Here is a 461,373-nt window from a genome sequence, read left to right as displayed (position 1 = left end):
GTACGACCGACCCAACGAGGCCGCGACGCGAAAGGAGATGAGCTGTCGCCAACGACCGCCGAAGGAGTGGGCAACGCCCCCGGACCGCTTCCACCCGGTGATGAACGGGAGAGGGAAATGCATTACAGGCCGACACGAACGGGACCCCTCCGCCCCGTTCGTGTCCGCACCGGAGCCCTACTTGGGCGGCAGGAACGAGGACCGAGATCTCCGACGCCGCGCCGGCCTGACCGCCAACGAACGATCAGGCCGTGCCGCCGACCGGCCGTCGTGACCCGGCCCGTCCGAGGCGAGGCGAGAACCGAGGCCGTAGACGAGACCGAAGTCGAGGCCGTCAACGCGAGACGCGATGAACCTCGGCGGAGCGCCTGCGCCGCAGCCGATATCGGGCCGGACACGCATCTCCGACCTCCTCGACGACGACTCCGTCGAGGCGCCCGCGATCGCGCCCCACGACCCATTGGCAGCTTCGTGCCGTTAATGGTGTGGGGTTCTTCTTGCCCGTGCGGTCGCGCACCGTCTCGATCGCCGTCGGGGCACCATGCGGCGGGCAGTTTCGAATGCACCGCGAGCACCATGCCGTCACGCTCGGACACGTCGCGCTCGTGCGCGTAGTAGATCGACGGCAGCTCCACTGCCCGAACTCGTCGCGGAACGAGAACACCCGCTCCTTGGCCCTGACCTTGTCCTCGTCGCGGCGGGCGCCGCCGAGCACGACGGTGAACCCGTGATCTTCGATGGCCTCGAGCAGCCCCGGCGTCTGGATCCGGTTGTGCGTGCCGCCCGGCGGTTCGACGACGGTGCCCGCGGCGATCGCGTCCGGACCTGACAACGACAACGGCCGTCGCCGAACATGATTGTTCGACGACGGCCGTCAGGATCTGCAGCCGTCAGCCGGCCGGCGGAACCTCAGGCAACGCCGGGGCACCCGGGATCTCGGGGGCAGCCGGGAGCGCGTCGGCCGGGTTCGGCACCTCGGGAACGGCCGGGGTCTCGGGGGCTCCGGGAACCTCCGGAACAGCCGGGGTCTCGGGGGCTCCGGGAACCTCCGGAACAGCCGGCGTCTCCGGCAGCGCCCCGGTCGGGTCGGTCGGCAGCTCCGGGACCGCGGGCAGCTCCGGAAGGGCGGGGCCGGGAACAACGATCTCGTTGTTGCTGCCGTTGCCGTTGCCGTTGCCGTTCAGGAAGTCACTGCAGTTGGCCAGATTGCCGGCGTTGTTACCGGCGATCGGGGCCTGGGTGACGGCATTGCCAGCGCTCTCGCCGGTGATGCTCGACGCCGCACCAGCGGAGCCGCCGACGAACGAGCACGCCTTGTCGGCCGGAGCCGGCTCGTCGGTGGCGAATGCCAGCGGCGACGTCGCCAGCGCGGCAGCGAGGACTCCTGCCGCGACGAGGCCAGCCTTCTTCATGTTCATGGGGAGCGTTCCTCTCAGCATGCCGTCGTCGACGGCGCCTCAGGTCTGCGGCCGAACGGGGTATCGACCACCCTCGTTCAAACGCTGGAAGTCATCACAAGCGACGGTGAATCACCGAGCATCACCCGATCGAGTGGCAACCCTGCCCCTGGTCCACACGTCTGTCGGAGCCACACACCGACAGCCTGCTTTCCCGGAGCCAGGGTTCAGGCGGGGACGTCGATCCATGGTTGGGCGCGAGCCAGGTCCAGGACAGCGCGCCCCGGTCGCCGAGAACGGTGCGCATCTCCGGCGTCAGCGCCCGGTCCGCGCCGAATCCTCGACGACGCGGTGCCGTTCATCCGAGGTTCGGCGGCAGCAGTTCGGAGCAGCGGCTCGCCGGACGGCTCAGCTGCGTGGGGCGATGACGTCCAGCACGTCGACGACCGCGCGGAACGTCATCGCGGTGGCGTTGCGGTAGTCCTGCGGCTCGCCGCCGATCGGGTCCGGGATCCGGTCGTCGCCGTCGGCGGGGACCAGTCCGCGCTGCGCGCGCGCCGCGTCGACGGCGGCCCTGGCCCGCTTCACGAGGTCCGGCGGCAGCATCGTCGCGTCGACGGCTGAGACCAGCCGGGCGAACTCGACCAGCGAGAACGTCACGCCGAGCATCTCCGGGAACTCGGTCAGCACCGTGCTGCGGTGCTTCCGGGACGCGGTGAGCACCAGGTCGGCGTCCCGTACGATCCCGGCGCTGAGCTGGCGGGCGCGGAAGTCACCGGACCAGTGGTCGGTGTCCAGCGCCCACGGCTCCAGCGCGGCGCGGGACTCCGGGTGCATCGGCGCACCGACGACGGCACGCACGCCGGCGCTGGCCACCTCGATCCGGGCCGCCTCGCGCCCGCCGAGGCGACCGCGCAGCAGGTGCCGGGTCAGGATCTCCGCCCCGGGAGACCGGCACACGTTCCCGGTGCACACGTAGAGCAGCCGGAAGGTCTCGTCGTCTCTCTGCACGACCGGAGTGTCGGTTTGCGAGTGCTTCGTGTGACGCACCCGTGCGCCAGATCATCAGGATTGAGGGTCCGAGCGGCCTAATTTGGCGAGATTCTCTCACGATCCGTAACAGGGCCCCCCGACCGATCGACACGGTATGTGATCCGCAGGCGGGTTCGTCCCCGGAGCCCCCGCGTCGACACCGCAGTCGGCACCACCTGCACGACTCGAAGGAGACCCACTCCTCGTGACCACGTTCCACGACGTCGCCGACACGACGAAGCGCGACCTGATCCCGGCCCCGCGCCCGTCGCGCTTCCCTCGCCGACGCTCCGCGACCGCCGTCCTCGACGCGCCGCGCGCCGCCCAACGCCGGTTCGCCCGGATGGTCATCGCCGCCGACCTGCTCGTGGTCACCCTGACCGTCGCCGTGACGATCCTCGTCGGCCTCACCGGAGCGTTCGCCGCGGACCGCGCGCTCGTCGTGTGCGGCCTCCTGTCGGCTGCACTCGTGGTCGCGGGACTGTGGGCCGCCCGCACGTGGGACTCCCGCGTGCTCGGCCAGGGGTCGACGGAGTTCCTCCGCCTCGGGCGCGCGATCGTCGGGGCCGACGTGGTGCTCGCGATGGGCGGGCTGTCGCTGATGGTCAACTCGGTGCGCCTCTGGGTGTTCCTGATCGTCCCGCTGATCGGGCTGCTCTGCCTCGGATCCCGGTTCCTGCTGCGCAAGTGGCTGCACCAGCGCCGCAGCACCGGGGAACACGTGCTCCCGGTCCTCGCGGTCGGCAGCGTGCAGGCCGTCGCCGACCTGATCCGCCGCACCCGGCGCGACCCGTTCTTCGGCTGGCAGATCACCGGCGCCTGCACCCCGACCGGCACGGCCGACGGCGGCGGTGACCACATCGCCGAGGTCCCGGTCGTCGGGGACCTGGACGCGGTGTCCTCCCGGGTGCACGACGTCGGCTACCACGTCGTCGCGGTCTGCCAGGCCCCCGGCTGGGGTGCCGCCCGCCTGCACCGGCTCGCCTGGCAGCTCGAGGACACCGACACCGAGCTCGCCGTCGACCCGGGCCTGATGGAGATCGCCGGCCCGCGGATGCACATCGCCCCGGTCGACGGGTTCCCGCTGCTGCGCCTGTCCCGCCCGAAGTTCACCGGCCTGGCCCGCGTCACCAAGACCGTCACCGACCGCGCGCTCGCCAGCCTCATCCTCCTGCTCCTGGCTCCGATCCTGATCAGCCTCGCCCTCGCCGTGTGGCTGGGCGACCGCGGCCCGATCTTCTTCCACCAGGAACGCGTCGGCGCGAACGGCCGAACCTTCAGGCTGGTCAAGTTCCGCTCGATGTGCGTCGACGCCGAGGACCGCCTCGCCGCACTCGCCGCCACCAACGAAGGCGCCGGCCCACTGTTCAAGCTCAAGGTCGACCCCCGCGTCACACGAGTCGGGCACTTCCTGCGCAAATACTCGCTCGACGAACTCCCCCAGCTGTTCAACGTCCTCGGCGGATCCATGAGCCTCGTCGGCCCCCGCCCCCCGCTCGCGCGCGAGGTCAAGACCTACGCCGACGACGCCCGCCGACGCCTGCTCGTCCGTCCCGGCATGACCGGCCTCTGGCAGGTCAGCGGACGCAGCTCCCTGTCCTGGGAGGAGTCCGTGCGACTCGACCTCCGCTACGTCGAGAACTGGTCCCTCGCCCTGGACCTCACGATCATGTGGAAGACCTTCGGCGCCGTCGTGCGCGGGCGCGGCGCCTACTGACCGGCCGAGGCGAGACACGTCAGGTCGACGATCCGCGCCGGTGGGCGCGCCTCAGGGATGCGCCCGACCAGGTCCGGCCGGTGAACCGGGTTTCGACGGGGCCCGCCCGGTATCCAGGGCGGCGGACGGAACAGCGGGAACCCGTCCTCCATCGTGATCGTCCATCCCGCATGGTGGATCACCGTGTGGTGCCGTGAGCACAGCAGGACCAGGTTGGACAGGTCCGTCGGCCCGTCGTCGACCCAGTGCACGACGTGGTGCGCCGAGCACCACTGCGGAGGACAGTCGCAGCCAGGGAACGCGCACCCGCCGTCCCGCTGGGCCAGCGCCCGGCGCTGGGCCCGGGTGGCCAGCCGCGCCTCCCGGCCCACGTCGACCGGCTCACCGGCGGCGCCGAGCACGATGGGGACGACGCGGGCGTCGCATGCGAGCCTGCGCGCCGTCTCGGCGGAGATCGCCTCGGCGAGCGTCCCGTCGCCGAAGCCGATCAGCGCGCCACCGGCACGGCTCTCGAGCGTCTCCAGCGGCACCGTCACGACGACCTGCACGGCCTGACCGCCATCGGCTCCGAGGTCGCCTGCGGCGATCACACGAGGGGCGAGTTCGACGAGGCCGTCCCCGTCGCGTTCGGCGCGGGAGCGAGGGTCGCGGTCGAGGACGGTCGGGCAAACCACCGGGTCCGCGGGACCGGAGGCACCGCTCTCGTGAGCGAGGTCGGCGCCCGCATCCGGGTCGGCAGCGGGCTCGGTGCAGGTGCACCCCCGGCCGTGCGGACCGGTCACGCCGCCCGGCGCCGTCAGCGGGGACAGCGCCGTGCGCAGCACGGCCGCGGACTCGGTGTCGAACCAGCCCTTCGCCTCGAACCCGTCGCCGAGCGGCCGCAGCGTCAGGCGGTTGCGGGCCGGTCGCGGGTCGCGCGGGCGGGGCCCGTCCGGGTCGAGCAGCGCGATCGCCTTGCGACCCAGCTTCGCGACGGCGTCCGGGTCCAGCGTGCGGGCGTGCAGCGCGAGGTCCGCCTCCAGCGCGGGCCGGTGGTCCTCCAGGTGCGGTGGCACCGACGCGAGCACGGCCTGGATCACCCGGACGTGCTCGGCCGAGACGGCGGCCTCCTGGACCGCGGCGGCAAGCACCGGGAGCGCGGCCTCGCACAGCTCCCCGGTCGGTGTCCGGACGGGCTCGAGGTCCTCGGCCGCCCGCACGCGGGCCCTCGCCGCCCCGCGGGAGACGTTCTGCACGTCGTGCACCAGATCGGCGAGGACCGGCAGCATCGCGGCGAACGTCTCGTTCAGGACGCGCTGGGCGTCACCGAGCGCGACGAGAAGCTCCTCGTCCTCGGCTCGCCACCACTCGCGCATGGCCTCAGCATACTCGAACATCAGTTCGAAGACCAGTCTCATCACAAACCCAACCCGAACGGTTGTGATTCGGGGAGCGGTCCCCTACCGTCCGAGCCATGCCCGGCCAGGAGCTCACCGTGCGCGAGCACATCGACCTGCTCCGGGTCGCCTCCGCGCTCTGTCGTTGAGCTGTCGCTGAGCCGGTCGCCGTCGCGCGTCGTCGCCGACGGTGTCATGCCGGGCCGCCCGGGGTCGAGTTCCCGGTGCGCCCGCCTCCTCCGCCCGTCCCGCGTCCACGGACCCCTGCCCGCCGGGTGCCCGTGCGTCCGACCGACGCGTCCGCCCAGGAGCCGTGATGTCTCTCGTGTCCGAGTCCTCCGCCGCCCACCGACCACCAGGACCACCGGGATCACCACCGACACCGCCACGGACCGTCGAGGTCGAGACGGTCGAGCCGACGCCGGAGAGCGGGCGCTCGCGCGTGCCGCGCTGGGTGGTCAAGGCCGCCTCGCCGATCGCGCTCGTGGTCGTGTGGCAGGTCCTCGGCACCACCGGGGTGCTCGAGCGCGACGTGCTCGCCCCGCCGCTGGACGTCCTGTCCACCGCGGGGCAGATGGTGTCCGAGGGCCGCCTGCAGTCCGCCGTGTTGACCTCGCTGGGCCGGGTCGCCGTCGGTCTCGTGCTCGGCATCGTCACCGCGACCGTGCTGGCGACGGTCACCGGCCTGCTCCGGCGGGGTGAGGACCTCCTGGACGCACCGATGCAGATGCTGCGGACGATCCCGGTGATCAGCCTGATCCCGCTGCTGATCGTGTGGTTCGGCATCGGCGAGGAGCCGAAGGTCGTCCTGATCGGACTGGCCGTGACGTTCCCGCTCTACATGAACCTGTTCGGCGGCATCCGCAACGTCGACGCCGCGCTCGTCGAGGCTGCCCGCACGCTCGGGCTCGGCCGGCTCGCCCAGGTGCGGCACGTGATCCTCCCGGCGGCGCTGCCCCAGGCCCTGGTCGGGCTGCGTTACTCGTTCGGCTCGGCGTGGCTGGCGCTGGTGTTCGGGGAGACGATCAACGCGACCTCCGGGATCGGCTACGAGATGAACACCGCCCGGGAGTACTTCCAGACCGACGTCATCGTCGTCTGCCTGGTGCTCTACGCCCTGCTCGGCCTCGCGGTCGACCTGCTGGTCCGCGGGCTGGAGAGGGGGCTGCTGTCGTGGCGACCGGCGTTCAGCGGCCAGTGAGCGGCGAGGTGCCCACCCGGTCCGGCCGGCCGGTCCAGGTGCGGGGGCTGACCCGCCGCTTCGGCGACCGTGCCGTGATCGACGGCCTGGATCTGACCGTCGAGCCCGGCGAGTTCGTCGCGCTGCTCGGCGCGAGCGGCTGCGGCAAGTCCACGCTGCTGCGCGTGCTCGCCGATCTCGACCGCGACATCGACGGCGAGGTCCGGGTGGCGACGCGCCGTGCCGTCGGCTTCCAGGCCCCGCGGCTCCTGCCGTGGAAAAAGGTGTGGCGCAACGTCGTGCTCGGGCTGCCGGGGCGTCCCGACCGGCTGCGCGCCGAGGCCGCGCTCGCCGAGGTCGGCCTCTCGCACCGCGTCGACGTCTGGCCCAAGGTGCTCTCCGGCGGGGAGGCGCAGCGCGCGGCGCTGGCGCGCTCGCTGGTGCGCGAGCCCGACCTGCTGCTGCTCGACGAGCCGTTCTCCTCCCTCGACGCGCTGACCCGGCTGACCGCCCGCGGCCTGGTCGAGGAGCTCTGGGAACGCCACCGCTGCGCGGTGCTGCTCGTGACCCACGACGTCGAGGAGGCGCTCGTGCTCGCCGACCGCGTCCTGGTGATGGACGGCGGGCGGATCGCGCACGACGCCCCCGTCGACGCGCCCCGCCCGCGCGACCTCACCGAGCCCCGGCTCCTCGCCCAGCGCGCCGACCTGCTCGCCCGCCTCGGCGTCACCGAGCAGCACCACCGGACACCCGAGGGAGAACACGCATGACCGTCGAGTTCATCGGCATGATCGGCACCCAGCACGTGTCCGAGATCCACCCGCCGTCCGGACCGCCGGTCGACCCGGACTTCGTGCGCCGTTTCGTCACCGCCCACGAGGAGGCGGGGTTCGACAGGGTGTTGGTCGGGCACAGCGCCTCGACCCCCGACGGGCTGCAGGTGGCCGCGTTCGGCGCCGCGCACTCGGAGCGTCTGGGCTTCCTCGTCGCGCACCGCCCCGGTTTCATGGCGCCGACGCTGGCCGCGCGCGCCTACGCCACCCTGGACCGCTTCTCCGGCGGCCGGGTCGCCATGCACGTCATCTCCGGGGGCAGCGACGCCGACCAGCGCCGCGACGGCGACCACCTGGACAAGGAGGCCCGTTACCGGCGGACCGACGAGTACCTCGACGTCGTCACCCGCACCTGGACCGCACCGGAGCCGTTCGACCACCACGGCGAGCACTACCGGGTCGAGGACGTCGACGCCGCGGTCCGGCCGCTGCAGCAGCCGAGGATCCCGGTGTACTTCGGCGGCTCGTCCGCTGCGGCCTACCGGGTCGGGGGCAAGCACGCCGACGTCTTCGCGCTCTGGGGCGAGCCGCTCGCCGAGACCGCGGAGCAGATCGCGTCGGTGCACGCCGCCGCGCGCGCCGCCGGCCGGCAGACGCTCCCGGGCATCAGCGTCTCGTTCCGCCCCATCCTCGGCGCCACCGAGGAGCTGGCGTGGGAGCGCGCGCACCGGATCCTCGACCGCATCGTCGCGGCGGACGGCGGGTCCGGCTCCTTCACCGGGAGGATGAGCCGCCGACGCGGGAACGAGCCGCCGGCCAACGTCGGCTCGCAGCGCCTGCTCGCCGCGGCCGCGCGCGGCGAGCTCCACGACCGTGCACTGTGGACGCCGACGGCGGCGGCCACCTCCGCGGCCGGCAACTCCACCGCGCTGGTCGGCACCCCGGAGACGGTGGCGGCCGCCCTGCTGGACTACGTCGACATCGGCGTCACGACGCTGCTCATCCGCGGCTACGACCCGTTCGACGATGCCGTCGACTACGGCCGGGAATTGCTCCCGCTCGTCCGCGCCGAGCTGGCCCGGCGGGCCCCGGTGGGGGTGTCCGCGTGACGGCGGTCCCCGCCCCGACGACCGGCCCGGCCGCCACGGTCCACACCCCACCGGCCGCCTCGCGCGGCACCGTCGTGGTGCTGGCGGGCCGTGGCGAGCACGCGCGCGTGTACGACCGGCTCGGGCGACGGCTCGCCGTCGACGGCTACACCGTCGTCGTCCCGGGCACGATGGAGCCGGACAGGGAGCCGGACGGGATCCGGGCCGCGTTCACCGCGCACCCCGACGGCGCCCGCGTGCTGCTCGGCGCCGACCGCGGCGCGGTCCGCGCGTGGGCGCACGCCGCGGCGCGGCCGGACGGGGTCGACGCGCTGGTCCTGGCCGGGCTGCCGCTCGCGGCCGGGCAGGGCGACCCGGGTGACCGGGAGGGCGAGCTGGACCTGCGCACCCAGTGCCCCGTGCACCGGGCGCTGCTCGCCGACGACCCGGCGTTCGGCTGGGGGGCGCTCGACCAGGCGCTTCCCGCCCGACCGGCCGCGCTGCCCGACGTCCCGACCCTGCTGCTGCACGGCGCCGCCGACCGCGTCGCGCCCCTGGCCCCGGTCCGCGAGCTCGCCCGCGCGGCGCCACAGGCGGCGCTCGCCGTCGTCGAGGGCGGCGTGCACGACGTGCTCAACGACCGGTTCCACCGCAGCGTGGCCGCCCGCCTCGTGCTGTTCGTGGAGGAGATCGGCAAGGGGGCCCGGATCGTCGACGACCCCAACGGGGCCGCGGACCCCGCGGCCGCGGTACCGCAGGCACAGCCTGCGCGCGGGCGCAGCCGCCGGGCGGCCCCGCTGCACGTCTCGGCGCGGCTGGACTACGCGCTGCGGACGGTCGCCGCGCTGCCCGCGGACGCCCGCGCGGAGCCGGTGCGCTGCGAGAGCGTCGCCCGCACGCGGGGCATCCCGCTGAACTCGCTGGTCAACATCATGGTGGACCTGCGCCGGGCCGGGCTGGTGCGCAGCCGGCGCGGCTGCGAGGGCGGCTACTGGCTCGCCCGGCCGGCCGCCGAGATCACCGTCGCCGACGTCGTGCGCGCCGTCGAGAGCGAGGTGGCCGCCGTCCCCGACGGCCCCGGCACCGAGGTCTGGCACGACCTCGGTCGCGCCGTCACCGACTTCCTCGAGCACCGGGTGCTCGACCACGCTCCCGACCCCCTGGAGGACCCGTGAGACCGCTCCGTCTCCTGCCCGCCCTGGCCGCCGTCGTCGCGCTGGCGCTCGCGGGTTGCTCGGCGGGGTCGTCGCCGGACGCGCCGGGGGACGCGGCCGGCCAGACCCTGCGCTTCGGGGACCAGGCCGGCCAGCAGCAGGCGCTGCTGGAGGCGTCCGGCGTGCTCGCCGGCACGCCGTACCAGGTCGAGTTCTCGCAGTTCCCGGCGGCGGCGCCGCTACTGGAGGCCCTGCGTGGGGAGGCGGTCGACATCGGGGTCGCCGGCGACTCCCCGACGTTGAACGCTCTCGGTGCCAGCGACGACATCTCGATCGTCTCGGCCACCCGCACCCCGTCGGCGGGCGGGCTCGCCGTCCTCGTGCCGCCAGGATCGCCGATCCGCAGCGTCGCCGACCTGCGCGGCAAGCGCGTCTCCCCGACCACCCAGGGCAGCATCGGGCACTACCTGCTCCTGCAGGCCCTGCGCGAGGCCGGGATCCCGGCGAACGAGGTGCAGATCAGCTTCCTGCAGCCGGTGGACGCCGCGGCCGCGTTCCGGACCGGGGCGATCGACGCGTGGTCGACCTGGGATCCCTACACCGCGGTCGCCCAGCAGGACAACGGCGCGCGGGTGGTACGCGACAACCGCGGGCTCTCCCCCGGCCTGAGCTTCCTCGACGCGAACAACGACTCGCTCGACGACCCGGACAAGCGCGCCGCGATGACCGACTTCGTGGCCCGGTACGCCAGGGCCCTGGAGTGGGCGCAGAGCCACCCCGACGAGCTGACCGCGATCTACGCGAAGCTCACCCAGCGCCCGCCGGAGGTGGCGAAGACCATCGCACAGCGCGCCCAGCGACGTGCCGTGCCGCTGGACGCGACCGCGGTCGGCGACCTCCAGGGCGTCGCGGACAACCTGCGGTCGTTCGGCGTCCTGCGCCAGGACGTCCAGGTGGCACCGCGGGTCCGTGACCTGGGTGCTCCGGCGCCGTGACCGCTACCCACCGGGAAGCGTTCGCGGCACGACGGGGAGCTCGATCACTCCGTATCAGGGCCGAGCTGCTCACGACACCTCACCGGTCGAGACAGTCCCGACAGCGAGGTCCTGGCTCACTTGTCATCGAGCACGCGAGATCCAGCCTCGTAGGTGTTGGTCTCGTATCCGACGCGCCCGTCGACATGGCCCGCGTCGGTGTGCGCTGCGAGCCCCATCAGCGGGCTACTCGGAGCGGGTACCACCGGTTCGTAGCGGTCGACTGTGGATCGACCGGTCCGGCTCGTCGATCCACACGGTGAGCACGCTCGCCGAGACGGTGATTCCGATTCGGGTCCGGCTCGGCCGGCCGAGTCGGTTCCAGAGCTCGTGGGCCTCCTCCACGCGTGTCCAGAGGTGTCGAGGCCCGCCTTGCTCGACCTGACCGGTCTGCGGGTCGTGAAAGGCCCAGGACCCGTCGGGGTGCAGGAGCCATTGGACCGGTCCGTCGGTTCGGGTGAGCGTGAGCCTGGCGAGGCCGGGCGTGAGCAGCGCGGTGAGTGCAGCCCAACCCGGGGCCGGATCCGGGATGAGCCCAGGTAGGCGCGATCTGCGCTTGGTCCCGTCGGGCGCAACGGCTGCGGCGGCGAGCAGGTCGTCGAGCGGCAACCGATCGTGCAGTCGACTCGGCATGAAGTAGGCCTCGTCGGACAGCAGGTGCCCATGCGCGCTGCCATGCTCGTCGACGGTCAGCGCGAGCATCAGGCCCACGTCGAGGTCGTGGAAGATGCTGCACACGATGACCCCGCCTGGACGGGTCTGCGTGATCCACTCGTACGGGATGGACGGCACCGAGTAGGTAGCGAGGAGCCGGTCGTACGGTCCTCCGTCCGGGTATCCGGTGGCACCGTCTCCGACGACCAGAGTCGGGTGGTAGCCCTGTTCTGCGAGCGCCCGCCGAGCCCAGGCGGCGACGTCCGGGTCGTACTCGACGCTGATCACCGAATCGTCTCCGAGGCGGTGGCACAGCAGGGCTGTGTTGTAGCCGGTTCCGGTGCCCAGCTCGAGGACCCGGTCCCCGTCTCCGACGTCGAGCGCTTCGAGCATGCTGGCCATCAGGCTCGGCTGCGTGCTCGACGATGTCGCCGTCCCCTGCGTGGGTCCGTTCTCGCGTGCACCGGTCCATCTCGTCCGGTCACAGTCGAGCTGGGTCGTGAGGACCGAGTTGTCGTAGACGAGCTGGAGCCAGTCCGGACTCTGCTCGTCGATCGCCTGGAAGGCCCTGCCGTCCGGGGTGGCTTGGAACACCTCGGGGGCGACGAGGTGCCGCGGAACGGCGCGGAACGCTTCGATCCACTCGGGACTGCGCAGCCAGCCGTCTCGCGTCAGCTGTTCGACCATCGCGTGGCGGGCTGCGGTGATCGGGTCAGGCCTGGTCATGGATGCTCCGCGGTGAGGGCGTCGGCGATGGCGGCGGCGATCGGCACGCCGGTGGCGTCCTGCAACCATGCCCACTGGCCGTTCGGGTTGATCTCGAGAAACACCCACCTGTCCTGGTGGTCGACGACGAAGTCGAGGGCGCCGAAGCGTAGTCCGAGACTGTCGAGCACCGTGACGACGGATGCCCGGACATCCTCGGGAACGTCGATCGTCCGGTAACGCAGGTTGGGGTAGTCGCTGCGCCAGTCAAGGTGAGCGGCTGCGGATTCCGCGTCGATCCGCACCGCGAAGAACTGCTTGTCGACGACGGTGACGCGGACCTCGTGGGACTTGGGCACCCATGCCTGGAGTAGGTGCGCCGTGCCGCGGACGGAGTCGTCGATCTCCTCGGCCCCGACCCGGTTCGCGAACGTCAACTTGTGCTGGCCGTGCTCGCTGATCAACCCGCCCGCCATCGGCTTGTAGATGGCCGCCTGCACTCGGGTGACGAAGCGGCGCGCCTGGTCCGGATCGTTGGTCACGATCGTGGGTGGCACGAGCAACCCGGCGTTCACCGCGACCTGGAGCTGGACGGGCTTGTACTCCGCGGCCGCGATGGCCGAGGGGTGGTTCAGCCAATGGGGCAGGGCCGAAAGCAGCCCGCCGAGTCCCCGGCGTGCCTCCCGCCTGGCCCACCGGCGCTCCTCGTCGCCAAGGTGGTCGGGAAGCTCGAAGTCGCTGGGCCGCCGGTAGTAGGCGCAGCCGATGTCCTCGATCGACACCGCTCGGTCGTTCAGTTGGATCCTCCCGGTCCACCTCGCACCGAGTTCTGCGTGGAGCGCGAGTCGCTCAGGAAAGTCACCGGTGTCGCACCGGAAGACGGGATGGTCCCGGCGATTGAGTTCCTCGACGACGTAGTCGGCGGTCACGTCGTAGGGATCGGTGAGGACGAGCACGGGCCGGGCCGAGGACATGACGACGGTCAGTCCTCTCGGTGATCGGTGTCGGAGTCCATGTTCTTGTGGCCGTCCGAGGTCTGGGTGTTGGTGGTGCCGTCGGTGTGCCTGCCGAAGATCGGCGTGCCGTCCCCGTCGACACATACCTGCCGATCGGGATCGAAGCGCACTCTGGACAGGTCCACGACGACGGGGTGCGGGGGCGGGACGGCGAACCGCATGCCGAAGGGACGTCCGGCGCGGAGAGGCGTCAGGTCCGGCGAGGCATCGTCGAGGAACGGCGAGCTCAGCGGCACGGCGGTATCGGCGTCGAACATCGGATCGTGGCGCAGGGTCTCCTGGGTGGTCACGAAGGTCCTCCGGTGTGGTTGTGGCTGGGACGCGGCAGGCCGGACCGGCGGCCGCACGTGGGCGTGAATCGACACCTCAGTGGCTGTCGTGATCCATTAGGCCCGCCCCGGGGTTGGCGACACCACGGGGCACTGATGGGCATCGATGGGCACTCCGAGTGCCCCGATCGCCACTGGTCGTGGCGACGCGTCGGTATTGTGTGACCCCGTCCCGGGCTCGCCCGGTGCCAACAGTCGCCAACAGGACGGCACACGCATGCACCGCCCCAACCAGGCATTGCGCGCGGCCCGCGAGCGCCTGCCGTCCGGACGGCTCCCCGGATGCTCCCTCTCACGCGACGAGTTGGCCGGCCGTGTCAATGCGTGGTTGCTGGCTGAGACCGGGAAGGCCTTCGCTCTCGACGAGAGGGCGATCGGCCGGTGGGAGCGTGGCGCCGTCGCACGGCCCAGCGCGCACTACCGCGCCGCCCTCCGGGCCGTCCTCGCCGTCGACACCGACGCCGATCTCGGCTTCGGCGACCCGCCCGACCAGCCCGTCCGGCTTCCCGTGCCGGCCGCGGAGGGCGAGCCTCCGACGGTCGACGCGATCCGAGCCATGGCCACCTCGATCCACGTCGCGGACCGGCAGCTCGGCGGTGGCCGCCTCTACAAGTCGGTCCTGGACTACCTACGGAACGACGTCGCGCGGGCACTGTTCACGCCCATGTCCGGTGCCACCGTCTATGCCGCGGCAGCGTCCCTGACCGAGATCGCCGGGTGGATGGCGCACGACAGCGGCCGCGACGTCGACGCCCGCGCTCACTTCGACGGCGCCTACCGGCTCTCACTCGCCGCGGGCTCCCCCGCACTCGCCGCGAACATGTGTGCGTCCATGTCCCACCTGGCCACCCAACTCGGACAGCACGAAGACGCCCTGCGAATCGCCGACGAAGGCCTCGAGCGGGCGGCCTCGGTCGGCGGGGTCGCCCGGATCACCGGGCGGCTACACGCCATGCGAGCCGCCGCTCTCGGCCATCGCGCCGAGCACCGCGAGTGCCGGGCAGAGCTCGCCGCCGCCGAGCGCTCTCTGGGCGGGTCCAACGACCATGAGCACGCCGCGTGGGCTGCGCACTTCGACGAAGGATCGTTCGCCGGGGAGGCGGCCAGAGCGCTGCACCAGCTCGCCGACTTCGACACCGCCGAAAGCTACGCGCGCCGGGTACTCGCGCTGCGCGACGGCGACCGGATCCGGGCCCAGGCACTCGGTCGGCTGACGCTGGCCAACATCCTCCACTCCGTGGGCAACCACGACGAGGCGGCCGATCTCGGGCGAAGCGTCGCCCGCATGGCTCCCACGCTGCACTCAGCGCGGGTACGGGCCCAACTCGGCGAACTGGCCCTGACGATCAGCACGAGAGCACCTGCTCCCGCAGCGACCGCGTTCCTCGCGGAGGTCGCAGCCCTCGGCCGGCCGGACACCTCGCAGGCGGCCGACCGCTGGCCGGTGTAGACAGCAGCATCATGGACGCGCACTTCGCCCACCTCGCCGAAGGCAACGCGCGCCAGGCGCGCAAGCGGGTCGCCGCCGACGTCCTGATCCGCGACCTCCGCGGACGAGTCCTGCTCGTCGACCCCACATACAAGGAGGGATGGGATCTTCCCGGCGGGATGGTCGAGGACAACGAGTCACCCCACGACGGAGCCCGCCGGGAGCTCGCCGAAGAACTGCGACTGGACCTCACGCCCGGCGCACCGCTGGTCATCGAGTGGGTCGAGGCGCACGGCCCTTGGGACGATCAGATCGTCTTCGTCTTCGACGGCGGGACGCTGACCGACGAGCAGATCAGCGGCATAACGATCGGAGACGACGAGATCGCCGCATGGCGGTTCGTCGATCCGGACGAACTGGACGTGCAGCTGCGCTCCACCATCCGACACCGGGTCGAGCTCTCCCGCCGCTCGCTCGCAACTGGCCGGACCGAGTACCGAGAAGGTCGTCCGGGGCAGACGTAGTTCTAGCGCTAGACCCCGTGCCGTCGGTGCCAACCTGCGACGATCGAGACGTAAGTCAGCCCGTCCACGTGCGGCCGGGCGGCCCGGCAGTCCGATCTCCTAGACTTTGTGTCACCTATTCGATGGCAACCACAGGAGTACCGATGCTGAACCGCGGGACCCGTCTCTACATCGCCGGTCACCGCGGGTTAGCGGGTTCAGCGATCTGGCGCGCTGCTCAGGCAGCCGGTTTCACGGACATCATCGGAGCCACCTCCGCCGAGCTTGACCTGCGCGATCGGCCCGCTGTCTTCGACTGGCTGGCCGATCAGCGCCCCGGCGCCATCGTCCTCGCGGCGGCGCGTGTCGGCGGGATCGTCGCGAACAATACCTACCCGGCGGAGTTCCTCTCCGAGAACCTGCAGATTCAGACGAACGTCTTCGATGCAGCGCATGCGGTCGGGGTCGGCAGCCTCTTGTTTCTCGGCTCGTCCTGCATTTATCCGAAGCATGCCCCGCAGCCGATCACCGAGGACAGCCTGCTCACGGGCCCGTTGGAGCCGACCAACGACGCGTACGCGATTGCCAAGATCGCCGGGATCATGGCCGTCCAAGCCACTCGGCGTCAGTACGGCCACCGCTGGATCTCGGCCATGCCCACCAACCTCTACGGCCCCGGCGACAACTTCGACCCGGAGAACAGTCACGTCCTGCCGGCTTTGATCCGCCGCTTCCACGAGGCTGTCCGGGACGGTCGCGACGACGTCGTGCTGTGGGGCACCGGTACGCCGCGGCGAGAGTTCCTCCACGTCGACGACCTCGGGCTGGCGATCGTGCACCTCCTCGACCACTACGACGACCCGCAGACGATCAACGTCGGCACCGGCACCGATGTCACCATCCGTGAGCTTGCCGAGACCGTCGCCGCCGTTGTCGGCTACACCGGCGCGATCGTCCAGGACACCAGCCGTCCGGATGGCACACCGCGCAAGCTGCTCGACACCAGCCGCATCACCGCACTTGGGTGGGAACCCCGGATCGGCCTTGCCGAGGGCATCGCGTCCACGTACCGGTGGTTCATCGACCACCGCACCGAAGCACGGCTGTGACGTCCAGCTCCGTGTCGACCTAACGACTCTCTGGAAGACGTTCGGCGTCGTCGCCTAGGCTACAAGCGGCGACTGTCCTGGCCGACCGACGTGGGTCTTCCTCTACAGAGGACGACGCTGCTCGTCAGGCAGCGCTTCGATGTCCCGACCTTGCGTAGATGGTGGGCGAACCGGGTCATGGCATCGCCGACGATGACGTGGTGTTAGTCCACGGAGAACACTTTCCGCCGGGCGAGTCGGAGTCCGGAGCCGCCCGACCCGCTCCGGGAGCTAGGCAACCGTAAGCGCCGGCGGCGCGCCGCCTACCCCTCGTGGCCGGAGCGGTCGGGCGGTCGCGGCTCTGAGGGGGAGGGACGAGGCCGTCCCGTCGGCTGTGACCGGGCCGGAGTGGAGGCTCGCGCTGCCATCGCTTGCGTCCGTTCGGTATCCGTCCACGCGGCGGTCTTGGCCACCTCGCTGCTGTAGTACGTGTTGTACTTCGCGTACGCCAGCGGTCCCGAGCTCGGCACCATGGTGAACACCGTGCCGAGCAGCTCGGCCGAGACGCCCCGGAGCGCCTGCGCCGCGGCCTCGACCTGCTGGCGGGTCGTCTGCTGGAATCGGCACACGAGCATCGCGCCGTCGGTGGCGGGCGCGATCGCCGCTGCGTCGGTGACCGGCAGCAGCGGCGGGGTGTCGACGAGCACGATGTCGTACTCGGCCCGGGCCTCGTCGAGGAGCGTCCGCATCTGGTTGCTGCCGAGCAGCTCGCTCGGGTTCGGCGGCGTCGGGCCGCTGGGCAGCACCTCGAACCGACCTCCGCTCCACGGCTGGATCGCCTGGGAGAGGCTCAGCCGCCCGGACAGAACGCGAGTCAGGCCGACTGAGCGGTCTAGGCCGAGCAGCTCGCTGATCTTCGGCCGGCGCAGGTCGGCCTCGACGACGAGCACCCGGCTGCCGGTCGCGGCGAGCGCGATCGCGAGGTTGGCGACCGTCGTCGTCTTGCCCTCGCCGGGCAGCGAGCTGGTCACCAGGACGACCTTGCGGGGCCGGTCGACGTCGACGAACTGCAGGTTCGTGCGCAGCTGCCGGAACGCCTCCGCCCGCGGGCTCTGCGGATCGTCCTGCACGGTGAGCGGCTTCTGCGGCACCTCACCGTCGTAGGCGATCGCTCCGAGGTTCGGCGCGTCCACGGCCTCGGTCAACGACTCCACCGACTTCACCGACGTGTCCAGGGCGTTACGCAGGAACGCGGCGCCGACCCCGACCGCCAGCCCGGCCAGCAGCCCGAGCGCGAGGACCACCGGCAGGCCGGTCGAGGACGGGGTGGTCGGCACCGGCGCGGGTTGCACGACGCGCACGGCGACCGGCGGGACCGCGTTCGGCGCGGCTGGACGCTCCAGCTCGTCGACGACCTCGCTCACGACCGTGCCGATCGTGTTCGCGATCTGCGCGGCCCGCTGCGGCGACTCGTCGGTGACCGCGACATTGATGATCACCGAGTCGAGCGCGCTGGTCGCGGCCACATGCGTCGCGAGCTGGCCGGCCGTCTCGGAGAGCCCGGCACGCTGGATCGTCTCCCCCATCACCCGGTCACCGGTGACCAGCTCGTTGTAGGACTTCACCCGCTGCTCGGACAGCTGCGCACCCTGGTAGGCCTGTTGTGGATTCTCACCGACCTGCGCGGAGACGTACAGCGAGACCTGCGCCGTGTATTCCGCCGGGCGGACCAGATAGACGGCCACCGCCCCGATCACACCGACCACGACCGCGAGCGCGATCACTAGCCAACGCTCGCGGATGACCCGCAGGTAGTCCTGAACTGTCACCTCGGTCCCCGATCGTCCGTCGCCGTGGTCGACACCGTTGAGTCAGGAAGCGTACGGGTCAATCGGATACCCGGTCGCATCGAGTCCCCCCGCTGGGCACGCATCGCCCGATCGGTCGACCCTCAGGTGGCGCGACGACCGAGCGCGCGGTAGCTCCACCCGGCGGCTTCCCAGGACTCGCGGTTGAGCGCGTTACGGCCGTCTAGCACGCTCTTGCGCTTGACGACTTTGCCGAACGCCACCGGGTCGAGGTCGCGGTACTGTTGCCACTCGGTCAGCAGCAACACCAGATCGGCGCGCTCGGCGGCCTCCTCCGGCGAGTCCGCGTAGTCGAGCTGCGGCCACGTCTTCCGGCAGTTCTCGACTGCGGCCGGGTCCGCGACCCGCACGACCGCACCCTGCAGCTGCAGCTGCGCGGCGACGTTCAACGCCGGCGAGTCCCGGATGTCGTCGCTGTTCGGCTTGAACGCGGCACCGAGGACCGCGACCCGCTTGCCGAGCAGGCTGTCGTCGCACACCTGCCGGGCGAGCTCGACCATCCGGATGCGGCGCCGCATGTTGATGTTGTCGACCTCGCGCAGGAACGTCAGCGCCTGGTCGGCGCCCAGCTCCCCCGCCCGGGCCATGAACGCCCGGATGTCCTTCGGCAGGCAGCCGCCGCCGAACCCGAGCCCGGCGTTGAGGAACTTGCGCCCGATCCGGTCGTCGTAACCGATGGCGTCGGCCAGCTGCTTCACGTCGGCGCCGGTGGCCTCGCACAGCTCGGCCATCGCGTTGATGAACGAGATCTTCGTCGCGAGGAACGAGTTCGCGGCGGTCTTCACCATCTCTGCCGTCTGGTAGTCGGTGACCACCTGCGGCGTCCCCCGCGACACGATCGACGAGTACACCTCGTCCAACAGCGCACGGGCCACCGGGCCAGCCTCGCCGTCGGGCAGACCGTACACGAGCCGGTCCGGCTCCAGCGTGTCCTTGACCGCGAGGCCCTCGCGCAGGAACTCGGGGTTCCATGCAAGCATGGCGTCCGGCACCTTGTCCTCGATCATGTCGGCCAGCAGCGCCGCAGTTCCGACGGGCACGGTGGACTTGCCCGCCACCAACTCACCCGGACTGAGCACCCCGATCAGAGACTCGACGGCAGACTCGACGAACCGCAGGTCCGCGCCGTACTCGCTGCGTTTCTGGGGCGTCCCGACACAGAGAAAGTGCACCTGCGCACCGGCCGCCTGCTCGAAGTCCGTGGTGAACGCCAGGCGTCCCGAGCCGAGGCTCCTCTTCAGCAGTTCCTCGAACCCCGGCTCGTAGAACGGCACCTCGCCCTTCGCGAGACGAGCAGCCTTCGCCTCGTCGACCTCGACGCCAATGACGTCGTGGCCGAGCTCGGCCATGGACGCCGCATGCACAGCGCCGAGATACCCACATCCGATGACCGAGAGCCTCATGGCTGACGTCCCTACCATCCTTCGACACGCATGGTGCGGCCGAGATCGGGGCCGTGACAGTTCCGCGTTCGGCGGAGCCTAACTTGACACCGACACGCGTTAGGGACACGGTATCCGGCGCGACGGGCAGTAACATCATCATCGGATCGTGCGAGGCAGCGCTGTGACCACTCCCTGGCTCGATCTGGGCAGCCATTCCGGACGCAACTACAGCAAGGGGCGTCCGGTCGCCTGGCAGATCCTGTGGCACGCAACCAGCAATCTGGTGTTCAAGAAGTGGTGGTTCCCCAGCCGGCTCCGACCTGCCCTGCTGCGGGTGTTCGGCGCCGAGGTCGATGACTCGGTGCGCATCCGCGAGGACGTGCGCATCCACTGGCCCTGGCGACTCCATATCAACGGCCCGGCATGGATCGGACACGGCGCCTGGATCCTCAACCTGGAGCAGGTCACGATCGCCCGCGACGTCTGCCTGAGCCAGGAAGCGTTGCTGTGCACCGGCTCACACGATCGCCACGATCCGGCGTTCGAGCACGCGAACGCCCCGATCACGCTCGAACGGGGCGCGTGGGTATGCGCGCGGGCGGTAGTCCTGGCCGGAACGGTCGTCGGCGACCACGCCATCGTCGGTGCGGGTGCGGTCGTGCACGGCACCATCGCCCCGTCGGCGACGGTCACGCAGACAGCCAAGCCGACGACGGCCCCGGTTCTGTCGAGCTCACCGGACCGGGCACCTCGTCCGACCTGACGATCGCTACGCCGCCTTCCCTCGACGGTCGACAGAGCCCGCCGCGAGTTCCTCGACCCATTGCACGTAGGCCGAGCGCGCCGCGTCCTCCGTCAGGACCTGCTGTGCGTAGCGGCGCCCACGCTCACCCATGGCGCGGGCGCCACTCTCGTCGCCGGCGAGCGTCTCGGATCCCTCCAGCAACGCCGCGGGGTCGCCGGCCGCGACGCAGCGCCCGCCGCCGGACGCCGTGATCTCGGTGGCAGATGCGCTCCGCGGACTCGTGGCCGCGATCACGGGGCGGCCAGCAGCGAAGTAGGACGTCAGCTTGCTCGGCACGCACATCTCGACGACTTCGGGCCGCTCGTTGAGCACCAGGACGTCCGCCGCTTCTAGGGCGGTCTCGAAGTCCCTCCCCGGCAGAGGATCGACGAAGCTCACCCGCTCGAGGCCGGCCGCGTGACGCTCCAGGTCCTTGCGCTGGTTCCCGTCGCCGAGCAGCACGAACCGCAGGTGGGACCCCCGTTCGTCCGCCAGCCGTGCGGCGTCGACGACGTTCTCGAGTCCTTGCTTCGCGCCCATGTTCCCGGCGTGCAGGGCGACAATGTCGTCCGGACCCCATCCCAGCCGCCGTCGCAGCTCGCCCGGATCGCCCGAGGCCGGCTGGGTGTGCGTCCAGTTGCGGATGACTGAGATCCGGTTTCGATCGGCGCCCAACTCGACCAGGGAGCGCTCGAACGTGTCATGGATGGCGACCAGACCGTCGGCCCTCGTGAGCAGGGAGCGTTCGAGTCCGGACACTAGCCGTGCACCGCGCCCGCCGAGAACGCCGGTCTCGGCGATCGCACGACCGTAGAAGTCCTGGACCACCACACCGAGGCGCGCACGGGCGCAGTACCGGCGAAGGAGGGCTGCCCCTACCGTCAGCAGCGCCGGGCTCACCGCGACGACGACGTCTGGCTTCGGGCTCCGCACCAGAGATGCGTGGGCCGAGAATACGGCCTCGGCGACGACTCGGCTACGTCCGCCGGGATTGCTCGGCACCGGGTGCCACAGCCTGGTGACGCGGATCCGGCCGTCGGTCTCCTCCATCCGCCGGCCGCCATAGCCATCGGCCACCTTCCACGCCGGATAGTGCGGGTGACTGGTGATGACGTGTACGTCGTGTCCCGCATCGGCGAGAAATCTCGCCATCCCGCTCGTGTAGGGGGCGATCCCCGCCTCTTCCGGCTGGTAGTTCAGACCCAGGACGACGACGCGCAGCAACGGGTCACACCTTTCCGCCCTACCCTCGGCCGGCTACTCGGCGGTCGAGGAGAGTCTCGCGCAGTGCCATCACACGACGCACAAAGTGACACGCTATCGTGCCGCGACCCACTCCACCGATCGACCCAGGAGTACCTCGATGAGCGACACCCCGCGCCGAGCACTCATCACTGGTATCACCGGGCAGGACGGCTCCTACCTGGCCGAGCTGCTGCTGTCGAAGGGCTACCAGGTCCACGGCCTGATCCGGCGATCGTCGACGTTCAACACAGGCCGGATCGACCACCTCTACCAGGATCCGCATGACCCCGAGGCGCGACTGTTCCTGCACTACGGCGACCTCACCGACGCATCACGTCTGGTTACCCTGATCGAGAAGATCCACCCTGACGAGGTTTACCACCTCGCCGCACAATCGCACGTCCGCGTCTCGTTCGACGAACCCGAATTCACCGGTAACACCACCGGCGTCGGGACCACCAGGCTACTCGAAGCGATCCGGATGGTCGGCGTCGACTGCCGCTTTTACCAGGCGAGCTCCTCCGAAATGTTCGGCGCCACACCGCCTCCGCAGAACGAAGACACTCCCTTCTACCCCCGCTCCCCCTACGGCGCGGCAAAGGTCTACGGCTATTGGATCGCCAGAAACTACCGTGAGGGCCACAACCTGTTCGCCGTCAACGGGATCCTGTTCAACCACGAGTCGCCGCGCCGTGGCGAAACCTTCGTCACCCGCAAGATCGCCCGTGCGGCCGCCCGCATTGCTCGGGGCGAAGAGAAGTTCGTCTACCTCGGCAACCTTGACGCAATCCGCGACTGGGGGTACGCGCCGGAGTATGTCGAAGGCATGTGGCGCATGCTTCAGGCTGACGAGCCCACCGACTACGTCCTAGCGACCGGCACCGCCTACACCGTCCGCGACTTCGTCCAACACTGCTTCGCTCACGTCAACCTCAAATGGGAGGACCACGTCAAGTTCGACGAGTCCTACCTACGCCCCACCGAGGTCGACGCACTGATCGGCGACCCCGCGAAAGCCCACGATATCCTCGGCTGGAAGGCCCAAACAATGCCGGACCAGCTCGCCCGCATTATGGTCGACCACGAACTCGGAGCAATGACCTAGTGTGGTGGTCGACGATTGTTACGGTTCGGTATGAGTGATGGGCGAAGTAGAGCTGGCGTTGTTGGAGCCGACGCAGGTCGAGAAGACGCGCCGCAGGGCTGGACGCGGCGCGGTAAGATCGCGCAGGCGTCGGCGACTCGAGCACGGATCGTGTTGACGTGCGCGCAGGGCCTATCCACCAGCGAGGTGTCCCGCGTGCTGAGGGTCTCACTGCCGAAGGTCGGTAAGTGGCAATCGGTTCGTGGTCGACCGGCTGGATGGCCTGTCCGACGAGCCCAGTCCGGGTGCACCCCGCACAATCGGCGACTCCCAGGTCGAGCTGGTGATCACCAAGGCTTTGGAGGAGCGGCCGGCCAACCGGGACAGTCTCAGGTCCACGCGCTCGATGGCGGCCGCGACAGGAATGTCGCAGACGGCGATCTCGCGGATCCGGCGCGCGTCCGGTCTCAAGCCGCATCTGGTGGATACCTGGAAGCTGTCGGCCGATCCGTGTTCATCGACAAGGTCCGCGACGTGGTCGGGCTGAATCTGTTCGCACCCGGCGCGCAACCCAGGATCAGCGCCGTAGACCTCGTCGGCGGTGCCCCATCGGGCGCTGACCCCGGCGTGTAGCGCCCGAGCGAACATCCCGGTCGCCAGCTGCGGCTTGGTCGCGAACTCGATTCCCGCCGGCACACCGGCCTCGTCGACCCGGTCGGGATCCTCGGTCCAGCAGCGGGCCAGGTAGAGTTCGCGGCGAAGTGTCGCTATCCGGGGAGACTTGGCGGTCGACCCACCAGATAAAACTTGCGATCACGGATTCCTGCGCGGTTCGGGAAGAGCAGTCGCTGCCGTCGAGGGTGAAGTAGCGAAGCACCGCTGCGCTTCGGACAGGGCAAGCCGCCCGCACCCGCCACACCGTGTTCGCGATCCGCAAGAGCGCCAACGACTTTATCGGCGTCCACGATCGGTCCTCTGCCCAGACGCGAGATCGGGAGCGGGCTTTAGCCTGATCGGCACGTTCACGCGTATCACCATCCATATCTCTCCGAGGGATCTCGGATGTCGTGTACACGCTCACAGCATCGTCGGAAGTCTCCAACGGCTACTTCAGCGTGCTCGACCTGACCGCACCCGGCGGAGCCGACACGGATTTTCCGTTTAGCACGGGCGCTTTGGAGCGTCGACCGTAAGCGGTCGCCGCGGTGACAGCAACGAATAGCAGGACGGCGAAGCTGAGGCCCTTATCCTCGACGAACGAGCCGAATGGGATCTGCACCAGGAACAGCACTACGAACGACCAACACGCCGTGTACACGAAATCTGGTCGTTCCCGAGAACCGATCACAATCGGGCGGACCAGAGCCGCCAAGAAACAGACCAGCGCTCCGGTACCGAACAGTCCAAGCTTCGCAACCGGGCCGAGCGGCGAGTCGATGTTGGATCTGTTCGGCTCGTCCCGCCCCGGGACCTCGAACTGGTGCCCCAGCCCGACCCCGAACACCGGGGCATTGGCGATAGCCCCCGCCGCCTGCGTGGTCTGACTGGCGCGACCCTCGTACGACTGATCGGCGTCGGCGCTACCAGTCAGGACTCGTTCCGCGGCCTCGATTCTCGAACCGAGGAATTCTGGATTCGAGATCAGCGCGCTCCCCAGGACTGGAAGTGCTGTCCACACGATCAGCGCGGCGGCGCCCACACACATCACCGCTCGGATCGGGGGGATCCTCTCCCGTGCCAGCGGGCCAATCGCCGCTCCGACCGCCGCGAACAGGATCAGCGCCGTCCGGCTTCCAGTGATCAGGATCGATAGCGGCATCAGCAGTGCGGCCGCGCCCCACCATATCCGGTGTCGCCTCCGCAGCAGTGCCCGCACCAGCAGGAACCCGAACGCGAACGCGATCATCGCCGCGGAACCGAACGCGAACCGGCTCACAGGCAACGTACTGACACCCCGCCTGCTAAGCCAGTCGACCGCGAACGCGACCGCCGAGATGACGCCGACCACGGCAATCATCCGGAAGCACCAGTCGCGGGACAGATCGTGGACTGCCCCGAGGGCGATGATTGGCGAACCGATCAGCAGGATGTAAGGCAGGGCGTCCCGCAGCCAGGACTCTGGCGAGATGCCGTTGATCTGCGCGACCAAGAACGACGTGGCCAGCGCGCCACCCATCAGTATTATCGTCGGGACGACCCACCGATACGACCGAAACCATGGCTCAGCCATACGTCGGTTGATGTGCGGTATCGATACCGCGGCGGCGACCAGCAGCCCAGCCAGGTAGGCGAGCTTGGTGACGCCGACTCCGGGCGGGCCGAGGACCAGTAGGCCTCCGAGGAGCGTGTATAGCACTCGAGCCTTCCCGCTCTTGACCAGCGGCGGGATAAGTAAGAGCGCCGCTACCGCCACCGCCATCACGATTGGCGCGTTTGCCGCAAGCCCTCCAGCGGCAAACGCACACAAGCAGACGACTGCCCACCACCAGAACGCGCTCCGGCCGGGCACGTGGGGTGTTCGCCATACCGCCGGGTGCCACGATCCCACCACGATCCGACCTCGCCTCTGTTGGATCCGGGACTCCAACTCGTTTCCTACACCCCTTCTTGATATCACCGCACGACGGGTCGAGTGGAGCGTGCGATACATGCACCCGGCGCAATAGGCCCTATTGCACCAGAACAGCCACCCTGACAGGTCGACGCTGGACGGCATCGGACCCCTCTGGCCAGCTAGTCGTGCGACACCGTGTCCAGACGGCACCGGGCGATTCGTTCCTGGGCAGACCAGTATCTAGGACTATCGACGCGTTCGCGTACCTCAACGTCACGGGCTGCCTGCCGAACCCCCAGACGCCCGGGCCGTACGTGCCTATCTCGGCATCGACCCTCACCGCCCCGACCTGGTTGCGAACGGGCGCGTCCCGTTACCCGCTTTGGGCAGGTTCAACAACTCTCCGCATTCCGTGAAGAGCTCCCCGTCGAGCGCGGTTTACGCTATCCGGCACGCCTAGCCTCGCGCGTCTTCACGTTGATCTGCCAGTAGTAGAACGCCAAGCTCAACGCGTAGTTTAAGCCCGGGATTCCATCCCTGAACCCTGCCCGCAGTACATACGAGTAGACGAAGAACAGAAGCGGCTTCAAAGGCAATCGATCAAAGATTCGCCCTTGCAGAGTCTTGGACGCTCTAACCTGCCGTTGAGCAGACTTGTTGACCCTCAGATGCGCTTCCCAGTCAGAATACCGATTATGACGGGCAAAGTAGGAGTACAGGGGGTCGACATCGTCGTGCACGACCTCTCCACTCAATGCCCCCACTTCACCATCAATCACCGGCTGATAATGTCCTTCGACTTCCCACATATTTGCTACATTTAGATCATCTACAACCGGGAAATGGCACCTGTCTTTATCAAGAAGTACTACCTTACGTACCCGATGCCCATGATGCAAGATCCGACCGTCGAAACGATAAGCATACTCGACGGAATATGCACCGGGCGAGTCGGCTGACGACGACCGACAGAGAATCTGCTGACCCATCTCGTCCAGCAGAGAACGGGTAAATATCTCATCGGCATCCACGAACAAGACCCATCGATTCCTGATGTCGCTATGCTCTAGCGCCCATTGCTTCTTCTTAGGATACTGACCGTCCCACAAGAAGTCGACAACGTCCGCGCCGGCACCCCTGGCAATCGCCGGCGTTCCGTCCTCGCTGGCCGAGTCAACAACAACAACTTGATCGAGACATAGAAGAGAATGAATTGTGCGCTCGATGACACGAGCTTCATTCTTAGTAAGAATGATTGCGGTAATTGGAACCCTTGTCACCGAAATACCTCCATCGAATCGTGGCCCTCGTCTCGCCGAGTTGCTGCAGCCACAAATGACTTAGCCATCGCCTCAGCTGTATAGTATTGCTGACATTCGTTGGAAATCGTCACCGAACTCTCGATCCAATCGTCCCGGGACCGAAAGACGTCGACAATCTCCTCGCTAAGTGCCTCCTTGGATCGCGCATTGAAGAATCGAGAGTTAGCAGAGTTTGCTAGCTCGACCTCCGGAGCATGCGGTTCATCATCTGCGATAATCATCGGAACGCCGAAAGCGAGCGACTGAGTTAAGGCCAGGCCGACATATCCAGGTGAAACCGAGACCAAGGCGTCTTGATAGAAACCTTTCAGTCGTTGCGAATCAGAGACGGCACCCTCGAAATCGACCGAAGCCTCGACGCCTAAATCGCGGACAAGCGCGCGAAGCCTCTCCTCCATCGGGCCACTTCCAATTATGACGAGTCTTGCACCTGAAGGAATCGACGCTCTTGCACAGGCGTATGCCTCAACCAAAAGATCGGGACGCTTCAGTACAGACAGCCGACCGCAATACAGCAGATTAATCCTACGGCCCCTTGAAACCGGATTGACACGCCGCTGCGTCGCATTCGGAACTACGTAAACCGAGCCAATCTTCGGTTGATGCTCGAGAAGCTGTCGCCGTTGTCCAAACGTATAGACACATACTTCTCCGCAAAGAGATCTTAATACAGACCTAACTCGGTCGGAGCCGGAATCCGGGCCACTCCTCGGGAACGCGTGACCCCAACCTAACGTTCTACGCCCTAGGATCCGACGTAACAGTACGAGTAACCACGTGGTCAAGCATCTGGGGTTCATATCGACGATAAGGACGGCCGCATCTAACGCCTGGAGCATCGCTGCGCCCGTTTGAACGTAGACGCGCCCGCCAAGGAAGTACCGATTTCTAACAGAGAGAATCGGAAAAGAAACCTCCGTAGTTACAACTGGCGGAGCCGATCTCAATCCGGCAACTGCGGAGAACCGGTTACCGAGCCGGTAGGCTACCTCCTCGAGAAAATCCTGGCGATAGGCCGGAAGAATAGTATGGAGGAGTACTACTCTATTCGTTCTACTCATCAACCCCAGACCCTTCGATCTCGCTACCGACGATATCGGCCGCTAGTGTGCAATACGAACGGAACGTGACCGACAGGCTATGAGTCTCACGTACTAGATTCTGCACGACCCGGGCGTGCGCGACCGCTTCTCCGTAGCTTTCTCCAACAGATTGTATTGCGTGAATCGCAGACGATGAAGAGTCCGCCTCAAAGGTTGCGGCAGCCAGACAGACCCCTGCAATCTCCGGTGCAATATTGCTTGGACATACGATTGGAACCCCAACCGCCGCAGCCTCTAGCAGAACGACCGAGTGGGCCTCACGATGCGAAGTGTGGAGAAGTAGATCTGCGGCCATAAGATCATAGCCGACATCATTAGACGGTCCCAGGAGCTTAGCGCCATCTTCCATACTGCGTGTAGCCACTACTTGAAGAGACCCTTCCTCTGGTAGCGGACCAATCCAGCTAAAGCAAAACCTACCCTTCAGTCCAGCACAAATCTTGGACCACAACTCTGGATTCTTCTGGGTTGCGAAACGACCAACAGTAAATATGTCCTGCGGGGCGTCACGATATTCCTGCTTCGTCGGGAGCGAGTTCGACACACCGTTCGGAATGACCGTGGGGCGTGGGTGTCTTGGAAATCTTCGCATGAACCGCGCGAGTTGAGCCGCGGACACACCAACGACTCCAGACGTGCGAGTGGCAAGCAACCGTTCAATGATCCGGAACTTCCAGTGCGTATAGTCGTCCCCCGCGCTGTGCAAGACAATACATACGGGACGAGGGGTTGAGAATCTCGCATACATTGCCGGAAAGATGCTGTGTGCAAAGAGAACGTCGAACTCCTCTCTCGCTAACCTTGATCGGAGGTCGGCAATAATCGAAAACCTGCTCCGGCGAAGATCGGAATCTGACCTATGCAGGTGAACAAGAGTCATCGGACTTATGCCGTGCTCGCGGCTTTCTTCAACGAGACTCTCGACTAGTGCTTCCGCACCACCGATCTGCGCCGACGGTACCAGGTGAGCGATTCGCACCATCTACATCATCTGCCTTCTGAGGCGAGCGAACTTTGCTGAGAAACCGGAAAAGATCACTATCTGAGCGAGGAGGAATGCCACAGCCGCGCTGAGTGCCCCCATTAACGGAATCAGGCCAATCAAGCTGGTAAGCTGAACCCCAACCCCAATTCCTATGACAACCGAAACGAATCGGTCAAAATGACGAGCTTGTAGGAACACAGCCATGGGTTGATTGAGAACCGCTGGGATCGTCCCCAACGCAAGTATCTGGAGAATCCCCACCGATCCCGAGTACGCGTCGCCGACCAATAGAGGAACCAACACTGGTGCGAAGCTGGCCACGCAGACGCATGCGAGAATGGCAAGACCCAGGATCCAATACGTTCGCCTTACCTGGGCGATAGCCGCTGCGTTGCTTGGAGCCTTCGCGATGTATGGGATCGATGCGCTCGAGACGGCCGTCGACACCATTCCCATCGGCTGTGTCCATCTGGTTACAGCTCCGTATAAGCCAGCCGACTGCGGACCGCCGAATAACGCCAGCAAGGACACGTCAAGATTCTGAAGACTAATCGCCGACGAGTAGGATCCGTATCCAAGCGCTCGTCTCCACGGCCAGAATTTCAAGAAGCTCGAACGGGGCGTAACCCGAAGGCTAGGGGATGTCACGATCCAACTAAAAGCTCCACCGAAGATTGGGCCTGCGCTAAGAGCGATACACATTGCCAGGTCAGCTGGCGCTTCCAATGCCAGCAGTGTGAGAAAGAGGGCAAAAGCGGTTGCCTTGTCAATTAGGCCAGATATCGCGTAGTGATGTCCCCGCGACCCGGCCCGAAGCCCCACATCTGCTGTCTGCTTGAGAAGGAACGATATACCTATGGGGCATGCTGCTAGATAGCGCCAGTCGACCCCACCTGCTATCGTTACGAGGCCCGAGACACCAAAGATTAAGACGCAAATGCAGATCTTCCCCGTTGCGCGAGCGCTGACCTCGCCTATATGAGAGTTCCCGTTCGCGAGGTCACGAACCCACATGTTGCTCGTCCCGAAGTCAACTACGCCCGCAACTACTAGGCCAAGAGACACAGCGGCCGCCACTACACCAAAGTTCTGAGGTGAACTTGCGCGCGCCGCGGCGACGAATATCACCGCCGTCAGTAGTTGCGAAGCACCGAGTCCGATCGCGATCGAAACCGCTTGACCACCAAGCGAGGCTTTTGCGGCTGACCGGTCCGAGGTCATCCGATCATCTTTCGAAGAAAGTCGGGTTGTGAGTTCAATGTACCGATATTAGGCTGCGGCTTTGAAAGCCGCATGGCTCGGTTCATCGCATCTCCGATACTCGACGCCCCCAATCGAGTAAACTCGGCTCCCTCGGGCCAGTCTAAGCAGTCTTTCTCAAGTGTTGGAGCTCCGGCCGCTACTACCCGCGTCCCTATCGCCGACGCCCGGCCCATAACACCGCTTGGACCGTCGTTAGAGTGGGCGAGAATAATGCAATCGATTGTTCTGATTACGTGGTCCAACTCTGCATCAGTAAGAAGCCTGTCAATTATAACAATCCGTTGTGCGAAATCAGGATTGCTAGCTACGGAACTAGTGATGACACGTCGGACTCGCGGCTCAATTTTCCCTGCAAATATAAGCATCCAATCGAAATCTAGTGCTACACACGCGTCAAGGACGAGATCGATATTCTTGCGCCAAGTAACAGACCCCACGACGCCGAAACAGTAAGGCCGCTCCACTCGGCTCCCGAAGATCTCGTCTGCGATCGCCCGGCCGACCATCGCGTTCGATTGCTCAATGTAGATCGGATCCCGTACCTCGAAGCGCTTCACGGTGCGCCGGAGTGCGGATGTCAGAACAAAGACGGAAATATTCTTCCGAAAGGAAGCGATCCATATACATAGCAGCTTGACGAGGTTGACTGGCCGGCTCGGCGGAAAGGAGGGGGCCCGCATGACCAGCAGCCTCAGCTCGCCTTGTTTCCAGCGACGAAATGTAGCTGAAGGCAGAAATTGGTCGCCGTCGGGAATAATTACAGTTGAAGCCCCGTACCTCTTCGCAATCTTACGTACGGTCGAGAAGTCGACCTGGGACACCTCGGCCACCAAGTCAGTTCGCAGACCCGAAATATGAAGAGCGTACTCATCGGATTTCAAGAATCCCGAACACCCCAGGAGTATGATTGGCCTGTTTCGGCGGTGCGACTCCTCAATGATTGATCGAATGTATAGAAGTCGATGACCACGGTAGTCCGATACAACAACCATTACAGAGCCTGGCCGTACGGAAGCCTCGGCTTGGCTGGTCTGGCTACTCACCGATACCCTTCCTGTCGGATCGAGGACGCATCATGTCCGCTTACAGCCAGTGCCCCGGACGCGGGCCACATACATACGGTGGCTTGTGACGTGCGCTTGACCAGCCGAATGGTGAGGCTAGGTACGGCCCTCTCTATTCCTATGGGCACGAGTGGAGCTGTGATGACCCGAGATTTGCGGACAGTCTGTGAATATCCTTCGGTGCTCACCCTGCGACTCCGTCCTCGAACACTAGTCAATAGCCTCGCTCACCCTCCGCATATTGTGGCTTCCGTCAGGAACGGTAAACGACTGCTTCTAGCGTTCACTCCCGCTCGGATCGTGTCTGGTCGTTGTCGTGACCCGGTGGTGCGAACTCTATCGCGCCGCCCGCATCGGACGTGACTGGCCCATCCGTCCGCGTGCTGGCAGTGGCGGCCGGGCCGTTGCGGACTCCTGGACGCGCCGCAGTCGGTCCCGATGACCTCGCGATACTCGGAGGATCACTGCGTCTATCAGGGACAGACAGATCGCCCACCGGCGGAGCAGTAGGTTGAGTTCTCGACGGGTTGTGGATGAGCCGAGGCGTCAGACATCTCGCCGCTATCAGGCGCGAAGCAGGCTCCTTCCCTTCCGGCCCGGCGAAGACTTCTACTCTTTGGCGCGAGAGGGTCGTAGACGGAGAACCGGTTTAATACGGATGCCACTACGGTACGCTGGTATCCAAGATCGAATTGATCTTGTCGAAATAGCCACGATGAGGAATCACTAAAAGGCTGTCCGGGTCAGGTCCGTCCGAGATCCCGTTATTCGCTACGCCTGGATTTGCACCTGCGTAGATATCGAACTCTCATGAGTGGAACGGCAGGCCCGCCTATTCGGACCCGATGGGGTAGTCGCAGCCGCAATGGCGCCAGCACGCGAGTACGGTAATCTCCTCGATTGTCGTGGATTGGGGCCGCGGAGAGAGGCCGACGACCAGAGATTCGCACCGCTGACCACGTCCTTCAGAATCCAGGGCGTGGCACAGCAACCGGAGAGTTTGCCGTCGAGGCTCCACGGCGCGAGTTGCCCCGGAGATGTTGGTTGCATGCCAGAGCCGATTACGGCCTGAGAACCGGCTCTCGCGACGTCGATGCGAGGCGGCCCGCATGCATCCGGAGCGGCTCATGAGCAGACGGTGCGCCTGGGTTGCCGCGGTAGATAGGCCGTGGACGTTGCCGATTCAGATCAAGACCGGGCGGCATCGTCCGTCCGTACCCACGGGCTTCGTCTCTCTGGCTCGGTCCATTAACCCATTGTGACTTGCGATGGCACATCCGCCCAGCTGAACGGGCGGATGTTCCGTGTCCGCGACGTGACTGCCGGTAGAGCGATGGCGCTCCGCCATGGTGAGTAGCTCGGAAGTGACCGGCGGCCGCGCGCCACGGCCGACACCTGCGCGGCGCGCTCACTAATCCCTGGGATCGTGGTCAGGATGTGAGCGCGTGTCTCAGACCACCCACCAGGGGCCTCGATTGAACGTCCGCCACCTCCGTTTACGGGTCCGGCCTGGGCCCCCGTTCGTAGGGTGTTCCTGGCGAAGATCACCCGAGGTCGGGACGAGCACGCCGTTGCCCACCGAGGACGCCACGCCGGTCGCCTCCAGCCCGCCGGCGATCTGCAGCGCGCCGAGGCCGAGCGACGTGGCGGAGCCGAAGATGGCGACGATGTCGTTGACCTTGCCGAGCCACTCGCTCGCCGCACTCGCGCCGATCAGCGGTACGGACACCGAGCTGATGAGGTGTCGCCGACCGCTGCGGAACGACGAGTAGGCGATGGCGAGCCCGACCACGGCGTAGATCGCCACGGGTGCAGCGTCCAGCGGAACAGCGAGGTCGCCACGGCGTTGCGCACCGCACCGACCCGGTCCCCCGGCGGGACCGGGCCGGGAGGCGATTCGGTGTAGAACGCCAGCGGCTCCGCAACGCCGTAGAACATCAGCCCGATGCCCATGCGGGCGCTGAACATCATCGCCACCCAGGACGGGGTGCGGAACGCGGGGCGCTCGTCGTGGCCGCCGGGCCGGATGCGCCGGACCGACCTCGCGTCGCACTGCGCGATGGCGGAGCGCTCGACCACCGTGGCTCACTGCGGCAGCACGTTCACCTTCCGCAGCGCGTCGTCGACGAGCTCGGACAGCCGCTGGTGGCCGCGGTCGTTCAGGTTCTCCCCGTCCGGCGTCAGGCCGTCCTGGTCGCGGTCGTTGAACCAGCGCTCCTCGATCGGGTCGACGAACGGGAGCCTGGCCTCCGCCGCGGTGTCCCGGATCGCGTCGCGCACCTCAGCCATCCGCCGCGGCGCGTCCCCACCGATCCACATCGGCCCGATCACGACCACCTTGGCCTGGGGTAGGCGCGTCTTCAGGTCCTGGAAGAGGCGTCCCGCGGCGTCGCGGACGGCGTCCGGATCGCTCCCGGAGTCGGCGCGACCGCCAGACACGACGACGAGTTGTGGTCGGGCGTCGACCACCTTCTGCACCTGGTCGCTCAGTGGTGCGCCGGCGACGTAGCCGGAGCCGTAGACGGCCGGGTTCGTGACGCGCCACCCCTCACGGGCTGCCAGGAGCGCCGTGTAGCTGGCAGGTCCCTCTCCCCCGCTGGGTGAGCCGGAGGTGTACCCGTCGGCGACGAACGCGACGGACGGCTGCGGTGGCGGCGGAGGTGGGGTGGCGGCCGCGGCCGACGCTCCCCCGGACGACAGGGACGCTTGCTTCTGGATCGCGAGCACGAGCATGACGACGGTCGCGATGCTGAGCAGCGTCAGTGCCACCGCACCGCCGCTCAATCGGAACCCCCGCACGTCCCGCCCCCTCTGGCCTCGACCTCGGAACCCGGAGAGTCCATCCGAGATGCCGGTTACCTGTCAACCGGGCCGTCGACGCAGGTCAGCTGTAGGTGGCTGGTTCTCGCCAAGTCGTCGCATCGGTCGTTTCCGCAGTTCGCAGGCCATGTGGTCCAGGTCACCGGCCTGCTCGATCATCAGCTTTGTGGATCCGACGGCTCTATCGCTAATAGGCCGTTCGGACCGGTCGACATTCCGTGCGTCAGACCGGCCACCACCGAACAAGGGACACGAGATGACCGCCGCCGCACCGGCCCTCACCTCCGAGCTGATCACCATCCCCGCCCAGCGCGGGCCCGTCGACGAGATCGACACGCTCGACTCCGCTTCACCGGCCCGCCGCGCCGGCGCCGTCTACGCGGTCCTCAACGCCGTCGTCGCGACCCTGATCCTGCTGGCCGCCGCACCGGTGCTGCTGGTCGTCGCCCTGGCCGTGAAGCTCGACGGCGGCCCCGTCTTCTTCCGCCAGACGCGAGTCGGCGAGGACGGCCGGGAGTTCTCGATGATCAAGTTCCGCTCGATGGTCGTGGACGCCGAGTCCAAGCTCGTCGCTCTGATCGCCCAGAACGAGGGCGCAGGCCCGCTGTTCAAGATGCAGCGCGACCCGCGGATCACCCGCGTCGGCCAGTTCCTCCGCAAGTTCTCGCTCGACGAGCTGCCGCAGCTGTTCAACGTCGTCGGCGGCACCATGGCCCTCGTCGGCCCCCGCCCCGCCCTGCCCCGCGAGGTCGCGCTGTACTGCCCGCTGGCCCTGCGCCGCCTCGCCGCCAAGCCGGGCCTGACCGGCCTGTGGCAGGTCTCCGGGCGCAGCAACCTCTCCTGGGACGAGTCGATCCGCCTCGACGCCACCTACGTGAACACCTGGTCCCCGGTCCTCGACCTGAAGATCCTGGTCCGCACCGTCGGCGCCGTGCTCCGCGGCGGTGGCGCCTACTGAACCGCTCCCCGGCGACACAGACGGCGGCCGGCCCCGTGCGGGGGTCCGGCCGCCGTCTGCTTTCCGTTCAGGCTCCCCGGAACTGCTGCGCCGGGTGTCGGACCTGCGGCGGCGGCAGTGGCCTGCGCGGCGGACCCGACGGCGGCGCCGGGGGATTCCGCGGCGCGAGGACGTCGAGGACCGTCCGCAGTGCGTCGAAGATGAGTGTGGTGGACAGCCGGTGGGCCTCGGGCGGGCCGCCCATCGGGTCCGGGATGTCGTCGTCGTCCGGCGCGGGGACCCGCCCCCGCATCCCGCGCGCCCCGGCCACGACGGAGTGCCCGCGTGCGACGGCGTCCGGCGGGAGCGTCTCCCGGGGGAGCTCGGCCGCCAGGCGGGCGAACTCGCGCAGGCTGAACGTGCGGTCCAGCAGATGTGGGAACTCCTCGAGGATCGCGGAGCGGTGCCGGGGCGTGGCACCGAGGACGAGATCGACCCCGGCCAGGACGTCACCGCGCAGCTGGCGGGCGACAAAGCCCGCGGAGTGCGCGTCGTCGAGACCCCACGGCGCCAGCTGGGCACGCGCCATCGGATGGATCCCGGAGCCGACGACCGCCTGCACACCGGCGCTGCGGACGTCGAACCGCGCCGCCTCCCGACCACCGAGCCGGCCGCGCAGCAGGTGCCGGGTCAGGATCTCGGCGCTGGGTGACCGGCAGATGTTGCCGGTGCACACGAACAGCACGCGGAACACGTCCGCCGAGGTCCCTCCCACCCGTCCATTGTGACGGGCGACCCCGCCCTCGCGCAGGAGACTGCTCCCGATCACGTCCGTGAGCGTTCATCAGCTTTGTGGATCCCGCTCGCGATCGGCTAATGGGCCGGACCACCGCCCCGAAAGATCAGGTGACACCCGGCCGCAAGGCCGGCGCACCGGATCTTGGGGGAACACCGAGATGACTGCCGCCGCACCGGCACTCACCGCCGACACCGTCCTCGAGCACGTGGCCGTTCGCCGGTCGACGGATGTCACCGCGCCGCGGCGCGCCGGCCGCTTCTACGCGGTCCTCAACGCCGTCGTCGCCTCGCTGATCCTCCTGATCGTCGCGCCGGTCCTGCTGGCGGTCGCCATCGCCGTCAAGCTCGACGGCGGCCCGGTCCTCTTCCGCCAGACTCGCGTCGGTCACGACGGCCGCGAGTTCCGGATGATCAAGTTCCGCTCGATGGTCGTCGACGCCGAGGCCAGGCTCGCCGCGCTGATCGAGCGCAACGAGGCCGCCGGTCCCCTGTTCAAGATGGCCCGCGACCCGCGCATCACCCGCGTCGGCCAGTTCCTCCGCACGTACTCGCTCGACGAGCTCCCGCAGCTGTTCAACGTCGTCGGCGGCACCATGGCCCTCGTCGGTCCCCGCCCCGCCCTCCCGCGCGAGGTCGCCCACTACTGCCCGCTCGCCGCCCGCCGCCTCGACGCCAAGCCCGGCCTCACCGGCCTCTGGCAGGTCTCCGGCCGCAGCAACCTGTCCTGGGACGAGTCCATCCGCCTCGACGCCCGCTACGTCGACACCTGGTCCCCGGCCCTCGACCTCACGATCCTCGTCCGCACCGTCGGCGCCGTGCTCCGCGGCGGCGGCGCCTACTGAAGCCACCCTCCCGCAACAAGGAACGGCGGCCGGCCCCGTGCGGGGGTCCGGCCGCCGTTCCCTTTCGTCCCACCGGTCCGGTAGAGATCACCCGTAGGTGAGGACCAGCTGCGGAGGACGACCCCCCTCCGTCGAGGAGTAGCTCTGCGTCGCTGCCGGCGAGCTGTTCTCGGTCTGGTCCCGCACCACGAACCCGTGGTTCGGTCCCCGGTACTGGGCCGCGACGACGGGGGTCACCGCCCACTGCTGCGTGGTGCCGGGCTCGGACGGGCTGACGCTGCTGCCCGCGTCGGTGATCGAGCTGGTCGGGCGGTTGTCGTTGGTCACGGTGCTCGCCGTCCAGCTCGACGTGTTGCGGCCGGCGAGGATCGTCCGTCCCGCCGTGCCGGACGCGTGGTACATCTGCAGGGTCGCGCCGGTGAGCGTGCACCCGTCGGGCAGGGCCGGGAGGTCGAACTGCACGAGGGCCCGCTGGTCGCCGCTGTTCGACGACGAGACGGACAGCGTCGGGTCCGACCCGTGGTTGGCCGTCGGGTCCGCCTCGTCGATCCACGCGTCGCCGCTGGCGGTGACGGTCGTGCTGCCCGCGGTGCAGGTCGGCCCGCACGGCCCGACCGGTGCGGAGGCGACCGGGCTCGATCCGCTCACCCACGCTCCCAGCGTGCTCAGCACCCGGACGTGGACGGTCTTCGCCGTGCCGGCGCCGGTGATCGTCAGCGTGGTCGACGTCCCGGTGGTCGTCGTCGTGGTCGGGCTGGTGAACGCCGGCGAGTCCGACCACTGCACCCGGTAGCCGGTGGCGCGGTCGGCCGGCGCGAAGCTCACCGGCAGGGTGGCCGTCGTCGCCGACGTGCAGGACGCCGTGCCGACCGAGCCGGTGGTCGGCGCGGCCAGCGCCCCGGCGCGGCCGGTGGCCGAGCCGGAGCCGTCGACCGTCCACGCCGCCCAGGCCACGCCGCCGCCCACCAGCATCACCAGCGTGGCCAGCAGGGCGACGACCGTCACGCGCCGCTCAACGCGCGGCATCGCGGCCACCTCCGGACGGCACGTCGTCGGTCATCAGCTGCTGACGGTCAGCGTGACCGGGATCGTGAACACGGCGTTCTGGCATCCGGTCTCCGACTCCGTCGACATCACGGCCGCTCCGGGCAGGGTGAGCGTCGCCGACCCGCCGGCCGCCACCGGCAGTCCGGGGTCCGACGGGGTGAGGGTGACGCCGGTGACGTCGCAGGTACCGGTACCGCCGCTCGCGGTCGGCTGCCCGGAGCCGGCCACCGAGGTCACCGTCATCGGGACCGGGTTGGGGTTCACGACGGTGACCACGGCGTCCCCGGTGGCGCCGGGATAGAGCTCCCCCGTCGTCACCGCCGACCCGGGGACCGCCGCCGTCGTCGGTGGGTCGAGCGACGCGGCCGTCGCCGACCCGTCACCCGACCCGCCGCCGGCCCACGAGGCCGACGCCACCCCACCACCGACGCCGAGGGAGGCCGCGACGGCGGCACCGAACGCGACCCTGGCGAACGCCGCCCGCCGGCTCCCCACCGGCGGGACGTCGGGCCGGGTGTGCGTCACGGTCTCAGCCATCGACGCTGCGCCACCGGTCCACGGGCAGCACGACGAACCGCACCTTCCCGATCACGTCGGCGGTCGTGATCGGTCCGTGCTCGCGCGAGTCGGCGGAGTTGTTGCGGTTGTCGCCCATCGCCCAGATCTGGCCAGGGCCGAGCGTGACCGGGTCGAACGGGGCCTGCCGTGGCGGACCTCCCGGCTGGAGGTACACGTAGGGCTCCGCGACCGGCTTCCCGTCCACGACGACGCGGTTCTCCGGGTCGCAGCAGGAGACGGTCTGGCCACCGACCGCGACGACCCGCTTGACGAAGTCCTTCTCGTAGGGCTCCGAGAGGCTCGCGTAGGCGTAGATCTCGAGCAGCGTGCGCACCACCGGATCCTTCGGCCGGGACGTGGAGACCTCGCCGTTGCTCACCCACGCCGCCGGTCCGCGGAACACCACGACGTCGCCGGGCGCCGGATCGGTGAACCGGTAACCGAGCTTGTCGACGGCGACGCGGTCGTTGTCGCACCCCGGGCACCCGTGCAGCGTGCGCTCCATCGAACCCGAGGGGACGACGAAGATCCGGACGACGAAACCCTGGACGAGGACCGTCACGGCCGCGGCGACGAGCAGCAGCAGCGGCAGCTCCGCCCAGAACGGCAGCCGGCGGCGCCGGCGGCGGTGACGGTGGCGGTGACGGTGGCGTCCGCGGTCTCGCGTCCCGCCACCGCCTCCCGCCGACCGTCCGCCGGCCGTCCGGCTCTCCGCGGTCAGGCGCACCGTGTCGGAGGAGCTCATCTGAGTACCACGCACTTCCTGTGATCCGGTCCGTCGCGGGCTCAGTCCTCGGCGGCGGAGGCGAGCGTGGCGTTCAGCGCGAGCGTGAGGGCCCTGCCCTGGCAGCCGTTGTCCGGGTCGGCGATCATCCGCGACGTCAGCGTGTAGGTGCCGCTCTCCCCCGGCTCGATCACGTCGGGCGGAGGCGATGGCACGGCGTCGCTGGTCACCGAGCCGGCCGCGCAGCTCCCGTTCGTCGCCGACGATCCGGCGCTGATCTCGGTCACGCGCACCGGGTAGGGGTTCGGGTTGTTGATCTCGACGGTGTAGCTGCTGCTGCCGCCCGGGTACAGGCCGCTCCCGCTGGTCCCGGGCGTGATCGTCGAGCTCGCCGCGGTCGCCGCGGTCGCCTCGCCGGTACCGGTACCGGTCGACAGGTACGCCGCCAGCGCGATCCCGGCACCGACGAGGACGACCGCGCCGCCGACGAGCACGGCCAGGCGCTTGCGGCGCCGGGACCGGTCGACGTCGAACTCCCGTTCATCTGTTGAGGACATGCCGTATTGGTACCCGTCTGACCAGGCAAAATGTGGTCCGAGCAACCATCGTGCGACGAGCTCCGTGCGAACGGGTCGGGTACCGGATCCGGCCACACGAAGCGTGTCCGGCCCCGGGACCGCGGTCGGCCGCGGGGGTCGCCGGGCCCGGCCGGCCGGCGACCGACCCGGACACGGCCGGCGTTTCCGCACGTCGAACGCGCCGGTCCCGGCCACCGCCGTTCGATCAACACGATCGTGGAATCTTGTGGGGCGTGTCGTCTCGCGGGCGGATGCGCGTTCAGCGGGCGGGTGTCACCGGTCCGGGCGGTCGACGCGGACCACGTCACGGGGAGTGCCCGCGGGCGGGCGCCGGCGGGCGCCCGCCCCGAGACGGCGAGCCTGCCGGCCCGGACCTGCACGAACGGGCTGCGGACACTCCGGCCGGGGGACGACCGCCGCGTCGGTCCGGCTCCGGACAGCGACGCGCCGCTCCGATCGGGTCCGCTCCACGACGGCGGAGTGACACCGCTTCCCGCTCCGCACGCCGATGGTCGACGCTCCCGTGCCGTCCCGCCGGCAGTTCGTCACAGGAGGTCGGAGCAGTGTCACCATTCGGAATCGTCGCGGCCCTCTGGGTCGCCGTCGCGGTCCCGGTCGCCGTCGTCGTCGGACGCGTGCTCGGTCGACGCCGTCGCGAGGAGGAGCAGGCCGCACGGAACGCGCCCGCCGAGCAGCGGCCCGTCGACGACCGGAGCTGAGCCGGAGCCGAGCCGGATCAGCCCAGGTCGTCGGCGATCACCCAGCGACCGCCGTTGCGCTCGATCTCCGGCATCGCGCCGCGCATCTCGTTCAGCATGTCGCCGAGGAACAGCAGCACCGTGTCCGGCTTCGCCGCGATCATGTCCGACGGCGCGACGATCGGGATGCCGCTGCCCGGCGTGCGCTTGCCCTGCTTCGCACCACCGCCGTCGGCGATCGTCGGGAGCAGGTCCGGCCCGATCTCCGCGCGGTTGAGCAGCGCCACGCACCGGGACGCGGCGCCGTAGCCCCAGACGTTCCGGCCCGCCTCGCGCTCGGCGACGATGAACTCGCGCAGACCCGACGACGTGGCGTCCGCGGAGCGCTGCAGGTCCCGCACGACGTCGGACTTCAGCACCCCGATCGACTCCTCGCGAGCGATCAGGTCCAGCAGCTCCTGGTCCGGCTGCCCACCCCGCTGCGCCGCCAGCAGCACGCTGCCGCCGTAGAGCGGGAACCACCACGCCGTCGTCGCACCGAACCCGATCTCCGCCAGCTCGGCGACCATCACCGGCACCGACTGGTACGCGAAGTGCCCGTGCCGCAACGCGTTCCACGACCCCGTGTCCAGGATCCCCTGCAACGACGGCCACTGGAACAGCAGGATCCCGTCCTCCCGGATCCGGGTCGCGCGCTCGGCCAGCGCGGAGGCCTGGTCGGCGTCGTGGATCAGGCCGAGGTTGTCGATGCACACGTCGGCCAGCTCGCCGTCCTCGGCAGGACGGGCGCCGACCGCCTCCAGCAGCGCTCCCCAATTGCCGCCATGCGGGCTCGGGTACTCGTGGTAGACGGTGCCGTCGCCGAGGATGCCGGCCTCGACCAGCTTGGACACGGCGTCGCGCCCCTGTTCGACGAGTGCGGCGGGCTCGAGCCCGACCGGCTCCTCCGGCGTGCCGGGGTCCTCCACGAGCTGGGCCAGGTGGCACTGGCCGCACATCCACATCCGCAGCGGGTAGAGGTCCTCCGGCGTCGTGTCGTCGACGTCCGGGAACACCTTCGCGGCGGGCTGGCGGCCCGCGTCGAGGACCAGCTCGCCCTCCGACGAGCGGCAGAACCGGCAGCGGATCTCGGTGGTCTCCATCGGTTCTCCTCCTCGTACGGGGCGGTGTCGGTTCAGCGGTGTGCGGTGTCGATCCCGAGCGCGTGCACGAAGTCCGCCCAGCTCGAGGCATTCTCGTCGCGCGCGCTCAGCTGCTCGACCGGCAGCGGCCACTCGATGCCGAGCTGGGGGTCGTCGTAGCGGACCTGGACGGCCTCGCTGCCGTCGTGCTCCCGGTCGATCGAGTAGCACATGTCCGCGACGTCGCCGACCACCTGGAACCCGACGAGCATCCGCCGCGGCACGTACACCGAGACCATGTCGACGTCGTCGAGCCGGACGGTGACGTGCCTGCCGAGCGTCGGCGACTCCGGGCGGGCGTCCACGATCGCGACGAACGCGGCCCCGTGCGCGCACCGCACGATCTTGGCCTCACCGGCGCCACCGCGGCCGTGCAGCCCGCGCAGCACGGCGTGCTCGGAGCGGGACTGGCTGTCCTGCACGAAGTCCGACCGGACGATGCCCCACCGCGCGGCGACCGCGTCGTCGTAGGTGCGGCTGAAGAACCCGCGGTCGTCCCGGTGCGGGGACGGCCGGAACTCCAGCACTCCGGGCAGCTCGGTCTCGCACACCTCCATCGATGTCCTCTCCTCAGACGATCTTCGGCCGCGGCACGGGGACGACGAACCGCCCTCCCCCGTCCGCGTAGGCCTGCTGCTGGCGCACGATCTCCTCGGCGAAGTTCCAGGCGAGCAGCAGGACGTAGTCCGGCCGCCGGTCGAGGAGCGCCTGCGGGTCCAGGATCGGGATCCGCGCGCCGGGGATGAGCTTGCCCTGTTTATGGGTGTTGCGGTCAACCACGAAGTCGATCGTGTTGGCCCCGATGCCCGACGAGTTCAGCAGCGTCGCGCCCTTGGCCGCGGCACCGTAGGCGGCGACCGACGCGCCCTCGGCGCGCAGCGACCGCAGGAGTTCGACGAGCTCGGCCTGGTTCCGGCGCACGGTCTCGCCGAAGTCGCGGTAGGCGGCGTAGTCGTCGAGCCCCGCCGCCCGCTCCTTCTCCAGCTGCGCCTCGGCGCGCTCGGAGGGCGATCCCTGCTTGCTCGCGGTCCAGCGCAGCGTGCCGCCGTGCATGTTCGGGAAGTGCTCGACGTCGATCAGCGTCAGCCCGTGCCGGGCGAACAGCCGCTGCACCGCGAGCGTCGAGAAGTAGCAGAAGTGCTCGTGGTAGACGGTGTCGAACTCGTTGTGCTCCAGCAGGTCCCCGACGCACGGGTTCTCCACCTGCACCACGCCGTCGTCGGCGACGAGTGCGGCCATGCCGGCCACGAAGCCGTTCAGGTCCGGGACGTGGGCCATCACGTTGTTGGCCAGGATCGCGTCCGCCGGACCGCGCTCGGCGCGGAGCGTCTCGCCGAGCGACGCGGTGAAGAACTCCTCCAGCGTGTCGACGCCGGCCTCCCGGGCCGCCGCCGCCGGGCCGGGCGTCGGCTCCACGCCGAGCGTCGGGACGCCGTGGCGGGCGAACTGCGTGAGCAGGTAGCCGTCGTTGCTGGCCAGCTCGACGACGAGCGAGTTCCCGTCCAGCCCCCGCTGCGCCACCAGGTCGTCGACGTGCTCGCCGGAGTGCTTGACCAGCGCGTCGGAGAACGACGAGAAGTACGGGTAGTCCGCCCCGAAGATGATCTCGGCGGGCAGCTCGTGGGTCAGCTGCACCAGCGCGCACCCGGCGCAGAACCCGACGGCCAGCGGGTACGACGCGTCCGGCGTCCCCGTCTCGGCCGGATCCGGCAGCGCGTTCGCGATCGGCGTCGACCCGAGCGAGAGGAACTCGCGCAGGTCAGCCGACCCGCAGGAGCGGCACTCGGTGACGCGGGTCGCCGGGTTCGCCGCGGCGACGTCGGTCCGGGGGTCGGGCGGAGCGGTAGACAAGCGGTTCCTCCAGTGACGCGGAGCCGAGGCTGGGCCGATCGGCCGGGTCACGGTATCCGGCGCGCGGAACCGGACACGCACGGCCATCCGCAACTCCCTCTACGGGTGGTTCGTCCCGGAAATTCGATCGCCCGAGGACGTGCGTTACGGATCGCGGGCGTGACGGGTGTCGCCTCAGGTGCTCCGACGGCCGAGGGCACGGTAGCTCCAGCCGGCCGCCTCCCAGGCCTCCCGGTCCAGCGCGTTGCGCCCGTCCAGCACGCTGCGGCGGGCCACGACCGCGCCGAACGCGGCCGGGTCCAGCTGCCGGTACTCGCGCCACTCGGTCAGCAGCAGGACGAGGTCCGCCCGCTCGGCCGCCTCATGGGCCGTGACCGCGTAGTCCAGCTGCGGCCACTGCCGGCGCGCGTTCTCGACGGCCGCCGGGTCCGTCACCCGGACCGTCGCGCCCTGCAGCTGCAGCTGGGCCGCGACGTTCAGCGCCGGCGAGTCGCGGATGTCGTCGGAGTCCGGCTTGAACGCCGCGCCCAGGACGGCGACCCGCTTGCCGAGCAGGCTCCCGTCGCACACCGCGCGGGCCAGCTCCACCATCCGGATCCGACGTCGCATGTTGATGTTGTCGACCTCGCGCAGGAACGTCAGCGCCTGGTCGGCGCCCAGCTCCCCGGCCCGGGCCATGAACGCCCGGATGTCCTTCGGCAGGCACCCGCCACCGAACCCGAGACCGGCGTTGAGGAACTTCCGGCCGATCCGCTCGTCGTAGCCGATCGCGTCCGCCAGCTGCTTCACGTCCGCACCGGTCGCCTCGCACAGCTCGGCCATCGCGTTGATGAACGAGATCTTCGTGGCCAGGAACGAGTTCGCGGCCGTCTTCACCATCTCCGCGGTCGCGTGGTCCGTCACCACCTGCGGCGTCCCGGCGGCGACGATCGTCGCGTAGACCTCGTCGAGCAGGTCCCGCGCGCGCTGCCCGTCGGCGCCGTCCGGGACGCCGTACACCAGACGGTCCGGGTGCAGCGTGTCCTGCACCGCGAACCCCTCGCGCAGGAACTCCGGGTTCCACGCCAGCATCGCGCCGGTCTCCCCGACCGTCTCGGCCAGGCGCGCGGCCGTCCCGACCGGCACGGTCGACTTGCCCGCCACCAGCTCTCCCGGCTCCAGCACGTCGACCAGCGCCCCGACGGCCGCGTCGACGTGCCGCAGGTCGGCGCCGTACTCGTCGCGCTTCTGCGGGGTGCCGACGCACAGGAAGTGCACCCGGGCACCGGCCGCCTCACCGACGTCGGACGTGAACGACAGGCGGCCGGACGCGAGGCTCGCGGCCAGCAGCTCGTCGAAGCCGGGCTCGTAGAACGGCGCCTTGCCCGACGAGAGCAGCCGCACCCGCTCCTCGTCGATCTCGACACCGACGACCTGATGACCCAGCTCGGCCATCGACGCGGCGTGGACCGCGCCGAGGTAGCCGCATCCGATGACGGAGACCTTCACACCGGTGTCGGTATCACGGCCGGACCGCGCCGAGCGCCGCGACGACGGGATGTTCAGCGCCGGTTGGCCGGCTGTTCGGCCCCGGTCAGGACGGGGTGTCGCTCAAAGTCCCTGCCGAACGGCCGGGTTGTTGCGTCACCGAACACGCGGCGCGCTACGAGGGCGAGTCACTCAGGGTCTGCGACGGGTTGTTGGCCGCGTACTGCCCGACGCTCCCGTTGCGGATCGAGTCCCACAGCTGCGGGCCCCGCGCGTCGTCCAGGTAGACGACCGACTGCGGGCCCTCCATGCCGAGCCCGGAGACCGGGACGGACAGGAAGTCCACGCCGGACGAGCGCAGGTTGCGGTAGTCCACGGCGAGCCCGACCAGGCCGGTGTTGGACAGCGTGTCGTCCACGCTGACCGTGGTGCCGATGTTCTGGGCGAACGAGTACAGCGCGGTCGGGTTCGACGTCGCGTCCTGCTGCACCTTCGTCAGCAGCACCCGCAGCGCGTTCTGCTGGCGCTTCGCGCGGTCGAGGTCGCCGTTCGGCAGGTCGTAGCGCTGCCGGACGTAGGCGAGCGCCTGGGCACCGTCGAGGTGGTTCTCGCCCGCCTGGAAGTTCACGCCCATGTTGCTGGTGGCCTGCGCGATGTTGACGTCGATGCCGCCGACGGAGTCCACGAGCGTCTGGAACCCAGCGAAGTCGATGACCCCGAAGTGGTCGACGCGCACGCCGGTCAGCTTCTCCACGGTCTCGATCAGCAGGCTCGGCCCGCCGAACGCGTACGCCGCGTTGATCTTGTTCATGCCGCGGCCGGGGATGTCCACCCAGCTGTCACGCGGGATGGAGACGACGGAGCCGGTGGTGCCGTCCGGCTGCACCGTGGCCAGCATGATCACGTCGGACCGCTGGGAGCCGGCGTTCACGCCGGGCGTCGCCTCGGTCCCGGTGGTCGGATCGGTCGAGCGGGAGTCCGTGCCGACGAGCAGGAACGTGGTGGCGCCCGTCCCGGCCGGGCGGTTGCCGGCGTCGAGGTTCTTGAACGCGTCCGGGATGCGCGGGATGTCGTTGCCGAGGCTGACGGTGAGCGCGACGGCCGCACCGGCGATCACCAGGAGCAGGACGAGCACCGCGGCCAGGAAGATCAGCAGCGGGTTGCGCCGCTTCGTCCGTGGCTCGCGCTCGCGCCCCATGCCGGGCAGCAGGTCGTCCTCGCGCGTGCCCTGCCCGCCGCCACGGTGCTGCGGCTCCTGATAGCTCACGGTCGACTCCTCCGGATCCCGACTGCTCCGCGGCCACGGTCGCATCACGCAGTGTTTCTCCGGCGCACCCGGATGCGTTACCCGGATCCCGGCACGATCGACACCCGTCGCGCGTCGTCGCAGGTCGGGGCGTTTGTGAGGCGGTCGCTGAGGGCCGATTTCATCAGGATTCGGGAACGACGCCCGTCCGCAGGGCGGCCCGGCCCCGTCTCATCGAAATCGATGATCGCCATCCGACGGTGGTCACACGCGACGAGGCTCGTCCGACACGCCGGTCGTCCGGGTCGAGCCGTCTGCCCGGATCCTCCCCCGCCCGACGACCCGTCGCCTCACGGGTACGGCATTCGCCTGCCCGGGGCTGACCCGTTCGCCGAGCTCCACACGACCGGATATACGAGAATGCGATGACGACAATTTTCCACACCAATGTTGAAAAACGCGTGATCCGACCCGGTGAAACCCGACGTCAGGACTCGGGGTATAACAAACGCACCGTTACAGTACGACCACGGAGCGCAGCTGCTTCAGCACAGGAGGCGCCGGCATCAGTCCGCTCCGGGCCGCAGCCGACCGGGGGTCGAGATGGATAGCGAAATCGATCGGAGACGCCGCCGGGCGAAGAATCAGGGTCGCAGTTCCTATAACCGTAGACGTGACGAGATCCTCCGGGCCGCCGCGTCGGTCTTCCGGGACAAGGGCTTCAGCCGAACCAACTTCTCCGAGGTCGCGGCCGAACTGGGGATGGACCGCGCGTCGCTCTACTACTACGTCGGCGGCAAGGACGAGCTGTTTAGTGACGTCGTACTTGATGCGCTGACAGAGAACGTCCGCGCCGCGACCGCGGTCCAGGAGAGTTCGGCCAGCCCTCCGGAAAAGGTCCGCACCCTCCTCCGAGACCTTTTCCGTTCCTACGTCGAATTCTATCCGTTCCAGGTCGTGTATCTGCAGGAGAACCTCGAACACATCGCGGAGGACGACGCGCAGTGGCTGGACGAGATCCGCGCCCTGGAGAACGTGCATTTCGAGTACGTGGAATCGATCGTCCAGGAAGGGGTCGACGACGGTTCGATCCGCGAGGTCGGTCCCCCGTGGTTGATGACCCGTGCCCTGCTCGGCATGGTCGCCTCGACCGCCCGGTGGTACGAGCCAGGGGAGACCGCCCCGGACCCCGAACGTCTCGGCGACACGTTCAGCTCGATACTCCTCGTCGGGATCGCCAGCGATCTCGACCCGGACGCCACGCCTCCGCGGTGAGACGGCTCCCGACCCGGAGGGCACCGCGGCTCGTCGGGGCGCTGTGCGGGGCGGCCCTGGCGTGGGCGCCGTCGTCCTGTGCCGCACCGCCGCCGTTGACACTCCCGCTCGTCGACGCGTTCGACGGTCCGGCGGGGGTCGTCGCCCGCCCGCACGACGACGAGCGCGGCGGCACGACGCCGTGGCGCCTGACCAGCGGAACCCTGTTCCGCGCCGACGGGACCGGCTGGACCGGCCCGCCGGACGACGGGGCCGCGCCCGGATCGAACGGCTCCGCGGTGTTCCGGATGGTGTCCCGCCGCGAGGCGGTCGGCGACGTCGTGGTCGGGATGCGGCTGCGGCTCGACCGCTGGTCGACCACCGCGCGGACACCCGCGCAGGACATCGACGGGGCGCACGTCTGGATCCGCTACCGATCGCCGGAGGAGCTGTACGCCGTCAGCGTCGACCGGCGCGACGGGACCATGGTGGTCAAGAAGAAGTGCCCTGGCGGCCCGAGCAACGGGGGTACCTACCACGACCTCGACGACCCGGTTCCCGCCCCGGTCGTCCCCGGTCGCTGGCAGCAGGTGCGGGTGACCGTGCGGGACACGGCCGACGGGTCGGTGGAGATCACCGCGGAGCGGGACGGCACCGTCGTGCGCGCGGTGGACGGTGGTGTCGGATGCGAGCCCCTCGCCGGCCGGGGGGCGGTCGGGCTGCGGGGGGACAACGCCGAGCTCCACGTCGACGACGTCGACGTGCGCCCCGCCCCACCGGTCAGGTGACCTGCAGGCGCCGCACCAGCAGCTCGGTGCCCGGCGCCCCGTCGACCCGCAGGGCGAGCGCGCCGCCGGAGTCCGGACGGGCCACCGGCACGACCGCGTGCGCGCCGTCGACGGTGATCTCCAGCCGGTCACCGGCGAGCCGCGCGTCCAGCGCGTGCCGTCCCCTGCCGTCGATGCCCAGCACGGCCAGGGTGCGCTCGCGGACGTCGACCACGCGGACCGCGCCCTGGCCGAGGACGACCCGCAGCGGCTCGGTCGAGCCGTCCCGCAGGACCACCGCCCCGGTGGCCGTCCGCGACAGCGACCAGGTCAGGCTCACCGCGTAGTCCGACCACGCCCCGGCCCGCCCGGCCCACAGCCGCGACGTGCTGCCGCCCGGCGTGGCCGTGCGCAGCCGCAGTCCCTCGTCGGACGTGCGGAGCGCGTTCCCGGCCGTCGGGGTCCAGCTCCCGGGCAGCATCGGGCCGGACTCCGCGGGGGCGGGAGCGGGCAGGCCGGCCACGATCCGCCCGAACAGGGAGCGCTCGTCGTCGCCAGGGCCGACCGCGACCCGGTTCACCGCAGGCCCGGACGGGCGCGGCAGCGGCGTGTCGGACACCGCCCAGCCGGAACCGAGGTGCAGGGCGGCGAGCTCGCGGCCGTTGAGCAGGTAGCCGGAGGGGGCGCCGGGCTCGCGCGCCGACGTCGTCGTGGCCGTGAGCCCGTACCGGCTCAGGACCGGCTCGGCGTAGCGCCAGACCCCCGTGGTCGCCCGCGGGAAGCGGATCTCCAGCGGGGCGCCGCCCGGACCGAAACCGGCCTGCGCGAGCATGGCGAGCTGCCGCTCGAACGCCGCCGTCGTGATCGCGTCGCTTCCGCCGGGACGTTCGGCGGGCCGCACGTCCGGGTAGTCGAGCACGAGCGTCGAGGCGTGCGCCCGCTCGGCGTCCGCGGCGTCGAGCGCGAACGTCGGGTCGTGCGGGGTGCGGACCAGGAACGCCGCGACGCCGTCGGCCTGCGGGCGCAGGATCTCGATCCGGTCGCCGACCGCGGACAGTCCGACCGACGCCAGCGCGGGCCCGACGACGGCCGCCCCCATCAGTCCGGCCATCAGGGCCGGGCGACCGCGGACCGCCATGCGTGGGGACACGGGTCAGAGCACCCCCCACCAGGCGAGGACCTGACCGCGGGTCAGCAGCAGCGCGAACGCCGCGAGCATGGCCAGCACGAACACGACGTCGGCGACCCGGGAAGCGACGGCCCGCCTCACCGACGGCACCAGACACCGCGGCGGAGCGTGAGCGCGCTGTACGGCAGGATCCAGGACAGGAACAGCGACGAGACGACGCTCATCAGCGGCCGGTACCTCCACGCCGGGCACCCGGGGTTCTGCCTGCGGTAGGCCACCGTCCACACCCCGCCCTTGAACAGCACCCCCACCAGGTAGAGGGCGCCGAGCAGCCACATCCCGTGCCACGGCAGCCACACCAGGTGGCGGAACGCCATCACCGGAGCGAGCAGCACCCAGAACACGTGGCCGTAGAACACGGCCGCCGGAACCGGGCCCCGCCGCCACTGGAAGGCGCCGGTGAAGAACAGGTTCCGCAGGAAGCTCTTCTTCCACCTGACCTGCTGGCGCAGGAACGAGCGCACCGACGACGGCACGATCGTCCGCACCCGCGCGCTGCGCACGTACTCGACCCGCCACGCCCGGTCGGGCGCCGGCGCGGGGCTCCCCTCCGGTGCCGGGTAGCGGCGGCGCAGCCGTCCCCCCACCCAGTACTGCCCGAGCACGTACCCGGTCAGCTGGCGGTCGGTGGCGAACCGGAACTCGGCGCCGCAGAAGCGGTCGGCCGCCCAGGCCGGCATGTAGGCCGCGACGGCCTCGCGGCGGAACGCCGCCAGCGGGCCGGACACGCAGCTCACCGACCCGAACACGCTCTCGGCGGCCTTCGCCACCCCGAACTGGCCGTCGTACCAGACGTCCTGGGTGCGGGTCAGCAGGTTGGTCCCGGCGTTGAGCGCACGCCCGTGCCCGCTGACCGCCCCGATGTCCGGGTGGGCCACGATCGCGCGCACGGCGTGCTCGACGGCGTCCGGGGAGACCACGCAGTCCGAGTCGGTGAACACCACGACCGGTCCCGAGGTCTCGTCGAACGCCCGCGTGAGCGCCCGCTTCTTGCCCACGTTGACCGGCAGGTGCAGCACCCGGACGGGCAGCTGGGCCGCGAGCCGGTCCAGCACCTCGGCCGTGCCGTCGGTGCTGGCGTCGTCGACGACCACGATCTCCAGCCGCGGGTAGCGCGACGCGGCCATGCTGCGCACGCAGGCCTCGATGTCGTGCACCTCGTCCTTCACCGCGACCAGGAACGACACCGGCGGCAGCTCGTCGACGGTGAGTGCCCGCGCGGCGCGGTCCTGGGACGGATCGGTGTAGTAGCCGAACGCGACGACGAGGGTCAGCACGAGCGCGGACAGCACCGCGATCCCGTAGACGCCGAGCCAGGCGTCGCCGGACAGGTTGGCGACCTTCCAGGCGAGGATCATGGTGAGCGGTGCGATCGCGAGCACCGCGAGCGCGGGCCGCGGGCCCGCCCGGTCGAGCGGCCGGCGGGCGTAGCAGGCGAGCACGGCCCTGGCCCGCCCGGACCGGACCTCGGGCAGGGCGAGCCGCGTCGTGTCCGCGGCCCGCTCGGCGCGGTGCGCCGTGACGGATCCGGTCACCTCTACAGCGTCCGGCCGTGCGGGAGATGCGACAGCCGGTACGTCGTGTCCAGCACGGCCCGGCAGCGGGCCAACCACCTCAGGTCCGCATCGTCGTCGAGCGTGTGCACGACGACCAGGTCCCACGGCACGGCCCCGGGATCCGCGACGCGCGTGAGCTGTCCCCCGCCGCCCACGCCGATCCGTTCCACGAGCGGGTCGGAGAACGCCACCCGCGCACCGTCCGACCGCAGCTCCTCGATGATCGCCAGGGCGGGGGACTCGCGGACGTCGGCGACCCCCGGCTTGTAGGTCACCCCGAGCACCAGGATCCGCGACCGCGCGACCGTCCGGCCGCTGTCGGCGAGTACCTCCCGGATCCGCCGACAGACGGCACGCGGACGATCGGCCAGCGTGGTCATGGCCGCGGTCGTGACGGCCGGGGCCAGGCTGCGGCGGCGCAGCTGCCACAGCAGGTAGTGCGGGTCGCACGGGATGCAGTGACCGCCCACTCCCGGCCCGGGCCGGAAGGCCATGAACCCGTACGGCTTCGTCGCCGCCGCCCGCACGACCTCGGCCGCGTCGACCCCGAGCTCCCTGGCGACGTCCGCGAACTCGTTGGCGAGGGCGATGTTGACCGCCCGGAACGTGTTCTCCAGCAGCTTCGACAGCTCCGCCACCTCGGGGGACCCGACCGGGTGCACCGAGGCGGCGGTCGGCCCGAGCAGCTCGGTGGCGCGACGCGTGCACTCCGGCGTCACGCCCCCGACCACCCGCGGGGTGGAGCGCGGCTCGTGGCCGGGTACGCCCGGGTCGATCCGCTCCGGACTGAACGCGACGTGGACGTCCTCGCCGGCGACGAGACCCCGCTCGGCCAGCGGCCCGACGAGCAGATCGCGGGTGCAGCCCACGTAGGACGTGGACGTGAGCACGATCGTCTGGCCCGGTACGGCCCGGGAGACGACCTCCGCGCACGCCCGGTGCAGCGGAGCGAGATCCGGCAGCCGGTTCTCGTCCAGCGGGGTCGGGACGCAGATCACGACGGCGCCCGCGGCGACCAGCCGGTCGAGGTCGACCGACACGTCGAGCCGCCCCTCCTCCAGCGCGGTGCCGAGCTCGCGACGCGCACGGGACGGGAGATCGACCCGGAGCGTGTGGATGGCTTCCAGCCGCCCGGCCGAGACATCGACGCCGAGGACGTCGTGCCCGGCCGCGGCGAGCGACAGTGCGGTCGGGAGACCGACGTAGCCGAGCCCCACGACGGCCGGCCCGGGGCCGGTCGTCGGTACCCGGCGTCCGGTGTCGGGAGCCCGCTTCGGCGGGGCACCGAGTCCGGTCGACATGTTTCCTCCACGAGTACGCGCCCTCCCGGGCGGAGGACGTCTGATGGCTGGGCCCGGCGCACCGTCGCGCCGGACCGGCCGGACCACCCGGTTGCGCCCGGGGGGTGGACCGGGCCGGCCGGCGCGACCGACCGCGGGACGTCCTCAGTCGAGGAACGGCACCGGCGGCAGCGCGTCGCGGGACTTGTCCTGGGCGTCGACGCGCTGGTCGCCGCGGGCGTCCTGCTTGCCCTTCTGGCCCTGCTCCGTGGCGTTGCGGTTGTCCTGGTCGACGCCGCCGCCCTGCGCGTGCGGGTGGCCGCTCCACTCGTCGTACCCGCCGGGACCGGTGGACGCGCTCGTCGGGAACGCCGGGAAGCCGGGCAGCAGCGAGTTGCTGTTGCTCTGGTCGGTCTCGTTGTCCTGGTCCTGGTCGAAGTCGAAGTCCTGGTCCTGCTCGACCGGGCCGCTCAGAACCGGGGCATTGGCGACCGGGAAGTCGAGGGGACCGGCGAATGCCATGGCGGGAGCGCCGACGGCGAGCGGCAGGCCGATCAGCCCGATAGCCAGGGAACGCTTGATGTTGCGCATGTGAGAACCCAATCGATCATCGGATGGGATGCGTGCCCGCGAGACATTTCTCGTGGACTGGCGGATTCCTACCGTTGCTACACGGGCCCGGTCAAATTGACGTCATTCGAGTACACGAACGGGGAAGAATGCGCATCCCGGGCCGCCGCGAATCGTTACCCCGACAGAACCGTCAACAAGATCGTGGATAATCGTCGGCAATTCTTCGCACACGGTCCGGGCCCTGGGCACACGACGACGGACCGGCCGCCCCATGCGAATGGTTCGGCCGGTCCGTGACACCCGTCGTGGCCCCTGCGGTCACCCGCCCCGCGTGCACCCGAACTGGTGCTGCACGGTCTCGTTCCGGTTCTCCTGGATGGTCCGGTTGTCGATCCGGTTGTCCGGTCGGACGTCGCCGCCGTCGCGACCCAGCAGGCCGTCCGCGTCGATGGTCGGGGCGACCTGGACGACCGGCGCCACGTTGACGTTCCGCTGGTCGGTGCGGTTCGACTGGCCCTGCTCCACCCCGCTCCAGAGCTCCTGGGCCAGACCGCCACCGTCCACGGCAGGAGCGCCGCCGTCGGCCCGGGGCGCGGAGCACTCCCCGCTCCCGACCGACCCGACACCCGCTGGCGGGCCGTCGTCGGCCAGCGCGACGGCGGGTGCCGCGACACCGGCCGGCAGGACCGCTGCGGCAACGACAAGGGTTCGACACAACCGAGACATCCGCACGACGCTTTCTGTCGGAGAAGGTTTCCCGTCGGAGCCCGGAAGATCGATGCGGGTGGGTCGACCAGGAGAAATCGACCCACCCGCGACGAGCGGCGCTAACTTCCCCGAAGCCACCCTCCCGTCGCAGCCGGTCGACCACCGTTTCGGAGATCGACCCGACTTCCCGGGTCCGCACTTGGTACACCGCCGCGATGCACCCGGTCAAATTCACGGCGAGTTTTCCGGGAACTCAACACGATCGAGCGGCGAAATCGGGCTCCTCCATCCGGAATCACGCATCGTGAGCATTCTTCCACGTGAGCGTTGATTGCCGGGAGAACGTTCCGGAGAATTCCGCGATCATGTTGACGGAGTCGTCGACGCTATTCGAGGGAGGAGACGTCGAGCGGCAGGTGGAGCTCCACCCAGGGAAAGACCACCAGGAACAGCAGGGCGAGGACGACGGCGAGGAGCACCGCCGCCTGCACGGCCTTGAGCCAGGTACGGCCGGGGAGCACGCCCCAGATCCATGCGTACACGGTCAGGCTCCTCTCGATCGTGGGGTGACCGCGACCAGCACCGCGTGGGTGACGAGGCGGAAGCGGGCCGAGAACCGGGGATGGCACGTGGTCAGGGTCAGCATGCGCAGCGACGGCGGCGGCGACACCTCCGGCCGGCCGGGAACCGGGGCGATGACGTCCCGTTGCGTGGGCGGGACGACCTGGAACGGCGGGACGTCGGCGACCGGTCCGGCGCTCGTGATCGCCCGGCGCACCAGGTCGCACTGCGGCCCCTGCGGTGGCGCCGGCCCGGGCAGCAGCCGGTAGGAGTACCGGGCCGAGGCGGTCTCGAGGACCATCTCGTCGCACGGCTGCAGCTCGCCGAGCCGGTCGAACGGCGCGCCGCGGCCCACCCGGTGGCCGGCGATCGCGATGTTCCCCGGCTCCCCCGGGCCGGCCGTCCCGGGATAGTGGCCCGGGCCGCGGGCCAGGTCCGCGCCGTCCACTCCCTCCAGGACCGTCCAGTTCCCGTCGGCGCCCAGTGCCGGGATCTGCAGGCGGGCGATCGGCCGCCCCGGGACGAACCCGGACGACGCCGGTTCCGCGGCGCTCGGTGCCCGCTGCGACCAGATGCGATCGAGCTCCCCGCCGGCCGCCCGCTGGTCCGCCCCGGTCAACCAGGAGGAGACGACCAGCTCGTGGACGACGAACAGCAGGACGAGCACGGACAACGTCAGCGACACCTCGCCCACCGCCCGCAGCGCCCGTCCCGCCGGGGGCGGTCGGCGGTGCCGCCCCCGTGCCGCGGGAGAGCTCACGGAGTCGGCCGGGTGGACGCGTTCGACGACGGCGGGGACTCCTGCCGGTCCGGTCGCGGTGGCTGCGGCGGTGACGGGGACGGCTGCGGGGTCGGTGGCCGCCCCGGCTGGGCCGTGGACGAGAACGACCGGGGTGCGAACGTCGTCGGCGCCGGACCGGTCCCGGAGGGCGGCGAGGTGCCCGGCCGGGCCGGGGGCGTCGGCGAGGCGGTCCGGGACGGGGTCGGGGTGGGAGTCGGGCCGGGGGTCGTCGGGGCCGGTGTCACCGCGGCGGGACCGCCCGGTGGCGCCGGGGGCTCTGCCGCTGTGCCCGGCAGGCCGGACGGGGTGAGGCGTGGATCGGGCGCGGACCGGGACGGCGTCGCCGGTGGCGCCGGTGGCGCAATCGGACCGGCGCCCGGTGCCGGACCGGAGGGGACGGGCGGGACGGGTGCGAGCCCTGCCGGCGCGTCGTCGCCCGCCGGGGGCGCGGCGAACACCTCGGGCGACTGCCGCCGGGGCGCGGGTGCCCACCGCGGCGGGAGCGGGACGAAGGCGAGCGTCCCCGGGAGGGCCGACGGCCGTGTCGCACCGATGTAGTCGTCGCCCGGCCACCGGTACCAGCTGGTCCGCACGGGTTGCCCGAACGTCGGAGCGTTGATCATCCGTCCGTTGCCGAGCGCGATGCCGACGTGGTGCACGTCGTCCGGGGTCCCGTAGAACACGAGGTCGCCGAGCAGCGGCTCCGACCCGCCCGGCAGCCGCGGGCCGGAGGCGAACTGCGCGTGCGCGGTGCGCGGGAGGCCCACGCCCGCGCGCTCGTAGGCCGCCGAGCTCAGGCCGGAGCAGTCGAAACCGGCGTCCCCGTCGGCCGGCCCGTTCCCGCCCCAGACGTACGGCAGCCCGCGCTGGGCCATCGCGAACGCGACCGCGACCCGGGCGACCGTCGAGGATCTCCCTGACGGTGCGACGTCCGCGCCCGTCACCGGGGCCGCACGCTCCGGGACGGCCGGCGACGTGACCGGGGCGGGGGCCACGGCCGGCGTGGGCGACGCGGCGGGCGCGGGCGACGCACTCGGGCCTCCGCCTGCTCCCGGCCACTGCCAGCTCGCCACGGCCCGGGACGCCGGCGGGCCGGGCGGGCCGGTCCGCGCGGCGAGCGCCGACGCGGCCGGGAGCCCCCCGGTCAGTACGGCTGCCGCCAGCAGCGTGCACCAGCGCCGCCGCCACCGCCGGAACGCGGCGTACTCCTCCACCGGATCGTCCACGGTCACTCCAGCGGTTCCCGTCGACGGTTCCGGTACGCCCGCACGGCGAGCGCCGCCGCCCCGAGGATGGCGAGCGCGCCGGCGATCCACAGCAGTGGCTCGACGACCGCGCCGGTCCACGCCAGGCTCCCGCCCTTGCCCTGGCCGGGGGCGGTCTGCCCCGAGCCGTTCTGGCCCGGCGACGGTGCCGGACGGGACGGTGTCTGCCCCGCCGTGGCCGGCCCGGGACGCGGGACGGCCGACGGGCTGCCGGGACCCATGTTCGGGTTGCCACCCGGTGCGGACGGCGTGCCGGACGCCGGCGGAGCGACGAGCGACGGCGGGACCGCGGGCTTCGCCGGGGGCCGCACCGGGCTCACCGGAGGAGTGCCCGGCTTCGACGACGGCGGGGCCGGCTTCGACGACGGCGGGGTCGGCCTCGCCGAGGGCGGGGTTCCCGGCGGTGTCCCGGGCCGCTGCCGCGGCGGCGGGCTGTACGGCCGGACCGCGACCGGAGCGAGCTCGGCCTGGGTGATGTCCCGTCCCTGCACGGTGATCGTGATCGGCGGGGACATCCAGGTCGTCGGGTCGACCCCGGAGCCGGGGCTCAGGCGCGAGCCGTCCGGCGGCTGGACCGCGACCCGGTAGCGCCCGACCCGCACGTCGTCGAACCGGAACCGGCCGTCGGCGCCGGAGGTCGTACTCGCCCGCGGTCGCGGGTTCCCGTCGACGAACAGGACCGCGGTCACCCCGGACCGTGCCGGCTCGGACGCGTCACGCACGCCGTCCCCGTCCCGGTCCGCGAACACGGTCCCGCCGATCGACCCGAGACGGTCACCGAAGTCGGCGCGGGCTCCCCCGGTCGGCGAGACGGTGACGTCGACGTCGTCCGGTGTGGACGCCCCGTAGTTCCTCGGCCGCTCGTGGGTCACGACGTACTGCCCAGCGGGCAGGTCCGTCGCCGAGTACGTCCCGTCCGGACCGGTCGTCGCGGTCACCGCCTGTCCGGTGTCGCGGTTCGTCAGCGTGACCTGGACCTGCGGGACACCTGGCTCGTCCGCGTCCCGGGTCCCGTCGCCGTCCCGGTCGACGTAGACCGTTCCGGTCACCGTCCCGGCGGGCGGGGTCGAGTCCGAGGGCGGGATCTCCCCAGGGGCCGGCAGCTGGTTGTCCCCGGGCGGGACCGGCGTGCCTCCCGGCTGCGGCGGCACGACGGGCTCCGCCGGTTCGCCCGGCTGACCCGGCTGACCAGGCTGACCCGGCTGCCCCGGCTGCCCCGGCTCACCTGGCTGACCAGGCTGACCCGGCTGACCCGGCTGGCCCGGCTGACCCGGCTGACCCGGCTGACCGGGCTGACCCGGCTGGCTCGGCTGACCCGGCTGGCTCGGCTGACCCGGCTGTCCGGGCTCGCCCGGCTGACCCGGCTGTCCGGGCTCGCCCGGCTGGCTCGGCTGGCCGGGCTCGCCCGGCTGGCTCGGCTGACCGGGCTGGCTCGGCTGACCAGGCTCGCCCGGCTGACCCGGCTGGCCCGGCTGACCGGGCTGGCTCGGCTGACCAGGCTCGCCCGGCTGACCCGGCTGACCCGGCTGGCCCGGCTCGCCCGGCTGACCAGGCTGCCCCGGCTGGCCCGGCTCGCCCGGCTGACCCGGCTCGCCCGGCTGACCCGGCTGACCCGGCTCGCCCGGCTGACCCGGCTCGCCCGGCTGTCCAGGCTGACCCGGCTCGCCCGGCTCGCCCGGCTCGCCCGGCTGACCCGGCTGGCCCGGCTCGCCCGGCTGACCGGGCTGACCCGGCTGGCTCGGCTGGCCAGGCTCGGGCGGCTGCCCGGGCTGGCCCGGCTCACCGGGCTGGCCCGGCTCGGGCGGGGCGACCGGTTGCGGAGCGGGCTGCGTCGGGCGTTCGCAGAACTCGTAGCCCGTCGCGTCGTTGCCCGGGCCGAGCGCGATCCCGGTGATCGAGTCCGGCTCCGTCACCGTGCCGCCCGCGGTACCGGCGCGGTCGGGACCGTCCTGGTAGCCGTCGGGTTGCGTCTCGGCGAGGTCGTAGGTCCCGGCGAGCAGCCCGTCGACCCGGAACGTGCCGTCCGGAGCGGTGCGGACCGGCCGGTCGACGGCGGTGCCCGCCGCGTCGGTACCGGTCAGCGTGATCGGCACGTCACCGAGTACCGGGTCCGATGGACCCCGCCGGCCGTCGCCGTCGGCGTCCACGCAGACCACGCCGGCGATCGAGGACGTCGTCGTCGTGAACGCGTAGCCGTTCGCGTCCTCACCGGGTTCGAGCCCGATCCCGGTGATCGTGTTGGGCGCCTTCGGCGTGCCTCCCGCGGTGCCCGGCGTGTCCGGCCCGTCGCCGTAGCCGACCGGCTGCGGGACGGCCACCGAGTACGTGCCGCCCGGCAGGCCCGGCACCGACCAGGTGCCGTCCTCCCCCGTCTGCACCTCGTGGCGGGTGGAGCCGGGGCCGGTCGGCCCGGTGACGGCCACGGGCACGCCGGTCAACGCCGTCCCGTTGTCGTCGGTGAGCGTGCCGGACAGCGTCGCGCCGCGCTCGCCGAAGTCGTACCCGGTGACGTCCTCGCCGGCCGGGACCTCGACCCCGCCGATCGTGTCCGGCGGGATCGGGTCACCGCCGCCGTCACCTGGCGTGTCCCTGCCGTCGGCGTAGCCGGGCGGCTGGGTCTCGGTCACCGAGTAGGTGCCCTCGGGCAGGCTGCCGACCCGGTAGGTCCCGTCCGGGCCGGTACGGGCGGTGCGCTCCACCGGGGCGCCCGCGTCGTCCTGCCCGCTCACCGTGACGGTCGTCCCGGGGATCGGGGCCTCGCCGGGACCGGGCTCGCCGTCGTCGTCGACGTCGGCGAACACCGTCCCGGACACGGACCCGGCGGCCGCGACGAACGCGTAGCCACCCGCGTTCTCCCCCGGCTCGAGCGTGATGCCGGAGATCGTGCCGGACTCCGACGTGTCGCCGCCCGCGGTGCCCGCCCGGTCCGGCGCCTCGCCGTACCCGGGCTGCTCCGGCGCCGTCACCGTGTAGGTGCCGCCGGGCAGGTTCGGCACCGACCACGACCCGTTCGGTGCCGTCGTCGTGTCCCGCTGGACCGGCTGGCCCGCGCCGTCGGTTCCGGTGACGGTCACCGGGACGTTCGGGATGCCGCGCCCGTCGTCGTCGGCGACGACGCCGGACAGGGCCGCGCCGCCCTGCTCGCAGAAGTGGTAGCCGGTCCCGTCGGCACCCGGCCGCAGCCCGATGCCGGTGATCCGGTCCGGGGGCGTGGCGGTGCCACCGGCCGTGCCGGGCGTGTCCGCGCCGTCGGCGTAGCCCGCCGGCTGCGTCTCGCCGAGGTCGTAGGTCCCGCCGAGCAGCCCGTCGAACCGGTACCCGCCGGACGGGTCGGTGCGGGTCGTCCGCTGCACCGGGGCGCCGGTGGCGTCGGTCCCGGTCAGGCCGATCTCGACACCGCCGATCCCCGGCTCGGCGTCGCCCCGCTTGCCGTCCCGGTTCGTGTCCACGCAGACGGTGCCGGCCAGCGAGCCGACGGTCTGGGTGAACTCGTACCCGGTGGCCTGCTCACCCGGATCGACCCGGATGCCCGTGATCGTGCCGGGAGGCTGGCTCTGCCCGCCCGCCGGACCGGGCGTGTCCGGACCGTCGCCGTAGCCGGGGCGCGTCGGCACCGTCACGGAGTAGGTGCCGGGCGGGAGGTCGGTCACCGACCAGCTGCCGTCCGGACCGGTGGTCGTCGGGCGCTGGACGGGCTCGCCGCCGTCGTCGGTCCCGGTCACGGTGACCGGGGTGCCGGGGAGGCCCTGCCCGGTGTCGTCCACCACGCGGCCGGAGATCCCGGCCCGGGGCAGCTCGCCGAAGTCGTACCCGGTCGCCCGGGTGTCCGGCGGCAGCGCGATCCCGGCGATGCCGTCCGGCGGGACGAGCGTGCCGCCTGCCGTCCCGACCCGGTCCGCGCCGTCGTCGAACGCGGTGGGCTGGGTCTCGTCCACCCGGTAGGAGCCGGGCCGCAGCGCCGGGAAGTCGTAGGCGCCGTCGGTGCCGGTCTTCGCGCCGAGCCGCACCGGGTTCCCGACGTCGTCGGTGCCGGACAGCGTCACGGCGGCGTTCGGGATCGGGGGCTCGTCGCCACCGCGCGTCCCGTCGCGGTCGAGGTCCTGGTAGACGACACCCGCGACACCGGAGGTCGCCGTCTCGGTGAAGTCGTTGTCCGGGGCGTCACCGCCGGACGGCACCGTCACCGTGATCGCGTCCGGCCCGGCGACCGTCGATCCGGGGCCCGGGCGTTCCGGGCCGTCGGCGAAGCCGTCCGGCTGCTTCTCGGTGACCGTGTAGGTGCCCGGGTAGACGTCCGTGAACGTGTAGGTCCCGTCCGGCCCGGTCGTCGTGTCCCGCGTGACCGGCTGACCCTCCGGGTCCTTGCCGGACAGCGTCACCGGTGTCCCGCCGATCCCGGTCTCGCCGTTCTGCGGCTCCGGGACGCCGTCGCCGTCGCGGTCGTTGTAGACCCGCCCACCGACGTCGCCGGGCGTCGGCGCCGCGACCGTGGCGGTGTCGGTCACCGGCGTGCCGGTGACCGGGTCCCGCCCGGTCGCGGTCGCGGTGTTCTTGCCGTCCGGGATCGGCGCGGTCGCGGTGCACTTCTTCTGGACGGACTGGCCGGGCGCGAGATCCCCGATCGTGCTGTCGCAGGCCGGGGTCGTCGGGTCGTCCACCGTGACGTCGGTCAGGGGCGTGTCGCCGGTGTTCGTGGTGGTCAGCGTGAACGGCACCTCGGAGCCGGCCGGGTAGGTCGGCGGCGTGGCGTTCGTGTTGACGGTGAGCTTGGTCAGGTCGATCTTCGGGCTGTCCGCGATCGTCACCGGGGCGTCGTCGGTGGCGGTGAGCGTCTCGCCGTAGGGATCCTGCCCGGACGCCGTGGCGACGTTGGTCGTGTCGGTGTCCGGCGCCGGACCGGTGCACGTGTAGGTGCTCGACGCGCCGGCGACCAGGTCGCCGACGGGCCGGGAGCAGTCCTGGAACAGCGGATCGTCGACGGCGACGCCGGTGGTGGGCGCGCCGCCCACGCTGGTCACCGTGATCGAGAACGTGACGGGTTCGCCGGGACGGAACGGACCGCCCTGGGTCTCCTTGACGATGCGCAGCGACGGGATCGGCGCGGAGAGCGCGAGCCCGGTGGCGAGGTAGGAGTCGCCGTCGGTGCTGAAGGCCAGGTCGGCCGACGACGACCCGACCGGGATGCGGTCGGTCGTCTGCTGCTTGGCGTCCACCGACAGGTTGTTCGGCACGTTCGGCGCCGTGGCGCCGGCCGCGTTCGAGACGAAGAAGTTGTCGAGCTCGTTGGTGCCGGGCTCGGGGACCGGTTCACCGTTGACGGTCAGGCGGTCCCTGGCGATGTTGGCGTCGCCCTCGTAGGCGGTCGACCCCACCCGGACGGCCGGGTCGGCCACGCGGAACCCGCTGACCGACGTGACCGTGGGCGGGTCGCTCGAGGCCTGCCGGACGTGCCCGTTGTAGAGGAAGATCGCCCTCTTCACGGGCGCGTAGGTGGGGTTCGGCGCGTCGTAGCCGTAGACCACGGTCAGCGACCACCCCGCGAAGCAGCCGAAGCCCTGCGGGGACCAGATGTTGCCGACGGTCACGGGCAGCGCGACGCCCGACCGCGCGGAGGCGAACGCCGCGGTGACGTCCGCCGTCGCGGAGTAGTACTGCGGGTTGTCCTGGGTGAACGCCGAGTCCGGGTCCGCGGTGTAGTTCGCGGGCGCCACGGCCGTGCGCCCGGTACCCACCGTGAGCTGGACCGGTGTCGAGTCCGGTGAGCCGGCCGGCGGCGCGGCGTCGCCGGCCCCTGGCAGGAACTGGCGGGTGTTGCACGCCACCCCGTCCGCGATCGTCCCGTCCGCGTTCTTGATCCGGCCGGTGTTGCCTGCCCAGTTCAGGCGCGCCTGCACGACGCGCGCACCGGGCGGAACGGTGGTCGACGCGCGGCTGGAGTTGAACGTGGCGGGGTCGGTGTCGACGTCGGCGAAACGCATGTAGTAGGCGTCGTTCACGGCCTCCGGCGCCCGCGAGCGCTTGGCCTGGGCATCGGCGCAGCCGGCCGGCGCGGCACCGCCGGGATCCTGCGGGTCGGCCGGGTCCGGGCAACGCATGCTCCCGTTGCCCGCCTCGAGGAAGTCGCCGTAGACCTCGCCCGCGTAGTCCTGCGCGAAACCACGGACGACCGTGGCGGACGCGGCCGGGATCTGGAGGAGCACGGCGCCGACGGCGATCAACCCGACGACGGCGATCCGCCGCGACATTCCCATTCAGCCCGCCCCTCACAGCGCCTTCCCACCGACCCGGTGACCTTGCGACCGCGGGAGGGGAACTGCCAGGCAAAGAGGCCCGAACAACCCTATGGAGCGATTTCGACAACCCCTCGGGGTGACGATTTTGATAACCCCAAAAATGTTCGACTGATTCACCGCACAGCGACGGAGACGTGAAGAACGGTCAACAGGACCGTGGAAAATCGCTGGTCACGACACAGTCACGTGGCACGGTCCGCCAGCTCCAGCCGTCCGCCGGCACGCCAGGAGACTCCGACACGGGAGACCGTCACGGTTTCGTCAACATAACCGTGGAATTCACTGGTGACGCGTCGGCGCTGTCCGGGAACACGAAGTCGCCACAGATTCGTCAACAGATTCGTGGAATTCCCGGGCCGTCTATCGGATCCGGACCGCCGGACGCACGTCGCCCACGGGGCCGGCAGCGCGCTCGCGACCGCGACGCCCTCAGGGGCTCCGCGGCGGCTGCCACCCGGCTCCGGAGCGGCGCGGCATCAGACCGCGGACGACGAGGTCCGTGAGCTGGTCCAGATGGCGGTCGGTCAGCTCGGCCTCGGTCAGACCGCGGAACAGGACGACCCCGGCGATCACGTCGAGGAGCAGGTCGGCGTCGACGTCGTGAGGCAGGTCGCCGCGCGCCGCGGCGGCCAGCACCACCGAGGACGCGGCGGCCCGGCGGGACCCGAGCAGCTCGGCGAACCGGCCGCGCCCCTCCGGATACGCCACCAGGTCGGCGGCCATCGCAGCGATGCTCGAGCCGAGCGGGGAGCGGACGAACAGCTCCACGTCGAACTCGGTCAGTGCCCGGATGTCGGCCCACGTGTCGCCGGTGACGTGGATCGTCGGCACGGGGGCGGCGTGGTGCAGCGCGTCGAGCGCCAGCGCGATCCGGGTGGGCCACCACCGGTAGACGGTGGCCTTGCTGACACCGGCCCGCGCCGCGACGGCCTCCATCGTCATCGCGGCGTAGCCGCCCTCCCACAGCAGGGCTCCGGCGGCATCCAGCGTCGCCTGCTGAGCCTGGGCGCTGCGCTGCCGTCCCGGCCGGCGGCGCTCACCACCCTGTGTAGCCATCCAGCGACCCTCCCGGCACGTTGTACGGCCTGTTTCCGAAACAATACGTATCGTAGCTAGTTGCACTTGCACCGACACGTCCGCCACGAACACGTGACACCTGACTGTACTCCGAGTGCAACTAGTTGATCAAACCTGGGGGGTCGTTTGCACTGCAGGACAACATCTATCCAGGTCCGGCGGGGTCGATCGACCGTCCGAGACGCCGAAGCCAGAGCGGTGGCTCCTGTCACATCCGACCCTCGATGCGAAACAAAACGTATCGAATCATCGAGCAGGAAGTTGTCGGCGCAACCGACGGAGGTCACTACAAGTACTCATCTCCACGGAGGAGACCATGACGCTCACCCCCGCTGCGGCCCGTCCCGCCCGCCCAGTCGAGACGCGTCCCGCGCTCACGCTCGTCCCGCGCCCCGACGCGCTCCCCCCGGCCACCGTGAGCCCCGCGGCGACCGTGGCGATCGTCGGTCTCGGCTACGTCGGTCTGCCGACCGCCCTCGCGCTCGCCGACGCCGGCGTGCACGTGATCGGTCACGACGTCAGTGACCTTCGGCTCGGCGCCATCCGTGCCGGCGAGGTGGACCTGCTGCCCGCCGACCACGCGCGGCTCGCCCGCCACGCCGGTTCCGAGCTCCTGGACCTGACCGCCGATCCGGCCGACCTCGGCCGGGCCGACGCCGTGCTGGTCTGCGTGCCCACCCCGGTCGACGGTCACCTCGTTCCCGACCTGTCCGCCCTCGCCGCGGCGTGCGCCTCGGTGGCCGCGCACGCGGCTGCCGGCCAGACGATCGTGCTCACGTCGACGACGTACGTCGGCTCGACCCGGGACCTGCTGGTCGCCCCGCTCGCCGCGCGCGGACTGGTCGTCGGACGCGACGTGTTCGTCGCGTTCAGCCCGGAGCGCATCGACCCCGGCGTGGCCGACCACCTGCCCGAGCGGACGCCGCGCGTGGTCGGCGGCGTGACCCCGGAGTGCTCGCGACGGGCCGCCGGGATGCTGGCCCCGACCGCGGCGGCCGTGCACGTGGTCTCCTCCCCGGAGGCCGCCGAGATGACCAAGCTGCTGGAGAACACGTTCCGGGCGGTCAACATCGCGCTGGCCAACGAGTTCGCCGACGTCGCAAGGGGGTTCGACGTCGACGTCCGCGAGGTGGTCGACGCCGCGGCGACCAAGCCGTACGGGTTCATGGCCTTCCGGCCCGGCCCGGGCGTCGGCGGGCACTGCATCCCCTGCGACCCGCACTACCTGCTGTGGCAGCTGCGCGGTGGCGCCGTCGCCGCACCGCTGACCGAGGCGGCGATGAACTCGATCGCCGCGCGCCCGCACGCCGTCGTCGAGCGTGCCCGGCAGGTCCTCGCCGAGAACGGACGTCCGCTGGCCGGGGCGCGTGTGCTGCTGGCCGGCGTCGCCTACAAGCCGGGAGTGGCCGACGTGCGCGAGTCGCCGGCGCTCACCATCCTGGACGACCTGCGCCGCGCGGGTGCGACCGTCGCGTTCACCGACACCATGGTGAACCGGGTGTGGACCTCCGCAGGCCCCCTCGACACGGAGCCGGACCCGGCCGGGACGCCGTGGGACCTCGTCGTCACGCACACGCTGCACCCCGGCGTCGACCACTCGTGGCTCACGACCCCGGCTCCCGGCCGTCCGCTGCCGCAGGTCCTCGACGCCGCCTACGCGCTGGCCGACGCACCGAACCGGCACGTGCTGTGAGCGCCGTGACGGTGGCGGAGCCACGGGTGCCCGTGGCGCATCGCCGGCGGGTGATGGTCCGCCCCTTCCTGCGCCGACCGCGCCACGGCATCAACCGGCGCCCGGTCGTGGTCATGCTCGCGCTGGCCCCGGTGACGATGATGCTGACCTGGAAGCTGAGCGCCTGGTTCGGTGGGGACGCGCTGCTCAACGTCTACGGCATCGGCGTCACCACGGCGCTGTTCGCCACGTTCCTGCTGGCGTTCGGCTTCTACGTCGACCCGGCCACCGACGACGAGGCGACCGCCCTGCGGACCGCCGACCTGCCTCCGGTGTCGTTCCTGGTCGCGGTGAAGGACGAGGTGCACGACATCGAGGCCTGCGTGCGCAGCATGGCCGCGTCGCGCTACCCGCGGCTGGAGATCGTGGTCGTCGACGACGCCAGCACCGACGGCACCGCCGAGGTGCTCGCCGCGCTGGCCAGCGAGATCGACGTGACGGTGCTGACGATGCCGGAGAACGTCGGGAAGAAGCGTGCCCTCGTGGAGGGCTTCCGCCGGGCCACCGGTGAGATCGTCGTGTTCACCGACTCGGACTGCGTGGTCTCCCCGGACGCCGTCGAGCAGGCCGTCCGCGCGATCGTCGCCCATCCCGAGATCGGCGGCGTCAGCGGACACGCACGCGCGCTCAACGCCGAGACCAACCTGCTCACCCGCATGCAGGACAGCTGGTACGACGGCCAGTTCGGCATCGCCAAGGCCGCGGAGAGCGTGCTCGGCGGCGTCAGCTGCGTGTCGGGCCCGCTGGCGGCGTTCCGCCGGGACGCGATCGCGCCCTACCTGCCGGCGTGGGCCGGTGACCGGTTCGCCGGGAGCGAGTTCCGGTTCGCGACCGATCGCCAGCTCACCGGCTACGTGCTGGGCCAGTACTGGGTGGGCCGTGACCTGATCCGCCGGTACTCCGACGACCCGCTGACCCACGAGCCGGCCGTCGCCCGCGTCTGGCGCGTGGAGTACGTGCGCAGCGCCCGCGTGAGCACCGTCGTGCCGCACACCGTGCGGTCGTTCCTGCGCCAGCAGGTGCGGTGGAAGAAGAGCTTCGTGCGGAACCTGTTCTTCACCGGCGCCTTCTACTGGCGACGGGGTCCGCTGTCGGCGGCCCTGTTCTACGGCCACGTGCTGTGGGTGCTGCTCGCACCGCTGATGGCGTTCCGGCACATGGTCTGGCTGCCGTTGCAGGGGGCATGGATGGTGACGGTGCTGTACTTCCTGGGGGTGCTGTTCAAGGGCGGGGTCTGGGCCGTCGGCTTCCGGCAGCAGAACCCCGGCAGCACGCGCTGGCGCTACCGCCCGCTGATGAGCCTGACCTCGTCGATGGTGCTGTCCTGGCTCCTGCCCTACAGCCTCGTCACGCTGCGCCGCGGCGTCTGGGCACGGGGGTGAGCGGGATGCCGGGACCCCGCCCCTCCGTCCGGCTCGCGGACGCCGTGTACCTCGTCGCGCTGGCACTGGTCTTCGTCGTGCTCCTGACCCGCGGGCACGTCCTCTCCTGGATCGGGATCCTCTGATGGCCGTTCTCCGCCGCGCGGTGCTGCGGACCGCGCTCGTCCTCGTCGCCGTACTGGCGATCGCCGTCCCGGTGACGGTCACCCGGTGGCTCGGCGCCGCCGTCGCCGCCCCGCCGTCCGTGCGCGACCAGGTCGTGACCGCGGCACCCGCCGCGGCGGACGCCGCGTACGAGCGGTTCTCCGGCGACCCGGCGGTCACCGCCCGGATCGACGGCGCCGTCCTCGTGCTGACGTACCACGACATCGCGCCGGCGGCCACCGGCGAGTACACGATCACTCCGCAGGCGTTCGCCGAGCAGCTCGCCATGCTGCGCGACGCGGGGTTCACCTCGGTCTCGGCCGAGACGCTGCTCGCCTCGCGCACGGATCCCACCGTGCTGCCCGCCCGGCCCGTCGTGATCACGTTCGACGACGGCACCGGCGGGGTGTGGCGCTACGCCGACCCGTTGCTGGCCGAGTACGGCTTCCGCGGCATCGCGTTCGTCATCACCGGCCGGGTGGGCGAGCACTACCCCTACTACCTGACCTGGGACGAGCTGACGGCCATGCACGACTCGGGGCGCTGGGACGTGGAGAGCCACACGGCGGCCGGGCACGACCGTCACGACGTCGGCGGCGGGCACAGCTGGCCGTTCCTGATCAACCGTCTCCGGCTGCCGGACGGCACGCTCGAGACCGCCGACGCCGCCCGCGCCCGGCTGAGCGCGGACGCCGACACGGCCGTCGCGACGCTGCAGGACCACGGACTCGGCAGGCCCGACCTGTTCGCCTATCCGTTCAGCGCCTCGCTGACCCCGACGAACGATCCCGCGACGGCCCAGGAGAGCCGCCGGATCCTCGCCGACCGCTACGCGCTGCTGTTCACCAACGACGGTGACCCGCACTGGGCGACCCCGGCGGACCTCGACGCCGGGGTGGTGCCCCGGATCGAGGTCACGGCGGGAGTCACCGCCGACGCCCTCTTCCAGAAGATCGTCGCCGGCCTGCCGGCACCCGACCCGGACGACGCCCGGCCGCTCCTGCCCGGCTCGTGGACCGACGCGCGGGGCGCGCGGGCCACCGACGCCCCCTCGGCTCCGGTCTCGATCCGCGGCACCACGATCACCGTGCGCGCCGTCGACGCGTCCGGCACGACCGCCTACCTGTACCGCAACCGTGCCGCCCGATGGACCGACTACACCGTGTCCGGAACGTGGTCCGCACATCCGGACGGCTACTCGGCCCTCCTGCTGCGCGAGGGTTCGCCGGGTGCGCTGCGCCTGTCCGTGGGCGCCGGGAGCATGAAGCTCAGCACCGCGGCGGGCACCGACCTCGCGACCTACCGGATCACCGAGTCGACGACGCACGCGGTGAGCGTGACCCTGGCCGGGACCGAGGCGCGCGTGACGGTCGACGGGCGGGCGCTGCCACCGGTCACCGTGCCCGACCCCGGACCCGTCGGCGGCGCGATCGGGCTGCGCGTGGCCGGTTCCCCGGTCGGCACGACGGTCGACGGGCTGCGGATCGCGGGCCCTGCGGCCACGACACCGAACCGGTGATCATCAGAATTGACTATCGCCTTCCCACGACCCTCACACGCCGCGACTCCGGACCGAGATCGGCACCGTCCGGCGGCGGTGTCGAAGGCGATGCAGCCCCGAACCCTCGCATTGATTCGTGCTTCACATGGAACGTGCAGAACCGTCACGTGCGTTTTCCGGCCGGCCACCCACTCGTTGCGGTCATGGGTGCTCACTCTCCGTGAAACCCATTTCTCACGCGCATCCGTACGAATTCCGGCGGATACCGTCTGTACTGCTCACGCTACACACGCGAAGGACCAGCAACGCAGCGCGATGGTCACGCACCGCAGCGTTGCACCGGCGGGAAAAGCATCGACGGAACGGCCCCGCCGTTCTCAGATTCACTCCACAGTGTTACTGTCGTCGCCGAACCGCCGCTCCACGTCCGGATTGGCGGAACACCCCCGGATTGAGCCACCGTTCACGTACTGCCCGTGTTCGGAGGAATCGACGCTCGTGCGGATGGAGGAACGGCGCGCGTGCACGCGAATGCGAGGCGGATCGAGCTCGGGACGGCCACACCACCGTCCATGACCCCGGTGCTCACCGCCGACGTGGGACTGGCGTCGGCCACAGGCCTCGTCCGCCGGATCGACGAGCGGGTCAGTGGCGTCACGGTGCTGCTGGTGTCCGCCGACCTGCTGGCGATCGCGGTCGCGCTGGTCGTGACCCGCTCCGTGACACTCCCCCAGGTGTGGGCCGCGCTGGGACTGCTCGTGGTGTGCCGGGCGACCGCCCGCGTGTACCGCTCCCGACTGCGCCTGTCCTGGTTCGACGACATCCCGCGCGAGCTGGTCGCGCTGGCCGTCACGGCGGGCGCGTTCCAGTTCGGAGTCGTGCTTCTCGGCATCGCCCCGGACCTGCTGCACGTCGTCGCGGCGCTGACGGTCACCTCGGTCGTCGGTGCCACCGGCCGGGCCGTCGCGTTCCATGCGGCCCGCGTCGGGCGGACCCGCTACGGCCGCGGTGACCGGACGCTCGTCGTCGGGGTCGGGCAGGCCGCCGTCGAACTGACCGAGGCGATGATCGACCACCCCGCGTTCGGCCTGCGGCCGGTGGCCATGCTGCGCGTCGGCGACACGACGGCGCAGTCGCCGGTCCCGGTGCTGGAGATCGAGGGACCGCTCGTCCCCGCCGTGACACACATGCGGGCGGCCACCGTCGTGTTCGCCTGCCCGGACGTCGCGGAGGGCGACTCGCTGGACGCGGCGATCCTGGCGCGGCGGATGGGCTGCACGGTGCTCCTGCTACCGCAGATGTCCGAGCTCTACGGCGACGGGGACGGTGTGGAGCGGCTGCGCAGCCACCCGCTGGTCCGCCTGGCCCCCGACCCGACACGGCGGCCGACGTGGTGGATCAAGCGCGCGCTGGACTCGGCGATGGCGCTGATCGGGCTGGTGCTCGTCGCCCCGCTGCTGCTCGTCGCAGGCGTCGCGGTGCTGATCGAGAGCGGCCGTCCGATCTTCTTCTCGCAACAGCGGATCGGGCTCGACGGCCACCCGTTCACGCTCTACAAGCTGCGCAGCCTGCGTCCGGCGAACGACACCGAGCACCAGACCGTGTGGTCGGTGGCGGCGGACCCGCGGATCGGACCGGTCGGGCGGATGCTGCGCCGCACGTCGCTCGACGAGCTGCCGCAGCTGTGGAACATCGCCATCGGCGACATGAGCCTGGTCGGGCCGCGTCCGGAGCGGCCGACGTTCGTCGCGAAGTTCTCGCAGGACCACGACCGCTACGCCGCGCGCCACCGGGTGCCGACCGGGCTGACCGGGCTGGCCCAGGTCAACGGCCTGCGCGGCGACACCTCGATCGCCGACCGGGTTCGCCACGACAACTACTACATCGCAAACTGGTCGCTGTGGCTCGACCTCCGCATCCTGCTGCTGACCGTCCGCGAGGTCGTGCGGACCGGCCGGCACTGAGCGTGCACGCGCGCACGATCGCGGCGGTCCTTCTGGCCGGGACGTTGCTGGTCGGGTGCGCGGCCGCGGACGGTGCGCCCGCCGAGGCTCCGCCCGCGTCGCGGACACCTGCCGCGTCGCCCGTGACGTGCGGGATGTGGCTCGCGCTCGGCGCCGAGCCGACCGACGCCCAGCTCGTGGACGCCGCCCGCCGCTACCCCGTGGTCGTGCTCAACGCGTGGGAGGTCGCGGCCCAGAAGCGGCTGCGGCAGCTGAACCCGGCCGTCACCGTGCTCGTCTACAAGGACCTGTCCTCGACGCGCAGCTACCCGGCGGCGCGGGACGGGCTGATGCCGTCCGGTGTGGACCCGGCCGCGAACCCGGACTGGTTCGCGACCGACACCTCGGGGCAGCGCATCGAGTGGCGGCCGTTCCCGCAGCACTGGCAGATGACCGTGTGGGACACCGGTTACCAGCGGGCGTGGGCCGACGACGTGAGCGCGGAGACCGTCCGCAACGGCTGGGACGGCGTGTTCGCCGACAACGACATCGCCGACCTGAGCTTCTACTCGAACGCCGTGCTGGCCGGGACGTCCGGTGTGGACGAGACGAACCGGAGGATCCGGGACGGGCTGGACCGCCTGGTGACGACGGCGGGCACGGAGCTCGAGGCCCGGGGCAAGCTGCTCGTGCCGAACCTGTCCGAGGCCCGCCTGTTCCCCGGCCGCTGGACGGAGCACTCCCGGTTCGGCGGCGCGATGGAGGAGAACTTCGCGCAGTACGGCGACGACGGCTCGCTGATCACCTGGCAGGGCGACCAGTGGGACGAGATGCTGCGCGGCGCGACCGACGGGAAGCACCTCACGCTGCTCGTCACGAAGACCGGCGACGACCGGTCCCGGGACGGGGCGGCCGAGCGGGCCGGGTTCGCCGGGGCGGCGCTGCTGTCCGGGGACCGGACGTGCTGGACGGCGTCCCCGACCGGCGACTACTCGCAGCCGGGCTGGTCGGGCTACCAGTCGCTGTCGCTCGGCGCGGCGACCGGCCCGGCCCGGCGCGACGACGACGGCGTCTGGACCAGGGAGTTCGCGAACGGCTGGGTGGCGCTGAACCCGACGACCACGTCCGCGACGGTCACGCCGCCCACCGGCATGCGCACCCCGGGCGGTAGCCCGGCCGGCGCCGACGTCACGGTCCCCGGCGCGGACGCGGTGATCCTCGTCCGCTGAACCGGCCGCCCGGGCTCACCCCGCGTCCTCCGGCGAGCGCAGGGACCGCAGGTCGGCCACCAGGTCCCGGTTGGTCAGCAGCATCACGGCCCCGTACAGCGCGAGCAGCAGCAGGGCGTGCACGACCAGGCCGGGGACCGACGCCGGGTCGGACAGGGCGTCCACAGGGGACAATCCCCACTCGACGCCGAGACCGACGGCGCCCGCCACCACGATCCCGGCCACCGAGCGCGCCACCGGCACGATGTGCGGCAGCCCGCCCGACCGGTGCAGCACCCACAGCGTCGGCGGGATGACCACGGCGACGGCGACCAGCTGCGCGAACGCCGCGGCGACGACGCCGTACCGGGTCAGCACCACGAGCCCGGCGAGCAGCAGCGCCAGGTGCGCGATCTGCAACACGAGGTAGGCGCCGGGCCGGTCCACCGCGCGGACGACCTCCTGCAGCATGAACTGCACCGCGAAGCCCAGCCCGTAGCCGCACAGCACGACGAGCACGGCCGACGCGGGAGCCCACCGCGCGTCGAGCACGACCACCCGGTCCGCGACGAGCGCCGCGATCAGGTACGGCCCGCCGGCCAGCACGAGCACGGCGCGCAGGAAGCGGGTCGCGGCATCGCGCAGGTCGCGGCCCTCGCGGCGCAGCCGGGCGTACACCGGGAACGACACCGCGCCCAGCACCAGCGCGATCATCAGGTACGGCGCCCACGCGATCCGGAACGCCAGCGAGTACACGCCGACCGCGGCGGGCCCGAGCGTCCGGGACACGGTCGCGTAGTCGACGTTGACCAGCAGCACGGCGACGACGGCTCCCGGCCCGACGACGCGCGTCCACTCGAGGGTCTCGACGGCGGCCCCGCGGTTCCAGCCCGGGCGGACCCGCACGCCGACGACGACACCCAGCACCGGCATCAGCACGGCGCCGATCAGCAGGCCGATCGCGAGCGACTCGGCACCCGCCCCGAGCGCGGCCAGCACGATCGTCACGACGGTCGCGACGAGTGCGCTGCCGGCGTCGGGCAGCATCCGTCGCCGGAACTGCAGCTCACGGTGCATCAGGCCCATCTGCACGCCACCTGCGGCCGTGAACGGCAGGCTGATCGCCGCGATCACGACGAGCGGGGCGGCCGCGGGCGCGCCGAGCGCGGCGGCGATCGGGTCGCGGGCCAGCACCGCCACGAGCGCGAGCAGCGCGCCGATGCCCACCGAGATCGTCATCAGCGTGCCGGCCACGACCTCCGGGTCGCGGCGGGTGCGGGACACGACGTCGAAGACGCCCATCGACTGCACCACCTGCCCGACCGCCACCAGCGACACGGCGACCGTCACCAGGCCGAGCTCGGCCTCGGTGAGGAATCCGGCGAGCACGACCGTGACCACGACCTGGCTGCCCTTGGACAGCAGGTTGACCAGCCCGAGCCAGAGCGAGCCGCGGGTCGCCGTGAGGCCCAGCCCGCCGCCCTGCTCGGCGGGCTCCGCGGCCGTCGACTCAGACAACGACGACCGCGAGAACCGCGGCTCCCTCCGGCAGCGCCCCCAGCGCGTCGTCCACGTCCTCGCGGCGGGCGTCCGCACGGTCGACGACGACGAGCACCGACGGCGTCGCGTCCGACTCCGTGCGCGGGCCGGTGGCGAGGTCGCTCTGCAGCGCCAGCACCGAGTCGGCGACGCCAGGGGACGCGCCGACGACCCGCACCGGCCGGTCCGCGGCCCGCACCAGCACACGGGCGCGTTCGACGAGCGCGGGGTCGTCCCCGTCGAGCAGCGTCGCCGGGCCGCGACCGGCCAGGGTCACCGCCTCCAGCGCGGCGTGCCCGGCACCGGGGCGCGCCCGGAACGGACGCATCACGAGCACGGCGGCACCGGCCGCGACGAGACCGGCGATCAGCGCGATCCCGGTCGCGAGACCCATGTCCGGGCTGGTCTGCAGCACGGTCGCGCGCGGGTCGAGCAGGCGCAGCTCACCGGCGGGGGCGAGCAGGTTCGCCCTGATCACCTCGTTGCCGACGGCCTCGGCGAGCTTCCCGGCGACAGCGGGGTCGGCCGCGGCCACCGACACGCGCGCGACGCCGGACCCGGACAGCAGCTCCACGCTGACCCCGGACGCGAGGTCGTCGGCGGACGGGGAGCCGGGCACCGCGCGGGACACGGCGTCCAGCAGCGTCGGCGACGCGACCACGTCGGAGATCGACGGCATCGCCAGGCTGACCACCTCGCCGTAGCTGGTGGACACACCGGACTGGTTGAGCAGCGCCGACCCGCTGTTCTCGGTGGGCAGCGCGAGCAGGCCGACCCGGCCGGTGTACGACGGCGGCAGCAGCGCGGAGACGCCGATCACCACGGCGGCGGCCAGGATGCCGACGACCACGGCGACGGCGGTGATCCGCGGCCAGCGTCGGCGCGGCCTGTGCGTGCGGGCGGCGAGCCCGTCGACGGCGCGCGGCGGCACGGACTCGCGGGGCACGGACCCATCCTGCCGGGCCCGCCCGTCGGTGGTGGTCATCGTTCTCCTCGGTGGCTTCCTCGGACCAGGTCCTCGACGACGTCGGCGACGGCGTCCGCCGTGCGTTTCCGGTCGAACAGGTCGATCACGCGGGCACGCCCCGCGGCGCCCTCGGCCCGCGCGGGGCCTCCCGGGTGCAGGCGGGCGGCGATCGCCTCGGCCAGCGCGTCGGTGTCCCCTGGTGCGACGACGGCGCCCGCCTCCCCGACGGCCTCCCGGACGCCGGTCACGTCGAAGCCGGCGACCGGTCGTCCGGACGCGAGCGCCTCGAGCGCGACGAGCGGCATGCCCTCCCAGCGCGAGGGCAGCGCGACGACGTCCGCCGCGGCGTACCAGGGCGCCGGATCCCCGGTGCCGCCGCGCCACAGGACGGAGGGATCGGTGCAGGCGGCGCGCCACTCGTCGGAGCGCGGGCCGTCGCCGACGACGACGAGCTGCGCGTCCGGCACCCGCTCGCGCACCTGCGGCCAGGCCCGCAGCAGCAGGTCCTGGCCCTTCTGCTCGGTGAGCCGCCCGAGGCAGAGCACGAGCGGCGCGTCCGGCAGGCCGAGTGCCAGGCGGGCGGCGGTGGCGGGGCGCGGCGCGAAGCGGTCGGTGTCGACGCCGTTCGGTACGACGCGCGCGGGTGTCCGGACGCCAGCGGCGCGGCCGAGACGCAGCTCGTCCTCGCTGACGCAGAGCAGGCGGTGGGCCCAGCGGGCGCCGACCCGCTCCCAGACGCGGGCGGCCGTCGCGGTGCCACCCTCGACGGCGTCGAAGGACCAGGCGTGCGGCTGGAAGATCGTGGGACGACGACCGCGCACGGCCAGCCGTCCGGCGAGTCCGGCCTTGGAGCTGTGCAGGTGGACGAGGTCCGGGGCGTGCGCCCTGACGATCGCGGCGAGCGAGCGGACCTCCGACGGCACGGAGCGACCGGGGCCGCGGGTCGCCTCCCACACGCGCACGGGCACCGACGCGGCGACGGCCCGGTCGACGAGTTCTCCACGCGGGCAGGCGATCCGGGCGTCCCAGCCCCGCTCGCGCTGGTCGGCGGCGAGCATCAGGGCGACCGCAGCCACGCCGGCGTCCACCGGCTGGCTCACGTGCAGTACCCGCACTCCGACCTCCTGACCGTTCCCCCCGACAGGACTGTCGTGGATCTTGCGGTGTGGCGTTACGTGGTGTGCCTCAGTGCACCGAGGCGAACACGACGACGTTGTCCTCGTAGGACCGGGCACTCCGGTCGAACGTTCCGCCGCAGGTGATCAGCCGCAACTGGGCGTTCGCGGTCGGGCCGTAGACCTCGTCGGACGGGAACTCGTCCTTGGGGTACCGCTTCACGGCGTCGACGGTGAACACGGTGCGACGGCCGTCGGTGCGCGGCACGACGATCTGCTGCCCCGGCTGGATCTCCTCGAGCCGGAAGAACACGGCGGGACCGCGGAACGAGTCCACGTGCCCGACGATCACCGCGGGCCCGGCCTCCCCGGGCTTCGGGCCCTGGGCGTAGAAGCCGATCCGGTCGAAGTCGACGGGCGCGCCCAGCTGACCGTCGGGGTCGATGCCGAGCCGTTCCGGGGTGCCCGCGGTCAGCCCGATCGACGGCACGGACAGCCCGGACGGCGCGGCCACCGGACGGGCCGGACCCTTCCGCCCCGGCACGACCACCGTGGCGTTCGACGCGATCGGGATCGTCCCGTTCGGCATCGTCAGCGGCACGGACGCCGCGGGCGGCGGGGCGTCGTCCGGCTCACCGACCCCGAACGCGAGCGGCACGACGAGCACGGCCGCGATCAGCGCGGCCCGCCCGGTCCGGCCCGGTGGGGTCCGCTCCCGTGTCGTGCCGGTGCGCTTCCCGGGCGGTGGGGTGGGGTTCGCTGCCGGCTCGGCCGTCGCGGGGCCGGGCCGCTCCGGGTGGCCCGGCACCGGCCGGCTCGGGTCGCCCGATTCCGGTGCGGGGCGCGCCGTCGGTGCACCCAGCGCCTCGGCGCTCGACCCCGTGCGCGGCGCCGGGACGATCGGGCCGGGCTCGCGGTCCACCCCGGTCGTCGTCCGGTCCACGTCCGGGACCGGATCGGGCGGGGGTGCGTGCACGGTCTGCTCCGCAGCCTCCGTGACCTGTGCGAGGTCCGCGGCCGGTGCGCTCTCGTCCCCGCCCGGAACGACGGGCGACGGCACGACGGTCCGCTCGACCTGCGGCGTCTGCTCGACACCCGCGATCGGCTCGACGTCCGCGGTCTGCTCGACGTCCGCGGTCTGCTCGACGTCCGCGGTCGGCCCGACACCCGCGATCGGCCCGACACCCGCGATCGGCCCGACACCCGCGATCGGCCCGACACCCGCGATCGGCCCGACACCCGCGATCGGCCCGACACCCGCGATCGGCCCGACACCCGCGATCGGCCCGACACCCGCGATCGGCCCGACACCCGCGATCGGCTCGACGGTCGGGGCCGGCCCGGCCGACGGCGGCGCCATCCACTCGGCGGACGCGATGCCTTCGGCCGACCTGGCGTCTGCCGTCGGCGAGCCGTTCGAGGTCCGCACGGCATCCGCGGCGGCGGTCTCCGAACCCGGCCCGACCGACGCCACGTCCTCGACCGGCGCGACTCGCGTCCCGGGAAGGTCGTCCGAGATCCGAACGACCTCCGATTCGGGAACCTTCGGCCGCGGAGACGGGCTCGGCCTCGCCGACGGACCTGGCCTCGCCGACGGACCCGGTCCCGCCGACGGACCCGGTCCCGCCGACGACGTGCCCCGCTCGGTCGGCGACACGACGACCGTCGTCGCTGCGACGTGTGTCGCCCGCTCGACGTCGGAGGCCTCGTCGACCCGCGGAGTGTCCGCCGCGCTCCGGGGCGACGGGCTGGGCCTGAACCGCGTGGCCGCCACGATGTCCGCCGCGGGCACGGCGCTGTCGACCGCCGCGGGCACGGCGCTGTCGACCGCCGCGGGCACGGCGACGTCGACCGCCGCACCGTGCGTCGTCCGCTCGACGCCGGGAGCCGGGTCGATCCGTGGCAGCTGACCGGTCTGCTCGACGTCCGGGACCGGCTCGACCTCCGGACGTGGTCCGGTCCGCTCCACGGCCGGGACCTCGTCGACCTGCGGGAGAGAGCCTGTCCCCTCGGCGTCCGGACGGACGCGCGGGAGGTACGTGGTCGGCTCGGCGGCAGGGTGCTCGTCCGCGCGCGCGGTCGAAGGAGCCTCCCCGACGTCCGGGGTCGAGCCGATCGTCTGCAACGGCCCGGCCCGGCCGGTGTGCTGGACCGGGTCGATCGCGCGGACAGCGGACCGTCCGGCGTCGGCCGGCGCGGTGCGCCGCACGGGCGTCACCGAACCCAGGTGCTGCACCGGTGCGGCGGCGACGCGAGTCCGAGCAGCCGGAACGGGCGGGAGGACGGGGTCGGCGGGACGCGGTGGCGTCGTCGGGCCGACCGGGTTCGACCCGGTGTCGCGCTCCGCCTGCACACCCGGTGTCGCGGACCGGCCGCCGGGAACCGGCCGAGCTGCTGCGGGCGGGGTCCGGACGGGACCGGGCGCAGGCCGAGCAGGTGCGGGCGGCGTGGGACCTGGACCGCGACCAGCGCCCACCGGCGCGCTCGGCACCGGCGGCATCGGGCGAGGGGCCGGCGTCGGCCGGACCGGAGGCCCGGACGTCGGCGACGGCCTCGGCTCCGGCGGGACCGTGGTCGACGGCGCCCCCGGACCGGGCCATGTCGGCGCCCCGCTACCGGGCTGAGACATCGCCGCACCCGGACCAGGCCACGGGATCGGCGCACCCGGACCGGGATGGGTCGTCGGCGCCCCAGGACCGGACTGAGTCATCGATGCACCCGAACCGGGACGGGTCATCGGCGCACCAGGACCAGGCTGAGCCGCCCGCGCCTCCGGACCGGGCCGCGTCATCGGCGCACCAGGACCGGGCTGAGCCGGCGGCGCACCCGAACCGGGACGGGTCGTCGGCGCACCCGGACCGGGCTGAGACATCGGCGCCTCCGGACTGGGCGACGTCGTCGGCGCGCCGGGACCGGGCTGAGACATCGCCGCACCCGGACCCGGCCACGGGATCGGCGCACCCGGACCGGGATGGGTCATCGGCGCACCCGGACCGGGCTGAGCCGTCAGCGCCTCCGGACCGGGCCGCGTCATCGGCGCGCCGGGACCGGGCTGAGACATCGGCGCACCCGGACCCGGCTGAGCCGTCAGCGCACCGGGACCGGGCTGAGCCGCCGGCGCCTCCGGACCGAGCCGCGTCATCGGCGCCCCCGGATCAGGCTGAGTCATCGGCGACCCGGGACCAGGCTGAGACATCGGCGCCCCGCTACCGGGCTGAGACATCGCTGCACCCGGACCGGGCCACGGGATCGGCGCACCCGGACTGGGATGGGTCGTCGGCCTCCCGGGACCGGGACGGATCATCGGCGCACCCGAACCGGGCTGAGTCATCGGCGCACCAGGACCGGAACGGGTCGTCGGCACCCCAGGACCCGGCTGAGACATCGGCGAGCCGGGACCAGGCCGCGTCGTCGGCGCACCCGGACCGGGACGGGTCGTCGGCACCGCGGGATCGAACCAGGCGGCGGGCGCGGGCGGAGGCGCGGGCGGCGGCCCGGCGGCGTGATCGACCGTGGGCTGATCAGGGGACTCGGCAGGCGGAGGAGAGCCCGACCCGGAGGACTCGCCCGCCTGCACCGCACGCCCGGACCCGGTCGGCGCGACCGGGCCGGTCCGCCCCGGCCCACCGGCGGACCCGCCCTGTCTCCGCGCGGCGGGCTCGAACCACCTCCGCGCGGTGACGGGACCGAACCACGTCGTCGACGCGGCGGGGTCGGGGCGGGCCACGGAACTCAGCCGCGACGCCGTCGGGCCGCGGCGGCCACAGAGGACACGGAGTAGGCCAGCAGTGGCGCGGCCGCGACGGCGAACACGATCGGGAGCAGACCCGGGCCGCTGTCGTTCTCCGCGGTGCCGCCGCCACCGGCAGGCACGCCGCCGACCGGGATCTGGCGCGCGGGCGCCTTCGGAGCGGCGGGGGCCGGCGCGGCGGGCCCGGCGCCGTTGGCCGGGGCACCGGACGGGCCGGACGCCGCGGCGCCGCTCTGCGGGCCCGACACCGGCAGGCCCGCGACGTCGGTCAGCGGCCTCGCGGCGAGCTTGCCGCTCGCGTCCTTCGTGAGGACGACCGTGTTGACCGACCCGCCGCCGACCGGCAGCTGCGCGGCCTCCGTGGCCCCACCGGCGCTGAGCCGGACGTCCCAGGTCTTCGCCGCGACCGTCGAGTAGTCGGTGACCGTGCCGTAGGCCAGGTCGGTGGCCAGGCGGGGACCGTCGACGGCCAGCGCCTGCACCGGCGGGATGCCCTCGGCGCCCTGCACCAGGCGGACCTTGCCGTCGGACGTACCGGGCGCGGACAGGTCGTCGTCGACGAGCTCGCCGCGCACGGAGCCGCCCGAGCCGTTGTCGAAGAACAGGAGCGTCTGCGCCGAGCCGGGCGCGATCTGCAGGCCTGCGGACAGCGGCGCCGCCGCGTCCGGGGCGGAGCCCGCGGGGCGCATGGCGATCGAGTAACGGCCGGGGACGAGGTTCAGGTAGTCGGTGACGGCGCCGTACGCGACCCCGCTGCCGACCCGCTGGTCCACCGAGGTCGGCCCCTCCGGGCCGGACAGCGTGATGTCCACGCCCGGCGTCTTCGGCGAGAGGTGACCGAGACGGACCTTGCCGGTGGGCTCCTGGGCGCCGGCGACCGGCGCGAGGGCGAGCGCACCCGCCGCGACCAGAAGGACGAGTCCGCCGAGACCGGTCATGCGGGCTCTCGACAGGCGACCCCGTCGGTGGCGTCCCATGGCCTCGTCCTCTCGTCAGATCCCGACCTTCGGCACTGTGACCGGCGCCAACCACGCGATCACCGAGCATGTCGGTGACCCTCACCCTGATGGCTCATCGTAAACCGATGCCTCCATGTTTCGTATCTCGCGGTCGTCTCGGTTCGGCCGAATGGCGAGTAACAACGGCAGGCACACGGCCGTCGCCGCCGCGACGAGCAAGGGCCCACCCAGCGCCCACGCTCCGAACAGGACGATGCCGGACAGCTCGGTGCCGAACGACGCGACCGAGGTGACGGTCGCGCGCGCCCGTCCGCGGATCCGGTCCTGCAGACGCGTCTCGGTGCACACCCGCACGGCCTGGTACGCGCCCCAGAACACGGCCATGCCGGTGAGGCCGGTCCGGTCACCCACCGTGGTCACGGCGAGCCCGATCGCGGCGAGGAGGAGCAGCGCCGACGGCGACCACCGCCGTCGCGCCAGCCGTCCGCCGGCCCACGACCCGAGCGCGCCGACGACCGGCACCACGAGCAGTGCCAGCGGCACGACGGCGACCGGGATCCCGGCGTCCGCGGCGAGCAGCGGGAAGTACTCCTCCGACGCGTCGACACCGCCGAGGACCGCGACCGCCAGCACCGCCGTCCGCAGGCCGGGCGTGCGGACCGCCGACCGGACACCGTCGGTCAGCTCGCGGAACCAGCCCGGTTCGCCGGCATCGGAGTCGGTGTCGGAGTCGGTGTCGGAGTCGGTGTCGGCGTCGGCGTCGGCGTCCTCCGGGCGGACGTCGCGCAACGCCAGCGCCGGGAGCGACGACGCCAGGCACACCCCGACGCTCACCCACCCCACGAGCGCGTACCCGCCGAGCTCGAACAACGCCGTCGCGGCCAGACCGCCCGGCACCTGCGCGAGCTGGGCGACGGCGTTCAGCCTGCCGTTGACCCGCGCGTACGCGTCCGGTTCCCCGGCGACCAGCAGCCCGTCGTAGACCAGCGCCTCGAGCGATCCGGACGCGAGCGCACCGCCGGCGGCCCACAGCAGGAACCCGGCCGCGAACCCGGTGAACGTCGGCCAGACCGTCCACACCGCGAACCCGGCCGCGATCACCGGCCCGCTGGCGACCAGCGACCCACGCCGCGACCACCGGTCGGCCAGCGCACCGGACGGGATCTCGAGCACGATGCCTGCCGCCGACCACAGCGCGAACAGCAGCGAGATCTCGCCGACGCCGAGGCCGGACTCGTCGAACAGCAACGCGTAGAGCCAGAAGATCGGCACCGCGTAGTGCAGGGCCTGCCACGTCACCGCGATCGCGGCGAGCCGACGGGCCGGGAGCGAGGAGCTGCGTCAACCAGGCATGCGCGGAAGCGTACCGCCGCCCGTCGAACGCTCCGCGGCTTTTCGACGACCGCCGCGCCTCTCCCCGGTTGACATGGCGCTCACGGCTGTTCAGGCCATGATCGAACAGCCCTGTGTGCCATGTCAGCCGGATTCCGGCTACCCGACCGGTGGTCCGACGGCCAGTTCGACGGTCACGCGGAGCCCCCCGCCGGCACGCGGGGCGAGCACCAGGGTCCCGTCGTGCGCCGCGGCGACGGATCGGGCGATCGCCAGCCCGAGCCCGACGCCCGTGTGATCGGCGCGGTGGTCGGCGCGGACGCGATCGGCGGCCCGGTCGACGCGCGCCCGGTCGACGGCGTGAGCGGTCCGGACCCGGTCGGCACCACGGCGGAACGGTTCGACGAGCGTGGGGACGACGTCCGGGGCCAGCTCCTCCCCCGTGTTCTCGACGGCGAGCACGACGGTCCGTGGTCCGGCGGAGGTCGTCACCCACACGGTTCCGGAGTGGACGTTGTGGACGATCGCGTTGTGCAGGAGGTTCGTCGTCAACTGCAGCAGGAGCGCGGGCGACCCGGACGTGCATGCGACGTCGCCGCCGGTGGAGATCGTGACGGCGCGCGAGTCGGCCAGCGGCAGCAGCGTCTCGGCGGCCTCCTCGGCCAGCAGCGACAGGTCGACCGGTTCCGGCGTGAACGACCGCTGGTCGGCACGGCCGAGCAGCAGAAGCGCCTCGGTCAGATCGATCGCGCGGGTGTTGACGGCCTGCAGGCGCTCGATCAGCTGCTCGGTGTCGCGGTCCGGGTCGGCGCGGGCCACGTCGAGCAGCGTCCGCGACACGGCGAGCGGGGTGCGCAGCTCGTGCGACGCGTTGGCGGCGAACCGGCGCTGCTCGGCGACGTGCGCGTCGAGCCGGGCCAGCATCGCGTCGAACGCGTCGGCGAGCTCGCGGAACTCGTCGTCGCGGCCCGGCAGGTGGATCCGGTGGGTGAGCGATCCGGTCGCCGCGATCCGGGTGGCCTCGGTGATCCGGTCCAGCGGGGCGAGCATCCGTCCGGCCAGGAACCACCCTCCGACGAGGCCGAAGACCAGCAGGAACGCCAGCACGAGGATCGCGGCGGGGCCGAAGATGATCGGGCCGAAGTTCCCGGGCGTGAACACCCGCAGGAAGTCCGAGGGCTCGTGGAGGAACCGGCCCAGCGGCATGTCACGGAGCAGGAACAGCCGCACGGCGGCCAGCAGCAGCACACCGGCCAGCATCAGGAACCCGGCGTAGCTGAGGGTGAGCTTCAGGCGGACGCTGAGGCCGGGAGGCCTGGTCATCCGTCGATCCGGTACCCGACGCCCGGCACGGTCGTGATGATCCAGGGTTCGCCGAGCCGCTTGCGCAGCGCGGAGACGGTGATCCGCACGGCGTTCGTGAACGGGTCCGCGTTCTCGTCCCACGCCCGTTCCAGCAGCTCCTCGGCGCTGACCACGCCGCCGTCGGCCGCGGCGAGGACGTCGAGCACGGCGAACTGCTTGCGGGTGAGCGCGACGTGGCGGCCGTCCCGGTGCACCTCGCGGCGGAACGGGTCGAGACGCAGACCGGCGATCTCGCGCACCGGCGGCCTGCTGTGCGCGCGCCTGCGGTCCAGCGCGCGCAACCGGAGCACGAGCTCCCGGAACGCGAACGGTTTCGTCAGGTAGTCGTCGGCGCCGATCTCGAACCCGGCGGCCTTGTCGTCGATCCGGTCGGCGGCGGTGAGCATCAGGATCGGCATCCCGCTGCCGGACGCGACGATGCCGGCCGCGACCTCGTCACCGGACGGGCCGGGGACGTCGCGGTCCAGGACGGCGATGTCGTAGTCGTTGACGGCCAGCAGCTCCAGCGCGGCGTGCCCGTCACCGGCGAGGTCGGCCGCGATCGCCTCCCGGCGCAGGCCGTCGCGGAGGGCCTCGGCCAGGAGCGGTTCGTCCTCCAGAACCAACACCCGCACCCCGCGATCGTAGGTTCCGGCACCTATCGCCGACGTATCGGAATACGCATACGCGCCGGCAACGTCGCGCGCGGTCGACTGGGTGCATGACGACGACCGACGTCCGCCCCGCGAGGCGGGCGGGCCTCTGGCGGCGGGGCCTGGTCCTCGCCGCGCTCGCGCTGCTGTCCGGACTGGTCATGGCGCTGCACGCGCGGATCCCGAACGCCTGCACGAGCGACGCCGGGACCCCGATCTCGCCGTGCCACGACCGGCTCGGGAACGTCGGCAGCCTGGTCGAGACCGTGCTCCCGTGGTTCGGGCTGGTGATCCCGGTCGTGCTCGTCGGGGCGCTGGTGCGCCGGTCCGCGTCCGCGCTCGTCGCGCTGCTGCTGCCGATCACGGTGTGGCTCTCGTTGTTCGGTGGTCTGCTGGGCGACCGGTCCCATCCCGGTGGCGATCTCACCGTCGCGAGCCACAACGTCAGCGCGGACAACCCGGACCCGGCGGGCACGGCCCGCGCGCTGGCCGCCTCCGGGGCCGACGTGCTGGCGCTCGAGGAGATCGACCCGCAGGTCAGGGGCGTCTACGAGCGGGAGCTGGCGACGGCGTACCCGTTCCACGTCGCACAGGGCACCGTCGGGCTGTGGAGCAGGCTGCCGCTCTCCGACGTGCGCCCCGTCGACGTCGCGATGGACTCGACCCGGGCGCTGCGCGCGACGGTCGCCACCGAGCGCGGGCCGCTCGCCGTGTACGTCGCGCACCTCGGGTCCGTGCGGATCTTCCCGATCAACGGCTTCTGGACGGCCGACCGGGACGCCGGTGCGCAGGCGCTCGCCGCGGCCGTCCGCGCGGAGCCCGTCGAGCGGGTCGTGGTCCTCGGCGACCTGAACGGAACGCTCGACGACCGTGCTCTGGACGACCTCTCGTCGCAGACGACGTCCGTGCAGGTCGCGGCCGGGGACGGACTCGGCTTCACCTGGCCGACGCCGTTCCCGGTCGCCCGGATCGACCAGATCCTGGTCCGGGGCGTGCAGCCGGACGCGGCGTGGTCGCTGCCCGCCACCGGCAGCGACCACCTGCCGGTGGCGGCGCGGATCAGCTGGTGATCCTCACGCGGCGACGTTCAGCCACGGCTCCCACGCCGGGAGCGGTTCGACGGCCAGCACCAGGACACCACCCGCACTGCGCGACGGCGGCGCGGGCTTCACGCGCAGCGTCCAGCCCAGCTCCTCGACGAGCCGGTCGGCCTTGCGCGAGTTGCAGGCCCGGCAGGCCGCGACGCAGTTCTCCCAGCTGTGCACGCCTCCGCGGCTGCGCGGGATGACGTGGTCGATCGTGTCGGCACGGCGGCCGCAGTAGGCGCAGCGGCGGGCGTCCCTGCGGAGCACGCCCGCGCGGGTCATCGGGACGGCGCGGCGGTACGGCACGCGCACGTAGCGGGACAGCCGCATGACGGACGGCGCGGGGAGCGACAGGTTCTCCGAGCGGAAGGCGGCGCCCTCGAGCGCCTCCTGGATGCACTCGGCCTTGCCGGAGAGCAGCAGCACGATCGCACGCTTCGCGGTGACCACGGCCAGCGGCTCGAAACTCGCGTTCAGCAGCAGGACCCTCGACCCCGGGGGCACCGCACCCGGGTCCGGTGCGGGCCGCAGTGCCGTCCCCGTATCGAGATCGTCGACGACCTCGAGGTCGGCACCGCTGGGGACCGGTTGTCGGTACGGCACGCGACCACCTCCGGGGGAGCGACTCGGCGCTGCCACCCGGCTGGTACACGCGACCGGACGGCTGCCTGTAGTCGACCATACGGAAGGCGGGTTACGACAGTGTGATAGCCGGGCCGACGGGAGGTGTCCCCGCTCGGCCGGCGCCTAGACGAGCACCACCGCGAGGAGGTCCGCGTCGGCGGGGAGCGCCGCGACGGTGCCGGTCAGGTCGCCGGTCCCGGTCCGCCGACGGTCCGCGACGGCGACGACCGGACGTCGCCCGCCGGGCTCGGGACGCGACGCCTCGAGATCGGCGGCCAGCGCCCGGACCGGGTCCTCCAGCCCGGGACCCGCCGCGACGACGCGCGGGACCGTGTCCCCGGCGAGCAGCCTCAGGCGCTCGCGCAGCACCGGGTCGGCGACGTCGAGCACGGCCACCGGGGCCCGACCGGTCGCGGTGACGGCGCGCAGCAGGGCCGCGTGCGGAACCGACCGCCTGCGCGGGAGCAACAGCGCCGCGACGACGGCCGCCGCGACGAGCCCGGCCAGCAGGGCGAGGGCGGCACCGATCGTCGTACCCGGGGAGACCTCGGTGACGACGGCCCTGGCGTCCACCGGCGAGAGCGTGCCGGCCGGGGCGAGCGGTCGGGACGCCTCGATCCGGGCGGCCAAGGCCTGGGCCAGGGCGGCGGCCGTGTCCGGGTCGTCGTTGCGGACGCTCACCCGGGCCACCCCCGAGCCGGGCAGGAGCTCGACCGACACGTCCGGACGGATCGCGGTCCCGGACGGCGCCCCTGGCACGTCCGACGAGACGCCGTCCAGGATCGACGGGCTCGTCGCCAGCTCCGGCAGCGCGGGCAGCGCGAGCGCCACGACCTCGCCGTAGCCGGTGGACGGGGCCTCGCCGCTGGCGACGGAGCTGCCGCCGGCGTCCGGGCGGGCGATCATGCCGACCGTGCCCTGGTAGCCGGCCGGCGCGGCGAGCACGCCGGCCAGCACGGCCGCGAACACGAGCACGCCGGCCGACGCCGCCCGCAGCCCGACCCACAGCCGCCCGGGGCGGGCCGGGGCCAGCCGGGCGTCGCGCAGCACGGCGTCGTAGCGGTCCAGGACGACGGCCGGGTCGTGGTCGGCCGCGATCCGATCGTGCGCGGCACGGACGACCCGGTCGCGCTTCCCGGCGTCGTCGAGCACGTCGCGCAGGCCCCTGGCCACCGCACCGGGGTCGCCGGCCGGGACGAGCACGCCCGCCCCGTCGCCGAGGGCCTCGCGGACGCCGTCGACGTCGGTGGCCACCATCGGGCGCCCGGCCGCCATCGACTCGAGGACAACCATCGGCAGGCCCTCCCAGTCGCTGGTCAGCACGCACGCGTCGGCGGCGGACAGCAGCTCGGGCACGTCGTCGCGGGTGCCGAGGAACCGCACGCGGTCCCCGAGGTGGTCGGCCGACTCCTCGAGGCCGGCCCGCAGCGGCCCGTCGCCCGCCAGCAGCAGCACCGCGTCGGCGGGCATCTGGTCCCAGGCCCGCAGCAGCACGTCGTGGCGCTTCTGCTCGACCATCCGGGCGGCGCACAGCACCACGTCCGTCCCGACGGGCAGGTCGAGCGCGCGGCGTGCGGCGTCCCGCTCCCGATGCTCCGGCGCGGGCACCGCGTTGCGGATCACCGTCAGCCGCGGGCCGCGCAGTCCGGCCGCGGTGAGCCTGCGGGCGATCGCCTCGGACACGGCGACGACGACGTCGGACGTCCGGGACAGGATCCGCGCCGCGCTCGCGTAGTCGTCGGCGGCGACGCCGTGGAACACGGTGACCAGCGGCGGCCTGCGGCGCATCAGGTGCAGCGCCAGCCACGCGACGATCCCGACCAGCACGTTGTGCGCGAGCACGACGTCCGGATCGAACCCCCGCACCGCCCGTCGCAGATCACGGACGGAACGGACCATCGCGAGCGGGGACCGGCGGGCCATCCGCATCGGGCGCACGTCGACGCCGTCGGCGGCGAGCTCGTCGGCACGCACCCCGCCGGAGCTCACGACGCAGGACGTCCACGGCCCGCGGGCCAGCTCGGCGGCCACCCGCTCGGCACCGCCTGCGCCCATCTCGTTGATCACCTGGAGCACGCGCGGGCCGGTCACGGCTCCACCCTCCGACGACTGCGCAGGTGCAGCGCGCACGCGACCGCGATCATCGACCACAGCGGCATGTAGTACTGCTCGGACAGGAACGTCGAGGCGACGCAGATCGCGATCAGCGAGCCCTGCACGCCCAGCGGCAGCAGCCGTTCCGGGCCGTCGCCGGCGGCGCGCACGGCCCGTTCGGACGCCCAGAGCCCGACACCGATCGTCGCGGCGAACCCGGCCAGGCCGACCAGGCCCAGCTCGGCCGCGGTCTCGACGTACATGTTGTGCGCGACGGGCGTCTGCTCGGCGAGCTCGGCGTTGTGCGAGACGCCGAGGTAGTTGCTGCGGAACCCGCCCGGCCCGACGCCGAGCAGCGGGTGCTCCGGGATCATCGTGGCCGCGACCTCCCAGCGCAGCGCGCGGTCGTCCACGTTGGACCCGGCGACCTGGTCCTTCTGGTTCAGCGCCGTCCCGACGAGCGTCGGGAACAGCGCGACGACGACGACGGCCGCCACCACGACGGCGGCCCCGGCCGCGGCCAGCACCCGGCCCGGGATCGCGCGCCGCAGCGCCAGCCAGACGAGCGCGACGCCGAGCGCGATGAACCCGCCGCGGGACACGGTGACGGCTGCACCCAGCACCAGGACCACCACGAGCACCCCGATCAGCGCGACGGCCGGGCGAGGCAGGCTCGTCGTGCGGTCGGGACGGGGACGGCGCGCGAACAGCGCGATCAGCAGCGGGACGGCCGCGACGACCACGTAGGCCAGGTCGTTCGGGTCCTCCATCGGGCCGGACGCGCGCGGCTCGCCCTCGACCAGGAAGCTCCACAGCGCACCGCCGCCGGCGATCGCCGCGCCGGTCACGGCCGCCCAGACGACCACCCTGGCCGGCACCTCGCGGGACGCGACGTCCAGCAGCACGAGCGCGGTGAGCAGGTAGGACAGCCAGCGCTGGGTGTACTGCATGGTGAACGTGTCGCCGTTGTGGATCGCCGCGGACGCGAGCACCGCGATCGCGAGCAGGCCGAGCGCGACGTGCACCGGGTGGAACTGCGGGGTGCGCAGCCGTCGCACCCGCACGGCGAACCAGGTCACGACGAGCAGCGCGGCCGGGACCTTCGTCAGCGTGTCGCTGTACTCCAACAGGTAGCCCTCGCAGGACCCGAGCCCGACGGTGACGAACACGAGCACCTGCAGCAGCCGCGCCTCGACGCCGCTCGTGCGGGCCCGGTCGACCAGCGGCGCCGTCCGTTCCAGGAGGAGGCTCACCGGACCCCCATGGCCGCGTAGAGCCGCAGGTGTCCCTCGGCGCACGCGGCGGACGAGTACCGCTCGGCGGCGCGTTCGGCAAGGCGCTTGCCGGTCAGGGCGGGGTCCGGGTCGTCGAACAGGCCGCGCAGCGCCGTGGCCAGCGAGCCGACGTCGCCCGGGACGGCGAGGTGCCGGGAGGCGCCCGGGGCGTCCAGCATCGTCGCGGCGTCGCCGGTGTCGGTGGCCAGCACCGGCTTGCCGGCGGCCATCGCCTCGATCACGACGAGCGGCTGCTGCTCCATCCGCGACGGGACGACGACGGCGTCGGCGGCCCGCATCAGCTCCGGCACGTCCGGGCGGAAGCCGAGCATCGCGACCCGGCCCGCCAGGTCCGGCCGCGCGATCCGGGCCTCGATCGCGGCGCGCTCCGGACCGTCACCGGCGATCGTCAGCCGCGCGTCCGGCGGGAACACCCCCGGCCGGGCCAGCGCCTCCAGCAGGTCGCTGATCCCCTTGCGCGCCAGCAGGAGCCCGACCACGAGGAGATGCCGGACCGGTCCCTCCGGCGGCTGCGACTCCCCCAGAGCTAGACCGTTGTCCACGTGGTGCAGCCGGGCGGCGGGCACCCGCAGGCGCCCGTGCAGGAAGCGGCGCATCGGCTCGGCCGGGACGACCGTGCGGTCGAGCACGCGGGCCAGCACGGCGTCCGCGACGAGCGTGGCCCGGGTGTGGCGCGACGGCGACGCCACGCCGGGCTCGCCGCGGAACCAGCGTTCGGACACGTCCTCCGGCACGCCGTGGTAGGTCTGCACGAGCACCGGACGCCTGCGCCTGCTCCGCAGGGCCGCCGAGGCGAGCACCAGCCCGGCGCGACGGTCGTGGGCGTGCACCAGGTCGGGGCCCCACGCGCGCACCCGGTCGAGCAGGGCACGCGCCCCGCCGACGTCGCCCTTCGTACCGACGCCGGAGACCGTCCACACGTCCGCCACGTCCGGGCCGATTCCGCGCGCGGGCCGCGGCCCGAACACGCGCACGTCGGCGCCGCCGGTGCGGTGCAGCTCGGCGGCCAGTGCGCGCGCCACGTCGACCGGGCCGCCCCGGTCCTGGGTCAGGACGTACGCGATCCGCGGACCGGTCACTGCGCCCCGCGGTACTGGACGGGCATCTCGGCCGCCGGCAGCGCCGCCTCGGAGCGGCGGCCCATGAAGTAGACACCGCAGGCGCCGTCCACCTGGTACGAGGCCGGGATCACGTGGTCCATGAAACGCAACCAGAACAGCGCGAGCCGGGTCAGGCGGCCTGCCGTGCGCGACCGGGTGAGCCCGGTGACGACCGCGCCCAGCGTCCAGATCAGCTGGACGCCGGGGCCGCCGACCACGCCGGAGTCCATCCGGGAGAACTCGCGGAACAGCCACCGGTGCCCGGACTCGGTGAACCGGGTGAAGTCGTAGGCCGCCTCGTGCACCTGCTGCAGGAACGGGGTCTCGGCGTACACGATGCCGTCCGGGCGCAGCACGCGGTGGATCTCGGCGACCACCCGGGCCGGGTCCAGCACGTGCTCCAGCACGGCCTGCACGACCACCGCGTCCACCGACCCGTCGGCGAACGGGATCCGGTGCGCGTCCGCCACGAACTGCACGTTCGGGCCCGCGTAGATGTCGAACGCCACGACCTCGACACGAGGGTCGGTGTACAGGCGGTCCGCGCCGTTGCCGATCTCGCCGCCGCCGACGACGAGCACCACGGGCAGGACCGACGTCCCGCTCTCGCGGTGCAGCGCGTCCACGAGGACGTCGACGTTGCGGCGGGTCACGGTGTCCGGGTTGACGATCCGGCGCACCGCGCGGCGGACGTTCGCGACCAGGCCCTTCCCGCGGTCGATGCTGCTGGCACCGCCGGAGGACATGAGGTGGTCACGGTCGAGGACGCTGTCGTCGAAGTCGACGTAAACCGGCCAGCGCCCGACGCGCTCGGGCTCTGCCGGCCAGTCCACGAGGCCGTCGACGCGGTGTGCGGGGGCGAGCATCAGTCCACCCTGGCGAGGACGTCGACGCGGAACCCCGCGCCGTGCGGACCGACGTCGGCGTGCACGTAACCGGTCGGGTGGTCCAGACCGGCCGCGGCGCCGAGTTTCAGCGCGAGCTCGTGCACGTCGTTCGCGTGGATCGGCTGGCCGAACGTGCCGAGGTAGTGCAGCAGCACGAGCGCGCCTCCCGGCCGGAGCCGCTCGATCATCGTGGACAGTCCGATCTCGACGATCCCGCGCTCCCAGAGGTACACGACGTCCGAGCAGACGATCGCGTCGAACGTCCCGTCCGGGAAGTCCAGCGGGAGCGTGCGGCGCTGCAGCTCGATCTCCGGACGTCCGGCGAACCGCTGCCGGGCCCGCTCGATCGCGACCTCGGAGATGTCGGTGCCGACGACCGCGTCGCACCGCGTCGCGAGCCGCTCGGTGAACGCTCCCTCGGCGCAGCCGACCTCCAGCCCCCTCGCGTAGCGGCCGTCCGGCAGCACGGAGAGCAGCTCGTCGTACTTCGCCTGCTCGAAGGGCTTCGTGTCGAACCCGTACGGGTCGCCGGTGGCGCCGTAGAACCGCTCGTGGTGGCGCCGTCCCCAGCCCGGCTGCCACAGCCAGCCCCAGTCCGCGACGTGCCGGGCCAGCTCGGGACGGCGGCGGAGGACGGCGTGGACGGCGGTGCGGGTCGGTACCGCGGCACCCCGCACGGCGGTCCTGGCCACCCGGCGCGCTGGCGCGGGGAGCTTGTGCAGCACCACGATTGGTCTCCTCGGTCGAACTCGGCCGTCTCGGTACCCGTCGTGAACCCCCGCTCGGCCGTTACGGCCGACGGGCCCCCGAGCGGGTGATCGCCGTAACGCTCGGACCGGTCCGTTCCGATGCTGTCCACGAGAACGGCAGCGGGCTTCTGATGGAGGAGGGAACCGGCGGATGCACGTACCGCGGGTCAGTTTCCTGTCCACGGCCTACCGCACCGAGGACCGGGTCTCCGGGATGATCGACTCGGTGCGTGCCCAGACGGATCCGGACTGGGAGCTCGTCGTCGTCGACAACGGGATGTCCGACGAGATGGCGGCCATCGTCACCCGGTACTCCGATGTGGACCCGCGGGTGCGCCTCCTCCGCCAGGAGAACCGCGGCGTCGCGGGCGGGCTGAACACGGCGGGCGCCGCCGCACGCGGTCGTTACGTGAGCGTCCTGAACAGCGACGATCACGTCGAGCCGGAGTTCTGCGCCCGCCTCGGCGACCTGCTGGACTCCCGCCCCGACCTGGGCGTCGCCTGCTGCGACGCGTGGTTCTTCTCCGCGCGCACCGGCGAGCGGCTCCCGCTGTCCTACATGGAGAACGGAGGTTCTCCGCGGCCCGACCCGGCGCACGTGGTGACACTGGCCGAGCTGATCGAGGGCCTCTGCCCGTACTACACCGCCCTGGTCCGCCGCGAGCTGTGGGAGTCCTACGGCGAGTTCGACGACACCACGGCCGCGGTCGGCGACCTGCAGTTCTTCCTGCGCATCGCGGCGGGAGGGCATGCGATCGTCGTCCTGCCGGACAAGCTCGCGAGCTACAGCCAGGCCGTCGAGTCGATCAGCCGCGGTGGGCGGTCGGTGATCACGCTCGAGGAGCAGCGCGAGGCGGTCGTCACGCACTTCGCGCACGAGTCCGGGCGACCAGAGGACCTGGCCGCCCTCGAGCGCGAGATCCGTCGCAGCCGCCACCGGCGCGGCGTCGTCGGGGCGCGGGTCGCGCTGTCCGACGGCGACGTCGCGGGCGCCCGCCGGGCGTCCCGGGAGGCGCTGCGCCAGAAGATCGACCTGCGCACGCTGGCGATCGCCGCCGCCGTGGCGGTGGCACCCGGCACGACGATCCGGATGCACCAGCGGCGCATCGCGCCCCGCCCCGTCGCCGCCCGATGACTCCCGGCCCGGACGGGCCCGCGAGTCCCGACGAGTCCGGTGCGGTCGGATCGCTGAGCCGGACGCTGCGCCACGGCGCCGTCATCTCCGCCGGCACGTTCGCCGTGCTGCAGATCGTCGCGTTCGCCCAGATCGTGGTGCTGGCCCGGCTGCTCACCCCGGCCGAGATCGGCCTGTTCGCCGCGGGCACGGTGCTGACCGGGTTCCTCGTGTCCACATCGGCCGACGGGCTCGCCGTGGCCCTGATCCAGCGCAGGGGCTCCGACGTCCGGGACGCGGCCGACACGGTGTTCTGGGCGTCGCTCGGCGCGGGCGTGCTGCTGTCCGCTGCGGCGCTGGCGTGCGCCCCGCTGATCGGTCTCCTGTTCGACAGCGACGCCGTCGGCACGATCGCCGCGATCACGTCCGGGGTCACGCTGCTGCACGCGCTGACCGTCGTCCCGGACGCGTTGATGCAGCGGCGCTTCGACTTCCGCAGGCGGCTGATCGTGAACCCGGTCGTGGCGATCACGAACGCGGGCGTGGCGATCGGGCTGGCCGTCGCCGGCCACGGCGTGTGGAGCCTGGTGATCGCCAACTACGCCTCCTACGGCGTGTGGGTGGTGGCGTCCTGGTCGCTGGGCCGGTGGCGGCCGGGCCGCGGCACGCCGTCGGTGGCGCTGTGGCGCGAGCTGGCGCGGTTCAGCTTCCCGCTCGTCGTGAACGGGACGGCGTGGCGGCTGCGCGAGGTGATCGAGACGGCGTTCGTCGGGCGGCGGCTCGACGAGGGCGCCGTCGGCCAGTACCGCTACGGGCGGCGGCTGGCGATGCTGCCCGGCACCGCCGTCGTCGAGATCGGGGCGTACGTGCTGCTGCCCGCGTTCGCGCGGATCGCGGGCGACCCGGAACGGTTCCGGGCCGGCTTCCGGCGCGCGCTGGCCGCGGTCTGGACAGTGTCCGCCGTGCTGGCCGCCGTGCTCGTCGCGCTCGGGGAGCCGCTGGTGGTGACGCTGCTCGGCGAACCGTGGCGGGAGGCTGGGCTGGCGTTCGCCGCGATGGCCGGGTTCGGCCTCGGCGAGGGCCTCGGCGCCGTCTCCGACGAGGCGGTGAAGGGCAGCGGGCGCTCGCACCTGCTGCACTGGACGACGGCGGTGAGCCTGGTCTCGACGGTCGTGCTGCTGGTCGCGCTGCTGCCCTACGGCCTGCTCGGCGTCGGCCTGGCGATCTCCGGGGCGAACCTGCTGATGGGGCTGACGGCCGTGGTCGTCGCCGGGCACGTGACCGGGACCCCGGTGCGCACGGTGCTCGGCGGGCTCGTCCCTGCGCTGGTCGCCGGCGCGGTGGCGGTCGCCGTCGTCGGGGCGCTGGAGCACCTCGTCGTGCACTCCGACGCGCTGCCGCTCCCGCTCGCCCTGCTCACGCTCGTCGGCGAGATCCTGCTGGTCGGAGCCGTGTTCCTGGCCGTGCTGCGGCTCGTGGCGCCGACGCTGACCGCGGAGCTGGTGTCGTCGGTGCGCCGGTTCGCGTCCGCCGCCGGCTGACGCGCTCGCCGCTCCGGGCCGGGCCAGGTTCCGGGCACGCCGCGGCCGGTCAGCCCCGCTTGCCGGCTGACCCGCTCGCCGCTCCGGCCCGCGCCGGGCTCCGGGCACGCCGCGGCCGGTCAGCCCCACTTGCCGGCTGACCCGCTCGCCGCTCCGGCCCGCGCCGGGCTCCGGGCACGCCGCGGCCGGTCAGCCCCACTTGCCGGCTGACCCGCTCGCCGCTCCGGCCCGCGCCGGGCTCCGGGCACGCCGCGGCCGGTCAGCCCCACTTGCCGGCTGACCCGCTCGCCGCTCCGGCCCGCGCCGGGCTCCGGGCACGCCGCGGCCGGTCAGCCCCACTTGCCGGCTGACCCGCTCGCCGCTCCGGCCCGCGCCGGGCTCCGGGCACGCCGCGGCCGGTCAGCCCCACTTGCCGGCTGACCCGCTCGCCGCTCCGGCCCGCGCCGGGCTCCGGGCACGCCGGGCCGGTCAGCCCCGCTTGCGGGCCAGTGCGACCAGCTTGTTGCCGCGCCCGATCCGCCGGAACAGCTGCTCGGCGACCGGCCACCCGCGTGCCACCAGCGTGTCCACGGTGGACGCCTGGCGTTCCTCGGCGAGGTGGTCGAACGTGGCCTGCATCTTCGCCTGCGGCGACGTCAGCCGGTGCACCTCGACGAGGTCGACACCGAACGGGGCGAACACCCTGCGCAGGCCCTCCTCGGTGAAGTAGATCTTGTGCTCCCAGTAGTACATCCGCCTGGCGACGTCGACCCGGCCCCCGCTGAGCCGATTCACGGCGCGCACGGCGGGGCGGACCGGGAACGCCGCGTCCGGGGTCTCGAGCAGCAGGTGCCCGCCGGGGCGCAGCCGGTCCACGACGTCCGCGACGAACGCCGTCGGGTCCGCGACGTGCTCGATCACGTCCCACATCGTCAGCACGTCCACCGGGCCGTCCAGCGCGCCGTCGAGCCCGTCCGGGAGCACCGCGGTCAGGCCGCGCTCACGGGCGCCGGCGACCGCCGTCGCGTCCACGTCGACGCCGACCGACGCCGCGCCGCGCGCCGACGACCAGGCCAGGAAGTTGCCGATCCCGCAGCCGACGTCGAGCACGGAGCCGGGTGCCGTCCCGGTCCGCGCGGCGAGGCGGTCGAACGCGAACGCGTAGCGCTCCTCGTAGCCGCGGCGCACGTCCGGCGAGGCGTAGACGGCGAACTTGTAGTCCTCCCAGTACTCGCTGTCCGTCCCGTCCTCGGCGGCAGGCGCGGGGTCGTGCAGGAACTCCGTGCCGCACCCGGCGCAGCGCAACAGCCGGTACCGTTCCTCGACGACGTGCGGGAGCTCCCGCGCGCGGTCGCCGCACGCCGGACAGGTCGGATCGGTGATCACGTCTGGCCGTTCGCCCCTGCGCCCGGTCCCGTTACGCCGCACCGGCCGTGGCGGGCCGTGACCGCCGCCACCGTGCGGGCCGGGCTGACGTCACACGTGGCCCGGCCACGCCGCCGTCCAGACCCGGCCGACGCCACCAGCGCGGCCCGAGCACGCCACCGCCCAGCCCGGCCGACGCCACCAGCGCGGCCCGAGCACGCCACCGCCCAGCCCGGCCGACGCCACCAGTGCGGCACCGGCCGCGCCCAGCGAGCGGGTCCGGGCGGCAACCACCGTGCGGCCCCGGCCATACGCCGCTCGGGCCCGGCGGGCACTCCCGTGCAGCCCGGCCATACGCCGCTCGGGCCCGGCGGGCACCCCCGTGCAGCCCGGCCACGCCACTGTGCCGGCCCGGCCTCACCACCGAGCAGGTCCGGGCGGCGCCGACGGCGGGCCCTGCCGGACCACCGCGTCGGCGCGTCAGCGGGCCACCGCGTCCAGGCCGCGCAGGACGTCGTCGACGAGGTCGTCGGTGTCCTCGCAGCCCGCGGACAGGCGGACCAGGCCCGGCGGGACCGCGTCGCCCCACCGCGCGCGACGGTCGGCCGACGTGCGCAAGCTCCCGAAGCTCGTCGCGGAGTCGACCATCGTGGTGGCGGCCAGGAACTCCCCCACCGCGTGCTCGGATCCCAGCGTGAACCGCAGGATCCCGTTCCACCGTCGCATCTGGACGGACGCCAGCCGGTGCGACGGGTCGTCGGCCAGCCCAGGCCAGCGCACGTCGCGCGCCGCGGGGTGCTCCCGGATCGCGACGGCGAGCGCCCGCGCGTTCTGCGCCTGACGCGCCAGGCGCAGGTCCAGCGTGCCCAGCCCGCGCAGCACGAGCCACGCCTCCATCGGCCCCGGCACGGCGCCGCCGCGGGTGCGGGCCGCCCGCAGCTTCTCGGCCAGCACCGGGTCGGCCGTGCTGACGTGCCCGAGCAGCACGTCGCCGTGCCCGGCCAGCGCCTTCGTGTCGCTCGCGACGACGATGTCCGCGCCCAGGTCCAGCGGCCGCTGCCCGAGCGGGGTCGCCGTCGTGTTGTCGACGGCGAGCAGCGCACCGACGGCGTGCGCGGCCTCGGCGACCTCCGCGATGTCGCACACCTCGAGCCCAGGGTTCGACGGCGTCTCCAGGAGCACCAGCCCGGGCGGCGGTCCGGCGGCGACGGCGTCGTGCCAGTCGCCGGCCGTCGCGCACTGCCGGACGTCGATGCCGAGCGGCGCGAGCTCCTCGTCGGCCAGGACGCGGGCGACGTAGTACCCGTCGCTGGGCATCAGCACCCCGCGGTCCGCGGTGGTGCACGCCCGCAGCACGGCGGCGATCGCGGCCATCCCGGACCCGAACACGGTGCACGGCCCGCCGTCGAGGGCACCGATCGCAGCCTCGAGCTCGCGCCATGTCGGGTTGTCCGCGCGGGCGTAGAAATCGGTTCCCGACGACTCGTCGTGCGGCAGTCCGAGGTGGAACGCGGTGGTGAGGACCGGCCCGTCGTGCACCGGGGAACCGACCACCCGCGTCCCCGGCGCCGGGGCCCCGCCTCGCACGCACCAGGTCCCGTCACCGCTCATCGGGCAACCCTATGTCGCGCTCCGTAGGCGACGCCCACCCCCGCGCGCCGATGCGTGAACGTGCCGCGCGATCGTTACGCCGGAGTCGGGCCCCACCCGACCGCGCCGAACGGGCGGGCGTCCCGACGGATGATCCCCCGTCGTGGAGCACAGCGTTCGCCAGGCGAACCGATCCCTCCTCGACCGGCGATCACACGGCCGTCGACAGGAGCGGTGGGCTGCCGCGAGCCGAGCTGGTGAACACGTACCGATCCGGAGAACGCACGCGGACCCGGAGAACGCCTGCGCCCGGCAGCGTGCACCCACCGAACCGGTGCGCGAACACCGGATCACCGTGCCAACCTGAGGCGGATCGGGGCGGCGGATCGCGCGGTCGCGCCGGCCCTGCCCCGCGCGCCGGCCCTGCCCCCCGCGCCGGCCCTGCCCCGCGCCGACCGGCTCCGGCGCCGGACGTGCGCTCCGTTCGTCCGGCCCCGGGGCGGGGACACTGCTTTCGTCGAAGTCGGACGGGGGCGACCCGCGGAGTGATCCCCCGTCGTGGAGCACAGCGTTCGCCAGGCGAACCGATCCCTCCCCGACCGGCGATCACGCGGCCGTCGACAGGAGCGGTGGGCTGCCGCGAGCCGAGCTGGTGAACGCGTACCGATCCGGAGAACGCACGCGGAACCGGAGAACGCCCGCGCCCGGCAGCGTGCACACACCGAACCCCTGCGCGAACTCCGGATCACCGTGCGGCCGGGGCGTTCCCGGGGCTACTCCGGCTTCGGCGCCCGACTGATCAGTTCCTTCGCCATCGCCGCGGCGGACATCTCCTCGTGGCAGACGCGGCGGACGGCGTCGGTGATCGGTAGTTCCACGCCGTGGCGCGCACCCAGCTCGCAGATCGACACGCAGGACTTCACGCCCTCGGCGACCTGGCCGTGGTTCGCCTCCTCGGCCTCGGCGAGCGTCGAGCCACGCCCGAGGTGCTCGCCGAACGTGCGGTTGCGCGACAGCGGCGAGGAGCACGTCGCCACCAGGTCACCCATGCCGGCCAGCCCGGCGAACGTCAGCGGGCTCGCGCCCAGCGCCACGCCGAGCCGGGACATCTCCGCCAGCCCACGCGTGATCAGCGACGCCCGGCTGTTGTCCCCCAAGCCCATCCCGGCCGCGACACCGACCGCGAGCGCGATCACGTTCTTGCCTGCGCCGCCGAGCTCGGAGCCGACGACGTCGGTGTTCGTGTAGGCCTTGAAGTAGTCCGTGGAGCACGCCGTCTGCAGCTGCACCGCCCGCTCGTGGTCCGGGCAGGCGATCACGGTGGCGGTCGGCTCCTCGTGCGCGATCTCGCCCGCCAGGTTCGGCCCGGACACCACGGCGAGCCGCTCCGGCCCGACGCCCGCGACCTCGCCGATCACCTCGCTCATCCGCTTCAGCGAGCCCAGCTCGACGCCCTTGGCGAGGCTGACCAGCGTCACCCCGTCCGGCAGCAGCGGGCGCCACTTGTCGAGGTTGGCGCGCAACGACTGCGACGGCACGGCGAACACGACGGCGTCGGCACCGTCGAGCACCTCGACGGGGTCCGCGCTGGCGGTCAGCGTCGGCGGCAGCTCGACGTCCGACAGGTAGTCCGGGTTGCGGTGCCGCTCGGTGATCGACGCGGCGACGTCCGGACGGCGCGCCCACAGCTGCACCTTGCGTCCGGCGTCGGCGAGGACCTTCGCGAACGTCGTGCCCCACGAGCCGGCCCCGAGCACGGCGACACGCTGCACGTCGTGCCTCGGCTCGTTGATCTCGACGCCGCCGGTCACGACGGCGCCCCCTCGCCGGCGGTCGGACCGCGTCTCGCCCGGTAGAACGTCTCCGGCGCGGTCTCCCCGCGCACGTCGGCCAGCAGTTCCCGCACGCGCGACATGATCAGGTCTGTGACCTCGCGCAGCAAGGCGGAGTCGATCGGGCGTCCGCGGTAGGCGCTGAGATCGACCGGGTCACCGGCCCGCACCGTGATGTCGGTGCGCGGCAACGGGCGGAAGCGCTTGTTGTAGTGGTCGTAGACCTCGCGGGTGCCCCAGTGCACGAGCGGGATCACCGGAACGTCGGTGGTCAGCGCCAGCCGCGCGACGCCGGTGCGCGAGTGCATCGGCCACCCGTCGGGGTCGCGGGTGATCGTCCCCTCCGGGTAGATGATCACGCTCTTGCCCTCGTTCAGCGCCCGCGTCCCGGCGGCGAGGCTCTGCTGGGCCTCCGCCGAGTCGCGGTAGACCGGGATCTGCCCGCAGCCCTTCAGGATCCGGCCGAACACCGGGATGTCCCACAGGCTCGCCTTGGCCAGGAACCGCGGGACGCGGCGCGAGGTGTGCACCCACAGCGCCGTGTGCACCGGATCCAGGTACGAGATGTGGTTGCCGACGATCAGGGCTCCGTGGCCGGGCTCCGGCATGTGGTCGCGGCCCTCGTAGTGCGTCCGCCCGGTCAGGAACCCCAGCGGGTAGAACACCACGGCGCAGAGCCCGATCCAGAAGCCGCCCTTCTCCCGTGCCACCGAATCGTCCTCCTCGTGTCGGTTCGCCGGCACGAGTCTTCCCGTCGCCGGGCACCATGGTCCACCCGCCCCTGCCCGGAAGGTGCGACGATGGTCGTGTGGACAGGGGCTACCCGCTCGGTCTCGTCGTGCCGGTCAAGCCGCTGCCGGCGGCGAAGACGCGCCTGCGTGGCGCCGCCGACGGCGGTGTCGGCGCGCTGACCGCCCACACCCGGCTGGTGCTCGCGCTGGCCATGGACACGGTCACGGCGGCGCGGTCCGCACGGCTGGTGGACGCGGTCGTCGTGATCTCGTCGGACCCCGCGGTCGCGATGGAGATGGGCGCGCTCGGCGCCGAGGTGGTGCCGGATCCCTCCCGCGGTCTGAACGGTGCGCTGCGCCGGGGCGCGCAGGTCGTGCGGGAACGGCTGCCCGGATCGGCCGTCGGAGCCCTGCAGGCGGACCTGCCCGCACTGCGCGGCGCCGAGCTCGACGACGCGCTGGCCGCCGCCGCCGAGGCGTTCGCAGGCGGTGCGCGCCAGGTGTTCTGCGCCGACGCGCCGGGAGACGGGACGACCGTGCTCGTCGCGGCACCCGGCGTCGAACTCGATCCGCACTTCGGCCGAGGGTCGGCCGGCGCGCACGCCGGCGTCGGGGCGGTCCCGCTCACCGGCGGGTGGCCGGGTCTGCGCCGCGACGTGGACACCTCCGACGACCTCGGCCGGGCGGCCGAGCTCGGACTCGGATCACGGACGGTCGCCGTCCTGCGGGCGCGTGAGGCGTTCGCGAACGAGGAACCACACGGCTGCCCGAACGTGTGACGACGATCGTCACGGCGCGGATTCCGGACGAGCGAGCCGCCTTGGACGCGCGCACCGGGATGAGAAACAATCGCCTGCGTGAACGACGACACGACCGCCGGCAGGGGACGCCCCGGAGCGGCCCCGTCGGAGTCGTGGAAGCACCCGGCCGCCGGGGGGTCCACGTCCTCGAACGGGAGCGGACGCCGCCCCGCCCGGCCCGCGTCCGGCCGTCGCGCACCCCGGCCTGCCACCCGTCGCGGCCAGGCGGCGGGCACCGACCCCGACGCCGACCCGGCCGCCCGCATCCCGGCGCAGGCCGGCTCGCCTGCGGGCACGTCCGCCCCGCCCCCCGCGGCGGGTGCCGCGCCGATCGCGCCGCCCGCGGGCGCCACGGTCCCGGCCGCCACCGTGCAGGGCGTCCTGCCCGACGACCGCTACCTGAACCGGGAGCTGTCCTGGCTGGACTTCAACGCCCGCGTGCTCGCGCTGGCCGAGGACGCCAGCCAGCCGCTGCTGGAGCGGGCGAAGTTCCTGGCCATCTTCGCGTCCAATCTGGACGAGTTCTACATGGTCCGGGTGGCCGGCCTGAAGCGCCGTGACGAGACCGGCCTGTCGGTGCGCAGCGCCGACGGGCTGACCCCGCGCCAGCAGCTGGCCCGGATCACCGAGCGCAGCCGCGACCTGTCCCGCGCGCACGCCAGGGTGTTCCTCGAGGAGGTCCGCCCGGAGCTGGACGCGGCCGGCGTGCACATCCGGCGCTGGGACGACCTCACCGACGCCGAGCGGCTGCGGCTGTCGGACTACTTCTCCGAGCACGTGTTCCCGGTGCTGACCCCGCTCGCGGTCGACCCGGCGCACCCGTTCCCGTACATCTCCGGCCTGTCGCTGAACCTGGCCGTGACGGTGCGCGACCCGGAGGGCCGCACCGAGCGGTTCGCCAGGGTCAAGGTGCCGAACAACGTGCCGCGGCTGGTCACCGTCGACCCCGACGCCGGCGGCGACTCCCGCGACGGCACCCGGCAGGTGACGTTCCTCCCGATCGAGGACCTGATCTCGGCCCACCTCGGCGACCTGTTCAACGGCATGGAGGTCGCCGAGGTCCACCCGTTCCGGGTCACCCGCAACGCCGACCTCGAGGTCGAGGAGGACCGCGACGAGGACCTCCTGCAGGCGCTGGAGCGGGAGCTGGCGCGCAGGCGGTTCGGTCCGCCGGTCCGTCTCGAGGTCGTCGACACGATGTCCGACCACGTGCTCGAGCTGCTGCTCCGCGAGCTCGACGTGGACCCGAACGACGTCGTCACCGTGCCGGGGTTCCTGGACCTCACCGGGCTCTGGCAGGTCTACGGCGCGAACCGCCCCGACCTGAAGGACGAGCCGTTCCGCCCGGCCACCCACCCGGCGTTCGCCGACCGCGAGACGCCACGCAGCGTGTTCGCGACGCTGCGCGAGGGCGACGTGCTCGTGCACCACCCCTACGACTCGTTCTCGACGAGCGTGCAGCGCTTCATCGAGCAGGCCGCCGCCGACGAGAACGTGCTGGCGATCAAGCAGACGCTCTACCGGACGTCCGGTGACTCGCCGATCGTCAACGCGCTGATCGACGCCGCGGAGGCCGGCAAGCAGGTCGTCGCCCTGGTGGAGATCAAGGCGCGGTTCGACGAGCAGGCCAACATCCGCTGGGCGCGCGAGCTGGAGAAGGCGGGCGTGCACGTCGTCTACGGGCTGGTCGGCCTGAAGACGCACTGCAAGACGTCGCTCGTGGTGCGCCAGGAGGGCTCGGAAATCCGCCGGTACTGCCACATCGGCACCGGCAACTACAACCCGAAGACCGCCCGGCTCTACGAGGACATGGGCGTGCTGACCGCGGACCCGACGATCGGCGCCGACCTCACCGACCTGTTCAACTCGCTGACCGGCTACTCGCGTCAGACCTCCTACCGGAGCCTGCTCGTCGCGCCGTACGGGGTGCGACGCGGGATCGTCCGCCGGATCGACGACGAGGTCGAGGCCCACCGTGCGGGCGAGGCCGGCGCGAGGGTCCGGATCAAGGCGAACTCGCTCGTCGACGAGGCGATCATCGACGCGTGCTACCGGGCGTCGCAGGCAGGCGTCCCGGTGGACATCGTGGTGCGCGGCATCTGCGCGCTGCGTCCCGGCGAGCCGGGCCTGTCCGAGAACATCACGGTCCGCTCGATCCTCGGGCAGTTCCTCGAGCACTCCCGGCTGCTGCACTTCGGCGCCGCCGACGAGTACTGGATCGGCAGCGCGGACATGATGCACCGCAACCTGGACCGCCGCGTCGAGGTGATGCTGCGGGTGGCCGACCCGGCGCTCGCCGACCAGCTCGGCGCCGTGTTCGACTCGTGCATGGACCCGGCCACCCGGTGCTGGACGCTCGGGCCGTCCGGATCGTGGGAGCCGTCGCCCGCACCCGGGACCGCGACCCCGGTCCGCGATCACCAGGTCGAGCTGATGGCCTCCCGCCGGGAGGCCGGGGAGGGCGAATGAACGACCCGGAGACGCCCGACGAGGTCGTCGCCGCAGGGACGGTGCCGTGGCGCCGTGCGGGCGACGGCATCGAGTTCCTTCTGGTGCACCGCCCCCGCTACGACGACTGGTCGCTGCCCAAGGGCCACCAGGACCCGGACGAACCGCTCACCGCGACGGCCGTGCGGGAGACGCTGGAGGAGGCCGGGGTGACCGTCCGGATCGGCGGACGGCTCGGGCACACGTCGTACCGGACCCCGGACGGTACGCCGAAGGCCGTGCACTACTGGGCCGCCGAGGTGGTCGCGGACCACGGCTTCACGCCCAACTCCGAGACCGACGAGCGCCGCTGGGTCCCGGCGCGCGACGCGGCCGCGCTGCTCTCCTACGCGCACGACGCCGAGCTGGTGGAGCGCCTCGACGCGGTCGGCGTCCCGGAGTCCACCGTGCTGTTCGTGCGGCACGCGAAGGCGGGCAACCGGGAGGACTGGGAGGGCGACGACGACCTGCGTCCGTTGTCCGGCACCGGGAACACGCAGGCCGACCGCCTGGCCGAGTTCCTGCCGCGCTTCGGCCCGGACCGCGTGAGCACGGCACCACCGCTGCGCTGCGGGCAGACCGTCGAGCCGTTGACGGCGAAGCTCGGGCTGGAGGTGTCGGTCGAACCGCTGATGGGCGAGCACGACTACTGGGACGACCCGGACTCCGGCCGCGCACGCTTCCGCGAGCTCGCGTCGGTGCCCGGGGTGACCGTCGTGTCCAGCCAGGGCGGCGTGATCCCGGACGTCGTCGAGGCACTGTTGATCGCCGAGCAGCACGGCAGCCGCGGCACGGTCGCCGTGCCGGACGACGGCGTGCCGTCGCACAAGGCGAGCACGTGGGTGCTCGGGTTCGCGGGCGACGGCGAGATGCTGTTCGCCGACTACTACCGGCGCCCGCCCGGCTGATCTCCGACCGGGCTTCTCCGGCAGGCGCGGCCGCGCTCAGGCCTTGCCGCGCGTGGTCCGCTTCGCCGGTGCCTTGGCCGCGGTCTTGGCCGCGGTCTTCGCCGTGCCGGTGCCGGACGCCGCGGTCTTGCGCGCCGCGGGTGCCTTCGCCGCCGTCTTCGGGGTCGCCTTGGCAGCGGTGGCCTTCGGCGCCGCCTTCGAGGCGGCGGGCTTGGCCGCCGCCTTCGTCGCGGTCGCCTTGGCCGCCGTCTTCGGCGCCGCCTTGGTCGCGCCCTTCGGAGCGGCCTTCGTGGCGCTCTTCGGGGCGGCCTTCGGGGCCGTCGCCGCCTTGGCACGGGAGCGCGACGCGCGGGGTGCCGGAGCCGCGTCCGCGGCCACCGCCCCGCCGGCGCGCGGGGACCGGCGCGGGGCACTCGTCGCGCCCCTGGCGGCCTCCGTGCTCTTCCCGATCTGGTCCCGGAACGCCGCCCCCGGACGGAACGACGGGACGATCGTCTCCGGCACCGGGACCGTCTCGCCGGTGCGCGGGTTGCGCGCCACGCGAGCCGCCCGGCGACGGGGTTCGAAAACGCCGAAACCCGTCAGCGTCACCGATCCGCCGGAGCCGACCGTCTCGACGATCACGTCGACCAGACCGTCCACGGCGGCCGCCGCCGTTCGACGGTCACCGATCCGGGTGGTGAGGGCCTCCACCAACTGGGCCTTGTTCATGGTCGAGAAAGGTAAGGGATTCCCCTAGTGTCGCACCAGGTTTGCAGCGGATTCCGGAGAGTGAACCCACCACCCGAACAGGTCCGTCCGGGTGGTCGTCCCCCTCCTCACCACGATCTTGATTGCACGTTCACCGATCACACGGCGTGATCGAGCGTCGACGGCATCCGGCGCGGACGCGTCCGCTCGAACGAGTCAATGGCGTCAGAGTGACGCATGGTGAGACCGATGTCGTCCAATCCCTCCAACAGCCGCCACCGTGTGTAGTCGTCGATCCGGAACGCGACGGTGAGATCCTTGGCCTGCACCGACTTACGCTCCAGGTCGACGGTCACCTCGGTGCCCGGCTCGTTCTCGAGCAGCTTCCAGAGCAGTTCGACGTCGTCCTGGGACACCTCGGCCGCGACGAGCCCGCCCTTGGCGGAGTTGCCGCGGAAGATGTCGCCGAAGCGCGGCGAGATCACGACCCGGAACCCGTAGTCCATCAGGGCCCAGACCGCGTGCTCGCGCGACGAGCCGGTGCCGAAGTCGCGGCCCGCCACCAGGACGGAGCCCTGCGAGTACGGCTCGTTGTTCAGGATGAACGACGGGTCCTGCCGCCAGGAGGCGAACAGCCCGTCGTCGAACCCGGTGCGGCTCACCCGCTTCAGGTAGACGGCCGGGATGATCTGGTCGGTGTCCACATCGGAGCGGCGCAGCGGGACACCGACGCCGGTGTGCGTGGTGAACGGTTCCATCAGCTCAGGTGCCTTTCGTCACAGGTCTTCCGGGCTCGACAGCGTCCCGCGCACCGCCGTCGCGGCGGCGACCTGCGGGGAGACCAGGTGGGTGCGGCCGCCCTTGCCCTGGCGGCCCTCGAAGTTCCGGTTCGACGTCGACGCGCAGCGCTCGCCCGGCGCGAGCTGGTCCGGGTTCATGCCGAGGCACATCGAGCAGCCCGCCGAGCGCCACTCGGCGCCCGCGGCGGTGAACACCTTGTCCAGGCCCTCCTGCTCGGCCTGCAGGCGCACCCGCATCGAGCCGGGGACGACGAGCATCCGCACGCCCTTCGCGACCTCGCGGCCGTCCAGGATGCCGGCGACCGAACGGAGATCCTCGATCCGGCCGTTCGTGCAGGAGCCGACGAACACGGCGTCCACGGCGACCTCGCGCAGGGGCATGCCGCCGGTGAGCCCCATGTACTCCAGCGCCTTCTCCACCGAGTACCGCGCGCCGTCGTCGGCGATCGTGGCCGGGTCCGGGACGTTCTCGGACAGCGGAAGGCCCTGCCCCGGGTTCGTGCCCCACGTGACGAACGGGGTCAGCGCGTCCCCGTCGATGTCGACGGTCTCGTCGAACTCGGCGCCGTCGTCGGTGCGCAGCTCGCGCCACGCCGCCACGGCCTCGTCCCAGTCGGCGCCCGTCGGCGCGTGGTCGCGCCCGGACAGGTAGACGAACGTCGTCTCGTCCGGAGCGATCATGCCGGCGCGGGCGCCCGCCTCGATCGACATGTTGCAGATCGTCATCCGGGCCTCCATCGAGAGGTTCTCGATGACGTTGCCCCGGTACTCGATCACATAGCCCTGGCCGCCGCCGGTGCCGATCTTCGCGATGATCGCGAGGATCACGTCCTTCGACGTGACGCCGGGCCGCAGCGTGCCGTCCGAGGAGTTGACGTTGATCGCCATCGTCCGGAAGCGCTTGAGCGGCAGCGTCTGCGTGGCCAGCACGTGCTCGACCTCCGACGTGCCGATGCCGAACGCCATCGCGCCGAACGCGCCGTGCGTCGACGTGTGCGAGTCACCGCAGACGACCGTCGTGCCGGGCTGGGTGAGGCCGAGCTGGGGGCCGACCACGTGCACGATCCCCTGCTCGGGGTCGTTCATCGGGTACAGCCGGACGCCGAACTCCTCGCAGTTGCGGCGCAGCGTCTCCACCTGCGTGCGCGAGACCTCGTCGGCGATCGGGGCGAGCACGTCGAGCGTCGGGACGTTGTGGTCCTCTGTGGCCAGCGTGAGGTCCGTCCGGCGCACCGGGCGACCGGCGAGCCGCAGGCCGTCGAACGCCTGCGGGCTGGTCACCTCGTGCACGAGGTGCAGGTCGATGTAGAGAAGATCGGGCTCCTGGCCCTCGCCCCGGTGCACGAGGTGCTGGTCCCACACCTTCTCGGCCAGCGTGCGTGGACGTTCCGTCACGACGCTGCCTCCCTCCGTGATCGCCGCCTCGTGATCAGTGGTGGACTTCCCATAATCTGGGAAGCTAGTATCGAGGCGTGGGACAGTCTAGCGGTATCGGCGTGCTCGACAAGGCGGTGGGTGTTCTCCGTGTGGTGGCCGAGGAGCCCTGCGGCCTGACCGAGCTGTGCGAGCGGACCGGGCTGCCCCGCGCCACGGCCCACCGGCTGGCCGTCGGGCTGGAGGCGCACGGCATGCTCGTCCGGACACCGGACGGGCGGTGGCGGCCGGGACCGACGCTGACCGAGCTGGCCGGCGGCCGTCCGGACCCGTTGCTGGACGCCGCGTCCGCCGTGCTGCCCCGCCTGCGCGACATCACCGGCGAGAGCGTCCAGCTCTACCGCCGCGACGGCGTGCAGCGCGTCTGCATCGCGAGCGCGGAGCCCCCGGTCGGGCTGCGGGACACCGTCCCGGTGGGCGCACGCATGCCGATGACCGCGGGGTCCGGGGCGAAGGTGCTCGCCGCGTGGAGCGACCCGGCGTTCGCGCGCTCGATCCTGCCGGAGGCCACGTTCTCCGAGCGCGTGCTCGTCGACGTCCGGCGCCGCGGCTGGGCCCAGAGCGTCGCCGAACGCGAGCCGGGTGTGGCCAGCGTGTCCGCCCCGGTCCGCGACTCGGCGGGCCAGGTCGTCGCCGCCGTGTCCGTGTCCGGCCCGGTCGAGCGCATCGGCCGCCGCCCCGGGGTCCGCTGGGCCGCCGACCTCCTCGCCGCCGCAGAGGCGCTGCAGCACCGCCTCTGAGGGCCGACCACCCCAGCCGAACATCCGGCCACCTCGCAGGGACTCGGCCGACCTCGCACAGCGTGCACGCCCTGCGAGGTCCGGGGAATCGCTGCGAGGTCGGCGACGGAGTCGCTCCCCCGCAGCCGCGTTCGTCCGGGACGCGTGAGCCGGGCCGCGCGGGGTGCCTGCCGACCGATCGGGTCAACGTCCCGACTACCGTGGGCGGTCACGGAATCTGCGCAACCGGGGAGACGATGGGCTACCTGCTCGGGATCGACGTCGGGACCACGAGGACCGCGGCGGCCGTCCACCGCACGGACACCCCGGTGGACCACGTGCTCCCGGAGATGGTGACGCTCGGCGATCACTCGCTCGACCAGCCGTCGGTCGTGTTCCTGCTGCCGGACGGGTCGCTGCTGGTCGGGGACGCCGCCGAGCGGCGCGCGATGGCCGAGCCGGACCGGGTCGCCAGGGAGTTCAAGCGCCGCATCGGTGACCCCACGCCGGTGACGATGGGTGGACGCGCGTTCGCCGCGCAGGAGCTCGCCGCCGTGCTGGTCCGCCACGTCCTCGACGTCGTCAGCAGGCGCGAGGGCGGCCCGCCGGAGCGGATCACCGTCACGCACCCGGCGTCGTGGGGAACCCACAAGCTGGACCTGCTGACCGAGGCGCTCGCCGCGGTGCTCCCGATGCCGGTGGAGTTCCTGGCCGAGCCGCAGGCCGCGGCCGTCTGCTACGCCGCGGCCGAACGCGTCGAACCCGGCTCCACCATCGCCGTCTACGACCTCGGCGGCGGCACCTTCGACTCCGCCGTCGTCCGCAAGGACGCCCCCGGATCCGGCACCGGCGGCTTCACCCTGCTCGGGCGCCCCGAAGGACTCGAGTTCCTCGGCGGCGTCGACTTCGACGAGGTCGTGTTCGAACACGTCCGCGCCGGAGCAGGCGACGCCTTCGCCGGCCTCGACGAGTCCGACCCCGCCGTCTGGGCCGCCGTCGCCCGCCTGCGCCGCGAATGCCGCGAAGCCAAGGAAGGCCTCTCCTCCGACACCGAGGTCTCCGTCCCGGTCTGGCTCGGCGGCGCCCAGACCGTCGTCCGCCTGCACCGCAGCGAGTTCGAAGAACTCATCGGCCCCCGCATCGAGGACTCCGTCGAGGCACTGCGCCGCGCCGTCGACTCCGCAGGCCTCGACCCCTCCGAACTGTCCTCGGTCCTGCTCGTCGGCGGCTCCTCACGGATCCCGCTGGTCGCCCAGACCGTCTCCGAACGCCTCGACCGCCCGGTCGCCGTCGACGCCGACCCGAAGAACGCCATCGCCAAGGGCGCCGCACTCGCCATGCTCCCGCGCACGGGCGCGCCGCACCCGGGCCGCGGGATCGCCCCGGGCGGCGCCGCTGCGGTCGCGGGCGCCGCCGGACTCGCCGGCGCGGGGTACGGTCCCGGCGCGGCTGCCGGCGGCGCGGGTAGCGGGCCCGGCAGCGCAGACGGTGGACCTGGCGGAACGGGTGGCGGGGTCCCGGCCGGTGCGGGCCACGGACACGGCGCGGCGGGTGACGTCGGCCCCGCCGGTGACGGTTCCGTGGGAGCGGGTGCGGGCGGAGCAGGCGGCGGCGTCCCGGCCGGCGCGTCCCACGGGCCCGTCGGAGCGGGTACGGGCGGACCAGGTGGCGGCGTCCCGGCCGGCGCAACCCACGGGCCCGTCGGAGCGGGTACGGGCGGACCAGGTGGCGGCGTCCCGGCCGGCGCAACCCACGGCCCCGGCACCGCGGGGGGAGTCGGCCCCGCCGGCGACGGACCCGCCGGAGCGAGTACGGGCGGAGCAGGCACGGATCCCGCCGGCACCGGCGCCTGGCCCGGCCCCGCCGATACGGGAGAGTCGGCAGATGCCGGTGCGGTGGGCGGCGCGCCACTGGCGGACTCACCCGGCCCGTTGCCGTGGGAGACAGGGGATCCGGTCACGACGGCGACCCCGCGCCAGGCCGAACCGCCGACGAATCTGATCGGCCCGGCGGAGCCGGCGACCGCGTACCTCACCTCACCCGGCAACCCGGCGACGGCAGCGTGGACGCGGGACCCGGAGACCGACGTCCTGCCCGTCGTCGACGGCTACGACCGGTACCCGCACGACGGCGCCACGACCCTGTCGCCCGCTCCGGGGCCGGATCGCGGCCGGTCGCCCGCGATGCTGATCGGGGCGGGCGGGGTCGTCGCGGCGATCGCGGTGATCGGGGCACTGGTGTTCTGGCCGAACGAGCAGTCGGTCAGCAACGCGACGCCGCAACTGCCCGCCGTGCCGACCGCGGCGCCCGTGCCGCCGACGACGGAGTCGGCTCCGACGACCGAGACGGAGCGCCGCACCCGCGAGCGCACGGTCGAGCAGGAGCCCGACTCGTCGGCTCCCGTCCCACCGCCGGTGGTGCCGACGATCCCGCCCGTACCCCCGACGAGCGCCCCGCCGACCACGACGCAGAGCCAGGGTCCCGGCCCGACCACGACGACCTCCGCCGTACCGCCACCCCCCGGCCCGCAGCCGCGCTGAGCCGACGCACGCCGAGGATCCGGTGACGCGTCTCCTGGCGGCGGGAGCGACCGGGGCGGCCCCGCCGGGGCTCGCCGAGCCTCGGCCCCCGGAACGACGAAACCCCCTTCCCGGGCATGCCGGAGAAGGGGGTTCGGTCGTGTTGTAGCCCCGACGGGATTTGAACCCGCGCTACCGCCTTGAGAGGGCGGCGTCCTAGGCCGCTAGACGACGGGGCCAGGAACTTTCGCTGACGGAAACTCGGCGTTTCCGCTGGGGTACCAGGACTCGAACCTAGACTAACTGAACCAGAATCAGTCGTGCTGCCGATTACACCATACCCCAATGGATCTTGGCCTTCGTTCCCGACGGCCGCGATCCGTTGATGAGAGTACTCTAAACCACGCCCTCGGAGACCCGGACACCGGCCCCCAGTCTGGCCAGCGACCGCTCGCGCCCGAGAAGCTCCATCGACTCGTACAGCGGCGGGGACACCGTCCGCCCGCTGATCGCGACGCGGATCGGCGCGAACGCCTTGCGCGGCTTGAGCTCCAGACCGTCCACGAGGGATTCCTTGAGCGAGGCCTCGATCGACGCCGCGGACCACTCCTCGAGCGCCTCCAGGCCGTCGCGTGCCGCGGTCAGGATCGGCGTGGCGTCCGCACCGAGGTTCTTCGCCGCGGCGTCGGGGTCCGGGGCGAACGCGTCCTCGTCGACGAACAGGAACGCGAGCATCCGGGCCGCGTCGGAGAGCACCTGGCTGCGTTCCTGCACGAGCGGGGCCGCCGCCGCGAGCAGGTCACGCCGGCCGGGGGACGGCTCACCGTCGATCAGGCCGAGGCTGCGCAGGTACGGCACCAGCCGATCGGCGAAGTCGGACGGCTCGAGCAGCCGCAGGTGGGCCGCGTTGATCGCCTCGGCCTTCTTCGAGTCGAACCGGGCCGCGTTCGACGAGACGCTGGACACGTCGAACGCCTCGGCCATCTCGGACAGCGAGAACACGTCGCGGTCCTCGGCGATCGACCAGCCGAGGAGCGCGAGGTAGTTCAGCAGTCCCTCGGGGACGAACCCGCGGTCCCGGTAGTGGAACAGGTTCGACTCCGGGTCCCGCTTGGACAGCTTGCGGTTGCCCTCTCCGGTCACCAGCGGGAGGTGGGCGTAGGTCAGCGGACCGTTGCCGATCCCGACCCGCTGCAGCGCCTCGAGCAGCGCGATCTGACGGGGTGTCGACGAGAGCAGGTCCTCCCCGCGCAGCACGTGCGTGATGCCCATCAGCGCGTCGTCGAGCGGGTTGGTCAGCGGGTAGAGGGGCGTGCCGTCGCCGCGGGCCAGCACGAAGTCCGGCACCTGCCCGGCGCGGAACGTGACGTCGCCACGGACCAGGTCGGTGAACGTGAGGTCCTTGTCCGGCATCCGCAGGCGGTAGACCGGTGCACGTCCCTCGGCGCGGAACGCGGCGCGCTGGTCGTCGGTCAGATCACGGTCGGCGTTGTCGTAGCCGAGCTTCGGGTCCCGGCCCGCGGCGCGATGGCGGCCCTCGATCTCCTCGGCGTTCGAGAACGACTCGTAGACCTCGCCCGCCTCGATCAGGCGGCGCAGCGCGTCGGCGTAGAGCTCGCCGCGCTCGCTCTGCCGGTACGGCGCGTACGGCCCTCCGACCTCCGGACCCTCGTCCCAGTCCAGGCCCAGCCAGGTCAGGGCGTCGATCAGGGAGTCGTAGGACTCCGCGGAGTCGCGCGAGGCGTCCGTGTCCTCGATCCGGAACACGAGCGTGCCGCCGTGGTGCCGCGCGTGTGCCCAGTTGAACAGCGCGGTACGGACGAGGCCGACGTGCGGTGTCCCGGTGGGCGACGGGCAGAATCGGACGCGGACGCCGGGATCGGGCTGGGTAGTCATGGTGCGGTCAGCCTAGCGCCGGCCACGGGGCCGCCGGTCCCCCGTCCGACGACCCCGGCCGGCCTCCCCCGCCGCCACGGATGGCGCTCCCCCGGTCTGCGCCACCCGGCCGACACCGATCCCCCCGGACCAGAACCAACCGTTGTCTTTATAGCAGTTTATGATGGACGAGCACCACCGCCGCGACGGAGCCGGACGTGCTCCCGCGGCGTCGGTGCGCCGGCGAGCGGAGGGGGCCGATCGTGACGCGACCCGCGCTGGGGTGTGCACCCGGGCGATCTTCGGAATACCGTGGGACGCGGCCCGACGTACCGGGGGTGTGACGTGGGCGATCAGCAGTACGACCTCTCGGCCAAGCTGCGCCGTCTGATGGACGCCGCTGGCAACCCGAGCACCGAACGGCTCGCCGAGCGGATCCGTGAGCACACCGGGACCGGCATCTCCGGGGCCTACCTGTGGCAGATCAAGCGCGGCAAGCGGGCCAACCTCACGCTGCAGCACCTGACGGCGCTCGCGTCGTACTTCTCGGACACGCTCGGCGTCCGGATCACACTGTCCTACTTCGACCCGACGACACCGGTCGACGAGCCGTGGTCCGGTACGGCCGATGTCGCGGCCGAACCGGCGGCCGACGTCGACGAGCGCGCCTTCGCCGAGGCCATGCGGGACCGCGGCGTGCGACGGATCGCGGCCCGCTACGGCTCGATGGACCCCGTCCAGCAACGGCAGCTGCTCGCCATCGCCGATGCGATCGCGAACGTCCGCGACGACCGGGACCCCGAGCCGGACCGCTGAACCCGCTCAGACGGGCGCGGCGAACCGGCGGGCCAGCCGCATCAGCGACGCGGCGTCGTCCTCCCAGTCCTGCGCCTGTCCGCCGCCGAGGCGCACGGGCTCGGCGGGAGCCTGCCGCCCGGTGCGCCGCGCGTCGAGTGCCCCCCGCACGACGGCGGCCTGCACGGCGGCCTGCCGCTCGTCCGGGTCCTCGCCGATCTCGTCGCTGCGCCGGTCGGCGGCGTCGGCGACCTCCGGGTCGAAGTGCGGGCTCAGCAGCACGAGCCCGTCGCGGATCTCCACCACCCGCCGGTAGAGCGCGCGGCCGGGTCCGGGCGAGCGCAGTTCGAGCTGCAGCTCGGGGAACTCCGCGTGCAGTGCCTGCCACAGCGGCTCCAGCGTGCGGTTCGCCCGTCGCTGGGCCCGCATCCGGGGGATCTCCCGGATCACGCCGTCGACCAGCGGGACGATCGCGCCGAGCGCCAGCGTGAGGAACCCGAGCGAGACCAGCAGCCCGACGAGCAGCTCCATCCGGACGAGCAGCGCCTCCGGCACGGGCCGGACGGCGTACCGCAGGAGCAGCGATGCGACCCGGATCCCGCCCCCGGCCACCTGCAGGACGGCCCCGGCCGCGACGATCCACAGGCTGATCCGCAGCACGCGGCGCGCGACGCCGGGCAGGATCTTCAGGATCCACACGACGATGGCCGCCGCCGCATAGCCCAGGTAGACCAGGATCGGGATCGAGAACAGCAGCGCGGCCGTCCCGCCCGCGGCGGGTGTCGCGTCGGTGAGCTGCGGCCGCAGCGACGCGGGGACGACGAGCGTGACCGCGGCCGCCAGCACGCACACGGCCACCGCGACGGCCAGCTCGCCACGGATCCGGCGGGTCCCGGCCCGTCCACGGTGGACGCTCACGAAGAAGCAGATCTGGATCGCCGCCGTCATCACGCCGAGCACGTTGTTGACCAGCGGGGACAGGAACGGGCCGCCGCGCAGCACGGCGGTCACCGCCAGCAGCGTGATGCAGACGGCCAGTATCCGGACCGGGACGTTCTCCGGGGCGCGGTAGGCCTGGACCCAGAGCAGCACCGTGCCGACCCACAACATCGCCGTGATCGCGACGAGGACGACGAGCGCGACCGGCGGGAGGTTCATCGCCACCAGCCGGGACGGATGTCCAGCGAGCTGTCCACGAGCGAGGCCCGCGCCGTCGTCGCGGATCCGGAGATCAGGCCCATGCCCTCGCCCAGGATCGACGCGATCAGCTCGGCCTCGCGCTCGTTCGTCGCGTCGTAGCAGGTGCGGCGCAGCCGCCGCAGCGCTCCCGATGTGGGGATGTCCGGCAGGACCTCCTCGTCCTCCGCGGGCGTCGAGTCCCCGCCGTGACCGGCGACGATGTGCCCGACCTCGTGCAGCACGATGTGGTCCTGGTGTGCCCGCGATGTCTCGGACTGGAAGGCGATGACGTCGAAGTCGTCGGTCTCGAACCACACGCCGAACGGGCCGGGGACGGCCAGCGGGTAGGGCATCAGCCGCAGCTCGCGGCCCCGGTGCTCGCCGAGCCTGCGACAGAGCTCGGTCACCCCGGTCGGGGGCTGCACGTCGAGATCGCGGAGCAACCGCCGGCAACGCCAACGCAGTCGCCGCTCGCCCATCGATCCCCCAGTCGGACGACGTCCCCTCCGGTCACGATAGCCACGTCGCGACGTGCCGCGGTGCGGAACGACAGGCTGTCCCACATCGTGGGACACCCTGGTCCCGGAGACCGTGGGTGCGCTAGGGAGGACCGGCGTCCGGCGCACCGACGCGCCGGCCCGACGCGACACCGGAGGCAGACCCGTGTTCCAGCTGACCGCGCTCTACAACCACCCCGAGGACCCGGCCGCGTTCGACAAGCACTACGACGGTGTCCACGCCCCGCTGGCGAAGAAGATCCCGGGTATCCAGCGCATGACCATCCAGCGCCCCGGGCCGGACGCCGAGGGCAACAAGCCGAAGTACCACCTGATCGCGGTCCTGGAGTTCGCCGACGCCGAGGCGTTCGCGGCCGGGCTGGGCGGCCCTGAGGGCGCCGCCGCCGTCGCCGACCTGGAGAACTTCGCCGGTGCCGGGATGACGATGGAGACCGGGGAGTCGAAGGAGGTCTGACCGGCCCGTTCCCCCGCGAACGAGGGGCACCCTCGAGCAATCCCGTTGCCCGAAGGTGCCCCTCGTTCGTGCGTGGGGTCGGTCGGCGGCCTAGACCGACGACGCCTGTGGCGGCACGACGTCCCGGCTGCTGACCAGGGCGGCCAGCCGGTCGCCGATCGACGACGTGTTGCCGGTCGCGCTGTGGTCGCGGGTCGCGAGGTCGAACGCGACGGCCGCCTCGATCCGGCGCGCCGAGTCGCGGTGCCCCAGGTGGTCGAGCAGCAGAGCGACCGACAGCACGGCCGCCGTCGGGTCCGCGATGCCCTGCCCGGCGATGTCCGGTGCGCTGCCGTGCACCGGCTCGAACATGCTCGGGTTCGCGCCGCTCCCGTCGATGTTGCCGCTGGCCGCCAGGCCGATCCCGCCGGTCACGGCGGCCGCGAGGTCGGTGAGGATGTCACCGAACAGGTTGTCCGTGACGATCACGTCGTAGCGGCCGGGGTCGGTCACCATGTGGATCGTGGTCGAGTCGACGTGCTGGTAGGCGACCGACACGTCCGGGTGCTCCAGCGACACCTCCTCCACGATCCGGGACCACAGCGACCCGGCGAACGTCAGCACGTTCGTCTTGTGCACGAGCGTCACGTGCTTGCGCGGGCGGCGCTCGGCGCGCGCGAACGCGTCGCGCACGACGCGCTCGACGCCGAACGCCGTGTTCTGGCTGACCTCGGTGGCGATCTCGTGCGGCGTGTCCTTGCGCAGCAGGCCGCCGGTCCCGACGTACGGGCCCTCGGTCCCCTCGCGGACGACCACCAGGTCGATCTCGCTGTGCGCCGCCAGCGGCCCGCGCACACCCGGGTACAGACGTGCCGGGCGCAGGTTGATGTGGTGGTCGAGCTCGAAGCGCAGGCGCAGCAGCAGGCCGCGCTCGAGGATGCCGCTGGGCACCGACGGGTCGCCGACGGCGCCGAGCAGGATCGCGTCGTGCTGCTTGAGCTCGGTCAGCACGGTTTCCGGCAGGAGCTCACCGGTGGAGTGCCACCGGGCCGCGCCGAGGTCGTAGGTCGTCGTCTCGACGTCGCGAGCGACCTCGCCGAGCACCTTCAGCGCCTCGTCGACGACCTCGGGCCCGATCCCGTCGCCGGGGATGACCGCCAGGCGCATACCTCGTCCTCTCGTCGAACTGCTGGCCGCACGCTACCGCTTGCCGACCGAGAGTCATCATCGTGGCCACCCGACGGAGTGTTCCCGGGCGGGTGAAGCGGATCTGTGCTACCCGAACGGACCCCTCAGCCGCGCCGTGTCCACCGCCATCGGGCGGCCGAGCCGAGCACCGCGACACCCGTCCAGACCACCAGCAGCACGAGCCCGACGACCGTCGCCGGGACTCCCCGACGTGCGGGACGACCCCGGCGCCGGACCAGCCGCGCTGCACGAGGTCCGCGATCGGCACGCCCGGGACCAGCACCGACGCTCCCGCCACCGGCCACGACGGGTCCGAACAGAGGCCCGACCAGGGTCGTGCGGCGCCGCATCGGGAGCCGGAGGGCTGGATCCGAGCCCCTAGTCGTCGAAGGACACCAGCCGGATCGTCCGCGCCCCGACGGACGCGCCGACGCCCTCCAGGACGGCCGTGTCGACCTGCCGGTCCACGCGTAGGAGCATGATCGCGTCCGCGCCGTCGGTCGTCTGCGAGATCTGCGCGGCCTCGATGTTCACCGCGGCCTCGCCGAGCAGCGAGCCGACGCGGCCCATCACGCCGGGACGGTCGGCGTACTCGAGCAGGATCACCTCGCCCTCGGCGCGCAGGTCGAAGTGCCTGCCGTTGATCTCGACGAGCTTCTCCACCTCGGCGCGGCCGGTCAGCGTGCCGGACACGGTGACCGACTCGCCGTCGGCCATCGCGGCGCGCAGCTGCACGACGCTGCGGTGGTTCTCGCTCTCCGGAGCCGTCGCGAGCTCCACCGAGACGCCGCGCTCCTCGGCCAGCTGCGGCACGTTGACGAACGTGACCTGGTCCTCGACGACATGTGTGAACAGCCCGCGCAACGCGGCCAGCGTCAGCACCGACACGTCCTCGCCGGCCAGCTCGCCGGACACGTCGACGGTCAGCGAGCTCGGGGTGCGGCCCGCGACGGCGTGCAGCGTGGTGCCCAGCTTCTGCACCAGCGGCAGCCACGGGCGCACCTCGTCGCTCACCACGCCGCCGACCTGCACGTTCACCGCGTCCGGCACGAACTCGCCGGCGAGCGCGAGCTGCACGGAGCGCGCGACGTCGGTGCCCGCCCGGTCCTGGGCCTCGTCGGTCGACGCGCCGAGGTGCGGCGTGACGACGATGTTCTCCAGCTCGAACAGCGGGCTCGACGTCGTCGGCTCGGTGACGTAGACGTCGACGCCCGCGCCGCCGACGTGCCCGGAGCGGACGGCCTCGGCGAGCGCGTCCTCGTCGATCAGCCCGCCGCGGGCGGCGTTCACGATCAGCACGCCCGGCTTCGTCAGGGCCAGCTGGTCCTTGCCGATCAGGCCGAGCGTCTCCGGCGTCTTCGGCAGGTGGATCGAGATGACGTCCGCGGTGCGCAGCAGGTCGTCGAGGTCCAGCAGGTCGATGCCGAGCTGGGCGGCGCGGGCCTTGCCGATGTACGGGTCGTAGGCGACGAGCTCGACGCCGAACGCGGCGAGCCGCTGCGCGACCAGCTGCCCGATCTTGCCGAGCCCGACGATGCCGACCGTCTTGCCGTTCAGCTCGGTGCCGGTGTAGCTGCTGCGCTTCCACTGGCCCTGGCGCAGGCTCGCGTCCGCCGCGGCGATGTGCCGGGCGGTCGCCAGCAGCAGCGCGCAGGCGTGCTCGGCCGCCGAGACGATGTTCGACGTCGGAGCGTTGACGACCATGACACCGCGCGCGGTCGCGGCCGGGACGTCCACGTTGTCCAGCCCGACCCCGGCGCGGGCGACGACCGTGAGCCGGGTCGACGCTGCCAGCGCCTCGGCGTCCACCATGGTCGCGGAGCGGACCATCAGGGCGTCCGCGTCGGCGATCGCCTCCAGCAGTGCGGGACGGTCCGTCCCGTCCACGTGACGGATCTCGACGTCGTCCCCGAGCAGCGCGACCGCGGACGGCGCGAGCTTCTCGGCGAGCAGGACGACGGGGCGGGTCTGGTCTGTGGCGGCGGTGCTCACGATGGTGCGGTGCTCCCCGGTTGTCGGGTGGGTACTCGGCCAAGGTCGGAAGGATTCTAGGCCGACTCACCCGTCCGGTCCGGCCCAGGCGCCGACCCTCCGTCGCGACCACCCACCCCCGCCCCGAACGAACGGCACCTTCGAGCAGTGTGATTGCACGAACGGCACCTTCGTTCGCGGAGTTGAGCGGCCGTTCGCGGAGCTGAGCGGCCCGCACGGCGAACGAGGGGCACCTTCGAGCAATGACATTGCTCGAAGGTGCCCCCGTTCGGAAAGGGGAGTGGGGGTGGGCTACTTCGCCTTCTCCCCGACCCAGGACATCAGGCCGCGGAGCTTCTCACCGACCTGCTCGATCGGGTGCTCCTGGCCCTCCTTCTGCAGGCGGGTGAAGTTCGGGCGGCCGTTCTCGTCCTCGGCCACCCACTCCTGCGCGAAGGTCCCGTCCTGGATCTCCTTCAGGATGGCCTGCATGTTCTTCTTCACGTCCGGGGTGATCACGCGCGGGCCCCGGGTGAGGTCGCCGTACTCGGCCGTGTCGGAGATCGAGAAGCGCTCGTTGGCGATGCCGCCCTCGTACATCAGGTCGACGATCAGCTTGAGCTCGTGCAGGCACTCGAAGTACGCGATCTCCGGCTCGTAGCCTGCCTCGGTCAGCACCTCGAAACCGGTCTGCACCAGGGCCGCCGCGCCGCCGCAGAGGACCGACTGCTCACCGAACAGGTCGGTCTCGGTCTCCTCCTTGAACGTGGTCTCGATGACGCCGGCGCGGGCACCGCCGATCGCGGCCGCGTAGGAGAGCGCGAGCGCCTTGCCGTTCCCGGACGCGTCCTGCTCGACGGCGATCAGGCACGGCACGCCCTTGCCGTCGACGAACTGGCGGCGGACCAGGTGCCCCGGGCCCTTCGGCGCCACCATCGCGACGTCGACGTCGGCCGGCGGCTTGATCAGGTCGTAGCGGATGTTGAAGCCGTGGCCGAAGAAGATCGCGTTGCCGGACTCGAGGTTCGGCGCGACGTCGTCGGCGTAGATGAACCGCTGCTTCGTGTCCGGCGCCAGGATCATGATGACGTCGGCCCACGCGGACGCCTCGGCGGGCGTCACGACCTCGAGGCCCTCGTCAGCGGCCTTCTGCCGGGACTTCGAGCCCTCCGGCAGCCCGATCCTGACCTCGACCCCGGAGTCGCGCAGCGACAGCGAGTGCGCGTGCCCCTGGGAGCCGTAGCCGATCACGGCGACCTTCTTGCCCTGGATGATCGACAGGTCGGCATCGGCGTCGTAGTAGATGTTGACACTCATGACGGGTGGGAAGTCCTCTCGGGAAATCTGAACTAACGGACGGCGGCGGCGGTGATGGAACGCGGGCCCCGGCCGACCGCCACCATCCCGGACTGCACCATCTCACGGACCCCGTAGGGCTCCAGCATGCGCAGCAGCGCGTTCAGCTTGTCGGTGGTCCCGGTGGCCTCGACCGTGACCGCCTCCGGGGAGACGTCGACGACCTTCGCCCGGAACAGCTGCACGGTCTCGAGGACCTGGCTGCGCACCGTCGCGTCGGCACGGACCTTGACCAGCAGGAGCTCGCGCTGGACGGACGTCTCGGGCTCCAGCTCCACGATCTTGATCACGTGCACGAGCTTGTTCAGCTGCTTCGTGACCTGCTCCATCGGCAGCTCGTCGACCTCGACGACGATCGTCATCCGGGAGACCTCCGGATGCTCGGTCGGGCCGACGGCCAGCGACGTGATGTTGAACCCGCGCCGGGAGAACAGGCCGGAGACGCGCGCGAGCACGCCGGGCTTGTCCTCGACGAGCACGGACAGCGTGTGCCGCTCGGTCATCGGTCGCCCCCCTCGGGCTTCAGCGCCTCGGAGACGGTGTCCGAGATCTCGTCCACGCTGGCCACGATCTCCTCGGACTCGAACAGCGGGCGGATGTGGCGGGCGGCCATGATCTCGTCGTTGCTGGTGCCGGCCGCGACCATCGGCCAGACCTGCGCGTCGGCTCCGACCACGAACTCGATCACGACCGGGCGGTCGTCGATCTCCATCGCCCGGTGGATCGCGTTGTCGACGTCCTCCTTGGACTCGACCCGGATGCCCTCGCAGCCCATCGACTGCGCGAGCATCGGGAAGTCGGGGATGCGCAGCTTGTGCGTGTTCAGGTCCGTGTTCGAGTAGCGCTCGCCGTAGAACAGGTTCTGCCACTGGCGGACCATGCCGAGGTTGCCGTTGTTGATCACGGCGACCTTGATCGGGATGCCCTCGATGGCGCAGGTGGCGAGCTCCTGGTTGGTCATCTGGAAGCAGCCGTCGCCGTCGATGCACCAGACGACCTTGTCCGGCACGGCGACCTTCGCGCCCATCGCCGCCGGCACCGCGTACCCCATCGTGCCGAGGCCGCCGGAGTTCAGCCACGTCCGCGGCTTCTCGTAGCGGACGAACTGCGCGGCCCACATCTGGTGCTGGCCGACGCCCGCCGTGTAGACGGCGTCCGGTCCGGCGATCGCGCCGATCCGCTCGATCACGTACTCCGGGGACAGCGCGCCGTCGTCCGGCCAGTCGTAGCCCAGCGGGAACCGGTCCCGCAGCTCCGACATCTGGGACCACCAGACGTCGAGATCGGGCGGGCCCTGCTGCTCGTGCTCGGCGCGGACGGCGTCGATCAGCTCGACGAGAACCTCCTTGCAGTCCCCGACGATCGGCACGTCCGCCCTGCGGTTCTTGGAGATCTCCGCCGGGTCGATGTCCGCGTGCACGATCTTCGCCGCGGGGGCGAAGCTGTCCAGCTTGCCGGTGACCCGGTCGTCGAACCGGGACCCGAGCGCGACGAGCAGGTCGGAGCGCTGCATCGCGGCCACCGCGGCCACCGTGCCGTGCATGCCCGGCATGCCGAGGTGCTGCGGGTGCGAGTCCGGGAACGCGCCGCGCGCCATCAGGGTCGTGACGACCGGGGCCCCGGTGAGCTCGGCGAGCTCCCGGAGCTCCGCGGACGCCTCGGCCTTCAGCACGCCACCGCCGACGTAGAGCACGGGGCGGCTGGCCTGCTGAATCAGCCGGGCGGCCTCCCGGATCTGCTTCCCGTGCGGCCGGGTCGTCGGCCGGTAACCGGGGAGCTGGAGCTCGGGGGGCCAGTTGAAGGTCGTCTGCTCCTGCAGGACGTCCTTCGGGATGTCCACCAGGACCGGGCCGGGCCGGCCGGTGGACGCCAGGTGGAATGCCTCGGCGATCGCCCGCGGGATCTCCGCCGGGTCCGTCACCAGCATGTTGTGCTTCGTCACCGGCAGGGTGATGCCCGTGATGTCGGCTTCCTGGAAGGCGTCGGTGCCGATCAGCGGCCGGGTCTGCTGACCCGTGATGGCCACCAGCGGCACCGAGTCCATGTGCGCGTCCGCGATCGGGGTGACCAGGTTCGTGGCCCCCGGTCCGGACGTCGCCATGCAGACCCCGACCTTGCCGGTGGCCTGCGCGTACCCGGTTGCTGCGTGCCCGGCGCCCTGCTCGTGCCGGACGAGGATGTGCCGGACCCGCGTCGAGTCCAGCAGCGGGTCGTAGGCGGGAAGGATCGTCCCGCCCGGCAGACCGAACACCACCTCGCAGCCGATCTCCTCCAGCGAGCGCACGAGCGACTGCGCCCCGGTGGCGGGCTCCTTCTCGACCCGGTTCCCCGGAACGAGCTGCTGCTGGTCCCCCTTGCTCGCGGCGGGGGTCTCGCCGCGCGGCGCGGGGGTTCGTCCCGGTGGCGGCGCCGGCTTCGGCGCCGAGCCGGATCGGGAGGGGGCGGTGGTCATGGCGTCTGCTCCGCTGGAGATCGGGAACTACTGATGCCGAACATGAAAAAACCCCCGCCGCCCACTACTGGGGCTGGTGCGAGGGTGAGCGCGTCGTGTCCGAGTACGAAAAACTCAGGCGCCGACGCGCCCGGGAATTACGAGAAGTCGGATCGTGAACACGGACCAGACGGTAACACGCGGGTCGTGTACAGGGTCAACGGCGTCCCGTCGATCGAGACGTCCGCGACACCCGGGCCGGGGCACGCGGTCGCGACCGGTGCGAGGATGGACCCCGTGGACGGCGACGTGGACGGGGAGACGGCCGAGCCCCCGCGCCTGGTGTTCCGGCACTCCAGGCTCGGCATCATGGCGGCACTCCTGTTCTGCGTGTGCGCCCTGCCCCTGATGCTGACGGTCCCGTTCTTCTGGCTGGTCCTGCTGCTGCCGATCGCGTACTGCGTCTGGCTGGCGCGGACCCGCACGACCGTCGACGGCGCGACCGTCGCCACGCGCACGCTGCGCGGCTCCCGGGACGTGACGTGGGCGGAGATCACGTCGCTGAAGCTCGACGAGCGCTCCCGGGTGAGCGCGGTGCTGTCCGACTCCTCGGAACTGTCCCTCCCGGCGGTCCGCCTGCGCGACCTGTCCGCGCTCGCCGTCGCCAGCGGCGGACGGATCACCGACCCGGCGCAGGGCTGAGACCGCCGTTCACCCGCGCACCGGCGGAACCCGGACCGCCGTGCGGCTCCTCGTCGACCCACCGGCGTCGGACACGGAGACCGGCCACCGACCGTCCGATCGGACGCGGTCGGATCGGCAGAACGCGGTCGATCCCGCAGAACGCGGTCGGATCCGGAGAACGCGTGCATCCGGGCGCGTGCGTTCTCCACGTCGGGACGCGTCCGCCGCCGGCGGCCACGCTCGGCTGTGGCCGGTGGGACAGCCGGGGCCGCCGGTGCTCAGAACGCCACCGGCGTCTCCATCAGCCCCTCGCCGTCGCCGCGCCCGGACGTGATCCGGCAGAACTCGACGGCGTCGAACGACAGCTCCGGCCCGCCGGACCCGAACGTCCAGCGTCCGCCGGCCGGGCCGTCGAGCGTCAGCGAGCAGGGCTCGCCGTGCCGCCCCGCCCACTCGGCGACGACGTCGGCGACCAGCACGCCGTCGTGCTCGGCGGTCAGCTCGGGCGTGCGCCGGGTGGCCGTCGCGATGTCGATCCGGTGCATCCACTGGTCCCGCGTGAGCACCGTGTCCAGCATGAACCCGAACGTCCAGCGCTCCCGCGTGCCGTCGGGCAGCAGCACGGCCCCCATCGACCGTGCCCGCAGCAGCGCGGGCCTGCGTCGCCTGCTCCGCGCGGCCCTCGGCGCGACCTCGGCGTAGCGCTCGACGAGCTCATCCCCTGACAGGCGGCGGTGCTCGGCGATCTGCAGGGCGTTGAGGTGGTCGGTCGGGTTGCCGCCGTCGCGCTCGAACGCGCGCAGCGCCGCGAGGTACTGCCGCGCCCCCTCGCGGACCGACGACGCGAACTCGGCCATCCCCAGGCAGTGCCCGGCCATCGCGCGCACGTCCCAGCCGGGGCACGCGGTCTTCCGGGTCCAGTCCCGCCCGGACAGGTCGCGCAGCAGGTCGAGGGACCGCTGGTACTCGTCGGCGGCGAGCCGCATCGCGGCGGCGCGGTCGAGTGCCGGTCGCCGGGTCGACGGCGCGGTCGTGGCCGCGGCGGTCATGAGCGTTCCCCCTGGGAGAGCCGTGCCGGGACCGGCAGTCCGAACTCGTCGGCCAGCATGTCCACGAGGCGGTCGACCTGGCGGACGTAGCGGGTGCCGCCCGGGTCGTTCGACCACTGCGTGCCGATCAGGCCGGACAGCATCACGATGAACAGGTCGACGTCGTCGTCGCGGACCTCGCCGACGATCCGCGCGTAGGCTGACCGGAAGCGCTCCAGCACGCGGACGGCCGGCGCGTAGTTCTCCGGGCTCGGCGTGAAGTCGGCGATCACCCGCTGGTCCATCAGCTGGTAGCGGGGCAGGTCGGCGAGCGCGAAGTCGACGAACGTCCTGGCCAGCGCCCGCAGCACCTCGCGGGGCTCGTCCGGCAGCTCGAGCGCGGCCAGCTCCTCGTCGTAGGCCTGCCACGCCTGGCCGAACATCGCGTCGTAGATGTCCAGCTTGGACGCGAAGTGCGAGTACAGCGACGGCGCCCGCATCCCGACGCGGTCGGCGACGGCCCGCAGCGTCAGTCCGGCGATGCCGTCGGCGCGGGCGACCTCCCACGCCGCGTCCAGGATCGCCGCACGGGTCACCGCACGCCGTGTGGCTTTCCACGACGTCGTCGGTTCTCCTAACACAGTTAGGCATTCAAGCGCGGATCGCATCACTATCCAATCGGCCGGACGGGTGCACGATCTTCCGAGTCGACCTCACGGCGTGTCGTCGGACCAGCGTGAGCCGGCCGCCTACGGAATCACTACGGACGAGGATCGACGGCCCGCTCGCCGAACCGCTCACGGCTCGCTCACGACCGACGCACGGCGTGACCGGGCGACGAGGGGCGTACCGTTGGCCCGGATCAGCCCGCTGCGCCCGGGAGACACCGCGCCCGGCGTCCGCGCGGAGCTGTCGGGGCGCACGGGTCACCGCCCGATCGCCCGCCGCGAGACCAGCCGCGCCGGCCGTCCGGCGCCGTAGACGACCCGGCAGGAGAACCACCACGATGCCCGCCCTGCGTTCCCGCGTCACCACCCACGGCCGCAACGCCGCCGGAGCGCGTTCGCTCTGGCGCGCGACCGGGATGGGCGACGACGACTTCGGCAAGCCGATCGTCGCGATCGCGAACTCGTACACCCAGTTCGTGCCCGGCCACGTGCACCTCAAGGACATGGGCGACCTCGTCGCCGGTGCCGTCAAGGAGGCCGGTGGGGTCGCCAAGGAGTTCAACACGATCGCCGTCGACGACGGCATCGCCATGGGTCACGGCGGGATGCTCTACTCGCTGCCGTCGCGCGAGGTGATCGCGGACGCCGTCGAATACATGGTGAACGGTCACGCGGCGGACGCGCTGGTGTGCATCTCCAACTGCGACAAGATCACCCCGGGCATGCTGAACGCCGCGATGCGGCTGAACATCCCGACCGTGTTCGTGTCCGGCGGGCCGATGGAGGCCGGCAAGGCGGTCGTCGTCGGCGGCGTCGCGCAGGCCCCGACGGACCTGATCACCGCGATCTCCGCGTCGGCGTCGTCCCAGGTGGACGACGCGGGGCTGACCGAGGTCGAGCGCTCCGCGTGCCCGACGTGCGGCTCGTGCTCCGGCATGTTCACGGCCAACTCGATGAACTGCCTGACCGAGGCGCTGGGCCTCGCGCTGCCCGGCAACGGATCGACGCTGGCCACGCACGCCGCACGCAAGGAACTGTTCCTCGACGCCGGCCGCACCGTGATGGACCTGGCCACCCGCTGGTACTCGGAGGACGACGCGTCGGCGCTGCCGCGCAACATCGCCACCCGCGAGGCGTTCGAGAACGCGATGGCGCTCGACGTCGCGATGGGCGGCTCGACGAACACGGTCCTGCACATCCTCGCCGCCGCGCAGGAGGGCGAGCTCGACTTCACGCTGGCCGACATCGACGCGGTCTCGCGCCGGGTGCCGAACCTCGCCAAGGTCGCGCCGAACTCGGACTACCACATGGAGGACGTGCACCGGGCCGGCGGAATCCCGGCCATCCTCGGCGAGCTCTGGCGCGGCGGGATGCTGAACACGGGCGTGCACACCGTCCACTCCCCGTCGCTGGAGGAGTGGCTGTCCACCTGGGACATCCGAGCGTCGTCCCCTTCGGACACCGCGACCGAGCTCTACCACGCCGCACCCGGCGGCGTCCGGACCACGCAGGCGTTCTCCACCGAGAACCGCTGGTCCTCACTGGACACCGACGCTGCCGGTGGCTGCATCCGGGACGTCGAGCACGCCTACTCCGCCGACGGCGGGCTGGCCGTGCTGCGCGGCAACCTCTCCGTCGACGGCGCGGTGATCAAGACCGCGGGCATCCCGGAGGACGTCTGGGAGTTCGAGGGCCCGGCCGTCGTCCTGGAGAGCCAGGAGGACGCCGTCTCGGCGATCCTGAACAAGGAGATCAAGCCGGGCGACGTGCTGCTGATCCGCTACGAGGGCCCGTCCGGCGGTCCCGGCATGCAGGAGATGCTGCACCCGACGGCGTTCCTCAAGGGCGCCGGTCTCGGCAAGGCCTGCGCCCTGGTCACCGACGGCCGGTTCTCCGGCGGGTCGAGCGGCATCTCGGTCGGGCACGTGTCGCCGGAGGCCGCCGCCGGCGGCGTGATCGGGCTGGTGGAGCAGGGCGACCGGATCCGCCTGGACGTCCGCGCCCGGTCGCTCGAACTGCTCGTCGACGACGACGTGCTGGCCGAGCGCCGCGCGAAGATGGAGGCCTCGGAGCGTCCGTGGCAGCCGCGCGACCGCGACCGGTTCGTGTCCAAGGCTCTGCGCGCGTACGCCCACCTGGCGACGAGCGCCGACACCGGGGCGGTTCGCCGCGTCCCCTGACCCGAGCATCGCCGAGATGCGGTCCAGCGGGGCTCGTCGATCTCTGCGGCCCGCTGAACCGCATCTCGGTGCGGCACACCCGGCGGAGTTGCGTTCGAGCGCGCTCGAAGGCATAGCGTCACGACCATGACGATCGGAACGCGGACGCTGGGCACGCTCGAGGTCTCGGCACAGGGACTGGGCTGCATGGGGATGAGCCAGGCCTACGGGGACACGTCGGACCGGGCGGAGTCGGTCGCGACGGTCCATCGCGCGCTCGACCTCGGCGTCACGCTGCTGGACACGGCGAACGTGTACGGCGACGGGGCGAACGAGGAGCTGGTCGGGCAGGCGATCGCCGGCCGTCGCGACGAGGTCGTGCTGGCCACGAAGTTCGGGATCGTCCGGGACGCCGAGGGCAACCAGGGCGCGAAGGGCGACCCGGACTACGTGCGGCAGTGCTGCGACGAGTCGCTGCGCCGCCTCGGCGTGGACCACATCGACCTGTACTACCAGCACCGCGTCGACGCGGGGGTTCCGATCGAGGAGACCGTCGGAGCGCTCGCCGGGCTCGTCGCACAGGGCAAGATCCGGACGTACGGGCTGTCCGAGTGCGGCGCGCAGACGATCCGGCGCGCGCACGCCGTGCACCCGGTCACAGCCGTGCAGAGCGAGTACTCGCTGTGGACACGCGGCATCGAGGACGACGTGCTGCCGACGTGCACCGAACTGGGCGTCGGCGTGGTGCCGTTCTCCCCGCTCGGACGTGGGTTCCTGACCGGGGCGATCACCTCGGCGTCGCAGCTCGGCGAGGGCGACATGCGCCGCGGCCTGCCGCGGTTCGGCGAGGACAACCTGAACACGAACCTGGCCATCGTGGACGCTCTGCGCGCCATCGCCGAGCGCCGTGGCGTGACGGCGGGCCAGCTCGCGCTGGCCTGGGTGCAGAGCCGCGGCGAGCACGTCGTGCCGATCCCGGGCACGAAGCGCCGCACCTACCTGGAGCAGAACGTCGCGGCGGCCGAGCTGCAGCTGTCCGCCGACGAGCTCGCCGAGATCGAGGCGGCCGCACCGGCCGAGGCGATCGCGGGCGACCGCTACCCGGCGCACCTGCAGCGCAACGTCGGCCGATGACCTGCGGCGGGTAGCCTCCGCCGGGTGCCGGACGACGAGACGCGCTGGCTCTCCGAGGAGGAGCAGCGGGCATGGGAATCCATCGCCACGCTGCTGTTCCGCCTGCCAGGGGCGCTGGAGACCCAGCTGCAGCGCGACTCCGGCCTGACGTTGTTCGAGTACATGGTGCTCAGCTACCTGTCGATGATGCCGGACCACACGGCGCGGATGAGCGAACTGGCGCGGCTGACCAACAGCTCGCTCTCCCGTCTGTCCAACGTGGTCAACCGGTGCGAGCGGCGCGGCTGGATCACCCGCCGTCCGGACCCTGAGGACGCTCGCTACACGATCGCGTCGCTGAGCGGGGAGGGGTACGAGCAGGTCGTCGACGCGGCCCCCGGACACGTCGAGGCCGTCCGGCACCACGTGATCGACCCGCTGACCCCGGCGCAGCTGCGCACGATCACGGCGGCCGTCGACCGGATGCGTCCGCTGCTCCCGAACGGCGAGCTCCCGCGCGGCCGCGGCTGCTGAGAGTCAGCCGGCCAGCTTGTCCCCGGCCACCCGGGCGGCGTCCAGCGCCGACGCGTGCATCTCGGCCGCCACGTCGCGGAAGTCGTCAAGGGCCGGGTTCACACCCACCAGCGTGAACTCGCGTTCGACGACGGTCAGGTCGGCGCCCCAGACGTCGCCGAGGATCCGGGCGAGGTACGGCGTCGCGTGGTCCCAGCCGTGCCGGGGCGTGCCCGGCCCGTAGGCGCCACCGCGGGCCGTCGCGAGCACGACCGGCCTGCCCTCGAGCAGCGGTGTCGCCCCGCCCGGAGCCGCCCGCTGGTCGGTGAGCACCAGGTCGATCCAGCTCTTCGCGTGCTGGGACACGCCGAAGTTGTAGAGCGGTAGCGCCAACAGCACGGCGTCGGCGCCGAGCAGCTCGTCGACCAGTTCGGCGGCCAGGCCGACGGCCGCCTGCTGGCCGGGCGTGCGGTCCTCGGGCGCCACCATGCCGGCAGACACCGCGTTCGCCCACGCCTGGGCGGGAACGGGGTCGACGCCGACGTGGCGACGGACGACATCGCCGCCGGGATTCCCTGCACGCCACCGCTTCTCGACGATGTCGGCGATCTCGCCGGATGCGGACGCCTCGCCACGGATGCTGGCGTCGAGACGGAACAGGCTCATCGGGTCTCCCCAGGTCGGTACGGCATGACTTCACGTGTGAAGTCGAACGTACCAGCGAGAAGTTCACGTGTGAAGTGATTGAACCCTCAGCGAGTCCCGGCGGGGAGAGGTCTCACGCGGGGGCGACGGGCGGCTCGACGACGACGCCGTGCGCCTCGCCGATCCGCTGCTGGCGCTTCGCGTACAACGCCGTCCACACGACCAGCAGCGCGACGATCACCAGCGGCGCGACGTTGTTCACCACGACCATCGTGTCCACCGACAGCGTGTAGGTCAGGATCCCGCGGACGACGGCCTCGGCCAGGAACACCACACCCCACACCGTGGTGATCACGACCTGGGTCCGCCGGAACCCGGGGAAGCGCCACAGCCCGTTCCACCACTCGACACGCGCCGGATCGCCACCGGTGGCGAACCGCCGTCCGAAGTAGAACATCAGCGGTCGCGGCGCCACGACCAGCGACCCCAGCGCGAGGATCCCGATCACCCCGGTGATCGCCGCCTCCTTGAGCAGCAGCAACCGGGGGTCGTCGAAGATCAGTGAGACGATGATCCCGAGCACCAGGAACGCCAGCACGACGACCGCGAACTCGTCCAGCCTGCGCGTGCGGGCCCACGTGATGCCGATGTCGAGCAGCGGACCGACCGAGCTCACGACCAGCGCGACGACCGGGGTGAAGCCGGCATCGGTCATCACGTCGTAGATCACGATCGGGAGGGCGACCGAGAGCACGATCATCTGCATCCAGCTCACGACCTGGGCCCCGGCACCGCCGCTCGCCGCGGGCCTGGACGATCGCTCCGACGCCTCTACCATGGTGCCGCCCCCACATGTGACGAAAGGACTCACGGTCGTGACCGCAAATGCGATGGAAGGGTCTCCTGCCTCGCGTGCGCGGCGCAACCCGACCACCGGACTTGTGGCCACCTTGTTCCAGATGTCCGGAAAGACGCATCTCCCGGGCCCGGTGCTGGTCGCGTTGCTGGGCGAGTTCGGCATCGGCGAGGCGGCGGCGCGCCGTCATCTGGCCCGGATGCGCGAGGACGACCAGCTGTCCGGGACGCGCGACGGGCGCACCACGCGCTACCGGATGAGTGGGACGTTCGGCGACCGGGCGCGGCGGCTCGGGACCGACCTCGGCACGCCGCCCCCGGCATGGGAGGGGCACTACCACGCGCTGCTGTTCGCGGTCCCGGAGTCGCGGCGCGCCTACCGCGACCGGCTGCGCAGGATCGCGACGTACGTCGGCTACGGCGTGCTGCAACCCGGCGTTCTGATCAGCGTCCCGGACCGGTCCGGCGAGCTGGCCGGCGTGCTGTCCGGGTGCCCGGACGACGCCAGGGTCACGCCCGCGACGATCGGGATGGACGTCGAGGAGGCGGCCCGCGTCGCCGTCCCGGCCTGGGATCTCGACGACGTCGCGCGCACGCTCACCGGCCACGCCGAACGCCTGGAGGCGGCGCTGCGCGAGCCCGGGACCCCGGCTGCGGACGGCTCGACCCTGCGCCGCCTCGCCGACCTGTTCAACGCGCTGTTCATCGACCTCCTGCGCGACCCGCGTCTCCCGCCGGAACTCCGGCCACCGGACTGGCCGTTCGCCCGCCTCCTGCGCGCCATGGGCGAGGCGAGGGAGCGCTTCCAGCCCCCCGCCGTCGAGTTCCTGCACCGCCGTCTGTCCGAACTGGACCCCTGACCGCCCTCCCCCCGCCGCGGCTCCCGGGTGGGGCGGTGGCGTCAGCGGAGGGCGTCCAGGGCCGGGCCCAGGCGGTCCAGGGCGCGCGCCGCGACGTCGACCATGCCTTTCACGCGCTCCGAGCTCTGGTGGTCGGCGGCGAAGCCCAGGTACTGCACGTGCGCCTGGACCAGCGCCCACTCACGCTCGACCTCGGCGAGCTCCGGCGGGTCGGGGTTGCCGAGCCGGTCGGCGAGCGTCCCGGTGTAGGCCGCCGGCACCGGGTCCGGCGGGAGGTCCGCCGGTCCCGACGGGTCCGGCGCGGTCAGCACCGTCGTGTCCAGCCCACCGGGCGCGACGCGCGCGTTCCCCCAGTCGATCAGCACCGGCCCGTCGGACGCGAGCAGCACGTTGCCGCGGTGCGCGTCGCCGTGGCACACCGTGCGGGGCAGGGCGGACAACGCACGGGCGATCCGTGGATCCTCCGCCCAGCGCTCGACGGCCGTGACCGCACCGGCGAGGCCCGGGTCACGCCCGGCGGCGGCACGCAGCGCGACCAGGACGTGCTCGCAGAGGGAACGCCACCACGGCACGTCGACGACGGGGATTCCGCGCGGCCGGTTCCGCCGCCAGTGCGCGTGCACGAGCGCCAGCGTCCGCCAGACCTCGTCCGGGACCGGGGCGTCGGCGGGCGCGACCGGCCCGTCGTGGTGCGCGAGCACGATCGTCCGGCCGGAGACGGCGAGCATCCGGGGCCGGTCGACGCCGTCGACGACGGCGATCGCCCGCATCGCCGCCACCTCGGTCGCCGAGGCCTCCTTGACGACGACGGACCGGCCGTCGTCGAGGTCGACGCGTTCCACGGAGCCGGAGACGTACCCGCCCGCCAGCGGCTCGCGCCCGACGATCCGCGGTGTCCGCCGTTCCCGGCGGGCGAGCGCGGAGACCCACGCCTCCTGCGGCACGAGCTAGCGGCGCAGCACGAACAGCACGAGCAGCGCGACGCCGACGGCGAGGATCACCGACAGCCAGGCGAACGGCAGTGGTCGGCGCTGCCAGGTCCGGCCCGCGTCCAGCGCGATCCGGCCCGCACTGGTGAACACGAGAGCCGCAGCGCCGCCGCCGAGGAGCAGGTGCAGCTCGATCGCGTTCGGACCGTCCGCGGCGAACAGCGGCACCGTTCCCCAGTAGACGGTCGCCGCGACGATCTTCACCGACAGCAGCCCGGACGCGGCGAACGGCGTGAACAACCCGAGCACGACGAGCGCTCCGAACACGAGCTCGACGACGCCGAGCACCCACGCCAGCGGCGAGGCGAACGTGGCGAACCCGGCCGCGGCCAACGCCCCGTCGGTGCCGGCCGGTCCGAGGCCGCCGAGCACGCCGAACACCTTCTGCGCTCCGTGCGCGGCGAACACGCCGCCGACCACGAGCCGCAACAGCAGCAACCCGATGTCCGACGAGATGTGCGCCGGCACCGGGAGCCGTTCCGGACGCGTCTTCGGCGTGTCCGTGCCGCCGACGGATCCCCAGTCGTACTGCTGGGTCGGGCCGCTCATGCGCGCGAGGCTACCGGGACGGCGTCGATCCGGGTCAGTACGCGCCGTGCACGACGTTCGGTGGTTCCTCGCCGCGCACGAGATACGCCAGCTGCTCGGCGGCGACGGTGTACGCGCGGTCCATGGCCAGCGGCACGCTGCCGCCGACGTGCGGCGTGAGCAGAAGGTTCGGCGCGGACCACAGTGGATGGCCCTCGGGCAGCGGCTCGGGGTCGGTCACGTCGACCGCGGCGCGCAGCCGCCCGCTCGTCAGTTCGGCCACCAGTGCGTCGGTGTCCGCGACGGGTCCGCGGGCGCCGTTGACGAGCAGCGCGCCGTCCGGCATCGCGGCCAGGAACTCCGCGTCCACCATCCCGCGCGTCTCGTCGGTCAGCGGGACGATCAGCACGACGGCGTCGTGCTCTGGCAGCAGCGACGGCAACTCGTCCCAGCCGTGCACGCCGTCCCGCGCGCGCCGGCCGACGAGCGTCGTCGTCACCCCGAACCCGTCGAGTCGGGCCAGCGTGTTCTCCGCGACGTCCCCGGCTCCGACGATCAGGATCCGCTTGCCGGCCAGCTCCTCGGTGCGGTGGTAGGTCCACTGGCCCTCATCTTGACTCCGGACGAAGCCGGGCAGGTGCCGGTAGACGGCCAGCAGCACCGACACGACCCACTCGGCCGTCGCACCGCCGTGCGCGCCACGGCCGTCGGACAGCGCGACGCCGTCCGGGAGCCGCCCGATCCACGCCTCGGCGCCCGCGGTCAGCAGCTGCACCAGCTCCAGGTCCGGCAGACCGTCGACGATCTTCGTCGTATCCGATGTGGACAGGAACGGGGCGATCAGCACCCGCGCGGTGCGGGCGTCGTCCGGCAGCGCGGCCTGCGGGTCGTAGACGACGGCACGCAGTCCGTCCACCGCGTCGACGATCTCCTGCCCTTCTTCGTTCGGGACGAGGACGACGATCGGGTCCGAGCTCATGGGCCGCACGGTACTCACCGGCAGATCACCCGCGCCCGCCTAGCCTGGGACGCATGATGCGGCGCGCGGCGGTGGCGGCGGCCGTCGTCGCGGCACTCGCCGTCGTCGGCGGCTGCGCGACGTTCCCGGACGAGGGCCCCCGCGACTGGCGGCCCAAGGCCGAGGGCCAGGGCGAGCTCGGCGGGCCGCCCGCTCTGTCCCCGTCCGGCGAGCCCGCCCCGCCGCCGAGCGGTCAGCAGCCGCCGCCGTCGTCGTCCGGCGGCAGCTCGTCACCGCAGCCGTGCGTGGACCCGGACCCCCAGGTCGTCGCGACGTGCCTGGCGCCGGTCGGCGCGATCGCCGTGCTGCCCACGGGCGACGAGGCGCTGGTCGGCGAACGCACGACCGGTCGCGTGCTGCAGGTGAAGAAGGGGACGCCGCCGCGTGAGGTCACCCGCGTCCCGGTGGATCCGGCGACCGGCCTCACCGGGCTCGTGCTCTCCCCCGGCTACGCGGAGGACCGGCTGGTCTACGCGCTGGCCGGGACACCGACCGACGGCCAGGTGCTGCGGCTCGCGCCGGGGGAGCCGCCGAAGCCGGTGCTGACCGGGTTGCCGAAGGCCGCCCGGATGGCCGTCGACGTCGACGGGTCGCTGCTGGTCGCGACAGGTGCGGGCGAGGGTCCGCTGGCCGGTGCCGTGCTGCGGATCGACACCCTCGGCAGGCCGGCCCCCGGCAACCCGGACCCGGCGTCTCCCGTGCTGTCCCGCGGGGTCTCGGCGCCGGGCGGGGTGTGTGTCGACCCGATGGACCGCACGGTGTGGGTGACCGACCGGGCCGGTTCGCGCGACGTCCTGCACCGCGTCACTCCGGGAACGCTCGGTCCGCCCGCGTGGACGTGGCCGGACGCGCCCGGCGTCGCGGGCTGCGCCGTGCTGCCGGGCACCCTGGCCGTCACCGAACGACGGGCCGGAGCGCTGTTCGTCCTGCGCCCCGGCGACAACGGCACGTTCACCGGCGATCCGCAGCCGGTCCTGACCGGCACCTACGGCGCGCTGTCGTCGGCCGCCACCGCCCCGGACGGGCTGCTCTGGCTGGGGACGGCGAACCGCGACGGCGGCCGCCCCGGCGCGACCGACGACCGCGTCATCCGCATCCAACCGCCCGCCGGCGGTGGGGGCTCCGCGGCCTGATCCGGCCCCGCCCTGCTCCACCCGACCCAGCCCCGCCCTGCTCCACCCGACCCAGCCCCGCCCTGCTCCCCGGCCTGCGAGGCCGGCGAGCGCACGACCCGGGGCGCGGACCGGCCTCGAGCCGGTCGAGATCGCACCAGTGGCTGCGCACCGCGTCGCACCACCGCCATGGCTGCGATGTCGACCGGGTGGCCGAGTTCCGGGAATCCCTGCGAAGTCCGGACCGTGCGGGCAGCCCGACGCGGACGGGTTCGCGTCAGGACGTGCGCTGGGTCGGGATGCGGACCGTCGCCGTGCCCGTCCGGCCGGTCCAGGCGTCGGGCAGCGTGACGATCGCGGCGGTGGCGTTGTCCCGTCCACCCGCGTCGAGCGCGTCGGCCACCAGGGCACGGGCCGTCACGCCCGCCTCGAACCCGCCCTCCTCGGCGGCGGACAGGACGGCCGCGATCCGCTCCGCGGGCAGGACGCGGTGCACCCCGTCGGTGAGCAGGAGGAGCGTGCCGGCGCCGGGCGGGCCCCAGACGTGACCGGCGGTGGACGGGTCGGCGGTACGGACGGTCGTCGTGACGACGTTCTCCCACGACCCGCCCGCCGCGACGCCCAGCGCGCGCAGCTCCTCGGCCATCGTGTGGTCGCGGGTGATCGATCGCAGCTCCGTGCCGTCCCAGAGCAGGGCGCGGCAGTCGCCGACCCAGGAGACCGTCCACCCGCCGCCGGGCAGGCCCGCGGCGACGACCAGCACGGTGTCGCCGCTCGGTTCGACGTCGACGGCGTCCCGCGCGGCCAGCAGCGCGGCGCGGGTACCCGCACCCGGCGCGGACCGGACGGCGGCGTCCGCGGCGCGGCGGGCGGCGCGGGCGGCCGCCGCGGAGTCCCCGATCCCGTCGGCGACGGCGGCGGCGAGCCCGCTGCCGTGCCCGGCGATCATCGCGGCGTCGGCGCCGACCGTCCGCAGGCCCCGCACGCTGGCGACGGCGGCGGCCGGGTTGCCGGGCGTCCCGACCCGGTGCAGGGCCGTCGGGACCCCGCCGTCCGGCACACCCGCTGGGAAGTGGTCCACGGCGGGCACACGCGTCCGGGAGGCGTCGGTGCCCGGCACGCGCGTCCCCGCGTCGGCAGCCGGCACGCGAGCCGGCACCGCGTCGGCCGACGGCGCACACGGCCGAGCAGCGTCGGTGGCCGGCACACGGGCTGGAACGGCGTGGGCGGACGGCGCACCCGTCGGAGTGGCTCCACCGTCCGGATCGGCGCCGGCGTCCGGCGGATTCCCGAGCACGGATCCTCGGAACGGTGCCGCCCCGTGGCGACCCGACGTCCCGGCGTCGTCGATCACGGTCATCTCCAGGCCACCTCCGTCCGGAGCCGACGGCACCCATCGGCGGGGGCGGCCGGTGAGTGATCCTTCGCGGGGGCTCGAGAAGCACCCACCGACCGCATATCCGACAGTGCCCCCCGAACCTGTGCGGCGGCTGTGACGGGCCTGAGGAACGCCCCTGACCTGGGCGTCGAGCGAGCCGAGTGATCAGCTCGGCCGCGACGGCCGAGGGTGGCGGTATGGCGAAGATCTCCCCCGCGAGCGCGGTCACGTCGTCGTGGGGCCTCCCTGCGACGACGTCACGCACGGCCGCCCGGACGCCCTCCGGGTCGGCCGGACCACGGACGGCGCAGCCACGGGCGGCGAGCGAGTCGGCCTTGAGGAACCGGTCGGCGCCCTGCGGGAGGATCACGTGCCCGACGCGCGCGCCGGGCGCGGTGGTCACCAGGATCCGCACGGGTGCGGAACCTACGGCCACCGCGACCGGCCACTCGTCGTCGAAACGACGGAATCATTCAGCCGCGCAACGCTCCAGGATCAGCTCGCGCACGCGCTTCGCGTCGGCCTGGCCGCCGGTCGCCTTCATCACCGCACCGACGATCGCCCCGGCCGCCTGCACCTTGCCGCCGCGGATCTTCTCCACGACGTCCGGCTGCTCGGCCAGTGCCGCGTCGACGGCGGCGACGAGCTCGCCCTCGTCGGAGACGACCTTCAGCCCGCGCGCGGCGACGACCTCGTCCGGCGTGCCCTCGCCGTCGAGCACGCCGTCGACGACCTGGCGCGCCAGCTTGTTCGTCAGCTCGCCGGACGCGACCAGCTCGATCACCCGGGCGACGTCCGCGGGGGCGATCGGGAGGTCGGCCAGCTCCACCTCGCGGGTGTTCGCCTGCTGCGCCAGGTAGGCGACCCACCACGAGCGGGCCTCCTGCGACGGGGCACCGGCCGCGACCGTCGCCTCGACCAGGTCCAGCGCGCCGGCGTTGACCAGGTCGCGGATCTCCTCGTCGGAGACGCCCCACTCGGTCTGCAGCCGCTTCCGCCGTACCCATGGCTGCTCCGGCAGCGTCGCGCGCAACTCCGAGACCCACTCCGCGGACGGCGCGATCGGCACCAGGTCGGGCTCCGGGAAGTACCGGTAGTCCTCCGAGGTCTCCTTGCGCCGCCCGGCGCGCGTGGTGCCGGACTGCTCCTCGAAGTGCCGCGTCTCCTGGACGATCTCGCCGCCCGCGTCGAGCACGCCCGCCTGCCGGCTCATCTCGTGCCGGACGGCCCGCTCGACCGACCGCAGCGAGTTGACGTTCTTCGTCTCGGTGCGCGTACCCAGCTCGCCGCCCTTGGGGGTCAGCGAGAGGTTCACGTCGCAGCGCATCGAGCCCTGGTCCATCCGGACGTCGGACACGTCGAGCGACTTGATCAGGTCCCGCAGCTGCGTGACGTACGCGCGGGCCACCTCGGGCGCGCGACCGCCGGTGTCCGGGATCATCTTCGTGACGATCTCGATCAGCGGCACGCCCGCCCGGTTGTAGTCGAGCAGCGAGTAGTCGGCGCCGTGGATCCGCCCGGTCGCGCCACCGACGTGCAGCGACTTGCCGGTGTCCTCCTCCATGTGCGCGCGCTCGATGCCGACCCGGACCGTGGTCCCGTCCTCGAGCTCGACGTCGATCCAGCCGTCGACGGCGATCGGCTCGTCGTACTGGCTGGTCTGGAAGTTCTTCGGCATGTCCGGATAGAAGTAGTTCTTCCGGGCGAACCGGCCCCACGGCGCGATCGAGCAGTTCAGCGCCAGCCCGATCCGCATCGCGGACTCGACGGCCGTCCGGTTCACGACCGGCAGCGATCCGGGCAGGCCGAGGCAGGTCGGGCAGACCTGGGTGTTCGGCTCGGCGCCGAACTCCGTCGCGCAGCCGCAGAACATCTTCGTGTTCGTGGACAGCTCGACGTGCACCTCGAGCCCGAGCACCGGGTCGTAGCGGGCGACGACGTCGTCGACGTCGACGAGGGTCGGAGCACTCACGAGGCCACCTCCGGGACACGCGCGATCAGTGGGCCACCCTCGTCGGCGTCGCGGGCGGCCTCGAACGCCGCACCGACGCGGTACATCACGGCCTCGCCGAGCGCGGGCGCCATGATCTGCAGGCCGACCGGGAGGCCCTCGGACAGCCCGGCCGGGACCGACATGCCCGCCGTGCCGGCCAGGTTCGTCGGGATCGTGGCCAGGTCGTTCAGGTACATCGCCAGCGGGTCGTCGACCTTGTCCCCGATCGGGAACGGCAGCGTCGGCGTTGCCGGGGAGACCAGCACGTCGGCCTGGGCGAACGCGTTCGCGAAGTCCCGCCCGATCAGCGTGCGGACCTTCTGTGCCTGGCCGTAGTAGGCGTCGTAGTAGCCCGACGACAGCGCGTACGTCCCGAGGATGATCCGGCGCTTGACCTCGGGGCCGAAGCCGGCCTCGCGGGTGTTCGCCATGACCTCCTCGGCGCTCGCGCCGGAGTCCGCGCGCAGGCCGTAGCGCATCGCGTCGAACCGGGCGAGGTTCGACGAGACCTCGCTCGGCAGGATCAGGTAGTACGCGGCCATGCCGTACTCGAAGTGCGGGCAGCTGACCTCGACGAGCTCGGCGCCCAGCTTCTCCAGCCGGCGCAGCGCCGCGTCGTAGGCGGTCCGGACGCCCGGGGCGTATCCCTCGCCGCCGAGCTCGCGCACGACGCCGACCTTCAGCCCGGTCAGGTCCTCGGCCGCACCGCGGCGGGCGGCCGCGACGACGTCCGGCACCGGCTCGTCGATCGACGTCGAGTCCATCGGGTCGTGCCCGGCGATCACCTCGTGCAGCAGCGCGGCGTCCAGCACGGTGCGCGCGCACGGACCGGCCTGGTCCAGCGACGACGCGCACGCGACCAGCCCGTACCGCGACACCCCGCCGTAGGTCGGCTTGACGCCGACGGTGCCGGTGAACGCGGCCGGCTGGCGGATCGAGCCGCCGGTGTCGGTGCCGATCGCCAGCGGCGCCTCGAACGCGGCCAGCGACGCGGCGGAGCCTCCACCCGAGCCGCCGGGGACGCGGTCGAGGTCCCACGGGTTGTGCGTCGGTCCGTAGGCCGAGTGCTCGGTCGAGCTGCCCATGGCGAACTCGTCCATGTTGGTCTTGCCGAGGATCGTGATCCCGGCGGCGCGCAGCCGGGCGGTGACGGTCGCGTCGTACGGCGGGCGCCAGCCCTCGAGGATCTTCGAGCCGCACGTCGTGGGCATGTCCGCCGTGGTGAACACGTCCTTGAGCGCCAGCGGCACGCCGGCCAGCGGCGACCCGGGCGTCTCGCCCGCGGCGATCCGCTCGTCGACGAGCCCTGCGCTGGCGAGGGCGGCGTGCTCGTCGACGTGCAGGAAGGCGTGGATCCTGGGGTCGACGGCGGCGATCCGGTCCAGGTGGGCCCGCGCGACCTCGGTCGCGGAGACCTCCTTGGCGTGGATCTTCCCGGCCAGCTCGGCGGCCGTCATCCGGACGAGGTCGCTCACTGCTCCTCCCCCAGGATCCTCGGCACGCGGAAGCGGCCCTCCTCGGCGGCGGGCGCGCCGGAGAGCGCCTGCTCCTGGTCGAGGCTCGGGCGGCGCTCGTCCGGGCGGAACACGTTCTGCAGCGGCACGGCGTGCGACATCGGTGGGATGTCGTCGGCGGCCACCTCGCCCACGCGCGCGACCGAGCTCAGGATGACGTCGAGCTGGCCTGCGAACACGTCGAGCTCGTCGTCGGTGACGGCCAGGCGCGACAGACGGGCGAGGTGCGCGACCTCGTCCCGGGAGATGACCCCACCGGAACCGGCGGGGGAATCGGCACTCATGCCCCTCCTCGGGTGGTTTCCCTTCGGACGCGACGCGCCCGGGTGTCAGCGGACCCGGCTGCGGTGCGGCGGCGGTCCGGGCGAGAACCGGCGCACCACGCCGGTGTGAGAGGACCAGTCTAGGACCGACCGGCGACGGGCCGTCGGGCGGTGCGGGCCTGGTCGGCGGCACCGGAACACCCGGTACCGTCCGGTCACCGGAGATGTCGGCGGCGATGCCGGCTGGCAGGATCTCCCCCCGGGCGTCGCCGGGCCGCGGCCCCCGCCCCGGCCGCGTGCCGGCGACCACACGAAGACCGAGAGGACCCACGTGTCGTTCCTGCTCCGGGTCATCCTCCCGGACAAGCCCGGCAACCTCGGCGCTGTGGCGTCGGCGCTGGGCGGCGCCGGCGCGGACATCCTCAGTGTCGACGTCGTCGAACGCGGCGACGGGCAGGCGGTCGACGACCTCGCCGTCGAGCTCCCGGCCGGACGGCCGCCGGACGTGCTGATCACGGCGGCCGAGTCGGTACCCGGTGTGGCCGTGGAGTCCGTCCGCCCGTACACCGGGCACCTGGACACGCATCGCGAGCTGGAGCTGGTCGACGAGATCTCCGGGAACCCGGCGAAGGGCCTGGCGCTGCTCGCCGACGAGGTGCCGCGACTGTTCCGAGCGGGATGGGCGCTCGTCGCGGTCAGCGAGCACGGCCGCTCCTACCGGATCGCCGAGAGCGCCGCCGCTCCGGAGACGCGTGCCGGGGACCTGCCGTGGCTGCCGCTCGACTCGGCCGTCGCGCTGGACGAGCGGCACTGGGTGCCGGAGCCGTGGCGCGCGTTGGACACGGAGCTGGCGGCCGCACCGTTCGGCACCGGCACACCGCCGAAGACGCTGGTCGTCGGCCGCCCCGGCGGGCCGATCTTCCGCCCGTCCGAGCTGGCGCGCCTGGCCCACCTGGCCGGCATCGTCGCGACGGTCCTGAACGCCTGAGGCCGCCGCCGCGTCTCGCCCGGCGCGCCCGCCACGCCCGACGTCTCGCCCCGCGCTGCGCGTCCCGCCGCGCCGACGTCTCGTCCCGCTCCAAGGTCGGTGCGTCACCCTCCCCTCTCCGAACGAAGGTGCCGTTCGAGCAATGTCATTGCTCGAAGGTGCCGTTCGTTCGGAAATCGGGGGGGTCGGCGAGAGGGGCGCGGGCTCAGGGGCGGTAGGACAGCGCCGTCCGGACGAGGTCGTCGTTGCCGGTGGCCAGCCACCCGTCCGGGCGGACCAGGACGTCCTCGAAGCCGATCCGGGCGTCGATCTTGACCCGGGTCGCGTACTCGAGCAGGGGCCAGGCGCCCTCCTCCTCGCCGTGCAGCAGGATCGGGACGTTCTGCTGGCCGAGCGCGCGCAGGATGCGGATGCCCTCGGCGACCGCGGTCTCCGGGTCGGTCACGGTGGACTCGGCCAGCACCCGGCGCGTCCCGGGCGGCACGCCGTTCTGGCGGAGTGTGACGGCGTCACCGCTGGTCCAGACGCCGAGCTCGACGTCGATGCCGACCGAGTGCGCGGCCCGGCAGACCTCCGTCCAGCCCTTCTCGTGCACGTTGACCGAGCAGACGTCCGGCTTGCCGTCTCCGAGGCGACCCCAGGTCAGGACCGTCTCCACCCGCTTGTTCGGGTCCGGCACGATCCACCGGCCGGTGGTCACGCCGATCTCCATCGACGGCGCCTCCTGCCGGATGAGCGCGACGGCGTCCCGCACGTACACGGGGTCGATCGTCTCCTGGCCGTGCTGGTCGCGCGGGTGCACGTGCACCGACGTGACGCCGAGCCGTGCGACGGCGCGCGCGTCGCGCGCCAGGTGCCGGGCCAGTACGGGCAGCGCGGGATGCGCGTCCGACGGCCGCGACCCGTTCAGCACCGCCTGCAGCACCCGCTCGCTCCTCGCACGCCCGACGCCACGGCAGCGTGCCGTGGCACGTCGAGACTAACGAACGCGGGCGCGTCGCCACCGTTCACCGTTACGGGCCGTTGGTCACACTCGGTGCCCGCAGCGCCCGGCGCGCCGGACGGTGACACGCCGGTTACCTCACGCAGCGTCTCCGGAGCCGCGGTGGCGACGCGATCATCGCCATCGGCGCTCGGCGCGTGCCACCGCCCAGCCGACGGTGCACAGGGCCACGACGGTCAGCGGCAGCCCCATCGCCACCTTGGCCACGGTCAGCCACAGGACGAGACCGTTCTCGTAGAGCTCGTGCTGTACCGCGAAGCGGGCACCGCCGACCGTCGCGAGCGCGACCGTCGCCAGCGTGAACACGCACCGGACCGGGCGGTCCGTGCGCCACCGGCCGGTCCGGTCCCTGGCGGCGTCCCACACGACGCCGACCAGCGGGCGTCCGACGACCACGCTGACGAACAGGACGACGCTCGCCACGAGCGGGTACCAGACGTCGACGAGGAACGCGTCGGTCGTCGACCCGGTCCACCACACGAGCGTCCCGGACACGCCGAGGCCGACCAGCCCGCCGACGACGGGGCGCAGCGACCGGCCGCGGGCCGCGAGCACGGCAGCCGTGGCGGCGACGGCGAGCAGACCGCACGCGACGCCGCCGAGCAGGCCGAACAGCTGGGCGGCCGGGGCGAACACGGTCGGCCCGACGGCGGACGTCGCCGCGCCGGACCACCCGCCCGGCGGCGCGGGCAGCCGCCGCCGGCCGCGCTCGCGGTCCGGGCCGGTCACTTGGCGGCCGCCTCGAAGCCGACGCCATGGTCGTCGACCGACGCGACCACCGCCCGGAACACCCGGACCGCCTGCTCGACCTCGGCCCGCGAGACCCGCGCGCGATCCTGATGGCAGACCAGCGTGAACTGCATGGTCGTCCCCCCACCGTTTTGTATCGCTGTTATATATCATCGTTACACAACTTGGGCAACGGCCGTCCTAGAGTTCGGTCGATGAGCCCCCGTCCCGCCGATCCGGACGCCCGGATCCGGCTTCTCCACGCGGCCGCCCGTGTGCTGGCCGAGGAGGGGGCGGGCGCTTTGACCACGCGGCGGCTGGCCGCGGAGGCCGGGACGTCGACGACGGCCGTGTACACGCGCTTCGGCGGGATGGACGAGGTGCGCGACGCGGTCCGCCAGGAGGGGTTCTCCAGGCTGGCCGCGTCGCTCGATGCCGTCGGACGGACCGACGACCCGGTGCGTGACCTCGTCGCGGCGGGCGTCACCTACCTGCGCTTCGGGCTCGGCGAGCCGGACCTGTACCGCGCGATGTTCCTCGACCCGCCGCGGGGACCGGATGCGGGCGTGGTCGGGCACGGAGCCTTCGGCAGGCTCGTGGCGGCCGTGCGCCGGTGCGTCGAAGCCGGTCGGTTCACCGACCCGGGGACGGACGGGACGGCCGGGTGGGCCGTGCAGCTGTGGACGATGCGGCACGGGCTCGTCAGCCTGGCCACGGTGGGGCTGATGCCCATGGAACAGGTCATGCTGCACGCGCAGGACATGTCGGTCCGGCTGTTCGTCGGCTACGGCGACGACCGCGCCGCGGCCGAGGCGTCGGTCGCCCGCGGGATGGCGGCGATGCCACCCGATTCGGCGCCACGTTCGGCGAGCTGAGTACCGCACCGGCCGACGGCGACGTGCCCGGCCGTACCGGGCGCCGCGACCGGCAGGCCCGCGTCACTGGGCGACGGCGGCCTCCCGCGCGGCGTCCGGCCCCTGCTCGAGGAGCGTGCGGAAGCCGTCCTCGTCGAGGACCGGCACCCCGAGCTCGACGGCCTTGTCGTACTTCGAGCCGGGCGCCTCCCCGGCCACCACGAACGCCGTCTTCTTCGACACCGAGCCGGCGGCACGGCCCCCACGGGCCAGGATCGCCTCCTTCGCCTCGTCCCGGGAGAACGCGTCCATCGACCCGGTCACCACGATCGAGAGCCCCTCCAGCGTGCGCGGGACCGACTCGTCGGCCTCGTCGACCATCGACACGCCGGCCGATCGCCACTTCGCGACGACCTCGCGGTGCCAGTCGACGCTGAACCAGTCCCGCACGGCGGCGGCGATCGTCGGGCCCACACCCTCACCGCGGGCGAGCGGGGCCAGCGCGTCGGCCAGCGCCTTCGCGCGGGCGCGGTTCGCCGCCCGCTCCTGGCGCGCGGTCTCCTTCTCGGCCTCGGCCGCGAGCTTCTCGGCCTCCTCCGGGTCCGGCTCGACGCCCTCGGCGACGGCACCGTCGGCCACGGCATCGGCCCCGGTGTCCCCGACTGCGGCCCCGTCCCCCGAAGCCGCCCCGTCCCCCGAAGCGGCGTTCTCGGCAGCTCCGGCGGACCCGGCCGCGGCGTCGCCGGTGGCGGGGGCTGGTTCGACCCCCGCGTCCTCCTCGCCGGCACTCCCGTCCGAGGTGATCTCCATCCCGGCCGCCTCGGTGGCCTCCAGCGCCTGGTCCGCGGCGTCCTCGATGGCCTGCATCGAGCCGAACTCACGGGCCAGGGCCTGCGCCGCCGTCGGGCCGACGTGCCGGATGGACAGCCCGACGAGCACCCGCCACAACGGCCGGTCCCGCGCCTCCTCCAGGTTCCCGAGCAGCCGGCGGCCGTTGACCGTGAGCTCGCCCTTCTGGTTGCGGAACAGGTCGGTCTGCAGCAGGTCCGCCTCGTGCAGCGAGAACACGTCACCCTCGTCGGTGACGACACCGGAGGTCAGCAGCGCGACGGCAGCCTCGTAGCCAAGGCCCTCGATGTCGAACGCGCCCCGGCCGGCGACGTGGAACAGGCGTTCGCGCAGCTGCGCCGGACAGGACCGCGCGTTCGGGCACCGACGGTCGACGTCGCCCGCCTTCTGCTGCACCAGCTCCGTGCCGCACTCCGGGCAGTGCGTCGGCATCTCGAACTCGCGCTCGGAGCCGTCCCGCACGTCGGTCACCGGACCGAGCACCTCGGGGATCACGTCGCCCGCCTTGCGGATGACCACCCGGTCGCCGATCAGCACGCCCTTGCGGCGCACCTCGTCCGCGTTGTGCAGTGTCGCCAGCGACACCGTGGACCCGGCGACCTTGACCGGCTCCATCATCGCGAACGGGGTGACCCGCCCGGTGCGCCCGACGTTGACCTGGATGTCCAGCAGCTTCGTGGTGGCCTGCTCCGGCGGGTACTTGAACGCGATCGCCCAGCGCGGGAACCGCGACGTCGCCCCCAGCCTCCGCTGCAGCGCGACCTCGTCCACCTTGACCACCACGCCGTCGATCTCGTGCTCGACGTCGTGCCGGTGCTCGCCCCAGTACTCGCAGAACTCGATCACCGCGTCGATGCCCTGCACGATGCGGGTCCTCGGCGAGATGGGCAGACCCCACGCCACCAGCGCGTCGTACGCGTGCGACTGGGTGTCCGGGGTGAAGCCGTCCCGCTTGCCCAGCCCGTGGCAGATCAGCCGCAGGTTCCGCGACCCGGTGATGCGCGGGTCCTTCTGGCGCAGCGATCCGGCGGCCGTGTTCCGCGGGTTCGCGAACGGCTCCTTGCCCGCCTCGACCAGCGACGCGTTCAGCCGGTCGAAGTCCTCCAGCCGGAAGTAGACCTCCCCGCGCACCTCGACCAGCTTCGGGACCGGGAACTGGTCGGTGCCCGTCAGCTGTTCGGGCACCTCGGCGAGCGTGCGCATGTTCAGCGTGATGTCCTCGCCGGTGCGCCCGTCCCCGCGGGTGAGCGCGCGGGTGAGCCTCCCGTCCTCGTAGAGCAGGTTGACGGCCAGACCGTCGATCTTGAGCTCGCAGAGGTAGTGCAGGTTCTCCCCGACCTCCCTGGTCACCCGCTGCTGCCAGGTGCGCAGGTCCTCCGCGGAGAACGCGTTGTCCAGCGAGAGCATGCGCTCGAGATGGTCGTACGCCGTGAAGTCGGTGGAGAACGTCCCGCCGACCCGCTGCGACGGCGAGTCCGGCGTGACGAGCTCCGGGTACTCCTCCTCGAGGGCGAGCAGCTCGTGCCACAGCTCGTCGAACTGCCCGTCGGACACGATGGGCGCGTCCAGCACGTAATACCGGAACTGGTGGTCGGCCAGCACGGCGGACAGCTCCGCGTGCCGCTCACGGGCCGTGTCGGCGTCGGACGGGGTGCTCACGGACCGCAGATTAGCCGCGCCCCCCGACAGTCATGCGCGTTCTCACCCTCGGGTGCGTCCCAGCAGCTCCAGCACCTCGTCGGTGCCGCCGATCTCGCCGAGGCCCGGGAAGACGCCCTCGACGCTGGCGCGGTGCCCGTCGGCGTCGCGGTCGCCCATCGCGTCCTCGACGAGCGTGACGTGGTAGCCGTGCTCGTGCGCGGAGCGGGCAGTGGACTCCACTCCGAACCGCGTCGCGATGCCGGTGATCACCACCTGGGTGACCCCACGCCGTCGAAGATGCAGGTCGAGGTCGGTGCCGTGGAACGCGCCCCAGTTGCGCTTGGTGACCACGATGCCCTCGCCCAGCTCCGGCAGTACCTGGTCCCAGCCCTCCGGGAACGTCCGGCCGGAGGCGCCGCGGGCGGTCCGTCCGGGCGGGGCATCCGAGCCGTCGGGCGCGAACGAGACGCGCACCAGCACCACCGGCAGGTCGTGGGTGCGGAACGCGTCGGCCAGCCGCACCGAGCGTTCCACCACCTCGGCGGTGGGGTACGGCGCGGTGTCCGTGGCGACGATCCCCTGCTGCAGGTCGACGACGACGAGTGCGGTGCGGGGATCGAGGGTCGTGAGGCTCATGCGGTGCTCCGGGAGACGCGGGCGGGAAGGGAACGGTCGACGACGACGAGTGCCAGCAGCGCCACCGCGCACCCGCCCATGACGAGCGCGAGGACGTGCAGGCCCGGCGTGTCGGCCGAGACGGGGAACGCCGCGGCGGTGACCGCCGAGGAGACGATCGCGCCGAGGTACATGCAGGTGCGCAACAGACCGGCGGACGACCCCATCCGTTCCGGGTCGGCCTGTGCGTAGAGCGCGTTCTGGTTCGCCAGGTTGTTCAGGCCCTGCGGGACGCCGGCCAGCGCGGCGATCACGACGATCAGCCAGATCGGCGACCGCGCGTCCAGTGTGAGCAGCAGCGCGCACACCGCGACCAGCGCGACGGAGCCGGCCAGCAGCTTCCCGCGCAGCTCCGGACGCCGGCCGGTCGCCGCGGAGACGCCGATCGCGACGGCGGACATCGGCAGCAGCATCAGCCCGGCGACCGTCGGGGACAGCCCGCGGGTCTGCTGGAGCCACAACGTGTAGCCGTAGAGCAGGGCGTAGGAGACGACGTAGGACAGGACCTGTCGGGAGTAGGTGGCCAGCAGCGGTCGGTTGCCGGCCAGCACCCGCAGGTCGACGAACGGCTCGGCGGCCCGCCGCTCCCGCACGACCAGCCCGACGGCGGCGAGGACGGCCAGCGCCACCAGGTACCAGTGCGCGGGCTGCGGGCGCATCAGGAACAGCATCAGGCCGAGCAGCGTGGCCGCGAAGAGCACCATCCCGGGCGGGTCCGTCCGGCCGGGACCCGTGGGGACGGTCCGCTCCCGCGGCAGCCGCATCCAGCCGAGGACCAGGCACGCGATCGCCAGCGGCACGTTCACGGTGAAGATCGCCCGCCACCCGCCGACGCCGACCAGCACGCCGCCCAGCGTCGGACCGATCACGACGACCGTCTGGGTCGCGACGGACAGCATGGTCAGCACGCCGGCCGGCGTGGTGAGCCCGCTGCGGTCGGCCTCGCGGCGGATCAGGTGCATCGCCGACGGGTAGGCCGCGCACGTACCGATCCCGAGCAGCACCCGGGACACGACCAGCCAGCCCAGCGACGGCGCGAACGCGGCCAGCACCCCGGCGACCCCGACCAGCGCGGTCCCGGCCAGATAGAGCCGCCGGGCGCCGTAGAGGTCGACCAGACGCCCCAGGACGGGCTGCGCGATCGCCGTCGCCAGGTAGAGCGCGGACACCAGGTACGCGGTCTCGGCGGGCGGCGCGCCGAACGCGATCCCGATCGGGACCAGCGCCACCGCCAGCATCGACGAGTTCACCGGGTTGAGCAGCGATCCCAGGATCAGCGGCGGGATCAGCCCGCGGTCGAACCCCGTCCGGGTCACACCTCGATCAGACGTTCCAGCAGGGACATCGCTTCGATGACGGTGCGTCGCTCCTCCTCGGTGAATCGTTCCTGCAGTGCGCGGGCCAGCCACTGTTCACCGCTGCGGCGGGTGTCCTCCAGGAACTCCCGCCCGCCGTCGGACAGCGAGACGACCTGCCTGCGCCCGTCCGTCGGGTCCTGGTGGCGCTCGACGAGACCCCGCTCCTCCAGCGCGCCCAGCCACGACGCCGCGGACTGCGGACGGACCCGCTCGGCGGCCGCGATCGCGCTCGCCGACGACGGGCCGTCCTTGCCCAGCCGGGACAGCACGGAGACCTGCGACGGCGTCAGCTCCCGCCGGTCGGTCACCTCACGGAACCGACGGCGCAGCCGGCCGACGCCGACCCGCAGGTCGTGCGCGGCTTGCACGGCCGACGGGGAGGTGTCCACGAATAGACAGTCTAGACTGTTCAGTTCCGCCTGTACATCGGGCTCCGGCGACCGCACCTAGACTGGAGCGGTGAGTGATGCGCAACAGGTACTGGCCGAGTCCGCCCGCCGGCGCACGTTCGCCGTCATCTCGCACCCCGACGCCGGCAAGTCGACGCTGACCGAGGCCCTCGCGCTGCACGCCGAGGTGATCGACTCGGCTGGCGCGGTGCACGGCAAGTCCGGCCGCAAGGGCGTCACCAGTGACTGGATGGAGATGGAGCGCTCGCGCGGCATCTCGGTCAGCTCCGCCGTGCTGCAGTTCGCCTACCGGGACCAGGTGATCAACCTCCTGGACACGCCCGGTCACGGCGACTTCTCCGAGGACACCTACCGCGTGCTCACGGCCGTCGACGCCGCCGTGATGCTGCTGGACGCCGCGAAGGGTCTCGAGCCGCAGACGTTGAAGCTGTTCGACGTCTGCCGGTCCCGTGGCGTCCCGGTGATCACGTTCGTGAACAAGTGGGACCGGCCCGGCCGCGAGGCGCTCGAGCTGCTGGACGAGGTGGAGCAGACGATCGGCCTGCGCCCGATGCCGCTGACCTGGCCGGTCGGGATCGCGGGGCAGTTCAGGGGTCTGGTCGAGCGCGAGACCGGCGCGTACACGGCGTTCACCCGTGCCGCGGGCGGCGCCACGAAGGCGACCGCCACGGCCGTCGACGCGACCACGATCGCCGCGCAGGAGCCCGAGTTCTGGCGGACGGCGCAGGACGAGCTCGGGCTGCTCGACGAGATCGGCCAGACCTGGGACGAGAAGGACTTCCTGTCCGGGATCGCGACGCCCGTCCTGTTCGGCTCCGCGCTGTCCAACATCGGCGTCGCCCGGCTGCTCGACACGCTCGTCGACCTCGCGCCCGCGCCCGCCGCGCGCGCCGACGTCGAGGGACACGACCGCCCGCTGGACGCCCCGACGTCGGGCATGGTGTTCAAGGTCCAGGCCGGCATGGACAAGGCGCACCGGGACCGGATGGCGTTCCTGCGCCTGTGCTCCGGACGATTCGAGCGCGGCATGATCCTCACCCACGCGGCCACCGGGAAGCCGTTCGCCACGAAGTACGCGCAGTCGGTGTTCGGCAACGAGCGCACGACCGTCGAGGAGGCGTTCCCCGGCGACATCGTCGGCCTGGTGAACGCGACCGCGCTGAAGCCGGGCGACACGCTCTACGCGTCCGGCCCGGTCGAGTTCCCGACGATCCCGGCGTTCGCCCCGGAGCACTTCGCCGTCGTCCGGTGCAAGGACGCGGGCAAGACGAAGCAGTTCCGCAAGGGGATCGAGCAGCTCGGCACCGAGGCCGTGATCCAGGTGCTGCGCTCGGACCTGCGCGGAGACCAGGCGCCGGTTCTCGCCGCCGTCGGACCGCTGCAGTTCGACGTCGTGTCGGCCCGTCTGGAGACCGAGTTCGGCGCCCCGGTGACGATGGACCGGCTCCCGTACAAGGAGGCCCGGCTCACCGACGCCGAGGCGTTCCAGGTGCTGTCCGCGCAGTCCGAGACCGAGGTGCTGCGCCGGGACACCGACGGCGCGTACCTGGCGCTGTTCAGCAACAAGTGGCGGATGGACATCGTCATGCGGAAGTACCCGGACCTGCGACTCGACGCGATGCCGGCGGGTACGTCGACCGGGTGATCTAGCGATACTCCGTTCGCGGTAATGTAACGGGGTATCACGGGACGACGAGGTCCTCGGGGTGCGCCCCGCAGACCCCGCGAAGGCCGCGGAGCGGACGGTCGACGTTCCGCTCGACGTGCTCCGCACGCTCGCCGCGGTGCTGGTCGTCGTGTCCCACGTGCGGGCGCTGTTCTTCCGCGACTGGGACGACGTGACGCACGGCATGGCGAACGCCGGCTTCTACGCCCTGACCCACCTCGGGCACGCCGCGGTGATCGTGTTCTTCGTGCTGTCCGGCTACTGGGTCGGCGGCACGGTCGTCCGCCAGATCGGCGACGGACGGTTCCGGTGGCGCAGCTACCTGCTGCGGCGCCTGACCCGGCTGTGGATCGTGCTCGTGCCCGCACTCGTGCTGGCCTGGGGTGCCGCGACGCTCGGTCTCGCCCGGTTCGGCACCACCGAGGTCTACCTCGGCACCCCTGCCTACGACGGCGTGACCGTCCCCGGCATGGCCGACCACATCGGACCCGGCACGGGCCTGGGGAACGTGTTCTTCCTGCAGGGCATCGTCGTGCCGGAGTTCGGCGGGGACATCCCGCTGTGGTCGCTGACCTACGAGTTCGCCTACTACCTCCTGCTGCCGCTCGCGCTCTGCGCCGTGGTCGCCGGTCGGCGCCCGGCCGTCCGGGTCGTCTGCGCGGTGCTCGCCGCCGCGATCGCCGTCGGTGTCGGCCTTCCGGTGCTGGCGCTGTTCCCGGCGTGGCTGCTCGGCGCGGCGATCGCCTGGCAGGAACCTCGGCTGCTCGCCCCGTTCGCCGGGCGCCGTGGCCGGACGGTGGCGCTGCGCGCAGCCGGACCGCTCGCGACGGCGGCATTCCTCGCCGTGCAGGTCACGCTGCCCCGCGGTGGAGTGGCGGCTGACCTCGCGCTCGGCCTCGCGACCGGCGTACTCCTGCTCGGCCTGCGCACGGTCACGGTCGGCGACGGTGCGGTCGGACGGGTCACCCGATCGGTCGGCGCGTACGCGAACGCGTCGTACTCGCTCTATCTCGTGCACCTGCCGCTGCTCGTGCTGTTCTCGGCGACGCTGTTCCGCACCGCCGACACCCGGTGGGCGCCGTCGGCGTGGTCGATCGCCGCGTTCGCCGGCATCTCGGTCGCGATGCTCGTCGTCGGCCACGGGTTCGCGAGCCTCACCGAGTTCCACACCGACCGGCTGCGGCGGTGGGTGGACGCGCACCTGGCCGTCCCGGCGTGGGCGGTCCGGTCACGTGCCAGGGGGCTTCTCCAGCCCGGCCAGCAGACGTCGTAGCAGGTCGTCCAGCGCCCTGCGGTCCGCCCGGTCCAACGTGGACAGCAGGTCGCGCTCGTTCCGGACGTGCTCGGTCACCACCTCGTCGACGAGCGCCCGCCCGGACGCGGTCAGTGAGACGAGGATGCTGCGCCGGTTGTCCGGGTCGAGCCGCCGGTCCACGTGACCGGCGGCCTCCAGCCGGTCCAGCCGGTTGGTCATCGCCGCCGCGGACAGCATCATCATGCGCGCCAGCTCCGACGGCGTGAGCACGAACGGCTCCCCCGACCGGCGCAGGGCCGCGAGCACGTCGAACTCCCCGGTGCGCAGGCCGTGACGGGCGAACACCCGGTCCACGAGCGGGCCGGCGACGGCCGCCAGACGCCCGAGGCGCCCGATCGTCGCCATCGCGTCCAGCCCCTCGTCGTCGAGATCCGGGCGCTCCCGGCGCCACTGGTCCACGAGCCGGTCCACCGGATCCTGATCACTCACCGGGCCAGCCTAACGCTCGACTCTTGACGCCATATATTTCGATGTCTAATTTTCAATGCATGGAAGCAAACGTCATCGCCCGCCGCCTCTACGCCGCGGCCGCCTCCGACCCGTCCGCGCTGCTCGACCTGCTCGCCCCGGACGTCGTGCTGCACGACCCGGGCTCGCACCCGAACGGCGGCGCCCACCGCGGCCGCGACGCGGTCCTGGCGTTCCTCGGCGCCTCGTCGTCGGCCGGCGCGAGCATGGAGGTGCTCGACGTGATGGGCGGCTCGCACCACGCCGCTGCCTACGTGCGCGTGCGCGCCGACCGGGGCGACGCCCGCCTGGACAACCTCACGGTGCACCTGATGCGGATCGAGGACGGCCGCGTCGCCGAGTTCTGGTTCCACAACCGCGACCAGGCGCACGTCGACGCGTTCTGGTCGGCCGTCCTGCCCGCCGGGGCCGGTGCGGCATGATCGTCCTGGAGGCCGCCGTCGAGGTGGACGCGCCGGCTGCCGAGGCGTGGGCGGTCGTCGCCGACTACGCGCGGGACGTCCAGTGGCGCAAGGGTGTCCGGTCGATGGTGCCGACGCCGTCGGGTCCGGTCCGGCGCGGCACGACGACCGTGGAGTGGCTCCGCGCGGCCGGCCGGACGATGCGCAACGACGGCGAGGTCACCTCCGTCGACGACGGCCGCCGGTTCTCGTGGCGCACGACGTCCGGAGTGGACGCCGAGGGTTCCCGCGAGGTCACGGCGATCGGCGACGACGGGTGTCGCATCCGTCTGGAGACGCGCGTGCGCCCACCCGGCCTGCTGCGTTTCGTGCCGGGCCTGCGGCGCTCCCTGCAGCGCACCCTGACCGCCGACGCCGCCCGCCTGCGCACGCTGATCGAGCTCGGTCCGGACGGCCCCGACGAGGAACGACCGTCAGGCCCCGACCTCACCGAGAGCGGCTTCACCTCCGGGGGCGACCGCCGCGACGACGGCGACGGCCGGTCCTGGTTCGACTGATCATCACCGTGGCCGGAACCTGGTCGGTGCGCGACCGGGACGCTGCTCGCCGGGCAGGGCGTTCGGCGGAGGCGTTCGCCACGGGCACGTGCCGGGTGCGGTGCACCTCCCGCGTGCGGCGGTCGCGGACCACGGGCGCGACGTCGTGCCGGTCGGCGCCACCGCCGTCGTCCACTGCTGGGGACCCGGTTGCAACGGCGCGACCCGCGGTCGCCCGGCTCGGCGTGCCGGTCAAGGAGATGATCGGCGGCTTCGAGTGGTGGGTCCGGGAAGGACTGCCGGTGTCCGGCGACGACGGGGAGCGGCGGCCGTCGCCGGACCCGCCCGTCGCCGTCGTGGACGAGTGACTCACGCGTCCAGGAAGAAGAGAGGGCGTCGGGAGTCCCATGTGGACGAGCCCGCCGACGCCGACCCGCCCCAGGGCAACGACGACCCGGACCGCCTCGGTGCGCTCGGCCGGCTCGGCCGGGCGGTCCCCCGGCCCCCGGCCTACGGTGACCACATGACCTCCACCGCCGAGAAGGCCACACGGCTGCAGGAGCTGCACGCCGCACCGGAGCTGCTGCTCGTCGTCAACGTGTGGGACGCGATCACCGCGAAGGTCGTCGCCGAGACGACCGGGACGCGGGCGCTGGCCACCCCGAGCCACGGCATCGCCGCCTCCCGCGGGTACGCCGACGGCGAGAACATCCCGCGCGACCTGATGATCTCCGAGATCGGGCTGATCGTGCGGACGGCGGGCGACCTGCCGGTCACCGCCGACCTGGAGGCCGGCTACGGCGACCCGGGCGGGACCGTCACGAAGGCGATCGAGGTGGGTGCCGTCGGCTGCAACCTGGAGGACCAGGCCAGGCCGCTCGACGAGTCCGTGAAGGCGGTCGAGGCCGCCGTGGCGGCTGCGCAGGCGTCGGGTATCGACTTCGTGCTGAACGCGCGCACCGACGTGTTCCTCAAGGCGGGCGACCGCGACCCCGACGACGTGCTGGCCGACGCCGTCGAGCGCGGGCGCGCCTACCTGGACGCGGGCGCGTCCAACTACTTCGTGCCCGGCAAGCTCGACGAGACGCAGGTCGGACGCCTGGTCGAGGCACTCGGCGAGCGCAAGGTCAACCTGATCGGCATCCCTGGCTCGATCCCGCTCACCCGCGCGCAGGAGCTCGGCGTGTCCCGGGTGTCCTACGGACCGTGGAGCCAGAACGTCGCGCTCACCGCGCTGGCGAAGCTGGCCGAGGACGTCTACGCCGGCGGCGGCCTGCCCGCGGACACGCGCAAGCTGAACTGAGCCGCCCGCCCCGCCTCGCGCCGCCCCCTTTCCACTCCCCTCCGCGCCCGGCGCCCAACCGCGCCCGGCGCCCGACCGCGCCCCGGCGCCCCTCCTCTCCGCACCCCTCCCCTCCGCGCCCCCCTCCGCACCCCCTCTCCGCGAACGAACGGCACCTTCGAGCAATGTGATTGCCCGAAGGTGCCGTTCGTTCGGTCAGGGGTGGGTCACATCTCCGGCGCGTCCGCGTTCGACGGCGTCGTCGTCTGTGCGACGAGTGCGTCCCAGTTGCGCAGGATGTACTCGCCGGTCCGCTGGGACAGGGCACCGATCGTGCTCGTCGGGTTGACCGCGCCGCCCGTGGTGAGCGTGCTGCCGTCCACGACGAACAGGTTCGGCACGTCCCAGGTCTGGCACCACTTGTTGAGCACCGAGTCGCCGGGGTTGTTGCCCATCCGGCAGGTGCCCATCAGGTGCCAGGCCGGCGGCGGGTAGAGCACGCCGGTGTCGTTCGTCTCCACCGCACCCACCGCACGGGTGGCCTCGAAGATCTTCTCGATGCCGTACTCCGCGAGCGCGACGTCGTTCGGGTGCAGCTCGTAGTTGACGTGCGCGGCCGGCAGCCCGGACGAGTCCTTGACATCCGGGTCGAGCGTCACCGTGTTCGTCTCCACCGGGAGGTCCTCGCCGAACATGAAGACCATCAGGTGGTTGGCGAAGTGTCCGTCGAAGAACTCGCGGTGCTTCTCGCCCCACGGAGCGGTGTAGCCGGTGTGCGTGCCCATCGCGGCGTAGGCCGGTCCGAAGCTGCGCGCGACCTGCATGCCGAAACCGTTGACGAATCCCCGGTCCATGTCCGTGTGGTAGAACTCGTGCGAGTAGAGCGGTGCTCCGAACGCGCCCTTGAAGCCCTCCACCGGCTCGTCGAACCACGAGTCGCAGAACGCGAACACGTGGTGCATCAGGTACTTCCCGACGATGCCGTTCGAGTTCGCCAGCCCGTCCGGGTGACCCTTCTGCGCGCTCTGCAGCAGCAGGCGCGGCGAGCCGATCCCATTGGCCGCCAGCACGACGATCTTGGCCCGGACCTCGTGCCGGTCGCCCGTCCTGCGGTCGATGTAGGTCGCGCCGGTGGCCTTGCCGCCGTCGGCGTTGATCGTCTCGACCCGGGCGAACGTCCGCAGGTCGGCCCCGTGCCGGATGGCGAACGGCCAGTGGGCGTTGGCCGGCGTGGACAGCGACCCGGTCGGGCTGCCGGACAGCTCGTTGCCGGTCGCCTGGTCGGCCTTCCGGTTCTCCCGGTCCACCGTGATGATCGCGTTGTCGGACGGCCACCAGTGCCAGGCGAGGTCGCGCGACGCCTTGGCGTACTTCAGGCCGAGCTTGCCGGGCAGTACCTCCGGGTCACGGACGGCCTGCTTGCGGTCCGGGTAGGACGGGTCGCCGATCCGGCCGGAGATGCCGTAGATCTCGTCGTTCTCGTCGTAGAACGGGGCGAGGTCCTCGTAGGAGATCGGCCAGTCGATCGTCCCCTCGAGACCGTGCTCGGTCCCCTTGCGGAAGTCGACCGGCTTGTAGCGCGGCCAGTGCCCCGCGTAGTGCACGGTGGACCCGCCGACGTTGTTCATCATGTACGGCGTCGTGGTGCCGGTGACCGGGTAGTCCTCCGGCAGCTGGCGCACGTTCGGGTCGTAGGCCCACCCGCGCTGCTTCTCCAGCTCCCACTCGTCGTGGTAGTGCGGGTGCTCGTTCGGCTGGACCCAGGGGCCCTGCTCCAGGCACACCACGTTCACGCCGGCCTTGGCCAGCTTGAGCGCGATCCCGGCCCCGCCGGGGCCCGCCCCGATGATCAGGACGTCGGTCTCCTCGTATGCGGCCATGCGTTCCTCACTTGGTCCAGGTGAGCTTGGAGAGGTCGACGCGCACGACCTCGTCGGTCTCGAGGTAGGAGCCGTTCTCCTCGGCCTGCGCGAGCAGTTCCTCGTCCCACGGCTCCGTGGTCTGCAGGTAGCCGTAGGGCAGCGGCGGGCCGTGGTAGTCGCGGCCGGCAGGCAGGTTGTCGTTGATCGCGAGCGTGACCCGCGGGCGCGAGTAGTAGCCGTAGTAGACGAGCGCCCGCAGCTGCTCGAACAGCGGGTCCTCGGCGTTCTCCAGCGAGGCGATCGCGTTGGTCCGGAACGTCGTGTCACCGTCCACGAAGGACTGCCCGAGCTGGTCGAGACCGGCCTTGAACTCGTCCTCTCCTGCGAACGGGAAGTGCTTGTTCCGGTACCCGCTCGGCGTCACGTAGCGGCCGACGAACTCGACGATGCCGATCTCGCTCGCCGTCGGCCACTTCGGGTCCGGCGGGATCATCGTGTCCGCGACGGCCTTGATCACCTGCGCCTGCAGGTCGCTGAACGAGATCGGGTGCAGCAGACCGCCGATGCGGGGCCGGCCGACCTCGAAGAAGCCGCCCGCCTCTCCCGGGAGGGCGGTCCCCTCCGGCGCCCCGAACGGTGCGGGCGCCTCCCCCAGTGCTGCGTCACTCATGGTGGTGTCTCCTGTCCTGGTCGAAGGGCCTACAGCGGGGCACCGGGCCACTCGGTCCCGGCCCGCAGCGAGTCGTCGAGGTTGATGGACACGTGCTTGACCTGCGTGTAGCCGTGGACGGCCTCCAGGCCCTCCTCGCGGCCGGTACCGCTCTGCTTGTGCCCGCCGTGCGGGGTCATCGGCAGCTCGCCGAACCAGTCGTTGATCATCACGCCACCGACCTGGAGCCGGCGGGCGGTCGAGAGCAGGCGCTTGATGTCGCTGCCCAGCAGCACGGCGAACAGGCCGTACGGGCTGTCGTTGACGGCCTCGACGAGCTCGTCCTCGGACGACCAGGTGATCACCGAGGCGACCGGCCCGAAGATCTCCTCCTGGGCGATCCGCGCCGAGTTCGCGACGTCGGTGAACACGGTGGGCTCGACGAAGAACCCGCCCTCGTCGGTGCCCTCCGGACGGCCGCCGCCGTAGTAGAGCGTGCCCTCGCTCTTGCCGACCTCGATGTACTCGCGGACCTTGTCGTACTGGGTCTTCGAGATCAGCGGGCCCATCTCGACGCCGTCGGCGAACCCGTCGCCGATCGTGGCCTGGTTCAGCCTCTCGGTGAGCGCGGTCAGGAACTCGTCCTTGATGTCCTGGTGCACGAACAGCCGCGTCCCGGCCACGCAGACCTGACCGGCGTGCGAGCAGAAGCCCTGCACGGCGGCCTCGACGGCGTCCTCCAGCCCGGCGTCCGGGAACACGACGGTCGGGCTCTTGCCGCCGAGCTCCAGGTTCACCTGCGCGACGTGGTCGGCGGCGAGCTTGGCGACCTCCTTGCCGGTGGCCGTCGAGCCGGTGAACGTGATGCCCGCGACGTCGGGGTGCGACGCGAGCGCCGCGCCCGCCTCGCCGCCGTAGCCGGTGACGACGTTGAACACGCCGTCCGGGAAGCCCGCCTCCTTGACGAGCTCGGCGAACTTGAGCGCGGACAGCGACGTGTCCTCGGCCGGCTTCACGACGCACGTGTTGCCGAGCGCCAGCGCCGGCGCGCAGGAGCGGACGAGGATCAGCAGCGGGTAGTTCCACGGGATGATGTGCGCCGTCACGCCGAGCGGCTCGAGCAGCGTGAACGACAGCTTGTTTCCCGGGACCTCGATCTGGCGGCCGCCGACCTTGTCCGCCAGGGACGCCCAGTAGTCCAGCCAGATCGGGATCGCGCCGACCAGCTCCTGGGCCTTGGCCAGGTAGTGCCCGGAGTCCAGCGCCTCCAGGCGGGCCAGCTCGTCGGCGTTCTCGGTGACCTTCTCGGCCAGCGCCCGCAGCAGCGCGGCACGCCCGAGCGCGTCCGTGAACTGCCAGTCGACGGCGACCCGCTTGGCGGCGGCGACCGCCTTGTCGACGTCGGTTCCGTCGGCGCGGGGGACCTGGGCGATCGTCTTCCCGGTGTTCGGGTCGACGGTCTCGAACGTGCCGCCCGATCCGGCCGGGACGAACGCGCCGTCGATGAACATCGACGCGTGCTCCGCGGTGCGGGCGTCCTGGTCCACGGTGAGCTTCTGCTCCGTGGTCGTCATTGACCTTCTCCTCGTGCTCGGATCTGAACGTGGGGGAGAGCGTGCGCGGCTACTGCTTCTTCGTGTGCTCGCGTTCGTCGACCACGCGGTTGGCCTTGTGCTCGCTGCGCTCGAACGTGTCCTTCTCGACGACCTCGACGCCGACCCGCAGCCCGACGACGCGGTGCAGGCCCGACGACGCGGCCTTCTCGAACTCCGAGGTGTCCGAGCCGTCGTACTCGGCCCGGACCTTGATCTCGTCCATCGAGCCGGTGCGGGTGACGATCACCCGGTGCTCGCCGCCGTACCCGGAGATCTCGCGCAGCACGTTGTCGATCTCCGTCGGGTACACGTTCTCGCCCCGGATGTGGATCATGTCGTCGATCCGGCCGTAGACCCCGACGGGCATGCTCGGGTACGTGCGCCCGCAGCCGTTCTCCTTCATCTCCCAGCGGCTGAGGTCCTTGGAGAGCAGCCGGATCATCGGCTGGGACGTGCGCTCCAGGTGCGTATAGACCGGAGTGCCCTCGTCGCCGTACGGGACGGCCTTGTAGGTGTCCGGGTCGCAGATCTCGTGGTAGACGATGTCCTGCCAGAGCAGCATCCCGTCCGGGCTGCCGTCGGTGGCCGACGCCGACATGAACGGCGTCATCTCGGCCATCGTCCCGCAGTCCACGACGCGCGTGTCGAACGCCTTCTCGATCTTGTTCCGCACCGCCGGGACGGACGCTCCCGGCTCGCCGGAGAAGAACATGATCTTGATGCCGAACTCGCGCGGGTCGACCTTCTCCTCCTCGGCGACCTCGGCCAGGCGCAGCGCGTAGGACGGTGTGGCGTAGAACGCCTTCGGCTGCGTGCGGGCGAGCCAGCCGAGCGCCCGGCTGGTCATGCCGGAGGCGCCCGCTCCGTACGGGAACACCTTGCAGCGCAGGCGTTCCGCGCCGGACATGGCACCCCAGGAACCGAGGTAGAGCGAGAACAGGGCGGACACGAACACGGTGTCACCGGGGCGCACGCCCATGCCCCAGAGGATCCGCGCGTGGTTGTCCGCGATCACCTCCCAGTCGCGGCGGCCGATCGCGAACCCGGTCGGGGTCCCGGTGGTGCCCGAGGTCCCGTGGATGTGGTGCACCTCGCTGTCCGGGATGCACCCGTAGTCACCGAACGGCGGCGCGTCGATCTGCGCCTGGCGCAGCTCCTCCTTCACGACGACCGGGACCTGGGAGAACGCCTCCCACGTCGTGATGTCCTTGGGCTCCAGCCCCGCCTCGTCGTACTTGCGCTTGTAGAACGGCGAGTTGTCGTAGGCGTACTGGATCACCTGCGGGAGCCGCTCCAGGATCGCCGCGTCGCGCTCCTCCGGATCCATGGTCTCCCGGTTCGGGAACCAGTACGGGCTGTCCGGATCAGGGAGGTACTCCTGGTCGTAGCCCGCAGGCCAGTGCCACTCCTCCATCGCGTCGCCTGCCATGATCAGCCCTTCCTCCGCTCGACCTCGGCGTCGTTCCACGGTGTGAGCGCCTGGTAGTCCGGGACCCAGCCGAGCCCCTTGCCCGCATCCGGCGACGGCGCGTCGCGGCTGGTCACGACGTCGATCACGGCCGGCGCGTTGTCCAGCGCCCGCTTCAGGGCTCCTGCCATCTGGCCGGGCTCGGTGACCCGCTCGCCGTGCGCGCCGAGTGCCTCGGCCAGCGCGGCGTAGTCGTTGTGCTCCAGCTCGGTGCCGACGACGAGCCCGTAGTTCTCGGCCTGGTCGTAGCGCTCGATGTTCCAGGCGGAGTTGTTCGAGACGATCACGACGATCTTCGCGCCGTGCCGGACGGCCGTGTTGACCTCCATCGCGTTGATGCCGAACGCGCCGTCGCCGGTGACCGCGATGGCCGGCCGGTCCGGGTTGTTCAGCGCCGCCGCGATCGCGAACGGGACGCCGACGCCGAGGCAGCCGAACGCGCCCGCGTCGAGGTACCGGGCCGTCGACGGGATGCCGAGCCGGGCGAAGGACAGCAGGTCCCCGCCGTCCGCGACGACCGTGGCGCCGTTCAGGTCGACGTCCTGCAGCGCGGCGAAGATGTGGTTCGGGTGCATCAGCCCGTCCTCGCCCGCCGGAGCCGACGCGAGCTTGTCCCGGTAGCCGTCGAAGCGCTCCAGGTGGGCCGCTCGCAGCTCGTCCCGCCAGGCCGGGTCGCCGGACGTGGCGTCCGCGAGTGCGTCCAACGTGGACGGCACGTCGGCGAGGATCTCGACGGCGCCGCGGCGGTTGTCGTAGAGCTCGCCGGCCGAGTCGGAGATCCGTACGAACGTGGCGTTCGGGAACGCAGCCGGTGAGCCGAAGCCGAGCTGGTAGTCGAGCTGGCGCCCGACGGTGATCACCAGGTCGGCGTCGCGCATGACGCGGGAGCGCAGCGCGCCGACGACGGCCGGGTGGTCGGGCGGGACGAGCCCGCGGCCCTCCTGGGTGTCCAGGTAGGCGGCGCCGGACGCGTCCAGGAAGCGGATCAGCGCGTCCCGGGCCGGTCGGGCGCCGCGGCCGGTGATCACGGCGACCTTCGACGACTTTCCGACGAGCGACGCGATCGCCGCGACGTCGTCGGGGTGCGGCAGCGAGCGGTGCTTCGGGCGGGGCGTGAGGTGCTCGTCCAGCACGGTCGCGGGGGCCGGCGTCTCGCGCAGCACGTCGGTCGGGATCTCCAGGTAGACCGGGCCCGGCTCGCCCGCGTCGCCCAGCGCGCGGGACCACCCCTCGTCGAACTCCCGCAGGACCTCGTCGTGCCAGCGCAGCGTGCGCGACTGGCGGGTGACCGGCGCCAGGATCTCGGTGTGCGGGATGTCCTGCAGCGGGTGCTTGTTCGACTGCGGCCGCGGTGGGCAGCCGCCGATCAGGATCAGCGGGATCCGGGAGACCGACGCGTTCGCGACGGCGGTGACCGTGTTCGTGACGCCGGGGCCCGCCGTCGCCAGCGCGACGCCCATCTCGCCGGTCAGCTCGGAGTGGGCGTGCGCGAGGTGCACGGCGGCCGCCTCGTCACGGACGTCGACGATGGACACACCGAGGCGGGCGAGCTGGTCCCATATCGGCTGGATGTGCCCGCCCTGCAGGCCGAACACCCGCCGGACCCCTCGTTCGTGCAGGAACGTCGCGATCAGCTCCGCGACGGTTCTGGACGGATCCCCGGTCATGCACTGCTCCTCACTGAGCGACTCACTGAGCGACATCGGTGTTGCAGGTCCACACTCGGAGCACTCCCGGCTCCGGGGTGACGTGGACCACCAACCTGCCGCATACTGAATTCAGTAGTCAAATCGAAGCGGCACATCCGTCCGGACGGCCCACCCGGCCGACTATCCTGATCCCGACACCGGTGCACGAACGAGGTCGGAGGGGCGAGTGTCGTACGGGGAGGACTGCGGATGACCGCGCTTCCGACGCCACCGTCGCGCGTGCAGCAGGTCTATGACGCGATCGTCGACGACATCTGCACGGGACGCCTCGCCCCGGGGACACGGCTGCGCCAGGAGGAGCTGGCCGACCGGTTCGAGGTGTCGCGCCAACCCGTCCAGCAGGCGTTGTTGCTGCTGCGCAACCAGGGGTTGCTGCGCGAGGTCGGCCGTCGTGGCGTCGAGGTGGCCCCGGTCGACGCGGAGTTCGTGCGCCAGCTCTACGGCCTGCGGGCCGTGCTCGACGGCTACGCGGCGCGGTCGGCCGCCTTCGAGGGACTGACGCCCGAGGTGCGCATCCGCGGGGAGTCGCTGGTCGAGGCCGGACGGCAGGCCGAGCGGGACCGCGCGTTCGCGCACATGGTCACCGCCGACGTGGACTTCCACCGTTTCGTCATGGAGCAGTCCGGTAACCCGCTGCTGCTGGAGAGCTCCGGTGTGATCTGGCAGAACGTGCAGCGCGTGATGAGCGAGGTCCTCTACCGCGGTGACGCGCCGGCCTGGGTGTGGGAGGACCACACCGCGATCCTGGACGCCATCGTCGACCGCGACGGCGACCGTGCCGAGCGCGTCGCCCGCGACCACGCCGAGCACGGCCGGCAGCTGATCCTCGAGGCGCTCGAGGGTGTCCGTTCCGCGACGAGCTGACCGCCCGGCTCAGCCCAGCACGTCGCGGATCGCACCGAGGACGGTCGCGACGGACCGGTCGGTCGCGTTGTGCCCCATCAGCCCGATCCGCCAGGCCTTCCCGGCGAACTCGCCGAGCCCGCCACCGACCTCGATGCCGTACCCGTCGAGCAGGCGACGCCGCAGGGGTGCCTCCTCCTTGCCGGACGGCAGCGTGGTGGCGGTGAGCTGCGGGAGGCGCGCCTTCTCGTCGGCGACCATCCCGAAGCCGAGATCGGTGAGCCCGTTCTGCAGCGCCTTCCCGACGCGCTCGTGGCGCACCCAGGTCGCCTCGAGTCCCTCGTCGAGCAGCCGCCCGAGTCCGGCGTGCAGCGACGCGGCCAGCACCGACGACGCCGTGTGGTGATACACCGGCGGCGAGGCCTGGTAGTACTGCTGCAGCAGGCCCATGTCCAGGTAGAACGACGACACCGGCGTGCTCCGTGCCCGCATCCGGGCCACCGCGCGCTCACCGAACGTCACCGGGGCCAGCCCCGGCGGCGCGCCGAGACACTTCTGCGAGGCCGAGTAGCACGCGTCGACACCCCATGCGTCGACCTCCAGCGGGGTGCCGCCGAGCGCGGTCACGGCGTCCACCAGCAGCAACGTGTCGGTGGAGGCCAGCTCGGTGCCGAGCGCGGCGACGTCGTTGCGCACGCCGACCGATGTCTCCGCCGCGACGACGGCGAGCAGCACCGCATGCGGGTGCGCACGCTGGGCGGCGAGCAGGTCACCCGGGTCCAGCGGCGTGCCCCAGGGCGCCTCGACGCGCACGATCTCGGCGCCGAGCCGCATCGCGACCTGCACGAGCCGTTCGCCGAAGTAGCCGTTGACGCCGACGACGATCGTGTCGCCCGGCTCGAGCAGCGACGCCAGGCACGCCTCCATGCCCGACGAGCCGGTCCCGGAGACCGGAAGCGTCAGCTCGTTCGCGGTGCGGAACACCGCCCGCAGCCGGTCGGAGATCTCACCGACCAGCGCCAGGTAGGCCGGGTCGAGATGGCCGAGCACGGGACGGGTGAGCGCCTCGGTCGCCTCGGGGTACGGGTTCGAGGGCCCGGGGCCGAGCAGGAGTCGATCGTCGAGCACGACCCCGACCGTAGCCGCTATCGGACGAGCACGGGGATCGGTGTCCGCTCGATGAGGTCCTGGGCGGATCCGACCCCGACCACGGCGAACAACGACAACCATGTCACGCAGAGCGCCAGGCCGACCGCGGACAGCACGATCCCGGCCACGGCGACGACGGAGTTGCGGGCCGAGCCGGCACGCACCCGTCGCAGACCGACGAACCCGAGTACCAGCCCGAGGATCGTCACCGGCCACACGGCGATCGCGATGAACGGCACCAGCGCCAACCCGATCCCGACGACACCGGCGACCAGCGCGAGCGTCCCGGGCAGCCCACCCGGCGCGAGCCGGACCTCTGCCGCCTCCTCCTCGCACGGCAGGTACGGGTTCTGCCCGGCGAACTCGTCGTCCTCGTCGCCGACGGGCTCACGGCCTCCGTCGGCCTGCCTGCGGGGACCGAACGGCCACTCCCCGAAGCCCGGTCCGATCGGTCCGGTCTGCTCGACCTGCGTCGACGTCACGTACTCCCCCACGGTCCGCGGTCGCGGCACCGGCGGCAGCGACGACGGCCCCGAGGGCAGGCTGCCGTCGGAGTCGTCGGGCCGCGCGTGGCGGCCGGGCCGGGGTTGCTGCGACGTGGTCACGCCCATTACGTCGAACGGCGCACCGGCGTGTTAGAGCAGATCGTCAAATGTGACGATCCCGACGCCCGACACCGGTGCCGCATCGCGAAACGTCCGGCACCGGGCTCGGAGGCCCAGCGCTCGCAGGCGGCGTTGCCGCCCGTACGAAGACGCCCGCGGCCCGTCACCACTGACCACCTGCCGGGGCGGCCGCCGCCCGGCGGCGGCGGGGCGCCGAGCACGAGCGCGGCGACCGGGTCGGCGACGTCGGCGTGCCGGCCCGTCGGTATGAGCTACGGGCGGCGCCGTGCCTGCGAACGCCTGGATATCCGCCGAGTCCGGCGCCACCGTCGCGCGACACGGCACTAGTGCCCCGTCCAGAAACGTTCGGCACGGAACTCGGCGGCCCAGGCGCCCGCCGGCGGCGTTGCCGACCGGGCCGAGTACGCCCGGTACGAGGCCCGGCCGGCGCCTTGCCGGCGAACGCCTGGAGCCGCCGATTTCGGCACCGACGTTCCTTGACGGGGCACTAGCCGTCTCCGGCCTCCGGCGGGACTTCGTCCGGGTCGGCGAACGCCGTGCCGAGCTCGCTGGAGAGTCCGAGTGCGCGGCGCGCCCACTCGGGCGTCGCGCCGGCGAGCCCGCAGGCGGGCGCCGGGAGCGCGAGCCGGGCGAGTCGCTCGCGTCCGAACCCGAGACGGTCGGCCAGCTCGAACCCGGTGCGGGCCAGGTCGCCGATCTCCGGCTCCGGCGCGGGGGCGGTGGACGGCAGCATTCCCAGCATCATCGGGATGCCCGCGTCCCAGGTCTCGCCGATGGCGTCCAGCGCGGCCGGGATCGCCGTACCGCCGGAGAACGCGGGGCGGGTCGCGTCGATCCCGACGGCCGCGGCGCCGGTGGAGGCGAGCAGCCGGATCGGCGGGCGGTCGGCGCAGCAGTGCACGACGACCGGCGCGCCCAGCCCGGCGATCACCTCGCGCAGGCGGTCCGCGGCGTCCGGCCCGCGGACCGACCGGACCGTCCCGTACCCGGACGCGGTCGGCAGGATCCCGGCGATCACGGCGGGCAGCGACGGCTCGTCGAGCTGGACGAGGACCCGCGCCCCGGTCCGGGCGGCGATCTCCTCGACGTGCGCGCGCAGCCCCTCGGTGAGGCTCGCCGCGAACTCGGCGACGGCACCGTGATCGGTCAGCACCCGGTGCCCGGACGCCAGCTCGATCGACGCCGCGAGCGTCCACGGGCCCACGGCCTGCACCTTCACCCACGCCGAGCCGATGCGGTCGCAGGCCTCGTCGAACGCGTCCACGTCGAACGCGAGCAGATCGGCGGCCCTGCGCTTGTCCCGGCCCGGCCGCGCCGTGACCCGCCACCCGGTCGGGACGACCTCGGTCGCGATGTCCACCAGCAGGCCCGCCGTGCGACCGATCATGTCCGCACCGACCCCTCGGGCGGGCAGCTCGGGCAGCGCGGGCAGGTCCGGCGTCTCGCCGGTGACGACGGCCGACGCCTCGGTGGGATCGGTGCCCGGCATCGAGCCGACACCGGTTCCGACGCCCTCGGGCCACAACTCCGGTGGTGCGACGGGCTCGTCGGGCTCCGGGTCGACGACCTCGATCGTCGGCTCCGGCGGACGCGTCTCACCGGGCCGGACGTCACCCAGCCCTGCGGCAGCGAGCGCGGCGGCCAGGGGATCGTCGTCAACACTCACGGTGCCGAGTCTCCCCCGGCCCGACGGAACGGAACTCACGGCCCCCGGTTCCCCCATCACGCCGCCCGCGCCCACGCCCCCCACCGCAACCACACGGCCCACCGCAACCACACGGCCCACCGCAACCACACGGCCCACCCCGACCACACCGGCGACGCCGGACGCCGGACGCCGGGCGCCGGGCGTGCCGGGCGTGCCCCATCCCGAACGAACGGCACCTTCGGGCAATGTCGTTGCTCGAACGGCACCCTCGTTCGGGGCGGGCGGGGATCCGGCGCGGCACAGCAGCGGCGCGCGGGGCACGCGGCGGGGCACCGCCCGCGGTGGCTCGGCGAGAGATCAGCGAGCGTGGAGGAATGCGGCCGCCAGCTGACGCTCACGCTCCTCAGTCGACGATCATGCTCCTGCCGCGTCCGGACTATCTGGTCAAGCCGTTCTCGCCGGGTGAGCTGGCCGCCAGGGCCCGGTCGGTCCTGCGCCGCTCCGCCCCGCCTCCGGCCGCGGAACCGACGACCGTCGCCCGGCGGCGTCCCTCCGGCCCCCCGCGGCGCCCATCGAACCCAACGACGCCCGTCCAACTCAACGGCGTCCGCCCAACCCAACGACGCCCGCCCCGGCTTGACGGCACCCGCCCAACCCAACGGCGCCCATCCCGGCTTGACGGCACCCGCCCAAACCCAACGGCGCCCATCCCGGCTTGACGGCACCCGTCCCGGCCCAGCGGTGACGGTCCTCGTGCCGCGACGCGCGTCGACCGCCCATCCGTCGTGATCGACGTTCCAGGAGCGGGACGTTCGCGGGGCGAACGCTCGGCTCCACACGCGCCGATCACATCGGAGCTTGCCGCGCGCTATCGTGGTCTCTCGTGAATCCCCGCGCACGCGGGAACCGAACTCGCACGCGGGAACGGGGCCGTCGCTCAGAGCGCGGTGGCCCACTCCCGCAGTGTCGCCGCGCGGATCTTCGTGCCGTTCGTGCCGGACGTCGTCGGCATCTCCTCGATCACCCGCACGGCGTGTGGGACCTTGAAGTGCGCCAACGCCTCGTGGCACCAGACCCGTAGCGCCTCCGGGTCCGGCGCGGTGCCCGGCTCGCCGACGACGAACGCGACCGCGCGCGTCGCACCGTCCGGTCCGGGGACGCCGACCACCTTCGCCGTGTGCACCGACGGATGCGCGGCCAGCCGCACCTCGATCTCTGCCGGGTCGACGAGGAACCCGCGCAGGCGCAGGGCGTCCCCGGCCCGGCAGGTGTAGGTGAACACGCCAGGCTCGGTGACGACGCCGAGGTCGCCGCTGGCGAACCAGCCGTCCGCGTCCCCGGTCGGGCGATCGGGCTCGCCGAGGTACGCGTCGACGACGGTCGGTCCGCGGAACTCGAGCTCGCCCTCGGCTCCGGGGCCGAGGGCGGCGCGGGTGTCCTGGTCGACGGCGCGGACCTCGGTCGTGGCGCCGACCAGCCGCCCGCCTCCGGTCCACCGGTGCGGCTCCGGATCGTCGTCCGGCCACATCGAGAGCAGCGCGAACGCCTCCGAGCTGCCGTACACGCCGGTCGTACGCACGCCGTGCGCGTCGCGGGCCCATTCGGCGATCTCGCGGGACCGGCCCTGGAAGTCGGCGATGCCGAGCCAGCGCCAGTCGGGCAGCTCACGCGAGGCCGCCTGGCTCATCCGCAACATCATGTCGTCGCCCGCACCGACGTGCGTGACGCCGTGGTGCGCCATCGCGTCGAGGACGGTGTCGGCGTCGAAGACGGGCTCGAGCAGCACGGTCGCGCCCGCGGCAAGACCGGCCATCGCCGCGTTGTACCCGAACACGCCGGACAACGGCAGGGCACCGAGCACGGTGTCGCCGGGGCGCAGGCCCATCGCCGCGGCGTCGGCGACCGCGTGCCCGACGACGGCGCCCGCCGAGTGGGCGGCGAGCTTCGGCATGCCGGTGGATCCGGACGTCGTGAACGCGACGACGAGTGCGTCGGGCTCCTCGGGCCCGGGAGCGAACGGGGCCGACGGGGCGGACGGAGCCGACGGGGCGGACGGAGACCACGGAGCCGACGGAGACCACGCGCCCCCGCCGACGTCGAACTCCGACGGATCGGTGACCGGCTGTCGGCTGGGGCCCGGCACGACGGCGACCGGCGGCGTCTGCCCGGCGGAGGTCGCGGCGGAACGGAGTCGATCGAGCAGGTCGAGATCGTGGAACGCTGCGGGCAGCACGACGAGCGACGGCCGCGCCCGCTGGAGCACGTGCGTCGCCTCCGCCACGCCGTAGCGGGTGTTCACGCCGATCACGTTCGCCCCGCGCGCGGCGACCGCCCACTGCCAGACGAGCGCGTCGGACCAGCTCGGCAGCCAGACCGCGACCGTGTCACCGGGCGCGACGGCGGACAGCTCACCGGTCAGTGCCGCGACCCGCGCCGCGAACTCGGCCCGCGTGACCGGCAGTGCCGCACCGTCCGGTCCGCGGTCGATCAGCGCGACGGCCTCCGCATCGGCCGCGACGAGACGGACGAGCAGCTCACCGAACGTCCGTGGTGGGTCGGACTGCGTCGGCGGGTGCGGCGAGACCACGTCTACCCCCTGTCGTCGATCTCCGATCCACCCTGCCCGACAACCGGTTCGCGACACACCCCCTTCCGCAGGGCCGGAGCGCGCCGCCCGCCGTGATCGGCGCTCTGGCCCTGATCGACGCCACCAGCGGCACCGATCAACACCCGACCGCCGATCACCGCACGGGTGCGACGGCGGATGAAGGCATGCTGTGGAGCAGCGCCGGCAGCCTGCCCCTACCTCCGCGGAACAGCCGAGTCCCGCCCCCAGGCCGGTGATCGACGATCCGGCGCTGATCGGCGCCACCAGCGGCCCGGATCGACACCCGACCGCCGATCACCGCACGGGTGCGACGGCGGATGAAGGCATGCTGTGGAGCAGCGCCGGCAGCCTGCCCCTACCTCCACGGAACAGCCGAGTCCCGCCCCCAGGCCGGTGATCGACGATCCGGCCCCGATCGGCGCCACCAGCGGCACCGATCCTCACCCGACGGCCGATCACCGCACGGGCTCACCGACATCGAGCGCGCTCGACGTCGCACGCCGTCGGCCGGTCGGCGCTGCAGGGCTCAGTGCGCGGTGGTGATCGTCGCCGAGCCCAGGACGACGTCGCCCGCGTCGTCCGGTCGGTAGAACGCGACCGCCTGCCCGGGAGCCACCCCGCGCAACGCGGAACCGAGGTCCACCCGCACGCCACCCTCGACCGGTACGACCTCGGCGGGCGCCGTCCCGCCGTGTGCGCGGACCTGCGCCACACACCCGAACGGCCCGTCCGGCGCGGCACCGGACGTCCACACCGGACTCCGGGCGTCGATCGTGGACACGTCGAGCGCCGTCTCCGACCCGACGCGCACGGTCCCGCTGACCGGCTCGATGCCCAGCACGTACCGGGGCCGGCCGTCGGCGGCTGGCCGGTCGATGCCCAGCCCCTTGCGCTGCCCGACGGTGAACCCGTGCACGCCGGCGTGCGTCCCGAGGACCTCACCGGTCTCGTGGTCCACCAGCGAGCCGGGCCGGGAGCCGAGACGGTCGGCCAGGAACCCGCGGGTGTCGCCGGTCGGGATGAAGCAGATGTCGTGGCTGTCCGGCTTGCCCGCGACGCGCAGTCCGAGCGCGGACGCCTCCTCCCGGATCTGCGACTTCGGCGTGTCCCCGATCGGGAACAGCGCGTTCCGCAGCTGGTCGGCGCGCAGCACGGCCAGCACGTAGGACTGGTCCTTGTCCGGATCGGCCGAGCGTCGCAGCTCCGGGACCGACGGGTCGAGACGCGCGTAGTGACCGGTGCACACGGCGTCGAACCCGAGAGCACGCGCCCGTTCCAGCACCGCCTCGAACTTGATCTTCTCGTTGCACCGCAGGCACGGGTTCGGCGTCTCGCCGCCCGCGTAGGCGTCCACGAAGTCGTCGACGACGTCGCGGGCGAACTGCTCGGACAGGTCCCACACGTAGTACGGGATGCCCAGGACGTCGGCGGTGCGGGCGGCGTCCGCGGCGTCCTCACGGGAGCAGCAGCCGCGCGAGCCGGACCGCAGCGCGTCCCGCGTCCGGGCCAGCGCCAGATGGACTCCGACGACGTCGTGCCCGGCCGCCACGGCCCGCGCGGCGGCCACCGAGGAGTCGACACCACCGCTCATCGCGGCGAGGACACGCATCAGGACGTCATGGCCGGAGCACGCCCTCCGGCCCGCCGGGCGCGGTCGACGACCGAGCCGATCGCCTCGGTGACCACGCGGACGTCGGAGAGCGAGCTGGTGTGCCCGAGCGAGAACCGCAGCGACCCCCGCGCGGTCGCCTCGTCGGCACCCATCGCCAGCAGCACGTGGCTCGGCTGCGCGACGCCTGCGGTGCAGGCCGATCCGGTGGAGCAGTCGATGCCGTTCGCGTCGAGCAGCATGAGCAGGCTGTCGCCCTCGCAGCCGGGGAACGAGAGGTGCGCGTTTCCCGGCAGCCGCCCTGGCCCGCCGTCCACGGTGGACGTGAGCGCGTCGCCGTTGAGCTTCGCGTCCGGGACGACGGCGGTGATCTCGCGGACCAGCTCGTCGCGCAGCCCGGTGACCTGCGGACGACGGCGCGGCGCGTCGGAGACCGACAGCTCGACGGCCGTGGCGAGCCCGACCAGCGACGGGACGTCCAGCGTCCCGGAACGCACGTCGCGCTCCTGGCCGCCGCCGTGCAGCAGCGGAGTGCACTCGACGTCGCGGCCGAGCAGCAGCGCGCCCGCGCCGTAGGGCCCGCCGAGCTTGTGCCCGGTCAGCGTCAGCGCGTCCACACCGGACGCCCCGAAGTCGACGTCCAGGATGCCGACGGCCTGCACGGCGTCGGTGTGGAACGGGATGTTGTGCTCGTGGCAGATCGCGGCGAGCTCGCGGACCGGATTGACGGTGCCGACCTCGTTGTTCGCCCACATCACGGACACGAGCGCGACCTGCTCCGGCGCCTCGGCCAGCGCCTCGCGCAGTGTCTCCGGCCGCACCCGGCCCGCGGAGTCGACCTCGAGCAGGCGCAGGTCGGCGCGCTCGTGCTCGGCGAGCCACTCCGCAGCCTCGATCACGGCGTGATGCTCCACCGAGGACACGAGCACCCGGGTGCGTCGCGGGTCGGCGGCGCGCCTGGCCCAGAACAGGCCCTTGACGGCCAGGTTGTCGCTCTCGGTGCCGCCGGTCGTGAACACGACCTCGGACGGGCGCGCCCCGACGGCGCCCGCGATCCGCTCGCGGCCCTCCTCGACCTCCCTGCGCGCCCGGCGACCCGCCGAGTGCAGCGAGGACGCGTTGCCGGTCCGCAGCAGCGCATCGCTCATGGCGGCGGCTGCGGCGGGCAGCATCGGGGTCGTCGCCGCGTGGTCGAGATATGTCATCGGCTCCAGGGTAATCGCCCGGTCGTGCGTCCGCGTACGAGCGTGCGTGCTCACGCAGCGGCGCGTACCGCCGTCGACGCACGTCGGGCGAGATCCCGCCGGTCACCGGTGGGGTCGATCACGTCCCCGACGACGACCGCGCACACCACGCCGGGCATGCGCAGCACCCGGGTCAGCGAGTCCCCGAGCGTCTGGTCGCCGACGAACGACGCCGCGGTCGTCGGACGCCCGTCCGGTGTGCGCAGCGCGAACGAGACCGGACGGACCGGCACGCCCGCGTCGATCGCGGCCTGGAACGGCGCCCTGCGGAACTCGCCGGACGCCGCGCCGCACCACGTCGTCGCCTCCGGGAAGACGCCGATCAGCGCGCCGCCACGCAGGGCGTCCGCCGTCTCGTCGACGACCCGGGGCAGGCTGCGCAACCCCTCGCGGTCCAGGAACACGGTGCCGACGCGCGCGGCCAGCGGCCCGATCACCGGCCAGTCCGCGACCTCGCGCTTCGCGAGCATCGTCACCGGCGTCACGGCGCCGAGCGCCAGGACGTCGATCCACGACAGATGGTTCGCGACGACGAGTGCGCCGGACCCGTCGTCGGGTCGCAGTCCGGTCGCTCCGGACACCTCGAGCCGCACCCCGGCCGCGTGCAGTGTCGTGGCGAAGATCCGGCGCACGAGACGTTCCCGGCCCGCCGCGCCGACCAGCGGCAGCACGGGCGCCACCAGCAGCGCGACCACCACTGCTCCGACCAGTGCGACGAGCCGCCGCGCCATCCGCAGGTGCCCGCCGCGCGGCACGCTCGGCAGGCAGGTGGACGGGTCGCACGGCGACCACGGCGCGAACGGGCCCTTCGGCCGGTCCGCGGCGCGCAGCACACCCGGGTGGGTCGGGTGCGCCGCCGCGGTGGGCGCGGGGGGCGCGACCGACGCCCGATACGCGACCGGCGCCGGCGGAGGCGTCCGAGGGGCCGCCGCGGGGCGCTCGACGATCTCGGTCACTCGTCGCCGCCGAGGAAGAATCGCAGGTAGCGCTCGTCGGCGTGGTCGAGTCCGAGCAGCACGAAGAAGTCGGCGACGCCGAAGTCCGGGTCGTGCGCCGGCTCCCCGCACACCCAGGCGCCGAGCCGCAGGTAGCCACGCAGCAGCGGCGGGAGCCCGACCGAGCGGTGTCGCGGCGCGGACTCGACGTCCCATCGGTTCCGCGGCACGACCCGGTACCGCTCGTCGGCGTAGTGCTTCCCGCCGACCGTGTCCCAGACACCCGCGGCCTGCGCGCCGCCGTCGGCGAGCGGGACGCTGGCGCACCCGGCGAGCCAGCGGTTCCCGGTGAGCAGCATGTAGCGGGCGATCCCGGCCCACACCAGGCCGACGACCGACCCGGCGCGGTGGTCGGGGTGCACGCAGGAGCGGCCCGCCTCCACGATCGAGTCGCGCAGCGGGTCGAGGCGGCCGAGGTCGAACTCGGTCTCCGAGTACAGGCCGCCCGCCTCGCGCGCCCGGTGCGGCGGCAGCATCCGGTACGTGCCGACGATCTCGCCGGTGGCGTCCTCGCGGACCACGAGGTGGTCGCAGAACGCGTCGAACCGGTCCACGTCGAGTCCCGGGACCGGGGTGTCCAGCCGGGCTCCGATCTCGCCGGCGAACACGCGGTACCGCAGCGCCTGCGCGGCGGCGACGTCGTCGGCGTCGGTGGTGAGCAGCAGGGAGTACCGCGTCGCGGCGGCCTCCGGCGTTCGGACGAGCACACGGGGGTCGACAGCCGGCGGGGCGGGGAGAACACCGTAATGCGTCACGCCGATATGGGAACCGGGCGACGTGAACCCTCACACGGATCCGTCACGCATCGGAATGGCGCGCCGGTGAACGGCACAGAACATGATCCTCGCAGGTGAACGGGCCGCGACCGGAGGGTGGCGCCCGCCCCGGAAACGAACGAACGGCACCGTCGAGCACTGTGACTGCCCGAAGGTGCCGTTCGTTCGGAAAAGCGAGCCGACCGGTCAGCTCTTGCGCTTGGCCACTTCCTCCTGCAGCTGCGGCGCGACCTTGAACAGGTCGCCCACGATGCCGTAGTCGGCGATCTCGAAGATCGGGGCCTCGTCGTCCTTGTTCACCGCGATGATCGTCTTCGACGTCTGCATCCCGGCCCGGTGCTGGATCGCACCGGAGATCCCCAACGCGATGTAGAGCTGCGGGGAGACGGTCTTGCCGGTCTGCCCGACCTGGAACTGCGGCGGGTAGTAGCCGGAGTCCACCGCCGCCCGCGACGCACCGACGGCGGCGCCGAGCGCGTCGGCCAGCCCCTCCACCACGGAGAAGTCGTCGGCGGAGCCGACACCACGCCCACCGGAGACGACGACGGTCGCCTCGGTCAGCTCCGGACGGTCGCCACCGGTGATCGGCTCCCGGCTGGTGACCGTCGCCTGCGGCGAGTTCGCGGCCGGGACCTCGACGCTCTCCTGCGCCCCGGCGCCGGCGTTCTCCTCGATGTCGATCGAGCCCGGGCGCACGGTGATCACCGGGTGCTCGGTGTTGCTCTTGGCCTCGGCGGTGTAGGCGCCACCGAACACCGAGTGCGACACACCATCGGCGCTGACGCCGACGACGTCGCCGAGCAGCCCGGAGTTCGTGCGCACCGCCAGCCGGCCGGCGACCTCCTTGCCGTCCGCGGACGCCGAGATCAGCACCGCCGCCGGCGACGCGGACCCGATCAGCGACTCGAGCACCGTCACCTCGGGGGTGAGGTGGTCGGTGGAGTCGTGCTCGGCGACGTAGATCTTCTCCGCGCCGTGCGCCGACAGGCCGTCGGCCAGCTTGCCGGCGGTGCCGGCGGCACCGACGACGACCGCGGACGGCTCACCCAGCGCCCGGGCGGCGGTGAGCAGCTCGTAGGTGGTCTTCTTGATCTCGCCCTCGACGTGGTCGACGAGGACCAGCACCTCAGCCATGAGTTCTGTCTCCTTCGTGGTCGTGTCGGGGGTGGTTCAGATGAGCTTCTGGCCGACCAGGTACTCGGCGATCTTCGAACCGCCGTCGCCCTCGTCGGTGACCTTCTCGCCCGCCTGCTTCGGCGGCTTCGGCGCCGCGGACGTCACCGTGGTGAGCGCGTTCGCCAGGCCGACCTCGGAGGCGTCGATCCCCGCGCCGGACAGGTCGAGGGTCTCGACCGGCTTCTTCTTCGCGGCCATGATCCCCTTGAAGCTGGGGTAGCGCGGCTCGTTGGCCTTCTCCCCGATCGACACCACCGCCGGAAGCTGGGCGCTCAGGTGCGTGACACCGTCGTCGGTCTCCCGCTTCACCGTGGCGGTCGTCCCGTCGACGGACAGCTCGACGGCGTGGGTGAGCGACGGGACGCCCAGCAGGTCGGCGATCATCGCCGGGACGGCGCCGATCTGACCGTCCGAGGCCTGCTCACCGGCCACGACCAGGTTCCACCCGTCGACGGTGCCGATCACCTTCGTCAGCGCCTTCGCGGTCTGCACCGCGCACGACCCGTGCAACGCCTCGTCGGACAGATGCACCGCGGAGTCCGCGCCCATCGACAGCGCCTTGCGGATCGCGTCCGTGGCCCGGTCCGGTCCCATCGAGACGACCACCACCTCAGAACCACCGGCGCCGTCTGCTTCCTTCAGCTGCAGCGCAGCCTCCACCGCACGCTCGTTGATCTCATCGATCACGGCCTCGGTGCCCTCACGGTCCAAGGTCTGATCCGAGTCGGAGAGCTTGCGTTCGGAGTAGGTGTCGGGCACCTGCTTGATCAGAGCGACGATCTTCATCGGACCTCTTCGACCTCCTGCCACGACGCACCTGCTGGCGCAGGCGCCTGGTTCACGGGCCGGCGCGCCGACCCACCGTCCGGGCTTGCTCCCGGGGTTGTTGGCGCCGAGTGGCCCGGAGGACCGCGTCGGCGCCGGACGTCCTCGCCACCACGTCCGGGCCACTCAGGTCCGTTCGCGGCGGCGCGTCCGCATCTCCGGCGACGACTCTGCCAGTCGACGGCCGGGAACGGGACGCCGGGCCGTGTACGAGCGATTGTTACCGACGAGTAGCTTGCCCGCAACGTCGCAGGTCGTGACCCGAATCACCGCTGTGTCATGAGCCCGGAGCCACGTCGGTCACACCCGCCCGATCCGGGGGTGCCGCCTTCGCTAACGTTCGGTCTCGGCGATGCCGGACGTCGACGAGGGGAGCGCCGCGCGTGGAGGTCACCGGGTTCGACGACCGGCTGGGTTCTGGCTACGTCCTGAGCACCGGGACGCACGCCGACGAGGCGGTGGCCGGCAGCCGGGTCGTGAGCCACGCCGGGATCAGCGTGCGCGCCACCGACGGGCTCGCGCTGATGCTCGAGGACGCGCTGGCGAACCGGCCGGTCACGCCGCTGTCCTGGTCGGGCCCCGAGGTACCGCTGACACTCGACGACACGACGGTGCTGGCGTGGCTGACCCACGTCGTCGGCGGTGTGGTCAGCGTGGCCGGCGGACCCGCCTGACCTCCCCGCGACCGGTGGGTCAACCGGCCCGGCTGACCCGCACCATCTCGTCGCGCGGGATGACCTTCGTCCGTTCGCGGCCGCGCGCCTCGCCCAGCCCGCGCTCGTGCTTGTCGAGGGCGAGCCAGCCGTCCCACGTCGTGAACTCGGTCCCGCGCCGATCGAGCAGCGCGGGCAGGGCGTCCGGGTCACGACGGGGCGCGCGCCGCAGGCTCGGAACGTCGGCGAGCAGGTTGCCGACGGTCTCCGACGCACACCCCTTCGTGTGGCCGATCAGCCCCACCGGGCCGCGCTTGATCCACCCCACCGTGTAGAGGCCGGGCAGCTCCTGGCCGTCGATGTCGTGCACCCGGCCGGCGCGGTGCGGGATCACCCCGTACTCGTGGTCGAACGGCAGCTCGGCCAGGTGCGAACCGGTGTAGCCGACGGCGCGGTACAGCGCCCCGACCGGGTACTCACTGTAGGCACCGGTCCCCCGCACGGACCCGTCGCCGACATACTCCGTCCGCTCCACCCGCAACCCCTCGACACGGTCGGCGCCGAGCACCCGGTCCGGGCGGGCGAAGAAGTGCAGGTGGACACGGCGCGGGTCACGGCGGCGGTCCCGCAGCGCCCACTCCTGAAGGATCTTCACCACCATCTGGACGTGCTTGCTGGAACGGATCCCGTCCATCGAGCCGTCGTCGTACTCGATGTCCTCCGGCGCGACGACGACCTCGAGCCCCGGCACGTGGTCGAGCTCGCGCAGCTCCATCGGACTGAACTTGGCCTGCGCCGGACCCCGGCGGGCGAACACGTGCACGTCGGTGACCGGGTTGTCGGCCAGCCCGACGTCGACCGAGTCGGGGATCTCCGTGCTGCGCATGTCCTCCACGGACTTCGCCAGGACGCGGGCCACGTCCAGCGCGACGTTGCCGGCGCCGACGACGGCGACCGACGTCGCGTCGAGCACCCACTCGCGGTCGACGTCCGGGTGCCCGTCGTACCAGCGCACGAACTCGGCGGCCCCGTGGCTGCCGGGCAGCTCGATCCCCGGGATGTCCAGGTCACGGTCCCGCTCGCAGCCGGTCGCCATGATCACGGCGTCGTAGTGCTCGCGCAGGTCGGCGAGGGAGAGGTCGGTGCCGTAGTGCACGTTGCCGAACAGCCGCACGGACGGGTGGTCGAGGATCCGGTGCAGGGCGTGCACGATCTGTTTGATCCGCGGGTGGTCGGGGGCGACGCCGTAGCGCACCAGCCCGAACGGGGCGGGCAGTTTCTCGATCAGGTCGACAGATACGTCCACATCGGACTTGACGAGTGTGTCGGCGGCGTAGATCCCGGCCGGACCGGCTCCCACCACCGCGACGCGCAGTGCAGTCATCGTTCTCCTCGGGTCGGACGCCCAGCGTAACTAAAGTTAGCCTTACCTAAATGTGATCACCGCGACAGCCTCTCGGCGGCCCCGACGGGGACGGGCAGCTGCGCAGTCACCCCGGGACGGGGGCGCGGTCGGCGGGGAGCGTCTGCCCGGTCGGTGCGTGCCTACCGGCGGGTAGGGTTCGCGTCCGTCGTCCCCAGAGACCCGAGGAGCACGGTGGACCTGACCGAGTCGCTGCCGCTGACCGGCGAGCGGACGGTGCCCGGGATCGCGCACGAGAACTACTGGTTCCGACGGCACGAGGTCGTCTACGCCGCGATCGCTCCGGACTGCTCGGGCGGCGTCGTGCTGGAGGCGGGGTGCGGCGAGGGCTACGGAGCGGACCTGCTGGCCGGGACCGCGCGTCGGGTGCTCGCCCTGGACTACGACGTGCCGACGGTCGCCCACGTCGCCTCCCGCTACCCGCGCGTGGCGGTCTCGCAGGCGAACCTGGTCGCACTCCCGGTCGCCGACGGGTCGATCGATGCGCTGGTGTCCCTGCAGGTCATCGAGCACCTGTGGGAGCAGGAGCGGTTCCTGGCCGAGTGCCGTCGCGTGCTGCGTCCCGGCGGGCGCCTGCTCGTCTCCACCCCGAACCGGCTCACGTTCTCCCCCGGCCGGGACACGCCGTTGAACCCGTTCCACACCCGTGAGCTGTCCCCGGCCGAGCTGCACGAGATGGTCGTGGCCGCAGGCTTCGACGACGTCACGGTGCAGGGCCTGTTTCACGGCCCCCGGCTGCGGGAGCTCGACGCGGCGCACGGAGGATCGATCGTGGAAGCCCAGACGGCCGTCGTGCTGTCCGGGTCGCAGTGGCCGCCGGAGCTGCTCGCCGACGTCGCCGCCGTGCGCGCGAGCGACTTCGTGCTGCTCTCCACCGGCCTGGGCGAGAGCCTCGACCTGCTCGTCACGGCCCGTCGCCCGTGAGCAGGGTCGGCACCTTCTGCCTGGTCCTGCACTCGCACCTGCCGCTGCTGGCGCACCACGGGCGCTGGCCGGTGGGCGAGGAGTGGCTCTACCAGTCGTGGGCGCACGCCTACCTGCCGCTGACGGCGATGCTGCGGCGGCTGGCCTCCGACGGCCATCGGGACCTCCTGACCCTCGGTGTCACCCCGGTGCTCGCCGCCCAGCTCGACGACCCGCACTGCCTGCGCGGCGTCCACGACTGGCTCGGTGGCTGGACGCTGCGCGCGCACTCGGCCGCCACCCGCCTGCCCGATCTCGCCGCGCACGAGCACCGGACCGCCGCGGCCGCCACCGACGAGTTCGAGCGGCACTGGCGCCACGGCGCGTCCCCCGTGCTCCGCGGATTGCGCGACTGCGGAGCGGTCGAACTGCTCGGCGGCCCGGCGGCACACCCGTTCGCGCCGCTGCTCGATCCCCGCGTCCGACGGTTCTCGCTGCTCACCGGCCTGGCCGACCATCGCGTGCGGCTGGGCTCCGCACCGTCCGGGATCTGGGCGCCGGAGTGCGGCTTCGCGCCGGGCATGGAGCGGGAGTACGACGACGCGGGCGTACGCCACTTCCTCGTCGACGGCCCGGCCCTGGGCGGGCGGACCGGGCTGATGCGGCCGGTCGGGGACTCGTCCGTCGTCTGCGCGGGCCGCGACCTGGACGTCACGTACCGGGTGTGGTCGCCGCGGAAGGGCTACCCCGGCTCTGCCGAGTACCGCGACTTCCACACCTGGGACCACGCGTCCGGCCTCAAGCCGGCGCGGGTGACGGGCCGGCGTGTGCCGCCGGAGCGGAAGCGGCCGTACTCCCCCGTTCTCGCCGCAGGCGCCGTGCGGCGGGACGCCCTCGACTTCGTCGACACGGTGGTCGCGCGTCTGGAATCCGTCCGCTTGTCGCTGGGCCGGCCGGGCCTGACCGTCGCCGCGTTCGACACGGAGCTGTTCGGGCACTGGTGGCACGAGGGACCGGCATGGTTGGAGGCCGTGCTGCGCCTGCTGCCGACGCGCGGGGTCGCCGTGCGGACACTGCAGGGCGCCGTCGACGACGGGCTGGTCGGCGACCCCGTGACGCTGCCGGAGTGCTCGTGGGGCTCGGGCAAGGACTGGCGGGTCTGGGCCGGTCCGCAGGTCTCCGACCTGGTCACCACGAACGCCGACGTGCAGCGCTCGTTGCTCGCCGCGCTGGACGCGGTCCCGGTGGGAGATGCGTCGGGAACCCCGGTGCGCGATCCGCTGCGCGACCTCATGGCCGACCAGGCCCTGCACGCCCTGTCCAGCGACTGGGCGTTCATGGTCACGAAGGACTCGGCCGCCGACTACGCCCGCGGACGCGCGTCCCTGCACGCGAACCGGGTGCACGAACTGTCCGGTCTCCTCCGCTCCGGACGCGACCGGGCCGCCCGACGCCGGACGGAGGCATGGACCGACGCGCGGCAACCCCTGTTCGGCCACGTGGACGCCCGGGACCTGGTCCGCCCGACGCTCTGACCCGCCGAGATCGCACTGGTGGCGGTTCCGGGCCGCCCCGAGCAGCCATGAGTGCGATCTCGCCCGGACGGGATGCGCTGCACAACCGACCGGACCCGTTGAGGCGGGCGCCGGAGTCGTCCCGCAGCCAGCCGCCGCACCCCTTCTCGGCGTGTCGCACCCGCTGCAACCGGTGCGCCACGCCGGGACGGGGTGCGACACGGAGCCGAGGGGTGCGACGGCGGCCGGGGCTGCCGCGAGGCTACCCGGCGGTAACCCCGTCGGGAACGTTTGTCAGGATCTGTGGATGCGGGTGCTGATGGTCAGCTGGGAGTTCCCGCCGGTCGTCGTCGGCGGGCTCGGGCGGCACGTGCACGCGTTGTCCCGTGAGCTCGCGGCGGCCGGGCACGACGTCGTCGTCCTCTCGCGACAGCCGACCGGGACCGACGCGGGGACGCACGCGACCGTCGTCGACACCGTGTCCGGGGTCCGGGTCGTGCGGGTGGCCGAGGATCCGCCGCACCTGGAGTTCGAGCGCGACATGGTCGCGTGGACGCTGGCCATGGGGCACGCGCTCGTCCGGCACGCGTTCGTGGACCTGCTGCCCGGATGGCGGCCGGACGTGGTGCACGCGCACGACTGGCTCGTCGCGCACCCGGCGATCGCGATCGCGGACGCGCTCGACGTGCCGCTCGTCGCGACGATGCACGCCACCGAGGCGGGCAGGCACTCCGGCTGGCTGCCGGGGCCGATGAACCGGCAGGTGCACTCCACCGAGTGGTGGCTCGCCAACCGGGCCGACGAGGTGATCACCTGCTCGACCGCGATGCGGCACGAGGCGGCGACGCTGTTCGACCTCGCGCCCGAGCGGATCCACGTGGTGCACAACGGTATCGACGCGAAGCGCTGGCGGGTTCCGCGCGCCGCGGCCGACGCGGAGCGGACCCGGCGGAACGCCGCACCCGGACCGCGGCTCGTCTACTTCGGACGGCTCGAGTTCGAGAAGGGCGTGCAGGACCTGGTCGCCGCGCTGCCGCGGATCCGTCGCAGGCACCCGGGGACCCGGTTGTTGCTCGCCGGGAGCGGGACGCAGCGCGAGTTCCTGGCCGAACGCGTCGCCGCGCATCGTGTGCGGCGCAGCGTGGACTTCCTCGGCCACCTCCCGGACGCGCAGCTGGCCGCGCTGCTGCGGACCGCGGACGCCGTCGTCCTGCCGAGCCGCTACGAGCCGTTCGGGATCGTCGCGCTGGAGGCCGCCGCCGTCGGGGCCACGCTCGTCGCGTCCGACGCCGGCGGGCTGGGCGAGGTGGTGCAGGACGGCGTCACCGGCATCTCGTTCACCGCGGGCGACGTGCCGGGGATCGCGGACGCCGTGTCCCGCGCGCTGTCCGACCCGGCCGCCGCGCGGCGGCGCTCCCGGGCAGCGCGGGCACGTCTGCGCGAGGACTTCGACTGGACCCGGATCGCCGCCGGCACCGCGGACGTCTACGCCGCGGCGCAGACGCACGGGCCGCGCGTCCTGGAGCGTCCCAAGATCCCGACGGGGAACGTGCTCGGCCGGTCGTAGGTCAGGCCCGGTCGAGGCGGGCCCTGAGGGCGCGATCGGCCTTGCGGGCCATGTCCTGCACGGCCTCGCGTTCGGCGGCGGCGGACTCGTAGTCGGCCAGGCGGTCGCGCACCACGCGCGCCGGTGAGCCGACGGCGATCGCGTACGCCGGAAGGTCTCCCCTGGCGACGGCGTGCGCGCCCAGCACGGTTCCGCGCCCGATCCGGGTGCCGCGCAGCACCGACGTCTTCACCCCGAGCCAGCACTCCGGACCGATCCGCACCGGCGACTTGACGATGCCCTGGTCCTTGATCGGGCGGTGCACGTCGGAGGTGACGTGGTCGAAGTCGGTGACGTACACCCAGTCCGCGACGAGCGTGGCGCCGCCGATCTCGACGTCGAGGTAGCAGTTCACGGTGTTGTTCCGGCCGAACACGACCTTGTCGCCGATCCGCATCGACCCCTCGTGGCAGCGCAGCGCGGTGCCGTCGCCGATGTGCACCCACCGGCCGATCTCCAGGCGCCCGAACCCCGGCCGCGCCTCGATCCGCACCCCGCGCCCGAGGAACACCATCCCGCGCACGACGACGTGCGGGTACCGGACGCGCAACATCAGCAGCCGCCAGTAGCGCAGCAGGTACCAGGGAGTCCATGCGCGGTGGCGCACCACCCAGCGCAGCGACGACAGCCCGAACAGGCGGGCCTGGTCGGGATCGCGTCGCGAGCCGGCGCTCATGGCGGCGACCCTAATCCGGCCCGTGTGGGCGGCGCCCCTGGCGGGTACCAGCACGGATGAGCCAGCCGGACAACGCACCCCGCACGACGACCACGAGCATCGACGACGGGTCCGACGACGACGTCACCGGCACCGACGCGGGCACCGTCCGCGAGGACGTCGACCACGAGGGGAACCTGCGTCAGGGCGGAGCGCAGAGCGACGCGGGCCTGACCGCGGCGGCCGCGCGCGAACTGGACCGGGAGACCGAGGACGAACCCACACGCAGCGAGTAGCCGGCAGTGCCGCATCGCGAGACGTTCGGCACGGACTCGGGGGCCCTGGTGCTCGCAGGCGGCGGTACGCGACACGGCACTAGCTAGAGTCGCGGCGTGCCGATCCCGCTGATCATCGACACGGACCCCGGCGTCGACGACGCGGTCGCACTCGTACTGGCGCTGCGCAGCCCGGAGGTCGACGTCCGCGCCGTCGTCGCGGCGTTCGGCAACGTCGGGCTCGACCGGACGCTGGACAACGCACGGCGGCTGGTCGCGCTCGCCGGGCGCCCGGATGTTCCGGTCGCGGCGGGCGCCGCCCGTCCGGTGGTGCACGACCGTCCGGTCCGCGCCGCCGAGGTGCACGGCGACGACGGGCTCGGCGGGCTCGCGCACACGCTCCCGGACCGGGTGCCGCTGGATCCGCGTCCGGGCATCGACGTGATGACCGACGTGCTGCGCGCCGCGACCGAGCCGGTCACGATCGCGTCGATCGGGCCGCTGACCGACACCGCGCTGCTGCTCGCGACGCATCCCGAGCTCGTCGACCGGATCGGCCGGATCGTCGTGATGGGCGGCGCGATCGGCGCGGGCAACGTCACCGGCGCCGCCGAGTTCAACGTGTACGCCGACCCGGAGGCCGCGCACCGGGTGCTCGCCCAGGCCGAGGTGCCGGTGACGCTCGTGCCGCTGGACCTGACGCTGCGCTGCGCGGTCGGCGAGGAACGACTGGCCCGCCTCGCCGCGGGTGACGCCGTCTGCCACCGGCTCGACGCGCTGATCGAGCCGTACCGCGGCTGGTACCGGCGGACGCACGGTATGGACGGGGTGCCGCTGCACGACGCCGTCGCGCTCCTGGAGGCGATCGTCCCCGGCACGCTGCGGCCGACGTCGTTGTCGCTGCAGGTCGCCTGTGACCTCGGCCCGGCCCGCGGCGCCACCGTCCCGGACCACGGCCGGACGGGTGCGCCGGTGTCGCCGCCGGTCGACGTCGCGCTGGACGCCGACGTCCCGGCCCTGCTCGACGCCGTGCTCACCCGCCTGGGAGCTCCGACGGGCTGAGCGGCCGTCCCGACGAGCCGAACGGCTCTCCGTGTCCGACAGGACACACACGGTGCGCACATAGGGCCGACCGCAGCAACGAGCATCGTCCGAACGGCGTTCACGGCTGCTGCGCACGTCGGAACGTCCGGCAGCTGGGCGCCGGGAACCGACCATCGGACTCCGGATGCGCAACCACCGACTCCGCGCAAATTAAACTCGTCGTACCGACACGGACGGTCCTTCATTCGACGAACCGCAACCGGAACGCCGGATACTCCGCACTCTCCGCGCGACGATCGGAACTCCCATGGCATGCCCCCACGCTTCCGGCTGTCCACTCTTCCCTCTGATGAACGAGAGCCTGAGGGAATGGCGTCGCTATTACTGCGACAGTTCCGAGGGATCGCAGAAGTGCGCGCGGTACGCCCTGTCGATGCAGGGGGAGGTCGTTCCGCTGGGACTCCTCCCGAACGGACGCCACGCCCAGCACATCCAGCTGTACGCCGCGGACACGGTCGCCGCTCCCGCCGTGTCCGCGGCCTCCGTCGACGCGGCCGGTGGTGCGGCGGCCGTCCGGGTGCTCCCCGAGACCGTGGACGACCCGGGCGCCTTCCAGCCGATGGGCCCGACCGGCGAGCCGCGCGTCGTCGTCGAGCGGCCCGTCGCATCGCCGTTCGTCCCGCGGCCGCGGCAGCCGAGCGAGACGTCCCGCCCCGTGCGGGAACCCCGACGACCGGCGCGCCGCTGGTGGACGCGCCTCACGGACTGGATGAGGGGCCCCTATGAGTAGCTACTGGCCGTGGTGGGCGGGCGCGATCGCCCTCGCCCTGGTCACGATCAACCACACGCTGACCACCGACCGCTCGCTCGGGGTGTCGAACGCGTGGGACCGCGTCGTGCACTGGCGTCGCGAGCGGGCGGTCGAGCGGGTCGACGCCGGGCTGGACCAGCGGGCGCTCGTCGAAGCGCTGGCTGCCGGTCCGGCAGCAACGGGTCCGGCCCCGACGGCCGCGACGATCCCGACGCCGTCGTCGCAGGTCAGCGAGGACGAACCCGCGCTCCGGCGACCCATGCCGCTCGCCTCCCAGATCGCGTTGCTGGTGTCCGTCACGCTGGGCGGGACGCTCGCGGCCGCCACCAGCGGTCGCCTGCAGCTCCACCTGGACATGGGGCAGGTCTTCAGCACGGTGGTGACCGGGAACCCGTGGGGCATGGTCGCCGTGCTGTTCGTGGGCGGCGTGCTCGTGGGCTTCGGGACCCGGCTCGCCGGCGGGTGCAGCTCCGGCCACGGCCTGTCCGGCTGCGGGCGCCTCTACCCGACGAGCATCCTCGCGACCGCCGTGTTCTTCGGAACCGCGGTCGGAGTCTCGACCCTGCTGGCGCTCTGATGCGCACCCGCGGTGCGGCCCTGTTCGCCAACGTCGTCGCCGGCCTCGCGCTCGGTTTCGTCGTCGCGAACATCGGCTTCGGTGACTACGGCCAGCTCCACACCATGTTCACGCTCCGCGATCCGCGGATGCTGCTCGCGTTCGCCGGCGCCGTCGCGATCATCGTGGTGGTGTTCGCCGTCATCGGTGTGCGACGGGTGCCGCCCCGGCTCCATGCGGGAGTCGTGCCGGGAGCCGTGTTGTTCGGTATCGGATGGGCGATCTCCGGAGGATGCCCGGCCATTCCGTTGGTGCAACTGGGCAGCGGTTATCTGCCCGCTCTCGCGACGATCGCGGGAATCGTCGTCGGCGTGCGGTTGTGCCGGAGGGTCTCGCCGCGGATCCTGCCGTCCGGAACCGGTTCCTGCGGGGACTGAGAAACCGTTTCAGGCCAGGCCGTGCTCGATCGCGTACCGGACGAGTGCGCCGCGCCCCGGCACGTCGAACTTGCGGAGCAGTCGCTGCACGTGGTTCTCCACGGTGCGTGGCGACAGCACCAGGCGACCGGCGATCTGTCGGGCGGTCAGGCCCTCGACGACCAGCAGCAGCACGTCGGACTCGCGCGGGCTCAGCGGCGGCGCCGCCGTCGTCGCCGGGTCCGCGACGGCGTCCAGCACCAGCTCGGCCAGCCCCGGGCTGAACGCGGGACGGCCCTCCACCACGGCGTCGACGAGCTCGGCGATCGTGTGCGGGTCGGCCCCCGCGGCATATCCGGCGGCACCGGCGCGGACGGCGTCGAGCACCGTGGCATGCGCGATCCCGGCGGACGAGGCGAGGACGGGCACGTCCGGGATCTGGTCGGCGAGTGCGGAGATCGCGACGATCCCGGCGTCCCTGCCGGCGTCCAGGTCGACGATGCCGAGCCGTGGCCGGAGCCGGGCGACGGCCGCGGGAAGCTCGGCTGCCGTCACGGTGGCCAGGACCGTCACGGAGGCGGGGACCGGCGGCAGGCCCACGACCACGGCACCGATGGACTCGTCGTGCTCCACCGGTCGACCTCCACCTCACGATCCCCTCGACTCCGGACGGACCAGCATGCCATCCACCGGACGGGCTCGCGATCACCCGGAACGGGCCTATCGGACGAACGGGTCGACGTTCACTCGTCTGCGAGTCCGCTCTCGATCGCGTACCGGACGAGCTGGGAGCGGTTGTGCAGCTGCAGCTTGCGCAGCGTGTTCTGGACGTGGCTCTCCACCGTGCGGTGCGAGACGACGAGGCGCTCGCCGATCTGCCGGGCCGTCAGCCCCTTCGCGACCAGCCGCAGCACCTCGGTCTCCCGGTCGGTCAGCGCCGGGACGGCCGGCTCGCCGTCCTTGCGGGCGGGCGCGTCGGCCATCTTGCGGAACTCGCCGAGCACGAGCCCGGCCAGGCCCGGCGTGAACACGGCGACACCGCGAGCGGTGCGGCGCACGGCGTCCAGCAGCTCCTCGGCGCCCGCGGACTTGATCAGGTAGCCGGTGGCGCCCGCCTTCACCGCCTCGAGCACGTCGCCGTGCTCGCCGCTGGCGGACAGCACGAGGATCCGGGTCTCCGGGCGGGCCGCCATGATCTCGGCGATCGCTCCGACGCCGGACGTCTCGCCGAGATTGAGGTCCATCAGCACGACGTCCGGTCGCACGGCCGCCGCGATCCGGACGGCGGCGGGCGCGTCCGGAGCCGTCGCGACGACGTCGCAGCCGCGTTCGGTCAGGTCGCGGGCCACGCCCTCGCGCCAGATCGGATGGTCGTCGACGACCATCACCCGCACCTCGGCCTCCTCGGTCACGACGCCACCCCCTGTGTGCGGACCGGGCGCGGCACCCGTACGGCCCACTCGGTCCCCCGGCCCGGCCCGGTGTCGAGGGACAGCGTGCCACCGAGCTGCTCGACGCGGCCGCGGATCGAGCGGGCCACGCCGAGGCGGCCCTCCGACTCGGCCTCGGCGAGACGGCCGTCCGGGATGCCGGGGCCGTCGTCGCGGACGCTGATCTCCAGATCCCGGTCCAGCTCCTCGACCAGCACCCAGGCCCGCGCCTCCGGGCCCGCGTGCGCGTCCACGTTGGCCAGCGCGGCACGGACGACGGCCTCGATCTCGTCGGTGACGGAGGCAGGCAGCTCCAGCGGATCGGCGGGAGCGGACACCGTGACCCGCGGCGACGAGAGCGTCCGTAGCGCGGCACCGAGATCGCGGTGGCCGGTCGCGTCGGTGGTCGGGGCTCCGGCGGTGAGCAGTGTCCGCAGCGCGACCTCCTGCTCGCCGGCCAGCGTCCCGAGCTCGGCCGCGCCGCCGCCCATCTCCGTCCCGCGGCGCTGCACGTGCGCGAGCACCTGGAGCACGCCGTCGTGGATCTGGCGGGTGAGCCGTTCCCGCTCCGCGTCCGCCGCCTGCTGCGCCGCGCTCCGGCGCAGGCGTGCCGCCGCCCGTTGCAGCACCCGGGACGCGAACCCGACCGTCAGCCCGGCCAGCACCAGCAGCTCGATGTCGCCGAGCTCGAGCAGGCCGAACCGCCACTTGCTCAGCACCAGCGCGGCGGAGATGACCAGCGCCGCGATCAGCCCGCCGCGGATCCGGAACGCGACGGCGCAGGCCAGCACGGACCCGGACGTCCAGATCGAGCCCATGCCCGGCGTGCCGGCGTCGAGCTGCGCCTCGAACACGACGAGCGGCGTGGCCGCCATGACCAGGCAGCACACGGCCAGGTCGGCGACGGCGAGCGCTCCGCGGCGGTCCGGCAGGCCGGGCAGCCGTCCGAGATATCCCCAGGACAGGACGGCCGTCCACAGTGTCATGACGACGAGAACCACGGCCGCGCCGTACGGGCGCGCGTAGCCGTCGAGGTGCCACAGCGTCACCCCGATCACGGTGACGAGCGTGAGCAGCCGGAACGCGATCACTCCGCGCCAGAACGGCTCGAGCGGGTGCTCCACGTCGTCGAGCGTGGCGCGCACGACCGACAACCGTGGGCGTTCCGGCGAGCCGTTCACGATCGACTCTTCGTTCCGGTGACGAGCGCGTTGTAGAACCAGGCCCGCGGCACCACGTGGGTCAGCACGTGATCGTCCACCCAGGACAGGCCCTGCCAGCCGTGATAGGCGAACATCGCCCAGTTCCAGCCCAGCTTCCCGGGCGGGACGGCGGCCTCGAACGTGCGCACCGGCCAGCCGAGCATCGCGGCGCTGAACTCCTCGGTGCTCACGCGCACGCCCTCGGCGCCCGCGCTGCGGGCGGTGCGTTCCAGGCCGGCCGGGTCGAACGTGTGCAGGTCGACCACGGACTCCAGCGCCGCCGCCCGCGACGACTCGTCGAGCTCGGACTGCGGGCGCCGCCACCCGGACAGCGGCGGCAGCTTCGTGACGGTCGTGGTCGCCTTCCACGTCCACTGCCCGAGCGTGCGGGCGTAGGCGTCCCCGACCCGGGTCGGCTCGCCGGCGAACACGAACCGCCCGCCCGGCTCGAGCACGCGCAGCACCTCGCGCAGCGCCGCCTCGACGTCCGGGATGTGGTGCAGCACCGCATGTCCGACGACGAGGTCGAAGCTGTCGTCCGGGAACGGGATCCGCTCGGCGTCGGCCACCCGGCCCTCGACGTCTAGCCCGAGGTTCCCCGCGTTGCGCAGCGCCGCCTGCACCATCCCGGGCGACAGGTCGGTCACCGCACCGCGGTCGGCCACGCCGGCCTGCATGAGGTTCAGCAGGAAGAACCCGGTCCCGCTGCCCAGCTCCAGCGCCCGCAGGTAGGGCCGCCCGTCCCACGGTGCGGCGCGCCGGAAGCGGCCCGCCGCGTAGTCGATGCAGCGCTCGTCGTAGCTGATCGACCACTTCTCGTCGTAGGTCCCGGCCTCCCAGTCGTGGTAGAGCACGTTGGCGAGCTTCGGGTCGTTCCATGCCGCCTCGACCTGGTCGGCGCTGGCGTGCGGGGTGGGTGCCGGGTCGGAGGTCATGCGCGCAGGTTAACCGTCGGCACCGACACTCCCGTCCGGGGAACTACGGAAGGTCAGCGTGCGGCCATGCGCAGGACCCGGACCGTCGAGAGCACGATCTGCTCCTTGACGGTCGCGGCGAGCCGTCCCCGGACGACGAGATCGGTCGGCGAGTCGTCCCCGCGGACCCGCTGGACGAGCCCGTCGTGGCGGCCCAGGCTCAGGCACTGCAGCTGGTAGCGGTACCGGAGCGGTCGCGCCCGCCCGCCGGACAGCTCGGCCGCCGCGTTGCGCCCGGCCCGGGTACCGGCCGGGAGCGCCGTCGCACACGCCATGCGCAGCGCTCCCGCGTCCGGCGACCATGCCGCCGCGGCGTCACCCGCGGCGTAGACGTCCGGGTGCGAGACCGACCGCAGGTACTCGTCGACGACGATCCGGCCGTCCGCACCGAGCGTGAGCCCGGCACGTGACGCGAGCTCGGTGGCCGGGCTCATCGAGGCGGTCCAGACGACGACGTCGGTGTCGGCGTCGGCGGGCGTCACCTCGGCGCCCTCCCTGAGGTCGACGCCCAAGCGGCCCAGCACGTCGCGGACGTGCGCGCGCCCCTTCCCTGACAACGACGGCCCGACCTCACCCGCGGTCGTCAGCCCCACCCGCCAGCCGCTCCGCTCGGCCAGCTCCGCCGCCGTCTCGATGCCGGTCAGCCCGCCGCCGACGACGACCAGCCGCCCCGGACCGTCGGCGAGGCGCTTGTGCAGGTAGGTCGCGGTCTCCGGGGTGAAGACCCGCCCGTCGTGCCCGCCCGGGTCACGGGTGCGGCTGCCCAGCGCGTAGACCAGCCGGTCGTAGGGGTGCTCGGCGCCGTCGTCGGTCCGCACCGTGCGGCTGTCGAGGTCGATGCCCGTCGCCCGGGCCGCGACGTGCGTGACGCCCTTGCGCCGCAGCAGCGGCGCGAGCTCGTGGGTGATCCGCGTCCCGCCCGCGGCGAGCTCGTGCCCGCGGACCCGCTCGGTGAAGTCCGACGACGGGTCGACCAGCGTCACCGCCGCCGTGTCCGCGGCCCGCAGCGCGGCCATCAGCCCGCCGTAGCCCGCACCGAGGACCAGCACCCGCCCGCTCTTCGCTGTCGTGTTCATATCCGAGAGACGGGATCCGGGCCGCCGCTGTGACGCCCGGCGGCGTGCCGTGCGTCACAGCACGCCGTGCCGGCCGGTCAGCGCCCGGTGAACGTCGCCTTGCCGGGTCCGTTCTCGACGAAGGAGACCATGCCCGCCTTCGCGTCCTCGCTGGCGAACACGCCGGCGAACAGCTCGGACTCGATGTCCAGACCGGTCCGCAGGTCGGTGTCCAGACCGTTGTCGACGGCCTTCTTCGCCGCCGCGAGCGCGAGCGCGGGGCCGGCCGCGAACTGCGACGCGTACTCGACCGAACGGGAGTGGACCTCGTCGGCCGGGACGACCTCGTCGACCAGCCCGATCTCCAGCGCCTCCTGCGCGGTGACCATCCGGCCGGTGTAGAGCAGGTCCTTCGTGCGCGACGGGCCGATCAGCCGCGCCGCGCGCTGCGTCCCGCCACCGCCCGGAAAGATCCCGAGCAGGATCTCCGGGAAGCCCATCTTGGCGTTGTCGCCCGCGATCCGGCGGTCCGCGCCGAGCGCGACCTCGAGCCCTCCGCCCAGTGCGTAGCCGGTCACCGCGGCGACGGTCGGCTTCGGGATCGTGGAGATCGCGCCGAGCCCCGCGGACAGCTTCCGGGAGACCGGGGCCATGTCGGCGTAGGACATCGAGGCCATCTCCTTGACGTCGGCGCCCGCGGCGAACGTCTTCTCCCCGCCGTAGACGACGACGGCGCGCACGTCCGCCCTGCTCGCCGCCTCCTCGCTGACGGCGAGCAACTCGCCCTGGATCTGGCGGTTCAGGGCGTTCATCGGCGGCCGGTCGATCCGGATCGTCCCGACACCGGCGTCCACGGACAGGCTCACGAATTCGGTCACGAGCGGACCCTAACGCGGTGCCCCGACGGAGCCGCACGTCGTGGCCCGCGGCACACCCCCGGTTCGGGTCGCCGGCCGACACGGGGAGCACCCGCCGACCGGCCCGATCGCCCATGATCACCGATTCGGTCCGGATGGAGGCAGGATCCCGCTTCGATCAGGACAGTCCCGCCGATCACCGGTCCGTTTCCCCGGCCTGCGGGCGGAGATCGGAGGTCGGGTCCGGATCGGGATGGGACGTCGCCACGATCCGGACCGTTCCGCCGATCACCGGATCGGGATGGGCGTCGGGCATGCCGTGACCGGCCGGCTGCCGGCGGGCCGGCATCGATGTCGACGCGGGACGGGTCCCCGACCGACCTACCTAGCCTCCTCGACGACCGGCCGCGGGGGATCGCCGCGACCGAGCGGCCTCGGAGGGGACGGCTCCATGAGCGACACCCGTACGCGACTCGACATCGACCCCGCGGACGGTTCGCGGACGGCCGGAGAGTCGATACCGGAGAGGACCGGATCGGCCCCGGCGGCGACCGTCGCACCGGACACCGACGCCACCGTGCAGGTCGCACCGGCGGAGTCGGGACCCGTGTCGCGGTCGGGCCCGGCATCCGGGTCGGCGCCCCCGGCGCCGCGGGCCACTGCGCAGCGGCCCGCCCCTTCCGGCCGACCCGTCTCCGTACCGACCGGGCCCACGCCTACCCGGCAACCGCCGACGCGTCCGGCCACCACATCATCGACGCCTGCCGCTCTCGGCCCGGCCGCCGACCGGCAGCGGTCCGCCGCATACCGGTCCGCCGCACAGCACTCGACGTACCAGGACGGCGCGACGCGGCACGCCCCGCCGATGCCGCAGGCGCCCGTACGGCAGCCCGACCCGCGCCGGGCGGCGCCGTCGTTCCCGGCTCCGAGACTCCCGGCACCGTCGGAGTCGGACCCGGGACCGTACGGGCCCCACCCGCCGTTCCGGCCCCCGTCGCCAGCCACCTTCCACGGATCGCGACGGGTGGTGCCCGCCCTGGTGCTGGCGCTCGCCTGCCTGGTCGGCGGGGCCACGGCCGGAGCGGTCGCCGGGCACGCGTCGGCCGGCGCACCGACCCCAGCGGCCGCCCAGTCCGACCCGATCGCCGCGGCGGCCGACGCCGTCACGCCGAGCACCGTGCAGATCGTCGGCGCCGACGGCAGCAGCGGTTCCGGCGTCGTGCTGTCCCCGGACGGCGCGATCCTGACGAACGCGCACGTCGTCGAGGGGGCACCGGACCGGCTGCTGGCCGTCGTCTCCGACGGCGCCGTCGTCCCGCTCCGGCTCGTCGGCACCGCACCGCGGACCGACCTGGCCGTCGTGCGCGCCACCGACGCGCAGGGCCTGCGTCCCGCGCAGCTCGGGAGCTCCGGCGCGCTGCGCCGCGGCGAGTCCGTGATCGCGGTCGGCGAGCCGCTCGGGCTGTCCGGCTCGGTCACCCGCGGCGTGGTCAGCGCACTCGGCAGGCCCGTCCCCGCCGGCCGGGAGGACGAGATCGTCGACATGATCCAGACCGACGCCGCGCTCAACCCCGGCAACTCGGGAGGGCCGCTGGTCGACCCGCAGGGACGGGTCGTCGGGATCACCAGCGGCAGCCTGACCGGCGACGGGAAGGACGCGGCCGAGTCGCTCGGGTTCGCCATCCCGATCGACCACGCCCGCCGGATCGCCGACGAGCTGCTGGCCACCGGCCACGCGACGCTCGCCACGCTGCCGATCACCGTCACCGACGGCGACACCGGCGCCCGGGTCACCGGCGGCGGGGCGGGCCTGCAGCCGGGCGACACGGTCACCCGCTTCGGGAACCGGGTGATCGGGACGGCGGACGACCTGAGGGCGGCCGTGCAGTCGTCGATGCCGGGTTCGAGTGCCGAGCTGACCGTCGTCGGCGCCGACGGGACGTCGCGCCCGGTCGCGGTGCAGCTCGCCGGTACTCCGGCGTGACTCAGTCGCTGCGCCAGGCGGCGAAGCGACCCCGGCGACGCCCGACGGTCAGCGGGAGGCCGAACGTCTCGGACAGCGTCTCGTCGGTGAGCACGTCGTCCAGCAGCCCGGCCGCGACCACCGTGCCGCCGCGCAGCAGCATGCCGTGCGAGTACCCGGGCGGGATCTCCTCGACGTGGTGCGTGACCAGCACCGACGCGGGCGCCTCCGGGTCGTTGGCCAGCGTCGACAGCCGGGACACCAGATCCTCGCGACCACCCAGGTCCAGGCCGGCCGCCGGCTCGTCGAGCAGCAGCAGCTCGGGATCGGTCATCAGGGCGCGGGCGATCAGCGTCCGCTTGCGCTCCCCCTCGGACAGCGTGTGGTACGCCCGGTCGGCGAGCCGCCCCATGCCGAGCGCGTCGAGCAGCTGCTTCGCGCGGTCGGTGTCCTCGTTCTCGTAGTCCTCGCGCCACCGGCCGAGCACGCCGTACCCGGCCGAGACGACGACGTCGGAGACGATCTCGTCGCCGGGGATCCGGATCCCGAGGTTGGCCGAGGTGAGCCCGATCCGCGGGCGCAGCTCGAACACGTTCACCCGGCCCATCCGCTCGCCGAGGATCCGCACGGCCCCGGACGTCGGGTGCAGCTCGGCCCCGGCCAGGCGCAGCAGCGTCGTCTTGCCCGCGCCGTTCGGGCCGAGGACCACCCAGCGCTCGTCGAGCTCGACGCGCCAGTCGACGGCGTCGAGCAGGGTCGTGGTGCCGCGACGGACGGTGGCGCCGTCCATGCCGATCACCAGGTCCTCGGAGTCGATCGGTGTGACGCCGGGCTCGGCAGGGGTTCCGGGTGTGGTCACGACCCCTATCCTGGCCGATCGTGCCTGTCTTCCCGCTCGGTGCCCACCCCGACGAGCACGGCACCCGCTTCGCCGTCGCCACGACCAGCGCCGAGATCGTCGAGGTGTGCCTGGTCGACGGAGCCGACGGGGTCGACGGAGACCTGACCGAGAAGCGCGTCGAGCTCGGCGAGCACACGTTCGGCGTCTGGCACGGGTACCTGCGCGGCGTCCGTCCCGGTCAGCGGTACGGCTTCCGGGTGCACGGCCCCTACCGGCCGTGGCAGGGCGTGCGCGCGAACCCGCACAAGATCCTCGTCGACCCGTACGCGAAGCGGATCACCGGACGGGTCACCGACTTCGTCGCGGCGCGCGGCTGGTCCGGCGACCCGATGTCCGGCGAGCCCAGCACGGTCGACTCGCTCGGACACGTCCCGCTCTCGGTCGTCACGGAGTTCGACGACGGCGGGTTGCCGCCCCGCCCGGACGTCCCGTGGTCCGACACGGTGATCCAGGAGCTGCACGTGCGCGGCTACACGCTGCGCCACCCCGAGGTGCCGCCGCAGGACCGCGGCACGTACCGGGGGCTGGCGCACCCGGCCGTCGTCGAGCACCTGGCGAGGATCGGCGTGACGGCCGTCGAGCTGCTGCCGGTGACCGCGATCGCCGACGAGCCGCCGCTGCTCGAGCGCGGCGCCGTGAACTACTGGGGCTACTCGACGCTCGGGTTCCTCGCCCCGCACGCCGGCTACGCGAGCGTGCCCGGTCAGGAGTGCACCGAGTTCCGGTCCATGGTGGACACGCTGCACGCGGCCGGGATCGAGGTGATCCTCGACATCGTTCCGAACCACACGTGCGAGGGTGGCGTCGGGGGCACGACGCTCTCCTTCCGCGGCCTGGACGCGCCCGCCTACTACTCGCTCGGCGGCAACGGTCGCGACGCGGACATCACCGGCACCGGCAACACGCTCGACGCCGGCTCGCCGACCGTGATCCGGCTGGTCTGCGACGCGCTGCGGCACTGGGTGCTCGCGTACGGCGTCGACGGGTTCCGCGTCGATCTCGCCTCGGTGCTCGGCCGGCCGCGCTCCGGCCCGTTCTCGCCGGACTCGGCGCTGCTCACGGCCATCGCGCAGGACCCGACGCTGTCCAGGTGCAAGCTGATCGCCGAGCCGTGGGACGCGACGGGCGAGGGTTACCGGGTCGGCGGCTTCCCCGTGGCGTGGTCGGAGTGGAACGGCCGCTACCGGGACGCCGTGCGTGACTTCTGGCGCGGTCAGGGCGGTGTCGCGGAGCTGGCGTCACGGTTGACCGGCAGCTCCGACCTCTACCGGGACTCCGGACGGCGTCCGTGGGCCTCGGTCAACTTCGTCACCGCGCACGACGGGTTCACGCTGCGCGACCTCGTCTCCTACGAGCACAAGCACAACGAGGGCAACGGCGAGGACAACCGCGACGGCACCGACGACAACCGCTCGCAGAACTTCGGCGTCGAGGGCGACACCGACGACCCGGTGGTGCTCTCCGACCGGCTCGGCACGGCACGGGCGATGCTGGCCACGCTGCTGCTGTCGATCGGCACGCCGATGCTGCTCGGCGGCGACGAGCGCTGGCGGACCCAGGGCGGCAACAACAACGCCTACTGCCGTGACGACGAGACTTCCTGGGTGGACTGGGCGTCCACATCGGAATCGGAGGCGCTGACGGCGTTCACGGCGCGGGTCGCCGCCCTGCGCCGCGAGTCACCGGTGCTGCACCGCGACCAGTTCTACGTCGAGGGCGAGGTGCTGTGGTGGCACCCGTCGGGGCGCCCGATGCAGGACGGTGACTGGCACGACGGCGGCATGCGCACGCTCGTCGTCCTGCTGGCCGACTACTGGCTGCTGATGATGCACGCGGGCCCGGGCCCGGTGGACTGCGCGCTGCCGACCGACCACGGCTTCGAGCCGGTCCTGGATACGACGACGTCCGACGGGCTCCCGGCCGACCCGTCCCCCGTCGAACCCGGCACGACGGTGCCCCTCCCGCCGCGCTCGGTCCTGTTGCTGCGCAGCACCTGACCTACGACGGCGCGGTGGCCGGCTGCAGGCGCGCGGAGATCGTCTCCAGCAGCGGGCGGCGCTTCGTGTTCTGGAACGCCGCGACCCGCCAGCCGTCGTCGGTCCGCACCACGGTGTAGGTCTGGGCCTTGCCCGGCGGCTTGCGGCGACGCCCCTTCACGACGTCGCCACGCGAGGTGACGACGGCGACGTCGGAGCTCAGGAAGCGCACCTCGATCCGCTCGTCGGCCAGCGACGTGCCCTTGAGGAACGACGACCACAGCGCGCGGTGGCACTCCGCGATCGCCTCGCGGCCGCGGTACAGCGTGCCGACGAACGTCGTGTACGTCGCGTCCTCGGTGAACAGCGCGCCGTACGCGTCGGCGTCGTGCCGCCCCCACGCGTCGACGAGATCGGCCAGCACGGCCCGGACGTCCTGCTCGTCGGTCATCGGATCCTCCTGTAAGGCGGGCGCGGCCACCCGGATGATCGACAGGCTGGAGCGGGCGGGGCGGGTGCGCCGGGTCCCCGACCCCGCCGACCGGCGGCGCGTGCTCGTCGAACGGGTGGCGTCCCCGGCGGCGCGGGACGAGGTGGACGACCTGGTCGGCCCGGCACGCGAGTCGGTCGGCGCGGTGTTCGCGGAGTTCTCGACGGCCGAGCAGGCCGTCCTGTTCGACTTCTTCGCGCGCGCCGCCCCCGCATTCCGGAAGGCGACCGACGAGATCCGGCGGGAGTCGTCGGCCGGTCGCAGGCGGTCGTGACCCCCGTTCAGACCGGCACGCGATCCCTGGCCCTCCGGGCCTCGATCCGGCGCACGACGGCGTCGACCCCGACACCGAGGGACAGCCCGACCCCGACGCCGACACCGGCCGCGAGCAGCGGGTTCGACCCGAGTGCGGTCCCGGCGGCGAGACCGATCAGGACCGAGTAGCCGGACCAGGACGCGGCGGCCAGGACGGCCACGGCGACGAACCGGCGCCACGGGTAGCCGGTCGCGCCCGCGGTCATCGACACCGCGACCCTCCCGACCGGCACGTAGCGGGCGCCGACGATCAGGGCCGCACCCCGACGGCGCAGCAGCGACGCGAGCCGCTCGGTGGCCCGCGCCGCCCGCTCACCTCGCAGCCACGGGATCCGGGTCAACGGGACCCTGGTGCCGATCCGGTACGCGATCAGGTCACCGACGTGGGCGCCGAGAGCGGCCACGGCGACGACCGCCGCGAGCGGCGGGCCGTGCCCGGTCACGGACGTCGCGGCCAACGCGATCACCACCGACTCGCTCGGCACCGGCGGGAAGAACCCGTCCACGGTGCACAGCACGAACAGCAGCGGCAGCACCCACGGCGACGCCGCGAGCGTCAGGATCGCTTCCCCCACCAGTTCCTCCTCCGGCCGCGGCCCGCCGGTCCCGCGGGCCTCGACCGACCGTAGGAACGCGCATGGTGCCGCCGGATCGAGGAGAACCCGGACGTCGTCCCGGAGGTGACGTCGACGGGTCCGCGGGGCGCGGAGTCGGCGTACGCTCCCCCCATGCCGCGCTACGAGTTCCGCTGCCGGGACTGCGCCACGATGGGCGAACCGGCGACGTTCGAGGTCGACCGCCCGATGCAGGCTTCGAGCGAGCCGGCAGCCTGCCCGCTCGGGCACGCCGACACCGTGAAGCTGCTGTCGACCGTGTCGCTCGGCGGTCGCTCGGGTGGCGGCGGGATGCCCCGGCCCGCGATGGCCCCGGCCGGAGGTGGCGGCGGCTGCTGCGGCGGAGGGTGCTGCGGCGGGGGCTGAGCCGCCCCCGCCGACCGTCTACCCGGCCAGGACGATCCGCCCCAGCTCCGCCGACGACGCCAGGTGCTCGTGCCGCGGGAGCACCCGCACCGTGTAGCCGGTCAGCCCGGCGTGCGGCAGCGGCACGACGGCCTCCCACGCCTCTCCCCCGCGGTGGTTCATCGCCATCGTGGTCGGCTCGGCGAGCTCGTCGGTGTCGTCCACCCGCCCGACGACGGCCTCGACCGTCACGTCCGACGGGTCCAGCCCGGCGAGGTCGACGGTCGCCCGGACCGTCATCGGTGAGCCGACCACCGGGGTGTCCGGCAGACCCGACGCATCGACGCCCGTGACCTGCAGCTTCGTCCACGCCGAGTTGAGCCGGGCACGGTACTCGGCGATGTCGCGGGCGGCCGCGTAGCCGTCGGCGGACACCCGGCTCGCGGCGGCCGCGGCCGGCACGTACCAGTCCTCGACGTACTCGCGCACCATCCGGTTCGCCTGCACCTGGGGACGCAGCGTGGACAGCGTGTGCCGGACGAGCTCGACCCAGCGGGTCGGGACGCCGGCCGACCGGTCGTAGAACGCGGGCGCGACCTGCGTGGCGATCAGCTCGTAGAGCGCGTTCGCCTCCAGGTCGTCACGCCGGGCCGGGTCCTCGACGCCGTCCGCGGTGGGAATCGCCCAGCCGTTGGCGCCGTCGTAGAGCTCGTCCCACCAGCCGTCGCGGATGGACAGGTTGAGCCCGCCGTTGAGCGCGGACTTCATGCCGGACGTGCCGCACGCCTCGAGCGGGCGGAGCGGGTTGTTCAGCCAGACGTCGCAGCCCCAGTACAGGTAGCGGGCCATCGACATGTCGTAGTCGGGGAGGAAGACGATCCGGTGCCGGACGCCCGCGTCGTCGGCGAACCGCACGATCTGCTGGATCAGGGCCTTGCCGCCGTCGTCGGCGGGGTGCGACTTGCCGGCCACGACGAGCTGGACCGGCCGGTTCGGGTCGAGCAGCAGCCCGCGCAGGCGCTCGGTGTCGCGCAGCATCAGCGTCAGGCGCTTGTAGGTCGGCACCCGGCGGGCGAAGCCGACCGTGAGCACGTCACGGTCGAAGACGTGGTCGGTCCAGCCGAGCTCCGGCGTCGAGGCGCCGCGCTCCAGCCATGCCGCGCGCACCCGCCGTCGCACCTCGTCGACCAGCCGGGACCGCAGCGTGTTGCGCAGCGCCCAGAGCGTCGCGTCGTCCACGTCGGACGGCGAGACCTGTAGCTCGTGCCGGCCGCCGCCGGGCGTCGGGTCGCCGAGCAGGTCGGTGATCTCGCGGGCCTCCCAGGTGTGGCCGTGGACGCCGTTGGTGACCGAGCCGATCGGGACCTCGTCGGCGTCGAAACCGCTCCACAGGCCGCCGAACATCCCGCGGGACACGGCGCCGTGCAGCCGCGAGACGCCGTTGGCGCGCTGGGCCAGGCGCAGGCCCATGTGCGCCATGTTGAACATCTCCGGGTCGTCCTCGGAGCCGAGCGCGAGCAGCCGGTCCGCGGGCAGGCCGGGCAGCAGGCGGTCGGTGAGGTAGCGCCGGACGAGCCCGACACCGAACCGGTCGATGCCGGCCGGCACCGGCGTGTGCGTGGTGAACACGGTGCCGGCACGGACCGCGGCGAGCGCCTGGTCGAAGTCCAGGCCGGCGTCGCCGGTGCACAGCTCGCGGATCCGCTCCAGGCCGAGGAACCCGGCGTGCCCCTCGTTGGTGTGGAACACCTCCGGCGTCGCGTGCCCGGTCGCCGCGCAGTACGCCCGGACCGCACGCACCCCGCCGATCCCGATCAGGATCTCCTGGGAGATCCGGTGGTCCTGGTCGCCGCCGTAGAGGCGGTCGGTGATGCCGCGCAGATCGCCGTCGTTCTCCTCGATGTCGGTGTCGAGCAGCAGCAGCGGCACCCGACCGACCTGCGCCTGCCAGATCCGCGCGGTGAGCGTGCGCTCGTCCGGCATCGCGACGTCGACCCGGACGGGCTCGCCGTCCTGGCCGGTGAGCAGCTGCAGCGGCAGCCCCTGCGGGTCGATCGCCGGGTAGTGCTCGAGCTGCCAGCCGTCCAGCGACAGCGACTGGCGGAAGTACCCGGACCGGTACAGGAGCCCGACGGCGATCAGCGGCACACCCAGGTCGGACGCCGACTTGAGGTGGTCGCCGGCCAGTACGCCCAGGCCGCCCGAGTAGTTCGGCAGCACCTCGGAGACGCCGAACTCCATCGAGAAGTACGCGACGGCGGACGGCATGTCCGGGCCCTCGGCGTGCTGCTCCTGGTACCAGCGCTCGCCGGTCAGGTAGGCGTCGAGGTCGGCGGCCAGCTCCTGCACCGTCGCGACGGTCGCCGGGTCGGCCGCGAGCTCGTCGAGCCGGCTCGTCGGGATCTCCCCGAGCAGCCGGACCGGGTCCTCGCCACACCGCGCCCATTCGTCCGGGTCCAGCGAGGCGAACAGGTCACGGGTCGCCGGGTGCCACGTCCAGCGCAGGTTCGTGGCCAGCGTCTGCAGCGGGGCGAGCGGGCCGGGCAGCTGGGCACGGACGGTGAAACGGCGCAGGGCTCTCACGGGCCGGGACTGTATCGTTGCCGAGCTGCGACGTCGCGACACGCGGTGCCCTGCCCGGGGCGCCGGACCGGCAGCGTGTCGGTACGGTTGGCGGGTACGTGGCTGAGCAGCGAAATCCCCGGGAGTGTGGCCGATGACGGGACGGCTCGGAATCGACGACGTGACCCCGTTCGTGGAGACCGGGGATCCGAGCAAGGCCGTGGTCGGCGAAGTCGTCCCGATCCGCGCCACGGTGTGGCGCGAGGGACACGACGCGATCGCGGCCAACGTCGTCTGGACCCCGATCGGCGACGACGGTGAGCCCGGCGAGTCGCAGTTCGTGCGGATGGAGCCCGAGGGCGTCGGGACGGACCGGTTCGTCGCCTCGGTCGTGCCGACGACGACGGGCCGCTGGCGGTTCCGGGTGGACGCCTGGAGCGACCCGTGGTCGACGTGGCGCAGCGCCGTCACGAAGAAGATCGAGGCCGGGCAGACCCCCGACGAGCTGGCCAACGACCTGGAGACCGGCGCCCGCCTGCTGCAGCGCGTCGGTCGCCGTCCGTCCGAGAAGGACCGGCGCGACCTGCTGATGGGCGCCGCGAACGCGTTGCGGGACACCGCACTGCCGCTGCGCGCGCGTGTCGCACCCGCGCTGTTCCCGGCCGTCGTCGCGATCATGACCGAGCGGCCGGTCCGGGAGCTGATCACCCAGGGGCCCGAGCGCGACGTGTGGGCCGACCGCGAGCGCGCGCTGTTCGGATCCTGGTACGAGATCTTCCCCCGCTCCACCGGCGGGCGCGACGAGACAGGGCGTCCGGTGCACGGCACGTTCGTCACCGCGACCAAGGAGCTCGACCGCATCGCGAAGATGGGCTTCGACGTCGTCTACCTGCCGCCGATCCACCCGGTCGGTACGGTGCACCGCAAGGGCCGCAACAACTCCGTGCACGCCGAGCCGGGCGACGTCGGCTCCCCGTGGGCGATCGGCTCCGCGGCGGGCGGGCACGACGCGATCGACCCCGAGCTGGGCGACTTCGACGACTTCGACGCGTTCGTGGCGCGCACGAACGAGCTCGGTATGGAGGTCGCGCTGGACTTCGCGCTGCAGTGCGCGCCGGACCACCCGTGGGTCGCGCAGCACCCGGAGTGGTTCACCGTCCGCCCCGACGGGAGCATCGCCTACGCCGAGAACCCGCCGAAGCGCTACCAGGACATCTACCCGCTGAACTTCGACCGCGACCCGGCCGGCCTGTACGCCGAGTGCCTGCGCGTCGCGTTGACGTGGGTCGAGCACGGCGTCCGGATCTTCCGGGTGGACAACCCGCACACGAAGCCGCCGAACTTCTGGCACTGGTTGATCTGGGAGATCAAGAAGCAGTACCCGGACGTGCTGTTCCTAGCCGAGGCGTTCACCCGCCCGGCCCGCCTGTTCGGCCTGGCTCGGCTCGGCTTCACCCAGTCCTACACGTACTTCACGTGGCGGACCGAGAAGGAGGAGCTGGCCGAGTTCGCGCTCATGCACGCCGAGCACGCCGACGAGTGCCGCCCGAACCTGTTCACGAACACCCCGGACATCCTCCACGAGTCGCTGCAGCACGGCGGGCCCGGAATGTTCGCGATCCGGGCGACGCTGGCCGCGACGATGTCGCCGACCTGGGGTGTCTACTCCGGATTCGAGCTCTACGAGGGCGTGCCGGTGAAGGAGGGCTCCGAGGAGTACCTCGACTCGGAGAAGTACGAGCTGCGCCCGCGCGACTTCCACAGCGCCGTCAACCAGGGCCGCTCGCTCGAGCCGTACCTCACGCAGCTCAACGAGATCCGCCGCGAACACCCTGCGCTGCAACAGCTGCGGGAGATCCACATCCACGAGGTGGACAACGACCAGCTGCTCGCCTACTCGAAGCTGCACCCGTCCACAGGCGACCAGGTGCTCGTCGTGGTCAACCTGAACGCCCACGAGGCGAACCAGGGCACGATCACGCTGGACATGCCGGCGCTCGGGCTGCGCTACTCCGACGTCGTCGACGTGCACGACGAGATCACCGGCCAGACGTTCCGGTGGGGCGAGCGCAACTTCGTCCGGCTCCTGCCGTGGGACAACGTGGCGCACGTGATCGCTCTGCCGAAGCGGCTGCCGCTGGTTTAGGCGCTACGGCGTCCAGGACTCCGGGTCGCGGGAGGTGATCCCGGGAAAGCGCCGGAAGTCGCGATCGGACGTCCAGATCGTCGTCACGCCGTGCTCTCGCATCAGTGCGGCGATGTGGGCATCCGGCACGAGGTTGCCGCGCACCGTGTCGTCGGCGACGACGTCCTGGAACGACTTCCAGAAGGCGTCGCCCTCGCCCGGGGAGCGGACGTGTGGCCGGGAGACGAGGGCATCCAGGTTGCCACGGGCGATGGACGGATCGAGCGGTCGCGCAGATCCGTACGTCTCGCACGCTCGTATCGTGCCGGGCATGCTCCGGATCGGCGCCGCACTGTCCCTGACCGGCCGGTTCGCGCGGTTCGGCACGCAAGCCGCTGCCGGGCTGCAGGCCTGGCGCGACCTGGACGGTGGAGCCGGGATCGAGATCGTCGACGACGGGTCGTCGCCCGCCTCGGTCACGTCGGCTCTCGATGCGCTCGCCGGACGCTGCGACGTGCTGCTCGGCCCGTACGGCACGTCCACCGCCCGAGCTGCCGCGCGATGGGCGCGTGATCACGACCGGCTCGTCTGGAACCACGGCGGCGCGGGTGGCGATCTCCAGGTGCCCGGACGGGTCGTCCCGGTGATCACGCCGACGGAGCGGTACGGCGAGGCGTTCGTGCGACACGTGGCCGAGCACCGTCCGGGTTCCGAACTCCGTCTGGTCGGCGGACCGGGAACGTTCGGTCCGCAGGTGATCGACGGGATGCGCCGCACCGCAGCGTCGCTCGGCGTCCCGCTGTCCGATACCGGCGACGTCCTGTTCACGGCCGGGACGTTCGAGCACGACACGGGGTTGATCGCGGGCCTGCAGCGGTCCGCACCCGGTGCCACCGCCGACGCCGGCCCGGATGCCGGACGCCGGTGCTCCGCCGGACCCGGGCACCGGCGGTACCCCGCAGTCGTCGGCGCCGTCGCGGCCGGTGTGCGCGCGTTCGCCGAGGCCGTGCCCGATCCGGAGGGCGCGTACGGAGTGGCCCAGTGGATGGCCGGGGCCGGCGACCCGGTCGTCGTCGGCCCCGAGGAGGACGCGTTCGTGGCGCGCTACCGGGACATCACCGGATCCGACCCGGACTACCCGGCCGTGCAGGCCGCAGCGGCCGCCGCGATCGCCGTGCACTGCACCGACCTGGCCGGGACCACCGACCCGGACGCCCTCTGGTCCGCCGCGACCGGTCTGCGCACCACGACGCTCTACGGCGCCTTCGGCATCGATCCGACCACCGGCGCTCAGACCGACCACACCCTGACGCTCGTCCGATGGCAGGACGGGCGGCTCCTTCCGGTCCGGTGATCAGCGGAAGTGGTCGGGACGCGCCACCGGTGGCGCGGTGATGCCACTCCCCGCGATCATGAGTCGGACGTGAACAGATCGTGCGGAACCGCCCCGCCCAGGACGCTTCGGGCACTACCCTCCCGCATGTGGCTCCCGACGCAGACCCTGCGTTCCAGCAGGCGATGGACAAGCTGATGACGCAGGTGAACACGGACAACGTCCTCGCCGTCCACCGGGCGTTCCGAGATCACGCGAACGAATTGCTCACCTACCTCCAAGAGGCCAGGGGAGACATCGGTATCGGACTCTGCGGTCTCGACCCGGTATCGCGCGAAGTACTCAAACCTGAATCATTGGCAGGCAAAGCGCAGAGTCTGTTCGAGGCACACTGGAGACATTGGGAGGAACTCGACGCCGTCGCATCTCGCCTGATAGATACCGCGCGAACATATGGTCGGACGGAGGACGAGATCAAGCGGGAAATAGACGAAACTAGCCTTGCTCGATGATCGTCCGCCTCGGCCTGCACCTAGTTCCTGCCATTCTGCTCATAGGCCTCGTAGGCTGCTCTACAAGCGACTCGACACCGAGGACCGCATTGTTTCCACCTCGGCCCGCCGAGATCGACGTCCAACGAACGTCAGCGTGCTCGATGCTAAGTGAAGAACAACAGATCCGCCTCGAACTTGGTGGGGGCAAACCCAGCACGCGGAACGTCGAAGGGCTGCCATCTCCGACGTGCACTTGGCTGAGCCGAAAAGGCGTGGATTTCAACATTCAACTAATTCCGGCCGATCCCACCGCTGCTACACAGCTTCCGGGCGCCGAAGTCACCCAGGTCGATGGTTTCGGCGCGGTACAGAACGCTCCCGCCGAGACTATGGGTGGCGGACCGATCTGCCAGATAGCAATCGACGCAGCTCCTGGTCAAACAATCCGGGTGCAGGCACTCACACGAACGAATCCACCGCCGATCCCCGTCGACCAGCTCTGCCAACGTGCGACTGAGGCGGCGTCGATGGTCATGACCACCGTCGTGGCCACTGCATCCCGTTGACCATGATCAGTCACTGAGGAGCACCTCGGCCACTCACGGCCGTCGTCCTCCACACTTGCCGATCATGCGTCGGTGGAGTCCGCCGATTCCTCCACCGGAGGTGGCTGCACCACGAACGCGGTGGCGCGGAACGGCCAGAGTTCCACGCGGAAGCTGTTCAGCTCGTCGACGGTCGTGACGGTCTCGTCGGAGAACAGGTCGGTCACCGTCGATCCGGGCGGGAGGTGCTCGGAACGGACGGTGCCGTCGACGTCCTCGTCGGAGAAGTTCAGGACCGTCACGAGGTAGCGGGCGTCGGCCTCGTGGACCAGCACGAGCATCCCGCGGTGGGAGCCGTCGGGGATGTCGACCTGCCTGGCCGTCGCGACCCCGGAGCGCTTGCGCACGGCCAGGATCGCCTGCATCTGGCGGACGAAGCTGGTCTCGTCCTCCAGCTGCTCTGGCAGGGTGCCGTAGAGGCTGCGCCCGCGGGGCATGCCGGACGAGGACTGCGTCGCCGACGGGTCGGCGCCCATCAGGTCGTGAGCCGCACGGGAGATCCACCGGGTGTCCCCGGACGAGAGCAGCTCCGAGACCTCGGACGGCGGCAGCGTCAGCATCCCGCAGAGGTCCCAGCCGGACAGCGCGAACACACCGGGCTGGAAGGCGTTGAACATGACCAGGAGCAGGTGCGCGCGGCGGATCCGGTCGACGTCGGCGGCGGACAGGGAGTCCAGGTCGGCGACGCCCAGCGTCGCGGCGATCACCGTGGCCGTCGTGCAGGCGATCCCGTTCGTCGTGAAGATCAGGTTGTACGGGACGTCGGCGACGTGGTCGACCAGGTCGCGGCGGATCGTGTCGGCCAGCTCCCCGCCGGTGATCTCCTCGCCGCGGAAGGAGAACAGGTCGTCGGCGTGCCCGGCCGTCCAGTGCACGAGCTCGTAGGTCAGCTCGTCGTGGTTCTGCAACGCGTGCACGAGCGACGCCGGGTCGACGCCCAGCTCGAGGGACGTCCGCAGCGTCAGTCGCAGGAACTCGGTGTCCGCGGTGGCGAGGGCGTGGTGGTAGGCGGGCCGGTTCACGAAGTCGTAGGACAGGTCCGCGCCGGCCTCTGAGGTGACGCGGATGTCGTCGATCGTCAGGTTCAGCTCCTGGAACGTGAACCCGCCGACCTTGCGCACCATGCTGGCGATGATGTGGTTGGCCGCCTCCGACGTCGGGTGGCCCTCCGACCACCCGGGCGCCCCCTCCGCGCTCTTCTCCACGCCGAGGAACCCGTTGGCGTCCAGGCGGAGCGCACCGGAGCCGAGGTCGGCGAGCGAGTGCAGCGCGTCGCCGATCACCATCCGCACGCCGGCGAACGTCGGGTCCAGCCAGTTGATCGACGGCTGCCCGTCCTTGAAGTAGTGCAGGTAGACCCAGCGGCGGGTGACGCCGTCGACGCCGGTGACCGGCCCGGTCACCGACCAGTTCGTCTCCTTCACGCCCTCCCGGTAGAAGATCACCCGCTGGAGCCGCCCGACGATGTAGCCGCGCTTCTCCAGGATCTCCTCGGTGACGGCGTCCAGGTTGACCGAGTCGCGCCCCGGCGGGACGTCCGGCAGGTCCGCCCAGTCCCGCTCCTCGATCTCGATCATGTGATAGATGCCCGGGTAGTGCGAGTGGCCGAGCTCGGCGAGCCGGAAGTCGGCGCCCTTGCCCGTGTGGCCGGGCACGATGTCGTCGATGACGGTGCCGCCGTACCAGGTGGCCGTCGCGCACATCCGGCGGAACTCGTCCTCGGTGCCGAACGCCGGGTCGATCTCGTTGGAGATCCGGTCGAAGTGCCCGTCCACACTGGGCGTCGGCTGCCAGCCGGTGATCCCGCCCGCCCGCTTCACCGGTCCGGTGTGGACGGCCTCGATGCCGATCTTCTCGAACGCCTCCCACAGTCCCTCGTCGCCGAGCGCACCGAGGAACGACGTGCCCGGCGCGGTGATCAACGAGATCGGGTAGGCGGTGAACCAGACCGACGCGGTCTCCACGGCCTGGCGCGGGCTCGGGTTGGCGAACGAGTTCTGCCACATCGAGCCCTGGCCGGAGAACTGGCGGGCGAGCTCGTCGGCGTGGCCGAGCATGGACTGGTTGACCAGCCACGAGACGTAACCGGGGTTCGCCCCGTCTGCCGGGCCGTCCTGGGAGACGGAATGCCGCCGGATCGCGGAGCGGACCCGCGGGCGGTGACGCAGGCTGCGCGGTCGCGCCGGGTGGTAGTACTCCGCGAACGTGATGTCGCTCGCCGACGGCTCGTGCGTGGGCTCGTCCGCCATGCCGTCCCCCTGAACCGGGTCGTCGGGCGTGCCGGACGTTCCGTGACCATCGTGGGCATGCGCTGCAACAGCGTCGGGACGTCCGGACACGTGTTCACCGTTCGAGGCTCAGTATGGGTTCCCGGCCGCGAACGTGCCGGGGCGGAACGGCCGCGGCGTGCGTGATGACGCACCGCAGTCGCGACTGCGGCGGACTGTAACAGCGGGGTGTCGTGGAACCCGGCGGCCGGGCGGCGTGCCGCGGCACCGTCGGCGGGCGTGTGGTCTGATCGACGGTCGGACGCGCACGACGACCCGGGGAGACGCACGTGAGCCCGACCGACCCCCTCGCCGGTCTGCTCCCCGGATGGCTGCCGACCCAGCGCTGGTTCGCCGCGAAGGGCCGGACGATCCGCTCCGTCGAGGTGGCCGCCAGGACCCCGCTCTCCGACGACGGCCCCACGCTCGAGCACGCACTCGTCGACGTCCATTTCGAGGACGGGCCGTCGCATCGCTACCAGCTGCTGGTCGCGGCGTCCCCGGCGCCGGGCGTGCCGTCGCAGGCGGTCATCGAGAGCGGACCCGAGATGACGATCTACGACGGCCTGTGGGATCCCCGCGTCACGTCCTGGCTGCTGGAGGCGGTGCGGGACGGGCGCACCGTCGGCGACCTGCGCTTCGTCCCCGAGCCGCACGCCGACCTGCCGCGCGACGTCCCCGGCCGGGTGCTCGGCGCCGAGCAGTCCAACACGTCCGTCGTCTGGGGCGACCACACGATCTTCAAGCTGTTCCGGCGCGTGCTGCCCGGGCTGAACCCGGACCTGGAGCTGCACCGGGCGCTGCGGGCGGAGGGCAGCACGTGCGTCGCCGCGCTGCAGGGAGCCGTCGAGGGCACGGTGGACGGCGAGCCGGCGTCGCTCGGCATGCTGCAGGACTTCGCCGCCGGGTCCGAGGACGGGTGGACGCGTGCGCTGCGCACCGTCCGGGCCGCCGTCGCAGGCCGCGGCGACACCGACTTCACGGCCGAGGCGCGGCGGCTCGGCGAGACCGTCGCCGTCGTCCACGCGGAACTGACGCGTGCGCTGGGGTCGGTGACCGTCGAGCCGCGCGAGCTCGCCGACGGATGGCGCGAGCGGCTCGCCGCCGCCGTGTCGCAGGTGCCGGAGCTGGCACCGCTGGAGGCCGGCGTCCGGGCCGTGTTCGACGCCGTCGGGTCTCGGGCGACGGCGGTGCCGGTCCAGCGCGTGCACGGCGACCTGCACCTCGGCCAGACGCTGCGCACGGCCGACCGCTGGCTGGTGATCGACTTCGAGGGTGAGCCGTCGGCGCCGCTGGCCGAGCGCACCCGTCCGGACTCGGCGCTGCGCGACGTGGCCGGGATGCTCCGCTCGTTCGACTACGCGGCGTACCACGAGGTGCTGTCCTCGACGGCCGGTGCGGGCGCCGTCGAGGCCGCCGCGGACTGGGCGGCACGCACCCGCGAGGCGTTCAGCGACGGCTACGCGCAGGCCGCCGGGCACGACCCGCGCACCGACGGCGCGCTCCTGAGGGCGTTCGAGCTGGACAAGGCCGTGTACGAGGCGGTCTACGAGACGCGCAACCGCCCGTCGTGGGCCCCGATCCCGCTGGCCTCGATCCGCCGCCTGGTCGCCCTCCACCGCTGATCGACTCCTCGGCAGTACGGACGGACAACTCTGTCCGCCCGCGCTGCCCGACAACTGATCATCGGCCGGGCGGGAGCGTGCGCCGCCCGTGGGCCGACAGCCGCCCCCGCAACGGGCGACCATGACCCGGTCGCAGTACGGTTCCGCAGGTGACGCAAGAGGAGACGCGCGCGATCGACCCCTGCCCCCCGGACCAGGCGACGACCGACCGGCTCCTGGGTGGTGCCCACCACGACCCGCACGCCGTGCTCGGCGCCCACCCGCACGCCGACGGCACGGTCGTCCGGGTCCTGCGCCCCCACGCCGACGCGGTGCACGTGCTGCCCAACGGAGAGCGCGAGCTCGCGCACGAGCTGGTCAAGGTGCACGACGCGGGCCTGTTCTCCGGTGTCGTCCCCGGCTCCGGCGGGGACTACCGCCTGCTCGTCGACCACGGCGTGGACGGCGAGATGGTCGTCGACGACCCGTACCGCTGGCTGCCGACCCTCGGCGAGGTCGACCTGCACCTGATCGGCGAGGGCCGCCACGAACGTCTCTGGGACGTGCTCGGCGCGCACCTGCAGCGCTACGACACGGCGTCCGGCCCGGTCACCGGCACGAGCTTCGCGGTGTGGGCCCCGAGCGCGCAGGGCGTGCGCGTCACCGGTGACTTCGACGGCTGGGCCGGCTGGGCGCTGCCGATGCGCTCGCTCGGCGGCTCCGGGGTCTGGGAGATCTTCCTGCCGGACGTCGGTGTCGGGTCCCGCTACAAGTTCCGGATCCTCGGCGAGGACGGCGTGTGGCGGGACAAGGCCGACCCGATGGCGTTCGCGACCGAGATCCCGCCGCGGCAGGCGTCCGTGGTCACCGCGCCGGTCCACGAGTGGGGCGACGACGAGTGGATGGCCGCCCGCGCGACCAGGGCGCCGCACGCCGAGCCGATGAGCGTCTACGAGCTGCACCTCGGCTCCTGGGTGCCGGGGCTGGACTACCGGGAGATCGCCGACCGCCTGGTCACCTACCTGTCCGAGACCGGCTTCACGCACGTCGAGCTGCTGCCGGTGGCCGAGCACCCGTTCGGCGGATCCTGGGGCTACCAGGTCACGTCCTACTACGCCCCGACGGCGCGCTTCGGCACCCCGGACGACTTCCGGTACTTCGTCGACACGCTGCACCGGGCGGGCTACGGCGTGATCGTCGACTGGGTGCCGGCGCACTTCCCGCGCGACGAGTGGGCGCTGGCCCGCTTCGACGGCACGCCCTGCTACGAGCACGCCGACCCGCGCCGCGGTGAGCAGCCGGACTGGGGCACGCTCGTGTTCGACTTCGGGCGTCCGGAGGTGAAGAACTTCCTGGTCGCGAACGCGCTGTACTGGCTGGAGTCGTTCCACCTGGACGGCCTGCGGGTGGACGCCGTCGCGTCGATGCTCTACCTGGACTACTCACGCGCCGACGGGCAGTGGCTCCCGAACGTCCACGGTGGACGGGAAAACCTGGACGCGGTCGCGTTCCTGCAGGAGATGAACGCGACCGTCTACCGGGAGCACCCCGGCGTCGTGACGATCGCCGAGGAGTCCACGGCGTGGCCCGGCGTGACCCGCCCGACCTACATGGGCGGACTCGGGTTCGGGTTCAAGTGGAACATGGGCTGGATGCACGACACGCTGGACTATCTGGCGCACGACCCGGTGCATCGCAGCTACCACCACAACCAGATGACGTTCTCGCTGATGTACGCGTTCAGCGAGAACTACGTCCTGCCGATCAGCCACGACGAGGTCGTGCACGGCAAGGGTTCGCTGTGGACCCGGATGCCGGGCGACGAGTGGAACAAGGCCGCCGGTGTGCGCGCGCTGCTCGCCTACATGTGGGCCCACCCCGGTAAGCAGCTGCTGTTCATGGGGGCTGAGTTCGGGCAGCCGAGGGAGTGGTCCGAGCAGCGGTCGCTGGACTGGCACCTGCTGGCCGACCCGCTGCACGGCGGGTGCAAGACGCTCGTCGGCGACCTGAACCGGATGTACCGCGACCATTCGGCGTTGTGGCGCAAGGACACCACTCCGGACGGCTTCGCGTGGATCGACGCCAACGACGCGGCGGGCAACGTGCTCAGCTTCCTGCGCCACGGCACCGACGACGAGGGTCGCCCGACCGTGCTGGCCTGCGTCGCGAACTTCTCCGGGGCGCCGAACGAGAACTACCGGGTCGGGCTGCCGTTCCCCGGCCGCTGGACCGAGGTGCTGAACACCGACGCCGAGAGCTACGGCGGGTCGGGCGTCGGGAACCTGGGGTCGGTCGTCGCGGAGCCGGTGATGTGGCACGGGCAGCCCGCCTCCGCGTCGCTGCGCCTGCCGCCGTCCGGTGTGTTGTGGCTGGTCCCGGCCGACTCCGGCGGCGCCGTCCTGTCCCAGGAGGCCCCGGCCACGACGTCCGCGCTGCCGCCGTCGGTGCCCGCCGGTCAGATCCCGCCGACGCCGGAGGACACGGACGTCCCGGCGCCTGCCACTCCGGACGACGCCGTGCCCGAGACCCCGCCCGGCGGGGCAGCCGGCACCGGGCCCGACACGGCTCCCGACGCCGTGGCCGACACCGAAGCCGTGGCCGACACCGAAGCCGTGGCCGACACCGAAGCCGTGGCCGACACCGAAGCCGTGGCCGACACCGAAGCCGTGGCCGACACCGAAGCCGTGGCCGACACCGAAGCCGTGGCCGACACCGAGGCCGTGGGCGACACCGCGGCCGTCGAACCACGAGCGTCGGGATCTGCGACGGAGTCGTCCGGCGTCGAGATCAACGCGGCCGGGAGCTCCGGGACCGACGACGCCGACGACGCGGCTCCCGAGGGCCCCGCGACGGCGTCGCCGACCGTGACCCCGACGGCCACCGGGGCGCCCGGTGTCCGGGCCGTGCGGACCGGCTCGTTCGTCACCGGGACGTCCGGGACCGGGACGTCGGACACCGGCGGGACGTCGTCGGACTGACTCCCGGACGCTGAGCCCGGTCGCTCAGCCCGCCGGCGGAGCGGACGGGGCGGACGGCTCGATCTCGCGGTCGTCCGCCGCGTCCCGCCTGCGCACGGCCACGATCGCGACCGCACCGGCCAGCGCGACGGCGGCGAACACGTAGAAGCCCCACGGGTACGCGATCCCGGCCGCGACGAGCGAGCCGGCGATCAGCGGACCGGAGATCGCCCCGAGCCGTCCGATTCCGCTCGCGGCCCCGAGCGCGGACGCGCGGGCGTGCGCCGGGTAGTGCCTGCCGACGTAGGCGTAGACGATCACCTGCGAGCTGAACACGAACACGCCCGCCAACAGGACGCCGACGTAGACGGCGGCGCCGGGCAGGCGGATCGAGAGCAGCGCGAGGAACAGCGCGGCCGTCGTGAACCAGACGATCGCGGCGCGGCGCATGCCGATCCGGTCGGCGACGCGGCCGGCCACCAGCAGGCCGAGCACGGCACCGACGTTGAGCACGAGCAGCTGCAGCAGCGCGTTGGTCAGCTCGTACCCGGCCGCGAGCATGATCACCGGGAGCCACGTGTTCAGGCCGTAGACCAGCAGCAGGCCCATGAACGACGCGACCCAGAACGCGATCGACGATCCCAGGAACCCGCCGCGGACCAGCTGGGCCATCGGGTTGCGTGTCTCGCGGGCGTCCGGCGCCGGGGCGGCGGGGGCCGTGTCCGGCAGCCGCAGGGCCAGCAATGGCACGAGGACGACGGCGGGCAGGGCACCGAGCACGAACAGGATCTGCCACCCGTACGGCTCGATCAGCAGGCGGCCGAGCAGGGCGGTCAGCACCGCGCCCGCGTGGTAGCCGGTCATCAGGACGGTCGTCGCACGTCCGCTGCGACCGGCGCCACCGGACTCGGCGACCATCGCCAGCGCCACCGGCAGGACCCCGCCGAGCCCGAGACCGGCCAGGAACCGCAGCGCGCCGAACATCAGCGGGCCGGTCGCGAACGCGCACAGCAGCGTCACCACGGAGAAGGCCACGACGGTCCACACCATCGCCCGCCGCCTGCCGAGCCGGTCCGCGAGCGGGCCCGCCGCCAGCGCACCGACCATGACGCCGACCAGGCCGATCGCCGAGATCGCCGACGCGCCGGACGCGGTCAGCCCCCAGGACGGCTCCTTCAGCAGCGACGGCAGCACGACGCCGAGCACCACCAGGTCGAACCCCTCGAGGGCGACGGCGGCCCAGCACAGTGGCGCCACCCACCCCCGGTACGCGGTCGTCGTGTCCGCCATGGCCGCCTCCTCGCACGCCGACGTGTCGGTGCGGGAGTGTGCGCGAGTCAGCCCGGTGGTCGCGGCACGACTTCCGCAGAGCGGAAGGAATCGGACAACGCCGTGGTGACCGGCACCGACGGTCCGACGGCCGGGCGCAGCAGCGTCAGCCAGGTGACCGCCAGGATCGCCGAGTAGAGCGCCAGCGCGACCGCGGACACCGGGTTCCCGGCCGGCCAGAGGTCGGCGTAGGACACCGGGACGGTTGCCAGCGCGAACAGCGCCGCGACGACGGCGCGCCGGGCGTCCCCCTGCCGTCCGGACGCGACCACGAGCAGCAGGCCCGGCCAGAGCAGGATCAGGTAGTTGTGCCAGCTGATCGGCGCGGCCAGCAGCCCGGCAGCCAGCACCGCCCACGGCGCCGTCCCGGCCGGGTCGGTGCCGTGCGCCGCGTCCGGGCCGTAGCGCAGGGTGCGCGACCGGAACCACCACAGCGTGCCGACCACGATCAGGCCGCCGACCACGGTCCCGACGACCGACGGCAGTCCCCAGCGGATCGCGAGACCGGGCAGTGACGCGTTGTCCGGGATCGTCGCGACCGGTTCGGCGAGGACCATCCGCAGCCAGTGCCACCCGGACGACGGCCCGGCGGCGAGGAGCCCCACGAGCGTCGCGGCCGCCGCGGCGAGCAGGCCGGCCCGGAACTCCGGCCAGCGCCGCTGCACCGCCGGGAGCAGCAACAACGGCGCCAGCGACGGCTTCACCGCGACAGTCACGCCGTACAGCACCGCGGCGAGCAACGGGTGCCCGCGACGCTCGGCCAGCCACCCCGCGGTGACGCCGAGCAGCAGCAGACCGTAGATCTGGCCGAGCAGGATCGTCCCGTGCAGCGGCGACGACGCCAGCAGCGCCAGCAGCGCGAGGCCGCCCCACCACCGCCCGATGCCGAGCTCGCGCGTCGTGGCCAGCACGCAGCCGACCGCGATCAGGACCGTGATCCCGACCAGGATCCGGTACCCGACGACCGGGTCCAGCAGCCCCAGCGGCGCGAACATCGCGGCCAGCACCGGCGGGTTCAGGTTGTGCAGGACGGCGCCCGCGTCGTAGATGTCACCGCCGTGCAGCAACGCCACGGCCGACGCGCGGAACGTCTCGAAGTCGACGTGCATCCGCGGCATGTCGGTCGACGGCACCAGCAGCAGCAACGGCGTGTTGCCGACGGCCAGCAGCGCCACGGCCAGCCCGACGGCCGCCGCCGCGACCAGGCGCGCGACGACGCCGAGCGCCCTCGTCCGGTGGGCCGCCCGGTCGTCACGGGGAATGGTCAGAACAGTGCGCGGGCCAGCGCCCGGCGGGCGGTGGTGACCCGCGGGTCGTCCGCCGGGAACAGCTCGAACAGCCCGACGAGGTGCTCGCGGGCGCGGTCCCGGTCGTCGCCCCCGGTCCGTCCGACGGTCGCGACCAGGCGCCCGAACGCGTCCTCGACGCGGTCCGCCGCCATCTCCGCGTCCGCGGCGGCGATCTGGAGGTCGACGTCGTCGGGTGCGGCGTCCGCACGCTCGATCGCGGTCGGGTCGGCCTGCTCGGCGCGGGCCAGGAACCGGACCTGCGCGATCGCGGCGGTCGCCTGTTCGTTGGCCGGCTCGCTGTCCAGGATGGCCTGGTAGGCGGCCTCGGCCGCGACGTAGTCCCCCGCCTCGAGCGCGTCCTCGGCCGCGGTGAAGCGCGGGTCCTCCGGCTCCTCCTCGGGCTCGCCGTCGCCGTCGCCGCCCGCGGCGGCTCGCTTCTCGCCCTCCGCGATCGCGGGCATCCGGTCGCGCAGGGCGTCCAGCAGGGACTTCACCCACTGTGCGGCCTGGGCGTCCGGCATCGCACCGTTCACCGCGTCCACCGGCTGCCCACCGGCCACGATCACGATCATCGGGACCTGCTGGACGCCGAACGCCTGCGCGATGCGCGGGGCCTGGTCGATGTCGACGCGCGCCAGCACCCAGGCACCGCCGCCGTTCGTCGCGAGACGCTCGAGCTCCGAGGAGACCTGCTCCTCGCGCGGGTAGCGGCTCGCCCACAGCTCGATGACGACCGGGACCTGGACCGAGCGTTCGACGACGTCCTGGAAGTTCGCCTCGGACGCCTCGACCACGTACTGGCTCGCGCCGGCACCGCCGCCACCACCACCGGCGCCACCGCCGGGTTGCTGCGGACGGTTCGCGGCCTCAGAACGGGCCTTCAGTGCGGAGAGGTCGACCGCGCCGGCCATGGCCGAGGACGCCGCCGCCCGCTGGGCAGCCGCCTGACGAGGATCTGGACGTGACACGACAGACATCCTGGCACGGTCGCTCCGCACGCGCGGAACGCCCCGTCGATCACGCGTCCGGGTGGGCGACGCCCTCCAGTACGTCGCCGAGCTCGGCGGTCCGGGTGAGCATCGGGAAGTGCCCGCCCGGCAGGTCGACGACGTCCGCGCGGACGTCCGCCAGCGCCCGCCGGAACGCGTCCGGGTCGGCGACGCGGTCCTGCGCGCAGACCACCCCGACCGTGCGGGCGGCCGGCCAGGCCTGCAGGGGCGTGACCTCCTTCCCGATCGTCCACGCCTGCGGGCGCAGCCCCGCGGCGGCCGCCTCGACGACCGCGTCCGACGACTCGTCGGCCACCCCGCGGTAGAGGCCGTCGGCGATCGCGTCGGCCGGCCAGTACGTGGTCCCGTCCTCGCCGCGGCGCACGCCACGGTCGTAGCCCTCGACCATCACACCCGGCTCGTCGCGCAGCCGCCCGATGAACGACGTCCCCGGCACCGGCGTCATGGCCGCGAGCAGCACCATCGCGGTGACCCGCCCGGGCCCGAGCCGCTCGGCCGCGACCGGCACGGTCAGGCCACCCAGCGAGTGCCCGACGAGCACCACCGGCTCCCGGCCGGGACCGAGCGCGGCCAGCACCGTGTCCGCGTAGTCCTGCGCGCCGTGACCGGACGTGTCCGACGGCATGTCGGGCGCCTCCACCCGGAACCCGCGGCGGACCAGGTCGGCGACCAGCGGCGCCCAGCACGATCCGCGGTGCCACGCACCGTGTACCAGCACGAACCGCGTCGGAGCGTCGCTCATCGCGTCTCCGGCGCGTTGCGGAGCGCCTGCTCGACCCGCTCGACCTTCGACGTCAGCTGGCCGGTGTACCCGGGGCGGATGTCCGCCTTCAGCACCAGGCTCACCCGCGGCGCGACGGCCTGCACCACCTCGACGGCGCGTTTGACCACCGCCATCCCCTCGTCCCAGGTCTCGGACTCGATCGTGGTGAACATCGAGGTCGTCTCGTTGGGCAGTCCGGACTCGCGGACCACCCGGACCGCCTCGGCGACCGCGGCGCTGACGCCGTCGGCGGAGTCGCCGCCGGACGGGGCGATGCTGAACGCGAAGAGCATGCGCCCACCCTGCCACCCACTGCCGGCGGCCCGGGAGACGTCGTCGCTGCTAGCGTCCCGGATCATGGCGAACAGGGGGTCGCTGCCGTTCGACCCGATCCATCGCGCGGCACAGCTGTGGGACGAGCGGATCGGGCCGTCCGGGAGCATGGCCGCCGTCACCAGCGTGATGCGGGTGCAGCAGATCCTGCTCTCCGCCGTCGACGCCGCGCTCCGTCCGCACGGCCTGACGTTCGCCCGCTACGAGGCGATGGTGCTGCTGCGGTTCGCCAGCCGGGGCAGCCTGCCGATGCGGGTGATGGGCGAGCGGTTGCAGCTGCACCCGACGAGCGTCACGAACATCGTCGACCGCCTCCAGCACGACCGGCTCGTCCGCCGGGTGCCGCACCCGACGGACCGGCGCGCGACGCTCGTCGAACTGACCGACGACGGCCGCACGCGTCTCGACGAGGCGACCGAGTCCGTGACGGCGATCGACTTCGGTCTGTCCGGCCTGTCCACCGAGCAGCGCGACCAGCTGTTCGCGCTGCTGACCGACGTCCGCAGGGCCGCCGGCGACTTCGACTGAGCGGGCCCGCCGCCGCCGGCACCTCGGGTGGGTGCAGCGTCGGGGTGGTGGGACGGCGCGCCTCAGGCGCGGGACAGCAGCTCGTCGGCGGCCGCGTAGGGGTCGATCTCGCCGGCGAGCACGCGGTCGGCCAGCCCGTCGAGCGCGTCGCCGCCGCGCAGGCCCTCCATCCGGGTGCGCACCTGGTCCAGTCCGATGGCCTCGATCTCGCTGCGGGCACGCAGCCGCCGGCGCCGGGCCAGAGCACCGGTGCGTTCGCTCCACGCGAAGTGCTCGGCGACGGCGTCGGCGACCCCGTCCAGCCCCTCGGCCCTGGCCGCGACGGTGCGCAGGACGGGCGGGGACCACTCGTCGCTGCCGTCGCGGAGCGTCAGCATGTTCTTCAGCTCGCGCACGGTCTGGCGGGCGCCGTCCCGGTCGGCCTTGTTCACGACGAACACGTCGCCGATCTCGAGGATCCCGGCCTTGGCGGCCTGCACGCCGTCGCCCATCCCGGGTGCCAGCAGCACGACGGCCGTGTCGGCCAGTCCGACGACGTCCACCTCGGACTGTCCGACACCGACGGTCTCGACCAGCACGACGTCGCAGCCCGCCGCGTCGAGCACGCGCAGGGCCTGCGGCGTCGCCCAGGCCAGGCCACCCAGATGCCCCCGGGTGGCCATCGAGCGGATGAACACGCCGTCGTCGGTGGCGTGGTCACCCATCCGCACCCGGTCGCCGAGCAGCGCGCCGCCGCTGAACGGCGACGACGGGTCGACGGCCAGCACCCCGACCCGCTTGCCACGCGCACGCAGCTCGCTGACCAGCACCGACGTCGTCGTGGACTTGCCGACGCCGGGTGATCCGGTCAGCCCGACGATCTGGGCGTGCCCGGTGTGCGGGGCGAGAGCGGCGGTGACCTCGCGCAACTGCGGGCTGGCGTTCTCCACCAGCGAGATCAGGCGCGCGACGGCCCGGTGCTCGCCGTCGCGTGCCCGCGCGACCAGCTCGCCGGGATCTGCTGCCACCGCCGCTCCCCCGCCGTCAGGACTTCGGGACGCGCACGATCAGGGCGTCGCCCTGGCCGCCACCGCCGCACAGCGCGGCCGCACCGACGCCACCGCCCTGCGCCCTGAGGCGGAGCGCCAGGTGCAGCGCGATCCGGGCGCCGGACATGCCGATCGGGTGGCCGAGCGCGATCGCGCCGCCGTCGACGTTGACCTTGTCCTCGGAGATGCCGAGCTTGCGGGTGGACACGACACCGACGGCGGCGAACGCCTCGTTGATCTCGACGAGGTCGAGGTCGTCGACGGAGATGCCCTCCTTCTCGCAGGCCTTGAGGATCGCGTTGGCCGGCTGCTCCTGCAGGCTCGCGTCCGGGCCGGCGACGACGCCGTGCGCGCCGATCTCGGCGATCCAGCTCAGGCCCAGCTCCTCGGCCTTGGCCTTGCTCATCACCACGACCGCGGCGGCGCCGTCGGAGATCTGCGAGGCGGAGCCCGCGGTGATCGTGCCGTCCGAGGAGAACGCCGGCTTCAGCTTGCCCAGGCCCTCGGCCGTGGTGTCGCCGCGGACGCCCTCGTCGGTGGCGAACGAGATCGGGTCGCCCTTGCGCTGGGGGATCTCGACCGGGGTGATCTCCTCGTCGAAGATCCCGTTCTCGGCGGCCTTCGCGGCGAGCTGGTGGCTGCGGGCGGAGAACTCGTCCTGGTCCTGGCGCGTGATGTCGTACTTCGCGTTGTGCTTCTCGGTGGACGCGCCCATCGCGACCTGGTCGAACGCGCAGAACAGGCCGTCGTACTGCATGTGGTCGACGAGCGTGGTGTCGCCGAACTTGATGCCCTCGCGGGACTTGCCGAGCATGTGCGGGGCCTGGGTCATCGACTCCTGGCCGCCCGCCACGACGATGTCGAACTCACCGGCGCGGATCAGCTGGTCGGCCAGCGCGATCGCGTCGATGCCGGACAGGCAGACCTTGTTGATCGTCAGCGCCGGCACGTCCATCGGGATCCCGCCCGCGACGGCGGCCTGACGGGCCGGGATCTGACCTGCGCCGGCCGTCAGGACCTGGCCCATGATCGTGTACTGGACCTGGTCGCCGGAGACGCCGGCGCGCTCCAGCGCGGCCTTGATGGCGACCCCGCCCAGCTGGGCTCCGGAGAAGCCCTTCAGTGAGCCGAGCAGACGGCCCATCGGGGTACGGGCCCCGGCGACGATCACGGTTCCGGACACGGCGGCCTCCAGCGGCGTCGATGGTGCGTGTGATTGACGAACACCGTAACCGGCACCCGGGTGTCGCAGCCTCCCCCGACGTAGGGGGTGAGCAGTGGCACAGAGCTTCCGGACGGGCCTACCGGCGGGTAGGCACGCTACCGTCTCCGGCCATGGCACCCACCGATGACGCACTCCAGGGGCTGGTCGTGGCCGTGGACCACGTCGGGATCGCGGTCCCCGACCTGGACGAGGCGATCCGCTGGTACGCCGACACGCTCGGCCTGGTCTCCACGCACGAGGAGACGAACACCGAGCAGGGCGTGCGCGAGGCGATGCTGGCCGCACCCGGCGACCGGAGCGGCGCGGCGATGGTCCAGTTGCTCGCGCCACTGAACGAGCAGTCCACGATCGCCAAGTTCATCGACCGCAACGGCCCGGGCCTGCAGCAGGTGGCCTACCGGGTCACCGACGTCGCCGCCGCCGGCGACGCCCTGCGCGCCAAGGGCGTCCGCATGCTCTACGACGAGCCGAAGCGCGGCACGTCCGACTCCCGGGTGAACTTCGTGCACCCGAAGGACGCCGGGGGCGTGCTGGTCGAGCTGGTGGAACCAGCCGCTCTCCAGCACTGATCGAGGCCGCACCTATACAGCTGGTCAGGCGCCCGCTCCAGTGGCCTGCGTCACGTCGGCGGGCGTACGGGGTAGACGACCGGCCAGAGCGGTTACCATACTGCGCGGTAACTTGTGGTATATCAAGCAGTCCGCCGACCGACCGCCCGCAACGACGCCATGGAGGCCAGCCGTGCAGGAGATCCGCGACGCCATCCTGACCGAGAACTTCGACGCCGTCGGCAAGCTGGACGTGCCCGAGCACTACAACGGGGTCACCGTCCGCGCCGAGGACGCCGAGATGTTCGAGGGCCTGGACACGCGGGACAAGGACCCGCGCAAGAGCCTGCGGGTCGAGGAGGTCGCCACCCCCGAGCTCGGGCCGGGCGAGGCGATCGTGGCGGTGATGGCCAGCGCCATCAACTACAACACCGTCTGGACCTCGATCTTCGAGCCGGTGTCCACGTTCGCGTTCCTGCGCCGCTACGGCAAGCTCTCCCCGCTGGCCAAGCGACACGACCTGCCCTACCACGTGGTCGGCTCGGACCTGGCGGGCGTGGTCGTGCGCACCGGACCGGGCGTGAACTCGTGGAAGCCCGGCGACCGCGTCGTCGCGCACTGCCTGTCCGTCGAGCTGGAGAGCCCGGACGGGCACGCGGACACGATGATGGACCCGGAGCAGCGCATCTGGGGCTTCGAGACGAACTTCGGCGGCCTGGCCGAGCTGGCGCTGGTGAAGTCGAACCAGCTGATGCCGAAGCCGGAGCACCTGAGCTGGGAGGAGGCGGCCAGCCCCGGGCTGGTCAACTCGACCGCCTACCGTCAGCTGGTCAGCAAGAACGGCGCCGACATGAAGCAGGGCGACACCGTCCTGATCTGGGGCGCCTCCGGTGGCCTCGGCTCCTACGCCACCCAGTTCGCGCTCAACGGCGGTGCGACGCCGGTCTGCGTCGTCTCCTCGCCGGAGAAGGCGAAGATCTGCCACGACATGGGCGCCGAGCTGGTCATCGACCGCAACGCGGAGGGCTACAAGTTCTGGTCCGACCCGTCGACCCAGGACCCCAGGGAGTGGAAGCGCTTCGGCGCCAAGATCCGTGAGCTGACCGGCGGCGACGACCCGGACATCGTGTTCGAGCACCCGGGCCGCGAGACGTTCGGCGCGAGCGTCTACGTGACGCGCAAGGGCGGCCAGATCGTCACCTGCGCCTCGACGTCGGGCTACATGCACGAGTACGACAACCGCTACCTGTGGATGAACCTGAAGCGGATCGTCGGCTCGCACTTCGCCAACTACCGCGAGGCGTGGGAGGCCAACCGCCTGATCGCCAAGGGCATGGTCCACCCGACGCTGTCCCGGGTGTACCCGCTGTCCGAGACCGGCCAGGCGGCGAACGACGTGCACCAGAACCTGCACCAGGGCAAGGTCGGCGTGCTCGCGCTGGCCCCCGAGGAGGGTCTGGGTGTCACCAACCCGGAGATGCGCGAGCGGCACCTCGCCGAGATCAACCGCTTCCGTGGGGTCTGATCACGGCTGATCAGCACGTTCCGCACGCGACGGCCCGCCGGAGATCATCCGGACGGGCCGTTCGCGCCATCACGGTGCGGAACGCCACCCTCTCGCCGTGTACACACCGCGATCGCGGGTCACGGCGGTACGGTGGGCCCATGGTCGGCGACCCCAACGCTCAGGTGCCCCGGACCGGCTTCGACGTGGCCCGGCGCGGCTACGACCAGACCCAGGTGGACGCCCACCTGCGGCGGCTCGACGCCGAGGTCCGGATGCTCGTCGCGGACCGGGACGCGGCCGTCGCCCAGAACGCGCGGCTCGGCCACGAGCTCGACGAGGCCCGTTCCCGCACCGAGGCGATGCAGCAGCAGGTGAACCGCCTCGCCGGGCCGCCGCAGAGCGTCCAGGGGATGAGCGAGCGCCTGCGGTCGATGCTGCGGCTGGCCGAGGACGAGGTCGCCGAGATGCACCGCCGCGCGGACGCCGAGATCGGCGAGCAGCGCCGGGCCGCCGAGGAGCACGCCCAGCAGATCGTCGGGGACGCGCGGATCGAGGTCCAGCGCCTGGAGCAGACCGCCGAGACGCAACGCGCGGAGCTGGCCGAACGCAAGGCCGTTGCGGAGCGGGAGATCCACGATCTGCAGGACCGGACCGCACGCGAGCTCGCCGCGGACCGGCACCGCACCGAGCAGGAGCTGACCGAGCAGCGCAGGGCGACCGAGGAGGAGCTCGCCGACCAGCGCGGACGGGTCGAGCGCGAGCTGTCCGAGGCGCAGGAGACGTCCCGCCGGGAGATCACCGAGGCGGCAACGGCGGCCGAGCGGGAGCGCGCCCGTCTGCAGTCCGAGTCGGACGCACGGCGGACACGGGTCGAGCGGGACTTCGCGGTCGCGATGGATCAGCGGCGCCAGGAGGCCCTCAGCGCGCTCGTGGCCGAGCGGGCCGCGCTCGTCGACGAGATCGCCGCCCGGCGTCGGGAGTCCGAGCAGGAGGCCGAGCGCATCCGTTCGGAGGCGTCCGCCGCCGCCCGCACGACGATCGAGGACGCCGAGCAGGGGGCCGTCGAGATCACCGCGGACGCCTACCGCGAGCTCGAGCGCCTGAACGGGCTGCGCGGCCAGGTCTCCGAGCAGCTGCGCCGGGCGCGGGCGACGATCGACAGCGAGCTGGAGGCCGTCAACGCGGATCCGGAGGGCGTACCCGCACCGGTCTCCGCGGAGGAGGAGGACGACGCAACGGCCGAGGGCGCCGTTCCGGAGCAGGACTCCGGTGAGCCCGACGGCACGCCGTCGCCCACCCCGCGGCCGCAGGCCGGCTGGAAGGGCCAGTCCCGCTCGCGACGGACCGCGCGCGTCTAGGGCCTTACCAGCGTCCTCCCGGGCGCCGGCGGGACCGGGCGTTCCAGCACGACAGGTGCCAGTGTCTGCGGTCCTCGACGCTCCCGGTCTCGTCGGCCGGCCACGTCACGACGTGCCCGACGCCCGCCGGGATCCGTTGCTGGCACCCAGGACAGCGGTAGTCCTTCACCGACGCGTTGCCGGGCACGTGCCGCACGTTCCACTCGCCGTCGCGGGCGGACTCGTGACGGTTGAGCATGCCCGCGCCGAGCGCAGGCGGCACGGGACGGCCCCGCCCACGCTGTGCGGGGCGGGGCCTGCGGGAACGTCCCATGTGCTGTAGGGCTACCGGGAGGTGTAGTCCCGGAACCCGTGCCCGGTCTTGCGGCCGAGGCGCCCGGCCGTGACCAGGTGCTCGAGCAGCGGGGCCGGGGCGAAGCCGGGCTGGCGGAACTCGCCGTGCAGCGAGCGCTCGATGGCCAGCGACACGTCCAGGCCGACGACGTCGAGCAGCTCGAACGGGCCCATCGGCAGAGCACAGCCGGTCTTCATCGCCGAGTCGATGTCGTCGGCCGTGGCGTAGTGCGCCTCCAGCATCTTCACGGCGTCGTTCAGGTACGGGAACAGCAGCGCGTTGACGATGAACCCGGCGCGGTCGCCGCAGCTCACCGGCACCTTCTTGAGCTTATGGCAGACCTGCAGGATGGTCGCCGCGACGTCGCGCGACGTCCCGATCGTGGACACGACCTCGACCAGCTTCATGGCCGGTGCCGGGTTGAAGAAGTGCATGCCGATCACGTCGCCGGGACGCTGCGTGGCCGCCGCGCACTCCACGACCGGCAGCGACGACGTCGTCGTGGCCAGGATGGCGCCCGGCTTGCAGATGTCGTCGAGCGCGCCGAACATCGCGCGCTTCACGTCGAGCTCCTCCGCGACGGCCTCGACGACGAGGTCGACGTCCGCGAAGTCCTCCAGCGCCGTCGTGCCGGAGACACGGGCCAGGATCGCGTCCCGGTCGGACTCCTCGAGGCGCCCGCGGGCGACCGACTTGTCCAGCGACTTGCGGATCGCGCCGATCGCGCCCTCGACCTTGGAGTCGCTGCGGCCGCGCACGACGACGTCGTACCCGGCCTTCGCGAACACCTCGACGATGCCGCAGGCCATCGTGCCGGTGCCGACGACGCCGACCCGGCTCACGTCGCGCAGCGTGACGTCGTCGGGCACCGACGACGCCGGGGTCTCGCCGTCGGCGACGACGGTCGAGCTGTGCGGCGCCTCGTAGGTGTAGAAGCCGCGACCGGACTTCCGGCCGAGCAGCCCCGCGGTGATCATCTGCTTGAACACCGGGTTCGGCGCGTGCAGCAGGTTGCGCGACTCGCCGTACATCGTCTCGAGGATCTCGTAGGCGGTGTCCAGGCCGATCAGGTCGAGCAGCGCGAGCGGGCCCATCGGGTAGCCGCAGCCGTAGCGCATGCCGGCGTCGATGTCCTCGCGCGTCGCGTAGCGCTCGGCGTACATCTTCGCGGCGTGGTTCAGGTAGCCGAACAGCAGCGCGTTGGCGATGAACCCGGCGCGGTCGCCGATCACGACCGGGACCTTGCCCAGCGAGTCCGCGAAGCGCTGCACGTCCTCGATCACGTCCGGCTCGGTGACGACCGTGCGGACGACCTCGACCAGCTTCTGCACCGGAGCGGGGTTGAAGAAGTGCATCCCGACGACCTTGCCGGGGCGCTTCGTGCGCACGGCCAGCTCGGTCACCGACAGCGACGAGGTGTTCGAGCAGAGGATCGTGTCCTCGCCGACGATGCCGTCCACCTCGGCGAACACCGTCGCCTTGGCCTCCAGGCTCTCCGGGATCGCCTCGACGACGAGCGCGGCGTCCGCCAGCGCGGAGAGCGACGTCGAGATCGTGATGCGTCCGAGCAGCTCGTCGGCCTGCTCCTGGGTCATCTTTCCGCGGCTGACCGCGCGGCCGGTGGACGCCTCCAGGTGCGAACGGCCGCGCTGCCCGGCCTCCTCGTCGACCTCGACGGCGACGACCTGCAGGCCTCCGCGGGCGAACACCTCGACGATTCCCGCGCCCATCGTGCCGAGGCCGACCACACCGACGGTCCGGAACTCGCGTGCCACGCTGTGACCTCCATTGGTTGCTGCAAGGGTTCCGCGCGATCCTGCCATCGACCGTGGGCCGACGGGTGCTCGTGCGACCTGCGCCACCCGACCTACGGACGGGTCAGCGTCCGTGACGGGCCTTCACCAGTCCGATCAGCGTGGACATGCCGCGGGCCGTCCGCTTGAAGCTCGTGACCGCGATCGGCAGTGCGAACCGCTGGCGCGCGACGGCCTGGGGGCGGGTGAACTCGCGCAGCCCGTCCTCGCCGTGGATCCGCCCGAACCCGGACTCGCCCACGCCGCCGAACGGCAGCGACGGGATGCCGGCGAACGAGATCACCCCGTTCACCGACACCATGCCGCAGCGCAGGCGGGCCGCGATGTCGTCGCCCCGCTTCTCGGAGAACACGGTCGCGCCCAGGCCGTAGCCGGTCGCGTTGGCGCGGCGCACGGCCTCGTCGACGTCCGGGACCCGGTTCACGACGAGCAGCGGTCCGAACGTCTCCTCTGTCACCGCAGAGGACTCCTCCGGCACGTCGGCGATCACGACGGGCGCGACGGAGCGCTCGCCGACCGAGTCCGCGCCCCCGACGACCGCGCGCCCGCCCCGTTCCAGCGCGTCGGTCACGTGCCTGCGGACGATCTCCAGCTGCGCGGGCATGGTCATCGGCCCGAAATCGCCGTCCGGACCGTCGGTAGCGGTGACCCGCAGGCTCCTGGCCTTGGCGGTCACCGCGGCGAGGAACCGGTCGGCGACCGACTCGACGGCGTACACCCGCTCGACACCGACGCAGGTCTGGCCCGCGTTCGACATCCCGCCCCACACGGCGGCGTCCGCCGCGGCCTCGACGTCGGCGTCCGCCGCGACGATCAGCGGGTCCTTGCCGCCGCACTCGATGAGGACGGGCACGAGGTTCTCCGACGCCGTCGCCATCACGCGCCGCCCGGTCGCCGACGACCCGGTGAACGCGATCTTCCCGACGCCCGGGGCACGGCAGAGCTCCGCGCCGGTCTCGCCCTTGCCTGTGACCACCGTGAACACCGGGTGCTGCGCGGCGTCCGGAACGGCTTCGGCGAACGTCCGGGCCAGCGCGTGCCCGACGCCGGGCGTGAGCTCGCTGGGCTTGAACACGACGGCGTTGCCCGCCGCCAGCGCGTAGGCGATCGAGCCCATCGGCGTGAACACCGGGTAGTTCCACGGCCCGATCACGCCGATCACGCCGAACGGGCGGTACGCGAGCGACGCGGCCTGGTTGGCCATCAGCAGCCCTGGCGAGACGGAACGCTTCTTGAGCACCTTCTCCGCGTTCGCCGACGCCCAGTCCAGGTGGTCGATCGCGAGCACGAGCTCCAAGCGGGCATCGTCGAACGGCTTGCCGGTCTCCTCGCGCACGGTGCGGGCGAGGCCGTCGATCTGCGCGACGAGCGTCCTGCGCCAGTTCGCCAGCCGCTTGCGGCGTCCGGCGAAGCCGAGGCCTTCCCACCAGGTGGCGGCCTCTGCGGCCGCGTCCACCGCGGCGCGGACGTGCGCGCGGTCGTGGATCGGGTACCGCCCGACCTCCGCGCCGGTGCGCGGGTCGAGGGAGGCGAACGAGTCCGCGTCGTCCGACGGCCGTGTCGTGGTGTCTGCGCTGGCGCTCACGCGGTCAGCCTAGGCCGTTCGTGGCCGTCCGGCGGGGCCGATCGAGGCCCGCGCGGGCCTCGTCACCGAAGTCTCTTGCGGGCCGGACGGGTCCGTGTATTCTCTGTAATACAAACTGTATACAGGTAGACGAGGAGGTCGGACGTGATGACCATCGGAATCGCCATCGGCGGGCTCGGGATCCTGGCGGCCCTCGGAGCACTCATCGGACGCGCCCTCGACCGGCGCGCCCAGGAGGACGCGTGGCGGCGGATCGCCGCCGCCCGCCGCGCCAACGCGGAGCGCGCGCGACTGCTCGACGAGCTGGAGGGAACCACCGGCTAGCCCGCACGACCACCGCCTCACAGCGTCTGTCCGGACATCCGCCGGGCAGACTTTTGCGTTTTCGGGGCCCATACTGGGGTGTCCAGCGCCGACAACTGAAGGGCCCCCGTCCGCATGCCTCGAGACGGCTCCGGCGAACTCCGCCGGGTCGCCGACGCCCTGTTCCGGGCGCTCGACGAGCTCGGACCGGCCGGCCCGCCGGAGTCTCTCGACCTCAGCAGTTGCGACGCGCTGACCCCGGACACCGACGGCCTCCATCTGACGCTGCAGGGAAAGCTCTGCGCTCAGCGCCTCTACACGATGGGGAGCAGGCACGACGACTACGACCAGGACTCCGTGATCGTCCTGGTCTCCACACTGGACATGGTGGTGCGCGCCATCACCCGGAGACAGCGCTCCGACTCCGACGAGCTCCGGCGCCTGGGCGACGCGTGGCTCCACCTGCAGGGGCTCGCGATGGAGCTGGACCGCATCTACACGACAGGCGAGTGAGACCGCCCGCGCGCCGCTCGGTCACGCGCCTCGCTCAGTCGCGCGCGGACGCCGCGATGCGCCGCGCCGTCTCCTCGAACGCCCGGCGCTGCTCCTCGCCCATCCGCTCGTTGCGCTCGTGCAGCTCCTGCACGATCTTCTCGCCCCCGTGCTCGGCGACGATGCGCGACGCCGTGCCGACGACGACGGTGCGCAGGAACGTGGACACGGACTGGTCCATGTACGCCGCCACCATCTCGACGAGCTGACGGTCCTCGGGAGTCAGCCGGAAGCAGACCGGGGACGTGTCCTTGGGCATGCGTCCAACCTCTTCCTTCACGTCGCTCACCGTGCGCCGCGGGCGGCACCACGACGGGCGACGCGGTGTCCCACTGAGACGGCCGCCCTGCGGGCCGCCTAGTCTGTAAACAGAATACGCGTCTATCAACGCTTGGCAAGGCCGAAACGCCGACCGGGCCGGGACCCCGTCAGGACGGCTGCGGCTCCGGGAACGGGTCGGTGCGGTCCACCATGGCGTGGAACGCGAGCCGCTCGCGGGCCTCCAGGACCTCGGTCGTGCGTAGCGGCTGCCGGACCCCGCGGTTGGCCGAGTCCAGCATCATCAGCCGCAGCCGGGCCATCTGGTACTCGCGCAGATCCTCGGCGTCGGCCACGCCGGCCGTCCAGCGGCCCATCAGGCGGTCGCGCTCGCGGCGGAGCGGACGCATGTCGGCCAGCACGCCGACCACCGCCTCGATCGCCGAAACGAGACCCACCGCCCCGCCGTGCATCGTCCTGACGTCCCGGTCCATGCGCCCTCCCAGGAACTGCAGCGACACCCCGGCCCCCTCGGTGCCCGATCGGCCACCGCCCGGCTAGTGTCTCCGCAAGCATCGTAACGCACGTTCCACGATGTACCTGAAGATCTTTTTTGTTGCATCAGCGATTGTGACCGTGGAGCGCCAACGTGCCGTCCCGCAGTTCGGGCTCGACCGTGGTCCGACGACGACTCGGGCACGCGCTCCGGAACCTGCGCGAGGACGCGAACATCCGCATCGAGGCGGCGGCCCGAGAGCTGGAATGTTCGACGGCAAAGATCTCCCGCCTGGAGAACGGGCTGGGCCCCGCGAAGAAGCTGGAGGTCCGAGCACTCCTGGACCTCTACGGCGTGACGAATGCTCGTCGCCGCAAGGAGTTCGACACGTGGGCGGACGGCACGAAAGCCGCCGGGTGGTGGGAATCCGACGCCGACGTCGTCGAAGACGATGTGGCCAGGATGATGGCCGTCGAAACGGAGTCGACACTCGTCCGGATCTACTGCACACCGGTACTGCCGGCCCTGTTGCAGAATTCAGCATACAACCTCGCGCATGTACGCGACCTCTACCCCGATCATTCCGATGACGAGATCCGACGCTTCGCAGAACTTCGACAGGTCCGGCAACGAGAGCTGCTCGACGCCGACAGCCCGCTCCGCCTCGTCACCGTCATCGACGAGGCAGCGGTACGCCGACAGGTCGGGTCCCCACAGATCCACAGAGACGAGATGCAGTGGCTCGCCGATCTGCTCGACGAGCTCGCTGCCGCCGGCCGAGACGACGTGGACGTCCGCGTACTGCCCTTCACCGCCGGAACCCCGGACTGGGCGATGAGCGCGTTCACGCTGTTCACACCACGCGAGCCCGATCTTGACCCGACGGTCGCCTACGTCGAGGATGCTGCAGGCACGTTCTGGTACGAGTCCCCCGACGACATTCGCCAGCTGTCCGATATGTTCAGCCGCCTGCGCGGTCGTTGCCTTGACCCGGATCAGAGCAGAGCACTGCTCCGATCAGCCGTCACCCCGTAGGACGACGGTCGTTGCAGTTGGAAGGTGATCCGCCCGACCGGAAGGCAACGACCAGCCCATGTCCGCCGCTCCCCTCGACGACGGCGCCATGCCGGCCGTCCACTTCCGTCGATCCTCGTTCTGCGCAGCGGGTAGCTGTGTCGAGGTCGCCGCGCTTCCCGGCGACGAGATCGCCCTGCGCGACTCCAAGGACGACAACTCCCCCCTACTCCGATTCACACCGGAGGAATGGGACGCCTTCGTTGCGGGTGTTCTCGACGGACAGTTCTCGCGGGATGCGTTGAGAACCCACTCCGAGGCCTGACGTTCGCGTAGGCGATCGACCGCCCGGAAAGGCTCCCCGGAATTCAGGGTGATCGGTCAGAACAGGCGGAGGTCGTCGCTGGTCATGCCACGCAGGGCGTCGTAGTCGACGACGGCGCAGCGGATGCCGCGATCCACGGCCAGCGTCCGGGCCTGTGGCTTGATCTGCTGCGCCGCGAAGACGCCGGCCACCGGCGCGAGCAGCGGGTCGCGGTTCATGAGCTCCAGGTACCGCGTGAGCTGCTCGACGCCGTCGATCTCGCCCCGGCGCTTCACCTCGATCGCGACGTGGGCTCCGTCGGCGTCGCGACAGAGCAGGTCGACCGGGCCGATCGCCGTCATGTACTCGCGGCGCACCAGCGTGTAGCCCTCGCCGAGCGTGTCCGGGTGCGCGGCCAGCAGCTCCTGCAGATGCGCCTCGACGCCGTCCTTGACCAGGCCGGGGTCGACGCCGAGGTCGTGCGACGAGTCGTGCAGCACCTCGTCGATGGTGATCACCAACGACTCGTCGGCCTTGTTCTTGACCGTCCACACACCGGCGTCCTCGGTGAGCCAGCACGGCGGCGTCATCCAGTTCAGCGGTTTGTAGGCCCGGTCGTCGGCGTGGATGCTCACCGACCCGTCCGCCTTGACCAGCAACAACCGCGGAGCCATCGGGAGATGGGCGGTCAGGCGACCGACGTAGTCCACCTGGCACCGCGCGATGACGAGACGCACCCGGACGAGGGTAGGCCCGCCGCTCGTCACCGCGGACCGCACCCCGCTACTCGCTGCTTCGCCAGCGTGATCGGCGCATCAGGAGGATGCCGGCCGCTGGTGGCCGGATTCCTCCGCTCGAGCCGATCACGTATAGCCCGGGCTGCACGGCCGACCCCACGGCGACGCCTGTAGTCGACCACCCGGCACCCGGGGCCGCCGTGATCGCCAGTCGGGTGCGGATCGAAGCCACTGACGGCCGCCATCCGCGCCGAATCGCCGATCAAGGGTGACGGCGGGGCGGATACGGCAACGACGGACGGGTTGCCGGCCCGACGAACGTCGGCCCGGCCGGCTCACGGCCCGTTCAGCTCGGCCGTGCGGCGGGCCAGGTCGGCGAGGGCGGAGCGCACCGACGACGGTTCGAGCACCTCCACCTCTGGGCCCAGGCCGAGAAGCTGGCCGGCGATCACCCGCTCGCCCTCGTGCTGCAGCGTCACCGGGGTCCAGCCGTCCTGGTCGGCGACGTCGGCCGCGGCGATCGCGCGGTGCGCCGCCTCGGTGTCGGTCACCGTCGGCAGCATGCGCAGACCGCGCGGGGACAGGCGCAGGCGTGCCGTCGCGCGGAGCAGCGAGCTCTCGAAGCGCCGGGCCGATGCCGCCCAGTGCGCGGCGAGGTCGAAGCCGTCGGGCCGGGTGAACGTCGCGCCGGTCGGGGCTGCGGACGTCACGCGGTCCAGCCGGTAGGTCCGGATCGCGGTCGGCGTGGCGGCGAGATCGGAGTTCGTTTCCGCGGGCGACGCGGACCGCACCGGCGGCACGGGCCGCACGGGCCGCACGGGCCGCACGGGCGACGCGGGCGACGCGGGCCGCACCGACGGCACTGGCGACGCGGGCGGCACCCCCTCGGCCGACACACCACCGGCCGCGGGCTCGGCCGACGGCCCACCGGGGGATGCCGTATCCGGGCCGGCCTCGGGCCCGGTCACGGGCTCGGTCCCGGACCCGTCGTCGGGCTCCACGACGGCGGCGACGAGGTACCAGACCCCCGCCTTCACGACGAGCCCCAGTGGCTCGAGCGTGCGCTCCACCGTCTCGGCGCGGTCGCCGAAGCCGCGCCGGTAGCGCACGGTGAGAACCGCCTGGGCCCACACCGCCTCGGCGACCGTCCCGAGCGACGTGACCGAGCGCGGCGTGTGGAACCACCCCGGTGCGTCGACGTACACGCGCTCCGCCACGAGTGCCGCCTGCGCACGCATGCCCTCCGGCATCGTCGCGAGCAGCTTCGCCTGCGCACCGGCGAGTGCCGCACTCATCCCCAGGTCGGACAGCACCTGTGGAGCGGCGACACCGAGCAGGGCCGCGGCCTCGGGCGCGGTCAGACCGTCGAGGCGGGTCCGCCAGCCGTCGACGAGCCGGATCCCGCCGGACGGGCCCGGCTCCGTCCAGAGTGGCACGCCCGCGTCGGTGAGCGCCGCGACGTCGCGGTAGATCGTCCGCTCGGACACCTCCAGCTCGGCAGCGAGCTCGGCCGCCGTCGCCGCGCGCCGTCGTTGGAGAACGAACAGCAGGGTGACCAGACGGGACGCGCGCACCCGGCGATCGTCCTCCCGTCCGCCACCGGCATCGTGGCCGGTGTGGAGACGCTCAACAGCAGGCAGGTCTACGCGAACGCGTGGATCTCGGTGCGCGAGGACGCCGTCCGCCGTCCGGACGGCAGCGAGGGCATCTACGCCGTGATCGACCGCCCGACGGTGGCGATCGTCGTCCCGCGGGCCGACGACGGCTCGTTGCACCTGGTCGAGCAGTTCCGGTATCCGCTCGGTGCCCGGCGCTGGGAGTTCCCGATGGGCACCGCGCCGGACCGGGCGGAGCAGGACCCGGCGGAGCTGGCCGTCCGCGAGCTGGCCGAGGAGACCGGGCTGACCGCCGGGAGGATGGAGCACCTCGGCACGATCGACGTCGCGGCCGGCATGTCCAGCCAGCGCGGGCACGTCTACCTGGCCACCGACCTCACCGAGGGCACGCCGCACCGCGAGCACACCGAGCAGGACATGCGGACCAGCTGGTTCACCGCCGACGAGTTCGAGGCGATGGTCCGCGACGGCGGCCTACCGGACGCTCAGAGCCTCGCGGCCTTCGCGCTGTTGCAGCTCAGCCGCGGACCGGGCAGAGCAGGGACCCCAGGCACGCCGCGGTGAGCGGTGACGGGCGGTCGAACGACTCCCGGACCATCGCCGCGCCGGTCAGATCGTGGTCGCGGGTGTAGTCGTTCGTCACGACCAGGGTCGCCAGCCCGGCCCCGCGGGCGGCCCTCAGCCCGGGCCCGGAGTCCTCGACGGCGACCGCCATGCACGGCGGGAGCCCCAGGCGTCGGAGAGCGAGCTTGTAGGCCTGTGGGTCCGGCTTGAGGCGGTCGACGTCGTCGCCGTACACGGCCGTGCCGATCGGCTCCGGGCCGAGCAGGTTGCGGATCAGCGGCTCGGCCCACTCCCGGCGCCCGGTCGTCGCGACCGCGATCGTGACCCCGCGGGACCGCAGGTCCTCGACGAGCGCGGCGACCCCTGGCCGCGGCGGCAGCGTGCCGGACCGCGCGTGCGCCGCGAACAGACGCGTCTTCGTCGCGTGCACCCGCGCGGCGACGTCGTCGGCCTCCTCGCCGGCGACGCCGCGGCGGCGCAGGTCGGCCGCGATCCGCTGGCGCCCACCGGTGATCGTCAGCAGCCGGCCGTAGTAGTCCTCGTCCCAGTGCAGGTCCACGCCGTGCTCGGCGAACGCGCGGTTGAACGCGACGCGGTGCCCGTCGCGCTCGGTGTCGGCCAGCGTCCCGTCCACATCGAACACGACGGCTGATGGCGCGTTCACCGGTCCACTCCGATCAGGTGGTAGAGCAGCAGCAGCTGGGCGATCGTCAGCGGTTCGGAGCGCCGGTCACCGATGCGCCCCAGGCACTCCGGGGTGTCGCGGTCCGGCTCGCCGAGCGCGGTCCAGATCGCCTTCTCGACGGCGACGCTCTCCTCCCGCGGCGCGTAGCCGTGCACGTGCAGCGACTCCACCGGGCGCCCGTCCGCGTCGCGCTCCAGCGTGAGGTGCATCGCGCGGGACAGCCCCGGCTGCAGCACGCCCGACAGGTCGGGATGCGCGATCGTCGGGCGCAGGCTGACGGTCGCGGACAGCGGTGTGTCGGCCGGGTCGTCGCGGCTCTCGATCGGCGCGAACCGCACGACGACGTCCGCGTGCGCCCGCTGCGGGCGGATGTACGCCTCCGACTCCGGCTCCCGGCGCTCCAGCTCGGCCAGCACCTGGTCCTCGGAGTACCCGCGCGCACCGGTGTCCCGCGCGACCTTCCATCCGCGCCGGATCTCCTCCGGCGGGTCGAGGTAGACGGTCACGTCGAAGCACGCCCTGGACAGCTTCGTGTGCAGCGGCAGCAGGCCTTCGACGATCACCACCTGGGCCGGTTCGACGAGCTCCGGGCGGGTCAGCTCGCCCGTCGAGTGGTCGTAGACCGGTTTGAGGATCGGCGCGCCGGTGGCCAGCAGCTGGAGGTGCTGCTCCATGATCTCGACGTGGTTGCAGTCCGGATGCAGCGCCGTGAACGGCAGCCCGCGGCGCTCGGAGCGGTCGTAGCGGTGGTAGTCGTCGGCGCACAGCGACACGCACCGCCCGGGGCCGAGCGCATCCACCAACCCGCGGGTGAGCGTCGTCTTGCCGGCCGCGCTGTCGCCCGCGATGGCCAGCATGATCGGGCGGTTGGCGTCCGTGCGTCCGGCACGACGCATGCGCAGTGTCTTGTCGGGCACCGGAGGCTCCTCTCGTCGGGAACGACGCTAGATCGCCGGATCCCCGCTGCCCTCCCCCGCGCCGGGGGTCCGGAGGGGGAGAACGCGACGTAGCGTGGGGGGATGGCACCGGGTCCGCTGCGGCTGGTGGTCGTCGACGACCACGAGATGGTGGTCGCCGGGCTGAAGGCGATGCTGGCTCCGTTCGGCAGCCGGGTCCGGGTGGTCGGCTCCGCGAACGGCGCGGCGGAGGCGCTCGACGCCGTCACGTCCCTGCGGCCGGACATCGTGCTCTGCGACGTCCGCATGCAGGGCGACAGCGGTCTGGACCTGTGCCGTCGGCTGCTGGAACGGATCCCGGACCAGCGGGTCGTCCTGCTCTCCGTCTACGACGACGAGCAGTACCTGTTCCAGGCCCTGCGCGCCGGGGCGGCGGGTTACCTGCTCAAACGGATCGGCGGCGAGGAGCTGGTCCGGCACCTGGAGCTGGCCGCGGGCGGCACCACCGTGATCGACCCGACGATGGCCGGGCGCGCGGCCGCGACCGCCGCCCGTCTGGACCGCGACGAGTTCTGGCCGGGCGCCCACCTCGGCCTCACCCAGCGCGAGAGCGAGGTGCTGGCGCTGCTCGTGGCCGGTCGCAGCAACAAGGCGATCGCGGCCGAGCTCGTGATCGGCGACGAGACGGTGAAGAGCCACGTCCGGTCGCTGCTGCGCAAGCTGGAGGTGCCGGACCGGACGGCCGCCGTCGCGGTGGCGCTGCGCGAGGGCGTCGTCCGGTGACCGGGCGGGACGGGATGTTGCGCGGCCTGGGGCTCGACGACCCGCAGCGCGAGAACGCCGTCCTGCTCGCGATCATCGAGGCCACCGCGAACGGGCCCGGCGTCGAGCCGCTGGCCGCCGCCGTCGCGAAGGTCATCACGGACGCGACCGCGACCGACGTCTGCTTCGTGCACGTCCTCGACGACACCGACCGCTCGCTCACCCTGGCCGGCGCCACCCCGCCGTTCGACGCGCAGGTCGGGACCGTGCACCTGCCGTTCGGCCAGGGTGTCTCCGGGTGGGTGGCCAGCATGCGTACGCCCGTCGTGATCGTCGACGACAAGCGCTCCGACCCGCGCTACCTCCCGATCCCGGAGCTGCGCGGCGAGGACTTCACGTCGATGGTGTCGGTGCCGATGACCAGCGAACCGGCCGGGCTGGCCGGCGTGCTGAACCTGCACACGCGCAGCCGCAGGGAGTTCGACGACGGCGACGTCCGGTTCCTGCTCGCGATCGGCGGCCTGCTGGCGGGCGCCGTGCACCAGGCCCGGATGCACCGCAGGCTGCGCACCCGCGAGCAGGCGCACGAGCGGTTCTCCGAGCAGCTCGTCGCGGCCCAGGAGTCCGAGCGCGGGCGGCTGGCGCGGGAGATCCACGACGGCATCTCCCAGCGGCTGGTCAGCCTCTCCTACCACCTGGACGCCGCGCTGACGCTCGTCGACCGCGACGACCCGCGGCAGGCCCGCGCCGACCTGGAGTCCGCCCGCGACCTGGCGGGCACCGCGCTCGGCGAGGCCCGCACGGCGATCGGTGCGCTGCGCCCCCCGGTGCTCGACGACCTCGGGCTCGGCGGCGCGCTGACCGCGCTGGCCAGGGACCTGCCCGTCGAGGACGTCCGCCTGGAGCTCGACGACGAGCGCGTCCCGGAGCACGTCGAGGTCGCGCTGTACCGGATCGCCCAGGAGGCCCTGCAGAACGTGCAGAAGCACGCCCGCGCCGCCGCCGTCGCGATCCTGCTGGAGATCGCGGGCGACCAGGTCCGGCTCAGCGTCTCCGACGACGGCGTCGGCTTCGACGTGTCACCGCTCGGCCCGTCGAGCGGTGGCTACGGGCTGGCCTCGGTGCGCGAGCGAGCCGACCTGATCCGCGGCACGGCACGCGTCGAGTCCCGGCCCGGATCCGGGACGACGCTGACGATCACCGCTCCCCTCACTTCGCCAAACGACGAAGAGTCGGCCGAGAACACTCGATTGTCTGTCACAGAATAACTCCGCACTCTGAGTCGCATGAGCGACCGATGGAGCGCGGGTGTCATCCCCTACGCGGAGATGGGGTACTGGCAGCCCGACTACGTGCCGAAGGACACCGACCTGCTGTGCGCGTTCCGCGTGACGCCGCAGGAGGGGGTCCCGCCGGAGGAGGCGGGCGCCGCCGTGGCGGGCGAGTCCAGCACCGCGACGTGGACCGTCGTGTGGACCGACCGCCTCACGACGTTCGAGCACTACCAGGCCAAGTGCTACAAGATCGAACCCGTCCCCGGCGCCGAGGGGCAGTGGATCGCGTACATCGCCTACGACCTCGACCTGTTCGAGGAGGGCTCGATCGCGAACCTGACCAGCTCGATCATCGGCAACGTGTTCGGTTTCAAGCCGCTCAAGGCGCTGCGCCTGGAGGACATGCGGATCCCGGCGCACTACGTCAAGACGTTCCCCGGCCCGCCGCACGGGATCGTCACCGAGCGGGAGTACCTGAACAAGTTCGGCCGGCCGCTGCTCGGCGCCACGACGAAGCCGAAGCTCGGCCTGTCCTCGCGCAACTACGGACGCGTCGTCTACGAGGCGCTGCGCGGCGGACTCGACTTCACCAAGGACGACGAGAACATCAACTCGCAGCCGTTCATGCGCTGGCGGGACCGGTTCCTGTCCTGCATGGAAGCGGTGAACAAGGCCCAGGCCGAGACCGGCGAGGTCAAGGGCCACTACCTCAACGTCACGGCCGCGACGATGGAGGACATGTACGAGCGGGCCGACTTCGCCCGCGAGCTCGGCAGCGTGATCGTCATGGTGGACCTGACGGTCGGCTACACGGCGATCCAGTCGCTCTCGAAGTGGGCGCGCCGCAACGGCGTGATCCTGCACCTGCACCGGGCAGGGCACGGCACGTACACGCGCCAGAAGAGCCACGGCGTGAGCTTCCGCGTGATCGCGAAGTGGATGCGCCTGGCGGGCGTCGACCACATCCACGCGGGCACGGTCGTCGGGAAGCTGGAAGGCGACCCGAACGCGGTGCACGGCTTCTACGACGTGCTGCGCAAGAACTCCTACGCGGCGGATCCGGTGAAGGGCCTGTTCTTCGACCAGGAGTGGGCGTCGATGCCGGCCACCATGCCGGTCGCGTCCGGCGGCATCCACGCCGGTCAGATGCACCAGCTGCTGCACCACCTCGGCGAGGACACCGTGCTGCAGTTCGGCGGCGGCACGATCGGTCACCCGATGGGCATCGCCGCGGGCGCCGAGGCGAACCGCGTCGCCGTCGAAGCGATGATCAAGGCGCGCAACGAGGGCGCGGACTACCTCGCGCAGGGCCCGGAGATCCTGCGCGAGGCCGCGAAGCGGAACAAGCCGCTGGACATGGCGCTGACGACATGGGGCGACATCACGTTCGACTACGCCTCGACGGACACGCCGGACGTCGCCGCCACCCCGACCTACGCCTGAGCAGGAGGAGACATGCGGATCACCCAGGGCACGTTCTCGTTCCTGCCCGACCTGACCGACTCCGAGATCACCGCACAGATCGCCTACGCGCTCGAGCACGGCTGGCCGTGCTCGGTGGAGTTCACCGACGACCCGCACCCGCGCAACACGTACTGGGAGATGTGGGGCCTGCCGCTGTTCGACCTGGCCGACCCGGCCGCCGTGATGGAGGAGGTGACCGCGTGCCGGGACGCGCACCCGGACCACTACGTGCGGGTGCTCGCCTACGACGCGTCGCTGGGCCGCCAGACCATCGCGCTGTCGTTCCTCGTGCAGCGCCCCCGGGAGGAGCCCGGGTTCCGGCTGGACCGGGCAGAGGGCGCCGACCGGCAGATCGGCTACTCGATCCACCCGTACGCGACCGAGCAGCCCGCCGGCTCGCGGTACGGCGACCGCCACCGGGAGAATGGCCGTGCCCGCTGACGGTCGCGTCCCGTTCGGTGCCCCGTCCCGTTCGTCCAGTATGGACGTCTCGGGCCAGGACCGTGGCGCGTCGGATCCCGGACCGCGGAACGCGGCCGTCCGGGACGGCACCGGCGCAGGTCCCGGTCCGCCGGACGCGATCGCCGCGGCCCGTCCACAGTGCACTGTCGATCCGGGCGTCGGTCCGGAGCTGGGCCCGCAGGACACCGTCGACCTGGGTTCCGTGCGCCGCGAGGCCGGTGTGGACGACGTGCTGGACGCCCTGGACCGTGAGCTCGTCGGGCTGGCACCGGTCAAACAGCGGCTGCGCGAACTGGCGGCGCTGCTCGTCGTGGACCGGGTGCGGGAGCGCTTCGGCGTCGCCACCGCCCGACCGACGCTGCACATGTGCTTCACCGGCAACCCGGGCACCGGCAAGACGACGGTCGCCCAGCGGATGGGGACGTTGCTGCACGGGCTCGGCTACCTTCGCCGGGGGCACCTGGTCACGGCCACCCGCGACGATCTCGTCGGCCAGTACGTCGGACACACGGCGCCGAAGACGAAGGAGACCGTCGGGAAGGCGATCGGCGGCGTCCTGTTCGTCGACGAGGCGTACTACCTGCACAAACCCGGCAACGAGCGCGACTACGGCGGCGAAGCCATCGAGATCCTGCTCCAGACCATGGAGACCCACCGCGACGACCTGGTGGTGATCCTCGCCGGCTACGCGGACCGGATGGACGCGTTCTTCACGGCCAACCCGGGGATGCAGAGCCGGGTCGCGCACCACGTGGACTTCCCGGACTTCTCGGTCGACGAGCTGACCGTGATCGGCGAGCGGATGGTCGGCGAACTCGGACTGGACCTGTCCGACGAGGCGTCGTCGGCGCTGCACGAGTACCTCACGCTGCGCGTCGAACAGCCGTGGTTCGCCGGGGCGCGCAGCGTGCGCAACGCGCTCGACCGGGCGCGCATGCGTCAGGCGCTGCGGCTCGCGCAGTCCGGGGAACCCGTCGGCCTGACCGACGTCCGGACGCTCACCGCGTCGGACCTGCGTGCCAGCAGGGTCTTCGACGGCGGCCTGCCCCGCTGAGCCGTCGTCCCACCGGGGGGCGCACCACCGCACCCCCGGCGCGCCGCACCCCTCCCCGGCGTGTCGCACCTGCTGCAACGGATGCGGCACGCCGGCCCGGGGTGCGGCACGTGGCGCCGAGGTGCGGCGCGGCGCCGGGGCACGCACCACCCACCCCCGGCGCGTCGCACCCACCCCCAGCGCGCCGCACCCTTCCCCGGCGTGTCGCACCTGCTGCAACGGGTGCGGCACGCCGGCCCGGGGTGCGGCACGCGCCGACTACGGTGGGTCGCGTGACTACCACGGCCCGGATGCGTGCGTTCGTCGCGCTGGCCGAGGACGGGTCGGTGCGCGGGGCGGCGGGCCGGCTGGTGGTCACCGAGTCGACCGTGTCCGCTGCCGTGCGGGCGCTGGCCGAGGAGGTCGGGGTCGCGCTCGTCGAACGCGACGGGCGGGGCGTGAAGCTGACTCCGGCCGGGCGGCGGTACGCGACGTACGCCCGGCGCGTGCTCGGACTACTCGAGGAGGGCGCGGCGGCGGCCCGCGGGGAGGCCGATCCGGAGCACGGACGGGTCCGGCTCGCGGCCGTGACGACGGCCGGCGAGCATCTCCTGCCGGACCTGCTCGTCACGTTCCGCAGGATCCACCCCGGCGTCGGCGTCGAGGTGGACGTCGAGCCGAGCGGCCGGGTCTGGCCGATGCTCACCCACCACGAGGTGGACGTCGTGATCGCCGGCCGCCCGCCGTCCGCATCGCCCGAGCTGCGGGTGCGGGCCGTGCGGGACAACTCGCTGACCGTCGTCGGAGCGCCCGGCGGGACGTTCGACCCGGCGACGGCGACGTGGCTGCTCCGCGAGTCCGGCTCCGGCATCCGCACGACGCTGGCCACCGTGCTGGACGCCCTGCCCGTCGCGCCGCCGCAGCTGGTGCTCGGCTCGCACGCCGCGACCGTCGCCGCCGCCAGGGCCGGACTGGGCGTCACGCTCGTGTCCCGGGAGGCGGTGCGACGGCTGCTCGCCGACGGCGACCTCGTCGAGCTACCGGTGCCCGGCACGCCGCTGGAGCGTCCGTGGCACGTCGTCACGCACCCGGACGCGACGGCCAGCACCGAACTGCTCGTCGCGCACCTGCTCGACACCGACGGCTGGCACGCCCCCGGCCGGGCGTGATCGGCCCGAGCAGAGGAATCCGGCCACCAGCGGCCGGCATCCACCCCCGTCGCCGATCACGCTCCCGGGCCGGTCAGCCCAGGCGCACCGGGAGTTCGGCGACCCGGCTGAACCCCGGCCGCGGCGCCCACCCGGCCTCGCCGTCGATCGAGAGCCCCGGGAACCGCTCGAACAGCGCACGCAGCGCCACCTCGGCCTCCTGGCGGGCCAGCGCAGCACCCAGGCAGTAGTGCGGGCCCTGCCCGAACCCGACGTGCCCCTCGCCGCGACCGGTCTCCCGCGCCAGGTCCAGTTCGGACGGGTCGGAGAACTCGCGCGGGTCGGTGTTGGCGGACAGCAGCAACGGCGTGACCGGCGAGCCCGTCTCGATCGTCACGCCGCCCAGCTCGACGTCCTCGGACGGATACCGCATCTGTCCGAACTGGACCGGGCCGCGCAGGCGCATCAGCTCGTTCACGGCCTGCGGCCACCGGCCAGGGTCGGCCGTGAGCGTCGCGAGCTGGTCCGGGTGGGCGAGCAGCGCCAGCACCGAGTTGCCCACCAGGTGCGCCGTCGTCTCGTGCCCTGCGATCACGATCGCGAAGATCATGGTGACCATCTCGCGGTCGGTGAGCCGGTCGCCGTCGTCCTCCTGGGCCTGCACCAGACCGGTGATCAGGTCGTCGCGGGGCTCGGCGCGCCGCTGCGCGATCACCTCGTGGACGTGCTCGACGGCCGCGCGCATCACCTCCGGGATCCGTTCGCGGTCCATCGAGGACAGCACGCGGCCCCACTCGTGCCACTGTGGACGGTCGGCCTCGTCGATGCCGACCAGCTCGCAGATCACCGCGATCGGCAGCGGATAGCAGAACGACTCGACCAGGTCGACCGGCGACCCGTCGGAGCCCGCCGCCGCGAGCTCGTCGAGCAGGCCTGCGGTGATCTCCTCGACGCGCGGGCGCAGCTCGGACACCCGCCGCACGGTGAACGCGCGGGACACGAGCTTGCGCAGGCGGGTGTGGTCGGCGCCGTCGGTGTTCAGGATGTTCTCGGACAGGTAGGCGACCATCTCGTCGTCCAGCCCGAGCTGCTTGCGCATCTCGCTGTTGACGTCCTTCCCGCCGGCCACCGAGGCCGGGTTGTTCAGGAACCGCGGATCGGTGAGCACGGTCCGGACGTCGTCGTAGCGGGTGACCAGCCACATCGGCGGGCCGCCCATCATCGAGCCGGTGAGCACCGGCGCCTGCTCGCGCATCCGCGCGAACGCGCCGTACGGGTCGGACATCAGCTCCGGCGAGAGCAGGTCGACGGGGCCCTCGGTGGTGGTCATGGGAACTCCCCTTCTTCTTCTCCGACGTCCGGGGTCACCGGGCGCGACGGGTCCACTCGTCGTCGATGTGGGCGACGAGGGGTCGGTAGAGATCGGCGACGCGACCGGCGACGGCCGCGGCGCCGGACGGGTCGGCCGGTCCGGCGAGCAGCGCCCGCACCGCGTGTTCGAGCAGCTCGCCGCGCCGGGCCGGGTCGGTCGGGGTGAACGGGTCGACCTCGCTGCCCGCGGTGTTGGCGGACAGGAAGAAGCCGAACGTGACCGCGCCCCAGCTGTGGATCTGCTCGTCGACGGGCAGGTCGTCGGTGACCAGCCCGGCCTCGCGCAGCAGCCGGAAGTGCTCGCGCACGATGCCGTTGCGCACCCGGCCGAGCTCCCCGAGCGTCGCGGCGGCCTCGTGTGCGAGACGTCCGAGCGCTTCGGCGTCGCCGAGATAGAGCACCCGCGCGACGGGGTCGGCCTGCAGCCGGTCATGGGTCCAGCGGGTCATGCCCCATGGCATGGCGACGACCGGATCGGCGGCCATCCGGTCCGCGAGGTCACCGAAGAGCCTCCGCTGCGAGCGGAGCAGGACCGTCAGGAACAGCGCGTCCTTCGTGCGGACGTGCAGGTAGACCGTGCCCTTCCCGACGCCGGCGTGCCGCGCGACGTCCTCGACCGTCACCCGCCGGTACCCCCACCGGACGAGCAGCTCGGCCGCCGCGTCCAGGACTCGGTCCATGCGCCCGTCGTCCCCGGATGACTCGGTGACCGGATTCGCGGATCTGGTCATACGGTCACGGTAGACCCACCGGAGCCGCAAGTCGAGTTAGATTCGCGTCATGGCCGACTACGAGCACCTGCTGGTCAAGCACGACGGCGACACCGTGCGCATCACGATGAACCGGCCGGAGCGGCGCAACTCGCTGACCGAGGGGCACCTGCGCGAGCTGCTGGACGCGTTCGAGACGGCCGGGCGCTCCGATGCCACCGGGATCGTGCTGGCCGGCGAGGGCAAGGCGTTCTCCTCCGGCCACGACTTCGGCGACGTCGCCGCCCGCGACCTGGCGGGCGTCCGCGACCTGCTGCGGCTGTGCACGCACGTGATGCGCACCGTCGAGTCGGTGCCGCAGGTGGTGATCGCCCGGGTGCACGCGACGGCGTGGGCGGCCGGCTGCCAGCTCGTCGCGTCCTGCGACCTGGCCGTGGCGGCGGAGTCGGCGACGTTCGCGCTGCCCGGCGGCAAGGGCGGCTGGTTCTGCCACACGCCGGCCGTGCCGGTCGCGCGGAACATCGGCCGCAAGCGGCTGATGGAGATGACGCTGACCGGCGACGCGATCGACGCCGCCACGGCCGCCGAGTGGGGCCTGGTCAACTACGCCGTCCCGGACGACGAGCTGGACACCCGCACCGACGAGCTGCTGGCCCGGGCCACGCGCGGCAGCCGGTTCTCCAAGGCCGTCGGCAAGCAGACGCTCTACGCGCAGCTCGACCGCCCGGAGGCGGACGCGTACGCGATCGCGTCCGAGGTGATGGCGTCGATGTCGCAGAGCGACGGGGCGCGCGAGGGCATGGCGTCGTTCCTGGAGAAGCGCCACCCGCACTGGACCGACTGAGAATCGCTTAGGCTCCCGCATGTCATGAGCACGGAGCTGACGCGGCGGCGGTTTCTCGGCCTCGCCGGTGCGGGCGCGCTGAGTGCCGCCGTACTCGGCGGCTGCGGACGGGAGAGCGCCGACGCGCTGACCCGCGTCCGCGCGGGTGGCCAGATCGCGATCGGCCTGTCCCAGCTGGAGCCGTTCTCCTACACGGACGCCTCCGGACGACCGACCGGCGAGAGCCCCGAGGTGGCCCGCGCCGTCGTCGAAAGCCTCGGTGGTTCCGGCCTGACCGCCGTCCAGGTGGACTACGAACGGCTGATCTCCGGACTGGGCGACGGTCAGTTCGACATGATCGCGATCGGACTGACGATGACGCCGCTTCGCTGTCAGCAGGTCGCGTTCTCGCGGCCGGACTACATCGCGAAGACCGCACTCGCCGTGCCGAAGGACAACCCGAAGGGCCTCGGAACGCTGGGCGGCGTCGCACGCAGCGGCGCCCGGCTCGGCGTGCTGGCCAACGGCGCGGAGATCGAGTTCGCGCGCGACGCGGGCGTGCCGGACGCGAACGTCACGACGTTCCCGAGTCAGAGCGCGCTGTTCCGCGGCGTCATCGACGGGCGGGTCGACGCCTCCGCACTGACCCGGATCTCGCTGCTCGACGAGCAGCGGCGCAACGCGGGATCGGACGTCGAGGTCACGGCAGGCTTCTACCCCACCGTCGGCGGCCGGCAGGTGATCGTCGGAGGCGGGTTCGCGTTCCGGCAGGGCGACGACGAGTTCCGCGCGGAGTTCGACCGCGCGCTGACCGACCTGCAGCGGTCCGGACACTGGCTCGACGCCGTGCGGCCGTTCGGGCTGACCGACGACAACCTGCCGCCACCGGAGCTGACGACCGCACAGCTCTGCGCACGTACCGCGCGGGCGTGACACGCGTGCCCTGACGTGCACGTCGGGTGGCCGATGGGAGAGGATCCGCCCCATGGCGTTGCGCATCGCCGGGTTCCCCGTGCCGGGTCCCGCGGACCTGCTGTCCGGGGCGTCCACGGTCGTGGAGTGGACCGGCGAGGCGGCGGGCGTCGTGGCGTCGCTGCCGAGCCGCGCGGGCGAGATGCTCGACGACCTCGGCGGCCTGCTGCAGCGCGTGCACGGCATCGCCGACCGGGTCGAGACGCTGCTGGACCGCGTCGACGGCGTCGCGGGGCGGGCGGAGTCGCTCGTCGAGCGCGTGGACACGGTCGTGGACGAGGCCAGCGGCATCGTCACCTACGTGCAGGGCGTGGCGGGCGACGCCGCCGGTCTGGTGAGCCGCGTCGGCCCGGTCGTCGACCACGCGACCCGCCTGGTGGAGCGCGTCACGGGCGTCGCGGGCGACGCGGAGGGCCTGGTCGCGCGCGTCGGGACGGTGGCAGGGACCGCCGAGGGACTGGTGTCCCGGGTCGACACCGTCGCCGGCAACGCCGAGGGGCTCGTCGACCGCGTCACGACCGTGGCAGGCACTGCGGAGGGACTGGTCGACCGCGTCGGCACGGTGGCCGGCACTGCCGAGGGCCTGGTCGAGCGGGTCGGCACCGTCGCGGGCAACGCCGAGGGGCTCGTCGAGCGCGTGTCCGTCGTCGCCGACGAGGCGACCGGACTGGTCAAGCGCGTCTCCGTGGTCGCGGACGAGGCGACCGGACTGGTCGAGCGTGTCTCGGTGGTCGCGGGCGACGCGACCGGGCTGGTGGCCCGTGTGGACGCGGTCGCCGACGACGCGAGCGGCCTGGTCGAGCGGGTGTCGCTGGTCGCCCAGGACGCGACCGGACTGGTGGCCAGGGTGGACGGCGTCGCGACCGAGGCCAGCGGCGTCGTCGACGCCGCGAACACGGTCGCGCGCGACGCGGCCCACGTCGTCGAGCAGGCGTCCGGTGCCAGCGGTCAGGCGACCGAGCTGCTCACGCTGTACGCGCCGCTGGCCAAGCAGGGCGCCCCGCTCGCGCAGCGGTTCGTCGAGGAGCTCTCCGAGGACGAGGTGCACGCGGCGATCCGCCTGGTGGACCACCTGCCGTCGCTCACCGACAGCCTCGAGACCGACATCATGCCGATCCTGGCCACCCTCGACCGCGTCGGACCGGACGTCCACGAGCTGCTCAACGTGCTCAAGGAGGTCCGGCAGGCGATCAACGGCATCCCCGGGTTCAACCTGCTGCGCCGCCGCGGCGAGCGGGACGAGAACTGAGCGCACGGTCACCGGCATCGGGACACAGGGTCGCCCGCACGCGAGGGGAGGTCGCACATGGACGCGGACACGGCGAGCGTGGAGAACACGCTGTTCGCCCAGGCCCTGAGCGGAGCCATCTCGGTCGGCCCGAAGCAGGGCCGCGAGCTGCTGTTCGGGCGCAACCGTCCGGAGGTGCACGTCTGCGTCGGTGAGGACGATCCCCAGGTCAGCAGGCAGCACGGGACACTGCGGTTCGACGACGGCTCGTGGTGGGTTCGCAACACCGGCCGCACCCCGATCCGCTTCCCGGACCGGCGGATGCTGTTCGAGTCCGAGGACCCGCTGCCGCTGACGTCCGGCTACACGCTGCTGTTCGTGACCGGCTCGAACGGCCGTGAGCACGCGCTCGAGGTCCGGGTCAGCGGCCCGGACCGGGCCCAGAAGATCCGCCCCGACGAGCGGACGCACGCGCCGCGGGTGTGGCCGATGGACGCCACCGAGCACCTTGTCCTGGTCGCGCTGGCCCGCCGCTACCTGCAGCACGAGCCGCAGCCCGCGCCGCAGTCCTGGCGGCAGGTGGCCGAGGAGATGCAGGTGGTGCAGCCGGCCGCCGGGTGGACGCACCGCAAGGTCGAGCACCTCGTCGCCGCCACCCGCACCCGGCTGTCCCGGGCCGGGGTCACCGGGCTGATGCGCGAGGAGTGGGGCGACCCGGTCGGCAACGCGCTGAACGAGAGCCTGGTCCAGGAGCTGATGCGGTCGACGACGATCCTGCCGACCGACCTCGCACTGCTCGACGACCTCGACACCTCCGACGAGGGCTGATGGGCGACGCACCCGGCGACCTGACCGAGGACCTGTTCGTGGCCGGTCGCTACCGGGTGCACGAGCGGATCGGCGCGGGCGGCATGGGCGTCGTGTTCCGGGCGACCGACACCCGGCTCAAGCGGCAGGTCGCACTCAAACGGGTGCTGCTGCGGGACGTCGACGACGACCGCGCCGCCGAGATCCGCCACCGCACGCTGCGCGAGGCCGAGATCGCGGCCAGGGTGCACCACCCGCGGATCGTGTCGATCTTCGACGTCCTCGACGACGCGGGCGGCCCACTGCTCGTACTGGAGTACCTGCCGTCGCAGAGCATGGGCGAGCTCGTCGCCGACGGAGGTGTGCTGACTCCGGGCGCCGCCGCCCGGGCGGGTGCCCAGGTCGCGGAGGCGCTGGCCGCGGCGCACGCGGCCGGGATCGTGCACCGCGACGTGAAGCCGGGCAACGTCCTGGCCGGGCCGGGCGACCCGCTGGGACCGGTCAAGCTCGCCGACTTCGGCATCTCGCACGTCCCGGAGACGTCGACGCTCACGTCGGAGGGCATCGGTACGCCCGCCTACTTCGCCCCGGAGATCGCGCGCGGTGACCGGCCGACGCCAGCGTCCGACGTGTACGCCCTGGGGGCGACGCTGTGTGCCGTCGCGCAGGGCTCCCCGCCGTACGGGTGGGGCACCGGCAACCCGCTGGAGCTGATCCGGCGGATCGGGCAGGACCCGGTTCCGGCTCCGACGGTCGGTGGGCCGCTCGGTGACGTGATCGCCCGGCTCACCGCGCAGGACCCGGCCGACCGGCCGACCGCGGCGAGCGCCGCCGAGTCGCTCTGGCAGCTGGCCGACCGCTACGAGCCCCTGCACCCGGTCGCGTCCGCGCCCGCACCGACCGGCGGCGCCGCGCCGACCGACGGCGCCGCGGCAGGCGGTGCCGCGGCGATCGGGGCGGAGCCGACCACGGGCCCGGAGGCCGGACGCCGTCCCTGGTACCGGCGGCCGGTGGTGCTCGCCGGTGCGGGCGTCGTCGTCGCGGCGGCCGTCGCGGGCGGTGTCCTGGTCGCCACCGGCGGTCCGTCCGGGGACGCGCCGGCGTTCCCGTCCACGGTGCAGGCGCTCTCCCTCGGCGACGACCGCACGGCCGATCCGTGCGCGCCGGTCCGCCCGGACGCGTTGCAGTCGTTCGGGAAGACCACGGAGGTCCCGGACTACGGCAACTTCGCCAGCTGCGAGATCTCGATCGCCCAGCGCGGGTCGGACACGATCGATGTGTCGAGCCGGTACCGCCCGTCGTCGACCACCCCGCCGGAGGGCGACCAGCAGCGGCTCGGCGACGCGCTGATCGTCCGCAGGCCCGCGGACGGCCCGAGCTGCCAGCGCTACGTCGTGCTCGCCGACGGCACCCCGCTGGAGATCACGGCGGAGTTCCAGCCTGCCGCGTCCGGGTCCCAGGGTCCGCTCGCCGACGTCTGCACCGTCGCCGAGGCCGCCGCCGCGTCGGCCGCCACCACGTTCGCCGACGACGGGATCGTGCGCCGGACCCCGCCGGCCAGCGGGCTCTGGACGAAGGACGCGTGCACCCTTCTCACCGCGGACGACCTGCGGTTCCTCCCGGCCGAGGACCGTTCCGACGGCTTCCGCAACAACGGCGGATGGCAGTGCGAGTGGGGCGACGGCAAGGACCCCGAGACGAGCGTCATGATCAGCTTCGATCGCTACGACCCGCCGCAGCAGACCGGTGACCCCGCGCCGGGGACGCCGGCGTTCATCGACCGCGACGAGCAGCAGGGCGTCTGCAACGCGGAGGTCCCGAAGCAGCCGTTCCTCGCCGTGGACGGCGAGCCCCGGACCGAGGTGCTGCGGGTCAAGACGGAGGGCCCGCTGGGCCGCGAGGAGCTCTGCGACCGGGCCGCCGCGCTCGCGAACGCCGCGAACGCCCGGACCTGACCGGCAGACGTCAGGACAGGCCGTTCGCCGTCCGGATCAGGGTGACCAGTTCGTCCATCATGTCCGTGAGCTGGTAGTCCTTCGGCGTGAACACGGCCGCGACGCCGTTCTCGCGCAGGTGCTTCTCGTCCTCCGGCGGGATGATCCCCCCGACGACGACCGGCACGTCGCCCGCGCCCTGGTCCTTCAGTCCCTGCACGACGGCAGGCACCACCTCGAGGTGCGAGCCGGACAGCACGGACAGTCCCACGGCGTGCACGCCCTCCTGCACGGCGGCGGACACGATCTGCGTCGGCGTGAGCCGGATGCCCTGGTAGATCACCTCGAACCCGACGTCGCGGGCGCGCACGGCGACCTGCTCGGCCCCGTTGGAGTGCCCGTCAAGGCCCGGCTTGCCGACCAGCAGCCGCAGCCGCTCGCCCAGCTCGTCGCCGGTGGCGCGGACCCGATCGCGGACCGTCCCGATCTCCGTGGCCGCCTCCCCCGTCGCGGCGGCCGCGGACACCCCGGTGGGCGCACGGAACTCGCCGAACACCTCGCGCAGTGCACCGGCCCACTCGCCGGTGGTCACGCCCGCCTTCGCGGCGTCGATCGAGACCTGCATCAGGTTGCCGTCGGTCTTGGCGGCGTCGCGCAGCGCGGACAGCGCCGACTCGACGGCGTCGGCGTCCCGATCGGCCCGCCACTGCTGGATGGACGCGATCGCCGCGCGCTCGGTCTCCGGGTCCACCGTGAAGATCGCCCCGGCGCCCTCGGCCTGCAGCGGGCTGGGCTCCGTCGTCTCGTAGGAGTTGACGCCGACGACGACGCGGGTACCGGCCTCCATCTCGCGGCGGTACTCGGCCAGCGAGCTGACCAGCTCGCCCTTCATGTAGCCGCTCTCCACGGCCGCGACGGCGCCGCCCATCTCCTGCACCCGGTCGATCTCCGCGCGGGCGCCCTCGACGAGCTCGGACACCTTCGCCTCGACGACGACGGAGCCCTCGAACAGGTCCTCGTACTCCAGCAGGTCGGTCTCGTAGGCCAGCACCTGCTGCATCCGCAGCGCCCACTGCTGGTCCCACGGCCGCGGCAGGCCCAGCGCCTCGTTCCAGGCCGGCAGCTGCACGGCGCGGGCGCGCGCGTCCTTGGACAGCGTGACGGCGAGCATCTCCAGCACGATCCGCTGGACGTTGTTCTCCGGCTGCGCCTCGGTCAGCCCGAGCGAGTTGACCTGCACGCCGTAGCGCAGACGTCGCTGCTTCGGGTTCTCCACGCCGTAGCGCTCGCGGGTGATCTCGTCCCACAGCCTGCCGAGGGCGCGCATCTTGCACATCTCCTCGACGAACCGCAGGCCCGCGTTCACGAAGAACGAGATGCGGCCCACGACGTCGCCGAACTTCTCCTCCGGCACCTGCCCGGAGTCGCGCACCGAGTCCAGCACGGCGATCGCGGTGCTCAGCGCGTACGCGAGCTCCTGCGTCGGCGTGGCCCCGGCCTCCTGCAGGTGGTAGCTGCAGATGTTGATCGGGTTCCACTTCGGGATCTCGGTGACCGACCAGGCGACCATGTCCGTGATCAGCCGCAGGCTGGGCGCGGGCGGGAACACGTAGGTCCCGCGGGACAGGTACTCCTTGACGATGTCGTTCTGCGTGGTGCCGGCCAGCTTGGCGCGGACCTCGGAGTAGTCCAGGCCGGACTGTTCGGCCTGCTCCTCGGCGACGGCGACGTAGAGCGCCAGCAGCCACATGGCCGGTGCGTTGATCGTCATCGACGTGTTCGCCTCGGCCATCGGGATGCCGTCGAACAGCGTCCGCATGTCGCCGATGTGGCTGACCGGGACGCCGACCTTGCCGACCTCGCCCTTGGCCAGCTCGTCGTCCGGGTCGTAGCCGGTCTGCGTCGGGAGGTCGAACGCCACCGAGAGACCGGTCTGCCCCTTGGACAGGTTGTTGCGGTACAGCTCGTTCGTCTTCTCGGCCGACGAGTGACCGGCGTAGGTGCGGATCACCCACGGACGGTCGCGTTCACGATCGGTCGGGTACGGCACCGGACACCTCCGCGTCGTTCGAACTCGCCTGATGCTACTGGCTGGTAGCGCGCAGGCCGCGCTGAGTCGTCGCTCGTCACACCCACGTGGGTGGGAAAGTACGCGAATGCGCGGGAAACCTCACACTGGATCGGTTCACCGGCTGACCGACCCGTCAGGTCGGCGGAGACCGCCCGAACGGCGCACAATTCCCGGATGGACATCCCGCCGTCGCTGATCGAGTACGGCGGCGCCGCACTCGTCCTCGTCCTGATGGCGGCGCTGCTGCGCTGGACCTTCGGGACGCAGAACTCGCGCCGTGTGCCGGCCGACAACCCGGACGACCCGATGGGCTCCGGTCTGCTGGAGGAGGTCACGCGAGTGCCCTCGGAGACGGCGGCGGGCCTGCTGCGACGACGGCTGGACGGGCAGGGGATCCGCGCGACGGTCGGGAAGGCCGAGCCGGAGGGCTACCGCGTGCTCGTGTTCCCGGACGACGTGGTGGACGCGAAGGTCGTGCTGTCCCGGCACTCGCAGGAGTAGCGCGCGTCACCGGGGTCCGACGCCACGGCACGTCGGGCTCAGCGCCGCGTCGCCCGAACGTCACACTCGACGGGCGGTCCGGCATCGAGTGGTGGGTTTCGGCGCCCCGCACCGCCCGAACGTCACGCTCGACGGATGAGGCACGATCGGGTGGCGGGTGTGGCACCGAACCCAGGCGACCCGACCTAGGACTCCTGACCAGCAGGAACACGCCTAGTCCAGGCAGAACTCGTTGCCCTCTGGGTCGGCCAGCACGATGTGCCCGGCGTCCATCGGCGGCGTCGGCTCGAACCTCTGCAGGCGCTCGGCGCCGAGCCCGACCAGGCGGTCCGCCTCGGCCTCCAGCGCCGCCATCCGGTCGTCGCCCTGCAGTCCGGGTGCCGCGCGCACGTCGATGTGCAGGCGGTTCTTGACGGTCTTCGGTTCCGGCACGCGCTGGAAGAACACCCGCGGACCCGCGCCGTCCGGATCCTCGACGGCGGACGCGTCGTTGCGGCGCTCCGGCGGGACACCCCACGCGTCGAGTGCCTCGTCCCAGGTCGCGAACCCGCCGGGCGGGCCGGGCACGTGGTAGCCGAGGGCCTCCGCCCAGAAGGCGGAGAGGGCACCCGGGTCGGCGCAGTCGATCGTGATCTGGACGGTTCGGGCGGTCATAGGCACATCGTGCCCGCCATTGCGGACGACCCCCGCCCTCAGACCACGCGGTGGTACCGCGCGTCGAAGAAGCAGAACACGCCGTAACACGCGATCCCGACGCCGACGGCGACCAGCAGGAACACGCCGAACGGCTGCTCGCGCAGCGTCTTGAGGGCCGAGTCGAGGCCGTTCGCCCTCTGCGGGTCGAACGTCAGCGCCGCGATGCCGATCAGGACGCCCAGCACGCCGACCGCGATCCCCTTGGCGATGTACCCGACCTGGCCGGTCCGTTCGTTCAGCCGCCGCGCCCGCCGGTCGGCGCCCGCGAGGTCCTGGTCCTCGGTGAACCTGGTCGTCCAGCCCACCCACACCATCACGCCGCCGCCCACGACGACGCCGACCCCGATCAGCCCGACGAGGATCTGGCCGCCCGGCAGCGCCAGCAGCCCGCCGGTGGCCTGCCCTCCGCCCCCGCCGGACGAGCGGCCCTGAACGGCCGTCGTCGCGGCCGCGACGGCCAGCGCGGCGTACACGACGGCCTGGCCCGCGCTGACCGCCTTCTTCGTGATCATGGTGGTGCGGTCCGCGTAGCCGAACCCGAAGATCGCGGACACGGTCCGCCACATCACGACGGCGACGAACCCGACCACCAGCACCCACAGGAACACGCGGCCCACCGGCTCGGACGCGATCGTGGACAGCGCGCCGTTCTGGTCGGCCTGCCCGCCGGACCCGAGCGCCACCTGCACCGCGAGGTAGCCGAGCAGCAGGTGCAGCACCCCGTTCGACGCGATCCCGAGACGGGCAGCGAGGCGGACCGGTCGGCTGCGCGCGACGTCCCGTGCGGACGAGCCGGCGGCCGCGGCCGCCTCGGACACGCTCCCGGCATCGGGCATCGACGTCTCCTCGCTGCGGCGGGAACGTCGGATCGCCCCGGGGACGGCCAGTATGGCGCCACGATCGGGCGACGGCGCGGCGACCGCACCGGAGGCTCAGCGGTCGGGCTCGCCGGCCACCCGGGAGATGTCCGCGCCGAGGTCACGCAGGTTCTCGACGAACCGCGGGTAGCCGCGGTCGATGTGCGCGACGTCCCAGACCTCCGTCGTGCCCCTGGCCCGCAGCCCGGCCAGTACGAGACCGGCTCCGGCCCGGATGTCGCTGGCCCACACCGGCGCGCTGGAGAGCTCCGACCGTCCGCGTACGACGGCGTGATGCCCGTCGGTGCGCGCGTCGGCCCCGAGCCGGATCATCTCGTCGACGAACCGGAAGCGGGCCTCGAACACGTTCTCGGTGATCATCGAGGTGCCCTCGGCCACCGCGGACAGCGCGATCGCCATCGGCTGCAGGTCGGTGGCGAACCCCGGGTAGGGCAGTGTCACGTAGTCCACGGCCTGCGGTCGCCCGTGCATGATGACCGTGAACTCCTGATCGCCGGTCACCGTCTCGGCGCCGGCCGAGCGCAGCTTGTCCAGCACGAGGTCGATGTGGTGCGGGTCGACGCCGCGGACGGTCACCTCACCGGACGTGATGACGGCGGCGAACGCCCAGGTCGCGCCCACGATCCGGTCGCCGATCACGCGGTGCGTGGTCGGCTGCAGGCCGGTGACGCCGTGCACCGTGAGCGTCGACGAGCCGACCCCCTCCAGCTTCGCGCCCATCTGCTGCAGCATCACGCAGAGATCGACGATCTCCGGCTCGCGCGCGGCGTTGTCGATGATCGTCGTGCCGTCCGCCAGCACGGCCGCCATCAGGATGTTCTCGGTGGCGCCGACACTGGGGAAGTCCAGCCAGATCTGCGCGCCGTGCAGGTCGTCGGCGCGGGCGGTGACGCTGCCGTGCTCGATGTCGGTCGTCGCACCGAGCTTGCGCAGGCCGTTCTGGTGCATGTCCAGCGGGCGGGAGCCGATCGCGTCGCCGCCCGGCAGCGGTACGACGGCGCGACGGCACCGCGCGACCAGCGGCCCGAGCACGCACACCGACGCGCGCAGGCGCGACACCGACCGGTAGTCCGCCTCCGCGCCGGGCGAGGCCGGCACGTCGATGTGCACTCCCGCGCCGTCGATCTCCACCTCGCACCCGAGGCTGCGCAGGACGTCGGCCATCAGCGGGACGTCGAGGATGTCCGGGCAGTTCGTCAGCGTCGTGCGGCCCTCGGCGAGCAGGGCGGCGGCCATCAGCTTCAGCACGCTGTTCTTGGCCCCGACGACGTCGACGGCGCCCGTCAGCCGGGCTCCGCCGCGGACGGCGAAATGCTCCACCACACCGACGACGGTAGCCACCCCGATGTCGTGGTCCGCGCCACACCCCGGCGCGTCGGGTGCCGGTACCCCGTCCGGCGCAGCACAGCACCCCGTCGACGACAACCCCTAGGCTGTCGGCGTGGCGGTACACCTGACGCGGATCTACACGAAGACCGGCGACGACGGCACGACGGCACTCGGTGACTTCAGCCGGGTACCGAAGACCGACAAGCGACTGGCCGCCTACGCCGACACCGACGAGTGCAACGCCGCGATCGGTGTCGCGGTCACCGTGGGCGGGCTCGACGAGCGCATCGCGGACCCGCTGCGCCAGATCCAGAACGACCTGTTCGACGTCGGAGCGGACCTGTGCGCACCGATCGTCCCTGATCCGGAGTACCCACCGCTGCGGGTCACGGCGGGCTACGTGGAGCGCCTCGAGGGCTGGTGCGACGAGTTCAACCCCGAGCTGCCGAAGCTGGCGTCCTTCATCCTCCCGGGCGGCACGCCGGGCGCGGCGTACCTGCACGTCGCGCGCACGGTCACCCGTCGCGCCGAGCGGTCGGTCTGGGCGCTGCTCGAGGTGGACGCGGAGCGCACGAACCCGCTCACCGCGACCTACCTGAACCGCCTGTCCGACCTGCTGTTCATCCTCGGACGCCTGGCCAACCCGGACGGCGACGTGCTGTGGCAGCCCGGCGGCCCGCACGGCGCCCCCGACGCGTGATCCCGGCCCGGCCCCGCACCCCTCCGATCCCCCTCTGTCCCCTCCGATCCCGAACGGAGTGGGGAGGGATCGGAGTGGGGAGGGTCCGGCGCGCGGGGGCAGGGGCAGGGTGAGCTGTGGGCCTCAGGACGCCCGCTGGTAGCCGCCGCGCCCGGGCGGGGTGGCCTCGACCCAGGCCATGAACCCGGTGAGCACGTCGGAGGACATCGCGAGCTCGACGTCGGCCCCGTCGACGCCGTTGCGCGCCCGCACGACCTCGACGGCCGACGGGATGGCGAAGTCCTCGGAGCGCAACGGGGGCCGACGGTCGACGATCTCCAGATCGGACCGGTCCAGCACGACCGTCGGACCGATCCGGAAGCTGGTCAGGCGGTACCAGGCGAACTCGTCACCGGAGAACCGCCCGACCCCGAAATGCCAGTCGTTGACGGCGAAACGGCGGCGCAGACACAGGTCCACGCCGCCGCCACGCATCAGCCTGACCCGCCGCACGGCGAGCCATACCAGGGGAAGTACCAGACACAGCAGCAGAACTCCGACGATGACCGCCACCAGTTCCACTGCCGCGTCCCGTTCCGCTACCGGGAGGAGGCTTCCGCGGCTTTGAGCCGCGCCTCGGCCCGCGCCTTCGCCGCCGCGCCGACGGGTTCCGAGTCGTCGGCCCGGTCGAGCGCCTGACGCGCCCGCTCGGTGTCGATCTCGTCGGACATCTCGGCGTACTCGGCCAGGATCGAGACCCGCTCCGGGGTGATCGACAGGAAGCCACCGTGCACGGCGATCGTCATCGACGACCCGTCGGTGCTGTCGATCCGGATGACCCCGGCCTCCTCCATCTGGGCCAGCGTCTGCTCGTGGCCCGGCAGCACGCCGATCTCACCGGTGGTCGTGCGGGCGAGCACGAAGCTCGCCTCGCCCGACCACAGCCGCCGCTCGACCGACACGAGGTCGACCGTCATCTCGGCCACGTGTCAGCTCTCCAGCTTCTTGCGGTTCTTGTCCAGGTCGTCGAGACCGCCGCAGAGGAAGAACGCCTGCTCCGGGACGTCGTCGAACTCGCCCTTGGCGATCTTGTCGAACGCCTCGATGGTCTCCTTCAGCGGGACCGTCGAGCCCGGCTGGCCGGTGAACTGCTCGGCGACCAGCAGGTTCTGCGACAGGAAGCGCTCGATCCGCCGTGCACGGGCGACCGTCTGACGGTCCTCCTCGGACAGCTCGTCGATACCGAGGATGGCGATGATGTCCTGCAGGTCGTTGTACTTCTGCAGGATCCGCTTGACCTCGTTCGCGACGCGGAAGTGCTCGTCGCCGACGTACTGCGGGTCCAGGATCGTCGAGGTCGACGTCAGCGGGTCCACCGCCGGGTAGATCCCCTTCTGGGAGATCGGCCGGGACAGCTCCGTGGTGGCGTCGAGGTGCGCGAACGTCGTCGCCGGGGCCGGGTCGGTGTAGTCGTCCGCGGGGACGTAGATCGCCTGCATCGAGGTGATCGAACGACCGCGGGTCGACGTGATCCGCTCCTGCAGCTCGCCCATCTCGTCGGCCAGCGTCGGCTGGTACCCCACCGCCGACGGCATCCGGCCGAGCAGCGTGGAGACCTCCTGGCCGGCCTGGGTGAACCGGAAGATGTTGTCGATGAACAGCAGCACGTCCTGCTGCTGCTCGTCGCGGAAGTACTCCGCCATGGTCAGCGCGGACAGGGCCACCCGCAGACGCGTGCCCGGCGGCTCGTCCATCTGCCCGAACACCAGCGCGGTGTTCTGCATGACGCCGGACTCGGTCATCTCCGTGATGAGGTCGTTGCCCTCACGGGTGCGCTCGCCGACGCCGGCGAACACCGAGGTGCCACCGAAGTTCTGCGCGACGCGCTGGATCATCTCCTGGATCAGCACGGTCTTGCCCACGCCCGCGCCGCCGAACAGGCCGATCTTGCCGCCGACCACGTACGGGGTCATCAGGTCGAGCACCTTGATGCCGGTCTCCAGCATCTCGGTGGAGCCCTCGAGCTGGTCGAAGCCCGGCGCCTTCTGGTGGATGGAGCGCAGGTCGCCGGTCACCTCGAGCGACGGGTCGTCCAGGCACTCGCCGAGCGCGTTGAACACGTGCCCCTTGACCTGGTCGCCGACCGGGACGGAGATCGGGCGGCCGAGGTCGCGGACCTCCTGGCCGCGCACGACGCCGTCGGTCGGCTGCATGGAGATGGCGCGGACCAGGTTGTCACCCAGGTGCTGGGCGATCTCGAGGGTCAGCTTGCGCTTGTCCCCGGTCAGCTCGACGTCCAGGTTCAGCGCGTTGTAGAGATCGGGCACCTGCCCGCGCGGGAACTCGATGTCGACGACGGGTCCCGTCACGCGGACGACGCGGCCGACCACGCCTGCCGCATCGGCCCCCGAGGCCTGGGTCTCAGCGGTTGCGGTCATCAGCTCTCACTTCCTGCACTCGCGAGAGCGTCGACGCCACCGACGATCTCGCTGATCTCCTGGGTGATCTGGGCCTGACGCGCCTGGTTGGCCTCCAGGGTCAGGGTACGGATGAGTTCGTTCGCGTTGTCGGTCGCGGCCTTCATCGCCCGCTGTCGGTTCGCCGACTCCGACGCCGCCGACTCCAGCAGCGCCGCGTAGAGGCGCGCACCGATGTACTTCGGCAGCAGCGCGTCGAACAGCGTGTCCGCGTCCGGCTCGAACTCGTACAGCGCCTGGGGGCCGTCCTGCTCGCCGGAACCGCCCGCGGACGAGCTCTGCGACGACCGCGACGAGTCCTCGCCGGAACCGTTCCCGGAGGCCCCGGCGTCGACGTCCGCGTCGGCGCTGGAGGTGACGCCGCCGGAGTACTCGACCTCCATCGGCGCCATCCGCCGTGCTTGCGGGGTCTGGGTGACCATGTTCTTGAAGCTCGTGTAGACGAGGTGGAGCTCGTCCACACCCTGGACGTCGTCGGTCCGCTCGTCCTCGGGGTCGGTGTTCTCGTCGGCCCCGGCCATGAACGCCGCGACCAGCGTGCGCGCCGCCTCGGCCGCGTTCTCGTAGGCCGGCTGCTCGGAGAACCCGGTCCAGGAGGCCTCGACCGGACGGTTGCGGAAGCGGTAGTAGCTCACGCCCTTGCGGCCGATCACGTAGACGACCGGCTCCTTGCCCTGGTCGCGGAGCAGGTTCTGCAGCTGCTCCGCCTCCTTGAGGACGTTGGCGTTGTACCCGCCGCACTGCCCGCGGTCGCTGGTGACGATGAGCACGGCCGCCCGGCGCGGCGTCTCCCGCTCGACCAGCAGCGGGTGGTCGAGCGCGGAGTTCGACGCCAGCTCCGAGAGCGTGCGGGTCATCTCCTCGGCGTACGGGCGCGCCTCGTCCACCCGGGCCCTGGCCTTCGCGATCCGCGAGGTCGCGATCAGCTCCTGGGACCGAGTGATCTTCTTGATGGACTGCGTCGACCGGATACGCCGACGCAGCACCCGGATCTGTGCCGCCATGCGTTATCCGCCCGTCAGCTCTCGGACTGCTCGGAGTCGTCGCCGGACTCGTCGTTCTTCGACTCCGGCGCCTTCCGGTTGACCTTCACCGTCTCCTGGTCGACGTCGTCCTCGTCGAGCGAGCCCTGGTCCTGCTCCTTCGGCACGACCGACGAGCCGTCGGTGGCGGTGAAGCTCTTCTTGAACTCGTCGACGGCGCGGTTCAGGCGCTCCTCGTTGTCCTCGTCGAGCTTCCCGGTCTCGACGATGGAGTCGAGCGCACCGGACTCGTTGCGGCGGATGTTGTCCAGGAACTCCGACTCGAAGCGCTGGATGTCCTCGACCGGCACCGAGTCGAGCTTGCCCTTGGTGCCCAGCCAGATCGAGACGACCTGCTCCTGCACCGGGACCGGCGCGTACTGGGCCTGCTTGAGCAGCTCGACCAGCCGCTCACCACGACCGAGTGCGGCGGCCGATGCGGCGTCCAGGTCGGAGCCGAACGCGGCGAACGCCTCCAGCTCGCGGTACTGCGACAGGTCCAGCCGCAGCGAGCCGGCGACCGTCTTCATCGCCTTCACCTGCGCGTCGCCGCCGACCCGGGAGACCGAGATACCGACGTTGATCGCCGGACGGACACCCTGGTTGAACAGGTCGGACTCCAGGAAGACCTGACCGTCGGTGATCGAGATGACGTTGGTCGGGATGTAGGCCGACACGTCGTTCGCCTTGGTTTCGATGATCGGCAGGCCGGTCATCGAGCCGGCACCGAGGTCGTCGGAGAGCTTCGCGCAGCGCTCCAGCAGCCGCGAGTGCAGGTAGAACACGTCGCCGGGGTACGCCTCGCGGCCCGGCGGGCGGCGCAGCAGCAGCGAGATCGCGCGGTAGGCCTCGGCCTGCTTGGACAGGTCGTCGAACACGATCAGGACGTGCTTGCCCTGGTACATCCAGTGCTGGCCGATGGCCGAGCCGGTGTAGGGGGCGAGCCACTTGAAGCCCGCCGGGTCGGACGCCGGGGCGGCGACGATCGTCGTGTACTCCAGCGCGCCCTTCTCCTCCAGCGACTGCCGGACAGCGGCGATCGTGGAGCCCTTCTGGCCGATCGCGACGTAGATGCAGCGGACCTGCTTCTTCTCGTCGCCGGAGTCCCAGTTCTCCTTCTGGTTGATGATCGTGTCCACGCAGACCGCGGTCTTGCCGGTCTTGCGGTCACCGATGATCAGCTGGCGCTGGCCCCGGCCGATCGGCGTCATCGCGTCGATCGCCTTGATGCCGGTCTGCAGCGGCTCGGAGACGCTCTGGCGCTGCATGACCGACGCGGCCTGCAGCTCGAGGATGCGGGTCTCCTCGGCCTCGATGTCCCCGAGGCCGTCGATCGGGTTGCCCAGCGGGTCCACGACCCGGCCGAGGTAGCCGTCGCCGACGCCGACCGACAGGATCTCGCCGGTGCGGGTGACCTGCTGGCCCTCCTCGAGCCCCGCGTAGTCGCCCAGGACGACCGCGCCGATCTCGCGCTGCTCCAGGTTCAGCGCGACGCCGCGAACGCTGCCCTCGTCGGTCTTGAACTCGAGCAGCTCGTTGGTCATGGCCGAGGGCAGGCCCTCGACGTGGGCGATGCCGTCGCCGGTGTCGGCGACGGTGCCCACCTCCTGGCGGGAGGTCTGGCTCTCCAGCGACGAGACGTAGCTGGAGATCGCACTCCGGATCTCCTCGGAGGAGATCGTCAGCTCTGTCATGGGAGTGTGTTCCTTCTGGTCGTAAGTCAGTTACGTCTCGCGCCGTCGGGCGGCGTCAGTGGGGGAGCTTGCGCTGCGCCGCGGCCAGCCGACCCGCCACGCTGCCGTCGATGAGCTCGCCGCCCACCTCGACCGCCAGCCCGCCGATCAGGCTCTCGTCCAGTTCGACCTGCAACGACATCTGCCGCCCGTACATGCGGGTGAGCGTCTCGGCGAGGCGCTGCTCCTGCTCCTGCGACAGGCCGACCGCGGTGCGCACGCGGGCTACGTAGCGGTCGCGCCGCGCAGCGGCCAGCACGGCCAGGTCGTTGGCGGCGAGATCCAGGGCGCGACCGCGCGGGGACCGCACGGCCTGCTCCAACAGCGCCCTCGTCGTGGGGCGAGCCTTGTCCGCGAGGACGGTGTCGAGCAGCTCGACCCGCTTGTCCACCGGCCCGCTCGGGTCGGTGAGCAGCGAGTTCAGCTCCGGCTCGCGATCCAGCACCCGGCCGAAACGGAACAGCTCGTCCTCGACGTCGTCGAGCTCGCCGTCGGCCTCAGCGACCCCCAGCAGCGCACGACGCGCCAGCGTCTCGAGCACGTACAGCACGTCGGACGGCCGTGACCACCGCGAGCCGACGAGGTCGGTGACCACCTCGTAGGCGGCCGGACCGATCTTGTTCTCGAACAGGGCCCTCGCGAGCCCGGTCCGGCTCTCCTCCGGCACCGTCGAGTCGGCGAGGTGGCGGAGCAGCGTGCGTTCCGACTCCAGGAGTCGCAGGACGGAGTACAGCTCGCCGCCGAGAGTCGACAGGTCCTGGGCCGAGAGCCCACCGGCGACCCGGTCGAGGGTCTCCTCGGCCGAACCCAGCGAGTCCCGGCTGGTCGACTGCAGGGACACGGCGGCCATCAGGACACCCCTCCGCCGGTCTGGGCCGGCTGCCTCGTTCCGCTGCCGGAACCGCCGAGCGCGTCCAGGTCGTCGAGGAAGCCGTCGACGCTGGCACGCTTCTGGTCCTCGTCGGACAGCGACTCGGCGATGATCCGCTTCGCGAGATCCATGGACAGCGTCCCGGTCTCGGCCCGCAGCTTCCGCACGGAGGCGTCCCGCTCGGCAACGAGTTGTTCCTCGCCGCGCTGCTTGATCCGCGCGATCTCCTGCTCGGTCTGCTCGGCCATCTCCTCGCGGATGCGCGAGGCGTCGGCGCGGGCGTCGTCGCGGATGCGCGAGGACTCCTGCTCCGCCTCGGCGACCGCGTTGTCGTGCCTGCGCTCCGCCTCGGCCAGCGCCTTCTCCGCCTCGTCGGCCTCGACGACCTGGCGACGGATCTGCTCCTGGCGGTCGTCCATCATCCGCTTCAGGATCGGCCAGACGTAGCGGTAGAGGACGAACAGGACCACGACGAAGCCGACGAGCTCGGCGATGAAGGTCGCCATCTACTCACCCCCTCCGCTCGGTGTGGACGTGGCGGACGTGCCGGACCGCTCGTCCAGCTCGGCAAGGAACCTGTCCACCGTGGACTGCCGCTGAGCGTCACCCGGCAGCGGACGGCCGACGACGCGCTCAGCGAGTTCCGACGACAGACCGCCGATGTTCCCGCGGAGCTGACGCATCGCCTCGGTGCGCTGGCCGGCGAGCTCGCGCTCGCCCTCCTCGCGCCGCCGCGCGACCTCCTGCTCGGCGGTGCCCTTCTTCTCGTCCCTGACCTTCTGCGCCTCGGCACGTGCCTCGTCGCGGATCCGGGCCGCCTCGACGCGGGCGTCGGACAGCTCGGACTGGTACCGCTCGTCCGCGTCACGCAGCTTCCGGGACGCCTTCTCCCTGTCCGTGGCCGCCTTGCGGACCATCTCGTCGCGCTCGTCCATCGCCTTCGTCAGGGGCGGGACGATGTAGCGGGCGATCACGAAGAAGAGGATGAGGAACAGCACCAACTCGACGAAGAACGTGGCGTTGGGCAGCAGGAAGTTGTTTCCCTGCGCCACTGCTTCCGTCGTCATGGTCTTCTGTCCGATCTCAGATCACTGTGCGCCGGTGACGAACACGAAGACGGCCATGAACGCCAGGTTGATGAAGTACATGCCCTCACACAGACCGATGATCAGGAACATCGTCGTGTTCAGGCGACCGGCGGCCTCGGGCTGGCGAGCCACACCCTGGATGACCGCGGAGCCGGCCAGACCGTCGCCGATGGCCGCACCGGCGGCGCCGCCGCCGAGGGCGAGACCACCGCCGACCATCGCCAGACCGAGCGTGACGCTCCCGGTCAGGCCTCCTCCGCCACCCTGGGCGAGGACCGTCTGCACTGCGCTCATGTCTCTCCTCGTTCTTTCTGTTCCGTGGCTCCGCGTCCTGGCGCGGGGTCCGGGTGGTTCCTGGGGTCGGCGACGCCGGGGAGCACCGCCGGGACGGGTCGTGCGACCCGGGTCAGTGGGCGTGCTCCTCGTCGTGCGCGTAGTCGCTGAAGTAGATGATCGTCAGCAGCGTGAAGATCAGTGCCTGGATCCCGCCGATGAACATGTCGAACAGCTTCCAGCCCGCGTTCGGCAACCAGAGGATGTAGACGGGCAGCAGCGCGATCACCGAGACCATGATCCCGCCGGCGAAGATGTTGCCGAACAGCCGCAGCGCCAGCGACAACGGGCGCGAGAAGTACAGCGTGATGATCTCGATCGGGGCGAGGAACGCGTACGGCTCCGCGATGTGCTTGACGTAGCGTCTCGGTGACTTCCGGATCGCCCAGACGTTGAGCCAGATGAACACGACGATGGTCATCGCGTACACGAGGTTCACGTCGGCGGTGGGCGGCGGCAGGACGTGTTCGGACGGCAGGGCCGCGAGCCAGTTGCAGATCAGGATGAACGCGAACGTCGTGAACGCGAAGGCGATCAGACCGGTGGGGGCCTGCAGACCCAGACCGTCCCGCACCTGGCCGCGTACCCAGCTGGTCAGCGCCTCGAAGGCCAGCTGCAGCTTCGTCGGCTTGCCCCGGGTCACGCCGTTGACCATGTAGAAGCCCAGCCCGAGCACGATCGCCATCGCGATCACGGTCGCCAGGATGGTGTCCATGTTCAACGCGATGCCGGCCACCTCGACCGTCCAGTGCTCGCCCGGGTTGATCTCCCCTTCGGCGGCGAGGACCACGGCGGTACTCATCTCTGTCGGATCTCCTTGATCAGCGGCAGCATCGAGCAGACGACCAGGACGAACTGGTACATGGCCAGCCCACCGAAGACGCCGAACCCGGACGGGCGGAACAGCAGGGCGCAGGCGAAGGCGATCGCGGTGATGATCGCGAGGCGGCCGAGGACCGACCTCACGAAGCGGGCCTTCGTCGGCTGGGTGGTCGCGAAGTTCGTGACCGAGATGACCGCGAGGATCGCGTTGGCCAGTCCGAGCGCCAGCCCGACGACGCCGAACAGCGCCCAGAGCGGGTAACCGGCGGGGATCAGCAACGCACAAGCCACGACGGCGATGACGCCCGCCGCGATCGCGGACCGGACGACGGTCCGGCGGGTGACGGGCGGGGTGTAGGGCGTACCGGACATGCCGGTCAGCACGGCCTGCTCCGCTCGCTCACATGAATCTCCTCAACAGCCTGTAGACGTGGACGGTGGCACCGACAATGCCCAGAGCGATCCCGACGAGCACGAACACGGGCGTGGTGTCCAGGACGTGATCGGCGAACAGGCCTGCGGCCAGCCCGATCGCAACGTACAGGCCGAGGGTCATGCCCATGTTGAGCAGGTCTCGCAGGCCCGGCCCGTCGCCGTCCGGCACGTCAGCCCCGGTCAGCCCGGGAAAGGGACGCTCGGGACATCGGTGGTCACATACAACTCCTCGTCGAGATGCAGACCGCCCGGTGGCTTGCCAACCGACCGCGGCAGGTCCAAGCTTGATGCCGTGCCGTGTGTCTCACCACGGCCGACGCGGCGACGCTATCACAGCGCCACCGACGTGCTTGACGTGGAGAGACAATCCTCGACGTCATGTAGAACACAGTGCTTCGTCCGGCTCCGGCCGGTTCGTCGGCCTCATCCGCGCGCGTCCGTTTCCGGCGGGTGATCACCCAGGTCAGCGACGCGGGCCGGCTCCCCCGCCGGTCGCCCGCTTCCGTGCCCGGTACGGCACGGCGGACGCGATCACGGCGACGACGACGCCGACCGCGACCACCCCGAGCACGACGGCCGGGTCGTCCACCAGGGCCAGCGCGACCGCACCGAACGAGAGCACGCCGACCCAGAGGTAGATCAGCAGGACGGCCCGCCGCTGGCTGTGCCCGATCTCCAGCAGCCGGTGGTGCAGGTGCATCTTGTCCGCGACCATCCAGCCGCTCCGGGCCCTGGTCCGCCGCACGACGGCGAGCAACAGGTCCAGCAGCGGGATCAGCAGCACGCCCGCCACGACGATCAGCGGCGCCAGCAGCGCGAGGACGTCGGTGCCGTTGGACGCGACGCTGATAGGGAGCCGGCCGGACGCGCTCGTCGTCGCCCCGGCGAGCATCACGCCGATCATCATGGAGCCGGTGTCGCCCATGAAGATCCGCGCCGGGTTGAAGTTGTGCGGGAGGAAGCCCAGGCACGCGCCGAACAGCACCATGGCCATCAGCGCCGGCGAGTACGTCCCGGGGTCGTTGCCGTTCTCCCGGATCAGGCCGATGCAGAACACGGCCGTGGCCAGCGCGGCGATCATCCCGATGCCCGCGGCGAGCCCGTCGAGGCCGTCGACGAAGTTCAGCGCGTTCACCAGCGCCACCGTCATCAGCACGGTGAGCAGCACGCCCTGCCCCTGACCGAGGATCAGCAGCGAGCCGGAGATGCCGGTGCCGCCGCCACCGAGCGGGATCCAGATGACAGCCCACTGGATGCCGTACAGCACGAGCAGCCCGCCGGCCGTCACCTGCGCGGCCAGCTTCGTGATCGCGTCCAGGTCGTAGCGGTCGTCCAGCATCCCGACGCCGACCAGCAGCCCGGTCGCGAGCAGGACGCCCAACATGTCCGTGCTGCCCTCGAAGAACGCCAGTCGCAGCGCGGGGAGCTGGGCGGCCAGGCCGATGCCGGTGAGCACGCCACCGAACATCGCCAGGCCGCCCCACCGCGCCGTCGGTGTGACGTGGACGTCCCGTCCTCTCGGCCAGGCCACGGCCCCGACCTTGAGGGCCAGCATCCGGACCGGCCCGGTCAGCAGCAGCGTCACCACCGCCGACGCGAGCGCGACGAGCAGCAGCTCCCGGATCGGGAGCCCGTAGCCGAACGAGCTCTGGGTCGGCACTGCTGTCAGGCCCGGTCGGTGCTCAGCCGCGCGGGTAGGCCGGGGAACGCCCGACCAGCGTGGTGACCGCCTCGGCGACCGCCTTCAGCTCGTCGTCGCCGGCCGGGGTGTCGTGCTCGGCGCGCACCGCACGGGCCAGCAGCGTCGCGACCTCGGCCATGTCCGCCTCGGTCATCCCCTGCGTGGTGACGCTCGGCGAGCCGACGCGCAGTCCGGAGGGCTTCATCGGCGGCGCCGGGTCGTACGGGATCGCGTTCTTGTTCAGCGTGATGCCCGCCCGGTCGCACCGGGTCTCGGCGTCCGATCCGGTGACGCCGATCGGCCGCAGGTCGATCAGCGACAGGTGGGTGTCGGTGCCACCGGACACGGCGCGCATGCCCTCCGACTCCAGTCCCTTGGCCAGCGCCTGGGAGTTCGCGACGACCTGGCGTGCGTACGCCTGGTACGCGGGCTGCGCGGCCTCCTTCATCGCGACCGCCTTGGCCGCGACGGCGTGCATCAGCGGGCCGCCCTGGGAGAACGGGAACACGGCCTTGTCGATCGCCTTCGCGTGCTCCTCGCGGCACAGCACCATGCCGCCACGCGGTCCGCGGAGCACCTTGTGCGTGGTCGCGGTGACGACGTCGGCGTACGGCACCGGCGACGGGATCGCCTGGCCGGCGACCAGCCCGATGAAGTGCGCCGCGTCCACCATCAGCTTCGCGCCGACCTCGTCGGCGATCTCGCGGAAGATCTTGAAGTCGATCAGGCGCGGGTACGCCGTCGCGCCAGCGATGATGATCTTCGGCTGGTGCTGCTTCGCCAGATCGCGGACCTGGTCGTAGTCGATCAGCTCGGTGTCCTCGCGGACGAGGTAGGACACGGCGTTGAACCACAGGCCGGAGAAGTTGACCTTGCTGCCGTGCGTGAGGTGGCCGCCCTGCTTGAGGTCCATGGCCAGCACGGTGTCGCCGGGCTTGGCGAACGCGGCGTAGGCGGCGAGGTTGGCACTGGCGCCGGAGTGCGGCTGCAGGTTCGCGTGCTCGGCGCCGAACAGCTCCTTGGCGCGGGCGTTGCCGATGTTCTCCGCCTGGTCGACGACCGAGCAGCCGCCGTAGTACCGGCGCCCCGGGTACCCCTCCGCGTACTTGTTCGACAACGTCGAACCGAGCGCGGCCAGCACCGCCGGGCTGGTCAGGTTCTCGCTCGCGATCAGCTGCAGGCCTGAACGCAGGCGGTCCAGCTCGTCCAACACGACCCCCGCGATCTCGGGATCCTGCTGCTGCAGTGCGGAGAAGTCCGGGCCCCAGAACGTCTGCTCACTCACGGACGTGCACGTTACTCGACCACCTGCGCCACATCGTCGCCCGTGCGGACCCGGTCACACCTGTCGCCGGTCGATCGGGCCGCCGGACAGCCGCAACGTGCCGGCCGATCCGGTTCCGCGATCGAGTGGAACGTTACGGCGCCGGACGCAACCGGAACGTGCCGCCCGATCCGCGAAGGCCGTCGAGTGGAACGTCCCGGCGCCGTGCGCAGCCGCGACCTCTGATCGACTCAGCTGTCGCGGGCGACCGGCTCGCCGAGCGTCTCGGCGATCTGCTCGGCCGTGACCTCGCCCTCGCGCAGGATGCGGATCTGGAAGCCGGTGAGGTCGACGATCGTGCTGGCGATCGGCTCACCGGACGGGCCGCCGTCGAGGTAGACGGCGACGCTGTCGCCGAGCTGCCGCGAGGCGTCCTCGACGTTCGCGGCCGGAGCCTGCCCGGACACGTTCGCGCTGGACACGGCCATCGGTCCGATCTCGCGCAACAGCTCCAGCGCGACCGGGTGCAGCGGCATGCGCAGCATCACCGTGCCGCGCGTGCTGCCCAGGTCCCACGCCAGCGACGGGGCGTGCGGCAGCACGATCGACACCGCGCCCGGCCAGAACGCCTCGATCAACGCCCGCGCCGACGCCGGCACGTGCGTGACCAGGCCGTCGATCGTCGTCCAGGACCCGACGAGGACCGGGACGGGCATGTCCGGGCCGCGGTTCTTGGCGGCCAGCAGCCCGCGCACGGCCTCGCCGGAGAAGGCGTCGCACCCGATGCCGTAGACCGTGTCGGTCGGCAGCACGACGAGCTGGCCGGTGCGGACGGCGCGCGCCGCGGCGGCGAGTCCGCTCAGGCGTTCGTCGGGGTCCGCGCAGTCGTAGGTCGGCCGGGTCTGCGGTGCGGTCACGGCCCGGCAGCCTACGCCCGCCGCTCCGGCCGTCGGACCTCAGGCGCCGTCACGCGAGTCCGGGCGCACCCGGGTCCCGCGTGGCGCCGGCACCCGGCGGGCCGTCACGAAACGCGGACGGCCCGCGAGGTCGGCGTGCTCGACGACCTCGTCCAGTGTCCGACGACGGCGCAGCAGCTCGGGCACCGACTCGGCGTGCGTGTCGTCGTGCTCGACGGCGAGCGCGCCCCCGTGGCGCAACAGCCCGGCCGCGACGTCCAGCACGGCCGGGATCAGCTCCAGCCCGTCCGGACCTCCGAACACGGCGTCCGCGGGGTCCCAGTCGGCGACCTCTGGCTCCACCGGTGTCCCGTCCGGCACGTAGGGCGGATTGCAGACGACCAGGTCGACCCGCCCCTCCAGCTCGACGAGCAGGTCCGGCCACCGGACGTCGGCGACGTGCAGCGTGACGCGGTCCCCGTGCGCCGCGATGTTGTGCCGCGCCCACCGCACCGCGGCCGGATCGGCCTCCAGCGCGTGCACGGTCCCGTCCGGCCGGGACCCGGCGAACGCCAGCGCCAACGCCGCCGACCCGGTGCACAGGTCGACGACCACCGGCGACCGGACGTCGCGGATCGCGGCGAGGCCCCACTCCAGCAGCAGCTCGGTCTCCGGCCGCGGCACGAACACGCCGGGCCCGACGTCCACGGTCACCGGACCGAGCACGGCCGTGCCGAGGATGTGCTGCAACGGTTCCCGCTTCGCACGACGGGCGGTCAGCTCCCGCAGGCGCTCCACCTCGTCGTCGTCGACCAGCGGGGTCATCAGCAGCTGGGAGCGCGGCCTGTCGAGGACGTGCGCGGCGAGCAGCTCGGCGTCCACCCGCGGGGAACCGACCCCGGCGGCGGCGAGGCTGCGCTCCGACTCGGCGATCGCGACGCGCAGCGGATGGCGGCTCACGGCGCCAGCCTGCCCCTCGCGGTCCGCGCCGGCCGGATCGACATCCCGGCGGGTCATGCGATCACCCGTCGGAGGAGGAGGCCGCCATCGCCTCGGCCCGCTCGGCCGTGGTCAGCGCCGCGATCACGTCGTCGAGCCGGCCGTCGAGCACCGTGGACAGGTTGTGGGCCTTGAACCCGACGCGGTGGTCGGAGATCCGGTTCTCCGGGAAGTTGTACGTCCGGATCCGCTCGGAGCGGTCGACCGTCCGGACCTGGGAGCGGCGGTCGGCGGAGGCCTGCTCGGCGGCCTCCGCCTCGGCCTTCGCCTGCAGCCGGGAGCGCAGCACCTCCAACGCACGGGCCTTGTTCTGCAGCTGCGAGCGCTCGTTCTGGCAGGTCACGACGATGCCGGTGGGCACGTGGGTGAGCCGGACCGCGGAGTCGGTGGTGTTCACGCTCTGCCCCCCGTGCCCGGACGAGCGGTACACGTCGACCCGCAGGTCCTTCTCGTCGATCTCGACGTCCGGCGCGTCGTCGACCTCCGGGAACACCAGCACCCCGGCCGCGGACGTGTGGATCCGGCCCTGCGACTCGGTCACCGGCACGCGCTGGACGCGGTGCACCCCGCCCTCGAACTTCAGCGACGCCCACACCCCGCCCGACGACGGGTCCTTCGACCGCACGGACAGCGTGACGTCCTTGAACCCGCCGAGGTCCGACGGCGTGGACCCGAGCTGCTCGACCCGCCAGCCGCGGCCCTCGGCGTACCGCGTGTACATCCGCACCAGGTCACCGGCGAACAGCGCGGACTCCTCGCCCCCCTCACCGGAGCGGACCTCCATCACGACGTCGTCCGAGTCGTGCGGGTCGCGCGGCACGAGCAGCTCGGCCAGACGCTCCTCGAGCGGCTCGATCCGTGACGCCAGGTCGTCGGCCTCGGCGGCGAACGCCCTGTCCTCCTGGGCCAGCTCGCGCGCGGCGGTGAGATCGGCCCGGGTGGTGGCCAGCTCGTTCGCCACGGCGACGACCGGGCCCAGCTCCGCGTACCGGCGGCCCAGCTTGCGGGCGGCGGCCGGGTCCGCGAGCACCTCGGGGTCGGCGAGGCGCTGCTCGAGCTCGGCGTGCTCGTCGAGGAGCGCGTCGACCGACTCACGCGTGCTCATGCGGTCCTTCCGATCATGGGGGCTGACATACGAAACGGCGCCCGCCACCTCGCTGCGAGGTGACGGGCGCCGCGAAAGGGAGCTAGCTGGTGCGCTGGCGCTTGCCGTAGCGCGCCTCGAAGCGGGCCACGCGGCCGCCGGAGTCCAGGATCTTCTGCTTGCCCGTGTAGAACGGGTGGCAGGCGGAGCAGACCTCGACCGTGATCGCGCCCGTGGACTTCGTGCTGCGCGTCTGGAACTGGTTGCCGCACCCGCAGGTGACCTGCGTGTCGACGTACTCGGGGTGGATGCCCGAACGCATGGGTGTGTCCTCTCGTCGTGGCGCCGGGTCCCTGCTCTTCTCAGAGCGGCGAGGGTGAACCGGAGCCGTATGGCTTGCGACCCATTCAACCACCAGGGCCCGGCGGTGATTCCCGCCGGGCCCTGGTGACGAACGACGTCAGTCCTCGGTCAGCGCCCCGGGGGCGTTCTTGGAGACCTGCATCAGGAACTCGATGTTCGTCTTGTTCTTCTTCAGCTGGGTGATCAGCAGGTCGATCGCCTGCTGGTCGTCCAGCGCAGCGAGCACCCGGCGCAGCTTGACCATCACCGCGTGCTCGTCGGGGGACATCAGCAGCTCGTCCTTGCGGGTCGAGCTGTCGCCGATGTCGATGGCCGGGAAGACCCGCTTGTCGGCGATCTTGCGGTCGAGCTTGAGCTCGGCGTTGCCGGTGCCCTTGAACTCCTCGAAGATCACCGTGTCCATCGTCGACCCGGTCTCGACCAGCGCCGTCGCGAAGATCGTCAGCGACCCGCCGTCCTCGATGTTGCGCGCCGCGCCGAGGAAGCGCTTCGGCGGGTAGAGCGCCGTGGAGTCCACACCGCCGGACAGGATCCGGCCGGACGCCGGCGCCGCCAGGTTGTAGGCCCGGCCGAGCCGCGTGATGTTGTCCAGGAGCACGACGACGTCGTGCCCCATCTCGACCAGGCGCTTCGCCCGCTCGATCGACAGCTCCGCGACGGCCGTGTGGTCCGACGGCGGCCGGTCGAACGTGGACGCGATGACCTCGCCCTTCACCGACCGCTGCATGTCGGTGACCTCCTCCGGCCGCTCGTCGACGAGGACGACCATGAGGTGGCATTCCGGATTGTTCGTGGTGATCGCGTTCGCGATGTTCTGCATGATCGTGGTCTTGCCCGCCTTCGGCGGCGACACGATCAGCGCGCGCTGGCCCTTGCCGACCGGCATCACCAGGTCGATCACCCGGGTGGTCAGGATCGACGGGTCGGTCTCCAGGCGCAGCCGCTCGTTCGGGTAGAGCGGGGTGAGCTTGGTGAACTCGGGCCGCTGGCGGGCGGTCTCCGGGTCCCGGCCGTTGATCGTGTCCACCCGCACGAGCGGGTTGAACTTCTGGCGCTGCTGCTCGCCGTCGCGCGGCTGCCGGACGGCACCGGTGATCGCGTCGCCGCGGCGCAGCCCGTTCTTGCGCACCATCGACATCGAGACGTAGACGTCGGTCGGGCCGGACAGGTAGCCGGTGGTCCGGACGAACGCGTAGTTGTCCAGGATGTCGACGATGCCGGCGACCGGGAGCAGCACGTCGTCGTCGCGGATCTCGGTGTCGACGCCTCCGCCGCCACCGCCGGTGCGCTCGCGGTCCCGGCCGCGACGACGGTCCCGGAACCGGCGACCGCGGCGGCCGCGGCCGTCGCCGTCCTCGTCGTCCTGGTCGTTGGCGCGGTCGTTGGCGCGGTCGTTCCGGTCGTTGTTCCGGCCGCCACCGTTGTCGTTGTTGTTCCGGCCGCCGCCGTTGTCGTTCCGGCCGCCGCCGTTGCCCTGGTTGTCGCGGCCGTTGCGGTTGCCCTGGTTGTCGCCACCGCGGTTGCCGCCCTGGTTGCCGCGGCCCTGGTTGTCCCGGTTGCCGCGACGGTCGGAGCGGTCGCCGTCCTGGCCGTCGCCCTTACCGCCCGCGTCCGCCGCGACGCCGGCGGGCTGCTCGGCCCGCTCGTCGTTCTGGGACTGGTTCTGGGGCTGGTTCTGGGGCTGGTTCTGGGGCTGGTTCTGCGACGAGCCCTGCTGCCGGTCGTCGCCACCGCCACCACCGCGCCGGCGGGTCTGCCTGCGGCGCGGACCGCCCTCACCACCCTGCTCCGACGAGCCGCTCTGCTCCGACGAGCCGCCGGCCTGCTCGGAGCCGCCGGCCTGCTCGGACGAGCCGTTCTGGGTGGACGGGGTCGAGGCCTCGGTCACGTCCGGAGTGGACGGGGCGCTCGCGGCGGCCGTTGCGGCGGCACCGTCGGCGACGCCGTTGCCCGACGCGCCGTCGCCCGACACGCCGTCGGTCTGCGGAGCAGCCTGTGCCGTCGACGAGTCGGTCTCGGGAGCGGAGGACGCGGCGGGCGCCCCGGCCGGACGGCTGGCCGCGCGACGACGGCGCGTCGGCGTCTCCTGCTCGGCCGCACCGTCCGTGGAGGCCTTCGCCGCGGAGCCGGATGCGGCGTCGGCCGTCCCGTTCGCGGCCGGGGCGGTGTCCGTGGCCGAGCCGTTGCTCGACGCACCGTCCGAACCGGACTCACCCAGCGTGAGCTGGGAGTTCCCGGAGGCGGCGGCATCGCCGGTCGCGGAGCGGGGCGACGGGCGCGAGGATCGTTTGGCCGGGGCGCTGTCGCCCTGCCGCTCCTTGATCGCCGCGATCAGGTCCCCCTTCCGCATGCCGGAGATGTCGGGGACGTTCAGCTCGGTGGCCAGCTGGCGCAGCTCGGCCAGGACCATGCCGGAGAGACCACCACGACGACGGGGAGCCGCTGGTGCGTCGCTATCGGACTGGGAGCCGACGAGATCGGTCTCGCTCACGAAGTTCCTTCCTGACCGACCTGACTCGTCTGCGTCCAGGTCAGCGGATTCACGCGCTTCGCCCGGCACGGTCACCGGACGGACTGCCGGGAGGGGGACGGGTGATCGACCATCACCGGCAACATCTGCGGGCCCATGACGACGTCACGGGAAACGGACCGCCCGTTCGGGGTCCCGATCCCGGAGAATCGTGAGAACAGGACCATGGGAGATCGGCGAGCGGGCCGAACACGAGACTACGCGGATGTCGCGTGGATCGCCATGTGACTGCCGAGCGTAGACGTACCGCACAGCGGCGGCAACAACCCCCTCCCCGGCGCGCCGAACACCACACCGGGCGGCGAGATCGCCGCAGGTCACGGCATCACGCGGCGTCGACCTGGATCCCGGCGGCGTCGATCGGCAACGGGAGCACCCGGAACCCGTCCCGCTCGGCCCCCGGCGGCAGCGTCCCGTCGGTCGTCAGTGCCACCACGGTCGGGCCGGCGCCGGAGACCGCGGCCGGGATCCCGTGCGACCGGAGCCACTCGACGAGCTCCAGCGAGTCCGGATAGGCCGGCCGCCGGTACGGCTGGTGCAGGCGGTCCTCGGTCGCCGCGAGCAGCAGGTCCGGGCGGGCGGTCATGGCCAGCACGCCGAGCGCGGTCCGGCTGCCGGTGAACGCCGCGTCGCCCAGCGGGACCCGGTCCGGGAGCAGGCCGCGCGTCGCCTTCGTGGCGGACTCGGTGGAGGCCACGCACGCGACCGGGTGCACGTCCGGGTGCGCGTCGAGGCGCACGGCGTGGAAGCGGCGGGCGGCGCCGGTCGTCTCCCACGCCACGACGAACCCGCCGAGCAGGCTCGCGGCCGCGTTGTCCGCGTGCCCCTCGATCCCGGCGGAGAGCTGCAGCAGGGCCTCCCGTTCGCCGTCGATCTCACGTCCGGCCAGCACCGCGGCCGCGACGACGCCGGACACGGCGGCCGCCGCGGAGCTGCCCAGACCGCGCGAGTGCGGCACGGTGTTGGTGCAGCGCAGGCGGATCCCGGCCGGCGCGTCACCGAACAGCTCGAACGACTGGTGCATCGCGCGGACGACGAGATGGCGCGGACCCAGCGGCACGCGCCCCTCCCCCTCACCGGAGACCTCGACGGACACACCGGGCGTGTCGCTGGCGCTGACCTCCAGCTCGTCGTAGAGACCGAGCGCGAGCCCGAAGCAGTCGAATCCCGGCCCGAGGTTCGCCGTGGAGCCGGGAACGCGGATCCGGACCTCGGTCGGCCGCCCCATCAGGCGAGCTCGAGGGCGGCGGCCACGGCCCCCGGATCGATCGGGACGACCTCCGGCTCACCGGCCGAGAGCAGCGCCGTGTCCGGGTCCTTCAGGCCGTGCCCGGTCACCGTGCACACCACGAGCGAGCCGCGCGGGAGCGTCCCGTCCGCTGACGACTGCAGCAGGCCGGCCACGCTCGACGCGGACGCCGGCTCGACGAACACGGCCTCCTCGGCGGAGAGCAGCCGGTAGGCGGCGAGGATCTCGTCGTCGGTGACGGCGGCGAACCGGCCGTTCGACTCGTCACGGGCGGCGACCGCGCCGTCCCACGACGCGGGCGCCCCGATCCGGATCGCCGTCGCGATCGTCTCCGGGTTCTTGACCGGTCCGCCGTGCACGAGCGGTGCGGCACCGGCGGCCTGGAAGCCGAACATCCGCGGCAGGTCCGAGATCAGGCCGTCCGCGTGGTATCCGCGGTAGCCCTGCCAGTACGCCGTGATGTTGCCGGCGTTGCCGACCGGGAGGCAGTGCACGTCCGGGGCCTGCCCGAGCTGGTCGCAGACCTCGTAGGCGGCGCTGGCCTGGCCCGCGATCCGGGTCGGGTTCACGGAGTTGACCAGCGCGATCGCCGGGTAGTCGGCAGTGGTCTTGCGGGCGAGCTCCAGGCAGTCGTCGAAGTTGCCGTCGATCTGCAGGATCCGGGCACCGTGCGCGACGGCCTGGGCGAGCTTGCCCAGCGCGATCTTGCCGCGCGGGACGAGGACGGCACAGGTCATGCCGGCCCGCGCGGCGTAGGCCGCGGCGGACGCGGACGTGTTGCCGGTGGACGCGCAGAGCACGCCCTGCTTGCCGTCGGCGAGCGCCGCGGTCACGGCCATCGTCATGCCGCGGTCCTTGAACGACCCGGTCGGGTTCGCGCCGTCGACCTTGAGATAGACCTCGCACCCGGTACGCGCGGACAACCGCGGTGCGGGCAGCAACGGCGTCCCGCCCTCGGCCAGCGTGACCACCTGCCAGCCCGGCTGCACCGGCATCCGGGGGCGGTACGCCTCGATCACCCCCGGCCAGTGTCCCGACGGGGGTGGCGCGACGGTCTGGCGTGCGGTCGACGCGGTCTGCCCGGTCATCCGGCCACCCCCAGTGCGCTGACGGCGCGCCCGAGACCCTCGACGCGCAGAACGCTGTTCACGCCGTTCACGACGTCCAGTTCCTGGATCGCGGCGACGGTCCCGGCCAGCGCGGAGTCCGGCGCCGTGTGCGTCACGACGGTCAACCGGGCCTGCGTCGGATCACCGTCCGCGGCCCCCGCGGAGCCACCGGTCTGCCGCACGGCGGCGATGCTCACGCCGTTGCGGGCGAACTCCCCGGCGATCGCGGCCAACACACCCTCGCGGTCGGCCACCTCGAGGTCGACGTGGTAGCGCGTCGGCACGGCGCCGATCGCCCGCACCGGCAGGCTCGCGTACGCCGACTCGCGCGGCCCGCGTCCGGCTGCGACGTGGTTGCGCGCCACGGCGACCAGGTCGCCCAGCACGGCGCTCGCGGTGGGCGCCCCGCCGGCGCCCTGCCCGTAGAACATCAGCTGGCCCGCTGCCTCGGCCTCGACGAACACGGCGTTGAACGCGCCGTCGACGCTCGCCAGCGGGTGCGACGACGGCACCATCGCCGGGTAGACCCGCGCCGAGACGGACTCGGTCCCGTCGGCGTCGTGGACGCGCTCGCAGATCGCCAGCAGCTTGATCGTGCAGCCGAGCAGCTTCGCGGCGGCGATGTCCGCGGCGCTCACCTCGCGCATGCCCTCGCGGTGCACGTCGGAGGCGGTGACCCGGGTGTGGAAGCTGAGCGTCGCGAGGATCGCGGCCTTCGACGCGGCGTCGTAGCCGTCGACGTCGGCGCTCGGGTCGGCCTCGGCGTAGCCGAGCTGGGTGGCCTCCTCCAGCGCGTCCGCGTACGACGTCCCGCCGGAGGCCATCGCCGACAGGATGAAGTTCGACGTGCCGTTCACGATCCCGGCCACCCGGGTGATCCGGTCGCCTGCCAGCGACTCGCGCAGCGGGCGCAGCAGCGGGATCGCCCCGGCCACGGACGCCTCGTAGTAGAGGTCGGCGCCGGACGCGTCCGCCGCCTCGGCCAGAGCGGGCCCGTCCTCGGCCAGCAGCGCCTTGTTCGCGGTGACGACCGACTTGCCGGACTTGAGCGCCTCCAGCAGCAGCGTGCGGACCGGCTCGATGCCGCCGATCACCTCGACGACGACGTCCACGTCGTCGCGCGCGACGAGCGCGGCGGCGTCCGTCGTCACCAGGTCGCCGAACGTCTCGGTCAGCCACGGGTGCCGGTGCGGGCGCCGCACGGCCACGCCGACCAGTCGCACCGGCGCACCGACCCGCGCCGTCAGCTCGTCGGCCTGCTCGGTGAGCAGCCGCACGACCTCGGTGCCGACCGTGCCGCAGCCCAGCACCGCCACGCGCACCTCGGTGCGCTCGCCACTGGTCAACCCGATCTCCTCGCAAACTGTCCTACCCGGCACGGCCGGGCGTCATCGTTCCCGCTCACCTCACCACGACCCACGCCGGGTGGTGCGACTCACGTACCCGCGTACGCCTGGCTGTCCGCCGGTACCTCGAAGCGGAACTGGTCCTCGAGCGTCTCCCGACGCAGCAGGACCTGTCCGGAGCCCTCCCGCACCACGACGACGGCGGGGCGCGGCAGCCGGTTGTAACCGCTGGCCATCGCGTAGCAGTAGGCCCCGGTCGCGGCCACCGCCAGCAGGTCGCCGGAGGCCAGGTCGGCGGGCAGCCAGCAGTCACGCACGACGATGTCGCCGGACTCGCAGTGCTTCCCGACCACGCGGGACAGCACCGGCTTGTCGCCGTCCGGCAGGCTGTCCACGGCGGACGACCGGGACACCAGGCGGACGTCGTAGGCCGCGTCGTAGAGCGCCGTGCGGATGTTGTCGCTCATCCCGCCGTCGACGCTGACGTACCGCCGCGACCCGCGGTCGAGCGGCACGTCCTTGATCGTCCCGACCTCGTAGAGCGTGACCGTGCCCGGCCCGGCGATCGCCCGCCCCGGCTCGACGGCGATGTCCGGCACGTCGAGATCGGCGGCGTGGCACTCGCGCTTCACGATGCCGCGCAGCTCCTCGGCCAGCCCGACGATCGGCAGCGGCCGCTCGTTCTCCCGGTAGGCGATGCCCACCCCGCCGCCGAGGTCGAGCGTGCGCAGCGCGCCGAGATTCTCCGCCCCGTGCTCGCGGTGCAGCGCGGCCAGCAGGCGCACCACCCGTCGTGCCGCGACCTCGAAGCCGTCGGTGTCGAAGATCTGGCTGCCGATGTGGCTGTGCAGCCCGACGAGCTCCAGGTTCGGTGCCGCGACGACCCGCCGGGCCGCTTCGAGCGCGTCCGCCGTGTCGCCGCCGCCCGCTACCGAGAAGCCGAACTTCTGGTCCTCGTGCGCGGTCGCGATGAACTCGTGCGTGTGCGCCTCGACGCCGACCGTCACCCGGATCATCACCGGGGCGACGACGTCGCGATCCCGGGCGACGGCGTCGAGGCGGGCGATCTCGTGGAACGAGTCGAGCACGACACACTCGACGCCGTACTCGACGGCCTCGATCAGCTCGTCGAGCGACTTGTTGTTGCCGTGCAACGTGATCCGCTCGGGCGGGAACCCGGCCCTGCGGGCCACGGCCAGCTCGCCGCCGGAGCACACGTCCAGCGACAGGCCCTCCTGGTCCACCCAGCGGGCGACCTCGGTGCACAGGAACGCCTTCGCCGCGTAGTGCACCGACCGCGCCCCGAACGCGGCCGCGAACTCCGCGCACCGGGCGCGGAAGTCGTCCTCGTCGAGCACGAACAGCGGTGTGCCGTGCTCACGTGCCAGGTCCCGGACGTCGACACCGGCGACCCGCAGCGCACCGTCGGCACCGCGCCGGGCGTTCCGCGGCCACACGGCGGGGGCGAGCTCGTCGAGCTCCGCGGCCGACGTCGGACGAGGTCCGGCCGACTCGGGCGGCAGGGAGATGCCGGCGTGCAGGGGCCCTGCCGGGTGCGCCCTCACATCCGCTCCGGAGCGGACACGCCGAGCAGACCCAGCCCGTTGGCCAGCACCCGCGCCGCCGCCATGCAGAGCGACAGACGGGCCCGATGCAGGTCGGTGACGTTCTCGTCGCCCATCGGCAGGACGCGGCAGGCGTCGTAGAACTTGTGGTACGCCGCCGCGAGCGACTCCAGGAACCGGGCCACCCGGTGCGGTTCGCGCAGCTCGGCGGCCGCGCGCACGACCTCGGGGAACTCGCCGAGCGTCCGGATCAGGTCGCCCTCGCGCGGATGCTCCAGCAGCCCGAACTCCTCGCCCGGTGTGACGTCGGCACCGGCCGCGTTGCGGATCAGCGATGCCAGACGGGCGTGCGCGTACTGGACGTAGAACACCGGGTTGTCGTTCGTCCGGCGGCCGATCAGGTCGAGATCGATGTCCAGTGTGGAGTCCACCGAGGACCGGATCAGCGTATAGCGGGCGGCGTCCACGCCGACCGCCTCCACCAGGTCGTCCATGCTGACCGCGGTGCCTGCTCGCTTGCTCATCCGCACGGGGTGGCCGTCGCGGAACAGGTTGACCATCTGCCCGATCAGGACCTCGACCGTGTCGGCCGGGTCGCCGAACGCCACCGCGGCGGCGCGCAGCCGGGCGATGTAGCCGTGGTGGTCCGCACCGAGCATGTAGATGCACAGGTCGAACCCGCGGGCCCGCTTGTCCAGGTAGTAGGCCAGGTCGCCGGCGATGTAGGCCGGGTTGCCGTCCGATTTGATGACGGGACGGTCCTTGTCGTCGCCCTCGTCGGTGGAGCGCAGCCACCACGCGCCGTCGGCCGGGTAGAGGTTCCCGCTGTCCTTGAGCCGCTGCACCGCGGTCTGCACGGCGCCGGAGTCGTGCAGCGACTTCTCGTGGAACCAGACGTCGAAGTCGGTGCCGAAGGCGTGCAGTGCGCGCTTGATCTCGTCGAACATCAGCCCGACACCGACCCGGCGGAACACCTCGTCACGCTCGGCGTCCGGTAGCTCCAGCGCGCCCGGCTCGGCCGCGACGACCTGCGACGCGATGTCCCCGATGTAGGCGCCCCCGTACCCGTTCTCCGGCGTGGGCTCGCCCCGTGCCGCGGCGACGAGCGACTCGACGAACCGGGTGATCTGGCCGCCGGCGTCGTTGAAGTAGTACTCGCGGGTGACCTTCGCCCCGCGCGCGGACAACACGCGCCCGAGCGCGTCGCCGACAGCCGCCCACCGGGTGTGGCCCAGGTGCAGCGGCCCCGTCGGGTTCGCCGAGACGAACTCCAGGTTCACGGTGCGGTCGGCGTACTCGTCACCGGTTCCGTAGGTGTCTCCGGCGCCCAGGATCTCGCCGACGAGCGCACCTTGCGCGTCCGCGGCAAGGCGCAGGTTGATGAAACCGGGCCCGGCGATCTCCGCGCCGGCCACACCGGGCCGGGTCGCGATCTCCTCGGCCAGCCATCCGGCCAGGTCACGCGGCGGGACACCGGCCTTCTTCGCCGTGCGGAGCGCGACGTTCGTGGCGTAGTCGCCGTGCTCCGGGTTGCGCGGGCGCTCGACGCCGACGTCCTCCGGCAGCGCACCGACGTCCAGGCCGCGTCGGGACAGCACGTCCCGTGCGACGTCACGGACGAGATCGGCGAGCACGTCGGGGTTCACCTGCCGAATTCTAGGAGGTGCCGGTACGCGGCCTCGCACCCCTTTCCACCGCCCGGACCACCCCGCCGCTACGGTCGTCCACCCGGCCGGTGCGCGCACCGGCCTCGGACGGTGTGCCGGAGACGCCGACGGCCGGACGCGGCCGCGCTCCGGCCGGAGGATCATGAGCGACACGCAGGAAGCGACGCCAGAGGCGCCCCCCGCGGCCGGCACGACCCGCACCACGCGGATCCGGCGTGGGCTCGCCCGCGTCGACCGGACGGCCGCCCTGCTGGCGCTCGGCTCGCTGGCGCTGTCGTTCGTGTTCCTGCAGGTGAGCCTCGGATACAACCAGGGACGGCTGATCCCGCCGCTCGACGACGTCTACATCCACCTGCAGTACGCCCGCCAGCTCGGGCTCGGTGAGCCGTTCCGCTACTTCCCCGGCGAGCCGGTCACCACCGGCGCCTCCAGCCTGCTGTACGCGTTCATGCTGGGTGGCGCGTACGCGATCGGGTTCGACGGGCAGTACCTCCTGGCGTTCGCCGTCGGGCTCGGTGCGGTGTGCGCCGCGGCGACGACGGCGTTGATCACCCTGCTGGGCACGCGCATCGCCGGCCGGGCCGTCGGGGTGTGGACCGGCGTGCTCGTGATGGTCTCCGGACCGCTGCTGTGGGGATCGGTCAGCGGGATGGAGGTCGGTGTCCTCGCCGTCCTGCTCGTCGGCGCGGCGTACGCGTTCGTGCGCGAGCAGCTGCGCGGGCGGTTCGTGGCGACGCCGGTGCTCGCGACGCTGCTCGCGCTCACCCGGCCGGAGGGCCTGATCGTCGCCGCGTGCCTGGTCGCGGCCATGCTCTGGACCTGGCGGCGGGTCGTCCCGTCCGCGCACCGGCGGTGGTGGACGCCCGCACTGGCCGTGCTCCCGCTCGTCGCCGCCGCGGGCCAGCTCCTGTTCAACCAGCTGGCCACCGGCAGCGTCCAGGCGTCCGGTGTGCAGGCGAAGTCGCTGCTGCACCAGGGCCTGCTGATGCAGCCGCTCGAGGTCGCCGACGGGACGGTGCGCAACCTGCGGGAGATCGCCGCGTCGCTGGCCGGGCTGTCCGGGCAGGACTTCCTGCCGCCGCTGACGCTCGTGCTCGCGGTGCTGGGCCTCGCCGCGCTGTGGACCGGCGGCCGGCGCACGCTCACCGTCGTACTGGCGGCCGGGCTCGCCCTCGTCCTGCTCAGCCTGTCCACGCTGAGCACGGCGCAGTGGCAGAACCTGCGCTACCTGCAGCCGTTCGTCCCCCTGTTCCTGCTGCTCGCCGTGCTCGGCGTGGACGGGGTCGCCCGGGTGGCCGGCCGGACGCGACGGCCCGCCGTGCTGCACGGGCTGCTCGCCGTGCTGCTGCTGTTCTCCGTGCTCGCGACGCCGACGTGGGCGCTGCGGTTCGGGCAGCAGGCGTCGGCGATGCGCGAGGGGCCGGTGTCGGTCGGCGACTGGATCGCCTACCACGTGCCGCCCGGGTCGTCGGTCGGTGTCAACGACGTCGGCGCCGCGGCCTGGTTCGGCGGCCACCGGACCGTCGATCTCGTCGGCTTGACGACACCGGGCATGGACCGGGCGTCGCGCAACGGCGCCGGGACGCTGTACGAGGCGCTGCGCCACCTGCCGCCGGGGAAACGGCCGGACTACTTCGCCGTGTTCGACCAGTGGGGCGGCGCCCCGGTCGGCGAGCTGCGCCGCTCGACGATCTACGGGACGGAACCACTGGTCTCGTTCCAGCTCGTCGCACCGCCCCGGCCGCTCTCGGTGACCGCGCCGCAGACCTGCCAGATCGACCGCACCTGCGACCGCGTGAACGTCTGGAAGGCCGACTGGCGCAACGCGGGCAGCGGCGACCGGCCGGACCTGCCGGTCCCCGGCACGATCCGCGACCACGTCAACGTCGGCGATCTCGACGACGAGGCGGCGCACGACTGGACCCCGCACCCGCCGGTGCTCGGGCTGCAGCCGGTGAGCATGGTCGACGCGGGCCAGGTCGCTCCGGGGCGGACCGTCGTGGACAGCGCGCGCTCGGTCACCGGCGGCGAGTCGTTCACGCTCGACCACCTGACGCCCGGACGTCCGGTCGCGCTGACCGGCCGGATCGGCGCCGGGCCCACGGCGGAGGGCAAGTCCCGCGTGCGGGTCGACGTGAACGGCGTCCACTCCAGCGAGTGGGAGCTGCCGGAGCGGCCAGCGGGCACCTGGGCACAGTCCACGTACGTGATCCCCGGCGAGCTCGTGACCTCGTCGAGGATCACGGTCTCGACCGGCCCGGTGGCCGAGTTCGTCGCGCCGTATCCGGACTACCGGTCCTACGGCTGGTGGGCCAGCCAGTGACCGCCCGTCGGCGTCGCGGGCGCCTTCCCTAGACTTCACGCCCGGGTGGTGAGCCCGCCCGACGTGCCCCCACGCGCCGGCCCGGCACGCCGGCTTGATCGTCAGGACACAGATGGCCAGCGGCAAGACGTCCAACAAGAGCAAGCGCGCGCCCGCCGTGAAGGCGGTCAACCAGCGTCAGATCCCCTGGTTGATGATCGGCGCCATCGTTCTCGTCATCGCGCTCGCCGCCGTGTTCATCGGTTATCCCCTCGTGCAGCGCGCCGAGGCGCGCAAGTGGATCCCGAGCGACGACAACAAGGACCCGTCGCTTGCCATCTCGGGCATCGTCAGCCAGCAGTACGGCGGCGGTCAGCACATCCAGCCGAACCAGCAGGTCGCGTACACGAAGACCCCGCCGTTCGGCGGCGCGCACGACGGCTACTGGGCGGCCTGCAACGGCGTCGTCTACCCGAACCCGGTACGCACCGAGAACCTCGTGCACTCCCTCGAGCACGGCGCGGTCTGGATCGCCTACAACCCGGACCAGGTCACCGGCGCCGACCTCGACACGTTGAAGGCCAAGGTCGACGGTCAGCCCGCGTCCGTGATGTCGCCGTGGCCCGGGCTGGCGACGCCGATCTCGCTGCAGTCCTGGGGCCACCAGCTCGCCGTGCAGTCCGCCGACGACGAGCGCATCGACCAGTTCATCCGCTCGCTGCGGCTCAACCGGTTCACCTACCCCGAGGTCGGCGCCAGCTGCGACGCGCTCGGGCCGGGCTACTTCGACCAGGACAACCCGCCGCCGTTCAAGGCGATCCCGCCGGAGTCCGCCGTGGACAACCAGACCGTGTTCCCGGAGAACCTGGGCAGCCAGGGTGTGGCCCAGGACCCCGCGGCCGGTGGGTCCGCTCCGGCCGCTCCCGCCCCCGCGCCGGGGCAGTGAGGGGCATCCTGGACCCGTGAGCACCGAGACGCCCGAGCGGACCGAGGCCGACCGACCCGCGCCCGCCCGGCCCGGCTGGCGTCCGGCGGCTCTGTTCGGCATCGCGATGGTCGCCGTCCTGGTGATCGCCGTCCTGGCCGGCTCGCTCGTCGGGTCGACCTCGACGCCGTCCGAGGACTCGGTCGACGTCGGGTTCGCGCAGGACATGTCGGTTCACCACCGCCAGGCCGTCGAGATGGCGGCGTGGGAGCGGGACAATACGCGCGACCCCGCGCTGAAGCAGCTCGCGTACGACATCGAGTCCACCCAGAACCAGCAGATCGGCCGCATGCAGGGCTGGCTGGGGCTCTGGGAGATGCCGGCGCTGCCGACCGGCACGTACATGACGTGGATGGCCGACGACCCATCGATGTCCGGTCACTCCGGCATGGACATGTCCGGCGGGGTCGACCGGATGCCCGGCATGGCGACCAGCGACGACCTCCGACGCCTGCGGACGACGACCGGGCCCGCGATGGACGTCGTGTTCCTGCAGCTCATGCTGCGCCACCACGAGGGCGGCGTGAGCATGCTGACCTACGGCCGCGACCACGCGGAGACCTCCGAGGTCCGCAACCTCGCCGGCCAGATGCTCGTCTCGCAGACCGCCGAGACCGACCTGATGAAGAGCCTGCTCACTCAGCGCGGTGGGCAGCCGCTGCCGCTCTGAGAGTTCGGTAACCCCCTGCGTCGACGACGCGGGGGTGCGCTAGGGTTTGTTCCTACGCACGGCCCCCGTAGCTCAGGGGATAGAGCACCGCCCTCCGGAGGCGGGAGCGCAGGTTCGAATCCTGCCGGGGGCACCCACCGCACCACCAGCGAAAATGACCCCTCACCAGCGAGAACACGGTGAGGGGTCGATCTTTGTGTGTACGGCTGCGTCCGGCCCTGACCGGGCGTCGGCGGGTCTCTGTGCCCAATGCGTGCCCACGTTCACGGTCCGCCGTCGCGGTACCCGAGGGCGTCCATCACGCGCCGCCGCACCATTGCGTCTTGGCCGTCGATCGTCTTTGCGTAGACCTTCAGCAGCACCTCGACGGAGTGCCCGGCCCACTCGGCGACCTGGGTCGGCGGGACGCCGCCGTTAAGCCAGGTGGACACGCAGGCGTGCCGCAGCGCGTAGGGGGTGGCGGCCAGCGGCGAGGCCGCGACGGCTTCCGTGAAAGAGCCAGGCGCCGGGCCGAGCGCCACGCACGCATTTAGGTCAACTTCGGCAGCTCCGGTGACCGCTCCCCCACGAACAGCCGGCCATCCGGACCGATCCCGAACTCGCCGACGTGAGCGTGCAGCAGAGCCGTCAGCTCCGGCCATCCGCACACCGTCCCGTTCGAACAGGTTGTGCCACTCGTCAGTTCGCGCAGGGTCGCGTCGGCAGCGAATCCCCCGTTCGGTGCCCGAGTCCTACCAGCCAAAGCTGTACGGCAACGGACTGCTCATTTCCCGCGCAACTATTCTCCGAGTCTGGCTGAAATCGGCCTCGATGCTACGGGCGCTGCACGGGTCTTGACCACAGAGTCGGGATGGCCGATACAGCGATTCATGAGCAGCGAAATTCTAAACTGCCGTGAAGGGTATATCGCCGCGAGCGAGACCGATCTAACCCCCGACGCCGCCCTGACCGCTGTTTTCGGTCAGCGTGGCGCGCCGATATCAGCGGCGTTCCGCGTTGGCATCGACGTACCCGGCTGACTACTTCCTAATGTCGACTCAGTCACCGCTTCGCATAATTGACGCGCGGCGACGACCAGGTCGCGGATGAATCCAGGCGGATCAGTTGCGCACTCCTCGCTTGCGAGCAGGTATGTTGCGGCGTTCTTTCCACCGGTCCCTCGCCCGTCATCGATGATCTTGTCTCGCGTTGCAGCCCAATCTGGCCATTCTACGTTGACAACCGACTCGATCGTGTCGGGGGTAACGCACACTGTGTCACTCACGATTCCAGACGGGTAATCTTCCTCGGGAATTTCTAGGTATCGACAAAGCTCGCGATTCTCTCGCCGAACCGATCGCTCGGCTTGCTCGATCTTCTCCTCGTCCTTCCCGTCTTGACGCATACGATCACCGCATCCGGAATCATTATCGAATACGCATAGTGTGGGTATCGATAGCTCAGCCAAGATAGCGTGCGGGACTGACAGTTTCCCCTTACCCTGCGCCGACGAAACAACGATACCGTCGTACTCAAGAGGCCTATCACGATGCGCTGCACCTTCGATGATCGCTTTGTCGTGATCACCCTCGACAAGTACGACAGTTTCAGCGAAGAATGCGTCAGGAAGGTTCTTTAGACACACTTGATCCCACCGCGAGACCAATGCGGACTGCGCCACATGTCCAGCCAAGCGAAGCGAAACGCTCTCCAAAGAGGCCGTACTGACGGAAATTGTCTTAGATGGCCCACGCCTCCTCACTAGCCGGATCTGATCGAAGTACCGCGGCTCAATGAAGTAGGGACTGTGGGTCGCGTAAGCTACTTGAACTTGCGCGTCCGTTCCGCTTGCCATCGCACGCAATACCCGTGCAAAAACACGCGCCTGTGTCGGGTGTTGGAATAACTCGGGCTCTTCGATCGCAAGCACCATCGAGTGGTCTGTGATTGCCTTCGATCCTTGCTCCGCAAGGAGCTTGGAAGCCGCAATAAGCAGCGTCCGCTGAAGCCCGTGGCCTTGTCGGTCGACACTCGTAAATGTCTTGCCATCCCCGAACTCAGCCGCGACCGAGAGTGCTGGGACTTTTAGATCCGGCGTCACCGCAGAGAGCTTCAACTCGTACCCTGGCGCGAATGCAGTTATCGCTTCAGTCGCGCTTGTCGCCAAGCCGGACAGCTGCCCTCGCAGGGTTCGTTCGATAATTTCCTCGACGTCTCGTGAGTACCGCGACTTCAGCTGATCTATCTCGGCGGAAGCGCCCTCTCTGTCGACAGCCAAAGCCAAGATGCGACCGACCACTGAGCTTCTGCTATCCGACACTTCCTCCTCGGCTCGCAGATCAGCAGGCACGAAGACGTAGTCGAAGACCCCGGACAAGCGTCCGCCGCCCTGGAATCCGAAGAAGTGCGTGTCAGATACATCTGCGTCGCTGAGAAACTCCGGATGATTCGCCTCCCACTCATCCATCGCTGTAAACGTGTTTGTTTGATTTGTCCACTTCGGAATATCTAGATCGGGATACTGACGTCCCACTTCTTGAAGTGCTGCCTTCTTATCGGCAGCACTTACTGCAGAACGAACATTCTCAAATGAAGCAAAGGCTACACCCTTCCCAGTGAATTTGTCGTCTTGCCCGTTCCAACTTCGCCACGCAGTAAACGTCTCGGCGGACTCCGGAGCATACTTTCGAGTCAGGATCTCTCTGTCACGGACGGTAAGGTCGGCAAACGTAACCGACACCTGTACTAGATCTGATTCGCCGGCATGCTGGTTGATATCGGCGTCTGCGAATCGACCCTTATCTCCGTTAAAGAACCAGTCGAGCGCTCTTAAAATTGTCGACTTTCCAGCTCCGTTAGGGCCAAGCAACGTCGTGACGTTGTCGAACTCAACCTTCAGGGTGTCGATTCCTCGGAAGTTGCGGATAGTCGCCGACTGGATGCGCACAGCTATGCGTCGCACTCTCGCCATGCTGCGTTACATCCTGCCGCTCCGGTCACGCATGCCGATCCGATCCCGACCCGTCTGCCGAGTACGCCTCTTTGAACATCAAGGCGCCGCCTCCGGCGGCGCGCGGGCCGGCCACGCCGGCCCGCCGGCTTCGCTCCCTCTACCTCCGGCCCGGTCGCGGCCGTCGGTCCGGCTACCCGGCCCGCAGCCGTGGAGAGGCGCCAGATGCACGAGGGCTCGGCAGGGGCGTCACGGTCTCTCATCGGCGTCGACGAACACCAGGCATCGAAGAGCGGCAGGGAGCTTCCCCCTCGGCCGTGAAGTGTCCACGCCGCAGAGCCGACCACAAGGGCGCCTACGGCGTCGCTCCGCGATGGCTGCGCCACCCTTGCACCCGTCTCCACGACGAGCAGGCGGCCAGGACGAGGGAGATGCCGGGAGAATGGGCTCGTACCCAGGACGTACCCACGGCGCTCGATCGGCTCAGATCCGAGAGCTGTTCTCGCAGGTCAGCGGCACCGCGTGGAGCGATGCAGTCCGCCCCTCCGGAGAGGGGGATCGTTTCGGGCCAGCTCGGCGAGGTGGCCGGGCGCGCCGGCGCCGGCGGCTGCAGCGTGCCTCCCGATCGGGACCCGGCTCCGGACCGACTCGCCGATCGAGGACATGTCAGTTGAGGGTCCCGCGTGGCCCTGGGTGAGACCATTGCTCAGACGATGGAGGTGAAGGCCATGACCTCGAGCCCGAACCACGACCAGCCAGGTGACGACGGGTACGTCTCGACCGAGGAGCTCGCTCGCCGACAGGGCGTCGGACCCATCGAGTCGGTGGAGGACCTCGCCCAGCCCGATCTGTGGGAGTCCGACGAGGAGTACGAGGACTTTCTCGCCGACCTCTACGCCTCCCGCCGCGCCGGCCTCGCGTGAGCGCGACGGTCCTCGACACCGACGTCGCGTCGGCGATCCTCAAGGACCGCGTGCCCGACCGCCTCGCGAGCCGGCTCGCGGGCGCCCGGCTGGCTATCACGTTCGTGACCGTCGGCGAGTTGACCCAATGGACGTTCCTGCGTCGCTGGGGACCGCAGCGCCGTGCGGGCCTAGAACGCTTCTTTACGCAGGTGATCGTCCTGCCGTACAGCCCACGCGTGGCGACAGTGTGGGGCGAGATCCACGCCCACGCCCAGATGCGAGGACGGCCGCGCCCGATCAACGACTCGTGGGTCGCCGCGTGCTGCCTCGCCCGGGAGCTTCCGCTCGCGACGCTCAACGTGAAGGACTTCGCCGACTACCGCGATCACGAGGGCCTCGAACTGGTCGCCTGACCCGCGGGGGGCGACCGACCGCCCCTTACCTCACAGCCTCGCGCTCGTACCAAGTTCTGGGGAGCCCGGACGAATCGGAGTAACGAGGCGCATCCGTGTGGTCGACATCGATGTGTCCGGGCGCCGCAACGGTCTGCGCCGTCAGTATGACAGGAGAGGTCTCGGCGTGGATCTTCAGTACGACTCGGTATCTGGTCGCTGGTATCTGCCACAGGGTGCATACCCGCCTCCGGCCACCCCACCGCTCTCGAACGGGCTCGGCGTGACCGGGTTCGTCCTGACCATCATTGCCGCGATCGTCGGTCCGTTGATCTGGCTCTTCGCGGACCCCGCCGTATATGGAGCTCCCGGGGTCCTCGGCTTTCTTCTTGCGGCCCTCGCGCTCGCGCTTGGAGGACCCGGGCTATATCGGGCCCGGAAGGGTCTGGCCGGCCACATCAACTTGGCCATGATCGGAGTAGTCGGTGGAGCCGCTACGATCGGCATCCTGATTCTTCAGCTCACCATCGCAATATCGGTATTCTATTCTGACGCAGACGATCTCTGCTCTAGGCTCTCGAATCAGTACGAAGTCGAGAGCGCGATCGACGCCATCAGTACTGCATCGCCCGGTCGATCCGCTGGCGCGCAGATCGAACGGGCCAAAATGATGGTCAACTCCGAGTGCCCTGGATCGATTGGCCTTGTTGGTCGAGCTGAGGATCTGCTCTACCGGCCGTACTGATCCGCCAAAGCTACCTGCATTTGATCCCGGACACCCGCAGCGGGCCTCCTCTAATTCTAATCGGGCCATCCGACCGGCTCCGATGCCGCCTGCCGAATGATATCGATGAACAGAACCGATTCGGACACCAAGAGTGGACAGCGAGGCAGATACATCTGAGGAGGCAACTTATGACTTGATTGTCGATACGCCCATCCTCGGTTTGCGACCCCTTGAAGTCGATTGGATTCATGATGCCCTGGAACATACTCCGGCGCCGAAAGAGCGTCGATCGAGGCCTAGCCCCCACGAGATCTCGACACCCAGCGGAACAGACCCACACCTGGGCCGGGACTGACTGGGGCGCTGGTCGTCCAAGCCCGGTGGAGGCCACGCCCCCTCCGGTGAACCGACAGAACCAGTTCGCCGATGTGACTGACACGTGCGAGCAAACCCGTCGAAACGCCGCTCACCGGCGACCGAGGCCGGAGCCCCCGACGCAAGTGGTGGTCGCTCCAAAGCCGCAGCTGTTCGAGTACAGCCAGAACGACTACGACTCGAACCCGCCTCGCCTCTCGGCGATCGACGTCGACCCCGTCGACGTCTCAGACGACGGCCGGCTCGGAGTCGTGGGAGAATCCCATTATCAACAGGGCCTCAAACTGGCATCAGGCGGACATGTCGCCGGATACGATCTCGACAGCCACCTGCCTGCAATCGCACTGATGGTGCCCGAACCAAGCAACCCGTTCGACAACAGCGCGGTGCGGATCGATGTCGTGCACGGTGGCCGATCCGTAACGGTTGGCTACCTGGCCCGCGAGGTGGCGCGTCATTATCAACCACATCTGCTACCGCTTCGCCAGCAGAACCGAGTCGCACGCTGCCCTGCGCGCATAACCGGCGGCGGGTCCGGAAAGTACTATGGCATTTACCTCCACGTTGCGGCACCCAGCAGGTTGTTCGCGGCAGCCGTCACCGGACCGGAGGCATCCTTTGCAAGCAGCACCCAAGACTTGATCCGCCTCAACGCCGACTGGTTCTGCACCGTCACGAAGGAGGAGGCACACCAGGACGTCTTGGCGCGGTGCGCCGACCACTGCTCCGACATCGAGCAACCCGGCGAGTTCGTCCTGGACTTCTGTCTCGCCGCAAAGGGCAAGTATCGCGGAGAGCGCGTGATCGAAGTACGGATCGGCCCCGATCGTGTCGGCGAGCTGACGATGGCGATGACGAACAGGTATTCCTTGCTCCTCGACCTGATCCATCAGCGCGGGGCGGTCGCGCTGGCCCATGGGCATATCGAGCAAGACGACCGTCGCGGCTATCAGGTCGTCCTGCATATGCCACGAGATCCCGCCCGTCCCCGGCGCCCTGAGTGGTTCGATGCCTAGTCGAAAACTGCAGCGGCACCTGGCTTAGTCAGGTGGATGTTCGCCGCATCGGCGGTAAATGGCTGGTACGCCTGGAGTTCTGCCCGTAGGCATGGTCCGCCACCCATGACTTGGAGCTGAGCACTCCAGCGGTATGCGCGGGCCAGCAGCATGGTCCTGAGCTGGCTGCGTGGAACGACTCGTGGAACGAAGCACAGGGCAGCAGGGGGCCACGGAGACCGATCCGGCAAACGTCAGGCCCGCAGAGTTCCTGCAAGGACCCGATAGATCACCCGGTCCGCCGGCCTCCGGAGGCGGGAGCGCAGGTTCGAATCCTGCCGGGGGCACCCACCGCGTCACCAGCGAAAACGACCCCTCACCAGCGAGAACACGGTGAGGGGTCGATCTTGTTGTGTACGGCTGCGTCCGGCCCTGACCGGGCGTCGGCGGGTCTCTGTGTCCAATGCGTGCCCACGTTCACGGTCCGCCGTCGCGGTACCCGAGCGCGTCCATGACCCGGCGCCGCACGATGGCGTCCTGGCCGTCGATCGTCTTGGCGTAGACCTTGAGCAGGACCTCGACCGAGTGAACATCTGGATGCGCGTCATCCCGAGTTGACCGGGGTGCCCATCCGTCCGAAGAACTCGACCAGCCCGCGCGGGGAGTCGTCGGCGAAGCACAGGTCGAGGCCGCGGGCCGACATCCGGGCGGCGACATCCGCGCGCGGGAACATCGCCCTCTCGTACCGCAGGAGGGCGCCTTCCACGTCGTCGCCGTGCTCGACCAGCGCCAGCGCCAGCTCGCAGGCGTCCAGCATCGCGGCGTTCGCGCCCTCGCCCGCGAACGGCGACATCAGGTGCGCGGCGTCGCCGATCAGCGTCACGCCCGGGGTGCGTGGCCACGAGTGGCCGGCGGGGAGGGCGTGGATCCGGCGGGCGGTGACCTCGTCGTCGCAGTGCCGGATGAGATCGGTCAGCGCCGGATGCCAGTCGGCGAACTCCGCCAGCAGCGCGGTGCGCGCGGCAGTCACGTCGGCGGCGTCGAGGCCGTGGGTCTCGACCCAGTCCTCCGGGGTGCGCAGCATGGCGCCCAGGTGCAGGTCGCGGCCGCCGTGGCCACCGATGTTCTTGTTGTCGGACAGCGCGAACAGGCTCCCGGTGCCGACCAGCTCGGCGGAGGCGGGCAGCCTCGTCGGCGCGTCCGTCACGCAGAGGTCTATGTAGCTGATCCCGGCGTACTGCGGGACTGCGGCCGACAGCAGCGGGCGGACCCGCGACCAGGCGCCGTCGGCCCCGACCAGCAGGTCGGCGGTCCGATGCACGCCGCCGTCGAAGGTGAGCTCGAACCGCCCGTCTTCACGGCGACGGGCCGCGGTGAGCTTGTGGCCCCATGCGACCCGGCCGGGATCGAGCGAGTCCAGCAGGAGGGCCCTCAGGTCCGTCCGGTCGATCTCGGGCCGCCCGGTCGTCCCGTCGGCGGGCGACTCGTCGATGAAGACCGTGCCGGCCTTGTCCATCACCCGCATCGCCTCCGCCTGCGGCCGGGTCAGCCGGGTGAACCGCTCGTGCAGGCCGGCCTCGCGCAGGGCCAGCTGGCCGGACTCGACGTGCAGGTCGAGCAGGCCGCCCTGGCGCCGGGCGGTGGCGGAGGCGTCGAGCTCGTAGACGGTGCTGTCGACGCCGTGCTTCTGCAGGATTCGCGCCAGCACCAGGCCGCTGATGCCGCCGCCGACGACGGCGATGGAGTAGGTCATGGGGCCGCCTCGAGTCATATACGGTGTACGTGACTAGTCGTGTACACCGTAAGTGTCCCGATAGGGTGCTAGCAACCCACGCGAGGAGCGCTGCCGTGACCGACGAACCACCGCCCGTCATCTGGGCGCGCCTCTCCGGTCAGGGTCGCGGCCCGGCCCGCACCCTCGACCACGGCGCCATCACAGCGGCCGCCGTCGCGCTCGCCGACGAGGAAGGCATCGACGCGGTCTCGATGCGCAGGATCGCGAGCCGGATGGGGCACAGCGCGATGTCGCTCTACCGGCACGTCGGGGGGAAGGACGACCTGACCGAGCTGATGTACGACGCGGTGCTGGGAGAGCTGGGTCTGGACGGGATGCCGTCGGGGGATTGGCGGGCCGACATCCGGCGGCTGGCCGGCGAGATGCGCCGGCTCCACCACCTCCACCCGTGGATCACCCGGTTCGGGCACCGGCCGACGCTCGGGCCGCATGCCCTGCGGTTCCGCGAGACCGGCCTGGCCTGTGTGGACGGGATCGGCCTGGAGATCGACGCGATGATGGACGTGCTGGCCACCGCGCTGCAGTTCACCAGGGGTTTCGTCGCGCAGGAGCTGGGTGAGGTGGAGGCTCGGCGGCGCACGGGCCTGGACCGCGAGGCCTACCGGCGCAGCACCGTTCCGTACCTCACGCAGCTGTTGGCGAGCGGTCGCTTCCCCGCGCTGCGGCGGGTGGTCGTCGACGCCGACGACCACCCGGACCCGGACGCCGTGTTCGAGCGTCGTCTGGAGATGGTGCTCGACGGGCTGGCCGCCGGTGTAGCCCCCTAGGGGTCGGCGATTCGCCCGAGACCGGCTGGGCGCTGTGGGAGCATCGTCGTAACGGAGGTGGCAGTGATGACCACGACCCCGCAACGCCCGGATGACTGGCCAGCTGACGACTTCGTATCCACCGAAGAGCTCTTGCGCCGTCATGACGCCCGTCCCATCGCCACGGTGGACGACCTCGCCGCGACCAAGGACCCGTTCGAGTCCGACACCGAGCACGACGACTTCCTCGCCGACCTCTACGCCTCCCGCCGAGCCGACCTCGGGTGAGCGTCGTCGTCCTCGACACCGACGTAGCCTCCGTGCTGCTACGGCGCCGGCTCCAGGAGCCACTCGCCGGTCGGCTGGCCGGGAATGTGCTCGCGGCGACGTTCGTGACTGTCGGCGAGCTCACCAAGTGGACCCTCGTCCGCCGGTGGGGACCGCAACGCGTCGAGACCATGCGCACCTTCATCGACGGACTCGTCGTCCTGCCCTACGACCGACGCGTCGCCGCCCGGTGGGTGAGCTACAGGCCTATGCCCGACTCCGCGGCCGCCCCAGACTGGGAGCCGAAGACCCCTTCGAGGCCGGCGAGAACACGGTGACGGGTCGATCTTGTTGTGTACGGCTGTGTCCGGCGGTGCAGTCGGACCCCGGGCTCGCAGCCGGAGTCGGCTCGCTGGAGCGTCCTACTGTGCCGGCGTGGTCGTGCTGGGGTCGCGCTTGACGAGGTCGCCGATGTCGTAGCCGGGCTCGTCGGACATCGGCCAGTAGTCGTAGCAGGCCAGGCTCTCGTGGGCCATGCCGGAGAACAGTTCCCTGGTGAACAGCTCGCGCCACGGCTGGATGAGCAGCGAGCGGGTGAGGCGGCGCTGGATGCGGTTCTTGGACATGAACACGGTCCGGGCGATCTCCCAGGCGCGGTCGAGCAGCTGGTCGCTCGGCAGGACCTCGCCGACGAGCCCGAGGTCGCGGGCTTCGTGGGCACCCATGCGCTGGCCCATCAGCAGGAAGTAGCGGCCGCGATTGGGGCCGAGGAGCTCGCGGAACAGGGTGTGCACGCCGTCACCGGGCACGATGCCGAGACCGTCCCAGTGCCCCTCGTAGAAGTGAGTGTTCTCGGAGGCGAGCACGATGTCGTTGAGGAGCGCGAGCTCGGCGTGCACGATCGACGGGCCGTTGATCGCCGCGATGACGGGGATCTGCAGGTTGAGCAGCGCGAACGGTTCGCGGGTCTGGTCCTTGTAGAAGATGTCGTAGCCGTGGTAGCTGGTGAACGGCTCGTGGAAACCGTGCCGCTTCCAGCCGGGCCGGTCGAACTCGGCGAGGAACGCGTCGCCGGTGCCGGTCAGGATCAGGCACTCGTTCTCGGGATCGTCGTTGATCGCGGCCATGGCCGGGATCAGGCCGCGGTGGACCTCCAGGTTCCACCGCAGCGGGCCGTCGTCGGTGTGCAACCGGGCTTCGAGGATCCCGTCCTCCCGGCGGAGGCGTAGGAACGACTCGAACTGCTTGGCGTAGTCGTCGAGGTGGGTGCGGTACATGTCGGACACGACTGCTCCTGTCTGTGGACTCGGGACGTGCGACCGCGCGCGGGCGCGCGGGTGGGGCTGACGGGTGGGTGTCCGGATCCGCGACGTCGGGCGGAGCCTCACGGCAGCAGGGGCTGACCGCCTGGGCCGTCCTGGTAGGTCAGCCATGGCACGGACGGCGTCGCGCCGACGCCCGGTGCGGCCCAGTCGGCGACGCCCAGCGGGAAGGCGTCCTCGAGGCGACGCCACTGGTCGTCGGTGAAGACGACGCCCGGGTAGTCGTCCCGCCGCAGCGGCCTGAGCTGCGGCTTCGACACCCGGTACGCGCGCAGGTCTCCGCATGCGGCGACGAGGCGGGCGTCGCCGTAGGAGGGGTAGGTGCGCCGGTAGGCGGCGAGATCGCCGCGCTGGTCGCCCTCGAGCGTCCGGATCCCGTCGGTGACGTCGTCCGGCCTGTTCGCCGCGACCTTCTCGGCCGGCGTGCGCGACCCGGTGTCGCGCTCCACGGCCGCGAGCCAGAGGTCCATGGCCAGGAAGGCGGCCTCGGTGGGCACGCTGCCGGTCGAGAACCCGGGCACGATCCAGGCGACGTGGTTGTCGGCGTGGCCGTGGGCGGCGAGCAGGCCGGCACGGGTCACCCAGGTGTGGAACTGCGTGTGGGTGCGGATGGGGTCCTCGTGCTCGGGGTTGCGCAGGTCGAGGATCGCGACGGTGTCCATGTGCGCGTAGTCGTTGACCAGCCCGCAGCGGTGCAGGCGGGCGATGCCCTCCGGGTCGGCGTCGGTGCGCTCGGCGACGAGCACGCCGTCCAGGTCGACGCCGCCGACCTTCTCGTTGAGGTCGACGAACTGCTCGACGCTGATCGTCCGGTCGAGCAGCGCGGCGAGGCCGTACTGGACGCCGGTGTTGTCCCACGGGTGGTGGGCGAAGCCGCGGCCCGCGGCCCGCTCGGCCGAGGTCCACACGGAACGCGGGCGGCGACCGAGGTAGTTGACGTGGTAGTCCTGCAGGGTCCCGCGCGCCCCGGACGGGTGGTCCTCGGGATGGTAGGTCTGCTCCGGCGGTAGCCCGGTGCCGGTTCGCGCGTCGTTGCCGGCCGTGAGCGGGGCGCCGAACACCTCGTTGAAGAAGGCGCGGACCTCCTCGCTGCGGTGACCGTCGACGGCCAGCCGCTCGCTCTCCTCGCTCCACAGCTCCGGGGAGGTCTCGGTGAAGTAGCGGGCGAGCAACCGGCATTCGTTGATCACCGACGGGAGGTACCAGGAGGAGTGGATGCTCGACATCGGGATGATGCCCTGGAAGATCCCCGGGTACTGGTTGGCGATCATCTGTTGCATGATCGAGCCGCCGGAGGCTCCCGATCCGAACGTGTAGCGGATCGTCCCGTAGTTCTTGACGACGTGTTCCTTGAGCATCACCAGCGACTCGGCGGCGCGCACGGTGTCGGAGTTGGTGCGGGACTGCATCAGCGTGGTGCGGGCCACCATGAACCCGCGCCGCAGCCCCATGTCGTTCAACACCGTCTGGCGGGGGGCCGGGCGGCTGGGGTCGGCGAGCGGACCCTTCGCGCCGGGCGGGATCGGGGGCAGCTCGAAGGAGCTCTGCGACCAGTGCTGGTTCCACCCGCCGTAGGAGTAGATCCACAGTTTGTGGTTCCACCCGTCCTGGGGCGCCGTCGGCGACCACGGTCGCGCCGGATCGCAGAGCACCGCCAGCTCGAAGAGCCCCCGGTTCGCGCTCCCGAGCTCGCGCCGCACGACGTAGGGGACCGTCACCCCGTCGTCGGTCGTGGTCGCGGCCACCTCGTCCGGATCCGGGGGATCCTGCGGGTCGTAGGCCTCGAACGTTCCCGTCCGGACGCTCATGTAGTGGTGATCGATCCGTGACGGCGCGTTCCCGTGCTCGTCGACCGGGGCACCCAACCCGTTGTCCTGGGTGGTGACCAGCCACGGGTGCAGGTGGGGGCCACTGAACAGCGGTCCCTCCACCGGCCTGTTGCACACCGTGGCGACGGCCTGCTCGCCGTCGGCCTCGGCCCGCAGCACGTTCTCCCCGTCCGCGAAGCCGGACACCAGCCCGCGGCCCGCGATCAGGTCGGAGGTCACGTCGGCGCCGTTGAGCGTGAGGCGGGCGCCGGTGCCCTCCACCTCGACGAGCGCCGTTCCACCGGTGATGAACCCGGCGTGCGCCGAGAGAACGCGGACTCCGACGACCGTCGGCATCGTGCCGTTCGGCCCCTGCGGCTGCGTTGCGGCGCTCATGTCCCGTCCCTCTCGATGGCGACCCGTCATCCCTGGCACGCCGACGATGCGCCGCCCGGTCGCGAGGAACCATGGTCGGAGAGGACGAACCACGACGAGAAATGTTGGCGCTTCAGGCCAACGGTGGGCCGCCGGCGTCGTCGGTCCACGGCGAGATCCCGAGCGTGTCGAGGACGTCCCACGCTCCGAACGCGAGGGAGAGCTCGAAACGCGTCGCGGGATCCGAGAGTGGGCGGCCCAGGAGGTCCCCGGCCTTGGCCAGCCGGTACTTGACCGTGTTCAGGTGCACGCTGCAGCGCTCGGCCGTCACCGGGTGGTTCCCGCCGGCGTCGAGGAAGGTCCGGAGCGTGTCCAGGAGTTCCCCGTTCCGGTGGCGGTCGTGGGCGGCGACCGGCCCCAGCGTGCGGCTGACCAGGTCGACGATCCTGGACGTGTCGTCGACGTCCAGGAGGATGCGTAGCGGGCCGAGCGCCGCCGCGTCGACGACGACCGCCGGTGTGGTGGCGTTCCTGGCCATCTTGAGCGCGGCCACCGCCTCGTTCAACGCGTGAGCCAGATCGGTGCGCGGTTCGCTCATCCCGGCCGCGAGCGCCAGACCCTTGGCGCGGGCGCGGTCCAGTTGCTGCTGGATCCAGGGCCGCGGCCCGTGCCGCTGCGCCAGCGCGACGACGACCTGAGAACCGCGCGTACCGACGAGGACACCGTCGATCGTGCCCGCCGCGCGGAACATCGCGAGCATCGGATCGCGGTCCGTGCCCGACAGCGCCTCCACCACCGCGACGACACAGGGGGTGGTGACGTCGAATCCCGCCTGCCGCGCGCGGCGGCGCAGGCTCTCCGGGCGCGTGTCGCCGGCCCGCAGCATCTCCTCGAGCAGCTCGCCCCGCACCCGCCACTCGGCCTCCAGGGCCGCGGCCTCCTTGACGAGCTCGAGTGCGATCGCGGTCGCCCCCAGGCTCAGCGCCGACCGCTCGAAGTCGGTCGGCGCCCTCCGCTCGGCCAGCCGCACCCGACCGAGATGCTGCCCGCCAGCCATGATCGCCGACGCCCGCGCGGCGGCCGTGCCTGCCGTGACAGGACCGGCGTCACCGGGCGGCGAGCCGTCCGCCGGATAGCACCACGCGCTCGGGTCCTGGTCCCGTTCGACGACGATGTCGCTGCCGATCGCTCGGGCGAGCTCGGTCGCGACGGCGTGCCGGCCACCGCCGGACAGCGACGCGTCGCTGAGGCGCCTGCTCAGCTCGGAGTGCCGCTGCAGCAGGTCGTTCCGCGTGCGCAGCGACGCGTAGAGCCGGGAGTTCGCGATCGTCAGCACCGCCTGACTGGCGAGCGCGCTCAGCAGGTACTCGACATCGCGCGGCATCGACGTCCGTCGCCGGAACCCGACCAGCAGGTTGCCGATCAACGCGCCGTGATGGAACAGGGGCGCGCAGACCATGGACACGATGCCCTCGCCGCGCAGGCACTCACGGGCCTGCGGCGAGAGCCGGTCGTCGGTGTGGTCCTCGTCGTGCAGCGTGACCACGTCACCCGCCGACCAGGCCAGGCCGGTGATCCCGTCGCCCAGCCGGACCCGCAGCGCGGCCAGCTCGGCGGTGCGCGCGCCACGGATCGCGGTCACGCCGGACTCCTGGCGCTCGAAGTCCGCCAGCGCCAGCCACGTCGCGTCGGCGCCGATCAGCTCGTGGGCCCGGTCGACGATGAACTCCAGCACCGCGTCGGTGTCCGCCTCGACCGCGTGCAACTGCGTGGCGACCTCGACCAGGGCCCGGAGCGCCGCGACCCGGTCCAGGCCGGCGACCGAGGACGCGAGGACGTCCGCCGTCGCGCCCGCCACCGCGACCGCGACCTCCCGGGCGTCGGCGTCGTCCTCACACTCGGCGAGGACAGCTCCGACCACGTCCCCCGCCACGACCACCGGCGCGGCCCACCCGACCTCCACACGCCGGGGACCGTCGAGCTCCCGCGGCAGCGACGCCGGCACCGACTCGACCGACGCCGGGACGCCGTCCACGCTGCCGGACACCTGTGGCCCGTCCGCGCCGTCGAGGACCAACAGGCATCGCCGGACGTGGCGCAGGGCGCCGACGGTGTCCAGCAACCGGCGGAGCTCCGCGCGCTCCGAGGCGCCGACCGACAGGACGCTCCGCCCCACCGGCCCTACCTCGACCCCGCCGAGCCACCACACGCACCACGCTGCATATGCGGATTATGGCGCGGCCGTCGCGAGACAGGGCCCGCCACGACGTCGGCAACCAGCTGCCGCCCACCGGTGCTCCCCGCGGCCCGACGGCAGCCGTTCGCGCACGCGCACCAGGGGCCGTCAGGCCGGGTCGGTGCCGCGCAGCGTGTCCCGCGGCAGTTCACCGAACCGCTCCCGGTACTGCTGGGCGAACCGGCTCTGGTGGAAGAAGCCCCACCGCAGCGCGACGTCGGTGACCCGCACCGTGCCCGGGTCCCCGCGCAGGAGCTCCTCGCGGACGTGTCCGAGCCGGAGCCGCCGCAGGTGGGTCATCGGGGAGCAGCCGAGCTCCTGCTGGAACGTCGCGTGCAGGGTCCGCACGCTCATGCACCCGACCCGTGCGAGGTCCTGCGGCGTCAGAGGCCGGTCGACGTGCTGTTCCATGTGGTTCAGCACCGGCCGCAGCCTGACCGCGCGCGCCGCGGTGCCGGGCTCGGACAGCTCGTCGCTGTAAGGGTGCCTGCCGGCGTGCAGCAGCTGCGTCATGACGAACGCCTCCAGCTGCTCGCGGGCGATCGGCATGTCGGCGAGCCCGCCGGGCCGGTCCAGCTCGCGGGCCAGGAAGTCGACGGACGCGAGCAGCGTCCGGCCTGCCGGGGTCGTGAGGTCGAGGCCGAAGTCGAAGTCGACGACCTCGTGGACGGTCCGGTCGAGCAGGGCGCTCAGGTGGCTCTCGAGGCTCGTGCGCGGGATCTTGAGGATGTACTGCTCGGCGTCCGGCGACCAGCGCACCGTGTTCGTCTTGTCCGGCAGCAGCACCAGCCCCGACGACCGGCCGTGCGTGCTGCCGCGCAGCCCGTCGCCGCGGGTCGCCGCCGTGGTGCCCGCGACGGTGATGTTGACGTGGTACGTGTCCTCGGTCGGCGGCATGACGAGCTTGGCCGACGACATGTAGGTCAGGTAGCCGAACGTGAACATCCGGTCCGAGGTCGCGTTGAGCCTCATGCTCAGGTCGTCGCCCGCCGCGGTCAGCGTGTGGTCGAGATAGACACGGGCGACCGCCTCGCGGGCCTGGTCCAGGTTGCCGGTCGCCAGGACCGGGAAGCGCGCGAGCGTCGGCAACGGTGCGACCGCCGTGTCCGGGGAGCCAGGGTCCATCGTGCGACACCTCCTCGTGCCGTGCGGAACCTCCAACGTAGACCGACGGGGGATCCCCTTACCAGCCGCGCGGCGCAGCCGAACAGCCGCTGAGTGCCGATCTCTTCCACCACGGCGTGCCACGGACGGGTACCCGCGCGGAACGGCTGTTCCCGCGGCGGTCAGCGGATAGGGCACGTTCCCGGACGTCCCTAGCGTCGTCGGCGCCACGGCAGCCGTGGTTCCCATCGGTCGCAGGAGATGTCGATGACGACAGCACAGGAAGAGTTCGGCCTGTTCATCGACGGCAGGTCCGTCGGTGCGCGTTCCGGCCGGACGTTCGAGTCGCAGAACCCCTACACCGGCGACGCGTGGGCGCGCCTGGCCGACGGCGGGCCGGAGGACGTCGACGACGCCGTGGCCTCGGCGCGGGCCGCGTTCGACGGCGAGTGGGGAGCCATGACCGGCTTCGCGCGCTCCGCGATCCTGCGCCGCTGCGGGGACGCGATCGCCGCGAACGCCGAGCGGCTCGCGCGCCTCGAGGTCAACGACTCGGGCAAGCTGCTGCGCGAGATGCTCGGCCAGCTGCACGCGCTGCCGCAGTGGTACCACTACTTCGCCGGGCTGGCCGACAAGATCGAGGGGCGCACCGTCCCGCCGGTCAACCCGAACTACTTCGGCTACACCGTGCGCGAGCCGGTCGGGGTCGTCGGGGCGATCACGCCGTGGAACTCGCCGCTGCTGCTGCTGACCTTCAAGCTCGCCCCCGCACTAGCGGCCGGGTGCACGCTGGTGGCCAAGCCGTCCGAGCATTCCCCGGCGTCGACCGTGGCCTTCGCCGAGATCCTGCACGAGGCGGGCCTCCCGGCGGGCGTGCTCAACGTCGTCACCGGATGGGACCGGGCGACCGGCGAGGCACTGTCCGGTCACACCGGCGTCGACAAGGTCGCGTTCACCGGATCGACCGCGACCGGCGCCCGCGTCGCCCAGGCCGCGGGCGCGAACGTCAACCGCGTTACCCTCGAGCTGGGCGGCAAGTCCCCGCAGATCGTGTTCCCCGACGCGGACCTGGACGCCGCCGCCAACGGCCTGGTCGCCGGCGTCTTCGCCGCGACCGGCCAGACGTGCATGGCCGGATCCCGGCTGCTCGTGCACGCCGACGTGCACGACGCTCTCGTCGAGAAGGTGGCCCAGCGTGCACGCGCGATCGTGCTGGGCGACCCCACCGAGGCGGCCACCGAGATGGGCCCGGTCGCGAACCGGCCCCAGTACGAGAAGGTCATGGGCTTCCTGCGCGGCGCCGCCGACGAGGGCGCCACGTTCGCCTGCGGCGGCGGCCCCGACCCCGAGCGCGGGGGACTGTTCGTGCAGCCCACCGTCGTCACCGGCGTGACGCCGGAGCACACCGTCGTGCGCGACGAGGTGTTCGGCCCGGTGCTCGCCGCCTACACGTTCACCGACGAGGACGAGGCGCTCAAGCTCGCCAACGACACCCCGTACGGCCTGGCCGGCGCCGTCTGGACGAAGGACGTGCACCGCGCCCACCGGGTCGCCGCGAAGCTGCGCGCGGGCACGGTCTGGATCAACGCCTACCGGGTCATCGCACCGAACATGCCGTTCGGTGGCTTCGGCGCCAGCGGCATCGGCCGCGAGAACGGCGTCGACGCGATCAACGAGTACACCGAGAACAAGTCGGTGTTCGTCGAGCTGACCGGTGGCACCCGGGACCCGTTCCAGCTCGGCTGACCCACCGCTCCCCTCCCCCGCACCGACCGTTCCCGCGTCCAAGGAGACCCGATGACCGTGACCGCCAACGAGCGCCTCGGCCTCAACCCCACCGACCCGCGCCCCCCGGAGGAGACCCGGCCACTGGTCGACCGCACGCAGACCAACCCGCTGTTCGGCGACCAGAAGATGAAGCTCGGCCTGTTCGGGACCAACTGCTCCTACGGGCTGATCATGAGCCACGCGCCGAGCACCTACAAGATCACCTGGGAGCACACCCGGGAGATCGCGACGCGCGCGGACGATCTCGGGTTCGACGTCCTCGTCCCGGTGGCGCGCTGGAAGGGGTTCGGCGGGTCGACGAACTTCAACGGCAACTGCTTCGAGACCTACGCGTGGGCCGCGGGCCTCGCGGAGGCGACCGAACGGATCTGCGTCGCCTCGACGTCGCACCTGCCGACCGTGCACCCGATCGTCGCGGCCAAGGCCGCCACCACGATCGACCACATCTCCGGCGGGCGCTTCGCGCTCAACCTGGTGATGGGGTGGGTGCCGCCGGAGATGGAGATGTTCGGCTCCGAGCAGCGCGAGCACGACCAGCGCTACGCGTTCGGCCAGGACTGGATCGACTTCGCGACCCGCCTCTGGACCGAGGAGGGCACGTTCAGCATGCACACCGAGTTCTTCGACGGCGAGCTGCTGGAGGCCTACCCGAAGCCGCACCAGGCACCGCGTCCCGCGCTGCTCAACGCCGGCAACTCGCCCGCGGGCATCGAGTTCTCGGCCCGCAACGTCGACATCAACTTCGCCTCGCTGGACACCCTGGAGAACATCCGGGGCTACACCGACAAGGTCCGCGCCAAGGCCCGCGACGACTACCAGCGCGACATCCAGGTGATGACCTACGGGCTGGTGGTCTGCCGGGACACCGAAGAGGAGGCGAAGCGCGCGTTCCAGCAGGTCGTCGACGAGGGCGACTGGGGCGCCGCCGGCAACGTCATCAGCATCGCGGGCTCCGGCGAGAGCAAGTCCTTCGACCACGCCGTGAAGAAGATGCAGGAGCGGTTCATCGCCGGATGGGGCGGCTACCCGATCGTCGGCACCCCGGAGCAGGTCACCGAGGAGCTCGGCAGGCTCAACGAGGCCGGCATGGAGGGCATGATCTTCGGTCTGATCGACTACAACGAGGAGCTGAAGTACTTCGGTGAGCGGGTCATGCCGCTGTTGAAGCAGGCCGGCCTGCGGCACTGAGGACCCGCGGCACGCACGACCACGATCGGCGGAGGTCACCGATGACACCTGAACGCCCGCTGCTGCCCACGTCGATCGTCGGCAGCATGCCCCAGCCCGACTGGCTCATCGACCGGGACAAGCTCGCCGGCCGGTTCCCTCCGCGGGTGCGGGCGAGGGAGCTGTGGCGGGTGGCGCCCGAGCACCTCGCCGAGGCCCAGGACGACGCGACGCTGCTGGCGATCCGCGCGCAGGAGGACGCGGGAATCGACGTCGTCACCGACGGCGAGATCCGTCGCGAGTCGTACTCCAACCACTTCGCCGCCGCCCTCGCGGGCGTCGACCTGGACAACCCGGGGACCGCGCTGGACCGCTCCGGCCATCCCAACCCGGTGCCGCGGGTGGCCGGAGACATCCGCCGGCCCGAGGCGATCCAGGTGCGGGACACGGCGTTCCTGCGCGCCGCGACCGACCGCACGGTGAAGATGACGGTCCCGGGGCCGTTCACCATGTCCCAGCAGGCGCAGAACGACCACTACCCGGACGACCGCTCGCTCGCGCTCGCCTACGCCGACGTCGTCCGGGCCGAGATCGCGGACCTGTTCGCCGCGGGCGCCGACGTCGTCCAGATCGACGAGCCGTACCTGCAGGCGCGGCCGGACGCCGCTCGGGCGTACGGGGCCGAGGCCGTCTCCCGCGCGCTCGAGGGCGCACCCGGCCCGACCGCGCTGCACATCTGCTTCGGCTACGCCGCGATCATCCACGAGCGGCCGGAGGGGTACTCGTTCCTCGCCGAGCTCGCCGACACGCCCGTCGACCACGTCTCGGTCGAGACCGCCCAGTCGGGGCTCGACCCGGCCGCGCTCGAGCCGCTGCGCGGCAAGGGCATCATCCTCGGCGTGCTCGACCTGTCCACGCCGGAGGTGGAGTCGGTCGAGACGGTGGCCGCGCGGATCCGGCGCGCCCTGCCGCACGTCGACACCACGAAGCTGGTCGTCGCGAGCGACTGCGGGTTCAAGTACCTGCCCCGGGCATCGGTCGACGGCAAGCTCCGCGCGCTGGTGGAGGCGGCCGTGCAGGTGCGGGGCGAGCTCTGAACCGTCTGCCCGCCGCCACGCCGCTCCCGGTCGGCGACGGCGGGGCCGGCCGCTCCGGTGAGTGGCCGGCCCCTCTGTCCGACGAGCAGGTCGGGACGCCGCACGCGCCCCGATCGCCACACCGGCCATCGGCGCGCCGGGCCGGTCGGCTCCGGCACCTCGGGAGCCGAGGTAGCCGGAGCCGCACACGCGTGCCGGAGCGTCCGCGCTAGGAACCGAGCAGGTCGGTCGGCGGGACCACCCGTCCGGTCTCCGGGAGCCGGTCGGACAGCGAGGGCCTGCCGGTGGCGCAGTTCGCCCGGTAGTCGGCCGACTTCTCGCCGCCCGTCCCCATGGCCTGGTCGGCGAAGTAGACGATCTGGGCGAACGTCTGCTGCGCGTTGAGGTGGAGGTTCGTGTCGTGCCCCATGTCGGGGATCGACGCCGCCCGCAGGCATGCCTGCGGGCCGAAGCCCGGCGCCTCGTACTGCTGCAGGGCCTCGGCCTTCTCCTCCAGCGCCTCGGGCCCGTCCTCGGTCGTGCCGGAGGTGGTGCAGGCGATCTCGTTCGGCCCGCAGAAGATCGTGTCCTTCTCGCCGTTGACCAGGAACGTCGGGATCTTGATGTTCTTGGCCGTGCCGTCGTACTCACGCACGGCGAACAGGCCGAGTTCCTCGGCGGTGACCGTGTTCGCGAGCTTCTCGTCCGTGGCCATGACACCGGGATCGGTGTTCTCGACGTTGTAGAGCGGTTCCGCCCGGGAACCGGGCCGCGGCTGCAGGTAACCGGGGTCGAGGGCCCACGGCTCGCCCGCGGTCACCGGGACGGTGCTCGCGGGCTGGAGTCCGGAGAACAGCTGCACCCCGGCGTCGGCTTTGAACCGGTTGCCGTACCCGGTCCCGATGACCATGTCGGCATCGTTGTGCTTCGCCGTCTCGAGCCAGGTCGTCACCGTGCCGTACGAATGCCCCACCAGACCGACGTGCCCGAACGGGATCTCACCGATCTCACCGCCGCGCAGCTTCTGTACCAGCTGGTGCACCGTCTCGGCGTTCGTGTCGTTCGTCACCAGCGCGCTGGCCGGGTGGTCGCTACGTCCCTCGCCGAGCCGGTCGATGTTCAGCGTCGCGTAGCCGTGCTTCGTGATGTAGTCGACGGCCGAGTAGGTGTCCGACTCGTAGGGCAGGTCCCAGTACCACGTTCCGTAGGTGATGCCGTGCACGAGAACCAGCACCGCCGGAGGCTTGCCGTCGCGGGCCGAGGCCAGTGACGACTCGCTCATGCAGAGCTCACCGTAGAGGTAGGACGGTACGGCCGGGGCCGGCAACGACAGCCCACCGACACCGACCTCGGGAGCACCGACCGGGGAGTTCACCGCAGGGACGGACACCGGGATGTCACCGGTGAACGGGCAGACCTTGCCCGGCTCGGCGGTCGGCGTGCCGTAGTCGCGCGAGCTGCTCGACTCCGCGGCCGGGGAACCGGCGGACGACGAGCTCTCGGCCAGCGCGGGTCCGGTGCTCAGCGCGACGGCACCGACCACGCCCAGCGCGACGACGACCCGTGCCCTTCTCGAGGCCGCCAGTGCTTTCAACACTCTCAACGTTTGACTCCGATGTCTCGAGCGCAGCCGTCACCGGCATCAGGCCTTCGGGACGGCGTCGGGGATGCGGGCTGCGCGGGGAGCGTCTTGTGACGCAACGAGGTTCGCGCGGCACGCCATCACCCACCACCTCCTATCGGAGGTGACCGGCTCGGGACGGATCGGCCCGCTAGGGGATCAGTCCCAGCCGGCGTGCGGTGCAGACCGCCTCCACCCGGTTGTGGGCGTCGAGCTTGCGCATGGCGCTCTGCAGGTAGGACTTCACCGTGGTGGGCAGGATCGAGAGCCTGCGCCCGATCTCGGCGTTGTTGCAGCCCACCGCGACCTGGATGAGCACGTCCACCTCGCGCTCGGACAGCCGGACGACCGGCTCGGGATTCGGATCCCCCGGGGTCGGGGTGTTCTCGATCGGGTCGACGATCCGGCGCGACAGCGCGGACAGCCGCTGCCGGGTCGAGGAGTCCGGCGCCGCGTGGGCGATCTCGAGCAGCTCGGCCTGCACCTCGCGCAGTCGCTCCCGGTCGACCCCGTTCTGGTCGGCGAGGCCGTCTCCGCCGGCGCGCAGTGGTGCGACCTCGGCCAACCGCCGCTCGACGATCTCGTCGACCGCGATGCGGAACTCGGCCTCGCGGGCGAGCCGCACCGCCTGCCGGACGACCGGCTCACCGATCGTCTGTGTCGTGCGGATCCCCCCGTAGAGGACGCCGACGACGCCGTGCTCGGTGCGCACCGGCACGGCGAGCATCGCCCGGATGCCCTCCGCACCGACCGCGCGGTCGTACTGGTGACTGATGTCGTCGGCGCGTGTGTAGTCGTCGACGGTGACCGGTCGGACCTGGGCCATCGCTTTCCCGCCGACGCCCGCGCCGGGCTGGATCGACAGGCCGCGCAGCGCCGCGGTCCGGCATCCGTACAGGCTGGCCAGGGTGAACGAGCGGCGGTCGGTCGCGAACCTTCCACGGAAGGTCACGTCCAGGTTCGCCGTCATCCGCAGCCGACGCGCCGCGTCGGCCAGGTGGTCGCGATCCGCGACCGCCGTCTCGCCACGAGCCATGGTCCCTCCTCGAGCAGCACTGCTCTGGTGCACGAGGTAACGATCGCGACGTACGTCCGGTTACGTGCGACCCGTCCGCGGCCCGCAGCCGGATGGCGGCGCCGGCGGTACCGGACCGGGTCGTCCGTGCTGCGCGTCCGGTGCCGGGCGTGGCCGTCCCCGGGGCGACCGACGTGCCTACACCCAGCTCCGGCGCCGGCCACGGCCGACGAGCGCGCCGCGGCACCGAACCGTGGGCCCGAGCCACCCACGGCGGCGGCCTAGTGATCATCGTTCACGTCACGCGGCCGAATTCACCCGATCGAGCTACACAACACGCGCATCTTGTCGAGTTTCCGGCAGTTGAGAGAACGACGATTCACATCCTGCCCCGGACAGGAAGGTTGACGATGAGACGATCGATCCGCTGCGTCACAGTCGCCGTAGCGGCCGTGCTCGCCCTGGCAGGCATGGTGGGAGTGTCGGTCGCGGCCCCCGCGGCCGATGCCGAGCCTGCCGCCCGGGACTACGGCACGCCGACCGCGGCCGAGAACAAGACGTGCCCGTACACCGGGCAGATCCCGGTGAAACTGCCCGCCGTGGCGTCGCCGGTGGGGAGCTCGGTGCCCGGAACGGCCGGCTTCAACCTGCCAGAGCCCTCGGTCGACTCGTCGATCTACGGCGAGCTGTGCATGAGCGAGCAGGCACTGCGCTCCGCGCGGGAGGGCAAGCCACCTGCGGTGCTGGTTCTGGTGCACGGCATCACCTACGGCACCTACTACTGGGACTTCCCGCTGCAGCCCGGGACCTACTCGGCGGTCAACGCCCTCAACGACCACGGTTACGCGACCCTGAACATCGACCGGGTCGGACACGGACGCTCGGACCACCCGCTCAGCGCGCTGACCACGACCGCCGCGCAGGCGGAGACGATTCACCAGCTGATCGGGAAGCTGAAGGACGGCGCCATCGGAGGCATCTCCTTCGACCACGTCACCACGGTCGGGCACTCCTACGGCTCGGTGATCGCCTGGTTCGAGTCGGCTCTGTACAACGACACCGACGCGGTCATCGCGACCGGCTACACCGACCGGGTCGGCGCGATCAACGCACTGCCGCTGATCCTGACCGGTGGCCCGGCCGCCCTGGACCCGGTCACCTCGTCCGAACCGTGGGCGGCTGATCCGGGCTACCTGCAGGTCCGGCAAGGCAGTCGCAACATCCCGGCGCTCTACCACGAGGAGAACGCCGACCCCGCGGTCATCGCGAAGGACAACGAGCTGGCCAACACCGTGACCGCGCCCGAGCTCGCCACCTTCCCCGAACCCGAGTACGACGGGATGCACAAGAACATCACCATCCCGACGTTCACCGTCAACGGTGAGTTCGACACCCTCGTCTGCGGCGCCAACCAGCAGGAATGCAGCACCGACGCGTCGCAGACGGCGTCCCCGGAAGAGCTGGAGGCCGCGTCGACCCGGCTGCGTGACTGGGAGGCCCCGGCGCACAACTCGGCGTCCTGCTTCCGCGCCGCGGCGATACCGGACGCCGGGCACGACATCAATCTGCACCGCAACGCCCAGCAGGCGTTCGCCCAGATCGCCTACTTCGCGGACCAGGCGTCCGGCACCGCCGGCGAGAACGTGGACTCCTACCGGGCGAGCTGTCGTACCGAGAAGCCGGGTGTCTCCGACGTCCTGCCCGACACCACCAGACTGGCTCCGCCGATCCCGATCGACGGGGTCGGGCCGCTGGGTGACCCGCAGGGAATCCCGGTCGGCTGACCTACCATGCTGACGGTGCCGGCGACCAGCTATCCGGGTCGCCGGCACCCGCACGCTCAACGTTCGAGGTCGATGGAGCTGTCGGTGCCGCAGGAACAGAAGCCGCGTCGAGACCCGGCCAGGAGAACCCGCATCCTGACGTCGGCCGCCGAGCTCATCTCCCGCAGCGGCTACCACTCGGTCGGCATGGCCGACATCGGAACCGCGGCCGGCATCGTCGGCTCCGGGATCTACCGGCACTTCGAGAGCAAGGCCGCGATCCTCGCCGAGCTCCTCGAGGACGTGATGAACAACCTCACCACCTCGGCCGCATCGATCGTCGACGACTCCCCCGACGACCGGACGGCCGTCACCCGCCTCGTCCGCAACCACGTCGACGTCGTCATCCACGACCGCCGCATCATGCAGGTCTACCACCGCGAGGCCCGCAACCTCCCCGCCCGCAACCTCCGCCAGCTACGACGCGCGCAACGCCTCTACATCGAGGAGTGGGCGACCGCCGTCGCCGCGATCAGGACCGATCTGGCCGACAGCGAAAGCCGGCTCCTCGTGCACGCCGCGATCGGCGCGATCCAGTCGATCCTCTTCCACAGTCCCGGACTGCCCGAGCCGCAGACGGCGACCATGCTTCGACAGGCCGCCCACTCCTGCCTGGGTGTCGAGGCCACCGACGGTCGCCTGGACCTGGCTGACGCACGGCAGCCCGTGTCCACCACCGTGGAGCATCCGGGAGCGCAGGCCGGCTGAAAGGCACGGGTCCGGAGTCACCTGCTCCGCGTCCCTGCTCTCTCCTGCTACGGCGCCAACGACGGGCCATCTCCACGGCGTTCGACGGCCTCGCCCGCCTGCTGCCCCGGACGGTCCCGTTGCTGGACTCGCTGCGCGAGGCCGGCCACACCGACGCCGCGTGCCGCGAGGCCCGGACTACTACCTGCTGATCACATCGCGCGGGTACAGCCCGGAGCAGTACGCCGAGCTGGTGCGGGACATCTGGATCCGGACGCTCCTGACGTAGTCAGTCCTGCGGCGTGAGAAGGACGACCGGGATCATGCGATCGGTCTTCTGCGCGTACTCGTCGTAGAGCGGGAAGATCTTCGCCATCTGCGGCCAGAGCGTCTCCCGCTCGGCCGGGCTCGCGACGCGGGCGCGGCCGGTGAACCGCCGGGTCCCTGCCTGCACCCCGACGCTCGGCTCGGCGACGAGGTTCAGGAACCAGGCCGGGTCCTCGTCGGCACCGCCCTTGGACGCGACGACGACGTAGTCCTCCCCCGACCTGCCGTAGATCAGGACGGTGCGGCGGGGCGTGCCGGTCCGGCGTCCGGTCGTGGCGAGGACGAGCGTGTACAGCCCGTCGTTCTCATGTCCCTCGGTCCCGCCCGACTCCATGTAGGTGCGGGCCTGCTCGGCGACCCAGTCCCACGCAGAGTCGGTGGCACGGTCGAGGTCGGCTGCGACAGCCATCGGATTCCCTCCCAGATCATGCGGCCGTGGTGGCCGCTCGTGCCCGGGGGACGGAGCCGACGTGCCGTTCTCGACACGAGGAGGAGCGACGCCGCCGGAAAGGGCTCGGAACCCACCGTCTCACGTCGCGACGGCCACCATCTCCGCACCGTCGTCCTCGGCCAGCGCGACGAGGATCCCCTCGGGACCACGCACGTTGCAGAGCAGGTGTCCGCCGAACCGGACGACGTCGCCCACTGGTTCGGCTCCGTACGCGCGCAGCCGGGCGAGGGTGTCCTGGATATCGTCGACGGCGAACATCACCCGACGGATCCCCGGAGTGTTCGTCGGCGCACCCGGCTCGGTCGTGGTGGCGGTCGGCGACCGGAAGCTCATCAGCTCGAGCCGCGAGTGGCCGTCCGGGGTCCGGACCATGGCGATGTCGCACCGGACGCCGTCGAGCGCGACGAGCCGGTCCACGTCCGGCCCCTCGACCAGCGCCTCGCCCTCGAGCTCCATACCGAGCTCGACGAAGAACGCGATCGCGGACCCGAGGTCGTCGACGACGATGCCGACGTTGTCCATGCGCTTGAGCGCCATGATGATTCCCTCCCAGGTCGTGCGGCCGTCGTGGCCGCTCGTACCCCGGGGACGGAGCCGGTTCCCCGTTCTCGACACCCGCCGGCAGGAGCCCGACCGATGATGTCGGCCCGGCGGTGCGGTCTGTCCTGTGTACACACGATTCGAAGGGGGCGAGCATGGCGGTGATCGAGGACGTCCGGCCGCTGGGTACCGGGCTCGAACGCTCCTACGAGGCGTACGTGCGCGACAAGCTGCGTTTCCGCGTCAAGCAGATCGTCTACGTGGCGTTCTCGCTCGACGAGAGCGTGATGGGCTTCGCGTTCCCCAAGGAGGAGCGGGAGTCACTCGTCGCCGGTGAACCGCACAAGTTCCACATGCCGTCGACGTCGGAGATGCGTTTCAACTGGGTCGTCGCCGAGCTCGCGGAGCTCGAGCCGACGGAGGCACGCGAGCTCGTCGTCGACGCGTGGCGCATGGTCGTCCCGAAGAAGCTCTCCCGCGCCTACGACCTCACCCACCCGGACGGTCCGGGCTGACGACGCTCACGCGCGACCTCCCACCGCGCCCGTCGTCGGCGACGACCGCGGGCCGGGCGGCGGGAGGCATCGTGCGCCCCAGCCGGATCTGGTCGCCCTCCCGTGCTTCGACGACGGCCACCCGGGGCCCACGGTGGATGCCGCCGAGGTGGTGGGTGAGGCGATCACACCACGTGGGCAGGTGATCAGGCCGGCGGGCGCTTGTACGTCACCGCACTCAGGCGGTCGGTGAGTGCGGACGGGATCTCCCAGTCGTCCGGTGCACCGCTGACGGACCCGGAGTGGGCGCGGGCGGCGACGACGATCGCGTCGGCGTCGTCGGGCGAGAGCCCGGTGAACCGCACGCGCGCCTTGCCGATCCCGTCGACCGCGACCACGCCGTCGTCCGGACATCCGCCCAGGCACTGCACCCGGCGCACACGCACGTCCGGATGCGCGACGAGCGCGGCGTCGAGGCCCCGGCCGAACGACCCGGTGTGCACCGGGTCGTAACGGGGACACGTCTGGCAGACCAGTAGCGGCATGTCGGCTCCGGGTCGGGGCGGGAGTCACCGGGTGGTGGCGTCCGGCCGGGTGTCAGGGCCGGGCCTGGACCGTGGCCGCCGCCGACGCGGTCGCCCGGTCGACGGGCTGCCCGGCCTCCTGCAGCACCGGGCTCGCGTCCGGCTTGTGGAACCGGCCGTCTTTCATGATCGCGTTGATCCGGTCGCGTTCCTGGAGGATCGTGATGTCCTCCAACGGGTCCCCGTCGACGAGGAGCAGGTCGGCGAGGTAGCCGGGCTGGACCTGGCCGAGCTCGTCGGGCCGGAGCATGATCTCGCCGCCGAGCTTCGTCGCGGACAGGATCGCCTCCATCGGCGTGAAGCCGAGACGCTCGACGAAGTGCTCCAGGTCGCGGGCGTAGGTGCCGTGCGGCGTCCACGCGAAGCCGTAGTCGCCGCCGGGCAGCAGCCTGATCCCGCGCCGGTGCATCTCGCGCAGGCCCTCGGTCGCCTGCTCCAGCTCCTTCTTGTACCCGACGGCCTCGGCGGCCTCCTGCGGGAACCCGAAAGACTCCGCCTCGTACAGCGTCGCGACCAGCCAGTTGATCCCCGGAGCGACGAACACCCAGTCCCGGTTCGCCTCGAGCATGTCCATGCCCTCGGCGTCGGTGAAGCTGGCGTGATAGACGATGTCGACGCCGTGCCGGACGCACATCTTCACGCTCTCCGCGGAGCGCGCGTGGGCACAGACGCGCTTGCCGCGCCGGTGCGCCTCGGTGACGGCGGCGGCCACCTCCTCGTCGGAGAAGTACGTGTCCTCCGCGCGCTGCGTGCCGGTGATCTCCTCGCCGGTCATCGAGAGCTTGATCTGGTCGACGCCGAGCTCGATCAGCTCGCGGACGGCCTTGCGCATGCCCTCCGGCCCGTCGGCGAACTTCGTGATCGATCCGACCAGCGCGCCGCCGGTCACGGCGATCTCCGGGCCGTTGGCCAGGTAGCGCGGCCCGGGGATGCGGCCGGCGTTGATCGCGTCGCGGCAGACGACGTCGAGCCGGTCCTTCGCGGACGCCGCGCCGAGGCACATCGTGTAGCCGGAGTCGATGTAGGTCTTGGCCGACTCCATCGCCGCGATCAGGTGCTCTTCGACGGGCATCGTGCCCAGCCCGTCGAGGTCCGCGGAGTTGATCCAGGAGAAGTGGGTGTGGGCGTCGCAGAGCCCGGACATGAGCGTCCGGCCCCGGCCTTCGACGACCTGGGCGCCCTCGGCCCGGCCGGGGTCGACCTGGCCGACGGCGGCGATCCGGTCGTCGACGACGAGCACGTCACCCGGGTAGGGGTCGGCTCCGGTCGAGTCGAGGATCCGGACGTCGCGGAACAGCACCGTGGACATGAAAGACCTCCCCGTCGAGGTGGTGGGCGTCAGAAGAACTTCAGGAGATGGGCGGTGACCTCGGCCGGCTTCTCGATCGCGGTCCAGTGCCCGCAGCCGTCGAAGACCTCGAGGACGGCGGAGCCGTGCGCGTCGGCCAGCGCGCGGCTGGCGTCGGGCGGGCCGACCTTGTCCTCGTCGCCGGTGAGCAGCAGCAACGGCAGCGACTTCTCGACTGGGCCCGGGTCGGTGGCGCCGGCCAGCGCCTCGCAGGAGCGCGCGTAGCCCTCCGGGTCCTGCCGCAGCACGAGCTCGCGGACGAGCGCGGCGGCGGCCGGGTGGTCGCGACGGGTGGCGTCGCTCGTCGCGGCGTTCATGATCGCGTCCGCGACGGCGATCTGCCCCTCCCCCCGCACGGTGGCGGCGCGGCCACGGGGCCCCGACGGGTCGGCGGGCGGGTTGACGGCACCGAGCAGCGCCAGGTGCGAGACGCGGTCGGGGTGCGTCGCGGCCAGGCGGCGCACGGTCAGCGTCGCCATCGAGTGTCCGACGACGCGCGCCGACTCGATGCTCAGCTCGTCCAGGAGCGCGGCCAGGTCGGCGGCGAACGAGTCGATGGACAGCTCGCCGGTGACCGGGGAGCGGCCGGAACCCTCCATGTCCGGACGGATCACGGTGAAGCGCTCGGCGAGCGCCTCGACCTGCGGCTGGTAGAAGTTCGACGTCCCGCCCAGCCCGTGGACCAGCAGTACCGCCGGCCCGTCGCCCTGGATCTCGACGGCGAGTTCCTTGCCGTTGACCTGCACGTTCGTACCCTCCCGGGGATCAGACGATGGTGGTGCGCTGGGCGCCGAGGCCGGTGATCGCGCACTCGACGACGTCGCCGGGCGCGAGGAACCGCGGCGGGTCGAACCCGATCCCGACGCCGGCGGGCGTGCCCGTGGCGATCACGTCGCCGGGCAGCAGCGTGATGCCGGCGGAGATCACCCGGATCAGCTCCGGCACGTCGAAGATCAGGTCCTTGACCGGTGCCTTCTGGCGCAGCTCTCCGTTGACGTGGCTGGAGACCTCGAGCGCGCCGAGGTCGGCGATCTCGTCCGCGGACACGGCCCACGGCCCCATCGGGGCGTGCGTGTCCAGGGACTTGCCGAGCAGCCACTGCTTGTGGTCGCGCTGCACGTCGCGAGCGGTGACGTCGTCGACGATCGTGTAGCCCCAGACGTGGTCCGGCGCGTCGTCGTAGGAGATGCCGCGCCCGCCCCGTCCGATGATCACGGCGAGCTCGGCCTCGTAGTCCAGCTCGCTCGTCACCGACGGGTGCGACTCGACGTCGTCGAACGGGCCGGTCACCGACGTGGTCGCCTTGGAGAACACGATCGGCTTGTCCGGCAGGTCCTCCGAGCGCTGCGGGGTGTCGTACCCGGAGCGCCCGAACTCGGCGACGTGCTCGCGGTAGTTCTTGCCGACGGCGAACAGGTCCCGGCGCGGCGACGGGAACGGCGCGCGCAGCCGGGGGTTCTCGACGACCGGGAGCCCTGCCGCGGCGATCGCGCCGGAGAGCGCGTCCCACTCCTCGATCACGGCCAGCAGGTCCCGCTCGCCGGTGACGCCGGCCATCGCCCGGACGGTGATGCCGTCGTCGTCGACGCGGCCCAGGCCGGTTCGGCCGTCCGCCTCGTACGTCACCAGCTTCATCGTCGCCGCCTCCTCGACCAATCAGCAACCAATCTTGCAATGGTCGCCTTTGGTCGGGACCCTAACGAGCACGTCGGCAGTTGTCATCACTTCGACAGCAGCTATATTGGTTCCGCATTGGTCGGGAGGTGCGATGACCGGTCCCACGACGGACGAGCGGGTGCGGGCGATGCTCGCGGACGGCCTGCGCAGCGGCACGCTGAGTGCCGGGTCGCGGCTGCCGACCGAGCGATCGCTCGTCGACCAGCTCGGTATCGGGCGCACGGCCGTGCGCGGTGCGCTCGCCGCGCTGGAGCGCGAGGGGACGATCGTCCGGCACGTCGGACGCGGCACGTTCGTCGCGGACACGCTCGCAGCCGCGACCACCGGCGAGGACGCACCGCAGACCAGCCCGGCCGAGATCATGCAGACCCGCCTGCTACTGGAGCCGGAGATCGCCGCGCTGGCCGCGACGCAGGCGACCCAGGCCGACGTCGACCACCTGCACCACTGCCTGTCCCGCAGCGAGCACGCGATCGACTACGCCGACTTCGAGGGCTGGGACTCGGCGCTGCACCGGGGCATCGCCACGGCCGCGCACAACGCGCTGCTGCTCCGCCTGTTCGACACCATGAACGCAGCCCGCGACCTGCCGGTCTGGGGCAGTATCAAGCGCAGGACGGCGACGCCCGCCCGTCGCGAGCGCTACGAGACGGGCCACCGCGCGATCGTCGACGCGCTGACCGAACGTGATCCGGACCTGGCCCGCGAGCACATGCGCGCGCACCTGCTCGAGGTCCGGACGAACCTGCTCGGCCCGCACTGAGCGTCCCGAGACAGCGCACGGCGACCGCACGTCTCGGCGGAACGCGCAGCCCGGGCAGAACGCACAGTGATCCGCAGAACGCACGGTGATCCGCAGTACGCACCCGCCGACGGTGCTCGCGCGCGCTCGGACACGAGCGTCCGCCGGATCAGCGCGCGCCCGCCGGATCAGCGCGCGTCCGCCGGACCGGCGCACCCCACGGACCAGCGCACGGTGATCCGACGACCGCACGTCTCGACAGAACGCGCAGCCTGGGCAGAACGCACAGTGATCCGCAGAACGCTCGGTGATCCGCAGAACGCACTCGTCGACGGTGCTCGCGCGCGCCCGGACACGAGCGCCCGCCGGATCAGCGCGCATCCGCCGGATCAGCGCGCATCCGCCGGATCAGCGCGCATCCGCCGGATCAGCGCGCGCCCGCCGGACCGGCACGCATCCCGCGGGGCGGCATACATCCCACGGACCGGCACGCGTTCCAGCGGATGCGCGCGGGCGCGCGGTCAACCGCTGCGCAGCGACGCCAGGAGTCGCCGGACCCATCCCGGTTCACGACGGGGCCGGACCGGGTGGTGCGCGACGACGACCGGATCGCCCGGCAGCTCGCGGTCCAGGAACGACCGCAGCTCGGCCGTGAACGCCTCCGGGTTGTCCAGGTTGCTGACGTGCCCGGCGTCCGGGACGACGGCGTACTCCGCCCGCGTGTCCCGCTCGGCCCAGTCGCGTGTGGAGCGGGCGATGTCGCCGAGGCGGTCGTCGGCGCCGTGCATCAGCAGGGCGGGAACCGGCAGGCGGTAGTCCGGGTCCGGGTGCAGGGCCGCGACGAGCGACGTCAGCACCTGCACCGCAGCCGACGGCGACCATTCGCGCAGGTCCTCGGCCATCGACGCGTCGCTCGCCAGCGCGCGGGCGGCCTGCCGGTGGAACAGCTCCTGCGGTATCAGCGCCATGCCGGTCAGTGCGGCGAACGCGAGCGGCTTCTCCAGCGCCGAGCGCGGACCGGTGACGCACGTGGCGTCCGCGACGACCAGCGCCGCGACCTGCTCCGGCGCCCGGTAGACGACCTCCTGGGCGATCGCTCCGCCGAGGCTCAGCCCGACGAGCGCGACCCGGCGGTCCAGCACCTCGAGCAGGTCAAGCACGTCGTCGACGGCGGCGTCGAAGTCGAACAGCCCCAGCTCGGGGGACGCGCCGTGCCCGCGTAGATCGACCGTGACCGTCCGGAACCGGTCGGACAGGGCCTCGACCTGGGGATCCCAGGAGCGGTGGTCGGCCGTCGCACCGTGCAGGAACACGACGGTCGGCGCGCCGGCCGGGCCGTTCTCCCAGCGCGGCATGGTCGTGAGAGGAGCGGAGAGGGTAGGCACGAGAGCCTCCGGAGTCGGGGGAACATCGTGGCGTCGCTGCCTGTACCCGACGGTAACCGGCGGGAGACCGGTCACCGAATCCGTCGATCGCGACGACCGCCCGAAACGGCCCGACGGGCCTGGTCAGCGCGTCGCTGCGAGGTCGGTCACCGGCGACGCGGCGTCGATCGCGCACCTGCGCCGGCTGCTCGCCGCCCGTCGCTGAGGGACAGCACGTCCGTCCGCGCACTATCCGCGCAGGACATCGCGACGACGGGCCGCGCGCGGCTACCGTCGGCGGGGACGACCCGGCGGAAGGACGTGCGATGACGGCTCCGGCATCCGGTGGTGCGCTCGGTCTGGTCGAGACGAAGGGCCTGGTCGGCGCCATCGAGGCGGCCGACGCGATGGTGAAGGCCGCGAACGTCCGCGTCGAGGGCTACCGCACGCTCCGCAACGGGCAGGTGTCCGTGCTCGTGCGCGGTGACGTCGGCGCGGTGCAGGCGGCCGTGGACGCCGGCTCGGCCGCGGCCCGCGCCGTCGGCGAGCTCTACACGAGCCACGTCATCCCGCGCCCGCACGGCGAGACCGAGGGCGTCGTCTCCGGGGTGATCACTCCCCCGGCGTGAGCCCCTCCCCCGGCTCGCACCGGTTGACCTGCAGCAGCCGCAGCGCGAAGTCCGCGCGCATCCGGTCCTCGTGCCGCGAGAGGTCGAGCCCGGTGAGGCTGCGGATCCGCTCCAGGCGGTAGCGCAGCGTCTTGTGGTGCACGAACAGCCGCTCGGCGGCGACGCGCTGGGAGCAGTCGGCGTCGAAGAACGCGCGCAGGGTGCGGACGAGCGACCCGTCGTTGTCCCGGTCGTAGGCCAGCAGCGGGCCGGTCACCTCGTCGACGAACGCCTGCAGGTCCGGGTCGTCACCGGAGCCGAGCAGCAGCCGCACGATCCCCAGCTCCTCGTAGAGGAACACGTTCTCGCCGCCGAGGCGGTGCGCCGCGGACAGCGCGGTCTGCGCCTCGTTGAGCGCACTCGGAAGTTCGACGACGTCGGCGTGCTCCCGGCTGATCCCCCAGCTCAGGCGCACACCGGACTGCTCGCGCACGGCCGCGGCGACGGAGTTGACGAGATCGCGCGCACCGTCCCGGTCCAGGTCGGTGCCGATCGCGACGAGGAAGTCCCCGCGCAGCCCGGCCAACGCGGGTGCCCTACCGTCGTCGGGGCAGCGGACGGCGCGCAGCACGTCCCGCCGCACACGGTCGAGTTGCGCGGTCTCCCAACCGTGCTCGGCCGCCAGCAGGTCGAGGTTCTCGATCTGGCCGTAGACGACGCGCAACGCGCCGCCGAGCGCGACGGACAGCTGCTGTGCCCTGGTGCGGGCGGCGAGCCGGTGCTCGACGGGACCCTGCAGGAGGTCCCAGAGCACCTGCTCCATCGCCTCGGCCCTGGCGCGGCTGGCCGCCCGTTCCCGGAGCAGCGCCAGCGAGCACGCCATCGCGACGTGGCCCGCGACGGCGTCCATGACCTCCGCGGGCTGGTCGCGGGTGAGCAGGCAGACCTGGCCGACCCGGTCGCCGTCGGCGTGCACCGGGCGGATCCAGCGGCCCTGCCCGGCGCCGCGGGCACCGCTCGCGGCCAGCGATTCCGGCAACGAGCTGGTCAGACGCGGTCCGGAGTGGACAGCGAGCCGGCCGCCGTCCGGTCCGTAGACGCCGACCTCGCAGTCGAACTCGACGGCCACGGTGCGGGCGATCGCGGCGAGACCGCCGCCCTGCACCACTGTGGACAGCAGCGTCTGCTGGAGCTGTGCCGTGCGGTCCAGCACGGTCATCTGGCGGGCAAGCTGGTCGCGGGCCTCCTCGGCGCTCTGCATGGCCTGCACCTGCACGTCGTGCAGGCGCGCGTTGTCGATGGCGATCGTCGCGAAGTCGGCGAGCGTGACCATGCGGCGGACGTCGCGGTCGGTGAACACGGACTCGCGGCGCCGCCACACCTCGAGCACGCCGACCAGCTCGCCCTGCAGCCGCAGCGGCACGGCGAGCGCGGAGCGGGTCTCCTCGCGCTCCGCGAGCGACATGAAGTCCTGGCTGATCGTGCGGTCCTCGAGGTAGGAGTCGACCTTGGCGGGCTCCCCGGTGAGGAACACCAGCCCGGCGACGCCCTGGCCGCGCTTCATCCGCAACCGCGACGTCTCGACGGAGCGGTGTCCGACGCACGACTGCATCCGGACCTCGTCGCCCTCGCGCAGCAGCACGCCGCAGATGTCCGCGCCGAGCAGCCTCAGCACCCAGTCGGCGACCGACAGCAGCACCTGGTCGGCGTCGCGCACGGACAGCAGCCGCCCGGCGACGTCGCGGATCGAGTCGACCTCCGTCGCGGTGGAGACGAGCTCGGAGCCGACGTCCGCGTGGTCGCGCAGCAGCGAGAGCCACACGCAGGCCTGACGCAGCAGATCCCACGGCACCGGGTGGGACGCATCGGCCCACCGCACGGTGATCCCGGCGGCCTCCACCCGGCCCCCTCCGTCACCGGGCCAGGACACACCGGCCAGCAACCGCGTCCCGTCGAGCACCCGGACCGGGGCACCGATCTCCTGCGTGACGGCCGCGGCCAGCGCCTCTGCGGCGCAGCGCGGTTCGTCCGGGCGGGTCTGCAGCAGGCGCGTCAGCCCGCCGGTCCCGACGGCCGTCATCAGGGCGGTCCCGAGCTCGGAGGGCACCATCGCCTACCTCTCTCGTGCGCGTCTCAGATCACGAGCAGTGACTTCAGGGTATGGCGCTCGGCCATGTCGCGATACGCCCTCGGGGCGTCGTCGAGATCGATCCGCTCGGATGCCACGACAGCCGGGGTGATCGCACCTGATCGGACCAGCCCGATCAGGTCTGGCGCGTCGCGCATCAGGTTCCCGACGGCGAAGCGGAGCGTCAGTTCCTCGGCGAACGCCCGCGCGACGGGCAGCGCGTACCCGGCGTCCGTGTGCACGCCGACCGCCACGACCGACCCCCGCTTGCGGACCAGACCGAACGCCGTGTCGAGCCCGGCCGGGCCGCCGATCGCGTCGATCACGGCGTCGGCGCCGCGGCCGTCGGTGACCCGGTCGACGACGTCGCGGCTCCGGTCGGGATCCGCGACGACGGCGCCCTCTTCGGCGGCCAGCGCGCGCCGCGACTCGACGGGCTCGACCAGCACGACGACGCCCGCTCCGAGCGCCTGCGCGGCCAGGCTCGTGAGCTGACCGACCGGCCCGCCGCCGACCACGGCCAGCGTGTCCCCCGGCCGCAACCCGGCCCGCCGCACAGCCGCGAACCCGGTGGCCAGCGTGTCCCCGAGGAACACGGCGGCGTCCAGGTCGACACCCTCCGGCAGCCCGACGAGCACGGTGTCCGCGTGCGGGACGCGCACGTACTCGGCCTGCGCCCCGGCCAGCGCGGGTCCGTACGCCGTCCCGGTGCCGAAGAACCGGCGCTCTGCGCACTCCCAGTGGTCGCCACGGCGGCACCACCAGCACCGCCCGCACGCCGTGTAGTCCGCGCCGACCACGACGTCCCCGACCCGGTGCCCGACGACGGCGGGCCCGGTCTCGACGATCTCCCCGGCGAACTCGTGGCCGAGGATCGTGCCGCGCGGCACGCCGTCCGGGTGGTAGACGGCGTGCAGGTCGGTCCCGCAGACGGCGGCGCGCCGGACGCGCACGATCGCGTCCGCCGGGTCGGCGAGCTCCGGCTCCGTGACGGGCTCGACGCTCACCCGCCCGTCACCGGAGTAGAGGACCGCGCGCACGTCGTCACCGCGCCGGGGCGAGGTCGGCGAGGCGCTCCCGGATCCGGTCGGCGGCCGTGCGCAGGGCCGTCAGCTCGTCCGCGGCCAGCGGGAGCTCGACGATCTCGCGCACGCCGTCGCGTCCGAGGCGCGCCGGGAGTCCGACGTAGACGTCGCGGATGCCGTACTGGCCGTCGGCGAGCACGGCGGCCGGCATGACCTCGCCCGAGTCGGCGGCCATCGCCAGCACCATCCGCGCGGCGGACATGCCGGGCGCCATGAACGCGCTCCCGGACGACAGCAGCCCGACGACCTCGGCGCCGGACCCGCGCGTGCGATCGACGACGGCGTCCAGGTCCCCCTCGATCGGCCGCCCACCCACGCCCACCCGGGACAGCGGCACGACCATCTCCTCGCCGTGGCTGCCGAGCGCGAGCGCGTCGATCCGGTCGGCGCGGCCCGCGCCGGTCAGCGACGCGAGAGCCTGGAACCGGGCCGTGTCCAGCACGCCGGCCATCCCGAGGACGCGGTGCGACGGCAGCCCGGACGCCTGCCAGGCGTGCTGGGTCATCTCGTCCAGCGGGTTCGTGATGACGACGAGCACGACGTGCGGTGACGTGGCGGCCAGTGTGGACGCGACGTCGCCGACGATCGCCGCGTTCGTCCCGATCAGGTCGCTGCGGCTCATCCCGGGTGTGCGGGGCCTACCGGCGGTGATCACCGCGTAGTCGCAGGACCCGGCGCCCTCCACCGTGCCGGAGCCCCGGATCCGGGTGGCGAAGCCCGCCAGCGGCGCGGTGTGGGTCAGGTCCAGTGCGATGCCCTTCGCGCGGCCCTCGTCGATGTCGACGAGCACGACCTCGTCGAACACGTCGGCCTCGGCCAGTCGCATCGCGGTGATCATCCCGACGTGCCCGGCTCCGACGACGACCACGCGTCCGGTCCGCCCGTGGCGCGCCGGACGTGCGGGGGCGGAGGCCAGGCCGGGCGGCAGCGGGGCGCCGCGGCGGAACAGCGCTCCCGACGGCGGACGGACCGGCGGGGGCGGCGCGCCACCCGGGATACCCACCGCGCCGGGGACACCCGCCGCACCGTTCGACGAACGCTCCGCTCGCGCGGCCGGCGAGGTGGGGCGGCCCGCCCCGTGGCCCGCTGCCCCGCTGGACGAGCGCTCCGCTCGCGCTGCCCCGTTGGACGAACGGCCCGTTCGCGCACCCGGGGCGGCGGGACCCGCGGCCGGGCCGGAACCGGTCTGCGGCACCGGGCCGGGGCGCTGGGCGGTCCCGGAGCCGGGCCTCGGCCCCGAGCGCTGGGTCGTGCCGGACCCCGCGACCTGGCGCGACGGTGGAACGGCCGGCGGCGGGGCGTTCCCGGCCCCGCCGCCGACCTCGATCGTCACGCCCAGGTCCTGGGCGCGCTCGCGGGCGAGTGGCGTGACGACGTCGCCGGGCCCGACGCGCAGCACGCGCGAACCGTCGGCGGCGGCCTCCACATCGGAGGCTCCACGGACGCTCACCGGGCCGGCTCCTGCCCGTCGATCGCCTCCAGCGCGACGACGGCGGCGTCCCGCGCGGCCTGCACGTCGCTCTCCGTGCCGGACAGGAACATCCGACCGAACCGCCCGACGGCGCGCAGCTCGATGACCGTGATGTCCGCGGCCTTCTCCGCCTCGTTCGCGGCGACCGAGATGTAGGCGGCCGGCGCGACCTCCATGACGAACAGGCTCTGGCCGGGCATCAGCATGGATCCCTTGCGCCACTTGTTGAGCAGCTGCGCCTGGTAGGGGTGCACGTTCGTGATGAACTGGGTCGAGGCGATCTGCGGCCGGAGACGGTCCGATTCGGACATCCCCAGCTCGGCGAGCACCGCGTCGCCGGACGCGAGCACCTCCGCCTGCTGCTCGGAATGGATCTCCAGCAGGCCGAACTCGCGCTCGATGATCTGCAGCGCCGGACGCACGCCGGCCGCCTTGAGCGCGATGTCCGCGGCGCGGAACACCTCGTTGCCGGGAGCCATCTCGATGTAGAGCTCGGCCATCCCGGCCAGCGGCACGTCGCCGGGGCTGGTGGCCGCGATGTGCGCCGCGCACTGCGGCTGCATGCGGTCGACGAACGCGTAGGTGCGCAGGGTCGGCGTGCTCACGCGGCGGCCTCCGGGGCCTCGGCCGCGATCCCGAGCGGCGTGATCAACAGGGCGTGCGGGTAGGTCACGACGGGTCGCTCCAGATAGGACTGGAGCACCCGGTCGGCGCCGGGCAGCATCAGCGCACCGCCGGCCAGGTGCAGCGGGAGGTCGGGCCGGCCGGTCGTCATGGCACGGACGGACTCGGCGATCCGGTGCAGGCCGGGGGTGAGGATCGGCAGGCACTCGCCGGGGTGGGAGCGCTTGCGCGGCTCCGCCTCGGCGATGCCGATCCCGAGCGCGCCGGCCAGCACCAGGTCCAGATGGTGCCCGCCGCCCGCGCGGTCGTCGAGCGCGACGAGCTCGCCGCCCGCGAACACCCCGACGCCGGTGGACCCGCCGCCGACGTCGACCACGACGCCGTCGTCGATCCCCAGGACGGCCTGCGCCGCGCTGACCTCGTCGACGAGCGCGACGTCGTCGAACCCGGCCGCCTCGCACACGTAGGCGCAGGCACGGGCGTCGGCGACCGGGATGCACGGCGGGTAGGCGGTGGCGGCCGCCGTCAGCTCGACGCCGAGCGCCCGTTCCGCCCGCTGCTTGAGGCCGCGCACCGTGGCGATCGCCTTCGCGAAGTCGACCACCACGCCGTCGGCGAGCGCTCCGGACGGGTGCGCGTCCACCCATACCGGCTCTCCGGCCGCGTCGAGCACCACGAGCACGCAGTTCGCCGTGCCCAGGTCGACGCCGACGCGCACCGGCGTCCGGACCGGGACGTCCGGCGCCCGGGAGCCGGCGAGGAGGGCGGCCGCCGCATCGAGCAGCGCCCCGGGTCGCCCGTTTCCACGGTGATCGTCGGTTCGGCGGTCCCCGGGGCCGGATCTGTCCGGTTCCGGTGCCGAACCGGCGATCATGGGTGCCGGCCGGACGTCGGGGCCGTTCGGCACGCGGCGATCGCCGAGCCGTGCGTCCGGGATCCGGTGATCGGCTGTTCGGCAGCGTCCGCGGACAGATCTGTCCGTCCGCGCTGCCGGGGAGGCGATCATGGTGCGGGTGCTCACGGCCTACAGCTCCACCGTGTCGTAGACGGTGCGCCACGGGCGGACCTCGTGCGCGATCCGCTTGATGTTGATCAGGTGCAGCGGCGTCACGTTGTCCGAGCAGATCGAGCCGCTCCACGTGCCGGTCCCGAGCTGGAACGACGGGTCGACGTCGGTGGAGTAGCCCATGCCGCCGAACAGCGCCGGTGTGTTGATCACGATCCGGCCGGCCGGGAGCGTTCCGAAGCGCGCGATCTCCGCCGGGTCGCTCGCGTGCACGGCCGTCGTGTGTCCCTCGCCGCCGAGCGCGAGCACCTCGCGGCACCGCGTGTACCCGGCGTCGGCGTCGCGGACCCGGTACACCGAGAGCACCGGCCCGAGGATCTCCCGGGACAGGTGGATCTCCGGGGCGACGGCGTCGAGCTCGGCCGCGAGCACCCGCGTCGTCGACGGGACGGTGAACCCGGCCAGCTCGGCGAGCCGGATCGCGCTCTGCCCCACCGAGTTCGGACGCAGGCCACCGCGCTCGTCGAACAGCACGCGGGTGAGCGCCTCCTGCTGGGCGGCGTTGCACCAGTAGGCGCCACGCGCCTCGAACGCGTCCAGGAACGGCCCGGCGACGGCGTCCACGACGACGACCGACTGCTCGGCGACGCATGCCGTGCCGTTGTCGAACGACTTCGAGGTGATGATCATTTCGGCGGCCTCGGCCGCGTCCGGGACGCTGCGCCCCACGTACGCCGGGACGTTGCCCGCGCCGACCGCGATCGTCGGCTTCCCGGACGAGTACGCCGCGCGCACCATGCCCGGGCCGCCGGTGGCCAGCACGAGCGCGATCTCGTCGCGGCTCATCAGCTCGGCGGTGGCGGGCAGGGTCGGCGTCTCCAGGCAGGAGATCAGACCCTCCGGCGCGCCCGCCTTCGTCGCGGCGTCGGCCATCACCTCGGCGGTGCGGTGCGTGCACGCCGCGGCCCTCGGGTGCGGCGCGTGCACGACGGCGTTGCCGGACTTGACCGCGGCCAGGCTCTTGAACAGCGCCGTCGACGTCGGGTTGGTGACCGGGATGATCCCCGCGATCACGCCCATCGGCGAGCCGACGGCCGTCACCCGGGACACCTGGTCGGTCCACAGCACACCGATCGCGCGCCGCTCGAGCATCCAGCGCGCGACGAAGCCGGTGTTGTAGCGGTTCTTGTAGATCTTGTGCTCGTAGACGCCGTAGCCGGTCTCGTCGACGGCCATGCGCGCGAGCTCCTCGGCCGCCTTCGTCCCGGCCAGGGCCATGGCGCGGACCCAGCCGTCCAGCGTCTCCTGGTCGACGCCCTCCAGCGACTCGAACGCCGCGCGGGCGTCACGGGCCTTCCGGCGGACCTCGGCCAGGGATGCGAGGTCCGCGTCGAGCAGCGCCGAGGCTCGTTCCGCCGGCGCTTCTCTCGCGGCGGACATCAGCTCTTGGGCCGCGTGAGCACCGCGAGGATCGACTCGGTCTCGTCGTGCGGACGCGGGATGACGTGCACGGAGACGACCTCGCCCGCGTTGCCCGCCGCGACGGCGCCCGCGTCGGTGGCCGCCTTCACGGCGCCGACGTCCCCGCGCACCATCACGGTGACCAGGCCGCCGCCGATCTCGCGGTGGCCGAGGATCTGCACGTTGGCGGCCTTGACCATGGCGTCGGCCGCCTCGATGGCGCCGACCAGTCCCTTGGTCTCGATCAGTCCCAGCGCCCCGCGCAGCACGGGAGCCGCAGGGGCCGCCGGTGTGGCTGCACCCGACGTCGCAGGCATGAGGTCCTCCCTCGTTCAGGTCTTGCGGTAGGTGACCGTGCCGGAACGGATCACGGTGTCGGCGATCGCGACGACGGCGCGGTCGGTCGGCGCGTCGGCGCCCGCCGCCACGCGGGCGGCACCGCCGGAGGCGACGAGGACGACCTCGCCGACGCCGGCACCGACGAGGTCGACGGCCACGTAGCTCGCCCCGTCGTCGGGTGCGGCACCGTCGGCGGTGTCCTGCACCAGGAGCAGCGTGAACCGGCCGAGCCCCGGCTCCTTGACGGTGGAGACGACCTGGCCGAGCACCGTTGCCAGCTGCACGGCCGGTCACCTCCTCGTATCCGTCGGGCCCGAGGGGCACGCTAGGAGCGCGCGGCAAGGCCCGGCTCTATCCCGCGGGGACAACGCTGTGCCCGGTCGCTGTCCGGATGTGTGCTGGTTCACCCCGCCGTACGCGGGCAGGGTGGCCGTCGATCGATCCCGTGCGCCGCGAGGAGGGTCACCGGTGATCCGTAATGAGGACGTCCAGTTCCACACCCCGACCAGCGACGACCCGCTGTGGGCCGAGACCAACTACTTCGGCCTCTACGCCGGGCAGGACGGGCCCGCGCCGCTGAACATCGGCCTGTACGGCCTGTTCCGCGAGCCGCTCGGGGTGGTCGGCTCGACGGTCGCGATCAACAGCCGGCGCGTGCGGGAGCCGTGGGCCGCCGAGTACTGGGACTCCTGGGAGCACCTGGTGGTGCCGCAACCGTCGAACCTGGCGTCCTACAAGCTCGCGAACGGCCTGACGGTGCACAGCAGCGATCCGAACCGGGTCTGGGACGTCGACTACTCGGACCCGGCGGCCGGCGTCGAGATCCATTTCCGCTACACGGCGCTGCACCGGGCGTACGACATCAACGACCCGGACGAGGACCCGATGGCCGCCGGCAAGGACATGGCCAAGACCTGGGGCCACGCCTACGCGGGCCACTTCGACCAGAGTGGGCACTACGAGGGCGAGGTGCAGGTCCGCGGACGACGCGAGCCGATCGACTGCATCTCCACGATGGACCACAGCTGGGGTGTGCGGGCCGAGCGGCAGACGTCGCGGCTGTCCTGGATGCACGCGCACTTCCCGGACGGCACCGTGTTCCACGGCCTGTTCGACTACAAGCCGGAGAACGGCCCGGACGCACCGACCCCGCTGTCGATGACGCACGGTTACATCCTGGAGGACGGCGGCTGCTACGGCCTGAAGGCGGGCTCCGGCACCACCGACCGCAAGGGCCTCTACCCGGAGCGGATCCAGGTGAGCGTGACCGACAAGCGGGACAAGACGTTCGAGCTCGAGGGCAACGCGCTGACCACGTTCCCGTGGCAGTCCCAGCCCGGCGTCGTCGGGCACAACTGCCTGCACCGGTGGACGCTGAACGGTGCGACCGGCTACGGCGAGTGCATGGACTTCATCGGCCTCGGCGAGCTCGGCGCCATCTGGGACGCCGCGTTGCGGTGATGGCGCAGCACGCGCAGCCCTGTGCCGTCGTCTTCGACCTCGACGGCACGCTCGTCCAGACCCGCATCGCGTCCTGGAGGATCTTCGAGCAGGTCAACCGGAACCACGGTCTCGGCGTGGACACCCCCGACGAGTTCTTCGCGCTGTTCCGCGGCAACATCTTCGCCTCGCTGGCGTCTCGGTGCCGCGACGAGGCGCACGCGGCGGAGGTCAAGCAGGAGTTCCTGACGCTGCTGCGGCGCGACTACCAGCCACCGCTCGTGCCCGGCATGCGCGACGTCGTCCGGCGGCTGGCGGCCGAGTGCACGCTGACCGTGATGTCCTCGAACGCGATGGCCGTTCTACGACGGGTGTTGGTGGACAACGACATCGCCTACTGTTTCGCGCACGTGTTCGGCGGCGACGTGGCGCCGGACAAGCGCGCCGCGATCCGCCAGTTCCTCGCCGACTCCGGCAGCGGCTTCGGCCGCCGCTGCTCCGCCGACTACGACGAGGGCCACGTCCACTGTGTCCCGGACGCGTCCAGCACCGTGCTGGTCACGGACACGGCGGGCGACGTCCGCGACGCGCGCGAGGTCGGCATCCGGGTCGTCGGCGTGACGTGGGGGATGCACTCGTCGGACGAGCTACTGGAAGCCGGGGCGGAGTTCGTCGCCCTGTGGCCGCAGGAGATCGCGTCGCACCTGCTGGGCGACGGCGCGGCCCGTCCGATCCCGGCGTCCGGCTCGTGCTCGACGGGGTCCTGCGCGAACCCGCCGGCGGCGACCGTGGGCGCGCCCGCTCCGCTCTCCGCCCCGGCCGGATCCGACCGGGTCACCCCCGGCCGGGCCGTCGGCGCGGCTGCCGTGGTCGCGACGGGAGGCGCCGACCCGCGACGGCAGCGGCGACGCGACGCCGCGTCGCAGTGGCAGGGCGGCGACCGGGCGGCGACCTCCACGACGGCGTCCCGGAACGCCACGGCCGGACAGGGTGCCACGGCCGAACAGGGTGCCACGGCCGAACAGGGTGCCACGGCCGATCGGAGTGCCGCGGGGGGTCGGGGCACCTCCGCCCCGGCTGGATCGCTGCACCGGGCCGGGCCGGAGTCCGCCGCCGGACGCCGTCGGGTGCCACCCGCGCCACCCGACGAGCTGCTCGCCGCCGTTCGGCTCATCTGCGACCGCTCCTGACGCAGCCCCGGCTCAGCCGCAGCCCGGCTCGGCCCCAGCCCAGCTCTGACGCGGGCCGGCACGGCCGCAACCCGGCTCTGACGCGGGCCGGCTCAGCCGCAACCCGGTTCGGCCGCAACCCGGCTCGGCCCCAGGCCAGCTCGGCCGCAACCCAGCTCGGCCCCAACCGGCTCAGCCGCACCCGGCTCTGACGCCCCCGCGCGCCAGGACCCGACGCGTCCGCCCCGACCGCCCGAACGTTCCACTCGACGCCGTCCGCGGATCCATTGGCACGTTTCGGCGGCGCGAACCGCGACAACGTGCCACTCGATCGGCGCGCACCGTCGGCCGGTACGTTTCGGCTGCTCGACCGACCGCAGCGTGGCCGTCGATCCGCTGCGCCCGGCCGGCGTCCGCCGCTGGTGACCGGTGCTCAGCCCGCGGCGGCCTGCCCCAGTGCGAGCTGGAACGGACGGCTCGCGGCGGCGTCGACGGCGAAGCGGCGGAAGCCCATCCGGTACAGCTCGGCGACCGTCTCGTCGGACGCGCTGGCCGACAGCCGCACGCCGATCCGGCAGCCGGGTACCCGGTCCTGCGTCGCAGCGGCGCGGACCAGCAGGTCCGCCGTCGTCGGGTCGATCGTGCGACGCGGGTCCAGGGTGAACAGCCCGCGCGACAGGTAGCCGTCCAGCGGCTCGGCCGTGTAGAGCTGGCGCGGTGGCAGGCCGATCATCGCGGCCTGCAGCGTGCGCAGCTCGATCCAGCAGACGTCGCCGTGACCGGCGATCGCCTCGATGCCGTGCAGGGCCCTCGGCGCCGTCAGATACGTCCCGATGCCGATCCCGGCACCGTCGGCCAGCGAGTGCAGCGACGCCGCCTCGGCAGGATCGGACACGTGCCGCAGAGCGAGGTGGGCCCGCCCACCGGAGTCCCGGACGGCCCGCGCCAGCCCGTCGACCTGCGCCTTGACCAGCTCCGGACGGCCGAGCGGCATCGACAGCTCCGGGTGCCGCGTGGTCACGGCCGTCTGCTGCAACAGCTCGCGGGACTCGTCGGCGACCAGGTCGATCGCGCGGACCCCGACCTCGCGGTCCCCGGCCGCGGAGAGCAGCGGCGTGAGCCCGGCCGCAACCTGGTCGGCCAGCGCCTCGATCCCTCCGGACGAGCCCTCCAGCAGGCCCTGCACCAGCCCGTCGAGGTCGCCGGTCGCGGCCAGCACGTCGTCGACGGCCGTGACCAGACCGGACGCGCCCGACTCCAGCACGGCGTCCACATCGGACGGCAGCGTGACCCGTCCGAGCACCTCGCAGCCGGCCACCCGGCCGGCCACGGTGAGCAGAGACGCGAGCGCCTCCGTCGCGGCGGCCGGGGTCGCGACGGCGAACGTGCCCTCGAACAGCTCGCCGGACGAACCGTCCAACGAGACGAGGTCGCCCTCGGACAGCGTCCGGTCGCCGACCTTCAGCGTGCGGGACGACTCGTCGATGCTCAGCGCCCCGGCGCCGACGACGCACGTCGTGCCGAGCGCCCGCGCGACGACGGCCGCGTGGCTCGTCGAGCCGCCGGTGGCCGTCACGATGCCGGCCGCGGCGATCATGCCGTGCAGGTCGGCCGGGCTGGTCACCGAGCGGGCGAGCACGACGGCCGTTCCGGCGTCCGCCGTCTCCTTCGCCCGGTCCGGGTCGAGCACGAGCGCACCGGACACCTGGCCCGGGCAGGCACCGATCCCGGACGTCAGCAGGCGGCCGGACGCGCGGGCCGCGGCGACCTCGTCGTCGTCGAAGCCCGGGCGCTGCACGTGCCGGACCTGCGCCGACGTCACCGCCCGCAACGCGCCGGCGTCGTCGAGCACGCCCTCGCCGTGGAGATCCGACGCGATCCGCACGGCCGCCTCCGGCGTGCGCTTCGCGCTGCGCACCTGCAGCAGGTACAGGGTGGACCGCTCCACGGTGAACTCGATGTCGAGCACGTCGCCCTGGGTTCGCTCCATGTCGTCGGCGACGGTCCGCAGCTCGGTCAGGAGCTCCGGCGACAGCGCGTCGACGATCCTGTCCGGCGTGCGGGTGCCCGCGACGACGTCCTCGCCCTGGCTGTGCGCGAGGTACTCGCCGAACAGGCCAGGCTCCCCGGTGACCGGGTTGCGCGTGAACGCGACACCGGAGCCGGAGTCGTCGGAGACGTTGCCGAACACCATCGACTGCACGACGACGGCGGTGCCGAGGTCGTGCGGGATGCCGTGGTGGTCGCGGTAGGTGCGGGCACGACGCGTGTTCCAGGAGCGGAACACGGCCTCGACGGCACCGGTGAGCTGCGCGCGCGGGTCGTCGGGGACCGGGTCGTCGCCGTCGTCCACCAGGGACTGCTGGCAGGCCGCCCAGACGCGGTCGTAGACGTCCCCGGGCTCCTCGTCCGCGCCGACCTCCCCGGGGTCCGACGACGGGTCGAGCGCGCCGAGCACGATCTCGGCGTACATCGAGTGGAAGCGCGCCACGAGGTCGGCCATGAACCGGACGTCGCCGGTCACCGACGCCATCGCGATCGCGGCGTCGCGGCCCAGCCCGAGGTTGAGGACGGTGTCCATCATCCCGGGCATCGAGATCGGGGCCCCGGAGCGCACGGAGAGCAGCAGCGGCAGCGGCCCGGCGCCGAACGTCTTGCCGGTCGCCGCCTCGAGGTCGCGCAGCCGGGACGCGATCTCGTCGTCCAGCCCGTCGGGCATGCGGCCGTCGGCGAGGTACTGACGGCACGCGTCGGTGTCCACGACGTAGCCCGGCGGCACGCGCAGGCCCTGCTGGGTCATGCGGGCCAGTCCGGCGCCCTTGCCGCCGAGGCGGTTGACGTCGTCCGCGTCCGCCTCGGCGAACGCCCAGGTGTGCGACGGCGCGCGGGATATGCCCACGCCGTTCGTGGTCATGCTGCGCTCACTCCGTGCGTTCCCGGCCCAGGGTGCGGAGCAGGTCCTCGTGGAACTCGAACCAGATGTTGTGCAGCGAGTCCGCCGTCGGCGACGACACCAGCTCGTGCCGGCCCTCGTCGACCGCCTTCTGCGTCGCGGCGAACCGGCGGGGATAACCGGCGAAGCGCGGGTCGTGTGTGGACAGCGCGTCGAGCAGCGGGGTCAGGCGTGCGACCAGCTTGTCCAGCTTGGCGATGACCTTCTCGTCGTAGTCCGGGTCGGAGTGGTCGTTGGTGACCTTCTTGCCGCCGACCTCGATCTGCTGCCAGGACGACATCGCGCCCAGGAACTGCGTGTTGACGGTCTCGAACCTCTCGACGAGCCCGGCGATCTCGTCGTCGGTGCGTACCGCGGCGTAGCGCTCGGCGGCCGTCTCGGCCAGCGCGGGTTCCGCCGAGTCGGTGGGGAGCGCCGACCCGGCGGCCACCATCACGTGGCCCTGACCGACGAGACGCTCGAACGCGTCGTTCACATCGGACTCGGAGAGCCCGGTGGTCTCGGCGACGGCGGAGGCCGCGGCCATCTTCTTCAGCGCGACGACGTTCAGCACGTCGTAGTCGGTGTCGTCCAGCACAGCAGCCTCCAGCCGGGGCACGGGTCACTGGCGGCGCGGCGGGGGAACCGCCGCGCCGCCAGTGGGAGCGGACTCGTTACAGCACCCGGTACTTCGACCGGCGCGGGCTCACCCCGTCCGGGAAGGGCAGGTAGCCGGCGCCCGAGAAGATCTTGGACGGCACCGTCTCCTGCGCGAACCCACGCTTGGTGATGTCGTAGTAGTAGTTCGCGACCCGCTGGTCGATCTCCCACAGGTCGTAGTCGCGGCAGGCCTTCTCGTACGTCCCGGCCAGCCGCATGTGCGGGAGGATCATGTCGATGTAGTAGACGTACTGCCCGTTCCAGATCAGGTCCCGGCGGCACATCTTCGACGTCTTCGCGTACAGCTTCAGCGTCGCCTGCTGCACGCGTCCCATGTGGTCGCCCAGCTCGCTGATGGGGATGTTCTGGACCTCGCCCATCGGCGTGTTCCACTTCTGCCGCGCGAACACCGCGCCACCGACGATCGCGTCGATGTAGTTCTTCGGACGGGTGAACGTCGTGGAGATGTCATTCACGCGGATCTCGTTGAGGCCCATGATGTTCGGGTCGATGATCAGCGCCAGCGTGTACACGTGCGGCAGCCCGGCGTCCTCGCAGACGTCCGACCAGTGGAAGACCTCCTCGTTCACGAACAGGTCACGCAGGATCAGCAGGTTGCCGTCCGGCAGCTCGTACGGCCCGGTGTCACCGAGCCCGAGCCGGCAGTCGTAGTGGTCCAGGAACGACAGCAGCTCGGCCGCGGCGTTGAACTGGGTGAACGCGCCGTGCTTGGGCGAACCCGGCTCCAGCTCCTCGACCTGGTTCACGAGCTGGTCCAGGAAGTCCTGGTCGTGGATCCGGCAGCGGTAGCGGTCCTGGGAGTTCAGGATGTAGCCGTCCTGGCGCTTGCCCCACAGCACGCGCTGCATGAACTTGAGGATCTCGTTGGACTCCTCGACGTACTCGTCGGGCTTGATCACCTCGAGCGCGAGCAGGCCGCAGCGGCCCATGCCGAACCCGACCGCACCGATGCACCAGTCGTGCACCGCGTTGACCTTGGTGCCGATCTCCCGCTTCGCGGTGGCACCGATGTCCATGATCCCCTGCGCGCCACCGACCTCCTCGGTGGTCATGGCCATGATCTCCGGCCAGCGGTAGAACTCGTGCATGAAGGCCAGGATCTCGTACTCCTGGCGGGGGATCATGCCGCTCACGCCCTCGGTGGCGCGCATGACCAGCACGTCCCAGATGTTCCAGGCGAGGTAGTTGTTCAGATCGTTGAGCTCGTCGATCGTGAACCGGTCGCGGAGGACGTCCTCCTTGGACACCTTCTCCAGCACCCCGGACTTCGCCCGGGACTTCATCATCTTGTCGCCCTTGATCCCGTCCGTGACGGGCTCCATGCCGACGAAGTTGCCGGTGTAGGTCAGGTCCTGGAACCGCAGGCCGTCGTCGTCCTCGTTGTAGCGGTCCTTGTACGTGGCCTTCTTGCCCTCGACCGTAGACACAGCTGTTCTCTCCCTCAGTCTTCCGCGACCACGCGGCCGGTCTCGTCGTCCGTACAGTCCAGACGGACCTTGCGGCCGTCGAGCGCCTTGGCGATCTCGACGAAGTGCGCCTCGTCGGTGGAGCCGACGACGTAGCGGGACTCGCTGGACGTCAGGTGCGCGGTCATCACGCACGGGGTCTGGAACTCGCGCGACAGGATGCCCAGGTGCGACTCCGGCGCACCGGACATCGTGATCACGCCGATCGCGCCCATCGACAGCGCCGGGGCGAGGAACGTCGTGGTGCCGCCGCGCACGAGCAGGATGTGCTCGGCGAGCTTCCCGGACTGGATGAGCCCGATGACCTCCTGCGGGGACTCCAGATATTTCACCGTGCCGCTCGGCGACTTCTTGGTGTCGAAGACGTTGTAGCCCTCGGCGAGCACGTCGCCCATGGAAGTTCCTCCTCGAACTCGTGGTCCCACGTCGCCGCGGCGCGTGCGCCCGCCCGGACGGGCGAGGACTGCCGGGTTGCGTGGGTCACACTCGCGCGGAGTGACCTCCACGGCCGAGGGGTGGTGCGGATAGAACTGATCCGTGATGTTGTCCGCCCCGGATAGCCCTCCCGTCGGATCGGCCTCCGGGCGGTCAGGCCGCGTCCATGACGTCGGCGAGAGCGGCGTGCCGGGCCTCGGTGAACGCGCGGCTGACCGGCACGTCCGGCTCGACGCCGTCGAACCCGTGGTAGGCGCCGGGCGACACGTGCAGCGAGATGTCGACGCCCGCCTCCCGCAGCCGCGCGGCGTAGGCCAGGTCCTCGTCGTGGAACAGGTCGCAGGTGCCGACGCCGATCCAGGCCGGGGCCACGCCGGACAGGTCCTCGACGCGGGCCGGCGCCGCGAGCGCCGGGACGTCGCCGGAGGAGTCCGTGCCCAGGTAGCAGCGCCAGCCGTAACGGTTGCTGCGCGCGTTCCACATCCGGTACGACGCGCCGTCGTCGAGATCGGTGCGCAACGTCGTGCGGTCGTCGACCATCGGGTAGCTCAGCAGCTGCAGCACCGGGCGGATCTCGCCGCGGTCCCGGGCGAGGATCGCGAGCGAGGCGGCCAGCCCACCCCCCGCGCTGGCCCCGCCGACGACGATCCGGTCCGCGTCGACGTCGGCGCGCCCGGCCAGCCAGGCGAGCCCGGCGTAGCAGTCCTCCAGCGGCGCCGGGAACGGGTGCTCCGGCGCGAGCCGGTAGTCGACGCTGGCCACCACCAGCCTGTACCGGTCGGCCAGCTCCCGGCACCAGGGGTCGTCCTGGATCGGGGAGCCGATCACGAAGCCGCCGCCGTGGATCCACAGGAGACCGCCCCGGGGAGCACCCGCGGGCCGGTACACGTGCACCCGCGCCCCGCCGGCCAGCGTCACGACGGAGTCGGCGCCGGTCCGGCGCAGGGCCAGGCCCATCAGGCCGCGGACGAGCGGGAGCGTCCGAGGGCCCACCGCGGCGCGCGGGAGCATGCGGGCACGACGGAGGGCGGGGTCGAGCGTGTCGGTCATACCGGCATTTTCACCGGTCCCGTCCCTGCCATGCTGGGACCCGCGCACCGACACCACGAACGAGGGGGACCGACGTGCGGGTGGTCGTGACCGGCGGGGCCGGGTTCATCGGGTCGCACTACGTGCGGACGGCGTTGACCGGCGGGTTCGACGGCGCTGAGCCGGACGAGCTCGTCGTGCTCGACAAGCTGACCTACGCGGGCAACCGGGCCAACCTGGAACCGGTCGCGGACGATCCCCGGCTGCGGCTGGTGGTCGGCGATATCGGCGATCCGGCCGTCGTCAAGCAGACGCTCGAGGGCACCGACCTCGTCGTCCACTTCGCCGCCGAGTCGCACGTGGACCGCTCGATCGAGGGCTCGTCGGAGTTCGTCCGTACCAACGTGGTCGGGACCCAGACGTTGCTCGCGGGCGCGCTGGAGGCCGGCGTCGGCCGGTTCGTGCACGTGTCGACGGACGAGGTGTACGGCTCGATCGATACCGGCTCGTGGCCGGAGACCGACCCGCTGCTGCCGAACTCGCCGTACGCCGCGTCGAAGGCCGGGTCGGACCTGATGGCGCGCGCGTTCCACCGCACGCACGGGATGGACGTGCGGATCACACGCTGCTCGAACAACTACGGGCCGTACCAGTACCCGGAGAAGGTCGTCCCGCTGTTCGTCACGAACCTGCTCGACGGTCTGCCGGTCCCGCTCTACGGCGACGGCGGCAACTCCCGCGACTGGCTGCACGTCGACGACCACTGCCGCGGCATCGCGCTCGTCGCCGAACGCGGGCGTCCCGGCGAGGTCTACAACATCGGCGGCGGCACCGAGCTGACGAACCGCGAGCTCACCGCGCGGCTGCTCGGGGCCACCGGGCGCGACGAGTCGTTCGTCCGGCCGGTGCCCGACCGCAAGGGCCACGACCGCCGGTACTCCGTGGACATCACGAAGATCACCGAGGAGCTCGGGTACCGCCCCCGGACGTCCTTCGACGACGGACTCGCCGCGACCGTCGCCTGGTACCGGGACAACCCGGGCTGGTGGCGCCCCCTCAAGGGATGACGGGATAGACGAAAGAGGGTGCCCGGCACGTCGCGGCCGGCCCTACGGTGATCGCGTGAAGGGTCCGGTTGCGGCACCGCCCGCGGCACGCAGGACGCTCGTCGTCTTCGTCGTCGCGATCACGGCGCTGGACCTGGCGCTCGGGCTGACCGGTCCTCCGACGACCGGATGGGCGGGCCCGTACGCGGGTGTCGCGCTCCAGGTGGTCAGCACGCTGTCGCTGCTGGTCCTGTACCGATGGCCGGGCGTGGTGACCGGCGTGGTCGTCGCCGTCGCCGTGCTGATGGCGCTCTCCGACGCGTTCGCGCCCGGACTCTTCGTCCCGGTCGAGCAGCTCAGCCCGCTGACCGTGCCGCGGGCCGTCCCGGCCGTGCTGGTGTTCCTCGTGTTCGCCGCCCCGCGACGCGAGTGGATCGCCGTGACCGCCGTGCTCACCGTGCTGGCCGCGCGGCCGTGGTCACCCGCATGGGACCTGACGCCCCTCGGCCTGCTCGCCACGCTGGTCCCCGCGCTCGGTGCGGCGTACGTCGACGCCCGGCGCCGCCTCCTGCAGTCGCTGCGGGAACGCGCGGAGCGGGCCGAGCGCGAGCAGCACCTGCTGGCCGAGCAGGCACGCGCCGACGAGCGCCGCCGCCTCGCCGCCGACATGCACGACGTGGTCACGCACCGGATCAGCCTGATCGTGCTGCACGCGGGCGCGCTGGAGACCTCGGCAGCGCCGGACGTGCGCTCCGCCGCAGGGGACATCCGCTCGGCGGGCACGCAGGCGCTGACCGAGCTCCGCGACCTCGTCGGCGTGCTGCGCACCGAGTCAGAGGGCACCGGGCCGGCGCCGGAGCGGGCGGGCGGCGCACGGGAGGCGGGTGACCCGGCCGAGCCGGCCCGCGAGTCCGCGGCGGCCGGGCTGCCGGTCGACCTGGACGTCGAGGGCTCTCCGGACGCGCTGGCCCCGACCGTCGCGCGCACCGCGTACCGCGTGGTGCAGGAGGCGCTGACGAACGTCCGCAAGCACGCGCCGGGCGCGCGGACCGGCGTGTGCCTGCGCTACGGCCCGGACCGCGTCGAGATCCGGGTCGTGAACGCCGCCGCTCCCTCCGGCCCCGACCCGTCGCTGGCCGCGACCGGGTCCGGCTCCGGGCTGGCCGGGCTGGAGCAGCGGGTCGGGCTCGTCGGCGGCACGCTGCGCCACGGCCCCACCCCCGACGGCGGGTTCTCGGTCGATGCGAGGCTTCCGGCGTTCGTACCGACGACTCCGGGAACGGGATGATCACACTACTCGTGGTCGACGACGAGCCGATGGTCTGCGAGCACCTGACGACGATCCTGTCCGCGGCCGACGACCTCGACGTCGTCGCCCGCGCGCACGACGGGGCAGAGGCCGTCGAGGCCGTGCTGAACCACCACCCGGACGTCGTGCTGATGGACCTGCGGATGCCCGGTGTGGACGGGCTGACCGCGATCGAGCGGATCGCGTCGATGGTGAGCCCGCCGGCCGTCGTCGCACTGACGACGTTCGACGCCGACACCTACGTGCTGCGCGCGCTGCAGCTCGGCGCCGCCGGCTTTCTCGTCAAGTCGACACCGCCGCAGGACCTGGTCCGGCTCGTCCGGGTCGCCGCGGACGGGCACACGGTGCTCTCCCCGGAGGCGGCCGCCCGGCTCGTCGCGGCGTCCGGGGCGGACCACCGGCGCACGACGGCGGCCCGCGCACGCACCCGGGACCTCACGGAGCGTGAAATCGATGTCCTCCGGTGCCTCGGCGAGGGCCTGACGAACGCGGAGATCGCGACACGCCTGCACCTCTCAGAAGCCACCGTGAAGAGCTACGTGTCGCGGATGCTGGTGAAGCTCGAGTGCACCAACCGCACCCAGGCCGGCCTGCTCGCCGTCGAAGCAGGCCTGACCGGGTGAGGGCGGGTCTGTCCGAGGGGTGAACGGCGGGCGTCCGGCCGGGTACTGCGCGTCGAGCACCGGTCGTGACACTCGACGCCGCTTCCAGCGATGTCCGGGCGGCCGGTGCCACGATCGATGGTGACGGTCTCCGCACCCCCGAACGTGGGGGCCGTGGGGAAGGAGGCGGGTGATGTCGACCTCGGTGAGCCACGCCGGCCCCGGTCTGCGGGCCAGGGCACTGCGCACCGCGCTGCACGCGGTGCTGGGCATGCCCCTGCCGCTCAAGCGCGCGCTGGCCGGCAGGCCGGTGCACGTGGACGGTCAGGACCTCGATCTGGACTTCCAGGTGCTGCGGACGGTCACCGGCTCGAACCGCGGGCGGGCCGCCCCACCCCGGGACGCGCGCACGATTCGCACCGGCCAGTCGTTCTTCGGCGGCGTCGTGGCGGGCGACCCGGAGCCCGGCGTGCTCCGCACCGACACCACCGTCCCCGGTGCCGACGGCGACCTGACGGCCCGCCTGTACACGCCGGACACGCTGACCGGGGCGTCTCCGGTCCTCGTGTACTTCCACGGCGGCGGGTTCGTGGCGGGCGGCGTCGACACCCACGACGGGCTGTGCGCCGCACTGTGCGCCGACGCCGAGGTCCGCGTGCTGTCCGTCGAGTACCGGCTCGCGCCGGAACACCCCTTCCCGGCACCCGTCGAGGACTGCGTCGCCGCGTTCGGGTACGTGGCCGGGCACCCGGACCGCTTCGGTGCCGTGGCGGGCTCCGTCGCCGTCGGCGGGGACAGCGCGGGCGGGAGCCTGGCACTGACCGTCGCGCACGAGACGGTCCGCTCCGGCGGGCCGGTGCCCGCGTTCGTGCTGGCGTTCTTCCCGGTCGTCGACCTGGTACCGACGGCCCCGTCACGCACGCTGTTCGGCCACGGCTTCTTCCTCACCTCCGAAGCGATCGACGTCCTGACCAGCTGGTACGTGCCGGACGAGCTGCGGTCGGACCCGCGCCTCGCGCTCACCGACTCCGATCTCGCCGGCATGCCGCCGGTCTACGTCGCGACGGCCGGGTTCGACCCGTTGCGCGACGAGGCCGAGGCGCTGGTCGACCGGCTGCGCGCCGCAGGGGTCCCGGCGACGCTGCGCCGCCACCCCGATCTCGTGCACGGGTTCGCGACGGCGCTCGGCATCGGCCCGCGTCCCCGGCAGGCGGTCGCGGAGGCGGCGGTGGCGCTGCGGGCAGCCCTCCTGCCCGCCCCGGCGGACCCCGCCGAACCGTGATCATTTCTCATCGGTAACGAACCGGGACACTGCTGTACTCCCGGCGTGACCCCCCGCCCGGCATGACATCGTTGTGAACTGCCCCGCCGGGCGACGGGGCCACGGATCCGGGAACAGGAGGACGTCGTGGTGCGCTCCGAGACCGCCGGGGCCGAGTCCGACGGGGCGTCGCGGCCCCGCGCCTCGATGCCGGTGGCCGACCCGGAGGCCCGGCGCCGTCGGCTCTCCGAGGCCGCGACGGTCAGGGCCGTGGTCTGGGCGACGCGCCTGGTCGCGCTGATGACGATCGTGACGGCGCTGTTCCCGGGGCCGCGCCGGATGTTCGGCGGCCCGCTGCGGACGTCGCTGGGGCTGCCGCCCGCGGTCGGCGTCGCCGGCATCGTCGTGACCCTCGTCGCCGGCGTCGCGGTGCTGCTGCTGGCGACCGGTCTGCGTCGGCGCAAGCGCAGGGCATGGTGGCTCGCGAGCACGACGACGGCCGTGCTCGTCGTCGTCAACCTGCTGCACGTGATCGACCAGCACCGCGGGGTGGTCGCCCTGATCGGGTCGGCCGCGCTGCTGGTGGCGCTCGTGCTGACCCGGCGCTACTTCGTCGCGCGGCAGGACCCGGGCGGTCTCGGCCGTGCGCTGCGGACGCTCGTCGAGTTCGCGGTGGCCGGGTTCGCGCTGGTCTGGATCCTGCTCGTGATCAACGAGCGGCGGCTGGACGGGAGCCCCGGTCCGGGGACGGAGGCTGCGCACGCCCTGCTCTCGCTGATCGGCGTGACCGGGCCGGTCCAGTTCAAGGTCGGCTGGGTGGACGACCTGACGGCCACCATCGGGCTGACGTTCGGCATCGTCGCGCTCGTCGTCGCCGGGTACCACCTGCTGCGCTCGCCGGAGCCGCGCCCGGGTCTGTCCGCCGAGGACGCGGAGAGCCTGCGGACCATGCTGGCCCGGGCGGACGGCGACTCGCTCGGCTACTTCGCGCTGCGCAGGGACAAGGGCGCGGTGTTCTCGCACGGCGGCAAGTCCGCCGTGTCCTACCGGGTGCTGGCCGGTGTCGCGCTGGCGTCCGGGGACCCGGTCGGCGACGTCGGCGCGTGGCCGGGGGCGATCGAGGCGTTCGTCGACAACTGCGTGCGCAACGGGTGGTCGCCCGCCGTGCTCGGCTGCTCGGAACGCGGGGCCGTGGCGTGGGCGAAGGCCGGCCTGGACGCGCTCGAGCTGGGCGACGAGGCCGTGCTGGACGCGGCGACGTTCACGCTCGACGGCCGGCCGATGCGCGGTGTGCGCCAGGCCGTGAACCGCATGCAGCGCGCCGGGCACACGGCGACCGTACGGCGCCTGTCCGACCTGGGCACCGACGAGCGCGAGGAGGTCGCCGCCCGCGCGCTGCGCTGGCGGGACGGGGAGACCGAGCGCGGCTTCTCGATGGCGCTGTCCCGGGTCGCCGACCCGGACGACCCGGACGCCGTGCTGGTCACCGCCGACCGCGACGGCACGCCGTGCGGGCTGCTCCAGCTCGTCCCGTGGGGGCCGGACGGGCTGTCGCTGGACGTGATGCTGCGCGCCGCGGACGCGGACAACGGCGTGAACGAGCTGCTGATCGCGGAGCTGATGGCCGCACTGCCCCGCCTCGGGGTACGACGGGTGTCGCTCAACTTCGCCGTGTTCCGCTCGGCCCTGGAGCGAGGTGAGCGGATCGGGGCGGGCCCGGTGGCCCGGTCGTGGGCCCGGCTGCTGCGCCTGGCCTCGCGGTGGTGGCAGATCGACAGCCTCTACCGGTTCAACGCGAAGTTCCGCCCCGAGTGGTCACCGCGTTACGTGATGTTCCCGTCCGTGCGCGAGCTGCCGCGGGTCATGCTCGCGGTGCTCGAGGCGGAGGGGTTCGGCGGTCGCCCACCGGCGCTGCTGCGGGCGCTGCGCCGGTGAGCCCCGGTTTCAGGACGCCGTGACCGTCGCCTCGTAGCGGGCCGTGACGTCGCGACCGGCCGCCATGCCCGCGTTCGGCGACGTCGCGGTGTACGTCCCCTCCGCACGGGGACCGAGCGTGAACGGGATGCGGTTGAGCACCGTGCCGTTCTTCGTGATCGTCACCACCCCGCGCGCCTCGAGACCGGCCGAGTTCGTGAGCTTCACGGTCACCGTGCAGGTCGGTGTCGAGCACGGCGGGGCGGGCAGGATGTCGACCTCGACGTCGTCCGGGTAGTACAGCGCCGACGAGTAGTCCTCGGCCTCGGACAGCGGGGCTCCGGCCGAGCCGACGGCCGCGACCTGGTCCGGAGCGGCCGCCGAGACCCGGAGCCCGGCCGGGTCTGCGGACGCGGGCGGCACGATCGCGAGCAGCCGGGCCTCGTGGTCGTCGGACAGGACGACGCGGTGCTCGGCCGCCGTCACGACGCGACCGTCCTGGCCGTCGACGGCCTGGTCCCCCGCGTCGGAGTACTCCTGCGGTGCACCGGCCGGGCCGGTCAGGTCGTCGGCGAGCGCGCCGGGGGCGAGGAGCGGGACCGCGCGGAGCCACGTCGTCTCCGGGGCCGGGTTGCGCAGCCAGATGCCACCCAACCGACGTCCCTTGTCCGAACCCTGCGCCTGCCCGGACCACCACGACGCGTTGCCGCGCAACAGCTGCACGCCACCGGTCTCGGCGAAGTCCGCGCGCCCTCCTCCGTCGCGCGTGAACGTCCCGGTCTTGTCGCCGTTCGGGCCGACGGTCACGTCCACGGTGACGGTCCGGCCGTTCGGCCCGCGGAGCGGCCCGCGGTAGGTCGCGCCGGTCCACCCACGCGCGGCGTCCGCGGCGTTCGCGACGGCCGAGGACGCCGCCGGCGGGATCACGAAGAACACGACGCCTGCGACGACCAGCAACAGCACGACCACACCGACGATCAGCAGCGGCTTCCCGTTCCGACGACGGATCGGCTCCGGCCGTGGCGGTCCCGGCCACACAGCGGTCCCGCCGCCGTTCCCGGGCGGCGGGCCGTACGGGCCGGGCGCTCCGCGCGGCGGGTCGGGTACGCCGTACGCGCCGGGGCTCCCGTACGCACCGGGCGGGCCGTACGGACCCGGCCCGCCGTACGGGCCGGGCGCGCCGTACGCGTTGGGCTCGGCGGCCGGTGCACCTCCGTACGGGTCGGGGGCGGCTGGCGGCATGCCACCCGTGCCGGGGTCGTACGGCAACGGCTGCCCGGGTACCCAGCCGACCGGACCGGACGGTGCCGGGTACGGGGCGGTCGGAGGCGCGGCGGGTGGCGCGGCGGACGCGGTCGTGCCGTCGGACGGTCCTGCGGAGGCCGGCGGGACGGTCACGGTCGCGTCGTCCGACGGTCCCGCGGAGGCCGGCGGAACGGTCACCGTCGCGTCGTCCGACGGTCCCGCGGAGGCCGGCGGAACGGTCACCGTCGCGTCGCCGGACGGTCCCGCGGAGGCCGGCGGAACGGTCACCGGCGCGTCGTCCGACGGTCCCGCGGAGGCCGGCGGAACGGTCACCGTCGCGTCGTCCGACGGTCCCGCGGTGGTCGCCCCGTCCCGGAACGGGACCGTGGCGTCGTCGGAGGGCGTGACCAGGGCCGGGCGGTCGTCCTCCTCGGTGGACCCGGCGCGTGCAGCGCTCCCGTCCGCCGCGGACTCCGGTGTGCGGCCCCCGTCCGGCGACGCGCTCCCCACCGGCGCCGATGCACGCGCGGAGCTCTCGTTCGAAACCGACGCAGATGCGGCGGTGGCCGAGCCGACCGTCGACCCGCTGCCGGCCGCCGGCTCGCTCGCCCGCGACGCGGGCTCGGCGCCCGCGCCGGCCGTCGCCGCTACGACCTCGTCGCCGGCCGGTCCGGCCGAGTCGGTGGTGGCGTCCGCAGGGTCGGGTGACGTCTCGTCCACCGACGACACGGGCGAGGCGGTCGGGTCGACGGGCGCGGCGTCCTCGGCGTCGCCGGGCGCCGACGCAGCCGGCCCCGCGCCGGGTGCCTCCGCGCCACCGGACGTCGGCGCGGACGCCTCCGGCCCGCCGTTCCCGGACGTTCCCGGCGCGCGCGAGGTCTGCTCGTCCACGGTCGTTCTCCCCCCGTATGTCCCCTCGGAGCATTCCGCTCCCCCCACGGGACCCCTCCCGGATCGTCCCCCATCGACCGATCACCGCGGGAGATCTGTGGACGCACCCGTTGCAGAACCGATTCCGGCGTCGTGGCTGCTCCGACGTGCCACCGGCGCTCGCGGGAACCGCCTCACCACGTGAGCCGACGGACGACGCCGCCTCCGCTGATGAGGAGCCGGTGGGACGCCGCCGTCGCGGGCGCGGGCGGACCGCCACACCGTGCCACTCGGCGGTGTGTTCGAATCGAGAGGAACGTTCTGGCGGTCGCGACAGCCGGAACGTGCCACTCGAACGGACACAGTGGATCGAGCGTCACGTTCGCGCGGTCGACGCCGCCGTAGGGTGACCGTCGGTCCCGTACCGACGGGCCACGTCCTCTCCGGCTCGTGCGGCCGACGCGCGTCCCGGGCCCCACCGCCTCACCGCACCGAGACCGCGCCGCTCGCTCGGACCCCGGGTGACCGGCGCCGACCCGAGGATCACGGCCGCGAACTGTCGGGGGTCTGCGGCAGACTGCGTCCAGAGAGATCCCGACAGGAAAGCAGCGCAGGACTCCGATGGACTTCCGCTCCCTCTACCGCCACCGCTTCCTGCGGGTCGCCGCGCAGACGATCCGCACGACGATGGCCGACCCGGCGGCGAACGCCGCCGCCGTGCTGGACGCCGCCCGCGAGTGCCACGAGGACGGCACCGGTCTCGTGGTGTTCCCGGAGCTCACGCTGTCCGGGTACTCGATCGAGGACGTCCTGATGCAGGACACGCTGCTCGACGCCGTCGAGCGCGAGCTGGTCGCGCTGGCCGGGGCCACGGCCGACCTGCTGCCGGTGCTCGTGGTCGGTGCGCCGCTGCGGCACCGGCACCGGATCTACAACGGCGCCGTCGTCGTCCACCGTGGACGGATCCTCGGCGTCGCGCCCAAGTCGTACCTGCCGACCTACCGCGAGTTCTACGAGCGTCGCCAGGTCGCGGCCGGGGATGACCAGCGGGGCACGATCCGGATCGGCGGTCAGGAGTACCCGTTCGGGCCGGACCTGCTGTTCACGGCGACCGACCTGCCGGGCTTCGTGCTGCACGCCGAGGTGTGCGAGGACTTCTGGGTCCCGGTGCCGCCGAGCGCGGAGGCGGCGCTGGCCGGGGCGACGGTGCTGGTCAACCTGTCCGGTAGCCCGATCACGGTCGGGCGGGCGGACCAGCGCAGGCTGCTGTGTCGGTCCGCGTCGTCGCGCTGCCTGGCCGCCTACGTCTACGCCGCCGCCGGGGAGGGCGAGTCCACGACGGACGTCGCGTGGGACGGCCAGACGATGATCTACGAGAACGGCGAGCGGCTGGCCGAGTCCGGCCGGTTCCCGAAGGGCGCACAGCGGGCCGTCGCGGACGTCGACCTGGACCTGATCGCGTCCGAGCGCCGCAGACAGGGCACGTTCGACGACAACCGGCGCGCCCTCGCGGACCGGCTCGACGGCTTCCGGACGATCGAGTTCGCGCTGGACCCCCCGGACCGCGACCTGGGTCTTCGACGGGTGGTCGAGCGCTTCCCGTTCGTGCCCGCTGATCCCGAGCGGCTCGAGCAGGACTGCTACGAGGCGTACTCGATCCAGGTCTCCGGCCTGGAGCAGCGGCTGCGCGCGATCGGGCACCCGAAGGTCGTGATCGGCGTGTCCGGCGGTCTGGACTCGACGCACGCGCTGATCGTCGCGGCCAGGGCGATGGACCGGGAGAAGCGGCCGCGCAGCGACATCCTGGCGTTCACGATGCCCGGCTTCGCGACCGGCGAGCACACGCGCAACAACGCCGTCGCGCTCTCGGAGGCGCTGGGCGTCACGTTCGAGACGATCGACATCACGCCGACGGCGCGCACCATGCTCTCCGAGATCGACCACCCGTTCTCCCGCGGCGAGCCGGTGTACGACGTCACGTTCGAGAACGTCCAGGCCGGACTGCGCACCGACTACCTGTTCCGCCTGGCCAACCAGCGCGGCGGGATCGTGCTCGGCACCGGCGATCTCTCGGAGCTGGCGCTCGGGTGGTCCACCTACGGCGTCGGCGACCAGATGTCGCACTACAACGTCAACGGCGGCGTGCCGAAGACGCTGATCCAGCACCTGATCCGCTGGGTGATCTCCTCCGAGCAGTTCGACGAGCGGGTCTCGGCCGTGCTGCAGTCCGTGCTGGACACCGAGATCACGCCGGAGCTGGTGCCGTCCGACGGCGGGCAGGAGGTCCAGTCCAGCCAGGCGACGGTCGGTCCGTACGCGCTGCAGGACTTCACGCTGTGGTACACGCTGCGCCACGGCTTCCGGCCGTCGCGGATCGCGTTCCTGGCCCGGCACGCGTGGTCGGACGCCGGCGCGGGTGCCTGGCCGCCCGGCTTCCCCGAGGACGAGCGCGGCGAGTTCACGCCGGCCGAGATCAAGAAGTGGCTGCGCGTGTTCGCGCAGCGGTTCTTCTCGTTCAGCCAGTTCAAGCGCTCGGCGCTGCCGAACGGGCCGAAGGTCTCGGCCGGCGGGGCGCTCTCCCCGAGGGGTGACTGGCGAGCGCCGTCGGACATGTCCGCCAGGACCTGGCTCGACGAGATCGACCGGGAGGTGCCGGAGGACTGATCATCCGCCGCCGTCGCCCCCGGCGAGGTAGCGCGTCGGCATCGCGACGAGCTCGCGTTCCAGGCGCTCCACGGGCGGCACGCACCATGAGGCGCACGACGTCGGCGAGCGGGCGCTCCCGGTCGACGGCGTCCGGCAGGACGTCCCCCGCCGCGTACCCGAACTCGGCCAGAACGTGAGCAGCCGCGGTCGGGATCCGCTCACGCGTGAGCTCCGCCCGCACCTGCCGGGGCTCTTTCCGCGGCTCCGGGCGTCGGTGCTCCGGGCGCATGCTCCTCCTCCGTACGGCTCGCGAAAGCGAGTTTCGAGATGGTGAAGGTTTGCTCACAATAGCCCCATGACCAGCCATGATCCATTCTCGGTCCTCGATCCGCGTGCCGCAGGGGTGCTGCGCCGCCTGCACTCGGCGAACGACCGGCAGCTGCCGCGGATCCTGCTGCGGCTCGCCGGCGACCTGCCCGCGCTGGCCCTCGGACGGCCGCGGCGGTCCTCGGCCGCACCGGACGGGGGCATGGACGACGCGTTCCTCGCGCTCGGGAGGGAACAGGCCGCGTTCTGCTACGCCCAGGCCCGCGCGGTGCGGGCCCGCCGGATCGTCGAGTTCGGGACGTCGTTCGGCGTCTCGACGATCTGGCTGGCGGCGGCCGTGCGGGACAACGGGGGCGGCACGGTGATCGGGACCGAGATGGTGCCGGCGAAGGCAGAACGGGCCCGCGCCCATGTTCGGGAGGCGGGCCTCGCCGACCAGGTCGACATTCGCACCGGTGACGCGTGCGAGACGCTGCGCGAGCTCGACGGGCCCGTCGACCTCATGCTCAACGACGGCTTTCCGGACGCGGCGCTCGACGTGCTGCGCCTCGTCGCCCCGAGCCTTCGCCCCGGCGCGGTGGTGATCACCGACAACGTCGGCGTGATGCGCGGCGACTACGCCGACTACGTGGGCTGGGTACGGGATCCGGCCCACGGCTTCGTATCGGTCCGGGTCCCGTACAAGGGCGGCACCGAGGTGTCGGTCCGGGTCGCCTGACGGACGCGGCCACGACCGCACGGACGGTCCCCGGTCACCGGCCCGTCACCCGCTCCCGGACCGACGTTCCCGGCCCCTCGGCGGCACGTCGGCCGGAGGGGCACCCACACGGTGAAACAATCGGGGCAGGCGAGCAGGAGGAGGACGAGATGGGGACCCCGATCCCGGAGCGGATCGCCCGGCACTGCGCGGACGCCGTCGATGACCACGCGGACCGGCTCGTCGAGCTCGCCGGGAGCCTGCACGCCGAACCGGAGCTCGCGTTCGCCGAGCACCGCAGCGCCGAGAAGATCTCCGGCCTGCTCGAACGGGAGGGCTTCGCCGTCGAGCGCGGCACCGCGGGCCTGGACACGGCGTTCGTCGCCCGCGCCGGGTCCGGACCGCTGACCGTGGCGTTCTGCGCGGAGTACGACGCGCTGCCGGGCATCGGCCACGCCTGCGGGCACAACCTGATCGCCGCGTCCTCGGTCGGCGCCGGGCTCGCGCTGCGCGACGTCGCCGACGAGCTCGGCCTGACCGTCCTCGTCGTCGGCACCCCGGCCGAGGAGGAGGGCGGCGGGAAGATCGTCATGCTGGACGCCGGCGTGTTCGACGACGTCGCCCTCGCGATGATGGCCCACCCGGCCCCGATCGACGTCGCCGCGCCGCGCCCGCTGGCGCTGGCCGAGTGGGAGATCCGGTACCGGGGCACGCCGTCGCACTCGGCAATGGCGCCGCACCTGGGCGTGAACGCGGCGGACGCGCTCACCGTCGCCGAGGTGGCGATCGGCGTGGGACGCCAGCATCTCGAGCCGGAACAGCTCGTGCACGGCATCGTCACGCACGGCGGTGACGCGCCCAACGTCGTCCCGGCCGACACCCGCGCCGTCTACGACATGCGCGCCCCGGACGTCGGATCGCTGGAACGGCTGCAGGCCCGCGTCCGCCGGTGCATCGAGGCGGGCGCGGTGGCGACCGGCTGCTCGTTCGAGATCACCGCGGCCCCGGACTACGCCGAGCTGCGCCACGACCCGTGGCTGTCCGCGACGTACCGCGACGCGATCCTCGAGCTGGGCCGCACGCTGCTCCCGCCCGAGCAGGAGCGGGTGCTGCCGGCCGGCAGCACCGACATGGGCAACGTCAGCCTCGTCGTGCCGAGCATCCACCCGGCGATCGGCGTCGAGTCCGGTGGCGCCGTCAACCACCAGCCGGAGTTCACGGCGGCGTGCGTCGGACCGTCAGCGGACCGCGCAGTCGGGGACGCGGCCGTCGCGATGGCCCGCACCACCGCCGCCGCGGCGGTCTCCGACGAGCAGCGCGAGCGATTCCTCACGCGGACCCGGTAGTCAGCGCATCGGCTCCAGCAGCCGCCGCGGGCTGCGCAGCATCCGCCCGACGAACTCCTCCGGCTCCGGCTCGCCCGCCAGGCCGGGGCCGGGGCAGATCTCCACGTCCCCGGGATCCGGGACGGTTCCGCACGCCGGGCATGCGGCGCGGGCGTCGAGCTCGACACCGCAGGGCACGTGCCGGAACAGCCGCCTGCGCGGACCGGTGGCGGCGTGCGCCTCGCCCCACGCGGCCAGCGAGTGCAGGACCGGCCACAGCTGTTCGCCGCGCGCGGTCAGCCGGTACTCCACCCGGCCGGGGCCGCGCTCGTCGCGCTCCAGCACGCCGGCCTCGGTCAGCGACTCCAGACGCGACGCGAGCACCGCCTTCGGCACGGTGAGATGGCGCTGCAGATCGGAGAACCGCTGCACGCCGTAGAAGCAGTCGCGCACGATCAGCAGCGTCCAGCGCTCCCCGACGATCTCGAGTGCACGGGCGATCGCACAGGCCTGCGAGCCGTAGTCGGTTCCGAGCGGCATCGTCACATCCTAGCGCGATCGGTTCGGTGATCGAACCGGTTCGTGCTAGCGTCGGTTCGTTCACCGAACCGAGGAGTTGGTCATGCCGCACCGGACGGTCGCCGTCTCCGCGCTGGGCACGTTCCTGGCACTCGTCTCGTACACGGCGCCGCTGGCGACGCTCCGCCAGATCTCCGGCGATCTCGGGACCGGCGCGTCCGGACAGTCCTGGATCCTCAGCTCGATGAGCCTCGGTCTGACCGCGGCGCTGTTGACCGCGGGCACGCTCGCCGACGAGCACGGGCGGCGGCGCGTGTTCGTGCTCGGATCTGTCGTGCTGGCCGTGGCCTCGGTGGCCGGCGCCGCCTCGCCGGGGACGCTGGTGTTCGTGCTCGGCCGGGTCGTCCAGGGCGCCGGTGCGGGCGCGATGATCGCCTGCAGCCTGGCGCTGATCAGCCACGCGATCCCGAGTGGCCCGCGACGGGCATCGGCCAGCGGCCTGTGGGGTGCCGCGCTCGCGGCCGGCATCGCGATCGGGCCGCTCCTGGCCGGGATCGTGCCGTGGCGGCCGTTCTACCTGCTGGTCGCCGTGGCCGCGGTCGCCGTGGCGGTGGCCGGCCGGATGGTCCTCGACGAGTCCACGTCGGGCGAGCCGCGCCCGGTCGACGTGCCCGGGATGGTGCTGCTGGCCGCCGGCCTGTCCGCTCTGCTCGCCGGTCTGACCGAGGCGCGACGGCTGCCGATCGGCCCGGTGCCGATCGTCCTGCTGGTCGTGGGGGTGGTGCTGCTGGCCGGGTTCGTCGTCGTCCAGCGGCGGTCGTCGCACCCGATGGTCTCGCTCGCGCTGTTCCGCAACCCGGGCCTGGTCGCCGCCTCGGCGGGCAGCCTCGCGACCGGCCTCGGCATCATCGCGGTCTCGTCCTACCTGCCTGCGCTGCTGCAGCGCGGGCAGGGTTACGGCGCGCTCGGTGCCGCGGCGCTACTGCTCGGCTGGTCCGGCACCAGCATCGTCACCGCCCTGCTGACCCGGCGGATCAGTGAACGGGTCAGCGGCCCGGTCCGGCTGACGGCCGGGCTGGTCGTGATCGCGGCCGGGATCGTTCCGCTGGCCTGGCTGACGACCGACTCCGGGATCGCGCTCCCGTTGCTCTCGCTGATCGTCGCCGGGCTCGGCACCGGCGTCGTGAACGCGACGCTCGGACGGGAGGCGGTCGCGTCGGTGCCGGCGAACCGGGCCGGGATGGGCAGCGGCATCAACAACACGGCCCGCTATCTGGGTGCCGCGATCGGCGTGACGGTCGTGTCCGTGCTCGCGTCGCCGACCGGCCGCGAGACACCGGAGCAGCTGCTCGCCGGATGGGACGGCGCCGTCGTCGTCTGCGCCGTACTGACGCTCGCCTGTGCGGCCGCCGTGCTCGCGTGCGTGCGCCGAGCGCCCGCCGCCCAACCGGTCGCCGGATAGTCCACCGTTCACACCTGTCGTCGCGGCTTCCGTACCGGCGACAGATCCGTCCACCGGACGACACCGGCCCCTCGGAACGCCTCCCCCGACCGGGCTACTACTGTGCCCGGCAATCGATCTGGAGGTGTCCAGTTGGCACTCGCGAACATCCTCTCGGAGATGCCCGACCTGCTGCGCCGCACGCTCGACGAGCACACGCCGGACGCGCAGGGCTACTGCCGGGAGTGCCGGGACGCGAGCGGTGTCAGCGCCGCGTGGCCCTGCGTCACCCGTCAGCTCGCCGAGGAGGCCGAGAACATGGCGGGTTCCGGCCGGTCCCCGGTGGCGACCGAACGGCCCAGCGTCGCGGGCCGTCGTCGCGCACGTGACCTCTCGTCGAGCTCCGACCTGCTCTGAGGCTCACGCCCGGGGGCGGTGGGTCTCCCGGATCAGCAGCACGGCGACGAGGCTGATCACCGCCACGGCGACCATGTAGGCCGCGACCGAGAGCGACGTCCCGGTCGCGCCCTGCAGGTACGCGGCGACGACCGGGGCGAACCCGCCACCGAGCACGGCCCCGACGGCGTAGGAGAACGACGCGCCGCTGTAGCGGAACCGGGGCTCGAACATCTCGGCGAACAGCGCCGACTGCGGGCCGTAGGACAGGCCGAGCCCGATCGTCAGCACCAGCACCGAGACGATCATCAATGCGGGCGCGGCCGTGTCCAGCAACAGGAAGAACGGCACCGGCCAGACGACCAGCAGCACGGACCCGACGACGTACGGGCGCTTGCGGCCCACCCGGTCCGACCAGACGGCCGCCGCGATGATGCTGACCAGCCAGCACACGCTGCCCGCCACGATCACCACGAGCATCGTGTTCCGGTCCACCTTCAGCACCGACGTGCCGTAGGACAGCAGGTAGGCCAGGAACACGTAGCCGATCGCGGTGTTGGCGATGAAGGACAGCGACGCCAGCGTCAGCTCGCGCGGCCGCTCGCGGAACACGTCGACGATCGGTGCGCGGCTGCGCGCCGACTCCGAGCGCAGCGCGCGGAACACCGGGCTCTCCTCGACCCGCAGCCGGATCACGAGTCCGACGACGACCAGCACGATCGACAGCAGGAACGGGATCCGCCAGCCCCACGCCGCGAACTGGTCCGGGCTGACCAGGTTGTTCACCACGAGGAACACGAGCTGGGCCAGGATCAGCCCGGCCGGGACGCCGATCTGGGCGAACGAGCCGTACCGGCCCCGCTGCGCCGGAGGCGCGTGCTCGACGGCCATCAGCGCCGCGCCGCCCCACTCGCCGCCCGCACTGATGCCCTGCAGCAGGCGCATGACCAGCAGCAGGACCGGAGCCAGCACCCCGACCTGGGCGTACGTGGGCAGCAGGCCCACTCCGACGGTGGCGACGCCCATCAGCAGCAGCGAGGTCACGAGCATCGCCTTGCGCCCGATCCGGTCGCCGAGATGGCCCCAGATGATCCCGCCCAGCGGCCGGGCCACGAACCCGACGCCGAGGGTCGCGAACGCGGCGAGCGTGCCGGACGCCGGGGACAACGTCGAGAAGAACTGACTGTTGAACACGAGCGCGGCCGCCGTGGAGAAGATGAAGTAGTCGTACCACTCGATCGTCGTGCCGATCGCGCTCGCGACGGCCACCCGCCGGACCTGCCGCGGATCCGACACCTGCTCGGCCCTGCTCACCGCGTCGTCGTCGCGCGTCGACGTCATGATCCCTCCCCCGTGGCCGGACGCCCTCGGTCGGCCGCGGACAGCTTGCCGCGCAAGCATGCCCACACGGAAGGGTGAGCGACCACTCGTCGCAGTGGTGTGCGCGATCGTCTCGCACGTCTGCTCCGGAACGGACATTCCGGCTGAACCCGCTACCGTCGAGGACGCGACACCCGGGTCCGGCTCCCCAGCGGGCTGGGATCGACGAGATCCCGCGCTCCCCACGTTTGCCCGCCCGGACCTCCGGGCGTCGTGGAGGAGCACCGTGTCCCGACACCGTCGGCCCGCGCTCGACACGCGCACGGGCCTGCGCAACGTGGCCACCGCCGCCGCAGCGGCGAGCGGCGTACTGGCCGTCGTCACCCCGGTCGCCGGGCTGACCGACGACTCCGATGCGGCCCCCGAGACCACCGGAGCGTTCCGGCTGGCCAGCGAGGCGTCCGCGGCCGAAGCGTCCACGGAGGACCGTGGTCCCGTCCTGGCCGGCGCCGACGACGTCGTGCGCTCGTCCGGGCTGCTCGCCGCCACCGCCGCGGCCGGGCAGGGCCAGGAGCGCCTCGTCCGGGACGCCGCCGCCCGCGCGGCCGCGGCGTCCGCCCCGTCCGCCGCTCCGGCGACTACGGAGCGGAACGCGCCGAAGGCCGGGTCGTGCGACCTGGACACCTCCGGCCTGGGCGGCGTGAAGAGCTGGGTCGCCGACGCGGCGCAGTTCCTCGGCTGCGCGTTCGGCCAGCCGGACATGCTCGGTGTCGGCAGCCGCGGCAACGCGTCCGACCACCCCGGCGGCAAGGCGCTCGACCTGATGACCACCGACGAGGCCCGCGGCGACGCGATCGCCGAGTGCGCGCTGGCCAACGCCGACGAGCTCGGCGTGACCTACGTGATCTGGAACCAGCGGATGAACACCGGCGGCGGCTGGGAGTCCATGGAGGACCGCGGCGGCGACACCGCGAACCACAAGGACCACGTGCACATCTCGTTCGGTGGCAGCGGCGGGTCCGGCACGCCGGACCTCGGCCGCTGCGCCTGAGTCACACCACCGTCTACACGCCGATCTTGGCCGGGTGGTCGCCCTCGCCGACGTGCCGGATCGCGACGACCGACGGTCGCGGCTGGCTGCCCGGCCCGTCCGGCCACACGGAGGCGGGACGATCCGGGCTCGCGTCGTCCAGGTCGCCGGGATGCTGCACGGAGATCAGCACCATGTCCTCGCGCACGACCGGGCCGCAGCACTCGGCCCCGCGGGGAACGCTGGCGAACAGCGTGGTCCGCCCGCGGGTGGGGCCCTCCAGGGAGACGCCGTACAGCCCGTCGTTGATCTCCAGCTCGCCGCCGGAGTCGGTCGCGATCCACAGGTTGCCGTGCCCGTCGAACGCGACGTTGTCCGGTGAGGTGATCGGGCTGACCTGTGACTTGTCGAACCCGCCGAAGTACGTCGACGGGTCCTTCGGGTCGCCGCAGACGAGCAGGATCGACCAGGCGAACTCACGAGCCGCACCGTCCTCACCGGACTCGACGAGCTCCAGCACGTGGCCGTGCTTGTTGTCCCGCCGCGGGTTCGCCTCGTGCGGGCCGGCCTTGCCCGCCTTGCCACGGTCGGTGTTGTTCGTCAGCGCCATGTAGACACGACCGGTGCTCGGGTGCGGCTCGACGTCCTCGGGACGGTCCATCTTGGTCGCACCGACGCGGTCCGCGGCCAGGCGCGTGAACACGTACACCTCGTCCGCGCTCATCCCGGGCACGAACGAGCGCTCCCCCGCCGCGAGCGGGATCCACCGGCCGGACCCGTCGAACGCGCGGTCCGCGGGGAGCTTCCCGCTGCCGTCGATCTCGGCGGGAGGGCTGTCGCCGGTGAAGCGGGCGACGTAGAGCGTGCCCGACGAGAGCAACGTCGCGTTGTGCTCGCGCGCCGCCCGGCTCTGACCGCGGCGCATCGGCTTGTCCGACACGAACTTGTAGACGTAGTCGAACCGCTCGTCGTCGCCCATGTAGGCGACCGCGCGCCCGTCACGGGACAGCCGGACGTTCGCACCCTCGTGCTTGAGCCTGCCCAGCGCCGTGTGCTTGACCGGGCGCGAGGACGGGTCGAACGGGTCGACCTCGACGACGTAGCCGAACCGGTTCGCCTCGTTCGGCTCCCTGGCCAGGTCGAACCGCGACTCGACCTTCTCCCAGCCCCGCTCGGACGCCTCGGCCGCGAAGCCGTAGCGGGCCAGGCGCGGGTCGGGTCCCGCGTTCGCGAAGTACTGGTTGATGTTCTCCTCGCCGGACAGGAACGTGCCCCACGGCGTGACGCCGCCGGAGCAGTTGTTGAACGTGCCGAGCACGCGGGTGCCGGTCGGATCGGCGGACGTGCGCAGCAGCGGAGATCCGGCGGCCGGTCCGTCCACCGTGAACTCGGTGGTGCCGGTGATCCGGCGGTTCAGCCGCCCCTCGCGGTCCGCGACGAGCGTGCCGTCGCGCTCGCGGGTCACCTCGACCACCGAGTGCCCGTGCGCGGCCAGGCCGATCCGGACCTGTTCCGGGGTCGGGTTCTCGTCGTCGTATCCGCGGAACATCAGCGGCTCGATGGTGTACTCGTGGTTGGAGAACATGACGAACCGCTGCCGGCCGTCCAGCGGGAGCAGGCCGCAGAAGTCGTTGTTGTAGCCGAACTGGCGTTCCTGCGCGGCCGCCGACTGGTTGTCGAAGTCGAACTCGGGGGCGTCCGGGAACAGCGGGTCGCCCCAGCGGATCACCACGTTGCTCTCGTACCCCTTCGGGACGACGACGGCGTCGGCCGTGTTCGGCGCGACCGTCTCGTAGCGCAGTCCCCGCGGAGCGTCGCCACCGCCGGGAGCCGCGGCGGCCGCCGTCGACGACCCGAGCGTCAGCGCCACGCCGCCCGCCACCCCGACGACGGCACCGGCGCGCAGCACGCCGCGCCGGTCCAGGACGCGGTTCAGCAGGTCACCGAAGTACGGGTTCGACGACGTGTTCGGCGCGTCCGAGGCGCACGCGTCGCCACAGCGGTAGCGACAGGTCAGGCCCTGCCGTCCGCCCCGGTGCCCGATCAGCGGCAGTGGTCGAGGGGTCCGGTCGTCGTCCGGCAACGTGGGTCTCCTGACGGTGGTGGGAGCGTCGCCGGTGACGCTAGGTAGTCCGGACTCCTGCCGGGTATCGATCGAGTGGACACCGGATGAACGGAATGTCCGTTCCGGGTTCGACGTCCGGACCCCAGGGGTGCGGCGACCCCCCGGGACGATCGCCCGGGACCCCGCTAGCGTGTGCGCGACGCCCCGCCGGGCGTCGTTCTGGATCGATCGAGGAGACGACCGGAGAGATGCGCGTCGGAGTGCTGACCGGGGGCGGCGACTGCCCCGGCCTGAACGCCGTGATCCGAGCCGTGGTGCGCAAGGGGATCCCGGAGTACGGCTACTCGTTCGTCGGCTTCCGCGACGGGTGGCGCGGCCCGCTCGAGGGCCTGACCATGACGCTCGACATCCCGGCCGTGCGCGGCCTGCTCCCGCGCGGCGGCACGATCCTCGGCTCGTCGCGGACGAACCCGTTCGCGCTCGACGACGGCGTGGACCGGATCCGCAAGACGCTCACCGACCGCGGCATCGAGGCACTCGTCGCGATCGGCGGCGAGGACACGCTCGGCGTCGCGGCGAAGCTCGCCGAGGAGGGCGTGCACGTCGTCGGCGTCCCGAAGACGATCGACAACGACCTGTCCGGCACGGACTACACGTTCGGCTTCGACACGGCCGTCTCGATCGCCACCGAGGCCATCGACCGCCTGCACACGACGGCCGAGTCGCACCACCGCGCTCTGATCGTCGAGGTCATGGGACGGCACGCCGGCTGGATCGCGTTGCACTCCGGCATGGCCGGCGGGGCGAACGCGATCCTGCTGCCCGAGGTCGAGTTCGACATCGACCAGGTCTGCAAGTGGGTCGAGAGCCGGTTCCGCAGCGACTACGCGCCGATCATCGTCGTGTCCGAGGGTGCGAAGCCGAAGGGCGGCGACGAGGCGCTGGTCTCGGGTGCGACGGACGCGTTCGGGCACGTCCGGCTCGGCGGCATCGGGGACTGGCTGGCCCGCGAGATCGAGTCCCGGACCGGCAAGGAAGCCCGCACGACCGTGCTCGGGCACGTCCAGCGTGGCGGGACGCCGACGGCGCGGGACCGCTGGCTCGCGACCCGGTTCGGGCTGCACGCGATCGAGTCGGTGCACGACGAGAAGTGGGGCCAGATGGTCGCGCTGCGCGGCACCGACATCGTCACGTGCCCGCTGTCCGAGGCCACCGGCACGTTGAAGACCGTGGATCCGGGCCTGTACGCCGAGGCCGAGGTGTTCTTCGGGTAGTGCGGCGCGGGCCGGGGCGGGGATCTCCCTCACCGCCCCGGCCCGGCTAGACGATGCCCTGGCGGGCGGCGGTGTAGACGATCTCGGTACGGCGCCGGACCTCGAGCTTGTCCCGCAGGTTGCGCACGTGGAACTTGACGGTCGCCTCGGAGATCGTCAGGCGGGCGCCGATCTCGCGGTTGGACATGCCCACCGCGAGCAGCTTGAGGACCTGGTTCTCGCGGTCGGTGAGCAGCGAGGTGCGGGCGAACTCGGTCTCGGTCGGCTCGTTCAGCACCTGCAGCGGGGCGGCCGTGGTGCCGGGGTCGAACACGCCCTCGCCGCGCAGCAGCGACCGGACGGCACGGACGAGGTCGGTGCAGTCGGCGCCCTTGCGCAGGTAGCCGTGCACGCCCAGGCGCACGGTCCGCATCATGACCTCGCGGTCGCGGCACCCGGTCAGCACGAGGATCCGGACGCCGCGGCACCGCTCCAGCAGCGCGCGGACCAGATCCAGCCCCGGGCGCTCGTCGCGGCCGAACTCGATGTCGAGAACGATCACATCGGGACGGGTCCGCTCGGCGGCCAGCAGCGCGTCCCGCGGGGACGCGGCCTCGCCGACGAGCGCCAGATCCGGCTCGGAGGTGATGAGCGCGCGGACGCCGTGGCGCACGATCGGCTGGGCGTCGACGACGAGTACGCGGGCCGTCCGGCGGGGTGCCTCGACGCCGTCCCGGACACGGAACTGCACGTCGGTCGCCTCGCGAACGGCTTCGAGCGTCATCGCCACGTCCTTCCAGACCTGCCACGCGACCCGCCGCCGTGGCGGGTGTGTCGAGCACGGTAGGGAGCGCCACGTTGCCAACACGTTGCGCGGACAGGACGGATCGGTGTGACCCGGCTAACATGCCTGGCCACGGCTTCGAGTCCCCCCGGATCGGACGCGGAGGTGAAGACCCACCGAGTGCGGCCTACGGTGGGTGTACGGACAACGACCCCGCGCAGGGCACCGCGACGAACGGGAGGCGCGATCGTGCTCGACGACGAGACCCCGGCGACCGACCTCGTGGCGGACGCGATGCGCCTGCGCCGGATCTACGACGACGATCTGGGCACCGGCGGGCACACCGGCCCGCCGCGGGCCGTCGTGTCGGACTCGTGGCAGCGCTCGCTCGCCGCGCACGTCGACCCGGAGCGCCGGACCCCGCCCGTCGTGTACGGCCCGGACGACCTCCCGCACCTGCGCGAGGGGCACCCCCTGCACGACGTCATGCCGCTGCTGCGCACGACGCTGGTCAGCATCGCCGACGAGGCGATGCACGTGATGCTGGTGACCGACGCCGAGGGCCACATCCTCTGGCGCGACGGCGCGCACGGGCTGCTGCACTCCGCGGACGAGGTCGGCCTGTTCGAGGGCACCCGGTGGTCGGAGGAGGCCATCGGTACGAACGCGATGGGCACCGCGCTGGCCGTGGACGCGCCGGTGCGCATCCACTCCGCGGAGCACCTCGTCCGGACCTACCACGACTGGACCTGCGTGGCCGCCCCCGTGCACGACCCGGACACCGGCTCGACGATCGGCGCCATCGACATCTCCGGGCCGCTGCACACGCTGCACCCCGCGCTGGTGCAGCTCGTGTCCGCGACGGCGCAGCTGGCCGAGAACCAGCTCAAGGTCCGCCTCGCGATCGCCGACGAGCGGCTGCGGGTCCGCAACATGCCGCACCTCACGGCGCTGCGCGGCGCGGAGGGGGCGCTGCTGTCCTCCAGCGGCCGGGTGATCGCCAGCGAGCCGTACGGGCGGTTCCCGGAGCGGATCCGGATCGCCGACGGCGTGGATCGCGTGCAGCTCGGCGACGGTCGCGAGATGCAGGTCGAGCAGCTCGGCGAGGGCTACCTGCTGCACCTGCCGACCCGCCGCCGGGCCCGCGCCGCGGAGAAGGCCCCGGCCGTCGCGCTGCGGTTCACCGGCAACCCGACGCCGCAGATCACGCTCGGCGACCGCGAGATCCCCGCCTCGCCGCGGCCCGCCGAGATCCTCACCGCGCTCGCGCTGCACCCGGACGGCCTCACCGGCGAGCAGCTGACACTGATGCTCTACGGCGACGACGGGAACCCGACCACGATGCGCGGCGAGATCCACCGCCTGCGCGCGCTGCTCGGCACCGAGCACCTGCTCACCCGCCCGTACCGGCTGGCCGCCGCACCGAACGCGGACTTCCTCCGCGTGCGCACCGCACTGCGCGCCGGGCACGCCCGCGAGGCGCTGGACGCGTGCCGGGGAGAGCTGCTGCCGCGCTCGGACGCGCCCGCCGTGCGCGAGCTGCGCGACGAGCTCACCGCCGGCCTGCGGCACGCGCTGCTGGCCTCTGACGACACGGACCTGGTGCACCGGTTCTCCGAGCACCCGCTGGGCGCGGAGGACCTGGAGGTGCACGAGCACCTGCTGGACCTGCTCGCCTCCGACGACCCGCGCCGCGCGGCCGTGGCCGCCCGGCTGGAGCGCCTGCTCGACTGAGTCACTCCACCGTCACGCTCTTGGCGAGGTTGCGGGGGCGGTCCACGTCCCGGCCGAGTGCGACGGCGGCGTGGTAGGCCAGCAGCTGCAGCGGCACCGACAGCAGGACCGGATCCAGTTCCGGCTCGCTGCGCGGTACGACGAGCGTCCGGCCGGCGTTCGGCACGTCCCGGTGCCCCACCGCGACGATCGGACCGCGACGGGCCCGGATCTCGGCCAGCGTCGACGCGTTCTTGTCGAACAGGTCGTCGTCCGGCACGACGGCGACCGTGGGCAGCTCCGGCCCGACGAGCGCGAGCGGGCCGTGCTTCAGCTCCGCAGCGGCGTAGGCCTCGGCGTGCACGTAGGACACCTCCTTGAGCTTCTGCGCCCCCTCGCGGGCGACGGCCCAGCCGTGCCTGCGTCCGATGTAGAGCACGCTCTCGCGTGTGGCCAGCTCGGCCGCGACCGCGGCGACCGTTCCGGTCTCCCGCTCGGTGTCCAGCACGTCCTGGACCTGCGACGGGAGCGCGGCGAGGGCGTCCAGGACGCGGCGCCCGTCGGCCGGGGAGAGGTCCCGCATCCGTCCGAGGTGGACGGCCAGCAGCGCGAACGCGACCAGCGTGGACGTGAACGACTTCGTGGACGCGACCGAGCGCTCCGGTCCGGCGTGCAGGTAGATGCCGCCATCGACCTGGCGGGCGATCGTGGAGCCGACGACGTTCACCACGCCGATCACCCGCCCGCCCTTGCGCTGCAGCTCCTGCACGGCGGCCAGCGTGTCCGCCGTCTCCCCGGACTGGCTCACCGCGACGTAGAGCGTGTCCGGCTCGACGACGGGGTTGCGGTACCGGAACTCCGACGCGGACTCCGCGCGCGCCGGCATCCGCGCCAGGTCCTCGATCATCTGGGCGCCGAGCTCGCCGGCGAACCAGGCGCTGCCGCAGCCGAGCACGGTCACCCTCCGGTACGCACGCGCCTCGCGGACGTCCATGTTCAGTCCGCCGAGGTGGACGGTCGCGAACCGCTCCTCGATCCGCCCGCGCAGTGCCTGGGAGATCGCGCGCGGCTGCTCGGCGATCTCCTTGGCCAGGAAGTGCTCGTGCTCGCCGCGCTCGGAGTCCTCGAGCTCTGCGACGTCCATCTCGGACGGTCGCTTCTCGGTCGCGCGGTCGTCGAGCGTGAACGTGCGGTACCCGTCCGCGGTCACCGACGCGAGCTCGCCGTCGTCGAGATACACGACCTGGCTCACGTGCGCGGCGACGGCCGAGACGTCGGACGCGACGAACATCTCCCGCTCCCCGATCCCCAGCAGCACCGGAGACCCGTTGCGCGCCACGACGACCCGGTCCGGGTGTCCGGCGTCCAGGACGGCAAGACCGTACGTCCCGACGACCCTCGACAGCGCCCGGCGCACGGCCTGCTCCAGGTCAGGGGCGCCGTCGTCGAACGCGGCGGCGACGAGGTGCGCGATCACCTCGGTGTCGGTGTCCGATGTGGTCACCACGCCGTCGGCGGCGAGCTTCTCGCGCAGCTCGTCGGCGTTCTCGACGATACCGTTGTGCACGACCGCGATCCGGCCGGACACGTCGGTGTGCGGGTGCGCGTTCGCGACCGTCGGCTCCCCGTGCGTGGCCCAGCGGGTGTGCCCGATGCCCGGCGTGCCCCTCCACCGGGCGGGCAGGCTCGCCTCCAGGTCGTCCACCCGGCCCGCCGTCCGGTGCACCCGCAGCTCGGCGTCCTGCCCCCGTCGCCGGTGCAGCACGGCGACGCCTGCGGAGTCGTACCCGCGGTACTCCACGCGGTGCAGGCCCTCCAGCAGCGGGCCCGTGGCGTCCCGCGGCCCGACGTACCCGACGATGCCGCACATCGGCACCCCTCCTACCCGTAGACGAGTCGGCGCAGCTGGCGGACGGTCAGCTCCGGTGCGGCGACCCGCCGCACCCTCAGCTCGTCCGCGATCTGCGCGAAGATCCGGTCGTTGTGCAGGCCCCTCGCCCGCAGCTCGGCGTGCCGGCGCCGCACGAACGCCTCGACGGGTTCGCCGAAGTAGCCGAGCACGTCGGCGACCACGCGGGTCGCCTCGCCAGGGCTCAGCGACGTCGTGCGCACGAGGTGCGCGATCAGCTCCTCGTGGGCCGGCACGACGTCCACGGTGCCGACCGGCACGCGTCGAACGCCAGGTTTCTGCCCGGGATCGGGCAGGAATCGTCAGGGACGGGGTGTCACCGGCAGTGGTCGATCCTCCTCCGGCTCCAGCTCGCCCGCTTCCCAGAACTCGGCGTAGCGCCCGCCGGATGTGACGAGCTCGGTGTGCGGGCCCTGTTCGACGATCCGGCCGCCGGAGAGCACGACGATCCGATCCGAGCGGGCCGCCGTCGCCAGCCGGTGGGCCACGACGAACGCGGTCCGCCGGTCGGTCACCTGCTCGCCCGCCGACAGAACGGCCGCCTCGGTGGCCGGGTCGAGAGCCGCCGTGGCCTCGTCGAAGATCAGCACGTCCGGGTCCACCAGCTCGGCCCGCGCGAGCGCGACGAGCTGGCGCTGCCCGGCCGACAGCCCCTGGCCGCGCTCGCCGACCGGGGTGCGGAAGCCGTCGGACAGGGACCGGACCAGGTCGATCGCTCCCACCGCACGGGCAGCGGCCTCGATCCGGGCCGGATCGGCGTCCGGCCGGCCGTAGGCGATGTTCGACGCGACGTCCCCGGTGAACAGGTGCGCCTCCTGCGGGACGACGCCGAGCCGCTGCCGGTACCCGGACAGCGGGAAGCGCCGCACGTCGGTGCCGTCGACCAGCACCTCGCCCTCGCCGGTGTCGTAGAACCGGGCCAGGAGCTTGATCAGCGTCGACTTCCCGGCCCCGGTGGCCCCGACGAGCGCGACCGTCTCCCCCGGCGCGACGTGCAGCGACACGTCGGCCAGCGCAGGCGTCGCGGCACCGGTGTAGGAGAACGTGACGTCCCGCAGCTCCACCTCGCCGCGCAGCCGGGCCGGGACGGCGACCCGGTCGGCGTCGTCGACCTCGGGCACCGACGTCGGTGTGCGCAGCAGGTCGGAGATCCGGTTCAGTCCGACCCGGGCCTGCTGGTAGCCGTCGAACACCTGGGACAGCTGCTGCACAGGGGCGAAGAACATCGTCAGGTACAGCAGGAACGCGGTCAGCACGCCCGCCGAGAGGTCGCCGCCGACGATCCGGGACGCGCCGACGCCGAGCACCGCGGCCGTCGCCACGTCGGACAGCAGCGCGACGAACGGGAAGTACGTCGCGATGTAGCGCTGTGCGCGCAGCCGGGACCGGCGGTAGTCGGCGCTGCGCTCGCCGAACCGGCGGGCACTGCGCTCCTCGCGGACGAACGCCTGCGCCACCCGCACACCGGTGACGTTCTCCTGCATGTCCGCGTTGACGACGCTGACCTTCTCCCGGGCGTCCTCGTAGGCCTGCGAGGAGTACCGCCGGAAGACCACGGTCGCGACGATCAGGACCGGCAGCCCGGCGAGCGCGACGAGCGCCAGCTCCGGGTCGGTGACCACGAGCGCCACCGCGACGCCGACGACGGTCAGCAGGCTGACCACGGCCTGCACGAGCCCGGTCTGCAGGAACGTGGACAGCGCGTCCACGTCGGTGGTCATCCGGGTCATGATCCGGCCGGACAGCTCGCGCTCGAAGTAGTCCAGGCCGAGCCGCTGCAGGTGCGCGTAGCTGCGCACCCGCAGCAGGTAGAGCAGCCCCTCGCCGGCCCGCGCGGTGACCACGGTCTGGAACGCGACGAACACGGCGTCCAGCACGACGACGGCGAGCCCGGCGAGCGCCGCGATCCACAGCACGCTGCCGACGCCGGGCGTGATCCCGCCGTCGACGGCGTAGCGCGCGATCGACGGGAGCGCCAGCGTCGCGAGCGCGTCCAGCCCGATCAGTGCGATGCCGACCAGCAGCAGCCTCCGCACCGGACGCAGCAGCGAGCTCAGGCGGAAGCGCGGGTCGGGTGCCGTCGGGTCGGCCTCGCCACGCAGCCGCGGGGTCTCCGACGGCGGCGGGAGCCGGTCCACCGCGGCCAGCAGCTCGGGCGTGGCCGGCATGCCGCCGGCCACCCCGGCCGAACCGGGCGGGCCGCCTGCGGGCGGCGTCCCGGTCCCCGTCGGGGAGAGCCGGGGGTCGGCGTCGGCGTCGTGCTCCGGCCACAGCGCCGCGGTGACGCCGTCCGGGCCCGGCCCCGCACCGTTCCCGTTCGACGACACGGCCGGGTGCGGCACCGGCTCCAGCACGACGCCCGGCTCCGCGGGCACCACGCTGATTTCCCGGGACGCCGACGCCCCGGTCGCCAGCAGCTCCCGGAACAGCGCCGAGCGCTCGCGCAGCTCGGCCTCGGTCCCGATGTCGACGATCCGGCCGTGGTCCAGCACCGCGACCCGGTCGGCCAGCGCCAGCGTGGAGCGCCGGTGCGCGACGAGCAGCGTCGTGCGGTCGCTGGTCAGGTCGCGGAGCGCCTCGTGGATCGCGGCCTCGGTCGCCGTGTCCACCGCGGACGTCGCGTCGTCGAGTACCAGCACCCGGGGCCGCGCGAGCATGGCGCGGGCGAGCGCGATCCGCTGCCGTTGGCCCCCGGACAGCGTGAGCCCCCGCTCGCCGACCTCCGTGTCGAAGCCGTCCGGCAGGTCGTCGACGAACGCGGCGACCTGGGCCGCCTCCGCGACGGCGCGGACCTCCTCCTCGGACGCGTCCGGGTGCCCGTAGGCGATGTTGTTCCGGATGGTGTCGGAGAACAGGAACGCCTCCTCGAACACCACCCCGAGCTCGGCCCGCAGGTCGTGCAGCCGCAGCTCGCGCAGGTCGACGCCGCCCATCCGGAGCGCTCCGGAGTCGGGGTCGTAGAACCGCGGCAACAGCAGCGCGACGGTCGACTTCCCGGAACCCGGCGGGCCGACCAGCGCGACCGTCTCGCCCGGCTCCACATGCAGCGACAGGCCGTCCACGGTCGGGCCGGGCGCGCCGTCGTAGGTGAACACGACGTCGTCCAGCTCGACCGGGAGCGGGCCGTCCGGCAGCGGTCGGGGCGACGACGGGTCGGTCACGTCCGGCTCGGAGTCCACGATGTCGAACACCCGCTCGGCGCCCGCCCTGGTGAGCTGCGCGGCCACGATCAGCGCGCCGATCAGCCGGGCGGGCCCGATCAGCTGCGCGACGTACGTGGTGAACGCCAGGAACGTGCCGAGCGTGATCGAGCCGTTCATGGCCAGCGCCCCGCCGAGGCCGATCACCGCGACCTGGCCGAGGCCGGGCAGCGCGAGCAGGACCGGGTTCAGCCGGGCGGTGAGCCTCGCCGCGCGCAGCCGCTCCCCGTAGAGCCGCCGCGCCCGGCCCTCCAGCGTCGTGACCTCGCGGGACTCCTGGCCGAAACCCTTCACGACGCGGACGCCGGTGACCGTCTCCTCCACCTGCTGGGCGATCTCCGCGGCCCGCTGCTGCGCCGACCAGGTGGCCGGGAACAGCGTCTTGCGCGTGCGGTTCGTGATGATCGCCGCGACCGGCAGCATGATCAGCGAGATCACCGTGAGCAGCGGGGACAGCCAGAGCATCGCGGAGATCGACACGACGCCGAGCACGACCGTGCCCGCGGACAGCGGGATGATCGACAGCAGCCCCTGGACCAGGGTCAGGTCCGAGATCGCGCGGGACGCGACCTGGCCGGTGCGCAGCCGGTCCTGCCGGACGCCGTCCATGCGCTGGACGGCGCGGAACACCTGCCGTCGAAGATCGTGCTGGACGTCCAGCGCCATCCGGCCGCCGAGGTAGCGGCGCAGGAACGCGGCCCCGAACCGGATCACGGCGAGGCTCAGGAACGTGACGACGACCGGCAGCACCACGGCCGTCGACCCTCCGACGGCGCCGTCCACGACGGCCTTGGTCAGCAGCGGCCCGACGGCCTCCAGCCCGACCCCGAGCACGGACGCGAGGAGCGCCCCGATCGTCACGCCGGGATGGCGCAGGCAGGCCTTCACCAGCCTGCGGATCCAGCCTTCCCGGGTGGTGGGGTCGCCAGAGGGAGATCGAACGGGCACCGGCCCAGGCTAGGCCGCACCACCGACAGTCCGCCGGGGTCTCACCTCACGTCACGTCGCGGCGCCCACCGACGACGACCGCCACCGCGACGGCGGCGACCGTCCAGGCCACCAGCACGAGCGCGGACACCCAGCCGGGCGGCGGCGCAGTCGCGCCCGCCAGCAGCTCGAGGCCCTGCCGGATGCTCGACTCGTCGCCGGCCCCGGCCAGGGCCGGGTGGTAGAGCGTGAGGTCGCCGGCGTTGCCGGGCAGGAACGACGACAGCCGCGACACCCACGTCGGGTCCGACGTGCTCGAATCGCCGAGGCCCAGCACGACCGAGATCACGTTCTCGCCGAGGATCAGGTAGCCGACGGCGATCGCGATGGCGCCGACCTGGTTGCGGACCACGGTGCCGATCGCGACCCCGATCACGCCCCAGAGCGCACACACCAGGATCCCGGCCAGCCCGAGCAGCACCAGGTCGCCGAACCCGGGGAGCGTCTGCTGCCCGAGCGCGGCCCCACCGAGCAGCGGACCGAGCACGCCCATGAGCAGCCCGTACAGCGCTCCGACGACGGCCGCCACGACCACCTTGGCGCCGAGCACCTGGACGCGGGCGCCGGTCAGGTAGGCGTTCGTGGCGGTGCGGTGCCGGAACTCGCCGGTCATCGTCAGCGCGCCGAACATCGCCGCGAGAACGGACACGACGCTCGTCGCAGACGCCACTCCGACCATCAGGCGGACCGGCGACTCCTCGGTCGCGGTCGGCAGGATCAGCGAGAGCAGCGACCCGAACTGGCTGGTCAGCAGCGAGAGCAGCACGACGGGGACGACCAGGACCCACCACAGCTTCACCGAGGTGGTCTTGCGGATCTCGGCGCGCAGCACGGCCCGCCAGCGACGCGGCGGCCCGATCCGTGCGCGGCGGCCGGACGGGTGCGCCACTGCGGTCTGCACCGGGGCGGCGGGGGCGTTCTCCGAGGCCGTCATCCGTTCTCCTCCGCGAGCAGCTTCAGGAACATCTGCTCCAGGCCGACCCGCTCCTCGCTCATCCCGTACACCGCGACGCCGGCCTTGAGGGCGGCGTCGCCGACCCGGACCGCGTCCGCGCCGGAGACGGCCAGCCAGTCGTCGCCGGTCGCGTCGACCTCGGTCAGCCCGTCCGCGACGAGCGCCTCGGCGAGCTTCACCGGGTCGGCGGACCGGACGAGCACGCGCGCGCCCTGGGACGTCCGCAGCTCGTCGATCGCGCCGTCGAACCGGCACCGCCCGCGGTCGATCACCACCAGCCGCTGCGCGGTCAGCTCGATCTCGGCCAGCTGGTGCGAGGACACGAGGACGCTGCGTCCGGACGCCGCGAACGACTGCATGAACTGCCGCAGCCAGGCGATGCCGTCCGGGTCGAGGCCGTTGCCCGGCTCGTCGAGCACGAGGATGCGCGGGTCGCCGAGCAGCGCGGCGGCCAGCGCCAGGCGCTGGTTCATGCCCAGCGAGAAGCCGCCGACGTGCCGGTTCGCCGACTCGGTGAGGCCGACCAGCGCCAGCACCTCGTCCACCCGGGTGTCCGGGACGCCGATCGCGGCGGCCTGCGCCCGCAGGTGCGCCCGCGCGGTCCGCTTCGGATGTCCGCCCTGGACCTCGAGCACGGCTCCGACGACCGTGCCCGGCGACTCCAGCTCGGCGAACGGCACGCCTTCGACGAGCGCGGTGCCCGTCCCGGGCGTGACCAGGCCGAGGATCATCCGCAGCGTCGTCGTCTTGCCGGACCCGTTCGGCCCGAGGAACCCGGTGACGGAACCGGGCTCGACGGTGAACGTCAGGTCGCGCACGGCCTCGACGGGGCCGAAGCTCTTGCCCAGCCCGTCCACCGTGATCCGTCCGGTGGGCGCCCGCTCGCCGGTCGCCTCCGGGACGGTCTCCATGCTCTGCACGGTCGGTTCCCCCGATCGTCGCTGTCGCCGACCCATCCTCCCGGTCGGTCGTGGCGAGCCTCAGGCGGGGGCTGGTGTTCTCCCCGGACGGCCCATCAGGATGGCGGGATTCGTCCGCCGTGCCGGATTTCCGGTAACGAGCTTCGTCACCGTGCCGAGGGAGGATTCGTGACGACGACGTCGAGGACCGTGTCGAACCTGTTGCAGCGCTGGGCCGACGAGCGGGGTGACAGCGAGGCGTTGCGCTTCGGCGACCTGCGGCTCACCTGGGCCGAGCTCGACGAGCGGGTGCGCCGCCTGGCGAGCGCGCTGCGCGCCGAGGGGATCGGCCCCGGCGACCGGATCGCCGTGCTCGACCTGAACCACCCGTCGTGTGTGGAGCTGTCGCTGGCCTGCGCGCGGATCGGTGCGGCGAACGCCGTCGTCAACTTCCGGCTGGCGCCGCCGGAGATCCTCTACGTGATCAACGACGCGCGGGCGCAGCTGCTGTTCGTCGGCCCGGAGTTCGCGGCCGCCGCGGACGGCCTGCGGGACAGGATGGACACCGTCCGCCGGGTCCTGCACGTTGGCGGCGACGCCGACGAGTACGAGGCGTTCCTCGGCGCGCACGAGCCGGACACCGAGCCGTACGACGCGCAGCCGGACGACTGCTTCGTGCAGCTCTACACGTCCGGGACGACCGGCTTCCCCAAGGGCGCCATGCTCACCCACGCCGGGATGCTCGCGCACGCCGCGAACGTCGCGGCCGACTTCGAGCTGACGCCGGACGACGTCGTCCAGGTCGCGATGCCGCTGTTCCACGTCGGCGGGACGAGCTACGCGTTCGTCGCGCTCGCGCAGGGCGCCCGGATCGTGATGGTCCGGATGCCGGACCCGGCCGCGCTGCTCGACATGATCGCCGCCGAGAAGATCACCCACACGTTCTGGGTGCCCGCGCTGATGGCCGCGATGGTTGCCGTCCCGGACGCGTCGGCACGGGACTTCTCGTCGATGCGCGCGATCTCCTACGGGGCGTCGCCGATGCCGCTGCCCGTGATGCGCGCGAGCCTGGAGCTGTTCGGGCCGAAGCTGCACCAGGTGTACGGCATGACCGAGGCGTGTGGCGTGGTCACCTCGCTCGGGCCGGAGGACCACGTCGACCCGGCCGTCGCGCACCGCCTGGTCTCGGCCGGCACGCCGATCAGCGGCGTGACGATCGAGGTACGCGACCCGGCGACCGGCGAGACGCTGGGGGTCGACGAGCCCGGCGAGATCTGGGTGCGGACCGAGCAGCTGATGAGCGGCTACTGGCAGAAGCCGGAGGCCACCGAGGCGGCGATCACCGAGGATGGGTGGCTGCGTTCCGGCGACGGCGGGCACATCGACGCCGACGGCTACATCTACGTCACCGACCGGATCAAGGACATGATCGTCAGCGGCGGCGAGAACGTGTATCCGGCCGAGGTCGAGCGCGTACTGGCCGAGCACCCGACGGTCGGCGACGTGGCCGTGATCGGTGTCCCCGACGACCGGTGGGGCGAGGTGCCGAAGGCGTGCGTGGTGGCCGCCGCGGGCGCCACCGTGGACCCGGACGAGCTGCTGGCCTACTGCCGTGAGCACCTGGCGTCGTTCAAGTGCCCGAAGTCGGTCGACGTGCTGGACGAACTCCCGCGCAACCCGACCGGGAAGATCCTGAAGAAGGACCTCCGCAAGCCGTTCTGGGAGGGACGCGACCGCCGGACCGTGTAGACCGGCCTGCACGAATCGGCCGCGTGAGCTGCGGAAACGTCGCCGTGGCTCAGTCCGGGTGTCTGTGGCCGTCCGGGAGCCGCTGTCGTCGTCCGGCCGAATCTACGGAACAGGTACGGAACGATCATGGCGGCTCGCCTCCACAGTGGATGATCGACTAGTTGCCGAGGAGTTCGGAGATCCGGTCGTTGTAGGCGTCCGCCTGACCGTCGATGCACTTCGCGTAGACCGTCAGCAGGACCGCGACCGTGTTCCCGGCCCGGGCGGCGACCTCCGTCGGTGGGACCCCGGCAGCGAGCCAGCTCGACAGCGCCGCGTGGCGTAGGTCGTACGGGCGACGCGCGAGCGGGGACGCCGCCTGCGCCGGGCTGAGACCGATCTCCCGGGCCTGCTCCCAGATCCGCGTGTCACCGACCCCGGGACGTTCTGGGCGGACTCAGCGCCGAAGAACAGGCGACCGTCCGGGGCCGTCGGGAACATCTCCAGGTGCTCGCGCAGGATCGCGACGAGCGCGGGCGGGATCGGGACCGGACGGACCTCCTCCGGCCGCCGACGCTTCAACGGCCGGGCGTGATACCGAGACCCTGAGCCCGCGTAGTAGCTCCCGCTGACCTCCGAGCGAGCACCGGCCAGCAGCAGCCGGCCCCACCCCTCCCCCGGCAGCTCCATGTCATTCTCGGTCAGGTTCTGCGCCTCCCCAGGCCGCAGGCCGCCGCAGTACAGGCACGCGAAGAACGCCCGCAGCCGCGCACCACGGTCCGGGTCCCGGCTCCGTCCACGGCTGATCACGTAGGTCACCGCCGCCAGGAGCTGCCTGGCCTGCGCCGGGTTCACCACGACCCGCGGATCCACGACCTGCACGCCGGTGGTCTCGCCGGTCAGGCGACGGCCGGTGAGCGGGTTGGACTCGACCCACCCGGCGGCGCGGGCGAACTCCAGCGTCCGGTGCAGCACCGCGCGGCGCTTGTCCAGGGTCGACGAGGTCACCCGATGACCGGTCGCCGTCGAGGCGAGCGCACGCAGCAGCTCGGACGCCGTGAGGTCGTTGCCCAGGTCGCCCAGCGGACGCGATGCCCGGCGGAGCCAGCTCACCACCGCCGTCTCCTCCGGCGACAGGACGAGGTCGCGTTGCGGAACGGGCAGGACCCGGGTCGCGAGAAGCCGTTGCGCGAGAGCCGGATCCGGCCCGTGGTCGAGTTGCCGAACGAACAGCGGGATCGCCGCCGCCAGGTTCGTCACCGCAGCCTTGCGGGTGTTCGGCGGGGCGTCGCTCGACCACAGCCAGTCCACGTACGCCGTCGCCGCCTCCAGCAGGGTCCGGGACGCCCGCTTGCGGGCCATCGACACCGGCAGGCCCGAGCCGACCTCGAACGCCTCTCCGGCCCGCTGAGCGCGCAGCAGGTCCGCCCGGAACGACTCCGCGAGGCGCTTGGTCGGGTACCACTCCGAGTGTTCCTCGGTGTCGGTCTTCCAACGGACCCCGTGACGGCGTCGTTTCGCCGGGCTGGAGAGCTGCCAGATGCTGACCCGATACGTCGTCTCGGTCACGCCACCCGCCCGGGTTGATCGCGCAGCGCCTCCAGCCAGTCCAGCAGGTCACCGCGCCGGACCCGGAGATGCCCGTTCGGGAGCCGGAAGCACGGCGGGGCGGTGCGCTTCTCCCGCCACTCGTAGAACGTGTCCCGCGAGACGCCGCCAAGCAGCTCCAGGACCTGGCGCACGGTGAGCAACTCGTCCCGATCGACCTTCGTGGTCATGCCGCCTCCTCGGTTGCCGAACGGTCGGGTGGTTCACCGGTCGCCATCACGGCGGCGTCATAGTCGGCCCGCCATCGCTGTCGCTGATGGATCGCGTGCAGCAGCAACACCGGCCGGGACGGCACGTCGGTGTCTCCGGCCTTGGTGGTCTCCCACACGAACGGCCCGTCATCGACGGCGTAGCCAGGCTGCACTCCGGCCTTGTCGAGCAGTTGCCGAACGAACGCGGTCCGCTCGGCCCGGTGATCACTGAGACTCTTGTTGGACCACTTGCGGGACACGAGGACGCGGCGTCCGGCGATGCCGAGGTGTTCGGGCTTGTGCGCCTTGCCCTTGCAATGCCCCGGCACCGTCCCCGGTCGGGCGCCCTTCGGCTCGACGCCGTAGATCAGCCAGATCGGACAGCGCGGCGAACATCGCGTGATCGCCAGCTCGGCGGCCAGGCGTCGGGCGTGCTCGCGCTGCCGCTCGGTCACAGTCTCGTCGAGCCCAGCCGCTTGCCCGACGCTCTTGGTGAGGTACTTGGTGAGATAGCCGATGTGGCGCACGGCTTCCTCGGTGCCGCCGAGGATGCCCTTGACGTGGACCTGGTCGCCGAACCGCACGGTGTGCGCCGGGTTGATCAGTTTCTCCGGGGCGGTCGCCTGATCCCACGTCGGGAGCGGGTCGCGGGTGTCCGGGTCGACGAACGCCTTGTGGTGGTTGTCCCAGCGCGGCAGTTTCTGTCCGGTGTAGACGATCGTGTCGTGCGGAGGCCACCACACCTGGTGGTAGGTCGCGGCGGTGATCTGGCGCAGCTCGGCGCGCGGGATGGTGCCGCGGATCGCGGCGTGGAAGTGCGGCGCCCCGCGCTTCTGCGGTTCGACGGTGCCGAAGTACTGGACGTCCCAGCCGACGCAGCGCCGCGTGTTCTGCCAGAACCGATCGACCAGGCGCGGGAAGTGGATCGCGTCCCGAGCGGCACGGCGGTAGTTGTAGTTCGCCGGGTCGATGGCGGCGCCGTTCTTGTCCACCCGCCCGTACGAGTCGAGGGTGAGAGTGAGGAAGGTGGACGGGCGGTACTTGCCGCCGAACACGCGGCCGACGGTGCGGTCCTCCACCGGCCGCCTCGGCAGGTTCGGCGCGTCCTGGCGTCGCCGGGTGGTCCGGCGCACGGTCTGCGGTGCCGGGTCGAGTGGCGCGAGCCGGCCCCGGACGCCGAGCGCGCGTAGCTCCTGGTCGATCTCCTCGACCGTGTCCCGGATCTCCTCACACTCGCGCTCGTCACCCTCCTCGCGAGCGCGCTGGTAGGCGGTGTGCAGGTCGGCGCGGGTGGCCATCAGCTCCTTCTGCGCCTCGGTGGGGTCGTTGCGCTCGACGACCACCTCCTGCTCGAGGTGCCAGCCCTCCCGGCACTGCACCATCCGCAGACGGCGCGCCTTGTCCGAGCACGGGCGGCACTGGTCCTCCCGCGTCGACCCGCACGGCACCGGCACCACGTCGACCCGGCCGCTGGTCTGATCGATCCGACGCATGGCGAGCGGTCGGGTGCAAACGCCGTGATCCTCGGCGAGCCGTGCGGCGACGTCGTTAGACAGCGCCAGGAGCGCCTTCTGCGCTCGGGTGAGCTGGTCCTGGTCGATGGCCTCGGCGGGCTCGGTGGTCGGTTCGGTGGTGGTCATGCGGCACCTCCGGCCGGTGCTCCGGCGGGTTGCGGGAACGGCAGCACCGGGCGCGGTCCCGGGATCGCCAGCGGCGCCGGGCCGGTGACGAGCCGCTCCAGGTCCTTGATCGCGTCGTCGGGCACCCACGCGGCCCGGACCCGCAGCGGTTCGCGGATGCCTTCGCCGAACAGGTAGCCGACGCCGGGTTCGGACTCACCGATCCGGTTCGCCCACGCACCCCGGTCGTAGGCGTGATCGCCGAGCACCATCCCGACGTGGGACTTCGTGGCCACCCGGAGGCAGATGCGGCGCGGGAACAGGTCCCGCACGGGCACGGTGTCCTTGGTCGGCTCCTGGACGTAGCCGCGCACCGTGTAGCCCAGCGCCCGGCCCTGGGTGGTCAGCAGGGCGACGCGTTCGGTGATGGCCTCGCGGGTCTTACGGTCGCCGACGTAGCGGGTCAGGGCGCCGATCTCGTCGAACTCCAGCAGCTCCAGCGGGTTGTCCCGGGTGATCGGGACGGTGCGGACCTTCTGCGCGTTGTCGCGCTTGCGGGCCTCCATCCCGTCGACGAGCTCATCCAGCAGCTCCAGGGCGTCGCGGCTGGTGACGGCGTAGCGGTGGAACACGTCGCGGCCGTAGGCCAGTTCCATGCCCTTCGGGTCGATCCCCGACACCCGGCACAGGCCGTCGCGGATAGCCGGCCCGATCGACACCAGGGGCGCCCACATGACGGAGTTCTTGCCTGCACCGGTGGCTCCGGCGCACAGCGTGTGCCCGCCGGCCAACGGCTGGTGCCAGTCGGTGCCGTACTCGGTGCGCCCCGACCACACCCGCGACAGGTCCAGGCCGTCCCCGGCGACCTGGCGCAGCTCGGCCACGTCCGGGCAGGCGACGACGTCGGCGAGCAGGTTGCGGCGTTGGAAATCGATGCTGACGACGTTGGGCTCCAGCTCGCGGACCTGGCAGCGGGCCACGTTCCGGGAGACGGCCAGTGCGCGGGCGGCCTCGTCGACGTCCTCCGGGGTCTGCCCCGGCACCAGCCGCACCAGCACCTCGTCCCAGGACGGGCCGGAGCGGACGCCGAGGATGCGCGGGATCTGGTCGCGGCGCGGGCGTTGGCGGGGGACGGCGCCGGAGCGGCGCAGCGGGTTGACGTTGACGACCAGGGCGTGCCGGTCGTCCGGGACGGTCAGGCGGCACGCTCGGAGCCAGCCGGGCATGCGCGGTGCATAGACAGTCCAGCGCTGCCACCACGCCCGCAGGCGGCGCCCGGCCCACACGTCGAACGAGGCCACATCGAGCCAGCGCCAGACACCGAGCCCAGCCCCGAGCACGGCGACAGTGACGGCGAGCGAGAGCCAGCCGAGCCAGTGCGACCAGACGAGCACGACGGCGGTCGTGGCGACGGTGCGCGGGCGGCGGACCAGCCACCGGGCGCCGAGATAGACGCCCTTGACCGCCAGCCAGAGCGCGACGAACACGGCCGCGATCGCGGCGAGCGTCTCCAGGACCTTGGTGACGGCGTGGCCGATCTTCGCGAGCACCCAGCAGCCGACCGCGAGGCCACCGCCGAGCAGGATCATCGTTGCGGCGTTCATCGGGTCTCACCTCCCTTGCGGGGCTTGCGGGTGCGGGTGCGTCCGGGGACCTGGGTGAGCGGGACCAGGGCGAGTTGGTCGAGGTGATCGGCGCAGCGACGCCGACGCGGGTCCGGGCGCTCGTGGAGCACGACCCGGCACACCTCGCAGCGGCCCGGGTTCTCGGTGGCGCTCACGCGGCATCACCCCCGACCGACGGAGCTGTCGGAGCCGGGGTGACGGTGAGTCCGGCGCGGCGCAGGGCGGCGCGTTCGGCCGGTGTGGTGCCGCCGTAGATGCCCCAGCGGCGGGCGGGGTTCTCGGTGGCCATCACGTCGACCAGGCACGCCGTGCGGACAGGGCAGCGGCCACAGATCCGCCGAGCCGGGCGCACCTGGTCCTCGTGGCAGTAGGACAGCGGAAAGAACGTCTCCGGGTCCGAGGTCGCGCACGCTGCGTTCCGGTGCCACTCCCCCGAACTCACCGAGGACACGACCGGTCCCAGCGGCGGAGTAGTCGGCACCACCACCGGCGGCACAACACGGGCGGCGGTTGGCCGGCCGGGAGCGGGGTCGGTCGTCCGCAGCGGGCGCATCGCCTGACCACGCGCACGCCGGGTCACCGCAGTGCCCCGACAGACGGGACCGGCGGGACGGTCTCGGCGAGGTGCGGGCGACCGAGATCGGTGACGCCGAGGTCGTCCCAGTTAGACATGGCCCCGGCGCAGTCCGAGGTCGGCAGGTCGAGGGCGCGGGCGGTCCAGTCGGCGGCGGCGTCGCGCCAGAACCGGGCGTCGTCCTCAGCCTTCGAGCGGGCGCGGATGACCGCGTCGACGTAGACGACCGCCACGGCGCGGTGGTCGGTGTGGCGCTGGAGTACGGCCCACCATCGGGCCTGTCGGGTGTGCAGCTGCTCCAGGCGCAGCGCGCGGGCCGCGCGGTCGGTGTCCTCGGTCGGCCGCTGTGCGCCGACGGCCATGATCAGGTAGTTGAGGCGGCCGATGAACTGTTCGGCCAGCCGCACGGCTATGCCGGTCGGTGTCTCGCCGGGGCCGTGCGCGTAGGGGGTTCGGGCGACGTACATCTAGGATCGGTGTCCTTCCGGATCTCTGCTGCCTGCCAGGGCTTGTGTGAGTTGCGGGAGACCGGAGGGGGGTCCGCTGCAACGGACTCCCCTCCACCCACATGAGGGGCCGAATCGGATCAAGCGGCCTCACCGTCCTGGCCGCCCTGCGGCTTGCCGCCCCGCCCACCGGAGCCGTGACCATGGCCACCCGGAGCGCGCATCGCGGTCGCGCGCAGGCTGTAGGCGACCCGGGCGCGGCCGCCGTTCTCCTGCACGTACGGCGTGACCGTGAGGCCGTCGAACTCGACCGGCCGGAACGGCAGCCCGGCCGCGGTGTCCGGCGGGACAGGCTGGTGGGTGGCCGCGATCTTGATCACGACCGTCTTGTCCTTGCTGCGGGCGTCCGGGTCGGCGTCGAGGACTGAGACCGACCAGACCGGTAGCCCGGTCTCCTTGTCGAGCTGCTGAACCGGGCGCCCCGGGGCGGACTTGTCGAAGTCGCGGACCGGCTCCACCTCGGAGACGACGTAGGCGCCATGCGGGAACACCTCGCCCATCGGGACTGCGAACTTGTTCTTGATGGCCATGTGGCTCTCACCTCTTGGTTGTGTGTCGGCCGGGCCGGTGGGCTCGACCGGGTCAGCCCGAGGTCAGCGGACTCACTCGCCCGTGTTGCGGACTAACTCGCCCTATAGTCGGGCGAACTAGTCCGGTTGTCAAGGACGTAGAAGTCCTACGACGATGTGAGGGGTGGAGATGTCCGAAGTGATCCGCCAGCGCCGTGCCGCCCTTGGCATGTCGCAAGGCGACCTCGCGCGCGCGGCCGGGGTCGACACCCGGCAGATTCGCCGCTATGAGGCTGGAGAGCAGCAGCCGCTGCTGTCGGTGGCCATGTCGATCGCCGACGCCCTCGGGATCTCCGTGAGCGAGCTGGCCGGTCGCACCCCGAACCGCGTCACCGTCACCGGCGACTGGTGGGCGTCCTGGCAGACCACCCGGGACGGCGTCGAGAAGATCGCCACTCAGCCCGTGCACATGCGCCAGGAGGGCGAGCTGGTCCACATTGCCGCCACGCAGCGAGGCCTCAGTGCCGACGAGGGCGGATACCTCTGGACTGGCGAACTGCGCCTCTGGGATAACCAAGTATTCACCGGCTGGTACGCAGCAACCGACGGCGCGGTGCGTTCAAAGGGCACAATGTTTCTTGTGATGCACCCACATGGTATCCACTTGACAGGACGGTGGGTCGGCTTAGGTTATGACGACCAGATAATGAGTGGGTGGGCGTCGATGGGCAAGACAAGCGCCGATTCCACGAACGCAATGTTCGGCCTCATCGAGAACCAAGGAGCCGAATCCTCATGACGGAACTATGCGAACTGGTTATCACCGCACCTGACCCCGAGTGGCTGCACAGTTTTACCCGAGGGCTCGTCGCTGACCGACTCGCTTCAAGCGTCCACAACTTCACCCCAGTCAGGTCAACCTATCGTTGGCGCGGCGAATTACACGACCGAACCGAAGGACGCGCATCTCTGCATACTCGGCGTTCTCTAATTCCTCAGATCGTAGAACGGGCGAGGTCCGCTCATCCCTATGAAGTCCCGGGACTCAGTGCTCGCCCAATTGTTGATGGAAATCCCGACTACTTAGAATGGATCGCAGCAGAAACAGGCACCGATAATGGCTAGCCCTAACGATTATCTTGCGGCCATGGTCGGCTCTAGTGCGGGAATGATTGCGATCGTCGGAGGTCTCCTCGTATCGCGATTCCTGAGTATCGACAGCACCCAGCAGGGCCTAAAGGCGCAGATCGCCGAGTATCAAGACCTACTCGACGCTGCCGATAAACGCGTGGAGGATCTCGCCGGTAGACTACGAGAGATCGCTATCCGCGACTCCCTCGATGACAGTGATGTCCTCGACTTAATGATTAAGTCGACTTCTCCACCGTCACCCGGCCAGGTTCGCCGCCTATCTGGCGAAACATCATTATCCGATGATGAGCTGACTGAAGAGATCGAGGCGGTTCACTCCGAGGTACAGGCAGCCTCCACTTTCCTTCGATCAGCACTCCCTTCGTCTCAAAGTCTAGATCCAGACGAGTGGTCGGACGTTCCCTCCTGGAATGTCTACTACAGCGAAACTACCTCTCTCCCTGCGATTAGGAATGACTGGGCATGGGAGTACGTCTTTAACAAGATAGTAGATACAAGAACCCGTCAGGCCTACGAGCGCCCCTCAGGCCCCTTCGGATTCACCGGCGTAGCGCCCATCTCCTTGGCGACCTTCACACCTGCGTGGGTCAGTCAGCGAGCGGCCGAGCGCGTCGATGCCTTAGAGGCAGATCACGAAGCGGCGGTCGCCGCGCGCGAGGACATCGAACGAAAGTACCTCCAACTCTACGGATCTTTCATCGCCACTGTTCGACCCGACAAGCCATTTGCTTGGGGCGTCGGCGTTCTCGTTTACTTCACCGTTGTGGGTGTGATATACCCAATCTGGGTCCTTCGGGGAGGCGTGGAAGTAATCACCCCGGAAGTGGCCAATGTGTATTGGTGGTTCTTAAGCGGGCTGACCGCACTACTTGGTTACGTCGTGGTTCTCGCCGTGCGACTGATCCGACGCCGACACGTTGTAGACACACTCGTAAGCACTCGCGCATCCGACAACCGCTAACGGTAGACCAGGTGAACAACATTTGCCTCTGACTACCTCGGCGCCATCTCCGTTAGGCGGTCCGAATTCCTCTAGATATCCGCTATAATCACGGGAGAATAATTCCTGCGCCTTGATAGTCAGAGTTTCTAAGCCACTTGACCATCCTATCGGATACTAGCCCGAAAGTTTCGAGACTTGCCAGACAATCCCAGTCTTAGCTATTTAAATCCTCCTCCTCTGCCGCCTTGGGCAACAACGGTTGGTCAAGTGAACGAGGTAGGTCCGACGAGTCTTGCTGAGCGACAGCAGGCAATCGCCACGCTTAGCGCGGCCGCCGAGGAGGCGAGCAGCCGCGCTCCTCAGCTGGAATCCGAGCTTCGCGAACTCCTCTTAGACTCGGATCCTCTCGACATATTGGCGCGGCTGACAATCATGGACGCTATTCGGAGGGACACACTTCCAGCCGCAGGGACATTCGGCAGCGATGCCGCGCTTGAGTTCCTAGCGGGAGTTGTCACGTCCGTTGACGACCACATCGTCTCAGACCTTGCTGGATCCGACTACGACGACCAGAATGCCTTCACTGCCGACTCTTTGCTGCGCGATTATGCCAATGCACAGCTGACTATCTCGACCGCCGAGACTGCGAAACGTGGCGCGCCGGAACGGACAGACAGCGCCGTTAATCAGCTGCGTTTCGAGAACCTATTCGATCGAATGCTTGGATACCCTCCCCACATTCGTGCCGTTCTGGCACAGACTTTCGAAGAGGTCGACACCAAGGCTTTAGAGCAGGTAGGGTTTCGCCTTTCGACAGCCGTAGAGATCGCGGACGCTTACTCGGAGATAACCGCAGCGAAGTACCGCCGAGTGCATAACTTGTTCGGTCACGTCTTTGATGCCGCCCCGGCACCAATAGACGAGGAACAGTTGTTTCAACAGGCTGCTACCCACGTGATGGGCTTGGCACGGTTTGGCTCCTCGGATCTTGAACTGGATATGTCAGGCATGATCGCCGCCTACGGCGGCTTCGACCCACAGGAAGTTGGCAACGTACTCGACGCACTCTCCACGCCGATTGGAAGCCAGCCTGAATTCGTGTCTTTAGGCGACAACAACGCGTGCCGCTATCGCCCGATCCTGAAACTCGCGGATGGCCGGATGCTCTGGACACGCCCTTCCGACTTCATCCACTGCGCACTCGACTGGGCGTTTCACGCTTCTAAGGAAAACACCCGACTGCTGACCGCTTTCGATAAAGCGCGGCAAGCCGCTTGTGAGCAGTTGACCTTTGATGGCCTAGCTACGGGTTTTGAATCACACGCACAGGTCTTGAAGAGCCCGACTTATCCTGCCGATGGCCAGCGACCGGACATAGATTCGTTAGTCGCACTACCAGACGCTGCCCTCGTCGCAGAGGCCAAGGGCGGCCGACTGACCGAGCCCGGCCGACGGGGTGCTCCAGAACGGGTGAAGAAGAAGGTTGGTGAACTCATTGACTACGCTCAGATGCAGAACGAGCGCTCAATAGCATACTTGCGGAACGATAACTCAGACTTGCGCACGTCTGGACGACAGAAGATTACTATCGACAACCCACTATTGGCCTACTCACTAATAGTGACCCTGGAACGAGTCGATCCGTTCTACTCTTTTATCGAATCTGACGATTCGAACTATGAGGTTCCCTCGCTTGCACTAACTGTGCACGACCTGCTCCTGATAACTGAACTACTACCCTCTCCGACAGAGCTGTTCGGTTATCTGAGCGATCGATGTAGCCGACACTCGCACGGCGCTCCAACACATATAACGGAAGCCGGGGCGCTCGAAGAGTGGATTAATGGGAAACGCGGATCGCATCTTGGAGGCGCATCTGATGTCACCCCGAGACGGAGGCGAATTTTCTCAGGGAATCCAGACCATATTAATGACTACTACGCCGACCGAGAGATTGTCGAGTCTGGACAAGCCGTTGAGAACCCTACACCTGCACCCGTTACGGCAGTCCCTCGCCCAGTCTTAGAGGCAGCCGATTCGCAGCTTCGCAACCGCGAGCAGCGTTGGGGCGACCTAGCCTTGGCCGTGTGTCACGTGCCCGATCGTGAGTGGGCTCCGATACTTCGCGTCATCGACCGCGCTCGATCGAATCCGGACCGCCAGGTCAACCGTAAGGCCCGCAAGAAGGCGGCTAAATTGATGCGCGGCACCACACTTTCGACAGGCTTGATTGTAGCCGTATCGGACGCCGGCGAGGTCGGTCTTTCCTTGAAGTAGCACTTCCAGCCTGCGTCGTGCGCCAGTTTGTTGTCTGCCAGTTCGTCTGCCAGTTCGTCTGCTGCCGAATCCGCCTCTATGAGATCAAGGCGCCGCCTCCGGCGGCGCGCGGGCCGGCCACGCCGGCCCGCCGTCCGACCCTCTACCTCCGGCCCGGGCACGGCCGTCGGTCCGGCTACCCGGCCCGCAGCCACGGAGAGGCGCCAGATGCTCCGAGGCGGTCGACAGACAGCGAGCCGTCAGGACGACGCCTGAGCCGACGAGCTCCACCGGACCGAACCTCTGAGAGTGATGAGCTGCCCCCTCGGCCGAAGAGTGTCCACGCCGTAGAGCCAGCGACAAGGGCGCCTGCGGCGTCGCTACGCGATGGCTTCGCCACCCTTGTCCCCGTCTCAACGGCGAGCAACGCGGCCAGAACGAGGGGGACGGTGGGGAGTGGCGATCACAACGGCTCGTTCGTGCGTACCGGTGGAGTGCGGACAGCCGGTCTAGCGATCCCGTTCCTTCTTTTCGAAGATCGCCCGCAGCTCCCGGCGACGAACTCGCTCCTCGCTGGCCCAGCGGCGCCTGTCTCGCCAGCTTACGGCCTTCCGGCGAGCCTTGATGACGTCCGTAGGGACTGCGACGGTGTAAAGGGCGTCCAGCATGCCGTTCGTTGCCTTCTCGAACCGCTGACGGGCCACTTCCCGAGTCTCCTGCTCGGCCATGCCGTCGTTGACTGCCTCGTGCGCGAGGATCACCTCCTCAATGGGCTTGATCAGGCGATCGTCGTCAGTCAGTAGCCGGACCCGCATCGAGAAGGTGCGAACCCTCAGCGTGATGGCCTCATGCGCCTCCATAGCGTCGGCGGCCGCCTCGCCGCGATCGATCTGGGTTCCGAGGTTGCCCACCGACACGCCGAACTCGTACAGAGCGGTGAGGAGTTCTGCCGCTTCCTTCCTTAGCTCGGTCCGCGTGGCATCGATGCGCTCGCGATCCTGCTTCGCCCGGTCGCGACGTCCCGTGAAGTACAACGTCACAGCGACGCCAAGAAGCGCGGCCAAGCCCCCCGCGAGGGGAAAGTACTCGCTGATCGGCATGTGCCCCTGTCGACTCCGTCGGTCCGGTCCGTCATGACAAAGAACGACCGCATCCCGCATGCGGTTCGGGTGCTGGATGGCATCGGCAACCCCACGTCCCAGACCGACCCACCACACGGTTACGTAACCGGCGCGGAACACATCGACCAGTCCGCACTGATGCTGACTGGTTTTCCCAGCTAGAGCGCATGATCAATTTCGCTGGAGCGGGTCCTGAAGAAGGACCTCCGCAAGCCGTTCTGGGAAGGACGCGACCGCCGGACCGTGTAGCCCGACCTACGAGCAGCGGTCGTCGGCGCAGCCGTCGTCGGACGCTCCGGTCACCGGCGGAGCGCAGCAGACGTCACCACGCCAGGCGTTCCGTCCCTCGCGCACGGCGAGCACCGCCAGGACGAGCGCCGCGACCGGATCCGCCCACCACCAGCCGAGCGCCGCGTTGAGGACCAGGCCGACCAGTACGGCCGCCGACAGGTACGTGCACAGCAGCGTCTGCTTCGAGTCCGCGACCGCACTGGCCGACCCCAGCTCGCGCCCGGCACGACGTTGCGCCCACGACAGGAACGGCATGATCGCCACGCTGATCGCCACGAGCACGATCCCGACCGTCGAGCGCTCCGCCTCACCGGCTCCGAGCAGCGAGCGGACGGACTCCACGCCGACGTAGGCGGCCAGGGCGAAGAACGAGAACGCGATGATCCGTAGCGCGGCGCGCTCCCGTCGCTCGGGATCCCGGCCGGAGAACTGCCAGGCCACCGCGGCGGCAGAGCTGACCTCGATCACCGAGTCCAGACCGAACCCGACCAGCGCGATCGACGACGCGACCGTCCCGGCCGTGATCGCGACGACCGCCTCGACGACGTTGTAGGTGATTGTCGCGGCGACCAGCAGCCGGATGCGGCGGGTCAGCACCGTGCGCCGGTCCGCGGTGACGCCCGCGGCCGTCACGACGCCTCCCCGGCAGCCGGGACCGGGTCGCCGTAGACGGGGCAGAGCGCGACCGCGTTCCCCGTCTCGGCCAGGACCCGCTCCGCGCTGCGCAGGAGTTCGATCAGCTCCGGGCGGGTCAGCCGGTAGTAGGACTGACGGCCCTCGGCGCGGAAGTCCACGAGCCGGCAGTCATGCAGACACGACAGGTGCTTGGAGACCGTCGACTGCGCCAACCCCAGATGCCTGGTCAGGTCCACCACCCGAGCCTCACCGGCGGCCAGCCGAGACACGATCGCCAGCCGGGCCGGCTCCGCGAGGGACCGGAACAGGGCCACCGCCGGCATCGTGTCCTGTTCACCACCATTCATCGCCATGGAGCGATGATAGCGACTCATGTCGATGCATCTGCCGCCACAGAGGCGATCCGGTAGAGGTAGGTGTGACCGGTCGGGGCGGTGGTGAGGACACCGTCGGGGACACGTTCGACCTCCCAGTCGGGGAGTTCGCGCAGCAGGTTGTGGAACTGGCAGGCGCCGCGCCCGAGGTCGAACGTGGTGGGTCCGCCGTCGGCGGCGCGCACGACGTGGTCGATCTCGCGGGCGGGTGCGTCGCAGTAGGACTCGGCACAGCGCCATCGGTCCCGCGCCCGGATCAGCTCGGCCAGGAAGCCGGAGAACCTCCGCCGCCGGGAGTCGCCGCCGATGACGACCCCGGCGCGGGTGAGCAGCCGCCGCCAGGCCTTCTCGCCCGCGGTGGTGGTGATCAGGTCGGCCGGTACGGGCCCGCATCCGGGGATCTCCGCCGGGAGCGGACTGTGCGGATCGATCAGCGCTTCGAGCGGCACCACGATCTGCACTTCGACGTTCACATCGTTCGCAGCGGCTTGTCCGGTGACACGTTCGACGAGGGTGTCGGCCATGACCTGCCCCCGCGACCGGGTCAATGGTGCCGGGTCGACGGCCACCTCGGTGAACGCTTTCTGCAGGGCGGCCAGGCACGCGGCGCCCTGTTCGGCGGGCAGGCGGGCGGTCAGGTCGGTCATCCCGTCCGCCGCGGGCCGCAGGGTGACGCGTCGCCCTGTTCTGGCGGCAATGCAGCGGGCCCGGAACTTCGCGGGCGCCACCTGCGCGGCCAGTCGCTTGGCGAGCTCACGCAGCTTCCCGACCCCGCGTCCGTCGCGACCGTCGACACCGTCGGCGCGCAGCAGCCGGTCGACTTCGGCTCGTTCGGCGGGATCGAGATGGGAGGTCTCGGCGACGATCGCCCGGACCTTCTGCGCGGACAGCTCCCCTGCGTGGCCGAGCCCGCGGACGCGGTCGAGGCCCTGGTGCAGATCCCGGGCCACCCGCACGCGGGTACGACCCTCGGTCGGGGAGACCCGGCAGGCAAGCCCGATCTGGCCGGCGATGGTGCGGTCGATCTTCTCCGGCTCGGTCAGGCCCTTCTCGATCTGGTGCGCGGCCTCGGCACGCGCGAACGCCCGGATCCACTCGGCCTGCGCAGCCTGAGCGGTGGCGATCGCGGCCTCGAGCTCGGCGATCCCGTCGATCAGCTCGGCCCGCTCCACCCCGTGGGGGGCGATACCCGCCAGGTTCTCGATCGAGGCCCGGATCAACCGCGGAGCGGACGCCACGAGATCACTCGGAGCGGGCCCCGGCTCGACGGCCGGGTGCTCGGCGGCGTCGGTCATGTCTCAATCTTACTCGAACATACGTTCGAGTGCCACCGTTGGTGAGGACGCCGTCTGCTGGACACCGTCTGCGGGCGCGAACGCATGTCGCGAGATCGGGCGCGCTGCTCCGCGAGGCGCCCGTCAACGGCCCGACGAGGCCCGCTGCGCCGCGTCCGGGCGCCGGGTTCAGAGCGGGGTGGTCCGATCCGGCGCCGATGCGCCGGGTTAAGGTCCGACGGCATGTGCAGTGGCAAGGAATCCTGCCTGTTCCTGCTCGACCCGATGCCCGGCGCCGACCGGCCCGCTCGTGAGCACCTGCGCCCCTGGCTCGTCGAGCAGGGCCTCGTCGAGGACGAGGTCCACGACGTCCTGACCGCCGTCACCGAGGCCGTCTGCGGTGTCACGAACGCGGAGCGGCGAGAAGGGCGCGGTGAGCCCGTCCAGGTCAGCGCCGTGATCGAAGCCGACACGTACGGCGCACTCGGGGTCGCCCTCCGGGTCGTCGACCAGGGCACGATGCCGCTCGCCCGCGGAACCGTCTCCCACCTCGTCGACTACGGGCAGACGATGATGCGCGCGGCCATGGACGAGGTCACCACGACGTCCGATCCCCACGGCGGCACCGTCATCGCCATGCGTACCCGGCCCCTGCTGCGGCGTCGCCCGGGCACGGCCTGCTAGACGGTCCGCGCACCGACAGCGGGCGGCGCACCGTTCGGCCAGGCCGCCGTTCGCGGCCCGCCGGTGGGGACGGGCCGCCGCGCCGCCCCACCAGCCGTCCCGACCACGCTGCCCGACCACGATCGACGAGCGATCCGCGCAGCGTCCGGCGACACTGGGCTCATGACGGACCCGTGGGTGTGGCCGGACGACTGGACATGGCCGGAGAACCCCGGCGAGCAGGGCGCCGTCGATCTCGCCCATCACCTCGAGCAGGCCGCGCGGGCCCTGCGCGAGGGCCGCGCGTCGGTCCGTCGCAGCGCCACGAGTACGACGACGGGCGGTCCGAACCGGCTCGACGTCGACCTGACCTGGTCGCCGGCCGACCCCGCCTGACGATGCCCGCCGCGGCGCTGACCCGGGTCAGGGCGCTGTGCCTCGCGCTGCCGTCGGTGACCGAGGCTCCGACGCACGGTGCTCCGACGTGGTTCGCGGGCGGCCGCCGGTCGTTCGCGAAGTACGTCGACCCGGCCGAGCACCACGTCGACGAGGAGACCGGTCCCGCGCTCTGGGCCGCCGCGCCCCCGGGAGCCCGCCACCAGCTCGTCGCGGCCGATCCCGAGCGGTTCTTCGCGCCACGCTTCGGCGGGTCGGCATGGGTCGGCGTGCGGCTCGCACACCCCGACTGGGCCGAGGTCGCCGAGATCCTGGAGGACGCGTACCGGCAGGTCGCGCAGCGCCATCTCGTCGAGCGCATCGGGTCCTGACCCGGACACGCCACGGGCCGCGCATCCGTCGGATGCGCGGCCCGCGAGAAGAGCGACGTCAGGCGGCCTTGCTCAGCTTCTCCAGACGACGGGTCGTTGGCCAGCGCACGTTCGTCGCCCACCCCAGGCGCTCGAACCCGCGGATCAGCATCGCGGAGATGTCGATCTGGCCCCTCTTGACGCCGTGCCGGGCGCAGGTCGGGTCGGCGTGGTGCAGGTTGTGCCACGACTCGCCGAACGAGAACACGGCCAGCCACCAGACGTTGGCCGAGCGGTCGCGGGCCGCGAACGGGCGCTCGCCCCAGATGTGGCAGATCGAGTTGATCGACCAGGTCACGTGGTGCAGGAACGCGACCCGGACCAGGCCGGCCCAGAAGAACGCGGTGAACGCGCCCCAGAAGGACATCGTGACCAGTCCGCCGATCAGGGCCGGGCCCAGCAGGCTCGCGACGACCAGCCACGGAAACAGCTTCTGGATCTTGACCATGTCCTTGTCGGCCAGCAGGTCCGGGATGAACCGCTTCCGGTTGGTCAGGTCGCGGTCGAACAGCCAGCCCATGTGCGAGTGCCAGAAGCCCTTGGCCAGCGCGGCCGGGCCGGTGCCGTAGAGCCACGGCGAGTGCGGGTCGCCCTCCTTGTCGGAGAACGCGTGGTGGCGGCGGTGGTCGCCGGTCCAGTCCAGGACGCCACCCTGCAGCGCGACGCTGCCCGCGACGGCCAGCGCGATCCGCAGCGGGCGGTTGGCCTTGAACGATCCGTGCGTGAAGTACCGGTGGAAGCCGACGGTCACGCCGAGGCCGCTGATCAAGTAGAAGACGACCGCCAGTGCGATGTCGAGACCGGTCAGCCCCCATCCCCAGGCGAACGGGACCGCGGCGATCAGTGCCAGCATCGGGACGGTGACGAACACACCGACCAGGACGGCGGCACCGGTCGGACGGATGCCCTCGGTCACGGGCGCGGGGCCGGACTTCGGGGGAGCGGGAGCCGGGGGCGCGGCTTCGATCGTCATGACTCCACGAAACCGGATCGCCGAGCCGCCGACAGTGCGGTAATCCCCCCTATCCGACGTCGGGTTCCGGCCCGGCTGTGAGCTGCGCAACTTGACTCGCCGGTAACTTGTCCGCTATCCCCTCGCTGTGAAGCTCTCGACTGTCCTCCCGTACGGCGACGACCCGATCCGCAACGCCGACGCCGTGATCGAGCTGGAGAAGGCGGGCCTGGACGCCGTCTGGGCCGCCGAGGCGTACAGCTTCGACGCCGTCTCCCTGCTCGGCTACCTGGCCGCGCGCACCGAGCGGATGGAGATCGGCGCCGCGATCCTGCCGATCTACAGCCGCACGCCCACGCTCACCGCGATGACGGCGGCCGGCCTCGACGCGCTGTCCGGCGGCCGGTTCAACCTGGGCCTCGGCGCGTCCGGGCCGCAGGTCATCGAGGGGTTCCACGGCGTGCCATACGACAAGCCGGTCGCCCGCACCCGGGAGATCATCGAGATCTGCCGCAGGACATGGCGTCGCGAGCGGGTCACGAACGAGGGTCTCTACCCGATCCCGCTTCCGGAGGGCCAGGGCACCGGCCTCGGCAAGCCGTTGAAGATCATCAACTACCCGAAGCGAGCGGACATCCCGATCTGGGTCGCCGCGCTCGGCGAGAAGAACCTGGAGATGACCGCGGAGCTGGCGCAGGGGTGGCTGCCGCACGTCGTGCTCCCGGAGAAGATCCGCGAGGTGTTCGGCGCCTCACTGGACGCGGGGCTGGCCAAGCGGGACCCGGAGCTGGGGCCGCTGCAGATCACCGGCGGCGGGATCTGCGCGATCGAGGAGGAGATGTTCGAGCCGGCCCGGCAGGCCGCGCGCGGGCTGTACGCGCTCTACATCGGCGGCATGGGCGCCCGCGGGCGGAACTTCTACAACACGGCGTTCCAGCGCCAGGGCTACGAGGCCGAGGCGAAGCTCGTCCAGGACCTCTACCTGGACGGCAGGAAGGAGGAGGCGATGGCCGCCCTCCCGGACGACTTCATCGAGAAGGTCACGCTGATCGGGCCGGAGGGGCACGTGCGGGAGCGGATCGCGGCCCTGCGCGAGTCCGGCATCACCTACCTGCACGTGAACCCGATGTCGCCGAACACCCCGGCGCTGTTCTCGAAGCTGAAGGAGTGGATGTCGTAGGGGCTCGGCACGCAGGCGGAGGCGGCGGGGTGGGGACAAGTTGGCCTTGCTCACGACCTCCGCTCCGTGGTGAATTGGGTTCATGGAGCCCGAGTTCGACGCCGTCGTGATCGGAGCCGGGTTCGCCGGCCTGTACATGCTCCATCGCCTGCGGAAGCTGGGGATGCGAGCGGTCGTCCTTGAGCAGGGCGACGGCGTCGGCGGCACCTGGTACTGGAACCGGTACCCGGGCGCGCGGTGCGACTCGGAGAGCTACTACTACTGCTACTCGTTCTCGAAGGAGCTCGAGCAGGAGTGGACGTGGACCGAGCGCTACCCGAGCCACCCCGAGATCCGGGCCTACCTGGAGCACGTCACCGACCGGTTCGGCCTGCGCGAGGACATCCGGTTCGGCGTGCGGGTCACCGGCGCCGGGTTCGACGAGGACACGCGGACCTGGACGGTCGACAGCACGTCGGGTGAGCTCCGGTGCCGGTTCCTGATCACCGCCGTCGGGTGCCTGTCCACGGCGAACGTGCCGGACATCCCCGGCCTGGACTCGTTCGACGGCCGCTGGTTCCACACCGGGCGCTGGCCGCACGAGGGGGTCGACGTGCGCGGGCGGCGGGTCGGCATCGTCGGTACCGGATCCACCGGCATCCAGGCGATCCCGGTCGTCGCCGAACAGGCCGCGCACCTCACCGTGTTCCAGCGGACGGCGAACTACTCGATCCCGGCCCGCAACGGCCCCCTGGCCGCCGCCGAGTCCGACGCGTACAAGCGCGACTACGCCGAGATCCGCGAGGTCCAGGCGAACTCGACGAACGGGCACCCGTTCGTCGTCTCCACGCAGTCGGCGCTGGAACCGGAGCCCGCCGAGCGCGAGCGGATCTACGCCGACGCGTGGGAGCGCGGTGGCCTGCGCTTCCGTGCCGCGTTCTCCGACGTCCTCGCGGACGCCGACGCCAACGAGACGGCGTCGGACTTCATCCGGGACCGGATCCGCGAGGTCGTCGACGACCCGGAGACGGCCGAGAAGCTCGTCCCGACCGACCACGGCTTCGCGACGAAGCGCCCGCCGATCGACACGCACTACTTCGAGACCTACAACCGCGACGACGTCGAGCTCGTCGACGTGAGGGCGACGCCGATCGAGGAGATCGTGCCGGAGGGCGTCCGCACCTCCGACGGCGTGTACGAGCTCGACGACATCGTGTTCGCCACCGGCTTCGACGCGCTGACCGGCCCGCTGCTCGGGCTGAACCTGACGGGGTCCGACGGGACGTCGCTGCGGGAGCTCTGGACGTACGGCCCGCGCACCTACCTCGGCCTCGGGATCCACGGCTTCCCGAACCTGTTCACGATCACCGGCCCGTTCAGCCCGTCGGTGCTGACGAACATGCCCACCAGCATCGAGCAGCACGTCGACTGGATCGCCCGCTGCCTGGAGCACCTGCGTGCGCAGGGCGTGGACCGGATCGAGGCGGAACGTTCCGCCGAGATCGCCTGGGCCGAGCACACCCAGGAGGCGGCCGACGCGACGCTGCTGCCACGGGCGTCGAGCTCCTGGTATCTGGGCGCGAACGTGCCGGGCAAGCCGAAGGTGTTCATGCCGTACGCCGGCGGGTTCGCGCGCTACACGCGCACCTGCGACGAGGTGGCCACCGACGGGTACCGCGGGTTCGTCCTGACGCCGGCCGGACGACCGGCCGACGAGGCGCTGGCCGGGTAGCGCAACGGCGTGTGCTCCGGGCTACTCGGTTCGGGTGCACTACGGTTGCGCCACCCGGCCGTGTCGGCGGGGCCGGGTCACAGGAAGTATCCGGGTAGCTCCACAATGTGTGACGTCGTCCACGGGTACGCCCACGAACGGTCGCGGGCCTCGAGGTGAGGAGGAGCGCACGTTGCTCGAGCTGGCCATCCGGACCTCCGACGAGCCGATCGCGCCCGGGCAGTACCGCCACCTCGCGACACACGCCTGGTGGATGGGGACCTTCTTCGCCGGCGACGACGTCCACGTGCACTACTCCGAGCACCTGCTGCAGCAGTGGACCCCGGCCGACCCGGCCGAGGACTGGCTGCTCGACCGGGAGCTCACCGGCCGGATGGTGTGGCTGTCCGGGAACGGACCGGCCGCCGTCGACGCCGGGTTCGATCTCGCCGACCACTGGCCCACCGGCCGCTTCCGCGCCCCGCACGGCGACTTCTACGCCGAGCTGAACGGCAACGAGCCGGCCGCCCGGCCCGGCAGCTGGGCCCACCCCACGCCCGCGTTCCTGTCGGCGCTCCCGCGCGAGCCGGAGGCGCTGCTGGAGCGGCTGATCGCGGACAGCCCGCCCGGCCGCGGCTACACCGGGCCGTTCCCCAGCGCGGTCGACGCACTGCGCACCTGCCGGGTCCCGGCCGGCGTCCGCGCCACGATCTACGCCGCGCTGCGGCTGCTGCCCGCCGTCTCCGTCGCCGAGGTCGCCGACCTGGACGGCGAGCTGCATCCCGCCCTCGTGCACGACGACGGCCCGGTCCGCAGCGAGCTGCTGATCTCCCCGGTGGACGGCCAGTACGCCGGCGAGCGGGACACCGTGCGCCGCCCGCCCCGCGTCGGTCCCCCGGTCGGGACCGTGATCGCCGAATCGGCCGTGTCCAGCTCCGTCGTCGACGGCCTGGGCGCGCTGCCCGGCTTCTGACCGCTCGGGTGCGCGCGTGTCCGGTGCGTCCGAATCGATCCCGGTCCGTCGACGGAATCGAGTGAGGGCCGACGCACGCTCCGGGGCTCGCCCGAGGGGACTAACCTGGACACAGGAACAAGTTCCGAGCAGCTGAACAAGGCGGTTGACGTAGCGTGTCATCGAGCAGTACCTCCCATCAGGCGAGCGACTTCGGTCCGAACGAGTGGCTCGTCGAGGAGATGTACCAGCGCTTCCAGGAGGACCCGGACGCGGTCGACCCGGCGTGGCACGAGTTCTTCGCCGACTACTCCCCCGGCGGTAACGGGGTGCCCGGCGCCGAGGCCGCGGCCGGCGGGTCCACCGGCTCCACCGGGTCCGCGGGTTCCAACGGCTCCACCGACGACGCCACCGGGCGCGGCGCCGCCGTGGCCGCCACCTCGTCCGGCGGCGTGAGCCACGGCACCGCGACCGAGGACGACGCCTCCGGCGACAAGACCTCCGCGCCCGCCCAGCGCGCGGTGCCCACCGACGCTCCCCGCACCGGTGCGGCCTCCGGCTCTGCGGCCGACATCCCGCCCGCGCCGACGAAGCGCACCGAACCCGCCGAGCCGGGCGAGCGCCGCCGGGCGGAGGACATGCCGAAGAGCCCCGATGGGGCCGCGAGCTCCGCAGAGGGCCGGAGCGGCAAGCCTGCGGCGGGCAGCACGTCGCAGGCCGCCGCCAAGCAGGGCGACGCGGGCGGCGGCAGCACGACCACGCAGCTGCGGGGCGCGCAGAACGCCGTGGTCAAGAACATGACGGCCAGCCTCGATCTGCCGACCGCGACCAGCGTGCGCGCGGTGCCGGCCAAGCTGCTGGCCGACAACCGCATCGTGATCAACAACCAGCTGCGGCGCTCGCGCGGCGGCAAGCTGTCGTTCACGCACCTGATCGGTTACGCCGTGGTCAAGGCGCTGGCCGACTTCCCGACGATGAACCGGCACTTCGCCGAGACCGACGGCAAGCCGACCGTCGTCACGCCGGAGCACGTCAACCTCGGTCTCGCGATCGACCTGCCCGGCAAGGACGGCAACCGGTCGCTCGTCGTCGTGTCGATCAAGGCCTGCGAGACGCTGTCGTTCGCGCAGTTCTGGGCCGCCTACGAGGGCATGGTCGCCAAGGCGCGCAACGGCAAGCTGACCGCGGAGGACTTCCAGGGCACGACGATCAGCCTGACCAACCCGGGCACGCTCGGCACGAACCACTCGGTGCCGCGCCTGATGCCCGGGCAGGGCACGATCGTCGGTGTCGGCGCGATGGAGTACCCGGCCGAGTTCCAGGGCGCGAGCGAGGAGCGCCTGGCCGAGATCGGCATCAGCAAGATCATCACGCTGACGTCGACGTACGACCACCGGATCATCCAGGGCGCCGAGTCCGGCGACTTCCTGCGCCGCGTGCACGGGTTGCTGCTCGGCGCGGACGGCTTCTACGACGAGATCTTCACCTCGCTGCGGGTGCCCTACGAGCCGGTCCGCTGGGTGCAGGACATCCCGGAGGGCGAGGTCGACAAGACCGCCCGGGTCCTCGAGATGATCGAGTCCTACCGGACGCGCGGCCACCTGATGGCCGACACCGACCCGTTGAACTACCGCCAGCGCCGCCACCCCGACCTGGACGTGCTCAGCCACGGCCTGACGCTGTGGGACCTGGACCGCGAGTACGCCGTCGGCGGTTTCGGCGGCAAGCGGCACATGAAGATGCGCGACGTGCTCGGCCTGCTGCGCGACTCGTACTGCCGCACGATCGGCACCGAGTACATGCACATCGCCGACCCCGAGCAGCGCCGCTGGCTCGAGGACCGGATCGAGGTCCCGCACCAGAAGCCGGACCAGACCGAGCAGAAGTACATCCTGTCCAAGCTGAACGCGGCCGAGGCGTTCGAGACGTTCCTGCAGACGAAGTACGTCGGGCAGAAGCGGTTCTCGCTGGAGGGCGGCGAGACCGTCATCCCGCTGCTGGACGCCGTGCTGGACAAGGCCGCCGAGCACGAGCTCGACGAGGTCGTCATCGGCATGCCGCACCGCGGCCGGCTGAACGTGCTGGCCAACATCGTCGGCAAGCCGATCAGCCAGATCTTCCGCGAGTTCGAGGGCAACCTGGACCCGGGCCAGGCGCACGGCTCCGGCGACGTGAAGTACCACCTCGGGGCCGAGGGCAAGTACTTCCGGATGTTCGGCGACGGCGAGACGAAGGTGTCGCTGACCGCGAACCCGTCGCACCTGGAGGCCGTGGACCCGGTGCTGGAGGGCATCGTCCGGGCCAAGCAGGACATCCTCGACTACGGCGACGGCGGGTTCACCGTGCTGCCGCTGATGATGCACGGCGACGCCGCGTTCGCCGGACAGGGCGTCGTCGCGGAGACGCTGAACCTGGCGCTGCTGCGCGGCTACCGCACCGGCGGCACCGTGCACGTCGTCGTGAACAACCAGGTCGGGTTCACCACCGCGCCGGAGCACGCCCGCTCGTCGCAGTACTGCACGGACGTCGCGAAGATGATCGGCGCGCCGGTGTTCCACGTGAACGGCGACGACCCGGAGGCCTGCGTCTGGGTGGCCAAGCTGGCCGTCGAGTACCGCGAGCGCTGGCACAACGACGTCGTGATCGACATGATCTGCTACCGCCGCCGCGGGCACAACGAGGGCGACGACCCGTCGATGACCCAGCCGTCGATGTACGACATCATCGACGCGAAGCGCAGCGTCCGGAAGATCTACACCGAGTCGCTGATCGGCCGTGGTGACATCACCATGGACGAGGCCGAGCACGCGCTGAAGGACTTCTCCAACCAGCTCGAACACGTCTTCAACGAGGTCCGCGAGCTGGAGCGGACGCCACCGGTGGTCTCCCCATCGGTCGAGGAGGAGCAGACCGTCCCGGCCGACCTGGACACGTCGATCCCGCTGGAGATGGTCCACCGGATCGGCGACGCGCACTCCCAGCAGCCGGACGGCTTCACGATCCACCAGCGGGTCAAGCCGGTGGTGGCCAAGCGGGAGAAGATGTCCCGCGAGGGCGACGTGGACTGGGCGTTCGCCGAGTTGCTCGCGATGGGCTCGCTGGCCGTGGACGGCAAGCTGATCCGTCTGTCCGGTCAGGACTCCCGGCGCGGCACGTTCGTGCAGCGGCACTCGGTGCTGATCGACCGGCACAACGGCCAGGAGTACTACCCGCTGCGCAACCTGGCCGAGGGCCAGGGCCGGTTCCTGCCCTACGACTCGGCGCTGTCCGAGTTCGCCGCCGTCGGGTTCGAGTACGGCTACTCGGTCGCGAACCCGGATGCGCTGGTGATGTGGGAGGGCCAGTTCGGCGACTTCGTCAACGGCGCCCAGCCGATCATCGACGAGTTCATCTCGTCCGGTGAGGCGAAGTGGGGCCAGCGCTCCGACGTCGTGCTGCTGCTGCCGCACGGCCTGGAGGGCCAGGGCCCCGACCACAGCTCCGGGCGCATCGAGCGGTTCCTCACGCTGTGCGCGGAGGGCTCGATGACGGTCGCGCTGCCGTCCGAGCCGGCGAACTACTTCCACCTGCTGCGCCAGCACACGCTCGACGGCGTGCGCCGCCCGCTGGTGGTGTTCACACCGAAGTGGATGCTGCGCGCCAAGCAGGTCGTGAGCCCGCTGTCCGACTTCACCGGCGGCCGGTTCCGTCCGGTGATCGACGACCCGGAGTACCGCGGGCAGGACGGCCCGTCGTCGTCGGTGGACAAGGTGCTGTTCTGCAGCGGCAAGATCTACTGGGAGCTGGCCGCGGCCCGCGACAAGCGCCGCGAGAACGGTGACAGGTCCGTCGAGAACACGGCCGTCGTCCGGGTGGAGCAGCTCTACCCGATGCCGGAGCGGCAGATCGCGGCCGTCCTGGAGCGCTACCCGAACGTCGACGACGTCCGGTGGGTCCAGGAGGAGCCGGCGAACCAGGGCGCCTGGCCGTACTACGGCCTGGAGCTGCCACAGAAGCTCCCGGACATGCCGCGCCTGACCCGCGTCAGCCGCCGCCGGATGGCCGCGCCCGCGGCCGGCAGCTCGAAGGTGCACGAGGTCGAGCAGCAGGAGCTGATCGACAAGGCGTTCGCCCGCTGATCCGGCTCATCCGGACCTCGTCCCCGCCGTCGGCCACAGCGTGATGGCACCGGTGGGGACGATCCGGATGCCGGGCTGCGTGCGCCGGGTCGTCGTCTCGTCGACCGTGAAGCGCTGCACCCGCAGGTCGGCGAGGTGCGGGCACAGGACGACGGTCCGGAACAGCCGGGACTCGGCGAACGCGTCGGCCGCCCCGGTGTCGGTGAACAGGTGCACGCCGCCGAACGTCCCGGTCGCGGCGTCCGCGAGCCAGACCGTGGCCAGCAGGCCGGGGAGCTCGGCGAACGCGGGGGCGAGCTCGTCGCGCAGCGCGCGGTAGCCGTCGTCGGTCATGTCGTGGAGCCGGAAGGTGATCACGAAGGTCTGCATGGCGGCCATGCTCGGCCGCCGGCCCCCGCGCCACCTCGGTCGATCACGCCGACCTCGGTGGCGTGACCGGCACAGCCCGTTCAGCCGTCCAGGATCCCCCGTTCGGCCGCGATCCGCGCCGCCTCGGTCCGGGTGCGCACGCCGAGCTTGAGTAGCAGGTTGGAGACGTGCCGGCTCGCCGTGCGCTCGCTGATGTGCAGCGTCGCGCCGACATCGCGGTTGGACAGCCCGGACGCGACGAGCCGCAGCACCTCGGTCTCCCGCGGGGACAGCCCGTCGGCCTGCCGCTCCTGCCGGGTCTCGGACTCGACCAGCCTGCCCAGCCAGCCGTCGACGCTGCGCGGACCGAAGTCCAGGAACACGCCCTGGTGGGCGACGCCGTCCACCTCGACCGGGTCACCGATCGGGGCGAAACCGAGCGGCAGGAAGATCGGCCCGAGGTGCGACAGGTCGACGACCGTCGAGTACAGCCGCCGCAGCCGCGGCCGCAGTTCCATGTAGACGCGCTTGACGTCCAGCCAGCACGCCGACACCCCCGGCGAACGCAGCTCACCGGACTCGCGGCCGAGCCACCGTCGCATCAGCAGCACGCGGTCGTCGGGCGACGGCGGGTTCGCGCGCAGGTGGTCGGTCCACGGGCGGGTGACCGGGTCGGCGGCGATCACGCCGGGGTCGGCATCGGCCAGCTCGATGATCTGGACGAACGCGGAGACCTCACCGTCCGGGCCGCGGGCGACGGCGAACGACTCCGGATGCCGGTCCCACCAGCGGGCCAGCGCGTCCGCGCACGGCCGGGGCTCGTGGCCGGCGGCGATCTCGGCGATCACCGGGCCGTCCTGCGAGCGGGCCTGCTCCACGGCGTGGTCCGGGCGGGCGCTGGGGAAGCAGGCGTCGCGCACGACCGGGTTCTCGATCAGGAAGATCAGGTCGGCGGTGTGTCGCCAGAGGTCGCCGTCGGCCGGGTCCGGCCGGTTCGTGTAGTAGCGCGCGGCGCGCCGGCGGAACGCCCGGCGGGCGTCCGGGTCGCGGACGGCCAGCTCGAGTCCGACCGTGTCCCGCACGACGTCGTGCAGCAGCAGGCCGTCCGGAACGACGTCGGTGATCGGCAACGCGCGCAACGCGTCGAACGCCGTACGGGCGTGGTCGTCGCCGAGCAGTGCACCGAGCACCGGCTCGGTGACCCGACGCACCGTCGAGGCCGCCTCGACGGCCGTCACGACGGTCGACGGCAGCCCGCCGAGGAACGCGTCCGCCAGCTCCGGCAGCACGGGTGTCCCGCGCGCACCGGCCCGCGCGCCCGCCGCGCCGAGCTCCAGGGCCAGCGGGTGACCGTGCGCGAACGCGTTCAGCTGCAGCGCCGCGGCGCCGTCGAGACCCCTGGAGCGCAGCAGCGACATGGCCTCCGGCTCGGACAGCGCGTCCAGGCGGAACTCGGCCACCATCCCGGCCCACCCGGCTGCCGTGTGCCACGCGCCGGCCGGCCGGTCGCGCCCGGCGAACACGGTCGTCACCGACGCGGGGAGCGCGGGCAGGAACCGGGTGCGCAGCCAGCCGTCGAGCAGGCCGAGCGTCTCGTAGGTGTCGACGGTCAACAGGACCCGGTCGGCGCCGCCGTCCCGTAGGGCGCCGACGACGTCCGCCGTGCCCGGATCGGTCGCGTCGAGTCCGAGCGCCCCGGCCATCGCCTGGCGGAAGCCGCGGGGGGTCGGCTCGACGTCGCGTCCGTCGAGCACGACGGTCGCGGTCCCGGCCGGGACGGCCGCGACCAGCTGCCGGAGGAGGCGGCTCTTCCCGATCCCGCCGGGTCCGTGCACGAACGCGACGAGGAACGACGGCTCCGGCGCAGTCACGGCGGCGGTCAGCGCGGACAGCTCCCGCTCACGCCCGACGAACCCGCGCCCGGCTCCGACGGCCAGGCGGTCCGCGATCGTCCCGGTCATGGGGCCTCCGTCGGTCGTGGACCGGACATCCCCCGCACGACGATAGAGCTGGAGGGCGGGCCGGGGAACCTCGGCGTTCGGACGGCCCCCAGAATCTCGCCCGGTGCGACCGGATCATCACCACTAGTGACGAACCGGTCTTGTCGCCCGACGTCGCACGCTCCTACCGTCGGAGAGCACCGCGGCCGCGGGGGGATCGTTCCGGCCGCCTGCCGAGGAGGTCCTCATGACCACTCTTCCCGCTTCGCGCCGGACCCCCACCGACGTCGTCTTCCAGCACTGGCGCCATTCCTTCGAGGAGGACGCCGACGGCGTCGAGGTCTTCCGGCCGGACGACGCCGTCCTGCCTCCCGCCTTCGGCCGGGACGGCTTCGAGATGTTCCCGGACGGAACGTTCGTCCAGGAGGACATCGGTCCGGCGGACGGGATCGTCCGTACGTCCGGCCGATGGCACGGCCGGGGCGCACGGCGCGTGACCGTGCGGTTCGACGGGCGTCGCCCGGACTACGCGTTCGAGGTCCTGGAGGTCGACGAGACGATCCTCCGCCGCCGCGTGGACGCCGCTGCCGCTCCGGTGCACTACCTCGGCGCCGAGCCCGCCGACGCCGCGACCGAGACGTTCGCGCAACAGCCGCCCGCGTCCTCGTCCCGGTTGGTCGACTTCAACGGCGCGGTGATCATTACGCTGCGGTCGTTCCCGCCGCAGTTCGTGCTGCGGGTGGACGGCACCGTCCCGTACGAGAGCGTGCAGGTCGAGCTCGTCCCACTGGTCTACGTACAGCGGCCGGACTACTGGGGTATCGAGGTCGTCGGCACGATGCGCGGACCGTGCGTCGCCGGAACCACGCCGTACCTCGCGACGCTCCCGCTGGCCAGGACGACCGGCACCCTGGGTATCGACGTGATCGGCGCGACCCGGACCGAACGGATCGACCTGGGCCCGTCCGACGGCTCGGCCGACTGCAGGGACTGGACGGCGTTCCTGGACCGGCAGCCGATCGACCCGCCGACACTGCGCGTCCGTGGTGTCTGCACGGTCCCCGACGGCACGACGATCGAGCTGAAGCGCCACGAACCGCCCGGCATCAACCCGCGGGACCTGCTGCTCGACAAGATCGTGACGCGGGGCGCCGCCACCACGGACGGCACGTCCGACGTCGAGGTCGTGTTCGAGACGCCCGCACGGCCCGGATCCCTGGACACCGTCACGATCCTGCCGGACGGGCCGACGCTGACCGTCGAGGACGTGTTCTGACGGCGGTCAGGCGGTGCCGAGCTCGCCCCGGTTCGCGGCGGCCGTGCGGCGGACCCGGTCGCGGAAGATGTCCTGCGCCTCGGAGGTGTTGTCCGGCTTTCCCGCCCAGGCCTGCATCGCCGCGCCCTGCAGTGCGCGGGCGTAGGAGAAGCTGACCGTCCACGGGTGCGGGCCGCGACGGGCGATCGCGTCCAGGTTGTCGGTCGCCTGGTCGTCGGTCTGCCCGCCGGACAGGAACACGATGCCCGGGACGGCGGCGGGCACGGTGCGGCGCAGGACCTCCACGGTGCGCTCGGCGACCTCCTCCGGGCCCGCCTGCTGCGCGGCCCGGTACCCGGAGACGACCATGTTCGTCTTCACGAGCAGGCCGTCCGGTACGACGCCCTGGCCGCGGACCTGCGTGAACAGCTCGCGCAGCATCGCATCGCTGACCTCGGCCGACCGGTCGATCGTCTGCGTCCCGTCCATGATCGCCTCGGGTTCGACGATCGGCACCAGCCCGGCCTCCTGGGCCAACGCGGCGTAGCGGGCCATCGCGTGGGAGTTCGCGACGAGCGCGGCCTCGGTCGGGATCCCGTCCCCGAGCTCGATCACGGCCCGCCACTTGGCGAACCGCGCACCCAGGTCCCGGTACTCCTCGAAACGCTCCCGCAGCCCGTCGAGCCCCTCGGTGACCTTCTCGCCGCCGCGCAGCGCGAGCGCCTTGGCGCCCCTGTCCACCTTGATGCCGGGCACGATCCCGCGCTCCACCAGCTGCCCCGGCATCGGCGTACCGTCCGATGTAGACTGTCGGATCGTCTCGTCGTAGAGGATCACGCCGCCGAGCCACCGCTCGACATCCGGCGCGGTGAACATCAGCTCACGGAACGCGCGGCGGTTGTCCTCCGTCGACTCCACGCCCACGGCCTCGAACCGCTTCGTGATGGTTCCCGTGCTCTCGTCCGCCGCGAGCAGCCCCTTGCCGTCGGCGAGGAGCTCGCGGACCGTGTTCTGCAACTGCCGTACCGCCACGCTCATGCCCGCGGGGTCCCCGCTGCGCAGCGGCCGTAACCTGGCCGCGTGTACTTCACCGACCGCGGCATCGAGGAGCTCGTCGACCGTCGTGGCGACGAGCAGGTCAGCGTCGAGTGGCTGGCCCTGCGCCTGCGCACGTTCGTCGACCTGAACCCGGAGTTCGAGACGGCCGTCGAGCGGCTGTCCAGCTTCCTGGCCCGCGACGACGCCGACGACGCCGACGACCTGGACGACTGAGGCCGGTCAGCCGTCGTCGCGCCGCAGGCGGAACAGGCGGCGGTCCCCGGCCGCGCGCAGCGCTTGGAGGGCCTCGTCGGCGTCGACCTCCAATGCGTCGTGCCTCGCCGGGTCGGCCCGGTGGTCGGGCCGCGGCCGCGGCTTGCCGGGTTCGCTGGTCGCCCACATCATCTGCAGCGCGGACTCCCACCGCAGCTCGAACATGCCCTCCGCGACGACGAGTGCCTCCGCGGCGTCGTGCAGCTCACGGTCGGCCGCGCGCAGCTCGCGGCGCAGCTCCTCGACCCGCAGGGCGTCCCGTTCCCGCAGCTCGACGACGGCACCGGCGAGCCGCGCGACCACGTCGCGGTAGCGGTCGACGGCGTTCTCGTCGGAGCTCACCGGGATCCACCCCCCTGGTCGGTCAGGATCACCAGCTGCGGGCTCCCGTGCCGGGCGCGGTCGAGCATCAGGCCACGGCCGGGGGTGGGCGACCAGTCGACGGGATCACCGCCGACCAGGTGGGCGAGGTCCGCGCCCTGCACACCGATGGCCACCCAGACCCCGAGATCGTCGACGGCCGCGCCGGGCGGGGCCAGCAGCGTCTTGAGCCGTTGCGCGCCCTGCCACCAGCCGAGCACGTGCACGCCGACGCCGGGGCCGTGCCGCAGGACGGCGCGCAGGTCCTCCATCCCGGTGCGGTCGAGCATCGTCTCGGCGACGTCGGCACCGAACAGCACGACCGCGACCGTCGGGTGCGCGCCGCCGCTGCTCCCGGACGCCGCCCGCTCCCGCACGACCGCGGCCAGCTCGGTGACGCGGGCGACGAACCCGTCGGCGAACACCTTGTCGACGGCGAGGTGCAGGCGGCAGGCGAGGTCCTCGGCCGCCTCGACGGCCTCCGCGGCCAGCGGCACCAGGACCACGCGGGTGCCCTCGTCGGCGAGGGTGGCGGTGTAGGACGCGACCGCGGCGCACAGCAGCGGTACGGCGACCCGCGCGTCCGGCCCGATCACGCCGAGGTTGCGCCCCGGCACGTCCCGCAGCTCGGCCGCGGCCGGGCTGCCCTCGACGTCGACGAACTGTCCGAGCAGCGAACGGGGCACGCCGTCGGCAGGTAGCCGGGCGGCGAGCGCGTCGTGGTCCGGGGCACGTGCCCCGTCGAACACGACCGGGTCCGGCTCGTCGCCGAACCTGGTGAACGCGTCCGGCTGCACCTCGCGGACCTGGGGACCGCCGACCTCGGGCAGGCTCACGACCTGGTTGCCGTGCTCCACGCCCGACTCGTGGTTGACGATCGCGTGCCACCGCGGCAAGGACAGTGCCGCCTCGTTCTCCAGCGCGAGGATCCGGCGCGCGCGGGGCAGCGCGATCCGCAGCACGAACTGCTCGAGGATCGCCGAACGACCCCACAGCGCGTCGATGCCGGAGACGTCCTGGCTGGCCAGCACGAGGTGCACGCCCTGCGAGCGGCCGCGCCGGGCGACGTCCTCCAGCAGCCGGGTCGCCTCGGCCGTGACCGCGTCCCGCCCGCTGAACAGGAACTGGAACTCGTCGATGACGGCGACGATCCGCGGAAGCCGGGCGCGCTCGTCCTGGATGCCGTCGTCGGCGAGCGCCTGGCGCAGCTCGGCGAGCTTCGTGGCACCGTTGCGCCGCGCCGCCTCCGCACGCGAGCGCATGACCTCGGAGAGGTGGCGCAGCAGCGCCAGCCCGAACTCCCGGTCGGTGTTGATGTTGACGCCGATCAGGCGCGCCTGCGGCAACCGGTCGGTGCGGCGACCGTCCGGGTCCGGCGCGAACTGGGCGAACGAGACGCCCTCCTTGAAGTCGAGCAGGTACATCTCGACCTCACGGGGTCCGTAGCGCGCGGCCAGGCCCGTGATCCAGCCCAGCAGCAGGTTCGTCTTGCCGGATCCGCTGGGCCCGCCGACGAGCGCGTGCGGGGAGTGGTCGTCGAGGCGCAGCTCGGCCGGGATGCCGTCCGCGAACCCGATCTCGGTGACCAGGCCGTTCTCCGAGCTCTCCCCCCACCGTTCCTTCCCGGAGGGAAGGAGGTCCTTGTACGCGCCGAGGCGGCCGCGCCACTCCTCGTGGGCCCGCACGATCCCGTCGCAGACCGCCGTGACGTCGTCCGGGCGCACCGGCGGATCCGGTTCGACGAGCACGTGCGGCCCGGTCAGCGACGTCCGGACCGGCACCGGCGCGGACTCGTCCTGCGGGTCCACCCCCGGCGGGTCGCCGAACGTCACGCTCTCCACCGGACGTCGCAGCGCCGCGGGCACGTCCAGCAGGACCAGCACCACCCCGGCCGCGATCCCGCCGCGCGCGACGCGCTGCAACTGGCGCAGCTCGGCCTCGGGCAGCTCCCGCCCGTTGCCGACCAGCACCGCGACCATCCACGGCTCGGGTCGCCGCCCGGTCCGTTCGGCGAGCTCGCGCAACGACGAGCTGCCCTCGGCCAGCACCCTCGTCTGGACCCGGCGGATCCGCTCGGCGAGCTGTCCGAGCAGTGCCTCGAGCCGCGTCGGGTCGTGCACGGTCAGCAGCCCCGTGCGGGTCAGCGGGTAGAGCCCCGGCAGCGCACCGGCCAGCTGCCCGACGTCCCAGACGTGCACGCCCACCACGCCGGGCCGGAAGTGCCGCAGCATCCGCAGCACGAGCTGCTCGACCATCGCCTCGGCCCGCTCCCGGGTGCGTGGTGTCGAGACGACCTGCAGGTGCGCGTGGTCCAGCAACGGGACGGCGACCCGGAACGGCGACCCGCCCTCGACGGACCCGGTGCCCAGCACCCACATCTCGGGGACGGGGCCGATCGCCTCGGTGTCGCCCGCGTCGGACGTCCACTCACGCGGATCGTCACCCGCTGCCCCCGGCGCGGCGCCGGAGACGATGTCGCTCAGCTCGCTCGGCGAGTCGCCCTGCCACCGGTCGAACGCGTGTGCCCGGTCGTCGGCGACCCGGGCCACGACACCGGCGAAGCGGGGATTCCCCAGTATCCGGCGCAGTCCCGGGTCGCGCTGCGCCGCATCGTGTCCGGTCTCCCGCAGCCACATCTCGACCAGAACCTCGGCGTGCCGGTCCGCCGCCCGGTCGCGACGTACCTCGGCGGAGCCGAGCGCGGACGACGCGACGGCGTGGAAATGGTTGAACGCGGCGCGGATCCGTTCGCTGCGTCGGCCCATCACACGGTCGTCGTCACGACGGGCACGTCTACAGACGCCCGGCGACGTCGTCGGCGGACTGCATCGCGACGTGGAGAGCCTGCTCGACCTCGTCGACCTTCTCGGCGGCGGCGGCGAACCGGGAGCGGGCGTCGTCGGCGTCGTTCTGGGCGGTGCCGTAGATGTTCTGGGCGAAGTTCGCCGCGGCCTCCTCGATGGCCTGACGGGCGTGGCGGAGCGCGCCGAGGCTCTCGGTGGCCTGCTGGTTGGCCCGGGCGATCCCGGCGCGGATCTCGTCGATGTTCGCCATGCGGCCCTCCGTCGGAGTACGTGCGACCCGGCGGCCATCCGGTCGCCACGCGCAACCTACGGCGCTGCCGTCGCGTCCATGGTGAGGCGGGCCGTCGACCCGCGCAAACCCTCGCCGAACGTGATCACAGGTGCCGTGAACGGACGGTCGTGACCCGTTCGTTCTGGAATGCGCCGTTCGCCCCGCATACGGTGACCGGGCGACCGTTCCCCTGCGCCAGGAGTGTGACGATGACCTCACCCGGTCCGCAGCTCGACGGGGTGGAGCCGCCCCGCGGCGGGGAGAAGATCCGCGCGATCGGGCCGGGGCTGCTGGCCGCGGCCACCGGCGTCGGGGCCGGCGACCTCGTCGCCACCATGGTGGCCGGCGCGAGCTTCGGGACGGTGCTGCTGTGGGCGGCCGTCGTCGGCACGGCGGTGAAGCTCGCGCTCGGCGAGGGCGTCGGCCGCTGGCACCTCGCGTCCGGTGCCACGATGCTCGACGGCTGGCGCCGCCTGGGCTACTGGGCGACCGTCTTCTTCGGCGTCTACATCGTGATCTGGGGCTTCGTCTACGGGGCGACGGCGATGTCGGCCGTCGGGCTGCCGCTGAACGCGCTGTTCGGGGGCCTGTCCGTCCGCTACTGGGGCATGATCGCCGGCGTGCTCGGCCTGATCCTGGTCTGGCTGCAGCGCTACGAGGTCTTCGAGAAGTTCATGACCGTCCTGGTGCTGATCAAGTTCCTGTCGGTCGTGTCGATCGCGTTCCTGGTCGGACCGGACCTGGGTGCGCTCGCGTCCGGGCTGGTGCCGCGGCTGCCGTCCGGGTCGACGGTGTACGTGCTCGGCCTGATCGGCGGCGTCGGCGGCACGATCACCATGGCGTCCTACGGCTACTGGCTGTTCGCGAAGGGGTGGAAAGGGCCTCGCTGGCTGTCGATGATGCGGCTGGACAACGCCGTCGGGTACGTCATGACCGGCATCTTCGTGGTCTCCATGCTGATCGTCGGCTCCACGATCCTGCTCGGGATGGACCTGACCGAGTCGGACTCCGGCCTGCTCGTGCTCGCCGACAAGCTCGGCGAGCTGTACGGCGGGGCGGCCCGGCTGATCTTCCTGATCGGCTTCCTCGCCGTCACGTCGACGTCGCTGCTCGGCGTGTGGAACGGCGTGTCGCTGCTGTTCACGGACTGGACCCGGACGATCCGGCTGCCGCACGGCAGGCGGGCCGACATCGGGGTGCAGGCCGACGCGGCGAACGCCGTCGTCCCCGGCGAGCGCGCTCCGGACGGCGCCGGCCGGGCGGGTGCGTACGAGGCGGCCGTTGCGGAGCGCTCACGACCGTTCCGCGGCTACCTGCTGTGGCTCACGTTCCCGCCGATGCTGCTCCTGCTGTTCGACAAGCCGTTCGCGTTGACGCTGGTCTACGGCGTGCTCGGGTCGTTCTTCATGCCGTTCCTGGCGATCACGCTGATGCTGCTGCTGAACACGAAGCTGGTCGCTCCGGAGGGCCGGTCGCGGTGGTTGTCCAACGGGATCCTGGGGCTCTCGTCGGTGCTGTTCCTGGTGCTGCTGGTCACCGACGTCCAGTCCAGACTGTTCTGACCTACCTGGCGCTGCGCCACGCGCCACGGACCCGTTCGGCAACCGGTCCCGCCCCCTTCGTTCGGGATGGCCGGTGATCGATTCCTGACCGGTTCTGTCCGGGATGGGCGGAATGCTGTCGCGCATGGACGACCACCCCGTTGACCTCACCGGCACCGTCGCACTCGTGGCCGGGGCGACGCGCGGCGCGGGCCGGGGCATCGCCGTCGAGCTCGGTGCCGCCGGTGCGACCGTGTACTGCACCGGTCGCACGACACGCGAGCAGCCGTCGGAGTACGGCAGGCCGGAGACGATCGAGGAGACGGCCGAGCTGGTCACGGCCGCCGGCGGGACCGGTGTCGCCGTGCCGTGCGACCACCTGGACCCCGCCGCCGTGCGGGCGCTGGTCCAGCGCGTCGACGACGAGCACGGACGCCTCGACGTGCTGGTCAACGACATCTGGGGCGGCGAGCTGATGGTCGAGTGGGAGACCCCGGTGTGGGAGCACTCGCTGGAGAACGGCCTGCGCACGCTCCGGCTGGCGATCGACACCCATCTGGTCACCGCCCACCACGCCCTGCGGCTGATGACGCGGAATCCGGGCGGGCTCGTCGTCGAGATCACCGACGGCACTGCCGACTACAACGCGTCGAACTACCGCCTCAACGTCTACTACGACGTCGCCAAGGTCGCCCCGATCCGGCTCGCCCGGAGCTGGGCACACGAGCTGGAGCGCTACGACGGCACCGCCGTCGCCGTGACGCCGGGCTGGCTGCGTTCGGAGATCATGCTGGAGATGTTCGGGGTCACGGAGCCGACATGGCGCGACGCGCTGGCGAACGAGCCGCACTTCGCGATCTCCGAGACGCCGCGGTTCGTCGGCCGCGGGATCGCGGCACTGGCCGCCGACCCGGACCGGCGGCGGTGGAACGCCACGTCCACGTCGTCCGGCGAGCTGGGCCGCGTCTACGGACGGACCGATGTGGACGGTTCCCGACCGGACGCGTGGCGCTACATCGCGGAGGTGCAGGACGCAGGGCTCCCCGCGGACACGACGGGCTACCGCTGACTCCGCCACCCCGAACGAACGGGCCGTTCGAGCAATGCCATTGCTCGAAGGTGCCGTTCGTTCGGAAAGGGGTCGTGGCGGACCACGGCGGGCGGGGGCTGGACGCGGAGGGGCGGGACGCGGTGGGGCAGCTCAGTCGAGCAGTTCCAGGGCGTCGCCGGTGCGCACGACGCCGGGTGCGACCACCTGCGTGTACATCCCGACGCACGGGAGGTTCGCCTCCAGCAGGCTGACCCACACCGTGTTCAGCTGAGCGGGCGTGCGCAGGGCCTCCCTGGAACGCCCGAGGTCGCCGTGCTCCAGCGTCGGGACCGAGCAGCGCGGTGTCGGCAGGGTCCCCTCCATCTCGACGCCGCCGATCCGCAGCCGGCGTCCGAGCCACTCGTTCTCGATGAACGGCGGCGTGCCCTCCGGCGTGCGGACCACGATGTTCGGCCGGTAGCGCAACGTCTCCACGCCGACCTCGTCCAGCGTGGCCGTGGTGATCAGGTGCACCGGCGCGTAGTCGACGAACCGACCGCCCGGCGTGCCCATCGCGATCTCCAGCACCGGCGCGTCGAGGTCGGCGTCGAGCCCGTGCGCGAGCACCTCCTCCGGCTCCGGGCGCTCGATCTCGGCGCCGTCGGCACGCTGCTCGGACATCCGGACCGGACGGCCGAGGATCTCCGACAGCGGGTCGTCGACGTCGAGCGACCCGAGCTCGCGCCCGTCCGGCAGAGTCACGCGGATCTCGCCGGAGACCGTCGCCGCCCGGCAGTGCAGCAGCTCGCGCCACCACCGTGGCTGCTTCGCCGTCGCGATCTTGCCGGTCTCGACGTCGACGAGCGCCTGCGCGCGGTCTCCGATCACTCCGAGACCGTCGATCTCCACCTGTTCGCAGGCCTCACCGAGCATGGACTTGACCGGGTAACGGAAGAGCTCGGCCACGGCGCCGACGGTGTTCATCCGCCGAGCCTAACCCCGGATCGGTGCCGCGGCGGTTGACCTCGAGTCGGCTTCAGCTCCTAGCGTCGTCCCCATGGACGACACGCTTCCGGACCTCGGGCCCGTCGGGACCGACCTGACGGTCCGCGACGACGGCAGCCACCTCGACCACGCCGCCGAGCTGGAGGAGCTCGGCTACGGAGCACTGTGGATCGCCGGTGGACAGATCGACGCCCTTGACCGGCTCGCAGAGGTGGTCCGCGCGACGCGGCGGATCCCGGTGGTCCCCTCCATCATCCCGACCGGCCGGTACCCCGCCGACGAGGTCGCCGCGCTGTACCGGGAGCTGGAGGCCGAGCATCCCGGACGGCTCGTGGCCGGGCTCGGCGCTCCCCAGCAGCCGAGGGCGATGGCCGCGTTCGGGGCCTATCTGGACCGTCTGGACTCCGTGGGGACCCGGGTCCCCGCCGGGCGGCGGATGCTCGCCGCGATCGGTCCGCGCAAGCTGGCGCTGGCCAGGGACCGCGCCGCCGGGGCACTGCCGCTGATGGTCACCCCGGAGTACACGGCGGGCGCGCGCGGGATCCTGGGACCGGACCGCGTACTGGCGGTGCAGCAGTTCACCGTGCTCGACGACGACCCGGTGCGGGCCAGGGAGACCGCCCGCCCGACGCTCGGGTTCCTGCTCGGCGTGCGCGGCTACCGGGACAACGTCCTGCGCATGGGGTTCACCGACGACGACGTCGCGACGATCAGCGACCGCCTGGTGGACGCCGTCGTCGTGCACGGTGGACCGGACGACGTCGCGGCACGGGTCGCCGCGCACCGGGCGGCGGGCGCGGACCACGTGTCGGTCGGAACGCTCGGTCCGACCGGCGGCGTGGCGGCGGCGCGGAGACTGGCACCGGCCCTGCCCGGCGTGCGGGCCGCGACGCGCGGGACGACAGTGGAGTGATGCCGCTTCGCTCCACGCTGCCCGTCCCGACGCTCGACCTGGATCCGGACGCCCCGCACGTCGCGGACTTCTACCGCTACGGCGACCTGCTCTCCGACGACGAGAGCGCGGCCCTGCGCCGCCTGCGGGCGTTCCTGGCGACCGAGGTCGCCCCGGTCGTGGAGCAGGCGTGGGACGCCGCCGAGTTCCCGATGCAGCTGGTCAAGGGCTTCGCGGGCCTGGACCTGGCCGGGGCCGCCTACACCGACCCGCCCGCGAGCAGGGTGTTCCTCGGCTTCCTGCACGCCGAGATCGCCCGCATCGACCCGTCGGTGAACAGCTTCTACGGCGTGCACACCGGGCTGGCGATGGGCTCGATCCACGCGTGCGGCACGCCGGAGCAGCGGGAGCGCTGGCTGCCGGCGATGGCGCGGATGGAGCAGATCGGCGCGTTCGGCCTGACCGAGCCGCACGGCGGGTCCGACGTCGCGGGCGGGATGGAGACGACGGCACAGCGTGTGACATCTCGGGCGAACGGGGACGAGTGGATCCTCGACGGCGAGAAGCGCTGGATCGGCAACGCCACGTTCGCCGACCTGGTCGTGATCTGGGCGAAGGACACCGACCCGGACGCCGACGGCGCCGTGCGCGGGTTCGTCGTGCCAGGCGGTACCCCCGGCATGACCGTCGAGAAGATCGAGGGCAAGCAGGCGCTGCGGATCGTGCAGAACGCCGACATCGTGCTCGACCAGGTCAGGGTGCCGGAGTCGCACCGCCTGTCCGGCGGGCGCGGCACGTTCGCCGACGCGGGCGCGGTGCTTCAGCGCACCCGGGCCAACGCGTGCTGGGGCGCGGTCGGCACCCAGATGGCGGCTTACGAGCTGGCGCTGTCCTACGCGACGCAGCGCGAGCAGTTCGGACGCCCGATCGCCGGGTTCCAGATGATGCAGGACCTGCTCGTGACGATGCTGGGCAACGTGACCGCCTCGCTCGGCATGGCGGTGCGCTGCGCCCAGCTGATCGACGACGGCCACGGGTCGGACGCCCACTCGGCCCTGGCCAAGGAGTTCTGCGCGAGCCGGATGCGCGAGACCGTGTCGTTGTCCCGCCAGCTCGTCGGTGGCAACGGGATCGTGCTGTCCAACGGGATCGCTCGCTACTTCGCCGACGCCGAGGCGCTGTTCTCGTTCGAGGGCACCCGCGAGATGAACACGCTGATCGTCGGCAAGGCCGTCACCGGGCACAGCGCGTTCGTGCGGTAGGTGGTCACCAGCCGGAGGCGGCGGGCGGCGGCGTCGACGGTGTCGGCAGCCCTCCCCCGCGCAGTACGCGCACCAGCTCGTCCGGGCGCAGCGAGCGGGCGAACAGCCAGCCCTGGAAGCCGGTGACACCGAGCCCGCGCAGCACGTGGAACTGCTCGGCCGTCTCCACGCCCTCGGCCACCGTCGCCCGGCCCATCGCCCTGGCGACCTCGACGACGGCGCGGGCCAGCGCGAAGTCGGCCGGGTCGGTACCCACCCCGACGACGAACGCGCGGTCCACCTTCACCGTCTGTGCCGGGAGCTCCTTGAGCCGGGACAGCGACGAGTAGCCGGTCCCGAAGTCGTCGACGGCGAACCGGACGCCGCGGCGCACGAGCTCGCTCATCGCGCCCAGCGCCGGGGGCGGCAGCGCGACCAGGCTCGTCTCCACCAGTTCCAGCGTGAGCTGGTCCCACGGCAGGCCGGATCCGGTCACCGCGGCCGTGACCTCGTCGAGGAAGTCCGGGTCGCTCGGCAGCAGGCCGGCGAGGTTCACCGCGACCGAGATCCGCTGCCCGCCCTGCGGCCAGCCCGCCGCCTCGCGCGCCGCCGTGCGGAGCACCCAGCGGTCGAGATCGCGCTGCAGACCGCCGCGCTGGGCGACCGGCAGGAACTCACCCGGCGTCACCTCTCCGAGCCGGGGGTGCGACCAGCGCAGCAGCGCCTCGGCGGAGAGCACGGTGCCGTCGGAGCCGACGACCGGCTGGTACTCCAACCGCAGCGTCCCCCCGATCTCGCCGGACGACGATCCGGGCGCGTCGGCCTCGATCGCGGCGCGCAGCTCGGCCTCGAGCACGAGCTGGCGGTCGGCGGCCTCGACGGCGGCGCGGTCGGCCACCCGCACCGCGCGCCTGCCCTGCCGCTTCGCACCGCACATCGCCACCTCGGCCCAGCGCAGCAGGTCGGTCCCCGACCCGGCAGAGCTCTCGGGACCGGACTGCCGCGTGGCCACGCCCGCCGACGCCGTCGTCGTGACCGGATTGCCGTCCACGGTCACTGTGCCGTGCAGCAGGTCGGTGACCCGGGCGGCCAGCCCGGCCGGTCCGCCGACCTCGGCGTGGTCGGCGCAGACCACGGCGAACTCGTCACCCGCCAGGCGGGCCGCCGTGCACCCGACCGGCAGCTCGCGCTGCAGCCTGCCGGCGAGCTCGACGAGCAGCGCGTCGCCCGCCTCGTGCCCCAGCGAGACGTTCACCCTGGCGAAGTCGTCGATGTCGCCGCAGACCAGCGCGACCCGGGCGGCGGTCGGTCCGGCCAGCAGCCGGTCGACCAGCTCCAGCGCCGCGACGCGGTTCGGCAGCCGGGTCAGCGCGTCCACCCGGTCGGCGTCCGCCACCACGGTCGCCGCGCGGTCCCGCTGCTCGACATCGGTCACGACGAGCAGCCAGAACGGGCGACCGTCGTCGGCGGGGCTGGGGTGCACGACGATCTCGCAGCGCACCGACGTGCCGTCGGCCCGCACCAGCGGCATGGCGTCGACCCTCAGCGGCGGCGCGTCCGGCCCCGGGGCCGACTGCCAGTCCGGCAGCTCGGCGTCCGAGCGTTGCGGATCGGCGGACAGGCTGCGGGCCGGGACGCCGCGCAGCTGCTCCAGGTCGGCGTCGAGCAGCGTGCACAGGGCCGGGTTGGCGTCGATGATCCGCCCGCGGCCGTCGACCATCGCCACGCCCGTCGTGATCGCGGAGACGAGATCGGCGAAGCGGCGGCCGGAGCGCTGCGCCCGCTCCTCCGCGCGACGGCGGTCGGTGACGTCCTGCACGGTGCCGATCAGCCGCAGCGGCCCGCCGCCCGGCGTGCGCTCGACGCGGGTGCGGCAGCTGAGGACGGCGCGGCCGCCGGTGCGGATCTCCGCCGCGTGCCCGGCGTCGCCGACCGCCTCCGGTCCGCGGCGCAGGATCCGGCAGGCCCGCTCGACCTGCTCGCCCTCGACCGGCCCTTCCGGCCCGTCCGGGCGGACGCCGATCGCGCGGTACAGCTCGACGAGCCCCTCGCTGCGGGTCAGCGTGCCCGCGGCCAGGTCGAACGTCCACGTCCCCGAGCGGGTGGCTCGTTCCAGGTCCAGGGCGGGGGCGTCGTCGGAGGGGGCCGTCGAGTCGGGGAACGGCACGAGGACGACGGCGACCCGGTCCCCCGCCTGCGGCCAGCGCACGACCCGCACGCGCGCCAGCTGACGGTCGGCACGCACCAGCCGCGCGTCCGAGTCCGGCCCGACGAGCAGCTGGGTCAGGCGCATCCCGGTCGGGTCGGCGGACCCGGCGAGCCGGCGCAGGGCCGGGTTGGCACGCAGGACCACACCGGAGCGGTCGCACAGCATCGTCGCGGCCTGGGGCAGCACGACGTCCGGGACGTCCGGCGCCACCGGCTGCGACGACGGCGGCGCGTCGAGCGTGTCCAGGTACCCCGCGTCCTCCGGCACGCCGGGGGCGTCGAGGACGTCGGGAGCCGTTCCGGAGCGCGGCCCCTCTCCACCGCGTCCCGTATCACCGAACACCCGTGCGAGGTCGTTCACGAAGCCGTCACCACCGCCACCGGACCGATCGTGGTCCCTTCGCCGCGGGCTCGGCCGCGGACGTGAGCCGGATCGAGTCGCGGTGTCGGGACCGGGCGACGTCCGGCCACCGGTCGGGCGATCACCCGCATGCGGCTCCACCTCGCCCACGCCCCTGCCTCCGTTTCGATCGGCATCGTGCACCAGGGACAACGAGCCATCAGCGCGGTCGATCCGCCCAGGTAGCCCGATCGAGGCTGGTTGCACAGGGCGTGACGCGCCTGTTCAGCCTAACGGCTTGTACTCCGACCGCCAGGTGCGTCCGGTAATCGAGACCCGGCGCGCCGAGAGGTCACGGAGAGTCGCCCAACGAGCACGCCGAACTTGACGGAGGACACCCGCCGTTCACCGACGATCGCCCTACGCTTCGTCGCAAACACCGTCGGTGATCAGATTGACGGCGTGTCGCGCTCCCCGCGCGCCGCGTCGGCCACCGCCGCCGCCACCGCCGGAGCCACCCGCGGGTCGAACGGGCCCGGGACGATCCGGTCGGCGGACAGGTCGTCGGCGGCGACCCGGGCGATCGCGTCCGCCGCCGCGAGCTTCATCCGCTCGGTGATCCGGCGGGCCCCCGCGTCCAGCGCGCCCCGGAACACTCCGGGGAACGCGAGCACGTTGTTGATCTGGTTCGGGAAGTCGCTCCGCCCGGTGGCGACGATCCCGGCGTACCGGGCGGCGTCCTCCGGGTGCACCTCGGGATCCGGGTTGGACAGAGCGAACACGACGGAGTCCGGGGCCATGGTGGACAGCAGGGACGGCTCGACGCGCGCACCGGAGAGCCCGACGAACACGTCGGCGCCGTCGATCGCCTCGGGGAGCCCGCCGGTCACGCCGCGCGGGTTCGTCTCGGCCGCGAGCGCGGCCTTCTCGCCGCCCCTCGCCTCGCTGATCACGCCGCGGGAGTCCAGCACGACCACGTCGGACACCCCGGCGGACAACAGGATCCGCGAGCAAGCCACGCCGGACGCACCAGCGCCGGACACGACGACCCGCAGCCCGGACAGCGGGCGCCCCTGCACGGCGGCGGCACCGCGCAGCGCGGCCAGCAGCACGATCGCCGTGCCGTGCTGGTCGTCGTGCATGACCGGGCAGTCCAGCTCGTCGATCAACCGGCGCTCGAGCTCGAAGCAGCGTGGCGCCGCGACGTCCTCCAGGTTCACCGCGCCGAACGTCGGCCGCAGCCGCACCAGCGTCTCGACGATCTCGTCGACGTCCGTCGTGTCCAGCACGAGCGGGATCGAGTCCAGCCCGGCGAACGACTTGAACAGCGCCGACTTGCCCTCCATCACCGGCAGCGCGGCCCGCGGACCGATGTCGCCGAGGCCGAGCACCGCCGTGCCGTCGCTGACGACCGCGACCAGACGGTGCGACCACGTGTACCGGGCCGCGAGAGCCGGGTCGGCGGCGATCGCGCGGCTCACGTCGGCGACGCCGGGCGTGTAGGCGATCGCGAGGTCACGGGCGTCGGCGAGCGGCGCGGTCAGCCCGGTGCCGAGCTTGCCGCCCTCGTGCGCGCCGAACACCTCGTCGGCGTGCAGCGGGGCGGTGTCGCGGTCGGTGTCGCTCTCGGGACGGATCCGGTCGGTCAAGGACATGATGGAACGTGGCTCCTCACGGGGAACGGATGCGGGGTGCCGGGAAGGCACTGCCGTTGCACCGGAGGTCACGGGTGTCGTCAACCAACTCTCGGTGCCGGACGGCCACCCCCACCGGCCCGCACCGGATACGGCGGGCGACGGGGATCTGGCTGTCGGGTACTGCCCGCCATGCTAACCGGAGGACCGGCCGGCCCCGCCATCCACACGGGAGGGTGTCGGCAGTCTCACCCCGGAACGACACCGCGCCGCCCCTCGGGACGGCGCGGTGTCGTGTGCGGTGTCGTGTGCGGTGCGGGCTCAGCCGAGTGGTGCGGGCACCAGGTCCGGCAGCGGGAGCGGCAGCGACGGCAGGGAGGGCGCCTCGGTCAGCGGGAGGGCGGTCGGCGAGAACGGCCGGTCGCCGGGGACCAGGGAGACGTCACCCACGGACCCGTTCCGCGACGCGTACGCCAGCGCCTGCGCGATGTCCGCCACCCCGTTCGACGAGCTCGGCGCCATCAGGCTGGACAGCGAGCCGAACGCGCGGCCCTCGGCGTCGACGTAACCGCTGCCCGAGTCCCCGGGGACGCCCGGCGGGATCGTGGCGACGACGTGCGTCCACGGGTCCGGCTGGCCCAGGCTGACGCCCTGCTTGTTCGGCGCGACCCCGATCTGGTTGGGCTGGTAGCTGAAGACCCGCTCGCCGTTCTTCGTGCCGTCCGTGTCCAGGGCGGTCGGACCGCCGACACCCGGGATCGTCGGGCTCGTCCGGGCGGCGTCCTCCGGTGCGAGCGCGACGAGCGCGAAGTCGTTCTCCGAGCACAGCGCCGGGTCGGTCTCGCCCGTGGCCTGCATCGCACCCCACGAGTCGTAGGCCAGCGTGCCCCGGTAGGTACGCCCGTCGCGCCCGTGGATGCCCACGGCGGCGCCGTCGTCCATCACGGGCTCCGTGCAGCCGTCCACCGACGACCCGGCGTCCGCGGTGCCGAAGCAGTGGGCCGCCGTGCCGAGGTAGACCGTGTCGCCGCCGGTGAACACGAAGTTCGCCGTGCACAGCTCCGCGCCGTCCCCCACCGGCGTCGCGAGCTCCACACCCGGACCGATGGCCGCCGCGGTGGCCGGCGCGAACGCGGCCTGCGGCGCCGCCGACGCCGTCATCGGGGCGAGCAGTGCCGCGGTCGCGGCCAGCCCGACGGCGATCCCCGCCCCGGCGAGACGTCGGACGGTCCGGGGTGCACGCGTCATGGATCTCCCTCTCTCGCCCGGCGCACCGGACCCGGCGCGCACTGTTCGGACACACAACGAGCGGGGTGCGGCGTCAGGTTCGGGTCCGATCGGGTCACGTCCGATCCACGCCGTCGGGCGTGTCCGCACACGGGGCGTTAACGTCCGCGTCCGTGACCTCGGAGAACGGGCGGGTGTTCCTGCTGCGCCACGGTGAGACCGAGTGGTCGGCCGCGGGGCGCCACACCGGACGCACGGACATCCCGCTGACCGACACCGGACGCGCCGCCGCCGGCCGGTCGGCGCGCGCGCTCGCGGAGCTCCGCGGACCGGACGCGCCGCCGCCGGTGCGGGTGCTGAGCAGCCCGCGCTCGCGGGCACGGGACACGGCAGAGCTCGCCGGCCTGCAGGTGGACGCCGTGGACGAGCGGCTCGGCGAGTGGGACTACGGCGAGGCGGAGGGCCGCACCACGGAGGAGATCCGGGAGACGCTTCCCGGCTGGACGATCTGGGACGGACCGTGGCGGGGCGGCGAGACGCCGGACGACGTGGCCGCCCGCGCCGACTCCGTGCTCGACGACGTCCGCGGCCTGCTCGACGGCGGCGACGTCGTCCTCGTCGGACACGGCCACTTCGGACGGGTGCTGGCCGTGCGCTGGATCGGGTTGCCCGCCACCGGCGGGGTGCACCTGAAGATGGACCCGGCCGCCGTGACCGTCCTCGGGCACGAGCGCGGCGTGCCGCGCCTCGACCACGTCAACCAGCTGCCGCCGTCGTGACCGGAACCGTGCGCGAGGCGGCACCCGCCGACGTCGACGCCATGGTCGAGCTGGTCCACGAGCTCGCCGAGTACGAGAAGGCGCCCGACGAGTGCCGTCTGACCGCGGAGCACCTCACGGCCGCGCTGTTCGGTGACGACCCGGTGGCCCACGCGCTGGTCGCCGACTCCGGCGGCGCCGACAGCACCGTCGTCGGGCTGGCGATCTGGTTCCGCACGTTCTCCACGTGGGAGGGCGTGGCCGGCATCCACCTCGAGGACCTCTACGTCCGCCCGGCGCACCGCGGCGGCGGGCACGGCGCCCGGTTGCTGGCCGCGCTGGCCCGGATCTGCGACGAGCGCGGCTGGGCCCGGCTGGAGTGGAACGTCCTGGACTGGAACGCGCCGGCGATCGGGTTCTACGAACGTCTCGGCGCGTCCCCGAACGACGGATGGACGACGTTCCGGCTGACCGGACCCCCGCTCGTCGAACTGGCCGGGCGCTACTCGTCCGGGTAGTCGTCGCCCATCGACCAGCGCCGGGACTGGTCGCTGATCAGCAGCAGGAACGTGAGGATCACGACGAGCCCGGTGACGATGCCCCACACCAGCTGCCGGGACGGCCCGATCAGGCTGTAGACGACCGGCAGCAGGAGCAGCTGGACGACGATCGCCGGCGTGCGCACCCCGCGGTGGCCACGGACCAGCGCTGCGCCGACCGCGGCGACGGCCGCGCCGATCAGGAGGAAGAACGCGGCCTCGGCCAGCCCGTAGCCGACGGCGGGACCGCTGGCGGCCAGCGCACGTGCGCCGAACACGGCACCGAACGCGGCTCCGACCGCCCCCTGCAGCGCGACCAGTGCGCCCGCCACCCGGACGTTCTGCGGCGCGGCCTGGCGCACCGGCCGCCGGTCGCTGTCCATGGCCCCAGGATATGCACCGATACGGTGTGGGGCGTGCGCGCGCTGCTCGTGGTCAACCCGCAGGCCACGTCGACGACCGCCGCCGGGCGGGACGTGCTGACGAAGGCGCTGGCCAGCGAGCTGAAGCTGGACGTGCTGCAGACGCGCTACCGCGGGCACGCGGCCGAGGGCACGGCGGCCGCGGTGCGCGACGGCGTCGAGCTGGTCGTGGCGCTCGGCGGGGACGGCACGGTGAACGAGGTCGTGAACGGGCTGCTGGCCGACCAGACCGGGACGACGGCGCCCGCCCGCCCGGACCCGTACGCGACGGCGATGCTGGCCGTCGTGCCCGGCGGTTCGGCCAACGTGTTCGCCAGGGCCCTGCAGATGCCGCGCGACCCGGTCGAGGCGACCGGGCACGTGCTCACCGCGCTCGCCGAGCGGCGACAGCGGATGGTCGGGCTCGGCCACGCCGACGACCGCTGGTTCACGTTCAACGCCGGGATGGGGTGGGACGCCGACGTCGTCGCCGCCGTCGAGCGGGCGAGGGCGCAGGGACACGAGGCCAGTCCCGGCCGCTACGCGATGACCGCGCTCGGCCAGTACCTGGCCCAGCTGCGCCGCCCGCCGTCGATGACGGTGCACCTGCCCGGGGCGGACGCACTCGGCGGCGTCAAGCTGGCGTTCGTCAGCAACACCGACCCGTGGACGTACCTGTCCGGCCGGGCGGTGCGGACGAACCCCCGGTCCTCGTTCGGCAGCGGTCTCGGCCTGTTCGCCCTGCGCAGCCTGGGTCCGCGCACGATCGCCGCGGTGCTGCGTGAGATCCTGTCCTCGGACGGCGACCCGCACGGCCGCCACGTCGTCCGGCACGACGCGGTACCGCTCGTCCGGATCACCAGTGACGTCCCCCTCGCACTCCAGCTCGACGGGGATCACCTGGGAGAACGCACCGATGTCGAGTTCCTCTCGGTGCCCGCGGCACTACGCGTCGTCGTGTGACGCTTGCAGTTCACCGCAGCGCAGAGGCACCGCTCACCCGCCGGTGTGATGGCAACACCATTCACCGATGGCCGTGAACCGCCGAGCCCGTTGGGTCTCGCACCTGGCCAAACGGTGATCCAAGGTGGGTCCACGCAAGCGAGGAACCCCTGCTGAGGGGGTTCCTTCCCGGGCAGCGACGCCCGGGAGTGTTTGGTCCGACACGGATTCGGGTAGCCGATCCGTTGCCGGGCGGGGACACTGGTATGAGCACGGTCCGGCCGGGGCCGAGAGGTTCCGGCCGTCATCGCCTGCCCGTCGCAGGGGATGAGGGTGAAGGTGAGCCCATCTCGCGCTCGGACCAGTTCCGTCTCCTGTGACCTGGGAGATGGACCCTTGAAGACGGAACCCCGCTCGTGAAATCATTCACAAGCGGCGGAATGCCTGTACGAAGTCGATCGGCGCGACCCCGATCGCGCACACGAGGAGTTTAGAGACCATGGATTGGCGTCACGACGCGATCTGCCGCGACGAGGACCCGGAGCTGTTCTTCCCCGTCGGGACGAGCGGCCCTGCCCTGATGCAGATCGCCGAGGCGAAGACGGTGTGCCGTCGTTGCCCCGTCACCGAGCAGTGCCTCGCCTGGGCCCTCGAGTCCGGCCAGGACGCCGGTGTGTGGGGTGGCATGAGCGAGGACGAGCGTCGTGCGCTGAAGCGCCGCGGCGTCCGTAGCCGCGCTCGTACGGCCTGATCACCTCAGGTACCTCCGGCGCTGGCGCCGGGAAGAACTGAACGCTCCCCCTGAACTGCGGGCCCGCAGCCGGATGCCACCGGCCGCGGGCCCGCAGTTCGTGTCCCGGGTCGTGGTCCACCTGCACACGTCGGCGGGCCGGCTTCCGGAACCATGGTCGACGACATCGGTGCCGGCGCGACCTCGGCACCGGGCTCATCGGCCATCGGTGAAAGCCTAGCCGCTACCGTTCGTCGCTCCGCCCAGGGGCATCCGGATCAGCGCCTCCGTCCCACCACCGGGGCGGGCACGCATCCGGAGCGACGCCTCGAGCTCGGACGTGAGCAGCGTGCGCACGATCTGCAGACCGAGCCCGTTGGCCGTCTCGACGTCGAAATCGTCCGGGAGACCGCGCCCGTCGTCGGCGATCGTGACGTCGAGGCTTCCCGCGGAACGCTTGGCGGACACCACGACCTCGCCGGTCTGGCCGGGCTCGTAGGCGTGCGCGAGCGCGTTGTGCACCAGCTCGGTCAGCACGAGCACCAGCGGTGTCGCGTGCTGTGCCGGGAGCGTGCCGAAACCGCCCTCGACCCGGACCCTCGCGCGCACCTCCGTCGTCGCGCCGTCCCGGATCGCCGGCAGCACGCGGTCCAGCAGCGCGTCCAGCTCGACGGTCTCGGCCACCGAGTAGGCGAGCGCCTCGTGCACGAGTGCGATCGAGTTGACCCGCCGGACGCTCTCCTCGAGCGCGCGTCCGGCCTCCGGGTTCGAGCTGCGCCGCGACTGCATCCGCAGCAGCGCCGCGACGGTCTGCAGGTTGTTCTTCACCCGGTGGTGGATCTCGCGGATCGTCGCGTCCTTGGACAGCAGGGCCATGTCCCTGCGCCGCAGGTCGGTCACGTCGCGCACGATCACCAGCGCACCGGCCGGATCCCCCCGCGGACGCAACGGCAGCGCCCGGACCAGCATCGACGCCCGTCGTCCACGGATCTCCATGCGCGCCGACGGCTTGCCCTCCAGCGCGTCGGTGATCTTGGTGGCGACCTCGGCCGCGTCGAACGGGTCCAGCACGAGCCGCTTCGTGACGACGGCCAGCTCGGTCCCGGCGACGTCGCTGGCGTGGCCCATGCGGTGGTAGGCGGACAGCGCGTTCGGGCTGGCGTAGGCGACGTTGCCGTGCGCGTCGAGGCGGACCAGGCCGTCCCCGGCCCGGGGGCTCCCCTCCGTCGTGGCCTGCGGGACGACCGGCGGGAACGTGCCGTCGACGATCATCTGGCAGAGGTCGGACGCGCTGCCAAGGTAGGCGATCTCGAGCGGGCTCGGCACCCGGGGCGTGGACAGGTTCGTGTCCCGGGACAGGACGGCGACGGTGCGCCCGGCCCGTCGCACCGGGATCGTCTCCCGGCGGACCGGGACCTCGAGGTGCCAGCGCGGGTCGTCGTCCCGGCAGATCCGACCTTCGACGACGGCGCGGCGCAGCTGCCCGACCTCGATCGCCGCGGCCCGGCGCCCGACGACGTCGTCCGGGTGCGCCGTCGGCGCCGTCGTGGGGCGTGCCTGCGCCACGCACAGGAACGAGCCGTCCGCAGGCCGGGACAGGGGTACGGCGCCGTCCGGTGTGGACCGGTCGTCCAGCGGTACCCAGAGCAGGAAGTCGGCGAACGACATGTCGGCCAGCAACTGCCACTCCGCCACCACCCGCTGGAGGTGGTCGACGGTCTCGCCCTCCATCCGAGTGTGCTCGGCCAGCAGCTCGCTCAACGTGGTCACGGGCATCCCTCCCGACCCCGCATCCCATCACATGCGATGATTGCCCGAGCAGGGAGAAGGGAGGCCGCCATGTCCAAGCGTGCCCGCAAGCGCCGCGACCGCGGCAAGAACAAGGCGAACCACGGCAAGAAGCCGAACACCTGAGATTCGCCCCAGAGACGACGAGAGGCGCCTCCCGTGCGGGAGGCGCCCTTCTCGTTCGAACTCCTCCGTCAGCCGCGTCGCTCGATCCGGGTCGCGCGGACCGACACCGTCGACCCGTCAGGGCCGGACTCGACGTGCACCTCGGCCTGTTCGAGCACGGCCGACCGGATCTGCGTCCGCAGCCGCTCCTTGAGACCGCTGGGTGCGACGTCACCACCGCACTTGCGGGCGAGCAGCGCCTTGAGCTTCTCGTCGATCCCGTACTCCGCGAGGCAGGGGGCGCACTCGTCGAGGTGCTGCTCGAGCACGGCCCGCCGCGACGGGTCGCACTCCCGGTCGAGGAACAGCCAGACCTCGGCCAGGACCTCTGAGCAGCCGGTGGAACCCATCATCGGGTTCGTCGCCGGGCGCGCCCGGTCCGGGGTCTCGTCGGTCGCGCTCACCTCGTCGTCACCTCCTGGGCCTCGTCACCACGGACGAAGCCACGCTCGCGGGCGGTGTCGGCCAGCATGTCGCGCAGCTGGCGCCTGCCGCGGTGCAGCCGCGACATCACGGTCCCGATCGGGGTGCCCATGATCTCGGCGATCTCCTTGTAGGCGAAGCCCTCCACGTCGGCCAGGTAGACGGCCATCCGGAAGTCCTCGGGCAGCGCCTGCAGGGCCTGCTTGACGTCGTCGTCCGGCAGGGCGTCGAGCGCGTCCATCTCGGCCGAACGCAGGCCCGTGGAGCTGTGCTCACCGGCCTGGGCCAGCTGGTGGTCGGTGATCTCGTCGGTCGGGGCCTGCACCGGCTGGCGCTGCCGCTTCCGGTACCCGTTGATGTAGGTGTTCGTCAGGATCCGGTACAGCCACGCCTTGAGGTTCGTCCCGCGGCGGAACGTACGGAACGCCGAGTAGGCCTTCAGGAACGTCTCCTGCACCAGGTCCTCGGCGTCCGACGGGTTGCGGGTCATCCGCAGCGCCGCGCCGTAGAGCTGGTCCAGCAGCGGCATCGCGTCCCGCTCGAAGCGCGCGACCCGCTCCTCGACCGTCTCGTCGTCCTCGGCACGGTCGGTGTCCTCACCGACCTCTGCGGTCGCGACGGCGTCCTCCGTCGTCGCGTCGACGTCCTGGACGGACGTGTCCTTCTCCTCGTGCTCCGGCACCGATCCCCTCTCCAGCGACTCCGGCCACATGGTGGTGATCGGCGAACTCACCACGGCGGCGGACCGCTCAGAGGGTACGCGCACACGCGACCGCCGGCCGGTCGATGGCGCTTCCATCACTGCGTTCACGCTCCGCACAACACCATCGGGGCCTCGCAGAATTCCCTTGCGTGCGGCGCGTGAGAATGGGCGCATGGCAGGACGCGGGACACCGGCGACGGCGCTGCTGGTCAAGCGCACGATCGAGCACAGGGTGCACACCTACTCCCACCACGACGGCGCCGCGTACGGGCTGGAAGCCGCCGACGCGCTCGGCCAGGAGCCGGGACGGGTGTTCAAGACGCTCGTCGCGCTCGTCGACGGCGCCATGACGGTCGGGATCGTGCCGGTCACGTCGCAGCTGGACCTCAAGGCACTCGCCGCAGCGTCCGGCGGCAAGAAGGCGACGATGGCCGACGTCGCCGACGCCGAGCGCGCGACCGGCTACGTCGCGGGCGGCATCTCGCCTCTGGGGCAGCGCAGGCGCCTCCCGACGGTGATCGACGCGTCCGCCATGGACTTCGAGACCGTCTACTGCAGCGGCGGCCGCCGTGGCCTGGAGATCGAACTCGCCCCGGACGACCTGGTCACCCTGACCGACGCCACGGTGGCCCCGATCGCCACCGCCTGAGGTCCCGCCCCACCGGACGAGAGCTCCCGGGCTGGACCGGAGCAGCTCTCGCCAGCGTGCGCGGCCGGTCAGCTCGCGAGCAGGCTCTCCAGCCAGTCCGTGACGGCGTTCTCGACGCCCGCGCGGTCGGAGCGCAGGGAGTGGTCGCCGGTCAGCACGACGACGTCGCGGTCCGGACCGGGCTCGGGGCAGCCGAACGGGTCGGTGCGGCCCTGCACGACGAGGACCGGTACGTCGACGGCGTCGAGCTCCGGCATCCTGGTCTTCTCCGGCTTGCCGGGCGGATGCTCGGGGAACGCCAGGCAGAGCACCGCCCTGGAACGAGCCTCGGCGGCGGTCCGGCACGCCACCCGTGCTCCGGAGCTCCGTCCGCCCTGGACGAGCGGCAGCCGCCCGCGCTTGTCGATCCCCAGCTCACCGGCCCGCACCGCCTCGACGACGGCCAGCCACGCCGTGTCCAGCTGCGCCGCAGGAGCCGGAGCCCGCTTCCCGGCGACGCGGTAGGGCTGCTCGACGAGTCCGACGTGGACCCCGACCGCGTTCGCCGCCCGCGCCGCCACGGCCAGGTCGGGCGCCGTGATCCCGCCCCCGGCACCGTGCCCGAGCAGCAACAACGCCCGCGCCCGGCCCGTCCCTCGCTGCAGCGTCACCCGAGCCGCGCCGTACGGCGTTCCGATCTCCACCGGCTCCGGGCTCATGTCCGCTCACGCACCCCGTACCGGCGTGCCGCACCCGTCGCAGCCGGTGCGGCGCGCCGAGCAGGGATGCGACACGACGCCGAGGGGTGCGGTGGGGCCGGCCTCACGACAGCAGGTCGAGCTGGATCGGCTCGCGGACCTCCTCGTCGGGGATCCGTTCCAGCAGTTCCGGGCCGTTGTTGCGCACGCTGTTGACCTGCGACGACACCGGGCGGATCTCGAACGTCGCGACCAGTTCCGGGGACGGCGGGACGAGCAGGGCGGACACCGAGTCGTCCTTCGCGTCCCGGTCCGGGTCCAGCCACGCCTCCCACGCCGACGGCGGGAGCACCAGCGGCATCCGGTCGTGCACCTGGCTGAGCGGGCCGACCGCCTCCGTGGTCAGCACGGACGCCGTCACCAGGCCGTCCGGGTACTGCTCGGACAGCTCCGGGTCGTCCTTGGGCTTCCAGTACTCCCAGATCCCGGCCATGGCCAGCGACGACCCGTCGGCGTAGTGCGTGAAGTACGGCTGCTTGACCGTCTTGGCGGCCTTGCCCTTCTTGCCGTCTCCGGAAGCGCTGTCCGGCACGGCGTCCCGGCGCTGCCACTCGTACCAGCCGTCGGCCGGGAACAGGCAGCGTCGCGAGGACAGGGCGCGGCGGAACGCCGGCTTCTCCCCCGCCGTCTCGGAGCGGGAGTTCACCATCCGCGCACCGGACGACGGGTCCTTCGACCAGAACGGCACGAGCCCCCACCGGACCGTGCGCAGCGTCCGTTCGGTGACGGCCGGGTCCGCCTCGCCGTCGGAGTCGCGCGGGTGGCGCTCCACGACGACGGTGATGTTCTTCGTCGGCGCGACGTTGTAGTCCGCACGGTCGGCACCCTCGTCGGTCGCGTCGACGGCGCGGAACTCGTCGGCGAGGTCGGTGGGCGCCTTCGTCGAGGCGTAGCGGCCGCACATGCCCTCCATCGTCCCACGCATCGTGTCGCTGCTCCGCCGCTCGACCACCGCGGCTCGGGCGATACCGTGACCGGCGACGACGCGCGATGCGCGATGATGGGCGCGTGACCGACCCCGCCGCCGGATGGCCCGCTCCGACCGCTCCCGGACCGGTGCGCGGCACGGTCGCGGTTCCCGGCTCCAAGTCCCTGACGAACCGCGCGCTGCTGCTCGCCGGCCTGTCCGGAGGCGACTGCCTCGTCGCGGGCGCCCCGGCCAGCCGGGACACGTCGTTGATGACCGGTGCTCTGGCCGCGCTCGGCGTACCGGTGACGGTCGACGGCGAGGACGTGCGGATCGGCGCGCACGACGGGCTGCGCGGCGGCTCCCCCGCAGAGATCGACTGCGGGCTCGCCGGGACCGTCATGCGGTTCGTGCCGCCCGCGGCCGCGCTCGCCAGGGGCGACGTGCGCTTCGACGGCGACCCGCGCGCCCGGGAGCGTCCGCTCGACGTGGTCCTGACGGCGCTGCGGTCACTCGGCGCCGAGATCGACCCGGCCGACGCGCTCCCGTTCCTGATGCACGGCACCGGTTCGGTGCGCGGCGGCGAGGTCACCGTGGACGCGTCGGCGTCGTCGCAGTTCGTGTCCGGGCTGCTGCTGTCCGCCGCAGGGTACGACCGCGGCGTCACCGTCCGGCACGACGGCAAGCCCGTCCCGTCGCTGCCGCACATCGACATGACCGTCGCGCTGCTGCGGGCAGCGGGCGTCGACGTCGAGGACCGGACGACGGGTGCCGGGCCGGACACGTGGCGCGTCCACCCCGGACCGGTCGCGGCGCGCGACTGGACGATCGAGCCCGACCTGTCGAACGCCGCGGTGTTCCTCGGGGCGGCCGTCGTCACCGGCGGGTCGGTCACGGTGCGCGGCTGGCCGGAGGGGACCACCCAGCCCGGCACCGACGTGCTGCCGGTGCTGTCCGAGCTCGGCGCGGATGTCGCCGTCGGGCCGGACGGTCTGACCGTGACCGGTCCGGACCGGATCAGCGGCGTCGACGTCGACCTGCACGACGCCGGCGAGCTCGCCCCGACCGTCGCCGCGCTCGCCGCGCTGGCGGACGGCCCGTCGCGGCTGCGGGGCATCGGCCACCTGCGCGGACACGAGACGGACCGGATCGCCGCGCTGGCCGCCGAGATCAACGCCATGGGCGGCGCCGTGACCGAGACCGAGGACGGCCTGGAGATCACGCCCCGGGCGCTCGTCCCGGACCCGGACCGGCCGTGGCGCGCCTACGCCGACCACCGGATGGCGACGGCGGGTGCACTCGTCGGGCTGCGGGTGCCGGGAGTCGTCGTCGACGACGTGCGGTGCACGGACAAGACGATCCCCGACTTCCCCGGGCGCTGGGCGGCGCTGCTCGGTGTCTGAGTCGGGACGCCGATGAGGAACCGGCCGCGCGAGTACGACGAGTCCGACGTCCGCGTCCGCCCCGGCAAGGGCACGCGCCCGCGCAGCAAGCGCAGGCCCGCCCACTCCGACGCGACGCCGGCGATGGTGATCGGCGTCGACCGCGGCCGGTGGACGTGCGCGCCGGACGCCGACCCGGAGAGCGCGCCGGTCGTGGCGATGCGGGCCCGCGAGCTCGGGCGCACGCCGGTCGTCGTCGGGGACCGGGTCGGGCTCGTCGGCGACCTGTCCGGCGAGCCGGACACGCTCGCGCGCATCGTGCGCGTCGATGACCGGGACACCGTGCTGCGCCGCACGGCCGACGACACCGACCCGCACGAACGCGTCGTCGTCGCCAACGCCGAGCGGCTCGTCGTCGTCACCGCGCTCGCGGACCCGGTGCCGCGCACCGGCTTCGTCGACCGGTGCCTGGTCGCGGCGTACGCGGGAGGGCTCGTCCCGGTGCTCTGCCTGACGAAGTCCGACCTCGCCGATCCGGACGGGTTCGCCGCGCAGTACGCCGACCTGGACCTCCCGATCGTCGTCACCGGGCGGGACGGCGACGGGGCGACGACCGGCCTGGACGCGCTGCACGCGGAGCTCTCCGGTCGGGTCTGCGCGTTCGTCGGGCATTCCGGTGTGGGCAAGTCGACGCTGGTCAACGCACTCGTCCCGGACGCCGACCAGAGCACCGGCCGGGTGTCGGCCGTCGGCAAGGGCCGGCACACGACGACGGCCGCGCTCGCCCTGCCGCTCGCCACCGAGCGGAGCGCAGGCGGAGCGAACATCGGCACCGAGCGGAGCGCAGGCGGAGCGAACATCGGCGCCGAGCGGAGCACGGGCGGAGCGCGCGTCGCCACGGGTTGGGTCGTGGACACCCCTGGCGTGCGGTCGTTCGGGCTGGCCCACGTCGGGCCGGACGACGTCGTCGCCGCGTTCGGCGATCTCGCGGAGGCGACGGCCGACTGCCCCCGCGGATGCGGCCATCTGGGTCCGCCCGCCGACCCGGAGTGCGCACTGGACGACCTGGTCACCGCGGGATCGCTCGCGCCCGGCAGACTCGACGCACTGCGCCGCATCCTGGTGGCGCTGAACGCGAACCGGCCCGGAGGCCCCGCTCCGGCGACGTGACTCCGGCGTACTGCGAGAGGAGGACGGACGTGCCCCCGACACCCCGTCCCCTCCGGATCGCGCTCGTACTCCTGCTGCCCGCGCTCGTCGCACTCGCCGGGTGCTCCACCCCGGACCCCGGCGCGGCCGGTGCGCCGGCGAACGCCACGTCGTTGCCGAAGTTCTACGACGCCAAGGCCCTGCTCGACGCCGTCGGCGACCGCGAACGGGCCGACGGCGGGGCGCTCACCGTCCTGAACGGCACGCTCGACCCGCCCGGCACCGGGACCGTCGAAGCCGGGGCGCCGACACCTCCCGGACGGCGGGCGGTGACCGGCGACGGCGTGCTGCGGTTCGCCGACGGCGCCGTCTCGACCCGCTTCGACCAGCGCCTCGGTCCGGCCGGGGCGGCGCCGCGCACCACCGGCGCCGTCCGCACCGCCGGCCGGACCTGGCTGCGCCTGCCCGGCGCGCCGGGATGGTCCGAGGTGGGTCGCGCCCAGGTCGCGCAGCCCGATCTCGCGGACGCCACGCTGGCCACGAACATCGCCGGCATGGCCGACCCGCTGGCCGGTGTCACCCGCTACGCCGACGCCGCGCTCGTCGCGGAGGCCCAGGACGAGTCGCTCGGCGACGTCGCGACGGTGCGCTACACGATCGTCGTCGACCTCGTCCGTGCCGCCGCCGCGGAGACCGACCCGACCCTGCGCGCCCAGCTCACCCAGCAGGTCGCCGGCGGTCTGACCCGGATCAGCTCGACGGTCTGGGTGGACCGCGACCAGCGACCGGTCCGCGGGCGCCTACGCCAGGAGCTGCCCGGTGCCGGGACGCTCGACCTGGTCACCGACTACCGGTCCTGGGGCACGCCGGTCACGGTCGCCCCGCCGACCTGAGCGCTATGCCGTCCGGGGGCTACGCCGTGAACGCGAGCGTCAGTCCCTCGGTCGGCCAGTCGTCGGTGCGGTAGAGGATCCCGCGCCCGGACGACGTGACCCACGCCGTCCGCGACCCGGCACCCGCGAAACAGACGTTCGTCACGTAGTGGTCGTGCGCAGGGACCGGGATCTGGCCGAGCAGCGTGCCGTCCGGCGCGATCACGCTCACCGCGCCGGTGATCAGCGTGGCGACGCAGACGTTCCCGTCGCCGTCGACGGCCAGCGAGTCCAGCGACTGGTAGCCGGCGAAACCGTGCAGCAGCCGCGCGTCACCGGGCCCGGGCGGCCCGTCCAGTTCGGTCGGTGCGGACACCCGCCCCGGCCCGTCGACCGCCCAGCACCAGACCCGTCCCGGCCCGGTCTCCGCGACGTAGACGCGCGTCCCGTCCGGGGACAGCCCGACGCCGTTCGGTGTCGTCAGCGGGTGCACCACCTCGGTGATCGACGAGCCGTCGGCGGTCGCGTAGTACAGCGCGCCGGTGTCCGTCTCGCGTTCGCGACGCTTGCCGAGGTCGGTGAACCAGAATCCAGCTGATCTCACCCGCCCCGCCGGCTCCGCATGCTCCGCCGGCTGCCATCCCCCGGCGTCGAAGACGATGTCGTTCGGGCCGCGCAGGCCGCGGCCGCCGCACTCCGTGTAGAGGTCGGTGACCTCGCCGTCCAGCGTCACGCGCTGGATCCGGCCGCCGATGTAGTCCGGTGGCTGGTGCCCGGGTGCGACGAGCCCGTCCGGGCGCTCGGACCAGGTGAAACCGCCGTTGTTGCAGACATAGACGGCGCCGTCCGGACCGATCGCGGCGCCGTTCGGGCCACCGCCGGTGTCCGCGACGACGTCGATCGTGCCGTCCGGCCGGACCCGGGACAGGGTGCCGCGACGGATCTCCACGACCAGCACCGAGCCGTCGGACAGCGGGACGGGACCCTCCGGGAACTGCAGGCCGGTGGTCACCTCGTGCATCTCCGGAAGACCGATCACAGCGGTTAGTCTCGCCCGAGAAGCAAGGAGGTGCACGGTGTTCGACGGCGTGGATCCGGACCGCGTGACGGTGGCGGTCTCCGGTGGGGTGGCCGACGTGCGGCTGGCCCGGCCGGACAAGCGCAACGCGCTGGACCCGGCGATGTTCTCCTCGCTCGTGCACGCGGCGGAGGGACTGCGGACGCTGTCCGGCGTCCGGGCCGTCGTGCTCTCCGGGGACGGGCCGGACTTCTGCGCCGGGCTCGACTTCACGGCGTTCGCCGCGATGCGCTCCGGTGAGCGGATGTCGTCGCAGGTGTCGCTACCGCCGGCGGACGGGCCGGCCAAGGCGACCGGCCAGCGGGCCGCGTTCACGTGGGCGCAGGTCCCGGTGCCGGTGATCGCCGCGATCCGGGGCAACGCGCTCGGCGGCGGCCTGCAGATCGCGCTCGGGGCGGACATCCGGATCGTGGCCCCGGACGCGAGTATGGGCGTCCTGGAGGTCCGCTGGGGCCTGATCCCGGACATGACGGGGAGCCAGCTGTTGCCCGAGCTCGTCGGGCGCGACGTGGCGAAGGACCTGGCGCTGACCGGTCGTCGCATCTCCGGCGAGGAGGCGGTCCGGATCGGGCTGGCCACCCGCACGGCCGAGGACCCGCTGGCCGCGGCCCTCGAGATGGCCCGCGAGATCGCCGGCCACAACCCGTTCGCCGTCCGGGCCGCGAAGCGCCTGCTCGACGGCGCGGGACGGCAGGACCTGGAGACCGGCTTCGCCGCCGAGCAGGACGAGATCGGTGCACTGATCGGCAGCCCGAACCAGGTCGAGGCCGTCACGGCGCGGTTCGAGAAGCGCGACCCGGTGTTCGTCGACCCCTGAGACCGGCCGCGCTCAGCCGAGCTCGACCAGGAACTGCACCTCGGACGGCGAGTACCAGGCCAGCTCGTGGTCCTCGGCCTCACCGACGAGGAACTCGGCGTCCAGGTCGCCGAGGTCGGCCTTGTCGACGACGGCGGCGGCCTGGCGCACGGCGTGCTCGGCCTCCTCGACGTCGACGTGCACGGCCGCGATCTTCTCCATCGGGAGCGACCCGGAGACCCGGACGGCGCCGTCGTCGAGGTCGGGGCGCACCGTCACGTCGTCGGTGTCCGCGGCGACGACGACGCGCCGGGCGGGCGTCGCGTCCTCACCGAGTCCGAACTCGACGGCCAGCAGCCGCAGCGACGCGCGCGCCGCCTCCGTCATGGCCGCGTACTCGAGCTCCTCGTCGTCACCGGCCACATAGGACTCGCGCAGCTTCGGGGTGAGCGCGAACCCGGTGCCGCCCATCGGCTCGAACCGGCCGGTCGAGACCATCCGGGACAGCATCGGCCAGGTCGCCGGCAGGTAGATCCGCAATTGGAGGCTCCTAGCGCAGGGTGAGCAGCAGCTCGTCGAGGGACTCCTGCACCATCCCTGCGAGGACGTCCAGGTCGGGCATCGCGTCCCGGTCGCCGTTGAGACCGTAGAACACGCCGCCGTCGTAGCTCGTCAGTCCGATCGCGACGGCCTGGCCGCGGGCCAGCGGGACGACCGGGAACATCTCCAGCATCTGCGCACCGGCCGCGTACAGCGGGAACTGCGGGCCGGGCACGTTCGTGACGACCAGGTTGAAGAAGTGCCGGGACATGCCGCTGGCCGCGCGGGCGCCGAGCGCGTGCAGCGTGGGCGGCGCGAACCCGCCGATCCGGACGAGCGCCTCGGCGCCGACCGAGCGACCGGTGTCGGTGTGCTCGCGCATGCCGTGCGCGACCTGGTGCAGCCGCACGGTCGGGCTCGGCTCGCCGACCGGCAGGTCGACCAGGAACGACGACACACGGTTGCCGAGCGACCCGGCCGAGCTCGGCACGTCGCCCTCGCCGCGCACGGATAGCGGCACCATCGCGCGCACCGAGGACGACCCGACGACCGGCTCACCGCGTGACAGCAGCCAGCTGCGCAGGGCGCCTGCGATCACGGCGAGCACCACGTCGTTGACGTTGCAGTCGTGGGCCGCCCGGATGCGGCGGTAGTCCTCGAGGTCGGTGCGGGTGACCGCGAACCGGCGCTGGGTGGAGATGTCGGCGTTCAGCGGCAGTCCGGGTGCACGACGGCTGGCCGTGCGCGCCATCGTGAACAGCTTGCCAGCGGCGCCGACGACCTTGCCCGCCGTGGCCACCGCGTCGCCCGTCGCGGACCGGACGTTGTCGACGATCTCGCCGGGCCGGGTCACCGCCTCGCTGAGCGCCTCGAACACCAGGCGGCTGTCCGACGGCTCCGCGCGCGGCATCCACAGCTCCTCCGGCACGTCCCGCGGCTCGGCGGAGACGTCCAGGATGACCTGTCCGATGTCGATCGCGGAGATGCCGTCGACCATCGCCTGGTGTGTCTTGGTCAGGATCGCGATCCGGCCCTGCTTCGCGCGGCCCTTCGCCGACGATCCGGCCGCGGCCGACGGGGCCAGCCCCTCGATCAGGTACATCTCCCACAGTGGACGGGTGTGGTCCAGCGGGCGGGACATCAGGCGCGCGACGAGGTCGGTGAGCTGGGACTCGCTGCCCGGACGCGGCAGCGCGGAGCGGCGCACGTGGTAGGCGATGTCGAACTCGGCGTCGTCCACCCAGACCGGACGTGCGAGGTTGCCGGGCACGCCACGGACCTTCTGCCGGTAGCGCGGGACGAGCGCGATCCGCTGCTCGATCAGCTCGACGAGCCGGTCGTAGTCGAATCCGGCCTTCGGACGCCGGAAGATCGCCACACCGCCGACGTGCATCGGGGTGGTGGACTCCTCCAGATAGAGGAACGAGGCGTCGAGCGCGGAGAGCCGGGACGGCATGGACGCGATCCTACGTGCGAGGCTTCCGGGCGTGGCCGACCCGACCTCCCCCAAGGACCGCTTCGTCACGGTGTACGGGCGCAAGCCGGTACTGGAGGCGCTCGCCGACCCGGAGCTGCAGGTGGACAAGGTCGTTCTCGCCGACACGGTCCGCGGCGGCTCCGCCCGAGAGATCATCGACGCGGCGCACGATCGGGCCGTCCAGGTGCAGCGGGCGAGCGCGCACCGGGTGAAGGTGCTGGCCGGCAACGGGCGACACGACCAGGGGGTGCTGGCCGACGTCGTCGCACCCCGGATGGCGCCGCTGGCGACGTTCCTCTCCGACCTCGGCACCGCCCGCCGCGCGTCGGTACTGGTGCTGGACGCGGTGACGAACCCGTCGAACGTCGGCATGCTGCTGCGCAGCGCCACGGCCGCCGGGCTCGACGGGGTACTGCTGCCCCGCCACGGCGTCCCGGCGATCGACCCGCTCGTCGTCAAGGCGTCCGCGGGCGTCGCGTTCTCCGCGCCGGTGCTGCGCTCCGCGACCGCGGCCGAGGGCGTCACGGCCCTGCGCTCCGCGGGGTTCGACGTGTTCGGCCTCGCCACCGGCGGTGAGTCCCTGATGGACGCCCCGCTCGGCCAGCGCGTGGCGCTCGTGCTCGGCAACGAGACGACCGGGATGACCGACGGGGTGCGCTCGCAGCTCGACGGGATCCTGTCGATCCCGATGTTCGGCGGTGTCGAGTCGCTGAACGTCGCCTCCGCCGGTGCGGTGGCGGCCTACGAGCTTCTTCGACGGCGCTGAGCCCGGCGACCTGTCGGATCCCGTCCGAGCGGGGCACCGCGTCGCGGGTCTTGATCGGCAGAACCGGTCAGAACGCGCCACTGGTGGCGGGCCCGTGCCACTTGCGCTGATCATGGACAGGCGCCGGCCGCCGTGATCAGCGGAACTGGTCAGAACGCGCCGTTGGTGGCGTGCTGGTGCCGGTTGCGCCGATCATGGAGAGCGGCGCCGGCCAGCGCGACACGGCACGCGACCTCAGCGCGAGGTGGCGGCGTGGCGGGCCCGGGCTCTCGGCCAGGTGGTCCACAGGACGAAGGCGGCGGCGATCAGGAGTGCCGGGGCCAGGGTCAGGGAGCCGGGGTTGCCGCCGAGGATCCCGCCGAACAGCACCGCGCCGAGCATGACGAGCGTGAGGAGCGCGGCGGCCGGACGGACGAGGACACCGGCGACGAGCGCGAGCCCACCGAGCGCTTCGGCGGCCCCGGTGGCGTAGACGAGCAGGCTCCATTCCGGGAGGCCGTAGCTGCCGAAGTTGCTCACCCACTGGGCGTGGTCGGTGAACTTGGGCAGCGCGAACACGACGAACAGCACGCCCGCCACGATCCGCACCACCGCTGCGACCCGCGGCAGGCGGACGTGCGACTCCGTCCGCAGGACCCGGTCGATCGCGCCCGATTCGTCACCCATGCGACCAGTGTGCCCGCCGCAGGGCCGATCAGGCCGGCGCGCGCGGTGTGATGGCCGCCGCCCGTCCCGCACCCGCCCAGACCAGGAACAGCATGGTCAGGAGCAACACCGGAGCGAGTCCCAAGTGGATCGGTCCGCCGACCGTCACACCCGCCGTCGAGACGGCACCGAGCATGTCCACCGCGAGGAGCGCCGCGGCCGGGCGCACGAGGCGGCCCGCGACCAGCGCGATACCGCCCACCACCTCCAGGACGCCGACGCCGTGGACCAGCAGGCCGGCGTCGGCGAACCCGAAGCGGGCGAACTCGGCCACCTCGTATCCGTGGAACACGAACTTGGCCAGCCCGAACAGCACGAACACGAGGCCCGCGACGACCCGCGCGATGCGCGCCGTCCGCGGCATCCTGTTCCGCACGAGACCCGACCCGACCATGCCGACCTCCCGCCGTCGTCCCCGAGGCATCACTGTGACGGGTTCGGGGCTCGGCGTCACCGGTCGATCCCGCCTACCCTCGGGCCATGGTCCAGCGCAGGATCCCCCGCCCGTCCGAACTCGCCCCGCTGCTGCGTCCGGCGCCGTGGATCCGCGATCGCGACGAACGGCGGCTGGCCAGGGCGGCGAGCATCCACGACCTGCGGGAGCTGGCGCGCCGCCGGACGCCGCGGGCCGTGTTCGACTACACCGACGGCGCGGCCGAGGACGAGATCGGCCTGCGCCGGGCGCGCGACACGTGGGCGTCGGTGGAGTTCACGCCGTCGGTGCTGCAGGACGTCTCCCGCGTGGAGACCGGCCGCGACATCCTCGGGCGCCGGGCGTCGATGCCGCTGGCGCTGGCCCCGACCGGCTTCACCCGCATGATGCACACCGAGGGCGAACGCGCGGTGGCGGCCGTCGCCGCGGAGGCCGGGATCCCGTACGCGCTGTCCACCATGGGCACGACGACGATCGAGGACATGGTCGCCGCCGCGCCGGACGGGCGGCACTGGTTCCAGCTCTACCTGTGGCGCGACCGCGAGGTGGCCAAGGACCTCGTGGCCCGTGCCGCGGGCGCCGGGTACGACTCGTTGCTGCTCACCGTGGACACCCCGGTCGGCGGCAACCGGCGCCGCGACGTGCACAACGGGCTGACCATCCCGCCCGCGCTCTCGCTGCGCACGTTCGCCGACGGCGCCCGCCACCCGCGCTGGTGGTTCGACCTGGTCACCACGGAACCGCTGACGTTCGCGAGCCTGACCACCACCGGCGGCACGCCGTTCGACATGATCAACCGGGTGTTCGACCCGGCGCTGACGATGGACGACGTGGCGTGGCTGCGGGACGTCTGGCCCGGCAAGCTCGTGATCAAGGGGATCCAGACGGTCGAGGACGCGCGACGTGTCGTCGACGCGGGGGCGGACGCCGTCCTGCTGTCCAACCACGGCGGCCGCCAGCTCGACCGCGCCCCGGTGCCCGCCGAACTGATCGAGCCCGTGGTGCAGGAGGTCGGCGACCGCGCCGAGGTGCTCGTGGACACCGGCATCCTGCACGGCGGGGACGTCGTGGCCGCGGTGGCGCTCGGGGCACGAGCGGCACTCGTCGGACGCGCCTACCTCTACGGACTGATGGCGGGCGGACGGGCCGGAGTGGCACGTTCCGTACAGATCCTACGTGCGGAGATGGAACGGACGATGCAGCTCCTCGGCGTGACCCGGGTCGACGACCTCCGACCGCATCACGCACGCCTTCACCCGCATGGGGGACGTGCCGCGGGTGCGCGCACGTGACAACCGGGCCAGTATGCGGGCATGGGTTTCCTGGACAAGGCCAAGGAACTGCTCGACCAGCACGACGACAAGGTCGATCAGGCGATCAACAAGGCGGGCGACGCGGCCAAGGAGAAGTACGGCCACGGCGACCAGGTCGACAAGGCGACGGAGTTCGCCCGCGGTCGGACGGGTGACGGGGACACCACCGAGCAGCCGCCGCCCGGAGAGGGTCAGGCGCCCCCGCCGCCGCCCGGCGAGGCACCGCCGCCGCCCCCGCAGCAGTAACTCACCGCCGCACCACACCGAACGAGGGGCACCTTCGGGCAGTCACACTGCTCGAAGGTGCCCCTCGTTCGCGTCGTGGGGGTTCTCGTCGGGCGCGTCGTGGGGGTTCTCGTCGGGCGCGTCGTGGGGGTGCCCTCGTTCGCGTCGCGGGGAGGCCCGCGTCACGCCTCGACGGCCGGCACGCCGAACAGGATCTCCAGCTCGGCGAGCGTCGCCTCCGGGTGGCGGTGCAGGACGCCCACCGCGCCGGCCGCGGCGGCCCCGCGGACGTTGACCGGCACGTCGTCGACCACCACGCAGCGCCCGGCGGACAGCCCGAGCGCGCGGGCCGCGTTCGCGAACGCGTCCGGCGACGGCTTGCGCGCGCCGCCGACCGCCCCGAGCAGGACGAGCTCGAACGCCGCGACGCACTCGTCGGGCACGGCGTGGCCGCCGGAGAACACGGCCGTCCGCACGCCAGCGGCCCGCGCACGGCGGGCGTACTCGAGGACGGACGGGCCGTCGTCGAGCACACCGCCGTAGTCCACGATCAGACCCGCGGGTCGTTCGTGGGCCACTAGTCGAGCGCCCTGCGCATGAAACCGCGGATGCCGATCAGCGAGAACAGCACGATCGCCACCACCGGGACCAGGATGCAGATCCACAACGGCATGTGCGGCACCTGCGGGACGAGCGACGCCCGCGTTCCCTCGCTGACGTAGGTCAGCGGGTTCAGCGCCGACAGGACCTGGAACCACCGCAGGTCGGACAGCGTGAGCCACGGGTACTGCACCGACCCGGTGAACAGCAGCGGCGCGAAGATCACCGCGAACATGATGTTCAGCCGGCGCGGCGGGAACGCCGTCCCGAGCCACAGGCCGATCGACGCGCCCAGCAGCGACCCGAGCACGACCATCAGCAGCGCGGGCAGCAGGCCCGACGCCGGCCAGTTCACGTCGACCATCAGCAGGCCGATCGGCACCATCAGCAGGCTGGCCAGGATGCCGCGCAGCGACGCGAACGCCACCTTCTCCAGCGCGACCGCCCACACCGGCATCGGGGACAGCAACCGGTCGTCGATCTCGCGGGTCCAGGACAGCTCGAACACCAGCGGGAGGCTGACCGCCTGCAGCGCGGGCAGCATCGAGTTCAACGCGATCAGCCCCGGCAGCATGATCGACCCGTACTCGGGCGAGACGAAACCGCCCCGGCCCAGGATCACGACGAAGACCAGCAGGAAGAAGAACGGCTGGACGAGCACCTGGGCCAGGAAGGACGGCAGTTCCTTACCGGTGACGAAGATGTCGCGGCGCAGGACGGCCCAGAACGCCGTCCACGGCCGGGGCGGGCCGGACGGGCCCGGCCCGACGGCGCTGGGCGTACCCGCGGTGGTCACGTCACCGCGGCTACCGGTCGTCGTCATCGCAGGTCCTTCCCGGTCAGCGAGATGAACACGTCCTCGAGGCTCGGCGTGCCGAGCGACACGTCCTGCACCGTGGCGCCGTGCCGCCGGGTCATGTCGACCACCGGCGCCAGCAGCACGGACGGGTCGGCCGAGACGTACAGCCGCAGCCGGACGCCGGGTGACTCGCCCGGCCCGCCGCGCGCGAGCGACTCGGCGTTCACGACGTCGTCGAGGTCGGCGAGCGCGGCGGTCAGCGGCTCCGCGCCGGACGGGCCCGGTTCGACGGTCAGCTCGATCGTCGCCTCCCCTGGCAGCGACCGTACGAGCGCGTCCGGCGTGTCCAGCGCGAGCAGCTTCCCGTGGTCGACGATGCCGACCCGGTCGGAGAGCTTGTGCGCCTCGTCCATGTCGTGCGTCGTGAGCACGACGGTCACGCCCTCGTCGCGCAGCGCGCGGACCTGGTCGTGCACGAACAGACGGGCCTGCGGGTCCAGCCCGGTGGACGGCTCGTCCAGGAACAGCACCTCGGGGCGGTGCATGAGCGCCCGCGCGATCATCACGCGTTGAGCCTGGCCGCCGGACAGGTCGTCGGCGACCTTCTTCGCCTTCTCGGTCAGGCCCATCCGCTCCAGCAGCGCGTCCGCGCGGGCGTTCCGCTCGGCACGTCCGACGCCGTGGTACGCGGCGTGGAAGACCAGGTTGTCCCGCACGCCGAGCGACCGGTCCAGGTTGTTCAGCTGCGGCACCACGGCCAGCTTCGCGCAGACCGCCACCGAGTCCGCGACGACGTCCAGCCCGGCGACCCGCGCCGACCCCTCCGTCGCGATCACCCGGGTGGTGAGCACCCCGACGGTGGTCGTCTTGCCCGCGCCGTTCGGCCCGAGCAGCCCGAAGATCTCCCCCTCTGCGACCTCGAACGACAGTCCGTCCACGGCGTTCGACTTCGCCTTCGCGTACCGCTTCACGAGGTCGACGACCTCGACGGCAGCCTGCGTCATCGCGCGCCCTCGCTTCGCTCGGTCCCCTCGCTGGCGCTCGGTCGACGGATCATGTTCCTGCTCCTTCCGTGATCCCCCCGCCGTCACCGGCGTAGCGGGCATCGTCACCGACGACGGCCAGTATCGAAACCAGATACTCGCGGATGATTCGCTCGTGCTCCGGTGGTGGATGCGGCATCCGCTCCCGGAACACGGCCGCGACCTCGGAGAACACCGACCGCAGGTGCGCGCGGCCCTCGTCGGTGATCGAGACGCGGAGGATCCGCCGGTCCGCGTCGTCCCGCACTCGGGTGATCCGCCCCTCGTGGTCGAGCGTGTCCAGCACCGGCGTCAGGGTCGCCGGGGTCAGCCCGACGCGTCCGGCCAGCTCGCGCTGGGACAGCGCGCCGTCGACGTGGGCGAGCACGCCGAGCACGCTGACCGCGGTCCCGGTCACGCCGTAGCGCGCGACCGTGCGGCGGTAGTGCGCCTGCATCGCGCCGCCCGCCCAGGACACGAGCTTTCCGAGCGGCATGTACTCCGGCCGGGACTCGAAGAACCTGTCTGCCGTCACCCCGCAGACCGTACGGCGCCTGACGATTCGTCACAATACCGTATGGTGGCGAAGCATCGGGCGGGAACCGTCACCCCCTGCCGCGCACCCACGCTGGGGTGGTGACCGCACTCGCCGCGGCGTCGGCCGTGACACCGCCGCACCCGACGACCCGCCGACCCCGGATGCGCCGGCCGGCGCACGAGCCGGAGCCGGTCGGCGCCACGCCGCCGGGGACCGACCCCGCCGTCACCGCGGTCGTCGTCCCCGCGCCGCGGGCACCCGCCGTCGCGGTCGCGGACACCGGGCCGCCCGATCCCGGCGGCCCGTCGGACGACGACGTGCGCCGCCGGGCCACCGCGACCGTGCGGGCGATGGTGGAGGTGCTGGCCGGGCGGCGACCACCCGCGCACCTCGCCGGCGTCGCACGGCCGGAGGTCGTCCGCTACCTGACGGCGAGCCGGACCACCGGACGCGACGGGCCGGTGGCGCCGGCCAGGGTGCACGTCACGCGACCCACCCGGCAGGCCGCCGAGATCGTGGCGGTCTGCCGGTTCGGCGAGCGTTTCCGGGCACTGACCGTCCGGCTGGACCGTGACCCGCCGGGGTCGGCCTGGTGCGTCACCGCCGTGCGACTGGTCTAACGGCGGCGACGCGCCTTCTCGTCGGACCGCTGCTGACGACGGCGCTCGGCACGGTTGACGCCACCCTGCCCGTTGGCCTGGCCCGCCCGGCCGTTCGAGGAGGCGCCCCCACCGCCACGACGGCCGTTCGCCTGCGCGGCCGCTGCGCCGTCCCCGCGGCGGGTCACCTCACCGTCCTCGGTCGGGCCGCTGTACTGCAGGTTCTGCGGCTGCTGGGACCGGAACAGGTTCGGCAGGACGGTGGTCGTCTCGTTCGCGCCCGCGGCCGGGACGACCGGGATCTCGGTCGTGTCGTCCTCGCGCACCGGCACGGCCTGGGTCGGCTGCTCCGGCGGGGCCTCCTCGGCGACCTGGACGGTCACGTTGAACAGGTGCCCGACGGTCTCCTCCTTGATCCCCTCGAGCATCCGCTGGAACATGTCGAAGCCCTCGCGCTGGTACTCGATGACCGGGTCGCGCTGGGCCATCGCCCGCAGGCCGATGCCCTCCTTGAGGTAGTCCATCTCGTAGAGGTGCTCGCGCCACTTCCGGTCGATCACCTGCATCAGCACCTGGCGCTCGAGCTCACGCATGCCACCCTGCTGGCCGATCAGCGTGTCCATCTCGTGCTCGCGCCGGGCGTACGCGTTCTCCGCGTCCTCGACGACGGCGGCCTCGATCAGCTCGGGGGACAGCTCGTCCGCACCGTCCGCGAGGCGGCGCCAGTTGATCGAGATCGGGTAGAGCGTGCCCAGCGCGGTCCAGAGCTTGTCCAGGTCCCAGTCCTCGGAGTAGCCCTCGGACGTGGCGCCCACGACGTACGCGTGGACCACGTCCTCGATCATGTTCCGGGTCTGGCTCTGCACGTCCTCGCCGTCGAGCACGCGGCGGCGCTCGTCGTAGATGATCTTCCGCTGCTGGTTGAGCACCTCGTCGTACTTGAGGACGTTCTTGCGGATCTCGAAGTTCTGCTGCTCGACCTGCGTCTGGGCGCTGACGATGGCCCTGCTGACCATCTTCGCCTCGATCGGCACGTCGTCCGGGAGGTTGAACCGGTTCATGATCGACTTGACCACGTCGCCGTTGAACCGGCGCATCAGGTCGTCGCCGAGCGACAGATAGAACCGGGAGGCGCCCGGGTCGCCCTGACGGCCGGACCGGCCGCGGAGCTGGTTGTCGATCCGGCGCGACTCGTGGCGCTCGGTGCCCAGCACGTACAGCCCGCCGGCGTCGCGGACCTCCTCGGCCTCGGCCTTCACCTGCTTGCGCATCCGGGACAGCACCGCGTCCCAGGCCTGCTCGTACTCCTCGCGGGTCTCCACCGGGTCCAGGCCCTGGCTGCGCAGCTCGAGGTCGGCCAGGAACTCCGGGTTGCCGCCGAGCATGATGTCGGTACCGCGACCGGCCATGTTCGTGGCCACCGTGACGGCGCCCGCGTGCCCGGCCTGGGCGACGATGCCCGCCTCGCGCTCGTGCTGCTTGGCGTTGAGCACCTCGTGCGGGATGCCGCGGCGCAGCAGCAGCTTCGCCAGGTACTCCGACTTCTCGACGCTCGTCGTGCCGACCAGGACCGGCTGGCCGTTGTGGTGCTTCTCGGCGATGTCGTCGGCGACCGCCTCGAACTTCGCCTCCTCGTTCTTGTAGATCAGGTCGTCCTGGTCGTCCCGGACCATCGGCTTGTTGGTCGGGATGGACACGACGTCCATCTTGTAGATCTCTTTGAGCTCGGCGGCCTCGGTCTGGGCCGTACCGGTCATCCCGGAGAGCGTGTCGTAGAGCCGGAAGAAGTTCTGCAGGGTGATGGTGGCCAGCGTCTGGTTCTCCGCCTTGACCTCCACCCCCTCCTTGGCCTCGATGGCCTGGTGGATGCCCTCGTTGTAGCGGCGGCCCGCGAGCACACGGCCGGTGAACTCGTCGACGATCAGGACCTCGCCCTCGCGGACGATGTAGTCCTTGTCCTTCTTGAACAGCTCCTTGGCCTTGATCGCGTTGTTCAGGTGGCCGACGAGCGGCGTGTTGTCCTCGGTGAACAGGCTGTCGATGCCGAGCTGGTCCTCGACGAAGTTCGTGCCCGTCTCGGTGACCGCGATCGTGCGCTTCTTGAGGTCGAACTCGTAGTGCGACCGGGCGATCTCGCCGGCCTTGTCCAGAAGCTCGCGCGGCGTGAGCCCGGTCGTGTCGACACCGGTCATCCGCGGCGTCATCTTCGCGAACTCCTGGTACCAGCGGGAGCTCTGCTCGGCCGGGCCGGAGATGATCAGCGGGGTCCGCGCCTCGTCGACGAGGATGGAGTCCGCCTCGTCGACGATCGCGAAGTTGTGCCCGCGCTGCACCATGTCCGCGGTGTTCCAGGCCATGTTGTCGCGCAGGTAGTCGAAGCCGAACTCGTTGTTCGTGCCGTAGGTGACGTCGCACGCGTACTGCTCGCGGCGCTGCGCGGGTGTCATCTCGGCGAGGATCACGCCGACGGTCAGGCCGAGCCAGCGGTGGATCCGGCCCATCGTCTCCGAGTCGCGGCGGGCCAGGTAGTCGTTCGTCGTGACGACGTGCACGCCCTTGCCGGAGAGCGCATTCAGGTAGCTGGGCAGGACCGAGGTGAGCGTCTTGCCCTCACCGGTCTTCATCTCCGCGACGTTGCCCAGGTGCAGGGCGGCGCCGCCCATCAGCTGGACGGTGAACGGGCGCTGGCCGAGCGTGCGCTGGGCGGCCTCGCGGACGGTGGCGAACGCCTCCGGCAGCAGGTCCTCCAGCGACTCGCCGTCGGCGTGACGCTCGCGGAACTCGTCGGTCTTGGCGCGCAGCTCGGCCTCGGAGAGGCGCTCGAACTCCGGCTCCAGCTCGTCGATGTGCGCGGCGATCCGGCCCAGCCGCTTGACCAGCTTGGTCTCGCCGGCCCGCAGCAGACGGCTCAGGAGGGGCACTGCACGACCTCATTCACGTCGCGGTCAGGTCATCGCGGAGGCCACTCATCACGGCTCGTGACACCCGCCCGCAGCCATGGTACGGGCCGACGCCTGCACCGCGGTCGCCCGCGTCGCCGCGGGACGTCCGCGGGGCCGCCGCGGACACGGGACGGGGGCGGCCGGACGCTCCGACCGCCCCCGTCACGGGCGTTGTGGCAGGACGGTCGTCAGCCGGTCAGGCGGATCACTCCGTAGTCGTAGCCCTTGCGCCGGTAGACCACCGACGGCTGGCCGGACTCGGCGTCGGCGAACAGGTAGAAGTCGTGTCCGACCAGCTCCATCCGGGACAGCGCCTCGTCCACCGACATCGGGTCGGCCGTGTGGACCTTGCGCCGGGCGATGCGGCCCGGGCGCGGCTCGTCGTCGGTGAGCTCCTCGGCGGCGACGTCGACCGCCTCGCCGGGCGCGATGTCCTCCTCGTGCCCGCGCGGGGACGGGACGAGGTCCTCCAGCGCCGGAGCCTCGAGCAGGCCGAGCCCGCCCTGCGACCCGTTGGCGGCGGCGCGCGCGGCGCTGACCTTGTCCCTGCGGCTCGGCTTGCGACGGTCGTGCGAGCGGCGCAGACGGCCGGCGAGCTTCGTCACGGCCAGGTCCAGAGCGGCGTAGAAGTCGCCCGCCGCTGCCTCGGCCCTGGCCACCGCACCGCAGCCACCGCGACCGGTGATCTCGAGGCGCTGGCAGGTCTTCTGCTGACGGGGGTTCGGCTCGTGGAAGAGCTCGACCTCCATCCCGACGATCTTGTGGTCGTAGCGCTCGAGGCGGCTCAGCTTCTCCTCGACATGACCCCGGAAGTGATCCGGCACCTCGACGTTCCGGCCGCTGACGACGATCTCCACTCGGACATCCCTCGCTCTCGCACATCGGTCGCAGGTTGGTCTTGCTCCGCCCGGGACTCGACGGCCCCGGGGATCGGGCTGTCGGCTCTCCTCCACGTGTGAGGTGATCTGGTTCACGCGACGTTAGCGGGGAATCCGCCCGGAGGACAGACCGTCGGGCGCCGGGTCCGGGCGAAACCGTGAGCGGCCCCGGTCGGCGCAGGGTGACCGTTACGGGCCACCCGGGTGAGCGGGCCGCGCTCGGCCCGGAACCGTCCGATACGGACTCCGCCGCCCCGTGGCGTCACAGAGGACGACCGCGGCGTGCACGGACAATCCGTTGCGCCGCAACGCTTCGCAGCACACGTCCAGTGTGGCTCCGGTGGTCACCACGTCGTCCACCAGCAGGATGTGCCCGGCGTGCCCCGGATCGGGGAGTCCGGACCGGGCGACGCGGACGGCGCCGTCCAGGTTCGCCGCGCGCTGGTCCGGATCCAGCCCGACCGAGTCGCGCACGCGCCCGTGCAGCGCGAGCACCGGGGACGCCCGCGCGTCCAGCCCGGCGGCGCCCAGGCGTGCGGCCAGCTCCCGGCACAGGCGGGCCACGTGGTCCCCGCCGCGCGCCCGGGCCGACGACCGGCGCGACGGCGCACCGACCAGCCACACCGGCCCGTCCGGCGCCGGCGGGAGCACCTCCGCGACGACCGGCACGAGCAACCGCGCGAGCGCGGGCCCGAGATCCCGCCGGCCGCGTTCCTTGAACCCCAGTACGGCGCGGCGCAGCGGCCCGCGGTACCGCCCGGCCGCGAGGACCGGCGGCCCGGCCCGCACCGGACGCGCGACCACCGGCCCGTCGAACGCGTCGGCACACGCCGGGCACCAGCCGTCGGCCGCCGCGCCGCAGCCGCCGCAGGCGGACGGCAGCAGCAGGTCGGTCAGGGCGGGGAGCAGGGAACGCACGGTCGTCACGCCGTCGAGCATGCGACGCGGGACCGACCCCGCCGCCCGCCCTGCTCCGTTCGCGAGCAGGTTGTCCACAACCCGTCGGTAGCGCGCGGTCAGCCGGGGTAGAACGGCTGGGCACTCGACGTCGCACCCAGCATCTGCTGCCACGCGTCCAGATCGCCGCCGGCGTAGCTCCAGACGCCGCTGCGGTCCGCGACGAAGTAGGGCGCCCGACCCGGAGCGGCCGCGACGGCGCGCAGCGGCGGGGTCAGGTTCACGCTGGGCAGCCGGTCCAGCGTCAGGCCGTCGATCGACACCAGGTGGACGGGCTGGTCGGTGTTCGTGGTGACGATCAGCTGATCGGTGGCCCGCCAGTCCAGCGCGACGGCCCTCTCCAGCTCGGCCGGACGCAGCGCCCGCACCCGCCGTACGGCGGCCGCGCCGTCCGGGCCGACCACCACGGCCCCGACGACGGCCCGCCCGCCCGCGACGGCGGCGACGCGGCTGCCGTCCGGGGACATCGCCAGGTCGGTCAGCGAACCCGCCGCACGCAGCTCGTCCGTGTCCAGCCCGAGAGCCCGGATCGGCCCGGTGGCGCCGGTGCCCGCGCCGGGCACGAGCACCCGCTGCGGGACCCCGTTCGCCAGCACCCAGATCTCGTCGCCCGCCGCGTTCCACGTCGGGGACTGCAGGGTCGCGCCGGACACCGGCGTGGCGACGAGCTGCCCGTCGCGCGGCCCGACGAGCAGGCGTTGCGTCCCGGTCTGCTCGCGGGACACCACGGCGATCCGGTTCGTCCGCGACGTCGCGGCGGCGTCCACCACGTCGAACGAGCCGTTGCCCGCCTGCCCGCCGACCGGCACGTCCTGGCCGGGCCCGGTCAACCGTCGCACCTTCCCGCCGTCGACGACGAGTGGTTCCGGCACCTGCGTCGCGGTCGGCCCCGCGACCAGGTCGGCGAAGTCCTCGCGCCCGACGTCCGGGCGTCCGGGCAGCAGCGGCTCGCCGTCGGCCAGCACCCGCACCCGCGGCACGCTGACCTCGGCCAGCGTGAGCGCGATCTGCCCGGCGAGCAGGCGGCGGTCCGGCTCGGCGAGCGAGTCCACGCCGTTGAAGTCCGCGACGACGATCCCGTCCGGCGTCTCGGTCAGGTTCGCGCGCAGCGCCGCACCCCGTGGGAACGACGTCACCGCCGCGTCCCCCAGATCCTCCGACGGCCCTCGCAGCAGCAGCTCGATCGCCCGCGCGGCCAGCTCCGTCGTGCGGCCGCTGGGGATGTAGTGCGGGTCGGAGAGCAGCGTGCGGTGCACCGGGTCGACGAACCACGCCTTGAGCGACCGGAAGTTCGCGCGGAAGTCCGACAGCCGCACGAACACCCCCTGCGGCAGCGCGTCGATCCGCCACTGCCCGTCCCGGCGCACCGCCCCGACGTCGACCTCGACCGGTGCCGGCGCGGACCGGAACACGCCGGAGGCGTCGAGCGTGCCCAGGCGGGTACCGCGGATCCGGACCGACGCCCGGTCCGGGCCGCCCGGCGGCGGCGTCGGGGAGAACACGGTGTCGAACGTCTCGTCGAGGATCGTGAGAGCCGCACCGTCGTCCCACGACGACGCCTGCGGCGCGAGGTAGCGCCGGGCCGCGGCGTGCCGCTCGGCGGGCCGTCCGGAGGCGTAGACGAAGCTGCGGACGAGGTTCAGCGGATCGCTGCCGTCCACCGGCCCGGTCGGGACGTCGGAGTTGCCCTGGTCCCCGGTCTGGCGCAGGACCTGCACCGACGAGTGGCCCGGCACGCTCGCGCACCCGGCCAGCACCGCGAGCGCGAGCAGGAGCGGGGCCGCGCGCAGCAGTCGGGCCCTCACCGGTCGTCGTCCCCGGTGTCCATGATCGCCCGCTCCGCGGGCTGCAGCCTTCCCTGCTCGGCGTCCGGCCGCTCCGCCGACGGCGACGGCGGGATCGGCATGCCCCACGGCGGGGTGGGCACCGACGTCGTCGCACCGCTCCTGGACTCCGACGACTCCGCGTCCGGCGGTCCGAGCGGCAACGGGCTGGCCGCCACGTGCCCCCCGACGTGGCGCGGCAGCGTCAGCCGGAACGCCGACCCGCGCCCCGGCTCGCCCCACGCCTGCAGCCAGCCGCCGTGCAGGCGGGCATCCTCGACCGAGATCGACAGCCCCAGCCCGGTGCCGCCGCTGCGCCGGGCGCGGGACTCCTCGGCCCGCCAGAACCGGTTGAACACCAGGTCGGCCTCCCCGGGCCGCAGCCCAACGCCGTGGTCCCGGACGAGCACCGCCACCGCCTGCGCGTCACCGGCGAGCGTCACCTCGACCGGACGCCCCTCCCCGTGGTCGACGGCGTTGGCCACCAGGTTGCGGACGATCCGCTCGACGCGCCGCGGGTCGGCGTCGACGTACTCACCGGACGGCAGCGACAGCACGAGCTCCGTCCCGGAGTCGGCGGCCACGCCGCGCACGGCGTCCACGGCACGGTCCACGACACCGGCCAGGTCGACACGCTCGGCCCCCAGCTCGGCCACGCCCGCGTCCAGTCGGCTGATCTCCAGCAGGTCGGCGAGCAGCGACTCGAACCGGTCCAGCTCGGTGACCAGCAGCTCCGAGCTGCGGCGCAGGGCGGGGAGCAGCTCGTCGCGGGAGGCGTAGAGGACGTCTGCCGCCATCCGGACCGTGGTCAGCGGCGTGCGCAGCTCGTGGCTGACGTCGGAGGTGAAGCGCCGCTGCAGCGCGCCGAACTCCTCCAGCTGCTTGATCTGTGCGGCCAGCCCGGCCGCCATCTCGTTGTAGGACTCGGCCAGGCGCGCGACCTCGTCCTCACCGCGCACCGGCATCCGCTCGTCGAGGTTGCCACCGGCGAAGCGTTCCGCGACGTCGGCGGCCTGCCGGACCGGGCGCACGACCTGCCGGGTGACCAGGCTGGCGATCGCGGCCAGCAGCACCATCAGCACCAGCCCGCCGACGATCAGCGTGCTCTGCACCAGGTTGAGCGTCATCCGCTCGGCCTCGAGCGGGAACAGGAGATAGAACTGCAGCTCCCGGCCCGCCGTGCCGACCGGCTGGCCGATCACCAGTGTGGGCACGCCGCCGACCGTCGTGTACTGGCGGGAGAGCCCGCCGTCGGCGACCGTCACCCGCTGCTCGCGGGTCACGTCGTCGATCGGGCCGGCGGACACCTCGGGGCCGTTGCCGGCCCCGGTGGTGAGCGCGGCCCGGAACTCGCCGGCGTTCGGCGAGCCGGGGTCACCTGCGTCGGAGTTGGTCAGGCGGGCGAGCGCGTTGGTCAGCGTGTCCTGCGCGCCCTCCCGGTCCGGGTCGACGCCGGCCAGGTCGGCCTCGAGCACGATCCGGCCGGCCTCGGCCTGACTGAGCGCGCCCTCGAGCTTCGCCTGCAGCAACCGCTCGGCGATCTCGCTCTGCAGCACGAGCCCCAGCACCAGCACGACGGCCGAGGACAGCGCGAGCGTGGACACCACGACCCGCAGCTGCAGCGACCGCCGCCAGGACGCGGCCAGCACCGCGCCCAGCTCCTGGATCTGCACCCGGACCGGGTGCAGGGCGCGCACCAGCCGCCGCAGCACCGGCATACGGGCCAGGCGGCGCAGCAGCCGACGGTTCACGGGGCCGGTCGGCGGCTCACGGGGGCCCGGCCTTGTACCCGACGCCGCGCACGGTCAGCACGACCTCGGGGCGCTCCGGGTCCCGCTCCACCTTCGAGCGCAGTCGCTGGACGTGCACGTTCACCAGACGTGTGTCGGCCGCGTGCCGGTAGCCCCACACCTGCTCGAGGAGTACCTCGCGGGTGAACACCTGCCGCGGCTTGCGGGCGAGCGCCACCAGCAGGTCGAACTCCAGCGGCGTCAGCGCGATCGGGCGGCCCTCACGGGTCACCTGGTGCGCCGGGACGTCGATGCCGATCTCCCCGATGGCCAGCTGCTCGGCGGGCTCCGACTCGATGCGGCGCACCCGGGCGCGGATGCGGGCGACGAGCTCCTTCGGCTTGAACGGCTTGACCACGTAGTCGTCGGCGCCGGACTCCAGCCCGAGCACGACGTCCACGGTGTCGCTCTTCGCCGTCAGCATCACGATCGGCACGCCGGACTCGGCGCGGATCGCGCGGCACACGTCGATGCCGTTCATCCCGGGCAGCATCAGGTCCAGCAGCACGATGTCCGGCGCGGTCTCGCGCACTGCGGGCAGGGCGCGGGTCCCGTCCGCGACGACGGCGGTGTCGAACCCTTCGCCCCGCAGCACGATGGTCAGCATCTCGGCCAGAGCCGGGTCGTCGTCGACCACCAGTACGCGCGACTTCATCGGACAAGCATGGCACCGGGACAACGGCCTCCCCGCAGCACCCTGGCCTCAGCGCAGCAGCGTGGCCGCGAGCGTCCCGGTGTCGTGATCGTCACCGATGACCGTCCACGGACTCAGCCACCCGGACGCGGCGAGCCCGCGGTAGACGCCGTCGGTGCGGGACTGCAGGTCGTCGTCGCTCTCGTAGGCGTCGCGGGCCCGGCCGGGGTCGGCGGCCGCACGCGAGCGGGCGCGGGCGGCGGCGACCTCGCGGGGCGGCGCGAGCAGCAGCTGGTGGGCGGGCGCCGGGAGGCCGAAGCGCTCGATCTCCAGCGCGTGGACCCAGCGCACGACGTCGCCGTCGGCGTCCTCGTGAAGGCGCGCAGCACTGTAGGCGGCGTTCGAGGCGACATAGCGGTCGACGAGCACGACGTCGTGTGCGGCCGCCGCCTTCTCCAGTTCCGGGATCGCGGCGCGGCGGTCCAGCGCGAACAGCACGGCCATCGCGTGCACCGACCCGGCCAGGTCGCCCATCCGCCCGTACAGCGCGTCGCGGGCCAGCTCGGCGTGCACGTCGTCGTCGTAACGCGGGAACGCGAGCGTCGACACCCGGGCACCGTGCTCCTGCAACGCGTCCGTCAACCCGCCGGCGAACGTCCGCTTCCCGGCCCCGTCAAGACCCTCGATCACCACCAGCCGCCCCACGGGCGGCGAACCTACCGGCAGGCGGTCAGGCACCCAGCTCCCGGACCCGCGGCCAGGTCCCGGCGAAGCCGGGGTGCAGCTCCAGGTCGTGCAGCCGGTCGGCGCGGACCCAGCGCAGCTCCGTCGACTCGGCCCCGCGCACGCCGACCGGTGGCGCCTCGGGGGAGCGCAGCACGACCGTCGTGTACGACCAGCCGCCGTGGTCGTCGACGTAGGTGTCGGCCGCGCGGAGCGGGTCGAGGTCCAGGTCGCTCTCCTCGGCCGCCTCGCGCAGTGCCGCGTCCCGCGCCGTCTCGCCGAGGTTGCGGGCACCGCCGGGCACGCCCCAGGTCCCGCCGTGGTGACTCCATCCGGCGCGGTGCTGCAGCAGCACCCACTCGGAGCCGTCGGACGGATCACGGTGACGCACCAGCAGACCGGCCGCGCCGTAGATGCCCCAGTGCTTGTGCCCCAGCGCGCACCGGACCCAACCGTCGCCGGATCCGGAACCCCTGTCCACCAGGCCACCCTAACCCGCTGTCACGGCTCCTCGAGGACGACGAGCTCGCCTTGCCGATCGGGGAGAGCGACGGCAGCCAGGCGGGCGTCTCGACGGTCGTGACGGTGCCGCCCTCGCCGACGGCGTCGGCCAGCCACAGCGTGGGAGTAGCCGTTCGACGTGCCGATCTCCGGTACCGTCCCGCTCCCGGTCGCCCGGACCAGCGGGGACAGGACGACGCCGGTGTCGTGCGTGATGTACAGCATCCTGTGGGCCCGCTCGTCGGTCGACGCATCGGTGGTCGCGCCGAACTCCGCCAGCTCGGCCAGCAGCTCACGCAACGCCGGGTCCACCCGGAGAGCGTGCCGGAACGCGCGGTGGTCCGGCATCCGCGCGCGGCCGGGCGGACGCGTACTCCGGATCGGCGCGCGTTCTCCGGATCACAGCGCGGGTGGCGCGGTTAGGGTACGAGTCATGACCAGGGCGTACTGGGTGAACGCGTTCCTCGAGATCCGCGATCCGGAGAAGCTGGCGGCCTACGTCGAGCTCGGCGGGCCGGCCATGCTGGAGGCCGGAGGGCGGTTCCTGGCCCGCGGGCCTGCCGCCGCGGCCTTCGAGTCCGGCCGGGCCGAGCGCACGACGTTGGTCGAGTTCGAGAGCGTCGACGCCGCCGTCGCGGCGTACGAGAGCGCCGGCTACCGGAAGGCACTCGACGCGCTGGGCGACGGCGCCGTCCGGGACCTGCGGATCGTCGAAGCGGTCGAGGGCACGACGTCGACGCCCGGCGCCGCGCACTTCCTGTCGATCTACCGGGCCGCGCACGACCAGGACAAGATCGCCGCGTACCGGGAGACGGCCGGGCCGGCGCTCGAGGCGGCGGGCGGCCGGTTCGTGGCCCGCGCGACGGCGTCCGCCGCGTTCGAGTCCGGGCTGCTCGACCGCGTCGTGATCATCGAGTTCGACAGCCCGGAGGCGGCCGTCGCGGCCTACGAGAGCGAGCCGTACGGCAAGGCCCTGGCCGCCCTGGACGGCGGCGCGGACCGCGACATCCGGGTCGTCGCCCCGATCGACTGACCCGCGCCACCCCGGCGCCGCCTCGCGCCGCTCCTCCCCGGACAGAACGAACGGCACCTTCGAGCAATGTGATTGCGCGAAGGTGCCGTTCGTTACGGGATGAGGGAGGTGGCGGGCTTCCCCGCGGGACTACCTCAGTACCGGTAGTGCTCCGGCTTGTAGGGGCCTTCGACGTCCACGCCGATGTACTCGGCCTGGTCCTTGGTCAGCTTCGTCAGCTCCCCGCCGAGTGCGGCCACGTGGATGCGGGCGACCTTCTCGTCGAGGTGCTTGGGCAGCCGGTAGACGTCCTTGTTGTACTCCTCGTGCTTGGTGAACAGCTCGATCTGGGCGATCACCTGGTTGGAGAAGCTGTTGGACATCACGAACGACGGGTGACCGGTCGCGTTGCCCAGGTTCATCAGCCGGCCCTCGGAGAGCACGATGATCGAGTGCCCGTCCGGGAAGATCCACTCGTCGACCTGCGGCTTGATCGTGATCCGCTGGATGCCCTCGACCCGGCCCAGCCCGGCCATGTCGATCTCGTTGTCGAAGTGACCGACGTTCGCCACGATCGCCTGGTGCTTCATCCGCTTCATCAACTCGACGGTGACGATGTCCTTGTTCCCCGTCGCGGTGACCAGGATGTCGGCCTTGTCGATCACGTTCTCGAGCGTGTTGACCTCGTGGCCCTCGAGCAACGCCTGCAGCGCACAGATCGGGTCCACCTCGGCGACGATGACCCGGGCACCCTGCCCGGCCAGCGCCTCGACCGACCCCTTACCGGTGTCGCCGTAGGCGGCGACCACGGCGACCTTGCCGCCGAGCAGCACGTCGGTCGCCCGGTTCAGGCCGTCGATCAGCGAGTGCCGGATGCCGTACTTGTTGTCGAACTTCGACTTGGTGACCGAGTCGTTGACGTTGATCGCCGGGAACAGCAGCTCACCACGCTCGGCCAGCTGGTAGAGGCGGTTGACGCCGGTCGTGGTCTCCTCGGTGACACCACGGATGTCGGAGTTGATCGTGGTCCAGCGCTGCGGGTCCTCGGCCAGGCTGCGGCGCAACGTCGCCAGCACGACGCGCTCCTCGTCGGCGACGGTCAGGTCGTCGTCGGCGACGGTCGGCACGACACCGGTCTTCTCGAACTCGACACCCTTGTGCACCAGCAGGGTGGCGTCACCACCGTCGTCGAGGATCATGTTCGGGCCGACCACGTTGCCGTTCTCGTCGCGGAACTTGAACAGCTGCTCGGTGCACCACCAGTAGTCCTCGAGCGACTCGCCCTTCCAGGCGAACACCGGCACACCCTGCGGGTTCTCCGGGGTGCCGTGCGGGCCGACCACGGCCGCGGCGGCCGCGTAGTCCTGGGTGGAGAAGATGTTGCACGACACCCAGCGCACGTCCGCGCCCAGCGCGACCAGCGTCTCGATCAGCACGGCGGTCTGGGTGGTCATGTGCAGCGAACCGGCGATCCGGGCACCGTGCAGCGGCTTCGCCTCGGCGTACTCGCGCCGCAGGTCGACCAGACCCGGCATCTCGTTCTCGGCGAGCCGGATGTCCTTACGGCCGTACTCCGCCTCGGTGATGTCGGCGATGGCGAAATCGAGCCCGCCAGCGTGCTGCAGCTTCGGGTGGCTCGTCTCGGATGCGGTCATGGGTGTGGTGCGCCTCCTCGGGCGATTTTCCTTCGACGTTCCGCCGGATCTCGACGCCGGCGGGGCCCTGCCGGGTCACGGCGGGCTCGGGGACGGACTTCTCTCGCCGGTCAGGGCGGCGATTCCGCGAGCACAGCAGCCTCCTCGTGTCCGAGTAGGCGCCCTTGTGCAATGGCCAGCGGCCGAGCGTGGCGAGCCGGTGAACGGGCCCGCTGCAGCGCCTCTCGACCGCCGACTGCGCGATTGCAGGGATCAGGATTCCGGGGTCCGATCCGACCTGTCAACCGGAGGGCGCGCCTCGGGTGAGGCTCGTCATGCACGGTGTGACGGGGCTCATCCCAGCAGGTGGTCCCGCAGCAGGGTCGCGGCGGCGGCCGCCCGTCCGTGCGTCGCGAGCAACCCAGCCGGGGCGAGCACCGAGCCGCTGTCGACCCGCACCTCGGCGTCGCCGGCGAGCTCCATGACGCCGGGGTCCCGGCGCACCGTCTCGGCCACGGCGGTGAGCGCCGCGCGGTCGCGCTGCCGGAACACGCCGCCGGTCAGCACGATCAGCCCGACCCGTTCCCGGCCCGCGTGCAACCGGCGCAGATGGCGGCGCAACGCCACGACGGCGGCGACGGCGGCGAGCCTGCGGTCCTCCGCTGCGCTGCCGCGGTCGGTCGGGACGGACGACCCGGACGTCACGAGCGTCTCGACGGCGGGCGCGAGGAGGTCCGCCTCGACCGGATCGACGATGCCTTCGGTCTGGGCCTCGACGAGGATCCCGGACGCGCTCGACCGCACCCCGAGGTCGCCCTCGACGGTGGCCAGACGATCGGCGGCGGCGTCCGGGAACGCGGAGTGCACGTCCGTCGTCGCGGAGCCGACGTCGACGACCGCCACACCGGTCCCGACCGCCACGGCCAGCGCGGCGACACCCTCGGAGACCGCGACCGGCGTGCGGGTGCGCACCATGCGCCGGAACCGGGGCTCCACCGCTCCGGTCCCGACTCCCAGCACGTGCCGGGAGTACAGCTCCGCGACGGCGGCGCGGGCCGGCTCCGGCACGATCTCGCCCGGGCGCGGCACGACGTTCGGGCAGGCCGTCACGCTGCGGCCGGTCGAGCGCAGCAGGCCGAGCGCGTCGTCGCGGGCCGACGAGTTGCCCGCCAGCACGACGGGGTACCTCCCGCGGGCCCGCGCGATGCGGCTCGCGTTGTGCAGGAACACCTCCGGGTCGTCGCCGTCGGAGCCGCCGATCAGCAGCACGACGCCCGGCCGGTTGCTGCGCAGCTCGCGCACCGCGCCGCCCTCCAGTGGCCCGGCGTGCACGTGCACCACGCGGGCGCCCGCGGACCGGCACACCTGGTGCGCGGCCTCCACGGCGGCGAGCCGTTCCACACCGACCACGGCCAGCCGCAGGGATCCGCCCGCGGACGAGCACGCCAACACGTCCGGCGCACTCGCGGACCGCCCGGACGACGCCGCGACGCCCGCCACGGCCGCGTCGATGCCCTCCAGGACGTCCGCACCGGTCGTCGGATGCTCGGCGAACCCGGCCAGCGTGCCGTCCGGATGCACCAGCACGGCCTTCGTCCAGCACGACCCGACGTCGAGGCAGACCGCGGGGGCCCCGGCGTTGTCGTGCGGATCGGTCATGGACAGCGAGCCTACTGCCGATCACCGGTGGCCGTGAGTAGTCGAGTGGGACGATTTCCGTGCCCACCATCGACTCGGCCCGCGAGAAAATGGTCGCTTCTGACGGTGACCGCGGCCACCCGGTCGGGGTAACTTCCGGCTCGTCGATCCCGGCACCGGCGCCGCTCGGTGCGCATCATCGTTCCCGGAGGAACCTCATGCTCGGTCTGATGCAGGACCGCCCGCTCACGCTGCCGCACGTGTTCCACCGGGCCGAGCAGGTCTTCGGGCACAAGACCCTGGTCACGGCCACCGCAAACGGCCAGGAGTCGGTGACGGTCGCGGACTGGGCGGTGCGGGTGCGGCGGCTGGCCACGGCGCTCGACGGGCTCGGGCTGGCCGCCGACGCGCGGGTCGCGACGTTCTGCTGGAACACGTCCCGGCACCTGGAGCTCTACCTCGCGGCACCGTGCACCGGACGGGTGCTGCACACGTTGAACATCCGGCTGTTCCCGGAGCAGCTGACCTACATCGCGAACCACGCCGAGGACGAGGTCGTCTTCGTCGACCGGTCGCTGCTGCCGCTGTTCACGCCGCATCTGGACAAGATGGAGACGGTCCGCCACGTGATCGTCATCGACGACGGCGCGGACGCCCAGATCCCGGACGACCCGCGCGTGCGTGACTACGAGGAGCTCCTGGCGGCGTCCGAGCCGTACGTCGGTCGGTTCGTCGTCGACGACGAGAACGCCGCGGCCGCGATGTGCTACACGTCCGGTACCACCGGCAACCCCAAGGGCGTCGTCTACAGCCACCGCTCCGCGCTGCTGCACTCGCTGATCACGATGACCGTCGACGGTCTCGGGGTCTGCGAGCGCGACGTCGTGCTCCCGGTGGTGCCGATGTTCCACGCGAACGCGTGGGGCCTGCCGTACGGCTGCCTGATGGCGGGCAGCTCGATCGTGTTCCCCGGCCCGAACATGACGCCGCAGGCGATCGCCGGCCTGCTGGACGAGCACAAGGTGACGGTGACCGCCGGCGTCCCGACGATCTGGATGGGCCTGCTGTCGATCGTCGACCAGTACGACCTGTCGTCGCTGCGCACGGTCATCTGCGGTGGCTCGGCCGTTCCGCGCTCGCTGTCCGAGGGCTTCCGGGAGCGCCTGGGCGTCCCGATGCTGCAGGCATGGGGCATGACCGAGACGTCGCCGATCGCCACGGTCTCGACCGGACGCGCGCACATGGCGTCCTGGACCGAGGACGAGCGCGCCGACGGCCGCGCGCGGCAGGGCTACCCGGCACCACTCGTCGAACTCCGGATCACCGACCCGGACACCGGCGAGGAGCAGCCGTGGGACGACACCGCGACCGGCGAGATCCAGGCGGCCGGGCCGTGGATCGCGAAGGAGTACTACCGCGGCGAGGGCGGCGGCGCGCAGTACACCGACGACGGCTGGCTGCGCACCGGCGACGTCGCGTCGGTGGACCGGTACGGCTCGTTCCGCCTGGTCGACCGAACGAAGGACCTGATCAAGTCCGGTGGCGAGTGGATCGGCTCCGTCGAGCTGGAGAACGAGATCATGGCGCACCCGAAGGTCGCCGAGGCCGCGGTGATCGCCATCCCGCACGAGAAGTGGGTGGAGCGGCCGCTGGCGTGCGTGGTGGTCAAGGACGGCGAGGACGTCACCGGCGAGGAGATCCTCGCGTTCCTGTCCGACCGGGTCGCGAAGTGGTGGATCCCGGACGCCGTCGAGTTCATCGACGAGGTGCCGAAGACGAGCGTCGGCAAGTTCTCGAAGAAGACACTGCGCGAGAAGTTCGGCGGGTACCAGGTGGCCACCCCGGACGCCTGACGGCCACGACGCGACCGGTCGGCCCGGCCCCTTCGACGGGTGTCCGGGGCCGACCGGCCCGCAGCCACCGAGCTGCGCAGATCTCAGAACGCCATCGGCAGATCGCCGCCCGCTTCGGCCGACAGCTCCCGGACCACAGTCGATGACTGGTGCACGGCCGCCGGATCACGGCCGTCGGCCAGCGTGATCACCGCTTTCCACAGCGCCCAGCCACGAGCGCGCGCCCACATCGCAGCATCCGGCTCCATCAGCGAACAGAACGCACGGCGGGGTCCGCGATCGAGAACGGTCCACGCGATCACCAGGTCGCACGCCGGGTCGCCGACACCGGCTGTCCCGAAGTCGATCACCGCACTGAGTTCACCCCGCGGATTGAGCAGCAGGTTCCCGGGCGCAACGTCCCCGTGAAGCCACACCGGAGCGCCCTGCCAGACGGACTCCACCGCCACGTCCCACATCCGGATGAGGGCATGCGCGTCGATACTCGTCCCCAGAGCCGCGATGGCCCGGCGGGTCTGCTCGTCGTAGACGGCCAGTGGCGCGCCGCGATGGAAGTTGTGTTCGCCGGCGGGCGGACCTCCAGCGGCGTCCGCCTGGTGCAGAGCACGCAGGAAGCCTGCCAGATCGCGGGCCAACCTCAGCTGGTCAACCCCCCGAGCGTCGGTCAGCGTGATCCCGTCCAGCCACCGACGAACTGACCAGGGCCGCGGGAAGTCCGCCGTCGGTCGTCCGGTCGCGACCGGGGTCGGGATCGGGAGCGGGAGCTGAGGCGCCAACCGCGGAAGCCAGCGGTTCTCCTTGTCGACACCCGCCACGTACCTCGTGTGACTGGGTAGGCGGATCGACAGCGTCTCGCCGAGTCGGAACGTGCGATTGTCCACGCCCTGTTGAGCCACCGACGAGATCGGCAGGTCAGCCCATTCAGGGAACTGCTCGACGATCAGACGGCGAGCCAGAAACTCGTCGATCTGCTGGTCAGACATCGTTGGTCACAGTGCCTTCTGCCGATCACCGATGCGACTGCATTTCCGGGCTCCGCCGAGACCCGACACCGCTTCGGAGATCAGGGGGCGGCTGGGGATACGGCCTCACCGACCCTTCGACGGGTGTCCGGGGCCGACCGGTGTCGCGTCGGGGCTCCACGGAACGGCACTCCCTCGCCACGCGCCTCCCGGCTCCGGCCGTGCACGTCCACGGCGACCAGTTCCGGCGCTGGATCGTCACCGGACGGGCCGACATGACCCCCGAACCGTCGACCGCCGCGCTCGACCAGCTCCGGCTCCGCTACCGGATCACCGCCGCCGCGTGTGACGGCAGTTCGACGCTCCGGCGGTCCCGTGGCTCGGGCGCCCTCGGCGTCGGCGACAGCGCCGAGATGCGGCCCAGCGGGGCCTGTCGATCACCAGGGCCCGCTGGGCTGCATCTCGGTGCGAGCCGAGGCGCGAGCGCTCCGATGAGTTCCCCGACGACCGGCGGTCTCACCGTTCGTCCGGAGCACGCCGGCCGGGACGACGATCCGCAGACGGAGCCAGCCATGAGCACACCGACCACCATCCACGCCCTCGACCACACGTTCACCGGCACGCTCGAGAAGAGCGACCAGCCGGGCGGGTGGGTGTACCTGTGCACCGACTGGTCCGCCGAGTTCTTCGGCACCCGCGGCCTGGTCAAGGTCCGGGGAACGATCGACGGGCACCCGTTCCGGAGCTCGTTCATGGCGCTCGGCGACGGCACGCACAAGCTGCCGGTCACGGCCGCGGCCCGGAAGGCGATCGGCAAGCAGGCGGGCGACACCGTCACCGTCCACCTCGACGAACGTCTGGAACGGCGATGAGCGCCGTCCTCGCGACCATCGGGGCCGTGGTGGCGGCGTTCGTGCTCAGCAGCGCCTACTACGGCGCACTGGGCTCCCGACTGGCGGAGCTCTCCCCCGCCTACGCGGGTCCCCGACGCCCGGCGGCCGCGACGGTGGGGGTGGAGGTCGTCCGCAACGTCGTGCTCGCCGTCGTGCTCGGCCTGCTCGTCGCGCGTCTGGACCCGGGCTTCGGCGGCGCGATCGTGCTCGCGCTCGGCCTCTGGCTGGCGTTCCCGGTCGTGCTGCTCGCCGGTTCGGTGTTCCACGAACGCGTCCCGGTGGCCCTGGCCGCGATCCACGCGGGCGACTGGCTGGTCAAGCTCGTGGTCGTCACCGCGATCGTCGCGATCGGATTCTGACCGGGCACGACGAGGGGGTGACCGGAGATCGGCCACCCCCTCGTCGCAGCAGATCAGCTCTGGTCGGAACCGCCGGAGTCGGCGGCCTGGGTCGGGAGCTCGCCCCGCTCGCGACGTCCGAGTACCGAGTTCCGCTTCGAGTACGTGAAGTAGACGATCACACCGACGACCATCCAGATGATGAACCGCAGCCAGGTCTCGACGGACAGGTTCAGCATCAGCCACACGCAGGCCAGCACGGCCAGGATCGGGACCAGCGGCACGAGCGGCGTACGGAACGAGCGCGGCAGCTCCGGGCGGGTCCGGCGCAGCACGATCACGCCGATCGAGACCAGCACGAACGCCGACAGCGTCCCGATGTTGACCATCTGCTCGAGGTCCTCGGCCGGGAAGAACGTCGCCACCAGCGCGACCACCGTGCCGATCAGCCAGGTCGCCCTGCCCGGCGTCCCGCGCTCGTTCGTCTTGGCCAGCCCGGTGGGCAGCAGCCCGTCGCGGGACATCGCGAACATGATCCGGATCTGGCCGAGCATCAGCACCATGACGACCGTGGTCAGACCGGCCAGCGCTCCGACGGCGATGATCGCGGCCGCCCAGGGGGCCCCGACGATGGCGAACGCCGACGCCAGCGTCTTCGACTCGCCGTTCTGCGTGGCCAGCTCCGTGTAGGGCACCATCCCGCTGATCACCAGCGTGACGGCGACGTACAGCACGGTGACGATGACGAGCGAGCCGATGATGCCGCGCGGCAGGGACTTGGCCGGGTTGCGGGTCTCCTCGGCGGTGGTGGCGACGGCGTCGAACCCGATGAACGCGAAGAACACGACGGCGGCCGCGGCGAACACGCCGTAGAGGCCGAACACGCTCGACGACGCGCCACCGAACAGCGAGAGGAGCGACTGCTGGATCCCGGTGCCGGTCTCGGTGGTGCCCGCCGCCGGCGGCGGGATGAACGGCGAGTAGTTCTGCGCCCGGATGAAGAACGCACCCAGGATGATCACGAAGAGGACGATCGCGACCTTGATGCCGGTGATCACGAGACTGACCCGGCTGGACAGCTTCGTGCCCCGGTAGAGCAGGAACGCGAGCACGACGACGAGCAGCAGCGCGCCCCAGTTGAACGTGAAGAACCCACCGAGCTCGAACTTCGTCTTGACCTCGAGCCCCATCAGCCCGAGCACCTCCTGGAGGTACTCCGACCAGCCCGTGGAGACGTACGCCGAGCCGACCGCGAACTCCAGGACCAGGTCCCAGCCGATGATCCACGCGATGAACTCGCCGAACGTCGCGTAGGAGAACGTGTACGCGCTGCCGGCCACCGGCACCGTCGAGGCGAACTCCGCGTAGCAGAGCGCGGCCAGACCGCAGGCGATCGCGGCGAGCACGAACGACAGCGACACGGCGGGCCCGGCGACGTTGCCCGCCGTCCGCGCGGTCAGCGTGAAGATGCCCGCACCGATGACCACGGCGACGCCGAACACGATGAGGTCGAGCGTGCCGAGGGACTTGCTGAGTTTGCTGTCGGGTTCGTCGGTGTCACGGATCGACTGTTCGACCGATTTGACCCTGCGTCCCCCGCCGGGGCGGCTCGTGACCGTCATGGGGCGGGAACCTACGGATCCCCCGCCCTTCGGGAAAGGGCGAGGGATCCGAACTGGGAGAACGTTGAGGTTTTCCTCAGCTCGTCGCGCCGAGACGGCTGTACGGCAGCCCGTGCGCGTCGGCGACCTCGGCCGAGTACAGCTCCCCCGCGTGCGCGTTCAGGCCGCCCGCGAGAGCCGGGTCGGCCGCCAGCGCGTCCCGCCAGCCATGGTCGGCCAGGCGCAGCACGTACGGCAGGGTCGCGTTCGTCAGCGCGCGGGTGGACGTGTGCGGGACGGCGCCGGGCATGTTCGCGACGCAGTAGAAGACGGTGTCGTGCACGGCGTAGGTCGGCTCGGCATGCGTGGTCGGCCGGGAGTCGGCGAAGCAGCCGCCCTGGTCGATCGCGACGTCGACGAGCACTGCGCCGGACCGCATGCGCGCGACCAGCTCGTTCGGCACGAGGGTCGGGGCCTTCGCACCGGGGACGAGCACGGCGCCGATGACCAGGTCGGCGTTCTCGACGGCCTCGCGCACGGCCAGCGTCGTCGAGTACCGGGTGCGGACGCGGCCGGCGTAGCGATCGTCGAGCGCGCGCAGCTTGTCCACGTCGATGTCCAGCACGGTGACCTGGGCGCCCATGCCGACCGCGATCGCGGTGGCGTTCGCGCCGGCCACACCGGCCCCGAGCACGACGACGTCGGCGCCGGGCGTCCCCGGCACGCCGCCCATCAGCACGCCGCGACCGCCGTGGTTGGCCATCAGGTGGTAGGCGCCGGCCTGCGGCGCCAGACGTCCGGCGACCTCGCTCATCGGCGCCAGCAGCGGCAGGCGGCCGTCGGCGGTGCGGACGGTCTCGTAGGCGATGGCCGTGGTGCCGCCGGCGAGCAGCGCGTCCGTGCAGGGGCGCGACGCGGCCAGGTGCAGGTAGGTGAACAGCGTCAGGTCGGGACGCAGGAAGCCGTACTCGGACTCGATCGGCTCCTTGACCTTGAGCAGCAGCTCGGCGGCGCCCCAGACCTCGGCCGGGTCGTCCAGGATCTGCGCGCCCGCGTCCTTGAAGTCCGCGTCCGAGACGGCGGAGCCGGTGCCCGCGTCGTGCTGCACGATCACCTCGTGCCCGCGTTCGACGAGCTCGTGCACGCCTGCCGGGGTCAGCGCCACCCGGAACTCGTTGTTCTTGGTCTCCTTCGGCACCGAGATGCGCACCGTCGCTCCTCCTCGTCGACGTCGGCTCACTCCCCTCAATGGTGAAGAAGTCGACAGTCGACGCCAAGCATTCCGAGGATAATTCTCTAGACTGGCGATATGACCGAAACATCGTCGAAACACCGGCGATCCAGCCCTCCGTCGCCGAACGATGTGCGGGCTCCACTGGACGGCGTCGACCGCGCACTGCTGCGCCTGCTCGAACTGGACGCCCGTACGCCGAACAACGCACTGGCCGAGCAGGTCGGCATCGCACCGTCCACCTGCCTGGGACGGATCCGCTCGCTGCGGGAACGCGGGGTGATCCGCGGTTACCACGCCGACGTGGACCCGGCAGCCACCGGACACCCCCTGCAGTCGATGATCTCGGTCCGCCTGCAGAGCGACGCGCGCAGCAGGCTGGCCGCGTTCGTGGAGCGGGTCGGGCGCCGCCCCGAGGTGCGGGACGTCTATTTCCTCGCCGGCGAGGACGACTACCTGCTGCACGTCGCCACGGCGGACAGCGGCTCGCTGCGCGACCTCGTCACCTCGCTGAACGAGGACACCGACGTGGCGGGCACCCGCACCAGCCTGATCTTCGAGCACCACCGCCCGCCGCACACGTACTGAGATTTTCACCCGATCAGCCGAGTATCTCGACCCTTGCCAGGCAAAAATCTTGAGTGCAAACTATAGATATTCGTCAGCGGGGGCACCGGCTCGATCCTGGCGCCCCTCCGATCCGCAGCCGCCGACCCGGGCGGCACGAGCGAGAGGAAGTGGTTCGAGATGTTGATGCGCACCGACCCGTTCCGTGAGTTCGACCGCCTCGCCCAGAGCGCGTTCGCCGGCTTTCCCAGCGGCACCTGGAGCCGTCCGACGGCCATGCCGATGGACGCCTACCGGCACGGCGAGGAGTTCGTCGTCGAGTTCGACCTGCCGGGTGTCGACCCGTCCGCGGTCGACCTCGCCGTCGAGCGCAACGTCCTGACGGTCAAGGCCGAGCGCCGGCCCGGCGACCGTGGTGACGACGTCGAGATGGTCGCCTCCGAGCGTTCCCACGGCGCGTACTCCCGCCAGCTGTTCCTCGGCGAGAACCTGGACACCGACCGGATCACCGCGCACTACGATGCCGGTGTGTTGACCGTGCGGATCCCGGTGGCCGAGCGGGCCAAGGCGCGCTCGATCTCGGTCGAGCACGGCACCGGTGACCGCAAGGAGATCGAGGTCTGAGGTTCGTCGCGGGGCGGTCCCGCCGGTGGAGTCCACCGGCGGGACCGCCGCGTCCGGGAGGTGATCCGCGTGGGAGTGTCCCGCCTCGACGACGAGGACTACCCCGCGGTCGCCATGGGCAAGGCAGCCGAGCTACTCGAGGTCCAGCCCGCGTTCCTGCGCAGCCTCGACCAGGCGGGCGTGGTCAGCCCGCACCGCTCGTCCGGTGGGCACCGCAGGTACTCCCGTCGCCAGCTCGAGTACGCCGCACGCGTCCGCGTGCTGTTCGACGACGGGTTCACGCTGTTCGCGGCCGTCCGGATCCTGGAGCTCGAGGCCAGGCTCTCGGCCGCGCACGCCCGCATCCACGAGCTCGAGACCGAGCTGCTCGAACGCGACCGGCGTCGCTAGTGCCCCGTCCAGAAACGTTCGGCACGGAACTCGGCGGCCCAGGCGCCCGCCGGCGGCGTTGCCGACCGGGCCGAGTACGCCCGGTACGAGGCCCGGCCGGCGCCTTGCCGGCGAACGCCTGGATCCGCCGATTTCGGCACCGACGTTCCTTGACGGGGCACTAGACGCTCACGCCCGTGCGGGCGTCCGGTCCAGATCCGGCTCCAGGTACATCACCCTCGCCTCCGGAACGGCGGAGCGCACGCGGGCCTCGGCCTCGTCGATCGCGCGGGCGACCCGCTCCACCGACAGCCCCGGCGTCAGCGCGATCTTCGCGGCGACCAGCAGCTCCTCCGGCCCCAGGTACTGGGTCTTGAGATGGATGCACCGCGTGACGTCCTCGCCCGCCTCCAGCTCGGACACGATCCTCGCGACCACCGGCCGCAGAGCCCCCTCGCCGATCAACAGGCTCTTCATCTCGATCACCAGGATCACCGCGATGATCCCGAGCAGGATGCCGATGGCGAGCGTGCCCAGCCCGTCGAAGACCGGGTCGCCGGTGGCCACCGTGAGCCCGACGCCCAGCAGGGCCAGCACCAGACCGATCAGCGCGCCGAAGTCCTCCAGCAGCACCACCGGCAGCTCGGGGACGTGCGCCTGGCGGATGAACTGCCACCACGTCCGGTCGCCCTTCAGCGGCCGGGACTCGTGGATCGCCGTCCGGAACGAGAAGCCCTCCAGCACGATCGCGACCAGCAGGATCACGATCGCGACGATCGGGCTGGTCAGCTCCTCCGGCTCCTCGATCTTGTGGATGCCCTCGTAGACCGCGAACACGGCGCCGAGACTGAACAGCAGCAGCGCCACGACGAACGCATAGAAGTAGCGGTCCCGCCCGTAGCCGAACGGGTGCTCGTCGGTCGGTGCGCGCCGTGAGCGCTTGCCGCCGATCAGGAGCAGTGCCTGGTTGGCCGTGTCGGCCACCGAGTGCACGGCCTCGGCCAGCATCGACGACGCCCCGGTGATCAGGAAGCCGACGAACTTCGCGACCGCGATCCCGAGGTTCGCCAGCAGTGCCGCGACGACCGCCCTCGTTCCGCCTCCAGCCGACACGCGCGCCTCCGTTTCGTCCCGAATTGCTCGGCAGAGACTAACCGTGCTCCGCCCAGCCGTCGCGCAGCAGTGCGAACGTCGCGTCCAGCTGCTCGCGGGGGTCGACGCCGTCGCGGCGCAGCAGTGCGGGCAGGTGCACGACGATGTTCGCGATCGCCCGGACCGCGGGCGACGGATCGGACTCCCCCACCTCGGCGGCGATCGCGTCGGCCAGCGCGTCCTCGTGCCGGGCCCACATCCGCCTGCCGTACTCGCGCAGCGACGGGGTGGACCCGAGCAGCTCGCCGAAGCGCTCCATGTCCTCCGCCGTCGGCGTGCCCCTGCCACCGAGCCGGCGGGGCGGCGCGACGAGCCGTCCGACGAACCACCGGTGCAGCGCGTCCAGCACCGTCTCCCCGTCCGCCCGGCCGGTCACGGCGCCGGTGAGGTCGGCCTCACGGTCGCCGTCCTCGTCGAACAGCAGCGCCTCCTTGCTGGGGAAATGCTTGAACAGCGTGGTGACCGAGACGTCGGCGGCGTCGGCGATCTCGGCGACGGTCACGCCGTCGAAGCCGCGGTCCAGGAACAGTTCCAGCGCGGCGTCGGCGAGCGCCCGACGGGTGGCGGCCTTCTTGCGCTCGCGACGGCCGGGGACGGCGGTGGACACGGACGGAATGATAGCTGACTCACTACAAAAGTGTAGTCACTACACTTTCTGAGCGACTTCACCTATGCTCGTCGCGGACGAGAACCACGACCCGCGGGAGGCCGCCATGACCACCACCACCCACGTCGCCGTCGTCGGAGCCGGGCCCGGCGGGCTGACGCTCGCCGCGGCCCTGCAGCGGGGCGGCGTCACCGTCACCGTCCTCGAACGCGACGACGGACCGCACAGCCGCGACCAGGGCGGCACGCTCGACATGAAGAAGGGATCGGGACAGGACGCGCTGGCCGCCGCCGGGCTGCTGGACGCGTTCCTCTGGCACTGCCGTCCGGAGGGTCAGGACCAGCGCGTACTGGACCGCGACGGCACCGTGCTGGCCGAGGAGATCACCGCGCCGGACGACATGGCCAACCCGGAGATCGACCGCGGCGTGCTGCGCAGCCTGCTGCTGGACGCCCTGGAGCCGGGCACGGTCCGGTGGGGCACGACCGTGCGCGAGATCCGCCGCGACGGCGACCGGCACGTGCTGGAGACCGGCGGCGGGTCGGTGACGGCGGACCTCGTCGTCGGGGCCGACGGCGCGTGGTCGGTGGTCCGGCCGCTGCTGTCCGCGGCGCGCCCGGAGTACTCCGGCGTGACGTTCGTCGAGCTCCGGATCAGCTGCGTCGACACGGCCCACCCGGCCGTCTCCGCGCTCGTCGGGCGCGGCGGGATGTTCTCGGCCGCGGACGCGAAGGGACTCGTCGCGCAGCGCCAGGGCGACGGATCCGTGCGGGTCTACGCCGGGTTCCGGGACGCGCTCGACTGGCCGGTCGCCGCCGGGCTGTCGCTGACCGGCGCCCGGTTCGACGACGCCGTCGCGGTGCGTGCCGAGCTCCGCCGCCGGTTCGACGGCTGGGCGCCCGCCCTGACCGCGATGATCGACGCGTGCGACGACGCCGTGTACTGCCGTCCGCTGTACGCCCTGCCGGTGCCGCACACCTGGCCGTCGACGCCGGGGGTGACGCTGGTCGGCGACGCGGCGCACGTGATGTCGCCGTTCTCCGGAGAGGGCGCGAACTCGGCGATGCTCGACGGCGCCGAGCTGGCCGGGGAGATCCTGGCCGGCCCGGACGTCGCGACGGCGGTGCTCCGCTACGAGCGGACGATGTTCCCGCGCGCGACCGTGAACGCGCTCGGCGCGGCGGAGGGCCTCGACGGGTTCTTCTCCGCCGACGGGTCGGCGCACGCGGCCCGGCGGCGCGAGGAGATGATCGCCGAGCACAGCCGCCGCAACGCGGCCGCGCAGTGCACCTGACCACCGGGCAGGTGAGCTACAGGCCGTCCCCGGCGAGGAACACCTGGGCACCGTTCGGGTCGGTGGCCAGCTCGACGCCCGTGTCGCCGTCGCCGAGGAACACCGCGCCGCCGCGGTCGAGGGACAGGCACCCGGACGACGACGTGACCGTCGCGCTGCCGTACGTGCACAGCAGGATGCGGGCGCCGGCGCCGGGCACCGTGCACTTCGCCCGCTCGGTCACCTCCCAGCGGCGCAGCAGGAACTCCTCGGCCGGGGTGTCGTAACGGACCCACTCCTCGGCGCCCGGCTCCGGGCTGCCGGACGAGACCGGCGGCGGGGGCGCGGTGAAGTCCAGCACCCGCAGCAGCTCCGGCACGTCGACGTGCTTCGGCGTCAACCCGCCGCGCAGCACGTTGTCCGAGTTGGCCATCAGCTCGACGCCGGCACCGGACAGGTAGGCGTGCAGGTTCCCGGCGGGCAGGTACATCGCCTGCCCCGGAGCCAGGGTGACCCGGTTCAGCAGCAGCGCGGCCAGGACGCCGGCGTCCCCCGGGTACCGCTCGGACAGCTCCAGCACGGTGCGCGCCTCGTCGCGGAACGCCTCGCCGGACCCGACCAGGCGCACCGCACCGTCCTGCACGGCCGGGACGAGCGTGTCCAGCACCGACTGCGGCAGCGTGATCCACGTCGTGAACAGCGCGCGCAGCCCGTCCGGTCCCGGCTGGGCGGCGAGCAGCTCGGCGTGCCCGGTCAGCGCGGGCACGTCGAGCGCGCGCAGGAACTCCAGCGTGCGGGCCGGCTCACGGAAGCCGACGAGCGCGGCGAACTCGGTGAGCGCGCAGATCAGCTCCGGCTTGTGGTTGGCGTCGCGGTAGTTGCGGTCGGGCGCGTCCAGCGCCAGCCCGGCGGCGTTCTCCCGGGAGAACCCGTCCGCGGCCTGCGACAGGCTCGGGTGCGCCTGCAGGCTCAGCGGCTCGTCGGCCGCGAGCACCTTGAGCAGGAACGGCAGCCGACCGGACCACCGCGCGTCGCGGTCGGCGCCGAGCACACCCGCCGGGTCGGCCCGCACGACGTCGTCCAGGGACGGAGCGTCGTCGCGACGCAACCGCGACGGAGCCGCCGGGTGGGCGCCGAGCCACATCTCGGCCTGCGGGTGCGGGGACGGGACCGGCTGGCCGAGCAGCTCGGCGATCACCGTCCGGGATCCCCACGCGTAGGCCCGTACCGGGTTGTCCAGAAGCTCCATCGGATCTCCTCCCGGGAAGTCAGGCGCCGCCGGCCTGGGCGAGGCCCAGGTAGATCGCGGCCATGTCGAGACGCACCGCGAGCAGCACCGACCGCAGCAGTGCCGCGTCGCGGGTCCCCCGGGGCACCTCCTCGACGGGGTGCACGACGTCGGCCCCCGGCCACTCCCGGCCCAGGCGCATCCGGCTGACCGCCTGCGGGTCCTCCTCGCCGGTGCCGATCAGCAGCAGCCGCGGCGGCAGCGCGCCGGGGTCCGGGTCGTCGAACGGATCGCGGAACACGTCGTGCTCGCGCTCGGCCATGTCGACGGCGCGGGCGAGCCCGCCCTCGGTGCCCGCCTGCGCGAGGTCGGCGGCGTGCGCCACGACGCCGGCCTGCGTGGCCAGCGTGACGGCGCCGTGCCGCGCCACGGCGACGGCCGCCGGGTCGGTGCCCCACAGCAGCGGCGTGTGCTCGGCCAGGCGCAGCGCGAGCGACTTGGCCGGGTTGACGAACGGCTCGTGGTTCGGCTGGCAGCGCTCCGCCTCGGCGTCGACGGCGTCGGCCAGCGCCTCGAACCCCTCCGCCGGGGCGGGCGAGAGCAGCTCCAGCGCGGTGACGGCGGAGAGCATCGTGGTGATCGCGTGCGCGAAGCCGAGCCCGGCCGGGACCGGGACGCGCGGCGGCACCAGCCGGATCCGGCCTGCGCCCGCCGCGGCGACCGGGCCGGACTCCGGCGCGGCCAGCACGACCTCGGCGCCCCGGCGCGCGGCCAGTTCCACCGACGTGGCGAGCTCGGCGTCGGTGTCCAGGACGCTGTGTCCGACGACCACGTCCAGCGGGCCGATCCAGCCCGGAACCTCGTCGGCGACGACGACCGGCACCGGGCACCGCGGACCGAGCAGCGCCTGGATCAGGTCGGCCGCGGCCCCGGACACACCGGGCCTGCGGAGCAGCACGAGGGCGCGGGGCCGGAAACCGGCCAGCGACCCGACCCCGGCCTCGGCGGCGCCGAACACGGTCGAGCGGATCTGGGCGCCCGCCGTCGCGGCGGCGCGCAGGTCACCGGCCGTGTCCCGGGACGCCAGCTCACCGGGATCGGCCAGCAGCGTGTCGTCGAGCACCATGGTCACCCGGCCGTCCCGTCGTCGGGGGCCTTCGGCTCGGCGGGCAGCGCCTCGTCGAGCAGCAGCACCGGGATGCCGTCCACCACGGGGAAGCGGCGACCGCACGCGGTGCAGGTCAGGACGTCGGCCGCCGCGTCGTCCGGGCTGCCCGCCTCCAAGGGCGCGTGCTCGTCGCACGGGCACGCCAGGATCTCGAGCAGCTGGGGGTCGAGCTGTACGGCCACGGTTCTCCTCGTCGCCTTTCTCCATGATGGTGCCGGGGTCCACGCGATGCTGCCACCGGACAGGGCGGCGCGCCGCAGCCGACCGGGTACGGCACCGCCGGTGATCGTCACCGGCGGTCAGGCGCGGACGATCGCCAGCACCTCGTCGCGCAGCGCGGCCACCGCGCCGTCGTCGGCGGCCTCGACGTTCAGCCGCAGCAGCGGTTCGGTGTTCGACGCGCGCAGGTTGAACCACGAGCCGTCCGGCAGCGAGACGGTCAGCCCGTCCAGGCGGTCGAGCTCCACGCCGTCGCGCGCGCCGAACACGCGCTCGATCTCGGCGACCCGGCCCGACTGGTCGTCGACCGTCGAGTTGACCTCGCCGGACGCGGCGTACCGCTCGTACGCCTCCATCAGCGACGACAGCGTGTGGGGCGGGTGGGGCGAAGCGCGGTGCTCGGCCAGCGCGGCGAGCACGTGCAGCGCGGCGAGCATGCCGGAGTCCGCGCGCCAGAAGTCGCGGAAGTAGTAGTGCGCGGAGTGCTCTCCGCCGAACACGGCTCCGGTCTCGGCCATCGTCTGTTTGATGAACGAGTGCCCGACGCGCGTGCGCACGGCACGGCCGCCGTGCTCGGCGACGAGCTCGGGGACGGCCCGGGACGTGATCAGGTTGTGGATGATCGTGACGTCCTGCTCGCCGTCGTCGCGGGCACGGGCCATCTCCCGCGCCGCGACCAGGCCGGTGATCGCGCTCGGGCTGACCGCCGCGCCCCGCTCGTCGACGACGAAGCAGCGGTCCGCGTCGCCGTCGAACGCCAGTCCGATGTCGGCTCCCTCGGAGACGACGCGCTTCTGCAGGTCGACCAGGTTCGCCGGGTCGAGCGGGTTCGCCTCGTGGTTCGGGAACGTGCCGTCGAGCTCGAAGTACAGCGGCACGACGCGCGCGTCGAGGCCGGCGAACACGCTCGGCACGGTGTGCCCGCCCATCCCGTTGCCCGCGTCCACGACGACGGTCGGGCCACCGAGGCCGGACAGGTCCACCAGCTCGCGCAGGTACGCGGCGTAGCCGGTGAGCAGGTCCCGCTTCTCGACGGTGCCGCCGCCGGGGCCGTCCGGCACGCCGGTCACCGGGCGGGGCGCAGGCGGAGCGAGCATCGACTCGGCCGTCGTGCGGATCTCGGCGAGGCCGCTGTCCTGCCCGATCGGCGTCGCGCCCGCGCGGCACAGCTTGATCCCGTTGTAGCGCGCCGGGTTGTGGCTGGCGGTGAACATCGCGCCCGGCAGGTCCAGCGTGCCGGCCGCGTAGTAGAGCATGTCCGTGCTGGCCAGCCCGATGTCGACGACGTCGAGGCCCTGCGAGTTCACGCCCTCGGCGAACGCAGCGGCCAGCGGTTCCGAGGAGTCGCGCATGTCCCGCCCGACGACGACGGCGCGCGGCGACGGCGTGTCGTCGGCGACGAGGCGAGCGGTCGCGGCGCCGAGCGAGCGCGCGACGGACTCGTCGAGCTGCTCGCCCACCACGCCACGGATGTCGTAGGCCTTCACGATCGCCGAGAGATCAGCCACGGCAGGGCACCCTATCG

417 protein-coding genes, 3 tRNA genes, 5 pseudogenes and 1 riboswitch are annotated in these 461,373 nt (G+C 72.2%); of the genes and pseudogenes, 162 read left to right on the top strand and 263 right to left on the bottom strand.

Features of this window, described 5'->3' with window-relative positions:
• Positions 1-334: 334 nt before the first annotated feature.
• The 3 genes from EV378_RS37130 to EV378_RS24430 all read right to left on the bottom strand — a co-directional run bounded on the left by EV378_RS37130 (position 335) and on the right by EV378_RS24430 (position 2,408).
• Positions 335-838: a phosphoadenosine phosphosulfate reductase domain-containing protein gene (locus EV378_RS37130; RefSeq protein ID WP_424511254.1), complete on the bottom strand. Its 504-nt coding sequence runs from the start codon at positions 836-838 to the stop codon at positions 335-337.
• Positions 839-890: 52 nt separating this feature from the next.
• A complete protein-coding gene (locus EV378_RS24435) occupies positions 891-1,418 on the bottom strand; it encodes a hypothetical protein (RefSeq protein ID WP_132429760.1) in 528 nt (175 codons plus the stop codon).
• Between the two features lie 387 nt (positions 1,419-1,805).
• Positions 1,806-2,408 (bottom strand): arsenate reductase/protein-tyrosine-phosphatase family protein, encoded by a 603-nt coding sequence (locus EV378_RS24430; protein ID WP_165922464.1) that lies wholly within the window; start codon positions 2,406-2,408, stop codon positions 1,806-1,808.
• A 226-nt stretch (positions 2,409-2,634) separates the two neighbouring features.
• Between EV378_RS24430 and EV378_RS24425 the strand changes: the two genes are divergently transcribed.
• Positions 2,635-4,146 (top strand): sugar transferase, encoded by a 1,512-nt coding sequence (locus tag EV378_RS24425; protein WP_243653750.1) that lies wholly within the window; start codon positions 2,635-2,637, stop codon positions 4,144-4,146.
• Here EV378_RS24425 and EV378_RS24420 read toward each other — a convergent pair.
• A complete protein-coding gene (locus tag EV378_RS24420; RefSeq protein WP_165922463.1) occupies positions 4,140-5,501 on the bottom strand; it encodes an HNH endonuclease signature motif containing protein in 1,362 nt (453 codons plus the stop codon). The two genes, EV378_RS24425 and EV378_RS24420, sit on opposite strands and share 7 nt — an antisense overlap.
• Positions 5,502-5,599: 98 nt before the next feature.
• Between EV378_RS24420 and EV378_RS37125 the strand changes: the two genes are divergently transcribed.
• The 6 genes from EV378_RS37125 (at position 5,600) to EV378_RS24395 (ending at position 10,712) form a co-directional block, all read left to right on the top strand.
• Positions 5,600-5,671, top strand: a complete 72-nt coding sequence (locus EV378_RS37125; protein WP_424511274.1) for a putative leader peptide — start codon at positions 5,600-5,602, stop codon at positions 5,669-5,671.
• A 167-nt stretch (positions 5,672-5,838) separates the two neighbouring features.
• A complete protein-coding gene (locus EV378_RS24415) occupies positions 5,839-6,723 on the top strand; it encodes an ABC transporter permease (protein ID WP_132429757.1) in 885 nt (294 codons plus the stop codon).
• Between the two features lie 8 nt (positions 6,724-6,731).
• Entirely contained in the window at positions 6,732-7,472 is a 741-nt protein-coding gene (locus EV378_RS24410) for an ABC transporter ATP-binding protein (protein WP_243653749.1), read from the top strand.
• Positions 7,469-8,584, top strand: a complete 1,116-nt coding sequence (locus tag EV378_RS24405) for an LLM class flavin-dependent oxidoreductase (protein WP_132429755.1) — start codon at positions 7,469-7,471, stop codon at positions 8,582-8,584. Before EV378_RS24410 ends, EV378_RS24405 begins: the two co-directional genes overlap by 4 nt.
• On the top strand, positions 8,581-9,738 hold the full coding sequence (locus EV378_RS24400) for an Rrf2 family transcriptional regulator (protein WP_132429754.1): 1,158 nt from the start codon (positions 8,581-8,583) through the stop codon (positions 9,736-9,738). The genes EV378_RS24405 and EV378_RS24400 overlap by 4 nt, the downstream gene beginning before the upstream one ends.
• The gene (locus EV378_RS24395) at positions 9,735-10,712 is read left to right on the top strand and encodes an ABC transporter substrate-binding protein (protein ID WP_132429753.1); all 978 of its coding nucleotides are present in this window, start codon (positions 9,735-9,737) and stop codon (positions 10,710-10,712) included. Before EV378_RS24400 ends, EV378_RS24395 begins: the two co-directional genes overlap by 4 nt.
• 225 nt (positions 10,713-10,937) lie before the next feature.
• Here EV378_RS24395 and tgmC read toward each other — a convergent pair whose 3' ends face one another.
• Genes tgmC through tgmA form a run of 3 tightly spaced genes read right to left on the bottom strand, consistent with a single transcriptional unit; the run spans position 10,938 to position 13,416 of the window.
• Entirely contained in the window at positions 10,938-12,131 is a 1,194-nt protein-coding gene (gene tgmC / locus EV378_RS24390; protein ID WP_207908856.1) for an ATP-grasp peptide maturase system methyltransferase, read from the bottom strand.
• The gene (gene tgmB / locus EV378_RS24385; RefSeq protein WP_132429752.1) at positions 12,128-13,084 is read right to left on the bottom strand and encodes an ATP-grasp ribosomal peptide maturase; all 957 of its coding nucleotides are present in this window, start codon (positions 13,082-13,084) and stop codon (positions 12,128-12,130) included. The genes tgmC and tgmB overlap by 4 nt, the downstream gene beginning before the upstream one ends.
• Before the next feature lie 8 nt (positions 13,085-13,092).
• The gene (gene tgmA / locus EV378_RS24380; RefSeq protein ID WP_207908855.1) at positions 13,093-13,416 is read right to left on the bottom strand and encodes a putative ATP-grasp-modified RiPP; all 324 of its coding nucleotides are present in this window, start codon (positions 13,414-13,416) and stop codon (positions 13,093-13,095) included.
• A gap of 367 nt (positions 13,417-13,783) precedes the next feature.
• Between tgmA and EV378_RS24375 the strand changes: the two genes are divergently transcribed.
• From EV378_RS24375 to EV378_RS24365, 3 genes are all read left to right on the top strand, one after another.
• Positions 13,784-14,905, top strand: coding sequence for an NsdA family TPR-like regulatory protein (locus tag EV378_RS24375; protein WP_132429751.1), 1,122 nt, complete (start codon positions 13,784-13,786; stop codon positions 14,903-14,905).
• Positions 14,906-14,916: 11 nt separating this feature from the next.
• Positions 14,917-15,408: an NUDIX domain-containing protein gene (locus EV378_RS24370; RefSeq protein ID WP_132429750.1), complete on the top strand. Its 492-nt coding sequence runs from the start codon at positions 14,917-14,919 to the stop codon at positions 15,406-15,408.
• A gap of 143 nt (positions 15,409-15,551) precedes the next feature.
• Positions 15,552-16,496 (top strand): GDP-L-fucose synthase family protein, encoded by a 945-nt coding sequence (locus EV378_RS24365; protein WP_207908854.1) that lies wholly within the window; start codon positions 15,552-15,554, stop codon positions 16,494-16,496.
• 302 nt (positions 16,497-16,798) lie between these two features.
• On the opposite strand, the gene EV378_RS24360 is transcribed toward EV378_RS24365, so the two are convergent.
• Together EV378_RS24360 and EV378_RS24355 are read right to left on the bottom strand one after the other, a co-directional pair.
• On the bottom strand, positions 16,799-18,304 hold the full coding sequence (locus tag EV378_RS24360; protein WP_132429748.1) for a tyrosine-protein kinase domain-containing protein: 1,506 nt from the start codon (positions 18,302-18,304) through the stop codon (positions 16,799-16,801).
• Positions 18,305-18,426: 122 nt separating this feature from the next.
• Positions 18,427-19,746 (bottom strand): UDP-glucose dehydrogenase family protein, encoded by a 1,320-nt coding sequence (locus EV378_RS24355; protein WP_132429747.1) that lies wholly within the window; start codon positions 19,744-19,746, stop codon positions 18,427-18,429.
• 163 nt (positions 19,747-19,909) lie between these two features.
• On the opposite strand from EV378_RS24355, the gene EV378_RS24350 reads away from it, so the two are divergent.
• Positions 19,910-20,491, top strand: coding sequence for an LbetaH domain-containing protein (locus tag EV378_RS24350; RefSeq protein ID WP_207908853.1), 582 nt, complete (start codon positions 19,910-19,912; stop codon positions 20,489-20,491).
• A 6-nt stretch (positions 20,492-20,497) separates the two neighbouring features.
• Here EV378_RS24350 and EV378_RS24345 read toward each other — a convergent pair whose 3' ends face one another.
• Positions 20,498-21,736 carry a WcaI family glycosyltransferase gene (locus EV378_RS24345; protein WP_132429745.1) on the bottom strand — a complete coding sequence of 413 codons (1,239 nt, stop codon included), beginning with the start codon at positions 21,734-21,736 and terminating at the stop codon, positions 20,498-20,500.
• A 139-nt stretch (positions 21,737-21,875) separates the two neighbouring features.
• Between EV378_RS24345 and gmd the strand changes: the two genes are divergently transcribed.
• Entirely contained in the window at positions 21,876-22,862 is a 987-nt protein-coding gene (gene gmd / locus EV378_RS24340) for a GDP-mannose 4,6-dehydratase (RefSeq protein WP_132429744.1), read from the top strand.
• A gap of 207 nt (positions 22,863-23,069) precedes the next feature.
• Here gmd and EV378_RS37120 read toward each other — a convergent pair whose 3' ends face one another.
• From EV378_RS37120 to EV378_RS24300, 8 genes and pseudogenes are all read right to left on the bottom strand, one after another.
• Complete coding sequence (locus EV378_RS37120) at positions 23,070-23,585, bottom strand: transposase (RefSeq protein ID WP_424511273.1); 516 nt, start codon at positions 23,583-23,585, stop codon at positions 23,070-23,072.
• 361 nt (positions 23,586-23,946) lie between these two features.
• Complete coding sequence (locus EV378_RS24330; RefSeq protein ID WP_165922462.1) at positions 23,947-25,017, bottom strand: O-antigen ligase family protein; 1,071 nt, start codon at positions 25,015-25,017, stop codon at positions 23,947-23,949.
• 821 nt (positions 25,018-25,838) lie between these two features.
• Positions 25,839-26,675: a glycosyltransferase family 2 protein gene (locus EV378_RS24325; RefSeq protein ID WP_207908852.1), complete on the bottom strand. Its 837-nt coding sequence runs from the start codon at positions 26,673-26,675 to the stop codon at positions 25,839-25,841.
• Positions 26,672-27,517, bottom strand: a complete 846-nt coding sequence (locus tag EV378_RS24320; protein WP_243653952.1) for a glycosyltransferase — start codon at positions 27,515-27,517, stop codon at positions 26,672-26,674. Before EV378_RS24320 ends, EV378_RS24325 begins: the two co-directional genes overlap by 4 nt.
• Before the next feature lie 253 nt (positions 27,518-27,770).
• The gene (locus EV378_RS37115) at positions 27,771-28,700 is read right to left on the bottom strand and encodes a glycosyltransferase (RefSeq protein ID WP_424511272.1); all 930 of its coding nucleotides are present in this window, start codon (positions 28,698-28,700) and stop codon (positions 27,771-27,773) included.
• Positions 28,701-28,802: 102 nt separating this feature from the next.
• Positions 28,803-30,026 carry a lipopolysaccharide biosynthesis protein gene (locus EV378_RS24310; protein WP_132429738.1) on the bottom strand — a complete coding sequence of 408 codons (1,224 nt, stop codon included), beginning with the start codon at positions 30,024-30,026 and terminating at the stop codon, positions 28,803-28,805.
• Positions 30,027-32,690: 2,664 nt separating this feature from the next.
• Positions 32,691-33,163, bottom strand: a pseudogene (locus EV378_RS24305) (BCCT family transporter); the annotation flags it as partial.
• A gap of 54 nt (positions 33,164-33,217) precedes the next feature.
• Positions 33,218-33,901 carry an SGNH/GDSL hydrolase family protein gene (locus EV378_RS24300; RefSeq protein WP_132429737.1) on the bottom strand — a complete coding sequence of 228 codons (684 nt, stop codon included), beginning with the start codon at positions 33,899-33,901 and terminating at the stop codon, positions 33,218-33,220.
• Positions 33,902-34,334: 433 nt separating this feature from the next.
• Here EV378_RS24300 and EV378_RS36485 point away from each other — a divergent pair.
• Positions 34,335-34,910, top strand: a pseudogene (locus EV378_RS36485) (sugar transferase); the annotation flags it as partial.
• Between the two features lie 67 nt (positions 34,911-34,977).
• Here EV378_RS36485 and EV378_RS36005 read toward each other — a convergent pair.
• On the bottom strand, positions 34,978-35,664 hold the full coding sequence (locus EV378_RS36005) for an arsenate reductase/protein-tyrosine-phosphatase family protein (protein WP_207908851.1): 687 nt from the start codon (positions 35,662-35,664) through the stop codon (positions 34,978-34,980).
• A 301-nt stretch (positions 35,665-35,965) separates the two neighbouring features.
• Here EV378_RS36005 and EV378_RS24285 point away from each other — a divergent pair.
• Positions 35,966-36,529 (top strand): annotated as a pseudogene (locus EV378_RS24285) (sugar transferase); the annotation flags it as partial.
• A gap of 87 nt (positions 36,530-36,616) precedes the next feature.
• Here the strand turns inward: EV378_RS24285 and EV378_RS24280 are convergent.
• The 4 genes from EV378_RS24280 to EV378_RS24265 are packed head-to-tail and all read right to left on the bottom strand — an operon-like array spanning position 36,617 to position 39,415.
• Positions 36,617-37,555, bottom strand: a complete 939-nt coding sequence (locus EV378_RS24280; protein WP_132429733.1) for a DNRLRE domain-containing protein — start codon at positions 37,553-37,555, stop codon at positions 36,617-36,619.
• Between the two features lie 33 nt (positions 37,556-37,588).
• Positions 37,589-38,113 (bottom strand): hypothetical protein, encoded by a 525-nt coding sequence (locus tag EV378_RS24275; protein ID WP_207908850.1) that lies wholly within the window; start codon positions 38,111-38,113, stop codon positions 37,589-37,591.
• Entirely contained in the window at positions 38,106-38,879 is a 774-nt protein-coding gene (gene lepB, locus EV378_RS24270) for a signal peptidase I (RefSeq protein WP_132429732.1), read from the bottom strand. The genes EV378_RS24275 and lepB overlap by 8 nt, the downstream gene beginning before the upstream one ends.
• A gap of 41 nt (positions 38,880-38,920) precedes the next feature.
• Positions 38,921-39,415, bottom strand: coding sequence for a hypothetical protein (locus EV378_RS24265; RefSeq protein ID WP_132429731.1), 495 nt, complete (start codon positions 39,413-39,415; stop codon positions 38,921-38,923).
• 584 nt (positions 39,416-39,999) lie between these two features.
• On the opposite strand from EV378_RS24265, the gene EV378_RS35510 reads away from it, so the two are divergent.
• Complete coding sequence (locus EV378_RS35510; protein WP_165922461.1) at positions 40,000-40,155, top strand: hypothetical protein; 156 nt, start codon at positions 40,000-40,002, stop codon at positions 40,153-40,155.
• 17 nt (positions 40,156-40,172) lie between these two features.
• Here EV378_RS35510 and EV378_RS24260 read toward each other — a convergent pair whose 3' ends face one another.
• The 5 genes from EV378_RS24260 to EV378_RS24240 all read right to left on the bottom strand — a co-directional run bounded on the left by EV378_RS24260 (position 40,173) and on the right by EV378_RS24240 (position 45,900).
• Positions 40,173-41,276: a methyltransferase C-terminal domain-containing protein gene (locus tag EV378_RS24260; RefSeq protein WP_132429730.1), complete on the bottom strand. Its 1,104-nt coding sequence runs from the start codon at positions 41,274-41,276 to the stop codon at positions 40,173-40,175.
• Positions 41,277-41,308: 32 nt separating this feature from the next.
• Positions 41,309-41,872: a dTDP-4-dehydrorhamnose 3,5-epimerase family protein gene (locus tag EV378_RS24255; RefSeq protein ID WP_132429729.1), complete on the bottom strand. Its 564-nt coding sequence runs from the start codon at positions 41,870-41,872 to the stop codon at positions 41,309-41,311.
• A 13-nt stretch (positions 41,873-41,885) separates the two neighbouring features.
• Positions 41,886-43,166, bottom strand: coding sequence for a class I SAM-dependent methyltransferase (locus EV378_RS24250; RefSeq protein WP_207908849.1), 1,281 nt, complete (start codon positions 43,164-43,166; stop codon positions 41,886-41,888).
• Between the two features lie 174 nt (positions 43,167-43,340).
• The gene (locus tag EV378_RS24245; RefSeq protein WP_132429727.1) at positions 43,341-44,654 is read right to left on the bottom strand and encodes a UDP-glucose dehydrogenase family protein; all 1,314 of its coding nucleotides are present in this window, start codon (positions 44,652-44,654) and stop codon (positions 43,341-43,343) included.
• A 154-nt stretch (positions 44,655-44,808) separates the two neighbouring features.
• The gene (locus EV378_RS24240) at positions 44,809-45,900 is read right to left on the bottom strand and encodes an LCP family protein (RefSeq protein ID WP_243653748.1); all 1,092 of its coding nucleotides are present in this window, start codon (positions 45,898-45,900) and stop codon (positions 44,809-44,811) included.
• A gap of 582 nt (positions 45,901-46,482) precedes the next feature.
• Between EV378_RS24240 and EV378_RS24235 the strand changes: the two genes are divergently transcribed.
• Entirely contained in the window at positions 46,483-47,154 is a 672-nt protein-coding gene (locus EV378_RS24235) for a TetR/AcrR family transcriptional regulator (RefSeq protein WP_132429726.1), read from the top strand.
• A complete protein-coding gene (locus EV378_RS24230; protein ID WP_207908848.1) occupies positions 47,151-47,921 on the top strand; it encodes a hypothetical protein in 771 nt (256 codons plus the stop codon). The genes EV378_RS24235 and EV378_RS24230 overlap by 4 nt, the downstream gene beginning before the upstream one ends.
• Here EV378_RS24230 and EV378_RS24225 read toward each other — a convergent pair.
• From EV378_RS24225 to EV378_RS24185, 10 genes are all read right to left on the bottom strand, one after another.
• A complete protein-coding gene (locus EV378_RS24225; protein WP_132429725.1) occupies positions 47,914-49,050 on the bottom strand; it encodes a hypothetical protein in 1,137 nt (378 codons plus the stop codon). The two genes, EV378_RS24230 and EV378_RS24225, sit on opposite strands and share 8 nt — an antisense overlap.
• A gap of 116 nt (positions 49,051-49,166) precedes the next feature.
• A complete protein-coding gene (locus EV378_RS24220; protein ID WP_132429724.1) occupies positions 49,167-50,624 on the bottom strand; it encodes a glycosyltransferase family 2 protein in 1,458 nt (485 codons plus the stop codon).
• 2 nt (positions 50,625-50,626) lie between these two features.
• Positions 50,627-51,946 (bottom strand): nucleotide sugar dehydrogenase, encoded by a 1,320-nt coding sequence (locus EV378_RS24215; RefSeq protein ID WP_132429723.1) that lies wholly within the window; start codon positions 51,944-51,946, stop codon positions 50,627-50,629.
• A 144-nt stretch (positions 51,947-52,090) separates the two neighbouring features.
• Positions 52,091-52,516 (bottom strand): hypothetical protein, encoded by a 426-nt coding sequence (locus EV378_RS24210; RefSeq protein WP_132429722.1) that lies wholly within the window; start codon positions 52,514-52,516, stop codon positions 52,091-52,093.
• Between the two features lie 300 nt (positions 52,517-52,816).
• Positions 52,817-53,215, bottom strand: coding sequence for a hypothetical protein (locus tag EV378_RS24205; RefSeq protein ID WP_132429721.1), 399 nt, complete (start codon positions 53,213-53,215; stop codon positions 52,817-52,819).
• A 377-nt stretch (positions 53,216-53,592) separates the two neighbouring features.
• Positions 53,593-53,748 carry a hypothetical protein gene (locus tag EV378_RS35505; protein WP_165922460.1) on the bottom strand — a complete coding sequence of 52 codons (156 nt, stop codon included), beginning with the start codon at positions 53,746-53,748 and terminating at the stop codon, positions 53,593-53,595.
• Between the two features lie 2 nt (positions 53,749-53,750).
• Positions 53,751-54,461, bottom strand: a complete 711-nt coding sequence (locus EV378_RS24200; protein ID WP_279389661.1) for a class E sortase — start codon at positions 54,459-54,461, stop codon at positions 53,751-53,753.
• Between the two features lie 62 nt (positions 54,462-54,523).
• A complete protein-coding gene (locus EV378_RS36955; RefSeq protein WP_341540450.1) occupies positions 54,524-55,774 on the bottom strand; it encodes a C40 family peptidase in 1,251 nt (416 codons plus the stop codon).
• 2 nt (positions 55,775-55,776) lie between these two features.
• Positions 55,777-62,064, bottom strand: coding sequence for an SdrD B-like domain-containing protein (locus EV378_RS24190; RefSeq protein WP_132429719.1), 6,288 nt, complete (start codon positions 62,062-62,064; stop codon positions 55,777-55,779).
• A gap of 471 nt (positions 62,065-62,535) precedes the next feature.
• Positions 62,536-63,162, bottom strand: a complete 627-nt coding sequence (locus EV378_RS24185) for a TetR/AcrR family transcriptional regulator (RefSeq protein WP_132429718.1) — start codon at positions 63,160-63,162, stop codon at positions 62,536-62,538.
• Between the two features lie 337 nt (positions 63,163-63,499).
• On the opposite strand from EV378_RS24185, the gene EV378_RS24180 reads away from it, so the two are divergent.
• The 5 genes from EV378_RS24180 to EV378_RS24160 all read left to right on the top strand — a co-directional run bounded on the left by EV378_RS24180 (position 63,500) and on the right by EV378_RS24160 (position 71,114).
• The gene (locus tag EV378_RS24180; RefSeq protein ID WP_132429717.1) at positions 63,500-64,876 is read left to right on the top strand and encodes a nucleotide sugar dehydrogenase; all 1,377 of its coding nucleotides are present in this window, start codon (positions 63,500-63,502) and stop codon (positions 64,874-64,876) included.
• A 26-nt stretch (positions 64,877-64,902) separates the two neighbouring features.
• Entirely contained in the window at positions 64,903-66,297 is a 1,395-nt protein-coding gene (locus EV378_RS24175) for a glycosyltransferase family 2 protein (protein ID WP_207908847.1), read from the top strand.
• Positions 66,298-66,421: 124 nt separating this feature from the next.
• Positions 66,422-67,960: a polysaccharide deacetylase family protein gene (locus EV378_RS24170; RefSeq protein WP_132429716.1), complete on the top strand. Its 1,539-nt coding sequence runs from the start codon at positions 66,422-66,424 to the stop codon at positions 67,958-67,960.
• A 503-nt stretch (positions 67,961-68,463) separates the two neighbouring features.
• Entirely contained in the window at positions 68,464-69,906 is a 1,443-nt protein-coding gene (locus tag EV378_RS24165) for an exopolysaccharide biosynthesis polyprenyl glycosylphosphotransferase (protein WP_132429715.1), read from the top strand.
• Positions 69,907-69,908: 2 nt separating this feature from the next.
• Positions 69,909-71,114: a putative glycoside hydrolase family 15 protein gene (locus EV378_RS24160; RefSeq protein ID WP_207908846.1), complete on the top strand. Its 1,206-nt coding sequence runs from the start codon at positions 69,909-69,911 to the stop codon at positions 71,112-71,114.
• Between the two features lie 15 nt (positions 71,115-71,129).
• Here EV378_RS24160 and EV378_RS24155 read toward each other — a convergent pair whose 3' ends face one another.
• The 4 genes from EV378_RS24155 to EV378_RS36475 all read right to left on the bottom strand — a co-directional run bounded on the left by EV378_RS24155 (position 71,130) and on the right by EV378_RS36475 (position 76,923).
• Positions 71,130-72,611 (bottom strand): oligosaccharide flippase family protein, encoded by a 1,482-nt coding sequence (locus EV378_RS24155; RefSeq protein WP_132429714.1) that lies wholly within the window; start codon positions 72,609-72,611, stop codon positions 71,130-71,132.
• Positions 72,604-73,617, bottom strand: a complete 1,014-nt coding sequence (locus EV378_RS24150) for a YveK family protein (RefSeq protein ID WP_132429713.1) — start codon at positions 73,615-73,617, stop codon at positions 72,604-72,606. The genes EV378_RS24155 and EV378_RS24150 overlap by 8 nt, the downstream gene beginning before the upstream one ends.
• Positions 73,614-74,714 (bottom strand): glycosyltransferase, encoded by a 1,101-nt coding sequence (locus EV378_RS24145; protein ID WP_132429712.1) that lies wholly within the window; start codon positions 74,712-74,714, stop codon positions 73,614-73,616. Before EV378_RS24145 ends, EV378_RS24150 begins: the two co-directional genes overlap by 4 nt.
• 70 nt (positions 74,715-74,784) lie before the next feature.
• Complete coding sequence (locus EV378_RS36475) at positions 74,785-76,923, bottom strand: class F sortase (RefSeq protein WP_243653747.1); 2,139 nt, start codon at positions 76,921-76,923, stop codon at positions 74,785-74,787.
• 238 nt (positions 76,924-77,161) lie between these two features.
• Between EV378_RS36475 and EV378_RS35500 the strand changes: the two genes are divergently transcribed.
• The gene (locus EV378_RS35500) at positions 77,162-77,338 is read left to right on the top strand and encodes a hypothetical protein (protein WP_165922458.1); all 177 of its coding nucleotides are present in this window, start codon (positions 77,162-77,164) and stop codon (positions 77,336-77,338) included.
• Between the two features lie 1,108 nt (positions 77,339-78,446).
• Here the strand turns inward: EV378_RS35500 and EV378_RS24135 are convergent.
• The 4 genes from EV378_RS24135 to EV378_RS24120 form a co-directional block, all read right to left on the bottom strand.
• Positions 78,447-79,403, bottom strand: coding sequence for a DUF4397 domain-containing protein (locus EV378_RS24135; protein WP_165922457.1), 957 nt, complete (start codon positions 79,401-79,403; stop codon positions 78,447-78,449).
• A 120-nt stretch (positions 79,404-79,523) separates the two neighbouring features.
• The gene (locus tag EV378_RS24130; protein WP_243653746.1) at positions 79,524-80,723 is read right to left on the bottom strand and encodes an MFS transporter; all 1,200 of its coding nucleotides are present in this window, start codon (positions 80,721-80,723) and stop codon (positions 79,524-79,526) included.
• A 192-nt stretch (positions 80,724-80,915) separates the two neighbouring features.
• The gene (locus EV378_RS24125) at positions 80,916-82,079 is read right to left on the bottom strand and encodes a sensor histidine kinase (RefSeq protein WP_132429710.1); all 1,164 of its coding nucleotides are present in this window, start codon (positions 82,077-82,079) and stop codon (positions 80,916-80,918) included.
• On the bottom strand, positions 82,076-82,735 hold the full coding sequence (locus EV378_RS24120; protein ID WP_132429709.1) for a response regulator transcription factor: 660 nt from the start codon (positions 82,733-82,735) through the stop codon (positions 82,076-82,078). The genes EV378_RS24125 and EV378_RS24120 overlap by 4 nt, the downstream gene beginning before the upstream one ends.
• An 86-nt stretch (positions 82,736-82,821) precedes the next feature.
• On the opposite strand from EV378_RS24120, the gene EV378_RS24115 reads away from it, so the two are divergent.
• Positions 82,822-83,823 (top strand): endonuclease/exonuclease/phosphatase family protein, encoded by a 1,002-nt coding sequence (locus EV378_RS24115; protein WP_132429708.1) that lies wholly within the window; start codon positions 82,822-82,824, stop codon positions 83,821-83,823.
• A gap of 3 nt (positions 83,824-83,826) precedes the next feature.
• On the opposite strand, the gene EV378_RS24110 is transcribed toward EV378_RS24115, so the two are convergent.
• From EV378_RS24110 to EV378_RS24085, 6 genes are all read right to left on the bottom strand, one after another.
• Positions 83,827-84,441, bottom strand: coding sequence for an HNH endonuclease (locus EV378_RS24110; protein ID WP_424511253.1), 615 nt, complete (start codon positions 84,439-84,441; stop codon positions 83,827-83,829).
• Positions 84,442-84,585: 144 nt separating this feature from the next.
• Complete coding sequence (locus tag EV378_RS35995; protein WP_243653745.1) at positions 84,586-86,553, bottom strand: glycosyltransferase; 1,968 nt, start codon at positions 86,551-86,553, stop codon at positions 84,586-84,588.
• A complete protein-coding gene (locus tag EV378_RS24100) occupies positions 86,550-87,809 on the bottom strand; it encodes an O-antigen ligase family protein (RefSeq protein WP_132429707.1) in 1,260 nt (419 codons plus the stop codon). The genes EV378_RS35995 and EV378_RS24100 overlap by 4 nt, the downstream gene beginning before the upstream one ends.
• Positions 87,806-88,930 carry a glycosyltransferase family 4 protein gene (locus tag EV378_RS24095; RefSeq protein ID WP_132429706.1) on the bottom strand — a complete coding sequence of 375 codons (1,125 nt, stop codon included), beginning with the start codon at positions 88,928-88,930 and terminating at the stop codon, positions 87,806-87,808. The genes EV378_RS24100 and EV378_RS24095 overlap by 4 nt, the downstream gene beginning before the upstream one ends.
• Complete coding sequence (locus tag EV378_RS24090; protein ID WP_132429705.1) at positions 88,927-89,817, bottom strand: class I SAM-dependent methyltransferase; 891 nt, start codon at positions 89,815-89,817, stop codon at positions 88,927-88,929. Before EV378_RS24090 ends, EV378_RS24095 begins: the two co-directional genes overlap by 4 nt.
• Positions 89,817-90,566, bottom strand: a complete 750-nt coding sequence (locus EV378_RS24085) for a class I SAM-dependent methyltransferase (RefSeq protein ID WP_132429704.1) — start codon at positions 90,564-90,566, stop codon at positions 89,817-89,819. The genes EV378_RS24090 and EV378_RS24085 overlap by 1 nt, the downstream gene beginning before the upstream one ends.
• Positions 90,567-90,738: 172 nt before the next feature.
• Between EV378_RS24085 and EV378_RS24080 the strand changes: the two genes are divergently transcribed.
• On the top strand, positions 90,739-91,722 hold the full coding sequence (locus tag EV378_RS24080; protein WP_132429703.1) for a glycosyltransferase family 2 protein: 984 nt from the start codon (positions 90,739-90,741) through the stop codon (positions 91,720-91,722).
• Positions 91,719-93,242: an oligosaccharide flippase family protein gene (locus tag EV378_RS24075; RefSeq protein WP_132429702.1), complete on the top strand. Its 1,524-nt coding sequence runs from the start codon at positions 91,719-91,721 to the stop codon at positions 93,240-93,242. Before EV378_RS24080 ends, EV378_RS24075 begins: the two co-directional genes overlap by 4 nt.
• Before the next feature lie 468 nt (positions 93,243-93,710).
• Here the strand turns inward: EV378_RS24075 and EV378_RS24070 are convergent, their stop codons facing one another.
• The 5 genes from EV378_RS24070 to EV378_RS24050 all read right to left on the bottom strand — a co-directional run bounded on the left by EV378_RS24070 (position 93,711) and on the right by EV378_RS24050 (position 98,718).
• Positions 93,711-94,607 (bottom strand): class I SAM-dependent methyltransferase, encoded by an 897-nt coding sequence (locus EV378_RS24070; protein WP_165922456.1) that lies wholly within the window; start codon positions 94,605-94,607, stop codon positions 93,711-93,713.
• Between the two features lie 90 nt (positions 94,608-94,697).
• A complete protein-coding gene (locus EV378_RS24065; RefSeq protein ID WP_132429700.1) occupies positions 94,698-94,880 on the bottom strand; it encodes a hypothetical protein in 183 nt (60 codons plus the stop codon).
• Positions 94,881-95,066: 186 nt separating this feature from the next.
• Positions 95,067-96,197 carry a cystathionine gamma-lyase gene (locus EV378_RS24060; protein WP_132429699.1) on the bottom strand — a complete coding sequence of 377 codons (1,131 nt, stop codon included), beginning with the start codon at positions 96,195-96,197 and terminating at the stop codon, positions 95,067-95,069.
• A 752-nt stretch (positions 96,198-96,949) separates the two neighbouring features.
• Positions 96,950-97,987 (bottom strand): NAD(P)H-dependent glycerol-3-phosphate dehydrogenase, encoded by a 1,038-nt coding sequence (locus EV378_RS24055; protein ID WP_243653744.1) that lies wholly within the window; start codon positions 97,985-97,987, stop codon positions 96,950-96,952.
• Positions 97,984-98,718 carry a lysophospholipid acyltransferase family protein gene (locus EV378_RS24050; RefSeq protein ID WP_132429698.1) on the bottom strand — a complete coding sequence of 245 codons (735 nt, stop codon included), beginning with the start codon at positions 98,716-98,718 and terminating at the stop codon, positions 97,984-97,986. The genes EV378_RS24055 and EV378_RS24050 overlap by 4 nt, the downstream gene beginning before the upstream one ends.
• Before the next feature lie 98 nt (positions 98,719-98,816).
• Between EV378_RS24050 and cofC the strand changes: the two genes are divergently transcribed.
• From cofC to EV378_RS24035, 3 genes are all read left to right on the top strand, one after another.
• Positions 98,817-99,518, top strand: a complete 702-nt coding sequence (gene cofC / locus EV378_RS24045; protein ID WP_243653743.1) for a 2-phospho-L-lactate guanylyltransferase — start codon at positions 98,817-98,819, stop codon at positions 99,516-99,518.
• Between the two features lie 78 nt (positions 99,519-99,596).
• On the top strand, positions 99,597-102,008 hold the full coding sequence (locus EV378_RS24040) for an RNA degradosome polyphosphate kinase (protein WP_243653742.1): 2,412 nt from the start codon (positions 99,597-99,599) through the stop codon (positions 102,006-102,008).
• A complete protein-coding gene (locus tag EV378_RS24035; RefSeq protein ID WP_132429695.1) occupies positions 102,005-102,934 on the top strand; it encodes an NUDIX hydrolase in 930 nt (309 codons plus the stop codon). The genes EV378_RS24040 and EV378_RS24035 overlap by 4 nt, the downstream gene beginning before the upstream one ends.
• Positions 102,935-102,970: 36 nt before the next feature.
• Here EV378_RS24035 and EV378_RS24030 read toward each other — a convergent pair whose 3' ends face one another.
• The 3 genes from EV378_RS24030 to leuC all read right to left on the bottom strand — a co-directional run bounded on the left by EV378_RS24030 (position 102,971) and on the right by leuC (position 105,819).
• Positions 102,971-103,645: an HU family DNA-binding protein gene (locus EV378_RS24030; RefSeq protein WP_132429694.1), complete on the bottom strand. Its 675-nt coding sequence runs from the start codon at positions 103,643-103,645 to the stop codon at positions 102,971-102,973.
• 137 nt (positions 103,646-103,782) lie between these two features.
• On the bottom strand, positions 103,783-104,382 hold the full coding sequence (gene leuD / locus EV378_RS24025; protein ID WP_132429693.1) for a 3-isopropylmalate dehydratase small subunit: 600 nt from the start codon (positions 104,380-104,382) through the stop codon (positions 103,783-103,785).
• An 18-nt stretch (positions 104,383-104,400) separates the two neighbouring features.
• Positions 104,401-105,819: a 3-isopropylmalate dehydratase large subunit gene (leuC, locus tag EV378_RS24020; RefSeq protein WP_132429692.1), complete on the bottom strand. Its 1,419-nt coding sequence runs from the start codon at positions 105,817-105,819 to the stop codon at positions 104,401-104,403.
• A gap of 77 nt (positions 105,820-105,896) precedes the next feature.
• On the opposite strand from leuC, the gene EV378_RS24015 reads away from it, so the two are divergent.
• Both EV378_RS24015 and EV378_RS24010 read left to right on the top strand, forming a co-directional pair.
• Positions 105,897-106,598, top strand: a complete 702-nt coding sequence (locus tag EV378_RS24015) for an IclR family transcriptional regulator (protein ID WP_165922455.1) — start codon at positions 105,897-105,899, stop codon at positions 106,596-106,598.
• A gap of 236 nt (positions 106,599-106,834) precedes the next feature.
• Entirely contained in the window at positions 106,835-109,117 is a 2,283-nt protein-coding gene (locus tag EV378_RS24010; RefSeq protein ID WP_132429691.1) for an Hsp70 family protein, read from the top strand.
• 145 nt (positions 109,118-109,262) lie between these two features.
• On the opposite strand, the gene EV378_RS24005 is transcribed toward EV378_RS24010, so the two are convergent.
• The 3 genes from EV378_RS24005 to gltX form a co-directional block, all read right to left on the bottom strand.
• Positions 109,263-109,335, bottom strand: a tRNA-Glu gene (locus EV378_RS24005).
• A 34-nt stretch (positions 109,336-109,369) separates the two neighbouring features.
• Positions 109,370-109,441, bottom strand: a tRNA-Gln gene (locus EV378_RS24000).
• 51 nt (positions 109,442-109,492) lie between these two features.
• Entirely contained in the window at positions 109,493-110,992 is a 1,500-nt protein-coding gene (gene gltX, locus EV378_RS23995; RefSeq protein WP_132429690.1) for a glutamate--tRNA ligase, read from the bottom strand.
• 324 nt (positions 110,993-111,316) lie between these two features.
• Between gltX and EV378_RS23990 the strand changes: the two genes are divergently transcribed.
• The gene (locus tag EV378_RS23990; protein WP_132429689.1) at positions 111,317-111,787 is read left to right on the top strand and encodes a hypothetical protein; all 471 of its coding nucleotides are present in this window, start codon (positions 111,317-111,319) and stop codon (positions 111,785-111,787) included.
• A gap of 6 nt (positions 111,788-111,793) precedes the next feature.
• Here EV378_RS23990 and EV378_RS23985 read toward each other — a convergent pair whose 3' ends face one another.
• On the bottom strand, positions 111,794-112,924 hold the full coding sequence (locus EV378_RS23985; RefSeq protein WP_132429688.1) for an MAB_1171c family putative transporter: 1,131 nt from the start codon (positions 112,922-112,924) through the stop codon (positions 111,794-111,796).
• Positions 112,921-113,370: a hypothetical protein gene (locus EV378_RS23980; protein WP_243653741.1), complete on the bottom strand. Its 450-nt coding sequence runs from the start codon at positions 113,368-113,370 to the stop codon at positions 112,921-112,923. Before EV378_RS23980 ends, EV378_RS23985 begins: the two co-directional genes overlap by 4 nt.
• A 238-nt stretch (positions 113,371-113,608) precedes the next feature.
• Between EV378_RS23980 and EV378_RS23975 the strand changes: the two genes are divergently transcribed.
• Complete coding sequence (locus EV378_RS23975) at positions 113,609-113,917, top strand: EthD family reductase (protein WP_132429686.1); 309 nt, start codon at positions 113,609-113,611, stop codon at positions 113,915-113,917.
• Between the two features lie 90 nt (positions 113,918-114,007).
• On the opposite strand, the gene EV378_RS23970 is transcribed toward EV378_RS23975, so the two are convergent.
• The 5 genes from EV378_RS23970 to EV378_RS23950 form a co-directional block, all read right to left on the bottom strand.
• Positions 114,008-115,063: a 3-isopropylmalate dehydrogenase gene (locus EV378_RS23970; protein ID WP_132429685.1), complete on the bottom strand. Its 1,056-nt coding sequence runs from the start codon at positions 115,061-115,063 to the stop codon at positions 114,008-114,010.
• Between the two features lie 399 nt (positions 115,064-115,462).
• Positions 115,463-117,076 carry a phosphoglycerate dehydrogenase gene (gene serA / locus EV378_RS23965; protein ID WP_132429684.1) on the bottom strand — a complete coding sequence of 538 codons (1,614 nt, stop codon included), beginning with the start codon at positions 117,074-117,076 and terminating at the stop codon, positions 115,463-115,465.
• Positions 117,077-117,367: 291 nt separating this feature from the next.
• Positions 117,368-118,372, bottom strand: a complete 1,005-nt coding sequence (gene ilvC / locus EV378_RS23960) for a ketol-acid reductoisomerase (RefSeq protein WP_132429683.1) — start codon at positions 118,370-118,372, stop codon at positions 117,368-117,370.
• 32 nt (positions 118,373-118,404) lie between these two features.
• Positions 118,405-118,914, bottom strand: a complete 510-nt coding sequence (gene ilvN, locus EV378_RS23955) for an acetolactate synthase small subunit (protein ID WP_132429682.1) — start codon at positions 118,912-118,914, stop codon at positions 118,405-118,407.
• Complete coding sequence (locus EV378_RS23950) at positions 118,911-120,863, bottom strand: acetolactate synthase large subunit (RefSeq protein WP_132429681.1); 1,953 nt, start codon at positions 120,861-120,863, stop codon at positions 118,911-118,913. The genes ilvN and EV378_RS23950 overlap by 4 nt, the downstream gene beginning before the upstream one ends.
• A gap of 186 nt (positions 120,864-121,049) precedes the next feature.
• Here EV378_RS23950 and EV378_RS23945 point away from each other — a divergent pair, with 186 nt between their 5' ends.
• On the top strand, positions 121,050-121,544 hold the full coding sequence (locus tag EV378_RS23945; RefSeq protein WP_165922454.1) for a PH domain-containing protein: 495 nt from the start codon (positions 121,050-121,052) through the stop codon (positions 121,542-121,544).
• Positions 121,545-121,804: 260 nt separating this feature from the next.
• On the opposite strand, the gene EV378_RS23940 is transcribed toward EV378_RS23945, so the two are convergent.
• Together EV378_RS23940 and EV378_RS23935 are read right to left on the bottom strand one after the other, a co-directional pair.
• Complete coding sequence (locus EV378_RS23940) at positions 121,805-122,575, bottom strand: maleylpyruvate isomerase family mycothiol-dependent enzyme (protein WP_132429679.1); 771 nt, start codon at positions 122,573-122,575, stop codon at positions 121,805-121,807.
• A complete protein-coding gene (locus tag EV378_RS23935) occupies positions 122,572-123,150 on the bottom strand; it encodes a TetR/AcrR family transcriptional regulator (RefSeq protein WP_165922453.1) in 579 nt (192 codons plus the stop codon). Before EV378_RS23935 ends, EV378_RS23940 begins: the two co-directional genes overlap by 4 nt.
• Before the next feature lie 410 nt (positions 123,151-123,560).
• Here EV378_RS23935 and ilvD point away from each other — a divergent pair, with 410 nt between their 5' ends.
• From ilvD to EV378_RS23920, 3 genes are all read left to right on the top strand, one after another.
• On the top strand, positions 123,561-125,402 hold the full coding sequence (ilvD, locus tag EV378_RS23930; protein WP_132429677.1) for a dihydroxy-acid dehydratase: 1,842 nt from the start codon (positions 123,561-123,563) through the stop codon (positions 125,400-125,402).
• A 126-nt stretch (positions 125,403-125,528) separates the two neighbouring features.
• Positions 125,529-126,515, top strand: coding sequence for an aldo/keto reductase (locus tag EV378_RS23925; RefSeq protein ID WP_132429676.1), 987 nt, complete (start codon positions 125,529-125,531; stop codon positions 126,513-126,515).
• A gap of 24 nt (positions 126,516-126,539) precedes the next feature.
• Positions 126,540-127,028, top strand: a complete 489-nt coding sequence (locus tag EV378_RS23920; RefSeq protein WP_132429675.1) for a MarR family winged helix-turn-helix transcriptional regulator — start codon at positions 126,540-126,542, stop codon at positions 127,026-127,028.
• Between the two features lie 3 nt (positions 127,029-127,031).
• On the opposite strand, the gene EV378_RS23915 is transcribed toward EV378_RS23920, so the two are convergent.
• Together EV378_RS23915 and EV378_RS23910 are read right to left on the bottom strand one after the other, a co-directional pair.
• Positions 127,032-127,673 carry an FMN-dependent NADH-azoreductase gene (locus tag EV378_RS23915; protein WP_132429674.1) on the bottom strand — a complete coding sequence of 214 codons (642 nt, stop codon included), beginning with the start codon at positions 127,671-127,673 and terminating at the stop codon, positions 127,032-127,034.
• A 112-nt stretch (positions 127,674-127,785) separates the two neighbouring features.
• Positions 127,786-128,418, bottom strand: coding sequence for a VC0807 family protein (locus EV378_RS23910; protein ID WP_243653950.1), 633 nt, complete (start codon positions 128,416-128,418; stop codon positions 127,786-127,788).
• A gap of 70 nt (positions 128,419-128,488) precedes the next feature.
• Between EV378_RS23910 and EV378_RS23905 the strand changes: the two genes are divergently transcribed.
• Positions 128,489-129,367 (top strand): PaaX family transcriptional regulator C-terminal domain-containing protein, encoded by an 879-nt coding sequence (locus EV378_RS23905; protein WP_132429673.1) that lies wholly within the window; start codon positions 128,489-128,491, stop codon positions 129,365-129,367.
• Positions 129,368-129,408: 41 nt separating this feature from the next.
• On the opposite strand, the gene EV378_RS23900 is transcribed toward EV378_RS23905, so the two are convergent.
• From EV378_RS23900 to EV378_RS23890, 3 genes are read right to left on the bottom strand one after another with little or no spacing between them, the layout of a single operon-like run.
• Positions 129,409-130,311 (bottom strand): phosphotransferase, encoded by a 903-nt coding sequence (locus EV378_RS23900; RefSeq protein WP_132429672.1) that lies wholly within the window; start codon positions 130,309-130,311, stop codon positions 129,409-129,411.
• A 3-nt stretch (positions 130,312-130,314) separates the two neighbouring features.
• A complete protein-coding gene (locus tag EV378_RS23895) occupies positions 130,315-130,905 on the bottom strand; it encodes a DoxX family protein (protein ID WP_132429671.1) in 591 nt (196 codons plus the stop codon).
• Between the two features lie 34 nt (positions 130,906-130,939).
• On the bottom strand, positions 130,940-131,863 hold the full coding sequence (locus EV378_RS23890) for a 2-hydroxyacid dehydrogenase (protein ID WP_132429670.1): 924 nt from the start codon (positions 131,861-131,863) through the stop codon (positions 130,940-130,942).
• A gap of 53 nt (positions 131,864-131,916) precedes the next feature.
• Between EV378_RS23890 and EV378_RS23885 the strand changes: the two genes are divergently transcribed.
• Positions 131,917-133,035, top strand: a complete 1,119-nt coding sequence (locus tag EV378_RS23885) for a PQQ-dependent sugar dehydrogenase (protein ID WP_243653740.1) — start codon at positions 131,917-131,919, stop codon at positions 133,033-133,035.
• Positions 133,036-133,291: 256 nt separating this feature from the next.
• Here EV378_RS23885 and EV378_RS23880 read toward each other — a convergent pair whose 3' ends face one another.
• The 4 genes from EV378_RS23880 to gatC all read right to left on the bottom strand — a co-directional run bounded on the left by EV378_RS23880 (position 133,292) and on the right by gatC (position 138,183).
• Positions 133,292-134,161 carry a PP2C family protein-serine/threonine phosphatase gene (locus EV378_RS23880; RefSeq protein WP_132429669.1) on the bottom strand — a complete coding sequence of 290 codons (870 nt, stop codon included), beginning with the start codon at positions 134,159-134,161 and terminating at the stop codon, positions 133,292-133,294.
• A gap of 700 nt (positions 134,162-134,861) precedes the next feature.
• On the bottom strand, positions 134,862-136,364 hold the full coding sequence (gatB, locus tag EV378_RS23875) for an Asp-tRNA(Asn)/Glu-tRNA(Gln) amidotransferase subunit GatB (protein ID WP_132429668.1): 1,503 nt from the start codon (positions 136,362-136,364) through the stop codon (positions 134,862-134,864).
• On the bottom strand, positions 136,361-137,860 hold the full coding sequence (gene gatA, locus EV378_RS23870; RefSeq protein ID WP_132429667.1) for an Asp-tRNA(Asn)/Glu-tRNA(Gln) amidotransferase subunit GatA: 1,500 nt from the start codon (positions 137,858-137,860) through the stop codon (positions 136,361-136,363). Before gatA ends, gatB begins: the two co-directional genes overlap by 4 nt.
• The gene (gatC, locus tag EV378_RS23865) at positions 137,857-138,183 is read right to left on the bottom strand and encodes an Asp-tRNA(Asn)/Glu-tRNA(Gln) amidotransferase subunit GatC (protein WP_132429666.1); all 327 of its coding nucleotides are present in this window, start codon (positions 138,181-138,183) and stop codon (positions 137,857-137,859) included. The genes gatA and gatC overlap by 4 nt, the downstream gene beginning before the upstream one ends.
• Before the next feature lie 310 nt (positions 138,184-138,493).
• Here gatC and EV378_RS23860 point away from each other — a divergent pair, with 310 nt between their 5' ends.
• Entirely contained in the window at positions 138,494-139,150 is a 657-nt protein-coding gene (locus tag EV378_RS23860; RefSeq protein ID WP_132429665.1) for an ACT domain-containing protein, read from the top strand.
• A gap of 205 nt (positions 139,151-139,355) precedes the next feature.
• Here EV378_RS23860 and EV378_RS23855 read toward each other — a convergent pair whose 3' ends face one another.
• From EV378_RS23855 to EV378_RS35495, 3 genes are all read right to left on the bottom strand, one after another.
• Entirely contained in the window at positions 139,356-140,075 is a 720-nt protein-coding gene (locus EV378_RS23855; RefSeq protein ID WP_132429664.1) for a 3-keto-5-aminohexanoate cleavage protein, read from the bottom strand.
• Positions 140,076-140,267: 192 nt separating this feature from the next.
• Entirely contained in the window at positions 140,268-140,882 is a 615-nt protein-coding gene (locus EV378_RS23850) for a DUF3159 domain-containing protein (RefSeq protein WP_165922451.1), read from the bottom strand.
• Positions 140,879-141,016 carry a hypothetical protein gene (locus EV378_RS35495; RefSeq protein ID WP_165922450.1) on the bottom strand — a complete coding sequence of 46 codons (138 nt, stop codon included), beginning with the start codon at positions 141,014-141,016 and terminating at the stop codon, positions 140,879-140,881. The genes EV378_RS23850 and EV378_RS35495 overlap by 4 nt, the downstream gene beginning before the upstream one ends.
• A gap of 81 nt (positions 141,017-141,097) precedes the next feature.
• On the opposite strand from EV378_RS35495, the gene EV378_RS23845 reads away from it, so the two are divergent.
• Positions 141,098-141,757, top strand: a complete 660-nt coding sequence (locus EV378_RS23845) for a TetR/AcrR family transcriptional regulator (RefSeq protein WP_165922449.1) — start codon at positions 141,098-141,100, stop codon at positions 141,755-141,757.
• Between the two features lie 63 nt (positions 141,758-141,820).
• On the opposite strand, the gene ligA is transcribed toward EV378_RS23845, so the two are convergent.
• Genes ligA through EV378_RS23825 form a run of 4 tightly spaced genes read right to left on the bottom strand, consistent with a single transcriptional unit; the run spans position 141,821 to position 146,648 of the window.
• Entirely contained in the window at positions 141,821-144,244 is a 2,424-nt protein-coding gene (ligA, locus tag EV378_RS23840) for an NAD-dependent DNA ligase LigA (protein WP_132429661.1), read from the bottom strand.
• 42 nt (positions 144,245-144,286) lie between these two features.
• Positions 144,287-144,862 carry an isochorismatase family protein gene (locus EV378_RS23835; protein ID WP_132429660.1) on the bottom strand — a complete coding sequence of 192 codons (576 nt, stop codon included), beginning with the start codon at positions 144,860-144,862 and terminating at the stop codon, positions 144,287-144,289.
• Positions 144,859-146,217, bottom strand: coding sequence for an MFS transporter (locus tag EV378_RS23830; protein WP_243653739.1), 1,359 nt, complete (start codon positions 146,215-146,217; stop codon positions 144,859-144,861). Before EV378_RS23830 ends, EV378_RS23835 begins: the two co-directional genes overlap by 4 nt.
• Complete coding sequence (locus EV378_RS23825) at positions 146,214-146,648, bottom strand: MarR family winged helix-turn-helix transcriptional regulator (protein ID WP_132429659.1); 435 nt, start codon at positions 146,646-146,648, stop codon at positions 146,214-146,216. The genes EV378_RS23830 and EV378_RS23825 overlap by 4 nt, the downstream gene beginning before the upstream one ends.
• Before the next feature lie 70 nt (positions 146,649-146,718).
• On the opposite strand from EV378_RS23825, the gene EV378_RS23820 reads away from it, so the two are divergent.
• Both EV378_RS23820 and EV378_RS23815 read left to right on the top strand, forming a co-directional pair.
• A complete protein-coding gene (locus EV378_RS23820; RefSeq protein WP_132429658.1) occupies positions 146,719-148,314 on the top strand; it encodes a peptide chain release factor 3 in 1,596 nt (531 codons plus the stop codon).
• Between the two features lie 61 nt (positions 148,315-148,375).
• The gene (locus EV378_RS23815) at positions 148,376-149,608 is read left to right on the top strand and encodes an acyltransferase family protein (protein WP_132429657.1); all 1,233 of its coding nucleotides are present in this window, start codon (positions 148,376-148,378) and stop codon (positions 149,606-149,608) included.
• On the opposite strand, the gene EV378_RS23810 is transcribed toward EV378_RS23815, so the two are convergent.
• Positions 149,564-150,079, bottom strand: coding sequence for a MarR family winged helix-turn-helix transcriptional regulator (locus EV378_RS23810; protein WP_207908844.1), 516 nt, complete (start codon positions 150,077-150,079; stop codon positions 149,564-149,566). The genes EV378_RS23815 and EV378_RS23810 overlap by 45 nt on opposite strands.
• Positions 150,080-150,138: 59 nt before the next feature.
• Here EV378_RS23810 and EV378_RS23805 point away from each other — a divergent pair, with 59 nt between their 5' ends.
• From EV378_RS23805 to EV378_RS23795, 4 genes are all read left to right on the top strand, one after another.
• Positions 150,139-150,540 carry a nuclear transport factor 2 family protein gene (locus EV378_RS23805; protein ID WP_165922448.1) on the top strand — a complete coding sequence of 134 codons (402 nt, stop codon included), beginning with the start codon at positions 150,139-150,141 and terminating at the stop codon, positions 150,538-150,540.
• On the top strand, positions 150,537-151,076 hold the full coding sequence (locus EV378_RS23800) for an SRPBCC family protein (RefSeq protein WP_132429655.1): 540 nt from the start codon (positions 150,537-150,539) through the stop codon (positions 151,074-151,076). Before EV378_RS23805 ends, EV378_RS23800 begins: the two co-directional genes overlap by 4 nt.
• 224 nt (positions 151,077-151,300) lie before the next feature.
• The gene (locus tag EV378_RS36815; RefSeq protein ID WP_279389660.1) at positions 151,301-151,423 is read left to right on the top strand and encodes a hypothetical protein; all 123 of its coding nucleotides are present in this window, start codon (positions 151,301-151,303) and stop codon (positions 151,421-151,423) included.
• A gap of 155 nt (positions 151,424-151,578) precedes the next feature.
• Positions 151,579-152,358 (top strand): isocitrate lyase/phosphoenolpyruvate mutase family protein, encoded by a 780-nt coding sequence (locus EV378_RS23795; protein ID WP_132432661.1) that lies wholly within the window; start codon positions 151,579-151,581, stop codon positions 152,356-152,358.
• Between the two features lie 206 nt (positions 152,359-152,564).
• Here the strand turns inward: EV378_RS23795 and EV378_RS23790 are convergent, their stop codons facing one another.
• From EV378_RS23790 to EV378_RS23770, 5 genes are read right to left on the bottom strand one after another with little or no spacing between them, the layout of a single operon-like run.
• A complete protein-coding gene (locus EV378_RS23790) occupies positions 152,565-154,217 on the bottom strand; it encodes a GMC family oxidoreductase (RefSeq protein ID WP_132429654.1) in 1,653 nt (550 codons plus the stop codon).
• Positions 154,218-154,224: 7 nt separating this feature from the next.
• The gene (locus EV378_RS23785) at positions 154,225-154,869 is read right to left on the bottom strand and encodes a gluconate 2-dehydrogenase subunit 3 family protein (RefSeq protein WP_132429653.1); all 645 of its coding nucleotides are present in this window, start codon (positions 154,867-154,869) and stop codon (positions 154,225-154,227) included.
• 29 nt (positions 154,870-154,898) lie between these two features.
• Positions 154,899-156,422: an aldehyde dehydrogenase family protein gene (locus EV378_RS23780; RefSeq protein ID WP_207908843.1), complete on the bottom strand. Its 1,524-nt coding sequence runs from the start codon at positions 156,420-156,422 to the stop codon at positions 154,899-154,901.
• Positions 156,423-156,471: 49 nt separating this feature from the next.
• Complete coding sequence (locus tag EV378_RS23775) at positions 156,472-157,872, bottom strand: phenylacetate--CoA ligase family protein (RefSeq protein WP_243653737.1); 1,401 nt, start codon at positions 157,870-157,872, stop codon at positions 156,472-156,474.
• A gap of 2 nt (positions 157,873-157,874) precedes the next feature.
• Positions 157,875-159,578, bottom strand: coding sequence for a thiamine pyrophosphate-binding protein (locus EV378_RS23770; protein ID WP_132429652.1), 1,704 nt, complete (start codon positions 159,576-159,578; stop codon positions 157,875-157,877).
• Positions 159,579-159,809: 231 nt separating this feature from the next.
• Here EV378_RS23770 and EV378_RS23765 point away from each other — a divergent pair, with 231 nt between their 5' ends.
• The gene (locus tag EV378_RS23765) at positions 159,810-160,484 is read left to right on the top strand and encodes a GntR family transcriptional regulator (protein WP_132429651.1); all 675 of its coding nucleotides are present in this window, start codon (positions 159,810-159,812) and stop codon (positions 160,482-160,484) included.
• 9 nt (positions 160,485-160,493) lie between these two features.
• Here EV378_RS23765 and EV378_RS23760 read toward each other — a convergent pair whose 3' ends face one another.
• The 10 genes from EV378_RS23760 to EV378_RS23715 form a co-directional block, all read right to left on the bottom strand.
• Positions 160,494-161,591 (bottom strand): pyridoxal-phosphate-dependent aminotransferase family protein, encoded by a 1,098-nt coding sequence (locus EV378_RS23760; protein WP_243653736.1) that lies wholly within the window; start codon positions 161,589-161,591, stop codon positions 160,494-160,496.
• 17 nt (positions 161,592-161,608) lie between these two features.
• Positions 161,609-162,217 (bottom strand): DUF4190 domain-containing protein, encoded by a 609-nt coding sequence (locus EV378_RS23755; RefSeq protein WP_132429650.1) that lies wholly within the window; start codon positions 162,215-162,217, stop codon positions 161,609-161,611.
• Positions 162,218-162,725: 508 nt separating this feature from the next.
• Entirely contained in the window at positions 162,726-163,763 is a 1,038-nt protein-coding gene (locus EV378_RS23750; protein WP_279389681.1) for a methionine synthase, read from the bottom strand.
• Between the two features lie 1,060 nt (positions 163,764-164,823).
• Positions 164,824-166,473 carry an AMP-binding protein gene (locus EV378_RS23745; RefSeq protein WP_132429649.1) on the bottom strand — a complete coding sequence of 550 codons (1,650 nt, stop codon included), beginning with the start codon at positions 166,471-166,473 and terminating at the stop codon, positions 164,824-164,826.
• Positions 166,474-167,020: 547 nt separating this feature from the next.
• Positions 167,021-168,103, bottom strand: a complete 1,083-nt coding sequence (gene mnmA, locus EV378_RS23740; RefSeq protein WP_132429648.1) for a tRNA 2-thiouridine(34) synthase MnmA — start codon at positions 168,101-168,103, stop codon at positions 167,021-167,023.
• Positions 168,103-169,308 carry a cysteine desulfurase family protein gene (locus EV378_RS23735; RefSeq protein ID WP_132429647.1) on the bottom strand — a complete coding sequence of 402 codons (1,206 nt, stop codon included), beginning with the start codon at positions 169,306-169,308 and terminating at the stop codon, positions 168,103-168,105. Before EV378_RS23735 ends, mnmA begins: the two co-directional genes overlap by 1 nt.
• A gap of 50 nt (positions 169,309-169,358) precedes the next feature.
• Entirely contained in the window at positions 169,359-170,180 is an 822-nt protein-coding gene (locus EV378_RS23730; RefSeq protein WP_132429646.1) for a lysophospholipid acyltransferase family protein, read from the bottom strand.
• 119 nt (positions 170,181-170,299) lie between these two features.
• Positions 170,300-171,049 carry a GNAT family N-acetyltransferase gene (locus EV378_RS23725; RefSeq protein WP_132432651.1) on the bottom strand — a complete coding sequence of 250 codons (750 nt, stop codon included), beginning with the start codon at positions 171,047-171,049 and terminating at the stop codon, positions 170,300-170,302.
• 255 nt (positions 171,050-171,304) lie between these two features.
• Positions 171,305-172,252, bottom strand: coding sequence for an electron transfer flavoprotein subunit alpha/FixB family protein (locus EV378_RS23720; RefSeq protein ID WP_132429645.1), 948 nt, complete (start codon positions 172,250-172,252; stop codon positions 171,305-171,307).
• Positions 172,253-172,288: 36 nt separating this feature from the next.
• Positions 172,289-173,080 (bottom strand): electron transfer flavoprotein subunit beta/FixA family protein, encoded by a 792-nt coding sequence (locus EV378_RS23715; RefSeq protein ID WP_132422232.1) that lies wholly within the window; start codon positions 173,078-173,080, stop codon positions 172,289-172,291.
• 422 nt (positions 173,081-173,502) lie between these two features.
• On the opposite strand from EV378_RS23715, the gene EV378_RS23710 reads away from it, so the two are divergent.
• Complete coding sequence (locus tag EV378_RS23710) at positions 173,503-173,793, top strand: hypothetical protein (protein ID WP_132429644.1); 291 nt, start codon at positions 173,503-173,505, stop codon at positions 173,791-173,793.
• Between the two features lie 19 nt (positions 173,794-173,812).
• Here EV378_RS23710 and EV378_RS23705 read toward each other — a convergent pair whose 3' ends face one another.
• Positions 173,813-175,156 carry an FAD-dependent oxidoreductase gene (locus EV378_RS23705; protein WP_165922446.1) on the bottom strand — a complete coding sequence of 448 codons (1,344 nt, stop codon included), beginning with the start codon at positions 175,154-175,156 and terminating at the stop codon, positions 173,813-173,815.
• Between the two features lie 213 nt (positions 175,157-175,369).
• Here EV378_RS23705 and EV378_RS23700 point away from each other — a divergent pair, with 213 nt between their 5' ends.
• From EV378_RS23700 to EV378_RS23690, 3 genes are all read left to right on the top strand, one after another.
• Complete coding sequence (locus EV378_RS23700; protein ID WP_207908841.1) at positions 175,370-176,119, top strand: class I SAM-dependent methyltransferase; 750 nt, start codon at positions 175,370-175,372, stop codon at positions 176,117-176,119.
• Positions 176,116-177,633 (top strand): 1,4-alpha-glucan branching protein domain-containing protein, encoded by a 1,518-nt coding sequence (locus EV378_RS23695; RefSeq protein ID WP_132429643.1) that lies wholly within the window; start codon positions 176,116-176,118, stop codon positions 177,631-177,633. Before EV378_RS23700 ends, EV378_RS23695 begins: the two co-directional genes overlap by 4 nt.
• A 286-nt stretch (positions 177,634-177,919) precedes the next feature.
• Entirely contained in the window at positions 177,920-179,179 is a 1,260-nt protein-coding gene (locus EV378_RS23690) for a glycosyltransferase family 4 protein (protein WP_132429642.1), read from the top strand.
• Between the two features lies 1 nt (position 179,180).
• Here the strand turns inward: EV378_RS23690 and EV378_RS23685 are convergent, their stop codons facing one another.
• A complete protein-coding gene (locus EV378_RS23685; RefSeq protein ID WP_132429641.1) occupies positions 179,181-179,894 on the bottom strand; it encodes an acyltransferase in 714 nt (237 codons plus the stop codon).
• Between the two features lie 56 nt (positions 179,895-179,950).
• Between EV378_RS23685 and EV378_RS23680 the strand changes: the two genes are divergently transcribed.
• The 5 genes from EV378_RS23680 to EV378_RS23660 all read left to right on the top strand — a co-directional run bounded on the left by EV378_RS23680 (position 179,951) and on the right by EV378_RS23660 (position 182,996).
• Positions 179,951-180,169, top strand: coding sequence for a hypothetical protein (locus EV378_RS23680; RefSeq protein ID WP_132429640.1), 219 nt, complete (start codon positions 179,951-179,953; stop codon positions 180,167-180,169).
• 96 nt (positions 180,170-180,265) lie between these two features.
• Positions 180,266-181,210, top strand: a complete 945-nt coding sequence (locus EV378_RS23675; protein WP_132429639.1) for a nucleoside hydrolase — start codon at positions 180,266-180,268, stop codon at positions 181,208-181,210.
• A gap of 331 nt (positions 181,211-181,541) precedes the next feature.
• Complete coding sequence (locus EV378_RS23670; RefSeq protein ID WP_132429638.1) at positions 181,542-181,982, top strand: hypothetical protein; 441 nt, start codon at positions 181,542-181,544, stop codon at positions 181,980-181,982.
• A complete protein-coding gene (locus EV378_RS23665; RefSeq protein WP_132429637.1) occupies positions 181,975-182,580 on the top strand; it encodes a YeeE/YedE family protein in 606 nt (201 codons plus the stop codon). Before EV378_RS23670 ends, EV378_RS23665 begins: the two co-directional genes overlap by 8 nt.
• A complete protein-coding gene (locus EV378_RS23660) occupies positions 182,580-182,996 on the top strand; it encodes a YeeE/YedE thiosulfate transporter family protein (RefSeq protein WP_132429636.1) in 417 nt (138 codons plus the stop codon). The genes EV378_RS23665 and EV378_RS23660 overlap by 1 nt, the downstream gene beginning before the upstream one ends.
• 9 nt (positions 182,997-183,005) lie before the next feature.
• Here the strand turns inward: EV378_RS23660 and EV378_RS23655 are convergent, their stop codons facing one another.
• The 6 genes from EV378_RS23655 to EV378_RS23630 all read right to left on the bottom strand — a co-directional run bounded on the left by EV378_RS23655 (position 183,006) and on the right by EV378_RS23630 (position 188,514).
• The gene (locus tag EV378_RS23655; RefSeq protein ID WP_132429635.1) at positions 183,006-183,608 is read right to left on the bottom strand and encodes a response regulator transcription factor; all 603 of its coding nucleotides are present in this window, start codon (positions 183,606-183,608) and stop codon (positions 183,006-183,008) included.
• Between the two features lie 110 nt (positions 183,609-183,718).
• Positions 183,719-184,360: a response regulator gene (locus tag EV378_RS23650; RefSeq protein WP_132432642.1), complete on the bottom strand. Its 642-nt coding sequence runs from the start codon at positions 184,358-184,360 to the stop codon at positions 183,719-183,721.
• A 23-nt stretch (positions 184,361-184,383) separates the two neighbouring features.
• Positions 184,384-185,550, bottom strand: a complete 1,167-nt coding sequence (gene macS, locus EV378_RS23645) for a MacS family sensor histidine kinase (RefSeq protein ID WP_243653734.1) — start codon at positions 185,548-185,550, stop codon at positions 184,384-184,386.
• Between the two features lie 32 nt (positions 185,551-185,582).
• Positions 185,583-186,542: a class I SAM-dependent methyltransferase gene (locus EV378_RS23640; RefSeq protein WP_132429634.1), complete on the bottom strand. Its 960-nt coding sequence runs from the start codon at positions 186,540-186,542 to the stop codon at positions 185,583-185,585.
• Positions 186,543-186,595: 53 nt separating this feature from the next.
• The gene (locus EV378_RS23635) at positions 186,596-187,657 is read right to left on the bottom strand and encodes an NAD(P)/FAD-dependent oxidoreductase (protein WP_132429633.1); all 1,062 of its coding nucleotides are present in this window, start codon (positions 187,655-187,657) and stop codon (positions 186,596-186,598) included.
• Between the two features lie 77 nt (positions 187,658-187,734).
• Positions 187,735-188,514 (bottom strand): enoyl-CoA hydratase/isomerase family protein, encoded by a 780-nt coding sequence (locus tag EV378_RS23630; RefSeq protein ID WP_132429632.1) that lies wholly within the window; start codon positions 188,512-188,514, stop codon positions 187,735-187,737.
• A gap of 1,003 nt (positions 188,515-189,517) precedes the next feature.
• On the opposite strand from EV378_RS23630, the gene EV378_RS35490 reads away from it, so the two are divergent.
• Entirely contained in the window at positions 189,518-190,477 is a 960-nt protein-coding gene (locus EV378_RS35490; RefSeq protein WP_165922445.1) for a S1C family serine protease, read from the top strand.
• Between the two features lies 1 nt (position 190,478).
• Here the strand turns inward: EV378_RS35490 and EV378_RS23620 are convergent, their stop codons facing one another.
• Positions 190,479-191,246, bottom strand: coding sequence for an ABC transporter ATP-binding protein (locus EV378_RS23620; protein WP_132432640.1), 768 nt, complete (start codon positions 191,244-191,246; stop codon positions 190,479-190,481).
• 89 nt (positions 191,247-191,335) lie between these two features.
• On the opposite strand from EV378_RS23620, the gene glgX reads away from it, so the two are divergent.
• Positions 191,336-193,354, top strand: coding sequence for a glycogen debranching protein GlgX (glgX, locus tag EV378_RS23615; RefSeq protein ID WP_132429630.1), 2,019 nt, complete (start codon positions 191,336-191,338; stop codon positions 193,352-193,354).
• Position 193,355: 1 nt separating this feature from the next.
• Here the strand turns inward: glgX and EV378_RS23610 are convergent, their stop codons facing one another.
• The gene (locus EV378_RS23610; RefSeq protein WP_132429629.1) at positions 193,356-193,784 is read right to left on the bottom strand and encodes an SgcJ/EcaC family oxidoreductase; all 429 of its coding nucleotides are present in this window, start codon (positions 193,782-193,784) and stop codon (positions 193,356-193,358) included.
• Between EV378_RS23610 and EV378_RS36810 the strand changes: the two genes are divergently transcribed.
• Positions 193,675-194,097 (top strand): MarR family winged helix-turn-helix transcriptional regulator, encoded by a 423-nt coding sequence (locus tag EV378_RS36810; protein ID WP_341540449.1) that lies wholly within the window; start codon positions 193,675-193,677, stop codon positions 194,095-194,097. The two genes, EV378_RS23610 and EV378_RS36810, sit on opposite strands and share 110 nt — an antisense overlap.
• A 7-nt stretch (positions 194,098-194,104) precedes the next feature.
• Here the strand turns inward: EV378_RS36810 and EV378_RS23600 are convergent, their stop codons facing one another.
• Entirely contained in the window at positions 194,105-194,713 is a 609-nt protein-coding gene (locus tag EV378_RS23600) for a DedA family protein (protein ID WP_207908840.1), read from the bottom strand.
• Between the two features lie 153 nt (positions 194,714-194,866).
• Between EV378_RS23600 and EV378_RS23595 the strand changes: the two genes are divergently transcribed.
• Positions 194,867-195,118 (top strand): zinc ribbon domain-containing protein, encoded by a 252-nt coding sequence (locus EV378_RS23595; RefSeq protein ID WP_132429627.1) that lies wholly within the window; start codon positions 194,867-194,869, stop codon positions 195,116-195,118.
• Positions 195,119-195,136: 18 nt separating this feature from the next.
• Here the strand turns inward: EV378_RS23595 and glgP are convergent, their stop codons facing one another.
• The gene (gene glgP, locus EV378_RS23590; protein WP_207908839.1) at positions 195,137-197,680 is read right to left on the bottom strand and encodes an alpha-glucan family phosphorylase; all 2,544 of its coding nucleotides are present in this window, start codon (positions 197,678-197,680) and stop codon (positions 195,137-195,139) included.
• 133 nt (positions 197,681-197,813) lie between these two features.
• Between glgP and EV378_RS23585 the strand changes: the two genes are divergently transcribed.
• The gene (locus EV378_RS23585; protein ID WP_132429626.1) at positions 197,814-199,805 is read left to right on the top strand and encodes an alpha-1,4-glucan--maltose-1-phosphate maltosyltransferase; all 1,992 of its coding nucleotides are present in this window, start codon (positions 197,814-197,816) and stop codon (positions 199,803-199,805) included.
• A 3-nt stretch (positions 199,806-199,808) separates the two neighbouring features.
• On the opposite strand, the gene EV378_RS23580 is transcribed toward EV378_RS23585, so the two are convergent.
• Positions 199,809-200,117 (bottom strand): PIN domain-containing protein, encoded by a 309-nt coding sequence (locus tag EV378_RS23580; RefSeq protein WP_132432632.1) that lies wholly within the window; start codon positions 200,115-200,117, stop codon positions 199,809-199,811.
• On the opposite strand from EV378_RS23580, the gene EV378_RS23575 reads away from it, so the two are divergent.
• The 3 genes from EV378_RS23575 to EV378_RS23565 all read left to right on the top strand — a co-directional run bounded on the left by EV378_RS23575 (position 200,116) and on the right by EV378_RS23565 (position 202,177).
• On the top strand, positions 200,116-201,138 hold the full coding sequence (locus EV378_RS23575) for an ABC transporter substrate-binding protein (protein WP_165922443.1): 1,023 nt from the start codon (positions 200,116-200,118) through the stop codon (positions 201,136-201,138). The genes EV378_RS23580 and EV378_RS23575 overlap by 2 nt on opposite strands.
• Before the next feature lie 128 nt (positions 201,139-201,266).
• A complete protein-coding gene (locus EV378_RS23570; protein WP_132429624.1) occupies positions 201,267-201,629 on the top strand; it encodes a hypothetical protein in 363 nt (120 codons plus the stop codon).
• Positions 201,626-202,177: a DUF3558 family protein gene (locus EV378_RS23565; protein WP_132429623.1), complete on the top strand. Its 552-nt coding sequence runs from the start codon at positions 201,626-201,628 to the stop codon at positions 202,175-202,177. Before EV378_RS23570 ends, EV378_RS23565 begins: the two co-directional genes overlap by 4 nt.
• A gap of 62 nt (positions 202,178-202,239) precedes the next feature.
• Here the strand turns inward: EV378_RS23565 and treS are convergent, their stop codons facing one another.
• Positions 202,240-204,465, bottom strand: coding sequence for a maltose alpha-D-glucosyltransferase (treS, locus tag EV378_RS23560; RefSeq protein ID WP_132429622.1), 2,226 nt, complete (start codon positions 204,463-204,465; stop codon positions 202,240-202,242).
• Positions 204,466-204,773: 308 nt separating this feature from the next.
• On the opposite strand from treS, the gene EV378_RS23555 reads away from it, so the two are divergent.
• Positions 204,774-206,108, top strand: coding sequence for a maltokinase N-terminal cap-like domain-containing protein (locus tag EV378_RS23555; RefSeq protein ID WP_132429621.1), 1,335 nt, complete (start codon positions 204,774-204,776; stop codon positions 206,106-206,108).
• A gap of 149 nt (positions 206,109-206,257) precedes the next feature.
• A pseudogene (glgB, locus tag EV378_RS23550) lies at positions 206,258-208,462 on the top strand (1,4-alpha-glucan branching protein GlgB); the annotation flags it as partial.
• 627 nt (positions 208,463-209,089) lie between these two features.
• Here the strand turns inward: glgB and EV378_RS23540 are convergent.
• The 5 genes from EV378_RS23540 to EV378_RS23520 form a co-directional block, all read right to left on the bottom strand.
• Positions 209,090-210,334: an MFS transporter gene (locus EV378_RS23540; RefSeq protein ID WP_132429620.1), complete on the bottom strand. Its 1,245-nt coding sequence runs from the start codon at positions 210,332-210,334 to the stop codon at positions 209,090-209,092.
• A gap of 47 nt (positions 210,335-210,381) precedes the next feature.
• On the bottom strand, positions 210,382-211,548 hold the full coding sequence (locus EV378_RS23535) for a glycosyltransferase family 87 protein (RefSeq protein ID WP_132429619.1): 1,167 nt from the start codon (positions 211,546-211,548) through the stop codon (positions 210,382-210,384).
• 89 nt (positions 211,549-211,637) lie between these two features.
• The gene (locus EV378_RS23530; protein ID WP_243653733.1) at positions 211,638-212,630 is read right to left on the bottom strand and encodes a tetratricopeptide repeat protein; all 993 of its coding nucleotides are present in this window, start codon (positions 212,628-212,630) and stop codon (positions 211,638-211,640) included.
• A 49-nt stretch (positions 212,631-212,679) separates the two neighbouring features.
• Positions 212,680-213,414, bottom strand: a complete 735-nt coding sequence (locus EV378_RS23525) for an alpha/beta fold hydrolase (protein ID WP_132429618.1) — start codon at positions 213,412-213,414, stop codon at positions 212,680-212,682.
• The gene (locus EV378_RS23520; protein WP_132429617.1) at positions 213,411-213,728 is read right to left on the bottom strand and encodes a thiamine-binding protein; all 318 of its coding nucleotides are present in this window, start codon (positions 213,726-213,728) and stop codon (positions 213,411-213,413) included. The genes EV378_RS23525 and EV378_RS23520 overlap by 4 nt, the downstream gene beginning before the upstream one ends.
• Positions 213,729-213,792: 64 nt before the next feature.
• Here EV378_RS23520 and EV378_RS23515 point away from each other — a divergent pair, with 64 nt between their 5' ends.
• Entirely contained in the window at positions 213,793-214,296 is a 504-nt protein-coding gene (locus EV378_RS23515; RefSeq protein WP_132429616.1) for a MarR family winged helix-turn-helix transcriptional regulator, read from the top strand.
• Between the two features lie 62 nt (positions 214,297-214,358).
• Here the strand turns inward: EV378_RS23515 and meaB are convergent, their stop codons facing one another.
• Positions 214,359-215,303 (bottom strand): methylmalonyl Co-A mutase-associated GTPase MeaB, encoded by a 945-nt coding sequence (gene meaB / locus EV378_RS23510; RefSeq protein WP_132429615.1) that lies wholly within the window; start codon positions 215,301-215,303, stop codon positions 214,359-214,361.
• Positions 215,304-215,319: 16 nt separating this feature from the next.
• Positions 215,320-216,507: an acetyl-CoA C-acetyltransferase gene (locus tag EV378_RS23505; RefSeq protein WP_132429614.1), complete on the bottom strand. Its 1,188-nt coding sequence runs from the start codon at positions 216,505-216,507 to the stop codon at positions 215,320-215,322.
• Positions 216,508-216,659: 152 nt separating this feature from the next.
• On the opposite strand from EV378_RS23505, the gene mce reads away from it, so the two are divergent.
• The 3 genes from mce (at position 216,660) to EV378_RS23490 (ending at position 219,962) form a co-directional block, all read left to right on the top strand.
• Positions 216,660-217,118 (top strand): methylmalonyl-CoA epimerase, encoded by a 459-nt coding sequence (mce, locus tag EV378_RS23500; RefSeq protein WP_132429613.1) that lies wholly within the window; start codon positions 216,660-216,662, stop codon positions 217,116-217,118.
• A 172-nt stretch (positions 217,119-217,290) separates the two neighbouring features.
• Positions 217,291-218,622, top strand: a complete 1,332-nt coding sequence (ccrA, locus tag EV378_RS23495) for a crotonyl-CoA carboxylase/reductase (RefSeq protein ID WP_132429612.1) — start codon at positions 217,291-217,293, stop codon at positions 218,620-218,622.
• Positions 218,623-218,762: 140 nt separating this feature from the next.
• Positions 218,763-219,962, top strand: a complete 1,200-nt coding sequence (locus tag EV378_RS23490) for a coiled-coil domain-containing protein (protein WP_132429611.1) — start codon at positions 218,763-218,765, stop codon at positions 219,960-219,962.
• A 4-nt stretch (positions 219,963-219,966) separates the two neighbouring features.
• Here EV378_RS23490 and EV378_RS23485 read toward each other — a convergent pair whose 3' ends face one another.
• From EV378_RS23485 to EV378_RS23475, 3 genes are all read right to left on the bottom strand, one after another.
• Entirely contained in the window at positions 219,967-220,275 is a 309-nt protein-coding gene (locus tag EV378_RS23485) for a hypothetical protein (RefSeq protein WP_481404379.1), read from the bottom strand.
• An 11-nt stretch (positions 220,276-220,286) separates the two neighbouring features.
• Positions 220,287-222,071: a 3-hydroxyacyl-CoA dehydrogenase family protein gene (locus EV378_RS23480; RefSeq protein ID WP_132429610.1), complete on the bottom strand. Its 1,785-nt coding sequence runs from the start codon at positions 222,069-222,071 to the stop codon at positions 220,287-220,289.
• 103 nt (positions 222,072-222,174) lie between these two features.
• Positions 222,175-223,695 carry an aldehyde dehydrogenase family protein gene (locus EV378_RS23475; RefSeq protein ID WP_132429609.1) on the bottom strand — a complete coding sequence of 507 codons (1,521 nt, stop codon included), beginning with the start codon at positions 223,693-223,695 and terminating at the stop codon, positions 222,175-222,177.
• 147 nt (positions 223,696-223,842) lie between these two features.
• Here EV378_RS23475 and EV378_RS35485 point away from each other — a divergent pair, with 147 nt between their 5' ends.
• Positions 223,843-224,019, top strand: a complete 177-nt coding sequence (locus EV378_RS35485) for a hypothetical protein (protein ID WP_165922442.1) — start codon at positions 223,843-223,845, stop codon at positions 224,017-224,019.
• A gap of 114 nt (positions 224,020-224,133) precedes the next feature.
• Positions 224,134-224,511, top strand: a complete 378-nt coding sequence (locus EV378_RS23470; RefSeq protein WP_132429608.1) for a hypothetical protein — start codon at positions 224,134-224,136, stop codon at positions 224,509-224,511.
• 34 nt (positions 224,512-224,545) lie between these two features.
• Here the strand turns inward: EV378_RS23470 and EV378_RS23465 are convergent, their stop codons facing one another.
• Together EV378_RS23465 and EV378_RS23460 are read right to left on the bottom strand one after the other, a co-directional pair.
• Positions 224,546-224,809 carry a hypothetical protein gene (locus EV378_RS23465; RefSeq protein WP_132429607.1) on the bottom strand — a complete coding sequence of 88 codons (264 nt, stop codon included), beginning with the start codon at positions 224,807-224,809 and terminating at the stop codon, positions 224,546-224,548.
• A 169-nt stretch (positions 224,810-224,978) separates the two neighbouring features.
• Entirely contained in the window at positions 224,979-225,302 is a 324-nt protein-coding gene (locus tag EV378_RS23460; protein ID WP_132429606.1) for a hypothetical protein, read from the bottom strand.
• A gap of 155 nt (positions 225,303-225,457) precedes the next feature.
• Here EV378_RS23460 and EV378_RS23455 point away from each other — a divergent pair, with 155 nt between their 5' ends.
• On the top strand, positions 225,458-226,339 hold the full coding sequence (locus tag EV378_RS23455; protein WP_132429605.1) for a helix-turn-helix domain-containing protein: 882 nt from the start codon (positions 225,458-225,460) through the stop codon (positions 226,337-226,339).
• 58 nt (positions 226,340-226,397) lie between these two features.
• Entirely contained in the window at positions 226,398-226,643 is a 246-nt protein-coding gene (locus EV378_RS23450; protein WP_165922441.1) for a DUF397 domain-containing protein, read from the top strand.
• 56 nt (positions 226,644-226,699) lie between these two features.
• On the opposite strand, the gene nucS is transcribed toward EV378_RS23450, so the two are convergent.
• Together nucS and EV378_RS23440 are read right to left on the bottom strand one after the other, a co-directional pair.
• Positions 226,700-227,359, bottom strand: coding sequence for an endonuclease NucS (gene nucS, locus EV378_RS23445; protein ID WP_132429604.1), 660 nt, complete (start codon positions 227,357-227,359; stop codon positions 226,700-226,702).
• Positions 227,360-227,694: 335 nt separating this feature from the next.
• The gene (locus EV378_RS23440; protein WP_132429603.1) at positions 227,695-228,933 is read right to left on the bottom strand and encodes a helix-turn-helix transcriptional regulator; all 1,239 of its coding nucleotides are present in this window, start codon (positions 228,931-228,933) and stop codon (positions 227,695-227,697) included.
• A 42-nt stretch (positions 228,934-228,975) separates the two neighbouring features.
• Between EV378_RS23440 and EV378_RS23435 the strand changes: the two genes are divergently transcribed.
• Positions 228,976-229,539 carry an NUDIX domain-containing protein gene (locus EV378_RS23435; protein WP_424511251.1) on the top strand — a complete coding sequence of 188 codons (564 nt, stop codon included), beginning with the start codon at positions 228,976-228,978 and terminating at the stop codon, positions 229,537-229,539.
• Here the strand turns inward: EV378_RS23435 and EV378_RS23430 are convergent.
• Together EV378_RS23430 and EV378_RS23425 are read right to left on the bottom strand one after the other, a co-directional pair.
• Positions 229,493-230,203 carry an HAD-IA family hydrolase gene (locus tag EV378_RS23430; protein WP_132429601.1) on the bottom strand — a complete coding sequence of 237 codons (711 nt, stop codon included), beginning with the start codon at positions 230,201-230,203 and terminating at the stop codon, positions 229,493-229,495. The genes EV378_RS23435 and EV378_RS23430 overlap by 47 nt on opposite strands.
• Positions 230,200-231,141, bottom strand: coding sequence for a phosphoribulokinase (locus tag EV378_RS23425; protein WP_132429600.1), 942 nt, complete (start codon positions 231,139-231,141; stop codon positions 230,200-230,202). Before EV378_RS23425 ends, EV378_RS23430 begins: the two co-directional genes overlap by 4 nt.
• Before the next feature lie 102 nt (positions 231,142-231,243).
• On the opposite strand from EV378_RS23425, the gene EV378_RS23420 reads away from it, so the two are divergent.
• The 6 genes from EV378_RS23420 (at position 231,244) to EV378_RS23395 (ending at position 237,284) form a co-directional block, all read left to right on the top strand.
• Entirely contained in the window at positions 231,244-231,903 is a 660-nt protein-coding gene (locus EV378_RS23420; protein WP_132429599.1) for a response regulator, read from the top strand.
• Positions 231,900-233,150 carry a GAF domain-containing sensor histidine kinase gene (locus EV378_RS23415; RefSeq protein WP_243653732.1) on the top strand — a complete coding sequence of 417 codons (1,251 nt, stop codon included), beginning with the start codon at positions 231,900-231,902 and terminating at the stop codon, positions 233,148-233,150. The genes EV378_RS23420 and EV378_RS23415 overlap by 4 nt, the downstream gene beginning before the upstream one ends.
• Positions 233,151-233,168: 18 nt before the next feature.
• Positions 233,169-234,599 carry a form I ribulose bisphosphate carboxylase large subunit gene (locus tag EV378_RS23410; RefSeq protein ID WP_132429598.1) on the top strand — a complete coding sequence of 477 codons (1,431 nt, stop codon included), beginning with the start codon at positions 233,169-233,171 and terminating at the stop codon, positions 234,597-234,599.
• 12 nt (positions 234,600-234,611) lie between these two features.
• Positions 234,612-235,061 carry a ribulose bisphosphate carboxylase small subunit gene (locus EV378_RS23405; RefSeq protein WP_132429597.1) on the top strand — a complete coding sequence of 150 codons (450 nt, stop codon included), beginning with the start codon at positions 234,612-234,614 and terminating at the stop codon, positions 235,059-235,061.
• 40 nt (positions 235,062-235,101) lie between these two features.
• A complete protein-coding gene (locus tag EV378_RS23400) occupies positions 235,102-236,136 on the top strand; it encodes an AAA family ATPase (RefSeq protein ID WP_132429596.1) in 1,035 nt (344 codons plus the stop codon).
• A 272-nt stretch (positions 236,137-236,408) separates the two neighbouring features.
• On the top strand, positions 236,409-237,284 hold the full coding sequence (locus EV378_RS23395) for a LysR family transcriptional regulator (protein ID WP_132429595.1): 876 nt from the start codon (positions 236,409-236,411) through the stop codon (positions 237,282-237,284).
• A gap of 73 nt (positions 237,285-237,357) precedes the next feature.
• Here the strand turns inward: EV378_RS23395 and EV378_RS23390 are convergent, their stop codons facing one another.
• Both EV378_RS23390 and EV378_RS23385 read right to left on the bottom strand, forming a co-directional pair.
• The gene (locus EV378_RS23390) at positions 237,358-238,593 is read right to left on the bottom strand and encodes a cytochrome P450 family protein (protein WP_132429594.1); all 1,236 of its coding nucleotides are present in this window, start codon (positions 238,591-238,593) and stop codon (positions 237,358-237,360) included.
• 34 nt (positions 238,594-238,627) lie between these two features.
• The gene (locus EV378_RS23385; RefSeq protein ID WP_132429593.1) at positions 238,628-239,365 is read right to left on the bottom strand and encodes a TetR/AcrR family transcriptional regulator; all 738 of its coding nucleotides are present in this window, start codon (positions 239,363-239,365) and stop codon (positions 238,628-238,630) included.
• A gap of 49 nt (positions 239,366-239,414) precedes the next feature.
• Between EV378_RS23385 and EV378_RS23380 the strand changes: the two genes are divergently transcribed.
• Genes EV378_RS23380 through EV378_RS23360 form a run of 5 tightly spaced genes read left to right on the top strand, consistent with a single transcriptional unit; the run spans position 239,415 to position 245,129 of the window.
• On the top strand, positions 239,415-240,188 hold the full coding sequence (locus tag EV378_RS23380; protein WP_132429592.1) for an enoyl-CoA hydratase-related protein: 774 nt from the start codon (positions 239,415-239,417) through the stop codon (positions 240,186-240,188).
• A gap of 24 nt (positions 240,189-240,212) precedes the next feature.
• Positions 240,213-241,100: a transporter substrate-binding domain-containing protein gene (locus tag EV378_RS23375; RefSeq protein WP_132429591.1), complete on the top strand. Its 888-nt coding sequence runs from the start codon at positions 240,213-240,215 to the stop codon at positions 241,098-241,100.
• A 52-nt stretch (positions 241,101-241,152) separates the two neighbouring features.
• Positions 241,153-242,388 (top strand): methyl-accepting chemotaxis domain-containing protein, encoded by a 1,236-nt coding sequence (locus tag EV378_RS23370; protein WP_132429590.1) that lies wholly within the window; start codon positions 241,153-241,155, stop codon positions 242,386-242,388.
• 57 nt (positions 242,389-242,445) lie between these two features.
• Entirely contained in the window at positions 242,446-243,195 is a 750-nt protein-coding gene (locus EV378_RS23365; protein ID WP_132429589.1) for an FHA domain-containing protein, read from the top strand.
• Positions 243,195-245,129, top strand: coding sequence for a serine/threonine-protein kinase (locus EV378_RS23360; protein ID WP_132429588.1), 1,935 nt, complete (start codon positions 243,195-243,197; stop codon positions 245,127-245,129). Before EV378_RS23365 ends, EV378_RS23360 begins: the two co-directional genes overlap by 1 nt.
• Positions 245,130-245,139: 10 nt before the next feature.
• Here the strand turns inward: EV378_RS23360 and EV378_RS23355 are convergent, their stop codons facing one another.
• Positions 245,140-247,158 (bottom strand): protein meaA, encoded by a 2,019-nt coding sequence (locus EV378_RS23355; RefSeq protein WP_132429587.1) that lies wholly within the window; start codon positions 247,156-247,158, stop codon positions 245,140-245,142.
• A 195-nt stretch (positions 247,159-247,353) separates the two neighbouring features.
• Between EV378_RS23355 and EV378_RS23350 the strand changes: the two genes are divergently transcribed.
• Positions 247,354-247,680: a hypothetical protein gene (locus EV378_RS23350; RefSeq protein ID WP_132429586.1), complete on the top strand. Its 327-nt coding sequence runs from the start codon at positions 247,354-247,356 to the stop codon at positions 247,678-247,680.
• Between the two features lie 213 nt (positions 247,681-247,893).
• On the opposite strand, the gene EV378_RS23345 is transcribed toward EV378_RS23350, so the two are convergent.
• From EV378_RS23345 to murA, 3 genes are all read right to left on the bottom strand, one after another.
• Positions 247,894-248,334 carry a VOC family protein gene (locus tag EV378_RS23345; RefSeq protein ID WP_132429585.1) on the bottom strand — a complete coding sequence of 147 codons (441 nt, stop codon included), beginning with the start codon at positions 248,332-248,334 and terminating at the stop codon, positions 247,894-247,896.
• A gap of 38 nt (positions 248,335-248,372) precedes the next feature.
• Entirely contained in the window at positions 248,373-249,212 is an 840-nt protein-coding gene (locus EV378_RS23340) for a DUF1206 domain-containing protein (protein WP_132429584.1), read from the bottom strand.
• 96 nt (positions 249,213-249,308) lie between these two features.
• A complete protein-coding gene (murA, locus tag EV378_RS23335; protein WP_132429583.1) occupies positions 249,309-250,577 on the bottom strand; it encodes a UDP-N-acetylglucosamine 1-carboxyvinyltransferase in 1,269 nt (422 codons plus the stop codon).
• 118 nt (positions 250,578-250,695) lie between these two features.
• Here murA and EV378_RS23330 point away from each other — a divergent pair, with 118 nt between their 5' ends.
• Complete coding sequence (locus tag EV378_RS23330; protein ID WP_132429582.1) at positions 250,696-251,283, top strand: cob(I)yrinic acid a,c-diamide adenosyltransferase; 588 nt, start codon at positions 250,696-250,698, stop codon at positions 251,281-251,283.
• Positions 251,284-251,406: 123 nt separating this feature from the next.
• On the opposite strand, the gene EV378_RS23325 is transcribed toward EV378_RS23330, so the two are convergent.
• The 24 genes from EV378_RS23325 to argS form a co-directional block, all read right to left on the bottom strand.
• Positions 251,407-251,844 (bottom strand): DUF2550 domain-containing protein, encoded by a 438-nt coding sequence (locus EV378_RS23325; protein WP_132429581.1) that lies wholly within the window; start codon positions 251,842-251,844, stop codon positions 251,407-251,409.
• Positions 251,845-251,861: 17 nt separating this feature from the next.
• Positions 251,862-252,239: a F0F1 ATP synthase subunit epsilon gene (locus EV378_RS23320; RefSeq protein WP_207908976.1), complete on the bottom strand. Its 378-nt coding sequence runs from the start codon at positions 252,237-252,239 to the stop codon at positions 251,862-251,864.
• 12 nt (positions 252,240-252,251) lie between these two features.
• Positions 252,252-253,700, bottom strand: coding sequence for a F0F1 ATP synthase subunit beta (gene atpD / locus EV378_RS23315; protein WP_132429579.1), 1,449 nt, complete (start codon positions 253,698-253,700; stop codon positions 252,252-252,254).
• A complete protein-coding gene (locus EV378_RS23310) occupies positions 253,700-254,743 on the bottom strand; it encodes a F0F1 ATP synthase subunit gamma (RefSeq protein ID WP_132429578.1) in 1,044 nt (347 codons plus the stop codon). The genes atpD and EV378_RS23310 overlap by 1 nt, the downstream gene beginning before the upstream one ends.
• Before the next feature lie 14 nt (positions 254,744-254,757).
• On the bottom strand, positions 254,758-256,455 hold the full coding sequence (atpA, locus tag EV378_RS23305) for a F0F1 ATP synthase subunit alpha (RefSeq protein ID WP_132429577.1): 1,698 nt from the start codon (positions 256,453-256,455) through the stop codon (positions 254,758-254,760).
• A gap of 55 nt (positions 256,456-256,510) precedes the next feature.
• Positions 256,511-257,344, bottom strand: coding sequence for a F0F1 ATP synthase subunit delta (locus tag EV378_RS23300; protein WP_132429576.1), 834 nt, complete (start codon positions 257,342-257,344; stop codon positions 256,511-256,513).
• Positions 257,344-257,871 carry a F0F1 ATP synthase subunit B gene (atpF, locus tag EV378_RS23295; protein WP_132429575.1) on the bottom strand — a complete coding sequence of 176 codons (528 nt, stop codon included), beginning with the start codon at positions 257,869-257,871 and terminating at the stop codon, positions 257,344-257,346. Before atpF ends, EV378_RS23300 begins: the two co-directional genes overlap by 1 nt.
• Positions 257,872-258,432, bottom strand: coding sequence for a F0F1 ATP synthase subunit B (locus tag EV378_RS23290; RefSeq protein ID WP_132429574.1), 561 nt, complete (start codon positions 258,430-258,432; stop codon positions 257,872-257,874). It lies immediately after the preceding gene.
• A gap of 21 nt (positions 258,433-258,453) precedes the next feature.
• Complete coding sequence (atpE, locus tag EV378_RS23285; protein WP_132429573.1) at positions 258,454-258,747, bottom strand: ATP synthase F0 subunit C; 294 nt, start codon at positions 258,745-258,747, stop codon at positions 258,454-258,456.
• A gap of 112 nt (positions 258,748-258,859) precedes the next feature.
• On the bottom strand, positions 258,860-259,588 hold the full coding sequence (gene atpB, locus EV378_RS23280) for a F0F1 ATP synthase subunit A (RefSeq protein ID WP_132429572.1): 729 nt from the start codon (positions 259,586-259,588) through the stop codon (positions 258,860-258,862).
• On the bottom strand, positions 259,585-259,992 hold the full coding sequence (locus EV378_RS23275) for an ATP synthase subunit I (RefSeq protein WP_132429571.1): 408 nt from the start codon (positions 259,990-259,992) through the stop codon (positions 259,585-259,587). Before EV378_RS23275 ends, atpB begins: the two co-directional genes overlap by 4 nt.
• A 16-nt stretch (positions 259,993-260,008) precedes the next feature.
• A complete protein-coding gene (locus EV378_RS23270; protein ID WP_132429570.1) occupies positions 260,009-260,212 on the bottom strand; it encodes an AtpZ/AtpI family protein in 204 nt (67 codons plus the stop codon).
• Positions 260,213-260,506: 294 nt separating this feature from the next.
• A complete protein-coding gene (locus tag EV378_RS23265; RefSeq protein ID WP_243653731.1) occupies positions 260,507-261,703 on the bottom strand; it encodes a glycosyltransferase family 4 protein in 1,197 nt (398 codons plus the stop codon).
• Positions 261,704-261,725: 22 nt separating this feature from the next.
• Positions 261,726-263,009, bottom strand: coding sequence for a serine hydroxymethyltransferase (locus tag EV378_RS23260; RefSeq protein WP_132429569.1), 1,284 nt, complete (start codon positions 263,007-263,009; stop codon positions 261,726-261,728).
• A 230-nt stretch (positions 263,010-263,239) separates the two neighbouring features.
• Complete coding sequence (locus EV378_RS23255; protein WP_132429568.1) at positions 263,240-263,905, bottom strand: L-threonylcarbamoyladenylate synthase; 666 nt, start codon at positions 263,903-263,905, stop codon at positions 263,240-263,242.
• 39 nt (positions 263,906-263,944) lie between these two features.
• The gene (prmC, locus tag EV378_RS23250) at positions 263,945-264,844 is read right to left on the bottom strand and encodes a peptide chain release factor N(5)-glutamine methyltransferase (RefSeq protein ID WP_132432615.1); all 900 of its coding nucleotides are present in this window, start codon (positions 264,842-264,844) and stop codon (positions 263,945-263,947) included.
• A 61-nt stretch (positions 264,845-264,905) separates the two neighbouring features.
• A complete protein-coding gene (gene prfA / locus EV378_RS23245) occupies positions 264,906-265,988 on the bottom strand; it encodes a peptide chain release factor 1 (RefSeq protein WP_132429567.1) in 1,083 nt (360 codons plus the stop codon).
• A gap of 82 nt (positions 265,989-266,070) precedes the next feature.
• Positions 266,071-266,289: a 50S ribosomal protein L31 gene (rpmE, locus tag EV378_RS23240; protein WP_132429566.1), complete on the bottom strand. Its 219-nt coding sequence runs from the start codon at positions 266,287-266,289 to the stop codon at positions 266,071-266,073.
• Positions 266,290-266,427: 138 nt separating this feature from the next.
• Positions 266,428-268,821 carry a transcription termination factor Rho gene (gene rho, locus EV378_RS23235; protein ID WP_243653730.1) on the bottom strand — a complete coding sequence of 798 codons (2,394 nt, stop codon included), beginning with the start codon at positions 268,819-268,821 and terminating at the stop codon, positions 266,428-266,430.
• A 364-nt stretch (positions 268,822-269,185) separates the two neighbouring features.
• Positions 269,186-270,088 carry a homoserine kinase gene (gene thrB, locus EV378_RS23230; RefSeq protein WP_132429565.1) on the bottom strand — a complete coding sequence of 301 codons (903 nt, stop codon included), beginning with the start codon at positions 270,086-270,088 and terminating at the stop codon, positions 269,186-269,188.
• Positions 270,088-271,197, bottom strand: coding sequence for a threonine synthase (thrC, locus tag EV378_RS23225; RefSeq protein WP_132429564.1), 1,110 nt, complete (start codon positions 271,195-271,197; stop codon positions 270,088-270,090). The genes thrB and thrC overlap by 1 nt, the downstream gene beginning before the upstream one ends.
• Positions 271,194-272,564, bottom strand: coding sequence for a homoserine dehydrogenase (locus tag EV378_RS23220; protein ID WP_132429563.1), 1,371 nt, complete (start codon positions 272,562-272,564; stop codon positions 271,194-271,196). Before EV378_RS23220 ends, thrC begins: the two co-directional genes overlap by 4 nt.
• A gap of 89 nt (positions 272,565-272,653) precedes the next feature.
• Complete coding sequence (gene lysA / locus EV378_RS23215) at positions 272,654-274,129, bottom strand: diaminopimelate decarboxylase (RefSeq protein ID WP_132429562.1); 1,476 nt, start codon at positions 274,127-274,129, stop codon at positions 272,654-272,656.
• On the bottom strand, positions 274,126-275,775 hold the full coding sequence (argS, locus tag EV378_RS23210; RefSeq protein WP_132429561.1) for an arginine--tRNA ligase: 1,650 nt from the start codon (positions 275,773-275,775) through the stop codon (positions 274,126-274,128). The genes lysA and argS overlap by 4 nt, the downstream gene beginning before the upstream one ends.
• Positions 275,776-275,938: 163 nt before the next feature.
• Between argS and EV378_RS23205 the strand changes: the two genes are divergently transcribed.
• From EV378_RS23205 to EV378_RS23190, 4 genes are all read left to right on the top strand, one after another.
• Positions 275,939-278,119 carry a hypothetical protein gene (locus tag EV378_RS23205; RefSeq protein WP_132429560.1) on the top strand — a complete coding sequence of 727 codons (2,181 nt, stop codon included), beginning with the start codon at positions 275,939-275,941 and terminating at the stop codon, positions 278,117-278,119.
• A gap of 112 nt (positions 278,120-278,231) precedes the next feature.
• The gene (locus tag EV378_RS23200) at positions 278,232-279,044 is read left to right on the top strand and encodes a DUF3105 domain-containing protein (RefSeq protein WP_132429559.1); all 813 of its coding nucleotides are present in this window, start codon (positions 278,232-278,234) and stop codon (positions 279,042-279,044) included.
• Positions 279,045-279,060: 16 nt separating this feature from the next.
• On the top strand, positions 279,061-279,753 hold the full coding sequence (locus tag EV378_RS23195) for a DUF305 domain-containing protein (protein ID WP_243653729.1): 693 nt from the start codon (positions 279,061-279,063) through the stop codon (positions 279,751-279,753).
• 61 nt (positions 279,754-279,814) lie between these two features.
• Positions 279,815-279,886 (top strand) — tRNA-Arg (locus EV378_RS23190).
• A gap of 130 nt (positions 279,887-280,016) precedes the next feature.
• Here the strand turns inward: EV378_RS23190 and EV378_RS23185 are convergent.
• Together EV378_RS23185 and EV378_RS23180 are read right to left on the bottom strand one after the other, a co-directional pair.
• A complete protein-coding gene (locus tag EV378_RS23185; RefSeq protein WP_243653728.1) occupies positions 280,017-280,274 on the bottom strand; it encodes a site-specific integrase in 258 nt (85 codons plus the stop codon).
• A 440-nt stretch (positions 280,275-280,714) separates the two neighbouring features.
• A complete protein-coding gene (locus EV378_RS23180) occupies positions 280,715-282,694 on the bottom strand; it encodes an ATP-dependent nuclease (RefSeq protein ID WP_165922440.1) in 1,980 nt (659 codons plus the stop codon).
• Between the two features lie 716 nt (positions 282,695-283,410).
• On the opposite strand from EV378_RS23180, the gene EV378_RS23175 reads away from it, so the two are divergent.
• The 4 genes from EV378_RS23175 (at position 283,411) to EV378_RS23160 (ending at position 286,097) form a co-directional block, all read left to right on the top strand.
• Positions 283,411-283,605: a hypothetical protein gene (locus tag EV378_RS23175; protein WP_132429557.1), complete on the top strand. Its 195-nt coding sequence runs from the start codon at positions 283,411-283,413 to the stop codon at positions 283,603-283,605.
• Positions 283,602-284,000 carry a type II toxin-antitoxin system VapC family toxin gene (locus EV378_RS23170; protein ID WP_132429556.1) on the top strand — a complete coding sequence of 133 codons (399 nt, stop codon included), beginning with the start codon at positions 283,602-283,604 and terminating at the stop codon, positions 283,998-284,000. Before EV378_RS23175 ends, EV378_RS23170 begins: the two co-directional genes overlap by 4 nt.
• A gap of 97 nt (positions 284,001-284,097) precedes the next feature.
• Complete coding sequence (locus EV378_RS23165) at positions 284,098-284,724, top strand: hypothetical protein (protein WP_132429555.1); 627 nt, start codon at positions 284,098-284,100, stop codon at positions 284,722-284,724.
• A 383-nt stretch (positions 284,725-285,107) separates the two neighbouring features.
• Positions 285,108-286,097: a hypothetical protein gene (locus EV378_RS23160; protein WP_132429554.1), complete on the top strand. Its 990-nt coding sequence runs from the start codon at positions 285,108-285,110 to the stop codon at positions 286,095-286,097.
• A gap of 583 nt (positions 286,098-286,680) precedes the next feature.
• Here the strand turns inward: EV378_RS23160 and EV378_RS23150 are convergent.
• Positions 286,681-287,829: an FAD-dependent oxidoreductase gene (locus tag EV378_RS23150; RefSeq protein WP_132429552.1), complete on the bottom strand. Its 1,149-nt coding sequence runs from the start codon at positions 287,827-287,829 to the stop codon at positions 286,681-286,683.
• A 95-nt stretch (positions 287,830-287,924) separates the two neighbouring features.
• Here EV378_RS23150 and EV378_RS23145 point away from each other — a divergent pair, with 95 nt between their 5' ends.
• Complete coding sequence (locus EV378_RS23145; RefSeq protein ID WP_165922439.1) at positions 287,925-288,638, top strand: TetR/AcrR family transcriptional regulator; 714 nt, start codon at positions 287,925-287,927, stop codon at positions 288,636-288,638.
• 263 nt (positions 288,639-288,901) lie between these two features.
• Positions 288,902-289,222, top strand: coding sequence for a PIN domain-containing protein (locus EV378_RS23135; protein WP_132429549.1), 321 nt, complete (start codon positions 288,902-288,904; stop codon positions 289,220-289,222).
• A gap of 84 nt (positions 289,223-289,306) precedes the next feature.
• Here EV378_RS23135 and EV378_RS23130 read toward each other — a convergent pair whose 3' ends face one another.
• The 4 genes from EV378_RS23130 to EV378_RS23120 form a co-directional block, all read right to left on the bottom strand.
• Positions 289,307-290,161, bottom strand: coding sequence for an enoyl-CoA hydratase/isomerase family protein (locus EV378_RS23130; protein WP_243653949.1), 855 nt, complete (start codon positions 290,159-290,161; stop codon positions 289,307-289,309).
• Between the two features lie 107 nt (positions 290,162-290,268).
• Positions 290,269-292,410, bottom strand: a complete 2,142-nt coding sequence (locus EV378_RS35480) for a DUF6351 family protein (RefSeq protein ID WP_165922437.1) — start codon at positions 292,408-292,410, stop codon at positions 290,269-290,271.
• Positions 292,411-292,522: 112 nt separating this feature from the next.
• Positions 292,523-294,565 carry a helix-turn-helix domain-containing protein gene (locus EV378_RS23125; RefSeq protein WP_132429547.1) on the bottom strand — a complete coding sequence of 681 codons (2,043 nt, stop codon included), beginning with the start codon at positions 294,563-294,565 and terminating at the stop codon, positions 292,523-292,525.
• Positions 294,566-294,733: 168 nt separating this feature from the next.
• Positions 294,734-295,750, bottom strand: coding sequence for an AraC family transcriptional regulator (locus EV378_RS23120; RefSeq protein WP_132429546.1), 1,017 nt, complete (start codon positions 295,748-295,750; stop codon positions 294,734-294,736).
• Between the two features lie 246 nt (positions 295,751-295,996).
• Between EV378_RS23120 and EV378_RS23115 the strand changes: the two genes are divergently transcribed.
• Genes EV378_RS23115 through EV378_RS23105 form a run of 3 tightly spaced genes read left to right on the top strand, consistent with a single transcriptional unit; the run spans position 295,997 to position 299,781 of the window.
• Positions 295,997-297,475 carry an aldehyde dehydrogenase gene (locus tag EV378_RS23115; protein ID WP_207908838.1) on the top strand — a complete coding sequence of 493 codons (1,479 nt, stop codon included), beginning with the start codon at positions 295,997-295,999 and terminating at the stop codon, positions 297,473-297,475.
• A 51-nt stretch (positions 297,476-297,526) separates the two neighbouring features.
• The gene (locus EV378_RS23110) at positions 297,527-298,705 is read left to right on the top strand and encodes an LLM class flavin-dependent oxidoreductase (protein WP_132429544.1); all 1,179 of its coding nucleotides are present in this window, start codon (positions 297,527-297,529) and stop codon (positions 298,703-298,705) included.
• Positions 298,706-298,746: 41 nt separating this feature from the next.
• Positions 298,747-299,781: a uroporphyrinogen decarboxylase family protein gene (locus EV378_RS23105; protein ID WP_132429543.1), complete on the top strand. Its 1,035-nt coding sequence runs from the start codon at positions 298,747-298,749 to the stop codon at positions 299,779-299,781.
• A 208-nt stretch (positions 299,782-299,989) separates the two neighbouring features.
• Here EV378_RS23105 and EV378_RS23100 read toward each other — a convergent pair whose 3' ends face one another.
• Both EV378_RS23100 and EV378_RS23095 read right to left on the bottom strand, forming a co-directional pair.
• Positions 299,990-301,354, bottom strand: a complete 1,365-nt coding sequence (locus EV378_RS23100) for an alpha/beta hydrolase (protein ID WP_165922436.1) — start codon at positions 301,352-301,354, stop codon at positions 299,990-299,992.
• A gap of 178 nt (positions 301,355-301,532) precedes the next feature.
• Complete coding sequence (locus EV378_RS23095) at positions 301,533-302,417, bottom strand: helix-turn-helix transcriptional regulator (protein ID WP_132429541.1); 885 nt, start codon at positions 302,415-302,417, stop codon at positions 301,533-301,535.
• A gap of 389 nt (positions 302,418-302,806) precedes the next feature.
• On the opposite strand from EV378_RS23095, the gene EV378_RS23090 reads away from it, so the two are divergent.
• Both EV378_RS23090 and EV378_RS23085 read left to right on the top strand, forming a co-directional pair.
• Positions 302,807-304,180 (top strand): alpha/beta hydrolase, encoded by a 1,374-nt coding sequence (locus EV378_RS23090; RefSeq protein WP_165922435.1) that lies wholly within the window; start codon positions 302,807-302,809, stop codon positions 304,178-304,180.
• A gap of 84 nt (positions 304,181-304,264) precedes the next feature.
• Positions 304,265-304,927, top strand: a complete 663-nt coding sequence (locus EV378_RS23085) for a TetR/AcrR family transcriptional regulator (protein WP_132429539.1) — start codon at positions 304,265-304,267, stop codon at positions 304,925-304,927.
• A 268-nt stretch (positions 304,928-305,195) separates the two neighbouring features.
• Here the strand turns inward: EV378_RS23085 and EV378_RS23080 are convergent, their stop codons facing one another.
• Together EV378_RS23080 and EV378_RS23075 are read right to left on the bottom strand one after the other, a co-directional pair.
• A complete protein-coding gene (locus EV378_RS23080; protein ID WP_132429538.1) occupies positions 305,196-305,642 on the bottom strand; it encodes a nitroreductase family deazaflavin-dependent oxidoreductase in 447 nt (148 codons plus the stop codon).
• A gap of 120 nt (positions 305,643-305,762) precedes the next feature.
• Positions 305,763-306,221: a VOC family protein gene (locus EV378_RS23075; RefSeq protein WP_132429537.1), complete on the bottom strand. Its 459-nt coding sequence runs from the start codon at positions 306,219-306,221 to the stop codon at positions 305,763-305,765.
• A gap of 158 nt (positions 306,222-306,379) precedes the next feature.
• Here EV378_RS23075 and EV378_RS23070 point away from each other — a divergent pair, with 158 nt between their 5' ends.
• Positions 306,380-306,739: an MmcQ/YjbR family DNA-binding protein gene (locus EV378_RS23070; protein WP_132429536.1), complete on the top strand. Its 360-nt coding sequence runs from the start codon at positions 306,380-306,382 to the stop codon at positions 306,737-306,739.
• Between the two features lie 185 nt (positions 306,740-306,924).
• Here the strand turns inward: EV378_RS23070 and EV378_RS23065 are convergent, their stop codons facing one another.
• From EV378_RS23065 to EV378_RS23050, 4 genes are read right to left on the bottom strand one after another with little or no spacing between them, the layout of a single operon-like run.
• Positions 306,925-307,263, bottom strand: a complete 339-nt coding sequence (locus EV378_RS23065; RefSeq protein WP_132429535.1) for a DUF1636 family protein — start codon at positions 307,261-307,263, stop codon at positions 306,925-306,927.
• A 52-nt stretch (positions 307,264-307,315) separates the two neighbouring features.
• Complete coding sequence (locus EV378_RS23060; RefSeq protein WP_132429534.1) at positions 307,316-308,611, bottom strand: metal-dependent hydrolase family protein; 1,296 nt, start codon at positions 308,609-308,611, stop codon at positions 307,316-307,318.
• 29 nt (positions 308,612-308,640) lie between these two features.
• Positions 308,641-309,396: an alpha/beta fold hydrolase gene (locus EV378_RS23055; RefSeq protein WP_132429533.1), complete on the bottom strand. Its 756-nt coding sequence runs from the start codon at positions 309,394-309,396 to the stop codon at positions 308,641-308,643.
• Between the two features lie 19 nt (positions 309,397-309,415).
• A complete protein-coding gene (locus EV378_RS23050; RefSeq protein WP_132429532.1) occupies positions 309,416-310,285 on the bottom strand; it encodes a fumarylacetoacetate hydrolase family protein in 870 nt (289 codons plus the stop codon).
• A 133-nt stretch (positions 310,286-310,418) separates the two neighbouring features.
• Here EV378_RS23050 and EV378_RS23045 point away from each other — a divergent pair, with 133 nt between their 5' ends.
• Positions 310,419-311,090 (top strand): FadR/GntR family transcriptional regulator, encoded by a 672-nt coding sequence (locus EV378_RS23045; RefSeq protein ID WP_165922433.1) that lies wholly within the window; start codon positions 310,419-310,421, stop codon positions 311,088-311,090.
• Positions 311,091-311,590: 500 nt separating this feature from the next.
• On the opposite strand, the gene EV378_RS23040 is transcribed toward EV378_RS23045, so the two are convergent.
• Entirely contained in the window at positions 311,591-312,424 is an 834-nt protein-coding gene (locus tag EV378_RS23040; RefSeq protein WP_132429530.1) for an alpha/beta fold hydrolase, read from the bottom strand.
• 335 nt (positions 312,425-312,759) lie between these two features.
• On the opposite strand from EV378_RS23040, the gene EV378_RS23035 reads away from it, so the two are divergent.
• Positions 312,760-313,062 (top strand): BMC domain-containing protein, encoded by a 303-nt coding sequence (locus EV378_RS23035; protein ID WP_132429529.1) that lies wholly within the window; start codon positions 312,760-312,762, stop codon positions 313,060-313,062.
• On the opposite strand, the gene EV378_RS23030 is transcribed toward EV378_RS23035, so the two are convergent.
• The 8 genes from EV378_RS23030 to EV378_RS22995 form a co-directional block, all read right to left on the bottom strand.
• The gene (locus tag EV378_RS23030) at positions 313,046-315,151 is read right to left on the bottom strand and encodes a helix-turn-helix domain-containing protein (RefSeq protein ID WP_132429528.1); all 2,106 of its coding nucleotides are present in this window, start codon (positions 315,149-315,151) and stop codon (positions 313,046-313,048) included. The genes EV378_RS23035 and EV378_RS23030 overlap by 17 nt on opposite strands.
• A gap of 23 nt (positions 315,152-315,174) precedes the next feature.
• Positions 315,175-316,209, bottom strand: a complete 1,035-nt coding sequence (locus tag EV378_RS23025; protein ID WP_132429527.1) for an alcohol dehydrogenase catalytic domain-containing protein — start codon at positions 316,207-316,209, stop codon at positions 315,175-315,177.
• Positions 316,210-316,213: 4 nt separating this feature from the next.
• Complete coding sequence (locus EV378_RS23020; protein WP_243653727.1) at positions 316,214-317,704, bottom strand: malate dehydrogenase; 1,491 nt, start codon at positions 317,702-317,704, stop codon at positions 316,214-316,216.
• Positions 317,701-318,330, bottom strand: a complete 630-nt coding sequence (locus EV378_RS23015; RefSeq protein ID WP_243653726.1) for a BMC domain-containing protein — start codon at positions 318,328-318,330, stop codon at positions 317,701-317,703. Before EV378_RS23015 ends, EV378_RS23020 begins: the two co-directional genes overlap by 4 nt.
• Positions 318,327-319,133, bottom strand: a complete 807-nt coding sequence (gene eutJ, locus EV378_RS23010) for an ethanolamine utilization protein EutJ (protein WP_279389680.1) — start codon at positions 319,131-319,133, stop codon at positions 318,327-318,329. Before eutJ ends, EV378_RS23015 begins: the two co-directional genes overlap by 4 nt.
• Before the next feature lie 240 nt (positions 319,134-319,373).
• Positions 319,374-320,795, bottom strand: coding sequence for an aldehyde dehydrogenase family protein (locus EV378_RS23005; protein WP_132429526.1), 1,422 nt, complete (start codon positions 320,793-320,795; stop codon positions 319,374-319,376).
• Positions 320,795-321,133 carry a BMC domain-containing protein gene (locus tag EV378_RS23000; protein WP_207908837.1) on the bottom strand — a complete coding sequence of 113 codons (339 nt, stop codon included), beginning with the start codon at positions 321,131-321,133 and terminating at the stop codon, positions 320,795-320,797. The genes EV378_RS23005 and EV378_RS23000 overlap by 1 nt, the downstream gene beginning before the upstream one ends.
• Positions 321,134-321,148: 15 nt before the next feature.
• A complete protein-coding gene (locus tag EV378_RS22995; protein WP_132429525.1) occupies positions 321,149-321,439 on the bottom strand; it encodes a EutN/CcmL family microcompartment protein in 291 nt (96 codons plus the stop codon).
• Between the two features lie 184 nt (positions 321,440-321,623).
• Here EV378_RS22995 and EV378_RS22990 point away from each other — a divergent pair, with 184 nt between their 5' ends.
• Together EV378_RS22990 and EV378_RS22985 are read left to right on the top strand one after the other, a co-directional pair.
• Positions 321,624-322,616: a DUF7064 domain-containing protein gene (locus EV378_RS22990; RefSeq protein WP_132429524.1), complete on the top strand. Its 993-nt coding sequence runs from the start codon at positions 321,624-321,626 to the stop codon at positions 322,614-322,616.
• Positions 322,616-323,785, top strand: a complete 1,170-nt coding sequence (locus tag EV378_RS22985) for an HAD hydrolase-like protein (RefSeq protein ID WP_132429523.1) — start codon at positions 322,616-322,618, stop codon at positions 323,783-323,785. Before EV378_RS22990 ends, EV378_RS22985 begins: the two co-directional genes overlap by 1 nt.
• Before the next feature lie 412 nt (positions 323,786-324,197).
• Here the strand turns inward: EV378_RS22985 and EV378_RS22980 are convergent, their stop codons facing one another.
• The 5 genes from EV378_RS22980 to EV378_RS22960 all read right to left on the bottom strand — a co-directional run bounded on the left by EV378_RS22980 (position 324,198) and on the right by EV378_RS22960 (position 330,328).
• Positions 324,198-326,678, bottom strand: coding sequence for a pyruvate, phosphate dikinase (locus EV378_RS22980; protein ID WP_132429522.1), 2,481 nt, complete (start codon positions 326,676-326,678; stop codon positions 324,198-324,200).
• Between the two features lie 7 nt (positions 326,679-326,685).
• On the bottom strand, positions 326,686-327,294 hold the full coding sequence (locus EV378_RS22975; RefSeq protein WP_243653724.1) for a hypothetical protein: 609 nt from the start codon (positions 327,292-327,294) through the stop codon (positions 326,686-326,688).
• 76 nt (positions 327,295-327,370) lie between these two features.
• Positions 327,371-328,804, bottom strand: a complete 1,434-nt coding sequence (locus tag EV378_RS22970; RefSeq protein WP_132429521.1) for a hypothetical protein — start codon at positions 328,802-328,804, stop codon at positions 327,371-327,373.
• 14 nt (positions 328,805-328,818) lie between these two features.
• Complete coding sequence (locus EV378_RS22965; RefSeq protein ID WP_132429520.1) at positions 328,819-329,238, bottom strand: PEP-utilizing enzyme; 420 nt, start codon at positions 329,236-329,238, stop codon at positions 328,819-328,821.
• A 193-nt stretch (positions 329,239-329,431) separates the two neighbouring features.
• On the bottom strand, positions 329,432-330,328 hold the full coding sequence (locus tag EV378_RS22960; RefSeq protein ID WP_132429519.1) for an alpha/beta hydrolase: 897 nt from the start codon (positions 330,326-330,328) through the stop codon (positions 329,432-329,434).
• 74 nt (positions 330,329-330,402) lie between these two features.
• Here EV378_RS22960 and rfbB point away from each other — a divergent pair, with 74 nt between their 5' ends.
• The 5 genes from rfbB (at position 330,403) to EV378_RS22935 (ending at position 336,460) form a co-directional block, all read left to right on the top strand.
• Positions 330,403-331,374, top strand: coding sequence for a dTDP-glucose 4,6-dehydratase (gene rfbB / locus EV378_RS22955; protein WP_132429518.1), 972 nt, complete (start codon positions 330,403-330,405; stop codon positions 331,372-331,374).
• A 55-nt stretch (positions 331,375-331,429) separates the two neighbouring features.
• The gene (locus EV378_RS22950; protein WP_132429517.1) at positions 331,430-332,641 is read left to right on the top strand and encodes a sensor histidine kinase; all 1,212 of its coding nucleotides are present in this window, start codon (positions 331,430-331,432) and stop codon (positions 332,639-332,641) included.
• Positions 332,638-333,285, top strand: a complete 648-nt coding sequence (locus EV378_RS22945) for a response regulator transcription factor (RefSeq protein ID WP_132429516.1) — start codon at positions 332,638-332,640, stop codon at positions 333,283-333,285. The genes EV378_RS22950 and EV378_RS22945 overlap by 4 nt, the downstream gene beginning before the upstream one ends.
• A 172-nt stretch (positions 333,286-333,457) precedes the next feature.
• Complete coding sequence (locus EV378_RS22940; RefSeq protein WP_132429515.1) at positions 333,458-334,546, top strand: alpha/beta hydrolase; 1,089 nt, start codon at positions 333,458-333,460, stop codon at positions 334,544-334,546.
• 186 nt (positions 334,547-334,732) lie between these two features.
• Positions 334,733-336,460, top strand: a complete 1,728-nt coding sequence (locus tag EV378_RS22935; protein ID WP_132432595.1) for a phosphatidylglycerol lysyltransferase domain-containing protein — start codon at positions 334,733-334,735, stop codon at positions 336,458-336,460.
• A 9-nt stretch (positions 336,461-336,469) separates the two neighbouring features.
• Here EV378_RS22935 and EV378_RS22930 read toward each other — a convergent pair whose 3' ends face one another.
• The gene (locus EV378_RS22930) at positions 336,470-338,575 is read right to left on the bottom strand and encodes a hypothetical protein (RefSeq protein ID WP_132429514.1); all 2,106 of its coding nucleotides are present in this window, start codon (positions 338,573-338,575) and stop codon (positions 336,470-336,472) included.
• Between the two features lie 600 nt (positions 338,576-339,175).
• Between EV378_RS22930 and EV378_RS22925 the strand changes: the two genes are divergently transcribed.
• Positions 339,176-341,218: an NAD(+) synthase gene (locus tag EV378_RS22925; protein ID WP_132429513.1), complete on the top strand. Its 2,043-nt coding sequence runs from the start codon at positions 339,176-339,178 to the stop codon at positions 341,216-341,218.
• Here the strand turns inward: EV378_RS22925 and EV378_RS35475 are convergent, their stop codons facing one another.
• Both EV378_RS35475 and EV378_RS36460 read right to left on the bottom strand, forming a co-directional pair.
• Positions 341,219-341,422: a hypothetical protein gene (locus EV378_RS35475; protein WP_165922388.1), complete on the bottom strand. Its 204-nt coding sequence runs from the start codon at positions 341,420-341,422 to the stop codon at positions 341,219-341,221.
• A pseudogene (locus tag EV378_RS36460) lies at positions 341,364-341,489 on the bottom strand (TetR/AcrR family transcriptional regulator); the annotation flags it as partial. The pseudogene EV378_RS36460 and the gene EV378_RS35475, both read right to left, overlap by 59 nt.
• A gap of 66 nt (positions 341,490-341,555) precedes the next feature.
• Here EV378_RS36460 and EV378_RS22915 point away from each other — a divergent pair.
• Positions 341,556-342,245 (top strand): O-methyltransferase, encoded by a 690-nt coding sequence (locus EV378_RS22915; RefSeq protein WP_132429512.1) that lies wholly within the window; start codon positions 341,556-341,558, stop codon positions 342,243-342,245.
• 149 nt (positions 342,246-342,394) lie between these two features.
• Positions 342,395-343,570, top strand: coding sequence for a M20 family metallopeptidase (locus EV378_RS22910; protein ID WP_132429511.1), 1,176 nt, complete (start codon positions 342,395-342,397; stop codon positions 343,568-343,570).
• On the opposite strand, the gene EV378_RS22905 is transcribed toward EV378_RS22910, so the two are convergent.
• Complete coding sequence (locus EV378_RS22905; protein WP_132429510.1) at positions 343,571-344,089, bottom strand: winged helix-turn-helix transcriptional regulator; 519 nt, start codon at positions 344,087-344,089, stop codon at positions 343,571-343,573.
• 82 nt (positions 344,090-344,171) lie between these two features.
• On the opposite strand from EV378_RS22905, the gene EV378_RS22900 reads away from it, so the two are divergent.
• Together EV378_RS22900 and EV378_RS22895 are read left to right on the top strand one after the other, a co-directional pair.
• Positions 344,172-345,530, top strand: coding sequence for an MFS transporter (locus EV378_RS22900; protein ID WP_132429509.1), 1,359 nt, complete (start codon positions 344,172-344,174; stop codon positions 345,528-345,530).
• A 132-nt stretch (positions 345,531-345,662) separates the two neighbouring features.
• Positions 345,663-345,926 carry a hypothetical protein gene (locus EV378_RS22895; RefSeq protein WP_132429508.1) on the top strand — a complete coding sequence of 88 codons (264 nt, stop codon included), beginning with the start codon at positions 345,663-345,665 and terminating at the stop codon, positions 345,924-345,926.
• Between the two features lie 3 nt (positions 345,927-345,929).
• Here the strand turns inward: EV378_RS22895 and EV378_RS22890 are convergent, their stop codons facing one another.
• Positions 345,930-347,246 carry an MFS transporter gene (locus EV378_RS22890; protein ID WP_132429507.1) on the bottom strand — a complete coding sequence of 439 codons (1,317 nt, stop codon included), beginning with the start codon at positions 347,244-347,246 and terminating at the stop codon, positions 345,930-345,932.
• Positions 347,247-347,511: 265 nt separating this feature from the next.
• Here EV378_RS22890 and EV378_RS22885 point away from each other — a divergent pair, with 265 nt between their 5' ends.
• Positions 347,512-348,276 (top strand): VldE C-terminal domain-containing protein, encoded by a 765-nt coding sequence (locus EV378_RS22885; protein ID WP_132429506.1) that lies wholly within the window; start codon positions 347,512-347,514, stop codon positions 348,274-348,276.
• 13 nt (positions 348,277-348,289) lie between these two features.
• Here EV378_RS22885 and EV378_RS22880 read toward each other — a convergent pair whose 3' ends face one another.
• Positions 348,290-350,338, bottom strand: a complete 2,049-nt coding sequence (locus EV378_RS22880) for a PhoX family protein (RefSeq protein WP_132429505.1) — start codon at positions 350,336-350,338, stop codon at positions 348,290-348,292.
• A 230-nt stretch (positions 350,339-350,568) separates the two neighbouring features.
• Here EV378_RS22880 and EV378_RS22875 point away from each other — a divergent pair, with 230 nt between their 5' ends.
• Entirely contained in the window at positions 350,569-351,594 is a 1,026-nt protein-coding gene (locus EV378_RS22875) for a 6-phosphofructokinase (protein WP_132429504.1), read from the top strand.
• Positions 351,595-351,640: 46 nt separating this feature from the next.
• Here the strand turns inward: EV378_RS22875 and EV378_RS22870 are convergent, their stop codons facing one another.
• Positions 351,641-352,357 carry a LuxR C-terminal-related transcriptional regulator gene (locus EV378_RS22870; protein WP_132429503.1) on the bottom strand — a complete coding sequence of 239 codons (717 nt, stop codon included), beginning with the start codon at positions 352,355-352,357 and terminating at the stop codon, positions 351,641-351,643.
• Positions 352,358-352,651: 294 nt separating this feature from the next.
• On the opposite strand from EV378_RS22870, the gene EV378_RS22865 reads away from it, so the two are divergent.
• Positions 352,652-354,091, top strand: coding sequence for a GAF domain-containing protein (locus tag EV378_RS22865; RefSeq protein WP_165922639.1), 1,440 nt, complete (start codon positions 352,652-352,654; stop codon positions 354,089-354,091).
• Between the two features lies 1 nt (position 354,092).
• On the opposite strand, the gene glmS is transcribed toward EV378_RS22865, so the two are convergent.
• From glmS to EV378_RS22840, 5 genes are read right to left on the bottom strand one after another with little or no spacing between them, the layout of a single operon-like run.
• Positions 354,093-355,940 carry a glutamine--fructose-6-phosphate transaminase (isomerizing) gene (gene glmS / locus EV378_RS22860; protein ID WP_132429501.1) on the bottom strand — a complete coding sequence of 616 codons (1,848 nt, stop codon included), beginning with the start codon at positions 355,938-355,940 and terminating at the stop codon, positions 354,093-354,095.
• Between the two features lie 11 nt (positions 355,941-355,951).
• A complete protein-coding gene (locus EV378_RS22855) occupies positions 355,952-356,239 on the bottom strand; it encodes a hypothetical protein (RefSeq protein WP_243653723.1) in 288 nt (95 codons plus the stop codon).
• A 42-nt stretch (positions 356,240-356,281) separates the two neighbouring features.
• Positions 356,282-360,127 carry an ABC transporter ATP-binding protein gene (locus tag EV378_RS22850; protein ID WP_243653722.1) on the bottom strand — a complete coding sequence of 1,282 codons (3,846 nt, stop codon included), beginning with the start codon at positions 360,125-360,127 and terminating at the stop codon, positions 356,282-356,284.
• Between the two features lie 46 nt (positions 360,128-360,173).
• Positions 360,174-361,100: an ABC transporter permease subunit gene (locus EV378_RS22845; protein WP_132429500.1), complete on the bottom strand. Its 927-nt coding sequence runs from the start codon at positions 361,098-361,100 to the stop codon at positions 360,174-360,176.
• Positions 361,097-362,032, bottom strand: a complete 936-nt coding sequence (locus EV378_RS22840) for an ATP-binding cassette domain-containing protein (RefSeq protein ID WP_132429499.1) — start codon at positions 362,030-362,032, stop codon at positions 361,097-361,099. The genes EV378_RS22845 and EV378_RS22840 overlap by 4 nt, the downstream gene beginning before the upstream one ends.
• A 177-nt stretch (positions 362,033-362,209) precedes the next feature.
• On the opposite strand from EV378_RS22840, the gene EV378_RS22835 reads away from it, so the two are divergent.
• The gene (locus EV378_RS22835) at positions 362,210-363,769 is read left to right on the top strand and encodes a long-chain-fatty-acid--CoA ligase (protein ID WP_132429498.1); all 1,560 of its coding nucleotides are present in this window, start codon (positions 362,210-362,212) and stop codon (positions 363,767-363,769) included.
• A gap of 231 nt (positions 363,770-364,000) precedes the next feature.
• On the opposite strand, the gene EV378_RS35470 is transcribed toward EV378_RS22835, so the two are convergent.
• From EV378_RS35470 to EV378_RS22795, 8 genes are all read right to left on the bottom strand, one after another.
• Positions 364,001-365,317 (bottom strand): site-specific integrase, encoded by a 1,317-nt coding sequence (locus EV378_RS35470; protein ID WP_165922432.1) that lies wholly within the window; start codon positions 365,315-365,317, stop codon positions 364,001-364,003.
• The gene (locus EV378_RS22825) at positions 365,314-365,526 is read right to left on the bottom strand and encodes a helix-turn-helix transcriptional regulator (RefSeq protein ID WP_132429496.1); all 213 of its coding nucleotides are present in this window, start codon (positions 365,524-365,526) and stop codon (positions 365,314-365,316) included. Before EV378_RS22825 ends, EV378_RS35470 begins: the two co-directional genes overlap by 4 nt.
• Positions 365,523-367,187 carry a replication initiator gene (locus EV378_RS22820; protein ID WP_132429494.1) on the bottom strand — a complete coding sequence of 555 codons (1,665 nt, stop codon included), beginning with the start codon at positions 367,185-367,187 and terminating at the stop codon, positions 365,523-365,525. Before EV378_RS22820 ends, EV378_RS22825 begins: the two co-directional genes overlap by 4 nt.
• Positions 367,184-368,770, bottom strand: a complete 1,587-nt coding sequence (locus EV378_RS22815) for an FtsK/SpoIIIE domain-containing protein (RefSeq protein WP_132429492.1) — start codon at positions 368,768-368,770, stop codon at positions 367,184-367,186. The genes EV378_RS22820 and EV378_RS22815 overlap by 4 nt, the downstream gene beginning before the upstream one ends.
• Positions 368,767-368,946, bottom strand: a complete 180-nt coding sequence (locus tag EV378_RS22810; RefSeq protein WP_132429490.1) for a hypothetical protein — start codon at positions 368,944-368,946, stop codon at positions 368,767-368,769. The genes EV378_RS22815 and EV378_RS22810 overlap by 4 nt, the downstream gene beginning before the upstream one ends.
• Entirely contained in the window at positions 368,943-369,233 is a 291-nt protein-coding gene (locus EV378_RS22805) for a WhiB family transcriptional regulator (RefSeq protein WP_243653721.1), read from the bottom strand. The genes EV378_RS22810 and EV378_RS22805 overlap by 4 nt, the downstream gene beginning before the upstream one ends.
• A gap of 134 nt (positions 369,234-369,367) precedes the next feature.
• Positions 369,368-369,832: a hypothetical protein gene (locus EV378_RS22800; RefSeq protein ID WP_132429486.1), complete on the bottom strand. Its 465-nt coding sequence runs from the start codon at positions 369,830-369,832 to the stop codon at positions 369,368-369,370.
• Between the two features lie 119 nt (positions 369,833-369,951).
• Positions 369,952-370,401: a plasmid replication, integration and excision activator gene (locus tag EV378_RS22795; RefSeq protein ID WP_132429484.1), complete on the bottom strand. Its 450-nt coding sequence runs from the start codon at positions 370,399-370,401 to the stop codon at positions 369,952-369,954.
• Positions 370,402-370,570: 169 nt separating this feature from the next.
• Here EV378_RS22795 and EV378_RS22790 point away from each other — a divergent pair, with 169 nt between their 5' ends.
• From EV378_RS22790 to EV378_RS22775, 4 genes are all read left to right on the top strand, one after another.
• On the top strand, positions 370,571-371,179 hold the full coding sequence (locus EV378_RS22790) for a helix-turn-helix transcriptional regulator (RefSeq protein ID WP_132432584.1): 609 nt from the start codon (positions 370,571-370,573) through the stop codon (positions 371,177-371,179).
• The gene (gene cutA, locus EV378_RS22785) at positions 371,176-371,505 is read left to right on the top strand and encodes a divalent-cation tolerance protein CutA (RefSeq protein WP_132429482.1); all 330 of its coding nucleotides are present in this window, start codon (positions 371,176-371,178) and stop codon (positions 371,503-371,505) included. The genes EV378_RS22790 and cutA overlap by 4 nt, the downstream gene beginning before the upstream one ends.
• A 43-nt stretch (positions 371,506-371,548) precedes the next feature.
• A complete protein-coding gene (locus tag EV378_RS22780) occupies positions 371,549-372,493 on the top strand; it encodes a hypothetical protein (protein ID WP_132429480.1) in 945 nt (314 codons plus the stop codon).
• A 249-nt stretch (positions 372,494-372,742) separates the two neighbouring features.
• A complete protein-coding gene (locus EV378_RS22775; protein ID WP_132429478.1) occupies positions 372,743-374,752 on the top strand; it encodes a hypothetical protein in 2,010 nt (669 codons plus the stop codon).
• Between the two features lie 488 nt (positions 374,753-375,240).
• On the opposite strand, the gene EV378_RS22770 is transcribed toward EV378_RS22775, so the two are convergent.
• The 4 genes from EV378_RS22770 to EV378_RS22755 all read right to left on the bottom strand — a co-directional run bounded on the left by EV378_RS22770 (position 375,241) and on the right by EV378_RS22755 (position 378,448).
• Positions 375,241-375,831: a hypothetical protein gene (locus tag EV378_RS22770; RefSeq protein WP_132429467.1), complete on the bottom strand. Its 591-nt coding sequence runs from the start codon at positions 375,829-375,831 to the stop codon at positions 375,241-375,243.
• A 276-nt stretch (positions 375,832-376,107) separates the two neighbouring features.
• Positions 376,108-376,776, bottom strand: a complete 669-nt coding sequence (locus EV378_RS22765) for a cation diffusion facilitator family transporter (RefSeq protein ID WP_132429465.1) — start codon at positions 376,774-376,776, stop codon at positions 376,108-376,110.
• Positions 376,773-377,132, bottom strand: coding sequence for an ArsR/SmtB family transcription factor (locus tag EV378_RS22760; RefSeq protein ID WP_207908835.1), 360 nt, complete (start codon positions 377,130-377,132; stop codon positions 376,773-376,775). Before EV378_RS22760 ends, EV378_RS22765 begins: the two co-directional genes overlap by 4 nt.
• Before the next feature lie 17 nt (positions 377,133-377,149).
• Positions 377,150-378,448 carry an HNH endonuclease gene (locus EV378_RS22755; protein WP_132429463.1) on the bottom strand — a complete coding sequence of 433 codons (1,299 nt, stop codon included), beginning with the start codon at positions 378,446-378,448 and terminating at the stop codon, positions 377,150-377,152.
• Positions 378,449-378,670: 222 nt separating this feature from the next.
• On the opposite strand from EV378_RS22755, the gene EV378_RS22750 reads away from it, so the two are divergent.
• The 3 genes from EV378_RS22750 (at position 378,671) to EV378_RS22740 (ending at position 379,857) form a co-directional block, all read left to right on the top strand.
• Positions 378,671-379,111 (top strand): ATP-binding protein, encoded by a 441-nt coding sequence (locus EV378_RS22750; RefSeq protein WP_165922431.1) that lies wholly within the window; start codon positions 378,671-378,673, stop codon positions 379,109-379,111.
• A gap of 162 nt (positions 379,112-379,273) precedes the next feature.
• On the top strand, positions 379,274-379,486 hold the full coding sequence (locus EV378_RS22745) for a hypothetical protein (RefSeq protein WP_132429459.1): 213 nt from the start codon (positions 379,274-379,276) through the stop codon (positions 379,484-379,486).
• 2 nt (positions 379,487-379,488) lie between these two features.
• Positions 379,489-379,857, top strand: a complete 369-nt coding sequence (locus EV378_RS22740; protein ID WP_132429457.1) for an MmcQ/YjbR family DNA-binding protein — start codon at positions 379,489-379,491, stop codon at positions 379,855-379,857.
• Positions 379,858-379,915: 58 nt separating this feature from the next.
• Here EV378_RS22740 and EV378_RS22735 read toward each other — a convergent pair whose 3' ends face one another.
• Positions 379,916-380,869, bottom strand: a complete 954-nt coding sequence (locus EV378_RS22735; protein ID WP_132429455.1) for an acyl-CoA desaturase — start codon at positions 380,867-380,869, stop codon at positions 379,916-379,918.
• A 127-nt stretch (positions 380,870-380,996) separates the two neighbouring features.
• On the opposite strand from EV378_RS22735, the gene EV378_RS22730 reads away from it, so the two are divergent.
• The 4 genes from EV378_RS22730 (at position 380,997) to EV378_RS22715 (ending at position 388,788) form a co-directional block, all read left to right on the top strand.
• Positions 380,997-382,028 (top strand): LLM class F420-dependent oxidoreductase, encoded by a 1,032-nt coding sequence (locus tag EV378_RS22730; protein WP_132429453.1) that lies wholly within the window; start codon positions 380,997-380,999, stop codon positions 382,026-382,028.
• Positions 382,029-382,110: 82 nt separating this feature from the next.
• Positions 382,111-383,739: a flavin-containing monooxygenase gene (locus tag EV378_RS22725; RefSeq protein WP_132429451.1), complete on the top strand. Its 1,629-nt coding sequence runs from the start codon at positions 382,111-382,113 to the stop codon at positions 383,737-383,739.
• Between the two features lie 172 nt (positions 383,740-383,911).
• Entirely contained in the window at positions 383,912-384,691 is a 780-nt protein-coding gene (locus tag EV378_RS22720) for a hypothetical protein (protein ID WP_132429449.1), read from the top strand.
• 155 nt (positions 384,692-384,846) lie between these two features.
• The gene (locus EV378_RS22715; protein ID WP_132429447.1) at positions 384,847-388,788 is read left to right on the top strand and encodes a multifunctional oxoglutarate decarboxylase/oxoglutarate dehydrogenase thiamine pyrophosphate-binding subunit/dihydrolipoyllysine-residue succinyltransferase subunit; all 3,942 of its coding nucleotides are present in this window, start codon (positions 384,847-384,849) and stop codon (positions 388,786-388,788) included.
• A 6-nt stretch (positions 388,789-388,794) separates the two neighbouring features.
• Here the strand turns inward: EV378_RS22715 and EV378_RS22710 are convergent, their stop codons facing one another.
• Positions 388,795-389,157: a YdhR family protein gene (locus EV378_RS22710; protein WP_165922430.1), complete on the bottom strand. Its 363-nt coding sequence runs from the start codon at positions 389,155-389,157 to the stop codon at positions 388,795-388,797.
• An 80-nt stretch (positions 389,158-389,237) separates the two neighbouring features.
• On the bottom strand, positions 389,238-391,097 hold the full coding sequence (locus tag EV378_RS22705; protein WP_132429443.1) for a helix-turn-helix transcriptional regulator: 1,860 nt from the start codon (positions 391,095-391,097) through the stop codon (positions 389,238-389,240).
• Between the two features lie 226 nt (positions 391,098-391,323).
• Between EV378_RS22705 and EV378_RS35990 the strand changes: the two genes are divergently transcribed.
• Positions 391,324-392,352, top strand: a complete 1,029-nt coding sequence (locus EV378_RS35990) for a hypothetical protein (RefSeq protein ID WP_207908834.1) — start codon at positions 391,324-391,326, stop codon at positions 392,350-392,352.
• 6 nt (positions 392,353-392,358) lie between these two features.
• Here the strand turns inward: EV378_RS35990 and EV378_RS22695 are convergent, their stop codons facing one another.
• Positions 392,359-393,369, bottom strand: coding sequence for a class I fructose-bisphosphate aldolase (locus tag EV378_RS22695; protein WP_207908833.1), 1,011 nt, complete (start codon positions 393,367-393,369; stop codon positions 392,359-392,361).
• Between the two features lie 42 nt (positions 393,370-393,411).
• Here EV378_RS22695 and EV378_RS22690 point away from each other — a divergent pair, with 42 nt between their 5' ends.
• On the top strand, positions 393,412-393,603 hold the full coding sequence (locus EV378_RS22690; RefSeq protein ID WP_132429441.1) for a DUF6104 family protein: 192 nt from the start codon (positions 393,412-393,414) through the stop codon (positions 393,601-393,603).
• Positions 393,604-393,609: 6 nt separating this feature from the next.
• Here EV378_RS22690 and EV378_RS22685 read toward each other — a convergent pair whose 3' ends face one another.
• The 3 genes from EV378_RS22685 to EV378_RS22675 are packed head-to-tail and all read right to left on the bottom strand — an operon-like array spanning position 393,610 to position 397,056.
• Entirely contained in the window at positions 393,610-393,984 is a 375-nt protein-coding gene (locus EV378_RS22685) for a hypothetical protein (RefSeq protein WP_132429439.1), read from the bottom strand.
• Complete coding sequence (locus tag EV378_RS22680) at positions 393,981-396,767, bottom strand: FtsK/SpoIIIE domain-containing protein (protein ID WP_132429437.1); 2,787 nt, start codon at positions 396,765-396,767, stop codon at positions 393,981-393,983. Before EV378_RS22680 ends, EV378_RS22685 begins: the two co-directional genes overlap by 4 nt.
• 28 nt (positions 396,768-396,795) lie before the next feature.
• Positions 396,796-397,056, bottom strand: coding sequence for a hypothetical protein (locus tag EV378_RS22675; RefSeq protein ID WP_132429435.1), 261 nt, complete (start codon positions 397,054-397,056; stop codon positions 396,796-396,798).
• Between the two features lie 230 nt (positions 397,057-397,286).
• On the opposite strand from EV378_RS22675, the gene EV378_RS22670 reads away from it, so the two are divergent.
• Positions 397,287-398,639, top strand: a complete 1,353-nt coding sequence (locus EV378_RS22670) for an Nramp family divalent metal transporter (RefSeq protein ID WP_132429433.1) — start codon at positions 397,287-397,289, stop codon at positions 398,637-398,639.
• A 124-nt stretch (positions 398,640-398,763) separates the two neighbouring features.
• The gene (locus tag EV378_RS22665) at positions 398,764-399,687 is read left to right on the top strand and encodes an SDR family oxidoreductase (protein ID WP_132429431.1); all 924 of its coding nucleotides are present in this window, start codon (positions 398,764-398,766) and stop codon (positions 399,685-399,687) included.
• 132 nt (positions 399,688-399,819) lie between these two features.
• Here the strand turns inward: EV378_RS22665 and EV378_RS22660 are convergent, their stop codons facing one another.
• On the bottom strand, positions 399,820-400,632 hold the full coding sequence (locus EV378_RS22660; RefSeq protein WP_132429429.1) for an MOSC domain-containing protein: 813 nt from the start codon (positions 400,630-400,632) through the stop codon (positions 399,820-399,822).
• 73 nt (positions 400,633-400,705) lie between these two features.
• On the opposite strand from EV378_RS22660, the gene EV378_RS22655 reads away from it, so the two are divergent.
• Both EV378_RS22655 and EV378_RS22650 read left to right on the top strand, forming a co-directional pair.
• A complete protein-coding gene (locus EV378_RS22655) occupies positions 400,706-401,566 on the top strand; it encodes a TIGR03620 family F420-dependent LLM class oxidoreductase (RefSeq protein ID WP_132429427.1) in 861 nt (286 codons plus the stop codon).
• Positions 401,566-402,807 carry an acyl-CoA dehydrogenase family protein gene (locus EV378_RS22650; protein ID WP_132429425.1) on the top strand — a complete coding sequence of 414 codons (1,242 nt, stop codon included), beginning with the start codon at positions 401,566-401,568 and terminating at the stop codon, positions 402,805-402,807. The genes EV378_RS22655 and EV378_RS22650 overlap by 1 nt, the downstream gene beginning before the upstream one ends.
• 4 nt (positions 402,808-402,811) lie before the next feature.
• Here the strand turns inward: EV378_RS22650 and EV378_RS22645 are convergent, their stop codons facing one another.
• The 3 genes from EV378_RS22645 to EV378_RS22635 form a co-directional block, all read right to left on the bottom strand.
• Positions 402,812-405,355 (bottom strand): putative bifunctional diguanylate cyclase/phosphodiesterase, encoded by a 2,544-nt coding sequence (locus EV378_RS22645; RefSeq protein WP_243653720.1) that lies wholly within the window; start codon positions 405,353-405,355, stop codon positions 402,812-402,814.
• A 428-nt stretch (positions 405,356-405,783) separates the two neighbouring features.
• Positions 405,784-406,989, bottom strand: a complete 1,206-nt coding sequence (locus EV378_RS22640) for an NAD(P)-dependent malic enzyme (protein ID WP_132429423.1) — start codon at positions 406,987-406,989, stop codon at positions 405,784-405,786.
• Positions 406,990-407,289: 300 nt separating this feature from the next.
• On the bottom strand, positions 407,290-408,216 hold the full coding sequence (locus tag EV378_RS22635; RefSeq protein ID WP_207908832.1) for a trypsin-like peptidase domain-containing protein: 927 nt from the start codon (positions 408,214-408,216) through the stop codon (positions 407,290-407,292).
• A 152-nt stretch (positions 408,217-408,368) separates the two neighbouring features.
• Here EV378_RS22635 and EV378_RS22630 point away from each other — a divergent pair, with 152 nt between their 5' ends.
• Positions 408,369-408,974, top strand: a complete 606-nt coding sequence (locus EV378_RS22630) for a histidine phosphatase family protein (protein WP_132429421.1) — start codon at positions 408,369-408,371, stop codon at positions 408,972-408,974.
• The gene (locus EV378_RS22625; RefSeq protein WP_424511250.1) at positions 408,971-409,471 is read left to right on the top strand and encodes a GNAT family N-acetyltransferase; all 501 of its coding nucleotides are present in this window, start codon (positions 408,971-408,973) and stop codon (positions 409,469-409,471) included. Before EV378_RS22630 ends, EV378_RS22625 begins: the two co-directional genes overlap by 4 nt.
• Here the strand turns inward: EV378_RS22625 and EV378_RS22620 are convergent.
• Positions 409,456-409,875, bottom strand: a complete 420-nt coding sequence (locus EV378_RS22620) for a hypothetical protein (RefSeq protein ID WP_132429419.1) — start codon at positions 409,873-409,875, stop codon at positions 409,456-409,458. The genes EV378_RS22625 and EV378_RS22620 overlap by 16 nt on opposite strands.
• 33 nt (positions 409,876-409,908) lie before the next feature.
• On the opposite strand from EV378_RS22620, the gene EV378_RS22615 reads away from it, so the two are divergent.
• Positions 409,909-410,856 (top strand): diacylglycerol/lipid kinase family protein, encoded by a 948-nt coding sequence (locus EV378_RS22615; RefSeq protein WP_132429417.1) that lies wholly within the window; start codon positions 409,909-409,911, stop codon positions 410,854-410,856.
• Between the two features lie 478 nt (positions 410,857-411,334).
• Positions 411,335-411,586, top strand: a complete 252-nt coding sequence (locus tag EV378_RS22610; protein ID WP_132429415.1) for a WhiB family transcriptional regulator — start codon at positions 411,335-411,337, stop codon at positions 411,584-411,586.
• 216 nt (positions 411,587-411,802) lie between these two features.
• On the opposite strand, the gene EV378_RS22605 is transcribed toward EV378_RS22610, so the two are convergent.
• A complete protein-coding gene (locus tag EV378_RS22605) occupies positions 411,803-413,335 on the bottom strand; it encodes a sensor histidine kinase (RefSeq protein WP_132429413.1) in 1,533 nt (510 codons plus the stop codon).
• Positions 413,336-413,404: 69 nt separating this feature from the next.
• On the opposite strand from EV378_RS22605, the gene EV378_RS37110 reads away from it, so the two are divergent.
• Entirely contained in the window at positions 413,405-413,479 is a 75-nt protein-coding gene (locus EV378_RS37110; protein ID WP_379612052.1) for a 50S ribosomal protein bL37, read from the top strand.
• 68 nt (positions 413,480-413,547) lie between these two features.
• Here EV378_RS37110 and rsrA read toward each other — a convergent pair whose 3' ends face one another.
• Both rsrA and EV378_RS22595 read right to left on the bottom strand, forming a co-directional pair.
• A complete protein-coding gene (rsrA, locus tag EV378_RS22600; RefSeq protein ID WP_481404378.1) occupies positions 413,548-413,922 on the bottom strand; it encodes a mycothiol system anti-sigma-R factor in 375 nt (124 codons plus the stop codon).
• Positions 413,919-414,674 carry a sigma-70 family RNA polymerase sigma factor gene (locus EV378_RS22595; RefSeq protein ID WP_243653719.1) on the bottom strand — a complete coding sequence of 252 codons (756 nt, stop codon included), beginning with the start codon at positions 414,672-414,674 and terminating at the stop codon, positions 413,919-413,921. The genes rsrA and EV378_RS22595 overlap by 4 nt, the downstream gene beginning before the upstream one ends.
• A gap of 142 nt (positions 414,675-414,816) precedes the next feature.
• On the opposite strand from EV378_RS22595, the gene ybaK reads away from it, so the two are divergent.
• Positions 414,817-415,293 (top strand): Cys-tRNA(Pro) deacylase, encoded by a 477-nt coding sequence (gene ybaK, locus EV378_RS22590; protein ID WP_132429409.1) that lies wholly within the window; start codon positions 414,817-414,819, stop codon positions 415,291-415,293.
• Positions 415,294-415,361: 68 nt separating this feature from the next.
• Here ybaK and EV378_RS22585 read toward each other — a convergent pair whose 3' ends face one another.
• Positions 415,362-415,991, bottom strand: a complete 630-nt coding sequence (locus tag EV378_RS22585) for an alpha/beta hydrolase family protein (protein WP_132429407.1) — start codon at positions 415,989-415,991, stop codon at positions 415,362-415,364.
• A 103-nt stretch (positions 415,992-416,094) separates the two neighbouring features.
• Positions 416,095-416,934, bottom strand: a complete 840-nt coding sequence (locus EV378_RS22580) for an SOS response-associated peptidase (protein WP_132432571.1) — start codon at positions 416,932-416,934, stop codon at positions 416,095-416,097.
• Positions 416,935-417,020: 86 nt separating this feature from the next.
• Here EV378_RS22580 and aroA point away from each other — a divergent pair, with 86 nt between their 5' ends.
• The 3 genes from aroA to EV378_RS22565 are packed head-to-tail and all read left to right on the top strand — an operon-like array spanning position 417,021 to position 420,361.
• A complete protein-coding gene (aroA, locus tag EV378_RS22575; protein ID WP_132429405.1) occupies positions 417,021-418,340 on the top strand; it encodes a 3-phosphoshikimate 1-carboxyvinyltransferase in 1,320 nt (439 codons plus the stop codon).
• A gap of 12 nt (positions 418,341-418,352) precedes the next feature.
• Entirely contained in the window at positions 418,353-419,489 is a 1,137-nt protein-coding gene (gene rsgA / locus EV378_RS22570; protein WP_132429403.1) for a ribosome small subunit-dependent GTPase A, read from the top strand.
• A gap of 29 nt (positions 419,490-419,518) precedes the next feature.
• Positions 419,519-420,361, top strand: coding sequence for a hypothetical protein (locus EV378_RS22565; RefSeq protein WP_132429401.1), 843 nt, complete (start codon positions 419,519-419,521; stop codon positions 420,359-420,361).
• Positions 420,362-420,380: 19 nt separating this feature from the next.
• Here the strand turns inward: EV378_RS22565 and EV378_RS22560 are convergent, their stop codons facing one another.
• Positions 420,381-421,379: an SMP-30/gluconolactonase/LRE family protein gene (locus EV378_RS22560; protein ID WP_243653718.1), complete on the bottom strand. Its 999-nt coding sequence runs from the start codon at positions 421,377-421,379 to the stop codon at positions 420,381-420,383.
• A 37-nt stretch (positions 421,380-421,416) separates the two neighbouring features.
• Between EV378_RS22560 and EV378_RS22555 the strand changes: the two genes are divergently transcribed.
• Positions 421,417-422,235, top strand: coding sequence for a crotonase/enoyl-CoA hydratase family protein (locus EV378_RS22555; RefSeq protein ID WP_243653717.1), 819 nt, complete (start codon positions 421,417-421,419; stop codon positions 422,233-422,235).
• A gap of 12 nt (positions 422,236-422,247) precedes the next feature.
• On the opposite strand, the gene EV378_RS22550 is transcribed toward EV378_RS22555, so the two are convergent.
• The gene (locus EV378_RS22550; protein ID WP_132429399.1) at positions 422,248-422,754 is read right to left on the bottom strand and encodes a DUF6912 family protein; all 507 of its coding nucleotides are present in this window, start codon (positions 422,752-422,754) and stop codon (positions 422,248-422,250) included.
• 10 nt (positions 422,755-422,764) lie between these two features.
• Positions 422,765-424,210, bottom strand: coding sequence for a WS/DGAT/MGAT family O-acyltransferase (locus EV378_RS22545; RefSeq protein ID WP_132429397.1), 1,446 nt, complete (start codon positions 424,208-424,210; stop codon positions 422,765-422,767).
• Here EV378_RS22545 and EV378_RS22540 point away from each other — a divergent pair.
• Positions 424,209-424,997: a TrmH family RNA methyltransferase gene (locus EV378_RS22540; protein ID WP_132429395.1), complete on the top strand. Its 789-nt coding sequence runs from the start codon at positions 424,209-424,211 to the stop codon at positions 424,995-424,997. The two genes, EV378_RS22545 and EV378_RS22540, sit on opposite strands and share 2 nt — an antisense overlap.
• A gap of 234 nt (positions 424,998-425,231) precedes the next feature.
• On the opposite strand, the gene EV378_RS22535 is transcribed toward EV378_RS22540, so the two are convergent.
• Together EV378_RS22535 and EV378_RS22530 are read right to left on the bottom strand one after the other, a co-directional pair.
• On the bottom strand, positions 425,232-425,663 hold the full coding sequence (locus EV378_RS22535; protein ID WP_132429393.1) for a DoxX family protein: 432 nt from the start codon (positions 425,661-425,663) through the stop codon (positions 425,232-425,234).
• Between the two features lie 28 nt (positions 425,664-425,691).
• Positions 425,692-426,096 carry a DoxX family protein gene (locus tag EV378_RS22530; RefSeq protein ID WP_207908831.1) on the bottom strand — a complete coding sequence of 135 codons (405 nt, stop codon included), beginning with the start codon at positions 426,094-426,096 and terminating at the stop codon, positions 425,692-425,694.
• An 86-nt stretch (positions 426,097-426,182) separates the two neighbouring features.
• On the opposite strand from EV378_RS22530, the gene EV378_RS22525 reads away from it, so the two are divergent.
• Positions 426,183-427,427 (top strand): alpha-hydroxy acid oxidase, encoded by a 1,245-nt coding sequence (locus tag EV378_RS22525; RefSeq protein WP_132429391.1) that lies wholly within the window; start codon positions 426,183-426,185, stop codon positions 427,425-427,427.
• A gap of 21 nt (positions 427,428-427,448) precedes the next feature.
• Complete coding sequence (locus EV378_RS22520) at positions 427,449-427,694, top strand: antitoxin (protein ID WP_132429389.1); 246 nt, start codon at positions 427,449-427,451, stop codon at positions 427,692-427,694.
• Positions 427,695-427,855: 161 nt separating this feature from the next.
• Here EV378_RS22520 and EV378_RS22515 read toward each other — a convergent pair whose 3' ends face one another.
• From EV378_RS22515 to EV378_RS22500, 4 genes are read right to left on the bottom strand one after another with little or no spacing between them, the layout of a single operon-like run.
• The gene (locus EV378_RS22515; RefSeq protein ID WP_165922429.1) at positions 427,856-428,221 is read right to left on the bottom strand and encodes an HAD-IA family hydrolase; all 366 of its coding nucleotides are present in this window, start codon (positions 428,219-428,221) and stop codon (positions 427,856-427,858) included.
• Positions 428,222-428,250: 29 nt separating this feature from the next.
• Positions 428,251-429,096, bottom strand: a complete 846-nt coding sequence (locus EV378_RS22510; protein WP_132429385.1) for an ABC transporter permease — start codon at positions 429,094-429,096, stop codon at positions 428,251-428,253.
• Positions 429,093-430,076, bottom strand: a complete 984-nt coding sequence (locus tag EV378_RS22505) for an ABC transporter ATP-binding protein (protein ID WP_132429383.1) — start codon at positions 430,074-430,076, stop codon at positions 429,093-429,095. Before EV378_RS22505 ends, EV378_RS22510 begins: the two co-directional genes overlap by 4 nt.
• Before the next feature lie 49 nt (positions 430,077-430,125).
• Positions 430,126-430,629 carry a MarR family winged helix-turn-helix transcriptional regulator gene (locus tag EV378_RS22500; protein ID WP_132429381.1) on the bottom strand — a complete coding sequence of 168 codons (504 nt, stop codon included), beginning with the start codon at positions 430,627-430,629 and terminating at the stop codon, positions 430,126-430,128.
• 101 nt (positions 430,630-430,730) lie between these two features.
• Here EV378_RS22500 and EV378_RS22495 point away from each other — a divergent pair, with 101 nt between their 5' ends.
• Complete coding sequence (locus EV378_RS22495) at positions 430,731-431,252, top strand: Rv3235 family protein (protein ID WP_132429379.1); 522 nt, start codon at positions 430,731-430,733, stop codon at positions 431,250-431,252.
• On the opposite strand, the gene secA is transcribed toward EV378_RS22495, so the two are convergent.
• The 9 genes from secA to EV378_RS22450 all read right to left on the bottom strand — a co-directional run bounded on the left by secA (position 431,249) and on the right by EV378_RS22450 (position 441,791).
• Positions 431,249-434,152 (bottom strand): preprotein translocase subunit SecA, encoded by a 2,904-nt coding sequence (secA, locus tag EV378_RS22490; protein WP_132429377.1) that lies wholly within the window; start codon positions 434,150-434,152, stop codon positions 431,249-431,251. The two genes, EV378_RS22495 and secA, sit on opposite strands and share 4 nt — an antisense overlap.
• A gap of 209 nt (positions 434,153-434,361) precedes the next feature.
• Entirely contained in the window at positions 434,362-435,030 is a 669-nt protein-coding gene (hpf, locus tag EV378_RS22485; protein WP_132429375.1) for a ribosome hibernation-promoting factor, HPF/YfiA family, read from the bottom strand.
• A gap of 210 nt (positions 435,031-435,240) precedes the next feature.
• Complete coding sequence (locus tag EV378_RS22480; protein WP_132429373.1) at positions 435,241-435,978, bottom strand: ComF family protein; 738 nt, start codon at positions 435,976-435,978, stop codon at positions 435,241-435,243.
• Between the two features lie 89 nt (positions 435,979-436,067).
• Positions 436,068-437,813 (bottom strand): LpqB family beta-propeller domain-containing protein, encoded by a 1,746-nt coding sequence (locus EV378_RS22475; RefSeq protein ID WP_132429371.1) that lies wholly within the window; start codon positions 437,811-437,813, stop codon positions 436,068-436,070.
• Positions 437,810-439,549 (bottom strand): MtrAB system histidine kinase MtrB, encoded by a 1,740-nt coding sequence (gene mtrB, locus EV378_RS22470; protein ID WP_132432563.1) that lies wholly within the window; start codon positions 439,547-439,549, stop codon positions 437,810-437,812. The genes EV378_RS22475 and mtrB overlap by 4 nt, the downstream gene beginning before the upstream one ends.
• Positions 439,550-439,598: 49 nt before the next feature.
• The gene (gene mtrA, locus EV378_RS22465) at positions 439,599-440,276 is read right to left on the bottom strand and encodes an MtrAB system response regulator MtrA (RefSeq protein ID WP_132429369.1); all 678 of its coding nucleotides are present in this window, start codon (positions 440,274-440,276) and stop codon (positions 439,599-439,601) included.
• Between the two features lie 48 nt (positions 440,277-440,324).
• Positions 440,325-440,960 carry a dTMP kinase gene (locus EV378_RS22460; protein ID WP_132429367.1) on the bottom strand — a complete coding sequence of 212 codons (636 nt, stop codon included), beginning with the start codon at positions 440,958-440,960 and terminating at the stop codon, positions 440,325-440,327.
• Between the two features lie 25 nt (positions 440,961-440,985).
• A complete protein-coding gene (locus EV378_RS22455) occupies positions 440,986-441,459 on the bottom strand; it encodes an NUDIX hydrolase (RefSeq protein WP_243653715.1) in 474 nt (157 codons plus the stop codon).
• A gap of 20 nt (positions 441,460-441,479) precedes the next feature.
• Positions 441,480-441,791: a hypothetical protein gene (locus tag EV378_RS22450; protein WP_132429364.1), complete on the bottom strand. Its 312-nt coding sequence runs from the start codon at positions 441,789-441,791 to the stop codon at positions 441,480-441,482.
• Positions 441,792-441,912: 121 nt separating this feature from the next.
• On the opposite strand from EV378_RS22450, the gene EV378_RS36455 reads away from it, so the two are divergent.
• The gene (locus tag EV378_RS36455) at positions 441,913-442,512 is read left to right on the top strand and encodes a DUF1330 domain-containing protein (protein ID WP_243653714.1); all 600 of its coding nucleotides are present in this window, start codon (positions 441,913-441,915) and stop codon (positions 442,510-442,512) included.
• 134 nt (positions 442,513-442,646) lie between these two features.
• Here EV378_RS36455 and ahcY read toward each other — a convergent pair whose 3' ends face one another.
• Both ahcY and EV378_RS22435 read right to left on the bottom strand, forming a co-directional pair.
• The gene (gene ahcY, locus EV378_RS22440) at positions 442,647-444,146 is read right to left on the bottom strand and encodes an adenosylhomocysteinase (RefSeq protein WP_132429362.1); all 1,500 of its coding nucleotides are present in this window, start codon (positions 444,144-444,146) and stop codon (positions 442,647-442,649) included.
• 149 nt (positions 444,147-444,295) lie between these two features.
• Positions 444,296-444,378, bottom strand: a riboswitch (S-adenosyl-L-homocysteine riboswitch).
• Between the two features lie 101 nt (positions 444,379-444,479).
• Complete coding sequence (locus tag EV378_RS22435; RefSeq protein ID WP_132429360.1) at positions 444,480-445,784, bottom strand: glutamate mutase L; 1,305 nt, start codon at positions 445,782-445,784, stop codon at positions 444,480-444,482.
• A gap of 197 nt (positions 445,785-445,981) precedes the next feature.
• Here EV378_RS22435 and EV378_RS22430 point away from each other — a divergent pair, with 197 nt between their 5' ends.
• The gene (locus tag EV378_RS22430) at positions 445,982-447,616 is read left to right on the top strand and encodes a long-chain fatty acid--CoA ligase (RefSeq protein WP_132429358.1); all 1,635 of its coding nucleotides are present in this window, start codon (positions 445,982-445,984) and stop codon (positions 447,614-447,616) included.
• A gap of 83 nt (positions 447,617-447,699) precedes the next feature.
• Here EV378_RS22430 and EV378_RS22425 read toward each other — a convergent pair whose 3' ends face one another.
• Positions 447,700-448,599 carry an aminoglycoside phosphotransferase family protein gene (locus EV378_RS22425; RefSeq protein ID WP_132429356.1) on the bottom strand — a complete coding sequence of 300 codons (900 nt, stop codon included), beginning with the start codon at positions 448,597-448,599 and terminating at the stop codon, positions 447,700-447,702.
• A gap of 551 nt (positions 448,600-449,150) precedes the next feature.
• Between EV378_RS22425 and EV378_RS22420 the strand changes: the two genes are divergently transcribed.
• Positions 449,151-449,450 (top strand): DUF1905 domain-containing protein, encoded by a 300-nt coding sequence (locus EV378_RS22420; protein ID WP_132429354.1) that lies wholly within the window; start codon positions 449,151-449,153, stop codon positions 449,448-449,450.
• A complete protein-coding gene (locus EV378_RS22415) occupies positions 449,447-449,830 on the top strand; it encodes a DUF1761 domain-containing protein (protein WP_132429352.1) in 384 nt (127 codons plus the stop codon). Before EV378_RS22420 ends, EV378_RS22415 begins: the two co-directional genes overlap by 4 nt.
• A gap of 53 nt (positions 449,831-449,883) precedes the next feature.
• On the opposite strand, the gene EV378_RS22410 is transcribed toward EV378_RS22415, so the two are convergent.
• Both EV378_RS22410 and ald read right to left on the bottom strand, forming a co-directional pair.
• Positions 449,884-451,431 carry an amino acid permease gene (locus EV378_RS22410; RefSeq protein WP_132429350.1) on the bottom strand — a complete coding sequence of 516 codons (1,548 nt, stop codon included), beginning with the start codon at positions 451,429-451,431 and terminating at the stop codon, positions 449,884-449,886.
• A gap of 76 nt (positions 451,432-451,507) precedes the next feature.
• A complete protein-coding gene (ald, locus tag EV378_RS22405) occupies positions 451,508-452,620 on the bottom strand; it encodes an alanine dehydrogenase (protein ID WP_132429348.1) in 1,113 nt (370 codons plus the stop codon).
• Between the two features lie 153 nt (positions 452,621-452,773).
• On the opposite strand from ald, the gene EV378_RS22400 reads away from it, so the two are divergent.
• The 3 genes from EV378_RS22400 (at position 452,774) to EV378_RS22390 (ending at position 454,222) form a co-directional block, all read left to right on the top strand.
• The gene (locus tag EV378_RS22400; RefSeq protein WP_243653713.1) at positions 452,774-453,229 is read left to right on the top strand and encodes an Lrp/AsnC family transcriptional regulator; all 456 of its coding nucleotides are present in this window, start codon (positions 452,774-452,776) and stop codon (positions 453,227-453,229) included.
• Between the two features lie 159 nt (positions 453,230-453,388).
• Positions 453,389-453,832: an Hsp20/alpha crystallin family protein gene (locus EV378_RS22395; protein ID WP_132429344.1), complete on the top strand. Its 444-nt coding sequence runs from the start codon at positions 453,389-453,391 to the stop codon at positions 453,830-453,832.
• Between the two features lie 69 nt (positions 453,833-453,901).
• The gene (locus tag EV378_RS22390; protein WP_132429342.1) at positions 453,902-454,222 is read left to right on the top strand and encodes a MerR family transcriptional regulator; all 321 of its coding nucleotides are present in this window, start codon (positions 453,902-453,904) and stop codon (positions 454,220-454,222) included.
• 168 nt (positions 454,223-454,390) lie between these two features.
• Here EV378_RS22390 and EV378_RS22385 read toward each other — a convergent pair whose 3' ends face one another.
• Entirely contained in the window at positions 454,391-455,314 is a 924-nt protein-coding gene (locus EV378_RS22385; RefSeq protein ID WP_132429340.1) for a cation diffusion facilitator family transporter, read from the bottom strand.
• Between the two features lie 37 nt (positions 455,315-455,351).
• A complete protein-coding gene (locus EV378_RS22380; protein WP_132429338.1) occupies positions 455,352-455,960 on the bottom strand; it encodes a TetR/AcrR family transcriptional regulator in 609 nt (202 codons plus the stop codon).
• 106 nt (positions 455,961-456,066) lie between these two features.
• Here EV378_RS22380 and EV378_RS22375 point away from each other — a divergent pair, with 106 nt between their 5' ends.
• The gene (locus EV378_RS22375) at positions 456,067-457,254 is read left to right on the top strand and encodes an FAD-dependent oxidoreductase (protein WP_165922428.1); all 1,188 of its coding nucleotides are present in this window, start codon (positions 456,067-456,069) and stop codon (positions 457,252-457,254) included.
• Between the two features lie 16 nt (positions 457,255-457,270).
• Here EV378_RS22375 and manA read toward each other — a convergent pair whose 3' ends face one another.
• The 4 genes from manA to EV378_RS22355 all read right to left on the bottom strand — a co-directional run bounded on the left by manA (position 457,271) and on the right by EV378_RS22355 (position 461,356).
• Positions 457,271-458,482, bottom strand: coding sequence for a mannose-6-phosphate isomerase, class I (gene manA, locus EV378_RS22370; RefSeq protein WP_132429334.1), 1,212 nt, complete (start codon positions 458,480-458,482; stop codon positions 457,271-457,273).
• Positions 458,483-458,501: 19 nt separating this feature from the next.
• Positions 458,502-459,587: an SIS domain-containing protein gene (locus EV378_RS22365; protein WP_341540464.1), complete on the bottom strand. Its 1,086-nt coding sequence runs from the start codon at positions 459,585-459,587 to the stop codon at positions 458,502-458,504.
• A 2-nt stretch (positions 459,588-459,589) separates the two neighbouring features.
• Positions 459,590-459,811: a Trm112 family protein gene (locus EV378_RS22360; RefSeq protein ID WP_132429332.1), complete on the bottom strand. Its 222-nt coding sequence runs from the start codon at positions 459,809-459,811 to the stop codon at positions 459,590-459,592.
• Between the two features lie 117 nt (positions 459,812-459,928).
• The gene (locus tag EV378_RS22355) at positions 459,929-461,356 is read right to left on the bottom strand and encodes a phosphomannomutase/phosphoglucomutase (RefSeq protein ID WP_132429330.1); all 1,428 of its coding nucleotides are present in this window, start codon (positions 461,354-461,356) and stop codon (positions 459,929-459,931) included.
• Positions 461,357-461,373: the final 17 nt, after the last annotated feature.

Origin of the sequence: Pseudonocardia endophytica (genome assembly GCF_004339565.1) — a bacterium.
GTDB lineage: Bacteria > Actinomycetota > Actinomycetes > Mycobacteriales > Pseudonocardiaceae > Pseudonocardia > Pseudonocardia endophytica.
This window is presented reverse-complemented; position numbering and strand designations above follow the sequence as displayed.

What these genes read in the sequence shown, in the direction of transcription:
- EV378_RS23175 (WP_132429557.1), top strand. Translation starts at nt 283,411, where the DNA reads ATGACCTCGAGCCCGAACCACGACCAGCCAGGTGACGACGGGTACGTC.
- tgmC (WP_207908856.1), bottom strand. Translation starts at nt 12,131, where the DNA reads ATGACCAGGCCTGACCCGATCACCGCAGCCCGCCACGCGATGGTCGAA.
- EV378_RS23890 (WP_132429670.1), bottom strand. Translation starts at nt 131,863, where the DNA reads ATGAGCTCGGACCCGATCGTCGTCCTCGTCCCGAACGAAGAAGGGCAG.
- EV378_RS23885 (WP_243653740.1), top strand. Translation starts at nt 131,917, where the DNA reads ATGATGCGGCGCGCGGCGGTGGCGGCGGCCGTCGTCGCGGCACTCGCC.
- EV378_RS22925 (WP_132429513.1), top strand. Translation starts at nt 339,176, where the DNA reads ATGGACTTCCGCTCCCTCTACCGCCACCGCTTCCTGCGGGTCGCCGCG.
- EV378_RS23780 (WP_207908843.1), bottom strand. Translation starts at nt 156,422, where the DNA reads ATGACGACCACGGAGCAGAAGCTCACCGTGGACCAGGACGCCCGCACC.
- EV378_RS23045 (WP_165922433.1), top strand. Translation starts at nt 310,419, where the DNA reads ATGACCGGTCCCACGACGGACGAGCGGGTGCGGGCGATGCTCGCGGAC.
- EV378_RS35990 (WP_207908834.1), top strand. Translation starts at nt 391,324, where the DNA reads ATGACCACTCTTCCCGCTTCGCGCCGGACCCCCACCGACGTCGTCTTC.
- EV378_RS23785 (WP_132429653.1), bottom strand. Translation starts at nt 154,869, where the DNA reads ATGAGTGACGCAGCACTGGGGGAGGCGCCCGCACCGTTCGGGGCGCCG.
- EV378_RS23735 (WP_132429647.1), bottom strand. Translation starts at nt 169,308, where the DNA reads ATGACATATCTCGACCACGCGGCGACGACCCCGATGCTGCCCGCCGCA.
- atpA (WP_132429577.1), bottom strand. Translation starts at nt 256,455, where the DNA reads ATGACAGAGCTGACGATCTCCTCCGAGGAGATCCGGAGTGCGATCTCC.
- EV378_RS23040 (WP_132429530.1), bottom strand. Translation starts at nt 312,424, where the DNA reads ATGCCGCGCTGGGAGAACGGCCCGGCCGGCGCGCCGACCGTCGTGTTC.
- EV378_RS22430 (WP_132429358.1), top strand. Translation starts at nt 445,982, where the DNA reads ATGCTCGGTCTGATGCAGGACCGCCCGCTCACGCTGCCGCACGTGTTC.
- tgmB (WP_132429752.1), bottom strand. Translation starts at nt 13,084, where the DNA reads ATGTCCTCGGCCCGGCCCGTGCTCGTCCTCACCGATCCCTACGACGTG.
- EV378_RS24355 (WP_132429747.1), bottom strand. Translation starts at nt 19,746, where the DNA reads ATGAGGCTCTCGGTCATCGGATGTGGGTATCTCGGCGCTGTGCATGCG.
- EV378_RS22890 (WP_132429507.1), bottom strand. Translation starts at nt 347,246, where the DNA reads ATGACGTCGACGCGCGACGACGACGCGGTGAGCAGGGCCGAGCAGGTG.
- EV378_RS22610 (WP_132429415.1), top strand. Translation starts at nt 411,335, where the DNA reads ATGGATTGGCGTCACGACGCGATCTGCCGCGACGAGGACCCGGAGCTG.
- EV378_RS23910 (WP_243653950.1), bottom strand. Translation starts at nt 128,418, where the DNA reads ATGCAGATGATCGTGCTCTCGGTCGCCCTCCCGATCGTGATCTACGAC.
- EV378_RS22520 (WP_132429389.1), top strand. Translation starts at nt 427,449, where the DNA reads ATGGGTTTCCTGGACAAGGCCAAGGAACTGCTCGACCAGCACGACGAC.
- EV378_RS22680 (WP_132429437.1), bottom strand. Translation starts at nt 396,767, where the DNA reads ATGGGCCGACGCAGCGAACGGATCCGCGCCGCGTTCAACCATTTCCAC.
- EV378_RS23420 (WP_132429599.1), top strand. Translation starts at nt 231,244, where the DNA reads ATGGCACCGGGTCCGCTGCGGCTGGTGGTCGTCGACGACCACGAGATG.
- EV378_RS22670 (WP_132429433.1), top strand. Translation starts at nt 397,287, where the DNA reads ATGACCTCACCCGGTCCGCAGCTCGACGGGGTGGAGCCGCCCCGCGGC.
- atpD (WP_132429579.1), bottom strand. Translation starts at nt 253,700, where the DNA reads ATGACCGCAACCGCTGAGACCCAGGCCTCGGGGGCCGATGCGGCAGGC.
- EV378_RS22770 (WP_132429467.1), bottom strand. Translation starts at nt 375,831, where the DNA reads ATGCCGATCAGCGAGTACTTTCCCCTCGCGGGGGGCTTGGCCGCGCTT.
- cutA (WP_132429482.1), top strand. Translation starts at nt 371,176, where the DNA reads ATGACGGAACTATGCGAACTGGTTATCACCGCACCTGACCCCGAGTGG.
- EV378_RS24235 (WP_132429726.1), top strand. Translation starts at nt 46,483, where the DNA reads ATGGATAGCGAAATCGATCGGAGACGCCGCCGGGCGAAGAATCAGGGT.
- EV378_RS22665 (WP_132429431.1), top strand. Translation starts at nt 398,764, where the DNA reads ATGGACGACCACCCCGTTGACCTCACCGGCACCGTCGCACTCGTGGCC.
- EV378_RS23345 (WP_132429585.1), bottom strand. Translation starts at nt 248,334, where the DNA reads ATGACCGCCCGAACCGTCCAGATCACGATCGACTGCGCCGACCCGGGT.
- EV378_RS22510 (WP_132429385.1), bottom strand. Translation starts at nt 429,096, where the DNA reads ATGACGACGACCGGTAGCCGCGGTGACGTGACCACCGCGGGTACGCCC.
- EV378_RS23805 (WP_165922448.1), top strand. Translation starts at nt 150,139, where the DNA reads ATGGAAGCAAACGTCATCGCCCGCCGCCTCTACGCCGCGGCCGCCTCC.
- glmS (WP_132429501.1), bottom strand. Translation starts at nt 355,940, where the DNA reads ATGTGCGGCATCGTCGGGTACGTCGGGCCGCGGGACGCCACGGGCCCG.
- EV378_RS23680 (WP_132429640.1), top strand. Translation starts at nt 179,951, where the DNA reads ATGAGCCAGCCGGACAACGCACCCCGCACGACGACCACGAGCATCGAC.
- EV378_RS24010 (WP_132429691.1), top strand. Translation starts at nt 106,835, where the DNA reads ATGGGCTACCTGCTCGGGATCGACGTCGGGACCACGAGGACCGCGGCG.
- atpB (WP_132429572.1), bottom strand. Translation starts at nt 259,588, where the DNA reads ATGAGTACCGCCGTGGTCCTCGCCGCCGAAGGGGAGATCAACCCGGGC.
- EV378_RS22960 (WP_132429519.1), bottom strand. Translation starts at nt 330,328, where the DNA reads ATGACCGACACGCTCGACCCCGCCCTCCGTCGTGCCCGCATGCTCCCG.
- EV378_RS22755 (WP_132429463.1), bottom strand. Translation starts at nt 378,448, where the DNA reads ATGACCGACGCCGCCGAGCACCCGGCCGTCGAGCCGGGGCCCGCTCCG.
- EV378_RS35480 (WP_165922437.1), bottom strand. Translation starts at nt 292,410, where the DNA reads ATGAGCGCCGCAACGCAGCCGCAGGGGCCGAACGGCACGATGCCGACG.
- EV378_RS22905 (WP_132429510.1), bottom strand. Translation starts at nt 344,089, where the DNA reads ATGCCGCTCGGAACCGACTACGGCTCGCAGGCCTGTGCGATCGCCCGT.
- EV378_RS23005 (WP_132429526.1), bottom strand. Translation starts at nt 320,795, where the DNA reads ATGTCCGCCGCGAGAGAAGCGCCGGCGGAACGAGCCTCGGCGCTGCTC.
- EV378_RS23035 (WP_132429529.1), top strand. Translation starts at nt 312,760, where the DNA reads ATGACGGCTCCGGCATCCGGTGGTGCGCTCGGTCTGGTCGAGACGAAG.
- EV378_RS35485 (WP_165922442.1), top strand. Translation starts at nt 223,843, where the DNA reads ATGACCATCGGAATCGCCATCGGCGGGCTCGGGATCCTGGCGGCCCTC.
- EV378_RS23580 (WP_132432632.1), bottom strand. Translation starts at nt 200,117, where the DNA reads ATGCCCGGCACGATACGAGCGTGCGAGACGTACGGATCTGCGCGACCG.
- EV378_RS23635 (WP_132429633.1), bottom strand. Translation starts at nt 187,657, where the DNA reads ATGAACACGACAGCGAAGAGCGGGCGGGTGCTGGTCCTCGGTGCGGGC.
- EV378_RS23465 (WP_132429607.1), bottom strand. Translation starts at nt 224,809, where the DNA reads ATGCCCAAGGACACGTCCCCGGTCTGCTTCCGGCTGACTCCCGAGGAC.
- mnmA (WP_132429648.1), bottom strand. Translation starts at nt 168,103, where the DNA reads ATGCGTGTCCTCGCCGCGATGAGCGGTGGTGTCGACTCCTCGGTGGCC.
- lepB (WP_132429732.1), bottom strand. Translation starts at nt 38,879, where the DNA reads ATGAGCTCCTCCGACACGGTGCGCCTGACCGCGGAGAGCCGGACGGCC.
- ahcY (WP_132429362.1), bottom strand. Translation starts at nt 444,146, where the DNA reads ATGACCGCATCCGAGACGAGCCACCCGAAGCTGCAGCACGCTGGCGGG.
- EV378_RS22870 (WP_132429503.1), bottom strand. Translation starts at nt 352,357, where the DNA reads ATGACGCTCGAAGCCGTTCGCGAGGCGACCGACGTGCAGTTCCGTGTC.
- EV378_RS23985 (WP_132429688.1), bottom strand. Translation starts at nt 112,924, where the DNA reads ATGAACCTCCCGCCGGTCGCGCTCGTCGTCCTCGTCGCGATCACGGCG.
- EV378_RS23090 (WP_165922435.1), top strand. Translation starts at nt 302,807, where the DNA reads ATGAGACGATCGATCCGCTGCGTCACAGTCGCCGTAGCGGCCGTGCTC.
- EV378_RS24125 (WP_132429710.1), bottom strand. Translation starts at nt 82,079, where the DNA reads ATGACCAGGCCTCCCGGCCTCAGCGTCCGCCTGAAGCTCACCCTCAGC.
- atpF (WP_132429575.1), bottom strand. Translation starts at nt 257,871, where the DNA reads ATGGCGACCTTCATCGCCGAGCTCGTCGGCTTCGTCGTGGTCCTGTTC.
- EV378_RS23375 (WP_132429591.1), top strand. Translation starts at nt 240,213, where the DNA reads ATGAGCACGGAGCTGACGCGGCGGCGGTTTCTCGGCCTCGCCGGTGCG.
- treS (WP_132429622.1), bottom strand. Translation starts at nt 204,465, where the DNA reads ATGGCGGACGAGCCCACGCACGAGCCGTCGGCGAGCGACATCACGTTC.
- EV378_RS24435 (WP_132429760.1), bottom strand. Translation starts at nt 1,418, where the DNA reads ATGAACATGAAGAAGGCTGGCCTCGTCGCGGCAGGAGTCCTCGCTGCC.
- thrB (WP_132429565.1), bottom strand. Translation starts at nt 270,088, where the DNA reads ATGGGGCGGCCGACCGAGGTCCGGATCCGCGTTCCCGGCTCCACGGCG.
- EV378_RS22985 (WP_132429523.1), top strand. Translation starts at nt 322,616, where the DNA reads ATGGCGCAGCACGCGCAGCCCTGTGCCGTCGTCTTCGACCTCGACGGC.
- mtrB (WP_132432563.1), bottom strand. Translation starts at nt 439,549, where the DNA reads ATGCCGGTGCTGCGGCGGCTGGTGCGCGCCCTGCACCCGGTCCGGGTG.
- mtrA (WP_132429369.1), bottom strand. Translation starts at nt 440,276, where the DNA reads ATGAAGTCGCGCGTACTGGTGGTCGACGACGACCCGGCTCTGGCCGAG.
- EV378_RS24275 (WP_207908850.1), bottom strand. Translation starts at nt 38,113, where the DNA reads ATGGCTGAGACCGTGACGCACACCCGGCCCGACGTCCCGCCGGTGGGG.
- EV378_RS24370 (WP_132429750.1), top strand. Translation starts at nt 14,917, where the DNA reads ATGGACGCGCACTTCGCCCACCTCGCCGAAGGCAACGCGCGCCAGGCG.
- prfA (WP_132429567.1), bottom strand. Translation starts at nt 265,988, where the DNA reads ATGAGCACGCGTGAGTCGGTCGACGCGCTCCTCGACGAGCACGCCGAG.
- EV378_RS23515 (WP_132429616.1), top strand. Translation starts at nt 213,793, where the DNA reads ATGGCGAACAGGGGGTCGCTGCCGTTCGACCCGATCCATCGCGCGGCA.
- ilvD (WP_132429677.1), top strand. Translation starts at nt 123,561, where the DNA reads ATGCCCGCCCTGCGTTCCCGCGTCACCACCCACGGCCGCAACGCCGCC.
- EV378_RS23800 (WP_132429655.1), top strand. Translation starts at nt 150,537, where the DNA reads ATGATCGTCCTGGAGGCCGCCGTCGAGGTGGACGCGCCGGCTGCCGAG.
- EV378_RS22760 (WP_207908835.1), bottom strand. Translation starts at nt 377,132, where the DNA reads ATGGCGATGAATGGTGGTGAACAGGACACGATGCCGGCGGTGGCCCTG.
- EV378_RS22640 (WP_132429423.1), bottom strand. Translation starts at nt 406,989, where the DNA reads ATGTCCTTGACCGACCGGATCCGTCCCGAGAGCGACACCGACCGCGAC.
- EV378_RS24030 (WP_132429694.1), bottom strand. Translation starts at nt 103,645, where the DNA reads ATGAACAAGGCCCAGTTGGTGGAGGCCCTCACCACCCGGATCGGTGAC.
- EV378_RS23340 (WP_132429584.1), bottom strand. Translation starts at nt 249,212, where the DNA reads ATGCCCGATGCCGGGAGCGTGTCCGAGGCGGCCGCGGCCGCCGGCTCG.
- EV378_RS23690 (WP_132429642.1), top strand. Translation starts at nt 177,920, where the DNA reads ATGCGGGTGCTGATGGTCAGCTGGGAGTTCCCGCCGGTCGTCGTCGGC.
- EV378_RS24190 (WP_132429719.1), bottom strand. Translation starts at nt 62,064, where the DNA reads ATGGGAATGTCGCGGCGGATCGCCGTCGTCGGGTTGATCGCCGTCGGC.
- EV378_RS22900 (WP_132429509.1), top strand. Translation starts at nt 344,172, where the DNA reads ATGCCGCACCGGACGGTCGCCGTCTCCGCGCTGGGCACGTTCCTGGCA.
- gltX (WP_132429690.1), bottom strand. Translation starts at nt 110,992, where the DNA reads ATGACTACCCAGCCCGATCCCGGCGTCCGCGTCCGATTCTGCCCGTCG.
- manA (WP_132429334.1), bottom strand. Translation starts at nt 458,482, where the DNA reads ATGGAGCTTCTGGACAACCCGGTACGGGCCTACGCGTGGGGATCCCGG.
- EV378_RS22945 (WP_132429516.1), top strand. Translation starts at nt 332,638, where the DNA reads ATGATCACACTACTCGTGGTCGACGACGAGCCGATGGTCTGCGAGCAC.
- EV378_RS24310 (WP_132429738.1), bottom strand. Translation starts at nt 30,026, where the DNA reads ATGACCTCGGACCGGTCAGCCGCAAAAGCCTCGCTTGGTGGTCAAGCG.
- EV378_RS23060 (WP_132429534.1), bottom strand. Translation starts at nt 308,611, where the DNA reads ATGTCCACGGTGCTGTTCCGCGACGTCCGGATCCTCGACTCGACCGGA.
- EV378_RS23915 (WP_132429674.1), bottom strand. Translation starts at nt 127,673, where the DNA reads ATGAGCCTGTTCCGTCTCGACGCCAGCATCCGTGGCGAGGCGTCCGCA.
- EV378_RS22395 (WP_132429344.1), top strand. Translation starts at nt 453,389, where the DNA reads ATGTTGATGCGCACCGACCCGTTCCGTGAGTTCGACCGCCTCGCCCAG.
- EV378_RS24265 (WP_132429731.1), bottom strand. Translation starts at nt 39,415, where the DNA reads ATGTCCTCAACAGATGAACGGGAGTTCGACGTCGACCGGTCCCGGCGC.
- EV378_RS23650 (WP_132432642.1), bottom strand. Translation starts at nt 184,360, where the DNA reads ATGGTCGTCGACGACCATCCGATCTGGCGCGAGGGCGTGGCCCGCGAC.
- EV378_RS22800 (WP_132429486.1), bottom strand. Translation starts at nt 369,832, where the DNA reads ATGTACGTCGCCCGAACCCCCTACGCGCACGGCCCCGGCGAGACACCG.
- EV378_RS23410 (WP_132429598.1), top strand. Translation starts at nt 233,169, where the DNA reads ATGAGCGACCGATGGAGCGCGGGTGTCATCCCCTACGCGGAGATGGGG.
- EV378_RS22435 (WP_132429360.1), bottom strand. Translation starts at nt 445,784, where the DNA reads ATGACCGATCCGCACGACAACGCCGGGGCCCCCGCGGTCTGCCTCGAC.
- EV378_RS24280 (WP_132429733.1), bottom strand. Translation starts at nt 37,555, where the DNA reads ATGCCGCGCGTTGAGCGGCGCGTGACGGTCGTCGCCCTGCTGGCCACG.
- EV378_RS22865 (WP_165922639.1), top strand. Translation starts at nt 352,652, where the DNA reads ATGCGCCTGCGCCGGATCTACGACGACGATCTGGGCACCGGCGGGCAC.
- EV378_RS23660 (WP_132429636.1), top strand. Translation starts at nt 182,580, where the DNA reads ATGCGCACCCGCGGTGCGGCCCTGTTCGCCAACGTCGTCGCCGGCCTC.
- EV378_RS23405 (WP_132429597.1), top strand. Translation starts at nt 234,612, where the DNA reads ATGCGGATCACCCAGGGCACGTTCTCGTTCCTGCCCGACCTGACCGAC.
- EV378_RS23720 (WP_132429645.1), bottom strand. Translation starts at nt 172,252, where the DNA reads ATGGCTGAGGTGCTGGTCCTCGTCGACCACGTCGAGGGCGAGATCAAG.
- EV378_RS23365 (WP_132429589.1), top strand. Translation starts at nt 242,446, where the DNA reads ATGGACGCGGACACGGCGAGCGTGGAGAACACGCTGTTCGCCCAGGCC.
- EV378_RS22725 (WP_132429451.1), top strand. Translation starts at nt 382,111, where the DNA reads ATGGAGCCCGAGTTCGACGCCGTCGTGATCGGAGCCGGGTTCGCCGGC.
- EV378_RS22935 (WP_132432595.1), top strand. Translation starts at nt 334,733, where the DNA reads ATGCCGGTGGCCGACCCGGAGGCCCGGCGCCGTCGGCTCTCCGAGGCC.
- EV378_RS23070 (WP_132429536.1), top strand. Translation starts at nt 306,380, where the DNA reads ATGGCGGTGATCGAGGACGTCCGGCCGCTGGGTACCGGGCTCGAACGC.
- EV378_RS23460 (WP_132429606.1), bottom strand. Translation starts at nt 225,302, where the DNA reads ATGGACCGGGACGTCAGGACGATGCACGGCGGGGCGGTGGGTCTCGTT.
- EV378_RS22545 (WP_132429397.1), bottom strand. Translation starts at nt 424,210, where the DNA reads ATGCCGTCCCGGCTCTCCGCGCTCGACGCCTCGTTCCTCTATCTGGAG.
- EV378_RS23200 (WP_132429559.1), top strand. Translation starts at nt 278,232, where the DNA reads ATGGCCAGCGGCAAGACGTCCAACAAGAGCAAGCGCGCGCCCGCCGTG.
- EV378_RS35495 (WP_165922450.1), bottom strand. Translation starts at nt 141,016, where the DNA reads ATGCAGTTCACGCTGGTCTGCCATCAGGATCGCGCGCGGGTCTCGCGG.
- thrC (WP_132429564.1), bottom strand. Translation starts at nt 271,197, where the DNA reads ATGACCGGGCAGACCGCGTCGACCGCACGCCAGACCGTCGCGCCACCC.
- EV378_RS24075 (WP_132429702.1), top strand. Translation starts at nt 91,719, where the DNA reads ATGACTCCCGGCCCGGACGGGCCCGCGAGTCCCGACGAGTCCGGTGCG.
- EV378_RS23095 (WP_132429541.1), bottom strand. Translation starts at nt 302,417, where the DNA reads ATGGCTCGTGGCGAGACGGCGGTCGCGGATCGCGACCACCTGGCCGAC.
- EV378_RS24170 (WP_132429716.1), top strand. Translation starts at nt 66,422, where the DNA reads ATGGCCGTTCTCCGCCGCGCGGTGCTGCGGACCGCGCTCGTCCTCGTC.
- atpE (WP_132429573.1), bottom strand. Translation starts at nt 258,747, where the DNA reads ATGAGCGCAGTGCAGACGGTCCTCGCCCAGGGTGGCGGAGGAGGCCTG.
- EV378_RS22650 (WP_132429425.1), top strand. Translation starts at nt 401,566, where the DNA reads ATGCCGCTTCGCTCCACGCTGCCCGTCCCGACGCTCGACCTGGATCCG.
- EV378_RS22735 (WP_132429455.1), bottom strand. Translation starts at nt 380,869, where the DNA reads ATGACGATCGAAGCCGCGCCCCCGGCTCCCGCTCCCCCGAAGTCCGGC.
- EV378_RS23310 (WP_132429578.1), bottom strand. Translation starts at nt 254,743, where the DNA reads ATGGCGGCACAGATCCGGGTGCTGCGTCGGCGTATCCGGTCGACGCAG.
- EV378_RS22425 (WP_132429356.1), bottom strand. Translation starts at nt 448,599, where the DNA reads ATGTCTGACCAGCAGATCGACGAGTTTCTGGCTCGCCGTCTGATCGTC.
- EV378_RS22660 (WP_132429429.1), bottom strand. Translation starts at nt 400,632, where the DNA reads ATGAACACCGTCGGCGCCGTGGCCGAGCTCTTCCGTTACCCGGTCAAG.
- EV378_RS23485 (WP_481404379.1), bottom strand. Translation starts at nt 220,275, where the DNA reads ATGGGACGTTCCCGCAGGCCCCGCCCCGCACAGCGTGGGCGGGGCCGT.
- EV378_RS24420 (WP_165922463.1), bottom strand. Translation starts at nt 5,501, where the DNA reads ATGCGCGAGTGGTGGCGAGCCGAGGACGAGGAGCTTCTCGTCGCGCTC.
- EV378_RS23130 (WP_243653949.1), bottom strand. Translation starts at nt 290,161, where the DNA reads ATGTACCGCACCCACCTCGACGACTACGCCAAGCAGTTCGAGTCGTTC.
- EV378_RS24080 (WP_132429703.1), top strand. Translation starts at nt 90,739, where the DNA reads ATGCACGTACCGCGGGTCAGTTTCCTGTCCACGGCCTACCGCACCGAG.
- EV378_RS22585 (WP_132429407.1), bottom strand. Translation starts at nt 415,991, where the DNA reads ATGAGCCCGGAGCCGGTGGAGATCGGAACGCCGTACGGCGCGGCTCGG.
- EV378_RS23565 (WP_132429623.1), top strand. Translation starts at nt 201,626, where the DNA reads ATGATCGTCCGCCTCGGCCTGCACCTAGTTCCTGCCATTCTGCTCATA.
- ilvC (WP_132429683.1), bottom strand. Translation starts at nt 118,372, where the DNA reads ATGAGTGTCAACATCTACTACGACGCCGATGCCGACCTGTCGATCATC.
- EV378_RS22840 (WP_132429499.1), bottom strand. Translation starts at nt 362,032, where the DNA reads ATGGAGACCGTCCCGGAGGCGACCGGCGAGCGGGCGCCCACCGGACGG.
- EV378_RS23050 (WP_132429532.1), bottom strand. Translation starts at nt 310,285, where the DNA reads ATGAAGCTGGTGACGTACGAGGCGGACGGCCGAACCGGCCTGGGCCGC.
- EV378_RS22580 (WP_132432571.1), bottom strand. Translation starts at nt 416,934, where the DNA reads ATGTGCGGCCGCTACGCCTCGACGAAGGCGCCCACCGACCTCGCCGAC.
- EV378_RS22710 (WP_165922430.1), bottom strand. Translation starts at nt 389,157, where the DNA reads ATGCAGACCTTCGTGATCACCTTCCGGCTCCACGACATGACCGACGAC.
- rsgA (WP_132429403.1), top strand. Translation starts at nt 418,353, where the DNA reads ATGAGGAACCGGCCGCGCGAGTACGACGAGTCCGACGTCCGCGTCCGC.
- EV378_RS23790 (WP_132429654.1), bottom strand. Translation starts at nt 154,217, where the DNA reads ATGGCCGCATACGAGGAGACCGACGTCCTGATCATCGGGGCGGGCCCC.
- EV378_RS23775 (WP_243653737.1), bottom strand. Translation starts at nt 157,872, where the DNA reads ATGGCAGGCGACGCGATGGAGGAGTGGCACTGGCCTGCGGGCTACGAC.
- EV378_RS22620 (WP_132429419.1), bottom strand. Translation starts at nt 409,875, where the DNA reads ATGGACAGCGACCGGCGGCCGGTGCGCCAGGCCGCGCCGCAGAACGTC.
- EV378_RS24150 (WP_132429713.1), bottom strand. Translation starts at nt 73,617, where the DNA reads ATGACCACCACCGACGGGCGGGCCCGGCAGGATGGGTCCGTGCCCCGC.
- EV378_RS22750 (WP_165922431.1), top strand. Translation starts at nt 378,671, where the DNA reads ATGTGCAGTGGCAAGGAATCCTGCCTGTTCCTGCTCGACCCGATGCCC.
- EV378_RS23030 (WP_132429528.1), bottom strand. Translation starts at nt 315,151, where the DNA reads ATGGTGCCCTCCGAGCTCGGGACCGCCCTGATGACGGCCGTCGGGACC.
- EV378_RS22745 (WP_132429459.1), top strand. Translation starts at nt 379,274, where the DNA reads ATGACGGACCCGTGGGTGTGGCCGGACGACTGGACATGGCCGGAGAAC.
- EV378_RS23080 (WP_132429538.1), bottom strand. Translation starts at nt 305,642, where the DNA reads ATGGCTGTCGCAGCCGACCTCGACCGTGCCACCGACTCTGCGTGGGAC.
- EV378_RS23835 (WP_132429660.1), bottom strand. Translation starts at nt 144,862, where the DNA reads ATGAGCCTCACGACCCTCGATCCCCGCACCGCACTCGTCGTCGTCGAC.
- EV378_RS23000 (WP_207908837.1), bottom strand. Translation starts at nt 321,133, where the DNA reads ATGCCTGCGACGTCGGGTGCAGCCACACCGGCGGCCCCTGCGGCTCCC.
- EV378_RS24060 (WP_132429699.1), bottom strand. Translation starts at nt 96,197, where the DNA reads ATGAGCGGTGACGGGACCTGGTGCGTGCGAGGCGGGGCCCCGGCGCCG.
- EV378_RS22525 (WP_132429391.1), top strand. Translation starts at nt 426,183, where the DNA reads ATGGTCCAGCGCAGGATCCCCCGCCCGTCCGAACTCGCCCCGCTGCTG.
- EV378_RS23685 (WP_132429641.1), bottom strand. Translation starts at nt 179,894, where the DNA reads ATGAGCGCCGGCTCGCGACGCGATCCCGACCAGGCCCGCCTGTTCGGG.
- EV378_RS22910 (WP_132429511.1), top strand. Translation starts at nt 342,395, where the DNA reads ATGGGGACCCCGATCCCGGAGCGGATCGCCCGGCACTGCGCGGACGCC.
- EV378_RS22675 (WP_132429435.1), bottom strand. Translation starts at nt 397,056, where the DNA reads ATGGCGAACATCGACGAGATCCGCGCCGGGATCGCCCGGGCCAACCAG.
- EV378_RS24215 (WP_132429723.1), bottom strand. Translation starts at nt 51,946, where the DNA reads ATGTCGACCGGACTCGGTGCCCCGCCGAAGCGGGCTCCCGACACCGGA.
- EV378_RS22410 (WP_132429350.1), bottom strand. Translation starts at nt 451,431, where the DNA reads ATGACGGTCACGAGCCGCCCCGGCGGGGGACGCAGGGTCAAATCGGTC.
- EV378_RS24185 (WP_132429718.1), bottom strand. Translation starts at nt 63,162, where the DNA reads ATGGCTACACAGGGTGGTGAGCGCCGCCGGCCGGGACGGCAGCGCAGC.
- EV378_RS24180 (WP_132429717.1), top strand. Translation starts at nt 63,500, where the DNA reads ATGACGCTCACCCCCGCTGCGGCCCGTCCCGCCCGCCCAGTCGAGACG.
- EV378_RS22740 (WP_132429457.1), top strand. Translation starts at nt 379,489, where the DNA reads ATGCCCGCCGCGGCGCTGACCCGGGTCAGGGCGCTGTGCCTCGCGCTG.
- EV378_RS22915 (WP_132429512.1), top strand. Translation starts at nt 341,556, where the DNA reads ATGACCAGCCATGATCCATTCTCGGTCCTCGATCCGCGTGCCGCAGGG.
- EV378_RS23450 (WP_165922441.1), top strand. Translation starts at nt 226,398, where the DNA reads ATGTCCGCCGCTCCCCTCGACGACGGCGCCATGCCGGCCGTCCACTTC.
- ybaK (WP_132429409.1), top strand. Translation starts at nt 414,817, where the DNA reads ATGGCAGGACGCGGGACACCGGCGACGGCGCTGCTGGTCAAGCGCACG.
- EV378_RS23795 (WP_132432661.1), top strand. Translation starts at nt 151,579, where the DNA reads ATGACCTCCACCGCCGAGAAGGCCACACGGCTGCAGGAGCTGCACGCC.
- EV378_RS23950 (WP_132429681.1), bottom strand. Translation starts at nt 120,863, where the DNA reads ATGACCACCGCCCCCTCCCGATCCGGCTCGGCGCCGAAGCCGGCGCCG.
- EV378_RS23470 (WP_132429608.1), top strand. Translation starts at nt 224,134, where the DNA reads ATGCCTCGAGACGGCTCCGGCGAACTCCGCCGGGTCGCCGACGCCCTG.
- EV378_RS22820 (WP_132429494.1), bottom strand. Translation starts at nt 367,187, where the DNA reads ATGACCACCACCGAACCGACCACCGAGCCCGCCGAGGCCATCGACCAG.
- EV378_RS22875 (WP_132429504.1), top strand. Translation starts at nt 350,569, where the DNA reads ATGCGCGTCGGAGTGCTGACCGGGGGCGGCGACTGCCCCGGCCTGAAC.
- EV378_RS24135 (WP_165922457.1), bottom strand. Translation starts at nt 79,403, where the DNA reads ATGACCGGTCTCGGCGGACTCGTCCTTCTGGTCGCGGCGGGTGCGCTC.
- EV378_RS22790 (WP_132432584.1), top strand. Translation starts at nt 370,571, where the DNA reads ATGTCCGAAGTGATCCGCCAGCGCCGTGCCGCCCTTGGCATGTCGCAA.
- EV378_RS23065 (WP_132429535.1), bottom strand. Translation starts at nt 307,263, where the DNA reads ATGCCGCTACTGGTCTGCCAGACGTGTCCCCGTTACGACCCGGTGCAC.
- EV378_RS23490 (WP_132429611.1), top strand. Translation starts at nt 218,763, where the DNA reads ATGGTCGGCGACCCCAACGCTCAGGTGCCCCGGACCGGCTTCGACGTG.
- EV378_RS23925 (WP_132429676.1), top strand. Translation starts at nt 125,529, where the DNA reads ATGACGATCGGAACGCGGACGCTGGGCACGCTCGAGGTCTCGGCACAG.
- EV378_RS23970 (WP_132429685.1), bottom strand. Translation starts at nt 115,063, where the DNA reads ATGCGCCTGGCGGTCATCCCCGGCGACGGGATCGGGCCCGAGGTCGTC.
- EV378_RS23640 (WP_132429634.1), bottom strand. Translation starts at nt 186,542, where the DNA reads ATGACCTCCGACCCGGCACCCACCCCGCACGCCAGCGCCGACCAGGTC.
- EV378_RS22505 (WP_132429383.1), bottom strand. Translation starts at nt 430,076, where the DNA reads ATGACGCAGGCTGCCGTCGAGGTCGTCGACCTCGTGAAGCGGTACGCG.
- EV378_RS22815 (WP_132429492.1), bottom strand. Translation starts at nt 368,770, where the DNA reads ATGAACGCCGCAACGATGATCCTGCTCGGCGGTGGCCTCGCGGTCGGC.
- EV378_RS22365 (WP_341540464.1), bottom strand. Translation starts at nt 459,587, where the DNA reads ATGGTGCTCGACGACACGCTGCTGGCCGATCCCGGTGAGCTGGCGTCC.
- EV378_RS23620 (WP_132432640.1), bottom strand. Translation starts at nt 191,246, where the DNA reads ATGGACGGCGCCACCGTCCGTCGCGGCACCACGACCCTGCTCGACGCC.
- EV378_RS23540 (WP_132429620.1), bottom strand. Translation starts at nt 210,334, where the DNA reads ATGGCGGACACGACGACCGCGTACCGGGGGTGGGTGGCGCCACTGTGC.
- EV378_RS22940 (WP_132429515.1), top strand. Translation starts at nt 333,458, where the DNA reads ATGTCGACCTCGGTGAGCCACGCCGGCCCCGGTCTGCGGGCCAGGGCA.
- EV378_RS24365 (WP_207908854.1), top strand. Translation starts at nt 15,552, where the DNA reads ATGCTGAACCGCGGGACCCGTCTCTACATCGCCGGTCACCGCGGGTTA.
- EV378_RS23320 (WP_207908976.1), bottom strand. Translation starts at nt 252,239, where the DNA reads ATGACGGTCGACCTCGTGTCGGTCGAGCGGCGGCTGTGGTCGGGCGAG.
- EV378_RS22655 (WP_132429427.1), top strand. Translation starts at nt 400,706, where the DNA reads ATGGACGACACGCTTCCGGACCTCGGGCCCGTCGGGACCGACCTGACG.
- EV378_RS22705 (WP_132429443.1), bottom strand. Translation starts at nt 391,097, where the DNA reads ATGACCGGGACGATCGCGGACCGCCTGGCCGTCGGAGCCGGGCGCGGG.
- EV378_RS23595 (WP_132429627.1), top strand. Translation starts at nt 194,867, where the DNA reads ATGCCGCGCTACGAGTTCCGCTGCCGGGACTGCGCCACGATGGGCGAA.
- EV378_RS23120 (WP_132429546.1), bottom strand. Translation starts at nt 295,750, where the DNA reads ATGGACCCTGGCTCCCCGGACACGGCGGTCGCACCGTTGCCGACGCTC.
- leuD (WP_132429693.1), bottom strand. Translation starts at nt 104,382, where the DNA reads ATGGAACCGTTCACCACGCACACCGGCGTCGGTGTCCCGCTGCGCCGC.
- EV378_RS24255 (WP_132429729.1), bottom strand. Translation starts at nt 41,872, where the DNA reads ATGGAGGTGTGCGAGACCGAGCTGCCCGGAGTGCTGGAGTTCCGGCCG.
- EV378_RS23940 (WP_132429679.1), bottom strand. Translation starts at nt 122,575, where the DNA reads ATGACCGCCGCGGCCACGACCGCGCCGTCGACCCGGCGACCGGCACTC.
- EV378_RS23585 (WP_132429626.1), top strand. Translation starts at nt 197,814, where the DNA reads ATGACGGGACGGCTCGGAATCGACGACGTGACCCCGTTCGTGGAGACC.
- EV378_RS23290 (WP_132429574.1), bottom strand. Translation starts at nt 258,432, where the DNA reads ATGACGACGGAAGCAGTGGCGCAGGGAAACAACTTCCTGCTGCCCAAC.
- EV378_RS23360 (WP_132429588.1), top strand. Translation starts at nt 243,195, where the DNA reads ATGGGCGACGCACCCGGCGACCTGACCGAGGACCTGTTCGTGGCCGGT.
- EV378_RS23525 (WP_132429618.1), bottom strand. Translation starts at nt 213,414, where the DNA reads ATGAGCGACGCTCCGACGCGGTTCGTGCTGGTACACGGTGCGTGGCAC.
- EV378_RS24330 (WP_165922462.1), bottom strand. Translation starts at nt 25,017, where the DNA reads ATGGGTGGCGCGCTGGCCACGTCGTTCTTGGTCGCGCAGATCAACGGC.
- EV378_RS23150 (WP_132429552.1), bottom strand. Translation starts at nt 287,829, where the DNA reads ATGACCTACTCCATCGCCGTCGTCGGCGGCGGCATCAGCGGCCTGGTG.
- EV378_RS23300 (WP_132429576.1), bottom strand. Translation starts at nt 257,344, where the DNA reads ATGGCCGCCGTGTCCCTGCAGTCGACCAGCCGGGACTCGCTGGGTTCG.
- EV378_RS23400 (WP_132429596.1), top strand. Translation starts at nt 235,102, where the DNA reads ATGGACGTCTCGGGCCAGGACCGTGGCGCGTCGGATCCCGGACCGCGG.
- EV378_RS23715 (WP_132422232.1), bottom strand. Translation starts at nt 173,080, where the DNA reads ATGAAGATCGTCGCTCTGATCAAGCAGGTGCCCGACACCTACTCCGAA.
- EV378_RS23670 (WP_132429638.1), top strand. Translation starts at nt 181,542, where the DNA reads ATGAACGAGAGCCTGAGGGAATGGCGTCGCTATTACTGCGACAGTTCC.
- EV378_RS23770 (WP_132429652.1), bottom strand. Translation starts at nt 159,578, where the DNA reads ATGACCGGGGATCCGTCCAGAACCGTCGCGGAGCTGATCGCGACGTTC.
- gatC (WP_132429666.1), bottom strand. Translation starts at nt 138,183, where the DNA reads ATGAGTGCCGATTCCCCCGCCGGTTCCGGTGGGGTCATCTCCCGGGAC.
- EV378_RS23520 (WP_132429617.1), bottom strand. Translation starts at nt 213,728, where the DNA reads ATGCTCTTCGCGTTCAGCATCGCCCCGTCCGGCGGCGACTCCGCCGAC.
- EV378_RS22375 (WP_165922428.1), top strand. Translation starts at nt 456,067, where the DNA reads ATGACCACCACCACCCACGTCGCCGTCGTCGGAGCCGGGCCCGGCGGG.
- EV378_RS22980 (WP_132429522.1), bottom strand. Translation starts at nt 326,678, where the DNA reads ATGACCACGAACGGCGTGGGCATATCCCGCGCGCCGTCGCACACCTGG.
- EV378_RS24405 (WP_132429755.1), top strand. Translation starts at nt 7,469, where the DNA reads ATGACCGTCGAGTTCATCGGCATGATCGGCACCCAGCACGTGTCCGAG.
- EV378_RS37115 (WP_424511272.1), bottom strand. Translation starts at nt 28,700, where the DNA reads ATGACTCTTGTTCACCTGCATAGGTCAGATTCCGATCTTCGCCGGAGC.
- EV378_RS23390 (WP_132429594.1), bottom strand. Translation starts at nt 238,593, where the DNA reads ATGACCACCACCGAGGGCCCCGTCGACCTGCTCTCGCCGGAGCTGATG.
- EV378_RS23205 (WP_132429560.1), top strand. Translation starts at nt 275,939, where the DNA reads ATGAGCGACACGCAGGAAGCGACGCCAGAGGCGCCCCCCGCGGCCGGC.
- EV378_RS23370 (WP_132429590.1), top strand. Translation starts at nt 241,153, where the DNA reads ATGGCGTTGCGCATCGCCGGGTTCCCCGTGCCGGGTCCCGCGGACCTG.
- EV378_RS22780 (WP_132429480.1), top strand. Translation starts at nt 371,549, where the DNA reads ATGATTGCGATCGTCGGAGGTCTCCTCGTATCGCGATTCCTGAGTATC.
- EV378_RS23905 (WP_132429673.1), top strand. Translation starts at nt 128,489, where the DNA reads ATGGTGCCGCCCCCACATGTGACGAAAGGACTCACGGTCGTGACCGCA.
- EV378_RS23385 (WP_132429593.1), bottom strand. Translation starts at nt 239,365, where the DNA reads ATGACCAGATCCGCGAATCCGGTCACCGAGTCATCCGGGGACGACGGG.
- EV378_RS22965 (WP_132429520.1), bottom strand. Translation starts at nt 329,238, where the DNA reads ATGGGCGACGTGCTCGCCGAGGGCTACAACGTCTTCGACACCAAGAAG.
- EV378_RS23665 (WP_132429637.1), top strand. Translation starts at nt 181,975, where the DNA reads ATGAGTAGCTACTGGCCGTGGTGGGCGGGCGCGATCGCCCTCGCCCTG.
- ilvN (WP_132429682.1), bottom strand. Translation starts at nt 118,914, where the DNA reads ATGACCGAGCGGCACACGCTGTCCGTGCTCGTCGAGGACAAGCCCGGC.
- EV378_RS23115 (WP_207908838.1), top strand. Translation starts at nt 295,997, where the DNA reads ATGACGACAGCACAGGAAGAGTTCGGCCTGTTCATCGACGGCAGGTCC.
- EV378_RS23075 (WP_132429537.1), bottom strand. Translation starts at nt 306,221, where the DNA reads ATGGCGCTCAAGCGCATGGACAACGTCGGCATCGTCGTCGACGACCTC.
- EV378_RS22530 (WP_207908831.1), bottom strand. Translation starts at nt 426,096, where the DNA reads ATGGTCGGGTCGGGTCTCGTGCGGAACAGGATGCCGCGGACGGCGCGC.
- EV378_RS23105 (WP_132429543.1), top strand. Translation starts at nt 298,747, where the DNA reads ATGACACCTGAACGCCCGCTGCTGCCCACGTCGATCGTCGGCAGCATG.
- gmd (WP_132429744.1), top strand. Translation starts at nt 21,876, where the DNA reads ATGAGCGACACCCCGCGCCGAGCACTCATCACTGGTATCACCGGGCAG.
- EV378_RS23610 (WP_132429629.1), bottom strand. Translation starts at nt 193,784, where the DNA reads ATGACCGACGAGCAGGACGTCCGGGCCGTGCTGGCCGATCTCGTCGAC.
- EV378_RS24035 (WP_132429695.1), top strand. Translation starts at nt 102,005, where the DNA reads ATGAACGACCCGGAGACGCCCGACGAGGTCGTCGCCGCAGGGACGGTG.
- EV378_RS22415 (WP_132429352.1), top strand. Translation starts at nt 449,447, where the DNA reads ATGAGCGCCGTCCTCGCGACCATCGGGGCCGTGGTGGCGGCGTTCGTG.
- EV378_RS24260 (WP_132429730.1), bottom strand. Translation starts at nt 41,276, where the DNA reads ATGGAGACCACCGAGATCCGCTGCCGGTTCTGCCGCTCGTCGGAGGGC.
- EV378_RS22695 (WP_207908833.1), bottom strand. Translation starts at nt 393,369, where the DNA reads ATGAGCGTGGCGGTACGGCAGTTGCAGAACACGGTCCGCGAGCTCCTC.
- EV378_RS24320 (WP_243653952.1), bottom strand. Translation starts at nt 27,517, where the DNA reads ATGAACCCCAGATGCTTGACCACGTGGTTACTCGTACTGTTACGTCGG.
- EV378_RS23380 (WP_132429592.1), top strand. Translation starts at nt 239,415, where the DNA reads ATGGCCGACTACGAGCACCTGCTGGTCAAGCACGACGGCGACACCGTG.
- EV378_RS36455 (WP_243653714.1), top strand. Translation starts at nt 441,913, where the DNA reads ATGACCAGGGCGTACTGGGTGAACGCGTTCCTCGAGATCCGCGATCCG.
- mce (WP_132429613.1), top strand. Translation starts at nt 216,660, where the DNA reads ATGGCACCCACCGATGACGCACTCCAGGGGCTGGTCGTGGCCGTGGAC.
- EV378_RS22845 (WP_132429500.1), bottom strand. Translation starts at nt 361,100, where the DNA reads ATGACGGCCTCGGAGAACGCCCCCGCCGCCCCGGTGCAGACCGCAGTG.
- EV378_RS22795 (WP_132429484.1), bottom strand. Translation starts at nt 370,401, where the DNA reads ATGGCCATCAAGAACAAGTTCGCAGTCCCGATGGGCGAGGTGTTCCCG.
- EV378_RS22535 (WP_132429393.1), bottom strand. Translation starts at nt 425,663, where the DNA reads ATGGGTGACGAATCGGGCGCGATCGACCGGGTCCTGCGGACGGAGTCG.
- EV378_RS22635 (WP_207908832.1), bottom strand. Translation starts at nt 408,216, where the DNA reads ATGACGCGTGCACCCCGGACCGTCCGACGTCTCGCCGGGGCGGGGATC.
- EV378_RS22540 (WP_132429395.1), top strand. Translation starts at nt 424,209, where the DNA reads ATGGACGCGATCCTACGTGCGAGGCTTCCGGGCGTGGCCGACCCGACC.
- EV378_RS24210 (WP_132429722.1), bottom strand. Translation starts at nt 52,516, where the DNA reads ATGCGCAACATCAAGCGTTCCCTGGCTATCGGGCTGATCGGCCTGCCG.
- EV378_RS23575 (WP_165922443.1), top strand. Translation starts at nt 200,116, where the DNA reads ATGCTCCGGATCGGCGCCGCACTGTCCCTGACCGGCCGGTTCGCGCGG.
- aroA (WP_132429405.1), top strand. Translation starts at nt 417,021, where the DNA reads ATGCGCGATGATGGGCGCGTGACCGACCCCGCCGCCGGATGGCCCGCT.
- EV378_RS23765 (WP_132429651.1), top strand. Translation starts at nt 159,810, where the DNA reads ATGACCGCGCTTCCGACGCCACCGTCGCGCGTGCAGCAGGTCTATGAC.
- EV378_RS24090 (WP_132429705.1), bottom strand. Translation starts at nt 89,817, where the DNA reads ATGCTCGCCCCCGCACACCGCGTCGACGGCCTCGTGGACTGGCCGGCA.
- EV378_RS22420 (WP_132429354.1), top strand. Translation starts at nt 449,151, where the DNA reads ATGAGCACACCGACCACCATCCACGCCCTCGACCACACGTTCACCGGC.
- EV378_RS23845 (WP_165922449.1), top strand. Translation starts at nt 141,098, where the DNA reads ATGAGCCCCCGTCCCGCCGATCCGGACGCCCGGATCCGGCTTCTCCAC.
- EV378_RS24115 (WP_132429708.1), top strand. Translation starts at nt 82,822, where the DNA reads ATGACGACGACCGACGTCCGCCCCGCGAGGCGGGCGGGCCTCTGGCGG.
- EV378_RS23110 (WP_132429544.1), top strand. Translation starts at nt 297,527, where the DNA reads ATGACCGTGACCGCCAACGAGCGCCTCGGCCTCAACCCCACCGACCCG.
- EV378_RS23705 (WP_165922446.1), bottom strand. Translation starts at nt 175,156, where the DNA reads ATGACTGCACTGCGCGTCGCGGTGGTGGGAGCCGGTCCGGCCGGGATC.
- EV378_RS23895 (WP_132429671.1), bottom strand. Translation starts at nt 130,905, where the DNA reads ATGAGCGGCCCGACCCAGCAGTACGACTGGGGATCCGTCGGCGGCACG.
- EV378_RS24415 (WP_132429757.1), top strand. Translation starts at nt 5,839, where the DNA reads ATGTCTCTCGTGTCCGAGTCCTCCGCCGCCCACCGACCACCAGGACCA.
- EV378_RS22825 (WP_132429496.1), bottom strand. Translation starts at nt 365,526, where the DNA reads ATGACCACGAAGGTCGATCGGGACGAGTTGCTCACCGTGCGCCAGGTC.
- rpmE (WP_132429566.1), bottom strand. Translation starts at nt 266,289, where the DNA reads ATGCGTTCGGGCATCCACCCCGAGTACGTCGACACGCAGGTCACCTGC.
- EV378_RS23350 (WP_132429586.1), top strand. Translation starts at nt 247,354, where the DNA reads ATGGACATCCCGCCGTCGCTGATCGAGTACGGCGGCGCCGCACTCGTC.